At 52.5% G+C, this 461373-nt stretch carries 420 protein-coding genes, 7 pseudogenes and 1 riboswitch (2 of these 428 cut by a window edge); of the genes and pseudogenes, 221 read left to right on the top strand and 206 right to left on the bottom strand.

The genetic code is table 11. The features are described 5' to 3' along the window. Positions 1-648 carry the beginning of an RNA repair transcriptional activator RtcR gene (gene rtcR, locus HA50_RS25495; protein WP_084879585.1) on the bottom strand. It extends 933 nt beyond the left edge of the window, so only the first 648 of its 1581 coding nucleotides appear in the window; it begins with the start codon at positions 646-648; its stop codon lies beyond the left edge, outside the window. A 190-nt stretch (positions 649-838) separates the two neighbouring features. On the opposite strand from rtcR, the gene HA50_RS25490 reads away from it, so the two are divergent. From HA50_RS25490 to HA50_RS25480, 3 genes are read left to right on the top strand one after another with little or no spacing between them, the layout of a single operon-like run. Further along, the gene (locus tag HA50_RS25490) at positions 839-2062 is read left to right on the top strand and encodes an RtcB family protein (protein WP_084879584.1); all 1224 of its coding nucleotides are present in this window, start codon (positions 839-841) and stop codon (positions 2060-2062) included. Positions 2063-2075: 13 nt separating this feature from the next. Then, entirely contained in the window at positions 2076-2879 is an 804-nt protein-coding gene (locus HA50_RS25485) for a nucleotidyltransferase domain-containing protein (protein WP_084879583.1), read from the top strand. A 12-nt stretch (positions 2880-2891) separates the two neighbouring features. Continuing rightward, complete coding sequence (locus tag HA50_RS25480; RefSeq protein ID WP_084879582.1) at positions 2892-4481, top strand: hypothetical protein; 1590 nt, start codon at positions 2892-2894, stop codon at positions 4479-4481. A gap of 70 nt (positions 4482-4551) precedes the next feature. Here the strand turns inward: HA50_RS25480 and HA50_RS25475 are convergent, their stop codons facing one another. The 4 genes from HA50_RS25475 to HA50_RS25460 form a co-directional block, all read right to left on the bottom strand. Next, positions 4552-8652, bottom strand: coding sequence for an AIDA repeat-containing protein (locus HA50_RS25475; RefSeq protein WP_084879581.1), 4101 nt, complete (start codon positions 8650-8652; stop codon positions 4552-4554). Between the two features lie 57 nt (positions 8653-8709). Next, on the bottom strand, positions 8710-9843 hold the full coding sequence (locus tag HA50_RS25470) for an autotransporter strand-loop-strand O-heptosyltransferase (protein WP_244193703.1): 1134 nt from the start codon (positions 9841-9843) through the stop codon (positions 8710-8712). Between the two features lie 432 nt (positions 9844-10275). Beyond that, entirely contained in the window at positions 10276-13266 is a 2991-nt protein-coding gene (locus tag HA50_RS25465; protein WP_139811035.1) for a hypothetical protein, read from the bottom strand. A 222-nt stretch (positions 13267-13488) separates the two neighbouring features. Continuing rightward, on the bottom strand, positions 13489-14253 hold the full coding sequence (locus HA50_RS25460) for a GntR family transcriptional regulator (protein ID WP_084879578.1): 765 nt from the start codon (positions 14251-14253) through the stop codon (positions 13489-13491). Positions 14254-14479: 226 nt separating this feature from the next. On the opposite strand from HA50_RS25460, the pseudogene HA50_RS25455 reads away from it, so the two are divergent. The 3 genes and pseudogenes from HA50_RS25455 to HA50_RS25445 all read left to right on the top strand — a co-directional run bounded on the left by HA50_RS25455 (position 14480) and on the right by HA50_RS25445 (position 17069). Continuing rightward, a pseudogene (locus HA50_RS25455) lies at positions 14480-15266 on the top strand (ABC transporter substrate-binding protein). A gap of 4 nt (positions 15267-15270) precedes the next feature. Beyond that, a complete protein-coding gene (locus tag HA50_RS25450; protein ID WP_084879577.1) occupies positions 15271-16245 on the top strand; it encodes an SIS domain-containing protein in 975 nt (324 codons plus the stop codon). Between the two features lie 11 nt (positions 16246-16256). After that, entirely contained in the window at positions 16257-17069 is an 813-nt protein-coding gene (locus HA50_RS25445; RefSeq protein WP_084879576.1) for a PfkB family carbohydrate kinase, read from the top strand. Here the strand turns inward: HA50_RS25445 and HA50_RS25440 are convergent. The 8 genes from HA50_RS25440 to oxdA form a co-directional block, all read right to left on the bottom strand. Continuing rightward, positions 17034-17618, bottom strand: coding sequence for a histidine phosphatase family protein (locus tag HA50_RS25440; protein WP_084879575.1), 585 nt, complete (start codon positions 17616-17618; stop codon positions 17034-17036). The genes HA50_RS25445 and HA50_RS25440 overlap by 36 nt on opposite strands. After that, positions 17618-18382, bottom strand: a complete 765-nt coding sequence (locus HA50_RS25435) for a CbtA family protein (protein WP_084879574.1) — start codon at positions 18380-18382, stop codon at positions 17618-17620. Before HA50_RS25435 ends, HA50_RS25440 begins: the two co-directional genes overlap by 1 nt. Before the next feature lie 10 nt (positions 18383-18392). Continuing rightward, entirely contained in the window at positions 18393-18602 is a 210-nt protein-coding gene (locus HA50_RS25430) for a CbtB domain-containing protein (RefSeq protein ID WP_084879573.1), read from the bottom strand. Between the two features lie 34 nt (positions 18603-18636). Next, a complete protein-coding gene (locus HA50_RS25425) occupies positions 18637-19062 on the bottom strand; it encodes a nitrile hydratase accessory protein (RefSeq protein WP_084879572.1) in 426 nt (141 codons plus the stop codon). Continuing rightward, complete coding sequence (gene nthB / locus HA50_RS25420) at positions 19059-19718, bottom strand: nitrile hydratase subunit beta (protein WP_084879571.1); 660 nt, start codon at positions 19716-19718, stop codon at positions 19059-19061. Before nthB ends, HA50_RS25425 begins: the two co-directional genes overlap by 4 nt. Before the next feature lie 22 nt (positions 19719-19740). Further along, positions 19741-20349, bottom strand: a complete 609-nt coding sequence (gene nthA / locus HA50_RS25415) for a nitrile hydratase subunit alpha (protein ID WP_084880245.1) — start codon at positions 20347-20349, stop codon at positions 19741-19743. A 163-nt stretch (positions 20350-20512) separates the two neighbouring features. After that, positions 20513-21379 carry a transporter gene (locus HA50_RS25410; protein ID WP_084879570.1) on the bottom strand — a complete coding sequence of 289 codons (867 nt, stop codon included), beginning with the start codon at positions 21377-21379 and terminating at the stop codon, positions 20513-20515. A gap of 47 nt (positions 21380-21426) precedes the next feature. Then, positions 21427-22473 carry an aliphatic aldoxime dehydratase gene (oxdA, locus tag HA50_RS25405; RefSeq protein WP_084879569.1) on the bottom strand — a complete coding sequence of 349 codons (1047 nt, stop codon included), beginning with the start codon at positions 22471-22473 and terminating at the stop codon, positions 21427-21429. Between the two features lie 302 nt (positions 22474-22775). Here oxdA and HA50_RS25400 point away from each other — a divergent pair, with 302 nt between their 5' ends. The 3 genes from HA50_RS25400 (at position 22776) to HA50_RS25390 (ending at position 26048) form a co-directional block, all read left to right on the top strand. Beyond that, positions 22776-23759, top strand: coding sequence for a helix-turn-helix domain-containing protein (locus HA50_RS25400; RefSeq protein ID WP_084879568.1), 984 nt, complete (start codon positions 22776-22778; stop codon positions 23757-23759). 154 nt (positions 23760-23913) lie between these two features. After that, positions 23914-25293, top strand: coding sequence for a diguanylate cyclase (locus HA50_RS25395; RefSeq protein WP_084880243.1), 1380 nt, complete (start codon positions 23914-23916; stop codon positions 25291-25293). A 188-nt stretch (positions 25294-25481) separates the two neighbouring features. Then, positions 25482-26048, top strand: a complete 567-nt coding sequence (locus HA50_RS25390; RefSeq protein WP_084880240.1) for a class I SAM-dependent methyltransferase — start codon at positions 25482-25484, stop codon at positions 26046-26048. A gap of 6 nt (positions 26049-26054) precedes the next feature. On the opposite strand, the gene HA50_RS25385 is transcribed toward HA50_RS25390, so the two are convergent. Beyond that, on the bottom strand, positions 26055-26966 hold the full coding sequence (locus tag HA50_RS25385; RefSeq protein WP_084879567.1) for a MurR/RpiR family transcriptional regulator: 912 nt from the start codon (positions 26964-26966) through the stop codon (positions 26055-26057). 532 nt (positions 26967-27498) lie between these two features. Between HA50_RS25385 and HA50_RS25380 the strand changes: the two genes are divergently transcribed. From HA50_RS25380 to HA50_RS31625, 7 genes are all read left to right on the top strand, one after another. Next, on the top strand, positions 27499-29640 hold the full coding sequence (locus tag HA50_RS25380; protein ID WP_084879566.1) for a TonB-dependent siderophore receptor: 2142 nt from the start codon (positions 27499-27501) through the stop codon (positions 29638-29640). A gap of 47 nt (positions 29641-29687) precedes the next feature. Further along, positions 29688-30779 (top strand): ABC transporter substrate-binding protein, encoded by a 1092-nt coding sequence (locus HA50_RS25375; protein WP_084879565.1) that lies wholly within the window; start codon positions 29688-29690, stop codon positions 30777-30779. A 116-nt stretch (positions 30780-30895) separates the two neighbouring features. After that, complete coding sequence (locus tag HA50_RS25370; protein WP_084879564.1) at positions 30896-32032, top strand: efflux RND transporter periplasmic adaptor subunit; 1137 nt, start codon at positions 30896-30898, stop codon at positions 32030-32032. After that, positions 32029-35112: an efflux RND transporter permease subunit gene (locus HA50_RS25365; RefSeq protein WP_084879563.1), complete on the top strand. Its 3084-nt coding sequence runs from the start codon at positions 32029-32031 to the stop codon at positions 35110-35112. Before HA50_RS25370 ends, HA50_RS25365 begins: the two co-directional genes overlap by 4 nt. Continuing rightward, positions 35109-35813 carry a heavy metal response regulator transcription factor gene (locus HA50_RS25360; protein ID WP_084879562.1) on the top strand — a complete coding sequence of 235 codons (705 nt, stop codon included), beginning with the start codon at positions 35109-35111 and terminating at the stop codon, positions 35811-35813. Before HA50_RS25365 ends, HA50_RS25360 begins: the two co-directional genes overlap by 4 nt. Continuing rightward, positions 35797-37197 carry a heavy metal sensor histidine kinase gene (locus HA50_RS25355; RefSeq protein WP_084879561.1) on the top strand — a complete coding sequence of 467 codons (1401 nt, stop codon included), beginning with the start codon at positions 35797-35799 and terminating at the stop codon, positions 37195-37197. The genes HA50_RS25360 and HA50_RS25355 overlap by 17 nt, the downstream gene beginning before the upstream one ends. 96 nt (positions 37198-37293) lie before the next feature. Further along, positions 37294-37584 (top strand): hypothetical protein, encoded by a 291-nt coding sequence (locus tag HA50_RS31625; protein ID WP_208617342.1) that lies wholly within the window; start codon positions 37294-37296, stop codon positions 37582-37584. Between the two features lie 129 nt (positions 37585-37713). On the opposite strand, the gene HA50_RS25345 is transcribed toward HA50_RS31625, so the two are convergent. The 6 genes from HA50_RS25345 to HA50_RS25320 all read right to left on the bottom strand — a co-directional run bounded on the left by HA50_RS25345 (position 37714) and on the right by HA50_RS25320 (position 42887). Next, a complete protein-coding gene (locus HA50_RS25345; protein ID WP_084879560.1) occupies positions 37714-38322 on the bottom strand; it encodes an undecaprenyl-diphosphatase in 609 nt (202 codons plus the stop codon). Positions 38323-38341: 19 nt separating this feature from the next. Next, complete coding sequence (locus HA50_RS25340) at positions 38342-39682, bottom strand: sensor histidine kinase (protein WP_084879559.1); 1341 nt, start codon at positions 39680-39682, stop codon at positions 38342-38344. Then, positions 39658-40326, bottom strand: coding sequence for a response regulator transcription factor (locus tag HA50_RS25335; protein ID WP_084879558.1), 669 nt, complete (start codon positions 40324-40326; stop codon positions 39658-39660). Before HA50_RS25335 ends, HA50_RS25340 begins: the two co-directional genes overlap by 25 nt. Beyond that, entirely contained in the window at positions 40323-40949 is a 627-nt protein-coding gene (locus HA50_RS25330) for a DedA family protein (protein WP_084879557.1), read from the bottom strand. Before HA50_RS25330 ends, HA50_RS25335 begins: the two co-directional genes overlap by 4 nt. 17 nt (positions 40950-40966) lie before the next feature. Continuing rightward, a complete protein-coding gene (locus HA50_RS25325; RefSeq protein ID WP_084879556.1) occupies positions 40967-41737 on the bottom strand; it encodes a COG4705 family protein in 771 nt (256 codons plus the stop codon). A 118-nt stretch (positions 41738-41855) separates the two neighbouring features. Beyond that, complete coding sequence (locus HA50_RS25320; protein WP_084879555.1) at positions 41856-42887, bottom strand: LacI family DNA-binding transcriptional regulator; 1032 nt, start codon at positions 42885-42887, stop codon at positions 41856-41858. A 269-nt stretch (positions 42888-43156) separates the two neighbouring features. Between HA50_RS25320 and HA50_RS25315 the strand changes: the two genes are divergently transcribed. Beyond that, positions 43157-45541, top strand: coding sequence for a membrane-bound PQQ-dependent dehydrogenase, glucose/quinate/shikimate family (locus tag HA50_RS25315; RefSeq protein ID WP_244193674.1), 2385 nt, complete (start codon positions 43157-43159; stop codon positions 45539-45541). A gap of 35 nt (positions 45542-45576) precedes the next feature. On the opposite strand, the gene iolE is transcribed toward HA50_RS25315, so the two are convergent. Beyond that, positions 45577-46476 (bottom strand): myo-inosose-2 dehydratase, encoded by a 900-nt coding sequence (iolE, locus tag HA50_RS25310; protein WP_084879553.1) that lies wholly within the window; start codon positions 46474-46476, stop codon positions 45577-45579. Between the two features lie 71 nt (positions 46477-46547). After that, complete coding sequence (locus HA50_RS25305) at positions 46548-47372, bottom strand: sugar phosphate isomerase/epimerase family protein (RefSeq protein ID WP_084879552.1); 825 nt, start codon at positions 47370-47372, stop codon at positions 46548-46550. Between the two features lie 253 nt (positions 47373-47625). On the opposite strand from HA50_RS25305, the gene HA50_RS25300 reads away from it, so the two are divergent. The 16 genes from HA50_RS25300 to HA50_RS25230 all read left to right on the top strand — a co-directional run bounded on the left by HA50_RS25300 (position 47626) and on the right by HA50_RS25230 (position 64642). Next, entirely contained in the window at positions 47626-49056 is a 1431-nt protein-coding gene (locus HA50_RS25300; RefSeq protein WP_084879551.1) for a sugar porter family MFS transporter, read from the top strand. A gap of 322 nt (positions 49057-49378) precedes the next feature. Next, the gene (locus HA50_RS25295; protein ID WP_084879550.1) at positions 49379-51091 is read left to right on the top strand and encodes a nitrilase-related carbon-nitrogen hydrolase; all 1713 of its coding nucleotides are present in this window, start codon (positions 49379-49381) and stop codon (positions 51089-51091) included. 17 nt (positions 51092-51108) lie between these two features. After that, the gene (locus HA50_RS25290; protein ID WP_084879549.1) at positions 51109-52275 is read left to right on the top strand and encodes a transporter substrate-binding domain-containing protein; all 1167 of its coding nucleotides are present in this window, start codon (positions 51109-51111) and stop codon (positions 52273-52275) included. 25 nt (positions 52276-52300) lie between these two features. Next, positions 52301-52906 carry an ANTAR domain-containing response regulator gene (locus HA50_RS25285; RefSeq protein ID WP_084879548.1) on the top strand — a complete coding sequence of 202 codons (606 nt, stop codon included), beginning with the start codon at positions 52301-52303 and terminating at the stop codon, positions 52904-52906. A gap of 382 nt (positions 52907-53288) precedes the next feature. After that, entirely contained in the window at positions 53289-53897 is a 609-nt protein-coding gene (gene nthA / locus HA50_RS25280) for a nitrile hydratase subunit alpha (RefSeq protein ID WP_139811034.1), read from the top strand. 10 nt (positions 53898-53907) lie between these two features. Further along, entirely contained in the window at positions 53908-54225 is a 318-nt protein-coding gene (locus tag HA50_RS32045) for an SH3-like domain-containing protein (RefSeq protein ID WP_276329381.1), read from the top strand. Beyond that, positions 54222-54575, top strand: coding sequence for an SH3-like domain-containing protein (locus HA50_RS32040; protein WP_276329380.1), 354 nt, complete (start codon positions 54222-54224; stop codon positions 54573-54575). The genes HA50_RS32045 and HA50_RS32040 overlap by 4 nt, the downstream gene beginning before the upstream one ends. Before the next feature lie 11 nt (positions 54576-54586). Continuing rightward, complete coding sequence (locus HA50_RS25270; protein ID WP_084879547.1) at positions 54587-55072, top strand: nitrile hydratase accessory protein; 486 nt, start codon at positions 54587-54589, stop codon at positions 55070-55072. Positions 55073-55139: 67 nt separating this feature from the next. Next, complete coding sequence (locus HA50_RS25265) at positions 55140-56168, top strand: HoxN/HupN/NixA family nickel/cobalt transporter (protein ID WP_084879546.1); 1029 nt, start codon at positions 55140-55142, stop codon at positions 56166-56168. Between the two features lie 124 nt (positions 56169-56292). Then, positions 56293-57252, top strand: coding sequence for an ABC transporter permease (locus HA50_RS25260; RefSeq protein WP_158087439.1), 960 nt, complete (start codon positions 56293-56295; stop codon positions 57250-57252). After that, on the top strand, positions 57249-58280 hold the full coding sequence (locus HA50_RS25255; protein ID WP_084879544.1) for an ABC transporter permease: 1032 nt from the start codon (positions 57249-57251) through the stop codon (positions 58278-58280). The genes HA50_RS25260 and HA50_RS25255 overlap by 4 nt, the downstream gene beginning before the upstream one ends. Positions 58281-58322: 42 nt before the next feature. After that, positions 58323-59546, top strand: a complete 1224-nt coding sequence (locus tag HA50_RS25250) for a sugar ABC transporter substrate-binding protein (RefSeq protein WP_084879543.1) — start codon at positions 58323-58325, stop codon at positions 59544-59546. 54 nt (positions 59547-59600) lie between these two features. Then, entirely contained in the window at positions 59601-61121 is a 1521-nt protein-coding gene (locus tag HA50_RS25245) for a sugar ABC transporter ATP-binding protein (protein WP_084879542.1), read from the top strand. 145 nt (positions 61122-61266) lie between these two features. Beyond that, on the top strand, positions 61267-62241 hold the full coding sequence (locus tag HA50_RS25240) for an alpha/beta hydrolase (RefSeq protein WP_208617341.1): 975 nt from the start codon (positions 61267-61269) through the stop codon (positions 62239-62241). A 361-nt stretch (positions 62242-62602) separates the two neighbouring features. Next, entirely contained in the window at positions 62603-63586 is a 984-nt protein-coding gene (locus tag HA50_RS25235; RefSeq protein WP_084879541.1) for a DUF1852 domain-containing protein, read from the top strand. Positions 63587-63613: 27 nt separating this feature from the next. Then, a complete protein-coding gene (locus tag HA50_RS25230) occupies positions 63614-64642 on the top strand; it encodes a methionine synthase (RefSeq protein WP_084879540.1) in 1029 nt (342 codons plus the stop codon). 75 nt (positions 64643-64717) lie between these two features. Here the strand turns inward: HA50_RS25230 and HA50_RS25225 are convergent, their stop codons facing one another. The 3 genes from HA50_RS25225 to HA50_RS25215 form a co-directional block, all read right to left on the bottom strand. Further along, the gene (locus HA50_RS25225) at positions 64718-65548 is read right to left on the bottom strand and encodes an oxidoreductase (protein ID WP_084879539.1); all 831 of its coding nucleotides are present in this window, start codon (positions 65546-65548) and stop codon (positions 64718-64720) included. An 80-nt stretch (positions 65549-65628) separates the two neighbouring features. Beyond that, on the bottom strand, positions 65629-66306 hold the full coding sequence (locus HA50_RS25220) for an NAD(P)H-binding protein (RefSeq protein WP_244193673.1): 678 nt from the start codon (positions 66304-66306) through the stop codon (positions 65629-65631). A gap of 11 nt (positions 66307-66317) precedes the next feature. Next, a complete protein-coding gene (locus tag HA50_RS25215) occupies positions 66318-67328 on the bottom strand; it encodes a helix-turn-helix domain-containing protein (protein ID WP_084879538.1) in 1011 nt (336 codons plus the stop codon). 196 nt (positions 67329-67524) lie between these two features. On the opposite strand from HA50_RS25215, the gene HA50_RS25210 reads away from it, so the two are divergent. Beyond that, the gene (locus HA50_RS25210) at positions 67525-67842 is read left to right on the top strand and encodes an ArsR/SmtB family transcription factor (RefSeq protein WP_084879537.1); all 318 of its coding nucleotides are present in this window, start codon (positions 67525-67527) and stop codon (positions 67840-67842) included. Next, positions 67839-68366, top strand: a complete 528-nt coding sequence (locus tag HA50_RS25205) for a rhodanese family protein (protein ID WP_084879536.1) — start codon at positions 67839-67841, stop codon at positions 68364-68366. The genes HA50_RS25210 and HA50_RS25205 overlap by 4 nt, the downstream gene beginning before the upstream one ends. 300 nt (positions 68367-68666) lie before the next feature. On the opposite strand, the gene HA50_RS25200 is transcribed toward HA50_RS25205, so the two are convergent. Together HA50_RS25200 and HA50_RS25190 are read right to left on the bottom strand one after the other, a co-directional pair. Continuing rightward, positions 68667-69770, bottom strand: coding sequence for a hypothetical protein (locus HA50_RS25200; protein WP_139811033.1), 1104 nt, complete (start codon positions 69768-69770; stop codon positions 68667-68669). 510 nt (positions 69771-70280) lie between these two features. After that, entirely contained in the window at positions 70281-71165 is an 885-nt protein-coding gene (locus HA50_RS25190) for a LysR substrate-binding domain-containing protein (RefSeq protein WP_084879534.1), read from the bottom strand. 100 nt (positions 71166-71265) lie between these two features. Between HA50_RS25190 and HA50_RS25185 the strand changes: the two genes are divergently transcribed. The 3 genes from HA50_RS25185 to HA50_RS25175 are packed head-to-tail and all read left to right on the top strand — an operon-like array spanning position 71266 to position 72463. Beyond that, complete coding sequence (locus HA50_RS25185; RefSeq protein WP_084879533.1) at positions 71266-71574, top strand: carboxymuconolactone decarboxylase family protein; 309 nt, start codon at positions 71266-71268, stop codon at positions 71572-71574. Further along, positions 71574-71963: a tautomerase family protein gene (locus HA50_RS25180; RefSeq protein ID WP_084879532.1), complete on the top strand. Its 390-nt coding sequence runs from the start codon at positions 71574-71576 to the stop codon at positions 71961-71963. The genes HA50_RS25185 and HA50_RS25180 overlap by 1 nt, the downstream gene beginning before the upstream one ends. Next, positions 71960-72463 carry a DUF4865 family protein gene (locus tag HA50_RS25175; RefSeq protein ID WP_084879531.1) on the top strand — a complete coding sequence of 168 codons (504 nt, stop codon included), beginning with the start codon at positions 71960-71962 and terminating at the stop codon, positions 72461-72463. Before HA50_RS25180 ends, HA50_RS25175 begins: the two co-directional genes overlap by 4 nt. 26 nt (positions 72464-72489) lie before the next feature. Here HA50_RS25175 and HA50_RS25170 read toward each other — a convergent pair whose 3' ends face one another. From HA50_RS25170 to sgrR, 14 genes are all read right to left on the bottom strand, one after another. Then, positions 72490-73230 carry an SDR family oxidoreductase gene (locus HA50_RS25170; protein WP_084879530.1) on the bottom strand — a complete coding sequence of 247 codons (741 nt, stop codon included), beginning with the start codon at positions 73228-73230 and terminating at the stop codon, positions 72490-72492. 168 nt (positions 73231-73398) lie between these two features. Next, on the bottom strand, positions 73399-73884 hold the full coding sequence (locus tag HA50_RS25165) for a cold-shock protein (RefSeq protein ID WP_084879529.1): 486 nt from the start codon (positions 73882-73884) through the stop codon (positions 73399-73401). A 274-nt stretch (positions 73885-74158) separates the two neighbouring features. Then, positions 74159-74371 carry a transcription antiterminator/RNA stability regulator CspE gene (cspE, locus tag HA50_RS25160; protein WP_016495754.1) on the bottom strand — a complete coding sequence of 71 codons (213 nt, stop codon included), beginning with the start codon at positions 74369-74371 and terminating at the stop codon, positions 74159-74161. A gap of 285 nt (positions 74372-74656) precedes the next feature. Then, positions 74657-75592 (bottom strand): HlyD family secretion protein, encoded by a 936-nt coding sequence (locus HA50_RS25155; protein ID WP_084879528.1) that lies wholly within the window; start codon positions 75590-75592, stop codon positions 74657-74659. A 188-nt stretch (positions 75593-75780) separates the two neighbouring features. Continuing rightward, entirely contained in the window at positions 75781-76026 is a 246-nt protein-coding gene (locus HA50_RS25150) for a YmjA family protein (protein WP_084879527.1), read from the bottom strand. Between the two features lie 93 nt (positions 76027-76119). Beyond that, positions 76120-76881: an SDR family NAD(P)-dependent oxidoreductase gene (locus tag HA50_RS25145; protein WP_084879526.1), complete on the bottom strand. Its 762-nt coding sequence runs from the start codon at positions 76879-76881 to the stop codon at positions 76120-76122. Beyond that, on the bottom strand, positions 76878-77843 hold the full coding sequence (locus tag HA50_RS25140) for a zinc-dependent alcohol dehydrogenase (RefSeq protein ID WP_084879525.1): 966 nt from the start codon (positions 77841-77843) through the stop codon (positions 76878-76880). Before HA50_RS25140 ends, HA50_RS25145 begins: the two co-directional genes overlap by 4 nt. 1 nt (position 77844) lies before the next feature. Beyond that, positions 77845-79137: a hypothetical protein gene (locus HA50_RS25135; RefSeq protein ID WP_084879524.1), complete on the bottom strand. Its 1293-nt coding sequence runs from the start codon at positions 79135-79137 to the stop codon at positions 77845-77847. Then, positions 79130-80458, bottom strand: coding sequence for a histidinol dehydrogenase (gene hisD / locus HA50_RS25130; protein ID WP_139811032.1), 1329 nt, complete (start codon positions 80456-80458; stop codon positions 79130-79132). Before hisD ends, HA50_RS25135 begins: the two co-directional genes overlap by 8 nt. A gap of 14 nt (positions 80459-80472) precedes the next feature. Next, entirely contained in the window at positions 80473-81234 is a 762-nt protein-coding gene (locus tag HA50_RS25125; RefSeq protein WP_084879523.1) for an ABC transporter ATP-binding protein, read from the bottom strand. Then, positions 81234-82079 (bottom strand): ABC transporter permease, encoded by an 846-nt coding sequence (locus HA50_RS25120; protein ID WP_084879522.1) that lies wholly within the window; start codon positions 82077-82079, stop codon positions 81234-81236. The genes HA50_RS25125 and HA50_RS25120 overlap by 1 nt, the downstream gene beginning before the upstream one ends. Before the next feature lie 61 nt (positions 82080-82140). Continuing rightward, positions 82141-83073, bottom strand: a complete 933-nt coding sequence (locus tag HA50_RS25115) for an ABC transporter substrate-binding protein (protein WP_276329385.1) — start codon at positions 83071-83073, stop codon at positions 82141-82143. A gap of 293 nt (positions 83074-83366) precedes the next feature. Continuing rightward, positions 83367-83675: a hypothetical protein gene (locus HA50_RS25110; protein WP_084879520.1), complete on the bottom strand. Its 309-nt coding sequence runs from the start codon at positions 83673-83675 to the stop codon at positions 83367-83369. A gap of 79 nt (positions 83676-83754) precedes the next feature. After that, positions 83755-85491, bottom strand: coding sequence for an HTH-type transcriptional regulator SgrR (sgrR, locus tag HA50_RS25105; RefSeq protein ID WP_084880229.1), 1737 nt, complete (start codon positions 85489-85491; stop codon positions 83755-83757). 98 nt (positions 85492-85589) lie between these two features. Here sgrR and HA50_RS25100 point away from each other — a divergent pair, with 98 nt between their 5' ends. The 5 genes from HA50_RS25100 (at position 85590) to HA50_RS25080 (ending at position 93058) form a co-directional block, all read left to right on the top strand. Continuing rightward, positions 85590-86411, top strand: coding sequence for a shikimate 5-dehydrogenase (locus HA50_RS25100; protein WP_084879519.1), 822 nt, complete (start codon positions 85590-85592; stop codon positions 86409-86411). 373 nt (positions 86412-86784) lie between these two features. Then, positions 86785-88653, top strand: coding sequence for a beta-glucoside-specific PTS transporter subunit IIABC (locus HA50_RS25095; RefSeq protein ID WP_084880227.1), 1869 nt, complete (start codon positions 86785-86787; stop codon positions 88651-88653). Then, complete coding sequence (locus HA50_RS25090) at positions 88650-90074, top strand: glycoside hydrolase family 1 protein (protein WP_084879518.1); 1425 nt, start codon at positions 88650-88652, stop codon at positions 90072-90074. Before HA50_RS25095 ends, HA50_RS25090 begins: the two co-directional genes overlap by 4 nt. Before the next feature lie 3 nt (positions 90075-90077). Then, positions 90078-90923 (top strand): PRD domain-containing protein, encoded by an 846-nt coding sequence (locus tag HA50_RS25085; RefSeq protein ID WP_084879517.1) that lies wholly within the window; start codon positions 90078-90080, stop codon positions 90921-90923. Then, entirely contained in the window at positions 90872-93058 is a 2187-nt protein-coding gene (locus HA50_RS25080; RefSeq protein ID WP_139811031.1) for a YopJ family acetyltransferase, read from the top strand. Before HA50_RS25085 ends, HA50_RS25080 begins: the two co-directional genes overlap by 52 nt. Positions 93059-93143: 85 nt before the next feature. Here the strand turns inward: HA50_RS25080 and HA50_RS25075 are convergent, their stop codons facing one another. Continuing rightward, positions 93144-94442 (bottom strand): MFS transporter, encoded by a 1299-nt coding sequence (locus tag HA50_RS25075; RefSeq protein WP_084879515.1) that lies wholly within the window; start codon positions 94440-94442, stop codon positions 93144-93146. 282 nt (positions 94443-94724) lie between these two features. Between HA50_RS25075 and fic the strand changes: the two genes are divergently transcribed. Continuing rightward, on the top strand, positions 94725-95801 hold the full coding sequence (fic, locus tag HA50_RS25065; RefSeq protein WP_084879514.1) for a protein adenylyltransferase Fic: 1077 nt from the start codon (positions 94725-94727) through the stop codon (positions 95799-95801). Here fic and HA50_RS25060 read toward each other — a convergent pair. Further along, positions 95795-96367, bottom strand: coding sequence for a UbiX family flavin prenyltransferase (locus HA50_RS25060; protein ID WP_084879513.1), 573 nt, complete (start codon positions 96365-96367; stop codon positions 95795-95797). The genes fic and HA50_RS25060 overlap by 7 nt on opposite strands. A 232-nt stretch (positions 96368-96599) precedes the next feature. Between HA50_RS25060 and HA50_RS25055 the strand changes: the two genes are divergently transcribed. Next, on the top strand, positions 96600-97961 hold the full coding sequence (locus HA50_RS25055; protein ID WP_084879512.1) for a UbiD family decarboxylase: 1362 nt from the start codon (positions 96600-96602) through the stop codon (positions 97959-97961). 13 nt (positions 97962-97974) lie between these two features. Here the strand turns inward: HA50_RS25055 and HA50_RS25050 are convergent, their stop codons facing one another. The 7 genes from HA50_RS25050 to HA50_RS25020 form a co-directional block, all read right to left on the bottom strand. Beyond that, entirely contained in the window at positions 97975-99801 is a 1827-nt protein-coding gene (locus HA50_RS25050; RefSeq protein WP_084879511.1) for a LysR family transcriptional regulator, read from the bottom strand. A gap of 14 nt (positions 99802-99815) precedes the next feature. Then, a complete protein-coding gene (locus HA50_RS25045) occupies positions 99816-100691 on the bottom strand; it encodes a MaoC family dehydratase (protein WP_084879510.1) in 876 nt (291 codons plus the stop codon). Beyond that, positions 100692-101489, bottom strand: coding sequence for an SDR family NAD(P)-dependent oxidoreductase (locus HA50_RS25040; RefSeq protein WP_084879509.1), 798 nt, complete (start codon positions 101487-101489; stop codon positions 100692-100694). A 21-nt stretch (positions 101490-101510) separates the two neighbouring features. Further along, positions 101511-102704 carry a CaiB/BaiF CoA transferase family protein gene (locus tag HA50_RS25035; RefSeq protein ID WP_084879508.1) on the bottom strand — a complete coding sequence of 398 codons (1194 nt, stop codon included), beginning with the start codon at positions 102702-102704 and terminating at the stop codon, positions 101511-101513. Between the two features lie 25 nt (positions 102705-102729). Continuing rightward, positions 102730-103608 carry an ABC transporter substrate-binding protein gene (locus HA50_RS25030; protein ID WP_084879507.1) on the bottom strand — a complete coding sequence of 293 codons (879 nt, stop codon included), beginning with the start codon at positions 103606-103608 and terminating at the stop codon, positions 102730-102732. A gap of 109 nt (positions 103609-103717) precedes the next feature. Further along, the gene (locus HA50_RS25025; RefSeq protein WP_084879506.1) at positions 103718-105265 is read right to left on the bottom strand and encodes an HAL/PAL/TAL family ammonia-lyase; all 1548 of its coding nucleotides are present in this window, start codon (positions 105263-105265) and stop codon (positions 103718-103720) included. A 405-nt stretch (positions 105266-105670) separates the two neighbouring features. Further along, a complete protein-coding gene (locus HA50_RS25020) occupies positions 105671-108121 on the bottom strand; it encodes a glycogen/starch/alpha-glucan phosphorylase (protein WP_084879505.1) in 2451 nt (816 codons plus the stop codon). A gap of 398 nt (positions 108122-108519) precedes the next feature. Between HA50_RS25020 and HA50_RS25015 the strand changes: the two genes are divergently transcribed. Beyond that, positions 108520-108732 (top strand): hypothetical protein, encoded by a 213-nt coding sequence (locus tag HA50_RS25015; protein ID WP_084879504.1) that lies wholly within the window; start codon positions 108520-108522, stop codon positions 108730-108732. A gap of 191 nt (positions 108733-108923) precedes the next feature. Here the strand turns inward: HA50_RS25015 and HA50_RS25010 are convergent, their stop codons facing one another. The 9 genes from HA50_RS25010 to HA50_RS24970 all read right to left on the bottom strand — a co-directional run bounded on the left by HA50_RS25010 (position 108924) and on the right by HA50_RS24970 (position 117979). Continuing rightward, positions 108924-109685 (bottom strand): hypothetical protein, encoded by a 762-nt coding sequence (locus HA50_RS25010; protein ID WP_139811029.1) that lies wholly within the window; start codon positions 109683-109685, stop codon positions 108924-108926. A 345-nt stretch (positions 109686-110030) separates the two neighbouring features. Continuing rightward, the gene (locus tag HA50_RS25005; protein ID WP_084879502.1) at positions 110031-111014 is read right to left on the bottom strand and encodes a ribokinase; all 984 of its coding nucleotides are present in this window, start codon (positions 111012-111014) and stop codon (positions 110031-110033) included. Positions 111015-111016: 2 nt separating this feature from the next. Beyond that, entirely contained in the window at positions 111017-111907 is an 891-nt protein-coding gene (gene alsK / locus HA50_RS25000; RefSeq protein WP_084879501.1) for an allose kinase, read from the bottom strand. Then, positions 111904-112596 carry a D-allulose 6-phosphate 3-epimerase gene (gene alsE / locus HA50_RS24995; protein WP_084879500.1) on the bottom strand — a complete coding sequence of 231 codons (693 nt, stop codon included), beginning with the start codon at positions 112594-112596 and terminating at the stop codon, positions 111904-111906. Before alsE ends, alsK begins: the two co-directional genes overlap by 4 nt. Further along, a complete protein-coding gene (locus HA50_RS24990; protein ID WP_084879499.1) occupies positions 112596-113645 on the bottom strand; it encodes an ABC transporter permease in 1050 nt (349 codons plus the stop codon). Before HA50_RS24990 ends, alsE begins: the two co-directional genes overlap by 1 nt. Before the next feature lie 14 nt (positions 113646-113659). Then, entirely contained in the window at positions 113660-114649 is a 990-nt protein-coding gene (locus HA50_RS24985) for an ABC transporter permease (protein WP_084879498.1), read from the bottom strand. Then, positions 114642-116150, bottom strand: a complete 1509-nt coding sequence (locus HA50_RS24980) for a sugar ABC transporter ATP-binding protein (protein ID WP_084879497.1) — start codon at positions 116148-116150, stop codon at positions 114642-114644. Before HA50_RS24980 ends, HA50_RS24985 begins: the two co-directional genes overlap by 8 nt. A 1-nt stretch (position 116151) precedes the next feature. Then, positions 116152-117135: a substrate-binding domain-containing protein gene (locus HA50_RS24975; RefSeq protein ID WP_084879496.1), complete on the bottom strand. Its 984-nt coding sequence runs from the start codon at positions 117133-117135 to the stop codon at positions 116152-116154. 4 nt (positions 117136-117139) lie between these two features. After that, entirely contained in the window at positions 117140-117979 is an 840-nt protein-coding gene (locus HA50_RS24970) for a DeoR/GlpR family DNA-binding transcription regulator (RefSeq protein WP_084879495.1), read from the bottom strand. Positions 117980-118277: 298 nt separating this feature from the next. Here HA50_RS24970 and HA50_RS24965 point away from each other — a divergent pair, with 298 nt between their 5' ends. Together HA50_RS24965 and HA50_RS24960 are read left to right on the top strand one after the other, a co-directional pair. After that, positions 118278-118631 carry a type II toxin-antitoxin system RelE/ParE family toxin gene (locus HA50_RS24965; RefSeq protein ID WP_084879494.1) on the top strand — a complete coding sequence of 118 codons (354 nt, stop codon included), beginning with the start codon at positions 118278-118280 and terminating at the stop codon, positions 118629-118631. Further along, a complete protein-coding gene (locus HA50_RS24960; protein WP_084879493.1) occupies positions 118628-118933 on the top strand; it encodes a helix-turn-helix domain-containing protein in 306 nt (101 codons plus the stop codon). Before HA50_RS24965 ends, HA50_RS24960 begins: the two co-directional genes overlap by 4 nt. 22 nt (positions 118934-118955) lie before the next feature. On the opposite strand, the gene HA50_RS24955 is transcribed toward HA50_RS24960, so the two are convergent. The 10 genes from HA50_RS24955 to HA50_RS24910 all read right to left on the bottom strand — a co-directional run bounded on the left by HA50_RS24955 (position 118956) and on the right by HA50_RS24910 (position 129828). After that, positions 118956-120263, bottom strand: a complete 1308-nt coding sequence (locus HA50_RS24955) for an ATP-binding protein (protein ID WP_084879492.1) — start codon at positions 120261-120263, stop codon at positions 118956-118958. Next, positions 120260-120991: a response regulator gene (locus tag HA50_RS24950; RefSeq protein WP_084879491.1), complete on the bottom strand. Its 732-nt coding sequence runs from the start codon at positions 120989-120991 to the stop codon at positions 120260-120262. Before HA50_RS24950 ends, HA50_RS24955 begins: the two co-directional genes overlap by 4 nt. A gap of 2 nt (positions 120992-120993) precedes the next feature. Then, entirely contained in the window at positions 120994-124143 is a 3150-nt protein-coding gene (locus HA50_RS24945) for an efflux RND transporter permease subunit (RefSeq protein WP_084879490.1), read from the bottom strand. Further along, positions 124136-125167, bottom strand: coding sequence for an efflux RND transporter periplasmic adaptor subunit (locus tag HA50_RS24940; RefSeq protein ID WP_158087438.1), 1032 nt, complete (start codon positions 125165-125167; stop codon positions 124136-124138). Before HA50_RS24940 ends, HA50_RS24945 begins: the two co-directional genes overlap by 8 nt. A gap of 65 nt (positions 125168-125232) precedes the next feature. Further along, complete coding sequence (locus HA50_RS24935) at positions 125233-125487, bottom strand: EF-hand domain-containing protein (RefSeq protein ID WP_084879488.1); 255 nt, start codon at positions 125485-125487, stop codon at positions 125233-125235. A gap of 150 nt (positions 125488-125637) precedes the next feature. Continuing rightward, on the bottom strand, positions 125638-126330 hold the full coding sequence (locus tag HA50_RS24930) for a 2,3-bisphosphoglycerate-dependent phosphoglycerate mutase (RefSeq protein ID WP_084879487.1): 693 nt from the start codon (positions 126328-126330) through the stop codon (positions 125638-125640). Positions 126331-126373: 43 nt separating this feature from the next. Then, on the bottom strand, positions 126374-127663 hold the full coding sequence (gene eno, locus HA50_RS24925) for a phosphopyruvate hydratase (protein WP_084879486.1): 1290 nt from the start codon (positions 127661-127663) through the stop codon (positions 126374-126376). Positions 127664-127679: 16 nt separating this feature from the next. Continuing rightward, on the bottom strand, positions 127680-128105 hold the full coding sequence (locus HA50_RS24920; protein WP_084879485.1) for a universal stress protein: 426 nt from the start codon (positions 128103-128105) through the stop codon (positions 127680-127682). Then, positions 128102-129010, bottom strand: coding sequence for a DHHA2 domain-containing protein (locus HA50_RS24915; RefSeq protein WP_084879484.1), 909 nt, complete (start codon positions 129008-129010; stop codon positions 128102-128104). Before HA50_RS24915 ends, HA50_RS24920 begins: the two co-directional genes overlap by 4 nt. Before the next feature lie 77 nt (positions 129011-129087). Beyond that, a riboswitch (Fluoride riboswitch) is annotated at positions 129088-129157 on the bottom strand. A 74-nt stretch (positions 129158-129231) separates the two neighbouring features. Continuing rightward, complete coding sequence (locus HA50_RS24910; protein ID WP_084879483.1) at positions 129232-129828, bottom strand: DUF2913 family protein; 597 nt, start codon at positions 129826-129828, stop codon at positions 129232-129234. A gap of 674 nt (positions 129829-130502) precedes the next feature. On the opposite strand from HA50_RS24910, the gene HA50_RS24905 reads away from it, so the two are divergent. After that, entirely contained in the window at positions 130503-130901 is a 399-nt protein-coding gene (locus HA50_RS24905) for an H-NS family histone-like protein (protein WP_084879482.1), read from the top strand. Positions 130902-130959: 58 nt separating this feature from the next. On the opposite strand, the gene trpA is transcribed toward HA50_RS24905, so the two are convergent. Then, positions 130960-131769 (bottom strand): tryptophan synthase subunit alpha, encoded by an 810-nt coding sequence (trpA, locus tag HA50_RS24900; protein WP_084879481.1) that lies wholly within the window; start codon positions 131767-131769, stop codon positions 130960-130962. A 110-nt stretch (positions 131770-131879) separates the two neighbouring features. Further along, positions 131880-132791: a LysR family transcriptional regulator gene (locus HA50_RS24895; RefSeq protein ID WP_084879480.1), complete on the bottom strand. Its 912-nt coding sequence runs from the start codon at positions 132789-132791 to the stop codon at positions 131880-131882. Positions 132792-132906: 115 nt separating this feature from the next. On the opposite strand from HA50_RS24895, the gene HA50_RS24890 reads away from it, so the two are divergent. Continuing rightward, positions 132907-133350, top strand: coding sequence for an ester cyclase (locus tag HA50_RS24890; RefSeq protein WP_084879479.1), 444 nt, complete (start codon positions 132907-132909; stop codon positions 133348-133350). A gap of 40 nt (positions 133351-133390) precedes the next feature. Here HA50_RS24890 and HA50_RS24885 read toward each other — a convergent pair whose 3' ends face one another. The 4 genes from HA50_RS24885 to HA50_RS32035 all read right to left on the bottom strand — a co-directional run bounded on the left by HA50_RS24885 (position 133391) and on the right by HA50_RS32035 (position 136148). Then, a complete protein-coding gene (locus tag HA50_RS24885) occupies positions 133391-134542 on the bottom strand; it encodes a TcdA/TcdB catalytic glycosyltransferase domain-containing protein (RefSeq protein WP_084879478.1) in 1152 nt (383 codons plus the stop codon). Positions 134543-134896: 354 nt separating this feature from the next. After that, positions 134897-135373, bottom strand: a complete 477-nt coding sequence (locus HA50_RS24880; protein ID WP_139811028.1) for a hypothetical protein — start codon at positions 135371-135373, stop codon at positions 134897-134899. After that, positions 135333-135896 (bottom strand): glycine-rich domain-containing protein, encoded by a 564-nt coding sequence (locus HA50_RS24875; RefSeq protein ID WP_139811027.1) that lies wholly within the window; start codon positions 135894-135896, stop codon positions 135333-135335. The genes HA50_RS24880 and HA50_RS24875 overlap by 41 nt, the downstream gene beginning before the upstream one ends. Before the next feature lie 129 nt (positions 135897-136025). Beyond that, positions 136026-136148 (bottom strand): hypothetical protein, encoded by a 123-nt coding sequence (locus tag HA50_RS32035; protein WP_276329379.1) that lies wholly within the window; start codon positions 136146-136148, stop codon positions 136026-136028. Between the two features lie 294 nt (positions 136149-136442). Here HA50_RS32035 and HA50_RS32200 point away from each other — a divergent pair, with 294 nt between their 5' ends. Next, complete coding sequence (locus HA50_RS32200; RefSeq protein ID WP_139811026.1) at positions 136443-136643, top strand: DUF6404 family protein; 201 nt, start codon at positions 136443-136445, stop codon at positions 136641-136643. Here HA50_RS32200 and HA50_RS24870 read toward each other — a convergent pair. The 6 genes from HA50_RS24870 to HA50_RS24845 all read right to left on the bottom strand — a co-directional run bounded on the left by HA50_RS24870 (position 136583) and on the right by HA50_RS24845 (position 142003). Further along, complete coding sequence (locus tag HA50_RS24870) at positions 136583-137161, bottom strand: helix-turn-helix domain-containing protein (RefSeq protein WP_084879475.1); 579 nt, start codon at positions 137159-137161, stop codon at positions 136583-136585. The genes HA50_RS32200 and HA50_RS24870 overlap by 61 nt on opposite strands. 112 nt (positions 137162-137273) lie before the next feature. Further along, on the bottom strand, positions 137274-138224 hold the full coding sequence (locus HA50_RS24865; RefSeq protein WP_084879474.1) for a PDR/VanB family oxidoreductase: 951 nt from the start codon (positions 138222-138224) through the stop codon (positions 137274-137276). Continuing rightward, on the bottom strand, positions 138225-138737 hold the full coding sequence (locus tag HA50_RS24860; protein ID WP_084879473.1) for an MOSC domain-containing protein: 513 nt from the start codon (positions 138735-138737) through the stop codon (positions 138225-138227). Positions 138738-138750: 13 nt separating this feature from the next. Further along, complete coding sequence (locus tag HA50_RS24855; RefSeq protein ID WP_139811025.1) at positions 138751-140058, bottom strand: MFS transporter; 1308 nt, start codon at positions 140056-140058, stop codon at positions 138751-138753. Positions 140059-140344: 286 nt separating this feature from the next. After that, positions 140345-141046, bottom strand: coding sequence for an NADPH-dependent F420 reductase (locus tag HA50_RS24850; RefSeq protein WP_084879472.1), 702 nt, complete (start codon positions 141044-141046; stop codon positions 140345-140347). A gap of 84 nt (positions 141047-141130) precedes the next feature. Beyond that, positions 141131-142003 carry a LysR family transcriptional regulator gene (locus HA50_RS24845; protein ID WP_244193671.1) on the bottom strand — a complete coding sequence of 291 codons (873 nt, stop codon included), beginning with the start codon at positions 142001-142003 and terminating at the stop codon, positions 141131-141133. A gap of 131 nt (positions 142004-142134) precedes the next feature. Between HA50_RS24845 and HA50_RS24840 the strand changes: the two genes are divergently transcribed. Continuing rightward, positions 142135-143061 carry an alpha/beta hydrolase gene (locus tag HA50_RS24840; protein WP_084879470.1) on the top strand — a complete coding sequence of 309 codons (927 nt, stop codon included), beginning with the start codon at positions 142135-142137 and terminating at the stop codon, positions 143059-143061. Between the two features lie 152 nt (positions 143062-143213). Here the strand turns inward: HA50_RS24840 and HA50_RS24835 are convergent, their stop codons facing one another. Beyond that, entirely contained in the window at positions 143214-143474 is a 261-nt protein-coding gene (locus tag HA50_RS24835; RefSeq protein ID WP_084879469.1) for a hypothetical protein, read from the bottom strand. A gap of 291 nt (positions 143475-143765) precedes the next feature. On the opposite strand from HA50_RS24835, the gene HA50_RS24830 reads away from it, so the two are divergent. Together HA50_RS24830 and HA50_RS24825 are read left to right on the top strand one after the other, a co-directional pair. Then, on the top strand, positions 143766-144608 hold the full coding sequence (locus HA50_RS24830) for an ABC transporter substrate-binding protein (RefSeq protein WP_084879468.1): 843 nt from the start codon (positions 143766-143768) through the stop codon (positions 144606-144608). Positions 144609-144775: 167 nt separating this feature from the next. Further along, positions 144776-145633 (top strand): alpha/beta hydrolase, encoded by an 858-nt coding sequence (locus HA50_RS24825; RefSeq protein ID WP_244193670.1) that lies wholly within the window; start codon positions 144776-144778, stop codon positions 145631-145633. Positions 145634-145650: 17 nt separating this feature from the next. Here the strand turns inward: HA50_RS24825 and flhA are convergent, their stop codons facing one another. The 6 genes from flhA to hypA all read right to left on the bottom strand — a co-directional run bounded on the left by flhA (position 145651) and on the right by hypA (position 151442). Continuing rightward, the gene (flhA, locus tag HA50_RS24820) at positions 145651-147735 is read right to left on the bottom strand and encodes a formate hydrogenlyase transcriptional activator FlhA (RefSeq protein WP_084879466.1); all 2085 of its coding nucleotides are present in this window, start codon (positions 147733-147735) and stop codon (positions 145651-145653) included. Between the two features lie 109 nt (positions 147736-147844). Beyond that, positions 147845-148855, bottom strand: coding sequence for a hydrogenase expression/formation protein HypE (gene hypE, locus HA50_RS24815; RefSeq protein ID WP_084879465.1), 1011 nt, complete (start codon positions 148853-148855; stop codon positions 147845-147847). Then, on the bottom strand, positions 148852-149973 hold the full coding sequence (gene hypD, locus HA50_RS24810; protein WP_084879464.1) for a hydrogenase formation protein HypD: 1122 nt from the start codon (positions 149971-149973) through the stop codon (positions 148852-148854). The genes hypE and hypD overlap by 4 nt, the downstream gene beginning before the upstream one ends. Beyond that, the gene (locus HA50_RS24805; protein WP_084879463.1) at positions 149973-150233 is read right to left on the bottom strand and encodes a HypC/HybG/HupF family hydrogenase formation chaperone; all 261 of its coding nucleotides are present in this window, start codon (positions 150231-150233) and stop codon (positions 149973-149975) included. Before HA50_RS24805 ends, hypD begins: the two co-directional genes overlap by 1 nt. Then, positions 150224-151087, bottom strand: coding sequence for a hydrogenase nickel incorporation protein HypB (gene hypB, locus HA50_RS24800; RefSeq protein WP_084879462.1), 864 nt, complete (start codon positions 151085-151087; stop codon positions 150224-150226). Before hypB ends, HA50_RS24805 begins: the two co-directional genes overlap by 10 nt. Further along, positions 151080-151442 carry a hydrogenase maturation nickel metallochaperone HypA gene (hypA, locus tag HA50_RS24795; protein ID WP_084879461.1) on the bottom strand — a complete coding sequence of 121 codons (363 nt, stop codon included), beginning with the start codon at positions 151440-151442 and terminating at the stop codon, positions 151080-151082. Before hypA ends, hypB begins: the two co-directional genes overlap by 8 nt. 207 nt (positions 151443-151649) lie before the next feature. Between hypA and hycA the strand changes: the two genes are divergently transcribed. The 19 genes and pseudogenes from hycA to HA50_RS24695 all read left to right on the top strand — a co-directional run bounded on the left by hycA (position 151650) and on the right by HA50_RS24695 (position 173819). After that, the gene (gene hycA, locus HA50_RS24790; protein WP_084879460.1) at positions 151650-152102 is read left to right on the top strand and encodes a formate hydrogenlyase regulator HycA; all 453 of its coding nucleotides are present in this window, start codon (positions 151650-151652) and stop codon (positions 152100-152102) included. Between the two features lie 88 nt (positions 152103-152190). Then, positions 152191-152797: pseudogene (locus tag HA50_RS24785) on the top strand (4Fe-4S dicluster domain-containing protein). Then, the gene (gene hycC / locus HA50_RS24780) at positions 152794-154602 is read left to right on the top strand and encodes a formate hydrogenlyase subunit 3 (protein WP_084879459.1); all 1809 of its coding nucleotides are present in this window, start codon (positions 152794-152796) and stop codon (positions 154600-154602) included. Before HA50_RS24785 ends, hycC begins: the two are co-directional and overlap by 4 nt. A 9-nt stretch (positions 154603-154611) precedes the next feature. Next, a complete protein-coding gene (locus HA50_RS24775; RefSeq protein WP_084879458.1) occupies positions 154612-155538 on the top strand; it encodes a respiratory chain complex I subunit 1 family protein in 927 nt (308 codons plus the stop codon). Between the two features lie 18 nt (positions 155539-155556). Further along, a complete protein-coding gene (locus HA50_RS24770; RefSeq protein ID WP_084879457.1) occupies positions 155557-157266 on the top strand; it encodes a hydrogenase large subunit in 1710 nt (569 codons plus the stop codon). A gap of 12 nt (positions 157267-157278) precedes the next feature. Continuing rightward, positions 157279-157824 carry a formate hydrogenlyase complex iron-sulfur subunit gene (locus tag HA50_RS24765; protein WP_084879456.1) on the top strand — a complete coding sequence of 182 codons (546 nt, stop codon included), beginning with the start codon at positions 157279-157281 and terminating at the stop codon, positions 157822-157824. Then, on the top strand, positions 157821-158585 hold the full coding sequence (locus HA50_RS24760) for an NADH-quinone oxidoreductase subunit B family protein (RefSeq protein ID WP_084879455.1): 765 nt from the start codon (positions 157821-157823) through the stop codon (positions 158583-158585). Before HA50_RS24765 ends, HA50_RS24760 begins: the two co-directional genes overlap by 4 nt. Then, complete coding sequence (locus tag HA50_RS24755; RefSeq protein WP_084879454.1) at positions 158585-158995, top strand: formate hydrogenlyase maturation HycH family protein; 411 nt, start codon at positions 158585-158587, stop codon at positions 158993-158995. Before HA50_RS24760 ends, HA50_RS24755 begins: the two co-directional genes overlap by 1 nt. Further along, on the top strand, positions 158988-159464 hold the full coding sequence (gene hycI / locus HA50_RS24750) for a hydrogenase maturation peptidase HycI (RefSeq protein ID WP_084879453.1): 477 nt from the start codon (positions 158988-158990) through the stop codon (positions 159462-159464). Before HA50_RS24755 ends, hycI begins: the two co-directional genes overlap by 8 nt. A 218-nt stretch (positions 159465-159682) precedes the next feature. After that, positions 159683-160231: an electron transport protein HydN gene (gene hydN / locus HA50_RS24740; RefSeq protein ID WP_084879451.1), complete on the top strand. Its 549-nt coding sequence runs from the start codon at positions 159683-159685 to the stop codon at positions 160229-160231. A gap of 14 nt (positions 160232-160245) precedes the next feature. Beyond that, entirely contained in the window at positions 160246-162396 is a 2151-nt protein-coding gene (fdhF, locus tag HA50_RS24735) for a formate dehydrogenase subunit alpha (protein WP_084879450.1), read from the top strand. Further along, positions 162396-164669: a carbamoyltransferase HypF gene (hypF, locus tag HA50_RS24730; protein WP_084879449.1), complete on the top strand. Its 2274-nt coding sequence runs from the start codon at positions 162396-162398 to the stop codon at positions 164667-164669. Before fdhF ends, hypF begins: the two co-directional genes overlap by 1 nt. Positions 164670-164673: 4 nt before the next feature. After that, entirely contained in the window at positions 164674-165687 is a 1014-nt protein-coding gene (locus tag HA50_RS24725) for a HoxN/HupN/NixA family nickel/cobalt transporter (protein ID WP_084879448.1), read from the top strand. Positions 165688-166135: 448 nt separating this feature from the next. After that, positions 166136-167173, top strand: coding sequence for an Abi family protein (locus HA50_RS24720; RefSeq protein ID WP_084879447.1), 1038 nt, complete (start codon positions 166136-166138; stop codon positions 167171-167173). 145 nt (positions 167174-167318) lie between these two features. Continuing rightward, positions 167319-168245 (top strand): aminoimidazole riboside kinase, encoded by a 927-nt coding sequence (locus HA50_RS24715; protein ID WP_084879446.1) that lies wholly within the window; start codon positions 167319-167321, stop codon positions 168243-168245. A 167-nt stretch (positions 168246-168412) separates the two neighbouring features. Continuing rightward, the gene (locus HA50_RS24710) at positions 168413-169936 is read left to right on the top strand and encodes a carbohydrate porin (protein WP_084879445.1); all 1524 of its coding nucleotides are present in this window, start codon (positions 168413-168415) and stop codon (positions 169934-169936) included. A gap of 66 nt (positions 169937-170002) precedes the next feature. Beyond that, complete coding sequence (locus tag HA50_RS24705) at positions 170003-171373, top strand: sucrose-specific PTS transporter subunit IIBC (RefSeq protein ID WP_084879444.1); 1371 nt, start codon at positions 170003-170005, stop codon at positions 171371-171373. Then, positions 171373-172782: a sucrose-6-phosphate hydrolase gene (locus HA50_RS24700; protein ID WP_084879443.1), complete on the top strand. Its 1410-nt coding sequence runs from the start codon at positions 171373-171375 to the stop codon at positions 172780-172782. Before HA50_RS24705 ends, HA50_RS24700 begins: the two co-directional genes overlap by 1 nt. A gap of 29 nt (positions 172783-172811) precedes the next feature. Continuing rightward, a complete protein-coding gene (locus HA50_RS24695) occupies positions 172812-173819 on the top strand; it encodes a substrate-binding domain-containing protein (protein ID WP_084879442.1) in 1008 nt (335 codons plus the stop codon). Between the two features lie 75 nt (positions 173820-173894). Here HA50_RS24695 and HA50_RS24690 read toward each other — a convergent pair whose 3' ends face one another. The 4 genes from HA50_RS24690 to HA50_RS24675 form a co-directional block, all read right to left on the bottom strand. Next, positions 173895-174533, bottom strand: coding sequence for an NAD(P)H-dependent oxidoreductase (locus tag HA50_RS24690; RefSeq protein ID WP_084879441.1), 639 nt, complete (start codon positions 174531-174533; stop codon positions 173895-173897). 141 nt (positions 174534-174674) lie between these two features. After that, entirely contained in the window at positions 174675-174962 is a 288-nt protein-coding gene (locus HA50_RS24685) for a type II toxin-antitoxin system RelE family toxin (protein ID WP_084879440.1), read from the bottom strand. Continuing rightward, entirely contained in the window at positions 174962-175201 is a 240-nt protein-coding gene (locus HA50_RS24680; protein ID WP_084879439.1) for a type II toxin-antitoxin system RelB/DinJ family antitoxin, read from the bottom strand. The genes HA50_RS24685 and HA50_RS24680 overlap by 1 nt, the downstream gene beginning before the upstream one ends. Before the next feature lie 194 nt (positions 175202-175395). Beyond that, entirely contained in the window at positions 175396-177705 is a 2310-nt protein-coding gene (locus HA50_RS24675; RefSeq protein WP_084879438.1) for a molybdopterin-dependent oxidoreductase, read from the bottom strand. 255 nt (positions 177706-177960) lie between these two features. Between HA50_RS24675 and HA50_RS24670 the strand changes: the two genes are divergently transcribed. The 4 genes from HA50_RS24670 (at position 177961) to HA50_RS24655 (ending at position 183740) form a co-directional block, all read left to right on the top strand. After that, on the top strand, positions 177961-179211 hold the full coding sequence (locus tag HA50_RS24670; RefSeq protein ID WP_139811024.1) for a hypothetical protein: 1251 nt from the start codon (positions 177961-177963) through the stop codon (positions 179209-179211). A 1504-nt stretch (positions 179212-180715) separates the two neighbouring features. Then, positions 180716-181342, top strand: coding sequence for a ParA family plasmid-partitioning AAA ATPase (locus HA50_RS24665; RefSeq protein ID WP_084879436.1), 627 nt, complete (start codon positions 180716-180718; stop codon positions 181340-181342). Next, positions 181339-181656 carry a hypothetical protein gene (locus tag HA50_RS24660; RefSeq protein WP_084879435.1) on the top strand — a complete coding sequence of 106 codons (318 nt, stop codon included), beginning with the start codon at positions 181339-181341 and terminating at the stop codon, positions 181654-181656. The genes HA50_RS24665 and HA50_RS24660 overlap by 4 nt, the downstream gene beginning before the upstream one ends. A 1079-nt stretch (positions 181657-182735) precedes the next feature. Beyond that, positions 182736-183740, top strand: coding sequence for a RepB family plasmid replication initiator protein (locus tag HA50_RS24655; RefSeq protein WP_139811068.1), 1005 nt, complete (start codon positions 182736-182738; stop codon positions 183738-183740). A 1100-nt stretch (positions 183741-184840) separates the two neighbouring features. Here HA50_RS24655 and uxuR read toward each other — a convergent pair. The 3 genes and pseudogenes from uxuR to uxuA form a co-directional block, all read right to left on the bottom strand. Continuing rightward, complete coding sequence (gene uxuR, locus HA50_RS24650; protein WP_084879433.1) at positions 184841-185617, bottom strand: Uxu operon transcriptional regulator; 777 nt, start codon at positions 185615-185617, stop codon at positions 184841-184843. 88 nt (positions 185618-185705) lie between these two features. Next, a pseudogene (locus tag HA50_RS31235) lies at positions 185706-185816 on the bottom strand (glucuronate isomerase); the annotation flags it as partial. Between the two features lie 99 nt (positions 185817-185915). Beyond that, positions 185916-187094, bottom strand: coding sequence for a mannonate dehydratase (uxuA, locus tag HA50_RS24645; RefSeq protein WP_084879432.1), 1179 nt, complete (start codon positions 187092-187094; stop codon positions 185916-185918). Between the two features lie 337 nt (positions 187095-187431). On the opposite strand from uxuA, the gene HA50_RS24640 reads away from it, so the two are divergent. The 12 genes from HA50_RS24640 (at position 187432) to HA50_RS24580 (ending at position 201327) form a co-directional block, all read left to right on the top strand. Beyond that, a complete protein-coding gene (locus HA50_RS24640) occupies positions 187432-188733 on the top strand; it encodes an MFS transporter (RefSeq protein WP_084879431.1) in 1302 nt (433 codons plus the stop codon). 14 nt (positions 188734-188747) lie between these two features. Next, entirely contained in the window at positions 188748-191141 is a 2394-nt protein-coding gene (locus tag HA50_RS24635) for a glycoside hydrolase family 31 protein (RefSeq protein ID WP_084879430.1), read from the top strand. A gap of 209 nt (positions 191142-191350) precedes the next feature. Continuing rightward, complete coding sequence (locus tag HA50_RS24630) at positions 191351-192055, top strand: hypothetical protein (RefSeq protein ID WP_084879429.1); 705 nt, start codon at positions 191351-191353, stop codon at positions 192053-192055. Between the two features lie 453 nt (positions 192056-192508). Further along, positions 192509-193102 (top strand): TetR/AcrR family transcriptional regulator, encoded by a 594-nt coding sequence (locus HA50_RS24620; protein ID WP_084879427.1) that lies wholly within the window; start codon positions 192509-192511, stop codon positions 193100-193102. Between the two features lie 2 nt (positions 193103-193104). Further along, complete coding sequence (locus tag HA50_RS24615; RefSeq protein WP_084879426.1) at positions 193105-193287, top strand: hypothetical protein; 183 nt, start codon at positions 193105-193107, stop codon at positions 193285-193287. A 333-nt stretch (positions 193288-193620) separates the two neighbouring features. Then, complete coding sequence (locus HA50_RS24610) at positions 193621-195153, top strand: ABC transporter substrate-binding protein (protein WP_084879425.1); 1533 nt, start codon at positions 193621-193623, stop codon at positions 195151-195153. A gap of 59 nt (positions 195154-195212) precedes the next feature. Beyond that, entirely contained in the window at positions 195213-196130 is a 918-nt protein-coding gene (locus HA50_RS24605) for an ABC transporter permease (protein ID WP_084879424.1), read from the top strand. A gap of 9 nt (positions 196131-196139) precedes the next feature. Beyond that, on the top strand, positions 196140-197063 hold the full coding sequence (locus tag HA50_RS24600) for an ABC transporter permease (RefSeq protein WP_084879423.1): 924 nt from the start codon (positions 196140-196142) through the stop codon (positions 197061-197063). Between the two features lie 12 nt (positions 197064-197075). Beyond that, positions 197076-198077 (top strand): ABC transporter ATP-binding protein, encoded by a 1002-nt coding sequence (locus HA50_RS24595; RefSeq protein WP_084879422.1) that lies wholly within the window; start codon positions 197076-197078, stop codon positions 198075-198077. Next, a complete protein-coding gene (locus HA50_RS24590; protein WP_084879421.1) occupies positions 198074-198934 on the top strand; it encodes an ATP-binding cassette domain-containing protein in 861 nt (286 codons plus the stop codon). Before HA50_RS24595 ends, HA50_RS24590 begins: the two co-directional genes overlap by 4 nt. A gap of 36 nt (positions 198935-198970) precedes the next feature. Continuing rightward, a complete protein-coding gene (locus HA50_RS24585) occupies positions 198971-200377 on the top strand; it encodes a M20 family metallopeptidase (protein ID WP_084879420.1) in 1407 nt (468 codons plus the stop codon). A 17-nt stretch (positions 200378-200394) separates the two neighbouring features. Then, complete coding sequence (locus HA50_RS24580; protein ID WP_084879419.1) at positions 200395-201327, top strand: LysR family transcriptional regulator; 933 nt, start codon at positions 200395-200397, stop codon at positions 201325-201327. Positions 201328-201383: 56 nt separating this feature from the next. On the opposite strand, the gene HA50_RS24575 is transcribed toward HA50_RS24580, so the two are convergent. Beyond that, positions 201384-202400 carry a 1-aminocyclopropane-1-carboxylate deaminase gene (locus HA50_RS24575; protein WP_084879418.1) on the bottom strand — a complete coding sequence of 339 codons (1017 nt, stop codon included), beginning with the start codon at positions 202398-202400 and terminating at the stop codon, positions 201384-201386. Between the two features lie 390 nt (positions 202401-202790). Here HA50_RS24575 and HA50_RS24570 point away from each other — a divergent pair, with 390 nt between their 5' ends. Beyond that, positions 202791-203744 carry a DMT family transporter gene (locus tag HA50_RS24570; RefSeq protein ID WP_084879417.1) on the top strand — a complete coding sequence of 318 codons (954 nt, stop codon included), beginning with the start codon at positions 202791-202793 and terminating at the stop codon, positions 203742-203744. On the opposite strand, the gene HA50_RS24565 is transcribed toward HA50_RS24570, so the two are convergent. Next, positions 203684-204181, bottom strand: a complete 498-nt coding sequence (locus tag HA50_RS24565; RefSeq protein WP_084879416.1) for an Lrp/AsnC family transcriptional regulator — start codon at positions 204179-204181, stop codon at positions 203684-203686. The two genes, HA50_RS24570 and HA50_RS24565, sit on opposite strands and share 61 nt — an antisense overlap. Positions 204182-204338: 157 nt before the next feature. Between HA50_RS24565 and HA50_RS24560 the strand changes: the two genes are divergently transcribed. After that, positions 204339-204551 (top strand): helix-turn-helix domain-containing protein, encoded by a 213-nt coding sequence (locus tag HA50_RS24560; protein ID WP_084879415.1) that lies wholly within the window; start codon positions 204339-204341, stop codon positions 204549-204551. Positions 204552-204596: 45 nt separating this feature from the next. Here the strand turns inward: HA50_RS24560 and HA50_RS24555 are convergent, their stop codons facing one another. After that, positions 204597-205565, bottom strand: coding sequence for a threo-3-hydroxy-L-aspartate ammonia-lyase (locus tag HA50_RS24555; protein ID WP_084879414.1), 969 nt, complete (start codon positions 205563-205565; stop codon positions 204597-204599). Between the two features lie 195 nt (positions 205566-205760). Between HA50_RS24555 and HA50_RS24550 the strand changes: the two genes are divergently transcribed. After that, positions 205761-206393 (top strand): helix-turn-helix transcriptional regulator, encoded by a 633-nt coding sequence (locus tag HA50_RS24550; protein WP_084879413.1) that lies wholly within the window; start codon positions 205761-205763, stop codon positions 206391-206393. Between the two features lie 14 nt (positions 206394-206407). Here the strand turns inward: HA50_RS24550 and HA50_RS24545 are convergent, their stop codons facing one another. Continuing rightward, the gene (locus HA50_RS24545; RefSeq protein ID WP_208617339.1) at positions 206408-207292 is read right to left on the bottom strand and encodes an SDR family NAD(P)-dependent oxidoreductase; all 885 of its coding nucleotides are present in this window, start codon (positions 207290-207292) and stop codon (positions 206408-206410) included. A gap of 111 nt (positions 207293-207403) precedes the next feature. On the opposite strand from HA50_RS24545, the gene HA50_RS24540 reads away from it, so the two are divergent. After that, the gene (locus HA50_RS24540) at positions 207404-208291 is read left to right on the top strand and encodes a LysR family transcriptional regulator (protein ID WP_084879411.1); all 888 of its coding nucleotides are present in this window, start codon (positions 207404-207406) and stop codon (positions 208289-208291) included. 9 nt (positions 208292-208300) lie between these two features. Here HA50_RS24540 and HA50_RS24535 read toward each other — a convergent pair whose 3' ends face one another. The 3 genes from HA50_RS24535 to HA50_RS24525 all read right to left on the bottom strand — a co-directional run bounded on the left by HA50_RS24535 (position 208301) and on the right by HA50_RS24525 (position 212337). After that, positions 208301-209896: a glycoside hydrolase family 43 protein gene (locus tag HA50_RS24535; protein WP_084879410.1), complete on the bottom strand. Its 1596-nt coding sequence runs from the start codon at positions 209894-209896 to the stop codon at positions 208301-208303. Continuing rightward, a complete protein-coding gene (locus HA50_RS24530; RefSeq protein ID WP_244193669.1) occupies positions 209893-211182 on the bottom strand; it encodes a glycoside-pentoside-hexuronide (GPH):cation symporter in 1290 nt (429 codons plus the stop codon). The genes HA50_RS24535 and HA50_RS24530 overlap by 4 nt, the downstream gene beginning before the upstream one ends. A gap of 243 nt (positions 211183-211425) precedes the next feature. Further along, complete coding sequence (locus HA50_RS24525; protein WP_084879409.1) at positions 211426-212337, bottom strand: helix-turn-helix transcriptional regulator; 912 nt, start codon at positions 212335-212337, stop codon at positions 211426-211428. A gap of 249 nt (positions 212338-212586) precedes the next feature. Here HA50_RS24525 and HA50_RS24520 point away from each other — a divergent pair, with 249 nt between their 5' ends. The 3 genes from HA50_RS24520 to HA50_RS24510 all read left to right on the top strand — a co-directional run bounded on the left by HA50_RS24520 (position 212587) and on the right by HA50_RS24510 (position 215994). Further along, a complete protein-coding gene (locus HA50_RS24520) occupies positions 212587-213837 on the top strand; it encodes an MFS transporter (protein WP_084879408.1) in 1251 nt (416 codons plus the stop codon). 14 nt (positions 213838-213851) lie between these two features. Further along, positions 213852-214925 (top strand): sugar phosphate isomerase/epimerase family protein, encoded by a 1074-nt coding sequence (locus HA50_RS24515; RefSeq protein ID WP_084880221.1) that lies wholly within the window; start codon positions 213852-213854, stop codon positions 214923-214925. A gap of 88 nt (positions 214926-215013) precedes the next feature. After that, positions 215014-215994 (top strand): LacI family DNA-binding transcriptional regulator, encoded by a 981-nt coding sequence (locus HA50_RS24510; RefSeq protein WP_084879407.1) that lies wholly within the window; start codon positions 215014-215016, stop codon positions 215992-215994. 556 nt (positions 215995-216550) lie between these two features. Here HA50_RS24510 and HA50_RS24505 read toward each other — a convergent pair. Further along, complete coding sequence (locus tag HA50_RS24505; RefSeq protein WP_084879406.1) at positions 216551-217609, bottom strand: YeiH family protein; 1059 nt, start codon at positions 217607-217609, stop codon at positions 216551-216553. Positions 217610-217872: 263 nt separating this feature from the next. Between HA50_RS24505 and HA50_RS24500 the strand changes: the two genes are divergently transcribed. After that, positions 217873-218619 (top strand): GntR family transcriptional regulator, encoded by a 747-nt coding sequence (locus HA50_RS24500; RefSeq protein ID WP_084879405.1) that lies wholly within the window; start codon positions 217873-217875, stop codon positions 218617-218619. On the opposite strand, the gene HA50_RS24495 is transcribed toward HA50_RS24500, so the two are convergent. From HA50_RS24495 to HA50_RS24480, 4 genes are all read right to left on the bottom strand, one after another. Continuing rightward, positions 218606-219601 (bottom strand): Ldh family oxidoreductase, encoded by a 996-nt coding sequence (locus HA50_RS24495; RefSeq protein WP_084879404.1) that lies wholly within the window; start codon positions 219599-219601, stop codon positions 218606-218608. The two genes, HA50_RS24500 and HA50_RS24495, sit on opposite strands and share 14 nt — an antisense overlap. Beyond that, positions 219601-220920, bottom strand: coding sequence for a C4-dicarboxylate transporter DctA (gene dctA, locus HA50_RS24490; RefSeq protein WP_084879403.1), 1320 nt, complete (start codon positions 220918-220920; stop codon positions 219601-219603). The genes HA50_RS24495 and dctA overlap by 1 nt, the downstream gene beginning before the upstream one ends. A 99-nt stretch (positions 220921-221019) precedes the next feature. Beyond that, complete coding sequence (locus HA50_RS24485) at positions 221020-222189, bottom strand: UxaA family hydrolase (RefSeq protein WP_084879402.1); 1170 nt, start codon at positions 222187-222189, stop codon at positions 221020-221022. Positions 222190-222191: 2 nt separating this feature from the next. Continuing rightward, positions 222192-222476, bottom strand: a complete 285-nt coding sequence (locus HA50_RS24480; protein WP_084879401.1) for a UxaA family hydrolase — start codon at positions 222474-222476, stop codon at positions 222192-222194. A gap of 390 nt (positions 222477-222866) precedes the next feature. Between HA50_RS24480 and hpsN the strand changes: the two genes are divergently transcribed. The 4 genes from hpsN to HA50_RS24460 are packed head-to-tail and all read left to right on the top strand — an operon-like array spanning position 222867 to position 227298. Further along, positions 222867-224180 carry a sulfopropanediol 3-dehydrogenase gene (hpsN, locus tag HA50_RS24475; RefSeq protein WP_084879400.1) on the top strand — a complete coding sequence of 438 codons (1314 nt, stop codon included), beginning with the start codon at positions 222867-222869 and terminating at the stop codon, positions 224178-224180. 9 nt (positions 224181-224189) lie between these two features. Further along, complete coding sequence (locus HA50_RS24470; protein WP_084879399.1) at positions 224190-224936, top strand: SDR family NAD(P)-dependent oxidoreductase; 747 nt, start codon at positions 224190-224192, stop codon at positions 224934-224936. Between the two features lie 29 nt (positions 224937-224965). Continuing rightward, positions 224966-226294: an MFS transporter gene (locus HA50_RS24465; protein WP_084879398.1), complete on the top strand. Its 1329-nt coding sequence runs from the start codon at positions 224966-224968 to the stop codon at positions 226292-226294. Then, complete coding sequence (locus HA50_RS24460) at positions 226291-227298, top strand: alcohol dehydrogenase catalytic domain-containing protein (RefSeq protein WP_084879397.1); 1008 nt, start codon at positions 226291-226293, stop codon at positions 227296-227298. Before HA50_RS24465 ends, HA50_RS24460 begins: the two co-directional genes overlap by 4 nt. 100 nt (positions 227299-227398) lie before the next feature. On the opposite strand, the gene HA50_RS24455 is transcribed toward HA50_RS24460, so the two are convergent. From HA50_RS24455 to HA50_RS24445, 3 genes are read right to left on the bottom strand one after another with little or no spacing between them, the layout of a single operon-like run. Then, positions 227399-228043, bottom strand: a complete 645-nt coding sequence (locus HA50_RS24455; RefSeq protein ID WP_084879396.1) for a cysteine hydrolase family protein — start codon at positions 228041-228043, stop codon at positions 227399-227401. A gap of 3 nt (positions 228044-228046) precedes the next feature. After that, positions 228047-228868, bottom strand: a complete 822-nt coding sequence (locus HA50_RS24450) for an N-formylglutamate amidohydrolase (protein ID WP_084879395.1) — start codon at positions 228866-228868, stop codon at positions 228047-228049. Then, the gene (locus tag HA50_RS24445; RefSeq protein ID WP_084879394.1) at positions 228865-229716 is read right to left on the bottom strand and encodes a MurR/RpiR family transcriptional regulator; all 852 of its coding nucleotides are present in this window, start codon (positions 229714-229716) and stop codon (positions 228865-228867) included. The genes HA50_RS24450 and HA50_RS24445 overlap by 4 nt, the downstream gene beginning before the upstream one ends. Before the next feature lie 182 nt (positions 229717-229898). Here HA50_RS24445 and HA50_RS24440 point away from each other — a divergent pair, with 182 nt between their 5' ends. From HA50_RS24440 to HA50_RS24430, 3 genes are all read left to right on the top strand, one after another. Then, positions 229899-231263, top strand: coding sequence for a type I glutamate--ammonia ligase (locus HA50_RS24440; protein WP_084879393.1), 1365 nt, complete (start codon positions 229899-229901; stop codon positions 231261-231263). A gap of 89 nt (positions 231264-231352) precedes the next feature. Continuing rightward, positions 231353-232819, top strand: a complete 1467-nt coding sequence (locus tag HA50_RS24435; RefSeq protein ID WP_084879392.1) for an APC family permease — start codon at positions 231353-231355, stop codon at positions 232817-232819. Beyond that, complete coding sequence (locus HA50_RS24430; RefSeq protein WP_084879391.1) at positions 232816-234150, top strand: aspartate aminotransferase family protein; 1335 nt, start codon at positions 232816-232818, stop codon at positions 234148-234150. Before HA50_RS24435 ends, HA50_RS24430 begins: the two co-directional genes overlap by 4 nt. Before the next feature lie 44 nt (positions 234151-234194). On the opposite strand, the gene HA50_RS24425 is transcribed toward HA50_RS24430, so the two are convergent. Then, entirely contained in the window at positions 234195-236243 is a 2049-nt protein-coding gene (locus HA50_RS24425; RefSeq protein ID WP_084879390.1) for a GAF domain-containing protein, read from the bottom strand. A 105-nt stretch (positions 236244-236348) separates the two neighbouring features. Between HA50_RS24425 and HA50_RS24420 the strand changes: the two genes are divergently transcribed. From HA50_RS24420 to HA50_RS24410, 3 genes are all read left to right on the top strand, one after another. After that, positions 236349-237602: an MFS transporter gene (locus HA50_RS24420; RefSeq protein ID WP_084879389.1), complete on the top strand. Its 1254-nt coding sequence runs from the start codon at positions 236349-236351 to the stop codon at positions 237600-237602. 13 nt (positions 237603-237615) lie between these two features. Beyond that, the gene (locus HA50_RS24415; protein WP_084879388.1) at positions 237616-239010 is read left to right on the top strand and encodes an amidohydrolase; all 1395 of its coding nucleotides are present in this window, start codon (positions 237616-237618) and stop codon (positions 239008-239010) included. Positions 239011-239080: 70 nt separating this feature from the next. Continuing rightward, positions 239081-240148 carry a porin gene (locus HA50_RS24410; RefSeq protein ID WP_084880218.1) on the top strand — a complete coding sequence of 356 codons (1068 nt, stop codon included), beginning with the start codon at positions 239081-239083 and terminating at the stop codon, positions 240146-240148. 179 nt (positions 240149-240327) lie between these two features. On the opposite strand, the gene HA50_RS24405 is transcribed toward HA50_RS24410, so the two are convergent. Continuing rightward, positions 240328-241260: an AEC family transporter gene (locus HA50_RS24405; RefSeq protein ID WP_244193667.1), complete on the bottom strand. Its 933-nt coding sequence runs from the start codon at positions 241258-241260 to the stop codon at positions 240328-240330. Positions 241261-241404: 144 nt separating this feature from the next. Here HA50_RS24405 and HA50_RS24400 point away from each other — a divergent pair, with 144 nt between their 5' ends. The 8 genes from HA50_RS24400 (at position 241405) to HA50_RS24365 (ending at position 250869) form a co-directional block, all read left to right on the top strand. Continuing rightward, entirely contained in the window at positions 241405-242325 is a 921-nt protein-coding gene (locus tag HA50_RS24400) for a LysR family transcriptional regulator (RefSeq protein WP_084879387.1), read from the top strand. Between the two features lie 101 nt (positions 242326-242426). Next, on the top strand, positions 242427-243350 hold the full coding sequence (locus HA50_RS24395) for an N-carbamoyl-D-amino-acid hydrolase (protein ID WP_084879386.1): 924 nt from the start codon (positions 242427-242429) through the stop codon (positions 243348-243350). Positions 243351-243367: 17 nt separating this feature from the next. After that, entirely contained in the window at positions 243368-244222 is an 855-nt protein-coding gene (locus HA50_RS24390) for a D-amino-acid transaminase (protein ID WP_084879385.1), read from the top strand. 94 nt (positions 244223-244316) lie between these two features. After that, the gene (locus tag HA50_RS24385; RefSeq protein WP_084879384.1) at positions 244317-245912 is read left to right on the top strand and encodes an ABC transporter substrate-binding protein; all 1596 of its coding nucleotides are present in this window, start codon (positions 244317-244319) and stop codon (positions 245910-245912) included. Positions 245913-245945: 33 nt separating this feature from the next. Continuing rightward, positions 245946-246887 carry an ABC transporter permease gene (locus HA50_RS24380; RefSeq protein ID WP_084879383.1) on the top strand — a complete coding sequence of 314 codons (942 nt, stop codon included), beginning with the start codon at positions 245946-245948 and terminating at the stop codon, positions 246885-246887. 15 nt (positions 246888-246902) lie between these two features. Further along, complete coding sequence (locus HA50_RS24375; protein WP_244193666.1) at positions 246903-247778, top strand: ABC transporter permease; 876 nt, start codon at positions 246903-246905, stop codon at positions 247776-247778. Further along, positions 247775-249421, top strand: a complete 1647-nt coding sequence (locus HA50_RS24370) for an ABC transporter ATP-binding protein (protein ID WP_084879381.1) — start codon at positions 247775-247777, stop codon at positions 249419-249421. The genes HA50_RS24375 and HA50_RS24370 overlap by 4 nt, the downstream gene beginning before the upstream one ends. After that, a complete protein-coding gene (locus HA50_RS24365) occupies positions 249418-250869 on the top strand; it encodes an N-acyl-D-amino-acid deacylase family protein (RefSeq protein WP_084879380.1) in 1452 nt (483 codons plus the stop codon). Before HA50_RS24370 ends, HA50_RS24365 begins: the two co-directional genes overlap by 4 nt. 2 nt (positions 250870-250871) lie before the next feature. Here HA50_RS24365 and HA50_RS24360 read toward each other — a convergent pair whose 3' ends face one another. Further along, positions 250872-251825 (bottom strand): aliphatic sulfonate ABC transporter substrate-binding protein, encoded by a 954-nt coding sequence (locus HA50_RS24360; RefSeq protein WP_084879379.1) that lies wholly within the window; start codon positions 251823-251825, stop codon positions 250872-250874. Between the two features lie 166 nt (positions 251826-251991). On the opposite strand from HA50_RS24360, the gene HA50_RS24355 reads away from it, so the two are divergent. Beyond that, positions 251992-252219, top strand: coding sequence for a type II toxin-antitoxin system CcdA family antitoxin (locus tag HA50_RS24355; RefSeq protein WP_084879378.1), 228 nt, complete (start codon positions 251992-251994; stop codon positions 252217-252219). On the opposite strand, the gene HA50_RS24350 is transcribed toward HA50_RS24355, so the two are convergent. Continuing rightward, a complete protein-coding gene (locus tag HA50_RS24350; RefSeq protein WP_084880213.1) occupies positions 252209-252763 on the bottom strand; it encodes an RNA polymerase sigma factor in 555 nt (184 codons plus the stop codon). The genes HA50_RS24355 and HA50_RS24350 overlap by 11 nt on opposite strands. A gap of 5 nt (positions 252764-252768) precedes the next feature. Continuing rightward, positions 252769-253221, bottom strand: coding sequence for a hypothetical protein (locus tag HA50_RS24345; RefSeq protein ID WP_084879377.1), 453 nt, complete (start codon positions 253219-253221; stop codon positions 252769-252771). A 271-nt stretch (positions 253222-253492) separates the two neighbouring features. Between HA50_RS24345 and HA50_RS24340 the strand changes: the two genes are divergently transcribed. Both HA50_RS24340 and HA50_RS24335 read left to right on the top strand, forming a co-directional pair. Next, entirely contained in the window at positions 253493-253702 is a 210-nt protein-coding gene (locus HA50_RS24340; RefSeq protein WP_013508023.1) for a YdgH/BhsA/McbA-like domain containing protein, read from the top strand. 138 nt (positions 253703-253840) lie between these two features. After that, positions 253841-254056, top strand: coding sequence for a YdgH/BhsA/McbA-like domain containing protein (locus HA50_RS24335; RefSeq protein ID WP_084878987.1), 216 nt, complete (start codon positions 253841-253843; stop codon positions 254054-254056). Between the two features lie 101 nt (positions 254057-254157). Here the strand turns inward: HA50_RS24335 and HA50_RS24330 are convergent, their stop codons facing one another. The 6 genes from HA50_RS24330 to HA50_RS24305 form a co-directional block, all read right to left on the bottom strand. Further along, complete coding sequence (locus HA50_RS24330; RefSeq protein WP_084879376.1) at positions 254158-254340, bottom strand: hypothetical protein; 183 nt, start codon at positions 254338-254340, stop codon at positions 254158-254160. Further along, positions 254337-255041 carry a hypothetical protein gene (locus HA50_RS24325; protein WP_244193665.1) on the bottom strand — a complete coding sequence of 235 codons (705 nt, stop codon included), beginning with the start codon at positions 255039-255041 and terminating at the stop codon, positions 254337-254339. The genes HA50_RS24330 and HA50_RS24325 overlap by 4 nt, the downstream gene beginning before the upstream one ends. 165 nt (positions 255042-255206) lie before the next feature. Further along, positions 255207-256097, bottom strand: a complete 891-nt coding sequence (locus tag HA50_RS24320) for an oxidoreductase (protein ID WP_084879375.1) — start codon at positions 256095-256097, stop codon at positions 255207-255209. Between the two features lie 123 nt (positions 256098-256220). Beyond that, complete coding sequence (gcvA, locus tag HA50_RS24315; protein WP_084879374.1) at positions 256221-257126, bottom strand: transcriptional regulator GcvA; 906 nt, start codon at positions 257124-257126, stop codon at positions 256221-256223. A gap of 191 nt (positions 257127-257317) precedes the next feature. After that, positions 257318-257962: an Abi family protein gene (locus HA50_RS24310; RefSeq protein ID WP_084880211.1), complete on the bottom strand. Its 645-nt coding sequence runs from the start codon at positions 257960-257962 to the stop codon at positions 257318-257320. A 165-nt stretch (positions 257963-258127) separates the two neighbouring features. Then, positions 258128-259093 (bottom strand): LysR family transcriptional regulator, encoded by a 966-nt coding sequence (locus HA50_RS24305; RefSeq protein WP_084879373.1) that lies wholly within the window; start codon positions 259091-259093, stop codon positions 258128-258130. A gap of 104 nt (positions 259094-259197) precedes the next feature. Here HA50_RS24305 and HA50_RS24300 point away from each other — a divergent pair, with 104 nt between their 5' ends. Then, positions 259198-260316: an alkene reductase gene (locus HA50_RS24300; RefSeq protein WP_084879372.1), complete on the top strand. Its 1119-nt coding sequence runs from the start codon at positions 259198-259200 to the stop codon at positions 260314-260316. Here HA50_RS24300 and HA50_RS24295 read toward each other — a convergent pair. The 4 genes from HA50_RS24295 to HA50_RS24280 all read right to left on the bottom strand — a co-directional run bounded on the left by HA50_RS24295 (position 260303) and on the right by HA50_RS24280 (position 263424). Further along, positions 260303-260659, bottom strand: a complete 357-nt coding sequence (locus tag HA50_RS24295) for a DUF488 domain-containing protein (protein ID WP_084879371.1) — start codon at positions 260657-260659, stop codon at positions 260303-260305. The genes HA50_RS24300 and HA50_RS24295 overlap by 14 nt on opposite strands. 208 nt (positions 260660-260867) lie before the next feature. Continuing rightward, the gene (locus HA50_RS24290) at positions 260868-261257 is read right to left on the bottom strand and encodes a DoxX family protein (RefSeq protein ID WP_084879370.1); all 390 of its coding nucleotides are present in this window, start codon (positions 261255-261257) and stop codon (positions 260868-260870) included. A gap of 94 nt (positions 261258-261351) precedes the next feature. Then, positions 261352-262737, bottom strand: coding sequence for a heavy metal sensor histidine kinase (locus HA50_RS24285; RefSeq protein WP_139811067.1), 1386 nt, complete (start codon positions 262735-262737; stop codon positions 261352-261354). Between the two features lie 9 nt (positions 262738-262746). Next, positions 262747-263424, bottom strand: a complete 678-nt coding sequence (locus HA50_RS24280; RefSeq protein WP_084879369.1) for a heavy metal response regulator transcription factor — start codon at positions 263422-263424, stop codon at positions 262747-262749. A 195-nt stretch (positions 263425-263619) separates the two neighbouring features. On the opposite strand from HA50_RS24280, the gene HA50_RS24275 reads away from it, so the two are divergent. Further along, a complete protein-coding gene (locus tag HA50_RS24275) occupies positions 263620-264075 on the top strand; it encodes a hypothetical protein (RefSeq protein WP_084879368.1) in 456 nt (151 codons plus the stop codon). A gap of 23 nt (positions 264076-264098) precedes the next feature. Here the strand turns inward: HA50_RS24275 and HA50_RS24270 are convergent, their stop codons facing one another. Further along, positions 264099-264692, bottom strand: a complete 594-nt coding sequence (locus tag HA50_RS24270) for a flavodoxin (protein ID WP_084879367.1) — start codon at positions 264690-264692, stop codon at positions 264099-264101. A gap of 238 nt (positions 264693-264930) precedes the next feature. Further along, positions 264931-266205, bottom strand: coding sequence for an OprD family outer membrane porin (locus HA50_RS24265; protein WP_084879366.1), 1275 nt, complete (start codon positions 266203-266205; stop codon positions 264931-264933). Between the two features lie 426 nt (positions 266206-266631). Here HA50_RS24265 and HA50_RS24260 point away from each other — a divergent pair, with 426 nt between their 5' ends. Genes HA50_RS24260 through HA50_RS24250 form a run of 3 tightly spaced genes read left to right on the top strand, consistent with a single transcriptional unit; the run spans position 266632 to position 270720 of the window. Further along, positions 266632-267090, top strand: coding sequence for a (2Fe-2S)-binding protein (locus tag HA50_RS24260; RefSeq protein ID WP_084879365.1), 459 nt, complete (start codon positions 266632-266634; stop codon positions 267088-267090). Continuing rightward, on the top strand, positions 267087-269345 hold the full coding sequence (locus tag HA50_RS24255; protein ID WP_084879364.1) for a xanthine dehydrogenase family protein molybdopterin-binding subunit: 2259 nt from the start codon (positions 267087-267089) through the stop codon (positions 269343-269345). Before HA50_RS24260 ends, HA50_RS24255 begins: the two co-directional genes overlap by 4 nt. A 28-nt stretch (positions 269346-269373) precedes the next feature. Then, positions 269374-270720: a cytochrome c gene (locus HA50_RS24250; RefSeq protein WP_084879363.1), complete on the top strand. Its 1347-nt coding sequence runs from the start codon at positions 269374-269376 to the stop codon at positions 270718-270720. Here the strand turns inward: HA50_RS24250 and HA50_RS24245 are convergent. Then, the gene (locus HA50_RS24245; RefSeq protein WP_084879362.1) at positions 270717-271670 is read right to left on the bottom strand and encodes a LysR family transcriptional regulator; all 954 of its coding nucleotides are present in this window, start codon (positions 271668-271670) and stop codon (positions 270717-270719) included. The genes HA50_RS24250 and HA50_RS24245 overlap by 4 nt on opposite strands. A 144-nt stretch (positions 271671-271814) precedes the next feature. Here HA50_RS24245 and HA50_RS24240 point away from each other — a divergent pair, with 144 nt between their 5' ends. From HA50_RS24240 to HA50_RS24220, 5 genes are read left to right on the top strand one after another with little or no spacing between them, the layout of a single operon-like run. Beyond that, positions 271815-272114, top strand: coding sequence for a DUF1330 domain-containing protein (locus HA50_RS24240; protein WP_084879361.1), 300 nt, complete (start codon positions 271815-271817; stop codon positions 272112-272114). Positions 272115-272138: 24 nt separating this feature from the next. Continuing rightward, positions 272139-272663: an NAD(P)H-dependent oxidoreductase gene (locus HA50_RS24235; RefSeq protein WP_084879360.1), complete on the top strand. Its 525-nt coding sequence runs from the start codon at positions 272139-272141 to the stop codon at positions 272661-272663. 37 nt (positions 272664-272700) lie between these two features. Next, a complete protein-coding gene (locus tag HA50_RS24230) occupies positions 272701-273438 on the top strand; it encodes an SDR family oxidoreductase (RefSeq protein ID WP_084879359.1) in 738 nt (245 codons plus the stop codon). 59 nt (positions 273439-273497) lie between these two features. Next, positions 273498-273752 carry a type II toxin-antitoxin system HicA family toxin gene (locus HA50_RS24225; protein WP_084879358.1) on the top strand — a complete coding sequence of 85 codons (255 nt, stop codon included), beginning with the start codon at positions 273498-273500 and terminating at the stop codon, positions 273750-273752. After that, positions 273749-274090 carry a type II toxin-antitoxin system HicB family antitoxin gene (locus HA50_RS24220; protein ID WP_084879357.1) on the top strand — a complete coding sequence of 114 codons (342 nt, stop codon included), beginning with the start codon at positions 273749-273751 and terminating at the stop codon, positions 274088-274090. The genes HA50_RS24225 and HA50_RS24220 overlap by 4 nt, the downstream gene beginning before the upstream one ends. A gap of 54 nt (positions 274091-274144) precedes the next feature. Here the strand turns inward: HA50_RS24220 and HA50_RS24215 are convergent, their stop codons facing one another. After that, complete coding sequence (locus HA50_RS24215) at positions 274145-275041, bottom strand: LysR family transcriptional regulator (protein WP_084879356.1); 897 nt, start codon at positions 275039-275041, stop codon at positions 274145-274147. Between the two features lie 201 nt (positions 275042-275242). Between HA50_RS24215 and pptA the strand changes: the two genes are divergently transcribed. Further along, positions 275243-275473 (top strand): tautomerase PptA, encoded by a 231-nt coding sequence (pptA, locus tag HA50_RS24210; RefSeq protein ID WP_084879355.1) that lies wholly within the window; start codon positions 275243-275245, stop codon positions 275471-275473. Between the two features lie 44 nt (positions 275474-275517). Here pptA and HA50_RS24205 read toward each other — a convergent pair whose 3' ends face one another. Continuing rightward, positions 275518-276873 (bottom strand): MFS transporter, encoded by a 1356-nt coding sequence (locus HA50_RS24205; RefSeq protein WP_084879354.1) that lies wholly within the window; start codon positions 276871-276873, stop codon positions 275518-275520. 165 nt (positions 276874-277038) lie between these two features. Beyond that, on the bottom strand, positions 277039-277995 hold the full coding sequence (locus HA50_RS24200; RefSeq protein WP_084879353.1) for an AraC family transcriptional regulator: 957 nt from the start codon (positions 277993-277995) through the stop codon (positions 277039-277041). A gap of 386 nt (positions 277996-278381) precedes the next feature. Here HA50_RS24200 and HA50_RS24195 point away from each other — a divergent pair, with 386 nt between their 5' ends. Then, positions 278382-279581, top strand: a complete 1200-nt coding sequence (locus tag HA50_RS24195; RefSeq protein ID WP_244193663.1) for an MFS transporter — start codon at positions 278382-278384, stop codon at positions 279579-279581. Positions 279582-279624: 43 nt separating this feature from the next. Here the strand turns inward: HA50_RS24195 and HA50_RS24190 are convergent, their stop codons facing one another. Both HA50_RS24190 and HA50_RS24185 read right to left on the bottom strand, forming a co-directional pair. Further along, a complete protein-coding gene (locus HA50_RS24190) occupies positions 279625-280305 on the bottom strand; it encodes a type 1 glutamine amidotransferase domain-containing protein (RefSeq protein WP_084879351.1) in 681 nt (226 codons plus the stop codon). Positions 280306-280352: 47 nt separating this feature from the next. Continuing rightward, a complete protein-coding gene (locus HA50_RS24185) occupies positions 280353-281774 on the bottom strand; it encodes a coniferyl aldehyde dehydrogenase (RefSeq protein ID WP_084879350.1) in 1422 nt (473 codons plus the stop codon). A 113-nt stretch (positions 281775-281887) separates the two neighbouring features. Between HA50_RS24185 and HA50_RS24180 the strand changes: the two genes are divergently transcribed. Next, positions 281888-282778: a LysR family transcriptional regulator gene (locus tag HA50_RS24180; protein WP_084879349.1), complete on the top strand. Its 891-nt coding sequence runs from the start codon at positions 281888-281890 to the stop codon at positions 282776-282778. A 10-nt stretch (positions 282779-282788) separates the two neighbouring features. Here HA50_RS24180 and HA50_RS24175 read toward each other — a convergent pair whose 3' ends face one another. The 6 genes from HA50_RS24175 to HA50_RS24150 form a co-directional block, all read right to left on the bottom strand. Beyond that, positions 282789-284048, bottom strand: coding sequence for a chloride channel protein (locus tag HA50_RS24175; protein WP_084879348.1), 1260 nt, complete (start codon positions 284046-284048; stop codon positions 282789-282791). Positions 284049-284244: 196 nt separating this feature from the next. Next, positions 284245-285879: an NEL-type E3 ubiquitin ligase domain-containing protein gene (locus HA50_RS24170; protein ID WP_084879347.1), complete on the bottom strand. Its 1635-nt coding sequence runs from the start codon at positions 285877-285879 to the stop codon at positions 284245-284247. A gap of 243 nt (positions 285880-286122) precedes the next feature. Continuing rightward, entirely contained in the window at positions 286123-286344 is a 222-nt protein-coding gene (locus tag HA50_RS24165) for a hypothetical protein (protein ID WP_084879346.1), read from the bottom strand. 195 nt (positions 286345-286539) lie between these two features. Further along, positions 286540-286938, bottom strand: coding sequence for a (R)-mandelonitrile lyase (locus HA50_RS24160; RefSeq protein ID WP_084879345.1), 399 nt, complete (start codon positions 286936-286938; stop codon positions 286540-286542). Positions 286939-286994: 56 nt separating this feature from the next. Further along, positions 286995-288224 carry a multidrug effflux MFS transporter gene (locus HA50_RS24155; RefSeq protein WP_084879344.1) on the bottom strand — a complete coding sequence of 410 codons (1230 nt, stop codon included), beginning with the start codon at positions 288222-288224 and terminating at the stop codon, positions 286995-286997. A 281-nt stretch (positions 288225-288505) separates the two neighbouring features. After that, positions 288506-288760, bottom strand: coding sequence for a YdgH/BhsA/McbA family protein (locus tag HA50_RS24150; protein WP_084879343.1), 255 nt, complete (start codon positions 288758-288760; stop codon positions 288506-288508). Positions 288761-289043: 283 nt separating this feature from the next. On the opposite strand from HA50_RS24150, the gene HA50_RS24145 reads away from it, so the two are divergent. Then, complete coding sequence (locus HA50_RS24145; RefSeq protein WP_084879342.1) at positions 289044-289937, top strand: LysR family transcriptional regulator; 894 nt, start codon at positions 289044-289046, stop codon at positions 289935-289937. 73 nt (positions 289938-290010) lie between these two features. Here the strand turns inward: HA50_RS24145 and HA50_RS24140 are convergent, their stop codons facing one another. The 3 genes from HA50_RS24140 to HA50_RS24130 form a co-directional block, all read right to left on the bottom strand. Continuing rightward, the gene (locus HA50_RS24140) at positions 290011-291276 is read right to left on the bottom strand and encodes an SEL1-like repeat protein (RefSeq protein ID WP_084879341.1); all 1266 of its coding nucleotides are present in this window, start codon (positions 291274-291276) and stop codon (positions 290011-290013) included. Positions 291277-291332: 56 nt separating this feature from the next. Next, a complete protein-coding gene (locus HA50_RS24135; protein ID WP_084879340.1) occupies positions 291333-291890 on the bottom strand; it encodes a hypothetical protein in 558 nt (185 codons plus the stop codon). Between the two features lie 82 nt (positions 291891-291972). Next, positions 291973-293373: an aminotransferase-like domain-containing protein gene (locus tag HA50_RS24130; RefSeq protein ID WP_084879339.1), complete on the bottom strand. Its 1401-nt coding sequence runs from the start codon at positions 293371-293373 to the stop codon at positions 291973-291975. Between the two features lie 367 nt (positions 293374-293740). Between HA50_RS24130 and HA50_RS24125 the strand changes: the two genes are divergently transcribed. The 8 genes from HA50_RS24125 to HA50_RS24090 are packed head-to-tail and all read left to right on the top strand — an operon-like array spanning position 293741 to position 301072. Continuing rightward, positions 293741-294223: an MSMEG_0572/Sll0783 family nitrogen starvation response protein gene (locus HA50_RS24125; protein ID WP_084879338.1), complete on the top strand. Its 483-nt coding sequence runs from the start codon at positions 293741-293743 to the stop codon at positions 294221-294223. 13 nt (positions 294224-294236) lie between these two features. Then, positions 294237-295238, top strand: a complete 1002-nt coding sequence (locus tag HA50_RS24120) for a Nit6803 family nitrilase (RefSeq protein ID WP_084879337.1) — start codon at positions 294237-294239, stop codon at positions 295236-295238. Then, positions 295198-296307, top strand: a complete 1110-nt coding sequence (locus HA50_RS24115) for an MSMEG_0568 family radical SAM protein (RefSeq protein ID WP_084879336.1) — start codon at positions 295198-295200, stop codon at positions 296305-296307. Before HA50_RS24120 ends, HA50_RS24115 begins: the two co-directional genes overlap by 41 nt. A gap of 6 nt (positions 296308-296313) precedes the next feature. Beyond that, positions 296314-296877, top strand: a complete 564-nt coding sequence (locus HA50_RS24110) for an MSMEG_0567/Sll0786 family nitrogen starvation N-acetyltransferase (protein ID WP_244193662.1) — start codon at positions 296314-296316, stop codon at positions 296875-296877. Beyond that, complete coding sequence (locus HA50_RS24105; RefSeq protein WP_084879334.1) at positions 296874-297836, top strand: sll0787 family AIR synthase-like protein; 963 nt, start codon at positions 296874-296876, stop codon at positions 297834-297836. Before HA50_RS24110 ends, HA50_RS24105 begins: the two co-directional genes overlap by 4 nt. Before the next feature lie 11 nt (positions 297837-297847). Continuing rightward, positions 297848-298138 carry an MSMEG_0570 family nitrogen starvation response protein gene (locus HA50_RS24100; RefSeq protein ID WP_084879333.1) on the top strand — a complete coding sequence of 97 codons (291 nt, stop codon included), beginning with the start codon at positions 297848-297850 and terminating at the stop codon, positions 298136-298138. A gap of 17 nt (positions 298139-298155) precedes the next feature. Beyond that, complete coding sequence (locus HA50_RS24095) at positions 298156-299421, top strand: MSMEG_0569 family flavin-dependent oxidoreductase (RefSeq protein ID WP_084879332.1); 1266 nt, start codon at positions 298156-298158, stop codon at positions 299419-299421. Beyond that, positions 299402-301072, top strand: a complete 1671-nt coding sequence (locus HA50_RS24090; protein WP_084879331.1) for an AMP-binding protein — start codon at positions 299402-299404, stop codon at positions 301070-301072. Before HA50_RS24095 ends, HA50_RS24090 begins: the two co-directional genes overlap by 20 nt. A 22-nt stretch (positions 301073-301094) precedes the next feature. Here the strand turns inward: HA50_RS24090 and HA50_RS24085 are convergent, their stop codons facing one another. Then, entirely contained in the window at positions 301095-302609 is a 1515-nt protein-coding gene (locus tag HA50_RS24085; RefSeq protein WP_158087437.1) for a phosphoethanolamine transferase, read from the bottom strand. Between the two features lie 194 nt (positions 302610-302803). After that, positions 302804-303382 carry a helix-turn-helix domain-containing protein gene (locus HA50_RS24080; RefSeq protein WP_084880205.1) on the bottom strand — a complete coding sequence of 193 codons (579 nt, stop codon included), beginning with the start codon at positions 303380-303382 and terminating at the stop codon, positions 302804-302806. Between the two features lie 63 nt (positions 303383-303445). On the opposite strand from HA50_RS24080, the gene HA50_RS24075 reads away from it, so the two are divergent. After that, on the top strand, positions 303446-303955 hold the full coding sequence (locus HA50_RS24075) for a GNAT family N-acetyltransferase (protein ID WP_084879329.1): 510 nt from the start codon (positions 303446-303448) through the stop codon (positions 303953-303955). Between the two features lie 45 nt (positions 303956-304000). Here the strand turns inward: HA50_RS24075 and HA50_RS24070 are convergent. Further along, positions 304001-304449 (bottom strand): annotated as a pseudogene (locus tag HA50_RS24070) (DMT family transporter). Positions 304450-304660: 211 nt separating this feature from the next. Here HA50_RS24070 and HA50_RS24065 point away from each other — a divergent pair. The 5 genes from HA50_RS24065 (at position 304661) to HA50_RS24045 (ending at position 310317) form a co-directional block, all read left to right on the top strand. Next, positions 304661-305578, top strand: a complete 918-nt coding sequence (locus HA50_RS24065) for a LysR family transcriptional regulator (protein WP_084879328.1) — start codon at positions 304661-304663, stop codon at positions 305576-305578. 238 nt (positions 305579-305816) lie between these two features. Next, complete coding sequence (locus tag HA50_RS24060; RefSeq protein ID WP_084879327.1) at positions 305817-306146, top strand: DUF485 domain-containing protein; 330 nt, start codon at positions 305817-305819, stop codon at positions 306144-306146. Next, a complete protein-coding gene (locus tag HA50_RS24055) occupies positions 306143-307948 on the top strand; it encodes a solute symporter family protein (protein WP_084879326.1) in 1806 nt (601 codons plus the stop codon). The genes HA50_RS24060 and HA50_RS24055 overlap by 4 nt, the downstream gene beginning before the upstream one ends. Before the next feature lie 46 nt (positions 307949-307994). Further along, complete coding sequence (locus HA50_RS24050; RefSeq protein WP_084879325.1) at positions 307995-309014, top strand: carbon-nitrogen hydrolase family protein; 1020 nt, start codon at positions 307995-307997, stop codon at positions 309012-309014. Between the two features lie 181 nt (positions 309015-309195). Beyond that, complete coding sequence (locus HA50_RS24045; RefSeq protein WP_084879324.1) at positions 309196-310317, top strand: glycosyltransferase family 9 protein; 1122 nt, start codon at positions 309196-309198, stop codon at positions 310315-310317. Here HA50_RS24045 and HA50_RS24040 read toward each other — a convergent pair. Continuing rightward, positions 310314-311033: an SDR family oxidoreductase gene (locus tag HA50_RS24040; protein WP_084879323.1), complete on the bottom strand. Its 720-nt coding sequence runs from the start codon at positions 311031-311033 to the stop codon at positions 310314-310316. The two genes, HA50_RS24045 and HA50_RS24040, sit on opposite strands and share 4 nt — an antisense overlap. A 141-nt stretch (positions 311034-311174) precedes the next feature. On the opposite strand from HA50_RS24040, the gene HA50_RS24035 reads away from it, so the two are divergent. Together HA50_RS24035 and HA50_RS24030 are read left to right on the top strand one after the other, a co-directional pair. Further along, positions 311175-312071, top strand: coding sequence for a LysR family transcriptional regulator (locus HA50_RS24035; protein ID WP_084879322.1), 897 nt, complete (start codon positions 311175-311177; stop codon positions 312069-312071). Positions 312072-312192: 121 nt separating this feature from the next. Next, positions 312193-312678, top strand: a complete 486-nt coding sequence (locus HA50_RS24030; protein WP_084879321.1) for a helix-turn-helix domain-containing protein — start codon at positions 312193-312195, stop codon at positions 312676-312678. A 2-nt stretch (positions 312679-312680) separates the two neighbouring features. Here the strand turns inward: HA50_RS24030 and HA50_RS24025 are convergent, their stop codons facing one another. Continuing rightward, complete coding sequence (locus tag HA50_RS24025) at positions 312681-313691, bottom strand: LacI family DNA-binding transcriptional regulator (protein WP_084879320.1); 1011 nt, start codon at positions 313689-313691, stop codon at positions 312681-312683. 396 nt (positions 313692-314087) lie between these two features. Here HA50_RS24025 and HA50_RS24020 point away from each other — a divergent pair, with 396 nt between their 5' ends. The 11 genes from HA50_RS24020 (at position 314088) to HA50_RS23970 (ending at position 327572) form a co-directional block, all read left to right on the top strand. Continuing rightward, positions 314088-315167, top strand: coding sequence for an S-methyl thiohydantoin desulfurase domain-containing protein (locus tag HA50_RS24020; RefSeq protein WP_084879319.1), 1080 nt, complete (start codon positions 314088-314090; stop codon positions 315165-315167). 11 nt (positions 315168-315178) lie between these two features. Next, a complete protein-coding gene (locus tag HA50_RS24015) occupies positions 315179-315781 on the top strand; it encodes a glutathione S-transferase family protein (RefSeq protein WP_084879318.1) in 603 nt (200 codons plus the stop codon). A gap of 80 nt (positions 315782-315861) precedes the next feature. Further along, positions 315862-317493 carry a urocanate hydratase gene (locus HA50_RS24010; protein WP_084879317.1) on the top strand — a complete coding sequence of 544 codons (1632 nt, stop codon included), beginning with the start codon at positions 315862-315864 and terminating at the stop codon, positions 317491-317493. 5 nt (positions 317494-317498) lie between these two features. After that, a complete protein-coding gene (locus HA50_RS24005) occupies positions 317499-319808 on the top strand; it encodes a molybdopterin-dependent oxidoreductase (RefSeq protein WP_084879316.1) in 2310 nt (769 codons plus the stop codon). A 113-nt stretch (positions 319809-319921) separates the two neighbouring features. Then, positions 319922-321319: a dihydroorotase gene (locus HA50_RS24000; RefSeq protein WP_084879315.1), complete on the top strand. Its 1398-nt coding sequence runs from the start codon at positions 319922-319924 to the stop codon at positions 321317-321319. Then, positions 321313-322554 (top strand): Zn-dependent hydrolase, encoded by a 1242-nt coding sequence (locus HA50_RS23995; RefSeq protein WP_084879314.1) that lies wholly within the window; start codon positions 321313-321315, stop codon positions 322552-322554. Before HA50_RS24000 ends, HA50_RS23995 begins: the two co-directional genes overlap by 7 nt. 70 nt (positions 322555-322624) lie before the next feature. After that, the gene (locus tag HA50_RS23990; RefSeq protein ID WP_084879313.1) at positions 322625-323728 is read left to right on the top strand and encodes an ABC transporter ATP-binding protein; all 1104 of its coding nucleotides are present in this window, start codon (positions 322625-322627) and stop codon (positions 323726-323728) included. Further along, on the top strand, positions 323725-324375 hold the full coding sequence (locus tag HA50_RS23985) for an ABC transporter permease (protein ID WP_084879312.1): 651 nt from the start codon (positions 323725-323727) through the stop codon (positions 324373-324375). Before HA50_RS23990 ends, HA50_RS23985 begins: the two co-directional genes overlap by 4 nt. Beyond that, the gene (locus HA50_RS23980; RefSeq protein WP_084879311.1) at positions 324372-325100 is read left to right on the top strand and encodes an ABC transporter permease; all 729 of its coding nucleotides are present in this window, start codon (positions 324372-324374) and stop codon (positions 325098-325100) included. Before HA50_RS23985 ends, HA50_RS23980 begins: the two co-directional genes overlap by 4 nt. Beyond that, positions 325097-325969 carry an ABC transporter substrate-binding protein gene (locus HA50_RS23975; protein ID WP_084879310.1) on the top strand — a complete coding sequence of 291 codons (873 nt, stop codon included), beginning with the start codon at positions 325097-325099 and terminating at the stop codon, positions 325967-325969. Before HA50_RS23980 ends, HA50_RS23975 begins: the two co-directional genes overlap by 4 nt. An 85-nt stretch (positions 325970-326054) precedes the next feature. After that, positions 326055-327572, top strand: coding sequence for an HAL/PAL/TAL family ammonia-lyase (locus tag HA50_RS23970; RefSeq protein WP_084880202.1), 1518 nt, complete (start codon positions 326055-326057; stop codon positions 327570-327572). A 41-nt stretch (positions 327573-327613) separates the two neighbouring features. Here HA50_RS23970 and HA50_RS23965 read toward each other — a convergent pair whose 3' ends face one another. The 7 genes from HA50_RS23965 to HA50_RS23935 form a co-directional block, all read right to left on the bottom strand. After that, the gene (locus HA50_RS23965; RefSeq protein ID WP_084879309.1) at positions 327614-329803 is read right to left on the bottom strand and encodes a TonB-dependent siderophore receptor; all 2190 of its coding nucleotides are present in this window, start codon (positions 329801-329803) and stop codon (positions 327614-327616) included. Between the two features lie 339 nt (positions 329804-330142). After that, a complete protein-coding gene (locus HA50_RS23960; protein ID WP_084879308.1) occupies positions 330143-331147 on the bottom strand; it encodes a LacI family DNA-binding transcriptional regulator in 1005 nt (334 codons plus the stop codon). Further along, the gene (locus HA50_RS31620) at positions 331137-332567 is read right to left on the bottom strand and encodes an inositol monophosphatase family protein (RefSeq protein ID WP_084879307.1); all 1431 of its coding nucleotides are present in this window, start codon (positions 332565-332567) and stop codon (positions 331137-331139) included. Before HA50_RS31620 ends, HA50_RS23960 begins: the two co-directional genes overlap by 11 nt. Before the next feature lie 54 nt (positions 332568-332621). After that, positions 332622-333725 (bottom strand): ABC transporter substrate-binding protein, encoded by a 1104-nt coding sequence (locus HA50_RS23950; protein ID WP_084879306.1) that lies wholly within the window; start codon positions 333723-333725, stop codon positions 332622-332624. A 30-nt stretch (positions 333726-333755) separates the two neighbouring features. Next, positions 333756-334829 (bottom strand): ABC transporter ATP-binding protein, encoded by a 1074-nt coding sequence (locus HA50_RS23945; RefSeq protein WP_084879305.1) that lies wholly within the window; start codon positions 334827-334829, stop codon positions 333756-333758. Between the two features lies 1 nt (position 334830). Then, complete coding sequence (locus tag HA50_RS23940) at positions 334831-336654, bottom strand: ABC transporter permease (RefSeq protein WP_084879304.1); 1824 nt, start codon at positions 336652-336654, stop codon at positions 334831-334833. A gap of 102 nt (positions 336655-336756) precedes the next feature. Then, positions 336757-337668 (bottom strand): LysR family transcriptional regulator, encoded by a 912-nt coding sequence (locus tag HA50_RS23935; protein ID WP_244193661.1) that lies wholly within the window; start codon positions 337666-337668, stop codon positions 336757-336759. A gap of 109 nt (positions 337669-337777) precedes the next feature. Between HA50_RS23935 and HA50_RS23930 the strand changes: the two genes are divergently transcribed. From HA50_RS23930 to HA50_RS23905, 6 genes are all read left to right on the top strand, one after another. After that, entirely contained in the window at positions 337778-338203 is a 426-nt protein-coding gene (locus HA50_RS23930) for a VOC family protein (RefSeq protein ID WP_084879303.1), read from the top strand. A gap of 44 nt (positions 338204-338247) precedes the next feature. Further along, the gene (gene pxpB, locus HA50_RS23925) at positions 338248-338973 is read left to right on the top strand and encodes a 5-oxoprolinase subunit PxpB (RefSeq protein WP_084879302.1); all 726 of its coding nucleotides are present in this window, start codon (positions 338248-338250) and stop codon (positions 338971-338973) included. After that, on the top strand, positions 338963-339895 hold the full coding sequence (locus HA50_RS23920; RefSeq protein WP_084879301.1) for a 5-oxoprolinase subunit C family protein: 933 nt from the start codon (positions 338963-338965) through the stop codon (positions 339893-339895). The genes pxpB and HA50_RS23920 overlap by 11 nt, the downstream gene beginning before the upstream one ends. A 382-nt stretch (positions 339896-340277) precedes the next feature. Next, on the top strand, positions 340278-341606 hold the full coding sequence (locus HA50_RS23915; RefSeq protein ID WP_084879300.1) for an MFS transporter: 1329 nt from the start codon (positions 340278-340280) through the stop codon (positions 341604-341606). After that, on the top strand, positions 341603-342382 hold the full coding sequence (locus HA50_RS23910; RefSeq protein WP_084879299.1) for a D-glutamate cyclase family protein: 780 nt from the start codon (positions 341603-341605) through the stop codon (positions 342380-342382). Before HA50_RS23915 ends, HA50_RS23910 begins: the two co-directional genes overlap by 4 nt. 231 nt (positions 342383-342613) lie before the next feature. Then, positions 342614-343009 carry a helix-turn-helix domain-containing protein gene (locus HA50_RS23905; RefSeq protein WP_084879298.1) on the top strand — a complete coding sequence of 132 codons (396 nt, stop codon included), beginning with the start codon at positions 342614-342616 and terminating at the stop codon, positions 343007-343009. 54 nt (positions 343010-343063) lie between these two features. Here the strand turns inward: HA50_RS23905 and HA50_RS23900 are convergent, their stop codons facing one another. Then, complete coding sequence (locus tag HA50_RS23900; RefSeq protein WP_084879297.1) at positions 343064-343444, bottom strand: helix-turn-helix domain-containing protein; 381 nt, start codon at positions 343442-343444, stop codon at positions 343064-343066. Positions 343445-343931: 487 nt separating this feature from the next. Here HA50_RS23900 and HA50_RS23895 point away from each other — a divergent pair, with 487 nt between their 5' ends. The 4 genes and pseudogenes from HA50_RS23895 (at position 343932) to HA50_RS23880 (ending at position 348309) form a co-directional block, all read left to right on the top strand. Then, positions 343932-344180 (top strand): YdgH/BhsA/McbA family protein, encoded by a 249-nt coding sequence (locus tag HA50_RS23895; protein WP_084880196.1) that lies wholly within the window; start codon positions 343932-343934, stop codon positions 344178-344180. Between the two features lie 245 nt (positions 344181-344425). After that, positions 344426-345697: pseudogene (gene oxlT / locus HA50_RS23890) on the top strand (oxalate/formate MFS antiporter). A gap of 155 nt (positions 345698-345852) precedes the next feature. Beyond that, positions 345853-346695 carry an HAD hydrolase family protein gene (locus HA50_RS23885; protein ID WP_158087436.1) on the top strand — a complete coding sequence of 281 codons (843 nt, stop codon included), beginning with the start codon at positions 345853-345855 and terminating at the stop codon, positions 346693-346695. A 312-nt stretch (positions 346696-347007) separates the two neighbouring features. Then, positions 347008-348309, top strand: a complete 1302-nt coding sequence (locus tag HA50_RS23880; RefSeq protein WP_084879295.1) for an MFS transporter — start codon at positions 347008-347010, stop codon at positions 348307-348309. A 53-nt stretch (positions 348310-348362) separates the two neighbouring features. Here the strand turns inward: HA50_RS23880 and HA50_RS23875 are convergent, their stop codons facing one another. The 5 genes from HA50_RS23875 to HA50_RS23850 form a co-directional block, all read right to left on the bottom strand. Continuing rightward, complete coding sequence (locus HA50_RS23875; RefSeq protein WP_084879294.1) at positions 348363-349673, bottom strand: c-type cytochrome; 1311 nt, start codon at positions 349671-349673, stop codon at positions 348363-348365. A gap of 10 nt (positions 349674-349683) precedes the next feature. Then, complete coding sequence (locus HA50_RS23870; RefSeq protein ID WP_084879293.1) at positions 349684-351456, bottom strand: GMC family oxidoreductase; 1773 nt, start codon at positions 351454-351456, stop codon at positions 349684-349686. A gap of 17 nt (positions 351457-351473) precedes the next feature. After that, entirely contained in the window at positions 351474-352211 is a 738-nt protein-coding gene (locus tag HA50_RS23865) for a gluconate 2-dehydrogenase subunit 3 family protein (protein ID WP_084879292.1), read from the bottom strand. Positions 352212-352400: 189 nt separating this feature from the next. Then, the gene (locus tag HA50_RS23860; RefSeq protein WP_084879291.1) at positions 352401-353423 is read right to left on the bottom strand and encodes a LacI family DNA-binding transcriptional regulator; all 1023 of its coding nucleotides are present in this window, start codon (positions 353421-353423) and stop codon (positions 352401-352403) included. A gap of 692 nt (positions 353424-354115) precedes the next feature. Next, entirely contained in the window at positions 354116-355246 is a 1131-nt protein-coding gene (locus tag HA50_RS23850) for an RNA-guided endonuclease InsQ/TnpB family protein (protein WP_084880193.1), read from the bottom strand. 107 nt (positions 355247-355353) lie between these two features. Here HA50_RS23850 and HA50_RS23845 point away from each other — a divergent pair, with 107 nt between their 5' ends. Next, entirely contained in the window at positions 355354-356895 is a 1542-nt protein-coding gene (locus tag HA50_RS23845) for a nucleoside hydrolase-like domain-containing protein (RefSeq protein WP_084879289.1), read from the top strand. Between the two features lie 62 nt (positions 356896-356957). Here the strand turns inward: HA50_RS23845 and HA50_RS23840 are convergent, their stop codons facing one another. After that, a complete protein-coding gene (locus HA50_RS23840; RefSeq protein ID WP_084879288.1) occupies positions 356958-359348 on the bottom strand; it encodes a glucose/quinate/shikimate family membrane-bound PQQ-dependent dehydrogenase in 2391 nt (796 codons plus the stop codon). Positions 359349-359601: 253 nt separating this feature from the next. Between HA50_RS23840 and HA50_RS23835 the strand changes: the two genes are divergently transcribed. From HA50_RS23835 to HA50_RS23825, 3 genes are all read left to right on the top strand, one after another. Next, complete coding sequence (locus tag HA50_RS23835) at positions 359602-360192, top strand: TetR/AcrR family transcriptional regulator (protein WP_158087435.1); 591 nt, start codon at positions 359602-359604, stop codon at positions 360190-360192. A gap of 159 nt (positions 360193-360351) precedes the next feature. After that, positions 360352-360789 carry a 6,7-dimethyl-8-ribityllumazine synthase gene (locus tag HA50_RS23830; RefSeq protein ID WP_084879286.1) on the top strand — a complete coding sequence of 146 codons (438 nt, stop codon included), beginning with the start codon at positions 360352-360354 and terminating at the stop codon, positions 360787-360789. 140 nt (positions 360790-360929) lie between these two features. Further along, complete coding sequence (locus tag HA50_RS23825) at positions 360930-361490, top strand: hypothetical protein (protein WP_139811018.1); 561 nt, start codon at positions 360930-360932, stop codon at positions 361488-361490. 2 nt (positions 361491-361492) lie between these two features. Here the strand turns inward: HA50_RS23825 and HA50_RS23820 are convergent, their stop codons facing one another. Further along, positions 361493-362827 (bottom strand): Fic family protein, encoded by a 1335-nt coding sequence (locus tag HA50_RS23820; RefSeq protein ID WP_084880191.1) that lies wholly within the window; start codon positions 362825-362827, stop codon positions 361493-361495. Between the two features lie 314 nt (positions 362828-363141). Between HA50_RS23820 and HA50_RS23815 the strand changes: the two genes are divergently transcribed. Next, positions 363142-364143 carry an LLM class flavin-dependent oxidoreductase gene (locus tag HA50_RS23815; RefSeq protein ID WP_208617338.1) on the top strand — a complete coding sequence of 334 codons (1002 nt, stop codon included), beginning with the start codon at positions 363142-363144 and terminating at the stop codon, positions 364141-364143. A gap of 57 nt (positions 364144-364200) precedes the next feature. Here the strand turns inward: HA50_RS23815 and HA50_RS23810 are convergent, their stop codons facing one another. After that, complete coding sequence (locus HA50_RS23810; protein WP_084879284.1) at positions 364201-365355, bottom strand: MFS transporter; 1155 nt, start codon at positions 365353-365355, stop codon at positions 364201-364203. A 116-nt stretch (positions 365356-365471) separates the two neighbouring features. Between HA50_RS23810 and HA50_RS23805 the strand changes: the two genes are divergently transcribed. Continuing rightward, positions 365472-366221 (top strand): IclR family transcriptional regulator, encoded by a 750-nt coding sequence (locus tag HA50_RS23805; RefSeq protein WP_084879283.1) that lies wholly within the window; start codon positions 365472-365474, stop codon positions 366219-366221. A 47-nt stretch (positions 366222-366268) separates the two neighbouring features. Here HA50_RS23805 and HA50_RS23800 read toward each other — a convergent pair whose 3' ends face one another. After that, positions 366269-367537: an MFS transporter gene (locus HA50_RS23800; protein WP_084879282.1), complete on the bottom strand. Its 1269-nt coding sequence runs from the start codon at positions 367535-367537 to the stop codon at positions 366269-366271. A 39-nt stretch (positions 367538-367576) separates the two neighbouring features. Continuing rightward, entirely contained in the window at positions 367577-369031 is a 1455-nt protein-coding gene (locus HA50_RS23795) for an amidase (protein ID WP_084879281.1), read from the bottom strand. 446 nt (positions 369032-369477) lie between these two features. Here HA50_RS23795 and HA50_RS23790 point away from each other — a divergent pair, with 446 nt between their 5' ends. The 4 genes and pseudogenes from HA50_RS23790 (at position 369478) to HA50_RS23775 (ending at position 373510) form a co-directional block, all read left to right on the top strand. After that, complete coding sequence (locus HA50_RS23790) at positions 369478-370494, top strand: phosphotransferase enzyme family protein (protein WP_084879280.1); 1017 nt, start codon at positions 369478-369480, stop codon at positions 370492-370494. Further along, positions 370487-371838, top strand: a pseudogene (locus HA50_RS23785) (aspartate aminotransferase family protein). Before HA50_RS23790 ends, HA50_RS23785 begins: the two are co-directional and overlap by 8 nt. A gap of 93 nt (positions 371839-371931) precedes the next feature. Continuing rightward, complete coding sequence (locus HA50_RS23780; RefSeq protein ID WP_084879279.1) at positions 371932-372711, top strand: DeoR/GlpR family DNA-binding transcription regulator; 780 nt, start codon at positions 371932-371934, stop codon at positions 372709-372711. Between the two features lie 91 nt (positions 372712-372802). Beyond that, the gene (locus HA50_RS23775) at positions 372803-373510 is read left to right on the top strand and encodes an RES domain-containing protein (protein WP_084879278.1); all 708 of its coding nucleotides are present in this window, start codon (positions 372803-372805) and stop codon (positions 373508-373510) included. Positions 373511-373538: 28 nt separating this feature from the next. Here HA50_RS23775 and HA50_RS23770 read toward each other — a convergent pair whose 3' ends face one another. The 4 genes from HA50_RS23770 to HA50_RS23755 all read right to left on the bottom strand — a co-directional run bounded on the left by HA50_RS23770 (position 373539) and on the right by HA50_RS23755 (position 378959). Next, positions 373539-374168: a helix-turn-helix domain-containing protein gene (locus HA50_RS23770; protein WP_084879277.1), complete on the bottom strand. Its 630-nt coding sequence runs from the start codon at positions 374166-374168 to the stop codon at positions 373539-373541. Between the two features lie 198 nt (positions 374169-374366). Next, a complete protein-coding gene (locus HA50_RS23765; protein WP_084879276.1) occupies positions 374367-375344 on the bottom strand; it encodes a ParB/RepB/Spo0J family partition protein in 978 nt (325 codons plus the stop codon). Continuing rightward, complete coding sequence (locus HA50_RS23760; RefSeq protein ID WP_084879275.1) at positions 375341-376549, bottom strand: AAA family ATPase; 1209 nt, start codon at positions 376547-376549, stop codon at positions 375341-375343. The genes HA50_RS23765 and HA50_RS23760 overlap by 4 nt, the downstream gene beginning before the upstream one ends. A 1390-nt stretch (positions 376550-377939) precedes the next feature. Next, positions 377940-378959, bottom strand: a complete 1020-nt coding sequence (locus tag HA50_RS23755; protein ID WP_084879274.1) for a RepB family plasmid replication initiator protein — start codon at positions 378957-378959, stop codon at positions 377940-377942. 1822 nt (positions 378960-380781) lie between these two features. On the opposite strand from HA50_RS23755, the gene HA50_RS31615 reads away from it, so the two are divergent. Beyond that, entirely contained in the window at positions 380782-380901 is a 120-nt protein-coding gene (locus tag HA50_RS31615; RefSeq protein ID WP_208617337.1) for an ATP-binding cassette domain-containing protein, read from the top strand. 78 nt (positions 380902-380979) lie between these two features. Then, positions 380980-381288 (top strand): P-loop NTPase family protein, encoded by a 309-nt coding sequence (locus HA50_RS31610; protein ID WP_208617336.1) that lies wholly within the window; start codon positions 380980-380982, stop codon positions 381286-381288. A 79-nt stretch (positions 381289-381367) separates the two neighbouring features. Here HA50_RS31610 and HA50_RS23740 read toward each other — a convergent pair whose 3' ends face one another. The 4 genes from HA50_RS23740 to HA50_RS23725 are packed head-to-tail and all read right to left on the bottom strand — an operon-like array spanning position 381368 to position 384434. Beyond that, complete coding sequence (locus tag HA50_RS23740; RefSeq protein ID WP_084879272.1) at positions 381368-382276, bottom strand: aminotransferase class IV; 909 nt, start codon at positions 382274-382276, stop codon at positions 381368-381370. A 15-nt stretch (positions 382277-382291) separates the two neighbouring features. Further along, complete coding sequence (locus tag HA50_RS23735) at positions 382292-383071, bottom strand: amino acid ABC transporter ATP-binding protein (RefSeq protein WP_084879271.1); 780 nt, start codon at positions 383069-383071, stop codon at positions 382292-382294. A gap of 13 nt (positions 383072-383084) precedes the next feature. Beyond that, positions 383085-383750 carry an amino acid ABC transporter permease gene (locus HA50_RS23730; RefSeq protein ID WP_084879270.1) on the bottom strand — a complete coding sequence of 222 codons (666 nt, stop codon included), beginning with the start codon at positions 383748-383750 and terminating at the stop codon, positions 383085-383087. A gap of 12 nt (positions 383751-383762) precedes the next feature. Then, positions 383763-384434 carry an amino acid ABC transporter permease gene (locus HA50_RS23725; protein ID WP_084879269.1) on the bottom strand — a complete coding sequence of 224 codons (672 nt, stop codon included), beginning with the start codon at positions 384432-384434 and terminating at the stop codon, positions 383763-383765. Positions 384435-384574: 140 nt separating this feature from the next. Here HA50_RS23725 and HA50_RS23720 point away from each other — a divergent pair, with 140 nt between their 5' ends. Continuing rightward, positions 384575-385969, top strand: coding sequence for an MmgE/PrpD family protein (locus HA50_RS23720; protein WP_084879268.1), 1395 nt, complete (start codon positions 384575-384577; stop codon positions 385967-385969). Between the two features lie 5 nt (positions 385970-385974). Here the strand turns inward: HA50_RS23720 and HA50_RS23715 are convergent, their stop codons facing one another. Next, positions 385975-386799, bottom strand: coding sequence for a transporter substrate-binding domain-containing protein (locus tag HA50_RS23715; protein WP_084879267.1), 825 nt, complete (start codon positions 386797-386799; stop codon positions 385975-385977). A 180-nt stretch (positions 386800-386979) separates the two neighbouring features. Between HA50_RS23715 and HA50_RS23710 the strand changes: the two genes are divergently transcribed. From HA50_RS23710 to HA50_RS23700, 3 genes are all read left to right on the top strand, one after another. Beyond that, positions 386980-387375, top strand: a complete 396-nt coding sequence (locus HA50_RS23710) for a VOC family protein (RefSeq protein WP_084880185.1) — start codon at positions 386980-386982, stop codon at positions 387373-387375. Positions 387376-387477: 102 nt separating this feature from the next. Further along, entirely contained in the window at positions 387478-388008 is a 531-nt protein-coding gene (locus tag HA50_RS23705; RefSeq protein WP_084880183.1) for a DUF2778 domain-containing protein, read from the top strand. Beyond that, positions 387974-388255, top strand: a complete 282-nt coding sequence (locus tag HA50_RS23700) for a hypothetical protein (protein WP_084879266.1) — start codon at positions 387974-387976, stop codon at positions 388253-388255. The genes HA50_RS23705 and HA50_RS23700 overlap by 35 nt, the downstream gene beginning before the upstream one ends. Before the next feature lie 39 nt (positions 388256-388294). Here the strand turns inward: HA50_RS23700 and HA50_RS23695 are convergent, their stop codons facing one another. Together HA50_RS23695 and HA50_RS23690 are read right to left on the bottom strand one after the other, a co-directional pair. Further along, positions 388295-389032 carry a metallophosphoesterase gene (locus HA50_RS23695; protein ID WP_084879265.1) on the bottom strand — a complete coding sequence of 246 codons (738 nt, stop codon included), beginning with the start codon at positions 389030-389032 and terminating at the stop codon, positions 388295-388297. A 37-nt stretch (positions 389033-389069) separates the two neighbouring features. After that, positions 389070-389474 carry a nuclear transport factor 2 family protein gene (locus HA50_RS23690; RefSeq protein WP_084879264.1) on the bottom strand — a complete coding sequence of 135 codons (405 nt, stop codon included), beginning with the start codon at positions 389472-389474 and terminating at the stop codon, positions 389070-389072. 246 nt (positions 389475-389720) lie between these two features. Between HA50_RS23690 and HA50_RS23685 the strand changes: the two genes are divergently transcribed. The 15 genes from HA50_RS23685 (at position 389721) to HA50_RS23615 (ending at position 411474) form a co-directional block, all read left to right on the top strand. After that, on the top strand, positions 389721-390254 hold the full coding sequence (locus tag HA50_RS23685) for a GNAT family N-acetyltransferase (RefSeq protein WP_084879263.1): 534 nt from the start codon (positions 389721-389723) through the stop codon (positions 390252-390254). A gap of 43 nt (positions 390255-390297) precedes the next feature. Continuing rightward, positions 390298-391914 carry an ABC transporter substrate-binding protein gene (locus HA50_RS23680; RefSeq protein ID WP_084879262.1) on the top strand — a complete coding sequence of 539 codons (1617 nt, stop codon included), beginning with the start codon at positions 390298-390300 and terminating at the stop codon, positions 391912-391914. A gap of 14 nt (positions 391915-391928) precedes the next feature. Beyond that, positions 391929-392918: an ABC transporter permease gene (locus tag HA50_RS23675; RefSeq protein WP_084879261.1), complete on the top strand. Its 990-nt coding sequence runs from the start codon at positions 391929-391931 to the stop codon at positions 392916-392918. Then, entirely contained in the window at positions 392918-393751 is an 834-nt protein-coding gene (locus HA50_RS23670; protein ID WP_084879260.1) for an ABC transporter permease, read from the top strand. Before HA50_RS23675 ends, HA50_RS23670 begins: the two co-directional genes overlap by 1 nt. Beyond that, on the top strand, positions 393748-395361 hold the full coding sequence (locus tag HA50_RS23665) for a dipeptide ABC transporter ATP-binding protein (RefSeq protein WP_084879259.1): 1614 nt from the start codon (positions 393748-393750) through the stop codon (positions 395359-395361). The genes HA50_RS23670 and HA50_RS23665 overlap by 4 nt, the downstream gene beginning before the upstream one ends. A 10-nt stretch (positions 395362-395371) precedes the next feature. Then, a complete protein-coding gene (locus tag HA50_RS23660; protein WP_084879258.1) occupies positions 395372-396709 on the top strand; it encodes an LLM class flavin-dependent oxidoreductase in 1338 nt (445 codons plus the stop codon). A gap of 1 nt (position 396710) precedes the next feature. Beyond that, the gene (locus HA50_RS23655) at positions 396711-397910 is read left to right on the top strand and encodes a M20 family metallopeptidase (RefSeq protein ID WP_084879257.1); all 1200 of its coding nucleotides are present in this window, start codon (positions 396711-396713) and stop codon (positions 397908-397910) included. 10 nt (positions 397911-397920) lie between these two features. Then, entirely contained in the window at positions 397921-399213 is a 1293-nt protein-coding gene (locus HA50_RS23650) for an NtaA/DmoA family FMN-dependent monooxygenase (RefSeq protein WP_084879256.1), read from the top strand. A gap of 215 nt (positions 399214-399428) precedes the next feature. Then, positions 399429-404678, top strand: coding sequence for a hypothetical protein (locus tag HA50_RS23645; RefSeq protein WP_139811017.1), 5250 nt, complete (start codon positions 399429-399431; stop codon positions 404676-404678). Between the two features lie 332 nt (positions 404679-405010). Next, positions 405011-405520, top strand: a complete 510-nt coding sequence (locus tag HA50_RS23640) for a sugar dehydrogenase complex small subunit (protein WP_084879254.1) — start codon at positions 405011-405013, stop codon at positions 405518-405520. 28 nt (positions 405521-405548) lie between these two features. After that, positions 405549-407153, top strand: a complete 1605-nt coding sequence (locus tag HA50_RS23635) for a GMC family oxidoreductase (protein WP_084879253.1) — start codon at positions 405549-405551, stop codon at positions 407151-407153. Positions 407154-407164: 11 nt separating this feature from the next. After that, the gene (locus HA50_RS23630; protein ID WP_084879252.1) at positions 407165-408514 is read left to right on the top strand and encodes a c-type cytochrome; all 1350 of its coding nucleotides are present in this window, start codon (positions 407165-407167) and stop codon (positions 408512-408514) included. A 251-nt stretch (positions 408515-408765) separates the two neighbouring features. After that, on the top strand, positions 408766-409512 hold the full coding sequence (locus tag HA50_RS23625; protein WP_084879251.1) for an SDR family oxidoreductase: 747 nt from the start codon (positions 408766-408768) through the stop codon (positions 409510-409512). 130 nt (positions 409513-409642) lie between these two features. Then, positions 409643-410332 carry a carboxymuconolactone decarboxylase family protein gene (locus HA50_RS23620; RefSeq protein WP_084879250.1) on the top strand — a complete coding sequence of 230 codons (690 nt, stop codon included), beginning with the start codon at positions 409643-409645 and terminating at the stop codon, positions 410330-410332. Positions 410333-410382: 50 nt separating this feature from the next. Beyond that, positions 410383-411474 (top strand): alpha/beta hydrolase family protein, encoded by a 1092-nt coding sequence (locus tag HA50_RS23615; RefSeq protein WP_084879249.1) that lies wholly within the window; start codon positions 410383-410385, stop codon positions 411472-411474. Positions 411475-411493: 19 nt separating this feature from the next. On the opposite strand, the gene HA50_RS23610 is transcribed toward HA50_RS23615, so the two are convergent. Continuing rightward, positions 411494-412399 carry a LysR family transcriptional regulator gene (locus HA50_RS23610; RefSeq protein ID WP_139811015.1) on the bottom strand — a complete coding sequence of 302 codons (906 nt, stop codon included), beginning with the start codon at positions 412397-412399 and terminating at the stop codon, positions 411494-411496. Positions 412400-412622: 223 nt separating this feature from the next. Here HA50_RS23610 and HA50_RS23605 point away from each other — a divergent pair, with 223 nt between their 5' ends. Further along, complete coding sequence (locus tag HA50_RS23605) at positions 412623-413795, top strand: MFS transporter (protein ID WP_084879247.1); 1173 nt, start codon at positions 412623-412625, stop codon at positions 413793-413795. A 47-nt stretch (positions 413796-413842) separates the two neighbouring features. On the opposite strand, the gene blc is transcribed toward HA50_RS23605, so the two are convergent. Beyond that, the gene (gene blc / locus HA50_RS23600) at positions 413843-414367 is read right to left on the bottom strand and encodes an outer membrane lipoprotein Blc (RefSeq protein WP_084879246.1); all 525 of its coding nucleotides are present in this window, start codon (positions 414365-414367) and stop codon (positions 413843-413845) included. A gap of 464 nt (positions 414368-414831) precedes the next feature. On the opposite strand from blc, the gene HA50_RS23595 reads away from it, so the two are divergent. Further along, on the top strand, positions 414832-415443 hold the full coding sequence (locus HA50_RS23595) for a hypothetical protein (protein WP_084879245.1): 612 nt from the start codon (positions 414832-414834) through the stop codon (positions 415441-415443). Positions 415444-415544: 101 nt separating this feature from the next. Beyond that, positions 415545-416159 (top strand): hypothetical protein, encoded by a 615-nt coding sequence (locus HA50_RS23590; protein WP_084879244.1) that lies wholly within the window; start codon positions 415545-415547, stop codon positions 416157-416159. A 233-nt stretch (positions 416160-416392) separates the two neighbouring features. On the opposite strand, the gene HA50_RS23585 is transcribed toward HA50_RS23590, so the two are convergent. Next, on the bottom strand, positions 416393-417286 hold the full coding sequence (locus tag HA50_RS23585) for a LysR family transcriptional regulator (protein WP_084879243.1): 894 nt from the start codon (positions 417284-417286) through the stop codon (positions 416393-416395). Positions 417287-417385: 99 nt separating this feature from the next. Here HA50_RS23585 and HA50_RS23580 point away from each other — a divergent pair, with 99 nt between their 5' ends. After that, the gene (locus HA50_RS23580; protein ID WP_244193658.1) at positions 417386-417718 is read left to right on the top strand and encodes a YciI family protein; all 333 of its coding nucleotides are present in this window, start codon (positions 417386-417388) and stop codon (positions 417716-417718) included. Between the two features lie 18 nt (positions 417719-417736). Here the strand turns inward: HA50_RS23580 and HA50_RS23575 are convergent, their stop codons facing one another. Then, positions 417737-418651, bottom strand: a complete 915-nt coding sequence (locus HA50_RS23575) for a LysR family transcriptional regulator (protein WP_084879241.1) — start codon at positions 418649-418651, stop codon at positions 417737-417739. Positions 418652-418776: 125 nt separating this feature from the next. Here HA50_RS23575 and HA50_RS23570 point away from each other — a divergent pair, with 125 nt between their 5' ends. From HA50_RS23570 to ppk2, 3 genes are all read left to right on the top strand, one after another. After that, entirely contained in the window at positions 418777-419550 is a 774-nt protein-coding gene (locus HA50_RS23570) for an SDR family oxidoreductase (RefSeq protein WP_084879240.1), read from the top strand. A gap of 338 nt (positions 419551-419888) precedes the next feature. Further along, the gene (locus tag HA50_RS23565; RefSeq protein WP_084879239.1) at positions 419889-421508 is read left to right on the top strand and encodes an inorganic phosphate transporter; all 1620 of its coding nucleotides are present in this window, start codon (positions 419889-419891) and stop codon (positions 421506-421508) included. A gap of 27 nt (positions 421509-421535) precedes the next feature. Further along, on the top strand, positions 421536-422444 hold the full coding sequence (gene ppk2 / locus HA50_RS23560; protein ID WP_084879238.1) for a polyphosphate kinase 2: 909 nt from the start codon (positions 421536-421538) through the stop codon (positions 422442-422444). A gap of 164 nt (positions 422445-422608) precedes the next feature. Here the strand turns inward: ppk2 and HA50_RS23555 are convergent, their stop codons facing one another. The 7 genes from HA50_RS23555 to HA50_RS23525 form a co-directional block, all read right to left on the bottom strand. Continuing rightward, positions 422609-423934 carry a sigma-54-dependent transcriptional regulator gene (locus tag HA50_RS23555; protein WP_084879237.1) on the bottom strand — a complete coding sequence of 442 codons (1326 nt, stop codon included), beginning with the start codon at positions 423932-423934 and terminating at the stop codon, positions 422609-422611. Beyond that, entirely contained in the window at positions 423927-425756 is a 1830-nt protein-coding gene (locus HA50_RS23550; protein WP_084879236.1) for a sensor histidine kinase, read from the bottom strand. The genes HA50_RS23555 and HA50_RS23550 overlap by 8 nt, the downstream gene beginning before the upstream one ends. 120 nt (positions 425757-425876) lie before the next feature. Next, on the bottom strand, positions 425877-427547 hold the full coding sequence (locus HA50_RS23545) for an aspartate:alanine exchanger family transporter (protein ID WP_084879235.1): 1671 nt from the start codon (positions 427545-427547) through the stop codon (positions 425877-425879). A gap of 58 nt (positions 427548-427605) precedes the next feature. Then, entirely contained in the window at positions 427606-429243 is a 1638-nt protein-coding gene (locus HA50_RS23540; RefSeq protein ID WP_208617335.1) for an NAD-dependent malic enzyme, read from the bottom strand. Between the two features lie 296 nt (positions 429244-429539). Beyond that, complete coding sequence (locus HA50_RS23535) at positions 429540-429794, bottom strand: hypothetical protein (protein WP_084879234.1); 255 nt, start codon at positions 429792-429794, stop codon at positions 429540-429542. Positions 429795-430005: 211 nt separating this feature from the next. Next, complete coding sequence (locus tag HA50_RS23530; protein ID WP_084878985.1) at positions 430006-430221, bottom strand: YdgH/BhsA/McbA-like domain containing protein; 216 nt, start codon at positions 430219-430221, stop codon at positions 430006-430008. 172 nt (positions 430222-430393) lie between these two features. After that, positions 430394-431323 (bottom strand): AraC family transcriptional regulator, encoded by a 930-nt coding sequence (locus HA50_RS23525; protein ID WP_084879233.1) that lies wholly within the window; start codon positions 431321-431323, stop codon positions 430394-430396. 110 nt (positions 431324-431433) lie between these two features. Here HA50_RS23525 and HA50_RS23520 point away from each other — a divergent pair, with 110 nt between their 5' ends. Further along, positions 431434-432651, top strand: a complete 1218-nt coding sequence (locus HA50_RS23520) for an MFS transporter (protein WP_084879232.1) — start codon at positions 431434-431436, stop codon at positions 432649-432651. Further along, positions 432651-433325, top strand: a complete 675-nt coding sequence (locus HA50_RS23515; RefSeq protein WP_084879231.1) for a nitroreductase family protein — start codon at positions 432651-432653, stop codon at positions 433323-433325. Before HA50_RS23520 ends, HA50_RS23515 begins: the two co-directional genes overlap by 1 nt. Here the strand turns inward: HA50_RS23515 and HA50_RS23510 are convergent. The 6 genes from HA50_RS23510 to HA50_RS23485 all read right to left on the bottom strand — a co-directional run bounded on the left by HA50_RS23510 (position 433319) and on the right by HA50_RS23485 (position 438886). Beyond that, positions 433319-433738 carry a cyclophilin-like fold protein gene (locus HA50_RS23510; protein WP_084879230.1) on the bottom strand — a complete coding sequence of 140 codons (420 nt, stop codon included), beginning with the start codon at positions 433736-433738 and terminating at the stop codon, positions 433319-433321. The genes HA50_RS23515 and HA50_RS23510 overlap by 7 nt on opposite strands. Positions 433739-433758: 20 nt before the next feature. Continuing rightward, positions 433759-434745 carry an aldo/keto reductase gene (locus tag HA50_RS23505; protein WP_084879229.1) on the bottom strand — a complete coding sequence of 329 codons (987 nt, stop codon included), beginning with the start codon at positions 434743-434745 and terminating at the stop codon, positions 433759-433761. Positions 434746-434782: 37 nt separating this feature from the next. Continuing rightward, on the bottom strand, positions 434783-435802 hold the full coding sequence (locus HA50_RS23500) for an aldo/keto reductase (RefSeq protein ID WP_084879228.1): 1020 nt from the start codon (positions 435800-435802) through the stop codon (positions 434783-434785). 113 nt (positions 435803-435915) lie between these two features. Further along, complete coding sequence (locus HA50_RS23495) at positions 435916-436824, bottom strand: LysR family transcriptional regulator (protein WP_084879227.1); 909 nt, start codon at positions 436822-436824, stop codon at positions 435916-435918. Between the two features lie 32 nt (positions 436825-436856). Further along, on the bottom strand, positions 436857-438200 hold the full coding sequence (locus HA50_RS23490; RefSeq protein ID WP_084879226.1) for an MFS transporter: 1344 nt from the start codon (positions 438198-438200) through the stop codon (positions 436857-436859). 5 nt (positions 438201-438205) lie between these two features. Continuing rightward, a complete protein-coding gene (locus HA50_RS23485) occupies positions 438206-438886 on the bottom strand; it encodes a carboxymuconolactone decarboxylase family protein (RefSeq protein ID WP_084880177.1) in 681 nt (226 codons plus the stop codon). Positions 438887-439306: 420 nt separating this feature from the next. Between HA50_RS23485 and HA50_RS23480 the strand changes: the two genes are divergently transcribed. Both HA50_RS23480 and HA50_RS23475 read left to right on the top strand, forming a co-directional pair. Then, on the top strand, positions 439307-440200 hold the full coding sequence (locus tag HA50_RS23480) for a LysR family transcriptional regulator (protein ID WP_084879225.1): 894 nt from the start codon (positions 439307-439309) through the stop codon (positions 440198-440200). A 176-nt stretch (positions 440201-440376) separates the two neighbouring features. Beyond that, the gene (locus tag HA50_RS23475; protein ID WP_244193656.1) at positions 440377-440667 is read left to right on the top strand and encodes a cupin domain-containing protein; all 291 of its coding nucleotides are present in this window, start codon (positions 440377-440379) and stop codon (positions 440665-440667) included. Positions 440668-440889: 222 nt separating this feature from the next. Here HA50_RS23475 and HA50_RS23470 read toward each other — a convergent pair whose 3' ends face one another. Beyond that, a complete protein-coding gene (locus tag HA50_RS23470; protein ID WP_084880174.1) occupies positions 440890-441204 on the bottom strand; it encodes a helix-turn-helix domain-containing protein in 315 nt (104 codons plus the stop codon). Positions 441205-441383: 179 nt separating this feature from the next. On the opposite strand from HA50_RS23470, the gene HA50_RS23465 reads away from it, so the two are divergent. Both HA50_RS23465 and HA50_RS23460 read left to right on the top strand, forming a co-directional pair. Next, positions 441384-442049 (top strand): hypothetical protein, encoded by a 666-nt coding sequence (locus HA50_RS23465; protein WP_084879223.1) that lies wholly within the window; start codon positions 441384-441386, stop codon positions 442047-442049. Continuing rightward, positions 442039-442683 (top strand): VUT family protein, encoded by a 645-nt coding sequence (locus HA50_RS23460; protein WP_084879222.1) that lies wholly within the window; start codon positions 442039-442041, stop codon positions 442681-442683. Before HA50_RS23465 ends, HA50_RS23460 begins: the two co-directional genes overlap by 11 nt. Here HA50_RS23460 and HA50_RS23455 read toward each other — a convergent pair. Further along, positions 442622-443347: an SDR family NAD(P)-dependent oxidoreductase gene (locus tag HA50_RS23455; protein WP_084879221.1), complete on the bottom strand. Its 726-nt coding sequence runs from the start codon at positions 443345-443347 to the stop codon at positions 442622-442624. The genes HA50_RS23460 and HA50_RS23455 overlap by 62 nt on opposite strands. Between HA50_RS23455 and HA50_RS23450 the strand changes: the two genes are divergently transcribed. Further along, positions 443318-443722 carry a hypothetical protein gene (locus HA50_RS23450; RefSeq protein WP_084879220.1) on the top strand — a complete coding sequence of 135 codons (405 nt, stop codon included), beginning with the start codon at positions 443318-443320 and terminating at the stop codon, positions 443720-443722. The genes HA50_RS23455 and HA50_RS23450 overlap by 30 nt on opposite strands. 546 nt (positions 443723-444268) lie before the next feature. Continuing rightward, entirely contained in the window at positions 444269-445468 is a 1200-nt protein-coding gene (locus HA50_RS23445; RefSeq protein ID WP_084879219.1) for a hypothetical protein, read from the top strand. 263 nt (positions 445469-445731) lie between these two features. Here the strand turns inward: HA50_RS23445 and HA50_RS23440 are convergent, their stop codons facing one another. Together HA50_RS23440 and HA50_RS23435 are read right to left on the bottom strand one after the other, a co-directional pair. Beyond that, a complete protein-coding gene (locus HA50_RS23440) occupies positions 445732-446046 on the bottom strand; it encodes a DUF6678 family protein (RefSeq protein ID WP_084879218.1) in 315 nt (104 codons plus the stop codon). A gap of 112 nt (positions 446047-446158) precedes the next feature. Then, positions 446159-446485, bottom strand: a complete 327-nt coding sequence (locus tag HA50_RS23435) for a hypothetical protein (RefSeq protein WP_244193654.1) — start codon at positions 446483-446485, stop codon at positions 446159-446161. Between the two features lie 627 nt (positions 446486-447112). Between HA50_RS23435 and HA50_RS23430 the strand changes: the two are divergent. Next, positions 447113-447955 (top strand): annotated as a pseudogene (locus HA50_RS23430) (IS110 family transposase); the annotation flags it as partial. On the opposite strand, the gene HA50_RS23425 reads toward HA50_RS23430, so the two are convergent. Beyond that, positions 447939-448154: a hypothetical protein gene (locus HA50_RS23425; protein ID WP_420851475.1), complete on the bottom strand. Its 216-nt coding sequence runs from the start codon at positions 448152-448154 to the stop codon at positions 447939-447941. The pseudogene HA50_RS23430 and the gene HA50_RS23425 sit on opposite strands and share 17 nt — an antisense overlap. A gap of 460 nt (positions 448155-448614) precedes the next feature. Here HA50_RS23425 and HA50_RS23420 point away from each other — a divergent pair, with 460 nt between their 5' ends. Beyond that, positions 448615-449106, top strand: a complete 492-nt coding sequence (locus HA50_RS23420) for a lysozyme inhibitor LprI family protein (protein WP_084879217.1) — start codon at positions 448615-448617, stop codon at positions 449104-449106. A gap of 250 nt (positions 449107-449356) precedes the next feature. Here the strand turns inward: HA50_RS23420 and HA50_RS23415 are convergent, their stop codons facing one another. Beyond that, on the bottom strand, positions 449357-449671 hold the full coding sequence (locus HA50_RS23415) for a hypothetical protein (protein WP_084879216.1): 315 nt from the start codon (positions 449669-449671) through the stop codon (positions 449357-449359). A 162-nt stretch (positions 449672-449833) separates the two neighbouring features. Next, entirely contained in the window at positions 449834-450220 is a 387-nt protein-coding gene (locus HA50_RS23410) for a VOC family protein (protein WP_084879215.1), read from the bottom strand. A 304-nt stretch (positions 450221-450524) separates the two neighbouring features. On the opposite strand from HA50_RS23410, the gene HA50_RS23405 reads away from it, so the two are divergent. Next, the gene (locus tag HA50_RS23405) at positions 450525-451067 is read left to right on the top strand and encodes a DUF3916 domain-containing protein (RefSeq protein WP_084879214.1); all 543 of its coding nucleotides are present in this window, start codon (positions 450525-450527) and stop codon (positions 451065-451067) included. A gap of 337 nt (positions 451068-451404) precedes the next feature. On the opposite strand, the gene HA50_RS23400 is transcribed toward HA50_RS23405, so the two are convergent. The 4 genes from HA50_RS23400 to HA50_RS23385 form a co-directional block, all read right to left on the bottom strand. Next, complete coding sequence (locus HA50_RS23400; RefSeq protein WP_084879213.1) at positions 451405-453615, bottom strand: UvrD-helicase domain-containing protein; 2211 nt, start codon at positions 453613-453615, stop codon at positions 451405-451407. Then, positions 453615-454484, bottom strand: a complete 870-nt coding sequence (locus tag HA50_RS23395; protein ID WP_084879212.1) for a hypothetical protein — start codon at positions 454482-454484, stop codon at positions 453615-453617. The genes HA50_RS23400 and HA50_RS23395 overlap by 1 nt, the downstream gene beginning before the upstream one ends. A 388-nt stretch (positions 454485-454872) precedes the next feature. After that, the gene (locus tag HA50_RS23390; protein ID WP_244193653.1) at positions 454873-455394 is read right to left on the bottom strand and encodes a hypothetical protein; all 522 of its coding nucleotides are present in this window, start codon (positions 455392-455394) and stop codon (positions 454873-454875) included. 93 nt (positions 455395-455487) lie between these two features. Further along, positions 455488-456258: a BrxR family helix-turn-helix transcriptional regulator gene (locus tag HA50_RS23385; protein ID WP_244193652.1), complete on the bottom strand. Its 771-nt coding sequence runs from the start codon at positions 456256-456258 to the stop codon at positions 455488-455490. A 137-nt stretch (positions 456259-456395) separates the two neighbouring features. Between HA50_RS23385 and HA50_RS23380 the strand changes: the two genes are divergently transcribed. The 3 genes from HA50_RS23380 (at position 456396) to HA50_RS23370 (ending at position 460388) form a co-directional block, all read left to right on the top strand. Next, positions 456396-457577 (top strand): ComEC/Rec2 family competence protein, encoded by a 1182-nt coding sequence (locus tag HA50_RS23380; RefSeq protein ID WP_084879211.1) that lies wholly within the window; start codon positions 456396-456398, stop codon positions 457575-457577. Continuing rightward, the gene (locus HA50_RS23375; protein ID WP_084879210.1) at positions 457574-459802 is read left to right on the top strand and encodes a Mov34/MPN/PAD-1 family protein; all 2229 of its coding nucleotides are present in this window, start codon (positions 457574-457576) and stop codon (positions 459800-459802) included. Before HA50_RS23380 ends, HA50_RS23375 begins: the two co-directional genes overlap by 4 nt. 214 nt (positions 459803-460016) lie before the next feature. Continuing rightward, positions 460017-460388 (top strand): hypothetical protein, encoded by a 372-nt coding sequence (locus HA50_RS23370; protein ID WP_420872886.1) that lies wholly within the window; start codon positions 460017-460019, stop codon positions 460386-460388. A gap of 421 nt (positions 460389-460809) precedes the next feature. On the opposite strand, the gene HA50_RS23365 is transcribed toward HA50_RS23370, so the two are convergent. Together HA50_RS23365 and HA50_RS23360 are read right to left on the bottom strand one after the other, a co-directional pair. Next, positions 460810-461166, bottom strand: a complete 357-nt coding sequence (locus HA50_RS23365; RefSeq protein WP_084879209.1) for a nuclear transport factor 2 family protein — start codon at positions 461164-461166, stop codon at positions 460810-460812. A 60-nt stretch (positions 461167-461226) separates the two neighbouring features. Beyond that, positions 461227-461373, bottom strand: the 3' portion of a protein-coding gene (locus HA50_RS23360; RefSeq protein ID WP_084879208.1) for a hypothetical protein. The gene runs 63 nt beyond the window's last position; 147 of the gene's 210 nt are visible here — the last part of the coding sequence; its start codon lies beyond the right edge, outside the window; the stop codon is at positions 461227-461229.

The raw sequence follows: 461373 nt of genomic DNA, 5'->3' as shown, positions 1-461373 counted from the left end.
TGTTGGTCCCGTTAACAGCATCGGCGCACTGGATCGCTGCGCCACGCGTTCAATTTGCTCAATGAGGGCGTTAAACGTGGGATTACGAGTCTCGATACCTGACTTGAGGAATGATACCGAACTCTGCTGTTCATACTGAAAGCGGCTGGTTAACGTGGCGTAGCGGCTCAAGTCCAGGTCAATGACCGAGTACACCCCCTCCGGTGCCACTTCTCCTTTTTGACCCGGACCGGTCTGCAACAGGCTGGCAGGCAGATAACGTGCCTCAGTCAGCAGAAACCAGCAAATCTGCGCCACATGGGTACCCGTGGTGATGTGCACCAGATACTCTTCATGCTCGGTATCGAAGAGATAACGGCTTGCGAAATCGAGAAATGCGCCGTAAACCTCTTCGAAATCCCAGGGATCTATGAGGCTAACCGCATGTGGCACCACCCTGGTCTGCGGCGAGATTTCGCCAATGTCCTCGATCAGGCGTTCTGCCAGGCTGATATCACGTGGTTGGTACAACAACTCGAAACGGTCAATGGGTAACTCTTCATGCTGGCACAACGCGACACTTGGACGCCATTTGGTCCACCGATGTTGCCGCTTACCGCGCCTGTCGAGCTGAGTTCCCAGCATGCCAATAACGACACGTTTTTTCATTACCTATCCTGTACGATAAATTCTTATCCAATAAGATAAGAATACCTCTCCTCACCTTACGTGGCAAATCGAATGAAAAACAATAAATATGATTAAAATCATAATGTTATTTACAATTACTGCAAAATATAATTATTGGCACGCGATTCGCTATAAGTATGGAAACGAAATCAATCAGTGACGGAAATACATGAAACCTCAATATGAAGTACTCAGTTCTGCCTCAGGTGCGCCGATAAAAATGTGGACGCAGGGCGTGCCGGTAGAACCTGAAGCCAGACAGCAGCTGCTCAACACTGCTAGCCTGCCATTTATCTTTAAACATATGGCTGTCATGCCCGATGTACATCTGGGAAAAGGTTCAACAATTGGCAGTGTCATACCGACGCGTGGTGCCATCATTCCTGCGGCAGTAGGGGTAGACATTGGTTGCGGCATGATTGCCGTGCGAACTTCACTGGTTGCCGCCGATTTGCCCGACAACCTGCTGGGTCTGCGCAGCGCCATCGAACAAGCCGTGCCCCATGGCCGCACCAGCACCCGCGGTAAGCGAGATAAAGGTGCCTGGCATGATACGCCCGCGGACGTTGACGCACATTGGGCACAACTGGCAACCCGGTTTAAGCATCTGACCGACCGATATCCTCAACTGCTGAAAACGAATAACCACCAGCATCTGGGTACACTCGGCACAGGGAACCATTTTATTGAGATCTGCCTTGATCAGGCCGACCGGGTATGGGTAATGCTGCACAGCGGTTCGCGCGGGGTGGGTAATGCTATTGGCACCCTGTTTATTACGCTGGCGCAGAAAGACATGCAGCAGCACATTGCCAATCTTCCTGATCGCAATCTCGCCTGGTTCAGCGAAGGAAGCCGTCATTATGAGGATTATCTGGAAGCGGTAGGTTGGGCTCAGGATTATGCGCATCATAACCGTGAGGTCATGATGAATCGTGTACTGGCCGCTTTGTCTGTCTGTATAACCAAACCCTTTGCCACCCATCAGGAGGCAGTGAATTGCCATCATAACTATGTGCAGCAGGAGCAGCATTTTAACGAGCAGGTGCTGATCACACGTAAGGGTGCGGTTTCCGCGCAAAAGGGACAAATGGGGATTATTCCCGGTTCGATGGGAGCCAAAAGTTTTATCGTGCGCGGCCTGGGAAATGAAGAGAGCTTCTGCTCTTGCAGCCACGGTGCAGGCCGCATCATGAGCCGAACCGCCGCCAAAAATCGGTTCACCATTGATGACCAAATACGCGCCACCGCCCACGTAGAGTGTCGCAAAGATCGTGACGTAATCGACGAAATACCCATGGCCTACAAAGACATTGATGCCGTCATGGCAGCGCAATCCTCACTGGTGGAGATCGTTCACACGCTGCGCCAGATCGTATGCGTAAAAGGATAACAAGGAGAATGAGATGAACATACAGACTGGATTACACGGCGTAAATGAGTCAATGCATAGGCGCGTTCGGGAAGTTCTGCTCCAAATCGAAGATGAACACGATGTGCGTATTCTGTTTGCCTGTGAATCAGGCAGCCGCGGCTGGGGCTTTGCCTCACCAGATAGTGATTATGATGTGCGTTTTCTCTACGTGCACAAACCTGAGTGGTATCTGCGCGTTGAATCGCCGCGAGATGTTATCGAAAAACCGATCGACGCTGAACTTGATGTCTGCGGCTGGGAATGGCGCAAAGCGCTGGGGCTGTTAAAGCGCGCCAACCCGACACTTATCGACTGGCTGGACTCCCCCATCATATACCGGCAGAACGATGATGTGATGGCCCGCATTAACGCTATCAGCAAATTTTTCTTTTCACCGGAACGCGCGCGTTGGCACTACCGGTCCATGGCGCATAAGAACTTTCGGCAGTATCTGCAAGACGATGAAGTCAGGCTGAAAAAGTACTTTTATGTGTTGCGCCCGCTGTTAGCCGTGCGCTGGATAGAAGCGGGCAAAGGCGCACCACCGATGCGTTTCGATCAGTTGCTGCAGGGAACCCTGGATGATGGCCCGTTACTGCAGGATATTGCGGCGTTGCTTGCTGCTAAACAGCGAGCCGGTGAAGCGCAATATGGGCCACGCCGGCCCGTGATACATGCCTTTATCGAGGATGAACTGGCTCGTACTGAAGTTGCACTCGCCCGATCAGCAGACAAGCGGGATGACGCATTGTTGGATGCACTGCTATTTGAAACCGTGCTGGGAAACCATGCTTAACAGGGAACGGATATGAAAAACTGGCTTAACAGATTACTTGGCAAGCAACCGCAACAGACTATATCGGTGGTCTGGGATGCAGAGTTACCGTCGATTTATGCCCGCCTTGAGCAAACCTATGCTCAGCCACACCCACTGGTTGAGGATAATCATGTTTTAGAGAATCAACCATTAGGTGATTCAGATGAAACGTTTTGGGCGCCGGGAGCGCTTGAAGGAACGATGATTTATCACTTCGGTGTAGGCAGCGATGACCCCGGAACTGATGAGATACTACTGGCGTTGAAGCAGGCGCTGGCAAAACCTGGCATGCAAACGATGCAGCGGTTGTATCACCTGATAAATCAGGATTCACCATTGTATTACATTGACGATCTGATGAAAGCCATTGCGGAGAGCCCTGGCCTGCAAGCGGATCGACTCCACAACCTGGTGCTATCGCTCTGCACGCAAAGCCCGGACCACAACGCAGTAAAGTTTGCTATGGCACTGATGGCTTTCTTTCCCGGCCAGCGTAGCGTGGAGGTGTTACAGGTATTGGGGCGTCATGACGAGTTCACGCTTTATGCTGTCGTCGCGATGCGTTCCATGCTTGAACCTGAACAATATGCAGCTACATGGTTTGCCATGGCACAGAGGGTCAACGGCTGGGGCCGAATTCATCTCATGGAACGCATCCCTGATGCGCTGAATGAAACGATGCGTCAATGGCTGTTACGTGAGGGTTTCGCTAACTCAGTCATGAATGAATATACAGCGTTGAATTGTGCACTGCGAGGCGGGTTAGTGGACGCGCTGGCAACAGAATACGACGATCCTCTTCTGTTGGGGGCAGCAGAAATGCTGTATGTGCTGATAAACGAAGGTCCGGTAGCCGGTATGTCAGCTTATGATGACGGAGGGAAGGCTTGCATGCTCTATTTGCAAAGCGTCCTGGCACATCAGCCTGCGCATCCACTGCACTACCTCACAGCCAGGAATCTGGGTGAGTGGGCTGACAATGAGAAATCATTAGATACCACGACTTCCTCGCAGTTGGTGGCCATGAGCGCCGAGGTGCTGGCATTAGCCATGTGGGATGAGGTGACTACTCAGGCACTGGCAGGTGAAGAAGGTTACGTGTTCAATCTTGCGATTGAAGTATGCCGCCTCCGCCAGGAAGATCCCTTCCCTGACCTTTTTGCCCGACAGCGAGATAATCCTGAATCAATGCTTTGGTATCAACTGATGCAGACGGATGATGCCGTCCAGGCAAGCCAGGTATGTTTTCTGGCAGAAACTCAGTTCGACCTCAGAGAAATGGCGAGTGGACCCGCGCTGAGTAGCGGCATTGGCCCAAAATGGGCTGCTCAGCGCAACCTGGATTCGGTATTGCAGGAATTAAAACGCTTTCCAGAAATGGGATGGCCTTTACTTGAGACGGCGCTGAAAAGTCCGGTGATCAGAAACCGTCAGATGGCGATTAATGCTCTCGAAATGTGGCCGTTTGATAGTCTGGCAGTTCATGGTCCATATATTGAAGAATGTGCTGATGCTGAACCCCATAAAGAGGTGCAGGAGCGTCTGAAAAAACTACGAGACCGATTATCTTCCGCAAGCTAAACCCGTTCATCTGAACGGGGTTTTTACATTAAAGCCGGGCAAAGATGCCCGGCCTGTTAATGGATCATTATCAGAACGACACGCCCAGTCTGACCTGGCCGTAATAGCCACCGGATTCCGCGCCGTGCAGCGCATCAGACCAGCCACCCTGCACGCCCAGCGTCACGTTCTGACGGATACGTGCGTCCAGACCACCGTTGATCCCAACGCCGGTACCCGACAGGTTGCTCCTGAACGATGCTTCCGATCCCGCCACGCCCGGCACCGATGCCGTCACGCCGCTGTGGCCGCCGTAGCTCTGCGTGATCGATGGCGTAACCCACCAGCTCAACTTCGCCTTCGCAGACTGCGACGAGCCAACCTTCAGCCCTGCACGGACCGACTGGCGATGAGTGTTGGACCAGCTGAGTGATGCTGCTTCATCCTGAGCATCATCCACGCTGAGGCCCTGCACCGTGTACTGCAACTGCGGTTCCAGTGACAGGTTTGATCCGACGTTAAACGCCTGACCAAGTTCTGCCGAGGCCAGCCAGCCGGTGCCGTCAGTCGACAGACGCGTGCCGTCGTTCGAGTTGGTAGACAGGCTGTGGCGACTTGCCTGCAACAGACCATCAACATGTAAACCCGCATGGCTGCGGCCCGACAGGTACACGCCACCGGTATAAGACGTGTCGCGATCGGTACCCGCCGCGTGGCTGCCGCCGTCACGCCAGACATCGCTGCGCATCAGGCCGGTGGCACCGTACAGCCCTGCCCGCCAGTCGGCATTGGCGCCGTCAAGCTGCCAGAGATCCCCACCCAATTGCAGGAAGCTGTACGCGCTGCTGCTTTCCGGCACGCTGCCGCCTGTCAGGCTACCGCTGTCAGCATGGCGCAGATGGCCCGCCACCAGACGGCCCCAGACCCGGCTGTCCGGCGCGTAGTGGAAGCGTGTGTCCGCCGTACCTGCCACCAGGCGATCGAAATCGAGTGACAGTGACGGCAACGCCGCGTAGCTCCACATGCCGTCACGGTAGTTCGTCGTTCCGCTAACCGGCGTGGTGTCGCTGCTGCCCTCGTCCGGTGTGGTAGTACCGGTATCCGTAGTAGGGGTTTGTGTCAGCTGGGAAGTCAGGTACCAGCTCTGATCAGCGTTGCGATACAGGCTGTAGGAATACGCACCCGCCACCAGCGGTTGGTTCAGGGTAAACGCGCCGACATCGGTCGTGCCCCCGTTAATGGCCTCGATCACCGCAATACCGTTGCCGGTGGTCTGGGCACCCAGTCCGCCCCGGTTCAGCACCAGCAGGCCGGTGCTACCGGTAGCCTGACCGCCATCGATAACGACTTTATCGATCGGTGAGCTGCTGTCGCCCGCCACGGTATAGAGGGTAATAGTACCGCCATTGCCGACCAGGTTGGTCACGGTCAGCGTATACGGGGTAAAGGCCCCCTGCGACGGTACAAACACGATGCTGCCGGCGTTCGTCAGGGTATCGACCAGTGAGTCACCGGTGATATTCCAGCTACTGCTATCATCAATGTTCACGTCCGTCGGATCGATGATACCGGTCAGGGTGGTGCTGTTGACCAGCGACAGTGAGGTACCGGCCTGCGCCACAATGTCCGTGGTGGCTTGCAGGCCGTCCATGATCAGTGCGCCGTCATTGAGGTTAACCTGCGACTGGCTGAAAGTGCCGCCCAACGTCAGCGTACCGGAACCGTTCTTGGTGAGCTGCCCGCTGCCGGTGATATCAGTATTCAGCGCTGCGCTGGTGCTGGTGTCATAGGTGGTGACACCGTCGTTGACGAAGCTGCCGCTTGCCAGCGTCAACACGCCGCCATCGGCAATATTCAGCAGACCGCCCGCCGCCACCGTGGTGTCCGTCGCGGTACCGCCACTGCTGACTGACAACAGGCCGCCATTGTTGATGATCGAACTGGAGCCACTACCGCCGTTAAACACGTCAAGCGTGCCGCCGGAGTTCACGGTGGTTGAGGTCACGGTGCCCAGTACACTCTGCACACCGCCTGAATTCACCGTGGTGCCAGTGGCATGGCCGATGACGTACTCCAAGCCTCCCTGGTTAATCACCGTCCCAATCGATGAGTCACCCGATTTGACGTTCAGGAAACCGTTGTTCTCCAGCAACACGTTTTGCGCCAGGCCACCGCTGATAGAAAACGCGCCCAGTGCGTTAGTCCCCGCGAGAGTCGCCCCGGTGCTGGTATTGAGCCCCGCACCGGATGCCAGCGTCAGGCCAGAGGCGATAGCACCATCATTGACATACAGCGTGCCCCCGGAGTTTACGGTGGTATCAGACGCCGTAGCGCTGCTAGCGACATTCATGAAGCCGTTATTGGTTACGGTAGTCCAGTTCGCCGTGCCGCCGCTGTAAACATACTGCGCACCGCCAGCCGCCACTGTGGTTGAGTTGGCTGTTCCATAGATACCCTGCGCAGCGCCAGCACCGATTTCTGTACCGGTCGCCGTACCGCCGCTATAAATATACTGGGCGCCGCCTGAATTCACCGTGGTTGACGTCGCCTCACCCAGAACCTGCTGCGTACCTCCCAACACGGTAGTGTCGACGGCTTCAGCGCCGGCGTATACCGTCTGGTAGCCGCCAGAGTTCACCACGGCTGAAGTACTTAAGCTACCTGAGTTGACGTACTCGATGCCGCCAGAATTGATCTGGGTCGCATTGGTCGAGCCGCCACTGTAGAGGTAGGCGAATGCGCCGTTATTTATCGTGGCGGAGGTCACGCTGCCTGCGACATTAATCTGACCACCAGAGTTCACTACCGTGTCAGTCGCCGTTCCAGCACTGGTGACGAACTGATTACCACCCTCAACGATGGTTGCGTTAGCACTGCCTCCGCTTTGAACATACTGCGTAGCGGAAGTATTCACGATGGCAGAATTGGCAACACCATAGACATACTGCCAACCAGAGGAATTCACAGTAGTACCCGTAGCCACGCCACCCACGCCTACATATTGATCACCCTGGTTAACCGTGGTACCCGTTGCTGTCCCGTATACCGACTCCTCTCCGCCGTTAATGACTGTAGAGATAGCGGAGCCTCCGGAACTCACGTATTGCGTTCCACCCAGGTTCACCGTCGTGCCCGTTGCTGTTCCGAATACCGTCGCCTGTCCGGAATTAATGACAGTGGAGATAGCGGAACCTCCGGCGCTGACATATTGCACCCCGTTCAGGTTAACCGTGGTCCCCGTTGCCGTCCCTGAGACTGTTTCCGTGCCGCCATTCAGGACGGAAGAAGTGGCAGAACCTCCACTGAGGATGATCTGGTTGCCATTGCTGTTCACCGTGGTATCCAGAGCCGTTCCGCCGCTATAGACGACTGCCAATCCCGCAGAGCCAAGGGTGGTGTTGATAGCACTGGTGCCAGACAGCACAGTTAATATGCCGTTATTCTCCATCAGAAGATTGTTTGCCACACCACCACTGATAGAGAAGGCACCCAGGCTGTTGGTGCCGTCGATCGTGGTGCTGGTGTCAGCGGTTAATGATCCTCCTGCCAGCTGAGTGAAATCGGTCACCACTGCGCTAACCACAGCACTTAAGTATCCACCCGAGTTGAGCACCACGTTACTGGCTGTGCCGCCAGCAATATTCGCCCGTCCGCCTGAGTTAACGGTAAGATCGAAGGCAGTTGCACCCGGATTAAGCCCGATGCTTCCTCCACTATTCAGCGTCGTTGAGAAAACAGAACCCCCAGAATAGACATACTGCCTCGACCCGCTGTTGACCGTTGTGCCGGTTGCCACACCACCACTGCTGACGTACTGGAAAGACCCGCTGTTGTTTAAGGTGGTCGCTACCGCAGAACCTCCGGCAAAAACAGTCTGATTAGCGTCATTGGTCACTGACGTTGAAGTGGCTAAGGCACCACTACTGACGTATTGCCAGGCATGATTGGTCACGGTCATGCCGGTCGCGGTATCACCACTGTTGAGCGTCTGCGTCACTCCGGCTCCCGAAATGGTACCGGTGTAAGTCACCGCCGCTGCTGGCTGCGACGCGATGCCCCCCCCCAGCAGCAGGATCGCACATGCCGCCTTCTTCACCGCCATCGGCGGACGCCCACCGCTGCCGGCGCGCTCTGATGCCACTACCCACGCCTGACGCGCTGCGCTCCAGACAATTCTGTAAGCTTTATTCATTGCCCTGTCTCTCTTGTTTTAGTGTTTGCAGGTGAACGGTCACCTTGTGTGTGGTTTTTATTGCTGCCCATGCAGCTGTGCATGGAGCCGGTCGGTCACGCCACAGACCTGTTTTCCAGTAATCAGGCGGGTGCACTCGAACTGCCGATCGGTTCCCTTGTGACGCGGGCACCAGAAAAAGTCCTGGTGGTCGAAGGTTTCATGCAGGCTGTCCCAACAGCCGCTGCAACCGTGACTGCTGAACACCCGCCAGGGTGTGTAAAATTCGGAGCCTGGCAGGGTGAAGCCGCTGATCAGCACCACCGGTATCTGCGACGCCCAGGCAAGCCAGGAAAGCCCACTGGACAAACCGATAAAGAAACTGGCGTGGCGCAGCAGATCCACCCGTTCCTGCAAAGGCAGATTGCCGGTGAAGTCTTCAGCGCCGTAGGGGATGTGGTTCCAGACAAACCCACGACCGGTACGGGCCTCACGGTCGATACACAGCACCCGGTAACCCAGACTCTTCAGGTGTGCCACCACCTCCGCCCAGCCATGTCCGTTATTCCAGAACTTGGCCTGGGCAGTGGACTGGACAGCGATGCAGACGTAAGGCTCGGTAATGGTGCGCGGTGCGCTGAGATTGAGGCGCGGAGCCTCCTCCCGTGGGTCAACCCCCAGGATATGTCCGGCAATGCGGTGAAAACCCGACTGGCGGAAGTCAATCGGCTGATGCGTTTCGTTGCCGCCGAAAAACAGGCCGATGCGATACGTAGCGTACGGGGCACGCTGTACCACAGCGTCCGGCGCGGAGAAGCGAATGTGCGGATATTGCCCTTCCAGCAGGCTAATAATGTTCGGCGCCATCGCACACTCCAGCCGACAACCGTGCAACAGGCGGAAACGTTCCGCGTAGTGGAACCACCCCAGCAGATCGCCCAGCGTGCCGGTGGGGAAGGAAATCAAAACGTCCCGGTCCTTCAGGGACAGGGTTTCATCCAGCAGCGGAGCCACTTCATCGCCACGCCAGACCTGAATGCGGAAACGGACAAAATACTTTTTGGCGGATGTAACCCAGCCAGCACCGGACTCGCAGCTGAACAGGACGTTGCCTGAGTCATCGTCCAGCAAGGCAACGCGCCAGCGCCCTGCGGGCAACAGGATCCTGGCCCCATCATTAAAGTCGAAGAAAATACCGGCTGGCCCCTTCATTGAGGGACGGTCTGGCGGAAGAACGAATGGATAAGCGACGGGTGCTGCGCTATGAACTGGCGCAGACGCAGTAATATCAACAGCCGGGATAATTTCAGTCATGGCAGGCCCCCGCTGTGCTTAACCTGCAACCAGCGAACCTGCCACTCTGACGGGTAAGTCATTCCTCTCACACGCACTCCATGATGCTCTTAAAATAAGAACATTCTTAATTTAACGACGACATGGAGGGGTTATCGGAGGGATTGGGATTTTCAGTAGAGGTGTTCAGTAAAAATAGTTTGCACGCTAAGGTAAGCGCCATAACGATAGCGTTTTAAAGGGGGCGGATATGTAGAACTCCGCCAACAACTCAAGTTAGAACATGTTGTTAAGTAAATATTCTAAGCGGTTAAATGATCCAGTCCCCTTAATCACGCAATACACCTATATTCATTCAGCCAAAAGGACTTGCTTTCTTGCTTTAGACCTTTTCTTCGGAGGTGAGCCCGTAGATGCCGATTCTGCAGATATTTGCCTTTCCGGTTCTTTACTAACCGGTTTCTCAACGACTGGGGTTACGGCTACGGCTGGAGCTGCGGTTGGAGCTGGAGCTGGAGCTGGAGCTGGAGCTGCGGTTGGAACTGGAGCTGGAGCTGCGGTACGGGCAAGTAAACGGTCAAGGGCAGGATTGTTATTTGAATTCAACCATCCATCTCTCACTAATTGGTGAATCATTTTAGTATTGATTTCGTTAACCTCTTTAAGACTGGGAGCATAGTTCGGCAGAGCTAATAAATGCATATGAGTTTCCCAGATATTTAACATGGTATACAGCAAGCCATCATAAGGGGCGTTAACACCTCCCTCCAGTACTTTGAATGTTTCCTGCCAGAGACCACGAAATTTATCAAAAAGACGGTTTCGTAAATCGTTTAGATCTATTGCCTTCATAAGTTCGCCTTTCCCTATCATTGAGGTAATATCGCGACCAGCAGGACGCATCATACTTTCCGCATCACGACTTGCCCCTTCAATAGCCGCACCCGCCATAGCCCGTATAAACAAACCATCAGTCGCAACATCAGATGAGCCAGGTATCGCTTCAATACGCTCGACGCGAGACTCCCATTCAGCTTCCTTAACTGCATTACTTTCATTAGCAAAAGCAACAATTTCTGAGGTTAAATTATTCAGGTTTCTCACCCATTCGGGTTCGGGCATATGTTGTTTTGCGGTAGAAATAATATCGCTGGAAATTTTATTACCAATGTAAATCTTTCGATAGGCTACAATTGCATTCCGTTGCTTTTCATAATTTTTATTATCATTCTGTTGAGTTTCACGTAGCATTTCAGGTGTGATAGTCCTATGCCCTAATTCATCACTATTCATTGCTTGGGCCAACTTTACAGCATCATTTCTTATTTTTGTAAATGATGCAATTCTCCGATGTTTAACACTCATTAAATTACCATTTTCCAGAGTGTCGCTGGATTGTTTATAAAATGCCAGTGGCAGGTGATCTCGTAATTTCCCTTTTTGTGCTGCCGTGATTTTGGGAAATACAGAACGATCATAAACACTCTCGACGCGCTCGTAAAAATCGCTTTTCTCTGAATTCGCGCGTTCGATACTGGGCACGCAAGAACGTTTAGACATCGAGTCAATTAAATCAGAGCGAGTTACCTCATCTTTTTGTGCCAGTTGCTCCATTAATCGTGTCAACCTTACACCAGCCGGTTTCAACATTAGCTGGGGAATAACCGCCATGATAAACTCTTTAGCTTGTGGCGGGAATAACGCTTCACAAATTCGTTTGGCGGGAACGGCGCCATCTTTTAATAAATCAAGCAAATCATTTGCCAGGTCTTCCAGAAGTAATCCGCAGCTGGTTACTGACTGGCCACTGAGAATACCGTCAGCCAGACGTTTCGCCACATCTGCTTCATCCAGCCACTGCAGAAAAGTATCTGGACCTAATTCTTTGGCTTTTTTCAGTGCCTTCTGCATATCTTCAGTGGTGGTTGATTCTTTCTGGGGATCAAGGTTATCAAGGGCCTCTCTTACTGGTGGAGGTAATTCCTTAGTGAGTTCTTTTTCAGGATCTTCGTGCCCAGGATCACTGTAAACCGATTCAGGAAGCAATTGATGTTTACTTCCTTCAACAACTGCATTAACCCACTCCGGATTATTTGCAAAAACCCAGTCCTCATTAGTACGTATTGCTTTGCCTTTATTGGTCCATTCATCCATCTTTTTTATGAATGTCTCTGTATACTCACTGGCTTTACATACAATATTTGCCCAAGGGTCTACTACCCAGCAATTATCATAATCGGAAAAGTGAATGCTATCTTTAGCATAAGGAGAAGGTTTACCGACAAGCGTAAAGGCATGGGTACCTTTTTTGTCAACTTGATATTGCCTGGAATATCCACCACTCTTATTTATGATTTGATCAGCAATCCCTGACATCTCGCCACAATTCCCTGCACCTAGCTTCATTGCCAAAGTATTATCTGGATAAAAAGGTGGCATACGATTATGTCCAGTGGCGGTACCTAAACCGCACCAGGCTTTCCTTTTATGTTCAATAGCCTTATTTCCATCAAACCAAGCTTTTGTTATTCTGGTGACGCTATTAGGATCGTTTATGCGCATTTTATTTTCGCTTTTTGTTCCAATCTGTTTAAATCGATCTCTGACAATTGCATTTGCGCTTTCCGCAAAATATTTATTCTTGTTAAATCCAGGCCCATCAAGATGCCTATAAGCAGGGATTGATGGAAGTGTATAAATCTCTTCAGATTCGTTTCTGTCGACCGGCGAACAATCTAATAATCTCTGCAGATTTTGTATATGGCGCGCCTCTGCAATATTGCTATCCATCGATTGAGGAGGATGATTAAGGGAATTGAGAATATTGTGATTACTAGCATCAACCGGGACAAAGAAATCGTTAAGCGTTGAATTGGAAAAATTACTACTCCCTATCCCACTATCTTTTAATGAGTTGACCACCCCATCCATAAACTGTAATTTTTCGTCTGGAGTCAATTGACTGTTATTGGTGATAAATGATAGAAAGTTATTTTCATTTTGTCCATTTAAATATTTTTCAACTCCTGCATCTGTCCACTGATTTTTCAATCCCGAGGTTACCGCCTGGCTAATATCCATTTCACCGAATTCAATACCTGAAAAGTCGATGGGTGTTCCGGGAGTAAAATCTTTAACAACTTCCCCGAGAGCATAAAACCTCTCAGTCATGATTGTTTCACGCTCATAATCACCAAGGTGCTCCGGTACAGGTTGCCTTAGTAGCTGCAATGCATCACTACCTGAAGAACTGGAGGGTGAAATACTTTCCTGATGGGTGGATGTTGAAGCCACGCTCTCCGCGTGGCTATATGTTGGAGTATTGTTAAGTATCGGATTCATGTCATTTACCTTTAATTAAATTAGGTAAAATCTATCTGAATCACTTTTTATGACTTCCGTTTTTCTCCAGAAATTTATAGTTTTCGCCTGGAGTTGGAATTATCTTAAAATACTTAAAACACACCCTCCCGCTAATAAATTGCATTCCTCATCATGATGTTCATTTTTATCTCCAGGCAACCATGTTGTTCCTGATACTTACTCTGATTACACAATTGCAATTCACGGCGCCGTCACATCCACTGCATTCAATCCGCCATTGATGCGGAAAGCGACCCGTTGCGGATGGTTTACCGAAACCAGATATTCAATCGGCTGACGCTGGCTATCGTAAATTACACCCCGGTACACCAGCGCCGGGCTTTCTGGTTTTGCCTGCAACAACAGATGGTCTTCTTCACTCATTGCAGCAGCACGGACGGTCCCTTCATCATAAACATCATGAATAGCGTAACGTTCCGCCAGCAGGCGATAGAGGGAGCCTTCTTTTTCTAACATCTCTGCACTTAAATCCGGGACACGCGATCGCGGTAAATAACTGGTTTCAATGCAGAAGGGATGACCATCGGCTAGCCGCAGGCGTTTAATCATCACTAAATCATCCCCTTCTTCAATCTGCAGCAACCGTGCAATGCGCGCGCTGGCCGGGGATACATGGAAATAGATCAACTGGCTGCTGGGTACGGCACCATTGAGTTCAAGGATTTTGCTGATCCCCAGTGCCGGTTGCAGAGGACGTTCAATGGCGGTATCCACCAGCCAGGTCCCTTGATTGCCGCGCCGTTCCAGCACGCCTTCATCAATTAACTCTGTCAGCAGCTTGCGCACCGTCATCCGACTGATCCCCAGCATCTCGCTCAACTCGCGTTCTGCCGGAATCTGATCGCCGCTGTTGAAATCGGGTGAATTTAGTATTTCGAGTAAGCGTTTGCGCGCATCAAGATAACTTCTGCGCGGCCTTCTGGTCTGCTTTTCTGGACTGTTCATGGTCTGTTTTGTTCTGGTGTCATTAAAAAAGAATTTAAAAACCAATCATTTGATTTAGAAAATAAAAATGATTGATAAGCTTGTAATTAGGAAAATAAGCATAACATACCACGATGATTTTTTTACGCCTTTGCGGCGAATTGTTGTTGCTATATACATCAGATTGCGTGTAAATCACCCCACATGGTCTGTTTTTAGGTATAAATACAACACCAGGGAAACAATAATGAAAATAAAAAAAACCGTCACCGTTATAGCCGCAGCAATAGCATTATTTAGTTGTGTCCACACGGCGATGGCCGCAGATCCACTGCGTTTAGGCATCGACCCTACTTTCCCGCCTTTTGAATCGAAAAATGCCAGCGGTCAACTTGTCGGTTTCGATATTGACCTTGGCAATGCGATTTGCGCGGAAATGAAGGTGCAATGCTCGTGGGTGCAGAACAGCTTTGACGGGCTGATTCCGGCACTACAGGCAAAAAAAATTTGATGCCATCCTTTCTTCTCTTTCGATCACCGACGAACGCAAAAAAGCCATCGCTTTCAGCGACAAACTGTTCAATACCCCTGCCTTCCTGATTACCGCCAAAGGCAGTTCGCTGACCCCTACGGCACAGTCGCTGAAGGGCAAACGTATCGGGGTGCAGCAGGGTTCGGTGTTTGAAAACTACGCCAACAAATACTGGCGTAACGCCGGTGTGGAAGTGATTGCCTATCCGGATGCGGAATCGGTGTATGCCGATCTGACCAATGGTCGCCTCGATGGCACCCTCGACGATGCCGTAGTGATCACCGAAGCCCTGCTCAGTAAACCTCAGGGTAAAAACTTCGCGCTGGTGCAGCCGCAGGTGAAGGATGACGAGATCTTCGGACCCGGCACCGGTATCGGCCTGCGCCAGAGTGACACCGCATTGCAGGCCCGTTTTAACCAGGCCATCGCCACCATTCGCGCCAACGGCACCTACGATCGCTTAGCTAAAAAATACTTTGATTTCAATATTTACGGTGAATAACTCCATGCAGACCCAATCGATTATTTCCTCCCTGATGAGCGGCCATTTTCAGCATAAACCGGTGCGTCAGGTGTTCCTTGTGGCCTGCGGGGGTTCGCTGGTAGATATGTATCCGGCGCACTATTTCCTGAATGAGCAAGGTGAAAACCTGCGTTCGTGGATGATGACAGCCAATGAATTTGTCTATGCCACTCCTCACGCATTAGGTGAGTCGTCAATCGTTATCGTCTGTTCACATGGCGGCAATACGCCGGAATCGGTCGCTGCCGCCCAGCTGGCGAAAACGCGCGGAGCCGCCACCATCACCCTGACGCACAATCCCGAAGCGCAACTGCTGCAATGGGCCGACCATAACCTGCTGTATAAATGGGGTGATGACACGCTGGTCACTGAAAACCCGATGGCGCTGATCCTCAGCCTGTGCGTTGATGTGCTGCGTCAGGTGGAAGACTACGCCGGATGGCATGATTTCCAGCAGAGCTTTGGTCAGATCGATCAGGTGATCCGCCAGGCCCGCACCCAGGTCGCCGCCCGCTGTGCCGACTTCGCGCAACAATATCAGCATGAATCGCTGTTCTATGTGCTCTCCAGTGGCGCCTCATACGGACACGCCTATGGCTTTGCCATCTGCTCCCTGATGGAAATGCAGCGTCTCGATGCCGCCTCGATTCACAGCGGGGAATTCTTTCATGGTCCGTTTGAAGTCACCGATAATCACGTTCCCTTTATTCTGTTGATGAATGAAGGCCGCACCCGTGGTCTGGATCAGCGTGTGCTGGGATTCCTCAATCGTTACAACGATAAAACCGTGGTGGTGGATGCCCGCGAGCTGGGTCTGGATGCCCTGCCGGTGTCAGTGGTTGACTACTTTAACCCGGTGCTGTTTTACAGCATCATGTGCGACTACCGTGCGGCGCTGGCTGATATTCGCCAGCATCCGCTCTCAACCCGTCGCTATATGGGCGTAGTGGAATACTAAGGACAGCGGTAATGAAGGTAATTGGCGTAGGCGACAACGTTGTCGATAAATATGAGCACCGCCGCGTGCGCTATCCGGGAGGCAACGCGCTGAATTTCAGCGTGTATGCCGCGATGCTGGATGCCTCTGCTGCTTATCTGGGTATCTTCGGCAACGATGCGGCGGCAGACCACGTGATGCGGACGCTGGCAAAACGCGGTATCGATACACGTTATTGCCGGACGGTTGAGGGTGAAAATGGCTATGCGCGCCTGACCATCGAGCAAGGCGAACGGGTGTTTCTCGATTCTAACCTTGGCGGCGTTCGCCAGACGGAATCGATGGATTTCGTGCTGCAACACCGCGCCTGGCTGGCGGATTTCGCGCTGATCCACACCAGCAGCTACAGCTATATCGACGCACAATTGCCTGAGCTGGCGAAGCTTCCCGGCTGGCTGACCTATGATTTCTCCGATGACTTTGTTATCGATCAGGCGTTGCCATTATGCCGCTGGCTCGACGCGGCCTTTTTCTCCTGTGCCGGATGGTCGCTGTCAGACACGCGCGACCTGCTGACGCAGGCGGTGCAAGCCGGTAGCCGCTATGCCATCGCCACGCGGGGTGCAGAGGGGGCCATCCTGTTCGACGGAGAAAACTGGTATCAGCAGCAACCAGAAGCAATCACGCCGGTGGATACTTTAGGGGCCGGTGATGCGTTTATCACCGCCTTTCTGCTCAGCCTGCGCGCTCAGGGCAATATCCCGGCAGCGTTACAGGCCGGTGCGCATTTCGCGGCGAAAATTTGCCTGTTAGAGGGAGCCTTCGGCGAAGGCGAGTCTTACTGAATTAATGCTGGTGAGATGCCAGCGTTTGCCATCACCCCGCAGGGTCGTGATACTCAGCGGGGCGATATCAATCAACTGAAAAGCACTGACCGGTGCACCCAGCAGACCAATAACCATTGCCCGAATCACCGCCGCTGACACGATGGCGCACTGCGGTTGACGATCGGCAACGTAGCCGGACAACCAGGAGTCAGTGCGCGCCAGCAGTTGCGCCACCCCTTCCCCTCCCGGTGCAGCCTCACCTGCCAGCCAGCGCTGAAAATCCTCACCATGCTGCGTGATCACTGCTTTGATCGGCATCCCCGCCCAAAGCCCATAGGCCGGTTCTGCCAGTGCCGGTACGCTTTGCCCCACTGCCCCCAGCGCCTGTGCCGTCTGTTGTGCCGCCAACTCCGGTGCCAGCCATATTTGGCTACCCGGTGCGATGCCCCCCTGCATCTGTTGTGCGGCCAGGCGAGAGGCCTCACTCAGGGCATCATTAGCAGGAAACCGTGAGTGGCGATTTGCCAGGGTTTCCCCCTGGCAAATCAGTTGCAGGACAGCGGCCATCAGTATCCTGCCGTTGCGTAGCGATGACGGGGATTCTGCACGGTCTTTTCGGCAAACAGGCCAAACAGCAGCCCGGTTGCACACCACAGGGTCAGCTGCGTGCCGAAAGAACTCAGGCGGAAACGCCAGAGCACATCAGCAGAGAAGCCATGCGGAACCTCATTTATCGCAGGCATCAGCAGGCAGGCCACGATCAGCATCGCCAGCCCGGCCAGCAGGCCCCACAACGCCGCATTCCAGCTTCCCAGCCGCGCCCGCAGCTGATGGGCGCTCCAGGCGGCAGTGACCACAATCACGGCGGAGACCAGCAGCATCACGAAGTAGAGCATCGTCCGGTAGCCAATAGTCGATGCATCACCCACCGCCGGTGGATTAGGCGGATATTTAAGCCCCGGCATCAGGCTCATGATCAGGAATCCCCCCAATGCCAGCGCCAACGCCAGTGCTCTCGCCCCGGCCGGACCGGTGCGCTGCCAGCATAACGACCAGACCAGAGCCAAAGCACCGCCCATCGCCGCACTGAACAGGATCATCCCGCTCAGCAGACCTGCGCCAGACTGCGTACCGCGACTGAAAACTTCGCCATCGGCTTCATGATCATGGTGATGCTCGCTCCCGGCGCTACTGTGCTGTGCGGCGAGGGTTTCTTCGAATGAAATCGCCCGATCAACCTGCGGCTCACCAAAGAAATGGGCAAAACTGAAGGCGATGATGCCAGCGAGGATCCCTGCCATCATCCCGTTTAACAGAAGTTTTCCGGTCATGGTGATGTCCTTAATGGCAGGGGAAACCCAGCAGATGCCGCGCATCATGGAAATATTCATGGATCTGATTGCCGGAGAACACCGCAGTGGCCCCCTGCTCAGCACCAATAAAATACACCGCCAGCAGCACCATCAGCGTAATAAAAGCCGCCCAGGGTAATACGCTATTGAACGGGATCGGGGCCTGACCTGCATGAATATCATTAACGGTACGTTCCATTTTTCTTCCTCATATCTGGCTGCAAGTAAAAACTTCAGGGATTAATACGCGCCGACGCCGGACTGACCGCCACGGGAACACGCAGCACCGGATGGTGATGATGATCATGCGCAGGCGGACAGCTCGCGCTGGATAGCGTCACCGGCATACCATGCGGGGTATTGAGATACGCCTGCCGCCATTCGTCGGTGCGGCGGACAATATCGGCCTGCCCGGTCAACTCCAGCGACAGCAGCATGTGCTCGGTGGCGGCAACCCACTGGCGGTAATAAGCATCATTAACGCTTTCATGTTCCTGTATCGGGTGCGCTTTGATTTCTGTGCTGAAAACATCGACCCACTCTTTCCAGCTGAACTTGCCAGCCTGATGCAGGCAAACGATCAGGGAAAACACCTGTGCCTGCCACGGATGTTCAAACGGCGCGTTTTCCGCATCATGGCCCGTAAAGGATGTACTCATAACGCCTCCAGATAGTCGTCCCACAGATCGATACGCACCGTGTCTTTCGACGGCGCGTTATCACCCCACAACTCGGTGGCGGCAAAGCTGACGCTGTACACGTGCTGCGGATGTTCACCCAGGCCGTGGGCAACGGTGTCCGGGGTAACAAAAACCCCATGATCAATCACGATGGTGCCGATCTTGTCGCGCACATAACGTGGCAGGCGGGTATGTCCGCCGGGATTGATGTTTTTCGCCCGGACGCGATCACCCACCCGGAAGCTGGCGGGTACATCAACATCAACCCGCGCCGAGGCACCGGTGGTGACCACCGCCTGTACCATCTCCTGACGTAACACCGGTGTTTCCGCCGATGCGATAACGGGCTTGACCGCTCCGGACAACTCATCAAGGGTGATCACCCCCTTCTCCAGCAGCAGCGTCTCGAAAGCGTGCATCCAGTGTTCGTAATAACTTTCTTCGAGATAGTGCGCCGGATTCATGCGCTCAATGGCATGGCGGAACATATCCACATTGAAGTGACCGCCGACAAACAGCGAGGCAAAAAAGGAAAAGGCACGTCGCTCCCATTCATGATGAAAAGGAGGTTCGTTTTCTTCGGTGACAACAGCACCCATACCGTGCATACCGCCCAGATCATGTATCCCGTTCATAGCGTCTCCTGAAAAGAAGGGTTTAGTTACCCGGTTGCAGCGCCACGCCCGTGCCAATCATGGCATCGCGCGTCACCAGATCGGCCAGCTGAGCTTCACTCCAGCCCTCGGTTCCGGCCGGTCTTTCTGGCAGCACCAGATAACGCAGCTCGGCGCTGCTATCCCAGACGCGGATTTCCCGATCTTCACTGATGTGCAGGCCAAACTCGGCCAGAACACTGCGCGGTTCAATCACGATGCGTGAGCGATAAGGTGCGGATTTGTACCAGGCAGGCGGCAGTCCCAGCGTTGGCCACGGGTAGCAGGAGCACAGGGTGCAGACCGTGACGTTGTGAACATCGGCGGTATTCTCCACCACCATCATGTCTTCCCCTTGCACCCCGGAAAAGCCCAGCTCGGCAATGGCCTCAGTGCCATGCGCCAGCAGACGGGCCTTGTAATCCGGGTCGCTCCAGGCTTTCGCCACCACCAGCGCGCCATTGCGGGGGCCAATGCGGTGTTCGTAGGTGTCGATAAGTTCATCCAGCGCGACGGGATCAATCAGCCCCTTTTCCGTCAGCAGCGACTCCAGTGCTTTCACGCGCAGCGCGATTTCCGCAGGCGGCTCGGTGTGGTCGTGATCATGTTCCATGGTGTTTCTCCGGGAAATTAAAGGTAAATACTGTGATGACATCTGCTTCCAGTCATTGCCCGCTTCAAACGCGACAGCGGGCTGATTACTGACCTGAACATAACGCGACTGCACAACGCCTACCTGGTTGAGAAGGACAGTCACCTGGTCAGGAAGGACAGCATCAGAAAACGCGGGCATAACGCAGATTCAGGCGGAAATCCTCTTCCGCGCCATTTTCCACACGCAGATCGCGGCCCAGCTGGATCTGGAACTGGTCGCGCGGGGTGACAAATTTGGTGGCGGTGATGCGTACATTGGTGGTCTGCGCCGGGTTATCCTGCTTGTCGCCGTCAACAGTGGTCTCGCCGCCCCAGGTCTGACCGAACCCCAGGCCGAGCGCCAGCGTCGGATCGGGCATATAACGCCCCATAATCTGCGCTGCCCAGGCGTTGTCCTGCTGCAAACGGGATGAGGCGGTCCCATAGTCGTTATTGTTGCCGTACCAGATGGCGTCACCGACCACATCCAGCGCCCATTTTTCCGTGAAGAACTTGACCCAGGCGGCCTGCAAATCCACCTTCCAGCGGTTCTCCCCCAGATTCAGGGCGTCCTTATGGTCATAGTTACCGGTGGGAACATAGAGATAGGGGGCAAAACCAAACACATCGCCGCCTTCGCTGAGTTTCACCTTTAACGGCACGGTCAGAATTAAGTCGCCGGTGCCATTGGCGGAACCGAGCGCAGCCGCGTCGCCGCCACCGGAGATGCGGCCAAATGGCAACAGGAACTGCGGGTCGAGGGTGGCGGATTCGCTGATCTGCACGGTATGCAGCAGACGCAACATGCCGATATCGGAGGTCAGGTTGTAATCCGAGCTGACTTTATCGCCGCGCGAGTGCGCCGAGCCGGTTGAAGCGTGCTGGTAATAAAGCAGCCCTACCGTGGTGCCGTCGGGAAACTGACTGTAGTCGCCGGGTGCCACTTCCACGGCGAACGCAGGCAAAGAAGCCAGCAGGGTGGCAGGCAGGAAAAAGCGTAATGCGTGCATAAGGTAAACCCCAGAAAGTGATCGATGGATGAGATTTCGTCGTATTTTCAGCGCAATGCGTCACGCAGCATCCCGGTCTGGGGATGGCAGTTGATGTATTCAAAGGTTTGAAAACGGGCGTCGGAGACCGACACTTCGTGGTAGAGCCGCAGTTTTTGCAGACCGGTCACCACGCGGAAAAAGGTGGTGAAGATACGCAGATGGGTGGGATGGGATTCTGCCCAGCGTTCAAGCCGGTCCAGGGATCGCCAGAAACCAATGTCGTAGGCAATATCCAGCAGGTTGCCGTCTTTATCGACGTTGCGCACAAAGCGGTTGCTATAACAGCCGAGCGGCTGCCCTTCGTCGCGCAGAAAATCCATGCCTGCCTGTAACGGCGGCAGCATTTCGGTGAAGTACAGCTGACGCTCCTGTTCGTCGGCTTCCACCCAGTCCTGGCCAGATCGGATCAGCGTGATATTGTCATGGCCCTGCACCACCACGCGGCCTCCGGCTGCCGGGTCGCCGGCAATCACCCGCAGTTCCCCGTCAGGTTGTAGCCAGTCATTTTGCGAGGCCGGAATACGATCGCGCACCGATCCCCAGTAGCCATGCTCCTGAATCTCGCCGCTGAGGTTATCCATCACCGCGCCGACACCGGGCAGATCCTCTTTAAAGGCGTAGAGGGTTTCGAACTGTTCAGCACGCGGCGCGATAATCTCACGGAAATAACCGAGACCTTCGTGCAAACGATCATCCGCCGACCACCACTGATCGATTTCCGGCTGACGGATCCAGTGACAGTAAGCCGCCGGATCGCGCCAGTAACCCACCACGATAAAGTTACCGTAACCCTGGTTGTCAACATGGAAGGTGATGTCATGGTTGCCAGGGCCGTTATCGAGGCTGAAGCTGGCGACGATGTGCTGCATGGCGCTGACAGCTGTTGCCCGCTGTTCTTCGCGAAATTGCACGCCCAGATACGCCATCACCACCTGAGTCAGGCTGGCATCGGCCCGGCCAACAAACATCGGGAAAGGCGGTTGATAGTCGTCATGAACCCGACGGGACAAAGTGCGCGGACATTTCAGGTGTTTATCAATGGCAGATTCCATACAGACTCCCAGGTAGATAGTTTTCAGCGATGGGTTAATTCGCCATTGATACTAAGGAGATTTTTTCTGGCTACCTGGCTTAGTCGGACAATCACCTGGCTGGAAAGGACAACCCTGATGACGCGGGTGATGATGAAATGAAACGGTGCAGCATTGCCCGCCAATAGTGCGTCTGCGTCGCGTCAGCGCCACTGAATAGTCAAATTATCCCGCCAATTCATGTCGCCATCGTCATGGCGCAAATATTGCTTTCAGTTTGAAACCATCAATCCTGATGCGCAGTTTTCATATGAGGTGTCGCTGTGAACAGTCATTCCACACCCAGGGATATCCGCTATTCCACCGAACATGTTGCCGTGCCTCAGCGCTTTGAATACTGGAATGATGTCATTATGCGTCACTGCATTCCTTCAGATGGTAAGCCGCTGGCGGAGGGTCGTTTTGAGGGCGAGCTTGCGGTGCGGGAGGTCGGTCTGATCGATGTCTGCACCCTCACCTCAACGCTGCACTACTGGGAGCGTAAGTCACAACATCTGCGCACCGGACCGGAAGACGACCTGTGGCTCGGTTATATCCAGGGTGGCTATGGTCAGTTGGAACAAGGGGGGCGTAAAGCCAGCCTGGCAGCGGGGAATCTGGTGTTGTACGATGCCGCGCAGACCTTTCGTTTCAGCATTGGTGGCAGAAATAACCATCTGATTCGCATCCCGCGCCATCTGCTGACCGGGAGAGTGCCAGCCAGCGTGGGTTTCACCGCCACCATCCTTGATGATACCCGTCCGGGGATTATCCCGTTGCGGGAGATGATTTATCAGACCGTGCAGACGCCGGTGCTGATGAATAACCCCGATGTCGCTGGCCGCTTTTCGCAGACGCTGCTGGATCTGCTGGTGCTCAGTCTTGAGTTGCAGGATCACGCCAACGCGGCGTCCGAGCGCGATCTGTACGCCAGAATGCGCAACTACATCAGCCGCAACCTGACCAATCCTGAACTGAGCGTAGAAAGCATGGCGCTGGCACATCACGTCTCCGTGCGTACCGTGGCCCGGACCTTTGCCCGTAAACAGAAGACACCCGCCGCGGTCATCTGGCAGGAAAGATTACTGGCCAGCCGCGATGCACTGGAGCAGGGCCGGGTAACCAGTGTCTCTCAGGCGGCACTCGACTATGGATTCTCTGATTTTTCTCACTTCAGCCACGCGTTCCGTAAAGCCTTTGGTGTCACACCCAACTCGGTTCTGAAGCAAAATGTGCAGGTTTTTATCCCCGCGCCGGATAAATCCTGATGTTCTGCAACGGAACCAGGGGGTTCCGTTGCGGTTATTTGTCTTAATTTTAGCTCTAATTGTCATGCTATTGTTAAAACAAAGGCACATTACACCAGGTGTGATACGATATATTTTCACCAGGATATCCAGCTAACATTTGGTTTGTTTAATGATGCAGGAAGAAATAGAACAATATATCGCAGTCATTCTGCAAGAATGGCGGCCATTACGTGCAGCACTTCCACAAGATGTTATCGCTATTTTACGTCAGATTGCGGATACACAATCCGATAATCTTGCTCACCGCTTTTATGAAACATTGCTCAAAGATCCGGCTATTTCCAGGCATTTGTCTTATGAACTTGTTGAGGAGCGACTCAGTAGCTCGCTGTCGAAATGGGTTAAAGCCATTCTGACCGAAGATGAAAGCCAATTTGAAAACCTGGCGCAGCTGCAATACCACGTCGGTGGTGTGCATGCCCGCATTGGTATTCCGGTTGAATTTGTTCAGCGCGGTGCCCGCCAGCTAAAATACGGTATTTTTGCTTACGTTGCCCAGCATGATATTCCGTACCCCCTCAGTTTACAGGTGATGCACTATGCGGCGATGGCGATTGATATTGCCATCGAAATGATGAGCCATGCCTATGCGATGTCCCATTATCGGGCCACGCGTAATGAAGAAGCTTATCGTATGCATGTACTGATGAATAATGCCTGGCAGGAACAAGGCAAACAACAATCGGCCCTTTCCAGCTGGGAAAACTCGGTTATCTATAATCTGGTGAGTGGTGTACCACAAACGGAACAACTGCTGAATATATCCGAATCTAACTTTGGCCTGTGGTTCCGCCATAAATGCGTGCGCCAGTTTGGTGAAAACCCCCAGATTCAGCAGATGCGCCAGCTGATGGCGAAGATTGATACAACCATGGCCGGTATTGATTTAACCATGGCCATACCGGTAGAAAAATTGCAGGAACTGTTGCGTGTTATTCACGCTAACTGTCAGAAAATTAATACCTATATGGAGATGCTATTTAACGACGTCTCTCATATGCAGGATGGTAAAGATGCACTGACTAATTTACTTAACAAACGTTACCTGCCAATTATTCTAAAACATGAAGTCAGCCTGGCAATGGAAAATCGTTTACCGTTAAGTGTCGCCATCATTGACGTGGACTTCTTTAAAAAGGTCAATGATGAATGGGGACATTCGGTTGGTGATCGCGCATTAACCCATATCGCTAATCTGTTGAGTGATAATATTCGTGCCAGCGACTATTTATTCCGTTATGGCGGTGAAGAGTTTTTGATTGTGCTGGTTGAGGCGGGTCAGTCGGAAACCTATACGTTATTAGAACGGATTCGTCGCATTGTCAATAATACGCCTTTTGAAACCGTGTCCGGAAAAACCATCACCCTCACGGTCAGTATTGGCTATACATTACATAGCGGTCACCCGGATTATAATTTATTACTGAATAAGGCTGATGCTGCATTATATGAAGCCAAACGCGGTGGCAGAAACCGTATTGTTCAGCAATAAATCTGCGTATTTGCACACATTCGTAGCGGCGCGATTTATCGCGCTGTTACAAATAGCGCTGTAATGATTGCCGCAACATGACAATTTTGTCATCCTGGCCGGATTCACTCTTAAAACGGGCCCCTTTAAGTTTTCCTTAAGAAATGCATGGCTAAACTCCAGTGATACACCTGGAGGTGATAACCGTGATATTAACCACTTTTTCATTGCTCAAAGAAAAGACCCGTTATATGCAGGCGTTTATTGCTAACCCCCGCGCTTTTGGCTCGATTGCTCCCTCTTCACCCTCCCTTTGTCGCCGAATGTCGGATGCGGTGGATTGGACGCAGGCGCATCACGTCGCTGAGCTGGGTGCCGGAGACGGCGTTCTGACGCGCCATTTATTAAACCGTATGCACTCCCGCGCCACCCTGTCGGCTTATGAAATCAATCCCCGGCTGGCGCTGAAACTCTCCTCGCTAAACGATAACCGCCTGACCGTGTTCACGGATTCTGCCGAACAGGTCGAACAGGGATGCGATGCCATTTTTTCCTGTTTACCCTTACTGTCGCTGCCGGAACCGCTGCGCCATCGCATCCTGCAACGTGTGGTCGCCTCGCTCAATCCCGGCGGTTTGTTTATTCAGTTCCAGTACACCTCGTTTTCTGAACCGCTGCTTTCCGGCTACTTCCACTGGACGCGCACCAGAGTGATGCGCAACCTGCCCCCGGCGTTGGTCTATCGCTGCCAGAGCGTCGGTGTCTGCGCGGCCTGAGGCCATTTATGACGACTTGTTTTTACGCGCACCAGGGCGTGTCAGCGCATTGCTGATCTCATACAGCTTGCTCATGCTGGTCATGGTGGCAACCGGTGCTGCGGCAGCCAGCCCCAGCACCAGGATTTCCAGGCAGATCATCGGCGTGGCATGTACTGGCATTTTGTCAGCCGAACGGCTGCGCGGGATCTCAATCATCACATCGGCGTGCTGCGCGAAAATGCTGTCGGGCGTGCCGGTTAGCAGCACAATTTTCATCCCCAGCCGCTGAGCTTCTGCCAGGGTGACCAGACCTTCCGGGTGCGCACTGCTCTGCACCAGCATAATCAGCACATCCGCGTGACGCATATCAGCGATCTGTTCACTCAGCGAAATACCGGTGCGGTTAAGCACATACGAAGGGGTGCCATTGCGTTTGAACAGCCGCGCGGTGTAATCCGCCAGGATGGCGGATGCGCCAATACCGAAAATCGCCACCCGCTCCGCCTGCTGCAACAGCCCGATGGCCTGCTGAATAGCCTGACGATTATCCGGTGCCGCCAGCATCTCGCAACTGATGCGATAACTGTCGAGCACGAAATCGATGCTGCCCCGCGCATCCTGCGAGAGTTCATTGACAGTCACCGCCACCCGCGCCGGTGAACGACTGGTGACACCCAGATATTCGGCAATCACAATCTTCAGATCCCGGAAGCCAGAAAAACCCAGCGCCTGGATAGCGCGGATCACCGTGGCGTCAGAAGTCTGGGTATCAATCGCAATCTCCAGCGCGGTTTTATCCAGCACGGCACTGCGATGCTGGTGAATGTGCTGCGCGACTTTTAACAGCCGGGGAGTTAACAGATGCTTATTGGCGTGGAAGCGTTCGCCATAGAGATCATAGGGTTTTTTGCTGATTTTGGGATTGGACTCAGTCACCGGGGTTAAATACCTTATAAATTATACAGTTAATCAGCCCTTCCCCATTTTTCATCACGTTATCAGGCTAACTTTCGGACCGTTTTACGTATTAGTAAAGCCTGAACAGGCCCGCTAAGTAAAGAATAGTCGATGGTTATTTGGTCAGTCATCGCGTTGCATTCGCTCATTATTCTTCTGAATATTAAGAATACCTTAATTTATGACTTAATAAGTTCAACGCAATAATCAATGAAGAGTGCCGTTGCTAATCCCTTCCTGCCAGAAAAATGTAGTGTAATGACGGTAAATATTATGAAGCTACATCAACTACTACATTTTCAACACATAACACTAATTTTAAACGATATTATTCACTACATTATATTTATCCCTATCAGGAAATAATGTTTTCTCCTGCGTGAAAATCTCCATTTTTTATTTAGGTGAATAATTTATTTTCCCTGAAATAACAAGAAATGGTTGTAAATGAAAATCAATCTCATTAGTATCCAGCTTTCAAAATAATTCTCTTTGATGCGGATTTAGTTAAATGAAGTATCTTTCTTTCTTTTCACCAGCGGTAAAATATACGCTCTCTGGGTCACAGGTCTTACTGGCATCAACGCTTCTCTATGGTCATTCTGCCGCAGCCGCAGAAACTACCCAGGATCAAACCCTGACAGTGACAGCCGATCAGTCTCCCACCAGCAACACCGGCAGTTATAACCAGGATGATGCGGCGGCAACGCTCAGAACCAATACGCCGCGTAATGAAACACCACAGTCAATCAGCGTGGTGACACCCCAGGTAATGAAGGATTACCAGGTCACCAGCCTGAACGATGCCGTAAAGTTTGTCAGTGGCGTGACCCAGGGCAATACGCTGGGCGGCACCGAGGATGGCTTCGTGAAGCGTGGATTCGGTTCCAACACCGACGGCTCGATCTTTATCGACGGTGTGCGCAGCAACCAGGGACTGACCATGGACTCCAGCATCGACCATGTGGAAGTGCTGAAGGGTTCTTCCTCCCTGCTGTACGGCATCCTTAACCCAGGCGGCATCATCAACCTGGTGAGTAAAAAGCCGCAGTATGAGTGGAACACCCATATCAGTGGCGAGTCCAGCAGCTATGGCGGCGGCACCGGCATGGTGGATATCACCGGCCCGCTGGGTAATGGCTTTGCCTTCCGCATGGTGGCGGAACGCCAGCGCGAAGATTACTGGCGCAATTTCGGCGTGAATGAACACACACTGCTGGCCCCTTCACTGAGCTGGTATGGCGAGCGCGCCACCTTCAACATCAGTTACGTCGAGTACAAATACGATGTGCCTTACGATCGCGGTACCGCCTTTATCAACGGTAAACCGGTCGATATTCCTTACAACCGTCGCCTCGATGACAGTGCCAACCATGCGTGGGGCAAAAACAAACGCCTCAACGTCAGCTATGGCTACAACCTCGATGATACCTGGGATACCCACCTGAACTATGGCTGGATGCAGCGCCGTTACGACAGTAACGAAGTGCGCGCCACGGCGATTAATACCACCACCGGCATTGTGTCACGCCGTGCGGATGCCAACCGTGGCTTCAACCATCAGACCGAGTACGTTTCCTGGGATGTCAGCGGCTCACCGGTGATCGCCGGAATGCAGCATGACCTGCTGCTGGGCGTTGATTATGAGCAAAATGAAACCTACAAGGCACGTTCCTATCGCGGCACCGTTTCCCGTACTTTTAACATGTACGATCCGGTGTATGGCGAGGAGCCGGTGCTCAGCGACAGCACTTACAATGACGCGCTGAGTAATCTGCGTACCAACCTGTACAGTCGTTCGCTGTTTGCCAAAGACAACATCCATCTGACAGATAAGTGGATCGCAGTACTGGGTGGACGCTTCCAGCGTTATACGCAAACCTCGAGCAACGGTTTTATCAACCCGGAAACCACGCTGAACGATCGCGGCAACGCGTTCCTGCCGCAGCTGGGCGTGGTGTATAAGGTGTTGCCGGATGTCTCGCTGTACGGCAGCTTTAGCAAGTCCTTCACCCCGTCCACGCAGACCGACGATAACGGTGATGTCGCCTCCACCGAGAAAGGCACCACCTGGGAGGTGGGTTCGAAATGGCAGGTCGCACCGAATCTGGCCGCCACGCTGGCGCTGTACCGTATTGATGAAAGCGATATGTCGATCTTTATCAACGGTGTGACGCGCAACATTCCTAAGGCCCGCTCGACCGGTGCGGAACTGGAAGTGAACGGTGAAATCGCGCCGGACTGGAATCTGATCGCCAACTACAGCTACGACAAGACGGAAATCGTCGAAGATAACGTTAACCCGGATAACGTGGGCAACCGTCTGGTCAACGCCCCCACCAATATGGGCAGCCTGTATCTGAGCCACACCCTGCGCTTCTCCTGGCTGCCGGGTGAACTGCGTGTCGGCGGCGGCGGTCGCTATGTGGGGACCCGCGCGGGCGACCCGGAAAACAGCTTTGTCATGCCTGCCTATACCGTGGCCGATGCCTTTATCGCCTGGGATAGCCAGCTGGTGGGTAAACATACCCAGCTGAAGCTGAACGTGAAAAACCTGTTTAACCGGGAATATTACGAATCGAGCGCCGGTAACCTGCGCGTGATCGAAGGTGAGCCGCGCGTCATGTACCTGCAAGCCTCAGTGGATTTCTAACCTGACTGGCTCCGCCTTTACCGGCGGAGCCACAAGAGAACTTATGCATGAAACGATTTCTCACGGCATTGTGCCTGCTGTTGCCGTTTGTGGTGCAGGCCAAAACCCTCACCGATAGCCTGCAACGTCAGGTGGAGGTGCCGGATAATCCACAACGTATCGTGATTGGCGAGAGCCGGATGATTTATACGCTGGCGCTGGTGGAAGATGGCAACCCGGCGAAGCGTGTGGTGGGCTGGCCAGCCGATCTGCGCAACCTCGACAAACAAACCTGGCAGCGCTATGTCAAAGCGTTCCCGGCCATCGCCAACATCGAGCAGATCGGCAACTCCAACTTTTCCCAGCTGAATGTTGAGAAGATTATCGCCCTGCGCCCTGACCTGGTGATTTTGCCGGTCTATGCCCGCACTCCACCGAACAACTCCCTGTTTATGCAGCAACTGGCTGCGTCAAAGATCCCGGTGCTGTTCCTCGATTTTCGCGTCGATCCGCTGGCGAATACCGTGGCCAGCCTGCGCACCCTCGGGGAAGCGCTCAATGACCAGGCAAAAAGCGAGCGTTTTATTGCCTTCTATCAGCAGCATATGCAGTTTATCCGCGACCGGCTGGCGGGCTGGAAAGGACCGCGTCCCAAAGTGATGCTACAACTGCATCTGGGGAAAAAGGCCGAATGCTGCACCACCGTAGCCCACGGTAATCTCGCCGATCTGATTGCCTTTGCCGGAGGCGACAATATCGCCGCCGGACGCTTCCCGGCGGTGTTTGGGCAGCTCAATCCAGAAGCGGTGCTGGCCGCCAACCCGGATATTTATATCGCCACCGGCTCGGCAGGGCCGGAAGATAAAGCCTTCCTGCAACTGGGACCACAGGTCAACGCGGCCAGCGCGCAGGCCACCTTTATCAGGGCGCTGGCGCAGGACGGCACGGTATCGGTGCTTAACGCCGTACAACAGCAAAAGGCATTCGCTTTCTGGCAGAACTTTTATATGAGCCCGTGGCATCTGCTGGTGGCGGAGTTCTTTGCCAAAACCTTCCATCCGGACTTATTCCACGATTTATCCCCGGATGAAACCCTGCGTGAAATGAATCAGCAGTTCCTGCCGATTCCCGAAACCGGCACCTACTGGACCCATAATTAAATATTGTTCGTCAGACCCACCAAAGGGAAGATGACAAATTTGTCATCTTCCCTTTTCCTTTCTGTTCGGAGCCATTCGATAAACTGGCGCAAATGAGTTTATCGCTTTGAGGCACCATGGATCTTCGACATAAAGGAACATTATTACTGATCGCCGGTTTGGTGATTGGCTGCGGCAGCTGGTATTTCTGGCCCCGACAACAGGCCGATGCGGCGATGAAACCCGCTAACGCCCCGGCGTTAGTCAGCATGGTGACCGCCACGGTCAAACCGCTGCCCATCACCCTGACCACCCAGGGCCATATCATCGCGCTGAATCAGGTCGATATTCAGGCGCAGATTACCGGCACGGTGAAGACGGTGGCTTTCCATGAAGGGGATTTTGTTAAAGCCGGACAGCTGCTGTTCACCCTCGACAATGCCAGCCAGAGCGCGGCTTACGATCGTGCGGTGGCGGCGCTGGGCGAATCCAAAGCCTTGCTGGTCAAAGCGCAAAATGACCTGCAACGCGGCCGGGCGCTGAAAGCAAAAAACTACATTTCCATGTCTGACTGGGACACGCTGCAAAGTAACGTCCAGCAGTATCAGGCGCAGTACAAAGCGGCGCAGCAGGATGTGCAGACCGCCGACGTGACGCTCGGCTACACCCGCATCGTGGCACCGGTCAACGGCAAAACCGGCGCGCTCAATGTCCATCCGGGCAGTCTGGTGCAACCCGGCAGCACCCTGCCGCTGGTTTCACTGATGCAGTTCGATCCGATTGGCGTGTCCTTTACCTTGCCGGAAAAAGACCTGAAACCGGTGCTGACGGCGCAGGCAAAAGGGCCGGTGACCGTGTGGGTGGAGAATGCCAGCGGCACACCGACCGCCGGTAAGCTGGATTTCATCGATAACAGCGTCAGCACCGCCAGCGGCACCATCACGCTCAAAGCCCAGTTCAGCAACAGCAACACCCTGCTGTGGCCGGGTCTGTTCCAGAATGTGAAGGTGGATGCCGGTGTCACCCCGGATGCTGTGGTGCTACCCCCGCAGGCGGTGCAGAACGGACCGGACGGGCATTTTGTTTATGTGATCGACCAGCATAATCAGGCGGCAGTTAAACCGGTGACGCTCCTGCGCATTCAGCAGTCGTTAGCGGTGGTTACCGGTATTTCCCAGGGGACCAAAGTGGTGAATGAAGGTGCCAACAATCTGCGCCCTGGCATCACTGTGCAGATCGCCAGCAACATTGATAAGGCGATGATGCAGCCATGAAATTCTCAGAACTCTGTTTGCAGCGGCCGATTGCCGTGCTGCTGTTGTGGATTGCCGTGATGGTGGCGGGTGTGGTGTGCTGGAATAATCTGCCAGTGGCCGCCCTGCCAACCTTCGATACTCCGACCATTAAAGTCAACGCGTCACTTTCCGGTGCCAGCCCGGAAACCATGGCGTCCTCGGTTGCCACGCCGCTGGAGAAAAATCTGGCGACCATTCCCGGTGTGGCGATGATGACCTCGACCAACCTGGAAGGCGCGACCACCATCGTGCTGGAATTCGATCCCTCGGTGAACATTGATTCGGCCTCGGTGGATGTGCAGGCGGCGTTGTATCAGTCGCTGAAAAAACTGCCGTCGCAGATGACCACGCCGCCCACCTTTAAAAAGGTTAACCCGGCAGACGCACCGATTGCGCAGATCAGCCTCGACTCCCCTTCCATGACCTTGTCGGATCTTAACCGCTATTCGGACGATTTGATTTCCCCCTCGCTGTCGATGATCAAGGGGGTGGCGGAAGTGACGGTGATCGGCCAGAAACGTTATGCGGTGCGGGTCGAAGTCGATCCGGCCAAACTCGCCGCCACGGACATGACGCTGGAGGAACTGCACACCGCGCTGAAGGCCGCCAATGACAATTCGCCGGTGGGCGAACTGGATGGCAAACGCCAGATGATGATGTTGCAGACCAGCGGCGATCTGCGTAATGCCAGCGATTTCAGCAATGTGGTGGTGGCAACGCGCAACGGTCAGCCAGTGCGGCTGTCTGATATCGCCAGCGTGCAGGACAGCATCGAAAACACCCTTAGCCACAGTGCCGTCAACAATCACACCGCGATCGTGCTGAGTATCACCCGCCAGCCGGGTGCCAACCTGGTGGCGACGCTGGACAGCATCAAACAGCTGATGCCGAAGTTGCAGCAGCAGATGCCGTCATCGGTGCATATGCAGCTGCTTAATGACCGTTCTATCTCGATTCGTAACGCGATCCACGATGTGAACATCACCCTGCTGCTGACCATCGCACTGGTGATCATGGTGATTCTGCTGTTCCTGCGCCATGTGCGTGCCACGGTGATCCCGGCGCTCAGCGTACCCATCTCGCTGCTGGGATCCTTTGCCCTGATGTACGCCTTTGGCCTGAGCCTCGACAACATCTCGCTGATGGGGCTGACGATTGCCGTCGGCCTGGTGGTGGATGACGCCATCGTGGTGCTGGAAAACATCATGCGTTATATCGAGGAAGGGATGGAGCCGAAGCAGGCGGCGCTGAAAGGGGTTAAAGAAGTTGGCTTTACGGTGGTCTCGATCTCGCTTTCGCTGGTGGCGGTGTTTATCCCGATCTTCTTTATGCCCGGCACCATGGGCCTGCTGTTTCACGAATTTGCCTGGGTGGTGTCCCTCGCCATTCTGGTTTCTGCTGCGGCGTCACTGACCATCATTCCGTTGTTAGTACCGATGCTGTTTCGCCACGATCCCCATCAGGATAAACCGGAACCGGCCTGGAGCCTGCTGTTTGAACGGATGTTTGAAAACCTGCGCCAGCGCTATGCCCAGGGCCTCAACTGGGCGGTGGATCACCGCACGGTTATGTTGTCGGTGGCGGCACTGACGGTGGCGCTGACTGCCTGGCTGTATGTCAGCGCCCCCAAAGGCTTCTTTCCCCAGGAGGATATCGGCCAGGTGACGGCCAATATCGATACGCCGCAGGATATGTCCTATGACGCACGCAAGAACGTGGCTTTCCAGCTTGGCAACACCCTGCTGAAAGACAGCGCGGTCGAGACCATTGTGACCAAAGTGGACCACGACACGACCCAGCTAAATCTCACCCTGAAGGATCAAAGCCAGCGCCCGGCGATGGCGCAGGTGTTGCAGCAGCTGCGCAGCGAAACCCGCTACCTGCCGGGCATTAAGGTGTACTTCAGCCCGGTGCAGAACTTCAAAGTGGGTGGCCGTTCAGCGAAAAGCACTTACCAGTACACCCTGCAATCTGTCAGTAGCAGCAGTGGCCTGAGCCTGAATGATTACACCAACCAGCTGATGGCGGAGATGAACAAAAGCGGCGTGTTTGTTGGCGTCAACAGCGATGCCCAGCTGAATGGCTTGCAGGCGCAGCTGACCATCGACCGTAACAAAGCCTCGCTGCTTGGCGTGGATGTGGACCAGATCCGCAACAACCTGTATGACGCGTTTGGTACCTTACAGGCTTCCACCATCTATGCCCCGGAAGACAGCTATGAAGTGATCATGGAAGTGCAGCAGCCGTTCCGTCAGGACGAGAGCGATTTGTCACAGATTTACGTGCGATCGTCTTCCAATGCCCTGCTGCCGCTCTCCACCTTTACCCATATCAGTCGCGTACAGGGTGTTACGGCGGTGAATCACCAGGGACAGCTGCCTGCAATTACCATCTCCTTTGACCTGGCACCGGGCAAGTCCCTGTCGGATGCCACCCAGGCCATCACCCAGGCGGAGAATAATATTAATCTGCCGTCCACCGTGTTTGGCAGCTATGCCGGACAGGCGGCGCTATTCCAGCAGTCGCAGACCAGCCAGGTCTGGCTGATTGTGCTGGCGCTGGCGGTGATTTACGTGATTCTGGGTATGCTGTATGAAAGCTGGATCCATCCGGTGACCATTTTGCTGGGGCTGCCCTCGGCGGCGGTGGGAGCGCTGATGGCGCTGCGGTTGATGCAGCTGGATCTGACCTTTATCGCCATGATTGGTATTCTGCTGTTGATTGGTATCGTGAAAAAGAACGCCATCATGATGATCGATTTCGCGCTATCAGCGCAGCGCGAACAGGGTATGAGTGCACATGACGCCATTATTCAGGCCTGCTTACAGCGTTTTCGGCCGATAATGATGACAACCCTGTGCGCCATTATGGGTGCCCTGCCCATTGCCTGCGGCTGGGGTGCCGGTGCCGAGCTGCGTCAGCCGATGGGTGTGGCGGTGGTGGGCGGGCTGGTGTTCTCGCAGTTTATTACCTTATTTATTACGCCCGTGCTGTATCTGCTGTTTGACCGCACGGGTGCCCGTCTGGACGCGCTGACCCATGCGACGGAGGAACCATGAGACTGTTGTTAGTAGAAGATCAAAGCATGGCGGCGGATTACATCGCCAAAGGCTTAAGAGAGAACGATTTTGTGGTGGATGTGGCAGCCAACGGTATCGATGGCCTGCATCTGCTACTCACCAACGATTATGACCTGGCGATCCTTGATGTGATGCTGCCAGGCATCAATGGCTGGAAGCTACTGGAAATGGGGCGTCAGGCAGGACGCCCCACCCCGGTGATGTTCCTCACCGCGCGTGATGATGTCGAGGATCGCGTCAAAGGTCTGGAGTTAGGCGCAGAAGATTATCTGATCAAACCTTTTTCCTTCAGCGAACTGCTGGCCCGTGCGCGGGTCATCCTGCGCCGCCAGACCAGCAACAATGTGGTGGTCAGCGATGAGTCGCAGTTGCAGATTGGCGGGCTGGTACTCGATTTTGTGAAACACAAAGTGACCCGCGATGGTAACCGTATCGAACTGACACAAAAAGAATTCCTGCTGCTGAGCCTGCTGATGCGGCGCAGCGGTGAGGTGCTGTCGCGCACGGTGATCGCTGAGCAGGTGTGGGATATGAACTTCGACCCGGAAACCAACGTGATTGATGTGGCGATACGGCGACTGCGCGGTAAGATTGATGATAACTATGATGTAAAACTGCTGCACACCATTCGCGGCGCAGGTTATGTGTTGGAAGAACAAGAGCATGCTGATACCCCGTAATGTCCCGATCACCGTTCGTCTGACGTTGTTCTTTTCCGTGGCGATGGCCATTGTGTTGTATAGCGTTTCCGGGTTGCTGTATCAAACCTTACGCGATCAGTTGAATACCAAAGATGTCAATGAACTGCGCAGCACCTTACAAATCCAGAAGGAAATCGCCAGCACCATCAGCGAACGCCAGGGGCCGCAGGAGCAGTGGCAAAACGAGCTGTTTGAATTTATCGCCGAGCAGGATCGCCTGTCGCTGCGCATTATCAGTCCGGATGGCAAGATCTGGTCGCAATCGAAGAACATGCGCGTCCCTGAAGCCAATTACCCTGCCCCCACAGCCAGCTTCAATTATTCCAGCTGGCGACATCGCGATGGCGAGCATCATGAAAAATACCTGATCACCGCCACCACCTTCACCCTGAAAGACAAAGAGCTGTGGACCGTGCAGGCGGCGCTGAATGTTTCCCGCAACAATGAAATCATTGAGAACTACTGGGCGCGGATGCAAATCGCCGCTGCGCTGGCGATCCTGCTGTTTGCTGCCTGTGGTTACGGCCTGGCGCGCCGGGGATTGCAGCCCTTACGCGTGATCAGCCGTCAGATCGAGAACATCAATGTGGAGGAGCTGCATACCCGGCTTTCCACCGAGCGTTGGCCGTCAGAGCTGGTGGTGCTGGCGACATCATTCGATAGCATGATGACCCGGCTGGAGGCGTCTTTTGCCCAGCTGACGCGCTTTTCCTCCGATCTGGCGCATGAGTTGCGCGGCCCGATCAATAACCTGATTTCCGCTGCCAGCGTCACCCTCAATCAGCCGCGTAGTCCGGCGGAATATCAGGAAACGCTGGAGGCGATTGTGGAAGAAGGTGAACGGCTGTCGCGCACCATCTCTTCGATGCTGTTTCTGGCGCGCGCCGATAATAGCCGCGAACCACTGAAGAAAGAGACGCTAAATAGCGAAACCGAATTCAGACGCCTGACGGGGTTTTACGAGATTCTGGCAGAAGAGAAAAATATTACGCTCACCCAGCAGGGTGCCTTAACCTTTGCTGCCGATCCGCTGCATTTCCAGCGGGCGATGGCCAACCTGTTATCCAATGCGCTGCATTATACGCCGTCGGGTGGACATATTAGCCTCAGCGCACGGCGGGAGAATGGCTGGCTGTATTTCAGCGTGACGGATAATGGTGAAGGAGTGGCATCTGAGCATATTCCGCATTTATTTGAGCGTTTCTATCGTGCAGATGAATCGAGAAGCAGTGCGGAAAATACCGGGCTGGGTTTAGCCATCGTAAAAACCATTGCTGAATTACACGGCGGTAAAGTCAGTGTCAAAAGTGAGTTAAATAAAGGCAGCACTTTTACGCTGATATTACCCGACTCTCCGTCCTGACAAAATTGTCATCTCTCTGTTCCGCCAGGGTCACCAGCCGCGTGAGAAAATGAAGCTGTAAACAAAACAGTAATCGTTAAACCACGAGGTGACCCTATGAAACAGAAACTCATTGCTATTTTACTTGGTGCATTATCTTTGCTGGCAGTCACACAGGTAGAAGCCAATACCGGTGTCGAACGCACCGCCAATACCTGGCTACTGACACCAGCCAGCTGGCATCCCAATCCCAGTAAAACCCATGAAAATTACCCGTTTGATTTGCAGGAAAGCAAAATCAATATGGGTGATGCGGAACCCTTCCACCATTATAATAACGACGATGCATTGCATCCGATGACCGATAAATCCGTGAGTTCGCCGGTTTATCATCAGAACAGTCAGTAATTAAATTCGCAGCGGCGGAAATTCTCGCCGCTGCCCATATTATCCCGGATGTAGCGGCGCAATTTATTGCGCGTCTTTTGACCTGGTAACCGCTGAACACAGCGCGATAAATCGCGCCGCTACAAGTTCTTAATGTTTAACACGGGTATTTCGCAGGTAACCAAAAATAGCATCATTCAGGCGATACAGCTGTTTAAACAGCGGAATCAGGATGTATTCGGCTTTCTTCACACCCCAGGCGCAGAACCAGCCCACCAAGACCGAACCCAGCATATCGGCCGGGAAATGCACCCCCATATAAATCCGTCCCCAGGCAATAAACAGGCTTAACAGTAACAGACTGACTCCGGTATAAATCCGTTGCCCTAACAGGAAACTAAAGGCAACGGCGCAGGCCAGCGTCATATGGTCACTTGGGAACGAGGAGTCTGCCGCATGGCTAATAAAAGTGTGACCAATCGGCACCATAAACGGCCGCGGATGCGGGAAGAAATCACCAATCACCAGATTTATCGATAATGCCAATAAAGCGGATATCAGCGCCAGTAACGCCACCTGTTGTTTTTCCGTTTTGAAACTGAACCAGTAAATAAGCAATGCCAGCGGGAATAAAAAAACCAGCCAGGATGCACAGGCATTACCGATGGTCAGCATTAAGGATGATGCATGCACTGGCGCATTTATCAGCAGGAAAAGGGTGTCGTTAATCTTTCCTGCCGTTTCAGAAGTCAGAAACATCGTGTTCTCCTTGTGGAAATTAAGATAATGGCAAAGTAATACTGACTTTCAGCCCGGAAATAGCCTGAGTCGCGTCAGTGAGTGTTACTTCCCCTTTCATGCGCGCCACCATAGCGCTAACGATGGATAAACCCAGCCCAGAACCCGTTACATCGCTGCCTTCAATACGATAAAATGCATCAAATACTCTTTCCCTTTTATCGATGGGAATACCGGGACCGGAATCCTCCACCTCAATAAAGACGAAATTTTCATTATTATTAATACCAATATCAATCCGGCCTTCCGCGGGCGTATATAGAATCGCGTTATGGACGATATTGCGTAATACGGTATACAGCGCCGAGGGATGAGCGGCGATTTTTGCCTGGCTTGCGCCCACCACCCCGATGTCGATTGATTTCTGTTCCGCCAGCGGATGCAAATCGGATATCACCTGCTTCACTACGTCAAACACCGCGATATCTTCCGGGGCGGGAATTTTGCTGATCTCGCCACCCTGCGCCCGGCTCAGGCTGAGTAATTGTTCCACCAGCCATGCCGCCCGCTTCATTCCTTCACGCAAACTCAGCAACCGCTGGCGGCTTTCGTCTGGCATGGCGGCGGAGTCCAGCCTTTCAGCCTGTAGCATTAACGCCGTCAGGGGGGAACGCAGCTCATGGGCTGCATCCGCAACAAAACGCCGCTGCAGCTCCACCGACTCAGCCGCACGCTGCAACAGGCGGTTGATCGCAGTGATAAACGGGGTGATCTCACGCGGCATCGCCTCCTCGCTGAGGGCGATACTGAGATCATCGTTTTGCCGATCCACGTCCTCAGCCAGTTTGCGTATGGGTCGGAAAATCTTCCGGACCAGATCGGCGGCGAGGTACAGCAGCACCGGGAACAGAATGCAGAACGGCACCAGGGTGCGCAGCGCTGACCACAGCGCGACACTTTCGCGCACGGAAGCACGCTGCGCCACCGCCAGCCGGATGCCATCATGCATATCCTCAATCAGCACACGGTAACTGTGGTGATCAATCGGCAGCGTGTAGAACCCCGCTGACAGCTGACGCGGCCAGCCAAAACGATCCGGCGTCTGATCTCCCGGCAGAATAAAATGCACCAGCACGCGCGAGGCTTCCTCATCCTGCAACGGCGGGCTGATAAAACTGCTGCTGCGCGGCGTCAGCATGCCGTCCTTCGCGAGGCTGGCAATTTGTTGCAGCGAAGAGTCCTGCAATTCATGCGCTTCATCCCAGGCCGAGAGAAAGCCCAGCACGCCGCTCAGCAGGGCTATGCCGCCGATCGCCATACACAGGACAAAAGACAGACGAAACTGCACCGAGTCGCTCAGTCGCTTTTTGAGACTTTCCATCCCACGCCCCGGATATTCCTGATGGCATCGCTGCCTAATTTCTTACGCAGCGCATGAATAAAATATTCCACCGCGTTGCTTTCAACTTCTTCACCCCAGCCGTAGATTTTTCCTTCCAGCTCGCTTCGGGAGAAGATTTGGCCGGGTTGCATCAGCAACGCCTGCAACAGGGCATATTCCCTGCCGGATAAGCTGTATCGTTGATTGCTGGCGACATGCAGCACTTCACGCGTCGCTGGATCGAGCACGAGGATGCCGTTGCTTAATAGCGGGGTGGCGTGACCGGCTTTACGCCGCATCACTGCCCTGGCGCGCGCCAGCAGTTCGCTCATTTCGAAGGGTTTTAAAATGTAATCGTCCGCGCCGGAATCCAGCCCCTGCAAACGGTCTTCCAGCGCATCACGCGCGGTGACAATCACCAGCGGCACCGGGTTGCCACGCCCGCGCACCTCGCGCAGCACCTCGAAACCGTTACGGCAAGGCAGGCCAAGATCGAGCAGCACCAGATCGTAGGCATGCGTTTCGAGGCTGAGTAACGCCTGCGCACCGTCACGTACCCAGTCCGTAGCGTATGAAGCATCCTTAAGTGCCGCCTCGACCGCCGAGCCAATCATGCGGTCATCTTCGACCAGTAACACTCTCATGGCAGATCCTGTGCTGCCGGACGCAGAAACGCCGACACCACCGGCAGCAGCGAGAATGCAACGATCAGTAACGCCAGCCATTCACGATGGTCGCGTACCCAGGCCAAATCACCGAGAAAATATCCCAGGGTGACAAACCCGCCACACCAGGCCACCGCACCGGCCAGATTCCACAGCAGAAACTTCGTGCGTGGCATTGAAGATAACCCCGCCATAAAAGGCGCGAGGCTGCGAACAATCGGCACAAAGCGACTAATAAAAACCGTCGCGCTGCCATATTTCTCGAAGAAGGTTTCTGCTTTTAAACGGTGTTGTTCTTTTACCCATTTGCGGTGAAGAATAAAACGCCCAATGGCACCTTTGCCGATATGGTAATTCAGCGTATTACCGAGGAAAGCGGCCCCCATCAGCACCAGTATAATCAGCAGTGGCGAAAGATGAGTGGCCGGTAAAAAAGCCCCCAGGGTAAATAATAAGGAATCACCCGGCAGGAAAGGTAAAATAACCAACCCGGTTTCACAAAAGATAATGGCAGCAACAATGGCGATCACCATCACCGGGTCGGCATTCACCATATCGACAATATGATTGCCTGAGATAAAATCCAACAGATGCTGTAGCATATTTTATTCCCGTAAATTCAGGCGTGCGGTGTATTGCGCGATGTCGGGTAAGACATGCTGGATACGCTAATTAGAATCACCATGGCAATCAGGAAAATAATATTCACCGGTGTCGTGCCGTATCCCAGTCCCCCTTCTTTAATCGGTTGCGAGAATAAATCCGCCAGTGACGCACCGAGCGGGCGGGTCAGGACATACACCGTCCAGAAACAGGCGACGCTACTGAACACCGCCAGCCGCCACAGAAAACAACAGATGGCAATCAATACCGCGAAGACCAGCGTGGTGGACAAATATCCCAGCCCCAGTTTTTCGGCCAGAGCATCCCCGAGCGCCGTACCAAAAGCAAAGGTGATCATGATAGCTAACCAGTAATACAGCTCCCGACCCGTGGTATTAATAGTGGCGAATTCCAGCGTCCCTTCGGTGCGATGCCAGAACATCAACACCATCACTAATACCGAGCCAAACATGGCAACGGAATAAAGTAACGGCACCTGAAGTTGATCCGTTAAATAGTCGGTAATAAGCGTGCCGGTAATGCTCACCAGCAACACGGTCAGCCAGTAAAGCCAGGGAATATAACGGTCTGATTTCAACTGAAACAACAACGTAACGACAAACAGACCTGCGGCAATAATTGAGGTATGGGTCAGTCCAAATCCTAAACCAAAGTTAATCCAGTCAGCCCCGGTTTCCCCCACCGTTGTTGACATCATTTTTAGCACCCAAAACAACAGGGTAACCTGCGGAACTTTCGTTTTCAGGTCGTTTAATGTATCAGTCATGATGAAACTCCCCATCTGCGTATTGGCGCTATGATGACGAGTGAAACTTAAAACACCCTTAAAGGAGGTTAATTATTGGAGAACCGTTGAAACGGCAGAGAGAGTCTGCCGTTGCACATTACAATGCCGGAAGTGTGAAGCGGGTAAGGATTTCAATCGGTAAAAAGGTATGAGAAGCAAAAGCCTGGTTATTTTTCATCGCCGCCAGCTTATCAACGGTTTCGAGTAACAGCTTCGCAATATCCTGGGACAGAATGTAATCGATCTTCTCGGCAAGAATCAGTTTTTCCGTCACCTTATTTATTTCATGAGTGATCACAATCGGTCGGATGGCACTCTGGCATTCATCCAGTGCCGCAGCCAGCCCGGCGTTGCCCCCGGCAACATTGTAGACAGCGCGCAGATTGGGATTATTACGCAGCAGTTGCACTGCGGCATCGTAGGTTTGCTGGGTGTTATCGTTACCGGAAATCACCTCTGCCACGCTCACTGACGGCAGGGTTTTCCTGATTTGCGCCCGGAAACCGATTTCCCGGTCATCGTGGCAACTGTAGGAAAGCGTACCGACAATCACCGCCACGCTGGCATGGGTGTCATGCTGTAAATGCCTGCCGAGGATAAATCCCGCCGCCTGCCCGGCTGCGCGGTTATTGATGCCGACATACGCATCCCTGGCATCAGGATCGAGATCGCTGACTAACGCAACAATATGCTTCCCCTGCTGCCTGAGTTTCTGCACCGCAGCATTGATGATCGGGGTGTTCTTTGCCACCACGGCAATGCCGTCCGCATGGTCCGCCTGCTGATACAGCAGACGCACCACATCGTCGTCCTGCACATCGGAACAGCTGGAAATATCGAGGCTGACATTACGCGCATCCAGCTGATTTTTGATCTTCTGCGCCGTGGCGATCACCGATTCGTTGTACTCCTCGCTGGCCTGCACCACCACCGAGAAACTGGCTTGTTGTGTCACTGAGGCAAGTTGCACACCCCCCGCCGCCTGGACCAGCAAGGAAGAATAAGCGCGCTGAACAGCTTCAACCGTTTTCGGGTTGACGCCGGGTCGGTGATTGAGGACACGATCAATAGTCGCCCGGCTCAATTGCGTTGCAGCAACCAACTCTTTCATGGTGGGTTTACGGTTCATAAACAATAGCCTGCCTTCAGTGGTCCATTCCTGCCGATGTTAACCCATCTGTTACCCGGAAGTCTCTGGAAAACCCCATGATTCATAATGATACTTTTTGTGCCTCAGTTTGTTATTTAATTGAGACATATTTGTATCATTTTGTTCTCATTATGATCTAAAATCGCCACTTCGCCTCATGTGAGAATGATTCTCAAAGGCGTGCAGATTATCTGGCTGATGTTTAGCCTCCATCATTATCGTTAACTGGGCATATTAAAATGAGAAAAATGGGATGGTTACCTCCCCTGATCGGCGTCGTGATTGCTCTGGCAGGACTCGTGCTGGGTGCAGGCGGTGGGTATCTTGCGGTACTCGGCGGCTCATGGTTTTACCTTTTCACCGGGTTCGTCTGGCTGCTGACAGGCTGGACACTGCTCCGCAGGCAATTTATGGCCTGGCCACTGACGCTGGCGATGACGCTGATTGCCGTCATATGGGCGTTGTGGGAAACCGGCACTGACTTTTGGCAGTTCCTGCCCCGTGTCATCGTCTTTGTGGTTTTTGGTGTACTTGTCTCAGTCTGCGTGCCTCATTTGCGTCGCAAAGATGGCAGTCAGCCGGTCAGTACAAAAGCTTCCTTCGCGGTTGCCGGTGTGTATGCCGTGAGTTTCGTGGCGTTAATTGCCGGGATGTTTGTCCCCCATGCTGAGGTTGAGGCTTCTGGCGAAAGCGCCAAAGTGATTCATCCTGAGGCCGGGAAAGCCGATGGCAAAGACTGGCCCGCCTGGGGACGCAATCTGGGTGGCGACAAATACGCGCAGTTTGATCAAATCAACAAGACCAACGTCAAAGATTTAAAGCTGGCCTGGAGTTACCGCACTGGCGATTTGGCAATTGATGGTTCCGAGTATCAGGTCACGCCGCTGAAAATTGAAGATACGATGTATCTGTGCACCCCGCTGAATAAGGTGATTGCTCTGGATCCCACCACCGGCAAGGAGCGCTGGCGTTTCGACCCGAACATGAAGGAAACCGCCAGCAACAAAGGCTGGAAACGCTGCCGTGGCGTCAGCTATGCCGACCTGTCAACCATGCCAGCCCCCACCCCGGATGCGGCCCCGCTGGCAACCTGTCGCAAGCGTATCGTCAGCAACACCAACGATGGTCGCCTGTTTGAACTGGATGCGGAAACGGGCAAGCTTTGTGAAGATTTTGGTGACAAAGGTTATGTCGATCTGACTGCTGATATTGGTTCCAGCCCGGAAGAAGGTTCGTATTACCTGACGTCCGCCCCGCTGGTGGCTGATGGCGTGATCATGGTGGGTGGCAAACTGAACGATAACATGTCAATCGGCGAGCCTTCCGGCGTGGTACGCGGTTTTGATGTGCGCAGCGGTAAATTGCTGTGGGCCTTCGATCCGGCGCGACCGAACGACAGCACCCCGTTGCCACCCGGTCAGCACTATGCACCGGAATCCCCGAACTTCTGGGGTACTGCGTCTTATGATCCGAAACTCGGACTGGCCTATTTCCCCACGGGCAACCAGACACCGGATTTCTGGACCGGCAATCGTCACCCCTACTCGGATGAATTTAACGACTCTATCGTCGCTATCGAACTGAAAACCGGCAAACTGCGCTGGCACTTCCGTACGGCCAATAATGACCAGTTTGACTATGACGTTTCATCACAACCGATTCTGTACGACCTGCCAAATAAAGACGGCAGCACCACACCGGTGGTGATCCAGCTGACCAAGCGCGGTCAGGTATTTATGCTGGATCGCCGTGACGGTAAACCGGTAGCACCGGTGGAGTACCGCAAGGTCCCGACCGATGCTATGCCAGGCATGAAAGTGGCGGACACCCAGCCCTATTCGGCGATTTCCGTCGGCGTTGATCCGCTGAAGGAAGCCGATACCTGGGGTGCCACGCTGTTCGACCAGCTCTACTGCCGCATCGAGTTTAAGAAAATGCGCTGGGAAGGTGAGTGGACTCCGCTTTCTGATAAACAACGTACCCTGATCTGGCCGGGTTATTACGGTGGCTTTAACTGGGGTGGCGGTGCGCTGGATGCCTCAACCGGCACCTTAATCGTCAATGATATTCGCATGGCGATGTGGGGACAGTTCATTAAACGTGAGGAAGCGGCGAAGCACGGTCTGGTGCCGTCAACCGAAGGTGAGTATTCCGAACAGAAAGGCACGCCATGGGGGGTGGAACGTTCGATGTTCCTGTCACCGCTCGGTACACCGTGCTTTAAACCGCCTTTCGGCAGCATGACCGCCATCGATCTGGCGACGGGTAAAACGAAATGGCAGGTGCCGATGGGCAGCATTCAGGATGCACCGATTCATGGCATCTTCCCGGGTGAAGGTGTGGTGCCACACGTTTACATTCCGATTGGCATGCCAACCCTGGGTGGCCCGTTAGTCACCGGCGGCGGGCTGACCTTCTTCCACGGTTCGCTCGATTACTTTATTCGTGCGCTGGATAACGATACCGGTAAAGAGTTGTGGCGTTCGCGCCTGCCGGTGGGTGGCCAGGGTGTGCCGATGACCTACATTGGCAAAGATGGTAAACAGTACGTGGTAGTGGTTGATGGTGGTGCGACGCGCACTGGCACTAACAAAAATCGCGGAGACTACGTCATGGCTTACGCCTTGCCATGATGTTGATCAGATGCCCGGCAATGCCGGGCATTTTTTTACATGGCAAACGTGTGACGGATAAACTGACGCGCTCTGGCAACGGTGATTTCCGGCGGTTCCAGTGACGGATCCTGTTCGGCCTCCACCACCATCCAGCCCTGATAGCCGCTTGTGCGCACAAACTGCGCCAGCGGGGCAAAATCAATCGCACCATCCCCCGGCACGGCAAATATCCCCTTTCTCACTGCATCGTTGAAACTGAGATCGTCCCGACGCACCTGCTGCAACACGTCGGCGCGGATATCTTTCAGATGGATATGATTAATGCGTTCACCAAACTCCTTCAGCAGGATTTGATAATCAAAACCCGCAGAGAAAGCATGGCCGGTATCCAGCAATAAACCGACCGCAGGACCGGTTGCCGCCATCACCGCCCTGACCTCATCCAGTTGCTCCGCCACCATCATCAGATGATGATGGTAAGCCAGCCCCAGGCCATAACGGGACTGCAACTCGCTGGCAAATGCCGTGAGTCTGTCGCCATAAGCGCCGAACTGCGCGGCTGTCAGGGTGAGCCGCCCGCTCATCGCAATATCCAGCGCATTGTCCGGCATATTGCCGCACTCACCGTACACCATGACGCGGGCACCGGTGTCGCGTAACAGGGTGGCAAAAGGCGCGACGGCGGCCAGTTCTTCATCGACACTGCGCTGCGCCAGGAAGCCGCTGTGCCAGCCGGATGCATGTTTCAGCGGGTACTGCTGCAGCAGTGCGGCAAGCTCCGGGGCCGAGTTCGGAAATAAACGGCTCATTTCAACACCGTCGTAACCTGCAACTTTCGCACCGCTGAGGCACATGTCTGCGGTGGCATCCTGACCAAATTCCGCAATCACTTCATTGGCCCAGGATAACGGGCTGATCGCGATTGGCAGTTGATTGTTTTTTACCTGATTCATAATGTTTCTCATCCATAGCCAGACATCCGGAATATAAAATCCCGGATGTTCGATAACAGGAATTATGGCAATTAAGCGGCGTATTGCTTCAGGGAATGACACAACGTCTTTGTGGTAATAACCGGATCTTTCTCCCAGATAGTCGGGCTGATTAATTCAACAGACCAGGCACCGTCATAACCGGTGGCTTTAACCGCATCCGACCATTGCTGCAAATCAATCTCCCCTTCACCGGGCATACAGGAGCGCAAAATAGTTTCATCCCAGCTGTCGCCCTCATTTTTCGGTACAAATCCATCGCAGAAATGGACGCCGAAAATATGATCTTTATTCATCCGGCTGACTTCCTCAGGGGTGCATCCCGCTGCGTAGAAGTGCCAGAAATCGACCACAATACCGACGTTCTTTTTACCGACACGCTTAATCACCTCAAGGCCTTGCTGAAGGGTTCTGAATTTAGTAAACGCCGGTAATTCAATCATATAACGCACACCGTAACGCTCGCCGATGCTGGCTATCGCGGCGATATTGTCCGTCATAATATTCATGATTTTTTCATCGGAGAAATGGTCGATACCGTTTCTCGGCAGCACCATCACCGTGTCCGTGCCTAACTGCACCGCTTCCTGGGTAATTTTCTCTGCTTCGGCCAGCAGCGCGGCACGATCGTCCGCTTCGAAACGTTCGATATGATCGAGGGCGCTGAGAAAAGACACCGTCAGACCCGCGTCATGGATGTGTTTTTTTAACGCCTCAATCGTTCCACCATTTTCCAGATAACGGACAAACTTTGGATAAAATACTTCCAGCGAATTAAATCCCGCCTCTTTGGCTAAGCGGATATCACTGATCAAATTTCCGTGCATTGTCGAAATACCATGCAGTGACGTAATCATTTTATTTCCTCTGATTCTCAGGGACCGAATGAAAACTTTCAGGCCAGGCAATAACACCTGCGCCCCGCCTGATAAGTGGAGAAGCTGATCCCGATACTACCCAAATGAATGTTTTAAAAAATACACGAATGGCATTTTCATTTCATTCCTGTGAGAGCGATCATAAAACTGATACAAATGTGATCATTTGAGTTGCGGAATGAGACAGCAAAGATGATCACTAATGCATCATTGATAGCTCAGAGGTTCTGCGATGTCCTACGAACAAAAATTTAATGCCGGCTATGTGTATCTCATATGCTGCTGCGCTTCCCTCGGGGGCCTGATGTTCGGCTATTCTACCGCCGTCATCTCTGGCGCAATTTCACCGGTTAAAATGCATTTCGCGCTGTCGCCCGCCGAGGTGGGTTGGGCGGTGTCCAGCATTATCGCCGGGGCGACGGTGGGTGCGTTGCTGGCCGGGACCATTGCCGAAAAAGTGGGACGCCGCCCTGCGCTGTTCCTGTCGTCGCTGGTGTTTATCGCGACATCACTGCTTTGTTCCCTGACGGATTCCTTTGAAGTGTTCTGGTCCGGACGCATCCTGTGCGGATTCGCTGTTGGCGTCGCCGGTACCGTTGCCCCGATGTATATGTCGGAAGTCGCCCCTACCGCCATCCGGGCAAAATGTTCGGGTCTGTTTAACCTGGCGATGGTGATTGGCGTGCTGGGCGTCTTTATCGTCAATTACACCATTGCCCGTGGCATGGATGATACCTGGATGCAAAATCAGGGATGGCGCTGGATGATGGGGTCGCAGCTGGTGCCTTCAGTGATCATGCTGGTGCTCAGTATCCTCATGCCCGAGTCACCGCAGTGGAACCTGCGCCATAACCACAGTGCCAAAGCGATTACCTTGTATAGCCGCATCTACCCGCAATTCAACAGCGTGGAAGCGCAGCAAATCTTTGCCGCACAGCAGGCAAGAAACACCGGAGCCAAAATTAAAGGCAGCCGACCCGACACACCAGTGCTCAAATTTATTCTGGCGGTGGGCGTGATGATTGCCGTGCTTCAGCAGTTCACCGGTATCAATGTAATGAACTACTACGCACCACTGGTGCTGGAACAGGGATCCTCCGGCAAAGATGCGGTGCTGTTCCAGACCATTTTCATCGCCGTGGCCAATGGTGTCGGCGGCTTTATCGGTATGAATTTGTTTGATCGTTATGGCCGGTTGCCGATTATGAAAATCGGCACCACCGGCGCCACACTCGGCCTGCTTATCGCCTCGTGGGGTTTATACAGCCATGACACCGGCTACTTAACCGTGTTCGGCATTCTGTTATTTATGGTGTCGTTTGCGATGGGCTGGGGTGCCGGTGCCTGGGTGCTGATTGCTGAAATCTTCCCGGAGAAAATCCGCAACGTCGGCATGAGTCTGGCGGTGAGCCTGATGTGGGTAGCGAATTTCATCATCACGCTGCTGTTCCCGATCGTTAATGATAATGCCTGGCTGCAAAGCCACTTTAACGGGGCGTTTTCGATGTGGATCTTCGTGGGCTTCAATGTGATCTGCTATCTGTTCCTGGTGAAGTTTGTCCCGGAAACCAAAGGCATCGCGCTGGAGGATATCGAAAAAATTGCCAGTGCGAAGATGCGCAAAAACGGTCGTCATGCTGCCGTTTCTGACATTGTGCGTTAATTGGCACTCCGCACAGAATTGCGCGATAAATCGCGTCGCTACGGATCCGTGCGGTTATTGGTCTGGCAAGTGATTAACGCACCCGCCTGATGCATTTCGCTGTTTTTTTGCACCAGCACTGTGCTTATAAGCCTGACAGAAAAACATAACTTTATGATTTTTCATCAAAATTAAATCTGGCATTCAATTTGCTTAAAAAAATCATCGCGTAGTCAAACGTTTTCAGACGTCGATAGCTAAGTTATCAGCATACGACCAGGCAAAGATGCCCCATTGTCCTTAACCGGCAATGGGGCTTTTTTTTTTCTCAAGGAGCAAGGCAATGATTAAAGAGCACCTGTCCGTTGCGGCGATTCAATTTGAGCCGCAGCAATTCCGCAAAGAAGAAAATATTCAACGTTTGTGCGCCCTGGTGGAAGAGGCGGCACGTAATGGCGCTCAATTGATTGTCATGCCCGAAATGGGCACCACCGGTTATTGCTGGATGGATCGGGAAGAAGTGGCTGACTTTGTCGAGACCGTACCCGGTACGACTACCGCTCGCTTTACGCAACTGGCTGCCCACTATGGCTGCTATCTGGTGCTCGGTATGCCGGAAGTGGATAGCGTGACCGACCTATATTACAACACCGCGGTCTTGATCGGCCCTGAGGGTGTTATCGGCAAACACCGCAAGACCCATCCTTATATCTCAGAACCCAAGTGGGCCGCCAATGGCGATCTCGGTCATCAGGTCTTCGCCACGCCGATCGGTAATATCGCCCTGCTGATCTGCATGGACATCCACTTTATCGAAACCGCGCGGCTGGCCTGTGTGCAACAGGCTGATGTGATTTGCCATATCAGTAACTGGCTGGCGGAACGTACCCCGGCACCGTACTGGATCAATCGCGCCTATGAAAATGGCTGCTACCTGATCGAAAGTAACCGCTGGGGTGCTGAACGTGGCGTTCAGTTCAGCGGCGGCAGTTGCATCATCGATCCGGATGGCAACGTTCAGGCGTGGCGAGACAGCGGCGATGGCATTGTGTATGGCGAATTATTGCCGGAAGTCACGCTGCGCCCGCAGTTAACCCGCCGTCGCCCGGAGCTGTATAAAAGTTTAATGACGCACACTTTTATGTGGAATCCGCTCGATTTCTTCCGGCTTTACGATAAATCCCCACTGCCGACGGGCAAACGCTCGCGTATCGCCGTGGCGCAGTTTACCCCGGTAAGTGAGGTGGCAAGCAATCTGACCACCATCACCCACTGGGCCACTGCCGCCGCACAGGCTGGCGTGGAATTGTTAACCCTGCCGGAATACAGCCTGACCGGACCTTATCTTTCCTCAGAGAGCGCCATGACTCAGCAGCATCCGGCCATTCATCACCTGATGGCACTGACGGCTCGCCTGCGACTGTATCTGGTGCTGGGGATGGCAGAGAAAGATGACGACGGTAGCTGTTACAACAGCGCGTTACTGATCGGCCCTGATGGCCTGGTCGGGCACTATCGGCAGACCCACCTCAGTGATGCCACCCGTCACTGGGCGCACGCCGGTGATTGCTGGAAAACCTTTGACCTCCCCTGTGGCCGCGTGGGGATCCTGTTGGGTGAAGACCTGCTGTATCCCGAAGCGGGACGGGTATTATCGATGCAGGGTTGCGATATTATCGCTTGTCCGGCCACGCTGGCGTTGCCGCCTTCGATGCCCCATCCGGGAACCGCGGTACCGCATAACTTCCCGATATCCACCGCAGCCTCCGATTACCACTGGCTGTTGCCCCGTGTCAGAGCCGGTGAGAACAATGTTTATCTCAGTTATGCCAATGCCGATGCCAGTGGATTGAGCGGCAATTTTGGTCCGGACACCTTCGCCTGGCCACGGCAGGAAACGCTGATCACTGATGCCGAAGGCCTGGCGTTACTCGATATCGATACCAGCAACCTCGCCTCCGGTTATCCCACCAATGTGGTGCGCCGTAAAGATCTGGTGGCGATGCGTCAGCCGCATTATTACCCGCTGCTGATCATGGTGGCAGAAGCGGATTAATGGAGAGGAGAACGCGCATGTCAGCAAAAGAAGCCCCTTTCGCACCGCGTGAGCGCAGGTGTAAGTCCACCATTCCGGTCGGCATCCTCTACTCGGTGTCCGGGCACTATGGCAGCATTGGCCGCGAGATGCTGAACGGCATCATGCTGGCGATTGAAGAGGTCAACGCAGATGATCGCCTGGACTTTTCCCTCGCGCCGATCGTCTGCGATCCCGGCTGCCAGCTGGAGAATTACTATCGCTATTGCCGTGATTTGCTGCACAGTCACGGCGTGAAACATATTGTCGGCTGTTACACCTCGGCGTCGCGCAAACTGATCCTGCCACTGGTGGAGGGAGCGAACGCCCTGCTATGGCACACCGCACGTTACGAGGGATTTGAAAGCAGCGACCATGTGATGTATCTCGGGGCCGCGCCCAACCAGCATGTCCTGCCGATGCTGGATTATGTCTTCGCGCATTATCCGCGCGAGGTTTATCACGTCGGATCTAACTATATCTGGTCCGAAGAGATTGACCGCATCACCCGCGAAACGGTGGAAGCCCGCGGTGGAAAAATGATCGCCAGCGAGTTCCTGCCGCTGGGGGAAACCGATGTGCTGCCCATTATTCAGGACATCCTGGCGCGTCGTCCGCCGGTGATTCTGATCACGCTGGTCGGCATCTCCGCCTATCGCTTCTTCCAGCTGTGGAAAACGATGATGCCGGACCATCCTTTTCTGCGTGAAGCGGCCCCCGCCCGTTTGAGCCTGACCTTGTGTGAACGTGAGGTGGCGATGATTGGAGCCGAGGCGCTGGAAGGTTGTCTGGTCTCCGCCGTCTATTTTCATAGCATCGCCAACGCGCAAAATGAACAGTTTGTCGCCCGGTATCACCAGCGTTTCGGTGAACAGGCCACCACCACTGTCGATGCCGAGGCGGCATGGATGAGTGGCCATTTCCTGGCCAGAGGTATCCAGGCCAGTGGTAGCGATGATCCTGCGCTGGTAAAGGAAGCGATTTACGGCTATGAACTGGATGCGCCGAACGGGGTAACCCGGATTAATCGGGAAAACAACCATGCCAGCCTGACGCCGCGCCTGGCGCGCATCGGGGCGGATGGTCAGTTCCACCTGCTGTGGCAGGCGGCTTCGCCTGTGACGCCGGACCCGTGGTTAACCTGGTCCGATTTGTCCCGTCAGTAACCGGTCGCAAGGGGGTAAGCTGCATATGCAAAAGCAACTGATGGTGGTGAGAGGATTACGCATCGCACTCATTGGCTGTCATACCCGTGACGAAAATGCGTTGCTGCTCCAGTTCCAGCGACTGGGGATCGCGGGTGACAGTTTTAGCCATTTCCACCCGACTATTTTTGATGCGCCATATGACGGCATGATTTTTGATTCGGATAACCGGGCGCTGATCCAGAGCATGGAGCAAAACAGCTGGCCCGCCCTGGCAAAAATTGCGCTGCTGGGCATGGAAACCCCTTCACGGGTTAAATGGGTGATCGATCAGAACATCAATGGTTATTTACGCAAACCAGTTAAAGCTGAGGGCGTGCTATCGACCCTGATTCTGGCGCGCCATGATTTTCAGCGTCAAAAGCAATTACAGGACCAGTTGCAGCAATTTGAACATCGGCATCAACTGCGACGTTTTTTATTATCAGCGCAATTATTACTGATTAAAGAGTTTAATTTTAGTGAACAATCCGCCTATGCTTTATTACGTCAACTGGCAACCGAACAGCAAAAAACGGTGGAAGAGTTTTGCCTGATAGTACTCGCTAATCCGGAGGCATGGATCAGACATATAAAATTATTATCATTGTGATGGTATTGGTATTTCGCACCAGCAGAGTGATGGCGCTGCACTAAAAATGCGCAACAGGAATAACCTTTTATTATGTCCTGATGGCTGACGTCAAATGCCATGATTAACATGATGTTTTAAAACATAAAAATGAACTGGATCAAAGATTATTTTTATGGCATATATATTGCTTAGTTAAAGACGTCATGTGATATTCCTGTCACGCTAATTTGGATTGCTGCTTTTTTAATATTATCGTTCGCCTGCTTCATAAATAATCTGACAATGGCAAAGATGCCCCTGTAGCTCGCAAGAGCTTAGGGGCTTTTTTTTTGCGAAAAATAATCCCACGCCAGTGAAATGGTTCACGGATTGCGTTACCAACAGAAAATGAGGAAAGACAATGAGCACTATCACCGAGCCCACAACACCCCCGAATATTCCGACGCTGCGGATTAAGGCAATTCAGTCGTTATTAATTGAGAAGGGCTACATCCAGGCGGACGCTGTCGATGAAATCATTGATATTTTTGAACATCGTTTTGGCCCGAAAAACGGTGCAAAAGTGGTGGCGAAGGCCTGGACCGACCCGGACTATAAACAGCGCCTGCTGACCGATGCCACCGCCGCCATTGCCGAACTCGGTTTCACCGGCCTGGAAGGCGCGCATATGTATGTCGCTGAGAATACCGCGGACGTCCATAACATGGTGGTGTGTACGCTGTGCTCCTGCTATCCGTGGCCCACCCTTGGCCTGCCGCCAACCTGGTACAAAGCCCCGCAATATCGCTCCCGCGCCGTGATCGAACCGCGCAGCGTGCTGGCGGAATTTGGCGTCACCCTGCCTGCCAACGTCGAAATCCGCGTCTGGGACAGCAATGCCGAGATTCGCTATATGGTGCTGCCCCAGCGCCCCAGCGGCAGTGAACATTTAACCGAAGCGGAGCTGGCAGAGCTGGTCACCCGCAACGCCATGATTGGCACCGATCTTTTACCTGCAGTGCAATCCTGAGGAGATCCTGATGAATTCGATTCATGACGTTGGCGGTATGCATAACCTCGGGCCGATCCAGATCGACCTCAACGAGCCGGTATTCAAAGCGGAATGGGAAAAACAGGTGTTTTCCACCATCGGCCTCTATTTTGCCGGTGGACTGTGCCCGATTGATGAGTTTCGTCACGCTATTGAAGTGATGGACCCCAGCGAATACCTCAGCACCCCTTATTACGTGCACTGGTATCACGCCATGGAAACCCTCGGTATCGAAAACGGCCTCTTCACGCTGGATGAGCTGGAAGCCAAAGTGAAACAACTCGCCGCTCAGGAGACACAGGCATGAATATTTTAGAGAAAGATCAGGTCTATGCCGCAGTGAAAACCAACCCGGTGTATGTGCGTGACACCGCCCTGCCGGTACGTTTTGCACCCGGTGATAGCGTGCGGGCGAAAAATATCCACCCGATCGGCCACACCCGTTTACCGCGTTATGTTCGCGGACGTAGCGGGACCATCGTGCAATATCACGGTTCGTTCGTATTCCCGGACACCTATGCCCACGGCAAAGGCGAAAAACCGCAGCATCTGTACAGCGTCCGTTTTGAAGCGGAAGAGTTATGGGGAGACGCGGCAACCGAAGGTTCTGCGGTCTACCTCGACCTGTGGGATGACTACATCGAGCCAGTGGCCTGAGGAGCATAGTTATGACGTTAATGTCGATGACACTGGCCCCACAGGCGGCCACGGAAGAACCTGAAATGGCGTTCGGCGAACCCTGGCAGGCGGAAGCCTTCGCCACCGCGCTGCAACTGTCGCAAAACGGGGTTTATTCATGGAGTGAGTGGGTTGAAGCCTTTGCCACCACCATCCGCGAGCAACCGCAGCAGCCAGGGGAAAGTTTAGGCGAAGCCTATTATCGCCAGTGGCTGACCACGCTGGAAATGATGTTGCAGCACAAAGCGCTGGTCAGCGAACAGGATGTGGAGGATCGCCAGGCGCTGTGGCATCTGGCTTATCTGCATACTCCGCACGGGCAGCCGGTGCAGCTCGATCGGGTGGCGCACATTATCGATCCCTGCTCAACGCTGCAAGGCGTGCAGAACGATCATGACCATCACCACCATCATCATCACCATGGGCACCTTCATGGCATCCCAACGCCGATCACTATCGTGCCGGGAAGTCGTTAACATTCGGAGCCGCCATGTCTGGCGGCCTTCCCTGCCATGTTGATACCACAATTTACAGGTGATACCGATGAATACAGCTCTATCGTCAACGCGTCTGAAAGGTCTGTGCTGGGGCATTGTTGTTGTCAATATTCTAGCCTGGTGCTGGGCATGGGTTGAGTTTCGCACGCAACCCACGCTAATGGGCACCGCGCTGTTAGCCTATATGTTTGGCCTGCGCCATGCCGTGGACGCCGACCATATCGCGGCTATCGATAACGCAACGCGCAAACTGTTACAGGAAGGACGCTCAGCCGAAAGCGCCGGTGCGTTCTTTTCACTGGGTCACGCTGCCGTGGTCATCATCAGCTGCTTATTCGTGGCATTAACCGCCAGCGCACTGGATAAGGCGTTGGGTGATGCGAAGGAAATTGGCAGCCTGATCAGCACCCTGGCATCTGCCGGATTTATGCTGGTGCTGGCCTTCGCCAATCTGTCGATTTTGCTGTCCGTGTGGAAAACCTTCCGCCAGGCCAAAAATGGCGGCACCGTGGTCGCGGATGACCTGGACATGTTGCTGAACCGTCGTGGCTTGCTGGCACGCCTGTTCCGACCGCTGTTCCGGTTGGTTTCCCGCAGCTGGCATTTGTTTCCTATCGGCTTTCTCTTCGGTATCGGCTTTGATACCGCCACGGAAATCGCCCTGTTTGGCCTCTCCTCGGCACAGGCGGTGGGCGGGATCTCCTTCGCCAGCATCATGGTGATGCCCGCACTGTTTACCGCCGGGATGCTGCTGGTGGATACGCTGGACGGGATTCTGATGGTGCGGGTTTATCGCTGGGCCTTTGTCCGCCCGATCCGCAAGCTGTATTACAACCTGACCATTACCATGATGTCGGTTGTGGTGGCCTTTTTTATCGGTGGGATCGAGGTGCTGAGTTTGCTGTCAGACAAGATGGCGTTTACCGGCCTCTTCTGGCGCGATGTGCAGGCCCTGACCGATCACTTCAATACGCTTGGCTACGCCATTATTGCCCTGTTCCTGATTAGCTGGGGGGTCTCCGCCCTGATTTACCGCCTGAAACGCTATGACGAAGTCGATGTTAACTTCGAATAGCCGCGACGCGGGCCTGCTGTCACGCAACGGGTAATTCACATCTTCGCCGTTATCTAAAGGATATTCGGAAATGAGTTCACTCTCGTCGGGTCTTGATCCCAGGACCCCAGGCTCCCCTCGGCCTGTGAAAAGAGGTTTGACCGCCCCCAACGGTGCCGTGCTGGCCGTGGTGTTGTATGTGCTGATGTATCTGTTGTACGGCTGGTCCGAACCCGATGCCTTTAGCGCTTACGCGATTGGCAATCTGGTGAATAACGCGGCTCCGCTGGCGCTGGCCGCCGCCGGGCAAACGCTGGTGGTGCTGGCCAAAGGCTTCGATTTATCGCTGGTTGGCGTGATTTCGATAGCCAATGTTCTGACCGCCGTCTTCCCGTTTGAGGGACCGCTCGGTGCTTGCTTCAGCCTGGCCATGTGTCTCGCCGCAGGAGCGCTGATTGGGCTGGTGAACGGTTATCTGGTGGCGTGGCACGGTGTGCAGAGCATTGCGGCCACCCTTGGCACCATGATTGTGGCGCAGGGTATCGCCCTGCTGCTGCTGCCGGTACCGGGCGGCAGCGTGTCGGCGTTTATCAGCGACACGCTAACCGATTCCCTGTGGCAGGTCTTGCCGATCTCGGGCCTGTTTCTGCTGGCTTTCGCCCTGATCTGGCTGGTGATCAAACGCACCGATACCGGTACCGCCATCTATGCCATCGGCGCAGATGAAACCGCCGCAGGTCTCTCTGGTGTCGCGGTGCGCTGGACCCGTTGCAAAGCCTTCATTCTGGCGGGCTGTTTCTATGGCGCGGCCGGTTTTATGCTCAGCGCGCAAACCGCGACCGGCGATCCCAATGCCGGGCAACCGTTCCTGCTGCTGTCCTTTGCGGCGGTGGCGCTGGGTGGCACCAGCCTGAGCGGGGGTCGCGGTGGCGCGTTTGGCTCGATGGTGGGCGCGGCGGTGCTGCTGCTGATGCAAAAAATGTTGTTCGCACTCGGCGTCTCCTCGTTCTATATCGGGTTTTTCCAGGGCGTGCTGCTGATCCTGTCGATTGTCTCCAGCCATTTACTTAACCGACGTGCGACCAAAAAAGGAGCACCGGTATGAACAAAGCAACCTTAGCCAGCGCGGAGATCAACCGCGACGATCGCCGCAGCGGTAGCCGTCTGAATGCCGATTTCATTGCGCCGGTGCTGTTATTACTGCTGACCGTGGTGATGATTCTCGCCTCACGCCTGATAAGCCCGGCCCTTGGTTCCTGGTCGCAGGTGATGATGATTATCACCCTCGCCTCCTTTTTACTGGTGGTGGCTTTTGGACAGGGACTGGTGATTCTGTCCGGGGGCATGGACCTCTCTGTTGCCTCGTTATTTATGTATGGCGGTGTGATGGCCGCAGGCATGATTGGCGAGAATGGCAGCAATACGCTGTGGATGCTGCCGTTAATTCTGCTCTCTGCCGCCGCGATTGGTGCTATCAGCGGCCTGGGCATTACGCTGTTACGCATCCCGCCGTTCATTATGACGATGGGGTCCGGCATCATCGTGGCTTCACTGGCGCTGGGGGCAAGCGGTGGCAGTACCCTCGGTGCTTCGCCCCCGCTGCTGTCGGCCGTGGTAAAAGGCAGCCTGTTCGGTATCCCCGGTATTTTGCTGTTCTTTATCGTGTTCAGCCTGCTGGCGCTGCTGCTCCAGTCACGCACCCTGTTTGGTCGCCAGCTGTATGCACTGGGTGGCAATGCGCGCGCCGCCGCCATCAGCGGGATTCCGGTGGGCAAGGTGACGGTGCTGGCGTATGCCCTGAGTGGCTTATGCGCGGCACTGGGTGGCGCACTGCTGACCGGGTATTCCGATGGTGCCACGTTACGTATGGGCGATCCCTATTTGCTGCCCTCAATTGCCGCCGTAGTGGTAGGCGGATCCTCCATCCTTGGTGGCAAAGGAACCTTTATCGGTACGCTGGCGGGTGCGTTGTTTTTAACTACCGTTGATTCGGTGATTGCTGCGACCGGATTAGATCAGGGCTGGCGATTAATTGTGTCTGGCTTAATTATCCTGCTGGCGCTGTTATTTCAGTCCGGATCCATTAATTCTATTTTAATTTTATCAAAGAAAATCGGTGCCTTTTCCAAATAAATGTAATACCTGAACGCTAACATTCTATTTTCTGGAGTCACTATGTCCTTTCAAACACGTGTAAAAAAATACGCGGCGTTAGCCTGCGCCTGCATGCTGATGGCCGGAACGGTTTCCGCTGTTCACGCCGATGAAGCACCGAAGAAATACAAAATATTTCTCAGCTTAAGCTATAGCGGAAATAACTGGATGAGCGAAACCGCAAACATCATTAAATCACTAGCCAAAACGCCACCTTACGACAAGATGGTGGACCTGACCGAGGTGATTTCTGGCACCGATCCCCAGGCACAGATTTCCGCCTATGAAAGTATGATTGCGGCAAAAGCGGATGGCATTATTAGTTTTCCAATTTCTCCCACCGCATTAAACCGGGTTATTCGCCGTGGTTGTAGCCAGGGGGTGAAATTCTTTATGTTTGACTCCACCGTCACCGAGAAATGCGCCTATAACGTCAGCTATATTTCGGCAGGTGCGGGGGAAAACATGGCTCAGGAACTGGTCAATGAATTAGGCGGTAAAGGAAAAATATTTATGAACCGTGGTGTGCCTGGTACCTCGGTGGATAAACGTCATTACGATGGCGCGATGCATATTTTTAAACAGTATCCGGGCATCCAGATTGTCTCTGAATATTATGGTTACTGGGACGATCGTATTAGTCAGCGCGAAACCGCGAAAGCGCTTGCCGCCCATCCTGATGTCAATGGTATCTGGTCAGAATTGGGTGAAGCCGGGGTGCTGAACGCCGTGGCAGATCGTAAAGGCAAGATGATCCCGATTATGGGCGAGAATATGAACGGGTTTCGCTTAGGCTTCCTGAATGCGGATTATCGCCAACGCGGGCTGAGCGGCGTATCTGCGGGTTCTCCACCAGCCACCGCCGGTTATGCTTTCAAACTGATGATGGAAGTTCTCACCGGTAAGCGCAATCTGCCGCCGACCAATATCGAATATCCATTGCCGTGGGTTACCGCCGATCAGGTCAAAATGTGTCAGGACGGAAAAATCACCGAGGGTTGTAATGTGTTCCCGGCCAATATGGTGCCGGAAGGGTTCTCCGCCGAAATCTATAACCCGGTGTATTTGCCTGAAGTTTCTCTCGATTCGGCGTTGAAAGGCATTCCGACGCCGGGCACCACTATCCAGCCCCTGCCCGCCGAGATTGTGAAGGCCGCCGATGAACCGGGGATCAACTGTGATCGCTGCCAGGCCGCACCGGATGAATACAAGCTCACCAAAGTGAAGCCCACCGTCACCCCATAATTTTGCCTGACGTCGCCCGATGGTCTGCTGCCATCGGGCGACAGGAGATGCACCATGCAACATGCCATGCCACAAGGCGTTCACCTTTCATCTGTCGCCAAATCCTATGGCCCGACCGTCGCGCTGGAGGAAGTCAGCATGACGCTCCAGCCGGGTCAGGTGCAGGCTATTCTCGGTGAAAACGGTGCCGGAAAATCCACGCTGGTGAAAATCCTCTCCGGCGTGGTGGCCCCCAATAGCGGAGCCATGACGATGGATGGCGAGACTTACGCGCCGCATTCCCTCCAGCACGCCCGCAGACTCGGGGTCAGCACCGCATTTCAGGAACTGAGCCTGTTACCCAATCTCAGCGTGGCGCAGAATTTTTTTCTGCCCCATGCGCCGAAGAATGCATTTGGCCTGCCCGCGCGCAAACGCATGCAACAGGAAACCGAAACCATTCTTAATCAACATGATATCTTCGATATCTCGCCGCAGGCCAACGTCGAAAGCCTGTCATTAGCGGCGCGTCAGCGACTGGAGATCGTGCGTGCGATGCACCTCAATCCCCGCTTGTTGATCCTCGATGAACCGACCGGGGCGCTGGCCGATGTGGAGTGGTTATTTCGTCTGATACGCCGCCTGACGCAACAGGGCAGTTCAGTGCTGTATATCTCGCATCGTCTGGCTGAAATTCGCGCCATTGCCAGCCATGCCACAGTGCTACGCAGCGGAAAAAGTATCGAAACCGTCGATTTATCCGCCGTCAGCAATGACGATATTTTCGCCCTGATGGTAGGCCGCCGATCCAGCCAGCGCTCGACCGCCCGCCGTCAAACCGCCATCGCAGCGCACCTCCCCCGCCTGGTGACCAATGACCTGAGTGGCAGTGCCTTTGCGGATGTCTCGCTGGAACTCCATCAGGGCGAGATACTGGGCGTGGCAGCCCTTGAAGGACAAGGGCAGCGGGAATTATTTCGTACCCTTGCGGGTCTGATGAAACCCGGCAGCGGGCAAATGCAACTGGATGGGCATGTGGTTAATTTACGCCATTCCCGTGAAGCGCTGAATTTGCATAGCGGCATTGCCTTTGTGCCGGAAGACCGTAAAAGCGAAGGGATTTTCCCCACCCTGTCCACCGCTGCCAATGTGACGCCTTCCGTGCTGTCGCGATTTACCCGGCTGGGCCTGATTAAACGCGATGCCGAAGACGAGGCGATTGGTCGCGTCGCCCCGCGCGTGGAGCTCAGCCCACGTTATCTCAATTTTAAAATTGGCACCCTGTCCGGCGGCAATCAGCAAAAAGCACTGATTGCGCGGGCGCTGCTGTCCGGGGCGAAAACCTTACTGTTATTCGACCCAACGCGTGGTGTCGATGTCGGGACGAAAGAAGTTATCTATCAGGCGATTCGTCAGTTTGTGGAGGATGGCGGTTCGGTGCTGGTTTACTCCACCGACCTGCCCGAATTACAGGCGCTGGTTGATCGCTGTCTGGTGATGTACCACGGTCGCGTTGTCGCGATGCTGGAACAACAGGATATGGATGAGAACCGGATGGTGGGTTTGATGACCGGGAATGATGTGGGGGTGCATTAAGGCCTTAAAACACGGGCTGGCTCCACTCTACGGGGCCAGTCTGACTTAATCATGAGTGATAGTACTCACGGTCCGTGAATATATCCCGCCTGAGCGATCTGACTTTTCTACACTTTTCATTGCGTCCTTAACATGAGGTCATTATATGAACAGTTATGTATTAAGCGTCAGAATGAAAATGGCGGGAGATGTCTTCGGCAACCAGGTGGGTGGGGCAACTTATCTGGAAGTACCTGATACGGCTACCGTTCCATTGCCGTCCCATTCGGCTGGTACGGCTCAGCAATGGATGACGAAAGTGCTGCAAATAGCCAAGCCAGACAACGTTCCGGAACACAAACGCGATATTGTCTTCTTTGTGCACGGTTATAACACCTCCCCCGAAGAGGCCTTAAAGCGCCAGCGACTCGCCGAGTTAAAGCTGAATGAACACAAATTCAATTGCATGGTTATTGGATTCGACTGGCCCTCAAACGAAAAGCCTCAGGATTATCTGTCAGACCGTGGGGATGCATTGGATACTGCTCCAGTTCTGGTGAGAGGCGGCATTATCCCCTTCACCATTTTTTCTAAAAAAGATTGTCCGGTAAACGTTCATATTATGGCTCATTCAATGGGCGCGTTTGTGGTGCGGGAGGCATTCCGGCATGTCGATAAAGTGCGTGATTCAGACCTGGCAAACGACTGGCGAATCGGGCAGATCGCGCTCTTTGCCGCAGATATCTCCTCCAGCTGTTTCGCAGCAAATAATGCAGACATGCTACCCGTCTTCAATCACTGCGGGCGGCTGACCAATTATTACAGCGGTTTTGACGAGGCGCTGGCCGCCTCTAATATCAAGAATATCGATTTAAGTTCGCGCGTGGGACGGGTGGGAATGCCAGTGGATACTCCCGTCCCGAACAAAGCGGTGGACGTAGACTGCGGGGCACGCTATCAGGCTATCCCCGATCCTAAACTCAAAATACTCGATGGCATGGAGTCTCATTCCTGGTACCTGGAAGACGAAGTCTGGTACAAGGATCTGGCGCAGACCCTTAGCGGAAGCACCGACAGAAATTACATCACCTCTCGCCATGCGAAAAATGGCTCGAATGACTTTGAGCTCAACATTGATTGAGCCACTGCATACCTTGTTTCCAGCATTGATTGAAAGACTACATGGCTGAATTGACTTATCTACCCAGCACCCGGTTCACACCTCACAGTGGAACATAAAGGCTCTGCGGAGCCTTTCTCCATCATCCGCCAGGCATCGGCCACAACGCCACTGCTGGCCGTGCGCCAGAACATGAAGATGACTCATGTTCCATTGAAATTTAATCACTTTTCCTCATACAACTCTTCTGGCATAAAAGATGCATTATTAACTTCTAAACAATATAAAGACAACTGATTGAGAACGCCCACAACAAGATTAGGTAACAGTTAAAAGACAAAAAAATCAGGCTTTATATTGGAAACCAGGATGCCAGATCACCATGAATAAGCATTTTTCATTTACGGTTAAAAGCCTTCGTTTCGACGAAAACTATAACCCTTCCCAAAACACTCGCATCACCACCAACTTTGCTAATCTGGCCAGAGGGGATAAACGTCAGGAAAACCTGCGCAACGCCCTGGTGATGATTGACAATCGTTTCAATTCTCTGGCGCATTGGGATAACCCTAATGGCGATCGTTATGCTGTCGAGCTGGACATCATTTCTGCCGAATTGAATATTAACCTCGAAGGCCATGGCAACGCCTTCCCGGTGATTGAAATCCTGAAAACCAATATCGTTGATAAAAAAACTAACCAACGTATTGCAGGTATTGTCGGGAATAACTTCTCCTCCTACGTGCGCGATTATGACTTTAGCGTCGTATTGCCTGAGCACAATAAAAACCAATCCGGATTCGCCACGCCAGAAAACTTTGGCGATCTGCATGGCAACATCTTTAAGCAGTTCGTTAATTCAGACGCTTATAAAGAGAACTTTACTAAGCCACCGGTTATCTGCCTGAGTGTTTCCAGTAAAAACATCTATCGTCAGACGGGAAATCAACATCCGGTATTGGGCATCGAATACCAGCAAGATGAACTCTCCCTGACCGATCATTATTTCGCAAAAATGGGCTTGCAGGCACGTTATTTTATGCCACCGAATAGTGCTGCGCCTTTGGCATTCTATTTTTCTGGCGATTTGCTCAGTGATTACTCGAATCTTGAACTGATCAGTACCATCAGCACGATGGAGACTTTTCAAAAGATTTACCGCCCTGAAATTTACAACGCGAATTCGGCAGCAGGACAATGCTATCAGCCAAACCTGAAGCACCCGGATTATTCATTAACCCGCATTGTTTATGATCGAGAAGAACGTAGCCAGCTGGCTATTGAGCAGGGAAAGTTTACTGAAGAGAACTTCATCAAACCATATCAAACTGTGCTTGAGCAATGGTCTGCTACTGCCGTTCTTTGATTAACTTAAAATAAAAGGTCACCTGTGATGAAAAAGTTATTACCCACTTCAACTGCCGGCAGCTTACCCAAACCGTCCTGGCTGGCACAGCCAGAGACACTGTGGTCCCCCTGGAAATTAGAGGGTGAGGAATTAATTGACGGTAAACAAGATGCTCTGCGTTTGTGCCTGGAGGATCAACTCAAGGCCGGTATTGATATTGTCAGTGATGGCGAGCAAACACGTCAGCATTTTGTCACGACCTTTATCGAACACCTCAGCGGCGTTGATTTTGAAAAACGTGAGATCGTTAAAATTCGTAATCGCTACGATGCGAGCGTACCCAGCGTTGTGGGTGAAGTGGCGCGCCAGAAGCCAGTATTTGTGGAAGATGCCAAATTTTTGCGTCAGCAAACCACTCAGCCGATTAAATGGGCGCTGCCAGGCCCAATGACGATGATTGATACCCTCTATGATGGTCATTATAAAAGTCGCGAAAAACTCGCCTGGGAATTCGCCAAAATTCTTAATCAGGAAGCCCGCGAATTAGAAGCTGCCGGTGTCGATATTATCCAGTTTGATGAGCCTGCATTTAATGTTTTCTTTGATGAGGTGAATGACTGGGGGATTGCTGCCCTGGAAAAAGCCATTGAAGGGCTTAAATGTGAAACGGCTGTGCATATTTGCTATGGCTATGGCATCAAAGCCAATACCGACTGGAAAAAGACGCTGGGGACCGAGTGGCGTCAATATGAAGAAGTGTTCCCCAAACTGCAAAAATCGGCTATCGATATCATTTCACTGGAATGTCACAACTCTCGCGTGCCAATGGATCTCATTGAGCTTATTCGCGGTAAAAAAGTGATGGTTGGTGCCATTGATGTGGCAACCAATACCATTGAAACAGCGGAAGAAGTGGCTAATACCATCCGCAATGCATTGAAGTTTGTTGACGCCGACAAACTCTATCCCTCTACCAACTGCGGCATGACGCCTTTATCTCGCCGGGTCGCCAGAGGCAAGCTGAATGCGTTAAGTGCTGGCGCAGAAATCGTGCGCAGAGAACTGCTGGGCTAACATAGCCGGACAGATGAAGAAAACTCAGTCCGGGGTGAGCGATATGATGCAACCGGACTGGGTCGTAATGTTACGTCAACGGGTTTGACTGAGAATGATGCGGTCGAATAGACGGTCACCCAGCCAGACGCGCATACGGATCAACATTTTGGCAAATTTACCGGCCGCATAGCGTGTGCGTGGGTTGCTGCTGTTAACCGCGCGTGAGACCACCTCGGCGATAAGGTTTGGATCGCTGCCTTTACCCTGTCCGTATGTGTTTTTTATCGACATAGCCACCATCTTCACCAGTTGACCATAGGGCCCACTGGCCGAACGTTTGACGATACTGTCACTGGCGGCATCACCGAAGCCCGTCTCTATTATTCCCGGTTCAACGATCACCACCTTTATGCCGAACTGAGCGACTTCCAGACGCAGGCAGTCTGACCATCCTTCCAGTGCGTGTTTGGTTGCGTGATACCAGGCACCCAGGATGCTGTACATCTTTCCGCCCATCGAGGTGATGTTGATAATGTGCCCGCTGCGTCTGGCGCGCATCGCCGGGAGCAGCAGCTGTGTGAGCCGTGCTGCACCGAACACATTCACCTCAAACTGATAGCGAGCCTCATCAATACCGATCTCTTCTACCGGCCCATACAGGCCAAAACCGGCATTGTTGACCAGCACATCGACACCGCCTGTCTGCGCCAGAATGGTATTTACGCCGGAGACAATCTCTTCATCTTTGGAAATATCCATCCGCAGTGGCTGTGCTCCGAGCTGAGCCAGATCAGCCATTTTCCCGACACTACGGGCAGCCACGTAGACCTGATAACCCTCCTGTATCAGACGGAGAGCAATGGCCTTGCCCATGCCTGACGATGCGCCGGTAACCAGCGCGGTTTTCTTTTCCTGAGTAAACATAGGCACCTCGTTAAGTGAACTGTCCCCAGTTTGCCTCAACAGAGACCTGATCTAACTCGCACAACGCGCCAGAGCGCTTGCTAAACGTGCCCGGATTTCCCCAGTTTGATCATCTGGTCAGAAGCCAGCACAACAACACCCGTTGTGGTGGGGACCTGCTGCGCCAGCGCCCGGGCAACAGCCAGTGCCTCGATAGGTTTGTAAGCGGCGGGCAGAATCGGAGATACCAGCCTGGCGAGCGGTATGGAAATCAGTTCTCCCAGGCGTACTGGCTGCCCCAACCCATGACGGGAGTCCAGCAGCAAAGAAGGTTGTGCAATCACCAGCGTGGTGAACGGCATGGCTCTGAGCGCCTGTTCCAGCTCACCCTTCACGCGAGTATAAAACATGGATGATTGCGCATTGGCACCACCCGCACTGACCAGCCCTACCCGGCTTACGCCTGCTGAAAGTGCCGCCCTGGCAACCGCCATATTGGCATCGAAATCAACCGCCCGGAACGCCTCCCGGCTCCCCGCGACTTTAATCGTTGTTCCCAGAGCAAGGTAGGCTTCATCCGCACGGGGCAATTGCGGCAAAGAAGCAAAATCGACCAGGTGGACGGTTAACTTTGGGTGGCTGATTGCCGGCGGTTTCCGGCTCAGCGCATGGACCTGTGCAACATCCGGATCATTCAGCAAAATTTGCAGCAGCTTGCCACCCACCAGGCCGGTAGCGCCCGCAAGTAGCACAACGCGTTTTGTTTCTGACATCATCATCGTGTTCTCTTTTAATTGAGACGCAGGGTTCCCCTGACAGTTTCCGGAGTCTGGCCAGTCCAGGCCATAAATGCCCGGTAGAATGAGTTCGGGTCTTCAAAGCCCAGCAGGAACGCAATCTCGTAGCCGGATAAACTGGTATTGCACAGATAATGGCGGGCCAGATTTTCCCGACAGCCGTTGATCAGGGTGCGGAAATTTTCCCCTTCCTCCTCAAGCCTGCGCTGAAGGGTACGCTTGCTCAACCCCAGGCGTTCGGCAGTTTTCTCGATAGTCGCTTCGTTAGCCGGCAGCAACTCCAGAAGGACTGCACGCACGCGTTCTGCGGTTGAAGCCGCTTCACCTAACTGACTGAGACGACGTCGCAGCTCAGGCTCAAATACCTGCCACATGCCTTCATTCACCGTCAAAAATGGTCGAAGTGCATCCGTGGCGGAAAAACTGATGGCGGGCTTTTCACCATAATGCACAGCGATACCGAAGAAACGTGCAAAGTGGCGGGCCGGAATCCCGGAAGGAAGCTGAGGGAGCGTCACTTTCAGCGCCTGGATCGGTTCACGGGTTGCCAGCCGCAGCAGTCGCAGAAAGAAGGCAAGCTCTGCCACCTGCAGAGACAGGGGTATACCTGTCACGACCGACAACCAGCGCGGTGACACGGTCAGGACACCGCTTCGATCCACTGCCGTTTCCAGCACCATCGGCGCAATCAGCTGCTTATAGCGGGCCAGTCGTTGCATCGCCTGCATCATATTACTGCTGCACAGCGCGGCGAAAAGCGGAGGATCGAACACTTCGGTAGTGACCATTTCTATCAGCCGTAAGGGAAAAGCAACATCATTCGCTTCCGTCTCCAGTGCGCGCCAGAAACGAAAATATTCGTCAGTGTCGAGTCCGCGCTTTGTGCCTGAAAAAAGATCGTCGGGCAAACCTGCCTTACGCAATACATGTTCAGGCTGCATGCCTGCGTCTTTCAGCAGCGTTCTCCAGCCAATATCGAGAGAGAAAGTGCGGTTACGTGCCATGGTCAGATTTCCAGGAATGAATGATCTTCGAATATGAAGCGGGTTTCAGTTATCAGCATAACGTTTCAATTCGGGCAATAACATTCATAACACGCCACAGGTGTGGTAAAGCGCGCCAGGCGCTGAAATCTTTTGATTGCGTGCGGGCGCTATTTGATTTAGATTTTCCTAAATTTAGAAAATGCTAAAGTAAAAAATGAAAGAGACTCAGCTGTTCCAATTTCAGGAAAGTGCCTCGCTGGCAACCACGCTGCTTAAGTCGATGAGTAACACCAATCGGCTATTGATCCTCTGCATGCTCATTGATAAACCCGGCACTTCGGCAGGGGATTTGGCGCAATTGACCGGCTTAACGCCTTCTGCAACCTCTCAGCACCTGGCGAAAATGAAAGAAGATGGTTTGATTGAGTCTGAGAGGGTGGCGCAAAGAGTGAACTATTTCATCAAAAACGACGCGGTGAAAAAAGTCATCTCCACGTTAAAAGAGATTTACTGTCCGGAGGATTTCAAATGACGCCAGAATCGGTATCACCGCTCGAAGCCAAAAAACTGATTGATCAAGGGGCTGTGCTGATTGATATTCGGGACCGCGCTGAATATCTGCGTGAGCACATACCGCACGCGCGTTCGCTTCCGCTTACCGAGATGACAGCAGGGAAAACGGTGGAGGGGGCCGAGCAACAGCCGGTCATTTTTCATTGTCAGGCAGGAATGCGCACGGCCCAAAATGCCAGCGCGCTGATGAAAGCGGCAAGCCCTGCGCAGGCTTTACTGATGACAGGCGGCATTAACGCGTGGAAGAGCGCCCACCTCCCGACTATCGAAGACAAAAAACAACCGTTGCCTGTCATGAGGCAAGTTCAGATTGTTGCAGGCACACTGATTCTTATCGGCGTGGTATTGGGATATACCGCTGATAGCAGGCTGTTTTTACTGTCCGGCTTCGTCGGCGCAGGTTTACTGTTTGCTGGAGTGAGTGGCTTCTGTGGCATGGCGAGTTTACTGTTAAAAATGCCCTGGAACAGAACGGAGAAATAGCTATGGATTTCATTCCCCCAGGATAAATCTAAGGGGGAGCCGTCATGTTCGTATCTGGCACGAACCGGATACAGTGGATAACTGTTATGTCAGCTGTGAGCGAATTGCGGAAGTTTGCTTTAAGTGTATGCTTGAGGGTCTCTAAAAGAGAATGGTTCGTTTAAGCGGGACACTTACAACACCAACATGAGCACCACAACATAGGTGCTTCATTCATAAGTTTTTTTGACATCGTATACGCAGGTCATCTCATGATTATGTGGGTTTGATTCATTTACTTTGAATAATCAACAAGTATGACTATTTCAATGTCAGACCACTAATATCTTCAATCTCTGTACGTAGAGCGGAGTGTAGTTTCTGTAACTTCCCCGCTCCACTATCATCATAAAAAATATAGAAAGGAACGTCTAGATTATGAGTCGTTTCTGCGAGACATTGTGGGAAGGATGATTTTACCCAACTCGGACATGAGCCTCTTTCAATATTGTAGGACACGCAGGTGCTGTATTTTTTGGAATTACAGGATATAGAAAAGACATCATTTTCCAATTTATCAATATACAAAACCTTGTTTAATTCAATAGACACATCTCCCTCTATCTCTACATAAAGATTATCAAAATTTTCGGTGAAAGATTGATAGTTTTGATGGAACTTTAATACATTTTTTACCGGGTCATAATTAATGAATTTGTACGTAGCTATCACTTTATCATATTGCTTGTCTGTTTTTATGTGGATTTCACCAAAGTCAAATTGAGGCGCAAGCAATACCCTTGCTTTACTGCGCAACGCACTACGTAGTACCGGGTCTTTGCTTGATTTTATTGCCGTGATGTATTCATCGATGGTTTTTGGTTCCACCAGAGTCTTTGTCACTGTTGCTGTCGATTTCTGGGGTAGTGCCTTAGCATTTTCAGGCGCGGGTTTAATGATTGGCGTATTGCCTATATTAATGCTTACGGTATCACTGTAAGCGAGTGCCTGTTTTTCCTGTTTAATTGGGGTAGGCGCTGGCTGGGAACTGGTGGTGTTGTATTTGTAAATAGAGACAATGGTAGCTACGAAAAACATAACCATGAAAGCGGCTAATGATGTTATTTTAAGGAGGTATTTTTGTTTTCTTTGCTTCAATTGTTCCATTACAATTGAGTATTGCTGTCTTTGTGATAACCCCTTTACAGGGATATCATAAATCTCAGATAATGTCTGTATTAATTTTATCTGATCTTCCCCTGTAGAACTTTTTAAAATTTTAGAACGTGCTTCAGAATTGATTTTATAAATATAGAGAATAACGACGATTATCAATGCCAGCAACGTAAAGCCACTGGTAACTTTTCCTATGATTTCCCAGACAGCTGGTATCGAAGGCCCCATATAATCCTCGTATAAAGTCATCTTTTCCCTATAGCATAGTTCAAAGCTAACCCGTGAATGACTAAAAACTAGACGTGCAGAACTCAAGCCTGATGGTGAAGCTTAGGCATTTTTTTGTTCCGGTTGTTCAGGAGGGCCGGGGCCAGTGATGTTAAAAACCATACCAAGGAGGTAATTCATTGTTTATATTGATATTAAATGGCCTTAACTCCCTTTTTAGAACATACCCTGATAACGAAAACGTATAATTACCAACATGTTTTTTATGGCCATGTATTTGCGGTGATATCGATTGTTCCGGATGGAGTAGTAACTAAAAGAAAGTTATCCATTATCACTACTGGTGGACATTAGAAGAAGTCAGACATACAAATGAAACGATCTTTCCACACGATTTGATTATTGACATACTTGCTGCCCAGTTAATGGGCACCTCGACGATATCCCCCTCCTGACGTAACAAACGACTGTTCCAGGCACTTAGCAACCATTAAAAGCGAAAGCAGGATAGTGGCTGAAAAGAAATCATACTCACATCACGCTTAACAGCGCTTCTTCCATAAGTTGCCCCAGCATCGCCTGCGCTCCGTGGATGGCTTCATTTCCCAGCCCGTGCTCCAGCGTGATACCGAGATTCCCCGGTGAGGGCAAAATACTCCCGGCAACGCGCAAGTTACCGGGCATTCCGATACGTGTTCGCACGGTGATACCCAGCCCTGCCTGCAACGCCGCCCAAATGCCGCTCAGGCTTTGGCTGACAAATACCACTTGCCAGGCGATGCTGGCCCGGTCCAGACATTCGATGGCTCGGGAACGCATCAGGCACGGGCTTTCAAGCATCACCAACGGTAATGGCATGCCCTGCGCCAGCAGCGTGCTGATATCCAGTTTTGGGTGTGTTATCCACTCCAGCGGGCACTGACCGATCAGTTTACCTGCACGCTGCACGTTCTCCGGTTGCCATAACAGCGCCATATCCAGCGCGTTATCATTGATCGCATTCAGCAATCCCCGGTTGCGATCGACGCGGGCAATAATACGCATCCCCGGATGGTGGCGTTTGAACTCACCAAGGATGCCCGGCATAAGTGACTCGCCAAAATCTTCCTGCATACCAATACGTATTTCACCCTGCATCAGCTTGCCATTCAGGGCCAGCAGCGCTTCATCGTTTAGCGCTAACAGCCGACGGGCATACCCCATAATTATCTCGCCATTATGGGTCAACGCCAGATGGCGGCCATTCCTGACCACCAGATCGGCACCGCACTGCTGTTCCAGTTTTTTTAGCTGTGCGCTTACAGCCGAAGTTGAACGGCAGAGGCGATGTGCCGCCTGCGCAAAGCTGCCGCACTCAATGCCGGTCACGAAACTGCGCAGTGCATCCAGGTCGAGCGTCAAAGGAAGTTTAGTCATCATCATCCTGAAATTCGGGATAGTAAGTCTTAATTAATTCAATTTTCAGGATTAAAATATCGCGCCAGAATGGCTTCACTGTCAATATGGAGTAACAACGATGACGAAGTCCCTTGATCGCGAAACCCTGGCCCGTGTTGCGCCGAAGTTGGCCGAATTGAGTCAGGAGTTACTTTTCAATGATATCTGGCAACGTGAAACTCTTTCCCCGCGCGAACGTAGCTTAATTACGCTTGCAGCCCTGACGGCTCTTGGCCGTGTCCAGCAGTTGCCATGGCATATTCGCTTCGCGCAACAAAATGGCCTGACCCGTGATGAAATTGTGGAAGCCTTCACGCACCTGGCATTTTACGCAGGCTGGCCTGCGGCGGTTTCCGCCCTCGAATGCCTGGAAGAGGATAAACACTGATGCCTTTCACCCGTATCATTCTGCGTCCGGGTTATAGCGACGAGCAAATTGTGCAAATTTCCGACATTCTGCAACAAAGCCTTGAGAAAGAATTTGCCGTCCCTCCCCACGATCGCTTTCAGGTTTTCGAAACGCCAGCTACCGGTCTGCGTGTGTTTGACCATCACTATAAAAGCGCCGGGCGCAGCGATAATTTTATTCAGTTCCATATCACCGCAGGCAGGCCCCGCTCTTTCGAGCAGAAGAAGAATCTCTGTCGCACATTATGCGATCGACTCAACACGGCGCTGAATATTCGCCCGGATGACGTGATGGTGATTATTCAATTTAATACCGCCGATGAATGGAGTTTCAGTAATGGGCGGTTACTCTCTGAGGAGGAATTATGATTGTGATGCAATATCGTTTTACCTTGCCCGCTAATTACGACATGACCATCATTGAGAAGCGCATTGAGGAGAATGGGGCAAAGTTAAACGGCTTTCCTGGTTTGTTGTTTAAAGCCTGGCTCGTTGCCAAATGCGGTGAAGGATATAGCATTGAAAACCGCTATGCCCCGCTCTATGTCTGGAAGAATGCCAACGCGATGACAATGTTTTTACAGAGTCCTGCCTTTAAAAAGCTAACGCAGGATTTTGGCTGGCCGCAGATTGAGACCTGGCTGGCGCTACATCTCCCCTGTATTGATGAGATAAGAAGCGCCAGCTGGCTATCAATTACCAAACAGAACATTCCCGCACACAGCGACCTTTCCATATTGCCTCTCGACGGACATCTTAGCGCCTGGGATATCAGCCGCTGGCAGCTATTGCAGGCCAATTTTGGCGATGCACCGCACCCGGCCAGGGAAAATTACCGCATTGGTTATATGGCAAGCGAGGCGTGGTGATAGTCGTCGGTTGAACTAAAAACGCTTCAGTAATGAACTAAGCCGCCATCAACGGCGTACTGGCTGCCGGTGACGTACGAGGCATCATCGGAAAGCAGAAAGAGCGCAACGGCGGCGGCTTCTTCCGCGGTTCCTGCCCTGCCGAGAGGGACCTGGCTTACCACAAAATCCTCAAATTGCTGGCGGGACTCCTCCGGCATGAAATGCCTGAAGTTAGTTTCAATCGGTCCCGGTACCAGCGTGTTGGCGCGGATGCGGCGCGCGGCCAGCGCAGAGGCCCAGCTTTTCACCATAGCGACAACTGCGCCTTTGGTTGCGGCATACAGGCTCGTCATTGCCGCACCTTCATAAACAGAAGAAGACGACGTCACCAGAACAGAGGCTCCCGGATTAAGTGAACCGGAAAGGGCAGCAAGCTGGAGCATCGGGCCACGGACGTTAGCATTCATCATGCGGTTGAACGCATCAGCGGTTACCGATTCCGGAGATCCGACTTCTGCGAAACCGGCATTAAGCCATAACCCGTCAAGCGATCCCCAGCGGCAGATAGCTTGCTGCAGCTCGCTGATGTCCTCTTCGCTGGCCGCATCGCTTTGGATGATCAGTGATGACTCCGGTAGCAGGCTGCGAGCGCGATCCAGTCGTTCTTGATTAAGCCCGGTTATCGCGACCTGACCACCCTCGTTGACGATGCGCTGCGCACCGGCAAACCCCATGCCGCTGGTACCGCCGGTGATGAGTACGCGTTTTCCCTGAAATCTGCCCATGATTAACCCCTCTTCGTCTTAAGAATCGCAATTAACCTTACGCAAAATAAATAGCTGTCGTCATCTGTTTCATCCCGTAACGATGAGGATAAGAATGATAGAGCGACATATTCAGGCCGAAATCACGCGGATAAATAACGCAGGACTCCGGCGCAGGGGCGGTGGGAATTATTTCAGTTTGAGCATTTTTACCGTGGCTTCCACGTCAATCTCATCTTCCGAAAAGATTAACGTCGTGCCCTGGAATGTGGTGATCGCCAGTTTTTTCTGTGAGCGCATTTCAGCGGGTTCAGCAGCGGCTTTCGGTCGGATACTGTTCATCAGTAACCCCACAGACAACAACGCATTTTCCTTATCGATGCGGGTATCGGCAGGCACTTCTTCACTGTAAACCAGGTAAGACTTGATCGACGTGAGCTTAATGCGTTCACCGGCAATAAAGATGTATTTGCTTTCCGGTACGACTTTCACCGCATAGGCTGACAAGCCCTTGTTATTGGTGGTCGGCTCAAAAGTCACCGCTGCATTTTTCTTAATCAAATCAGGGTTGGCGACCTTAATCACATGAAAATAGCGATTGTCACCGTTTTCATCTTTGATAAATCCAAAACCTTTATCCTGAAACCAGGTCGTGATCGTGCCTTTCATCGCCATTACCGCCTACTTGATTGTTTATCTACTCAGTTTTTGCAGCGCGCAGTGTAAAGCACAATGCCTGCATAAACTACGCCTTTGGTTTAAGTCTGGACGATAAATTTCGACTGTGCGAGTGAGCATCCCGCATCCAGACAGGAAAGCCAGGCCATGGTCTGAAATTTATGCAATAAAAAACCCGCACCAGGCGGGTTCATTTTATTATCAGTAGAGCTTAGCTGCTCAGGCTATTGCCTTCATCGCGGTTGTAAACATCACTGATAATTAGCGCGGCTTACAGCGCGGTGACGTTGCCAGCCGCAGGGCCTTTAGCGCCACTTTCGATGGTGAAGGAAACTTTCTGTCCTTCATCAAGAGTTTTGTAGCTGTCACTCTGGATAGCAGAGAAATGAACAAATACATCTTTGCTGCCATCGTCAGGAGTGATAAAGCCAAAACCTTTATCTGAGTTAAACCATTTTACTAAACCAGTCATTTTGTTAGACATAGATACTTCCTTAATTTTATGAGCCACGAAAAGCGGCAGTAATGGCCTGCAATGGGAGAGTTACTTATTTGGCACTTAGGAGGAGGCTCATGAAGAAGGGTATCTTTGGATAACACTTGAACTGAGAACTGCTTTACTAAAACTGCTTTCATAAGGTCTGTATTCCAAACCGAGGGCGTCATTAAGACATAGCGAAATGAATATAGCAATGTTTATATTTTTTTATTTTAACCCCTTAAACACCCGGATGGCTGTATGTCCGTCAGTTTCAGGCCGGATGTGACATTACACTTTATGCGCTGAAACCTTGTGATGTGGAATGTTTGTGGCAATGCCCGGTTGATTATCCGGTTCGATGGTCAGCAGTGGTTGCCCGGTCGTTATGGTATCGCCCGCTTTAGCGAACACCGATTTTACCGTACCGGCGGAAAGCGTATAAACCACCCGTTCTGGCGTATTTTCATTTTGTTCGAGGCTTTCATCCACCTGCGCCAGCTGCCGCCGCAGTACATTGATTTTAACCGCTGTCGCCAGCGGTAACTGGAGCTGTTGGTCATTCAACTCGATGAGCTGCTGCCGGGTTCCATACTGTTGTTGCAGTAAAGATCGGTACTGACTCTCATAGCCCCACGCGATCGACTGTTCCTGCGCAAACTGCAGGGTTGAAACGTATCCCTTTGCCAGCAAAGGCCGCCACTTGTTAACCAGATTTTGCGCCATGCTGATTTGCGATGACTCAATTTTAATTTGTTCCAGAAGTTGTTCCAGTTGCCCGTTAAGCATGTCTTTCTGGTAGCGGTTGTCGCTGGCCTGCTGAAGCGCAAGCTGTTGGGTATGTTGAATGTCCTGCAGCAGGCTACTCTGTTCGAGCTTTAACTGCTCGCAGACCAGCCGGGTTCCTTCCAGTGCCTGTCGGTTTTCGTTAGAGAACAGCACGAGGGGTGTTTTTAACGTGACATGCTCACCGAGGGTGACAGGGATCTGCTCGACAGTGCCGTCTGTAGAGGCGCTGACGGTAATTTGCTGGCTCTGTGGCAGCGGTTTTGCCGTTGCTTTAAACAAGTCAGGTTGATGGCTTTCGACAAAATAAATAAAGCTCACCGTACCGATAACCAGAGAGAACAGATTTCTGCGAAAAAAAAGCAAGGCAGATGACAGGGTTGCAGAACACGCATCACCGGAAGATTCGAGAGTATGTTTGCGGAAAAATGGTTTTTCCATTTCTTACCTTAGCGGATTCCTGGCATCACCTTACAATCTAAAATCACATTTCCCGGCGCAGAGTTAAAACAGAAGTTCATTGCCAGTTGTTATCTTTTGCAAGGCAATTTCTATCTGTTGCACCGGGCCAGGAACTACGTCCGCTTAGGGCCGTTAGCCAGAAGCGGACATGACAGTGTCAACCGGGGTTATTCATTGCCCCATTGATTGAGAAACTCAGCGATGTCATCAATTCGCAGCGGGTCGATGCCGGCTTCACTGGCCATGTCCCTTTGGTCTTCTTCACTGATTTCTTCGTTATTGGTTAAGCGGGTGATCAGCAGTTGAAAATAGCGCGCCAGCGCATCATGTTCAGACTCGCTTACCGGCTTGGCTGTTTCCGTCGCATACTCCTCAACGATGTCATAAAATTTCAGTGGTACTTCGTGGTTCATAAGTCATCCCCAGGGATTAAGGTCTGTGTCCGTTGCTACCTGCAACGTCTGGCCTGAATAATAACATCCTTATGCCCTTTGCACGCTCCCCCGTTAAATCGCCGCAAGATACCCGCCATCAACGTACAGAATCTGCCCGGTAATGTAGCGAGCGGCATCGGAACTGAGGAACACCACGCTACCGGCGAGGTCATCCAGTTCGCCTAAGCGGCCAAGGGGGATTTTTTGCTGCATGGCGTTACGCCATTGCTCATCCTGATAAAACACCTGCGTCATATCGGTTTCGAAATAGCCGGGTCCGATGCCGTTCACGCGGATGTTATGCCCTGCCCACTCGGCACTGAGGGTGCGGGTCAATCCCACCAGTCCGGATTTGGAGCTGCCATAGGCCGCCGCACCCGGTACGCCCACACAGCTGGTTAACGAGCAAAGGTTGATAATCACCCCACCGGTGCCGGATGCAGCCATCCCTTTTGCCGCCGCCTGAGCGCAGAAAAACGCCCCTTTCAGGTTGGTGCCAACAATGGTATCCCACAGCGCTTCATCGGCTTCAAGCGATGGGCAAACCTGTTCCGTACCGGCGTTATTGACCAGGATATCGATGTTGCCGATTGATGCGATCGCCTGCGCAATCTGCGGCGTTTGGGTGACATCCAGCAACAACCCGGTGACATTGTCACTTTCCTCACGCAATAAACTCACTGCCTGAGTCAGGGTGCTCTGCTGGCGTCCGGTAATGATCACGCTGGCCCCGGCCTGTAACAACGCTCTGGCGAGGGCAAAACCGATGCCGCGCGTGGCCCCGGTCACCAGCGCGCGTTTACCTGCGAGGGAAAAGGTGGATAACACATTCATAGCTTAATCACCGTTTTGAGATAGTCTGATTTACCCGCCAGCAGCGCAAGATAGGTCTCCGGTACCTCATCAAGGGAAATCGGCGGAGCCACCAGTCGGCGCAGATCCCCGGCCAGCGCGGCCATCACCTGCAATGCTTCGTGCTGTTCATCGCGAAAGACGCTACAGCCGGTCAGAGAGATTTCGCGTTCAACCAGCGCGTTGAGATCCACGCCATCGGTATGATGAAAGATGCCCACCAGCGCAATACGTCCACCGGAGCGGATGCCGCCAATCAGCGCATTAAGCGCCGCAGGATGGCCTGAGGCTTCAACCGCCAGCGCATATACGCCCGGCGGGTCGAGTGTCACCACGGAGGAAATCAACTGATAGCGCTGCAGATTTGGCTCCAGCAGTTGCACCCGGCAGTTTCTCAACCGACTGAGCAGCAACGCCGTCAGCCCACCGATGGTGCCGCCTCCGGCAACACATACGCTGTCCCCTTCCGCTGGATTTAACTGGTTAACCACCCGCAGGGCGACACCCAAAGGTTCGCACAGCACGGCGATGTCGTCTGGCACATCATCCGGTACCGCCAGCAGGCTTTGTAATGGCAGGATAGCTTCCTCAGCGAAACCACCATCGAACACTTCACCGACAAAACCTAACGACTCACAAAGGTTATTTTCCCCTGCCAGGCAGAATGCGCACTCGCCACACCAGACGCGCGAGTCCGCCACGACGCGCATCCCCACCCGGAAGGGGTCTGCCTCACCGTTGATTTCGCTGATCATGCCAAACAGTTCATGACCCGGCGTCACCGGTAAGCTGGCAAACCATTTACCGGTTTTGAAGTTATGCAAATCGGAGCCGCAAATCCCGGCAGAATGCACCTTAACCCTGGCCCAGCCTGAGGGTAAATCAGGCAGTGCCGCCTGCTCCACCGTCACTGCTTCGATACCGTGCAGACGCACTACTTTCATCTCAGTTCTCCGTCACAAGGCCATCCAGCCATTGGCTAAAGTCGTCATCGCCACCGCAGCCCAGCATCATGGCAATGGAGAAACCGAGCGCCGAGCTGGTGGGATTATGATGACTCGCGGAACCCGCGCGCAGGTTCATCACCAGCGTCGGGCAGCAGAACAATGCCAGACGCATAATCTGTTGCCAGTTGGCAGGCAGCCAGCCTTTCTGCTTCAGTTCTGCCAGCAAAGGTTGCCAGTAGAGTTCCCCTTTGCTTTGCAGGAACGCAGCACGTAGCGGCGACAGCTCCCAGTTATGATTCACCTCCAGCGTGTCGCCATCACGCCGCACGCTGACCTGGTAACGCTGTGCCGCATCAGCCGGTTCATACAGCCAGCAGGGATGGGCAAAAATGTTGTGGAACGTCGCTTTGATCTCCGCCAGCAACGCCGGAATGCTGCTCCCGGCGAAAGCCGGATCGAAACTGACCAGCTTCGGCTGCGGATGATGGGTTTCGTACCAGACGTTGGCGTTATGCGCATCCCCGTGTGCCACCACTACGCCGTGCCGGGACAGCGCCGCAGGGGCCAGCACGCGGCCCGCCGCTAAGAACAGATCGCGCAGGCTTTGCTGATACGCCACCCCATTGACCCGCCAGTGCAGCCGACTCAGGGTTGCCCAGTCCAGTTGCATCTCCCCGAGGGTGAAGGTTTGATCGACATAAAAGCTGGCGACGCGTCCCCCCAGACCGACATCATGACCAGGCGACACCAGCCGGTTCCAGAACAGCTGATGGATGGATTCAGCCTCCACTTCTGCGCTGGTGCCCATGCGCAGCGTCGGCAGCGTATGGGCGATAATCGCCTGATCGGCACGACGCTGCGCCGCAACAATCGGCTCGATCTGCTGCCACGCCGCGGCGGTCTCAATCTCGCGACAGACATCCGCCAGCCGCTGATCATCACGCAGCGGATACAACAGGATTTGTCGTCCGGGTTCACCGCAGGCGTACGCAGGCACATCGACCTCAAAGCCGTGATCACGTAACAGCTCGGCGCGGTAGTATTCCTGGATGGTCTGTTCTTCCCCTTCCTCATGGTGATATTTGAAAAACAGCGTGCGGCCATCCACCAGCGAGACACGGCCGTTCAGCGAGTTCAGGCTGTACTGGTCCCGGTTGATCTCAAGCGCGGCGGTGTTCACCCCGGTTACCTCGGCGATCAACTGACTGAGTTTTTCACGCGCCTGATCCCATTGGCCTTGCTGCGTCAGGCGGCGCGCTTCCGCCGCTAACGGCGGGCGGGCTTCATCCATTTTTGCTCCCCTTCAGCAGCGCCTGACGGATATCAGAAACGGCCAGCGCATGACCGGGGAAGCCTTCGTATTCAGCAAAGCGTTTGGCTTTCGGTGCCAGTTCCTGATAACCCCGGCTGGTAACATAGGCGATGGAGACCCGCTTCATATAATCAAACACCGAGAGCGGGCCATTGGTTTTGGCAGCGCTGTTGGTCGGCAGTACGGCATTCGGACCCAGCACAAAGTTACCCAGCACAATTGGCGAATGCTCGCCGAGTAAGATTTCACCGGCGTTACGGATCTTCATCATCACATCCATCGGTTCATGCGCCAGCACCTCAAGGTGCTCCGGGGCATACTGGTTCACAAACTCGATCGCGGTAGCAAAATCTTTGGTCAGCACCACGCCACCGTGGGTGCCGCACAGCACCTGCTGCGAGAACCCGGCGCGCTGCGCGCCAATTTTGTCCCAGTAACCCGGTAACGCGGCAATGGCTTCTTCCGCCACGCGACGGCTGGAAGTCACCAGATAAGCCGAGGAATCCGGGCCATGTTCTGACTCAATCAGCAGGTCCAGCGCCGCCAGCGCTCCATTCACCGAGTCATCCGCCAGAATCAGGCTTTCGCTCGGCCCTGCCGGGATGCCCGGATCGATCAGGCCCGATAACTGACGTTTCGCCGCTACCACCCACGGGCTGCCGGGGCCGACGATTTTCAGGCATTTCGGCACCGTTGCCGTGCCGTAAGCCACTGCCGCCACTCCCTGCGCACCGCCACATTTATAGACATCTTTGATGCCCACCAGGCGTGCAGCAATCAAAGTTGCATCATCGACTTTGCCGTCCGGTCCCGGCGGGGTGATGACGATCGGCAGAGGGACACCCGCCACCACCGCCGGAACCGTGGTCATGATCAGTACGCTGGGGAATGACCCTTTACCGCGCGGGACGTAGCAGGCCACCGCATCAATCGGCACATGGCGATCGCCCGCAAATGCCCCCGGACGCATCTCCTTCCACCACATTTCTTCCGGCTTTTGCGCTTCATGGAAGGCACGCACGTTTTCCACCGAGAAACGAATCGATTCGATTACATCCGCATCGACTCTGGCGAAAGCCTCTTCAAATTCCTGTTCTTCCGCTTTGATGGCAAAGGTCTCTGGCTGCACCCCGTCAAACTCGCGGGCAAAGCGAATCAGCGCCTGGTCGCCTTCGGTTCTCACCGCCTCAATGATCGGTTTTACTTTCTCGATGAAAAACGACAGGTCAGACTCGGTGCGTTTAAACAGATGATCGGGTAAGACATCAGCATCGGTCAGGTCATGAAATGTAACAGGCATATTGATTCCTTGTTTCAATGAGCTAATGCGTGTTGTTGAATGCGATTCAGCACTTCATGCTGGAGTTCAAGAAATTCCGGGGTGCGGTTAACCCCTTCGAGGCGCGGACGGGGTAGCCCCACCGGGAAGGTGGAGTCGATATAGCCCTGGCCCATCACCACGATGCGGTCGGAGAGCCACACCGCCTCTTCAATGTCGTGGGTGACAAACATCACCGTCAGGCGATGCTTTTCCCAGATTTCGATCAGCAACTGCTGCATCTGATGACGCGTCATGGCGTCCAGCGCGCCAAAGGGTTCATCCATCAGCAGGATTTTGGGACGGTAAGACAAGGCACGGGCAATGGCGACGCGCTGTTTCATCCCACCGGAAAGTTCACCGGGCCAGCGGTCGGCCGCGTTGCCCAGTTTCACCAGTTCGAGATGCTGCTGCGCGATGTCGCGACATTCTTTGGCCGGGGTGCCTGCGGCTTTTAACGCAAACTCAATGTTGCCGCGCGCGGTCAGCCACGGCAGCAGCGTGTAGGACTGAAACACCACACCGCGATCGAGTCCCGGTCCTTCAATGGGGGCGCCATCCACCAGCACATCACCGCTATCGAACTCTTCCAGACCGGCGGCGATAGAAAGCAAGGTACTTTTGCCACAGCCCGAGGCCCCGACAATCGACACAAATTCGTTGTCGTTGAGCGTCAGGTCGATGCCATGCAGCACCCGGCGGCGGGTTTTGCCCATCGGGAAACTTTTTTCCAGTTTATTCAGCGTCAGCGTCGCCATCAGGAACCTCTCCGGTTGTAACGGAACAGCACACGCTCAGCCGCGCGCATGATTTGATCGGTGATAAGCCCGAGGAAACCGAGCAGCAGGATGTAGCCGATGATGGTGTCGGTCTGGAAATAACGCTGGGAAACCACGATGCGATAACCGAGACCGGAAGTAGACGCCACCAGTTCGGCCAGCACCAGCCAGGTCCACGCCCAGCCGAGACTGATCCGCAACGCATCCCAGATCGACGGTAACGCGGAAGGGATCACGATGCGCAGCAGGATGCGGCGATCGGACAGGCCAAGGGTCCGGCCCAGCCCGACAAAATCCGTCGGCACACGTTTGATAGCATCGATCATCATCAGTACCTGCTGGAAAAAGGTGCCGATCCAGATAACGAGGAACTTCTGAATATCGTCGGTGCCGGTCCACAAAATGGTCAGCGGCACAAACGCCACCACCGGCATATAGCGGATAAAATCAACCAGCGGTTCGACAATCGCCTTGAACAACCCATAACAACCGGCCAGCACTCCAATCACAATCGCCATCACCGAGGAAATGGCGAAAGCGATAACCATGCGATACAGGCTGCTGGCGATGTCGCTTTGTAACGTGCCGTTCTGCGCCAGAGTCACCATCTGATGCCAGACGCGCTCTATCCCCGGCAGGAATATCGGTTTTATCGTGCCCGTTGAGGTCGCCAGCCACCATGCCAGCAACAACACCGCAAACACGGCGACAGAGATGATGAGGAATTGAGCGCGGGTTGGCTCTTTGCCGATGGTTAATAAATTCGAGCGCCGCCGTTTCTTTTTGGCCTGACGATTGACGCGCTGAACGTCGATAGAACTCATAATTCCTCCGTGTGGCAGGTCTTCTCCGCTGGCAGCACCGGCGGAGAAGTTTTAACCGCGCTTATTGCGCGTCGGCAAAGCTGGCATCGATGGTCTGCGCAGGGGTGACCGGCTGCGTGACGATACCTGCCGCAGTCGCGGCCTGAAGAATGTGCGGGAAAGTTTTGCTGGTGAAGTCATGCGACAGCAGCGCTTTGTTGTCGCTCAGGGTGAAATACTTCACACCATCAAACGCAGTGCCGAGATCTTCCGGTGTCGCGCCCACCGCTTTGGAGATAATGGCGCGCCCTTCGGTCTGATTGGCGTTGTAGTAATCCAGCGCCTGGCCCCAGGTTTTAATCAGCGCTTTGATGGCATCCGGATGGTCTTTGATAAAGTCGTCACGCACCACCAACACATCGCTGATAAGCCCTGGATCGGAAGAACCGCTGTAAATCATTTTCAGGCTGGGATCGCCTTTTTTTGCCACCGTGAGGTAGGGTTCATAGGTGACGGCCACCGGTACGCGTCCGGCGATAATGGCGCTCCCGGCTGATGCAGCTGGCATCGGCACCGGTTTGATATCGCTAAAGGACAAGCCCGCTGCGGCCACGGCGCTGCGCAACAGAATGTCGCTGGTGGTGCCCTCTTCGTAGGCCACCTGCTTACCTTTAAGGTCTTTAATGCTGGTGATGCCAGAGCTTGCCAGAATCGCATCGGCGGTGTTGCTCTGGTCCAGCAGCAGTACAATCTTCACCGGCAGGCCTGCCGAGATCATCCCCATCGCGGTATGGGTCGCGATGTTGGCGACGTCAATCTGCCCACTCGCCAGCGCGGCATTGATGTCTTTATCCTCGGCAAAGTTGATGACCTCGACTTTCTTTAACCCTTCTTTCTCAAACAGGTTTTTGGCAGAGGCGATATGCCACTGACCATAACCCAGCCAGGGTTCGATCCCCATTTTCACCTGTTCCGTTTCCGCGGCGTAAACAGAGTGAACCGTAACTGACAGCATCCCTGCGCATAAAACGGTGCTAAACGATCTTTTCAATGCATAGCGAGAAAGCATAACTATTTCCTTCAGTTGTCGTTATGGTTAGAAGCCGGAGGTCATCCGGGCATGTATATACAAGGGAAATGCAAGAGCAATGCCAGGCGTTCAGTACCTGATATTCATTTAGTGCCCGAAGTGCTGCCCCAGCCTGGGGCGTGGTGCTGGTGCGTTGCACCAAAATATCGATAAGGAAAATATAGCTGCGCAATGTATTGCGCGATAAATCGCGCAGCTACAAATTTGTCGCGATCAGTTTATCTGCGGCCTTTGGTGACCGAAGCTGACCAGTTGAAATCACTGACTTCGCTCGCGGCCAGCGATTCAGGCTTTTTCTTGCGCACCGGTTTTTTCTTTGCTTTCTCCGCCAGCGCTTTCTCTTTGGCCTGCTTCACCGACATGATTTGCTGCCTGGCCTCGGCGGTGAATTCTTTCTCTTTCTTCGCGTCCGGCTCTCTCCCGGTGCGCTGGCGATACTTCTGCATCAATGCGTTGAATGCTTCATCAACCGCAAGCCGTTCATCTGCGTTGAATTGATCAATGGATATCATTTTTTTGTCATTCATAACTTCTCGTCCAATGGTGGAGGCACAGCTTCGAGTGTATCGCATTCCCCGCGCATGACCTGCGACAAGATCAGCATTCTCAGGGTGGGTTTTCCGGTTCAATCCAGGTGGAGGTAAAGTCGAACCATCCCAGATTATTAAAATGCACGCCTCTGGCCTGTTCTGGCCCTTGCAGGCGCATCCAGTGATGGAATAACGGCTGTAACCAGCCGCGCTGAATGATGGTTTCCGCCAGTTGCTGCGAAGACAGCGCGCCACTGCGCCATTGTTGTTGCCAGTTGGCGAACAACGCCTGGTCGCCACCGGCAACCGAACGGGTTAATAACGGCATCCCGGTGAGCCAGGCACCGACATTCCACGCTTCCGGCGCGGTGAAATTCACCGTTCCCAGCCACAAATCGAACACCCCTGCGCCTGCCGCCCAGGCTTCATAGCTTAATTCCGTCACCTCTAAGGTCACGCCGCTGGCCGCCAGGCGATGTTTAAATTCGGCAATCACCATCGGGAATTCCCAGTGCTGATGGTGGTAAGCCAGTCGCAACCGCCGTGGCAGGGTAGAATCTTCCCACGGACTGACGCTTTCCCCGGCGTCAATATGATGCAACCAGCCGGGCAGGATGCTGGCCGCAGCCATCCATAGCGGACGAATTTCTGCCACGAAATTCTGAATAATAGCCTGCGGGTCGATCTGCTCGCGTATCCAGCGCCGGTGGGCCATGTTTTGCCAGAACGGTGAGCGACTGTCGCACAGCAAAAAATACCCGCCGGTTTCCAGTTCAATTTCATCGGCAGAAGGGCGATCCACATGGCTGAGCGGGCTGGATACATAGGCCAGATCGCTCATGCTGGAACTCAGTAACGCCAGCGGCCCCTGGGAGGCATTTGATACCGGGGTATCCAGACAGGTAATAATTTCTATTTCGTCCAGCAAACTGCGGAAACCAAAATAACCATCAAACGCCCGCAGGGTTAAATGCCACTCATTATTATCGGCAACCTTAAAGGGGCCGGTTCCAACCGGAAGTGCAGCAAAATTCTGCCGCTGCTGATGGTCCGCCGGTACTATCAGGGCCGCGGCATCGGTCAGCAATTGCGGCAGCAATTCATCCGGCTGGGTCAGGGTAATGATCACGCTGAGATTCCCCTCAGCCTCAACCTTGCTGAGATGCGAAAACAACGGCAATCGGGCGCTGCGTAGCAGGGAAACCACCACATCTCTGCTGGTTAACGGCGTGCCATCATGGAATTGAACCCCAGGACGCAGGAAGAAGCGCCAGTGCAACGCATCCAGCCTGCGCCAGTGATGGGCTAAATCCTTCACCACCTGACCGCTGCTTTCCTCAATGCGCGTCAGTCCGCTAAACACCTGTTTGATGATATGCACTTCAGAGCGTCGCAGCGCGGTGCCGGGATAAAGATTCGGCATCGAACGATAATAGGGAATGCGCAGGGTTTGCTGCTCATCGTCAATACGATGGCCGAGCCGACCACGCAGCAAGGTCGCGAGGTGATGTTTCTCGTTACCTAATAACTTCAGCACGCCGCGCATATCATTGAGATCTAACAAGCGTTGCGCATTCGCCAGCATCAATTGCTGCTGTGAATAATGCAGCACCAGTTTTGCCAGATGCCCGCGACCAGGGGTGGCCTCCCACGCCAGCCAGCCCTGGGATTGCATCTGAATGATCAGCGTGCGCATATGCCGCTTACTGCAATAGAGCGCATCCGCCAGGGTTTGCAGCGTGGTGAGTGCCTCACGCTGCGGAAACAGTTCCAGCAGCTTCTGATAATGCCGTTCCAGCCGTTGTGTGCTCATAAAAGATGAACTCTGTGCAGCAAAACACATCAGTTTTTCATTTCACCTTTTTAAAGCAATATTTCTCCGCAGGCAATCACACTGAAGGGAAAAATGTCATGACCAGAATGATCAATAAAGACACCAAAATTTGTATGTCTCTTGCCGCGCGGCCAACCAATTTCGGTACCCGCTTCCATAATTATTTGTACGATGCGCTGGACCTGGATTACCTCTACAAAGCATTTACCACCCACGATCTTGCAGCGGCGATTGGCGGCGTGAAAGCGCTGGGGATCCGCGGTTGCGCAATTTCGATGCCCTTTAAGCAGGCATGTATTCCACTTATTGACGAGCTGGATGAATCCGCACGGGTAATTAATGCGGTGAACACCATCGTGAATACCGAGGGTTATTTGAAGGGATATAATACCGATTATATTGCCATCACCACCCTGCTGAAGAAATATCAGGTTTCAGGCGACCTGACATTTGCGCTTAAAGGCAGTGGCGGGATGGCAAAAGCGGTTGCCTGTGCATTAAAAAATCTCGGATTTAAGCAGGGATATATTATTGCCAGAGATGAAGACAGTGGCAAAGAACTGGCTGAGGCTTATCAGTATGAATATCGTCCCTCCATGGCAGGCCTGGCCCCGGCATTGCTGATCAATGCCACGCCGGTAGGCATGTCTGGCGGCCCTGATGCTGATACCCTGTCGTTTTCCGCCGATGAAGTGGGAACGGCTGAGATCGTGTTTGATGTGGTGGCGTTACCTGAACAAACCCCGCTGATTCGCTATGCGCAGGAGAAACAGAAAACGGTGATCAGTGGTGCTGAAGTTTTCGCCATTCAGGCGGTGGAACAATTCTACTTATATACCGGGGTGCGTCCCTCAGACGAGCTTTTCAAAAAAGCGGCGGCGTATGCCCGGCAGATTTAATGCTGTGTTTTAATCCCAACGATTTTCCTATTACCGGCGACGATTGCCTGCGCTGATTTTCGGCGGCAATCGCCTCTGCGACCTGCTGCCCAGCCTTATTCATCATATTTTCCTATGTTATGGCGCGCTTTCAGCCAGTGACCCGAGCGCTGAACGGTGGGAAATGATTGCGTTGCTTCACAGTTTTTATTATTAGTTATTGCCAATGTTGCGAGGCGTAAAGATACTCCTCCACGCAACAACCACATACGTTTTATTGCGGCGTGCTACTGCTTCGGCAGGCAAGACCAAAATGAAAATGTCAGCTCCGGTTATTTTTCCGGCGTGCATTTTTGTTTTGGTCTTTTTTTTTGCCTTAACGAAAGGGAAAACTATGAGTCATAACGAGTTAGCGGACGAGATTTTACGGTTGGTGAAAGGGGGCGGGAATATCCGTACCCTGACCCATTGCGCCACCCGGCTGCGTATGGAATTTAACGATCGCGATGCGGTGGATAGCGCGCAGATTGAAAAGTTGCCGGGGGTGATCAGCGTCGTCGAGCGCGGCGGGCAGTTCCAGATTGTGGTGGGCAACGATGTGCAGCGGGTGTTTCGCGTACTGGAAAAAGCCACCAGCGGCAACAAAGCGAAGGCGGTGCCGCAGACCGACAAAGAGCGCAGCGGCATTGTCTCGCAGATTATTAGCGTGATCTCCACCACCTTCACCCCGGTGATCCCGGCGATAACCGGGGCCGGGATGATCAAGGCGCTGCTCGCCATCTGCAAACTCACCGGCGTGATGAATGAGAGCAGCCCGACCTGGCAGTTGCTCAACATCATCTCGGATGCGGCCTTTTTCTTCCTGCCAGTGCTGCTGGCGTATGGCGCGGCGCTGAAATTTGAATGTAACGCCATTCTGGCGATGACCATTGCCGGTGCGATGCTGCACCCGGAGATTGGCAAAATGATCGCCAGCGGCAAACCGGTGGACTTCCTTGGTCTGCCCTTCCAACTGGCGGATTATGCCGGGTCAGTGCTGCCGATTATCCTTACCGTCTGGTTGATGTCGTGGATTGAGCGTTTTGCCGAACGCTATTCCCCGTCGATTATCAAATTCTTTGTTAAGCCGATGATTATCCTGCTGGTGACCGCCCCGCTGGCGCTGGTGGTGGTCGGTCCGCTCGGTATCTGGCTGAACGATGTGGTGGCTTCCGGCGCGGTGATTATCGATCGTCATGCCAGCTGGCTGATCCCGATGCTGATGGGTGGGCTGCAACCGTTCCTGGTGATCACCGGCACCGCCTGGGCGATGACCCCGATTGCCACCGGGCAATTGAGTAAAAATGGTTTTGAGATGATTAACGGCCCAGGCATGCTGGCGTCCAACATCGCCCAGGGGGCGGCGACCCTGTGCGTCGCGCTGAAAACCCGCAACAAAAACCTGCGTCAGCTCGCTTCTTCTGCCGGTTTCACCGCGTTGTTGGGTATTACCGAACCTTCGCTGTATGGCGTGACGCTAAAATTAAAACGCCCGCTGATTGCGGCGATGATCGGTGGCGGTTGTGCCGGTATCTATGCCGGATTAAGTGGCCTGGTGCGTTATGCCTTTGTCTCTCCGGGCCTGGCCGCGCTGCCCGCGTTTATCGGTGCCAATCCAATGAACATCGTGCATGCGCTGATAACCTGTGCCATCGCCATGGTGGTCACCTTCGCCCTGACCTGGATCCTGGGCTTTGAAGATATTCCCGAAGCGAATACGCAAACGCCAAAGGTGGCTCCTGCGCCGGTTAACCTGAAGCCTGGGACTATCGTCAGCCCGCTGCGTGGCGAGATGGTGGCGTTAAGCGAAGTGAATGATGATGTGTTCTCCAATGGCCTGCTCGGCCAGGGCGTGGCGATCCGCCCACAGGAAGGCGTTCTGCGCGCCCCGGTCAGCGGCAAAGTGATGACCTTTCTCCCTTCCTGCCATGCCGTTGGCCTGATGAGCCACGATGGGATGGAGGTGCTGGTGCATATTGGTCTGGATACCGTCGCGCTGGGTGGTCAGCACTTTAGCTCATCTTTGCAGGTGGGTGATGAGGTGCAGGCAGGTGATGAGCTGGTTCGCTTCGATATGCAGGCGATTGCCGCCGCCGGTTATGACCTGATCACACCAGTGGTGGTGATCAACAGCGATGAATTTGCCATCACTATTGCGGCGGATGCGCCGGTTGATTTTGGTCAGCCGATTATGGAACTCAGTCTCAGGGAGCAGGCCGCATGATTTATCAACAATCCACCCCTTTTCCGGCGGATTTTCTCTGGGGTGCTTCGACCTCGGCTTACCAGGTCGAAGGAGCCTGGGACAGCGACGGTAAAGGCCCTTCGGTGGTCGATATGCTGAGCCATCCGGTTGGCAAAGCTGATTTCACCGTAGCCAGCGATCATTATCAGCAGATGGAAACCGACGTGGCGTGGTTCGCGCAACTCGGCCTGAAAGCCTACCGCTTCTCGGTGGCCTGGTCACGGGTCATCCCCGACGGCGATGGCGCGGTCAATCCTGCCGGGCTGGATTTTTACCGGCGGCTGATCACCACCCTGCGCAATCATGACATTGAACCTATCGTCACCCTGTACCATTTCGACCTGCCGTGGGCGCTGGAGCAGCAAGGTGGCTGGCTGAATCGCCACACCATTGCGGCTTTTGTGCGTTATGCCGATTTGCTGTTCCGGGAATTGGGTGACCAGGTGCGTTACTGGCTGACCATCAACGAACAGAACACCATGATCCTGCATCCGGGCGCGATTGGTACGCCGCCCGGACGCGAGTTGCCGGATAAAAAATCGCTCTACCAGCAAAGCCACCATATGCTGGTGGCGCAAGCCCAGGTGATGCAGCGGTGCCACGCATTGCTGCCCGACGCGAAAATCGGCCCGGCGATCAACACCACTTCGATGTACGCCGCCACCTGTCGCCCGGAAGATGCCATTGCCGCGCATAACTGGGAAACCCTGCGTTGCTGGAGCTTTCTTGATGTCGCGGTACACGGTCGCTACAACGCCCTTGCCCTGCGTTATTTGCAGGATCGCGGGCTGGCACCACAGATGCTGCCGGAAGATGGTGAGTTGCTGGCCGCAGCGCGTCCTGATTTTGTCGCCATCAACTACTATTCCACCGCCACCATTGCCGCCAGCCGGGGAGATGCCTCGGACGTGGCACCCCGCGCGGGTGATCAGCAGATCATGCTGGGCGAGCCAGGCGTGTACCGGCCCGAGGAGAATCCGTATACCGCGAAAACGCCTTATGGCTGGGTCATCGACCCTGTCGGCTTGCGTTTAACCCTGCGCAAAGTCTGCGAACGCTATAACCTGCCGATAATGATCACCGAGAATGGCATCGGTGCGCCCGATACCCTGGCGGCGGATGGCACGGTGGACGATGGTTATCGTATCGATTTCCTGCGCCAGCATATTGAGCAGATCCAGCTGGCGCTGGCCGATGGCGTCGAGGTGATCGGTTACTTCCCGTGGTCGGCGATTGATGTGGTCAGCACCCATCAGGGCTATGCGAAACGCTATGGTTTCATTTATGTTAATCGCGATGAGCAAGCGCTGCATGATTTGCGACGCATCCCTAAACGCAGTTTTGGCTGGTATCAACAGGTTATCGCCAGTAACGGACAACAATTACAGGACACCCGTTAGCAGATGAAGGTCATTAAAGTCCTGAACAACAGCCTGGTGCTGACCGAAGATCGCGATGGCAAGGAAGCCATCGTGATGGGTAAAGGTATCGGTTTCAGCAGCCGCGTCGGCGACATGATCCCACGGGAAAAAGTCGAGAAGCTGTTTATGGTGCAGGAAAACCTGCCGGGCGCGGAATATCTCAATGCTTTCGCCGCCATGCCGGAAGAAGTTTTCCAGATGACGGCGCTGGTGATGCAGATGGCGCAGCAGGGGCTAAGCAATCCGCTGCGTCCGCAAATCTTCTTTACTCTGACCGATCACCTGATGTTTGCCGTGGAACGCAGCCGTAAAGGCATCATGCTGCAAAACCGCGTGTTGTTTGAGGTCCAGCGCTTCTGGCCAGCGGAGTTCACGCTGGCGCAGCAGGTGGTGACCCGGCTCAACAGCCAGTTCCAGCTCGAACTGCCGCCTGAGGAAGCGGGTAATATCGCCTTTCATCTGGTGAATGGTCAGTCTGAACACAGTGATACCAGCCAGACGCTACTGGCAATGCGTATGCTCAAAGATATCTTCAATATTATTCAGTACCATGCCTATATCACCATCGACACCGGTTCTCTCAACTACTCACGCTTTCTGATTCATATGCAGTTTTTTATTCAGCGCATGTTTGCCGGGCAGCTGAACCACAGTCAGGGTAATACCTTGCTGCCGCAGATCATTCAGCAGCATCCGCGCATGCATCGCTGTGCGCTGGCGATCAATGATTATGTGAAAAAGATGCTTGAGGTAGGGATGACGGATGATGAGCTGCTGTGGCTGATCGTCCATCTGGTGCGAATCGCCGAGCCACCCATGGAAGGATAAATATGATGCATACGGATGCCACTGCCCTGACACTCTCCCCTTCTCCCGTCACCCAAGACTTCATTATTAATCAGCAGTATCTTTTCAAATCGGCGGTGTTAAAAGCGGCAAACTGCCAATGCTCTCCCGCCTCGTTAACGTTGCAACACCGGCTCCGTGAACATTTATATGCGATAAAAAATGGTCAGCCCACCAACCAGGATGATTTCCTGAAAGATATCAGCGTAACCTTGCCGCTACTGGTGCAGGCGGAAAATGACCGCAACCCCGCGCTCAATCTCAGATTCTCTCCTGCCATCCATCACTTTATTTCCAGCCTGCAACGTGACCAGGAAGAGGTGAACCAGAAAGGTGAAGCCATCCATGGTCGCTATATTGTGGCTAACGATAATGCCACTGACGCCAGGCCAACGATTTCCCACGCGCAATTTATTGATGTCTCGCTGAAACCGGGTATGAATCCTTCGTTTATCGTTATTGATTCCTGCGATCCGTTATCCATGGCATCCCGTCAAATGATGAGAGACATCGTATCTGGCTTATCTGGCGATCGTTTGGTGAGTATTCGACGAGAAGATGGCCGTCGTGTTTACTCGAATATCAGTGTGATCGGTATTGGTGCCCAAAAGATAACGTGGGATTGCGTTCGTTTTGGTCTGGATTTTTCGCTTAAATCATATAAATATCGGGAACTTTTTCAAGAGTGGCATGATAACCAGCATGCCAGAAATGATTCTCCTCCCTTTATTCCGCTATCAGACGAATTTTTTCCAGACGTTATTCATCACCCTTCTTCCATTTTGCCCGTTGAATTCATTAAACATACGCAGAGCAAAAAAATGCTGACGACCGTGGCGAAAAAATGCTTTGATAACAATGCGGTGCAGATGCTTTTGCTACAGAAAACCCAATACCCCTCGGCCTATGTCACCGCCTCTCTGCCCGGAAAGATTAAGCGGCATTATGACCCGGAGTTTTCACGTTCTTTAGCGTTCCGATATGCTGATTTGCAAGCGCGCGCAATTTTAACGTTAAATGGTAAAGGTGAGTCATCCGGCATTAATACCATCAACCGACCAGACTTTCTCAACTATCGTTATTCTGACAATACCACCCTTAGCGCGTTGAAAAACCATTGGCATTTATCCGCCAATGATATCGATGCCGGGCTGGCACCTACGTGGGAAAGCTGGGAGCGTGACAGGAAGCTATTACCCGCGTTGATACGGAATGAAAATATCCGGCATCCTGATATCAATCTGAAATCATTTACATCCCTCGCCGCGCTGCTGGCTGATATTCTGTCAGCACATAATCACGCTCAGGAAACAGGCCAGTTAATACATAATCGCTGTATCTTATGGGCACCGGTGACAAAGAAAAGTAATAGCCATCATTTGTATCTCGACATGGTCTTTTCCGCTGGCAAACCGCCATCGCTGATGGTTGTCCAGAGCGCGGCGCATCTGGGAGGAGGCATTATCGATGTCATTCACCAGCGCTTAACATCCATGCTAAAAAGCACGCCACAACTGATCCATAGCCGCATTAGCGTCATCGGCGCTTTTGCGCAAAAAAGCCAGTGGGATTGTATTATTTATTGTCTGACGTTCGCCCGTACCGCCTGGCAGCATGCGGAATTTTTCCAGGCCTGCCATCGTCGGCAGCAAGCGGGAGAACCGCCCTTCCACCCATCATTACAAACCACCGTATCCGGGATGACCGATATCGCCGCATTTCTCAGTCAGCCAGAGCGGGAAGCGTACCTGGAAAATCCCACTAATTTCCTGACAAAATGGGTCGAACTCTCCAGAAAGTATGGTGTGGAGCTGTACTGGCCCAATGTGTTACCGGCAGATTTCTACCGGCATACTCCCTCCGAAAAAGTGCTCCAGCAGGTATGGCGTACTATTCCCGCGTCAGAACAGGCACTGGCTGATAAGGTGCTGGGATGGATGGGTAAATCAGAGCCGAGAAGCGTCAATCAGCAATCCGAGTGGTATAAGGCAAAATGCTACGAGCCTGGGGGCGTCACCGGGATTCCAGCGAAATATCTCCCGGCTATCGAATATGCCCGCCTGGAACGGCTGGCGGAGACGTTGCAGCTGATGCAGCACCCGTCCAGGGACTGGTAGCGGCGCGATTTATCGCGCTATTCACAACGCTGCCTCTGCCAAAAGGCGCGCGATAAATCGCGCCGCTACGACCCGGTGAAATGGTTCACCGGGTGGCTTCGGCTGGCTCATCTGGCACGTCGTCGGTATTCACCATCGTCGCCTGAATCGCTTCTTCTTCCAGCACCGGGTTCAGGGCTGCGCCAATCGGCGAGGTGGCGAGGCTATCCGGCATCACCACATGCGGCAGTGGCACCTCGGTAGTCGGCACGGGCTGCACCTTAACCGGACGGTTCATCACCGCGATCAACAGCGCGCAGAACGTGAAAGACAGATACAACACATGGCTGCCAAACGGCTGCATCAAGGCCCCCACTGCCAGTGGTCCGATACTGGCACCAATACCAAACGCCATCAGCAAACATGCGGTGAGTGACACGCGTCGTTCTGACATGACCTGATCATTCGCCAGCGCCACCTGCAAAGGATAAAGCCCGAACTGCATCATGCTAATAAAAAACGCCATGGCGAGCAGGAACTGAAACGGCAGATTGAGCGGCAAGCCCAGCACCAGCGCCGACACGCCATATAACAGCGCGATAAAAAACAGTAAGCGCTGACGATCAAAACGATCCGACAACCAACTGAGCGGAAACTGCGCCACCAGCCCGGCGAAAATACTCAGGCTCATAAACAGCCCGGTTTGTTCCGTGCTAAATCCCTGGCTGCTGGCATACACCGGTGCCAGCCCGTAAAACGCGCCAATCGCCATCCCGCTGACCACCGTGGTGGCCAGCAGACGCGGAATGGTACGAATAAAATAACCCAGCTCCATCGGTGCAGGCGACATCGCCCTGGCGTTGGTTCGCGTCGTCAGGGCGATGGGCACCAGGCACAGCGCAAAGCACAGCGCGACAATCAGCAACGTGCTGATACCAAAACCGCTTTGCATCGCCAGGATCACCTGGCCACCACTCAGGCCAAGGTAGGTCGCCACCATATACAGGCCAAAAATCATGCCGCGCTGCGAAGACTCGGCCTGATCGTTGAGCCAGCTTTCCAGCACCATGTACTGGCACATCATGCATAATCCGATTATCAGGCGCAGAAACACCCAAAGCGGAATCAGGTCGGTCAGGCCATGCGCAATCACCGAGGCGGTGATGATACCGGCGCAGGTAACATAGCTGCGGATATGGCCGACGCGGGCAATCAGGTTGTGCCCAACTTTGCCGCCAATCACCAGCCCGACATAGTTCGCTGCGGTGATCGCCCCGATCAATGCACCGTTGACCTGCTCATGCGCCAGACGCAGTGAAACGTAGGTGGTCAGCAGACCAGAACCGAGCAACATTAACAGGGTGGTGGCATAGAGGGGCAAAAAGGCGTTAATAACTTTTCTCATGTAACTCTCTGTAATGCTTGTACCGACTAAGGGGAATCAGCACCGTTTGATGCTGTAGCCGGTAAGAATAGCTGATAATGCAGACGCGGGCGCTGATTCGGAATTCTGAGGATATATCGATAAAATCGATTTTTTTAAACATGTCGCCGTAACATGTTTATGGCATCGACACGTTTTGGCGATATGTCGATAAAATCGGTTTTTTTAAACATATGGCCGTGACATGTTTATGGCATCGACATATTATGGCGATATGTCGATAAAATCGGTTTTTTTAAACATATGCGCTGGCAGCCAGAAACCCCCTACAATGAACTCCCTTTACTTCCTCCCGATCTCGATCGCATTGAAACACGCGCAGTGCTCAAAGCCTGTATCAGTGCGCGCGCGGCCGTTGCGGAGCTGAAAACCGCAGGCGAATTGATCCCCGATCAGGGTTTACTGATCAATATCCTGCCCATCATGGAAGCAAAGGACTCTTCCCGCATCGAGAACATTGTGACCACCAGCGACCAGCTCTTCCAGTTTGCGGACCGCGCCGAACATGCCGATCCCGCCACGAAGGAAGCCCTGCGCTATCGCAGCGCATTGTTTGAGGGCTTTAGCCAACTGGCAACACATCCGCTCTGTACCAATACCGCAGTATCGATTTGTACCCGGTTGCGCGCGGTGCAAACCGATATCCGCAGAACACCGGGTACGGTGTTACGTGACCAGAACCATGATGTGGTCTACACGCCGCCAGTCGGTGAATCCGCCATTCGTGATTTGCTGGCAAACTGGGAACGCTTCATACACGCCGAGGATGATATCGATCCACTGGTGAAAATGGCGATTTCTCACTACCAGTTCGAATGCATTCACCCCTTTCCGGACGGGAACGGGCGTACAGGCCGTATCCTGAATATCCTCTATCTGATCCAGACTGAGCTACTGTCACTGCCGATCCTCTATCTTTCCCGTTTCATCCTCGAAAGACGTGATGATTACTACACCTTGCTGCGCAGCGTAACCGCGGAGGGCAACTGGGAAGCATGGATCCTCTTTATGCTGGAAGCCGTGGAAAACACGGCAAAATGGACAACCAAAAAAATCGCGATTGTACGTAGCCTGGTGGCGGAAGCGACTGACTATGTCCGGGAAAAACTGCCCAAAATCTATACTCATGAATTACTTCAGGTTCTCTTTGCACAACCCTATTGCCGCATTGAAAACCTGGTTGAACACGGCGTCGCAAAACGTCAGACGGCATCATCTTATCTGAAGCAGTTGGTCGAAATCGGCGTGCTGGAAGAAATGAATGTCGGGCGTGAGAAGTTATATATCAACACCCGGTTGTTGCAGGAGTTGAATCAATAAGCACCCTGCCAGCGGGTAAACAGATCCTGCGGTAGCGCGATATCAAACTGATCCAGCACGCGGTTGACGGTTTGATCCACGATTTCCTGCAAGGTTTGCGGTCGATGATAAAAGGCTGGCACGGGCGGCATGATCACCGCCCCCATCTCTGCGGCCTGGGTCAGCAGACGCAGGTGCCCGATATGCAAAGGCGTTTCCCGCACGCACAGCACCAGTGGGCGGCGCTCTTTCAGCACCACATCCGCTGCCCGTGTCAGCAGACCATCGGTATAGCTGTGTGCGATCCCCGACAGGGTTTTAATCGAACAGGGCAAAATCACCATCCCGGCGGTCTTGAAGGAACCGGATGAGATACTGGCGGCAATATCGCGTTGATCATGGACCACATCAGCCAGCGCCTGCACCTCACGTAGCGTGAAATCCGTTTCGAGCGCCAGAGTCTGTCGGGCGGCCTGGCTCATCACCAGATGGGTTTCCACTTCGGCAACCTGTTGCAGCACCTGCAACATCCGCACACCGTAAATAACCCCGCTGGCACCGGAAATACCGATAATGATTCGCTGCATAACTGAACTCTGAACAAGGGATAATGAGCGCCGACTTTGCCGCATCATCAAACACTTAGCAAGCAATCTATCTCTTCGCTTTTAGTGATGACCGGCTTCGAAAAAAGCAATTATCGCTGCGCTGACGAACAGGATATGCTCCCCCTTTCGCGCAGAGAGAGCGACGGCAACCTGCTGACATTTTCTCTGCATTTTGAACAGATACGCAGTTTCCTGCTAAGGATACGGGTAAGTGGTAGACCAAAGCCTACGTGCATTTATGTCCAGCCTGGAAAAGACCGGCGAATTAAAACGCATTACCCGCAACGTCGATGCAAAATTTGAAATCGCGGCGGTGCTTGCCCTGCGTGAACGTGGTCCGGCGCAGCTGTTTGCCAATGTCAGTCAGAGTTCCATGCCGGTCATCGGTAATCTCTTCAACGCGCGCGCCCGTTTTGCCCAGGCGCTGGAGATTGATGCCAGCGAACTCGATGCCGTTTGCCTGCATGCCCTGCAAAATCCTGTCAGCCCAGTCATGGTTGCAGATGCGCCAGTGCAATCCGTCGTTCATCATGCCCCTTTCGATTTAGGCGCATTGCTGCCAGTCCCCCATTGGTTCGAAAAAGAGAGCGCCCCCTATATCACCGCCGGTGTCATTGTGGCGAAAGATCCCGAAACCGGCCGCCGCAATGTCTCTATTGCCCGCTTACGTCTGGAAGGCGGTGGTCGCATCATGGCCGGGATTGCGAAGAACCATCATCTCGCCATGCTGGCGGAGAAGGCGCAGCAACGAGGCCATGCCCTCGAAATCGCTGTCGCCATTGGTAATCATGCGGCGGTGCTGCTGGGGTCACAAATGTATGTGGGCCTCGGCGACGACGAGTTTGATATTGCCGGTGGTTTGCTGGGCGAAGGCGTTGAACTGGTCAAATGCAAGACGGTTGATCTGGAAGTCCCCGCTCATGCGGAAATCGTTCTTGAGGGTGAGCTGTACCCGAGCGACTTGATCGAAGAAGGCGCAGTCTCCGAGTTTCCTGGATTCTATGTTTATTATGGGCCAGGCATCGGCGGCGAAATTAAGTGCGTTACGCATCGGCAGGATGCGCTCTACCAGGCCATCCTGCCCGGTTATGCTGCCGAACATTGCCTGCTGGGCGCGGTTGCCATCGGTGCCACCCTCACACGCGATCTGCAACGTTCGATCGCCTCCGTCAGGCGGGTGCTGATCACTGAAGGCGGCATGGGACGCCTGCATGCGGTGATTTCCATGCATCGCCCGCGCGCCGGTGAGGGCAAACGCGCCGTGTTGCTGGCGATGGGCTTAGTGAATCTGCTCAAGAACATCATTGTGGTTGAGGATGACGTCGATATTGAAGACCCGCGTCAGGTGGAGTGGTCGCTGGCGGCGCGCTTCCGTGGTCATGAGGATTTGATTGTGCTACCGGGCGTGAAGGCCGATCGCTGCGATCCGGTGCATGAGAACCTGACCGTAACCAAGATTGGCATGGTCGCAACCACCCGGCCAGGAGATGGCGAGCCAGGGGGCCGTTCAGAATTCGTACGCCCCCCTGCCGATATATACGAACGTGTACGTCAAAACCTGGCAGATTATTAAATGGCTGGCCGAATCAAAGCTGATTCGGCTCCAGCTGGAGATATTCACCCAGCAGCGCCAGCAGATCCTGCTCCATCTGCGTCAGTGTGCGGTTATCCGGGCAGAGAAAGGATAGGCCATAGGTAAGGTGGGGAGCGCAGATGGGGTTAAATTGCAGCACGCCCTCTGCCACCAGCCGGGTGACAGCTGACGCTGGCATGATGGCAGCCAGCGGCATCTGTTTAACCAGGGCGAGAATCAGCGACTGCGAGCCGACTTCTATGGCGGGTGTGACGCTGGCCGCAATCTCCGCAGCGGCTTTATTCAGTTGCTGCCGTAAATCCACCTCAGGTCCAGGCAACACCAGCGGGAGTTTGAGTGCCTCGGACAGCGTGATAGCACCCGGTTTGCTGATGGGGTGCTGTGCACGGGATATCACCCCAAGTGCATCCACGCGCGACAAATCACCCTCACCTGCTACGATGGCAAATCCGACTTCGCCAGACTCCACCCAACACCGCAACGTTTCTGCCGATCCTTCTGTGATGCGGAGTTTCACGCTGGGATAGCGTTGCGTCCATGCTGCGATAGTCAGCGCGAGACCCTGCGCCAGCGGTGCGTCATGGTTGCTGACAGGAGTGATGCCGATCGTCAGGCGTTCTTCGCGACAGGCGGCATAGTAGCTCGCTGCGGCGGTGATGCCTTCACAGGCAAGCAGCGCCGGGCGCATCAGGTCACGCAGCAGATGTGCCGAATCACAGGGGATCAGGCCTTTGCGGCTGCGCTGAAAAAGCGTCATCCCCAGCGTCGCCTCCAGTTTACTGATTTGACTTGATAACGCCGGTTGGGCGACATGCAATTGCCGGGCAGTCGCTGTCACATTTAAACGTTCCGAGACAGCAAGAAAGTAACGGAGCTGCCTGATGGTGATACCAGGTTTGTAAGCGATGACGGGATTGTCAGTCGTAATGATGGCGCGCAGATGCTCAACAAAACAGGCCGCAACCTCATCCCCCGCGCTAAAATGGGCAACAATCACCGCCGCCAGATCAACCGGCAAACGCTGGGGCCGCAGAGTGGAACGTTCGGCACTGGCCGCCACCAGACTGCGCGGTGCCAGCAGATGAAAGGGTTGCTGTTCTCGTGAGAGTCGCTCAAATGTGCCGACATCTTCTTCAATCACCCTCGGTGGTGGTAAATCATGCGCGCGGCAGTAATGGCGGATTTGCGCCAGTTGTACGGGATCCAGCGGCGGCACATACAGCGGCGCACTGCGCAACGCCTCAAAAGTGAGGGTGCTGGCACCAGGGGCTTTGCCCAGAGCCGGACCGGCGAGGGAAATCCATTCATCCCGCAAAATTACCGCGCCATCAGGTTCATCAGCATTGGCGGCGTAATTCAGCACCACGTCTGGTTGCTCATTGCCCTGGTGTTTATCAAGCACATGGATATAAGGAGGGCGACTCAGGGCGAAGTGAGCACGCGCCACCACCCCCGGCATTGAGCGCATTAACGCCGCGATGGCCAGGCTGGTGGTACGGGCAAGATGCCCGACCATAAATTGTAAGGGCGAGGTCACATCCAGATAACGCAGGGAGAGCAAATCCGGCTGCGCCACTATCCCCTGTGCAGCCTGGACCGCCTGCAACAACGGCTCGACCACCTGATAGAGCCAGCGGGCCGCCTCCGTGGGGTAATGCCCGTGCGGGCCACGCTGAAACAGGGTTAATCCCAGCTCACGCTCCAGTGCATGGTTATTCTCACTCATGGTCGAAGGCGGCACCTGTGAATACGTTGCTGCTTCAGCATGATTACGAAACTGACATGCCAAAATGAAATACGAGAGCTGGGCGGTTTCCAACGATATTTGTCCGGTTAATGATCGCCGCTACGGGCTGCGGATGGCAGAAGCGCTGTGCCACAATCGATCACCGTGCTGTTACGCTCGGGTGCGCGCACTCTGAAACGAACCTGGGCATTTTCAATCCACTGTTCTACCGTAAGCCGATCGCCAGGAAAGACCACGGCCGTGAAGCGGGCATCTATCGCTTGCAGTGTTCTCCCGTCGTTTTGCGCAACCCAGTCAGCGACCACACGCCCCGCATGACCAAGGGTGCAAAGCCCGTGCAGAATCGGTCGTTCAAAACCGGCAGACCGGGCAAACGCAGGATCGGCATGCAGTGGATTGAAGTCACCGTTCAGGCGGTAAAGGAGTGCGGCATCCGGAGGTATAACAATGTCCACAACCTTATCGGCCTCACGTTCGGGAACACGCAATAATGCCGGAGGCGGCGTCCCCTGCGAGCCACAGCCCCCATCGAATCGACAGGCGTCGGTCTGGATGATCGTCGCAATCACCACACCTGCATCGGCAGTGGTAAGAGTGCGTTGGTAACTGGCAAACATCCCCTTTTCAGCCCCTTTATCGACAACGCTGACCATGCGGGAAGTGCAGACCAGGTCCTGGTCGAGTGGCATTTCACGATGAATGATTAACCGTTGCTCGGCGTGAACCACACCACTCCAGTTCACACCTGCATCGCGCATCCACGGGCCGGGATGGGCGACAACATTGGCAAGGGTCAGCGCGGCGATGGGATCGGGACCATAGCTATAACGTAACTGCTGTGGGTCGAGTGGTCGCGTCGCATAACCTGTCGATAGCGCATAGAGCAACGCGTCCCTGGTGGTCACGCGAGCATGCGTGACCGGGATAGCATAGGCGAACAGGTCATCAGCATGGAGTGACATTTAACTTACACTCCCGGCAGCAGTCTTACGAAGACCGCCCATCAACCGGAATCCGCCATCGACACACAGCAGCTCACCGGTAATAAAGTCAGCGCCCTGTAGCAACCACACGATGGCCTGGGCGACATCTTCAGCGGTCGCCACCCGACCCAGCGGTGTCATCGAGGCCTGACGTTCCGCGAAGCTCGCATAGGCATCCTCCCCCATCGCATTACGCATCCAGCGGGTATCGATCACGCCAGGACACACGGCGTTAACCCGCACTTCAGGAGCCAGTGTTCGCGCCAGTGCCAGAGTCAGGGCGTTAATCGCCCCTTTTGACGCGGTGTACGCCAGTGAACTTCCGCCACCGGTGAACGCCACATGCGACGATACATTCACCACGGAACCCTGGCTTTCGCGCAGCCAGGGTAACGCCGCTCTGCACATCTGATAGCAGCCAACCACATTGACGCCGAACACTCGCTGGAAATCATCCGCTGACAGGGTTTCGAGGTCGAAGGGATCGGATTTCACGGTGACGCCAGCATTGTTGACCAGGCCATCAAGGCGACCCCAGCGTTCAATCGCTGCATTGACGAGCCTGCGGCATTGATCATCCTGCGCAACATCCGCCTGTATCAGTTCAACTTCGGCACCGTATGCCTCGCAGGCCGCAGCCGTCTGCGCGGCCTCTTCCTGACTGCGGGTAAAATTGATGACAAGCCTGGCACCGCGTTGTGCCAGTTGCAGTACAGTCGCGGCACCCACACCCGTTGCCGATCCCGTCACAATGTAAACTTTGCCTTTTGTATCCATCAGACAGACCTCAATTGATGGTTAAATCACGCCAGAGGATCGCAGCACTGCGATCTCCTCGGCAGAACACCCCAAACGTTCAGCAAGAATTGCAGCGCCATCCTCTCCGAGGTGCGGCGCACGTTTTTGCTGGCCGCGTTCAGAACCCGATAAATGAACCGGCTGTTCAGGCAGGGACAAGGGGCCAAGGACCGGATGTTCAACCCCTGAAATCAGGTTGCGAGAGGCAACCTGTTCACTATTGGCGGCCTCTTCCACCGTCCACACCGTGGAGGCCGGTAAGCCAAAACGGGTAAGCTGCGCGACAACGTCGTGAGTGGTCAGCTGCCCAGCCCAGGTCTCAATGACCGTTGTCAGCGCATCACGATTGACAAAACGTGCCGGATCGGTGGCAAAAAGCGGATCCTGCGCCAGCTCGGGTTGTCCCATTGCACTGGCTAAGGTGCTGAACAACTTGTCATTCGCCACCGCCAGCATGAAAGGACCGTCCGCCGCCATAAAGGCACCAAAAGGTGCGGTTAGCGGATGGCGATTACCCACTCTTTCAGGCGACAAACCCGTTACCTGCCATTTAGCCAGCGCCGTCGGCAGCAGGCTGAACAATGAATCAAACATGGCAACATCGATCCGGCTACCCTGCCCGGTTGTTGCCCGCCGATATAGCGCGACGGGAATCGCCATCGCGGCATAAATGCCTGCCAGGATGTCACCAATGGAATCACCGACCAGGGTTGGATCACCGTCCGGTTGACCGGTGATACTCATCAGTCCCGATAGCGCCTGCGCAACCACGTCATAGCTGGGTGCCCTGGCCATCGGACCGACCTGGCCAAAGCCCGAGATCGAGCAATAAATCGTATCCGGACGGCGTTCCCGAACCGCCTCATAACCGACACCCAACTTATCCGCAACGCCAGGGCGGAAGTTTTCCAGCACGACATCCGCTTCTGCCGCGAGTTGCAGGGCAATACGTCTGCCCTCTTCCTGCTTGAGATCGAGTCTCAGGCTGCGTTTGTTGCGGTTAAGCAGTTCGAAACTGACACTTAGCCCGTCTTTCATCGCACCAATGCCACGCTGATCGTCGCCGTGCGGCGGCTCAATCTTGATGATCTCTGCGCCTAAATCGGCAAGGGTCGCTGAGCAAAACGGGCCAGCAAGCATGCGCGTGAAATCAACCACGGTCACACCATTAAGGGGACCCACCTTTTCTGCCATCGTTTTTATCCTGTTCAGACGGATATCAATTAAGGTTGTGGGCTTTCAGCCAGTCGCTGGCTACCACATCGAAACTGTCATAGTTTGCGAGGCGTTCGTTCATGCGGGTGAGATCGGCCGTGGTCAGGGCGGCGGATACCGCATTCAGCGTTTGGCTCACCGTGTCACTCACTTTGCTTTCCGCGATAATCGGCACAATGTTTTGTGACATAAACAACGATTTAACGTCGTCCAGTACCACCAGGTTTTTGCTGGCGATGGCGGGATCGGTTGAGGTGAGTTCTGCCGCCTGAATTCGCCCGTTGAGCAAAGCTGTCAGGGTGATCGGCCCGATACCCAGTGCCTTGTAATCCTTAAACTTCAGACCGTAGACCTTTTCCAGGCCGAGCAACCCTTCAGTACGGGTTTTCCACTCAGGTGATCCGCCTAAGACAATCTTGTCCGCCACCGGGGCCAGGTCAGCGAGGGTTTTCAGTTGGTATTTATCTGCCGTGGCGCGCGTCACCACCACCGCATCAGCATCCTGAGCCTGCGATGGGGTCAGCATGGTGATCCCTTTAGGTAAAGCCGCCTTTAAACCCGCAGCGACTTCATCGGGCGTATGGGCAGCAGGATTTTTTTTCAGATAACTCAGTGCGGCTCCGGTATATTCCGGCAACAGATCAATGGACCCATCCAGTAATGCCGGCATATAAACTTCGCGGCTGCCAATGCTCATGCGTGTTTTCACCGTAATACCTTTTGCAGATAACGCTTTGGCATAAATAGTGGCGAGCAACTGACTTTCCGGGAAATCGGCTGAGCCGACGGTAATTGAAGTGGTCGTGCTTGCGGCATAGCTCGCGGCCCAGGGCATTAATATAAATGCACAGGCACTGAATAATGCTATCACTCTTTTTTTCATTATGACTTTCCCTTCGATGTTTATTTAAGGTTGGTGTTTTTCGGACGGCAGATTGCGTGAGTGTTCTCACTATTCTCGTCGTGCCGTCCGGGTAAAGCGGAAATAACGGTTATTCTGAATGCGTTAAATTTGCATCACTCAGCTGAGTGTGGTTTTCGCCGATCGGGCAGGCTCCTGATACCAGTTGGTAGATATTTTCCATGTCGGTGCTGAGTTCCCGATCTTCTTCCATTGGCGGGACCCACTGGCGCACCATCTCATAAGCACGACGCGGGCCGTCACCCAGCACATCGACCACGCCACGTAATTCCACGGCGACTGCGCCACTCATCAGTTCGATCGCCACCAGGTAGCGCAGCCGTTCGATAATCGCCTGCACTTTGGCAACCACCCTGGGAGCCATCGACGCCTGATCCTCGATACCATCAGAAACCGCCAGCGGGGTGATCGATATCGGATTGGCGAGATGGCGGATTTCAGCTTCCAGCGCCGCCAGCGGTTTTTGTAATTCCGCGTAGCCCGCCCGGCTTTGTCCACTGGCTGACAGGAAACGTGGCAGTTCAGCCGCAGCTGGCGACATCAGGCGCAAACAACGGTTGGCAATACCCGCAGCGCAATGCGCCAGCGCTTGCCCCACCTGTTCCCACGCCAGAGAAAATGCGGTCAGGTCAAAATTGCCATTCGATACGATGCGTTCACTGGAGGCCAGAATCACCGGGTTATCACCTGAGCTCCCCAGCTCGATCTCCGTGGCCTGTCGTGCCTGTTCGAGGGCGTGGATCAACCCACCCCAGACCTGTGGCACACAGCGATAACTCAGCGGATCCTGGAGACGCCGTGCTGCGCCATCGCGCCACAAATCGCTGCCGGATAACAGGCTGCGCAGGCGTTTGCCAATTTCCTGCTGGCCGAAAGCCGGACGAGCCGCGAGGGCCGCAGCATCGATAGCGGTGAGCTGTGAACGGAATCCTTCATAGTTGAGGGCTACCGCCGCCAGCGACCAGTCAATAAACCGCTGCACATCTTCAAGCACCAGGCAGGCGGTGCCGGTTGACAGGCTGTTTGCCACCACCATCGCATGACCATCTTTCTCTCGCAGATCAATCAGTGGCAGTCCAGCCAGCGCCAGCGCTTCTGTGGCGGGCATGATACGACCCTGGTATTCAGCATTGCCATGTCCCTGCAACGCTTTAGCCAGATGTCCCAGCGGTAACAGATCTGCAGCGCCGATGGATCCCCAGGAAGGAATGACCGGATGGACCCCGGCATTCAGCGCCGCCAGCAAGCCGGAAATCACGTTTTCCGAGGCACCGGTACCACCTGCGGCCATGCCGGAGATGCGCGCCGTCAGCAGCGCTCGCACCGCTTCCACCGGCAACATTGGGCCAACACCCGCGCTGTGGCTATGGGTGACACTGCGCTGGAAGGCGATGAGATCGGCGGCGGCCAGTTTGGTATCAACGCTGGCACCCAGCCCGGTGTTCAGCCCGTACACCGGTTTCTGTTGCGCCGCGAATCGCTCAACCAGGCCACGGCCCTGGCGGATTCGGTTAAGTGCTTCGTTTCCCAATACCAGCTTTGCCCCGCGACGGGCAATAGCAGCCACCGCATCAGCAGTGAGTGGGACAGCGTCAAGGACGATGGTTGACGTAGTCATGTACGATTTATTCCCTTGTAAAATAAATGCCAGCAAAATTAACCCATAGTGGCCAAAGATAATATGTCAGAAATATGCCGTATAAAAATCAGGCAATGTATTGTCCGCTTTTAAAGCAGCCGATCTGTTAATGTTATCTTTGTCGCTTATCTTTATAAGTTGCCAACGGTAAAAATCATCATTTTTTACTCATCGTAAAAGATAATTCGTGTTGTTTTATTCAGTGCAAGGTGGGTGCCAATTAACAAAAACGGTTTTGTTGTCTCTATTTTTGCAATAACAGACCACCGCGCACCCCAAAATGATGCCTGCGCACCACAATGATGCACCAAATCTGTGCCAGCGACACAAATCAGACAATCAGAATGGCTACGACTCCCGCATTTAATATACTGGCACCGGTCATTAACCCTTGCGTCGCGGTATTTGCCAGATATGCTGGCAATATTCGCTGATGGCGCGGTCTGACGAAAAGATCCCGGAGTGGGCGCAATTGAGAATCGACATGCGTGTCCACAGGCGTTGATCGTGCCAGGTTTCACTCACTCGCGCCTGACTCGCCGCGTAATCGGCATAGTCGGCAAGGACCAGGAAGGGATCGTAGTGCAGCAAACTGTCGAGCAACGGACGGAACAACGCCGTATCCCCGCGGGAGAAACGTCCCTGGGCAATTTGCTCAAATGCATCGCGTAAATCCTCATTGGCCTGCACGTAATCAGCCGGACGATACTCCGCACGGTTCAATGTCTCCGTCTGCTGAGCCGTCATGCCAAACAGGAAAAAGTTCTCCTCACCCACCTGCTGACGTATTTCGACATTGGCCCCATCCAGCGTGCCGATGGTGATGGCACCATTCATCATAAACTTCATGTTGCCAGTGCCCGAGGCTTCTTTGCCTGCCGTCGAAATCTGCTCTGACAGATCCGCCGCCGGATAAATAAGATGGCCGTTCTTCACGTTGAAATCGGGAAAAAACACCACCTTCAGACGCTCATTCATCGCCGGATCATTGTTGACCACTTCGGCGATGCCCGTAATCAGCCGAATGATCAGTTTCGCCATGCCATAGCCCGGTGCCGCCTTACCGCCAAAAATAAAACAACGCGGTGCGGTTTTCAGTTCAGGATGACGGCTTAAGCGCTGATACAGGCTGATTATATAGAGGGCATTCAGGTGCTGGCGTTTGTACTCGTGGATGCGTTTCACCTGCACATCAAACAGCATATCGGGCGCAACGTCGATGCCGACCACTTTACTGATGCGTCCCGCCAGCGCCGCTTTGTTGTGATGACGGATGGCGCGCCACGCTTGTTGCAGAGCATCGTCATCGGCAAGTGTGGCCAAGGCACTGAGCTGAGTCAGATCGTTTCTCCAGCCCGTGCCTATGGTTTCATCCAGCAGATTAGCCAGCCGCGGATTGCTCAGCATCAGAAAACGACGCGGGGTCACGCCATTGGTGACATTCAGAAAACGCTGCGGATACAGCCCGGCGAAGTCATGCAGGACCGTTTGCCTGAGTAACTCGGAATGCAACGCCGCCACGCCATTGACGGCATGGCTGCCTACCGTCGCCAGATTAGCCATGCGCACCTTCTTCTCGCCATGTTCGTCAATTAATGACATACGCGCCACCCGCGCCGCATCATCAGGAAACGCCTGGCGCACTTCTTCCAGGAAGCGTCTGTTGATTTCGTAAATAATGTCGAGCAACCGAGGCAGCAGACTTTGCATCAGCGGCAGACCCCAGGTTTCCAGCGCCTCGGGCAACAAAGTGTGGTTGGTATAGGCGAAGGTGTGCTGGGTAATTGACCAGGCTTCATCCCATGACAACTGACGTTCATCGATCAGCAGACGCATCAGTTCCGCCACGGCAATCGAGGGATGGGTATCGTTCAGCTGTGCGGCAAAGCGTTCTGCAAAATGTTCGACAGGCCGGTGACCAATATCCAGCAGGCGCAGCATGTCCTGAAGCGAACATGAAACAAAAAAGTATTGCTGAGCCAGGCGCAGGCGCTTACCGGCATCGGGTTCGTCATTGGGATAGAGCACTTTAGACAGCGTCTCTGAGACCACTTTTTCTTCCACTGCCTGGTAATAATCACCGGCGTTAAAATCCTCGAAGTCAAAGGATTCCACCGCCTCGCTTTTCCACAGCCGCAGCAGATTGCAGGTGTTGACACGATAACCCTGGATCGGCACATCATAGGCCACCCCTTTTACCTGGCGTGCCGGGATCCATTGCACCTGCAACCGGTTTTGTTCATCGGTCTGCATCCGGGTGTAGCCGCCAAAATTGACATAAAAGCTGATGTCAGGCCGGACAATTTCCCACGGCGTGCCCATTTTCAGCCATTTATCGGTACGCTCCACCTGCCAGCCATCCACGATATCCTGATCGAAGATGCCGAACTCGTAGCGAATGCCATAGCCGATGGCCGGTACTTCCAGCGTCGCCAGTGAATCCAGATAGCATGCCGCCAGCCTGCCCAAACCCCCGTTGCCCAGCCCCGGTTCCTCCTCCAGCGCCAGCAATTCATCAAGATCCTGTCCCAGCGCGTGCAGGGCCTGCCTGGAATCATCCTCAAGATCCAGGCTCAGCAGATTACAACCCAGCTGTGGGCCAATAAGGAACTCCGCTGACAAGTAACAGGCGACCTTAACGTTATGTTCGGCATAGTTTTTAGTCGATGCTACCCAGCTTTCCAGCATGCGGTCTCTGACAGTAAACGAGAGCGCCATATACCAGTCCTGCGGCGTGGCAATATCCGGGTAGCGTGCCTGGCGGCAAATCAGATTACGTACCACATCATGTTGAAATGCAGGGTCGATGGCAGGAGCAGAGGAGTTATCTTTCATGTTGTATTGCCTCGTGTTGGCATGCACATCAGGATCAGAAGCTGATGGTCGCCGGGCCTGAGCACCAAAGTGATGCACAGGGAATACGGTTGGTCATTTTCCAGGGTCTTTTAATCAAGTTAGCCAGCAACCCTGAGGGTGGCAAACGCAGCGCGAGGAAATAAACGCCTGCTCCGCGAGACTCAGGGTTTAACTGGCACGGGTTGCCTGGGTATTTGGCTAGTTTTCGCTGCGACATTGTTCTGTTCACATTCTATCAACACCTCCTTTCGGTAAATTTAGGGCGGATTCATTTTGGTTGAAAACACCTGCGACTGATGGCTCAGCGCATCGGTCAGTGCCGCCGGGCTTTTAATGAGTTCAGGCTAATCAAATGTTTTTACACAAAGGTGCAAACAATGAAAAAAGTTGTGTTTAATGCCCGCCCTAACCCACCGGGCATCGCCAAAGCGATATTTGCGGTGATGTCTGCTGAAGGCTGGGCTTTACAGGATGCCCAGATGGCGACTGAGCCTGGCGTGATTGCTCACCTCGATGAGGTGACAGCGGAAAAACTGCGCAAAGCGATCGAAGATGCGGCGGGTGATAAAGTCAGGATTGAGGATGAATAACAGCAAAATCCCGGAAATGTCCTGAGCGTGATAAAAAATGCCCATAACGGATCAGATTATGGGCAAATAGGACCGGAGTTCGAAGTTTGTTTTTTTCAATAAAACTTTTAAAATTGGCAGGCAATTTCGCACAGCAGGAATTACAGCTGACGATGATACTTATCAACCCCCTCCGGTAGATAATTTAATGTTTAACCCTTAATGCCAAACTCATGATATAGCAGGGGACAGACATCACGAAACTCATTGTTCTTATTAAGCTTTGCCTGTAGCAGGTCATTATGCGGTTTAGACGGAAATACCGTGATCTTAATACCTATGTCTTTTGCTGCTTTGATTTCATCATAACCGATCCCGCCTGCGCCAAACGCCAATATTTCGCCTCCAAATTTGTGTGCCGGATAAAGCATGGCCTGATAATCCTGATCACCATCAGTAAATTTGGTCTTCCATGATTGGTTAGGATCAGGAACACGCACGATACCCACCTTAAAATCATCCTTATTTTGTACCAAATCACCTTCGGAGGCTAATTCAGAAACAATACCAATGCATTTGATGTTGGCCTTAAGATAAGCATCATTAGCCACAACATCATAAACACCGCCTATGCCAACGCTGGTTCCTCCGCATACCACAACGACTTGTTTATCCGGATTATCGCGTACGCATTCTTCCAGCTGTGATTTTATTCTTCCCATTTCTCCATCAAAGTCTTCATAACTCATCCCGGAATAACCTATCAAGGTAACGCAATGAAGAGGTTTAGCGCCTTTATCCTCCCCCAATAATAAACTATCAATTTCATCTGTTGTTTTGTTCGGGGTGGGCAGACGGCTTTCTGACAATCTCCCTTCATTCTTAGGGTAGTGCTTCGGTTCTGGAGATTGTAATTCATTTGTGCTGTTTGTAGCTAAAGAGTTAACGGCAGAAGTTGGAGATATTATCGGCATACAGTATTACTCTTCCCTGTGAGAATTAAATGGTTATAAAACATACTTGTTATCAGCGTAAGGTAACTGACAGCTATTTAATAATTCATTTCCGGACGAAATAATAGTTTAAACAGTGATTTCTTTGATCAGAATGGAATATCTCATAAAGGAGAGGTGAATCTTATATTCAGCGGCCTTTTGATCTCCCAGCATATTATGATCGGTGGAGCGATTGCCCTGTTAAATAAGCACCTTGCGCGATAAATCGCGCCGCTACGGCTCCATGCGGTTATTGACCTGGTCGGCATCAATGCCGCCCCTGGCGGCGTAGGGTGCGAATTTATTCGCACCAGGGATTGACGCTCAAGACGGTAGCGACGGAATAGCAGTAGCCGACTGGGTGATTTCGCTGATCGCCAGTTGCGGATATTGTTGCATCCGATGCACCGCATCATCGTAGCGCGGCATGGAGTTCGCGGCTCCGGCGCGTTCAACACAAACCGAGGCATAGGCCGAGGCGAATAACGCCGCCTGCTCCAGTGGCTCACCAGCGGCCAGTCGCGCCGCCAACGCGCCGTTGAAAGAATCCCCCGCACCGGTACTATCAATCGGTTGTGCCGGATAAACCGGCACCAGCAGCATACGCTCGCCGGTGGAGAGCAGCGCGCCCTGCATGCCAAGGGTAATGATCAACTGCCGCACCCCTTTGCTGTGCAGCATGTTTGCCGCCACCTGCGCCGACGCCAGATCGGTGACCCGCGTGCCGGTCAGTTGCCCGGCCTCGGTGCTATTGGGGGTTAACAGATCAACCTTGCGCAGAAACGCATCGCTCACCTTCTGCCAGGGTGCCGGGTTAACAATCACGTAAGTTCCGGCGGCACGGGCGTTATCCACCATACGCTGAATGGCGCTGAAGTTGTTTTCCAGCTGTACCAGCAGAATATCTGCCGCCGCCACCGTTGGCTGACAGCGATTGACCTCGGCGGCGCTCACCGTCAGGTTGGCGCCGGGGTAAACGGAAATCATGTTTTCAGCATCATCACCGGCGACGTAAATCATCGCGTTGCCCGTCGGTTTTTCCTTGCAGGTAAACAGCGTGATGGCGTCGAAACCGGTCTTCTCCAGATGGCGGCGGGCAAACAGGCCGAAATCATCATTGCCCACTTTGCCGATGTAATGCACCCGCGCCCCGGCGCGCAGCGCGGCGGTGGCCTGATTGGAACCTTTACCGCCCGGCCCCATCATGCTGCTGTGCGCCACCAGCGATTCACCGGGCTGCGGAAAACGCGACATTTTGGCGACGATGTCGAGATTGAACGAGCCAAAGACGCAGACTTTACCTTTCATACTTACCTCCCGAACAGGCGTGCCGCCGCGAGGCAGGCTCCGCGACAGCCGGTCTGATCGGTTGCGTGGCTGAACACCATCTGCAAACCGCCCCGCGTGACCGGTGGGCGCAGATGCCGGGTTATCTGGTTACGCAGCGCCTCCAGCGGAAAATCATTCATCCCGAGTACGCCACCACCGAGAATCAGGTATTGCGGATCGAGGATGTTCATCTCACTGGCGATGATCTTTGCCAGTCGGCTGACAAACTGCTGCAAATCGGGGTGTTCAGCGTGTTGAGTGAACAGCTGCGCCATTGCGGTTTGCGGGTAGTGCTGGCGGGCCCACTGACTCAGCCAGTGTCCCGAGGTCAGGGTTTCCGCGCAACCGTGGTTGCCACAAGGGCACGGCAGATCGCTATCCGCCCAGGGAATATGACCAATCTCCCCCGCGCCCCCCTGCTCCCCGTGGTAGAACTGGCCATTAAGCCACAGGCTGTTGCCCATGCCGGTACCGAGATAAAGCCCCACCGCATTGTCCGGCAACGTCTCCAGCTGCATTAAATCCCATAACATCAGATGGTTGACATCTTTATCCATCGCCACCGGTACGCCGGTGATTTCACTCAGATGCGCGGCCACCGGCGTGTCATCCAGCGCCTGAATAAACGGCAGGGAGACCACATGCTGGCGGTCACGGCTCAGAATGCCTGGCAGACCGAGCATCACGCCATCCACTGGACGTTGTCGCACTATGCTGTTTATCAACCCGGCGAGCGCCGCCAGGGCATCTGCCGACTGCGCCCAGCTGGCCGTCGGCAGCTTGTGGAATCCAGACCACTGATCCTTTCCCTCCAGGGTCAGTAACCGCGTGCTGGTACCACCAATATCTATACCCAGCCAGGTTCGATTCATGCTGACTCCCGCAACGTACCTTTTGCCTGTTCGATATTGCCGATCATCTGATCCCAGGCGGTTTCGAGGTTTTCATGCAGATTAAACAGCCCCGAGGTGCCGACGATCAGCACTTCCGCCCCCGCTGCCAGCAGCGTGCTGTAGGTGCGCTGGTTACAGGAGCCATCGATTTCAATCAGGTAGCGGTAACCATGGCGGGCTTTAAGGTCACGCAGTTCTTCAATCTTCCTGACCATTTCGGTGATAAACGGCTGCCCTGCGTAACCTGGATCCACCGTCATCACCGTGATTTTATCCAGCAGATGGATATAGTGATGGATAAACGACACCGGCGTCGCCGGATTGAGTACCACACCCACTTTCTTGCCCAGCGAACGGATCTGATTGATAACCCGGAAGGCATCGCGGTTGATGGTTTCCGCATGCGGGCAAATGTAATCCGCCCCCGCTTTGGCGATCACCTCGATAAAATCGGTCGGTTCTTCCACCATCAGATGCACATCCAGCGCCACCTGGGTGTGCGGACGGATCTGCTCGATAAAGTACGGCGACAGCGTGATGTTTTTCACGTAGTGGCCATCCATGATGTCGATATGCAGAAAGTCGGCGCGGGTGTCGAGCACCGCCAGCTGCTGCTTGATTTCCATCAGGTTCATGCACATCAGAGAAGGAGAAATTTGGGTACGCATCAGACTTCCTTTTTTTCAGTCAGACCGGCCTGGCGTGCAAGTAAAGTACTGCGCCGCACCGCACGGGAGTGAGTAAATTTGGTTCTAAAAAACTTCAGGCCCAGCACCACAATCAGCACCGCTCCCCACATCGCCAGGCTGAAATGCTGGCTGATGTTCAGCAGGTTGAAACCGGTGGAGAGGATTTGCAGCGCAGTCAGCGACAGCACCACGCCCGTCACCCGGCCAAACCCGCCGTTGGGATCGGTGCCGCCGAGAATGATCGCCAGCACGGTAATCAGCAGATATGAGTCGCCGTAGCCCATGCGCGCCGAGTTGAAGCGCGCCATCATCACCAGCCCGGCCAGCACGCACAGCAGGCTGGAGATGACATACACCTGAATCAACAGACGATGGGTGTTGATGCCGCTGAACCAGGTGGCGTTGATGTTGCTGCCCCCCATATAGATGCATTTGCCGGAACGGGTTTTACCGAGGAACAGCGCCATCAGCCCGGCGGTGATCAAGAACAACCACAGCGGTAACGGCACGCTTAAGAAGGTGTCGGCCCCCAATGCACGAACCACATCCGGCATCCCGCTCACCGCCGCACCGCGTGTCAGCCAGATGCCGATGCCGTTGACTGTCATCATGGTGGCCAGCGTCACCAGAATCGGATGCGCACCGACGCGGCTGACCATCAGCCCGGTGATCACCCCAATCAGCGTGGCGATCAGCGCCGCCCCGACCAGCGCCAGCAGCAGCCACAGCAGTTGCAGCGCGGTGCCCGCACCTGCTGGCATCAGGGTCAGCAATACCCAGGCGATAAACAGCGCCGTAAGATTGGCAGTGGCGATAATGCACAGGTTCAGGCCACCGCTGAGAATGGCGATAAACATCGCCAGCGTCAGCAGCCCCAGCTCCGGCAGCTGGAAAGCCATACTCATAAAGGTCGATCCGGTCAGGAAACGGCCCGGCAGCATATAGCTGAACACCGCGACCCCGAGCGCAATCAACAGCAGCAGGCCGGGATGCGCTTTTTCACTGGTCAGAAAATTTATTCGTTTCATCACACTCTCCCCGCTCAGACAAAGCTGACGTCGGTTTCTTTGCGCTTTTTGTAGTGGGTCACGGTGATGGCGACCATAATCACCACGCCGATCACGATATTCATGAAGTAACTGGAGACGCCCACCAGGTTGAGGCCGTTTTTCAGGATGGCAATCAGGAACACCCCCATCAGCGTGCCGGTCACCGTCCCCTTGCCGCCCATCAGGCTGGCACCGCCGAGCACCGTCGCCGCCAGCACATCCAGCTCGCCTCCGACCAGCGCATTCGGCACCACTTCCCCCACGCGATAGACCTGCACCAGCCCCCCGACGGCCGCCATCGCCCCCAGCCAGCCATAGGCGAGGATGTGGATCAGCCCGACACGGATGCCGATACGACGCGCCGATTCCTGGTCGCCCCCGGTGGCATACAGCTGACGGCCCAGCCGGGTTTTGTTCAGCAACAACCAGGTGAGCGCGGCAATCACCAGCATGATGCTGAGTGGCAGACCCACCTGATAAGTCTGCCCGTGGACGCTAAACGACAGGATGTTATGCAGCGTTATCCACCATTCAGGCAGGTTGTAGAGGCTGCGGCCTTCGGTGATCCACATCAGCATGCCGAACAACAGCGACTGCATGCTGATGGTGATGATGATCGAGACAATGCGCAGCCAGTAGATCAGCACCGCGTTGATCACGCCGAACAACGTGCCGCAGGCAATCGCCAGCAGGATGCTGAGCGGGGCGTTATCAAAACCAAACTGCACAAACAGCGAGGCGATGATGTATTGCACCACTGACGCCACGGCGGCAAAGGAGATGTCGATACCCCCGATCACCAGCACCACGAATAACCCGAGGGCAAAGATGCCGGTGACGGCGTAGGTTTCGGTCAGATCCAGCAGGTTTTGCAACGTCAGGAACTGGTCACTGGCGCAGGAGAACACCACAAAGAACAGCAGCAGTACCCAGGCCAGCCAGCCCTGACTCGACTGGGGTTTGAAGAACGATAAATCAGGCATTGATCACCTCCGCCAGTTGCTGCTGCGCCACTTGCTGCGGCTGGTATTCAGCGTGCACCGTACCGTCGCGGAAATGCAGAATCCGGTCACAGTTGTAATAAACCTCAGGCACCTCATCGGAAATCAGGATGATCGACAGCCCTTCTTTCGCCAGCTTATGAATCAGGCTGTAGATACTGGCTTTAGCGCCGACATCCACACCGACGGTGGGCGAGTCGAGAATGAGTATGCGGGGATGGGTTAGCACCCATTTTGCCAGCACAATTTTTTGCTGGTTGCCGCCGGACAGCGTCGAGATGGCATGTTCCGGATCGGCCACACGCACGCCCAGCTGCTGTATCCAGTCGTGGATCAGTTTGTTTTTGCGGTATTCGTCAATCAGATGGAAACGGCTGCGCAGCTGGTCAAGGATCGACAGCACCATGTTGTCGGCCACCGATTGCTGTTGCACCAGGCCCAGCGTCAGGCGATCTTCCGAGACATAACCAATGCCGGATTTGATCGCGTCCTCATGGCTGCGGAAGCGCACCGGTTTGCTATCGAGCCAGATTTTGCCGCTGTCTGGTTTGGTCATGCCGAACAACGACAACGCCAGTTCGGTGCGGCCAGAGCCGAGCAGGCCGCACAGCCCCAGCACTTCCCCTTCAAACAGCGAAAAACTGACGTTGTGGTATTGATCCTTACGGCTGAGATTTTCCACTTCCAGCAGCTTGCGATCGGGGTTCAGGGTGGGCGTTTTCAGTTGATAGTCGAGACGAAGGCCGGTCATCAACTCGGTCAGACGATGCCCGTCCATCTCGCTGGCGGGCCAGGTACCCATCTTGCGACCATCGCGGATCACGGTGACGCGGTCAGAAATCTCCAGCACCTCATCCAGACGGTGGCTGACGAACACCACACAAATATTTTTGTCTTTCAGATAGCGTACGGTACGCAGCAGCTGGTTCACCTCGGTACGAGTGAGTGACGCGGTTGGCTCATCCATAATCACCAGCCGGGCATCGGCGACCAGCGCACGACAAATTGCCACCTGCTGACGCTGGGCAATCGACAGCTCCGCCACTTTGCTCTCCAGCCGCAGATCGAACTTCAGCTCATTGATGATTTTCTCTGCGCTGACGCGCAGTTTTTTCTGGTTGTACCAGCCGAGCAGGCTGCCAAGGTTATGCTCGAACGCAATGTTCTCCGCGACGCTGAGGTTGGGAAACAACGACAGATCCTGATAAATCACCTGCACACCGAAATCACGCGCCTGTTTCGGTGTCAGGCGCGGGAAAGTTTCGTTGCTCTCCCCCAGCGTGATTCTGCTGCCACTATCCGGGGCGTGTACCCCGGAGATCACTTTAATCAGCGTGCTCTTACCACATCCATTGGTACCCGCAAGGCAATGTACTTCCCCTGCCATCAACGACAGCGATATCTCACTTAATGCCCGATTACCGCCGAAGGTTTTCGACAGATTTTCGAGGGCAATCAACGTCTGTGGTTCGATCAGTTGCATATTACAGCCCCAGTTTGACCAGTTTCGGCAGGTTGGCTTTATCCAGGCTCTCGGTGTTATTGCCGAGAATGGTGTGGGTCTGCTCATCGACCTTCACCTTGCCCAGTCCTTCAATGGTCATACCGTCCGTGATGGGCTGGTTTTTCTGCATCATGCCCGCCAGGCGGACAAACACTTCACCGGCGGTCATCGGGTTCCAGATGTAACCCCCTTTAATCGCCCCACGGTTCACCAGCATCTGCCCCTGGCCCGGACTGAAGGCGCCAATGACGCACACCTGGTCGATTTTGTTGCGCGCCAGCACCGCGCGACCGGCTCCGATTGGTCCCTGCGAACCAAAGGCGATAATACCTTTCAGATCCGGGTACTTGGACATCACTTCATTGGTGGTGCGGATGGAATCATCCAGCGATTCGCCAACGCCAAACTTGTCGCCAACCATCTGCATTTTTGGGAAATGTGCTTTCTGATAAGCCACGGCGGAATCCACCCAGGCGTTGTGCAGCGGCACCGTCAGACCACCCATATAGGCCACGTATTTGCCTTCGTCGTGCATACAAGCGGCCAGCGCTTTCATATGGTTTTCGCCGTGGGTTTTGGCATCCACCAGCTCAAAGTCCCAGTTGGCGTATTTCTGATCCGGGGATTCGTGAACCAGCACGCGAATGCCTGCGTCACGGGCGCGTTTCAGTACCGGTTCCAGCACTTTCGGGTCATTTGGCACTACGCCGATGATGTCAACTTTCTGCGCAATCAGGTCTTCAATCGCCCTGACCTGGAGTGCCGGATCTGCCGATGTTGGGCCAACCATCCAGGCATCAATTCCCTCTTTCGCCGCTTCGCTCTTGATGCCTGCTTCCATGGCGTTAAACCACGGAATGCCGCCCACCTTGACCACAATCCCCATCCGCAGCTTATCCGCAGCGTGTGAGGTGGTTGCAGCAAACAACGCCAGCAGGGAACAGGCGATTAATGTTTTTTTCATAATGTTAGATATCCTGAGAGTTCATTAATTGCATGGCATGTTGGCGCTGGGAGCAATCAATAATATTGACACCATTCCAGGCCAGTTCCTGTTGTAACTCTTTATCTTTCAGATTGTCGGTAATTAAAAAATCCACATCACGATAGTGGCAAATTCGGGCGAAAGAAGGCCGCAGGAATTTCCCTGCATCTAACAGCAGATATTTTCTTTCTGACGCCATCAGCATTTGTTGTTTTAAATGTGCGTTATTTTCATTTGCCGCGCGTAAATATCCGTCATTCCCCAGACTGCTACAGGAAAAAAAGATTTTGTTGATCAGAAAATCTTTCAGCGGCTGCTCTGCAACAATCCCGTTAAAGTCCTCATTGTGATCGGAATACTCGCCTCCCAGGCAGATGGTGCGGATATGGCCTTTGGCGGCCAGCGTCTGCACGATGCGCAGCGAGTTAGTCAACACTGTCAGCTCGATGTCTGGCAGCTGTCGTGCCAGAAACCAGCAGGTGGTGCTGCTATCCAGTAATATACAATCGCCCGGACTAATAAAATCGAGTGCCCTTTTGGCGATGGCTGTTTTCGCCTGGGTATTTTCATTCATCCGCAGACGAAAGGTCGATTCATATTCATTCGGTTTATTCTCTTTCCCTGCCAGGTTTCCCTGGTGTTTGGTGATTAATACCGCACCACCGTGGCTACGTTGTAATAAACCTTTTTTCTCTAGCTGTGATAAATCCCTGCGTATAGTTTCCTGAGAAACCCGGCAAAGTTTAACCAGTTCAATAACCAGTACCCGACCATTAAGATTTAATTCCTCCATGATCTGACGGTGACGTTCAATCGGTAACATGATGACCTCCGATGGCAATAAGTTAGAGGATTCGGCTGGCGTAAAATGTGCACCAGGCAAAAGTGTCAGTCGGCGTTTTTACCGCGCTTAAAAAAGTGATGTGAATCGCTGTAACAATGAGATGGGATGTTTGATTTCATTTTATGAGTGATATTCATCACAAAAATCCTGGTTTTCTGCGCCAGCGATAACAAGCTACAACGCAGTGCAATAGTTTACGATGAAACTATCATGACTAGCTAGCTAGGCCATTCCTTATACCCTGCGTATAAGGAATGGCTTATATGGAGTGTTGGCTATGTGGGAAGTCAGACTTGCAGAAACGTTCAGGGAGTGGCTACGTGTGCAGGACGATGCGCTAAAAAAACGTATCGCCGCCAGTCTGCTTAACTTACAGCATTACGGACCAGCACTACCCAGGCCTTACGCTGACACAGTCAAAGGCTCCAGATTTCCAAACATGAAGGAGCTAAGGGTGCAGCATGGCGGAAAACCCATCCGGGCCTTTTACGCATTCGATCCAGTTCGCAGAGCCATTATACTCTGCGCTGGTGACAAGAGCGGCGATAAGCAGTTTTATGAGCGCATGATTTCCATGGCGGATGAAGTATTTTGCCAGCATCTGAATGAACGGAAGGAGACTGACAAATGACCGATTTAAATGATTTCCTGAATACAGAATTTTCAGAGAAGGATCGCGCCGAGATCCAGCAACTTGCTGATGAAATGATTCTTGATACCGGTTTGCAGTTGCTGCGCGAGGAACTGGCTTTGTCACAGAAAGCAGTAGCAGAGGCGATGGGCGTGAAGCAGCCGCGTATTACACAGATTGAACAGGGAGGTGCTGATCAGCGCCTCATCACGATCAAGCGTTATATTGAAGCCATGGGTGGAAAACTCAGCTTATTGATTGAACTGCCGGATGGTTCAGGTGAGCGCACCCTGCGTGTTTGACCGTTATCGCGCTGCCGATAACCTACACCAAAGGCAGCGTAACCCTCACCTCCAGCCCGCCTCCTGCCCGGCGGTTGACGCTGAGATCGCCGCCATGCTGCTGCGCAATCTGGCGCGCGATGGCGAGTCCCAGGCCGGAACCGTTATGCCGGGCGGCAGTGCCTTTTCCGCGATGGAACGGTTTGATAATCTGCTCTAAATCTTGCTCTGAAACACCGGGACCGCGATCGCGAACCGCAATATTAGCGACATTCTGCTCCCGCCAGCTGGCAACTTCTAATCCTGTCAGGCCATATTTGGCGGCGTTTTGCATCAGGTTGGTCAGCAGGCGCATCACGCTGACCGGGCGGAACAGGAACACCGGCAGCGGGGCAAGGTTCAGGCTAAAGTTCTGTCCCAGCCCGGTAAAATCATGGGCCAATTCAGTAATCATCTGATTGATGTCACCCGGCTGAGTCAGCTCAGCCGCGCTGCCACGGGCATAATCAATGAATTGCTGAAGAATGTTATCAACATCATCAAAGTAACGGCCGAAATCGTCCTGGGGGGATTTTTCCTGCCCGCTCATTGCCAGCGCCAGGCGTAGCTTGGTCAGCGGCGTGCGCAGATCGTGAGAAATACCGGCCAGCATCTGCGCCCGGGTATTCTCCATCTCGGCCAGACCCGCCAGCATGCGATTAAACGTCAGGCTGACAGTTTTGATTTCAGTCGGTCCTTCCGGCGATAAGGGACGCGGCCATCCGCCCTTGCCGACGTCAGCAGCAGCCCGCGCCAGTGACGTCAGCGGGCGGTTGATACGCCGTTGCAGGCCATAAGCCGTCAGCAACGCCATCAGGGACAAAACCACTGACAGCAAAATCGCGCTGATCAGACTGGCAAGATGATTCGACGGCTCCACAGCCAGCGCAACCCAGTACGGCTGTCCGGCAATTTTCACCTCCACCCATAATTTTTTTTCCGGTGCCTGCTCCCAGCGCAGCTGAATCCCCGCTGGCAGTTGCTGGTGCAGGCTATCAAGAAAGACCTTCAGATAATAACGCCGATAGAACCCGGCCAGGCCCAGTGTGGGTATTTCTATGGAATGCAGCGGTGGCTGAGCAACGCCCTGCACCGCCTGCACATAACGATCACGATCCGTGGCTGGCACCGTTGCCAGCAGCTTATCGAGCATAGTGATCTGCGAGGCAATCAGCGAAGCGGCGTCGTTGACTCTGGGCTTCTGGATAAAAACCAGAAACACCGTCAGCGTGGTGAATTGCGTCAATGTCACCAGCAAGATCAACAGGATGCTGTTACGTGCCAGCAGGGAGCGGGGCCAGAATTTTTTCACGTTTCACTATCGACAATCAGCATGTAACCCATGCCCCAGACGGTCTTCAGCCAGCGAGGCTCGGAAGGTTGCACTTCAAGTTGCTGGCGCAGGCGTAACATCTGCACATCGACGCTTCGATCCAGCGCTTCATACTCACGTCCTCTGGCGCGGTTCAGCAGATTTTCGCGGCTGATCGGCCGGTTGGGCGTGGTGGCTAACGCAATCAGCAAATTCATTTCGGCGGAATTCAGGGTCAGCCGCTGATCTTCACGGTAAAGCGTCTGACGGGTGATATCCAGGCGGTAAGGGCCAAAACAGACCTGTCCCGAACCGCTGGGCGTTTCGCCGCGCTGCAATTCCTGCCGCCGGAAGATGGCTTTAATACGCGCCACCAGCTCCTGCGGCAGGAAAGGCTTGGCGAGATAGTCATCAGCACCGGTTTCCAGACCAATCACCCGGTCGATCGGATCGCCACGCGCAGTGAGCATCAGGATAGGCAACGTGTATTTCGCCGCGCGCAGACGGCGGCACACGGACAGGCCATCTTCCGGTTCCATCATCAGATCCAGCACCAGCAAATCAAACGGCTCACGTTGCAAATACCGGTCGAGTCGGGCGCTATTTTCCGCCGTCCTGACCTCAAATCCCTGATCGCTTAAATAGCGTTGCAGCATGCTGCGCAGTTCATTTTCATCGTCCAGAACGAGGATTTTCTTCGCCTTATACTCGGTTTTCGCATCACTCATGGTCATTCACCCGATACAGAGGGCTGATGAACAGGCTTGCGTCGCGCCTGCCACGCCTCTTGTGCACGTTGCAAAACGACATAAAAACAAGGGACTAACAGGATGGCAAGCAAAGTTGCTGACAACATCCCCGAGAAAACGGTAATCCCCAATGATTTTCTGGCACTGGCGCTGGCACCGCTGGAAAAGATCAGCGGCACTACGCCCAGGGTAAATGCCAGCGACGTCATGATAATCGGCCGGAAACGCGTTCTGGCCGCCGTCAGTGCAGCGTCAATGATGCTGCTCCCGGCCAGACGCTGCTGGCGGGCATATTCGACAATCAGAATCGCATTTTTGGCGGCAAGCCCGGCCAGTAATAACACGCCAATCTGGGTATAAAGATTGTTAGCGATATTCAGCGCTAACAATGTGATCGCCGTACCTGATAAGGCAAGTGGGACACCAAGGATGACGCTGATGGGCAACCAGTAGCTTTCATATTGAGCCGCCAGCACCAGATAAACCAGCAGCAGCGACATGGCGAAGGCAATATAAATGCGGTTTCCGGCCACTTTTTCCTGATACGACATATCAGTCCACGACAGGCTGATATCCGGCGGCAGGGTGGCTTTCGCCAGTGTCTCCACCGCCTGCATCGCCGCCCCGCTGCTGTAACCTGGGGCGGGCATACCGGTAAGCGTGGCAGCCGGGTTGAGATTATATAAAGAAGCGACGGCTGGCCCCTGAGTCGGGGTGAAACTGACCAGTGTCGCCAGCGAAACCGGCTCACCGCTGGCATTTTTTACCGTCAGTGCAGAGATTTGCTGTTGCAGCAGCCGCTGATCTGACTGCGCCTGCACATACACTTTCACGCTATGGTTCTCGCGGGTGATTTGATTAACATAGCTGGCACCGAGGTATTGCTGCATTGCATCAAAGGCATCGCCGGGAGAGACACCCATCGCTGCCGCGCGCGTTCTGTCCAGCGTGACATTGATCTGCGGTACATCGGCACGCAGCGTGCTGAACATGCGCGACACTTGCGGCAGTGCCATCGCCTGCCGGGCAAAATTATCACTCACCTGCTGCAAATGCCGGTAATCACGTTGGCCGTCATTCTCGCTCAGGACCATCTGCATACCGCCACCGTTACCGACGCCCTGAATCGGCGGCGGCACAATCACCAGCGCGTTGGCATCAGGAATACCCGCCAGCTGTTTATTCAGATTGAGATAGATTGAACGCAGATCCTGGTTCCTGCCACGCTGATGCCAGGGTTTCAGGGTGATGTAAATCAGCGCCGCGTTGGACAGGGACGCATTATTGTCGAGTGGTGACAACCCGCCGATCACCACGACATGGTCTACTCCGGGCTGCTGATTCAGCAACCGTTCCACCTGTTGGGTCACGTTGGCGGTTTTTTCCAGTGAAGCGGCGTCCGGCAGTTGCAGCGACACCAGCAGATACCCCTGGTCTTCCAGCGGAATAAATCCGGTCGGAATTTTGAGGAAGGCGACTAACGCCAGCACGATCACCACCATGCCACCAATAAGCGCTGTTTTGCTGTGGCGGATTAAGCGGCGAACACCGTTGAGATAAACGTTCTCCAGCCAGGCGAAAACCTGATTGAACTTCCGGTAAATCCAGGGTTTGGTTCCCTGCTTCACTGGTCGCAGCCACTGTGCACTCTGCACCGGTTTCAGCGTCAGTGCATTAAGGGCGCTAAGCAAAGTGGTCACGGCAATCACCAGCGCAAACTGACGATACATCTGGCCGCTGAGGCCCGGTAAGAAACTCGCCGGGATATACACCGCCACCAGCACCAGCGTGATAGAAATGATCGGAGCCAGCAGCTGGCGCATGGCACGCAGCGTCGCCTCGCGCGGCGCATGTCCCTGTTCCATATGATGACTCACGCCTTCGACCACCACGATCGCATCATCAACCACGATACCGATCGCCAGCACGATGGCAAACAGCGTCAACAGATTGATGGAAAAACCCATCAGGTAGATAGCACCGAACGTGCCGATAATGGTGACCGGCACCGTGGTGGCGGGTACCAGCACGGCGCGCCAGTTTTGCAAAAATGCCACAATCACCAGTAAAACCAGCAGCCCGGCGATCAGCAAGGTGCTGTAGACATCATCGACTGAACTCTTAATAAAGGTTGTGGTGTCAAACGGCAGTGAATAGTGCATACCTGCGGGCAGTTGCGCAGACAATTTTTGCATCTCATCGGCGACCGCAGCGCCAACGTCCAGCGCGTTGGCATCCGGCAACTGTGAAATGGCAATCCCTGCCGCAGGTTTACCGTCCATGGTGAAAAACTGCGAATAACTCGATGAACCCAGCTCCGCATGGCCGACATCCTGTAAACGCACCAGCCTGCCGCCATCCGCGGTGCTGCTTTTAATCACGATCTGATTGAACTGGCTGGCATCGGTCAGCAAGCCATTAACGTTGAGCGTCAGTTGCATCTGCTGGCCGCTGTTGACGGGCGGCGCGCCCAACTGTCCGGCGCTGACGCTGCGGTTTTGCGCTTTGATGGCGTTGATCACGTCATCCGGTACCAGACCATATTGCTGCATACGCGCCGCATCCAGCCAGATGCGAATGCTGTAGTTTCCGGTACCAAACACCGTGACATCACCCACACCGGGTATACGCGCCAGTGCATCGCGCAGATGGTTGGTGGCGTAGTTGCTCAAAAACAGCGTGTCCTGCGCCGGGTCGGAAGATTGCAGGCTGTACATCTGCAAAATGGCCGTGGACCTTTTTCGCACCGTCACCCCCTGCTGCTGCACCGCATCAGGCAGCTGGGAGAGCGCAGCCTGCACGCGGTTTTGCACCAGGATCTGGGCCTCGTCGCTGTCGGTGCCGATGGCAAAGGTGATATTCAGGGTGTAAGTGCCATCATTACCGGTGGTCGATTTCATATACAACATGTTCTCGACACCGTTCACCTGCTGCTCGATAGGGAACGCCACCTGATCCTGCAATGTCTGCGCATTGGCGCCGGGATAGTGCGTCACCACCTGCACCGTCGGCGGCGTAATGGGGGGATACTGCGATACCGGTAACGCCCATAAAGCCACAGCACCGAGGATCAGGATAATCAATGACAGCACATTGGCGAAAACCGGTCGGTCGAGAAAGAACTTAATCATGCTGGCTTTGCGCCTCGTTGCTGACGTTCACCTTTTTCCCCACCAAATCCGGGCGAGCAAAGGTCAGGACGCGCTGTGTGTCGTCATTTGCGCTGAGTAAAATGACATGCTCACCGCTGCCGGGAGCCGTTTTAACGCTGAGGCGGCTGACCATGCCATCCGCAGAAACCGGGAAAACACTGTCACCCTGTACCGCCGTGGCCGGCAGCTGCAGCTGGCTCACCGGCGCTGCCGCATGCAAAGTGACCTGGACAAACATCCCCGGCAGCAGGCTAATCGGCGGCTGATGCAGGGTCGCACGCAGGGTGATATTTCCGCTGGCGCTGTCGAGCTGGTTATCGACAAAATCGATGGTGGTATGCAGCGGTTCACTCAGGCCAGGAATGGTGATATCCACTGGTTGATGAGCTGGTACATCACCGTGCGCCGCGATAATGCCAAAGCGCGTCGCGTCTGACTGATTAAGGCTGAAAGTGACATACAGCGGGTCGATCTTATTCAGCGTGGCTAACACGGTATTACCACTGGTGCCCACCAGATTACCGACATCGACGGTACGCCGCCCGATGCGTCCGGTGAAAGGCGCGGTAATGCGCGTATAACCGAGATTAATTTGTGCGATATCCCGCTGCGCCTGCGCCTGATCTCTGGCGGTTTGCGCGTCCTGCAAGGCGGACAAGGAGATAACGTGTGACGGATAGAGTGCCTGATCGCGGTCAGCTTCACGCTGAGCATTCACCAGCGCAGCCTGATCGGAATTAAACTGTGCCTGTAAGGCGGCCGGGTCTAGCGTAAATAACACTTGTCCGGCCTGCACCAGGTCGCCGTCTTTGAAATTGACCGATTGCAGCGTCGCGGCGACACGCGCTGCAATCTGCACCTGCTCAGAAGCGCCAAGTGTGCCGGTGACGGTGGTTGACGAGTCAAAGGTGAGTTTTTGCGGCATGCTCACCGACACCGCAGGAACCGGCTGCGGGAGAGCATTTTGCTGCGGTTTACACCCCGCCAGGACACAGCCTGCCATCAGCAATAGCCCATACCGGCACGCTGCACTTAGCGTCTTCATGGATAGCGCGTTCATCGGGTTGATTATTTTTTCGCCGCCATAAATGCACTGAGTTGCGAGAAGGTGATATAGCCTTTTTTCGCTGTATCTATTTCCGCAAAATGCTGAGCGACACGCGGCATACCCGCCTGCGCTTCTGCCAGGGTCAATTTGCCATCATGATTGGTATTTGCAGCATTGAAACGATCCTGTACCCGCTGCATAAATGCACCGGTCGGCGCTGCGCTGGCAGCACTGATAAAAACAAAACCTGCAACCAGCACCAGAAACTTTTTCATTTATTACCTCGATTTACCGTTAATTTGAGCGAATGGGGAAAAGCACAACTTCACGGGAAAAAGGATATAGAAAAGCCAGGCAGGAAGGGTTTCTGAATTGTTCCAGACTTATGTCATCGCATGTCATGAGGCAACTGACCGGACACCCGGTCAGGTCAGGACGCGCTGCGTCATCACATTGGCGGCGCTGTCCATGGAGTAGACGATCGGCACCCCGGTTGGCACATGCAATCGGGTAATCGCCTCGTCACTGAGTTTTTCGAGGAAGGTCATCAGCGCGCGGAGTGAATTAGCATGCGCCACAATTAACACCGTCTTACCGGCGCGTAGCTCAGGCACCACCACCTGTTGCCAGTAAGGAAGCACCCGATGCAGAGTCATGTACAGGCTCTCTCCGGCGGGCAAGTCTTGCAGGGCAATATGTCGATAGCGGGGATCGGTCTGTAGCCTGGCGGGCGCCTCTGCATCCACCGGTGGAACGCCGTGCAACGTTCTGCGCCAGCGGAAGACATTCTCCTCACCCAGGGTAGCGACGGTTGCAGCTTTATTCAGTCCCTGCAACGCCCCGTAGTGTCGTTCGTTAAGACGCCAGGTTTTGTCCACCGGCAGCCATGCGCGATCCAGCTGATCCAGCACACGCCAGGAGGTATGGATACAGCGAGTCATCACCGAGCTGCAAATATAATCAGGCATCAGTGAAGCTTGCCTGATTAGCGCGCCCGCCCGATCAGCCTCCTGATAACCCTGTGGCGTCAGCGGTACATCTGTCCAGCCGGTATAACGATTTTCAAGGTTCCACTGACTTTCGCCATGGCGTAATAAAATAAGCGTTGATGTATGCATGCTTAATCCCATAAGGGGCCGGGCCGTGAAGCCCGGCCTGTCATCAGGCGCGGCGGATAAACGCCCCCAGCCCGGCGTATTGAGCGTCCTGTCCAAGTTCCTGCTCAATACGCATTAGCTGATTATATTTTTCAACCCGCTCTCCGCGGCAAGGCGCGCCGGTTTTGAGATGTCCGGCTCGCAGCGCGACGGTCATATCCGCAATAAATGCATCGGTGGTTTCGCCACTTCGATGCGATATGAACGCCCCCCAGCCATGACGCTGGCACAGCGCAACGGCATCGAATGTCTCGCTCAACGTGCCTATCTGATTAAGCTTGATAAGTGCTGCGCTGGCGAGGTTTTCCTGTATCCCACGTTGGATGTATTTCACGTTGGTCACAAACAAATCATCGCCAACCAGTTCTGCCCGGCTTCCCAGCTGTTGATGGAGATATTTCCAGCCGCTCCAGTCGTCCTCGGCCAGACCATCTTCCAGCAACACAATCGGAAATTGATCCAGCAGCTCGCTATAATACGCCGTCATTTCTTTGGCGCTCAGCGCGGCATTTTCCGTGCGCAGATGATATTGGCCATCACGGTAAAACTCACTCGATGCCGGATCAATACAAATACTGATATCTTCACCGGGCCGGTAGCCCGCTTTCTCAATGGCCTGCACGATCAAGGTCAGTGGTTCGCGATTTGACGACACCGCAGGGGCAAAACCGCCTTCATCACCGACTCCGACGGAAAGGTTTTTTTCCAGCAGCAACTGACGGAGTGCCTGATAAACTTCACTGCCCTGACGCACCGCCTCCTTCAGACTCTCGGCACCATGCGGCGCTATCATGAACTCCTGAAAGTCGGCACCCTGCCCCCGTGCATGGACACCCCCGTTAATGATGTTCATACAGGGAACCGGCAACAGATTAGCACGCAGTCCGCCGAGGTAACGATATAACGGCTGACGTGTCGCCAGCGCTGCCAGCCTGGCGACGGCCAGCGATGCGCCGAGAATGGCATTGGCCCCTAACCGGCTTTTGTTTTCTGTTCCGTCCAGTTCCAGCATGACGTTATCAATGGCTCGCTGCTCACGCACATCGATATCGGCTAGCGCTGCACTGATTTCTCCGCAAACAGCCTGCACCGCATCTTGCACGCCTTTACCCCCATAACGCGAGTGATCGCCGTCCCGTCGTTCGTGGGCTTCGCGGGTTCCGGTACTGGCCCCCGAAGGGACGGAGGCTCGGGCCATCAGCCCATCGGTGGTAAACGCCTCGACTTCAACGGTCGGATTTCCGCGTGAATCAAGAATTTCACGCGCAGTCATTCTGTCGATATTAAAACTCATGTTTTTCTCCTGCTGTTCAGCTACGGGTGTGCTTAATCAGAACATCGACTGTCAGATGGTTGATGTACTCCAGTGAGCGTGATGCCAGTAGTCCCATGAAACGATTGCGATGTCCGGCAATCACCAGGTCAATACCCCGCTCTTTAATGCATTGCTCCACATCCTCGAATCGGTTGATTGTCACCAGCTCGCACGCGTCAACCACCACCGGCGCGGCCTTGACCAGTTCACTCAACAAAGATTTCGCCCTGATAATGGCTTGCGAAACCCTGTCATCCATGACGCTGTCGGAAACGTAATTCATTTCGCGATAGTCCTCGCTGATATGTGCCAGCGTGATTTTCATTCCTGTCTGCTGTGCCAGCACAGCAGCATGATTCAGCAGCAACGCACCGTCCTGCTGGTCATGAACCAGCACCAGCGCATGGGTATAAAATTTCATGCTTCACCCCGGCTTTGTTCGAGATGATGATGGAGCCAGGGCAACAGCTGTTTTTTCCTGCTGAGCATCCCCGGCAGTGAGCAGGGTCCGACATTTTTCAATGCCCGACCGGCAAAATAGAGCGTGGAAAAATTGTCGGTGATATCCGTCACCATCAGCACACCCAACCCCGCGCCGGACTGTGCGACTGTATTCTTCAGTTCCTCACAAAGCGCAGTAATCAGATGAGAAACCTGAGACGGGTTCATCACTTCGATTTGCGAAATGCGAACATCCGTACCCGCGATCACGAACGCTTTGAGGTCCTTCTCAAGCAGGTGCTGGGGTGACAGTCCGGCAAGGTCGGTTTTCGCGCTCAACAAATGACGGCCGAAGGTTTTACGATTAATGCCCGTTCGTACGCAGAGCTGGGTAACGGTGCGAATATCCTCTTCCGTCGTCGTTGGCGATTTCAGATTAACGGTGTCACTCAGGATGGCACCCAGCAGCAGAATGGCGTGAGATGAGGCCAGGCTGTTGCGATCGGCTTCATCCATTAACAGCCAGAGCACGGTAGCGCTGCTCCCTACCGGCTTTATCCAGACTTCTGGCGGTAACTGTGTCATCAAACCGCCCAGCCGATGGTGATCGATAATGCCGATAACGTTGCTTTGATGCAGATCGTCCGGCCCCTGAGCCGGTTCGGTGAAATCGACGAGCCAGACATCCTCGCCTTTCAGGGAAAGCGTGAGTCGTTCCGGCAGGGGTAAACCTGCTTCAGCGAAAATAAAACGTGTTTCCCGATTGGCCTCACCCGCACGCCATGCATGAGCGGGACGATGTTGCTGATTTAACCAGTAAGCGGTGACAACTGCCGTGCAGATGGCATCGCTGTCAGGATTGATATGGCCTGTAACATGTATCAAAGGAGGATCCCCGCAGCAGGAAGTATGCGGGCTGGGTGAATTCAGATCAGCCTGACATACCTCTCAAGTGATTAAGAGTCATATCAGGCGTCATCAGCCCCGAACGGGGCGGTTGTAGGAAGGTGGAACGCCATCACCTTTAAGGCCAGTCTAGAACAGGCGAATTTATTTGTCAGCCGATTCGTTTGCTGTTGCGGCTAAGTGCTGGATTGATAGCATGATTATGAATGGGTCATCAGCTGGAAAAGAAAAGGTGTTTGCGTTTGCTGGCAAACTTCGCTGCGCCAGCCGCTGCGATGCAGTATTTTTTCCAGCCCAGCGACATTCCCGGTTAGCCGCGCCATCAGCGGCGCGATCTGCCCACCATCAGCATCGAAGGAAACGTCCAACCCGGATCGTGACAGATATATCGCGTCGAGTTCGCCGTTGGTGACAACCGTATTACGCCCTGACCATTCTCTGTCGCTGAGCACCCTATAGACCCATTGCATTTGCTTCGCGGTTTCAATGGCGTAGGTCAGACGGAACAGGTCGTTCTGCTGGGACAATTCCCCCGTACAGGAGCGCCAAAGATAATCGAGTTTGTGTCGCAGTTTTGCTGCGGGTCCAAATGCCCGGCCCTGTTTCAACAACCATTGAATATCACTGGCAACTTCTCGGGGAAAACGATGCTGTTTCAGCGCGGTAGCCAGCCAGCGCGTCAGGAAAACATTTTCCTGGGATTCAGAACTGACCAACCCATCATGTCTCGCCAGTTCAAGAGCGATCAGAGCGCACCATGCCAGATGCCCGGTTTTTTCGGTTAAGGATTGCGTCATCACCGCAACATCTCCTTGTAATCCATGATTATTCCGTTGAGAGTTAGTGAAGTACAACTCACCTGAAATGTAAATAGTTTGTATCTAATTTGTTGTCTTGTGCCGATTTATCGCATGCCGCTTGCCGGCAGGAAAAGGAACCTCTGTCGCAGCTGGCCGTTATTTCCATTTTGACATCAGGTTTATCCTCCAGCGTCATAATCCTGCTGTTGTGCATTTTATTTTCGGGCAGATTCGGCGACGGTAATAACCTGCCCCTGTGAATTTTTGGACGCAGTAAGTTAAGAGGGTAAGCACAATACAGGACTGAAATTATCGTCAATATGCTGCCGAACTGAACTATAGTTCAACTCGCCCTAAAGGAAAGATGTATTTGCAATTACGTGATCGGATTTGAAACGGAGTAGAAAAGCGTAAGGATAAATTAAGAATTGTACCGATACCCCCGGCAAGTTTCTGAGTAAAGTAAATAATTCTTCATGGTGATGACAACATTTATGATAAAAACCCTCGTTGCCTCCCAAAAATAACCCTCGGTGTCATTATTTTTATAGTCAACGTTAAGTTTCCCCTTTTCCATAGTGACGCGTGAGTATATACTCATTTCACAGACTTATTTTAAATCTTAGTTTCGTCATACTTTACTCGTTCAACGACACCGTTTGGAGATTTCCATGAGTGATTCACTTAAGGCGCTAAATAACATTCGTACACTGCGTGCGCAGGCACGTGAACTGGCTCTGGCCGATCTGGAAGAAATGCTTGAGAAGTTCAGCGTTGTTGTTTCAGAACGTCGTGAAGAAAGCCATGCAGAAGAAGCTGCTGTACGTGAGAAAGCAGAGAAGCTGGCTAAATATCGTGAGTTGCTGCTGGAAGACGGTATCGACCCGAATGAATTACTGGGTTCTCTGTCGGGTGCAGGTAAACCACGCGCTAAACGTGCTCCGCGTCCGGCTAAGTATAAATATATTGAAGACGGTCAGGAAAAACACTGGACCGGTCAGGGTCGTACCCCTGCGGTCATTAAAGCTGCAATCGAAAGCGGTAAATCTCTGGATGATTTCCTGATTTAATCTCACGCTTTTTCAGTAAGTTAAAAACCATGCGGTGATTTCACACCGCATGGTTTTTCTATTGGTTACGTGTCGCCTCTTTCATCGATCTCACAAAAGAATAGAGCTCAGCCAACATCGTATCTGGCGCATTAATGTTGCGTTCTATTATTTTTACTACCGCAGAACCCGATATAACACCCGCAATGCCACTTTTCATCACTTCTCTGACTTGCGCTGGCATTGATATGCCAAAACCTAACATTGCTGGTGGGGCATTAAAGCGTCTGAGCGCTTCAAGGATATGTGGTGAGGGCAGACCCGCCTTATTTTCAACGCTGGTTACCCCGGCACGTGAAAGCAGATAAGTATAACCACCGCCATATCCTGATACTGCTTCTAAGGTAGCCATGTCAGCATTCGGTGGCGCAAAGAATACCGTAGAAATGCCACTGCTCTCAGCTGCTTCACGAAACTCTTTTGATTCCTCAACCGGAACATCGCCAATCAACACAGAATCCACCCCAGCCTGTGCACATCTTTTATAAAAATGGCTGATGCCGTTAGTGAACACCAGATTGGCATACATCAGCAGGCCGATCGGTATATGCGGATGGCGGGCGCGCAGACGGGTGAGAATATCAAAACAGGCAGCAGATGTTGCTCCCGCCTGTAATGCCCGAATCGCTGAGGCCTGGATAACCGGGCCATCGGCTAGTGGATCAGAAAAAGGAATACCCAACTCGACAGCGTCTGCACCAGCGTTGATCAATGTTTCTATAATTGCAAATGACAGTTCAGGATTGGGATCCCCAAGGGTAACATAGGGAACAAAAGCCCCTTCTTTATTCTGCTCCAGGCGATCAAACATAATTTTATAGCGATCCATCCACATACTCCTTTAAGGGTGAAAACCGGTTGCATCTTCGGAATATGAATCTGATATCACAACTTGTTTAAGTTTATGTGAAGGGAGCTTGCTTCCGCTGCGGCGTGAACTTACATCAACTCCCTGGCTTGTTCACAAATCAGCTGCCTCAACCATTGTTGTGCTTTGCTGGCATCGGATCGGCGGTGCCAAAGCAAATCAAACTGAATCTGAGGCATCTCAAGCGGGGGATTGAACATCAATACGTTTTCATTTTTTTCGCTGGCTAATGCGCTACGTTTCAACACCGTCGCAATATACTGCGTTTGCTGGATCACCCCAGCAACGGCGAACATAGAGGGCAATGTCAGACGCAGATCTCTGGTCAGTCCCATCACCTTAAGCCGTTCATCCACCAGCCCATAATGATTGCCTTCAGGCGAAACCAGGATATGGCCCGCCTTCAGATATGACTCCAGCGTCATCCCCTCACGGGCCGCTTCACCCTCCCGCTGGACCAGGGTGACAAACTCATCACGAATTAATGGCCGCGACAATATTCTGTTTTCAGATTTCGTCGGTGCGATGCCGATCACCAGGTCAATCTTGCCGCTATCCAGCATGGCAACAGATTCGTCCCGATCGATATAGGAATGCACATGAATCGTCACCCCTGGTGCCTGCTGATTGACCGCTTTCATGATGCCAGGCAGGAGCACCATCATCGGGTATTCAGACATCCCCAACGTGAATGACATACTTCTGTTTGCCGGGGAAAACACATCCGGAGCCAGCAGATGCGTCAGCTCCTCCAGCGCTTTAGACACGTGTAACCCAATTTCTTTTGCCCGCGCGGTCGGCAGCAGCCCTGAAGCGCTGCGAATAAACAGCGGATCGGCAAAATGTGTGCGTAAACGGGAAAGCGCAGCACTCATCGCAGGCTGGCTGACTGATGCTTTGGTCGCGGCACGGGTCACATTTTTCTCTTCCATCAGCGCGTCAAAAGCCACCAAGAGATTAAGGTCAAGCCCCTTAAAATCCATAAATTGTATAATCCTCTATATCTATTATTTATTTTAATTATAGCTAATGCGGATGTGATACTGGCTGCGGATTACAGATTAATCATAAAAAATCATCAGCCAGAGGAATGAAGCAATGTCAGGCAATCAAGAGACCATAAATCGTCTTATGGCCGAACGTCAGGCCGTGGAAAAACTTTATCAGGCTTTCAGCCACCAAAATCCTGATTTGATTGATGAAGCGGTCACACCAGACTGGGATGATATTCCCCTGGCCCCAGGTCAGACTGCGGGGCCTGAAGGGCTGAAACCTATCATCAGAGAATTTATTCATGCTTTTCCGGATGTGCAGATCATCATTCACGATCTTATCCAGCTTCCCGGTCAGATTGCAGTACGGGCGGAAATTACCGGAACACATCAAGGGAAAATCATGGGGATTGAACCTACCGGAAAATCGGTCAGTTTTCGGCTGCATGAGTTCCATCAGCTTAATGGCGAGCGTATTACCACTACCTGGCATATGGAAGATTGGTTTGGGCTGTTTACGCAGTTAGGTCAGTTCCCGCCGCGCCCATAGGAGAAGTTAAGCAGCGCGATAAAACGCGCTGCTTCATCGTTCAGATGCTGGTGCGCCTGGATTTCGCTGTTGAAACCCATTTATAGGATTCAGCCTTGCCATCCACCTCTTTTCTCCAGTCGCGCGAAAGGGGATCATGTAAATCTGACAGAAATTGTCTACTCTCATCATTATCCATATAAAGATGAAATATTTCATTCTTGTACTTCTGCAAATAGAAGACATTAGCAGGGAGGGTCGTCTTACGCTCGTTATGCCCGAATTGGTAATTACAATTGAAGAGATCAGCCTCAGGCCACCAGGCTTCTTTGAGAATATCTATTCCTGTAAGCGCAACTGAGCCGATCAATCTTCCTCTGGTCGTTGTTCTCTTAATATCCCAGACATCTTCATTCCTGAAGCTACTTTTATCACAGGTATACAAATTGTGCCGGGAGTAGAAAACGTCACTGGTCTTTCTGGGGATCACTTTGTAGTTTTTATCGATAGTCATCAATGTATCGGCAATTGCCGGACTATTTTTTATCGCGGTGATGACGGAGTTGCCGTAGGTTAATATTCCACATGTTTGCTTTTCTTCTGGGTTATACTTCGGGCAGTTAAATTTTTTCGTCATGCTCACATCGATATCAAAGTAAGTTCCGCCAAAATGGTATAAAGCCGCCAGGCGGGTAACATCGGATGCCGCTGCCTGATTAGCAAAACTTCCATAATGTTCTCTCGCCCAGGCAGCATAAACCCCCGGTGGGAAAGCAGAGAAAAGTGGCCGGGGATCTTCTGTTTTCAGGAAGCGTACACCCTCTTTGATATCGCTAAAATTAAATGCCAGATAACGATACTTTGCGTCATCACTATGGAGCATTTTTTCCAGAGTCCGCATAATCGTTGCTGGGCAGGTCGTCCAGATCTTAATCTCGAATTCCGGGTTAATTCTTCTGAAGTTGAGGATATTAGCAAGATGGGACTCCGGTGCACCTTTTCCTTCCCAGACAAAGTGGACTATTTCAGGTACTTTTATCGAACAGTCCATTTTTTCACTCACGTCATCAGCGACATTCGAACCTGGATGCGTTATTTCCGTATTATTAACCGAGACAATATTTTGTGGAGCATGAAAAGATGAGTCCACACGGCATCGATTAGCAAGAGATGAAGTTGAGGCAGACGAAATAGCACTTGTGGCAGAAAGCATATTCTCTCCTTAGATATATTGAGTTATTCTCTTCATTAATTTCACACTCACATCACAGCCCTTCCTGGCAATGACATTTTATTGTATAACAATGATAAAATAACCGGCCAGCATCACAGATTACGATTAATGACCTGTATACAAAGAGAGCTTAGATGATGTCAAAGGACAATACTGAAATTATGTCTGGGGTGCGGAGGCGACGGATGGTGTCTTCTCAATTGGCTGAATTTATTACCCTATCTCACTCCACACCACGTGGAACCATTCAAATGCCAGAGATCCGATTTTTTTCCCAGGGTACCTGCGAGGCGACATAAGTAGCCCCGCAGGCACCCTTTGTTACCAATATATTTAAAATCTGCAATACATAATATCCATCACCTCACCATTTGGCCGGATATATTCTCTATGGCTGGCAGAAAAATAATAGCGATAGAGTTTTGCAACACGCGGATTGGTGACATAACCGAGCAATCCCGCGTAGTTTTGCCGAACCACATAGTGTGTTTTCCACCATTTCATCAGGCTGATGCCTGCACTGGAAGATTCAGCCAGAGAACAAATTGGCCCAATTCTCAGCCAGTCTTCATCCTCAAAATGTACGTGGCTGATACCGACGTAACCCACGATGCGATGCTTATCCACAGCGATGGCTGAACGTTGCTCACTTAACTGCTGTGTAAGATTTACAACGTCAACCGGAGGCAATGAACCCCGACTTTTCCCTGATTTTCCAGGCAAATCCATGCAGCAACTGTTTATCAGTTCATAAATATCAGCGACATCATCAACAGTCGCCATGCGAAAGGACAGAGGTTTGTTTTGCATTGGCTGGGGCCTCCGTATCAGTCAAAGAAACACTGACTTCCCCTCCGGCGGCCAGCGTATTAACGTCGGCCAGACTTAACCCTTCACCCTGCATCAGAAAATTAACTATCACCCAATGTTTAGCCGATTCCGCTGTAAAGTCGCCGAACAGACGGTGATATTCAGTCAACCAAAACACGAGTTCCTCAGCCATCAACTGACCCGATGTCGCACTCATGTAATCATGGAAGGAACCACTCTGGTGATGAATAAAATCCTTTCCCGGCAGAATACTACACAGCCCCGGATACAGACGTGTTTGCAGGATAAATGCATGCCAGACATTATCGACATCCTGGCTCACCGGAACGAAGGCTTTTTTATTAATTGACGAACAAATCCATAAAAACTTCAGACATTCATCCATCAATTCATGCCTGACCGTTTCTGTATAATCAGTGAGGAAGTTAAAAACGATATCAACATACTCTGGTGAAATTAAGCTCCGAATATCATTCGCACTCATCTTTGTTGTTTGTTGCATACCAGCCTCAGTGAATAATGATGCCCATTCAGTTTATGCTAAGCAGGAGGAAGTCCTCCTGCATTAATACACTCCGGTAATAAAGCCATCGCTGACAATGGCTTTATGAGTTCTGCATCCTGATCAAAATCAGGCCTTACCTCCTGCAAAACAACGCGCCATACAACCCGCTGAAAGTGCCTGGATTTTTTCCATAGCGTCTTTGGTTTGCAGCATCTGAATAAGAGACATCGTGTTTAAGCGGATGGTCATTTTAAATATCCTTGTATTCATCATGGTGTTTTTATCGTTTAGCCCACCGCTGGCTAGCTGTTTTCCAGCCAGGGCCGACAACGAAGCATGCTAATTTCGGATTGCTCTGAGAAAAATAGTTAGCAACTAAAATCAGTGAATATTCAGGAACCATGAAAATTACCACTCTCTCAGCGGGAGAGACTCTGGCTGGTTATCACTGACATTTTCTGAGGCCATCTGCTTGTCCGCAATGAAACAATTGATCATCAGGATATGATCGGTCTATAAAGGGATAAATAACGGAGGCTATTTATGGTAAAGGATGCAGAGTTCGTCAGGAAGAAAACAAGGGCAATTGAAATTATGGCGAGTAAAGGCATGTGGAGCAGCAACTATGCGCCCCCTTTGCACCGCCTTTTATGGAAACCGGGAGCAGCTGTAACCGGTATCCCTCATCCCTGTTTCCCGTCAATGACCAACAGAAACTCACAATCCGTATCGGCGGGATTATAAAATCCATGTCGAACTTTTGCGGCGTAATACATTGAATCACCGGTATGCAGAAGATTGACCGTCTCACCCACCGTCACTTCAACACTGCCAGCCAGCACATAGATATATTCTTCGACGGGTAAGTTATGCGCCACCAGTTCACCAGAGCCGGAATACGCGCCGAGATTCACTTTCACAACATCGATTCCACGCCCAGGAAGAATGGGAGACAGGCAGGTACGGGTAAAGCGATTTTGTTTGTCTTCTAACACCGGCTGCTCGCCTGAACGAATGACAACGATATCTTCAGAGGATTGCGACCCCATCAGTCCGGCAAAACTCAGGCCCAGCGCATTGACCAGACGTGAAAGCACGGTGGTGGATGGCGTCACCTCCCCCCGTTCCGTGCGAGAAATCATCGAAACGCTGACGCCTGAAAGTTCAGATAACGCCTGCAATGACAGATTTAGCGTTTTACGCTGTTGCTTTAACTGGAAAGAAATTGTCTGGCGGGTACTCTCTTCAGAACGACTGTTCATAAGCTCTCTGGGTTGCGTCTGAGCTTCACCGGATAAAGCTCGTCTGGATGATGAGACGAGCCACTATAGCCTGGCGACGATGCAGAGGCGACCATAATCAGGTCATCGGGAACTATAAATCGAGCACCAGCTTTTCACTGTCGCATCCCGCCACACACAGGATTAATTTGCTTTTTCTTTCTTCAGCGGACAGAACCTTATCCCGATGAACGGGTTTGCCATCACACCAGCTAACGCTACAGGCACCACAAATCCCGCCTTCACAGGAGTAGTCGATATCAACACCCGCTTCAAGCAACGCCTGAAGCGGTGTTTGCCCTCCGGCAACCGCCACCCTTTTACCACTGCGACGCAGCTCAATAGTGAACGGGGGTAACGACGCATCATCAAGAGCTACTCCGGAGAAGTGTTCCTGCTGCAACTGTGCTTCTGGCCATGCTGCTCCAGCCTGGTTGTAGGCAACCATCATCCGTTCCGGGCCGCAGCAATAAAGGCAGATATCCTCGCTATAAGCAGGCATGATCGCTTCGATGGATGTCCTGACCCCGGCATTTCCCGATGAGGGATAGAGAAAAAGTCGACCATGGTTCATCGCCTGCTGTACTTCCCTGAACAACGGCGGATTTCCGCGATAGAAATAATGCAGCTCATAATCCAGGCATTTTCTTTCCAGCTGATAAATAAACGCCAGCATCGGGGTGATACCAATTCCCCCGGCGATTAACAGATGTTTTTTCTTATCCTGATGGAGTTTCATGGTGCTGCGCGGTAAAGAAACGCCCACCCAATCCCCCATGCCAAGATGATGATGGATCCACGCCGAACCACCACGGCTGCTCGTTTCCCGTTTCACGGCAATCTGATAATGATAACGGTCGTCAGGATCGCTACACAGGGAATAGGCGCGCCTCATGCCATTGCCCAAAATGAGAACCAGGTGCGCCCCTGCCTCAAAGGCCGGTAACTCCCAGCGATCGGGGTCGGCCAGCGTCACCAGCAATACATCATCGCCCGTCATTTCCAGCCGGGTAACCACGGTAGTTACATAGGTTATTGCCTTCATTTACCCAACCCGATGCGCTCTGATGATGTCATTAACATGAACCTGCCCGCCTTTAATGATTTTGCAGTTCAACCCGGAGCGATTAATTAAAGGATCGAACACCGGTTTACCGGTTATTTCTTCCAGATGTTTGCACGGCGTCGATAAGCGTGTGGCTTCGAGCAGCGTCTCACCCACCCAAAACTGCCGCCCCACCAAATGGTTAAGCGGAACACCGCGCACAGTAATATTTCTTCTGTGCTCCTCCGGTGCAAAATCGATACCGTGGTCACGTTTTAATGCCTCCAGCGTCTCAATCTCAAATAGAGTGACCTGCCGCCCCTCTTCCGGCTTATGCGAATAAAATCCACCACTCAGGCAGTAGCGATCGCCCTCAATCCCCTGTCCTTCAATCAGGGTCAGCGTTGGCACTGAACGCATCGGCAGAAAGGCGCGGGGACATAAGTGCAGAAACTCAACCTGGCCAGTAAAGTCGGCAGGTGTGACTGACGCCATACTCTCGATAGAACTCATGCTGTCTCTCCCGTTATAAATCTGTTGTTGAGGTTTCTCTGGCAAACCAGGTCGCGACTAACGTCATACAGGCAATGGCGATCAGCATGATCGACACACCCCAGGTCGCCCCATTGGCCCAGACCAGCAGCGCTGCCGCTGCCACCGGCACCACGCCACCACCCAGCGCACCGCCGATCTGCATCCCCATCGAGGCACCGGTGTAACGCAGGTGGGTAGGGAACAGCTCGCACATCCAGGCGGCTTCCGGGCCAAACATAATGCCCTGACCCAGGCTGACGGCGATGGCAACCGTAATGGCAATAACGGTCGGGTCCCGGGTATCGAACAGCATGAACAACGGAAAGGCAGCGATGATGGCAAACAGGCACCCCGCGTAGAACAGCGGCTTACGCCCGAAGCGGTCAGATAAATAACCGGCAAGAGGAATCGTGATCAGCTCCAGTGCCGCCGCACAAATCAGGCCATTGAGGATCACCGTTTTCGGTAAACCAAGGTGTTGCGTAACGTAACTGACGCCAAACACGGTGATGGTCACCACCCAGGCGATTTCTGAGAGTTTTAAGCCAATCGCGGTAAAAAAAGTCTGCTTATGATGGCGTAGGACATCGATAAACGGGATCGAAGGGGCTTTCTCTGCTTGCTGGGTCTCCTGAAATATCGGGCTTTCATGGACATATAAGCGAATCAGCGCACCGATAAAAACCAGCACGATGCTGACCAGAAAAGGAATACGCCAGCCCCAGCTCAGAAAACTTTCCTGCGGCAACAGGGTTATCAAGGCAAATGCCCCGGTAGAAAGCAGGACACCCAGTGGATATCCCAGCTGGATTAAGCTGCCGATCAGTCCGCGGCGGTGCTTTGGCGCATGTTCGACCGCCAGAGCCACTGAACCACCCCATTCCCCCCCGATACCCAGCCCCTGGACAAAACGTAACGTTACCAGCAGCAGCGGTGCCCACAGGCCAATCTGTTGATACGTCGGCAGACAACCAATTAAAAACGTACCTAACCCCATGATCAGCAACGTTAACGTGAGCATTGCTTTCCTGCCAAACCTGTCGCCAAAATGACCGAAGATCACGCCACCCAGCGGGCGGGAAAAGTAGCCTACCGCGTAGGTTCCTAACGACAAAATGACACCAATTGCCGGATCGACAGCGGGGAAGAAAAGATGATTGAACACCATCGCCGCAGCCGTTCCGTAAATCACAAAGTCATACCACTCAATGATCGAGCCAATCACGCTGGCATACAGCACGCGTTTCATCTGCGGGCTGAACAATGCCTCAGGCTCGGCGGACGTCATAATATTAACCATAACAGCCTCATTTTGCATATAGGATAATTTTATCCACTATATGCAAAGCTAAAGTTGTGCCAGGTTTCTGACCTCAGGCGATCATTTTTTAACCGATTGATTGTTATGTGTTTTAAGGAGAAGACATTCAGCGGGAAACGAAAAATCGTTATATAAACAAATACATAATGACATTGCATTGCACCAGATTGGTTACGATTTGCTTCAGGGTTGTGCGGGGATCGATCAGTTCAGGCACGGAAAAAACCTGCTGGACGCTGATGCCAGCAGGTGAGTACGGCGAGAGTTACTGATGAATAGCCTGTCTGACTTCATCAGCCGTTAGCGTCTGTAAAAACAGATCGCTGCCGGGCTGGAACAAGGTCGCGGTGGCCAGGTTGCCTGTCACCACCGGGGCGAAACCCGCCGCCTGCGTCAGTTGTGCTACCGTATCCAGCGCGTTCTTATCGTCGCCAGCCAGCGGCACCGCGAGCGCCTCGCCTGGGCGATGTGCATCGGCGGCCAGGCTGGCAGCCGCCAGCGAATTGAATCCCCGTACCACCCTTGAACCGCTGAAAAGACGGGCGCTGTAAACACCGCTACCGGCCTGTAATGCCTGCGTAGCCACCTCTCCATCCCTTTGCGGATAAGGATTGGCGACATCCAGCACCACTTTTCCCTGCAAAGGTTCAGCCAGACTTTTCGCCAGTGCCGGTAAAGCGCCATACGGCACCGCCATCACCACCACATCACCGAATTTTGCCGCCTGTAGCGGGGTGCCAGCCTGGGCATGCGATCCCAGCGAACTGACCAGCGGTTGTAACTCCTGAGGGTGGCGGGAGGCAAAAAACACCGAATAACCGGCCTTTACCCACAGCCGCCCCAGCGTTCCCCCCATATCACCCGCACCAATAATCCCGATGCGCGGCAGGGGCGCAGCCAAAACACTGGCGCTGCCCGCCAGCATCAGTAAAAAAGAACCAACCAGAACCTTCGCGAAGCGTGACATAGTGAATTCCTTAATGTGATGGACATCACAAAGTATACATAGAAATCCAGGTATCAATACAACGCCAGTCAAACCCGGCAAGACTCAGGATGGAAAGTGCATCACTAACATATCAATGAATTGCCGGACTTTTGCCGCCAGGTGTTTGCGATGCGGGTATACCGCATTAATGGCGATGTCCCTGCCTGCCCAGGCGGGGAATAACCTGACTAAACGCTGGTGATGCACATCGTCAGCCGCCAGAAATGAGGGCATCAGGGCAATTCCCATACCCGCCACGGCAGCATCTTTTATCGCTTCCCCGCTGTCGAAGCGCAGACGGCGATTGCCAGCAATGGCAATCTCAGCACCCGCCTTCTCAGCCAGTTGCCAGACACCTGAACCGGGCTGGAGGCCATATATCAGCCTCTGATGGGACCCAATTTCATGAATATCTTCTGGTGTCCCCTGCTGTTGCAAATAAGCGGGTGACGCGTAGATAAAATGCTGGCAGTGGGTAATGCGGCGGGCAATCATTAATGAATCAACCGGCAGTTCTCCCAATCTGATTCCCAGGTCGAAACCCTCTTCAACTAAGTCGATAATCCGGTCGGTAAAACTGATTTCAATTTCCAGTTCAGGCCATTTTTTCAGGAATTCATGCAGCAGCGGCAAAATCACGATGCGGCCAAACGCTGAGGTTACGGTGAGACGCAAAGTCCCTTTCGGTTCGGGATTATCCTGCCTGACGCTGCTTTCAGCTTCATCAATATCCGCCAGGATCTGCACGCATCGTTCGTAAAAAAATTGTCCATCGGTGGTCAGTGACAACGTGCGGGTCGAACGATGCAGCAAACGCGTGCCCAGATGCGTTTCCAGTCGGGCAAGGGCCTTGCCCGCAGCAGACCGCGTTAACCCCAACGCTTTCGCGGCCGCGACAAAACTTCCCATTTCAACGATCGCCACGAAGGTGCGCATGGTCCTGAGCTCCATGCCAGCGCCAGCATGCGGTTCAGTGATGAATGTACGGATACCCATTGTAGAAACCTATTCCCTGACTGTTTGGTTAAATTACTTATGGAGAAAATTATTCACCAGGAGATCGAGAAATGTTACCTGTTAATGCACAAAAAGCGTTAGAAGGCTGGAAAGAGGCGGCGATGCCGGTATTTCTGAAAATGCATGGGGCCAGTGACCACAGCTGGCAAGAGGCGCGCGACAGCTATGTTGCGGGACTGGACCGCCTTTTCCCCGCACCGGCAGGCGTGGCTTTTACCCAGACGGATTTAGGCGGCGTCGCGACCATGGTGGTCACGCCGGATAACGTGATTGAAGGCCGGACTCTGTTTTATATCCATGGCGGTGGCTATGTTCATGGCGGAATAAAAGCTTATCGAGGACTCGCCGGGAATTATGCCAGACAGCTACGCGCGCGGGTTTACGTCCCGGATTACCGCCAGGCACCAGAATATCCCTTCCCGACGCCGATTGAAGATACCTTCACTGCATGGCGCGCATTGCTGGCCAGCGGAGTGGATGCCAAATCGCTGGCTATTTCCGGCGATTCGGCAGGGGGAGCCATGCTGATAACCATCATGCGTAAAGCACGCGATGCGCAAATCCCATTGCCTGCCGCCGCCGTGGCTATTTCTCCCTGGGCTGACCTCACCCACAGCGGCGAGTCGGCGCGCGTCAGGGATGGGCTTGATCCCTTATGCAGCACGGAATTTCTTAACCAGCTGGCAGGTATTTTTCTGGCGGGAGCATTACCCACCCATCCTGATGCCTCACCGATTTTTGCCGATGTCAGGGATCTGCCCCCCACGCTCATCCAGATAGGTGAAAATGAAGTGATGCTGAGTGGCGCAATCCGACTCGCCGCGCATCTTGGCGAAAATCGGGTCCGCAGTTCACTTGAAGTCTGGCCCGGAATGTTCCATGTGTGGCATTTGTTTGCCGGATTGCTTCCCGAAGCCGACCAGGCATTACGCAACGCGGTGAGATTCCTCAATGATGCGTTAACACCCGCCACCTGATCATGGTCTGTAACGGCGCGATTTATCGCGCTGTTTTTTATCTGCTTAAACCTGCGCAATAAATTGTGCCGCTACAGAATGTGCCAGATTTACCGGATGCTAATAAATGCAACCCGGCTGGATATATTGAATAACAAGCATACGGTTTTTCATCACTCTTCTTCGATGAGTTCCCTGCCAGTCACCGTTAATCTGACTTCGTAATAACGTGACTTGTCGGTGGGATGAGTAATAAATTCAATCAGACCTGCCCGCATCAGCGGTGCCAGGCTACGACAGGTAATATCTTTTCTGTTGCAGGCCGAAATATCCCTTCTCATTTCCAGTCCTATCGCTCTATCGCCACGCAACTTGTGTTTCGTTCCGCTCTGTATACGACGTAAAGTAATAAGCTGCACTTCTGATAACGCCATTACCCCCTCCCGAGGTGAATAGTTAGATGCCGTTGTACGGATTTCCCCATTAATCCAGATCGTTCAGGATCTGGCTTCCATTAACTATTAAGGGTTACACATCCTGGTCATTATATCGCAAAGATTTCGTAAAGAAATTGTAAGTATGAATTAAATAAGGAGGAGGACAAATTGAACGCTCACTGACCTTCACTTGATTTTTTCTATCAAAATCATAGATAAAAGTCCGTTGACCGGGATACCCGGAACCTTTAGTGTCAGGATTCAAAATTAGACCATTCCGAGACAGAAATGACGCATTCTTTTCCATACCAAATTTCACACGAATATGGCGAAACATTTTTAACCAATAAACCCGTTCGCGTTGCCACCATTTCGACCGGGCAGACTGACAGTTGCGTCACTCTGGGGATCATTCCTGTAGGCACCACACAGGGCCATGGCACGGGGGTCTTTGAACCCTATTTATCGCTTTATTATCCCCAGCACGCGCGTGGCTTAGGGACAATGCGTGACCTTGGTGAGCGTAAGGATCCCGATATTGAAGCAATAAAATCCGTGCATCCGGACCTTATCCTGCTGAACTCCGCCGGATTGCAGCAACCCGAGATCCTGACCGCCCTGCAAGCCATCGCCCCTGCGGTGGTGACAAAAGGTCGGGGCACCAACTGGCGCAGCGATTTTCTTAAAGTGGCCGAAGCGCTGGGTCGTCAGCCGGAGGCCGACAGCTGGTTGCAGTCCTGGGATCACGACTGCTTGCATACTCGTCCGGCAAACACCTCTATCGCCTTTATTCAGTCCAATGGACAGCGGGTTAAACTGATGGGACGCCACTCGTTCGCCGGTTTAATCGCGAAAGACTTAGGGCTGAACTGGGGAGGCGGTGAAGACTTTGCTAGCGTTTCCCGTATCATTGAACCACAAGACCTGGCAGGTATTGATGCCGACTGGATTATCTTTGGCGGGCAGAAAAACGGTTCCAGCCTAATCCGTTCGATGGCGGGCTGGGAGAATCTGCGCGCGGTGCAGAAGGGCCAGGCAGTAGAAGTTGACTACCAGCCCTACTTTAACAACGCCGGGCCCACGGCAGCGCGTATTGTCCTGAATCAGCTGCGAGCAATTATTGGCGGATGATTGTTTCCATTTCCCGTGATCTTGTTGAAATTGAGAACCATTATCATTAAATTGTCTTACTTCCTGATCATCTTCACATTGGATAAGTGATTAATACCACGATGAAAAGTAAGTCTGAACGTTCTCAACTGGCCTCGCTTGTCATAGGAAGTTTGTGCGCATTTTTCATGCTGCTAATCAGCGCCGGGACCGGCTATGCCCGGCCTGATATGACACCACTGGGGCCGAATATTGCCGACAAAGGGTCCGCTTTTTACCATTTTTCGGTGCGTACCTTTGATTCTGCCGACGGCCAGCGGCACTACAAAGTGTGGACCGGGATCCCCAATAAAACCCCGCCAAAAGCGGGCTATCCCATCCTGTATATGCTGGACGGCAATGCGGTGATGGACCGGTTATCCGACAGCCTGCTGGAGAAAGCATCCGCGGAATCCCCACCGGTGCTGGTGGTGATCGGTTACCAGACCAACCTGCCGTTTGACCTGAACGCCAGAGCTTATGATTACACATCCGCAGTGACCAATAACAACGGTGAACCGCGGCGTGATGGCCATGGCCGCAGCGGTGGCGGCAGCCCCGCCTTCCGCCATCTGCTGGAAGCAACCATCGCCCCTCAGGCCGAGCAGAACCTGGCTATCAACCCGTTAAAACGTGGCATCTGGGGCCATTCCTATGGCGGGCTATTTGTGCTGGATGCGTATCTCTCCTCGCCATTTTTCACATTCTATTATTCAGCCAGTCCCTCGCTGGGGCGGGATAACTTCCAGCTGCTTAATGAGATGACATCCGTCAGCAAAGACCGCTTCAGCCATAAACAGCTGGTACTGATGGAAGGCAACGGTGACAGCAGACAGGATGCCAACACCGGCCCATCGGCAGTGTTACGCGCCGTGCGGGATACCGTCTCCAGCCTGCGCGCCAGCGGTGTCACGGCAACCTGGGCGCTGTTTCCCGGGCTGACACATGGCGCGATGTTCACGCCATCGTTTCAGTCAGCACTGTTACGCCTGTCTGAGGCCCCCTGACAGGCGTATTGGGGCGGTTAAGAAACCTCCTTATTAATCCCTAACCGCTTCATCCGTGATAGCAGCGTGGTGCGCTTAATGCCCAGTCGTTGAGCCGCACCACGCGGGCCAGCCACCACGCCGTTGGTTTCTTTCAGCACCCGCATAATCAGTTGATATTCGTCCTCCCCGGCATGGTCTTCCGTGGCTGGCGTGACAGGCTCGCTGCTTTCCACCCGTGGACGATAATCAATTTCCGGTAGCGAAAGATGCAGCACATTGCCACGCGTCAACAACACCGCCCGTTCGATCACGTTTTCCAGCTCGCGCACATTACCGGGCCACTCCATGCGTCGCAGGGTACGCAGGGTCTCAGCTGGAATGCTATCGATATTACGGTTCATGCGCCGGGCGATTTTAAAGGTCAGGGATTTCACCAGCAGCGGGATGTCCTCCGGACGTTCGCGCAACGGTGGCAGCCGGATGGGAAAGACGTTGAGTCGATAATACAGGTCGTTGCGAAATTCACGTTCGGACACCATTTGCTTCAGATCGCGGTTAGTCGCGGCGATCAGGCGTACATCCACGGTCAGTAATTTGTTGCTGCCGAGGCGTTCAAACTCCTTTTCCTGCAACACGCGTAGCAGTTTGGGTTGTAATTCCAGCGGCATATCACCCACTTCATCAAGAAACAGTGAGCTTTTATCCGCCAGTTCAAAGCGGCCAATGCGCTGGGTATTGGCACCGGTAAACGCGCCGCGTTCGTGGCCGAACAAATCACTTTCCAGCAACCCGGCGGGCATCGCAGCGCAGTTCATTTTCACCATGCGACGGCTGTTGCGTTCACTTTGATTATGAATGGCTCGTGCAATCAACTCTTTACCGGTGCCGGTTTCTCCAAGGATCAGCACCGTACTGTCGCTGCGCGCCACCATCTCCACCTGTTTCAGCACATGCGACATCACTTCGCTGCGACCGATAATTTCTCCGGACTCACCAGCTACATTGTCGATCTGTTCGGTGATATACAGATCACGGCCCACCAGATTTTCTTTCAGCCGCTTGATTTCCTGCCAGGCCAGCGCATTGTCCAGCGCGATGGCAATGCGCTCAGCAATCTGTTGCAGCAACTGCAAATTGGCCGGTGTAAAGCCCCCTTCCCGACGTTGCGCCAGCTTCATCACACCCAGCATGTTATCGCCAAATTTTAACGGCAGCAGGCAGAGCGTCCGAATCTGGTTGTCCCAGAGATCCTGAAGCAGGTGCTCATACGAAGCGGCCTGTGCATCGCTGTAAAGGTTAAGCAGCAGCATCTCACCGCTGTTAAACACCTTCTCCGAAAGCGTCCCGGCTTCTGCCACTTCGCTTTGATCGTGAATCGGCGAGGCTTCATCAACAAAATGGGTTGAGTGTATCGTCAGCCACGCTTTACGGCTGCTGCGCACCACAATACCGACGGAATCGATGCCGAAGTGGCTGTGGATCTCGCGGGCGATTTCGCTAATCACCTCGTCAAGATCCAGCCTCGACAACACAGCGTTGGTCACTGCCACCAGTGTGCGAAAGGCATCCCGTTCACGACTGAGTTGCAACCGGTCATCATGGGTATCCTGCAGGCTCTGAATTTGCTGTACCACCAATCCAACCACCTGGGCCAGGGTATGCAGACGGGCCAGCTCTTTCTCACTCCAGCCACTATCGTTATTGCGAATAAACTCGCAGCCGCCAAAAATATGCCCATCAGCCGCCAGTGGCAGCAGACAATAACGGCCAAAGCCATTGTAAGAATCCAGCCTGGCTACCTGTGGCCAGGTATCGCTAAACTCTGGCCAGGTGCACATCAGTGCCTCTGGCCGGGAAAGCAGACGCCGGACCGGTCCCTGGGTCAGCTCCCCGATATCTTCGTGCTGCTGCGGTCTGCAGGCTTTGTCCATGCCATAAAAACTCACCTGTTGATGCTGTGCATCAAAAAGCAACATATTCACGCGATCGGCTAACCCCGCCTGTTTAACAAGTTTAGCGAGACGGTTGATCAGCGCGCCAGCATCAGGCTGTTGTAACAGCGTGTGGGTGATCTCAAACAGCCCTTGCTGTCCGAGATCGCTCATCGGGGTGTATGTCATTGTTGTCGTCCATTGAAAACCACCAGCAAAACTACGGGGCGGGGATATCGCCCACTATTTATCAAATTCAAAGTTTATTCAGTCTTCATTGGACAATTAATGGTTTAGGTCAACAAATGCGTGGCAAGGGTTCAGAATGCGGCAGATCCAGGACGCGTCTTATACCGTAAAGGCCGCTCACTCTGACACCGCGCTGTTCGACAACCTCGCCGATAAGGGTGGCCTGGCGGCCTAAAGGATGGTTTTGTAACGCAGCGATGACCGCCGGAGCCGCCTGACGCGTGGCAACTATCACCAGTTTGCCTTCGTTAGCAAAATTCAGGGCGTCCAGCCCCAGCAACTCACAAACGCCGCGCACTGCCGGGGTGATCGGTAGTTGGCTTTCAACAATGTCCATGCCGCAGCCGCTGGCAGCAGCAAACTCATGCAGCACCGCATTTACGCCGCCGCGCGTGGCATCTCGCAACGCTTTCACACCTTGTATCGCCACCAGCGGCGCAATCAACGGCGTCAGGGCCGCACAATCGCTGTGTAAATCCCCGTCCAGCCCCAGCTCCTCTCGTAAATTCAGGATGGTCGCACCGTGGTCACCCAGGGTACCGCTGACAATCAGAACATCACCCGCTGCAATTTGTGTGGCCCCCCAGCTCAGCCCGGCGGGGATGGCACCGAGGCCAGCGGTGTTAATAAATAACTTATCCGCCGCGCCGCGCGGCACCACTTTGGTGTCACCGGTGACGATGCTGACCCCCGCGTCTCTCGCCGCCTGCGCCATGCTGGCGACCGTGCGTTCCAGTGTCGCCAGCGGTAATCCTTCTTCAAGGATAAAACCACAGGAGAGCCAGCGCGGTTGCGCGCCGCTGACGGCAATGTCATTCACCGTGCCGCACACGGCAAGTTTGCCAATATCACCACCGGGGAAAAACAGCGGATCGATAACGTAGCTGTCCGTGGAAAACGCCAGACGATCGCCACGGGCAGTCAGCTCACTCAGGGCCAGTCTGGCCTGGTCTTCCTGCTCCGTCAGCCACGGGTTATCAAAGGCGCTCATAAACAGGCTGGCGATAAGCTGCTGCATCGCCCGTCCACCACTGCCGTGGGCTAATTCAATGGATTTCATGCGTTAACTTCCTGACTTCTGTACTGATACCAGGCCGCGCAGGCTCCCTCGGAAGAGACCATTAACGCGCCAAAAGCATTTTGTGGATTACAGCCGCTGCCAAACATCGGGCACTGATGGGGTTTACAGCGTCCGGTCAGCACATCACCGCAGCGGGCGCGCGGATCGTCATACACCTGCTGCGGTTGCGGCCGGAAATGGGCCTCCGCATCAAACTGACGATAAGGCTCCGTCAACCGCACGCCGGATTCGGCGATCACCCCTAGCCCACGCCACTCCGACTCACCCTGTACGCAAAAAACCTCGCCCATGGCGCGCTGCGCCAGGGCATTTCCGGCATCCGGCACCACGCGTTTGTACTGATTCTCTACCTGGCTGTGACCCGCAATTTTTTGCTCCACCAGCATCAACACGCCCTGCAATAAATCCAGCGGCTCGAAACCCGCCACCACCAGCGGACGGCTGAACTGGTCGGCAATAAAATCGTAAGCGGCGGTACCGATCACCATGCTGACATGGCCCGGCGCCAGAAAGGCATCGATGCCGTTGTCCGGCTGAGAAAGCAGGCTATGCAACGTCGGAATCAGGGTGATGTGCTGACAAAAGAAGGTGAAGTTGGTCACGCCCAGCGCTTTGGCCTGCTGCAACGTGATGGCAGTGGCGGGCATGGTGGTTTCAAAGCCCAGACCGAAAAACACCACTTTGCGTTGCGGGTGTTGCTGCGCCAGATGCAGGGCATCCATCGGCGAATACACCACCCGCACATCCGCCCCGCGCGCTTTAGCCTGTAGCAGTGAGCCGTTCTTACCCGGCACGCGCATCGCATCGCCAAAAGTGCAGAAAATCACCTCCGGGTGGCTGGCGATTTCAATGCAGCTATCGATGCGACCCATCGGTAATACGCACACCGGGCAACCCGGCCCGTGTATAAACTCGATGTTTTTCGGCAACAACTGGTCGAGGCCAAAGCGGAAAATGGCGTGGGTATGGCCGCCACACACTTCCATCATGCGCAGCGGCCGCTGTTCGCTATAAGTCAGCAGCGGCGCGCGGGCCTGCAACCTGTCAATCAGTTGCATCACCCTGGCAGGATCGCGGTATTCATCCACGTAACGCATCAGCTGCGCTCCTCGCCATAAAGCAATGCTCCGACATCCGGCTCCACCGCAAACATGTTTTGCAGCGCATCCAGGGTGTCGCGGGCTTCTGCTTCGTCAATCACGCTCATGGCAAAACCGACGTGCACCAGTACCCACTGACCCACGGCGGCATCGCCCACCAGCGCCAGATTGACATCACGTTGTACGCCACAAACATCCACTCTGGCACTGCCATCAGCCTCGCGCGCCACAATCTGGCCGGGGATCCCTATGCACATCGTTCCGCCTCCAGCCAGTCGATCCACTCATCCATACCGGCACCGCTGGTAGCGGAAAGGCAGATAATTTTAATCTCCGGATTCACCTCACGGGCATAAGCCAGGCACTTCGCCACATCGAACTGTAAATAAGGCAGCAGATCGATTTTGTTCAACAGCATCAACGATGCGGCAGCGAACATATATTTGTATTTCAGCGGCTTGTCTTCACCTTCGGTGACCGAAAGCACCGCCACTTTATGGCGCTCTCCCAGATCAAACCCCGCCGGACACACCAGGTTGCCGACATTCTCAATAAACAACACGCCCTCCGCGGCCAGTGGCAGGCGCAACATGGCATCACGGATCATCTGAGCATCAAGATGGCAACCTTTGCCAGTGTTGACCTGAATCGCAGGCGTACCGGTGGCGCGAATACGCGCAGCATCGTTCACCGTCTGCTGATCCCCTTCAATCACGGCGCAGGAAACGCGCCCCTGCAAACGCTTCAGGGTTTCGGTCAGCAGCGTGGTTTTACCGGAACCGGGGCTGGAGACCAGATTCAGCGCCAGCTGACGTTGCGCCGCAAACTGCGCGCGGTTATAAGTCGCCAGCTGCTGGTTTTTGTCCAGCACATCCAGTTCTATTTCCAGCATCCGGCGCTGGGTGATGCCCGGCGCGTGGGTACCCGCCACGCCGTGGCCGTAATGCAGGTCGCCCTGTTGATCTTCTGTGGGGGCGAATTTCACGCCGGTGATTTGCTGCACCGGACGCCCAACCGGCGCAAAAGGCGCGCTGCGGAAAGCCGAATGCGGATTGTGCTCGTCCCCTTCGATATACCGGTTGCCTTCGCCGCAACCGCAGGTACTACACATGGTTTATCTCCTGATCAATTTCCAGCCGCTTAATTTGCACACCATCGTCCGCGACGATACGCAGGTCACTGCCACCGCACTGCGGGCATCGCCTGACCCGCTGAGTCAGTAAGGTGACGTATGCCTGACAGGCATGGCACCAGCACTCCGCTTCCTGCTGATGGAGATGCAGCTCGCAGCCTTCCGCCAGCGTGCCGCGGCACGCCAGTTCAAAGCAAAACGCCATCGCGCTGCTCTCAACGCAGGAAAAAGCACCGACCTCAAGCCAGACACCGGTTACGCGCCGTGCGGCATGTTGTCGTGCGTGAGTCTCAATTAGTTCGACCGCACGCTGACAAAGGGTTATTTCGTGCATGTTTTGCCTCCGGGGGTAACTGAGGCGGGTCATGCAAGGACGGTGCCAGGCAGGACGTCACCCAGATGGCAAAGATGACGAAATGACACGTCACTTTCGGCGAATGCTGACGGATTAAATATTATTAATCAATAAATACAATAAGTTAAAAACATGGCACGAAACGTGCCTTATGGGGATATCAGCACAATACAGAGTGAAACAAAGATGGACATTAGGGAACTGAGTGAAAAAGCAGAATACATCGCCGACAAGCATCAACGTATGCAGGCCCAGTGGAAGCTATACGGCAATACCCTGACCCAGGGGATTACGCTGGCAAAAGCCAGGCTGTATCACACTGTGGCATCCAGCCCGCACGATGAACTGCGCTTCTTCCTGTTTGATCACTTCGTGATCCAAATCCGGCCTGGTGAGGGCTTCAACAGCCACAGCATTGAGTATCACCTCGAACTGCCGGAAGGAGGGGATAACATCATGATAGCTAAAGCAAGTATCAACGAAGAAGGCAACATAGACGGCGGCTTCAGTATTCGTGACCGCGAGCAGGTGCTCGCCCACTACCTTGATCTGATCCGTCCGGTTTACGACAGCCTCTATCTCGCAGCACATGAAAACATTCCTGTGTCGATAGAACAGCTGCAACGCGCCGTTGTGTGAGTAACGCTGGGTGTCGAAAACTGTCGAAGCGGCAGGATATCGGCATGGTTTCGTCAAAAATGACGACAGTCACCTGAGGAACCCGTTGGTGAACCGTTTTGTTATCGCTGATTCAAAATTATGTATTGGTTGCCATACCTGCGAAGCAGCCTGTTCTGAGGCACACCGCCTGCAGGGTTTGCAATCCATGCCACGCCTGAGAGTAATGCGTAACCGGGATGAGTCGGCACCACAGCTGTGCCGTCACTGCGAAGATGCGCCCTGCGCCGGTGTCTGTCCGGTAAATGCCATTACCCGGCAGGATGGCGCAGTACAGCTCAACGCCAATCTGTGCGTCAGTTGCAAACTGTGTGGCATTGCCTGCCCGTTTGGGGCCATCGAATTTTCCGGCAGCCGCCCGGTATCGATCCCCGCCAACGTCCATAGCGCCAAAGCCCCACCGGCACCTCCGGATCCGGCCAGCGTCAGTACGCTGCTGGACTGGGTGCCTGGCGTGCGTGCCGTGGCGGTGAAATGCGATCTGTGCAGTTTCGATGAAAGTGGCCCCGCCTGTGTACGCACCCTGCCCCACCAAGGCGCTGCGTATGGTCGATAACAACGACATCGCTATCGCCAGCAAGCGTAAGCGCGAGTTAACCCTTGGGGTGACGCTCGGCGATCTGAGTCTGTTCAGCCAGCCAGAGGCAAGAAAATGAATGCATTGATTCTGATTCACTGGGCGTTGCCGGGATTGCTTGCCAGCGCGTTGCTGGCAGGAATCACCGCGCCTGCGCGCCCGCTCAGCGGTTTTATTGCCGGGGCAGGCGGGGCAATCAGCTGCGCGCTGCTGCTGGCGGCGGGTATACAGGGGTTGGCCGGGTTCAGCGGGAGCGCCCCCCTGTGGCACTGGCAGTTGCAACTCAACGCTTTTAATGCGGTGTGGCTGGTGACGGTGGCCGCTTGTGGCCTGTTTATCTCGCTGTTTAACATCGCCTGGCACCGGCATCACGCCATCAAGGCCAACGGCTTGCTGGTCAACCTGATCCTGGCTGCCAGTGTGGCCGCCCTGGTGGCCGATAACTTCGCCACCCTGGTGCTGATGGCCGAAATCGTGTCACTGGCAGGCTACTTCCTCACCGGCTGCCGCCAGTCCGGGCAGCTGTGGTTTGCCCTCGGGCGGCTCGGCACCCTGTTGCTGGTGCTGGCCTGCTTCCTGCTGTGGCAGCAATACGGCACCCTCAGCTATAGCGGGTTACGCCTCGCGCTGCATGGTTCGGCGGTTTCACCGCTGGTGCTGATTTGTGGCCTGCTCGGCTTTGGCCTGCTGGCAGGCATTATCCCGCTGCACGGCTGGGTGCCGCTGGCACATGCCAATGCCCCGGCCCCGGCTGCGGCGCTGTTTTCTGCCGTGGTGCTGAAGATTGGCCTGTACGGCATCATGAGTTTTTCGCTGCTCAGTGATGTTCTGCCGCTGTGGTGGGGCGTGTTGATCCTGGTGCTGGGGATGGTGACGGCGTTTATCGGTGGGTTGTATGCACTGATGGAACACAACATCCAGCGCCTGCTGGCTTATCACTCGCTGGAAAATATCGGCATTATCCTGCTTGGGCTGGGTTGCGGCCTGACGGGGATGGCGCTTAACCAGCCCGTGCTGACGGCGCTCGGCATGACCGGTGGCCTCTACCATCTGTTCAACCACAGCCTGTTTAAAACCACGTTAATGCTGGGATCGGGCGCGGTGTGGTTTCGCACCGGTCATCTCGACATTGAAAAGCTGGGTGGGATTGGCAAACGGATGCCACTGATTTCACTGGCGATGCTAACCGGCCTGATGGCGATGGCCGCGTTGCCACCGCTGAATGGTTTTGCCGGGGAATGGGTGATTTATCAGGCCTTCTTCCACCTTGGCAGCCTGCCACCGTTTATCGCGCGTCTGATTGGACCGCTGCTGGCCGTTGGGCTGGCGATTACCGGTGCGCTGGCGGTGATGTGTATGGCGAAAGTGTATGGCGTGACATTTCTTGGTGCCCCCCGCACCGCGCAGGCGGAAAATGCCCGCCCCGCCCCGTGGCTGATGAATTTCTGCGTCGGTGTGCTGGCGCTGTGTTGTGTTGTGGCCGGTGTCGCCGCCCCCTGGCTGTTGCCGTTGTTACAGCAGGCCGTTCCGCTGCCGCTGCAAACCGCACAAACCACGGTTTCCCCGCCAATGATCGCCCTGCTGCTGATCGCCACGCCACTGCTGCCATTCATCCTGATGATCATCCTGCGCGGTGACCGCTTGCCAAACCGTTCGCGCGGCGCAGCCTGGGTGTGCGGCTATGGTCACGAGCAGGCGATGGTGATCACCGCAACTGGGTTTGCCCAGCCGGTAAAAGCCGCCTTTGCGCCGCTGCTGCGCCTGCGTCACATCCTGAATCCGGTCAGCTGGATACCGGGTTGGCGCGGAGAGTGGCTGGCCGGGTTCTTCCGCCGCCTGGCGTTTATTGAGCTGGCGATTTTGCTGGTCGCGGTCATTGCCTGAGGAGCTAACATGACGACGTTTTTATTTGCCCTGATCCAGGCTCTGGTGTTGTTTTTTGTTGCGCCGCTGTTGTCTGGTGTCACCCGCGTGGCCCGCGCCCGCCTGCATAATCGCCGGGGTCCTGGCGTGTTACAGGAATATCGCGACCTGCGCAAACTGCTGAGTCGCCAGAGCGTCGCGCCTGCCGCCTCCGGCTGGGTATTCCGCCTGATGCCGCTGGTGATGGTCGGCGTGATGCTGACCATCGCCACCACGCTACCGGTGGTCACACTGGCCTCACCATTGCCACCATTAGGTGACATTGTCACGTTAATCTATCTGTTCGCCATCGCCCGCTTCTTTTTTGCCATTGCCGGATTAGATACCGGCAGCCCATTTACCGGTATCGGTGCCAGCCGCGAAGCGATGCTCGGCGTGCTGGTGGAACCGATTTTGCTGCTCGGGCTGTGGGTAGCCGCGCAGGTCGCCGGTAGCACCCATATCAGCAATATCACCCTCACTGTCCATAGCTGGCCGTTCGCGCATAGCCTGACGCTGGGACTGGCGCTGGCGGCCTGCGCCTTCGCCACTTTTATCGAAATGGGCAAGCTGCCGTTCGATCTGGCCGAAGCGGAGCAGGAATTGCAGGAAGGCCCGCTGTCCGAATACAGCGGGGCCGGTTTTGCCGTCCTGAAATGGGGCATCTCACTGAAACAACTGGTGGTGTTGCAAATGTTTGTCGGCGTGTTTCTGCCCTGGGGGCAGATGACGGTATTCAGCTGGGGCGGACTGGCCCTCGCCGTGGTGCTGGCCATCGTCAAACTGCTGGCCGGGGTGCTGATTATCGCGCTGTTTGAAAACAGCATGGCGCGTCTGCGCATGCTCGAAACTTCACGCATCACCTGGGCCGGTTTTGGTATTGCATTTTTAGCTTTCGTCTCCTTGCTGGCGGCGTGATTGAAGAGAATTTTATCCATGTCTGAAGAAAAAATTGGTCAACATTATCTCGCCGCGCTGCATCAGCAATTTCCTCATGCGGTGCTGGAAGAAAGCTGGCAGACGCGTGATCAAATCACCATCACCGTCAAACTCGGCATGCTGCCGGAAATCGTTGAGTGGTTGTATTACCAGCAGGGAGGCTGGCTCTCGGTGCTGTTCGGCAATGATGAACGCCCGCTGTGCGGCAGCTTCGCGCTTTACTATGTGCTTTCGATGGAGCGCGGTACCAAATGCTGGATCACCGTACGGGTGCTGGTGGATGCCAACAAACCCGAGTTTCCTTCCGTCACACCGCGTGTACCTGCCGCCGTGTGGGGTGAACGTGAAGTCCGTGATATGTATGGCTTGCAACCGGTGGGTCTGCCGGATGAACGCCGCCTGGTGCTGCCGGATGACTGGCCGGACGATCTCTATCCGCTGCGAAAAGACAGCATGGATTATCGCCAGCGTCCGGCCCCAACCACTGACCGCGAAACCTATGAGTTCATCAATGAACTGGGCAGCAGCAAGAACAATGTGGTGCCAATCGGCCCGTTACACGTCACTTCCGATGAACCCGGTCATTTCCGTCTGTTTGTCGATGGCGAGAACATTATTGATGCCGATTATCGTCTGTTCTACGTGCATCGCGGCATGGAGAAGCTGGCGGAAACCCGCATGGGCTACAACGAGGTGACGTTCCTTTCCGATCGGGTGTGCGGTATCTGCGGCTTTGCCCACAGCACCGCGTATACCACCTCGGTTGAGAACGCCATGGGCATTGTGGTGCCGGAACGCGCGCAGATGATCCGTTCGATTCTGCTGGAAGTGGAACGCCTGCACAGCCATCTGCTCAATCTCGGCCTGGCCTGCCACTTTGTCGGTTTTGACTCCGGGTTTATGCAATTCTTCCGCGTGCGTGAGATGTCGATGAAGATGGCGGAAATCCTCACCGGCGCGCGTAAGACATATGGCCTGAACCTGATTGGCGGTATTCGCCGTGACCTGCTGAAAGATGACATGATCCAGACCCGCCAGCTGGCACAGCAGATGCGCCGTGAGGTGCAGAATCTGTCCGATATCCTGTTGAGCACGCCGAATATCGAGTCACGCACCGTTGGCATTGGTCGCCTCGACCCGCAAATCGCCCGTGATTTCAGTAACGTTGGCCCGATGGTGCGCGCCAGCGGCCACGCCCGTGACACCCGCGTCGATCACCCGTTTGCCGGCTACGGTCTGCTGCCGATGCAGATCAACAGCCTCGACGGATGTGACGTGCTGTCACGCCTGAAGGTACGCATCAACGAAGTGTTTACCGCGCTGAATATGATTGATTTCGGCCTCGATAACCTGCCGGGCGGCCCCCTTGCGGTGGAAGGCTTTACCTACATTCCCCATCGGTTTGCCCTCGGCTTCGCCGAAGCCCCGCGCGGCGATGATATCCACTGGAGTATGACGGGTGACAACCAGAAGCTGTATCGCTGGCGCTGCCGTGCGGCGACCTACGCCAACTGGCCGACCCTGCGCTATATGCTGCGCGGCAATACGGTTTCCGACGCGCCACTGATTATCGGCAGCCTCGACCCCTGCTACTCCTGCACTGACCGCATGACGGTGGTGGATGTGCGCCGCAAGAAAACCCAGGTCGTGCCTTACAAAGAGCTGGAGCGCTATAGCATCGAGCGCACCCATTCGCCGCTGAAATAGCCCGGAGCCACCATGTTTACTTTTATCAAAAAAGCCCTCAGCGGCGGGGTCGCCACCACCGATTACCCGCTGCAACCGGTCAGTGTGGCTGCCAATTTTCGTGGTAAGCCTGAGCATAATTCACAGCAGTGCATCGGCTGTGCTGCCTGCGTTAATGCCTGCCCTTCCAATGCGTTAAGCGTGGAAACCGATCTGGCGAGCAGGGAGCTGGCGTGGAGCTTTAACCTCGGACGCTGCATTTTCTGTGGTCGCTGTGAAGAGGTCTGCCCGACTGCCGCGATCCGGCTTTCTCAGCAGTACGAGTTGGCGGTCTGGGATAAAGCGGATTTGCTGCAACAGGCGCGCTTTCCGTTGTGTCACTGCCGCGACTGTGGTCGTCCTTTTGCGGTGCAGAAAGAGATCGATTACGCCATCGCGCTGTTGCAGCACAACGGCGATAGTCGCGCAGAAGCCCGCCGCAGCGCCTTCGAAACCTGCCCGGAGTGTAAACGCCAGCACAGCCTGGTCTCATCCGGGAATATTGAAGTCACCCGTCAGCTGGGAGGAATCAACCGATGAATAACTTAGTCGGCCCGCGCGATCAGCACGGGCAACCACTTCCGATGCCGGTGGAAGAATCCATTGCGCGCATGAAAACGTCGCTGCTGAAAAAGATAAAACGCTCCGCCTATGTTTACCGGGTGGACTGCGGCGGCTGCAACGGTTGCGAAATCGAGATTTTTGCCACTCTTTCGCCGATTTTTGATGCTGAACGCTTCGGTATCAAGGTGGTTCCCTCACCACGCCATGCCGATATTTTGTTGTTTACCGGGGCGGTGACCCGTTCTATGCGCGCACCGGCGTTACGCGCGTGGGAGTCCGCACCGGATCCGAAGATCTGCATTTCCTACGGTGCCTGCGGGAACAGCGGTGGCATTTTTCACGATCTTTACTGCGTCTGGGGCGGCACGGACAAAATTGTACCGGTGGATGTGTATATTCCAGGCTGCCCGCCTACCCCCGCCGCGACCTTGTTCGGGTTTGCGATGGCGCTTGGCCTGTTGGAGCAGAAAATCCATGCGCGCCCGGCGAGCGATCTGGATCTGCAACCCGCGCAGCTGTTGCATCCGCAGCTGGTGCAGCCGCTGCGCGTGCGTATCGATCGTGCCGCCCGTCGCATGGCGGGCTATCGCTATGGACGCCTGATTGCTGACAACTACATCAGCAAACTGTCGGCAGGTGATGGCGCCGTTCAGCAATGGCTGATGGAGGAGAATGATCCGCGCCTGACCGAGATCGTCGCCAGTCTGGAAAACCTGGTGCATCTGGAGCGCGTGTGATGAGCGAATCCGTGGTGTTTTGCCAGCTCAGCCGCAAGTTTATTGATGAAAATGACCATACGCCGCCGGATGCGCAGCAGGTGGTGTATTACAGCCTGGCGATCGGCCATCACCTCGGAGTGATTGATTGCCTGAAAGAAAGCCTGGTATGCCCGCTGGAGGCTTATCAGGCGTGGATCGCCACATTACCGGCAGACAGTGTGGCAAAACGCAAAATGGATGGGGTGCCACGCTACGGTGAAATCGTCATCGATCAAAGCCATGTGGTGATGCTGGCGCAGGCATTTGATAACGCCAGACCCCAGCAAACCCCGTCACAGCAGCGCTGGAGCCTGGCGCTGCTCGCTATGCTGCAAGCGATTCAACAGGAACCGGCGATTTATCTGATGGTCAGGAGGCGCTATGACTAAGGTTTTACTTTGCGTTGGCAACAATATGATGGGCGACGATGGCGCAGGCCCGCTACTGGCGGAAAAATGTCGCATCGCACCATGCGGTGACTGGACCGTGATTGACGGTGGCAGCGCGCCGGAAAACGACGTAGTTGCCATCCGCGCATTGCGCCCCGACCTGCTGTTGATTGTCGATGCCACCGATATGCTGCTGCCACCCGGCGCAATCCGGGTGATCGACCCGGACGATATCGCCGAAATGTTTATGATGACCACCCATAATATGCCGCTTAACTTCCTTATCGACCAGTTGAAGGAGGATGTCGGTGAGGTGGTGTTTATCGGCATCCAGCCGGATATTGTTGGCTTCAGTTATCCCATGACCGAGGCGGTAAAAAACGCCGTGGCTGAGGTGTACCAGAGGCTGGCAGACTGGGAAGGGAATGGCGGGTTTATGGCGCTGGAAGAGAGTGATTTTTCTTATTAGTTTCAAATGCAGACTGGCGCGGCTTATCTGGTCGCGCCAGGGTTCACACCTCTACGCATCCAGATGTCATCTCGCCACCAATGTCATCGTCAAAAGTGTCAATGTCACCGTCATTTTTCACCCCAGAAAAAATAACTATCTGATTTTTAACCACTAAAAACCTGGCACGGTTTATGAATAGCTCCTTCGCAACAACAAGTTGAATGCAGGAGTTTTTGATGAACCGTTTCATCATTGCCGATTCAGGCAAGTGTATTGGCTGCCGTACGTGCGAGGTGGCCTGTGTCGTGTCCCATCAGGAAAACCAGGACTGTTCCGCGCTCACCCCGCAAACCTTTCTGCCGCGCATTCACGTCATTAAAGGCGTGAATATCTCAACCGCTACCATGTGCCGTCAATGCGAAGACGCCCCGTGCGCCAACGCCTGCCCGAACGGTGCGATCAGCCGCGATCAGGGTTTTGTCCACGTCATGCAGGAACGCTGCATTGGCTGCAAAACCTGTGTCGTCGCCTGTCCCTACGGTGCGATGGAGGTCGTCGTCCGCCCGGTAATTCGTAACAGCGGTGCCGGACTGAACGTGATGGCGGAGAAAGCCGAGGCCAACAAATGTGACCTTTGCTACCACCGTGAATCCGGCCCGGCGTGTATGGAAGCCTGTCCGACCAATGCCATCCTGTGCGTCGATCGCAACAGGCTCGAACAGATGAGTGCCGAAAAACGCCGTCGTGCGGCGCTGGATGCTTCATCTCTGTCTTTCAACTTTTAACAGGCCTGCTGCTGATGAAAAAAATTACTACCGTCTGCCCCTACTGCGGTGCAGGCTGCAAACTGAAATTGGTCGTCGAAAATAATAAAATTCTGCGCGCCGAAGCCGCTGATGGCACAACTAACCAGAACGAACTGTGCCTGAAAGGCTATTACGGCTGGGATTTTCTTAACGACACCAAATTACTTACCCCACGGCTGACCCAGCCGATGATCCGCTATGAAAAAGGCGGCAAACTCCAGCCGGTGAGCTGGGAAGAGGCGATCAGCTACACGGCAAAACGTCTTAAAGCCATTAAACAGCAGTTCGGACCGCGCGCCATTATGACCACCGGTTCTTCACGCGGCACCGGTAACGAAACCAATTTCGTGATGCAGAAGTTTGCCCGCGCAGTGATCAATACCAATAACGTCGACTGCTGCGCCCGCGTCTGTCACGGCCCTTCCGTCGCCGGATTACAGGTCACGCTGGGTAACGGGGCGATGAGCAACTCCATCGGCGATATCGAAAACTCCAAATGCCTGCTGATCGTCGGCTACAACTGCGCTGACTCGCATCCGATCGTGGCGCGTCGTGTGATTAAAGCCAAAGGCAACGGGGCCAAAATCATCGTCTGCGACCCACGCCGTATCGAAACCGCGCGTATTGCCGATCAGCATCTGCAAATTAAAAACGGCTGCAATATGGCGCTGGTGAATGCCTTCGGCCATGTGTTGCTGGAAGAACAACTCTACGACAAAGAATACGTGGCAAAACACGCGGAAGGACTGGAAGCCTATCGTGAAATGGTGAAAGGCTACGCGCCGGAAGACGTCGAACATCTCACTGGCATCCCGGCCCAACAAGTGCGCCAGGCGATGCGCACCTTCGCTGCGGCACCTTCTGCCACCATTATGTGGGGCATGGGGGTTACACAATTCGGCCAGGCGGTGGATGTGGTGAAAGGCCTGTCCAGCCTGGCGTTACTGACCGGCAACCTTGGCCGGGAAAACGTCGGCGTGGGTCCGGTGCGCGGACAGAACAACGTGCAGGGTGCCTGTGATATGGGCGTACTGCCCAACCAATTCCCCGGTTACCAGGATGTGGTCGATGCCGATATCCGTGCCAAATTCGCCCACGCCTGGGGCATCGATCCGGCGGTGATGGATGACAAAGTGGGTGTGCGTATTACCGAAGTACCCCATCTGGCACTGGAAGGTAAGGTCAAAGCCTACTACATCATGGGGGAAGATCCGCTCCAGACCGAGGCGGATTTAGGTCTGGTACGTCAGGGCTTTGAGGCGCTCGACTTTGTGGTGGTGCAGGACATCTTTATGACCAAAACCGCCGAAGTGGCTGACGTACTGCTGCCCGCCACCTCCTGGGGCGAGCACGGCGGGGTATTTACCTGTGCTGACCGCGGCTTCCAGCGTTTTGAAAAAGCTATCGAACCGCAATACAACGTCAAACGTGACTGGGAAATCATCAGCCTGATCGCCACCGAGATGGGCTACCCGATGCACTACGACAACAACGAACAGATCTGGAATGAGCTGCGCGAACTGTGCCCGTTGTTCTACGGCGTGACCTACGAAAAAATGGGTGATATGGGACATGTACAGTGGCCGTGTCCTACCCTGGACCATCCCGGCACGCCTTATCTGTATAAAGACAGCAAGTTCGATACCCCAAGCGGTAAAGGCCAGCTGTTCGCTGCCGAATGGCGCGCACCAGCGGAAGTGCCGGATGAGGAGTATCCGCTGGTACTCTGTACGGTACGTGAAGTGGGCCACTACTCCTGTCGCTCCATGACCGGCAACTGCGCCGCCTTGCAGACGCTGGCGGATGAACCGGGCTTTATGCAAATCAATCCAGTCGATGCCGCCGCGCTGGGTATCGAAGACCGTCAGCTGGTATGGGTCAGTTCACGGCGCGGTAAGGTGATCAGCCGTGCCGACGTTAATGAACGTATCAATCAGGGCTCGGTGTATATGACGTATCAGTGGTGGATTGGGGCCTGTAATGAGCTGACTCAGGATAATCTCGACCCCATTTCCAAAACACCGGAAACCAAGTATTGCGCGGTCAATGTCAGCGCCATTGAGGATCAGGCCTGGGCCGAAATGTATGCCCAGACCACCTACAATGAGATGAAAGCGCGACTGCGTGAAGCGGCAGAGGCGTAATGCGTCTCCTGCCGACGAAAGATCCCTCGTCTGAGGGATCTGATTACGGCGTGGCACTGCGCATTCGCGGCAAAGTTCAGGGGGTGGGTTTCCGCCCTTATGTCTGGCAGCTGGCACAGCGGCTACAACTGAGCGGTGATGTCTGCAACGACGGTGCCGGGGTACTGGTGCGCCTGACCCGTCACTCCGACGCCTTTCTCACCGCGCTCCATCTGCATTGCCCTCCGCTGGCACGCATTGATCGCGTGGAACAACAGGCGATGCGCTGGACCACGCCGCCGCAAGGATTCACCATTCGCCACAGTGACATCAGCGCGATGGAGACTCAGATCGCCCCGGATGCGGCTACCTGCCCTGCGTGCCTGCGCGAACTGAATGACCCGGACGATCGCCGCTACCGTTATCCGTTTATCAACTGTACCCACTGTGGCCCGCGCTTCACCATCATTCGCGCGATGCCTTATGACCGGCCTGCTACCGTGATGGCGGCGTTTCCGCTATGCCCGACCTGCCACGATGAATACCACAACCCGATGGACCGGCGCTTCCATGCCCAGCCGGTGGCCTGCGCGGATTGTGGTCCGCAGATTTTCTGGCACAGCGCTGATCAATACCTTAAGGGGGAAAACGCGCTGCAACAGGCGGTTGCTGCGCTGCGAGCAGGAAACATCGTGGCGGTGAAAGGATTGGGCGGTTTTCATCTGGCAGTGGATGCGCGCAATCACGCTGCGGTCCAGCGATTGCGGCTGCGCAAGTGCAGGCCGTCAAAACCGTTTGCGGTGATGGTCGCAGATACTGCGGGATTACCCGCTGAGGCGTTGTTGCATCTTACCTCAGCCGCGGCACCAATTGTGCTGGTGGAGCAGACTGCCGTCACCGGGTTAAGCGCTGCCATCGCGCCAGGACGCAATGAAATCGGCGTAATGCTACCGGCCAACCCTCTGCAACATCTGCTGCTACAGGATTTTGGCGGCCCGCTGGTCATGACCTCCGGTAATCTTAATGGCCTGCCACCCGCCATTGATAATCAGCAGGCGCTGGTGGAACTGGCGGACATTGCTGATGGCTGGCTGCTGCATAATCGCGCCATCCTGCAACGCATGGATGATTCCGTGATGCGCGCCAGCGGTGAGATGTTGCGCCGCGCCAGGGGGTTTGTCCCGGATGCCCTCGCCCTGCCGCCCGGCTTCGACAATCTGCCGCCCATTCTGGCTCTCGGCGGCGACCTTAAGAACACCTTCTGCCTGGCACGCGGTGAGCAGGCAGTGCTGAGTCAGTACCTCGGCGATCTGACGCAAAATGGCAGTGAAGCACAGTGGCGACGCGCATTAAAGCTGATGTGTGAAATCTACCACTTTGAACCGCAGCGAGTGGTTATCGATGCCCATCCGGCCTGGCACAGTTCACGGCTGGGACGGGAAATGACGTTGCCGCTGACCGAAGTTCTGCATCACCACGCCCACGCTGCCGCCTGCATGGCCGAACATCACTGGCCGCTGACAGGCGGCAACGTCATCGCGCTGGCGCTGGACGGCATTGGCTATGGCGCGAACGGCCAATTCTGGGGCGGTGAATGCCTGCGGGTGGATTATCGTGATTGTCAGCATCTCGGCGGCCTGCCGCCCGTCGCGCTGCCAGGAGGCGATCTGGCGGCCCACCAGCCATGGCGTAACCTGCTGGCGCAGTGCGAAGCCTTTGTGCCGGACTGGCAGCGCTACCCTGAAACCACTGTGGTGCGTCAGCAGAACTGGCAACCGCTGGCGAAGGCGATCCAGCGCAGCATCAATGCCCCGCTCGCCTCTTCCTGCGGCCGCCTGTTTGATGCCGTGGCGGCGGCGCTGGGCTGCGCCCCCTTGCAGCAAAGTTACGAAGGGGAAGCAGCGTGCCTGCTGGAAACGCTGGCGCTCGATCATGGCCCCTGCCAGCATCCTGTCACCTTACCTCTGGTAAATGGTCAACCTGATATGGCCACTTTCTGGCGGCAGTGGCTGGGCTGGCAGAGTAGCGGCCCGGAGCGGGCATGGGCATTTCATGATGCACTGGCTCGGGGGCTGGCGGACCTTGCGCGCCATCATGCCCGGTTACAGGGCATTACCACCCTCGTCTGCTGTGGCGGCGTGATGCACAACCGGCTGATGCGTGCCCGCCTGGCGTTCTACCTCGCTGATTTTCAGGTTTTCTTCCCGCAACAGTTACCTGCCGGTGACGCTGCTCTTTCGTTCGGCCAGGCATTGATCGCCGCTGCCCATCTGCTGACAAACCCACAAGGATAGAATGATGTATTTACCTGAATCCGCTACGACCTCACGCGCAGGCGTCTTGCTGGCGCTGCTGGTCACCGTCAATTTTGCCGCCTGGGCATGGGCGCTGGGGATTTTCCGTCACAGCCCGGCGCTGGTCGCCGCCAGCCTGCTGGCATGGTGCTATGGCCTGCGCCACGCCGTCGATGCGGACCATATCGCTGCAATTGATAACGTCACCCGTAAGATGATGCAGCAGGGAAAGCGTTCGATTGGTATTGGTGCCTGGTTCTCTCTCGGCCATTCCAGCATCGTTATCCTCGCGTCGCTGGCGATTGCCGCGACGGCCACTGCCTTCCAGCATCGTATGAGCTGGTTCCATGAGGTCGGTGGGGTGATCGGCACTGCTGTGTCCGCCTGTTTTTTACTGGCGATGGCGCTGCTGAATCTGGTGATTTTGAAGAGCGTATGGCGCAATTTCCGCCAGTGGAAACGCGGTGAAGTGCTCACCGCCGATACCCTCGACATGGCCGGTGGCGGCATGATGAGTTGGTTGTTCAATTCCGCCTTTAAGATGGTGAATAAAAGCTGGCATATGTATCTGGTGGGCTTTTTGTTTGGCTTAGGTTTTGATACCGCCACCGAGATTGGCGTGCTGGGTATCTCTGTCGCCAGCGCCTCTTCCGGTATCTCAATCTGGTCGATTATGGTTTTTCCGGTGCTGTTTGCCAGCGGCATGATGCTGGTGGATACCCTCGATAATATCCTGATGGTCAGCGCTTACGGCTGGGCATTCAATAAACCCCAGCGCAAGCTTTACTACAACATGACCATTACCGGCACCTCCGTGATTGCCGCGTTATTTATTGGCGGACTGGAGGCGCTGGGTCTGCTGGCGGATAAATTCGGGATGCAGGGGGGGGTGTGGGATTGGGTCAGCGCGCTTAACGATAATCTCGGCAATGCGGGTTTTGTCGTAGTGGGGCTGTTTGTCATCAGCTGGGTAATGTCAATGCTGAACTATCGCTGGAAAGGGTATGATTTTTTGTAATTTTTTCGACCCAGTAGATCAGCGGCACCGGTTTATGTTGTCCACATTCAGGGTGCATATCCCGCCCAAAACCCTGTGGATAAATCCTGTCAGGCTGCGCCACGACGGGGCCGGGAAAGAGGCGGTTATTTACTGACCGCTTCGATTTCCTGGCTTACCCTGGCAAAAAGCTGTCTCCGGTTATTCTGTCAGGTCAATTCAACAGGTTGCATACATGTGGGGAAGAAAACCGGTGAAATCTCAGGTACTGAAACAAAGATTCTGTGTATTCCTTTAACCGTTGGTATCAGGCTAGAATGGCGAGGTTAAGTGCGTTGTAAAACGCTATAAAAGCGAAACCCCGAGAGGGACTTACGTCTGTCTCGGGGCTCTGGGTAGATTGTTGGTGGCGCGTGGATTAACTCCAGAGGGGCCGGTCCAACTGCTCTGAAAAGGATTTTAAATAGCTATGGCCGAAAGTCAAGTTCCTTATTACTATGAGCAAACTACTAATGAATTGGTGGCAAACCTTTCTGACAAAAGATTCAAGCCCTACCTGATTAATGCGGGCTTCAAAAAAGAGTTCGCATTTGCGTTGTACTTATATAACGCCAGAATGGCAAAATCATTTCTTTACCCCCTCCATGTGCTTGAAGTCACCTTAAGAAACCGTATTCACAGCGTTTTCAGAAAGCAATTTAGCGACAACTGGTGCCACGACAAATACTTTAGAAGTATACTTTCTTCTGAGAGTCGAAACGTGCTGGATATGGGAATTGATCGGGCCAATACTCATGATGTTGAGGATGTAGTATCAACCCTATCATTTGACTTTTGGTCTAATCTTTTTCGTCCCGAATATGACCGCGATATCTGGCAAAATCTGATGGTAAAACTCCTTCCTTCTCAAAATATCACAAGAAAAGAATTTCAGAAAAGAGTCAAACTACTCAACAACTTCCGCAACCGAATCGCCCATCACGAGCCGATCCATAAACTTGATCTCAGTGAGTTGCATAAAGTTATTTTAGAGACACTGCAATGGATTTCTCCAGAGATGTCAGTATGGGTCAAACATTTTTCTACTGTAAACTCCAGTCTGCGTACCCGTCCTCACCTAAATGCCAATGACACCGTAAGTTATAAAACGACCAGCGACAACAATTTTATTCAGGTGTCGCCTGAGGATAATATTGATATCGATTTCTCCAGACGATTTATTGTCTGTTTGAATCAGGATGACCTTGTAGCCGTTATTGAAAAACAACATATAGCTGATTTTCTATACTCACTACGTAATAACGGTGAATTGCTGATCTCCCTTCGGGAGTATACATTTAGTGACGTTATAAATTTTTCATCACTCAAGCTGAATGCTCTCCGATGCCCTCCCACGCTTAATATCACCCACGTATCTTCTCTTCTCAAAAAAAAGGTGATGTACATCGTGATCCAGCAAGATAAGCAAATACACGGGGTTATTGCGAAAGCACACCGTAAATACTGAGCACATTTATGGCTGTGTGATGCAGATCGCTCTCACACAACACGAACTCACTTCCACTCCACAACACCCATATCAGACAAATTTCGATTGCCTTGCTAAACCGGTTTAGTTAATTTTCTACAAAATTACTTTTGGAGATGATGACATGGCAGCACGAGTCTGGTGTTTGGGAGACGCCGTTGTAGATCTGTTACCGGAAGGGCCGGGACGCCTGATGCAGTGCCCCGGTGGCGCGCCAGCCAATGTTGCGGTAGGGATTGCCCGGCTTCAGGGGAACAGCGGATTTATTGGTCGCGTCGGTGATGACCCTTTTGGCCATTTTATGTGCCGGACGCTAGCCGACGAACAGGTGGATACGCACTTTATGACCGCCGATCCTGCCCATCGCACCTCGACGGTGGTGGTCGCACTGGATGAAGACGGTGAGCGTTCATTTACCTTTATGGTGCGCCCGAGCGCCGATCTGTTTATTGAGCCCGATGATTTACCTGAATTCCAGGCCGGAGAATGGCTGCACTGCTGCTCCATCGCGCTGGCGGCGGAGCCTTCACGCGCCACCACATTCACCGCGATGCAATGCGTTCAGGCGGCAGGTGGTTTTGTCAGCTTCGACCCGAATATTCGTCACGATTTATGGCCGGATGCCGCCGACCTGCTCCACTGCCTGAACCAGGCGTTGCAGCTAGCAGATGTGGTGAAACTTTCCGAAGAGGAGCTGGCATTTGCCACCGGTTCAGCAGATATCGATGCCAGCATGCGGCAACTGGCCGAGCAATTCGATATAAAACTGCTGCTGGTGACGCAGGGCAAGGCGGGAGTCAAAGCCTGCCATAACGGCCAGACCTGCCATTATCCGACCTTACCCGTGATCAGCGTGGACACCACCGGTGCGGGCGATGCCTTTGTCGCGGGATTATTGTGGGGACTGGCGCAGCATGGCCTGCCGGAAAACGAACCTCAGCTGGCGGCCCGCCTTGCCAGTGCACAGATCTGTGGCGCGCTGGCGACCACCGCCAAAGGTGCCATGACCGCCCTGCCTTATTTCCACCAGCTTGAGGAGCAACTCAGCTAATTTCTGGCCCGGTTAACGCTGCGTTTTGCGAGCCATCTCACAATCACTAAATCGGTTTAGCAAATTTCATTGCGCGGAGAAATTACCCGTGATTATGATTCAACGCCTAAACCGGTTTAGCAAAAAATAACTTAGTGATGATAGCCTTTCCTCAGGGACGCAAAACAATGAAAAAAAGCACTCTCGCTATAACCCTTGGTGTGTTGTTAGGTTCCGGGTCCGCATGGGCAGCAGATCCCAGCATGAGCAGCATTGAGGCACGTCTGGCAGCGCTGGAACAGCGCTTGCAGGCCGCCGAACAGCGCGCTAATGCCGCAGAAAACCGCGCCGAAGCGGCCGAAAAACAGGCACAGCAGCTGGCCGCTGCACAACAACAGAATCAAACCACGACCACTCAGGTGGAGCAGCGTACCGCCCGTCTGGAACAGAAAGCCACCAGCAGTGATGATGAAGGTTTTGAGTTCCACGGCTATGCCCGCTCCGGCCTGTTAATGAATAACTCGGCATCCAAAACCCAGGGTGGCCCGACGGTAACGCCAGCGGGTGAAACCGGCGGCAACATTGGTCGCCTCGGTAACGAACCGGATACCTATGTCGAACTGAACCTTGAACACAAACAGACGCTGAACAACGGCGCGACCACCCGTTTCAAGGTGATGCTCGCTGACGGACAACGCACCTACAACGACTGGACTGCCTCCAGCAGCGATCTCAACCTGCGCCAGGCCTTCACTGAAATCGGCCACCTGCCCACCTTCACCGGTGCATTCAAAGATTCCACCGTCTGGGCCGGGAAACGCTTCGATCGCGATAACTTCGACATCCACTGGATTGACTCCGATGTGGTGTTCCTCGCCGGGACCGGTGCAGGTATCTATGACATGAAATGGGGTGACGACGCGCGCAGCAACCTCTCGCTGTATGGCCGCACCTTTGGCGATATCGAAAACAACGAAAATACCGCCCAGAACTACATCCTGTCGCTGAATAACTTCTATGGCCCGTTACAGCTGATGGTGAGCGGCATGCGCGCCAGAGATAACGATGACCGCGTGGATACCGATGGCAACAAAGTCAAAGGCGATGCGGCCAATACCGGCATGCACGCCTTACTCGGTCTGCATAACGACAGCTTCTACGGTCTGCGTGAAGGTTCGGCGAAAACCGCCCTGCTCTACGGCCACGGTCTGGGGGCCGAGGTGAAATCCATCGGCTCCGATGGTGCCCTGCTGCCGGAAGCCAACACCTGGCGTCTGGCAAGTTATGGCATCACGCCACTGGGCGGAGGCTGGCATATCGCTCCGGCGTTGCTGGCGCAAAGCAGCAAGGATCGGTACGTCAAAGGTGACAGCTATGAATGGGCCACGGCTAACCTGCGCCTGATTCAGGAGATTACCCAGAATTTCGAGATGCAGTACGAAGGTTCTTATCAATATATGGATCTGCGTCCGAAAGGCTACAACAGCCGTAACGCAGTAAGCGGCAGCTTCTACAAACTCTCCGTCGCGCCAACGCTGAAGGCCGGTGACGTGGGCGAATTCCTGAAACGTCCGGAAATCCGCCTCTTCGCCACCTGGATGGACTGGGATCATCGCCTGGATAACTATGCCAGTGATGATGCCTTTGGCAGCAACGGCTTCAAGGCCGGTGGTGAATGGAACTTCGGCGTACAAATGGAAACCTGGTTCTGATCCTGCGGCCCCTCGGGGCCGCTTCAGCCGGGCTGATAGCATAATAACGAGAAGACAGAGGTAAGTATGGATTTTGCAAAAATTTCCCGGTCGCTACTGCCGTTGCTGGGAGGCAGGGACAATATTGCCAGCGCCGCGCACTGCGCCACGCGCCTGCGACTGGTACTGGTGGATGATGCTAAAGCAGATACCGATGCCATTGGCAAAATCGATGGCGTGAAAGGTTGCTTTCGCAATGCCGGTCAGTTGCAGGTTATTTTCGGTACTGGTGTGGTTAACAAGGTTTATGCGGCGTTTATCACCGAGGCGGGCATCAGCGAATCGAGCAAATCAGAGGCAGCTGATATCGCCGCGCGTAAACTGAATCCGTTCCAGCGCATCGCCCGTTTGTTGTCGAATATTTTTGTGCCGATCATTCCCGCCATCGTTGCTTCCGGCCTGCTCATGGGCCTGCTGGGGATGGTCAAAACCTATGGCTGGGTGAATCCTGATAATGCGCTCTACATCATGCTCGACATGTGTAGCTCGGCGGCGTTTATCATTTTGCCGATCCTGATTGGCTTTACCGCCGCACGCGAGTTTGGCGGTAACCCCTTCCTCGGCGCCACCCTCGGCGGCATCCTCACCCATCCGGCCCTGACCAACGCCTGGGGAGTGGCGGCAGGCTTCCACACCATGAACTTCTTCGGTATCGAAGTGGCGATGATTGGCTACCAGGGCACGGTGTTTCCGGTGCTGCTGGCAGTGTGGTTTATGAGCATGCTGGAAAAACAACTGCGCCGGGTGATCCCGGATGCGCTGGATCTGATTCTGACGCCTTTCCTCACAGTGATTATCTCCGGCTTTGTCGCGCTGCTGATTATCGGCCCGGCCGGTCGCATGCTGGGCGATGGCATCTCCTTTGTGCTCAGCACCCTGATTACCCACGCTGGCTGGCTGGCGGGACTGCTGTTTGGCGGGTTGTATTCGGTGATTGTCATCACCGGTGTGCATCACAGCTTCCACGCCATCGAAGCCGGTCTGCTGGGCAATCCTTCCATTGGTGTCAACTTCCTGCTGCCGATCTGGGCGATGGCTAACGTGGCACAGGGGGGAGCCTGTCTGGCGGTATGGTTTAAAACTAAAGATGCGAAGATCAAAGCCATCACCCTGCCCTCGGCATTCTCGGCGCTACTGGGCATTACCGAGGCCGCTATCTTTGGTATCAACCTGCGTTTTATGAAACCCTTTATCGCCGCGCTGATCGGGGGTGCCATCGGCGGAGCCTGGGTGGTCTCGGTGCATGTTTATATGACCGCAGTCGGACTGACAGGGCTGCCGGGTATGGCGATTGTGCAGGCCAGCTCTCTGCTTAATTATGCGATTGGGATGGTGATTGCCTTCAGTACCGCCTTCGTTCTCTCTTACCTGCTCAAATACAAAACGGACTCTGAATAATGGCTTCCTCAACACTTTTGCCCGCCATTTTACAGGCGGTGATGCAGGGCCAGCCCAGGGCGCTCAGTGACAGCCACTATCCTGGCTGGCACCTGGCTCCGGTAACCGGCCTGCTCAACGATCCCAACGGGTTTATCCACTTTGCCGGTCGCTACCATTTGTTCTACCAGTGGAATGCGCTTGGCTGCCAGCATAAGCATAAATGCTGGGGACACTGGAGTTCGGCGGATCTGCTGCACTGGCAACACGAACCTATTGCGCTGATGCCCGATGAGGACTATGACCGCAGCGGCTGCTACTCCGGTAGCGCCGTCGATAACCAGGGCGTGCTGACGCTGGTCTATACCGGCAACGTCAAATATGACGACGGCTCGCGCACCGCCTGGCAATGTCTGGCGGTGCAAAATAGCGCCGGTGGTTTTGATAAAACCGGCCCGGTGATTGCGCTGCCGGAGGGTTACACCGGGCATGTGCGAGACCCGAAAGTGTGGCGGCACGGAGATGACTGGTACATGGTGCTGGGCGCGCAGGACCAACAATTGCAGGGCAAAGTGTTGCTGCTGCGCTCAGCGGATTTACACAACTGGCACAATCTCGGAGAGATTGCCGGAAGCGGTCTTGGTGGCCTGGGAGAGGCAGGTTATATGTGGGAGTGCCCGGACATGTTCTCCCTCGGTGACAGCACTTACCTTATCTGCTGCCCGCAGGGCGTGACGCGGGAAGAGAAACGCTATCTGAATACCCATCCGAGCGCGTATCTCAGCGGTCAACTCGATTACGACAAGGTCCATTACCAGCACGGAGCGTTGCGGGAACTGGACGCCGGATTCGAGTTTTATGCGCCACAAACCACACTCACCGCCGACGGGCGACGCCTGCTGGTAGGCTGGATGGGTGTGCCGGACGGCGAAGAGATGTCTCAACCCACCGTCGTCCAGGGCTGGATCCACCAGATGACCTGCCTGCGTGAACTGAGTTCGCGGGAGGGCAGACTTTATCAGCAGCCCATCGCAGAATTGCAGGCATTACGCGGGGAAGAGCAGCGTTACCTCGGCCCCGCTGATGCGGCCCCACCGTTAGAGGCGCAACGGCTGGAACTGTTGCTGGAAAGCCAGGGTGAGTTGACGCTGAATTTTGCCGACACGCTGATTCTGGAGTGGCGTCAGGATGAACTGCGCCTCGCCCGCCGCAGCCTGGAGACCGGTGAGTGGCTGTATCGTTACTGGGAAGGAACCGCCAGCCGTTTGCAGATCCTTTGTGACCACTCCAGCGTGGAAATCTTTATTAACGACGGTGAAGGCGTGATGAGCAGCCGTTACTTCCCGGCCCATCCGGCACGTTTAATCCTGAGCGGCAGCGCAGATCTGCAAGCCCGCTACTGGTCGTTACGTCACTGCATGATAGAATAAGTCATTGTTTCATTAACCGATGCATTGTCGTGAGAAAAACAAAACGCGTTACCATCAGTGATATCGCCGCGCTGGCAGGGGTGTCAAAAGCCACTGCCAGCCTGGTGCTGAACGGCCGTGGTAAAGAGTTGCGCGTGGCGAAGGAGACGCGGGAGCGTGTGCTGACGCTGGCGCAGCAACACCATTATCAGCCGAGTATCCATGCCCGTCTGCTGCGTGATGACCGCAGCCATACGCTGGGGCTGGTGGTGCCGGAAATCACCAACCACGGTTTCGCCGTGTTTTCTCACGAGCTGGAAAATCTGTGTCGCGAAGCGGGCCTGCAACTGCTGATCTCCTGTACCGATGAAAATGCCGGGCAGGAAATGGTGGTGGTCAATAACCTCGTGGCGCGCCAGGTGGATGGTCTGATCGTTGCCTCCAGCATGTTGAGCGACAGTGACTACGTAAAACTCAGCGAACAACTGCCGGTGGTGTTGTTTGACCGGCATATGAACGATACACAGCTGCCACTGGTGATCACCGACTCCATTACCCCCACAGCCGATTTAGTGGAACGACTGGCTCGCGCCAGACCTGATGAGGTTTACTTTCTCGGCGGCCAGCCGCGCCTGTCACCCACCAAAGATCGTCTGGCGGGTTTTATGCAGGGGCTGGAACGCGCAGGAGTGGCACCACGGCCGGAGTGGATTATTCACGGCAACTATCACCCCAGCAGTGGCTACGAGATGTTTGCTGCGCTATGCGCCAGACTCGGACGCCCACCTAAAGCGCTGTTTACCGCCGCCTGCGGCTTGCTGGAAGGGGTACTGCGTTATATGAGTCAGCATCATTTGCTGACCAGCGATATCCGCATCGCCAGTTTTGATGATCACTATCTTTATGACTCGCTGTCTGTGCCTATCGACACCGTAGAACAGAACGTGCCGCGTCTGGCGCAGGAGTGTTTCTCCATGCTGACGCAGATGATTCAGGGACAGGACCCGGAACAAAATCAGATCATCCTTCCCGCTACGCTGCGCTTACGCTCGGTGTAGATCCTGGTGTCTAAAAAAGGGGCTCCCAATTCGGGAACCCCTTATTGTACTCCTGCCGGAAAGGAATAAGACAGGTTATTTAATTTCGGTGACGAAGTTTTCACGGCTACGACGAACTTTCTTCAGGTTCACCAGCCAGTCGCCTTCTTCAGCACGGTAGCCCAGCGGCAGAATGATCACACTGCGCAGACCTTTCTCTTTCAGACCAAGGATTTCATCGACCGCTGCCGGGTCAAAACCTTCCATCGGTGTCGCATCAACTTCTTCAAAAGCTGCGGCAATCATCGCACTACCCAGCGCGATGTATGCCTGACGCGCCGCCGACTGATAATTACCTTCAGTGCCACGCTCAGCAACAATGCCCAGCAGCATCTGACGGTAATTCTCCCAACCCTCATTACGGAAGCCCCTGACTTCATTGGTCAGATCGAACATCATATTGACGCGTTCGGGGGTGATGTCATCCCAGGCAGCAAACACCATCAGGTGAGAACAATCGGTAATCTGCGCCTGATCCCACGCCACAGCACGAATTTTTTCACGGATTTCTGCGTTGGTAATGACCATCAATTCAAACGGCTGCAATCCGCTGGAGGTCGCGGTTAAGCGCACGGCTTCAATGATGCGTTCCAGTTTGTCGTCTGGCACCACTTTGCTGGCATCAAATTTCTTGGTTGCGTAACGCCAGGCAAGTTTGTCATTAAGAGTGGTCAAGATATCTTCCTTATGGTGTTTGAGAACGCAGGCCACATCAGGGCGGCCTGCAAAGCGTTTCAGAGGATATCAGCAGTTTTGGATTGCCGCTGAAGCAGAACGAGCTGTTATGGGAAGTGAGGGGTGGCAGAGTGAGTTAGCTTAAAGCTTTCGTTTTACCGCATCGGAATAAACTTCCGACCTTTCACGTTTACCAACAGCAACAACAAATACCACCACCTTTTCATCAATGACCTGATATACGAGTCTGTATCCAGAAGATCGCAGCTTAATCTTATAGCAATCAGGCATTCCCCGAAGCTTGTTAGCTTCTATACGAGGTACTTCCAGCACTTCTGCCAGTTTCTTCTTGAGCTGTTCTCGTATGGTTGAACCGAGTTTACGCCATTCCTTTAACGCACGTTCGTCAAACTCCAGATGATAAGCCATTAAAGGTCATCCAGCGTCACTCGTACTGGCTGCGGATTGCGAAGTCGTTCACGGACAATTTCGATGAGTTCAGAATCTTCGTCGCTCAACAGCGTCTGTTTGAATGGAAGTCTTTGATTCTCAGCAATGTATTCAAGTGTCATACGCAGCGCTTCGGATGGAGTGACACCCATTTTCTCCAGCGCTGCGTAAGAACGAGCCTTGAGTTCATCATCAATACGAAGATTTATGCTACCCATACAGCACTCCTCACAATAAATGTATTTACAAACGTCATTACAATTATTGCATGGTTAGTAGCCAGTCACAACCTCGCCTGATGATGCTTTTAAGACCTGATACCTCACCTGGCACATCATTTACGATACAAGGCAGGAATCTTATTAACTTAATAAATTAACATGATAATCAGAAATCCACATAACCCTACCCCTTAAACCATCACAAACTCAGGTGGGTTGAAGGCCGTCACTTCTGGTAGCGGTTCGTTCCAGGCAACGATCTCGACCCAGCAACTCTGCGCGCTACAGCCCTGCCCCAGTCTTGAACTGCCACGATCCTCCGTCAGCACGTTCGGATTACCGTGTTTATCGAGTGAATCTGTCAGGCTTGGGTCCTGCGGGTCATACCAGGCCCCCGTTGACATCTGCACCACACCGGGACGAATGTCTTCACTGAGATGAACACCTGCCAGAATGGCGCCGCGCTGATTAAACACCTTCACCACGCTGCCTTCGCTGATGCCACGAGTCGCCGCATCAAGAGGATGCATCCACAGCGGTTCCCTACCCTGAATCTTGGTTTTACGGCTCACGCTTCCGTGATCGTATTGGCTATGCAGGCGAGTTCGCGGCTGGCTGGAAAGCAGATGCAGTGGCCATTGAGCGGCGATTTCACGCTGTGACTCAGCTTCAGGTTCATACCAGAACGGATGCCCCGGACACTCTTCATAACCGAAATCGGCCACGGTCTGGGAAAATAACTCGATTTTGCCGGAAGGGGTTGGCAGTGGTGCCAATTCCGGGTTGTCACGGAAGGCTTTCAGGAAAATCTGCGGTTCGTCTGGACGCGCATACTCCAGCATCCCCTGTGCCCAGAAATCATCGAAAGCAGGCAAATCAATACCATCAGCCAGCGCACGCGGTCTTGAACCGTCATAAATAAAGCGCAGCCATGCATCGGCATCTCGTCCTTCACTAAAACTCTCGCCAAACCCCATTTTCTCCGCCAGCGCTTGGAAGATGGCGTAATCATCCCGCGCCTCTCCCTGCGCGGCAATATGCTGGCGCATGGCAATAATAAAACCATCATTACTGGAGCTGCCGATATCGTTGCGTTCAAGCGAGGTGGTAACCGGGAAAACGATGTCAGCGAATTTCGCCTGGGCAGTCCAGTATTGCTCGTGTACCACCACGGTATCCGGCTGACGCCAGGCCTCAACCAGACGATTCAGATCCTGATGGTGGTGGAAAGCGTTACCGCCTGCCCAGTAAACCACACGGATATCAGGATAAGTGCAGTCCTTTCCGTCAAACTGATAGTGGCCGCCAGGATTCAGTAGCATGTCCGAAAGACGCGCCACCGGGATGATTTCGTTGACCGCGTTGGTTCCTGCCGGGAAACGCGGGCCGGAGAAAGTACGACGTACCGAACCCGCCAGGTTGGTGCTGGCATAGGCAAAACCGAGGCCACCACCCACGGTGCCAATCTGGCCAATCATCGCCGCCAGTGCCACAGTTGCCCAGAAGGTTTGCTCCCCCTGGAACGCGCGTTGTAGTGACCAGGCGATATTAATCATGGTGCGTTTTGCCACCATCTTGCGCGCCAACTCGCGAATGACTTGCGCCTCTATCCCCGTAATGGCGGCCGCCCACTCCGGCGTTTTTGCCTTGCCGTCTTTGTGGCCCAGCAGATAGTCCCGATACTCGGCAAATCCGACGGTGTGACTGGCAACAAAACGGGCGTCGTAGAGTGATTCATCAATCAGCACAAAACTCAGTGCCAGCAACAACGCCGTGTCACTGCCCGGTTTCAGTGAAAGCCATTCCGCGTTAGTGACACCGGAAAGATCGTTTTTAACCGGGCTGACGTTGATAAAATGGGTGCCGTTGCGCTGCATCTCCCCCAGCCAGTGTTTGAGAGAGTGATCGTTTGCTGCGCCACCATTAACCTGCGAATTACGTAAAGGCAGACCACCAAAAGCGACAAATAGCTCGCAATGCTCGGCCAGCGAAGACCAGTGAGTATGCTGCTTCTGCAACACATCCAGCTCTCCGATGATATGCGGCAACAACCGCTCGGCCGCAGCCAGGCTATAGGTGTTGGTGCTATCAGTGTAGCCACCCAGATGATTGAAGAAACGGTGTAACTGGCTTTGCGCGTGATGGAAGCGACCCGCACTCGACCAGCCATAAGAACCGGCATAAAACGCCTGGTTTCCGTGGGTCTGCTTCACCCTTGTCAGCTCATCGGCGACCAGCGCGATGGCCGTTTCCCAGCTCACTTCAACAAAGGGTTCTTTACCACGACCATGACGTGAATCGCGGCCATGCTGGAGATAACCGAGACGCACTGCAGGACGACGGATACGGCTAGGGCCATCCACCGCACCGACCAGAGACTGGCCGATCGCTGAAGGGTTGCGGTCCCATTCGACCGGCTCGATGCCAGCGAGGGAGCCATCGGAAGTGGACACGCGATAAGTGCCCCAGTGCATAACGGCGAGGTTGTGATGTTTGGTCATGGTGATTTGCGATGTAATTGACGTTATTGGTATCCCGTCACAGTAGCACAGAGGGAAATGTGCAGGGATAAAATATCTATCCTGTACTCCTCCCCCTCCCCTCTCGCCCGGAACGTGACACGTTAAACACGGCGAAACGATGTTCCGCGTGACTACCTCGTTTTAGGTGATAAGTTTTTTATATGGGAAGAACCGTTAAAACATTTCTACTTTGGGAGTAGCGAATTATTTCACAAATAAAAAAATGGATGCCCCATGTTTTCAATCGCCACCTGCCCCCATCACTTCTTTGTGCCCCTGGTTCAACCTCCGGCACCTGGTAACGCGTGGGGATCACAGACATTCTCTGGCGGATGTTCTTATGCGAGAAATGTCGTTGATACACCCCGTTCCACCTCTGCTGTTAATGGGGATGTTTCCCGCCATACCCCGCTCTCGCTTTCTGCGGCGACCGATGAATCACATTCCATAACGCTAAATATGTGCGATATGCCGCCTGGCGAAGTTGATATCGGACGGACTTTTGATAAGGATTTCACAGCAATTGATATTGATGAACTTCCCGAACAGTCGGTTTTTGTGAAGGATTTTATCGCGATTGAGATGCCAGAATTTGTTGCAGAAATGTCTAAAACCGACTTTTCTCAGTTGTTAAATAATTTTCGCACTGTTTTTTCACGCAACCTTGCATCCGTAGGCTTGTCCACCGCTGCGCGTGAAGTTGTCAGGCATGGTGTGTTGTCACACTTATCGACAGTTGCTCCAGCAGCCGTCACCACAGCGGGTGTTATCTCCGGCCTGCTTCCTGTTCTTTTGCAATTTGCAGGGTTAGCAACAGATGTTTATCAGGGAAGGCAAACAGCGCAGAGTAATTGCGCTCGTCTGGCTAACATCGTCATGGTGACCGGGGCAATGGCCGGACTCGCCTGTTCTGGTGGTCTTGCTGCAGCGGCTCCAGCATTAATTTCTGCTTTCTGGGTTTATGTACCCGTTCGCGATCTGTGCCAGTATTTCCTCACGTTACGTGATAATGCGACACCCGCTGCCGTTTTGCCTGCGGTAATCTGTGCAGCTGGGGCTTATGCCGTCAATCAAACGTTGGTTTGTCTCGCGATGGCTCATGTTGCAGACTCCCTTGCGGCTTTAGGTCCGGTAACGGCCAATGTTGTCTCTGCAACCAGTCTGAATATCATTGGAGAAACGGTGGAGCACATTACCTGTCGTCAGTTACATGCCTACTTCACCGATGCAGGGACACTGCAAATTGATTGTCATTTACGCTCCGGTGAGGAGATAAACTGGCAGAACGTTAGCGACCTGATAACCATCCCCATTGCCAGTCGTTCGAGCTTATTTGCTGCCACCTATGCTAATACTTTTGCGATTCAGGGCGGTGATTTTGTTGATAGTGTCACCGCAGCAGGAAGTCTGGCTTTAGGTTATCCCATGTTTATTTACAGTGCTGAGCATAAGTCTGGCCTCACGGCTAAGGCTGATAAGATATGAGGGCTGTCGGATACATAGTGTCGAGCATAGGATTTTGTGCGTGGTAAAGCATCAGATGATTCACAGAGGACAATCCATCCTGATTTTATGGTCTGGCTTTTTTAAATTCTTAACAACGGATAAATTAATATCTTGTTATGATATTAATTTATTATAATAACAACATGATAGCTTCATCTTTTACTAACCTCTTATCTTGTTATTATGTTGGTATTATTGATGTATTGTTATCTTAACAAGATAGTATGATGATAATTCCATTTTTTGTTATCTTGTTAATTATGTTGAATTGACACTCTTCTTTTCCCGGTTTGGTTCCCCGCCCTCATGATGTTACATAGCTTCTGCAGCCTGGTGATCCTCTCAATCCGGTGCCCTCTGCGCCTGCACATAGCCTGTTATAAGCCATCAATAATTAACTTGTTAAGATGATAAGTTATGAAGTTAGCAGGATCACTGTATATTCTCATACTACATTAACTTCATAACATGTTATTAAGATAACAATATAAGCTCATGCTGGTGGCTTAGTGGCTTAGTGGCTTAGTGGCTTAGTGGCTTAGTGGCTTAGTGGCTTAGTGGCTTAGTGGCTTAACAAGATATTAAAATGACATATTATGATCTCAGCAACTTATTATCTTAATAATTTTATTTACCCACCCTTGTGCCCTGACACAACATCACATCGTTATCGAGGTCCACGTTAAGACCTCTCTTTTAGCGAACATCTTCGAACTATCACAAATGGAGAGATGATTGATCGTCTCACAGGGTGGGGCCTGAAAAACGAGTGTTCTCCTGCTGGTACACAACCAATCAGCTGATTAATAAGTCTACAAAACACCGCTGCTTTCTGGTGTACAGCTTCATGTCTGTGCTGCAGAAACATCACTACGATGATAGCTCAATAAAAATTAACTTAATAAGTTAACAAGTATAGAACCATATGACTTTGCATAATTTACTAAGTTAATATCTTGGTAAGTTATCATCATAATGTACAACTTGCCTTTCCTTGAAAACCGAGGACAAATTGTTAGATTATTAAGATAATAAGTTAATCTATTATTAACTTATAGCACCTTGATTAGCACATACCTCCTGACACTCGCATACGTCGCACCAACCAGGAATGCATAAATGAGTAGGGGAGAAATTAACCGCAGCATACTTATCACTCTCAATATTTTTCGTAAACACCTTAAGTAAGACGAGTCCAGACCCAGTGGGCAATGGTGCGAATCCCCCAACCCACAATTACCAACTTAACATGATAACAAGATTATTAGCCCAGGGATGTCAGTACAAACTTAATCTTAACAAGATAATTTCTTAACTATTTATTTATAATCATATGATTACATAATCACGATGTACATTGTTATCACAAGATAACATCTTAACAAGATGGTATCTTGTCTTGTTGTTATCCGCAGATCTTGTTAAGATATGATGATTACAACATTTCGCTTTGCACTTTTATCGTTATTAATGGAGGTCATCGATGATTATCGTACTGGGAAGTCAGAAGGGTGGGGTAGGCAAAAGTACCCTGGCTGTTTCTCTCGCTGCAGGATTGCTTTCTCGTGGCTACAGAGTGCTCATCGTGGATGCCGATGACCAGAAATCCGTATTAACCTGGTATAATAACCGTCCTGAATCACTCCCGCATATTCCTGTAACCGGAGCCTCCGGCAATATCAAAGCTATGCTTAAAGAGCATGCGAAATCTTACGACTACATCATTGCTGACTGCGCTGGCCGAGACAGTGCAGAAATGCGCAGTGGTTTGATGGCGGCAGATGTCTTCATTTCACCTCTGCGTCCATCGCAAATGGACCTCGATGTGGTGCCTCATACCTGCTCTGTGTTCACAGCTGCTAAGGACTTTAACGAAGAAGTGAAAGGGTATCTTGTGCTGAACATGACCCCAACCAATATGTTCGTTAATGAAGGCAACGAAGCCGCTAAGGTTCTGGAAGATTTCCCTGAAATGAAACTGGCTGAAACTCGTATCTGCGATCGTAAAGCTCACAGGGATGCCTGGGCAGAGTCTATGACCATTTATGAGACAGAAAACAGTAAAGCTAAAGATGAAGTTGAAAGGCTGATCCAGGAGGTCATCTTATGAGAAACAGAGCTGGCGTTTCGAAAGAAAGAGAGAATGACTTCATTAATGGCGGAACTGCGGCCTTAACCACAACGGGCGCTCCGCAACCAAAAGCACCCGATCCTGAGCCAGTAAAGAAGGCGAAAGCTAAACCAGTCAGTATCTCGTTTACCGATGAGAACCTTAAAGATATCGACAATCGTATTCGTAATGAAATCCTGGCCGGGGGTTCACGAGTAAACCGTTCTGACATTGTTCGTGCAGCCATTCTCGGACTGGAGCATTTATCTGATGAAGAAATATCAGTGCTAATCAGTAAAGCCAAACTGCAATAAACATCATATTAAACAACCAGGTTGTTATCTTAATAAGATCATAACCTGGTTGTGACATTGTCACTTCATAAAATTGCTTATGGCAAAGTAAGATACCGCTTCTAAGCCAACTACATTCGTCAGTCCCTCCTGTCTGCATCTGTCTTATTAACTTGTTAAGATTTCAAACGTTCTGATTAGACAAACAAGATTTATACTCGGGCTGAGGAATCAGATGCGACTGGTACAGGCTATAGCGCTAAAACGTTCTGTACGCTCTCAGAATGCGTTATTACGGTTTGTACAGGGGGAAGGTGCTACTCTGTCATTTTAAATGCTGTAAGGGGCTTACAGTAGGATCTTTTGAACACTAAGCCTCGATCGTTCTCAGAAGTATCAATTTGCAGCTCTATCGCGTGTAAATTGCACGGACTTTTGCCATTCAATTCTGCATGATCCTGGATTAGGGGTAGAAAACTCATTGCTGACAGATAAAGCAATTGGAAAGCTAATCAGGGCCTGATTTCCTACTTTAACCATCAATTGCTTTCACAATGGCAAAATGTCAGCAGTAATCAATCTACGTACTTACCAGGATCTGGTGAGCTAAGAGGTCATCGATCCATCTGCTAAGTTGGTTTTATCGTTCTTTAAGCGACTGGTCAGGAAGCGATTACCACCGATATCTCAGCAAGATATCCACTTATCCACTGATTAGATCCCAATTAATTAGATCCATTGTAGATCCAATAGAGATCCCAAACAGATCCCCGATCGTCGCAGCCCGCACCAGCACTGGCCTGAGAGGGTGTCAGCATAAGCTATAGCAAGTGAAATATAAACTGTAGTGAGAGAACCATAAACTATAGCAGGCTAAATATAAGCTGTAGTTGGAAAACGACATAAGCTATAGTGAGCAAAATACACTGAACACTGATATTGCTGTGGATTGTTTTTCTCCCTTATCTTCATGCAATTAGGCTCACTCTGCGTGAGTTGTTGTTCTGTAATTCACAATCCTGATGCTTCGATCTTTTCAACGATCATCGACGAAAACCGTGAGAATGCCCGTGGACAGCGAGAATCTAGACCTGAAGAAACTGTTTGAGGAAAAGGATAAGAATACAGGTGAGGTCATCACGCTCACACCTAATGCCAACAATACGGTTCAGCCGGTTGCATTAATGCGTCTCGGTGTTTTTGTTCCTACGCTTAAATCACTGAAAAACAGTAAAAATAAAACCTTTGCCACCACGGATGCCACCGAAGAGCTGACCCGACTTTCCCTCGCAAAAGCCGAGGGCTTCGATAAAGTCGAGATCGTTGGCCCGCGTCTTGATATGGACAACGATTTCAAGACCTGGGTCGGGATCATTCATTCTTTTGCCAAGCACAAAGTCATTGGTGACAAGGTACAGCTGCCGTTCGTTGAATTTGCCAAGCTATGCGGGATCCCTTCAAGCCGCTCGTCTAAGAAGCTCAGAGAGCGTATCAGCCCCTCTCTGAAGCGTATAGCAGCGACAACCATCTCATTCACTAGCAACATGGGGGATGATGGTAAGGAATATATCACCCACCTGGTGCAATCAGCCTATTACGATACCAAAAAAGACATCGTTATCTTGCAGGCAGATCCCAAACTGTTTGAACTTTATGAGTTTGATCGCAAAGTACTTTTGCAACTTAAAGCGATCAATGTGCTGAAGCGTCGTGAATCAGCTCAGGCGCTGTATACCTATATCGAAAGTCTGCCAAAAAATCCTGCCCCCATTTCTCTGGCTCGCCTGCGCGACAGGCTTAACCTGAAGTCTCCGGTTTTCTCACAAAACCAGACTGTAAGGCGCGCGATGGAGCAACTGAAGGAGATTGGCTATCTGGACTACTCAGAAGTGCAGCGGGGCCGTAGCGTCTATTTCAACGTGCATTATCGCCGTCCTAAGCTCAAAGCACCGAAAAATGAGAGCGCTGAAAATCCTCAGCTTCCGACTCAAGCTCCCGCAACGCCGGCAGAGCCAGTTGATACAGCGCTTCAGGAAAAACTCGAACTTTTGAATAAGTTAGGGATCTCGATGGCCGACCTTGAGAAACTGTTCAAAGCTAAGTGATGGATATAAGCTGTAGTGAGTAGGTTACTCACTACAGCTTATACTTGCCCTTCTAAATACTCTCCATAGTTTATATTTTTCAGCTAACTCTCTGATCTTAATTTAACTAATTACCCCGTTCACATAATTTTCTTCGTGAAGGTTACTCACTATAGCTTATCTCCCTACTCACTATAGATTATGCCATATGCTGTAGTGAGTAGATTACTCACCATAGCTTATGCAGGGGAGGGGGGTTGGCAAGAATCTACTCACTACAGTTGATAAAAGGGGGTGTGACATCTTATGACCTACTCCCTCCAGCTTATGTTGCTACATCCGCGGCAGGGAAGGTTACTCGCTATACCTTATATATAGTCTGGGGAGAGTAATCTACTCACTATAGCTTATATTCAGTTACCCCCCTGGTAACCACTAACCTGCAACTTATTGATTTTATTTTTGTTAGCAACCACTAACTTCATCGTTTAAATCACAACTTACTCACTATAGATTATGGTTACTCCCCACAGCTTATGAAGTATCACGAGAGATGATCTACTCCCTATAGCTTATATATAAACTATAGGGAGTAGAGATAATCACGTTGATTTGAGGCAATGGCATCGGTTCTTAAAAGCAGCTTATTAGCAATAACATAATCTTATCAGTAGCTTACATGAATTAAATACAGCCTGTGACAACGTCACTTATATTATGGCAATATGCAGACTTATCACAAAATCAGTGTCAGCTGAAAGAGTGGTATAGATATATCTTTATGATATTAAAAGATTTTAAACTCAAAATATCGGAGTTAAAGACTGATGTTATCTGAGCTGTAATCAGTCCTGAGTAGCCAGATATAAGCTGTAGTGAGTAGATAAGGCATGAGTGTTGACAGAACTGAAGGCATCAGCAACCAGGTAAGAGGATCCTGCATAACCAGATAAGATCTGCCATGGGCTTAACAGGGGGCTTGCACCTGGAAAGTCAGCAAAAGGGAAGACGATAACAACAGGGCTGTCAGTCAGACATGTTTGAAGCCAGAAAGTAAAACTCCTGCCAGCTGTACAGGAGTTTCATTGAAACGCATTGGACAGATAATCAGCAGAAGCCCATCAGATGTCCTGACCACTGGTGCTATTTAGCGGCCAGGAATCGAACAGGTAACCATCGAAGTCAATATCATCGACGTCAGAGAATTCCAGCAAGCGCTGTTTAACATTTTCCAGATGTTGCCACATTGCCATTTTGGCGGCACGGGCATCTTTTTTGATAAGTGTAGCGAGGATCTTTTTATGATCATCTAACCATTGTTTGCGGTAGCTGGTGTTAATCAGATGACGGTGCAACTGGCTCCACATCACATTGTCTTCACGCCACTGCCAGGACTGTTTAAACAGCTCCACCAGCATGCTGTTATGGGTTGCTTCGGCAATTGCCAGATGGAAATTGCGGTCACCGTTTTCTGAGCTATTCACGGCACCGGAAGCCAGCTCTTTTTCCTCCAGCTCCAGCGCCTGACGCATTTTCACAATATCTTCGCGGGTGGCCTGGAGTGCAGCAAACTCGGCGATGTTACTTTCCAGTAGCTGACGAGCCTGCAACATCTCAAACGGACCAGCATCGTTGCAGGCGGGTTGCGCAGGGACTGGCGGCGACGGATTATCATTAATCACATAGATACCTGCACCCCGCCGCACTTCAATCAACCCTTCCAGCTCCAGCATGATCAACGCCTCACGCACCAGGGTACGCGTGACATTCAGCATCCCGGCAATTTCACGTTCCGGCGGTAGCCGTTCCCCCACAGCATATTCCTTCTGCGTAATCATCCTGCGGAGAAGCTCTCCGACTTCCTGATAAGGGCGCTGTGGTGAGGCATGAATTTTCATAATGCTCTTTCTGCTGATTAAGGGATTAACGATCCCTGAAGCTGCCATCTTCAGAGACAGGCACTATAGCATAGTGATTCTGCTGACCTCACAAAGGGTCGAGCGCAAAGAAACGTTGCGCATTGTTGAAGCAAATATCCTGCACCTTGTTACCGAGCAGCTGTTCATCTTCAGGCAGGATGCCATCCTTCACCCATTGGCGGAAGGGTGGCATTGCATGCGCCACTGGCAAGGGTGTTTTCCATGTTAACTCCAGTCTTAAAGCGTGGGGCCGTAAAGTCAGCCCCGGAAGCCAGCGCTAAAAATAGGCGCGATGGATAGCCAGCTCTACGCCGCGGATTTCCGCCAGCCCTTTCAGGCGACCGATCGCGGAATAACCGGGGTTGGTTTTCTTATGCAGATCGTCCAGCATCTGATGACCATGATCGGGCCGCATCGGAATCAGGTCTTCCTGACCGGCCGCTTTACGGCGATGCTCCTCTTCGGCGATGGCTTTGATTACTGCAAACATATCCACATCCCCGGTCAGATGGGCGGCTTCATGAAAACTGTTCGGATTCTCTTCGCGTTTAGTTGAACGCAGATGGGCGAAATAAATCCGTGAGGCAAAGCGTTTAACCATGCCGGGCAAATCATTCTCTGCCAGTACCCCATAGGAGCCGGTGCACATGGTGAAGCCATTGGCCGGGCTGCTGACGGTATCGATCATCCACTGCAAATCATCCGCATTGGAGACGATGCGGGGTAAACCGAGAATCGGACGCGGTGGATCGTCGGGATGAACCGCCATGCGGACCCCGGCTTCTTCCGCCACCGGAATAATGCTGCGCAGGAAGGTAGCAAAGTTTTCACGCAGCCTTGTTTTGTCGATGCCATCATAGCGCGCCAGTTGTGCACGGAATTGATTGAGCGTGTAACCTTCTTCCGCACCCGGCAGACCAGCGATGATATTGCGGGTCAGGCGTGCTTTGCTTTCGTCACTCATGCTGACGAAACGCTCGGCGGCCTGAGCCATTTCTGCCGCGCTGTAATCCTGCTCTGCTCCGGAACGTTGCAGGATATGCAGTTCAAACACCGCAAACTCGATTTGGTCAAAGCGTAGCGCTTTCGCGCCATCGGGTAGCAGGTATTCGAGATCGGTACGCGTCCAGTCGAGGATCGGCATGAAGTTGTAGCAAACGGTGGTGATGCCACATTGTGCGAGGTTGCGCAGCGACTGCTGATAATTGCTGATCCATTTCTGGCATTGCCCGCTGCCGGTTTTGATCTCTTCATGAATCGGCACGCTCTCCACCACTGACCAGACTAAACCTGCGGTTTCAACGATTTCTTTCCGCTGCATGATCTCTTCAACCGACCACACTTCACCGTTGGGAATATGGTGCAGAGCGGTGACAATCCCGGTTGCGCCAGCTTGTCTTGCATCAGCGAGTGAGACAGGGTCATTCGGACCGTACCAGCGCCAGGTCTGCTTCATGTGTTTTCCTCTCCAGTGAATTTTTAAATTGGTTGACCAATTAAGCCGGGAAATGCGCATCCTTTATCGGCCATGGCACCGTCTGACGCTAAAATTCGACTCTTTACCGCATCATGTCAACCAATAAGGTGAATTTGGTTAACCAGATCACAAATGCGGCACCAACCTGACGACCACCTTGATTAACTGTGTTTCACTCCTGGCGGATGGTCAGAGACGGTTCACAGAAACCGCGCCTCAATAAGACATGACAAATCCTGCGCTGAAACCCTTCCTTCAGCCTCTGTTAACCGCGGGAATTGTTAACCCATGATGTCAATAAAAAGTGGAGAACCAGATGAACCGCAGTTTGAATCCGGGGATAGCTGCCGCAGGCAGTAAGCGAATCTGGCGCAATTTGCGCTGGTGGGTATTGGTGCTGTTTTTAGCTGGCGTCACGGTCAACTACATTACCCGCAACTCATTAGGCATTCTGGCGCCGGAATTGAAAACCAGTCTCGGCATCACCACCGAACAATATTCATGGATCGTCGGAGCATTCCAGCTGGCCTATACCGTCTTCCAGCCCCTCTGTGGTTGGTTAATCGATGTGATTGGCCTGAAAATGGGCTTCCTGATCTGTGCCTCGATATGGGCACTGGCCTGCCTGTTCCACGCAGGTGCTGCCAACTGGGTACATCTGGCTATTCTTCGTTTTGTCATGGGTGGGGCGGAAGCGGCGGCCACGCCAGCTAACGCCAAGGTGATTGGCGAGTGGTTTCCGAGAAAAGAGCGTCCGGTGGCGGCGGGCTGGGCGGGAGTCGGCTTCTCCATCGGTGCGATGCTGGCGCCACCGATTATCTATTTCGCCCATGCTTCCTTTGGCTGGCAGGGGGCATTTCTGTTCACCGGCCTGCTGGCGTTGGCCTGGGTGGTGCTGTGGTGGCTGTTCTATCGCGATCCTGAGCGTCATCCGAACCTGGCAAGCGCAGAACTGGAATTTATCCGCCAGGATAACGAACCCCCGGCAGTTAAACTCAGCTTCTTCAAAGCGCTGCAAACAGTCGCCAAAAACAAACGTTTCTATGGCATCGCCATCCCGGCCTTTATGGCTGAACCCGCCTGGGGGGTATTGAGCTTCTGGGTACCGTTATATCTGGCGAAAGATCTGGGTATGGACCTGAAGCAAATCGCCATGTTCGCCTGGCTACCGTTCCTTGCCGCTGATTTAGGCAGCGCAGCGAGTGGTTATCTGACGCGCATCTATACGCGATTGTTTGGTTTTACTCAGGTTAACTCGGTCGTTGCCAGCTCTGTCACCGGTGCGTTCCTGATGCTCTCCCTCGCGCTGGTGGCGATCACCAAAAGTCCCTATGTCGCCATTGCGTTGATCTCGATCGGCGGTTTCGGCCATCAGATCATCTCCTGCATGCTGAGTGCGCTGGTGGTGGAGAAGTTTGACAAAGGCCAGATGGCGACCGTCAACGGTATGCGCGGCTCCTTTGCCTGGATTTCCAGCTTCCTGTTCTCGCTGGTGATTGGGGTGACGGCCGACAAGATTGGCTTTAATCCCCTGTTCGTGGCGATGGGCTTCTTTGACCTGATTGGTGCGGTATTCCTGATCGCTTTTATTGCTGAACGTCGCGCCCAGCGCGCATGAAAAAGTAGGTAACGATGAAAACGTTAAAAAACTGGTCCCTGGCAGGTTCCGACAAACACCATCTGGCCCTGACCATCGACGACAAACATACGTTATGCCTGTATGTGCTGGAGCAAAATATGTTCCGCGTGGTGATTAAACGTCAGGGGGAATATTCCCTCGACAGAACCTGGAGCATTGCGCCGGAAAGCGACGTGCCGTGGGAAGGCCGCTCGCGTGATAGCCTGGCCGGTTTCACCTTACCTGGCTTCACCTTGCAGGAAATGGACAACACGTTGATTGTCGCGACAGACAAATTGCGCGTCATCATTCGCCAGCCGCTGTCGCTGGAGTGGCAATATCGTGACCGCGCAGGGGAGTGGCAATTGCTCACCAGCGATCGTCCCACCAGCGCTTACCTGCTGAATGCGCATGGCGATGGCGTGGCACATTATCAGCGTCGCATGACTGACGATCGTTACTATGGCCTGGGTGAGAAGGCCGGTGATTTGCAGCGTAATGGCAAGCGCTATGAAATGCGCAACCTGGATGCGATGGGATACAACGCCTCCTCAACCGATCCGTTGTATAAACACGTTCCCTTTACCATCACCCGTCGCCAGGACGTCAGCTTCGGCCTGTATTACGATAACCTCAGCAGCAGCTGGTTCGATCTCGGGAATGAGCTGGATAACTATCACCAGCCGTATCGCCGCTGGCAGGCTGAGAGTGGCGATATTGATTATTACCTGTTTATCGGCGACAAAGTGCTGGATGTCACCAAAACCTTTGTCCGTCTGACAGGGAAAACCTTGTTTGGTCCAAAATGGAGCCTCGGCTACAGTGGTTCCACCATGCATTACACCGATGCGCCGGATGCGCAGAATCAGCTGATGAATTTTATCCGCCTGTGTGAAGAACACGATATTCCGTGTGATTCGTTCCAGCTCTCTTCCGGCTACACCTCGATCAACAACAAGCGTTATGTGTTCAACTGGAACTACGACAAGGTGCCGCAGCCGGAAGCGATGAGTCAGGCGTTTCACGATGCGGGTCTGCGCCTGGCTGCGAACATCAAACCTTGCCTGTTACAGGATCATCCGCGTTATGAAGAAGTGGCAGCCAGAGGGCTGTTTATCCGCGATTCGGAGCAGGATGCCCCTGAGCGTTCGGTGTTCTGGGATGACGAAGGTTCGCACCTCGATTTTACCCATCCGGACGCGGTGGCCTGGTGGCAGGAAAATGTGACCCGGCAACTGCTGGAAAAGGGCATCGATTCCACCTGGAATGATAACAACGAATATGAAGTCTGGGATGGTGAAGCGCGTTGTCACGGCTTCGGCACGCCGATCGCCATCAAGCATATCCGCCCGGTGATGCCATTGTTAATGATGCGTGCCTCAATGGAAGCGCAGCAGCGCTTTGCCCCGGAAAAGCGTCCTTTCCTGATTTCCCGCTCGGGTTGTGCCGGGATGCAACGCTACGTGCAAACCTGGAGTGGTGATAACCGCACCAACTGGACGTCACTGCGTTACAACATTCGTATGGGGCTGGGGATGAGTCTCTCCGGTTTGTATAACGTCGGCCACGATGTCGGCGGTTTCTCAGGGGATAAGCCTGATGCCGAACTGTTTGTGCGCTGGGTACAAAATGGTGTGATGCATCCGCGTTTTACCATCCATTCGTGGAATGATGATCACACCGTCAATGAACCCTGGATGTATCCGGCGGTAACGCCTGCCATTCGCGCGGCAATCGAATTGCGCTACCGCCTGCTGCCGTATCTCTACACCCTGTTGTGGCAGGCGCATGCGGATGATGAACCGATGTTGCGTCCGACCTTCCTCGATCATGAACATGACGCACAAACCAGCGTCGAATGTGACGAATTCCTGCTCGGGCGTGATTTGCTGGTGGCCAGCGTGGTCGAGCCTGGACAGCGTGAGCGTCGCCTGTGGCTGCCGGACAATCAAACCGGCTGGTATGATTTTGCGACGCATCAGTGGTACAGCGGTGGTCAGTGGATCATCCTGGATGCACCGCTGGAGCAGCAACCGATGCTGGTGCGGGCCGGTGCCGGGCTGCCATTAAGCCAGCGTCTGCGCCATGTTGATGCAAGGGCCGACGATCAACGCGAACTGCGACTGTATCCGCTCCAAGGCAAAGGTTCCTGTGCGGGGCTGTTGTTCGAAGATGATGGCGAGTCATGGGGCTATCAGAAAGGTAACGCGTTGTGGCTGAACTGGGAAATGACATGCGATGCGGCGGCCATTCATCTGCGTTTCAACCGCAAAGGAAGTTATAAGCCAGCCTGGCAGACTCTGAAAGTCACCCTGCCAGCAGGCGAAACGCGCCCGCTGTTTATCGATGGTGTTGCCGTAGCCAATGACCAGGCTGAAGTCACGCTGGCGAGTATAGCGACAGCCTGAATTTAAGCGTATTAACCCCGCCGGGGCTTTCTGTCCCGGCTTTGTCTTTCCCCATTATTCCGGCTTGTATATCAATTTTTTGATCGCTATCGAATAAGGCCCTCAAAAAAACCTGTATCATCCTTAATTTACCTGCCCAGGCATGCATATACATCCATTTTTAACATGTATTTAATGAGTATGTTATTAATTATTAAGGATGAAAATTAATGAACGCATCAGATTACCTGAGGTTAAAATTCAGCACCGAAAAAGAGTTAAGTTTAACCTTAGAGAAAGGCATTAAGGGAACAGCAATCGGTGCTTATAATACTCTTGATGATGTATATCACGGAATAGAAAGAGCCTCATGGTATTCGTCATGTTTTTTTGATAAGTATCAGGATGTTTGCAAAGAAATCGGGCATGAAGATTTAAGGATGTTAAAAGCAATAAAGGAACTCTACAGGCGGAGAGACATAATTGCCTTCATGATAGATTTATACATAAAGTATCTTTTTTCTAAGTATGAAGAGAGGCCAATAGAAGCTGCAAATCATGGTTTGAAAAAGACTGCAGGCGTTGTCGCTGGAATAGTTGCTGCTCGTACAACAAATAAAGCCTTCTCTTATTCAATTGCTGAGGCTATTGCTAATGCTACGAATACAACGCTGGCTGTAAAAAATCGTGTTGGCAGTATGGGAATGATTTGGTTTTCTGCCGCGCAAATGTATGGAAAAAATCAAAAATCAGCTATGGCGGCAAGGCGACTCAGGATGTCAGACCCCGGCTATTATCGGTTATTGTACAGGGCAAATCTTGAGATGCTTTATGTTTATATTGAACCAATTATATCTGATATAATCAATGATATTAAGAAAATATCAGATCCAACAGCTGAAGATATTGCAAAAGTCTTAAAGGAATATACATAATGATAAATATCATAAAGAGGATATTTGGCGGCATCCTAATGGAAATTATTCCAATTGGGATAATTGTCTTTATGGCTGTAATTTACGTAACATTTATACCGAATCATTGGGGTAAGTTGACACTAGTAACCATTGCGATAGTTGCCTGGTTTGGTGGTAAGTTCAATGAAAGGTTCTAAATAATCATGTTTAGATAAATATTTTTCAGAATTTGTGAAACCCCCATTCATTTACAATGAAGTGGTATTTTTAATATCCCAGCCAGCTCGTGCTTTTGCACCTTTTCCTCATAAAAATTGATCGTGCCACTGGAGATTGGGTAATGACCCTGCCTTCGTCTTTCTCCATCATTCTGACCTTCACCTTTTGCTCAGCTCCCCAATAGAAAAGAAGGTTTCAATTGTAGATTAATCGATCTACAATTGGTGCAACCACATGCCAGAGGATGCAACCATGAGACAACACGCAGGCAGGCCCAGAGAGTTTGACCCCCAGGATTTTCTCAATTCGGCACTCGATTGCTTTTGGCAGCAGGGCTACCGGGCGACGTCGATGGCGGATTTGATGAAGGCATCGGGACTGGCCAGCGCGAGCATTTATAAACTCTATGCTGACAAACGGTCGATCTTTCTGGCCGCACTTCAGCAATATATGGATGCCGGGCTGGTGCGCGGTAAGCAACGTGATGATGAGCTGACGCCGGTTGATGCCCTGCGTGAGACGCTGGAGTTTGTCGCGCTGGTTTCATCGGGTCCGGAGGGGGAAAAAGGCTGCTTTACCATCGCGGCGGCGTGCGAATTGCTGCCGGGTGACGCTGATGTGCGCGCCAGGGTTGAGTATAAATTCCGCGGTATTGTGGCGCGCCTGACCAGCATTTTGCAGAAAGGCCAGCAGCAGGGCGTGTTCCGCAACGATGAAAGCGCCGCGGTGATGGCCGAATGCATTTTTATGATGCTGGAAGGCATGCGCGTCTACGGCAAGATCAAGCCAGATATTACGATGCTGCGAAAAACCAATGATTTTATTATCAAATCGGTGCAGGGGTAATAATGCTGCCGCCAGGTTCTATTGTGCGCCGCCGCAAAAGGAGAAAAACCATGGTGGTGCTGGAAACGGCCGAACAGGGTGTCTGGTGCGGGTGGATCGACAACGGACGATTCTATAAACGGCGTTTCCCCGCTGACCAGCTGATACTGTGCCAATCCCACGCGGACTTCTGGCCGCTGACATAATAGCTACCCACCTTTAGCCACCCGGCTTCACAAAACAAGAACGCGCATTGCACAAATAACCTTCACACTAAGGGTGCAAAACGCGCTTTTTCTGCACCCCGATAATGCCTCCTGTCCGATGCAGCTGCGGTCGGGCACGCCATCGGCAGGCTGTTTCCGGCCTGCATCACCTCATTTTCTGGCATGAGCGTCAGTCAGCGCCCGTGTTTCTCATTTTGAGAAAGCGGCTATCGAAAATCAGTAATGACACTTTGCGCGCTTTGGCGCTGCTCTTGCTACATCAGTCCCATCTGTTTTTGTTGATTACCTTTTCATTTAACGGTGGAGACTGGTATGGCTCGTTCCCTGGCACGACTGATCAATAAGTATGCTTTAACCGCATTGTTATTAGGCTGCGCTTCTTACAGCTATGCAGGAAAACAGAATGATACCCTGGTGTATGCCTCTGATAATGAGGTGGAAAACATCAGCCCTTACCATAACAACCTGCGCGAAGGGGTGATTCTGGCGCACATGGTGTGGGACACCCTGATTTATCGCGATCCGCAAAGCGGGGAGTATAAACCCGAACTGGCATCAGACTGGAAATGGGAATCCCCCACCTCGCTGTTGTTGCATCTGCGCAAGGACGTGAAATTCCACAATGGCGATCCCTTCACCGCCGACGATGTGGTTTACACCTTCCAGAATATTGCCGGCCCCGGCACGGCATCCGTGGTACCGCAGAGCGTTGACTGGATCGATCATGTCGAGAAAGTGGATGACTACACCGTACGTCTGCATCTGAAAAAACCTTTCCCGGCAGCACTGGAATATCTCTCCGGGCCAACGCCAATCTATCCGGCAAAATATTTCCAGCAGGTGAAACTCGAAGGTTTCAGTAAAGCGCCGATCGGTACCGGACCTTACCGCATTGTTAAAGTGATCCCCGGTCAGGGCGTCGATATGGTGAAAAACCCGGACTACTTCAAAGAAAGCCCGGTTGGACAGCCGAAGATTGGTAAGATCAATTTTGTCGTGATCCGCGATCCGGAAGCCCGTGTTGCCCAACTGATGACCGGCCAGGTGGACTGGATCTGGCGCGTGGCAGCTGACCAGGTCGAACCACTGTCCACCATGCCGAACATCGCGGTGAAAAGTGGTGAAACCATGCGTGTTGGCTTCCTCGCCCTGAACACCAATGCCAGCGGCCCGGAAGGGGTGCCGATGAAGGATCTGCGTGTGCGTCAGGCCATCAACTACGCCATCAACCGCCAGGGGATTGTTGATAACCTGGTGCGGGGCGGCAGTAAGCCGGTCTACACCGCCTGCTTCCGTGCCCAGGTGGCCTGTAATGACAGCCAGGTCACGCACTACAACTATGATCCGGCCAAAGCCAAACAGTTACTGGCGGAAGCGGGTTACCCGAATGGTTTCGATACCGATCTGTGGGCCTATCGCGAGCGTGACTATGCTGAAGCCATCATCGGCGATCTGCGTAAAGTGGGCATCCGCGCCCGTCTGCACTTCGTCCAGTATCCGGTCATGGCAACCGCCCTCAGCTCAGGCCAGGCACCGATGGCATTCAACACCTGGGGATCGTTTTCTATCAACGATGTCTCGGCGTTTACCACCCCCTATTTTGGCGGCAAAGGCAGCGATATCTGGAAGGACAGCGAGCTGACCGCGATGCTGCAAAAAGCTGATGCCACAGTGGATGCGCAGCAGCGCAGCGAACAATATGCCGCCGCGCTGGGACGCATCTCTTCCCAGGCCTATATGGCCCCGTTGTTCTCCTACTCGACGAATTATGCCTTTAACTCGGAACTGAATTTCCAGGATTGGCCAGATGAACTGCCGCGCTTTGCGCAGGCCAGCTGGAAATAGTCAATGGCCGGGGGCTGCGGCTGTTGCTCCCGGATACCACGCCAATAAGGAGCGAACCCATGTTGCGCTTTATCTTTCATCGATTGCTGGTGGCGCTGGCTGTGCTGTTCACCGTGGCGGTGGTCAGTTTTTCCCTGCTGCATCTGTCGGGTGATCTGGCGATAGCCATCGCCGGGCCGGACGCCAGTGCGGAAACCGTCGAACAAATCCGCGTTCAGAACGGGCTGGACCAGCCGCTGGTGACGCAATTTTCGCACTGGTTCTGGTCGGCACTGCACCTGGATTTTGGGCGCTCATTCTATTTTGAAAATACCGTGATGGAACTGGTCGGGCAGCGCATGCCGGTTACGCTCCAGCTGGGTGGCGTCGCGCTGTTGCTGGCGCTGGTGGTGGCGATTCCGCTCGGAGTACTGGCGGCGGTGTTCCGTGATAGCTGGGTGGATCGTTGCGCCATGTTTATCTCGGTACTGGGTCAGGCCATCCCCAATTTCTGGTTCGCGCTGGTGCTGATCCTGATATTTGCGGTGGGGCTGAAGTGGCTCCCGGTCGCCGGTAACGGCAGCTGGCAACATTTTGTCCTGCCCGCAGTGGCGCTGGGCTACTACGCCATGCCATCGCTGATGCGTCTGACACGCTCCGGCATGCTGGATGTGCTGGGCGCGGATTACATTCGCACTGCCCATGCCAAAGGATTGAGCGCTTTCAAAGTGGTGGTGAAACACGGCCTGCGCAACGCCATCATCCCGGTGGTGGCGCTGGCGACGGTCGAGCTGGGTTTTATGCTCGGTGGTTCGGTGGTGATCGAATCCGTTTTCTCTTTACAGGGGCTGGGCCAGCTGGCCTGGGACTCCATCTCGCGTAATGACTTTCCGGTGGTGCAGGCCATCGTGCTGATCATCGCCATCTTTTATATCGGGCTGACATTTCTGGCGGATGTGCTCAATGCGGTGCTGGATCCGCGTCTGCGCAGCAAATAAGGGGCTTCCATGAAAACATCAATGGCAGGAACAATGAAAAACAGCATGAGTCCGGAATCCGGTCTGTTGCCCGAACCGTCTCCCTGGCAGCGTGTGTTCCGGCGGCTGCTCGGTCATCACAGTATGACGCTGGGCGTGGTTATCCTCGGCGTTATCGTGGTGCTGGCGATTCTGGCACCGCTGATCAGCCCACATGACCCCTATGCCCAGGACGTCAGCAACCGGCTGATACCGCCGGTGTGGTTTGAAAAAGGTCACTGGGATCACCTGCTGGGCACCGACAAACTCGGACGCGATTACTTCAGCCGCCTGCTGTATGGCGCGCGCGTGTCGCTGACCATCGGGCTGGTGTCGGTGATGTTATCCGGCTTTATCGGTATCACCCTCGGCATTCTGGCGGGTTACTTCGGTGGCCGGGTGGATGCGCTGGTCAGTTACATTCTCACGGTACGGCTGGCGATGCCGGTGATCCTGGTGGCGCTGGCGCTGGCCTCGCTGATTGGCGGGTCGGTAAAAGTGGTGATTGTCCTGCTCGGCCTGCTGCTCTGGGATCGCTTTCTTATCGTTTCACGTTCGGTCACGCGGCAACTGCGAGAGGCAGAATTCATTGCGGCAGCCCAAACGCTGGGCGCTTCCTCGTGGTTTATTATGCTGCGCGAAATTCTGCCGAATCTGCTCGGGCCACTCACCGTGGTGGTGACGCTGGAGATTGCTCACGCCATCCTGCTGGAAGCCACGCTCTCCTTCCTCGGCCTGGGTGTGCAGCCGCCGATGCCTTCATGGGGCCTGATGGTGGCGGAAGGTAAAGCCTATATGTTCTTCCAACCCTGGGTGATTTTGATCCCCGGCGTGGTGCTGGCATTGCTGGTGCTTAGCATCAATCTGGTCGGTGATGGTCTGCGCGATATCACGGCGTTAGATGGGCGTAATTAAGGAGGTCAGGCCATGAGTCACATCACTACCGACACACCCCTGCTGGAAGTCAAAAACTTGCAGGTGAATCTCAAGACACCGCGCGGCACCCTGCATGCGGTACGCGGCATTGATTTCAGTGTGCAGCGCGGGGAAATGCTTTGCCTGGTGGGTGAATCCGGTTGCGGTAAATCAATGACCTCGCTGGCATTGATGGATCTGCTGCCACGCAATGCCCAGCGTCAGGCCGACAGTATGCGCTTCAAAGACACCAACCTGCTGTCTCTCGGGCGACGCGAACGCGCCACGCTGCGCGGTAATGAAATGTCGATGATTTTTCAGGAGCCGATGACCTCGCTCAATCCCTCATATACCCTCGGCGAGCAGTTATGCGAAACCCTGCTGGCGCATCGCAAGGTTTCCCGTGCCGAAGCGCGTGACCGGGCGGTTTACCTGATGGAGCGCGTCGGGATTCCGATGGCGGCGGATCGCCTGAAACAGTATCCCCATCAGCTTTCCGGCGGGCTGCGTCAGCGCATCATGATTGCCATGTCGCTGATGTGTGGTCCGGATTTAATTATTGCCGATGAACCCACCACTGCGCTGGATGTCACCATCCAGGCGCAAATCCTGCGTCTGCTGCGCGAGCTGCAACAGGAAATGGGAATGGCGGTGATCTTTATCACCCACGATTTAGGCGTGGTGGCCCGCATTGCCGATCGTGTGGCGGTGATGTATGCCGGTCAGATCGTCGAGACGGCACCGGTCAATGATCTGTTTCATCAACCCCAGCATCCCTACACGCGTGGCTTGCTGGGATGTATTCCGGTATCCGGTCGCACCTTACCGGGCCAGCCATTACAAACCATCCCCGGCGTGGTGCCCAATCTGACCGGACCGCAGCACGGCTGTGCTTTCCGCAACCGTTGCAATCAGTGTCAGGAAGGCTGTAGCGAAACGCCGCCTTATCAGTCAGTCAACGCACAACATCGGGTGCGCTGTGTGCGCCCCATCGCTGTCGGGGAGGGGGTATGACAGAAATAAACACCGCGTTCCCGGTGCTGCCGCATATTGCCGGTAATGAAGATATCGCCCTTGAACTGTGCGCGCTGAGTCGCAGCTTTCGCCTTAATCGCGGCTTATTCAAGCCCCCGGCGGAGATCCTCGCTGTGGATAATATTTCACTGCGCATCCGGCGTGGTGAAACCATGGGGCTGGTGGGCGAATCGGGTTGTGGAAAAAGCACGCTGGCGAAAATGTTGCTGGGGTTACTGCCCCCCACATCAGGCAACGTGCTGATTGAAGGGCGCGAGGTTGATGCGGTGGATCGCCGTAAAATGAGCGCCCGCATCCAGCCGATTTTTCAGGATCCTTTCTCTTCACTCAATCCAAGGCGCACGGTTTCCGATGTGGTGGAAGTGGCATTGCGGTTGCATAACATTGGCACCCCGGCGGAACGCAAAAAACAGGTGCGTGAGATGCTGGATATGGTGGGCATGCCGTCGCGCACCCACAGTCAGTATCCGGGCCAGCTTTCCGGTGGGCAGCGTCAGCGTGTGGCGATAGCCAGGGCGCTGATCCTGCGCCCGGAGATTTTGATTTGTGATGAGCCAACGTCAGCGCTGGATGTTTCGGTACAGGCGCAGATTCTCAATCTGTTGCTGGCGCTGAAGCAGGAGTTTTCGCTGACCTATTTGTTTATCAGCCACAACCTGTCGGTGGTTGAGCATCTTGTTGACCATGTGGCGGTGATGCGTAAAGGCAAAATCGTTGAGCAGGGCACACGCGAACAGATTTTCAGCCGGCCACAACATCCGTATACCCGGGCGTTGCTGGCCTCGGTAATGACGCCTGAACCTGGGCTGGGCATCCCGGAAATTACCCTCAACTGAACAGGGCAGTCCGACAATGATTGAAAGGAGCAAAACATGACTCGTGAAAGCGCCCTGCAAGCTGCGCTGGACTATTTCCACTCCGGCGAGTTTCGTGAAACGCTAAATCGTCGCATCGCGTACCGTACCGAAAGCCAAAATCCACAGCAGGCGGCTACGCTGATGGCGTATCTGGAAGAAGAAATGATCCCTTATCTTGCAGGAATGGGGTTCAGCTGCCTGATAGTGGCAAATCCCGAGGCCGGAAAAGGGCCGTTTCTGCTGGCTCGTCGACTGGAAGACGATGCGGACTTTACCCTGCTCAGTTATGGCCACGGGGATGTGGTACCTGGCGATGAAGACAACTGGCGCAGCGGTCTGTCGCCCTGGGAGCTGCACGCTGAGGGCAACCGCTGGTATGGCCGTGGCACCGCCGATAACAAAGGCCAGCACAGCATCAACCTGGCCGCGCTGGCGCTGGTGCTGAAAGCGCGTAACGGGCGGCTGGGTTATAACGTTAAATTGATTCTGGAGATGGGTGAGGAAGCCGGGTCTCCGGGGCTGGATCAGGTTTGCCAGCAGTACCGCGACTGGCTGGCGGCAGATTTATTTATTGCCTCGGATGGTCCACGCGTTACGGCGCAGCGTCCAACCCTGTTCCTCGGCTCACGTGGCGTGTTCAACTTCTCGCTGGTGATCAAATTGCGTGACGGCGCGCATCACTCGGGGAATTGGGGCGGACTCCTCAGCAATCCCGGCATCCGGCTGGCGCATGCGATTGGCTGTCTGGTGGATGCCAACGGACGTATTTTGTTGCCGGAACTGCTGCCGCCGCCGCTGTCAGCCACTATTCGTCATCATCTCAGTGACCTGGAACTGGGCAACGCACCGGGAGATCCGCAAATCGCGCCGGAGTGGGGCGAGCCGGGGCTGAGTGCGGCAGAAAAACTCTATGGCTGGAATACGCTGGAGACGCTGGCGTTAACCAGCGGCACGCCGGATAAACCGGCGCATGCCATTCCCCCGGCGGCCGTAGCGCACTGCCATATGCGCTACGTGCCAGGTAGCGATGTCGATAACTTTGCCAGCCATATCCGCCGTCATCTCGATCAGCATGGATTCAGTGACGTGGCAATTGTCGACCCGGTTAACTGCTTTAAGGCCACGCGCATTGATCCCGATGATGCCTGGGTAAGCTGGAGCGTTGCCTCCATCCAGCGTTCGCTGGGGAAAAAGGCAGCGGTACTGCCTAACTTCGGTGGTGGCTTACCCAACGCATGCTTCCTAGAAACCTTTAATGTGCCGACATTGTGGCTACCGCATTCCTATCCTGCTTGTTCTCAACACGCCCCCGATGAACATCTGCTCGCTGACCTCAGTTGCGAAGCACTGCAACTGATGACCGGCCTGTTCTGGGATCTGGCTGAAGAAGGGCGGGAGGTGATGCAAACCCGTGGTGGCTGATAAAACGGAGGCCCGCAGTGCATAACAACGAAATTCGTTACTTTATGGCGGTGGCGACCACCGGTTCGATCAGCGCCGCCAGCCAGCAACTGTTTGTCGCCATCTCTGCCATCAGCCGCCATATTCAGCGGCTGGAATCGCGTCTGGGCATGACGCTGTTCGAACGCAGCCCGCGCGGGATGCAGCTCAACGATGCCGGTCATATTCTGGCAAATCATGTGCGCCGCAGTATGGCGGATATGGAACTGGCAATGGCCGAGCTGAAGGGGATCAAAGCCGCTGATCAAACCACCATTCGGGTGGTTTGCACCGACGGGCTGGCGTTTAATCTGTTGCCGAATCTGATGGCTAAGTTTCGTCTGCTGCATCCGCGCGTCAGTTTTGTGCTGACGGTAGGCACCGCCCGCCAGGTACCGGATTTGATTCGTAACGGTGAGTGTGATTTGGGGATAAAATTCAGTCTTTCGCCCGAGACCGGGGTTGAGGTGCTGGCTTCATTTCCCTCGCCGGTGCTGGTGTTTATGAAGGCTGACCATCCGCTGGCAGCACGCGATATTCAGCTGGCCGATCTCAACGATTGGCCGGTGGTGCTGCCGGATCAGTCGGCTACCATTCGACAGCTGTTTGATCTCTCCTGTCGCATGAATAACGTGTTTATCGACCCGATATTCACCAGTAACCATTTCTCAACCTTGTATGAGTTTGTCTGCAAAACCCCGCAGGCGATCAGCGTCAGCAGCCATTACTCCATCATGTATAGCGCGCGTAAAGATGGCCTGATCATAAAATCCATCAACCGCGACCAGCTCAGTCAGCGCAGCCTGCAACTTCAGACCGAAATGGGTATGCCACGAACGGCGATACTGGATACCTTTTTTGTCTTTCTGCGTCAGGAACTGCACCAGCTTGACCAGCAATGTCGTGACGATTTCGCATTGCAGTTCCGTTAAACAACGTTGCCCGGCAGGGAAGGCCGGGCAACGTTTTCCTGCTATCTGACGATCAATCAGCCATTGCGGAAAATATAGCTATAGGCGCTGAGGGCTGGCGCACCACCGAGATGGGCATACAGCACTTTGGAGCCTTCCGGGAATTCGCCGTTACGCACCATATCAATCATGCCCTGCATGGATTTGCCTTCATAAACCGGATCGGTCAGTACCCCTTCGGTACGGGCGCACAGACGAATCGCTTCCAGCGTGCCTTCGCTGGGTAAGCCGTATTCCGGGCCGCCATAGCGGGTATCCAGCACCACGTCTTCTTCAGTGATTTCGCGTCCCAGCTCCACCAGGTTGGCGGTGTTCTGCGCAATACGCAGGATCTGCGCTTTGGTTTGTGCCGGTTTTGCCGAGGCATCGATACCGATAACGTTACGTGCACGTCCATCAGCCGCAAAGCCCACCACCATGCCTGCCTGGGTACTGCCGGTGACTGAGCACACCACGATGTAATCAAATTTGAAGCCCAGTTCTTTTTCCTGCTGGCGCACTTCTTCGGCAAAACCAACAAAACCGAGGCCACCGTACGGATGTTCCGAGCAGCCCGCCGGAATCGGGAACGGTTTGCCGCCGTTTTCTGCGGCTTCTTCCATCGCCTGTTTCCAGCTTTCGCGGATACCGATATCAAAACCCGCAGAATCGAGACGCACATCCGCACCCATGATGCGGGAAAGCTCAATGTTACCTACGCGGTCATAGACGGCATCGGAGTAGTTAACCCAGTTTTCCTGCACCAGCACACATTTCATACCGAGGTGTGCGGCCACGGCGGCAACCTGACGGGTCTGGTTAGACTGAACGCCACCAATCGATACCAGGGTGTCACAGCCCTGAGCCAGCGCTTCGGGGATCAGGTACTCCATTTTGCGCGTTTTGTTGCCGCCAAATGCCAGTCCGCTGTTGCAGTCCTCGCGCTTAGCATAAATTTCCACTTTCCCGCCCAGTTCAGCACTCAAACGTTTCATCGGTGTAATCGGCGACGGACCAAATGTCAGAGGATAGCGGGGGAACTTTTCAAGATTCATTGTTTATCTCCGGGAAATAAATTGGCACGCCATTAATTTTTCAGCGCTGTTAATCGTGGTGACGGAATAACAATAACCTGGCGAATGGGTTTTTCACATTTCGTTTTAACCTGATTTTTTCTAATTAATTTTAATGGATTGGCCATCTCACTGACTAAAGTTTCGTTTTTACCTGTATGGAAGAAATAAAATTGTGTGACGACAGCTGATGAAACAGGTTTTTTGCATGACTATTGAATTTAAGTTCAATAAATTCATATGGTTACGATTTCTGCGCTTGTGTGGCGTGATGGGGGGCAAAACCGTGCTTTCCTGCCATCGCTAAAATTGAATTGGCGGGCTTGATAATGCTATTTATCTGCTAACCCTTTTCCTCATCCGAATTAATTTATGACTGACAATGCAAACAAAACCAAAGGCATCATTTTGCTGGTGGTGGCTATCATTTTATGGGGATGTAACTGGCCAGTGATGAAAGCCGGTCTTTCACATATCACGCCGCTGTGGTTTTCTACATTACGTTTTTCCAGTAGCGCGCTGGTGCTATTTTTATTGCAATATTCCACCGGAAAAATACGTATCCCCGGCCGCAATGAGTTTCCGATTATCATCAGCGTGGGGGTATTGCAGATGATGGCATTTACCGCGCTGGGTTGTATTGCGATGAGTTATCTTCCGGCAGGAAAATCGGCGGTGCTGGCCTATACGACGCCATTATGGGTGGTACCAGCGTCGGTTATTTTCTTTCGGGAAAAATTAACAACGCTCCAGTTATCCGGTGCCTTTACCGGTTTTATCGGCATTCTGGTGTTATTTAATCCGCTGGCAACCGACTGGCATGATATGACTCAACTGGTCGCCAATGGATTATTATTACTGGCTTCATTGTGCTGGGCGATTTGTATTTTGCATTTACGTCGTAATCGGTCGCGCCTCAACGCTTTTGAGCTGGCACCCTGGCAGATGCTGCTTGCCTCGCTGCTGCTGTTGCCGCTGACATGGGTGTTTGAAGGGGGATGGAGTGGCGATAACTCCGGTACGTTGCTGGCCATCACGTTGTTTGTCGGCCCGGTGGCCACGGCCTTTTGCTTCTGCGCTGTCAATGCGGCCAGTGCATGGCTGTCCAGTGTCACGCTTTCATCGATGATGTTGTTTGTGCCGATCACCGGGCTGATCGTTTCTGTCATCACCCTGCATGAGGATCTGCCGCTATCGTTACTGGCAGGTTCGTTGCTTATTGCGCTGGGGATCGCGATTATGACCCGGAAAAAGACAAGGCAGAATCATAAAGGTATTTGTGTGGTGGAAAATACTTCGCGCAGTCCAATAAAAGAACGAATCTGACGTACGCCAGGAAGAAATAACAGCTGCTCAGCATGGAGTTTATTAAAACTTTGATTATCAGCGGTGCGAATTAACATAATATAATCAAATTCGCCGCTGACCATATGGCACTCCATGCAGCCTCTTATTTTACTGACCGCGCCTTCGAAGTCTTTAAATGATTCCGGCGTTGAACGATCCAGTACCACGCCGATCATCACCACCAGTCCGGCATTAAGGGTGGATGGGTCGAGTAAGGCCACATAGTTCTTTATAAAACCGAGTTTTTTTAAGCGCTCAACCCGGCGTAAACAGGCGGGAGGACTCAGGTTGATTTTATCTGCGAGGGCGACATTGGAGACTGAACCATCGCGCTGTAAAATACGCAAAATCGCCATATCAAAGCGATCCAGCGTTTTATCATTCCCCGGTGCGTCGGTGCTTTTTTTCTTCTCCATGATTACTCACCTGTATAATATGATTTTCTTATTTTAATCATACTGTACTCTTATATTTTTTTGAGGACGCATGATTTCCTTGTTTGCATCCTGTCATTGGAATATAAAAAAATCAATTAAGATACTCATCCATTTCCGTAATCCTCTGAAGGTGAAAATGGCAGCCATTGACAGAATTATCGCTGAACGACTGCGGCAACTGAGAAAAGCATATGGCTGGAGTCTGAGTGAGGCGGAAAGAATGACTGGCGTCAGTAAATCGATGCTGGGACAGATTGAAAGAGGGGAATCCAGCCCGACGCTGGCAACTATCGAAAAAATTTCCGTTGGCTTTAAACTGACCTTAAAAGATTTTCTCAATCTGCCATAACATCGGCGCGCCAGCCGCAGAGGGCGTCTGGCGCGTACGGTAAGATTAGGCCGCGACCAGCGCGGCGAACTTCGCGATATCCACGTTTCCGCCACTGATAATGATGCCAATCCGTTTGCCTTTAAGTTCCTCTGCGTGTGCCAGCGCAGCGGCAAAACCCAGACAGCCGGTGGGTTCGACAATCATCTTCATTCTTTCCGCAAAGAAGGTCATCGCGCTGATCAGCTGTTCATCCTGCGCGGTATAAATGTCCGTGACCAATTTACGAATCAGCGGAAAGGTCAGATTGCCGAGATGCTGCGTCTGCGCGCCATCAGCGATGGTTTTTGGCGTATCGATATGCACGATTTCGCCTTTACGGAACGATTGTTGACCATCATTACCCGCCGCCGGTTCAACGCCGAAGACCCGACACCCTGGAGAAAGTGCCGCAGCGGCGAGCGCTGAGCCGGAGAGCAGGCCACCACCACCAAGTGGCGTAAAAAGGACATCGAGTTCACCCACTTCTTCAAACAACTCTTTGGCTGCGGTGCCCTGGCCGGTGATGATGTCCGCGTGGTCGTAGGGCGGGATCAGGGTCAATCCGTGCCGTTCTGCCAGCTCCCGACCAATCTGCTCACGATCTTCGGTATAACGGTTGTATGTCACAACCTTGCCGCCATAGCCGCGAGTGGCCGCGATTTTTGCCGCTGGTGCATCCTCTGGCATGACAATGGTGGCGGGAATGCCGAGGATTTTCGCCGCCAGGGCGATGCCCTGCGCGTGGTTTCCCGACGAAAAAGCAACGACACCCGCGGCTTTCTGTTCATCGCTGAACTGCAACAGCGCATTCAATGCACCTCTGAATTTAAATGCGCCCATACGCTGAAAGTTTTCACATTTAAAGAAGATCTGCGCGCCTGTCAGCGCATCTGCGCTGCGGGAGGTCATCACCGGGGTGCGGTTGATATAGGGTGTAATGCGTTCTGCGGCGGCCTGAACATCGGCAAAGGTGGGGAGCATCAATGCAGTCATACTTTTTACCTGTGTGAGAATTTTGCACCAGTAACGGGTTACAAAAAGTATAGTTTTAGACAATGAATCTAAAGGTATAGCGATAAATGGCGCCTCTGACAAGCGTTAAAACACTGCAAGCGGGGGGTGATATTTGACAAAAAATCTTACTATGAATATTTTATCGAAAAATAGCCGATGGCAGCCGGAGAACGCATGGCGAAGCAGCAGGAACACCTCTTACTTTCTCAACTTGACGCGATTGCTGAGGGATTGAGTGCGACATTTGCCCCCTTTTGTGAAGTGGTGGTGCATGACCTGACCAACCCGGAGCATGCCATATTGTCCATTCACAATAATTTGTCCGGGCGTGAATGCGGTGAACCAGCAACCGAGCTGGGGCTGGCCCGCATCGCCTCGCCTGATTTTCCTGATGTGATTGCCAATTACGCCAACCACTTCGCGGATGGACGCCCGGTGAAAAGCACATCAGTGGGTATCCGTAATGCGAAAGGCGAGTTTGTTGCGGCGTTATGCCTGAACGTGGATATGACATTGTTCCGCGGCATGCAAAGTGCCTTTGATCAGTTCACCAAAATCACCACCGACAGCATCAGCGAAACCCTGGAGCCTACCGGAACAGAATCAATTCGCCGACGCATTGATCAATTTGCCGCGAAACTGGCGACCACGCCGCGTGCACTCAAGACCGCGGAACGCAAAGAACTGATTAATGATCTGCGCGACAACGGTTTCCTCGATATCAAACGGTCGATGGAGACGATCGCGCAGCATATTGGCGTCTCACGGGCATCGGTCTATCTCTATGCCAAAGATCAGGGGGAATAGTTGGCGAGAGGGAATTAATCCAGTACGCGGCCTATCAATGAGGAAGACTGTTGGATAAATGCCTGCATATGTTGTGGGTCGCTAATCCCTTTCGAGGGATGAATGGCCCGGCCTTTACGATCAAATAGCGTACCGTTGTGGAGATCTAACTGGGGTGAAAGCAACAACGGGGTGATCGATCGGGCATATTGTTCAGCTGTCGGGGTGAGCCAGCCAATAACTGTCTCCAGAGCGTTGAAAAACAGCTTATTTCCCCCGAGAAAATTGGCGCGGATATTGGTTTTCACAAAACCGGGATTCAGGCCAAAGATACTGAGATTGGGATATCGTTGTGCGCCATCCAGCACCATCATTTCATTCCCTGCCACGGTATTCATATGCACTTCCATCGGGCGGTAGTTTGTTTCCGCGTTTAAGTCACCGAGCGTGCCGGGTTTACCGGAGCCGGGATATCCCATCACAAAAACACGGGTTTTGGTGGTATTTGCAGAACCAAGCTGTGTTGCAAGCTCGCGCAGCATAACCTGACGGCTGAGATAACTCACCGCCATATCCCGCTCCAGCCCCTCGGCAGTTTCCTGACGTTTGGGAGCTGCGAAGATACCGCTGGTAAAGATCAGCATATCTATCGCAGGGGCAGGCAGCAGGCCAGCGACTCTTTTGGCTTCGGTCATGCGACTCAGATCGGCCTGAAGGAAAGTAATCCCGCCGATCCCGGCATCGCGAAAGGTTTGCCCTACCACAATCACGCTGGCTTTATTCGCCGCAAAATAGCGGCTCAGCGCGCGGCCAATCCCCCCGGTCCCTCCCACAATAACTACCGTTTTGCCCTGTAAGTCGTGTGGGGAGCCATAGGATATTTTGGGAAAGTTAGCGTCTTTAATCATCGTGTCACTCATGCAAAAAATTCAGGAAAGAAAGTTTTCCCGGCGCAGTACATGATTCACTAATCAATTGACGGCATAAATAGTATAAAATGGAAATTATTTTTCCATTTATGGCGTAATGAGATGGAACTGCTGAACGACATGGCGTTATTTGTTGAAGTGGCGAAAGCCATGAGTTTTACCCGGGCGGCGGAGGTGTCAGGGATCCCCGGCTCGACCCTTTCCCGTCGCATCAGCCAACTGGAGAAAGCCATCGGACTGCGGCTGCTGCACCGCACCACACGCCGGGTGGAGCTAACCGAAGCCGGGCAAATTTATTATCAACGCTGCAAGCGCCTTGTAGATGAGGCACGACTGATTCATGAACAGCTGGGTGACATGCTTGAACAGCCTGAGGGGATGATCCGGGTATCCCTGCCAGTGGATTTTGCCGCGATATTCCTCACGCCATTACTTGCCGAGTTTGCCGGGCTTTATCCCGGCATTCAGTTTGAGATGGATTTGACGCCACGGCGAGCTGACCTGATCTCTGAAGGTATTGATGTGGCTATTCGCATTGGCGAACCTGCCATGTCGAATTTAATAGCTCGTAAGCTGATGCAGTTTCACGGACAACTTTTTGCCTCACCATCCTATCTGGCAGGGGCAAAAAAACTGACGCACCCTGATGATCTTAATGAACATCAGTGTATTGGCTTTCTCAAAAATACCGGCTGGACGCTGCTCAATGATCACCAGCGCGTGACCATCAATGGTCGTGGGCGGTTCACGCTGAATAATGTTGGCATGATGAGAAAACTGGCGCTGATGCATCAGGGAATCATTTTTGTCCCTGCCCAGGCGATAAAAGACGATCTGGCGGCGCGGCTGCTGGTTCCGGTACTGCCCGAATGGCACGGAGAAGCCACTGCCGTTTATGCCTTAACCGAAACCCGGTTATTACCGGCAAAAACGCAGCGTTTTCTCGATTTCATCCGCGACAAACTCCGGGACAGCAACCCCCAGATATAGCGCCCCCTTTCAGACAACCTTATAAGAAAAGTAATCAAAATCAGCGTGATGATTTTCACCGGTGAAATCCTGGCAGCAGATGCCGACAAAGGCACCGGTGAAGCGCTCATGCCCGCGTTCTTTAAAATATTCATCAGAGAGTTTGCTGTATTCCACATACCCTCCCACGCTATGCCATTCCTGCTCATCAACCGAGTAGAAGAAATAAGCCGCATCATGATCAACGCACACTTTCAAATGAATGGGGCTATGACCGTCAAGTTCAATACCGTCACCAGCAGGCTGGCTGAATCTGTGCAGGTCATTAATCAGTAAATTAACCGTGCGCTTGCCCTGGTCGTTAGTTGAGACAAAGAGATACAGATAGTTGGTGGTATCGTAATAACAAACCAGCCCGGCCATGTGCTGAAAAGAGGTGGGTTTAAAATCCACGCAGGTCTGGGCCTCAAAACTGAAATCGGTCTGACGCCGCGCCACCAGACTCTGACAATGATGGGAACTGAGTGATTCTCTGCCGTGCAGCCGCAACCAGCCCTTGCGGGCGTTCAGGCTACAGACGTTTTCAGCAAGCGGGATGCGCAAACTTTGCAACTGCAACGGTAAGGTCGCGCTGTCAAAATCTTCACGTTGTGGCAACTGCGGCCAGGGGTGTTCTGCCAGTTGCGTATGGGTAATCAGTTCAGGCGTGGTTTTTTCATTGGCCAGCCTTAACCAGCCATCATGGCTCCAAAAGACTTTCTGGATAGCTGTCTCACGCCCCATCGGGCTTCTGCCCCTGGAGGGCAGTGGTCTGCCGCACAGGTGAACCATAAACCATTCACCGGCGGGCGTCGCTACCAGGTCGGCATGTCCCGTTCGCTGCAAGGGTAAACGGCAGTCATAGCGGGACGTCATTAACTGGCCAATCGGGTCGGTTTCATAGGGGCCCGTCAGCTCGCGCGATCGCGCCATGGTGACACCATGATTGTAAAACGTGCCGCCCTCGGCGGTTAACAGATAAAACCAGCCCGCGCGTTCATAAAGATGTGGGCCTTCGGTTATGCCTAATTCGCTGCCAGCATAAATCTTATGCGACATGCCGACGAGTTTCTGCTCTCGTTCATCATACTGTTGCAGAATAATGCCGTTCCATTTAGGAAACCCGGGTTTGCCACCATCCCGGTAACTCATCTCCATACTCACCAGCCATTTTGTGCCGTCTTTTTTATGAAAAAGTGAGGGATCGATACCACGGCTATTAAGGTAAACCGGTTCTGACCATGCCCCTTCAATATCCGTGGTGGTGACCAGATAATTATGGGTATCCCAGAATCTGCCGGTGAGATTTTTAACGTCGGTGTACACCAGCCAGAAAATCCCCTGATCATAACTTAAGCAAGGCGCAAAGATTCCACCCGAGTCAGGATTGCCTTTCATATCTAGCTGGCTCACCCTATTTAAGGGAAAAGAAATTAATTGCCAGTTTTTCAGGTCAAATGACTTATACAGCGCTACGCCAGGAAACCACTCAAAGGTTGAGGTGGCAATATAATATGCGCCATTGGCAAAAATGATCGAGGGATCAGGATTAAAACCGGGCAGTATCGGATTGATTATTTCTGTCATCGTGCATCTCCTTCCGCTTCTGTCAGTGTATCTACAGAGTGAGTGAATGGTTCACCAGGTTTATTTTTATTCAGCGTGTATTTTCTCAGTATCAGGATGAGGCTCAAAATTAACAGTGCGGGGATTACGGTAAAAATAAGCCGAATACAGAGCACGGCATCACCAGCCTGAACGGCAGCATTGCCAACATATCCGCCGAAGGTCAGCAGCCATCCAATCAGCGCACCACCAATCGCAATGCCCACCTTAATGGCAAACAGATTGGTGGAAAACACCAGGCCGCTAAAGGATTTCTCTGCTTTATGCTCAATATCGTCGATGATGTCGCTGAGCAGGCTCCATTGCAGTGGGGTGGCGGTGGAGTTAATAAAATGGATTACGCCGATAATGGCACAAATAAGTATCAGGTGTTGTGCAGGTACAAAAAATAAACCAATCATAATTGCGGCCTGCACCGTCATCGCCATCTTATAAGCGAAAACCCGGTCCAGTCTGGAATAAAGCGTGGTGGTAAACATTGAACCGATAAATTTTGCGCCAAGAATAATCGTCAATATAATACTGACATAATCAGGGCGATGAAGATAATAGGTCACGAAGTACATCGCTCCGCCGGTTTTCAATATCCCGGCAGTCAGGTTCACAACATTAAGGACAAATATTCTTCGCCAGTTTGCATTGGCGGCAAGCTGGCGTAATTCGACAAAGACGCCGCTGAATTTCTGCGAAGTATCGATCTGCGGGATATAGCGTTCTTTTGTTAACGCAAAACACAGGTAAAACATGATGCTACTGGCGATGCCCATCAATAGCATGGCGTAGAAGTAACCCTGTTGCAGGTTACCACCGGCAATCACTTTGGTCAGTGGCAGGGCAATCATGGAAACCACAATGCCACCCAGTGCGGCAAACGCGAAGCGGTATGACTGCATAGACACGCGTTCTTCTGGGTTCTTCGAAATGTTATTGATCATGGCGCAATAAGGCACATTGACCAGGGTGTAAAGCAGAGACAAAGCCGTGTAGGAAACATAGGCATAAATGACTTTGCCTGTCTCGCCAATATCTGGCGTAAAAAAGGTCAGTGCGCCAAGAATACCAAAAGGCAACGAGAACCAGAGTAAATAAGGCCGGAACTGTCCGTGTTTAGTGGCGGTATGGTCGGCAAGAAAACCGACATAAACATCGAAGAATGCATCGACGATACGTACCACCAGAAACATCATCCCCATGTGAAAGGCACTTAAACCATATATATCGGTATAAAAATAAGCCATAAACAACATGATGGTTTGCCAGATAATGTTTGATGCGCCGTCACCTAGCCCATAGCCTATTTTTCTTTAATGGTGAGTGTAGACATAATGATACCCCTGGTGCGTTCTTTGAATGTAGGTAGAGAGGTCTTTCCTGCCAGGTATCAAAATTAGGCTGAAATCAGGGCTGGATATGTAGTGATTTTGGGGTTTTATATAATTTTTTTGCGCTGCCGGTGAAACGCAGATCACTATTTAACTAATTGACTTAACTCAGGGCCAGGTGTTGGCGGTGGCAAGGGGGAGAACATCATGTTTGGTAGAAAGCTGTTTAGTCGAACGCGAGTTGCTGCGGAATTTTTTCGGTGTTACCCCCATCAATGCCCGGAACTTAAAGCAGTAATAAGCGCTGTCCGTAAATTCACATTGATAGGCGATGTCGGTAATGCTCAGGTCGGTATTTCTGAGTAATTCGGCAGATTGGGCGATTTTCTTGCGGACCAGGTACTCTTTAAAAGAAATTTGCATGATCTTTTTAAAGGAACGGGAGAAGTGGCTGGCAGAGAGTTTACAGTGTGCTGCCGCTTCATTAAGGCTGATGTTGAATTTTTTGCTTTTCTCAATCTGCACTACGAAGCCAATGATATTATCGAACGAGCTGTTATTTTCTCCGCTGATCACCACCTTTTCTGCAGATTCGCCATGGGTTAATACGGTATTTAATAAAAGAACCAATAAAGGATCCACTTCGTCGAGCGTATGGGGTTCATCGTGTAACTCTGTCAGCCACTGAAATAAAAACTGGACCCTTTCTGCCTGGTGATGAGTCAACTGCATCACAAAGCCCGCATGAGAAGCGGAGGTGGGGAAGGGATATTTCAGTCGATTCAGCACCGCAGTATCGTATTGCAGCAGGAATCGCTCATGGTCACCGGTGAAACTCAGCTCCATATCGTGCAACATCATGGATGAGACAAAGACTAAGGTATTGTCCCTGATTTGGAATTTTTCACTACCGATCGAAAAGGCCCCCTCAGCCCGATGAAACCACATGATTTCATGCTCAAGGTGCACATGCGGCCGGATATAGACACCTTGCTGCGGAACCCCTTCGCGCGCGCGCAACATGTAATCAACCCCGATAGAGGTTTCAATCCTTTCGAAAAAATGATCAGTATTCAACATGGTGCGCAAATTTCTTATAGAAAGGGGCCTGTTTCGTTATCTATAACCTGTTTCAGAGCTGAAAATCAATACATGCCGCTATTCCTGGATCAGTTAAGTTATGTGCGGTTATTTAGCCTGCCTGGAGTCTGCGACAAAATCTCTTTGTGATGCATCTCGCAATTGGGCCGAAAAATCCTGATAAGTAGAAAAGTAATCGATTACATTTTGCAAACTGACTTTTGTAATCGATTACTTTATGAGGCTATCATGGTTTCATCAATCGCAGGTTCTGTCGCAGGCGCCACACAGCACAGGGCATTAGTTCCTCGCCTCGCGCTGATGATGTTTCTTCAGTTTTTCATCTGGGGCACCTGGTCCGTGACGCTCGGGCTGGTGATGACGCAGCACAATATGGCGGCATTGATCGGCGATGCCTTCTCTGCACAACCCGTTGCCTCCATCCTGTCGCCCTTCGTGCTCGGGATGCTGGTTGACCGTTTCTTTGCGTCGCAGAAAGTGATGGCGGTACTGAATCTGCTGGGAGCGGTCATCCTATGGTTTGTGCCGCAGGCATTGGAAAACCAGAGCGGGGGACAACTGATCTCATTGTTGTTCGTGTATACGCTATGTTTTATGCCGACCCTGGCGGTGGCGAATAACATCGCCTTCCATAACCTGGCAAACAGTGAAAAAAGTTTTCCCGTGGTGCGCGTATTCGGCACCATTGGCTGGATTGTGGCGGGTATCTGCATCGGAGTAACGGGTATTGCGGCCAGCGCAGCCATTTTCAACCTGGCGGCGATTTGTTCACTGCTACTGGCGCTGTATAGCCTGACGTTGCCGCATACACCGGCTCCTGCGAAAGGCCAGCCGCTGGCATTACGTGACCTGCTGTGTGCCGACGCTTTTGCCTTACTCAAAAAAAGCCACTTCCTGATCTTTGCCATCTGCGCCACGCTGATATCGGTTCCTCTCGGGACCTACTATGCCTACACCGCGTCCTTCCTGGCGGACCTCGGCATCAGCAATGTCAGTACGGCGATGTCGTTCGGCCAGATGTCAGAAATCTTTTTCATGCTGGTTATCCCGCTGCTGTTCCGTCGCCTCGGTGTGAAAGTCATGCTGCTGGTGGGGATGCTCGCCTGGTTTGTTCGTTATGCCTTGTTTGCCTTCGGCGTGAATGAAGAACTGCGCTGGGTGCTGTACCTCGGCATTCTGCTGCATGGCGTGTGTTACGACTTCTTCTTCGTGATTGGTTTTATCTACACCGACCGTGTTGCTGGCGACAAAGTGAAAGGCCAGGCGCAGAGCCTGATCGTGATGTTCACCTATGGCATTGGCATGTTGCTGGGCTCGCAGATCTCCGGCGCGTTATATAACCGCCTGATCAATCAGGGCAACGGTGACGTGGTGGCGAACTGGCCCACATTCTGGTGGATCCCGGCGATTGCCGCCGCGGTGATTGCCATCATTCTCCTGCTTTCCTTCCACTATAAAGACGCTGAAGTAGCTAAATAACCTGAGAGGTGATGATGAAAACATTAAAAGGGCCTGGCGTATTCCTTTCCCAGTTTATAAGAGACCAGCCACCTTTTAACTCCCTGGAAGGTCTGGCGGAATGGGCCGCCAGCCTGGGCTTCAGGGCAGTGCAGATCCCCTGTAACCACCCGGCAATCTTTGATTTAGCCATAGCCGCAGAAAGCCAGGTTTATTGCGATGAAGTGACGGGCATCCTGGCGCAGCATGGGTTGGTGATTAGCGAGCTGTCAACGCATCTTGAAGGGCAGTTAGTGGCGGTGCATCCGGCGTATCAGCAGGCATTCAGTGATTTTGGTCCGGCGGAACTGCGTCAAAACGACAGTGCGCGCCAGCAATGGGCGATGGCTCAGGTTAAACGCGCCGCGGTCGCGTCAGCAAAGCTGGGATTAACTGCCCATGCCACTTTCTCGGGTTCGCTGGCCTGGCCCTATTCTTATCCGTGGCCACCCAGAAAAGCCGCGTTGATTGACGAGGCTTTTACCGAACTGGCGCGTCGCTGGCGGCCGATCCTCGATGTGTTTGACGAACAGGGCGTTGACCTGTGCTACGAATTGCACCCCTCCGAAGATTTACATGATGGCGTCAGCTTCGAACGTTTCCTCGATGAGGTGAACAATCATCCACGCTGCCATATCCTCTATGATCCCAGCCATATGCTGCTGCAACATATGGATTATCTTGGCTTTATCGATATTTATCATCAACGCATTCGTGCCTTCCACGTTAAGGATGCCGAGTTTACACCGTCAGCCAGAAGTGGTGTTTACGGTGGTTATCAACCGTGGCTGGAAAGAGCCGGGCGGTTCCGTTCACCGGGTGACGGACAAATCAATTTTGCCGGGATTTTCAGTAAACTGGCGCAATACGATTATGCAGGCTGGGCGGTGCTGGAGTGGGAGTGCTGCCTGAAAGATAGCGAAACCGGTGCCAGAGAAGGGGCTGAGTTTATTAAGCGCAGCATCATCCCGGTGGCCGAGCGCGCTTTTGATGATTTTGCTGAGACCGCTTCCGACCGTTCAGAGATCAAAACCATGCTAGGGATTGAGGGAGAAGCCACAGATAATTAAAGCCGCCGTTGTGGGAACCGGCTTTATTGGGTCGGCCAGTTGTATGATATCCTGCGATTAATTGTGTTTTTACGAATATGTGGGCGTCATGTCGATTCAGAAAATTGCTCGCCTGGCTGGCGTTTCAGTGGCAACCGTATCACGGGTTTTGAATAATCAGGGCAGCGTGAAAGAGCGCAACCGGATCAAAGTCCTTGAGGCGATTGAGCAGAGCAATTACCAGCCAAATTTACTTGCCAGACAGCTGCGCACCGCCCGGAGCAGTATGCTGCTGGTCATGGTGTCCAATATTGCCAACCCATTCTGCGCGGATGTCGTCAAAGGCATCGAAGCCGAAGCCGAAAAAAATGGTTATCGCATCCTGCTGTGTAACTCCGGTTCCGATGTGGAACGTTCCCGCTCCAGTTTGCAGCTGCTCTCCGGGAAGATGGTCGATGGCGTTATTACCATGGATGCGCTTGCCAGCCTGACCGAGCTGAGCACGCTGATCGGCGATGCGCCCTGGGTTCAGTGTGCCGAGTATGACGATGCTTCAGCAGTCTCCACCGTCGGTATCCATGATCGTGATGCTTCTGTTTACGTCGTGCAGCAGTTTCTGCAACGGAAATGCCAACGTGTCGCGATGATCAACCATGATTTGAGCTACAAATATGCGCGCCTGCGGGAAGAGGGCTATCGTCAGGCGCTGACGGATGCGGGTAGCGCATGGCAGTCGGTGGTGTATGCCGCCGATCTCAGTTATGAAGCGGGCCGCAACGCCATGCAGGCATTGCTGAGCCAGGGCGAACGCCCTGATGCGGTGTTCGCCGTGTCCGATACGCTGGCCGCCGGGGCCTTGCGGGCCATCCAGGATGCAGGGTTAACGGTGCCTGAAGATATTGCTGTGATCGGTTTCGACGGTACGGAATTAAGTGAGATGACGTACCCGAAATTAAGCACGGTCCTGCAACCTTCGCGGGACATTGGTCGCCAGGCGGTACGCCTGTTGTTGCGGCGTATTGATGAACCCGGTAGCGCGGCGGAGAAAATCATTCTTGACTGGGAATTCCTGCACCGTGCATCGAGTTGATTATTTCACGCCTGCGGCCGTAGTTGTGTTGCTTAAATTTCCTTATCTCAAATTTTTCGCCAGAAATAAGATTGCCATTTTTCATGACTAATGCAAAAGCCTGAATTTTGCTAGCAATAAAATAAGTCTCAATTGGCATCTTAGCAAAATTAAGGTGCTTTTCTTACGAAAACTTTACACTCATGCATGCGCACAACGGTGAACTTATAAAGAAATAAGTGGACCAACCTTTGGGTTCTGGGAATTATCATTTCTAATAAACAAAATGTTTTACTAATAACGTTATGGCATGTTTTTTATTTTTTAAATGAGGAAGTATATGGAGTATTTGGGATTGCCTCCAGAGAATGGACTGAATGCAGCATTTATAATATTGGTTTGCATCATTCTCTTATGGATACTCTTTTGGTGAACAAGGGCATGAGGGTGACTGAGCTTCCCTGATTGGTTTTTATTGTCGTTTTACAGTCAGATAGGCTGGCCAGTTAAGGCCAGCTTTGTTCCTCAACATCCGGGAATAAGGCGAGGGGAATGGCCGGAAATGTTTATGGCGTGATTAATTCATAAATTGATGAATCAACAGGTTGATGGCACCACCGCCTAATACTAACCACACAAACAATATTAACCCCAGCATAAAAGGCCGCGCACCGGCATTGACCAACTGACGTGCACTGGTACTTAATCCGAGTGCCGCCATCGCCATTGCCAGCAACACATTATCCAGCGTATTGATGCCTGCAACCATCGGTGCTGGCAAAAAGTGAAACGAATTAAATAACGCCACCAGAATAAAAATCAGAGCAAACCAGGGAAAAATAATCGGCTGTTTTGCCGCGCGGGTTCCCCCGTTATCCCGGCTGATAAACACACTCAGCAGCAGCAGGAAAGGGGCCAGCATCATGACACGCAGCATCTTGGCGATCACCGCGGCATTCTCGGTTTCCGGGCTGACAGCGTGCCCTGCGGCTACCACCTGTGCCACTTCATGCATGGTGGATCCGGTATAAACGCCAAACTGGGTCAGCGAAATGCCTGGGATATATTGCGCAAACTCGTGCCAGATCAGCGGATAAAGAAAAATGCCCAGCGTACCGAAAATCACCACGGTGGCGACCGCCACGGCAACTTTGGATGGCTCCGCCTTCACTACTGGCGCTGCGGCCAGCACCGCTGCGGCGCCACAAATGCTGCTCCCTGCACCGATCAACCAGGCGGTTTTGCGATCAATGCCCAGCACCCGCGAACCGATCACACTGGCGAGGATGAAGGTACTGCTTAACATCAAGACATCGATGATGACGCCACTCAATCCCACGTCCATCACCTGCTGAAAGGTCAGGCGGAAGCCATAGAGGATAATCCCCAGTCGCAGCAGTTTCTGTTTGGCAAATTGCACACCCTCATCACATTGCGGATGCAATGCGGGATAAAACGTATTCCCCACCACGATACCGGCGATGATTGCCAGCGTGAGCGCCCCCAGCCCCAGGCCCGACATCACCGGCTGGTTGCCCAGCCATGCGGTGGTGAAGGCAATCACCGCCGTCAGTGCCAGCCCCGGAATGAAGCGTTTCAGATCCTGTTGATAGCGCGCTATCGATAATTCGGTCATGTTGTCCTCCTCTCCTCTACAGGACTAAGGATGAGACCTTTCCAGCCGAATGAAAAATTGATTATATCGTTATAACCAATCTGAATATCAGGTAATCAACGTGCGTAGCGGGTTTGTTAATTTGTTAAAATAACAAGATAGTAAATTCGATCGCAAATTGTGTTCCCTGATCACTTTTTTACAGCACCAGGATGGTGCTAACTCCTGTATATGTCATAGTAATCCTACAGGCATTCGCTGTGCCGGATTGTGGAGGAAGCTAAATGAATCAGGACATCTCATCATCCGCTGAAGTGAAAGCGGCGATTTTTCAGCCGCTATATCTGCAAATCAGCCAGTTGCTGCTGGAAAGAATTGCCTCCGGCGAATGGCCAGCAGGCACCTATATTCCCAGCGAAGCGAGTCTGGCAGAAACCTACAACGTCAGCATTGGTACACTGCGCAAAGCGCTGAACGAACTGGTCAGTAACAATGTGGTGATTCGTTATCAGGGCAAAGGCACCGTGGTGGCAGCCCATGATTCAGACAGCGCGTTGTTCCGCTTCTTCAATGTGCTCAGGGCAAATGGCGAGCGCTCGCTGCCGTTGTCACGCGTGCTGGCGCGCCATTTACGTACCGCTTCTGAGGAAGAAGCTTCCGCGCTGGCTATTGCGCCAGGCAGTAAAGTGATTCATATCTGGCGTGTGCGCGATCTGGATGGCGCTCCGGCCATCCTCGAACATGTTTATATCGATGCTGCACGTTTTCCTCATCTGGATCGGGAACCGGAAATCCTGCCCAACACCCTGTACCAGCTGTATCAGCAGAAATTTGCCTGCACGGTGGCGAACGCCCATGAGCAGATAAAAGCGGTGAATGCGGGACCGGATGAGGTGTTGCATCTTGAGGCGACAGAAGGGGAAGCGTTATTGCGTATTTACCGCGTGGCACTGGATTTTCAGGATAAACCGGTTGAGTACCGTGTCTCCACCGTACTCACCCGCCACCACGCCTATTTCAACCAGCTCTGATGCGCAGCTGCTCCAGCAGCGACACAGGCAGACTCAGCGTATTGCTATTTTGCTGCGCGGTCGCCTGGCGTCGCTCCCCAGGCAATCTCACGTTGGGCTGCGCCAGCATCGCACTGAACAACATTTCCGTATGCTGAACATAGCCAGCGGAAAAGAAGGTCGGATTCAGCAGCAACAGCAACTGTGCGATATGCGGGGGCCCACCCTGCGTATTAAAGAATGAACTGGCCTGAAAACCGTAATGGCTGCCCGTCAGTCCGGCGGTGAGCAATTCAACCATCAACGCCAGCGCCGCGCCTTTGGCTCCGCCCGCAGGGGCCATGCTACCCGCCAGTGCCGCGTCAGCGTCGGTTGTTGGATTGCCGTCACGGTCGATCGCCCAGCCAGTGGGGATGGCTTCCTTTTTCTGACTCGCCAGCATGATTTTGCCGCGAGCCACTTCGGACAGGGAAAGATCAATCACCAGCGGTTCGTCGCTGGCGCGTGGAGAGGCGAAGGCGATGGGGTTGGTACCATACAGCGGCACATTGCCACCCCAGGGGGCCATCGCTGCCGGGCCGTTACTCAACGCTATGCACACCAGTCCCTGGCGGGCCGCCTGTTCGGCGTAATAACCCGCCATACCAAAATGGTGAGAATCGCCGATAGCCACCGCGACCACACCAAACTCCTGCGCCAGCACCATGCCCCGGTCCAGACCGAGCTGCACGGCGGGAAACGCCAGGCCGGAATCCGCATTGACGTTGACCACTGCGCCGCGTTGCGTGATGGCCGGTACGGCGCGGGGGTTCAGTTTGCCGCTCTCCAACTGGTCGAGGTAATAGGGCAGTCGGGCGAAACCGTGTGACGCGATTCCGGCACGTTCCGCCGCCATCAGTGCGGCGCAGGTGGCATCAGCCGCCTGGCGGTCAACGCCTGACTGACATAACGCGCGTCGGGCGAGCGCCTCCAGCTCGGTCAATACCAGGGTTTCATGGCTCATTACATCGTACTCCTGTCATTCTGTGTCACTGCCAATGGTTCCTCTGCGGGGGAATCCACTGACATGATGATTTTTTCCGGACCAAGACGCAGCTGTTCCCGCGCCTGGGCCAAATCCAGTTTTTGTTCCCAGCGGGCGATCACCAGCGTAGCGACCACGTTGCCGATCATGTTGGTCACGGCGCGCATTTCATTCAAAATCCGGTCAATGCCCAGCACCAGAGTAATCCCCGCCAGCGGGATGATGTTATGGGTTGCCAGGGTGGCAGTGAGCGCAATCAAAGCCGCGCCAGCCACCCCTGCGCCCCCCTTCGACGTCAGCAACAGGATCAACAGCAGACCAATCTGCTGCCACAACGTCAAATCGGTATTGGTGGCCTGCGCAATAAACAGCGAAGTCATAGTGAGATAAATTGCGGCGCCGTCAAGATTAAATGAATATCCGGTCGGCAGTACCAGCCCGACAATGGCGCGATCGCAACCCAGTTTCTCCATCTTTATCATCAGACGCGGCAGGACAGACTCGGTGGTGGAGGTGCCCAGCACAATCAGTAACTCTTCGCGGAAATAGAGGATCAAACGCCATAAACTTACGCCGACCAGTTTGCAGATCAGACCCAGCACTCCGCCAATAAACAGGAAGCTGGTGATGTAGAGGCAGATAATCAGCATGCCGAGATGTTGCAGCGAAGTCAGGCCATATTTGCCGACGGTAAAGGCGATGGCACCAAAAGCGCCGAGCGGCGCGAGTCGCATAATCAGCTCGACGATGCGCATCAGCACTTCACCGCACTGCTCAATGGTTTTAGTGATAAAGGCGCTGCGTTGTGAGACCAGCGACAACGCGATACCGAACAACACCGAGAACAACAACACCTGCAACAGATTGCCCTGCGCAAATGCGCCGATCACCGAGTCCGGAATGATCTGTTCGAGAAATCCTTTGCTGTGTTCGCTGACGTTAACGTAGTGGTTTACCGCGCTGCCATCCAGCTTGCTGGCATCGACATTCATGCCCGCACCGGGTTTCATCACGTCCGCCACCACCATGCCGATCACCAGGGCCAGCGTGGTGACCACCTCAAAGTAGATCAGCGTTTTGCCGCCAACCTTACCGACCTGCTTCAGGCTTTCCATACGCGCTATACCAATCGCCACGGTACAGAAAATCACTAACGTTACGATCATCTTGATCAGACGGATAAAGGTGTCACCGAGGGGCTTCATCTGAACGGCAAAATCAGGAAAGGCGTACCCCACAGCCACCCCGGCGACCAGGCCTATCAGGACCTGGACATAAAGGTGCTTGAGCAATCGCATCTGGTTGTCCTCGCGAAGCCTGACGGCTACGAACCGGCGTCCGGCTGGCCGCCGCAGGCGAGTGGAAAATCACGCCCGCCAGAGAAGGCGGGCAGGGGGTTAAGCACTTTCGAAAATACGGGTAAGCACGAACTCCCGATGTCCCAGTGCTTCCGCCGCCGTCAGGCGACCATTCGCGGTGCGCAGCAGACACTCCAGCAAGGCGTCACCGGCACCGTCCAGATTCATCTCGCGTCGCAGCACGGCTGAGACATCGACATCAATATGTTCTGACATGGTGCGTACCGTGCGCGGGTTGGCGCAGACTTTGATCACCGGCAGGATCGGATTGCCGATGACGTTGCCCTGGCCGGTCGGGAAGAAATGCGCCACGTAGCCACCGGCAGCACAGAGCGTCACCATCTCCGCGGCAGCCGAGGACGAATCCATAAACCACAATCCCGGCCCGGTGGGGGTTTCCGCTTTATCCAGCACGCCATCCACGCGGCACTTTTTCCCAATCTTCTGAATATTGCCCAGCGCTTTCTCTTCGATGGTGGTCAGGCCGCCTTCGATATTGCCTTTAGTCGGCTGTGATTCAGACAGGTCACTGGTTTTCCAGCGATCGATCATGGCGCTGTAGCGATCAAACATGAACTGAAACTTCTGACGCACATCGGCATTGGCGCAGCGTGCCGCCACCAGATGTTCGCCGCCGGTCAATTCTGACGTTTCACCAAACAGCAGGGTGTTGCCGTTTTCATACAGACGATCGAACAGATTACCGACGGAAGGATTGGCACCACAGCCGGAAGTGGTATCCGATTCGCCGCATTTGGTCGAGACCCATAACTCGCTGATATCGCAGGTTTCGCGTTGCAGCTCCGAGGCATACTGCGAGAATTCACGCGCCTTGCGGGAAGCCGCACAGATGGTGTTGTGATCGCCGTTTTGCTCGATCCAGAATCCGGCGACGGGTTTGCCCGTGGCCTGGATGCCGTCCACCACCCGCTTTGTCCAGCCCGGCTCGATCCCAATCACGATGACGGCGGCAACGTTGGGATTGCAGCCGGTGCCGATCAGGGTGCGAAAGTGCAACTCCAGGTCTTCACCAAACTGCAAACGTCCATAGGGATGCGGCAGGGCGATAGTGCCTTTAATGTTATTCGCCACCGCTTCTGCCGCCGCGTTGGAGATATCATCCACCGGCAGCACAATGACATGGTTGCGAATGCCAACGCGACCATTGGCGCGACGATAACCTGCAAATTGACGTCCTGTGATTTCCATAATTACCACCTTTTGGTTTTGACGTTATGTACGTGGAGATGCTCGCCCTGCTTTATCGCCGCAACGACCCGACCAATGTCTTCGCCATATTTAATGACGGTGTCATTCACCGCCAGATCGCGAATCGCCAGCTTATGGCCGATGGGAATGGCATCCTTAACCGCAAACTCAATGGTTTTGTTTTGATCCATGATCCATCCGGTCAGGGTCTGACCCGCCTCGATACCTTCCACCACCACCACCCCGACAGAATCACCGTCATCGTGTACGACAAAATCGATACTCATAACTGCCTCCGTTAGTGCACAACAAATGAACTCATGTATATGACATATATTAAATGACCTGACGGGGCAAAAATTATCTTCTCCCGACATCTGTTTTTGGGAGGCGCTTCACGAATAGCGACGGAACATCGCGGGAAGAGAGAGGAGAAAAGGAGGTAATCGATTAAATCGATGATTGATAATACTTTATTTTCTATGTATCGAACGATGTGATTAAAATGTGATCACGCCTGAACTTCCAGCGGCTGAAGCCGATCGTGATCACTTTTTGTTCACATCCCTTTTGCAGTTACCGTCATAGCTCACTATAGATAGTCCTAGTCATGTATATGACACAGGAGTCCGCACCTTCGCTTATTGTCGGAAACCTATCAATCTCTGGAGACGCGTATGTCAGTTACCTGGTTAAAAAAAGCAAGTAAAACGCCGGAATCTAATACTTCTGAAGCTCGCCGCGTGGTGGAGGAGATGCTGGCCACCATTAAAGAACAGGGTGAAGAGGCGGTACGCCACTACGCCAGCAAACTCGATAACTGGTCTGGTGACATTATTCTGACGCGGGAGAATATTGCTGCGCAGATCCGTGCCGTCCCTGCTGACGTGCGTCGCGACATCGATTACGCCATCGATCAGGTTTACACCTTTGCCTGCGCGCAACGCGCTTCGGTGCAAGACTTTGAAGTTAGCCTGCCCTCCGGGCTGGTGGCGGGACAGAAAGTGTTGCCGGTGACAACCGTCGGTTGTTATGCCCCGGCAGGACGCTACGCGCACATCGCTTCTGCTTATATGGGCGTGGCAACGGCGAAAGCCGCCGGGGTGAAAAACATTATCGCCTGCTCCGGTCCTTACCTCGGTCAGTCCATCCATCCCTGTGTGCTTTATGCTTTTCAGCGCGCGGGTGCCGACACCATTATGACGCTGGGCGGTGTACAGGCGATTGCCTCGATGGCGTGGGGATTGTTTACCGGCAAAGCAGCGGATGTGGTGGTGGGACCGGGGAATAAGTTTGTCGCTGAAGCCAAACGTACGCTGTTTGGTCAGGTCGGTATTGATGTGTTTGCCGGCCCTTCCGAGGTGGCGGTGATTGCCGATGACAGCGCGGATGCCGACATCGTTGCCAGCGATCTGGTGGGGCAGGCCGAGCATGGGCATGAATCTCCCGCGTGGCTGTTCACTACCTCACGCCCGCTGGCAGAAGCGGTGATGCAGAAGGTGCCGCAGCTGATTGATCAGCTGCCACCGGTGGCCCGTGATGCGGCCAGCTGCGCCTGGCGCGACTACGGCGAAGTGATTTTATGTGACAGCCGCGCAGAGATGGTCGATATCTCCGATCGCTACGCCTCGGAACACCTCGAAGTGCACACCCGCGACCTCGACTGGTGGCGCGATTCCCTTAGCTGCTATGGCTCGTTGTTTCTCGGTGAAGAAACCACCGTCGCCTTTGGCGACAAATGCAGCGGACCCAACCATGTTTTGCCGACCAAAGGTGCCGCGCGCTATTCCGGCGGGTTATCGGTGCACAAATTCCTCAAGACGCTGACCTGGCAACAGATGGCGCGCGAAGCGGTGCCGCAGATCGCCGAGACCACAGCGCGCATCTCCCGGCTGGAAGGGATGGAAGCGCATGCGCGTACGGCGGAAGTGCGGCTGGAGAAATACTTCCCCAGCGATACCTTCCAGCTCGGCATGCCGGTGACGCGCTAAGGAGATCCTATGCATCCTGCAACGTTATTCGATTTACAGGGCAAAACCGCGCTGGTGACGGGCGGAGGGAGTGGCATTGGTGCCGCGATGGCCGAAGCGCTGACGGCGGCAGGTGCTGCGGTGATTCTGGCAGCGCGGCGTGAGTCGCAGCTTGCCGAAGTTGCCCAGCGGCTGGGTGATTCAGCACGTTATCTGTGCGCCGATATCACCCGGCAGGCGGAGCTGAGCGCGCTGGCTGCGGATTGCGGCGCGGTGGACATCCTGGTGAACGCCGCCGGGGTGAATCTGCGTCAGCCGTTTGAAGAGGTGAGCGAGTCCGCCTGGGATCAGCAACTGGCGTTGCATCTCAAAGCGCCTTTCTTTCTGACGCAGGCATTGGCACCCGGCATGGCACAGCGTGGCTGGGGGCGCATTATCAATATTGCTTCGCTGCAATCCTCGCGGGCATTTGACAACAGCGCGCCCTACGGCGCAGGCAAGGGCGGCATCGTCCAGCTAACCCGCGCCATTGCTCAGCGCTGGGGACGTCAAGGTATCACCTGCAATGCCATCGGTCCTGGTTTCTTCCCCACGGCCTTAACCGGGCCGGTGTTTGCCGACGATGCCCTGCGTGAACGGCATGCCGCCCATACCTGCCTGGGACGTAATGGTGAAATGGCCGATTTACATGGCGTAACGCTGTTTCTCGCCAGCAACGCCAGCGCCTATATCACCGGGCAAACCCTGATGGTCGATGGCGGCTATAGCGCCATCTGATCCTTCCCTTCAGCGCAGAGGAACACATCATGCAAAAACCTGCTGCCGGTAACCTGCGACGCGTCACCCTGTCGAGCCTGTTTGGTTCGACCATTGAATGGTATGACTTTTTTCTTTACGGCACCGTTGCCGGGATGGTGTTTAACAAACTCTATTTTCCGGAAGGTGACCCCTTTATTACCACGCTGCTGTCCTACGGCGTGTTTGCGATTGGCTTTCTGACTCGTCCACTGGGGGCCATTATCTTTGGTCATTTCGGTGACACGTTGGGCCGCAAGAAGATGCTGATACTGACCCTGGTGATTATGGGCGGGGCGACGGTGTTTATCGGGCTGATACCCGGTTATCACCAGATTGGCCTGTGGGCACCTTGTCTGCTGATTCTGTGTCGTTTAATCCAGGGTATCGGCCTGGGCGGCGAATGGGGCGGTGCAGTGCTGATGACCTTCGAATCCTCCCCGGAGAAGCATCGTGCGTTTTTCGCCAGTATCCCGCAGGTGGGAATGTCGCTGGGGTTATTGCTGGCTTCCGCCGCCATCGGGCTGGCGTCGTTGCTGCTGCCCGATGAAGCCTTTATGTCCTGGGGCTGGCGTGTGCCGTTCCTGCTCAGTGGCGTGTTTGTCATCATCGGGACCTATATCCGCAAAAACGTGGCGGAAACCGAGGATTTCCTCAAGGCACAGGAGGAACAGAAAAATGCGCCCAAACGTATCCCGCTGGTAGAGTTATTCCGCAAAAACACCGGGGTGGTGTTCACCTGTATGGGGATGCGGCTGATTGATGGTGTGTTCTTCAATATCTTCGGTGTCTTTTCGCTGACCTGGCTGACGCAGACGCTGCACATTCCGCGCGATCAGGCGATTGTTGCCATTCTTGCCAGCGCGCTGGTGATGAGTTTCTTTATCCCGTTCTGGGGTTATATGGCCGACCGCTGGGGACGCGCGCGTATTTTTGCGATGGGGGCCACCCTGTCGGGACTCTCCGCCTTCCCGGCGTTCGCCCTGATGTATAACCATCCGGATAATATCTGGCTGGTCTGGACAGCCATTGTTATCCCGTTTGGTATTTTCCACGCGGCGGTGTTTGGCACGCTGTCATCGGTCTACTCGGAATGTTTCGATGCATCGGTGCGTTACACCGGGATTTCGTTCGCCTATCAGATCTCGGGCGTGTTTGCCGGTGGTTTAACACCGGTGCTGGCCACCATCTTCTCGGACATGCTGGGTGGCAAGCCCTGGTTAATCTGCGCCTATGTGCTGATTATCGGCCTGACCAGTGCCATCTGCGCGGTCTACCTGTGGCGTCGCACCCATGGTGCAGGCAGCATCAATCTCCCCCGATTAAGTGAGGAAGCATGAAAGCACTTGTCTATACCCGCCCGCTGGGCGTTGAAATCCAGGATCGGCCTTACCCACAGTTACCCGAAGGGGGCGATCAGGTGGTGATTCGTATCGCGGCAGCGGGCATCTGTGGCTCAGATATGCATGCGTTCCATGGTAAAGATCCCCGCCGCCAGCCGGGTCTGGTGCTGGGACATGAGCTGGCAGGGGAGATTGTTGAAAGCCAGTCAGCGCGTTTTCAACCGGGGCAGCGGGTGACCGCCAACCCGTTAATCACCTGTGGGCAGTGCGAATATTGTCGCCAGGGGCGTGACAACCTGTGCAGCGACCGCCATATGATCGGCATGGACTGGCCCGGTGCCTTTGCGGAATATATGGCGATTCCGGCGCGTTTAGTGGTGGCATTACCCGCGGGTATCTCGTTGCAGCACGCGGCGATCACCGAACCGGCCGCCACCGTGGTTCATGCGTTACGCCTGACCCAGAGAGCATTGCAGATGCCACTGGCAGAGGCTAACGCGCTGGTGATCGGCGGTGGGGCAATTGGTCTGCTGACGGTGTTGGTGTTGCGCGCCTGGGGATGTCGTCAGATAACGCTTGCGGAGACCAATCCGTTACGCGCCGAAGCGGCTGAGCGTCATACCGGCTGTGCCAGCATCAACCCGATTGAGACGCCGGTTGAAGCGGCAAGTCAGCAACTGGTCATTGATGCGGTAGGCGCCGGTCCAACACGGAAACTGGCGGTGCATGCGGTGAAACCCGGTGGGGTGATTATGCACATCGGTTTGCAGGATTGGGACAGCGAGATTGATATGCGCAAAATCACCCTGAGCGAGATTACGCTGCTGGGAACTTACACCTACACCATGGAAGATTTCCATCTGACGTTATCGATGCTGGAGCAGGGGGCATTGGGCGCGTTGGGCTGGGTGGAACAGCGGGCGTTGCAGCAGGGGGCGAATGCTTTCGATGATCTGGAATCGCAGCGCGTCTCTGCTGCCAAGATTCTGTTGATTCCCTGAGTACCTGCGTTTATGTGTAGCGGCGCGATTTATCGCGCTATTTTCCTCGGTGCACCGACTAAAAGGCGCGCGATAAATCGCGCCGCTACAGCATATGCCATTACGCCGACAGCTCGCTTAAAAATTCTTCCGTAGTGATTTGGCGGCAATAGCCTTTGATCGCAGTAAGCGAGTTCTGCTGACGCTCGGGGGAGAGTGTCGCGCAGGCATCTGTCACCAGCGTCACCAGATACCCGAGGTCACAGGCATCGCGCACCGCGCTTTCGATGCATTGGTCGGTGAGGAATCCGGCAATCACCAGATAACGGGTGCCGAGGTTGCGCAGCACATAATCAATATTGGTGGAGATGAACACGCTGGAGGAGCTTTTGGGCAGAACGATTTCATCTTCGCCTGGGGCGATAGCCTCTAACACCTGTGCATCCCAGGAATCGCGCGGGACATTGAAGCCGGTAATTTTGTAATCCAGACTGCGATCGCGGCCATCTTTGGTCAGGCTCTCGATCACCGTATACATCACTTCAATTTTTTCGGCACGGCAGGCCGCCTGGATCTTTTGCATATTGCCGAGGGTTTCGCGCTCGATGATGTCGAAGAAATAACCAAACTGTTCATTCTGTTGCGCGGCAGACATCCCCACATATTCACCGCCGTCACGCCGGGCATTGTAGTTTTGCACATCAATAAAAAGCAGCGTGGCGGATGCTTTCTCGATAGCAATGTCGCGACTGGTTGGATTAAACATCGATTACGCTTCCTTTTTAAATTGTTGGCTGACAATGTCTTCCCAGCACTGAGTGAAAATCGGTGCCAAATCCTCAGCCCACATCTGTTGTCCTGCTGGCTGGCTAATCAGGTCCTGGCGCAATTCAATTTCGACATAGTGCAGATCGTTCTTCACTGCATGCTGCGGCACGGCGTAATCCGTTTCGTCGGAGACCGAATAAGGTTGGTTATCGCCGACCGTCCAGCGTTGGCTTTGTTGCAGCTGTTCGAGGATCGCCAGCGCATAGTCGGCTTTGTGCTGGTATAGCACGCCAATTTCCCACGGACGTTGCTCGCCGTGAAACACCGGAGTGAAGCTGTGCATCGCCAGTAAACAGGTAGGGATGCCCAGCGCTTTACGTTCCGCCAGTATCTCCCGAATCGCGGCATGATAAGGCGCAAAGATTTCCGTCTGGCGCTGGTCGCGATCGTGCTGACTCAGCGTTATATTGCCGGGCACCAGGGTCGCTTCTGAAATCGTCGGGATTGAGCTGGGAATCCCAGGGTTGCGGTTACAATCAATCACCAGACGGGAATAAATCTGATGGACCAGCGGGGCATTGAGCAACTGGCTCAGGTGGCGGGAGACCGCCAGAACCCCGATGTCCCAGCCAATATGTCGGTCAATCTCCGATTGCGGTAAGCCCAGATCACCCAGGCGACGGGGGATGCGTTTCCCGCCATGATCGCACAGGATCAGAAAAGGCGAATGACCGGTTCGATTCTCGATGACAAAGGGTGCGGGTTCATCTGGAAAAAGCAGTGGTGCGCTCACGTCTAACGTTACCTCATCTGGAAAAGTCATTTAGATTTTGCATTCAATGAAAGGGGGCCTAGCGCCTCCCATTGTTTCAGCCGTTCCACGGTTTTATCGCCCTGATGTTCCATGATGGCGGCGATAATCGTGTCGATCAGCACAATCCCGGCCGAATAACCATCAAACAACCATGGGGTTTCGACATGAATGGGCAGCACCACTTTGGCAAGAGAAGCAATGGGTGAAAGTTGCGTGTCCGTAACGGCGATCAGAGTGGCACCGCGTGCCACAATCTCCTGCGCCAGCTGATACATATCCTGTTGATAGCGACGAAAATCAAACAGTACGAACACATCATTTTTACTGGCATCAATGATTTGCTGAATACGGTCGTGATGATTTTCAGAAAGCACATCCACGCCACGCCGGACCTGTTGCAGGTTGCGGCCAAAATACATCGCCAGTGACTGGCTGATGCGCCCGCCACCCAGCATGACATGATGTTCTTTGGCACCAATTAAGCGGGTTGCCTCGGTGATTTCAAACTCGGGGATATCGCGCAGCGAACACTGGATGGCAAGCACAGACGATTTGATGGCAGCCTCGATCAGTGCGGAAGGGCTTTCATTGGTCACCCAGTTATCCAGGCGCTGCAACGGCCCTTTGGCCTGCTCGGAAATTTCATCCCTTAATGCCTGTTGAAAATCGACAAAACCGCCAAACCCCATACGCCGGGCAAAACGCACCACCGACGGTAGACTGACGCCAGCCTGATCAGCCAGCGTTTGCACCGTTCCTAAACCCGCCCTGGGATAATCCGCCAGCATCGCCCGCGCTATTTTTCGTTCAGCAGGGCTGAGTTCCGCCATGCTGTCTTTAATTTGTTGTGCCAGCACACCTGCTCTCCTTCACCACACCGTTCGCGGCATTGACACAAGGACAGTGCCACAACCGGCGTGATTCAGCTATACGAATTTAATATATATTACACATATTGATTTTAAGTCGATTGTGTAACATATATAAAAAAATCTCAAGCGCGGTCACCAGTAAATAGCAGACGGGAGTTTTCGGTGTAATGGATAAAGTAGCGGCAGTAGAAAATAATCAATCCATTGATTCTCAATGTGAAAGTCTTATCGCGAGTGGCGTTGCCACGTTATTTGCCACGCTGGTGGATTCCGCTGGCGTGATTCGTGGCAAATCCATTCCGGCCACTCGCCTGAAAACCATCAGCCAGTCTGGGGTGGGTGCTTCTCCTTCCTGGGCGTTATTTTGCGCCGATAATGCCATCGCCTGGATACCGGCATTTTCGGCGGTGGGTGACGATCGCCTGCGCGCTGATCTTTCCGCGCTGGTGAAGCTAAAGGATGGATTTTGCTGGGCACCCGTGGATGTCTTTGAACAAGAGGGCGAACGCGCAGCCTGGTGCTCACGTCATTTTCTGCGCAGCCAGGTCGAGGCGTTGCAGACGGCAGGCATTGAGACCCTCGCGGCGGGCGAGCTGGAGTTTTATCTGTTGCCGGAAGAGTCCGATGCATCAGCTGGTCACTGGCATGCCTATGGCATGGGCGCACTGCTGGACAAGGAAGCCGTGGTTAACGATATCGTTAATTCACTCGGCGAAGCCGGTGTCGGCCTTGAGCAGTTTCATGCGGAATACGGCACTGCCCAGTATGAATTATCCCTCGCTCCGGCAGATCCCGTGACCGCCATTGATCGGCTGGTTCTGACCCGCATTCTGCTGGGCCGTATCGCGCGCAAGCATAAGTTAAGGATCAGTTTCTCGCCGAAGCCGTTTGAAGGTGGGGCTGGCAATGGCGCGCATCTGCATTTCTCCTTTACCCGTCAGGGCAAACCGTTACTGGCCGGGGGAGAGGGTGCGTATGGCATCACGGCGGAAGGGGGCAGTTTAATTGCCGGGATTGTCCACTATCTGCCTGAAATGGTGGCGTTGCTGGCCCCTTCGGTACTGTCTGCCGATCGTCTTCAGCCGGGACACTGGTCCGGTGCTTATGCCTGCTGGGGACTGGAAAATCGCGAGGCGGCCGTTCGTTACTGCGCCGCGAATCCAGCGAATCCTTATGGCGCGCATCTTGAAGTGAAGTGTATCGATCCTTCAGCAAATCCCTACATCGCCTGTGGCGCGGTGCTTGGCATGGCGCTGGCAGGTCACACCCAGTCAATGCCGCTGCCCGAAGCTACGCAATCCGCCCCCGCCGATTTCTCTGAACAACAGCGCAGCGAGAAACAGATCAAACGTTTGATTTACTCGCAGGCCGATGCCTTAACCCGGCTGGAACAGAGCGAGCTGGCTCAGGCGTTGTTCCGCCCGGAACTGCTGGGCGCCTTGATTGCGGTGCGTCGTCATGAACACGACAGTTATGGCCATCTGCCATTAAAAACCACCACCGAGAAGTTCCGCTTTGCCTGGTCCGTGTAACGGACCCCTTGCACCATTTTTGCCTGACCAACACCGGGGAAACCCATTAACAACTCGCTAAACAATCACGTTGTATGAGGGTGAGAGAGATGAATAATGCACCAAATAAAAAGCGAAATTTAAAGCTTTGGGAAGCACTGGCCCTGTCGCTGGGCATGGTGGGACCGACCTTAGCCATGTCCGGCAATGCGCAGGGATTAATTGATTCAGTTGGGAAAGCACTGCCTATCGTATTCGTGCTGGGTCTGGTGGGGATTGCGCTCATCGCCTACGGTTTTATCCGCCTGACACGCTTTTATAACCATGCGGGTAGTGCCTATGGTCTGGTGGGCAAAACCATCGGGCCGCGCGCAGGATTCTTTTCCGGTTTTGCCATCATGGGAACTTATCTGTTCTTCTCGATTGCCACCCTGGCGGCCCTAGGAGCGTTCACTAATGCGTTCCTGCAGGCGTTATTTCCCGCCTCGCACATTGAGATTCCATGGATTGTCACCGCTGCGGTCGGGGTGATTTTTAGCTGGATTCTGAACTCGCGTGATGGGCAGACCGTGGCGCGTGTGCTGATGGTGATTGAAGGGGTAGGGATCGTCCTGATGCTGGTGCTGGCAGCGGTTATCATCATCCATCAGCCAGCAACCACCGAACAACATGCTTCGCTGTTTAGCCTGAATGGTGTGAGTTTCCAGGCGGTGATGGCGGCGGTGGTCGCGGCGTTCCTCTCCTGGGCGGGTTTTGAAGCCTGCGCCACGCTGGGCGAGGAGACAGAAAACCCACAACGTAACATCCCGCTGGCGTTGCTGGGTTCCATCGTGCTGACCGGGATTTTATTTGTCGGCATGATGTATGTGCAGACCCTGGGTTTCGGCACCAGTGAATCCGGGCTGAATGCCTTTAAAAACTCTGCCAACTCACTGGGTACGCTGTCGCAGACCTATGTCGGCACGGTATTTTCGCTGTGCATGTTGTTCACCGCCATGATGTCGGCGTTTGCCGCGAATCTCTCCGCCGCTGCCACCTCCAGCCGTCTGTTGTTCGCCCTGGCCCGTGATGGCTTTGGTCACAGTTGTTTTGCTGAGGTCTCTGCCAAAACCCATCAACCGCGTAATGCGCTGACGTTAGTGTTAGTGGTGAGTTTGCTGGTGGACGTCGCTGCATGGCTGACGGGTAAACCTTCGATGGGCACCGGCAACAGCGCGATTGATGCCTACTTCTATTTTGCGGTGATTGGCTCAGTGTGTCTGATGATTACCTATCTGATGATTGAGTTAGGGGTGATCAATTTCATCACCCGCATGGGTCAGAACATCCCTAAATGGGAGCTGTTATTGCCGGTGCTGGGCATCGTCATCATGGTCGTCTCCCTCTATTACAACGTGGTAGGACAGGAAGATTTATTTAGCCCGGCGCTGGTGGCGTTCTACTGGTGCATTGCCGGACTGATCATCATTATCTCCGCGCCGCGTCTGGTGCGAAATATTGGCTTGTCGCTGTCGGAAGAGTTTTCCGCTCCGGCTGAACCCCTCACCACCGCTATCGCACAGAAGGAATCAGTATGAGTCAGGCTATTTTTCCGCCGGAAGCTGAAGCGCTTTATCAGCGTGATGCGCAATCGATTGCTGGCATTGAGAAGTTACGTTTTTTCCCGCTGACCGTTTCATCAGGTGAAGGATGCTGGTTAACCGAAGTGGGGGGACGCAAACTGCTCGATCTGTCGGCGACCTGGACTGCCTGTGGCCTGGGCCACGGCCATCGGAAAATCACCGAAGCGATGATGAAAGCGGCGCAGACACCGGCCGGAGCTGGAGGGTTGTCGGCGGTGCATCCTGATTCCGTCGGACTGGCCGAAGATTTACTGGCGATCACCCCGGGTAAGGGGGATCGCTGCGTCTACCTCGGTCATGCCGGGAGTGATGCCAACGATGTCGCGCTGCGCGCCTGCCGCCTGGCATCGGGCAAACGTAAAGTGGTGGCCTTTGCTCATGGCTATCATGGCGGCATTGGGCTGGCGATGAAGGTTTCAGGAGTACATATTTCGGCAGGCAGCGCCGCCGACCCCGATCTTTACCTCGCGACCTATCCCAATCCCTTCCGCCCGCATATTGCGGGCAAAGACCCGGTTAAGGCCAGCGTGGAAGCCAGTCTGCTCGAAGTGCAGGCCCAGCTGGAGCAGGGGGATGTCGCTTGTGTGATTGTCGAACCGATCTTATCCGATGGCGGCATGGTAGTGCCCCCGGCCGGTTTTCTCGCCGGATTACACCAGTTATGTATTAACGCGGGCGTACCGCTGATTTGCGATGAAGTCAAAATGGGGCTGGGCCGTCCCGGACTGCTGCATGCCTTCCAGCATGAGAACATTGCACCGGAAATTGTGACCTTCGGGAAGGTGCTGGGTGGCGGTTTGCCACTCTCGGCCACGGTGGGTCCCAAAGAAATCCTCGGCGGACCCGCCGCCCATGCTTTGTTAACCACAGCGGGCAATCCCATCTGTACTGCCGTTGGGCGTGCGGTGCTGAATGTGCTGGAAACGGAGGAATTGCCGCAGCGCGCAGCCCAGTCCGGGCAGTACTTTATGCAGATGCTGCGTGACCTGGCGAAGGGCCTCCCGGTTATCGGCGATGTGCGTGGACATGGTCTGGCGATTGGCGTGGAGTTGGTTGCGGCCGATGGCAGCCAAAGACCGGACCGCATCCTGGCGCAGAAAGTGGTATATCAGGCCTGGAAAGAAGGGCTGGTGGTGTATTACGTCGGCGGCAATGTGCTGGAAATTACGCCACCGCTGATTATTACCACTGAGGAAATGGATTACGCCATTGAGAAGCTGGCACTGGCAATTCGCAAAGCTCCGCAGGTGACGGATGCCGAAATCAAGGCTTATGCCGGCTGGTAAGTCATGTGCTGGCAGATGGCCATTAACCTGGCCATCTGTACACATCAGGAATAAATCCGGTTCATATGACATGACAGGCTTATCATAAGAAAATCATCTGGATTAGTCAGGCTCAGATTGGTGAGCGTTTCAAATTTCCGCAGCCGTTGGTAGAGCGTATTAATATGGATATTCAGCTCCTTCGCTGTCAGCACCGTTGACTGGCTGTTTTTCAGATATGACTGCAAAGTCGCAATTAAAACGGCTCCTTTATCGCCGGTGTCCAGTACCGGAGAAAGGATATCGCTAATAAATGTTTTGAGCTCTTCACTGTTATGTTTGGTGAATAATCTTTCAATGCCGGTGTTGCTGAAATTCAGAATGCCGGGTCGCTGCCGGGTTTTGAGTACATCAAGAGCGGTTCCTGCCTGCTGATGACTTATCACGATATTTTCTTTGGTCGTGATGGGGCTTAATCCCACCTGGAAATTGTGCTGAAGATAGTGATCTTCACGTATTTTTTCTTCCAGTATGTTCAGTTTTCCATTTGTATTTTCTGCATGAAATATCACCACTTCATTATTTTCAACATAGAAGGCTGAATGATTAAGCCCTGTCTTGCCGACCAGATGGTTCTTGATCGTGATAAAGGCCAGGTCATTCAATTCGGTATTAAATGGCGATAATCTGATGCACATTATCCAGTTTTTAAAATGAAAACCGTTATCCAGCAGGCTGCGTTCATGTCTGGCCGATAATCCATAGCGGATGATCTCCTGAAAAATAAATGCGATCTTTTTGTGAGTGATAATAACGGCACTGGTTCGCTTCATGATCTCCATCACGACGAAGTCACGAATGCGGGCTGCGATCACAGCATTCAATTCATCAATGTCGTAGCCATTAATAATGATAAAACCCACCAGAAAGTCATCATTAATCAGCGGGTAAATAAGACATTCACCCTCGGTTATCACGTTACTGGTGTTGTCATGCGCTTTATGGAGCTGAGATAGCGTATCCCAGCTATAGTGCTGGCTTCTGGCGTTGAAATAACGGTGACCCAGGATATCGATATAGCTCATGGCTGAGTTCACCCGAGCGGAAAGCTGTTCGATGAATTCATCTAATCTATTGAATTTTGTCGATAAGTTGATCATGTCAGCATGGAGGTCCACGCTCACCTTCAATAACCTGTTTTGTTTTTCGAGTTGTGATTTGAGCATTTCCACTTCACGCAGACTGGCGGCTTTTTCGTCGTACAAACGGGCATTACGCCAGGCTAATGCCACCTGAGAGGCGAAGGTTTCCAGTAAAGAAACTGCCAGTGAGTTAAATACTGAATGCCGTTTCAGGGATAATATCGTCAATGTGCCATAACAGGTTTGTTGATCTAACACCGGGACACATAACAGGGCATTGGCGATCGGGTTGTTCTTCATGATGCTTTCACGAACCGTTGAGTGCTCCGTAAAACTATTTAATATTTCTTCTCTGGAATTAACTAAAATGGATGATCGGCTTTCAAAAGCTTTGCCGGAAATGGACTGTTGTGGTGTAACGGCGTATTCATAATAATTGTTCTCAAACCCCAGCATCGCAACCGGAATCAACAGGTTCTTTTCTTGATCATAAATACGAAAGATTGCCGCATCACTGTGCGGAATGGTTTTAAGGGCGCCCTCAATCACATGCTGTAAAATGACTTCATGCGATAAACCCGAAGCCAGATGCCAGGTATTATCGCTGACTTTTCTGAACATAAAATTCTGATATTTAATCACACCAGAGAGAAAGTAAACTTTGATGTCATTGATTAATGCATGCACATAGCCATTCTCAGGCTCATTATCAATGTTTTTAATATTTATTTTCAGCGAGTCAATATACAGGCACACCGCTTCTATGATGATCTCCCGGGACAGGATTTGATGGCTAAGAATATATGATTCGTTACGCTCATCAATATTTTCGTCAGCATCTTTCAGCGCATCATCATAACGCCGTGCCGAATGGCTGACATTAACCTGCGCCTGTGGATAATAGCGCTGCACAATGGAGGTTATTGCCGATGCATGATCCGGCACGGCAACGCTATGTGTATCTTCATACATAAAATAAACCTTTCTGATGTGTGTTCGCACATAGTTATTTTTCACTTTTTTTGCAAGGGTAGCAAGGGCGAAGAAAAGGTATCGCTATCCACTTGAGGGTCATCTATGTCTGGCTTCATTACAGAGAATAAAAATAAAGTCATTATCTTCATATTGTTTTTGTGTTGGGTTGTGGGCTTCATTGATAAAACCGCGATAAACATTGCCATCATTCCGATTAGCGGTGAATTCGGACTGGCCTCTGATGAAACGGGCATGATTATCAGTGGCTTTTTCCTCGCCTACTCAATCACGCAACTGATTGGCGGCTATCTTGTCGATCGGCTGGGTAGCAAAACCATTCTTACCGGTGCGGTAGGTCTTTGGTCCGTCGCCACCGCCTGTACCGGAATGGCGACCGGGATCCTCGGTCTGGTGGTGTCACGTTTCTTTGTCGGGATGGGGGAAGCGGTTTTCCCTTCGGGCAGTTCTGTCGTCATTGCCCAGCAATTTGATAAAAGCAAAATGGCAAGAGCCAAGTCTTTCCTGCAATCCGGTGCGTCGGTTGGCTTTGCCGTCGGGTCCGTGGTCGTCACCACCCTGATTGCCTTCTTCAACTGGCGGGTGATGTTTTTCGTGCTGGGCATCCTCGGCATGGGTCTGGCGCTGGTGCTCTGGCTGGTGCTGCGTTCGTCAGCGGATCACCAGACAGCTTCCCCGGCGGCCAGCACGGCACGGGATAAGACCTCGGAAAAAAGACGCTTGCTGGAAATCGTTACCCGCCCACTGACATGGCAAATCGCCGCCTGTTATTTCTTCACCAATATCGTGTTCTGGGGACTGCAATCCTGGCTGCCGTCCTACTGGATTAAAGTGAAGGGCATGAGCATGGTCTCAATGGGGGCATGGTCGATGCTGCCACCCACGCTGGGTTTTATCTCGTTTCTGGTTTGCGGCTGGTTGCTGGATCGGTTTTTCCAGGGGCGGGAAAAGTTTCTGATTGCGATCGGTTCCTCGGTGTCTGCGCTGTTTATCTGGCTGATGTTTAATGCTTCTTCAGTGCCAATCGCCTTTGCCTGGTTATCCCTTTCCAACATTTTCCTTAACGCGATCAGCATCAGCGTGTTCGTCACCATCATCAAGCAATACCCGAAAGCATCCGTCGGGACTGCGACCGGCCTGATTAACTCTGTGGCGCAGATCGGCTCGTTTCTGTCCCCTTTGGTGATCGGGTATCTGTTAAAGCTCACCAACCAGAATTATTCCACGGCCTTTCTGATGATTATCGCCTGCGCCGTGGTCACCTGCCTGATTGCGCTTTCAATGACCCATTCGAACAGCACGGTACAGAGTGAAACCCGTTCAAATCCATCGCATTAATAAGAGAGGCCCTATGAATTATTCAGCCATTATTCAGGACACGCTGAACCAGCAACGTGAAAAGATTATTTTGGTCAGCGACCAGGTGTGGGAATTTGCGGAAGTCCGTTATGAAGAGTCGCAGTCGGCCGCGCTGATTGCGCAAACCCTTGAAGACGCGGGTTTCGCCGTTGAGCGTAAAGCTGGCGGCATTGAAACCGCTTTTGTCGCGACTTTCGGGACCGGCCAGCCGGTTATTGCCTTTTTGGGCGAGTTTGACGCGTTACCATCCCTCAGCCAGCAGGCAGAATGCAGCTATTTTTCCCCGGTGGTGCCTTCCGGCAATGGGCATGGCTGTGGGCATAATTTGTTAGGCGCAGGAGCCTTAGCGGCAGCCCTTGCCACCAAAGCCTGTATGGAGCAAACCGGGTTATCCGGGACGATTAAATTCTTTGGCTGCCCGGCGGAAGAAGGTGGCGGCGGTAAAGCATTTATGGCGCGCGCTGGCCTGTTTGAGGGGGTCGATATTGCTTTTACCTGGCACCCCTGGGATGAAAACCTGGCGTATAACGCACGTATGCTGGCGACCAATCAGGTGAAATATCTGTTTAAAGGGAAGAGCACCCATGCGGCCTTTAGCCCGCATTTGGGACGCAGCGCATTGGATGGCGTCGAGCTGATGAACGTCGGCGCGAACTTCCTGCGCGAACATATTATTCCCGAAGCGCGACTGCACTACGCCATCACCAATGCCGGTGGCAACGCGCCGAATGTGGTGCAATCTGAGGCGCATGTTCTCTACAAAGTACGCTCGCCCAAAATGCATGAAGTGCGCGATATCACCGAGCGTGTGCATGATATTGCCCGCGGTGCGGCGCTGATGTCAGGCACCCAGGTGACGATTGAATTTGATGCGGCTTCTGCGGATCTCATTCCTAACGTGACGCTGGCAAGCATCATGGACGAAGAACTGAACAAAATCGGGCCGGTGGCCTTTAGCGAGGAAGAAAAAGCCTTTGCCGCATCGATCCAGGCAACCTTTTCTGATGAGGAAAAGCGCAAGGTTGCGAAAAGAGGACGGGTGTTATCCGAGGATATTACCCCTTTGCGTCGCGAACCTGATTTCCTTAATGGCTCCACCGACGTTGGCGATGTCAGCTGGCTGTTGCCGGTCGGGCAGGTCTATATTGCGACCTGCGCATGGGGTACGCCACCGCATTCCTGGCAAATGGTGACACAGGGTAAAACCTCTTACGCACACAAGGGCATGCTGCTGGCGGGCAGCGTGATGGCAGCCTCAGCCGTACGCGTATTAACCAATCCGGCGATTATTAACCAGGCCAAAGAAGAACATATCTTGCAACTGGAAGGTGAAACATACCATTCATTGCTGCCGCAGGATGCGCAACCCCGTCCATTAAACCGTTAATAGTGCAATTGGGTGGCATCTCGCCACCCCTTTTTAAAATAAAAATGATGAGGCATTAATAATGAAGGTGATGAAATATACACTGCTTGCGGTGGCTGTTGTTCTGCCTGCAATCTCTCAGGGAGCAGAAATTTATAATAAAGACGGCAACAAACTGGATCTATATGGCAGCGTGCGAGCCAGGCATTATTTCAGCGATGATACCAGCGTTGATGGCGATAACAGTTATGTGCGTCTGGGTTTTAAAGGACAAACAAAAATTAATGATAAGCTCACCGGTTATGGTCAGTGGGAATATAATATTCAGGCCAACCATTCTGAAGCGGAAGGCGATGAGGGGAATAAAACCCGTTACGGATTTGCCGGGCTGAAATATGGCCAGTGGGGCAGCATCGATTACGGCAGAAATAACGGTGTGTTATATGATGTTGCCAGCATTACCGACTATGCCCCGATTTTTGACCATCTGACGGATAGCTACACCGATGGCTTTATGACCGGCCGCGCCACCGGGGTGCTGACTTACCGCAATACAAACTTGTTTGGCTTGTCTGATAACGTCAACTTTGCCTTGCAGTATCAGGGGAAAAACGGGGCGGGCAGTAATAACAGCGGCCGCACCGTCTATACCTCGAATGGTGAGGGTGCAGGCGCTTCCGTCAGTTATAGTTTCGACTGGGGTGGCACCGTGCTGGCCGCTTATGGCAACTCGCATCGTACAGCGGCGCAGGAAGCCTTAGCCTATGGCGATGGTGATCGGGCCGAAATGTGGGCGCTGGGATTCAAATATAATCCAGGCCAGTTTTATGCTGCGATTAAATATTCTGAGGGCCAGAATATCACGCCTATCCGTGGTTATGGTTTTGCCAACAAAACTCAGAACTTCGAAGTCTATTCGCGCTATGTTTTCGAAAACGGTATCGTTCCCGGCATTGGCTGGTTCCAGTCTCAGGGGAAAGAGATTGAAGGTTACGGCGATGTCTATCTGGCCAAATATCTGGATGTTAACGTCGCGTACTTTTTAAATAAAAACTTTCTTGTCTACACCGACTATAAAATCAACCAGCTTGATAAGAATACCCCGTTCGGCATATCCACCGATGACAGCTTTGGCGTCGGGATGACTTACCAGTTCTAAGGCACATTGCGTAGCTACCGTCTTGAGCGTCAATACCTGGTGCGAATAAATTCGCACCTTACGCCTGTAGCGGCGCGATTTATCGCGCGTCTTTTTACAGGGTTTCTGCTGCCAAAAACCTGCGCGATAAATCGCGCCGCTACCGATAAGTGCATTCTCCCAACGCTGTCCGCAGGATTTCAAAACAACGCATTCACCCAGATCCACACCGGCAGCGTGCCCATCGACAGCAGGGTGGTCAGGCAAATCGCGGAACTGGTTATCTGGCTATCCTGCTGCGAGCGTGAAAACCCGAGCACGTTAACGCCGGAAGGATTGGCAGCCATCAGCACCAGCACGCCGCGTGGCATTCCACTGATATGCAGCAGCACACAACCCAGCAACACCACCAGCGGCATGATCGCCAGCTTGGCGACGGTAATGCCCACCACCGCCGCATTGGGGCGCAGGCGAAAGCCAGCAAGATTGGCCCCAAGCACGATCAACGCACAAGGCAGCGCCGCCTGTGCCAGCCAGGTCGCCAGCTTCATGCTCCAGTCGGGCAAGGTAAGATGCGCGAGATTCACCGCCGTTCCCAGCAACAATCCAATAATCATCGGGTTCGCCAGGCTTGCCAGCAGAACGCCGGGTTTAAACGGCTCGCTTCCGGCGAGAGTGCTGTACAGGCTTTGAAAACCAAACAGCAGCAAGCTGTGGACCGCGAGTACCGTGAACAGCAACACCAACCCCGCATCACCGTACATGCCTGCCACCATCGCCAGACCGATCAGGGCATTATTGGAAAAGGAAGCCGTCAGGCCAAATGGCGTCGGATTCCCCATATGGCGATGGGTAATGATATTCACCACCGCAAAAATAAGCAGCGCCGGGACAAAGTACGCCGCCAGAATTTTGATATTCAGGCCATCATGCAGCGGCGCGTTGACCATCCCGGTAAACAGAACCATCGGCATAAACAGCTTAAAGGCCAGACTACCCAGCGCTTTGTTGGCGTGGGAATCAATGGTTCCCCGGCGAGCGAGAATATAACCAAGAATAATCAACAGAAAGACAGGCAAAATAATGTGTGCGACGCTCACAATCGATGGCTCCGGTAAGATCTTGCGAATCATATTATTACCGGACGATGTCCCCGCTGTCAGCGCACTTCCCCGCCGCGGAATCCCTCCTGGCATGCTAATTGCTAACAACCTATAACCTGGTGTTAAGCGTTTAACAGCTCAGCACTCGCTATTCATTCCTCAGAGGAAAACCGAATGCAGTCGCTTAATCTGCGTCAGATTGAAGTCTTTCGGGCGATTATGATTACCGGTTCGATTAACGGTGCCGCGCAACTGTTGTTTGTGTCTCAACCCGCCGTCAGCCGGATGCTGTCGCACACCGAAGCTCGTATTGGCTTCCGGTTATTCGAACGGGTTAAGGGAAGGTTATATCCTTCGCCAGAGGCACGCAGCCTGTTCAATGACGTCGAATCGGTGTATCGCGATATCCAGCGCGTCAATACCACGCTGCACAACCTGGTGCAGCAGCGTCAGGGCGTGCTGCGTATTGCCAGCAGCCCCAGTCTGGGGCATCAACTGGTGCCAGATGCCATTGGTGCTTTCAGGCAGTGCAACGAAAACATCCTCGTCAGTCTGGAATGTTTGCGTCACCGGTTGCTGCGGGATCGGTTGCTTGATCAGCATGCGGACCTCGGTATCTCTTTGTTTCCTATCGATCATCCCAACCTGTGTGCCGTGCCCCTGAGTTATATCCGCGTAATGGTGGTGTGCCCGGCCAATCATCCACTCACCCGATTACCGGCCAAAGAGCTGCCTGCGGCGCTGGCGGAGACGCCCTTTATTGGTTACTCCACGGATACCCCATTCTACAGTTTTATGATGAAGGCCTTCGAACGCGTTGGTCTGCCATATCGTCCGAGTATTGATGTCGATTCGCCGCATCACGCCTGCGCGCTGGTGAAAAACGGCACCGGCTTCTCGGTGGTTGATGAAATCTCGTTCCGTGCCTCCGGTGCTAAACACATGGCGGTACTGCCGATTCTCGCTGAAGAACGTCTGACCATCAGCCTGGTGCATTTGCGCCATGAACCGCTGGCGCAGTTTGCGCAGGTGTTTATCGACCATCTGCGCAAGGTGCTGGATAGCAGCGGCTTCCATCTGTTCAACATGGATTAACTTTAGGTTAAGTAAGGCCCACATTTTGGTATACGACAGACCGCTCTGAACCTCACACAATGGCCCTACGACACTGTGTCGGTCTTGTTGAGGAAAAGTGCGTGCGTGAAATTGTAATTGGCGGAGCTCAGTTGGGAGCAATCCAAAAAAGCGACTCAAGAGAAAGTGTGGTCCAGCGCATGCTGGCATTACTGGAGCAGGCGCGGCAGCAGGGGTGCGAGCTGGTGGTGTTTCCTGAGCTGGCGCTGACGACGTTTTTCCCACGCTGGTATATGGAAGACCAGAATGAAGTCGATAGCTGGTTTGAACGCGAAATGCCGAATGATGTGACGCGTCCGCTGTTCGATTTCTCCCGCGAGCATGGTATTGCCATCACCTTTGGTTACGCCGAACTGACCCCGGAAGGGCGTCACTTTAACACCTCCATCATCACCGATCGGCAGGGCAATATTGTCGGTAAATACCGCAAGGTGCACCTGCCGGGGCATGTTGAGTACGATCCACATCGTGATTTCCAGCATCTGGAAAAACGTTATTTCGAGCCGGGCGATCTGGGCTTCCCGACCTGGGAAAACCAGGGCGCGATCATGGGCATGTGTATCTGCAACGATCGCCGCTGGCCGGAAACCTATCGTGTTATGGGATTGCAGGGCGTGGAACTGGTCACGCTGGGCTACAACACCCCTTCCGTGAATTCCCTGGAACGCGATGAAGGCGAAACCAAACGGCTGTTCCACTCCGAACTCTGTATGCAGGCCGGTGCTTACCAGAACGCAACATGGGTGGTCGGTGTCGCTAAAGCCGGGGTTGAAGATGGCTTCCCATTAATGGGCGGCAGCGTCATCGTGGACCCGAACGGATTTGTCGTGGCGCGCGCCAGCGGGCAGGGTGATGAGTTGATCGCCCACCGCTGCGACATGGATCTGTGCCAGTTCGGCAAGACCACCATCTTTGATTTCGCCCGTCATCGCCGCATCGAACATTACGGCATCATCACCCGCCAGACTGGCGTGGAACGCCCCTAACCCGGAGAAATTGAGTCATGCGCACCGTCTATCTGAATGGTGAGTTTATTGCGGAAAATGAAGCGAAAATCTCGGTCTTTGATCGGGGGTTCACCTTCGCCGATGCCATCTATGAGGTGACTGCGGTATTGCAGGGCAGACTGGTGGATTTCGAGCAGCACCTCAAACGCCTGCGTCGTTCGCTGGGTGAGCTGGCGCTGTCGTTACCGGTTGATAACGATCAGCTGCTGGCGATCCATCGGGAGCTGATCACCCGCAACGATTTGCACGAAGGTTTGATTTACCTGCAGGTAAGCCGTGGCGTGGAAGACCGAAACTTCTCGTTTCCCGCAGCAGGTACGCCACCGACACTGGTGCTCTACACCCAGGCCAAAGACATCCTTGGCAGCCCGCTGGCGAAACGTGGGATGAATATTATCAGCCTGCCGGATTTACGCTGGGGGCGTTGCGATATCAAGACCACGCAACTGTTGTACGCCTGCCTGGCGAAAGAGCAGGCGCGGCTGCGTGGTGCTGACGATGCCTGGCTGGTCAAGGATGGCCTGATTACCGAAGGCACCTCCAACAATGCCTTTATCATCACCCACGCCGGTGCCGTCGTCACCCGTGAGCTTTCGCAGCTGTTATTGCCGGGTATCACCCGCAGTGCGCTGATTGCCCTGATTAATGAACATGGCCTGCGTCTGGAAGAGCGCGGCTTCACTATCGATGAAGTCAGAGAGGCCGCAGAAGCCTTTATTACTTCATCCACCTCCTTTGTTTACCCGGTCGTCAATGTCGATGGCCAGCCGGTTGGCGCGGGTCAGCCGGGTCCCCTGACTCAGCGTTTACGCCAGCTTTATATCGAGCATGCCTTAGCAGCAGCACTCTGACGGCAGCAGGACGCTTACGTCCTGCGTTGTCCCCTTACATTGCACACACCGCATTTCCCGACACCAGGGTTTGCCTTTTACTGGAGTGTTAAGCGTGAAACTATTTCCGTCCCGTACTTTGATCGCTTGTCTGTTATCGGTTGGCCTGAGCGCCACCATGGCCGCACCGTCGGTGATGGCGGCAGAGAAAACTCTGCATGTTGTGATGTCATCTTCTTTACGGGTACTGGATCCGATCGCCACCACGGCGCAAATCACCCGTAACCACGGCTACATGATTTACGACACCCTGATCGGCATGGATGATAAACAGACGCCGCAGCCGCAAATGGCGGACTGGAAAATTTCACCCGATGGCCTGACTTACACCTTCACCCTGCGTGATGGGTTGCTGTGGCATGACGGCAAACCGGTGACCGCCACCGATTGCGTTGCCTCACTGAAACGCTGGGCGCGTTACGATGTTGGCGGGCAATTGATGATGAAGTATGTCGAGAGCCTTACCGCTACCGATGACAAAACCATCACCCTCAAGCTGGCGAAACCCTTCGGCTACGTGCTGCAGCTGCTGGCGAAACCCTCGTCGGTGGCGGCATTTATGATGCCGGAGAGGGTAGCGAACACCCCGGACGGCAAAATGATCACCGACTACACCGGTTCCGGGCCGTTTAAGTTTGTCGCCAGCGAGTTTGATCCGGGCAACCGCGTGGTTTACGAAAAGTTCAAAGGTTATGTGCCACGCAAAGAACCGGCCAGCGGCACGGCGGGTGGCAAAGTGGTGAAGGTGGACCGGGTTGAATGGATCAATATGCCTGACCGGATGACGGCGATTAATGCCTTAACCTCCGGTGATATCGATTTTATCGAACAGCTGCCGATCGACCTGCTGCCGATGGTGCAGGCCGATCCGAATCTGAAGTACGGCACCCTGAGCAAGCTCGGTTCCATGACCGGTGGGCGTATGAACTTCCTCTATCCACCGTTTAACAATCCTGATATCCGCCGCGCGGCATTGCTGGCCATGAACCAGAAAGATGTGCTCGACGCGTTGGTGGGCAACCCGCAGTACTACAAACTTTGCGCCTCAGTGTTCGGTTGCGGCACGGCGCTGGAAAGCCAGGCGGGCGGTGAGTCGCTGCTGAACGGCGGCAATATCGAGGAAGCGAAAGCACTGCTGAAGAAAGCCGGTTACGACGGCACGCCGGTGGTGATCATGCAGCCAACCGATGTGCCAAGCCAGGCATCCCAGCCGGTGGTGGCTGCTCAGGCGCTGCGTAAGGTGGGCTTTAAGGTCGATTTGCAGCCGATGGACTGGCAGACGCTGGTGTCGCGCCGCGCCAACCCGAATCCACCGGCCCAGGGTGGCTGGAATATGTTCTTTACCTACTGGAATGCCGAAACCATCTGGAACCCGGTGGTCAACCCAATGCTGGACGGTGGTGGACGTAACGGCGCCTGGTTCGGCTGGCCGACCGATCCGCAGATGAACCAGCTGAAAGTGGATTTTGCCACCGCCACCGATCCGGCCAAACAGAAAGAAATTGCGGTCGAGATCCAGAAGCATGCCATGGACGAAGTCAGCTACATCCCGCTGGGGCAATTCTATGACGTCGCGGCGTGGAGCAACCATGTCAGCCACTTAATGACCGGACCTTCTACCGTGTTCTGGAACGTCGAGAAAGACGATTAATTGCTGACTTAAATACAACCTTCGGAGGCTCCTGTGGCTGGTTATTTTATTCGCCGCGTTCTGGCGGCAATCCCGGTGATGCTGGTGGTCGCGCTGTTTGTTTTTCTGCTGTTGCGCCTGTCGCCGGGCGATCCGGCGGCGATTATTGCCGGTGATATGGCGACGCCTCAGCAGCTGGCGGCGATTCGCGCCAATCTGGGTCTGGACCAGCCGCTATATCAGCAATTTTTCGTCTGGATTGGACAGTTGTTGCATGGCGACTTCAGCACGTCGCTGATGGCGCATACCCCGGTGCTGACCATGATTGGTCAGCGGCTGGAGCCGACACTGAGTCTGGCGCTGGTGGCGATTATCCTCACCATCCTGATTTCCGTGCCGCTCGGCGTGCTGGCGGCGTGGAAACACGGCAGCTGGATCGACAACCTGGTGATGTCGGCATCGGTGCTGGGCTTCTCGATTCCGGTATTTGTCATTGGTTATCTGTTGGCAACCCTGTTTGCTATCGAGCTGAGATGGTTGCCGGTGCAAGGCTTTACCAGCATCACCAAAGGGGTGTGGCCGTTTGCCGAGCGCATCATTTTACCGGCTCTGACCTTGTCATCGGTGTACATCGCGCTGGTGGCACGCATGACCCGCGCCAGCGTGCTGGAGGTGCTGGGGGAAGACTATATCCGTACCGCCCGCGCCAAAGGACTATCGGAGATCCATGTGCTGTTCCGTCACGCGCTGCGTAATTCGATGATCCCGATCCTGACGGTGATCGGCACCGGCTTTGCGCTGATGATCTCCGGTGTGGTGGTGACGGAAAGCGTGTTTAACATCCCCGGTCTGGGCCGGTTGATTGTGGATGCGGTGCTGGCCCGCGATTACCCGGTGATTCAGGGCATGATCCTGCTGACCAGTGGGGTCTACGTCATCATCAACCTGTTGATCGACCTGTCATACGCGCTGAGCGATCCGCGTATTCGTTACTGAGGGTAAGGCATGAGCATGAGTAAACCTGTTTCTGCGCTGCTGCCAGCGCCCCGACGTCGTTGGTTAATGCTGCCGCGCATCCCGCTGTTGTCGGTGATTGCGCTGGTCACGTTGACGCTGATTGTCTGCATGGCGATCTTCGCCCCGTGGATTGCCAGCCATGATCCCGAGGCGCTGTCGCCCGCGTTTCGGCTCAAACCGCCCAGCGCGGAGTTCTGGCTGGGAACCGATGCCTACGGTCGCGACCTGTTTGCACGCGTGGTGTATGGCGCACGCATTTCGTTAATGGTCGGGCTGGGCGTCACGTTAATGAGCGTGTTGATTGGCCTGCCGCTCGGGTTGCTGGCCGGGTATTTTCGCAGTCTCGACGCGATAGTGATGCGCGTGATGGATGGCCTGATGGCGATCCCCGGCATCCTGCTGGCCATTGCCATCGTTTCACTGAGCAGCGCGGGCATCTGGACGGTGATGGTGGCGATTATGGTGCCGGAGATCCCGCAGGTGGTGCGTCTGGTGCGCTCCAGGGTGCTATCGGCGCGTGAAGAACCTTATGTGGAAGCGGCGATTCTGACGGGCACCTCCACCTTCCGGGTGCTGACCCGGCATCTGATGCCAAACACCCTGGCTCCGTTGATTGTGCAAAGCACCTATATCTGCGCATCGGCGATTCTCACCGAAGCGATTCTGTCCTTCCTCGGCGCGGGTATCGGCACGGAAATCCCCACCTGGGGCAACATCATTTCCGAGGGTCGCCTTTATTTCCAGCTGAAACCATCGCTGGTGCTGTGGCCGGGGCTGCTGCTTTCGCTGTGCATCCTGTCGATCAACCTGCTGGGCGATGTGGTGAGCGATGCCCTCGACCCGCGACTGAAAAAAAGGGGCGATAAATGACGGAACAACATCATGAGGTGCTGCATGTCGATCGCCTGTCAGTAAGCACCGCACAAGGTGTGCCGATCCTGCAGGATATCTCTTTCCGTATCCACGCTGGAGAGACGTTATGTCTGGTGGGAGAAAGCGGTTCGGGTAAGTCGGTCACCTCACTGGCGACTCTCGGTTTGCTGCCAAAAGGCGCGCTGAAAGTCACCGGTGGCCGCATTCTGCTCGATGGCGAAGATGTGTTGCAGGTAAGCAATAGCTGCCAGAAAGCGTTGCGTGGCAGCCATATGGCGATGATTTTTCAGGAGCCGATGACGGCACTTAATCCGGTGCTGACGGTGGGACGTCAGATCGACGAAGTGTTGCAGACGCATACCGGTCTCAGTGCGGCGGAACGTCATGCACGGGTGATGGATGCGTTATCGCAGGTGCATTTGCCGGACATCGCCCGTATCTATGGGGCTTACCCGCACCAGCTGAGCGGCGGCCAGCGTCAGCGCATTATGATCGCGATGGCATTGGTGCTGGAACCCCGGTTGCTGATCGCCGATGAACCGACCACCGCGCTGGATGTCACCACCCAGCAGCAAATCCTCAAACTGATCCGTGAATTGCAGCAAAAGCACGGCACGGCGGTGTTGTTTATTACTCACGATATGGGTGTGGTGGTGGATATTGCGGACCGCGTCTGCGTGATGCGCAAAGGCAACATCGTCGAATCCGGTGGATTAGAACAGGTGCTGTCGCAACCCAGTGAGGATTACACCAAAGCGCTGCTGGCGGCGGTACCCGGCCTGGCACCCCGTCCGGCACGCAAAGCCATCAGCCCGCAGGTGGTGCTGGATGTGGTGGAGCTGGGCAAAATCTATCGGGCGAAAGGGGGGCTGCTGAGCTGGTTTGGCAAACGGCGCGCAGGAACGCGCGCATTGGATGATGTCACCTTCAGCCTCAAACGGGGTCGCACGCTGGGCATTGTCGGCGAAAGTGGTTCTGGTAAATCGACCATGGCGCGCTGTGTAATGCGTTTGCTGACGCCGGATGAAGGGGCGATACGTATCACCGGCAACGATATTTCCGAGCTGTCTCCCGCCGGTCTCAAACCACATCGTAAACGTATTCAGATGATTTTTCAGGATCCGAACCGTTCGCTCAATCCGCGCATCAGTATCGGCAAAAGTCTGGTGGAAGGGCCGATGAACCACGGCGTCTCTTTCGCTGAGGCCTGGGCGCGTGGACAGGAATTGCTGGAACTGGTCGGGTTGCCTGCTGACGCTATCGATCGTTTTCCCCATCAGTTTTCCGGTGGGCAGCGGCAGCGTATCGCTATCGCCCGTGCGCTGGCGATGGAGCCGGATGTGATTGTGGCGGATGAGGCGGTTTCGGCGCTCGATGTTTCAGTGCAGGCGCAGGTGCTGCAACTGCTGGATGACATCCAGCGTCGTCTCGGGGTGGCGATTTTATTTATTACCCATGATTTGCGGGTTGCCGCCCAGCTGTGTGATGACGTGCTGGTGATGCAGCACGGTAAGGTGATCGAGTACGGCGCAGCAGGCGATGTGCTGGGTGCGCCACAACATCCTTATACCCAACAACTGATGGGCGCGGTGCCTGGTAAAGGCTGGGATTTTGCCGCAGGCCGGAGAATCGAATCATGACCTTTGATTTACTGTTTCGTGCCGTCACGGTGGTGGATGGCAGCGGTGCTGAACCCTATATGGCGGATGTGGCGGTGGTGGGTGAGCGGATTGTCGCCATCGGTGATCTCACCGGCGAGTCTGCCCAGCGTGTGATTGAGGGCAACGGGCGCTGCCTGATGCCGGGGTTTATTGACGTCCACACCCACGATGATACCAATGTGATTCATCAGCCGGAGATGCTCGCCAAAATTTCCCAGGGAGTGACTACGGTGATTGTCGGGAACTGTGGCATCAGCGCGTCGCCAGTGGTTTTACCGGATGCGCCGCCCGATCCGATGAACCTGTTGGGGAAAAAAGACGCCTTTGTCTATCCCACTTTTCCGCATTATGTCGCGGCGGTGGAAGATGCCAGCCCGAGCGTGAACGTGGCGGCGCTGATTGGTCATACCGCGCTGCGTGCCAACGTGATGGCGCAATTTGATCGTCCGGCCACCGGTAGCGAACTTGCGCAGATGTGTGAGACGTTGCAGCGCGCGCTTGATGCGGGGGCCATCGGTCTGAGCTCCGGCCTGGCCTATACCAATGCCCGCCAGGCACCGATGGCGGAAATGCAGCCGCTGGTGGATATCGTTGGTGCCTCGGGGGCGATCTACACCACGCATATGCGTAATGAACACGATGGTCTGCTGGACTCGCTGCAGGAATCCTTTACCACAGCGCGGCAGGCCGGGGCAGAGCTGGTTATCTCCCATCTGAAATGTGCCGGAGCCGGTAACTGGGGGCGGGCACCGCTGGCGCTGGCGGCGCTGGAAAAAGCCGCCAGCGAACAATCCTGCAACTGCGACTGCTATCCCTACAATTGCAGCTCCACCACGCTCGATGCCTGGCGTGTTGATGGCAAGATGGAGATTTATATCACCTGGTCGGAGCCTCATCCGGAGATGGCGAAAAAGACCTTGCAGGAGATCGCCGATCTCTGGGGTGTTGATCAGTGGCAGGCCACCGAGCGCCTGCGTCCGGCCGGGGCGATCTACCATATGATGAGTGAGGACGATGTACGCCAGGTGCTGGCCCATCCGTTGTCGATGGTGGGTTCCGATGGCTTACCTTCCGATCCTAATCCTCACCCACGCCTGTGGGGCACTTTTCCACGCGTGCTGGCCCATTATTGCCGTGACCTCAAATTGTTCGATCTGGCCGAGGCGGTGCGTAAGATGACTGGCCTATCTGCCGCACGCTTTCGCCTGCGCGATCGTGGCGTGGTCCGTGAGGGGGCATTCGCCGATTTAACCCTGGTGGATATGACCCGCATTGAAGACGTTGCCACCTATCGCGATCCCTGCCGCCAGGCGCCGGGCATCGATCTGGTGGTGGTCAACGGGGGGGTGAGTTATGAGGATGGCAAAGTGCAGGGCCGGAATGGACGTTTGTTAAAACGTGAACCCGGCATTCCGGCCATTTTATAACGTTAATGGGTGGCAGGCTGCCAGGTCCCAACATCACTTGCATTGATGCGTTTGGGTAACAGCTTCGCATCGTAGAACGCATCGGCAATTTTCTGTTGTTCTGCCAGGTTGCTGATGTGCACCGGTTCGATCTGGTAGCTGCGCTGGGCATTTGCCTGTTCTACGGTGGAGACAGGCAGGTTGCCCCACAACGGCGACAGGATTTTAGCTGCCTCGGCGGGATTGGCTTTCAGCCAGGCGGCTTCCTGTTGCAGTGCCTGATACACGGTATTCAGCACCTGAGCATGCGCTTTGGCATAAGGGGTGGATACGAGATAGTAACGCTGGTAACTCGCCAGACCGTCACCGCTGGTCAGCACGCGGGCGTGCTGTTCCACTTTCGCACTGGTGACGTAGGGTTCCCAGGTGACCCAGGCATCAACGCTGCCATTCTCCAGCGCCGCACGACCGTCTGCCGGTGTCAGCCAGGCCGCTTTGACGTCATTAAATCCCAGTCCCGCCTGTTTCAGTGCCGCGATCAACAGATAATGGCTGCCCGCCGCTTTGGTGACGGCGATCCTTTTCCCTTTCAGGTCCTGCAACGTTTTAATCGCTGAGTTCGCCGGAACCAGAATCGCCTGTGCGTTAGGGGAAGGGGTTTCGCGCGCATAGTAGGTCAGGTCTGCGCCCGCCGCCTGGGCAAACACCGGCACCGTGTCGGCGACATCGGCGGAGAGATCGACGTTGTTCAGGTTAAGCGCTTCAAGCAACGGCAGGCCGCTGGAAAACTCGTGCCAGCTGACGTTAATGCCTTCGGCGGCGAGGGATTTGTCCAGGTCGCCGCGCTGCTTAATCAGCGTCAGTAACGTTGAGGATTTCTGGTAACCAATTCGCAGTGTTTCAGCCGCCTGGCTGGAAGCGGAGATAAGTGCTGTGAGCAGCAACGCGCTGACCAGCAGCGGTCGTAAACCGGGCATGACCTTTCCTTTTGGAGTTTATTGTCATGCGATGGTAAAAGCAGGGCCGCTACACACCAACTGCCGTATTTGCATAAGGTTTGCCGGATTTGGTCTATGATTGCGGTCTTGAATTGGGTGTGAAATGCTGTGCAGTCAAATCATAACTGCAAAGGTAGATGCCTGAATGCCTCACGCGCCCAAACAAAACGTCACCCTCGCACTTGACCCTGAGTTACTTCAGCGGGCGAAGGAGGCAGGGTTCAACCTGTCCCAGCTGTTAGCAGGTGCGATTATCAATAAACTCCGCGAAACTGCCGCAGAACAATGGAATCATGAAAATGCCGATGCTATTTCAGACCTCAATCGCCATATGGCGCAACATGGCGTGTTTGCAAAGAAATTCACCCCGTAAGTTCATCATATACATCACGCAGCCGGGTGCGCAGATAAAGCACTGCTTTATGCTTACGAGATAATAATGTCTGCACGCTAACCCCGGATTCTTCTGCCAGTTCTTTATAGCTGTATCCCTGCAACTCGGTTTTATCGAACACTTCCCGCTGTGCAGGTGGCAGTTCTGCTAAGGCTTCGCCTAACTCTGCCCAGATCATCGCTTTCAGGTATTCATCCTCGGGCGTGTGTGGCACACCGAAAAGCGTCTCTGCCAGCTCATCTTCCGCCGTCTCGCCTGCATCATCGCCAAAATATGCAGACAGGGGCAGCTCGCTTTTTTTGCGCGCCCGGTCAGTCATTTCATTGCGGGCGGCGCGAAACAGCCAGGCGACGGCGTTCTCTACCGGCTGATCCACCGTCATCAGCCGCCAGGTGACCTCTTGCAGGATATCCTCGGCATCATCACGTACCGGGATGCGACGGCTGATAAAGGACTTCAGCCGCGAGCGGCAGGCACCGATCGCTGACATCAGCAGGGATTCCTTTGCCGTTGCAGATTTCATGGCTGTCACTCAGCTTCCGGCGTTTTAGGCGGCGTGTTTTCCGCGGGTTTGCGGGTATCGGCATTGTCATCCCAGCGTCCGCGCCAGCCACAGTGACCGCGAGCATCACGGCGTCCAAAACCTTCACGGCGTTGACGCATAAACTCTTCACGTTGTTCCGGGGTCATTTGCATCCAGCGTTCGTGCATGCGGCGACGTTCGCGCACCATGCCAAACATGCCTGCATGGAAACCCAGGCCACCAAACAGGATGCGGCACAGGACTAACAGCCCTAGCGCCTGCCAGAAGCCAATGCTTTTCACCCCGATGATGGCGGGAAGTAACGCATTCCACAGCGACATCACCAGCAAACCAAGCACCACAACCAGTGCGACACCCAGCAACAAAGGTTTAGCCATTCTGTGGCCACCCATGCCGCGACCACCAAAACGACGTCCACGCATATCAAAATCTCTCATTGTCATTCCTCTCATCACATTAGCGGATTACTGCCTGTGTTGAGGTAGACGAATGAGCGAAAGAAATATTGCTAAAAAAAAGAAAAAAATGTGGGGTACTGACTTTCGGATGATCTTTGTTGCGGCGAAATTTAGTGCGCGTATTTCAATCAAATTTTTTGAATTATTTCAGCAAATCCCTCAGCTTTTACTCTCCGCTTCACAGGTCTATTCTCTCTCACATCGGGGCACAACACCCCACCCACTAAAAACTATCTCTGAGGAATTGACCATGAAATCTATCAAAACTTTCGTTGCAGTTGCGGCCCTGTCACTGGTTTCTTTCGGCAGCTTCGCACAGAGCATCACCGCTTCCGCTTCAACTCTTGACGGCGCAGAAGCCAAAATCGCTGCTCAGGCTAAACAGGCCGGTGCCTCTTACAAAATCACCGGTGCACGCGTCGATAACGGTGCTTACCTGTCAGCTGAACTGACTAAGTAATCGAACTACACGGGAAGTAATGATTAGCCAGATCACAGTGATCGCACTAATTATCAATCATGAAACAATAACTATGGTTATTATTACTTCCATCGAAGGCGCATAGCCTTCCACCCAAACAAATTAAGGATTAAGACCATGAAAACTATCAAAGCAATGTCCATCGCCGCTGTCGCCGCTCTTTCACTGATGTCATTTGGCAGCTTTGCTCAGAGCATCTCCGTCACCTCTTCAACTCTGGACGGTGCGGAAGCGAAAATCGCCGCTCAGGCAGCACAGCAGGGCGCGCAGTACAAAATTACCGAAGCGAACACCAATAACCGTGTTCACATGACCGCAGAACTGTACAAATAACGGATGGTCGTACAGGGAAGTGCCGGAAAAGGTCGCCGCAAGGCGGCCTTTTTCGTTTGAGTGACCCGTCCTGCGAGCGGGTAAGGCAAAGCAGAACGTCGTTAAACCAGCCAGAACGTGATGGCAATGACGACAACTGCGAAAGTTGCCGTCGTACCCCAGGCGTAAGACGGCCAGAATGTCACTGACAGCATCCCGAATCCGAGAATGAGCAGCACCGGGATCAGGGTGCTGGCAAAATATCTCAGTTGCCTCCGCAGCCACGTCATAAAGAAATTACTCATCTGATTATCCGCATGATGGCGTCAGCGATTTGTTCGTCTGACGAGGGGGAAGAAAGCAGGTAGGCGTTTTTGCTAATGATCGGCTCAATGACGAAATAGAGCATTTCCAGTTTTTCTGAGTACAGTGCGTAGTAATAGGGAGAATTGCGCTGTTTGAGCCGGTTGGCTGCGTCAGCGGCTTCCTGCACATATCCGTAATAGCTGACAATGGTCACTGCGGCGACACTAATTTTTGCCAGTTTTGTATCAATTGCAACACGGGCCCCAAAGCTGGAGCAGATGGCTAGCACGATTGCATAAGCCAGACCTTGGTTTGTCATCGATCCGGAAGCGATGTTGGCTCCTTTCCTTATCAATAATGCCTCAATGCGTCTGATACGGTCCGGTGTCAATCCACGCAGAAACTGATTCACGTATATCTCAAGCATTCCGGTGACAACGTTCCCCTGTTTGGCCAATTGCACAAGTGCCTCAAGAAATCGTACGTCTTCATTTTTCTGACCGGTACACACGTCACGGTAATTATCCGTAAAGCAGGATGTGTAATACACAAGGCGCGTGACTCCAAGCTGAATACGGCTGGTCTGCTCCAGCACGGTGTTTCTCACGCCGTTCAAAGCCTTCTCAAGTCGCACGCCAAGCAGACTATCAGCCTGCATTTTGGTGATAATAGTTGAATTGGTAATCATTTGTTCTGACATCCTTTTCCTGATATTCCTTTAGTCAATCCTCAACTAAAGTCTAATCGATCTTTGTGGAGCGGAAAACCTTCAGTCAAACGGCCAGCCTGAATTGTTGGGGAGAGCCCGCCCTGCCTATCCTTCCCCGTTGAATCGGAGCTGCGTGACCATTGAATTGAGGGAAACTCAACCCGGTCCGTCGCTGCCTGCGGCCAGTAGCGGCACGATAATGTCGCTGATCGGTGTCGCGATGCCGTGCGTCCGGCCGAGCCGTGATACCACGCCGTTGCGGATATCCCATTCCAGCGGGCGTCCAGCCTGGCGATCGGCGAGGATGGAGGTACCCAAATCCGGCGGGGCACGATGGAAGCCATCGATAATCTCCTGTGGCACCTCATCACTCAGAATTGCCCCCTCGGCACGGGCAACCGACAGGCATTCACGTAAATAGGCTAAGGCCACATCGGTGATATCGGCACGGGAGAACATTCCGGCGCGACGTCCCGACAAAACCATTAAACCGGCGACTGCGTTTTGCAGCAATTTACGCCAGGCAACCGAGGTGAAATCTTCAGAGAGGGCGACTTCACAGCGTGTCCCTTCCAGCGTTTGCTGCACAAGTCTTGCTGCGGGCGTATCAGGTAAGGTCAGGCGTGGTTTAGCTCGCAGCCAGACGGAAGCATCTGGTTCACGCTGCGCCGGAAACCACACCACCGATGGCAGCACAGTCGCTCCCGCAACGGCATCCGCCAGCATCGCTTTCTGCTCCACACCGTTTTGCAGCACGCAAACCACCGTTTTCTCGTTGCATAACGCAGCCAGCCACGGGGTAGCGGCCGCCAGCTGAGTCGTCTTCACGGCGACGAAAACCACGCTGAATGGATGGGTAATTGCCGCCGGATCGGTCAGTACCGGTCCCGGCACCACGATTTGGCCGCCATCAAAACGCACTTCCAGCTGTGGGTGAGCGGTACGACCACACACCACCGGCGTACGTCCTACTTCATGCAGGGCGGCGACGATAGTGGTGCCAATCGCCCCAGGGCCGATAAGCGCAACCCCTGAATTTCCGGACATCATCAACTCCTCAATACGACGAATAAGGTGAGTAATACCATCAGGCATACGCTGATGCTAGGCAGCTCAGTGCCAGAATTAAAGCAAAGTCTTTTCATTGTGGTATGAATAAAAACTCATGCTTCAGAGATACTGGTCCTGTGCCTTACGCGATTCTGCCAGCAGCCAGTTGCGGAAACTCACCACATGCGGCTGCGTTTCTAACCCTTTCGGGCAAACAAAATAGTAGGCTATGGGGGAAGGAAAGGGCGTATCAAATAAGCGGATCAGGCTGCCCTCGCCAATCTCTTTTTCCACATGGCCACTGCGCGCCAGAGCGATGCCCTGGCCCAGCAGTGCAGCTTCAAGCGTCATATTGGTATCCGCCAGCCGAACGTTTTCCTTCAGTGCCGGAATGCTGACGCCAACCTGTTTAAACCAGCTCTCCCATTTGGGCACCAGATCAGCACCGTCACGCGTGAGCAGGGGATAACGTAATAACTCAGCGGGTTCCTGCGGGGTGCCAAAGCGGCTGAGCAACGCCGGGCTGGCTACCGGAAAGATTTGTTCGCGAAACATAAATTCGGAGTGCAGTGCGGGATAATTGCCGTTGCCGAAACGGATCGCTACGTCAGAGTCCGAACCGGAGAAATTGATCACTTTATCGCTGGATTCCAGCGTCACCAGGATTTCCGGGTGTTGTCTCGTCAGATCGGGTAAGCGGGGTAACAGCCATTTCAGTGCGAAGGAGTAAGTGGTGTTCACCCTCAGCCTGAACCTGCCGTTTTGCTCGTGCAGGTCGGCCAGGGTGGCATCCAGATTCATAAAGAATTCACGCACAATCGGGGCAAGGGCTGCCCCGGCTGGCGTAAGACTTAAGGTTTTTCCACGCTGAAAAAGCGGTAAGCCCCAGATGTCTTCGAGGTTTTTCAGTTGATGGCTGACGGCGCTTTGCGTGATATGTAACTCTTCTGCGGCCGAGGTGAAGGTTGAATGCCGGGTGGCGACCTCAAAGGCGCGTAATGTCGCGGTTGGCGGCAGATGTTTCATAAACGGTGTCTCCCCGGCGAGCAAACCCTGGACGATAGCTATGAGTGAATGGTCATAGTATGGCATGTTCAGCAATCACTTTCATTTGCAGCTAATACGTGAAGTGAAATCAGGAGGACTGCTAAAATATTATTAAGTTATTAATTTAATATGTTGTTATTTTTTGTGGGGATTCTGATAAAACAAAAAACTCAGCTGGCTTGCCATGTATCCCAGACCAAAGGTAACCGGTCGAGATTATTGAGCCATTGTGCCAGACAGGGATCTATCCAGTTGATCACCGTAAGGCCATTTGAATGATGATCTGGCAGCGGTGGTTGCAGCCATAGCAGTGGTTCATGATGGAATATGCGGTTGCGCAAATCCCGGACCTGATTAAGCGCCGCAGAAATATTGTGTCTTTGCCGTAAGGGCTTCGGGCAACGGGCAAAGACCAGACGTAGGTCTTTCCACAGCAGATCTTGTAACTGAGCGTTAAAAAGTGAGCACCAGAAACCAAATGTGAGTTCGGCAATAACTTTGTCTGGAGTTCGTGGCTCGTGACGTCGGTTGAGTTTGGCAATTGCGGAGGCGATTTCCCGGTTCTGCCATTTAAAGGCCGCATTTTCATCCCATTCTGCCCACCAGTCAGGCCGTTTATAAAGGGAAGTTAAGCGTGAGTGGATCCCATTACGAAGGGCTATCTCAACCGTATTCAATACTGGCAACATCGCCTCGGCCAGAAGTAGGTTGCTGGCATAATCTGACGCAGCCCTGACCCGGTCACCAGCTCGTGCGCTGCTATAGCGGTCCAACCGGGCAGCAGAAAAATATTTCTCCAGTTCATTCCATTGCATAGTCATTCCTTTAATTTTTATGATGAGGCTGTTATCATCCGAAAGCAGCCCTGTGTTTACGTCCTCTCCCGACCACCATATCGGTGATGACACCAGGTTCGTTCTGGCCCTGCTATCAAGGGCCACCTCATTCAAACAATCCCGCCTTCTGGCGGGATTGTCGTTTTAGGTACCCGATGCGCCGCTATTATAAATAGAAACACCTATGGTGTCTGATTCTATGGGCTTATCCAGCCAATCGATAAAAAAATCACTGAACGCCGCCACCTGCTGTGGCTGGAACCGGCGCTGTGGATAGACAAACTGCAATCCCACCTGGCGGCTGTCATAACGGCTGAAGCCGATAAAGTGATCGCCAAATAACACCACCAAATCGCCATTTTCCACGTCACGCTTTACATCCCACCACGACTTGCTGGCGATACCCGCACCGCCCAAAACCCACTGGCGGATCAGCGCGCCGTCATCGCTGATCATCGCAGGGCTGATTTCCACCGTCCTGATTTCATCTTCCACCGCAAAGCGCCAGATATTCAGCAGTGAACCGCGTTGTTCCATCACCAGGCAACGATGCTTTGGCAGTTCAAGCGGATGGCCCGGCGTGCCATGGCGGGCAAGATAATCAGGGGAGGCGACCAGCACCCGGTGATTCGGTTTGATCTCGCGCTTTACCAGGTTGCTGTCAGGCAGATTGCCAAAGCGGATGCTCATATCCAGCCGCTGAGCGATTAAATCCTCAACCTCTTCGCTTAGCAGCAGCGTGCTTCTGACTTCCGGGTGCAGGCGGGAAAATTCAAGCAATGCCGGGGAAAGATACTGGCGACCAAAATCTGAGGGTGCAGAGATTCGCAGCGTACCGCTTAGTACGCCCTCGTGTTGCGCCAGTTTCGCTTCGGCCTGTTCCATCTCTTCCAGCACCCGCAGCGCGGATTGATAAAACTCTTCACCTACCCTGGTCAAAGATATTGCCCGGGTTGAACGGTGAAAGAAGCGCGTCTGATAACGTTCTTCCAGCGCTTTCAGGCGTGCGCTCATGGTGGCGGGCGACAGGTTCATGCGTCGCCCTGCGGCGGCCAGCCCACCGGCTTCAACCACTTGCACCAATAATGTCAGGTCTTCCAGCTTGCCCATATTGTTCCGTTTTCCCGAATAGAGATTCAGTTTTCATCACCATTATCAAAATACCCGGAAAGGTTTAGTGTCAAGCCACTTTATCTGACAGAGGAAAATGAGGGATGGCAGAAAAAATGCTTCTGAAGCCAACTCAGCTGGGTGGCATGACGCTGGCAAACCGCATCGTGATGGCCCCCATGACCCGCGCACGCTCGGCACAGCCGGGCAACATTCCCACCGCGCTGATGGCTGAATATTATCAGCAGCGCGCCTCGGCAGGGCTGATCATCACCGAAGCGACGCAGATTTCGCCCGAGGGCCAGGGCTATTCCTGGACGCCAGGGATGCACACGCCGGAGCAGGTTGCGGGCTGGAGTCTGGTCACCACGGCGGTCCACCGTGCCGGGGGGAAAATTTTCTCCCAGCTGTGGCATGTCGGGCGCATGTCGCATCCGTCGTTCCATCCTGATGGAAGGCCGCTGGCACCGTCAGCCATCCCATTTGAAGCGCAGGTGTGGATCGTAGATGAAAACGGTCAGGGACAGATGGTGGATTGCCCGTTACCACGCGAAATGACGGAACAGGACATTCAGACGGTGATCAATGAGTATCGTCAGGCGGCGATCAATGCCATTCAGGCAGGATTCGACGGTATTGAAGTGCATGGCGGCAACGGTTATCTGGTTGATCAGTTTTTGCGCCGCACCTCAAACCATCGTACCGATCAATATGGAGGCCCGCTCAGTAACCGTATCCGCTTTGCTCAGGAACTGCTGACGGCGATCAGCGATGCCATTGGTGTGCAGCGCACCGGGATTCGTCTGGCCCCGTTTATTACCCAGCGTGGTATGGATGACCCCGAAGCGGTGGATGCCATTCTCGCGCTGGCGGCATGGTGCAGCGAAAAAGGCATTGCCTTTATCCATCTGGCAGAAGCCGACTGGGACGATGCCCCAACCATCCCGGATGCATTCCGTAAGGCGCTGCGTGCCGCTTTTAATGGCAGCCTGATCGTTGCCGGAAACTATACGGTGGAGAAAGCCGAAACTTATTTGCGTGCCGGATGGGTCGATCTGGTGGCATTCGGTCGTCCGTTTATTGCCAACCCGGACCTGCCCGCACGCATAGCCAGTGATCTGCCGCTGGCAGTGGTGAGCGATCCCTCCACGCTGTTTGGTGGTGCGGAGGCGGGGTACACCGATTATCCACGCTATGATGTGGCGGCGGCTACCCAGCAATAGCCAGCAAACGCAGCCACTGTGCCAGCACTTCCGCATGGTTGTGCTGCGTATCCTTCGCCGCATATAACAGGGTGACAGTACCGTTGTTTCCCCGATCAGCCAGCTGGCGGCCTTCCTCCTGATGTGCAGCCAGTTCCTGTCGGTAACTGGCACTGAAAGAGGGGAAATCCAGAGTATCAGCGTGGAAGGCTTTGCGCAGTTCCGTTGAGGGAGCGAGGTTTTTACTCCACGCGTCATAGTGAAGATCGGTCTTTTTAATGCCGCGTGGCCAGAGTCTGTCGACCAGCACCCGGTAGCCATCGTCAGCGCTGACTGGGCCATAGACGCGTTTGCATTGGATCATGGTTATTTTCTCCTTTCCTGGGGTTGCCATTATGTCGGAAACCCTAAGGGTAGAGAAAATAATCACCGTATGCCTGAGTCAATGCAGCATACGGTGCCGGCAAAGCCGGAGTGAACGAGCACTCCAATGAGAAAATGATGAAAGCATGGAGTGCGGGACTACGGGGCAAAAATATCGGTAATGTTTAATTCTGGTACTGCTAACTGACTCAGGCTTCAGGCTGCTTTTTCTCCGGGGAATAAAGCAGGAAATACAGTAATCCGGCACATATGCTGAGATTTTTGGTGAAGTTAATCACCTGGCCAACCTGCTGTGGACCGGTATATAACCAGAACTGGTGGAACATTACGCTGGTCAGCAGGATATAAAAAATCCAGATGGCAGAAGCAATTTTCAGCCGATAACCGAGCAGGAAGCAAAGGCTGCCGCCCAGCTCGATGACAATGGCAGCAATAATCATCAATTGCCCAATCAGGCTATCGCCAAAAGGCGTTTTGGCGACATTATCGGAAAAGTGAAAAACCTTACCTAATCCGCTGTAAATAAAAAGTGGGGTGATAAGCACTCTGGCGATGATCAGAATGTTCTTCTCATTCATGATGTTTCCTTTTGAAAATAACAGATGCTGAATTAACGCAGGAATATTATCAGCACCATGCTGTCATTCCGGTGACGGCTTGCTGTCAGAATCGTCAGGATGATTTAATGGAAAGGGAAAAGCCAAAAGTATTCAGGCCTTCTGCGCTGCTCGCAAATACGTCTCCGCCATGAACCTGGGCAATGGCTTTAACAATCGACAGTCCCAGCCCATGATTGGCACTGCTTTGGCTTCTGGCGCTATCAACCCGATAAAACCGCTCAAACAAACGTTCCAGATGAAGCGGGGCAATCGGATCGCCCTGATTAACCACGGCAACACTGGCGAGGTGATCCTCGTTGTGGATAGTAATCAGGACGTGGCTGCCAGCCACCGCATAGCGGGCGCAATTGCTCAGCAGATTAGCCAGCGCACGCGTGATAAGCCTGCGGTCCGCCACAACCCTGGCATCACCGTGGATGGTGACGCTGAGTTGTCGCTCGGCAAGCACCGGCTCCAGATATTCAGCCGTCTTGCCAGCTTCCTCCGCAAGGGACATGTCGGCCCGTTGTGGTGAAAATTTTCCGGTCTGGGCATGGGACAGAAATAACATGTCATTGATGATGGATGACATTCTCTCCAGTTCTTCCAGGTTTGATCCCAGCATATTCTGGAGCTGTTCAGATGAGCGATCACGCGAAAGGGCCAGCTGCGTTTGCGCAATCAGGTTGGTCAGCGGGGTGCGCAGCTCATGGGCCACATCCGCATTGAAACTTTCCAGCTGCTCCCACGCCCGTTCCTGCCGCGCCAGCACGCCATTAAAGGAATCGGCGAGGGTATGTAACTCCTCAGGCAGCTGGCGTGGGTCAAGCCGCTGGCTTTTCCTGCCGGGAATCAGTTGATGGGACTGTTCGCTAAGTGTTTTCACCGGCTTCATGCCGACGCGGGAAATTGCGTATCCCAGCACAGCGACCATCAATACACCTGCCGTGGTGATAAACATCAGCACGCGGGTGAATTCGTCCAGGGTTCCCATATAAGGCGTTGAATCGATGGCGACAATGTAACGTAACTCAGGGCGGCTCTCGCGGGCGGGCAGCGTGCGTACCAGCACAAACAGCGGACATTCATCCGGATTTTCGCTGGGAAATTGACTGAAACCATCTTTCAGGGTCGGCAAATCGATGCCTTGCGGAACCGGCCCGCCCAACTGATAGAACGGGTTATCGCTGATGATCCAGTAACGGGCGCGTCCCCCTTCAGAAGTGGCAAGATTAATGAATTTATTCTTGAGCACCTGCCAGTCATACACCGATGCACGAGAGACGATCAACGGCTCCATCAGGGAGTAGCGAAACAGCAGCTCGTTATGCATCTGCTTATCCAGCGATTCACGCAATGTCACCCGGAGGCAGACGGCGTAAGCCAGCGCAAGGCTGATGGTGACGATGGCAAACATCAGCGCCAGTCGGCCCGAAATCGATTTTCTGAATCTGTTCAGCACCCTGGATTATTCCCTTGATTCGAGGACATAGCCCATTCCCCGCACGGTATGTAGCAGTTTGACGCTGAAAGGGGCGTCAACCTTGGTTCGGAGACGTTTTACGGCCACTTCGACCACGTTGGCGTCGCTGTCAAAATTCATATCCCACACCTGCTCGGCAATCATCATTTTGGATAGCACCTGGCCTTGGTTACGCGCCAGCAAACTCAGCAGGGCGAATTCTTTCTGGGTAAGATCGATCCGGCTGCCATTACGGCTTACCCGCCGCGCCAGCAGATCAAGCGTCAGGTCGTGGATCTGGATATGGGCGATGTCGATGCTGTCAATGGCGCTGCGGCGGAGCAGCGCCTGCAAGCGGGCAACCAGCTCGGCCAGTGAAAAGGGTTTGGGCAGGTAGTCATCGGCACCGAGGCGTAAACCACGCAGGCGTTCATCCAGCGATCCGCGCGCCGACAGCATTAACACCGGGGTTCTTTTGCTTTTTCTCAGGGTTTCGAGCAGCGCATAGCCATCAATAATCGGCAGCATGACATCCAGCACAATGGCGTCATAATCGTACTCGGTTGCCATAAACAGCCCGTCTCTGCCGTCGGTAGCGATGTCAGCGATCAATCCCTGTTCTCTGAGCGCGGTGGCGATGAAAGCGGAGGTTTTCGCCTCATCTTCTACCAGAAGTATTTTCATGATCGTTGGAGCTACCTTTCTTAATTAATTGCAGCGGCATTATATTATTTTATCCGGTCTGGTCGCTGACATTTTTCTGACAATTTTGTCAGGAAAATAGCCATGGTGATAATGTTGCGCGGGCAGAGAATCAGGATTATATTTTGCCACGCATCAATTAACTTCCCGCCGAAAAATAAACTGTGACGAATTAACATGAGTAAAACGCCGTTAGACAAATTGTTGTTATGGCTTGAAAACTGGCCAGAAGATACGCGTAATGAAATTGCGATCATTCTCTGGCCGCTGCATCCCGCTTTGCGTTCACTTAATAATGTGCAACCAGGGGAAGAGTTTTCGCAGCTGGTAAAAATAATGCAACCCATTAATCGGCAACGTTCCCAGGCATTGGGCGCGATCCTGACATTCCGTGCGCTGTTTGACTATGCCGTTGCCGCCGAGCTGGGGACCGCGAGCAAATGGGACAAGGCGATGCACAACAACGCCAGCCTGCAGGATACGCCTCCCTGTTTAAGCGACACCGCGGGCCAACTTGGGGAGATGCTGCCAGCCCGAAAGGAGAAATGGGCAATGCTTTGTCACTCCTGGGAAAAATTTAAATCCACCACGCTGACGGATTATCACTTGCGGCAATGGGAGCTGGGCCAATAATCCTCTCCCGATGCCGGGCGGCGTTATTTATGTTGCACATCAACCAGCCAGCCCAGCGTTTTTTCCATCGTCTGACGTTCCTGATCGGCCTGCATTATAAAAGGCGGTGCAATAGTGGCACCCGAGGCTGATTTCGCCAGAATATCAAGACTATCGCCAATCCCGTATCCGCCATGCGTGATAAAAGGAATGATATTTATTCCAGATAAATCATGGCGAACTAAAAAGGAGCGCACGATAGAAGGCAAGCTCATGCCCCAGATAGGATAACCAAGATAAACCGTTTTATATTTTTTCAGGTCGGCCAGATTATTCAGTAAGGGGGGATTAAAGCCGCTTTTTCTCTCGTTGCTCGCCTGTTCAACCATTTCAAGGTAATCAGCAGGATAGGGTTGCTGGGGCTGGATTTCATATTGGTCAGACTTAAGGGCGCGCTGGATAATACCGGCAATCACCCGCGTGTTGCCGCTGCGGGAATGCCAGGCCACCAGCGAATCTGACTGGCCGGAAAGGACAGAACCTGAAATGGGTTGCGCCACAGCGTCCTGCGCCAGCAGGGAAACACCGGTCAGGAAGGGAAATAATGCCCGGCGGCTGAGGGTAAATTCATCGTTCATACTGCCTCCGGCAGCAAGGTATTTATTCAGTTCAGGGCAACCTTAAAGCTTAACAGGCCTGAAAAATACACCTTTTGCGGCATGATTGATGAGCAGGGTTCATAGGGTTTATCTGGCTGTAGCGGCGCAATTTATTGCGCGGGGTTTTCCGGCACCGTGCACAGAATAGCGCGATAAATCGCGCCGCTACGGATCCGTGCGGTTATTATAATGGCAGCGATAAGCTGCCATTTTTTAATTAAAGAATTGAGAACGGATATTCAACAAATACGCGGACTTCATTACCGCCGACATTATAGTCAGAAGCATCAGACGAGACGCGCAATGAGGAGAAGCGCAGTTTCACTTTCAGGTCCTTCGCGGCACCATCCGGTACTTTGTACTGCAACTGGTTGAAGAATTCGTGCTCGTGACCATTATCGGTCGCGGCGGTTTTGATATTGTCACCACGGACATACGCAACATCATAGCTCAGACCATTGATACCGACACCGCTCAGGTCGATGGAGTAAGCCACCTGCCATGAACGTTCGTCTTCACCATTAAAATCAGACCAGTAAGAGTTCGCCAGCCAAATGGTATTGCCGCCATCGCCTACGCCACCCTGATTACGGTATCCGCCATAATGGTAACCGGTGCTACCGCTGCTTTGCTGGTAAGCCACCTTGAAGGTATGGATATCGAAGGTATAACTGGCTGCCAGGCTCCAGATGGTATTACTGCGGCCGGTGTCGAGCTGATCGGCATATTCCTGGCTCAGGCGTGAGTTATAGCCGTTGAAATCCAGGCCAAATGACTGATTCGCTGCAATCGGCGCTTTGTAATTCAGCCCCAGATATTGTTTGTTAATCACGTCTTCAACATTGGACGCGTAAAACGCACCACTCAGCTGATCGGTAAATTGATAACTGGCACCGGCAAAGCTCAGAGATTTCAGGCCAGTATCGTGGCTGTCGTCACTTTTCTGCTGTTCATCGGTGAAATAACCGGCTGAAACGTTTAATCCGGCCACTTCCTTCGAGTTGATCATGAAACCGGTATAGGTTTCATCCAGCAGGCGCGAATCATCCGCGGTCAGGATTGGCAGAACCGGGCGCTGTGTACCGTAGCTGAGCACGGTGTTGGAGAAACGCATTTTCGCCGTGGCACCGAATTTAGCCAAATCTGACTTTGCTTTGCCATCGTTATCCTGGGCAAAGAAATCGATGCCGCCTGCGCCACTACGGCCACGGCCACCATCCAGACGAACCGCATACTGCGCCAGACCATCGACGCCAAATCCGACCGGTCCCTGAGTGAATCCAGAGGAGAAATTGGCGATGATGCCTTGTCCCCACTCACGGCGAGTACGAATGCCGTCGTCTTTATAATTCCTGTTGATGTACGCATTGCGTAACAACACATCCAGATGGCTATCGTCGAGGAAACCGTTTGAATCCTGCTGCGCCGCAGCGGACAATCCCGAGAGACCCATTAATGATGCTACCAGTGAAAGTTTGAAGATCTTTTTCACGTTATGTCTGCCTTAAAAAATCAATATTATTCTGTTAATGCGAAAGACTGCGCGCGGGATATTAACATCGAATGTGTGGCCGAATGTGCCTCATTTTTATCGATTTATGCGGTTTTGCCGGTGTTTAATCCTTTTCTGGCGGGATGTAATCAGGTGGGGAGTCTATAATTTGTACGCTAAAATGGCTGGAGGTGTGGCGATATTAATTAAAATCACTCATAACTGATATTAGGCAATAACGCTACAAAGCTATTTTACGAATGGCTACAATCAATTTTCATGCATTACGTAAATTAAATACCACCACCCGTACCCTCTGCATGTCCCACCTGTCATGACTGGCTGACATTAAACAGCCTGAATTATTGCAGTGATGTTTGTCGCATCGTTTTCATAATAACAATTGAAGCAAACTACTGGAGAGCTATGGAACTTTTTATCAATAATCAGACGGTTCAGGTCGATGCAGACGCCGATACCCCGTTGCTCTGGGTGATTCGTGATGATCTGGCGATGACCGGAACGAAATACGGTTGTGGCCTTTCGCAATGTGGTGCCTGTTCGGTGATGGTTGACGGGCAACTGGTCCGTTCCTGTGTCACGCCGATAGATAAGCTGGCTGGTAAACATATCACCACCATTGAGGCGATTGAAAACGACGAGGTTGGCAAACGCGTGGTGGCTTCCTGGATAAAGCACCAGGTTCCGCAGTGCGGGTATTGTCAGTCAGGACAGGTGATTGCGGCGACCGCGTTATTGAAACAGGTTGCGCATCCTTCTGATGAAGAGATTGCGGCGGCGATGGTCAACCTGTGCCGCTGCGGCACCTATAACGCCATCAAAGCGGCCATCCATGAAGTTGCCGCACAGGAGGGTGAAGCATGAAATTCTCTGCGGACATCTTCACCGCCTCGCTGGCACAAATGACAGAGGGAGAGGCGACCAATCTTTCACGCAGACGCTTTCTGCTTGCTTCGGCCGGAACCGTCGCGGGGGCGTTTGTATTAGGTTTCGGACTGCCACTCGGCGAGGCGCGGGCGCAGGATGCTAACGCGACCGTCGCTGCCGGGACACGCGTACCCGCCTTCCTGGAAATTCGTCCCGACAACAGCATCCGTTTCCTTTCTCCGTTTGTTGAAGGCGGGCAGGGTATCTTCACCGGCATGGCGCAAATCGTCGGTGAGGAGCTGGATGCTGATCCCTCGCTGTTCATTGTCGAAAACGCGCCAGCAGGCAACGATTATAAAGTGATGGAGGGCGGCAGGCGCATTACCGGGGGCAGTATGTCGGTGCGTATGAGTTACGACACCATGCGCCGCCTCGGCGCACTGGCGCGCCACATGTTGCTCCAGGCTGCCGCCGCAGAACTCGCAGTGCCGCTCAGTTCACTGATCACTGAACCGGGTAGAGTGATCGATCCGGCATCCGGCAAGTCCCTCACTTATGGTCATCTGGCTGCGCGTGCGATGGATCTGCCCGTGCCTGCGCCAGACACGATTAAATTAAAAGATCCGGCGCAATTCCGCTGGATTGGCAAACCTGTCCCGCGTCTTGATATACATGAAAAATCAACCGGCCAGGCCATCTATAGCATTGATTGTAAGGTGGAAGGCATGTTGCAGGCGGCGGTTCAGCATGCGCCGCGCCTCGGTTTGACGGTGGGGGAGATCCGTAACGAAGAACAGGTTTCAGCTATGAAAGGCGTTCATTCGGTGCATCGCTTACCGGGAGCCGTAGCGGTGGTCGCCGAACGCTGGTGGCACGCTAAGCGGGCCGTTGAAGCCTTACAGGTCAGCTGGAATGAACCCGATGAATCGGCTCGCGAGCGTTATATGCCAGCGGATTTCTCCTCAGACCAACATGCCGAGGCACTCGCGAATGAACCGGGTAAGGGTGACGATGCCGAGACTAAAGGCAATGTCAGCCAGGCATTAGGTAGCGCCCACAGCACCTTGCAAGCCACCTATCATTCGCAGTATCTGAACCATGCGCAATTAGAGCCACCCTCTGCCCTGGCGCGATTTAACGCTGACGGCACTCTCGAATTGTGGCTGCCTAATCAGGCCCCGGAAATGTTTCAGGCCGACGCCGCAAAACGAACCGGGCTGCCGCCCGAAAAGATTTTCATCCATTCGCCGCTGCTAGGGGGCTTTTTCGGCAGACACTTTGTTTATGACACGGCGATGGTGTATCCCCAGGCGATTGAACTGGCGAAGGCGGTCGGGCGTCCGGTGAAAGTGATCTGGAGCCGTGAAGAGGAGTTCTTACGCGACACCCATCGCCCGATGGCTGCCGTCCGTTTTCAGGCCGGGCTTGATGAAGCGGGCTATCCGGTGGCGCTTGAGGTGGTCAGTATCACCGAAGGCCCTACCGAGGGCATCGTTGGTAAACACGGTGCCAAGCTGGATCCCAGCGCCGTCGAGGGATTGACCGGCAAAGCCTATGACATTCCGCACCGACGCATTGCCCAAATCTACAAAAAAGGGCCGGTGATGCTGGGCTACTGGCGTTCGGTGGGCAACTCGATGAATGATTTTCTCTACGAAAGCTTTCTCGATGAGATCGCCTTTGCCGGGAAAAAAGATCCGTTTGAATTGCGCCTGCATCTTTTACAGGGCAATCAACGGCTGACTCATTTGCTCAATGCCGTCGTTGAACTCTCCGGTGGCTGGAAACCCGGCCCTTATGACGCTGCTGATGGCTCGAAGCGTGCACGGGGTATCGCGATGGCCTCGCCCTTTGGTACTCAGGCCGCCGCGATTGCTGAAGTCTCGATTGTCGATGGCAGGGTGAAAGTTCATGAAGTCTGGGAAGCGATTGATCCCGGCAGCATCATTAACCCGGCGATTGTCGAAGCGCAGGTGAACAGTGCGGTCGCGCTGGGATTATCCCAGGTGCTGCTGGAAGAAAGCGTTTATGAGCAGGGCCGACCTGTCGCCCGTAATTACGATATGTACCCGATTCTGCCGCCTTCAGGCATGGCTAAGGTCCATGTCAGGATTGTTGAGAGTGGTGAAAAAATGGGCGGGATTGGCGAGCCGCCACTTCCGGCTATTCCCCCGGCTGTCGCCAATGCGGTGTTCAGGCTGACCGGTCAGCGTGTTCGCAGTATGCCGCTATCACGCCACAACTTCGCGTAATCCTGAACTGAAGCCGGAGAATAACAATATGACCAAGCGCAGTATCAGTGTGGTGTTCGCTTTATTGATCGTTATCCTGGGTGTTGTGGCGTGGGTAATGCGTACCCCGACAGATAACATCGCCGTGAGTGAGTCCCTGAATCCCCCGTCGGCTGAGTTGCTGAAACAGGGGGAATATGTTGCCCGATTAAGTGACTGTGTTGCCTGCCACAGTGTGCCCGAGGGTGCGCCGTTTGCGGGCGGCTTAAAGATGGCGACACCGGTCGGCAATATCTATTCCACCAACATCACCCCGGATAAGGAAACGGGCATCGGTGAATATACCCTGACCGAATTTAGCCGGGCGGTACGGCATGGCGTTGCGCGCGATGGGCATCGTCTCTACCCGGCGATGCCTTATCCTTCCTATGCCAAACTGAGTGATGAGGACGTCGCTGCGCTTTACACCTGGTTCAAAACCGCGGTTAAGCCGGTCAATCAACCCAATAAACCCAGTGATATTCCGTGGCCGTTAAATATGCGCTGGCCACTGGCCTTCTGGAATAGCGTGTTCACCGTTAATGGTCCGTGGCAGCCAAAGTCCGGCCAGGATGCGCAGTGGAATCGCGGCGCTTATCTGGTCGAGGGACCGGGTCACTGTGGCAGCTGCCATACGCCGCGTGGTCTGGCCTTTAATGAAAAAGGTCTCGATGCCGACAGCCCGCATTTTGTCGCCGGTGCAGCGCTGGATGGCTGGTATGCCCCGAGTTTGCGCGGGGACATCAATACCGGGCTGGCGCGCTGGAGTGAAGACGACCTGTATCAGTTCCTGAAAACCGGACGTAATCAGCATGGTGTGGTGTTTGGTTCGATGGCGGATGTGTTTAATAACTCGACGCAGTACATGAGCGACGATGACCTTAAAGCTATCGCGCATTACCTGAAATCCTTACCTGCGGGCAGCAACAACCAACCTCAGGCATGGAAATATGATGGTGATTCGATCAACAAGCTCAGCCTGCCGGCAAGGCTCAGCACCCCAGGCGCACAGACCTTTATGGCCCGCTGCAGCAACTGTCATGGTGCTGATGGTCGCGGACAGGCACCGTGGATCCCGCCGCTGGCTGGGGCGACATCCATGCTGGTGGATCAATCATCAGCAATCAATGTGACGCTGAATGGCTCAGCCCGCGTGGTGGCGAATGGCATGCCGGATGCTTATCGTATGCCGCCGTTCCGCAAACAGCTGTCCGATAAAGAAATGGCGGATGTGCTGAGTTTTATCCGCTCTTCCTGGGGTAATACCGGCGCGCCGGTAAGCGAAAAGGATGTGCATGATTTGCGCCAGCGCACCGATCCGGCCAGCAGTGATGTGATTATTTTACAAATGCGCTAGCAGCTGAACCCCGCCAGCTCTTCATAACGGATGGTCAGTTTTTTATCGCCACGGAAGGCGCTCAACAGATACTCCACCACCACTTTTACCCGCGAGGCGATCAACGCCCGGTGCGGATACTGAATCACCATTTCGAAATTACCCGGATCATGCTGACCATAAAGCACGATTTTCAGTTTTCCGCTTTGTAGGTGTTCCAGCGCATTGTGAACGCCCACCTGGGCAATGCCGTAATCCAGCAACGCGGCATCAACCAGCGCCTCAGGTGCTGATAAGGTCAGGATGTTACCTTCCGGCTCAAGGATTGAATGGCTGCCATCGTCGTTCCTGAATCCCCAGGGGGTCACGCGTCCACCGAGGAAGCGTCGGCTGATGAGTTTATGCGCGCTGAGTGCCTCGGGTGTCGTCGGGATGCCATAGCGTTGCAGATAAGCGGGCGATGCCACGAGGATAGTATTGATACGGCAGACCGGGCGCGAGACCAGCGAGGAATCCATGATCCTTCCCCCTCGGATGGCCAGGTCATAGCCTTCTTTGATGATATCGGTTACGCGATCATCAAAATCCATTTCTACGGTCAGCGCTGGATATTGTTCAGCCATCCCCGGTAGCACGGGCAGGATATGATTCCTGCCAAAGGCGGTGCTGGTGGAAATTCTGACATGTCCGCTGATTTCCGCCTTACGGGCGACCAGGGTATCGACAGCCCCTTCCAGCGCATTCAGGGCGATTCTGGCCTGGCTGATAAATGCGCTGCCTTCTTCGGTCAGGGTTAAACGCCGTGTAGTGCGGTTGAGCAGCCGCACGCCAAGTGCCTGCTCCAGACCGGCGATATTTTTGCTCACCGCTGCGGTGCTGATCCCCAGCTGGCGGGCGCTGGCGGCAAAACTGCCTTTATCCACGGTTTCAACAAAGGTGAGAATGGCACGGACGTGACGGGAAATCTCCAACGTTTGCTCCTCAGGATGAATTGACAACCTTAGGTTAACTCAGGCTCAACCACAGGTGTAGTTTAGGTTAACAATAATATTTTTTATACTCTCCTGCGTCGTACAACAATTCACCCGAATAATTGTGAGGCCTGGAGATTTTATATGTCGCATACAAAACCTGCCTTTATGATTTTTAATGTCACCGTCACCGATCCTGAAGGCATTAAACCTTATCTGGCAAAGGTGGCTGAAACCCTGAAAACTTATCATGCGCAGTTGCTGGTTCAGGCGGCGGAAAGTATCACGCTGGAAGGCTCTGCACCTGCAGGTCAAACCATTATTCTGCGTTTTGACAATATTGAAATCGCACAGGCCTGGTATCACTCCGTTGAATATCAGGCAATTATCCATTATCGCCTCGCGTCAGCTATTACCCACAGCTGGATTGTTGAAGGTGTGTGAGTTTACTTCATTAAGAGATAGCCAATGAAAACGTTAATTATTGTTTCACATCCTTATCAACAACAATCTAATGTTATTAAAGCACTTCAGCAGACCGCTGAAGCGCAAAATAATGTGATAGTACGTAACCTCGAAGAAATTTATGGCGATAATGTCACAGGATTTGATATTCCGCTTGAGCAATCTTTCTATGCGGCTGCCGCTCGCGTGGTATTTATTTTCCCGATTCACTGGTTCAATCTCACGCCCATGCTGAAAGCGTACTTAAATGAAGTCTGGGCCTATGGCTGGGCATTTGGCCCGGATGGTGTGGCTCTAAAAAACAAGCAGTTATTGGTGGTGGCCTCTGCGGGTGCCAGCGAATATACCTACTCTCACCAGGGGCTAATCAACAGCACCTTTGATGAAGTGATGACCCCAATGAAAGCCACTGCACTTTATTGCGGTATGGATTATCTGTCTCCGTTGTCATTTCATAGCGTGATTGGCGCGAGCGCCGAAAAAATTTCTGACTATCAGGAAAAATTATCTCAGAGATTGAGTGCGTAATTTATTCATTGTCCTGTTTTATACTGAGAGGTGATTTATGACCCAGGCAACAAAATACGCCCTGATTACCGGGGGTAATAAAGGCATCGGCTTCGAAATTGCGCAAAAACTCGGCCTGCAAGGCATTGCTGTCATTATTGGCGCGCGCAATAAAGATCGTGGCGAAGAAGCGGTAAAAAAACTCGCGGCGCAAGGGATTAATGCCCAATTTGTTCAGCTGGATCTTAATAATCCTGCAACGATCACAACCTCTGCGGCCTGGGTACAAGATACCCTCGGCCATCTGGATATTCTGGTTAATAACGCCGGTATTATGGACACCCGCGATGGTGCACCGGGAAATACCGACCTGACGGTGATCCGCGAAGTATTTGAAACCAACTTTTTTGGCACGCTGATGGTGACACAGGCCATGTTGCCACTGCTAAAAAAATCTCCCTCTGCACGCATTGTTAATGTGTCCAGTCAGCTGGGTTCGCTGGCACTGAACCGCGACCCTGAGTGGGAGTACGCTTCAGCAAAATTGATTGGCTATAACGCCTCGAAAGCCGCCGTCAATATGCTGACGATTCAGCTCGCTTGGGAATTACAGGATAGCAATATCAAGGTCAATTCAGCCAATCCTGGCTACACCGCCACTGACCTGGTGCCAGGTGCTGCTGAACATGGGCAGCCGGTGGAAGATGGCGCGAGAACGGCGATTCAGCTCGCATTATTATCCGAGGACGGTCCGACCGGCGAGTTCCGGGACAATGATGGCGTCGTTCCCTGGTAGTCGCAAATGATGACACTACATCAGATTGATGTAGTGTCAAATTGTGATACCATCAGGCGATGAACAAACGACACCATAAAACGCTGTCAGATGTGTACGCCCGACCGGTAAGCGGTTCAATAAAGTGGGGTGATATTGAAGCCCTGTTTATTGCTCTCGGTGCGGAAGTTCATGAAAGGGAAGGCTCAAGGATTGCGGTTCTACTGAAAGGACAAAAGAAAATCTTTCACAGGCCACATCCGAGACCGACCACTGACAAGGGGGCGGTTAACTCCATTCGGGTATGGCTGGATAGTTTAGGAATCAGACCATGAATAACACACTTAAAATCGACGGACATATTGCCGTTATTTCTTTCGACCCTGAAATAGAAATGTTTCGCGGAGAGTTTGTCGGCCTGAATGGCGGGGCTGACTTTTACGCGTATAGCGTAGAAGAACTTAAAAAGGAAGGTTCACTATCGCTGGCCGTTTTCCTTGATGAGTGCCAGAAAGACGGTATCGAACCCTATAAAAATTTCAGTGGTAAGGTGACAACCCGTCTGACACCAGAACGACACCAGGCGCTGGCAGTGACTGCACAGGCACATGGTGTGTCCATAAATGAATTACTCAATGAAGGCGTAGATCTGGTAATTCAAAAGCACTCTTAAGAACGGGTATCAGATTATATGACCCACACTCTGGAGTGTGGTGTTGCAAAGTCACTACTTCCGCCGATACCTGAGCGCATCCACCATCAGGGTAAATGCGCGTGAAGGGGCCCGGCGGCTTGGATAGTAGAGATGGTAGCCATCCCAGTAGGGGCACCAGTCTTCCAGCACCCGCACCAGTTTTCCCTCGGCGATCAGCGGGGCTGCAAGATCTTCCGGTACATGCGCCAGGCCAAAACCACTCACCGATGCATCGAGTACATGGAAGATATTGTTGAAAACGGCCGGGCCTTCAACCCTGACGCGCAATTCTTCCCCCTCTTTTTCAAACTCCCAGGCATATAAGCCGCCATGTGTGGGCAAGCGAAGATTGATACAGCGATGCGCCACCAGGTCGCGTGGATGGAGCGGGGTGGGATAACGCTGAAAATAGTCAGGCGATCCCACCACGACAAAACGGACATCGTCACTGATTCTTACCGAGATCATGCCCTGAGCAACCGTCTCTCCCAGCCGGATCCCGGCGTCAAAGCGGCCGGCAACAATATCAGTCAGCCCATAATCCGTGATCAGTTCTACCTGGATATCCGGATATTCAGGCAGGAATTTTTCCAGTTTCGGCCAGACCAGATAGGTGATCGCATAATCAGTCGCTGTTACGCGCACCACACCAGTCGGGTTATCCCGCAGGTCGAGTACCGCATCCAGCTCATTTTTGATTTCATCCAGTTTCGGACCGAGCGCCTGTAATAAACGCTCGCCCGCTTCTGTGGGCGAGACGCTGCGGGTGGTACGGGTGAGAAGGCGCAATCCCAGTCTGGATTCCAGTGCCTTCATGGAATGGCTGAGCGCCGACTGGGAAACCCCCAGTGCTGCCGCGGCGCGGGTAAAACTTTGCTCGCGGGCAACCGTGATGAAGGCCACCAGATCATTTAGATTATCGCGCGACATTAATGAAATTCCTTCATCAGTACATCCTGTTTTTACACCATAGTCAGAAGTTAACCTGTCAGATAAGGTTAAGAGTAAAGCGGTAAGACACCGACGAGGGGGAGGATATGAACACAATCCGGGCGGGATTGGGTTCATTTTCCGGGGAACTCTCCGACAGGTAAAGTAAAATGCAGTAGAAATCACCCGTAAGGATAAAAAATGCCACACGTAGATATTAAATGTTTGCCACGTAACCTGACGGAACAACAGCTAGCAGCGCTGGCTGATGATATTACCGCTGCGCTGGTAAAACATCTGGGCACCACTGACGATGCGGTATCCGTTGCACTGAATGAAATTCCATCCGAAAAATGGAAGGGTGACGTTTATGACACCATCATCAAACCGCATTTAGCTGAGTTAATTAAAAAACCAGGTTACCAATACTAAGTTTATGCAGGCCGGAATCGCCTTCCGGCCTGTGTCACACCGTTTTATGCCGGTAAACGGGTTTTGCTGATGGTTAACCAAATCAGCGTCATCAACATGGCGGTTGCCGCCACCATTTTCAGGCCGCCAATCAGATTTTCATCACCACTGGCACTGATAATCAGGCCGAACACCGCAACGCCCATTACCCCTCCCATCTGTCGTGCGCAGGAAAAGAGGGCTGACGCCGATCCGGCTTCCTCATGCGTCGCCTGCGCAAAAATCAGGTTAGCCACACCGGGCATCGCCAGAGACGTTCCGGCACCCAGTAGCATCATCGGGATAAACAGCTGATAAGCTCCCCAGTCAGGCTTAATCAACAACAGCAAAGCGAACCCGACAAAACTCACCAGGCTACCCACGCCCGACAACCCGCGCAGACGAAACAATCGCCCCAATCTGCCACTGCTGAAATTCACCAGCGCGGTACACAGCATCATTGGCAGAAAAGCCAGGCCAGCCTGTAAGGCGGTGAGTTTCAGTTCGCTCTGGAAAAAAATACTGAAAATGAACACCGCACCATAAAACACCATGTTGCAGAGAAATCCGATGATTACCCCACTGACGATCAGCTTATTGCTGAGCACTGATGGCAGCACCACCGGGTCCGCAGACTTTTTCTCACCGCGAATAAACAACGCCAGCGCGATCAGCCCGGCCAGCAAAGACGATAAGGTAATACGGCTATCCCAGCCAAAGCGCCCGGATTCGGTCAGGGTAAAGGTCAGCAGCCCGAGCGCCAGAACAATCAGCGTCTGGCTGGCAAAGTTAATGTTTCGGTTAAAGCGCGGGCTGATCGGGGCAAAGCGCAGGGTAAAAAACACACTCAGCAGACCGACCGGCACATTGATCAGGAAAATACTTTTCCAGCCCAGTAGCTTAATCAGAAATCCCCCCGCGACCGGGCCCGCAGCCAGTGCAAAACTGCCTGACGCCGCCCACAGGGCGATCGCCCCGGCTCGCGCCTTGCCATCAGCGAAATACTGGCGCAGCAGCGTCAGCGAACTCGGGACCAGCAGGGCAGCGCCCACCCCCTGAATGCCGCGTGCGATATCCAGCCAGTAGATGCTGGGCGCAAAGGCACAGCTCAGTGACGCACCAATAAAGATTAAAATGCCCGTGACAAAGATATTCCTGACGCCAAAGCGATCGCCCAGCGTACCGGCACCCAGCAGTAGCGAGGCAAAAAGCAGGGAATAGGTATTCATCACCCATTCGAGGTCAGCGATCCCGGCATGGAAATTCTGCCGCAGGGTTTCCAGCCCGACGTTAACGATGCTGACATCAAGCTGGACCAGAACGAAACCCAGACACACCGCTGTGGTGAACAGCTTGTCCTGAGTGGTGTTTTTTATATGCATGTTTATTCCAAAGAGGTGCGGACCCACGGCAGTAGGTCGCTACCGTACTGATGAATGTATAAGTTGCAGGCGGAACCACTGAGCGGTTTGGTGTCTGGAGTGTATGTTACAGAGGTGAGTTGAGATTTTTAATAATCTAAAATCTAAATTTGTTTTGTGAAAATCTCATTTTGCGTCTTCATTGGCAGCGAAAGGGGCCAGACGCTGCAGCGGACCGTCCTGTTTTGCCAGCCGATGTGCTGACGGCGGTAACCCATAAACGCGCCTGAAGACGGTACTGAAGGTGCTTTCGGAGGCATAGCCGAGGCGGAACGCCAGTTGCTTGATCGGTTCGGCACTCAGTCTGAGGGCTTTGCTGGCAATCTGCATGCGCCAGTGCGTGACATAATTCAGCGGGGAGGTGCCGGTAGTTTCGCTGAAGCGACGCGCAAACCCGGCCCGTGACATCCCGGCGATGTTCGCCAGTTCCATCAGATGCCAGTTTTTTGCCGGTTCGGCGTGAATGGCGGTGATTGCACGCATAATGCGCGTATCGCGCAACGCCCCCATCCAGCCCTGTAACTGCGCCTCGTCAGAGAGCACCCAACTGCGGATACCTTCAATCATCACCAGATGCATCAGATGATTCCCGGCGACGGCGGACCCTGGGCGGTTAGACTGGCTTTCGGCATGCAGTCGGGTCATCAGCCAACTGAGCGTTGAGGAGGACTCCGAGTCGGCGTGCAACGGAATCACCAGCGGCAGCAGATCCAGCAACTGCTCTGCGGAGACCGGATCGATTTCCATTTTGCCTGCCAGCAGCAGGCTGTCGTCACCGCCGTAATCGGCGAGGCCATTTTTTCTGACATAAGGCACGGTGGCGGACGCGACCGGGGTAAGGGCAGGATCGGAGGCCAGGATAAATGGCGCAGAACGGGTGATAATCATCCCGTCACCGGCAGTAAGCGCACGCCAGTGATCTTCAGCGACCAGACGGAACCAGATTTTTCCTTTATGCACTGCCATAAACTTCATCCCGGAAAATCCGGGATAGCGCATCGACCAGCATGCTCCGGTGGTTTGTCCGGTGGTGATATAGCTTTGGGCGGACAATAGCTGAAGCACATCGGATAACGGATCCATAAAACGCTCACAATATCGCGGGTAAAGGTTAATAGTATCTGTTAACGCCCCGATTCTGTCGCTACCGTCTTGATCGTCAATTCCTGGTGCGAATAAATTCGCACCCTACGCCTGTTGGGGCAGCATTGATGCCGACCAGGTCAATAACCGCACGGAGCGGTAGCGGCGCGATTTATCGCGCGTTTTTTAACTGCATCTATGATTTTCGCTCATAACACTATTCACCTTTACGCGATTCATTTTGCGCTAACATTTTGCTAAAAAAGGCCAGCCAGCGATTATCATTGATACTGTTGGTTATGTCCTTATCACACCTTGATAACTCCACATGCTGTTCCGATCCCAATCCTGTTAATTCACTCAATGCAAAAATGAAAGGAGAAAACGTGGCCAAAGCGGCACATGCCTCTCACTCTGTGGGAATGACCAAAAGCCTGACCTTATTATTCTCGATCGCCGGGGGGATAGCGGTAGGGAACCTTTACTGGGTGCAACCCCTGCTCGATTATATTGGCAACGCATTTCACGTTTCATATAGCCATGCCGGATTGCTGGTCACCCTGACGCAGATTGGCTATGCATTAGGTGTGCTGTTACTGGTTCCGCTCGGAGATAGCCACGATCGCCGCCGCCTGATTCCCACCATTATGGCGGTATCTGCCCTGGCGTTAATGGCCTGTGCTTTCGCACCCACGTTTAGCGTCCTGCTGGCTTCACTGTTTTTTGTCGGCCTCACCACGGTGACGGGCCAGCTACTGATTCCGTTAGCGGGCGATCTGGCGGCGGATCACCAGCGCGGCAAAATTGTCGGCACCGTGGTTTCAGGTGTGCTGACCGGTATTCTGGCTTCGCGCACAGTCAGCGGACTGGTGGCCGATGCCTTCGGTTGGCGTGCGATATATGTTCTCGCGGCGCTGATGACGCTGGCTCTGGCCCTGATTCTGTTACGGTCTTTGCCAGCCGATCAAAAACGCGTAGCGGGTTCTTACCCGCAACTGCTGGGTTCTATTATCACGGTCGTGCGCCAGCATCCTACCGTGCAGGTTACGCTGATCCTCGGTGCCATTGGGTTTTCAGTCTTCACGCTGTTCTGGACCGGGCTCACTTTTTTACTCAGCTCGGCTCCCTACGGTTACAGTGCCAGCCAGATTGGCCTGGTCGGCCTTGTGGGGTTGGCTGGGGCGCTGGCGGCGCGACGTGCCGGACGATTGCACGATCGCGGCTGGTCAGCGGGTGCCACCGGTGGGGCGCTGCTGCTGGTGATGGTGTCCCTGATCATTGCCGAAATAGGCGGTTCCTCCATTCTCGCCATTCTGGCTGCGGTGTTGCTGCTGGATATCGCCATTCAGGCCACTAACGTACTCAATCAAACGCGATTATTTGCGGTGGATGTCACGGCAAGGAGTCGCCTGAATACGGCGTTTGTGGTCAGCAATTTCATCGGTGGGGCGATCGGTTCTTCTCTGGCGGGCACGTTGTGGCAACTGGGGGGCTGGTCGGGGATCACTGCGGGTGAGATGGTCCTGACAGGCTGCGCGTTGCTGATATGGCTGGTGCAGCGCAAGCGGCTGAGGGTATTAGCATAAAAAAACAGCCCGCAATCCCTCTCAGGATTGCGGGCGGCAATGATTAATTAGCCAGTTTGCTCAGCAGACGTTTGGCGACATCTTCGGAGCTGGCCGGGTTTTGTCCGGTGACCAGATTGCCATCTTCCACCACAAACGGCATCCAGTCTGCACCTTTCTGGTACTTAGCGCCCTGGGCGATAAATTCATCTTCGATCAGGAACGGCACCACATCCGTCAGTTCCACCGCCGCTTCTTCGCTGTTGGTAAAACCGGTGACCTGCTTACCTTTCACTAACGGTTCGCCATTGGCGGCTTTGACATGGCGCAGTGCGCCCGGTGCATGACACACGAAGCCAATCGGTTTACCTGAGCGTTCGAAAGACTCAATCAACTGAATGGATGTGGCTGACTCGGCCAGATCCCACAGCGGGCCGTGACCACCAGGGTAAAACACGGTGTCGAACGCCGCCTGGTCAACGGTATCCAGCTTCACGGTAGTCGCCAGCGCCTGCTGCGCCGCCGGGTCGGCTTTAAAACGGTCGGTCATTGCGGTCTGGAAATCGGGCAGATCGCTTTTCGGATCCAGCGGTGGCTGTCCGCCTGCCGGAGAGGCCAGCACAATCTCTGCACCCGCATCTTTAAACACATAGTAAGGTGCAGCAAACTCTTCCAGCCAGAATCCGGTTTTCTTGCCGGTATTCCCCAGTTCTTCGTGTGACGTCAGTACCATTAAAACTTTCATGAAAAATCCTCAGGTTACGTAGTGAATGACTGCTGTTGGGTCTGGAGTTACTGATTAAGCATCGCGGCGATGATGGCCGTTTTTTCCTGATAAGGCGCACGCAACCGCAGGTTAGTGGTTCCCGCTTCGTCCTGAATCACCACTGGTTTGGCGTGGCTGAAGCGGCGGAAACCGTGAATGCCGTGGTAAGCGCCGATACCTGACGCGCCGACACCACCGAACGGTAAACTGTCGAGAGAAGCATGGGTCATGACATCATTGATGACCAGTGCACCAGATGTTGTTTGTTGTGCCATCTGCTGCTGACGCAGCGGATCGTTACCAAAATAGTAGGCAGCCAGCGGGCGCGGATGCGCATTGATGTAAGCAATGGCTTCACTGACGGACGATGCATAGGTTTTCACTGGCAGCAGCGGGCCAAAGATCTCTTCCTGCATGATCAGCATGTCTTCGCTGACATCGAGCACCAGATGCGGCGCGATTTTTCTGCTGCGGGCATCGAAATCCGGCTCCCCCTCAGGCGCCAGGCTAACCACCCGTGCGCCTTTGCTTTTCGCATCGTCAAGCACCGCAAGCAGGCGCTGATAATGACGATCGCTGATGATTGCCGTGTAATCCGGGTTCGCCTGGACAGTCGGAAATGCCTGGCGCATAAAGTCGCTGGCGGCGGTGACAAATGCGGCTTCAGCCTGCGGTGGCAGCAGCAGGTAATCCGGTGAAATACAGATCTGTCCGGCGTTAAAGGTTTTAATGGTCATGGTTCTGGCGGCGGCCAGCGCGGCATCGGCATCCACATCCAGCACCACCGGCGATTTACCGCCCAGCTCCAGCGTTACCGGCACCAGGTTCTCTGCGGCAGCACGCATCACATGTTTACCCACGGCGGTGCTGCCGGTGAACACCAAATGGTCGAACGGTAAACGGCTAAACGCCTGTCCGACATCGGCATCCCCCAGCACCACGGTCAGCTCCTGTGGGTCGAAATAACGCGCGACCAGTTCAGCCAGCAGTTCTGAGGTTTTCGGCGTCAGCTCCGAGGGCTTCAGCATCGCCGTATTACCGGCGGCAAACACGCCTGCCAGCGGACCGAAAGCGAGGTTGATGGGGAAATTCCACGGACTGATGATGCCCACCACGCCAAGCGGCTGCGGTGCAATCCACGCCTGCATCCCCGGAACCGGGACTTCGGCTGTTTCCGGTTCCATCCATTGCGCCAGATTATCAGCGGAATGTTGCAGCATATTGATGGTGGTGACCAGGTCAGCCGCCATGGTCTGGTACAGGCTGCGATGGCCGAAGTCCGCGCTGATGGCGGCGCTGATGGCAGCATGGTTATCACGGATCAGCGCGATGCTGCGCATCAGGCGGTCACGACGTAATTCAGCTGAAGCCGGACCCGCCTGCAAATGGGCATTTTTCATCGTATGCAGGATGTGCTGCAGCTGTTGATCATGGGGAGCGTTGTTCATCATCTTTTCCTGTCTGAATGCGTTTACTTAAGATGCGACAAGCTTAACCGCGCTGGATTTCCACGGCTAACAAGGCTATTTTCGTGGGGGTATAAATTAATTTATGGGGATGTATGTCACTGGTTCGTTTGCGCACCTTTATGGAAGTTTACCGTCAGCGATCAATCTCCGGCGCGGCCAGAGCGTTGAACCTGACGCAACCTGCGGTATCTCAGCACATCAGCGGTCTGGAAGTGGCGATCGGGCGGCCGTTATTTGAACGCCAGCCACAAGGGGTCATACCCACGCCAGCGGCTGAGGATTTGGCGGCGGATATCGGCAACTCCCTCGATACCGCCGAATCTGCACTCGCTTCGGCGAGGGCGCGTTCGATGGATGTCAGCGGTACTTTGCAGATCATCGGACACGCCGATTTTATGGCGGATAAACTGGCCGGGGAGCTGTTGCCGTTGCTACAAAGCGGTATCCGGGTACATATGCATACCGGCGATGGCCCGCTGGTGGCGCAAATGGTGATTGAAGGTCACTGTGATCTGGGGATTACCGCGCATCCGGTGACTGATAGCCGTCTCAAAGGGGAAGTTATCTTTAGCGATAAGGTGGTGGCGGTAGCCGCCCCTGAGGTGGCGCAGCGGATCCATACCCACCACGATTGTGCGACGGCCCTGCTGCAGGAGCCGCTGCTGGCGTATAACCTTGAGCTTTCGCTGATCGATCACTGGCTGGATAAAAATCGCATCAAATACCAAACCCTGTTGCCAGCGCTGGTAGGCCAGGATTTACGGGGTCTGCGTAGCCTGCTGCTACAGGGATTTGGCTGGTCGGTGATGCCGCTGTTTTTGTGCCAGCAGCATATCGACAACGGCGAATTGGTTGCTCTGCACGCCCCCGTGGGGGATACCGACATTCGTTATAACCTGGTCTGGCTGCCCAGCGCATTGCGGCAGCCAAGGATTGCCCATGCCCGGCAAACCCTGGTCTGGCGTCTGAACCGGGCAAATTGAGGAACGCGCATCAGAATGCGTGCTTTTTCTCCAGCACCCGGCAGGTAATGAAAGCACCTGCGGCGCACAGCAGGGCGGGAACAAAATAGTCATGATCCATGTGGGTAAACTCCATCACCAGCGTCACGGCGGTCAGCGGCATTTGCATTGATGCTGCGAGGAAGGCGGCACCGCCCACCAGCGCAAAACTGCCGTTGTCACCGCCGGGGAAGGCCAGTTGCCAGAGAAAGCACAGCAGCAGGCTCAGCAGCCCCCCGACGGTCAATCCCGGGGTGAGTAGCCCACCTTCGGCTCCGCCGCGCAGCACCGCCAGAATGACTACCATCTTCAGCCCGAGCAGTAACGCCGCATCGCGATAATCAATACTGTCACTCAGGGCCAGCTGCATTGGCCCTTTACCGTTGCCCGGTAGCCGGGGGAAATGGAGGCTGAGAACAGCGAGCAGCGCGAATGCCAGTAAACAAAAAACCGGCATCTGCCAGTTGGCACGCACACCGGCGCGGGCGGCACCGGTGCTTTTACGAAACAGCCATGCGGCACTGCCCAGCACCGGACCCGCAACAATCGCCCATGCCAGGAAAGAGTGGGAAAGGGTGCCCGAGGTAAAGTGATATTGTGATTCATTGCCCAGCCCCAGCGTTGCCGTCCAGGCTGCGATGGCGGAGGTGATGATGGCGGCCAGCGCTTTCTCCCAGCTGAACGACAGCAGCAGCACTTCAAGGCTGAACAGCGCGCCCGCCAGCGGCACGTTGTAAACCGCAGCCAGGCCAGCACCGGCACCACAGGCAATCAGCGTGCGGGTTTCGTCGGGATCCAGTCCCACCCGGCGCGCCATAAATCCCCCTGCCAGCGCGCCCATTTCCCGTGGTGCAACCTCACGCCCCAGCGGAGATCCCAGTGCTACGGTGATGATTTGCAGCAATGCATGCAGGGTGGTGGTTCCCATCGGCATCCGGGCGCCAGATGGCGCAACAGCTGCGGCGACAGAGACCCGCTTGCGCCCATAGCGGCCGAGCAGCCACCAGCCACACCCGGCGACAATACCCCCGGTCACAATGGCCGCAATACGGCGCAGGTGCTGTGAATCCGTTACCCCTTGCAGAAAAGATTCCGGGCTGATGACCCGGTCCATGCTGTAGCCAAAAGCGAGATGCTGAATGCTGTGTAGAATCATGGCGAGTAGCATTCCTGCCAGTCCGGCAAGGAATCCCGTTATTACCACGGCTGCCAGACGAGGCAGGTACTTTTTATCGCCAGAAGGGGTAGTCATTACCAGGCGTCCTGTAAGAAGTGAAGCGTCAAAGATAACAGGGGCTTAGTAAATATAAAGTCTCTCGGGGGGATTTATGTTGGTGTGGTGCGGTATCTGAGGAGCATCATCGCGGCGAGTCACCCAGGGACCAGGCTACCCTGGCCCCTGATGGTAAAGGTGATCTATTCAGGCATCCAGGTGATGCGATGAATATTTAATAACCTTCCCACTTTTTAAGCAAAAGATCTTGCTGTCCTTGTTCATTAAGCAGCTGTTGAGTCAGAGGCAGAAGAATATTGATTTCCATTTTTTTTAAAATTTTCTTTGCATAGAACTGTTCCGCGTCCCCAACATTCATGAGTGTTTCGGCCTTAAGTGCCGAGTCAAGCTTATCCTTATATTCGATGCTATCAAGCATACTGTATCTTTGTTCCCAGGCTTCATCCCAGGCGGCAGGTGCTAAACGCTCGATGACTTTCTGCCACGGCGTCCATCGGCATAACCACTGGGGGAATTTGTCATTTTCTGCCGTTTTTACCTGTATTTCTGCGGCCTTGAGGTCATCTGTGGAGACTGAGGATACGTCGAAGAAACGCATTTTTTCTGCCACGGTATTCAGTTCGAGGAAAGGCTTAAGTTTGGTTTGAAAGGCCAGGTAGACATCTAATTCATCAACAAACACCAATGTCTTTATTTTCTCTCTGGCAATTATTTCCAGTTTTTCGAGGCGAAATTTTTCGCGAGCGATAGTCACTAACTCAGGTAATTTGTTGTCATATGTGCCAGATACAGCCAGATGAATAAGTTCAGCGATCTGCATATTATTCCATGCCAGAGTCACCCGGTCCTCGCAGGATTCCGTTGCCGCGAAAGCAACCGCAAATGTCATCTCACGTAGCTCTGAGTCGGCGGTCAGTCTGATTAACCAACTGGCAACCTGCTTCTTAAATTCATCATTATTTCTGGCACTGACCGTGCTTCCAAGCTCAGTCAGAAAGGCGCTGAATTCACGGGCACCGTTTTCATTGCCAATTTCGTACCATTTCTCTTCTGTTACGTTAACCTCATCTGGCTGTAGCCATTCAGTAATCACCTTATGTAATGAATAAATGACCGAGAGAGGCTGATGCTCTGACATGGAGAAATAGATTTGCGGACCATGATAATTCGGGGAGTTGTTAATATTCATCATGTGCCGGATGGTACGTACTGAGAGCGGATTGTTGCTGGCAGCAATGTAAGCCTGTCGTGACAGATTAACGATAGAAGCAGGAAAGGTTTCCAGTCGATTATCGGAGACATCTAAGAACGTAACAGTTCCGGGAATGACTTCAGGTAAAAAATTCAATTGATTATGACTTACGTATAATCTCGTCAGGTTTTCTGGCAAGGGTTCTGGCAATATTTCGATGAAGTTATATTTTGCTGATAAATATGAAAGGTTATTTAATTGCATACCTGCCAGAGACGTCAATTCGTTATGATCTACGCACAGGTCTGTTACATGTGGAGGTAATTGAAAATTAAGGTTCTGGATCTTGTTATTCGAGAGATCTAACGTTTCAATATGCTGGGGAATAAATGTGGGTAATGAGCTAAGAGAAAGGTTGGGTAAATATAGCACATTGGAATGCCGTTCAAAGCAATCAAGCATGATATTCACCGCTCTGTCACGCTGCTCGCCCGCACCCACCGGCGCTTCTTGCGCCCATTGCCTCCAGTGGGCAAGGTATTCCTCTTTCGTCTGGGGTTGTGCTGGGGTGCCATCTATATTACCGGACTGCTGTGCACTGTCGGAATTTGCGCGGAGAAATGAAGGTGATGATAAGTGATTATTCACTGTTGGCATGTTAAATTTCCCTATTTGTTAAATATTTTAATCCTGATAACTTCACATCTACAAAGATATTTTAAATCATGGCTGGCAGGTTACGTATTTTTTACGGATTTTACAGATAATTGAAAAATGCTTGTGACTGATTATGATAAATAATCGTTCAGATCGAATTAGCTCCGAATTTTGCTTTATTAAAGAAGTTTATTCAAGTCTGATATTGACGCATCCTTGCGTCAATCAGCGCTATGCAGGGTGTTATTTTTTCGCTTCGGGAGGCTCAGGGATACTGGTTTTGCCCAGTTTTATTTTGAATCGATCACCTTCTTTTTTGATTTTTGCCCCCCGCTCACACCAGTAATCGGAGAGAGCAAAGAAGTCATCACTACTGATATCAAAATCGATAACAACTTCTTTGGATTCACCGTTGAGCAGCTTATCGTTCACCTCACGAATTGATGTGGCTTTTACGCTTTTCATCTCGTTCCCCGGGTTAATGTCATCAGATTACAGCCATGCTTTTGTAGCACAGTTTTGGGGCAATATCGGAAAATTAGGAGAGAACCAGGCCACTTTCTGGTGCGGGATTTGCTCAGGTGATTGTTATTTATAGAAAATAATTCTGCCCGGTGCGTCACCGGGTAGCGGGTTTTCTGAGCGGTTTCAGAGGCGTTGTTACTTTTTATATTGCTCGTCGGTGACTTTTTCCAGCCAGTCAACCGGGCTGCCGTTGACGGATTCGGCGATGGCAATATGTGTCATGGCATTGTCAGGGGTTGCGCCGTGCCAGTGTTTCACACCTTCCGGGATAAAAATGATATCACCCTGATTCATCACCACGGTCTCTTCACCTTCACACTGAATCCAGCCCTGGCCGTGAGTGATGATTAGCGTCTGACCAAGCGGATGGGTATGCCAGGCGGTACGCGCACCCGGTTCGAAGGTCACGGTTGCACCACCCACGCGTGCTGACTCGGTGCCACTGAATGGCGCATCGATACGCACCGTGCCGGTGAAATACTCTTCCGGGCCTTTGCGTGAGGGTACGGAACCATTAGGGATAATTTTTAACATGTTTACTTCCTTTGTGATGAGTCTCTGGATGACAACTAAACCTTAGCAAAGCTGCGCTACTGGCGCGTGGTGATTGAGGTGAGGTGGTTATGACGCTTCAGCCCCCAGCTGATAACGCAACCGGCGATAGCAACCGCACCCAGAACCGCACCCATTGGCCAGGGAGAGCCATCTTTCCACCATCCCAGCACGGCGGCGCTAAAAATACCGGATCCATAATGCATGGCCCCAATTAACGATGAGATGCCACCGGCATTGGTGGTGGCTTCGGCTAAGGCACCGGCCACCGAATTAGCCACAATCAGCCCGTTCATGGCAGCATAAACCAGGAATGGCAGGATCAGGCCGCTAATGCCGCCCCAGCCTGAGTGACTATCCAGTGCGAACATCACCCCCGCTGACGCCGCAATGGTGCTGCCGAGATGGAACAGACGATCGCTGCCGATGAGTTTCACCGTGCGGCTGTTAAGAAAGTTAGCACCCATCACGCCGATAATATTGACGCTAAACAGCAGGCCATATACTTGTGGCGAAACATGATAATAGTCGATATAGGCAGAAGGCGTACCGGCGATAAAGGCGTAAAACCCCGCGTAGTAACAGGCTCCCGCCAGGCCATAGCCCATCACCCGTTTATCCCTGAGTATGTTGACGTAATCCTTCAGGGCCCAGGAGAGCGGGGTGGTGGCGCGTGACCCGGGGCTAAGGGTTTCCGGCAGAAAAGCCAGCCCGATGATGGCAACCACGCCCAGCAACACCATAAACCAGAAAATCATATGCCAGTTACTCCAGGCCATGATTTGTCCACCGAGTATCGGGCCGGATAACGGCGCAACCGCCATAAATAAAATCAGCGTCGACAGCATTTGTGCGGCACGTTCGCGGCTATAGAGATCGCGTACCATGGCCCGAGCCAGTACCGGTCCGGCACAGGCACCGACGGCCTGAATCACGCGCCAGCTGACCATCTGGGTGAGGGTGGTGGATAAGGCACAACCAATGGAGCCGATCAAAAACAGTACCAGACCGAGCGCCACCGGAATGCGTCGGCCATAACGATCACCCGCTGGCCCCCAGATTAATTGCCCAAGGCTAAAGCCAATCAGAAAGCCGGAAAGGGTGAATTCGATCCCCCCGCTGGCAGCATGCAAATCCTTGCCCATCACCGGCATCGCTGGCAGGTAAAGGTCGGTTGATACTGAGGCAAACGACATCAGTGCACTCAGGATAATCAATAAACGTAAATCACGCCGTTGCGTTACAGCGTCCATCACAGGAGAAGTCATAGTCGGTTTCTTGCTGAGAGAAGTTATTCATGCAGGTGCGGAGAACAATCGGTATCTGCAGGTAAATTAACAGATTTTTTGCCGATGATTAGCCTGGCGACAGGGATTGACCTTATGAGGCGGATTCATAAAAGATGCCGAACGCCAGCCAGGGCGTTCGGTGACATCCATTTATTCCAGACAATAGCAAACCAGGACACCGATAACAGGTGTACGCAATAGAATTAAATTTATCCGGAGAAGGGCTTATATCGGCTTATTGGGTCTTCAGTTCGGGGGAATTACTTATAAATTTCCGCCACGCCGTAAAGTTTATTTTCACCGCCAGCGGCGATAATTTTCATTGATGTTGCGCCCTGTGCCTCGGCCTTATCCGCCAGTTTATTGGTCAGTCCGTCGAGGGAATAGGCACCGGAAGCAGAAACCACACCGACTTTTTGTTTACCGGCGGTATCGTTGATGACATCGACGGCGAAGGCGCTGTTAACAGCAAAAAGAGTGGTTAAGGCAAAGGCGGAAGCAATTAACGTTTTCATAGAAACCTCACATAATTAAAAGAAGAGTTGGCTAACGACGAGATAATAGTATCATTACGAATTACAGTTTATTAGCGGGCAAAACCCGATAGGCGTAATGAGTAAAACTCATCAGTACCGCTCCAAAAGGTTAAGCATTGAACCGAAATCTGGCTTAGAACAGGGCTTATGTCACAATCCGTCAGCTTTTTCTGGTCAATTTGTGAATAAATCACATATATTTCAGTTTATGTATGGTTTTCAGGCCGGTAGCCTGACAAAAGATGACAAAGAGGCGTGATCGATGCTCAGGGAAAATTTTAACGACCTCATCTATCTGGTGATGGTGGCGCGAGAGCAGAGTTTTACCCGTGCTGCCGCCAAACTGGGGGTATCGCAATCGGCGCTGAGTCACTCTATTCGTGGACTTGAGGAACGGCTTAATACCCGCTTATTAACCCGCACCACCCGCAGCGTGGCACCGACGGAAGCCGGTGAGCGGTTAATTCAGAACGTGGGGCCGATGATTATCGATATCGAAAAAGCCTTGTTGCAATTGACCGATGAGCAGGGCAAGCCCTCCGGGAATATCCGTATTACCGCCGGAGAGCACGCGCTGGCATCAACCCTCTGGCCGTTATTGAAACCTTTTTTACAGGCCTACCCGGAAGTCAATATTGAATTATCGGTGGATAATACCCTGATGGATATTGTCAGCGGCCGCTTTGATGCCGGGGTGAGGTTGGGCGAGCAGGTTGAGAAAGATATGGTGGCGGTACGCATTGGTCCGGACTGGCGCATGGTGGTGGTGGCTTCCCCGGACTATTTCGCGCAAAACGGGATACCGGAGACCCCCTATGAACTCCAGAACCATAACTGCATCAATATGCGTTTGCCGACGCTCGGGGGGATTTATAACTGGGAATTTAGCAAGGATGGCAAAGAGATCCGGGTCAAAGTGGAAGGGCAGCTGATTTTTAATAATCTTGCCTCGCGCGTTGATGCCGCATTAACCGGGATGGGGATCGCCTATGTGCCTGAAGATAGCGCCAGGAAATACATTGATGAGGGGAAACTCCAGGTGGTGCTGGATGACTGGTGTGCACCTTTTGCCGGTTATTATCTTTACTACCCCAGCCGCAAACAGCATACGGCAGCTTTTTCGAAACTGATTGAAGCGGTGCGCTATCAAGCTTAATCGCCAGGGGCCTCTTATCCTGAGAGCCCCTCGACGCGTGATAAATAACCGCACGGAGCCGTAGCGGCGCGATTTATCGCGCAATGGCAGGCGCTGCTGCCCCCACGGTATAAACATTGACCGCGAAAGACTTCACTTCATCTTTAAAGTTGTTAGTGGTCACCGCGATATAGGCATTCTTCGTGGTTTTGAATTGCTTCAACACGATCTGGACATTTCCCGTGCAAACGAAAGAGGTGGCGAGATTGCCTCCTGCCTGTGAAAAGTCTTTCAAAAATGAACAATCCACCGCATGTCCGTTCGCTTTGAAGGTGGCATCGTCACCTTGCCAGGTAAAGGTCGCGTTAACTCCGTCATCGATAGATTTCGCGATCAGACGCTGAGTCGCTACCGGTGCAGACGAGCTGGCAGTTCTGACGCGATACATTTTTTTCGCTTTCATTTCCTTCACGGTATCACAGGCATCCGCAACCCCCCGGTCACAGGCCGTGCTGTAGAGTTCGGTGGCTTTGTAGTAGTCCTTTTTCACCCCCAGTCCATTGAGATACAGATAACCTAAACCGGTTCTGGCCTCTGCGGAGTCTTTCGCTACCGCCTGTTCCAGATAAAAGCGTGCTTTGACGTAATCCTGTTTCACGCCTTCACCATCGGTAAGCATCACGCCGAGGTTATTCATCGCGGACAGGTCGCCGTTATCGGCAGCTTTTTTGTACCAGGAGACGGCCAGCGCATCGTTACGTTTTACCCCGATACCATCGTCATAGGCGTTGGCGAGCAAATACTGTCCCTGAGGGTTACCCAGCGCGGCTGACTTTTCATAATACTGAAATGCCTTGCGGGTGTTTTTCGGCACCCCATCACCGGTGGCATATCGCCAGCCAATTATCGCCTGTGACTCGCTGTTGCCAGCATCGGCGGCCAGTTGATAATACTTTAGCGCCAGGGTGGGATCAGGCTGGCCATTCAATCCCTGAGCATAGATAACCGCCAGATTATTGTATGCATCGCCGTGTTGTGCCGGACCGGCCTTTTTATACAGTTCGATGGCTTTATTCAGATCCTTTGCCACACCATGACCATAGGTGTACATCAGGGCGAGCGCATGACAGGCTTCCTGGCTATCCTGAGCCACCGCTTTTTCCAGCCATTCCTTAGCTTTGCCGTAATCCTGTGTGACACCGTCACCGTTCAGGTAATCGATGCCAAGGGTGGTTTGTGCCGCCGCATTACCATTGGTTGCTTGAGTTTGCAGATCAGCCAGATTTTCCCCGGCATAAGAAGCACTGCAACAAAATAATGTCACCAGCAGAGCGATAGCGTTAGGGGTAAATAATTTCATCTTAATATTATCCACAATGGTAATGGCTTAGGAGGGGATTAAAAGCGTGAATACCATCATGATGGGTCTTGCGCACGCAGCAATTCCTCCAGCGTGGCGGATTGCGTCATCAACGCAGAATATTCACTCTTAAACAAATTAATCTTACTTTGATTGCCGCCATTGGTTTTTATCACAGCGCTTAAATCTTTGAATCTGCCGATGGCGTTATAATAACGCACCAGTTTATCGACATACTCAGGCGGAAGATTCTGTAACTTAGGCAGCGTGGCTTTATAAATATCATCGTGCAAATAGCCAGCGACAACGTCAAGTCGCTCGATCGCCTCGCTATCGTTGTCCGGCAACGGAATACAGACTTCCAGCCCCTCGACGAGGGACTGTTCATAGCCGCTGGTTTCAATGGCTTGCAGGTTATATTCCACCTCGGAGTGCAGCATGATTTTTATCTTTTGCACTTCCTCAATGGCATTTTGTTCTTTATCCACCGACGCGGAGTGATTACCCCAGAGAAATATGCCTAATGCGATGATAACCGAGAAAGCTTCCCAGTTTATTTTGCGCAATAACCCCACAAAAAATATTTTGATGTCAGCAAATTTAGGCAGTGTCATCCTGACTTACCCGATTTAATTAAAACAGGCGACCCATGTTGCCAGCATCATCATCATTATTCAAGAGAACCCATTAATATGCTTAAAGGATCACACTGCCGTAATGCTGAGGATTCAACATGACATGGGCAATGGTCTGTAAATTCTCCGCGCAGGTTTCCCGTGACCAGGAACCCCCCAGACAAATACGCAGCGCATCCGGTGGATTATTATCGGTGCAGAAGGCTGCGCTCGATACAGCACTGACGCCAAGTTCGCGCAGTTTTACCGCCATCTCGGCAGGATTCCAGTTGAAATGACGCGGCAGCTGTAACCAGAGATGGAATCCCTGTGGCGTGGCGCGGTAACTAAAATCGCGCAGAATGTCACTGGCCATTTTCTGGCGAATCACCGATTCGGCACGCACGGAAAGCAACACCCGATCGGCGGTGCCATCACTGATCCACTGGGTCGCCAGCGCGTTGGTAATCGGGCTGGCCATTACGTTCAGGGCGCGCAGCGCACCCGCCAGCAGCTGGGTATTGCGCTTACCCGGACCTTTGATAAATGCGGTGCGCAGCCCCGGCCCAAAACATTTGGACATGCCGGTGACATACCAGGTCAGTTCGGGAATGAGCTCGCTGAACGACGCAATATGTTGTGTCGCCAGCGCAGCATAAGCCTCATCCTCAATCACCGGCACGCTGTAACGTGACGCCACATCGGCCAGCGCTTCACGACGGCGCAGCGGCAACGTCAGGGTGGTGGGGTTCTGGATGGTGGGATTGATATATAACGCGCTGATGTTGCCAGTCTGGCATTGATGTTCAAAAGCGCGCGGCAGCGGGCCATCCTCATCGCAGGGCAGGGATTGCAGCGTGATATTCAGCTGGCTGGCGATGGCTTTCAGGCCCGGATAGATCAAATCACTGACGCACACGCTGCCACCCTTGCGGCACAGCAGGGTCAGCAGTCCCACCAGCGCGCTATGGATCCCAGGGGCGACCAGAATGTCTTCCATGCTCACGGCGGGCAATTGCTTCTCCAGCCAGACCTTTGCCATCGCCTTATCATCGGCCTGCCCGCCAAAATCCTGATAACGCAGCAGGCTGAGGATATTTTTCTGCGCGAACAGATTAATCGCCCCTTCACTGATCGCCTGTGCCAGCTCCACACCGGGTTCAATCGGTGAATTCATCGTCATCTCATAACTGCTGCCCCCGCTCAGCGGGACGGCGGGCACCTTTCCACGAATGTAACTGCCGAGGCCTGGCCGTGAGTCAATCAATCCACGTCGTTTGGCTTCCGCGTAACCACGGGTCACGGTGGTGTAATTGAGCGCCAGTAGCAGTGCCAGTTCACGTAACGGCGGCAGACGATCGCGGGGCTGAAACTCGCCGCTGTTGATGCCGTCGGCGATGATATCGGCAATCAACAGATAAGCCGGGCGTTGGGTGTTCTGATTTTGATAGCTGTTCCAGCGACTGCCGAGTTTATTAAGCATGCAAACAATTCCCGCAAATTGGCGAAGTATGCATCACTATTGCCTGGCTGAGGTTAATCTGCAATCAGCTTATCCATTGATTGCATCATTGATTGCATGATGATTTTAGTTGTGTGCATTTATGGTGCAAATTGGCATCAATTCAGTGCATCTCAACGGGGTTTATCACCCTCTGGCGCGGCAGGTTATGGGAATGTTAGTAGGATGAAAATTTTTTTTGCGCATAATTTGAGCGTTTGATGGGCCATTGATTGCATGCCCTTGATCCGCCGCTGGCACGTACCTTGCTCCAGTCTCTGTGCATCACCTGCGATGTACCATGACGGGGAGCGAGGCTCCCCCTGATCAAAACCGGGAGAAACGTGCTATGCCAAAAGTAACTTTGCCAGCTCATAAGACGGGTGATTTCTTTGTCGATTACGAAGAAAAAGTGTTTGAAGATGTGAAGGCGGAGCCAGGCCAGAAGGCGCTGGTGACCTTCCACACCGTCGCCTTTGAAGGTTCGATCGGTTTCGTCAACATGTTGCAGGCCACCCGTTTGCAACGCAAAGGGTTCGAAACCTCCATCCTGCTGTATGGACCCGGTGTGCTGCTCGGCGTGCAGCGTGGTTTCCCGACCATCGGTGCCGAAGCCTTTCCTGGTCACCAGAACTATGCCAACCAGCTGACCAAATTTATGTCTGAGGGCGGCAAAGTCTACGCCTGCCGCTTTGCTTTACAGGCCCTGTATGGTCACGGCGAGCCTTCCCTGCTGGAAGGAGTACGCCCGATCAATCCGCTGGATGTGCTGGACCTGAAACTGCTGCACGTGCGTGACAACGCGGTGATTATCGATACCTGGACGATGTAAGCGGAGGCGCGTTATGGCTGAGTCACGCATTATTCGTGCCGCCGCCGCCCAGATTGCGCCAGATCTCCATGAGGCCAGCAAAACGCTGGCCCGGGTGCTGGACGCTATCGATCAGGCAGCCGCACAGGGGGCAGAGATCATCGTCTTTCCAGAGACCTTTGTCCCTTACTACCCCTACTTCTCGTTTATCACGCCCGCGATGACCGCCGGAGCGGCGCATCTCAAATTGTATGACCAGGCGGTGGTGGTGCCCGGCCCGATCACCCATGCGGTGGGCGAACGCGCCCGTCTGCGCAATATCGTGGTGGTGCTGGGGGTGAATGAACGTGACCACGGCACGCTCTACAACACCCAACTGGTGTTTGATGCCAGCGGGGAACTGGTGCTGAAGCGTCGCAAGATCACCCCGACCTATCACGAACGGATGATCTGGGGGCAGGGAGACGGTGCCGGATTGAAAGTGGTGGAGTCCGCGGTTGGGCGCATCGGGGCCTTAGCCTGCTGGGAGCACTACAACCCGCTGGCGCGCTACAGCCTGATGACCCAGCACGAGGAGATCCATTGCAGCCAGTTCCCCGGTTCGCTGGTGGGGCCGATTTTTGCCGAGCAGATGGACGTCACCATTCGCCATCATGCGCTGGAGTCCGGTTGCTTTGTCATCAATGCCACCGGCTGGCTCACCGAGGAACAAATCAACGAACTGACCAGCGACCCGGCATTACAGAAGGGCCTGCGTGGCGGCTGCAACACCGCCATCATCTCACCGGAAGGCCGTCACCTGGTGCCGCCACTGACCGAAGGTGAGGGGATTTTGATTGCCGATCTGGACATGGCCCTGATCACCAAACGCAAACGCATGATGGATTCTGTCGGCCACTACGCCCGACCAGAATTACTCAGCCTGCGCCTCGATGCGACACCTGCCCGTTATGTGGTGGCGCGTGATGATGAGTCCGAAACGGGAGGAGACCGCGATGCAGAACGTACCGTCTACGCGCCAGCAGCTGATCACTGAGCTGCTCACCCAGGGGGTTAACGTGATCAATCCCCGCCAGGACCATGTCAGCCGCCACGGTGGTGCCGGGCCGTCGGACCATCAGGCGATGAATATTGATGGTGTGACGGTAATGGTGCCGATCTACACCCATTCCGCACGCCAGTCGCCGTGGCAGGTGAAACACGAGGAATCCGGTGCCACTCGTCTCTATAACAACCTGATCCCGGTGCGGGAGATCAGCATCGCCCATAAGCCGCGTTTTTATGAGCGACAGACGGCCGACGGCGTACCCTACTCGCAGATTGCCACGCTGCATGGTACCGACGTGCTGGCGACCACGGTGCTGCAAACCTGCATCCGTTATGAAAACCGCGCCAAAGCCTGCCAGTTCTGCGCCATCGGACAATCGCTGGCGGCGGGCAGCACCATCTCGCGTAAAACCCCGCAGCAACTGGCAGAAGTGGCAAAAGCGGCCGTTGAGCTGGATGGGGTGAAACATATGGTGATGACCACCGGCACACCTTCAGGCAGTGACCGTGGTGCCCGCATTCTGGTGGAAAGTGCGCTCGCCATCAAAGCGGCGGTGGATTTACCATTGCAGGGACAATGCGAGCCGCCGGGAGATGCGAAATGGTTCCGACGTATGAAAGACGCAGGGATTGATGCGCTGGGTATGCATCTCGAAGCCGTCACGCCGGAAGTGCGCGCCCGCATTATGCCGGGCAAAGCCCAGGTGAGTGTGGAGCAATATCTTGAGGCGTTCGCCGATGCGGTGGCGGTGTTTGGCCGGGGTCAGGTCAGCACCTATATCCTGGCGGGTCTGGGCGATACGCCGCATGCCATCCTGTCGCTGTCGGAGACGTTGATTGACCTCGGGGTTTATCCGTTCGTGGTGCCTTTCGTGCCGATCAGCGGTACGCCGCTGGAACACCATCCTGCCCCTGACAGCCAGTTTATGTCATCAATTTTGCAGCCGCTCGGGCAGATGCTGAGTCAGGCAAGCCTGCGTTCCAGCGATATCAAGGCGGGCTGCGGTCGCTGCGGTGCCTGTTCTTCACTTTCCAGCTTTGAACAGGCAATGGCATAAGGGGGCATGATGAATCACTACGCGGGTTACACCATCAAATGGGTCACGCTGCCGTGGGAGCGGCGGCAGGCTTACGCACTGCGCCAGCGGGTGTTCTGCCAGGAACAGGGATTGTTTGAGGGCGATGACCTGGATGATATCGATGGTCATGCCCGGCTGCTGGTGGCGCTTGGCAGCGTAGGCGGCTGGCATGATGAAGTGGTGGGCACGGTGCGCATCCATGAACTGTCACCAGGGGTCTGGATGGGATCGCGCCTCGCCGTGGATAACGCCTACCGTCGGCAGGGCCAACTGGGGCCGACGCTGATCCGTCTGGCGGTATGCAGCGCCCACGCGCTGGGCTGCCGGGAATTTTATGCCCAGGTGCAGCATCAGAACGAACCGCTGTTTCGCCGCATGCACTGGCACACGCTGGAGTGGCTGGACTTGCGCGGTGTCCGCCATGCCCGGATGCAGGCCGATCTGAATTTCTATCCCCCCTGCTACGACCCGCTGAGTGGCATGGTGATCAACACCCCGGTGCGCAAGCCAGCTGAGATACCGATCTTTCTGACGGGGGTAGCGCTATGAATCATGACTTGCCCGCGCTGATTACACGGCTGCACACCTTTAGCGGCCTCGCTCATAAGCGTGATATCCAGCAGGTGGCGCAGCAGCTGAGGGATGCCTGGCCTAACCCAAGCCCCAATGGGGATGATTGCGCGCTGATCCCGGATGGCAGCGGCTACAAGTTGCTGGCGATGGAGGGATTTATTAATCGTTTTGTCGCAGAAGATCCGTGGTTTGCCGGTTGGTGTGGCGTGATGGTCAATCTGAGTGACATTGCCGCAATGGGCGGACGCCCGCTGGCGGTGGTCAATGCGCTATGGGATGACGCATTGCCCCATGCGGAGCAGATCCTGCAAGGGATGGCGGCGGCATCCCGTGCGTATCAGGTGCCGGTGGTGGGTGGTCACACCAATCTGCGCAGCGAGCAGCCCCAGCTGGCCGTGGCGGTGCTGGGAGAGACAACGCATCCGCTCAGCAGCTTTGCCGTACAACCGGGTCAGACGCTGATGGTGGCGATCAATCTGCACGGGCGCTGGCATCCACCCGGTTACAACTGGGATGCGGCGACTCATGCCGACCCTCTGGCCCTGCGTCAGGCGTTGTCCCTGCTGCCCGCGATGGCCGACGAGGGATGGATTCAGGCAGCGAAAGACATCAGCCAGGCCGGACTGGCGGGCACGCTGGTGATGATGCTGGAGAGTAGCGGGCTGGGTGCCGGGCTGGACCTGACGCAAATCCCCATCCCGGCTGGCGTGGAACTGGAGCAGTGGCTGTGCGCCTTCCCCAGTTTCGGTTTCCTGCTGGCTGTGGAACCACAACATTGCGACGAGGTGGCTGAGCGCTTTGCCCGCTGCGCCATCAGCTGTGCCGCGGTGGGACAGTTCACCGCGGAGAGAAAACTCATCATGCAGTACCAGCAGCAGCGAGCCTGCTACTGGGATCTGGCGCAACAGCCGCTTACCGGCATGAACAATCACTAGAGGAACTTACGATGCCTGCAATGCATTTTGTCGTTTGCTGGCCTGATGGCAGCAAAGATACCTGCTATTCCCCCTCCACCGCGATTGAGAAGCACCTGGAGGTGAACCATCCCTATGCGCTGGAGGAGTTCGTCACCCTCAGTACCCGCGCGCTGGATGAAGCCAGTGAAAGGGTGAAAGCGAAGTTCGGTTATTACTGCTCCAGCGCCCAGGATCAGTCTGCGGTGATCGTGCAAAAAGCCCGGCAGTTCACGGCACAGCAGCAGGTCATTGTGGAAAAAATCACCCCCGTCCCGGTCTGATAACAAGCGAGATTACGATGAACAACAATCATTATCCTGTCGTCATTATTGGCGGCGGGCAGGCGGGTCTCGCCATGAGCTGGAACCTGACGCAAAAAAACATCCGTCATATGGTGCTGGAACGCCACCAGCTGGCCTGGGCATGGCGCGAACAACGCTGGGACAACTTCTGCCTGGTGACGCCTAACTGGCAATGTAAGTTGCCCGGTTTTCCCTATGACGGCGACGATCCGCATGGCTTTATGCTGCGCGATGAAATCATCGATTATGTTGCCCGCTACGCCCGTAGCTTTAATGCGCCTGTGCGTGAAGGGGTTAACGTGTTGCGCGTAGAGAAAACGCCACAGGGTTTTCAGTTGCTGACCTCTGCCGGGGTTTTCACCGCTGACCAGGTGGTGATCGCGGTGGGCAATTATCATCGCCCGCGCTTTCCGGGGATCGCCGCCCAACTGCCAGAAAACATCATGCAGGTGCATTCCGCCGACTATAAATCGGCGCAGCAATTGCCCGCCGGGGAGGTGCTGGTGGTGGGATCGGCGCAGTCCGGCGCACAAATCGCCGAAGACCTGCATCTTGCCGGTCGTCGTGTACACCTGTGCGTGGGCAGCGCACCGCGCGTGGCGCGTTTTTACCGTGGTCGTGACGTGGTGGACTGGCTGGATGATATGGGTCATTACCGCCTCACGATTGACGATCATCCGCTCGGTGAAGATGCACGACGCAAGACCAACCACTATGTCACGGGTCGTGATGGCGGGCGCGATATCGATCTACGCGCCTTTGCGTTGCAGGGCATGCAGCTATATGGTCGCCTGCTGGGATACCGCGACGGAAAATTGCTCACTGCCGATGACCTGAAGGCTAACCTCGACGGCGCTGACGCCACTTCGCAGAAAATCAAAGACAGCATTGATGTCTGGATCGCTGAGCAGGGTATCGACGCACCCACTGAAGCGCGCTACCAGCCGTTGTGGCAACCGGAAGAGGCTGCCACGCATATCGACCTGACCAACATTGCCGCCATTATCTGGGCGGTGGGATTCCATACCGATTTCAGCTGGATCGACGCACCGGCATTCAATGATAAAGGCTATCCACGCCATACTCGCGGCGTTTCGGTTCAGCCGGGGCTGTATTTCCTTGGGTTGCCGTGGCTGTGGACCTGGGGATCGGGCCGTTTTGAAGGCGTGGGTGAAGACGCCGCCTGGCTGGCGGAGGCGATTGAGCAGCATCACCAGCATCAGGGCGCTGCGGAGGCGGTCTATGTCAATGATCACCGTTGAGGATACTGCGTTCTGGCAGCGGGAAGCACAGCGTCTTGACTGGCAGCAAGACTTTAGCGCGCTGGTTGCAAACATTGATGGCGGGCCGCGCTGTCGCTGGTTCCCCGGCGGGAAAACCAATCTGAGCTTTAACGCGCTCGATCGCCATCTGGCGACCCGAGGGGATCATTGCGCCATTATCCATCGCGATTACCTTGGGCAGACCCATCAGCTCAGCTACCGTGAGCTGTGGCAGCAGGTTAACGCCCTGAGCAGCCTGCTAGCCAGCTGGGGGATTCGCCAGGGAGATCGCGTGCTGATTACATTACCGATGACGCCGATGGCTGCCGTCGCCATGCTGGCCTGCGCCCGGCTTGGGGCGGTGCATGTGGTGGTGTATTCCGCCAGTACCAGCGAAGCGCTGGCGCAGCGCATCCATGCTTGTCAACCTGCGCTGTTGATCCACAGCAGTGAGAAGCGCAGCCGTGAGAGCCTGCCCTCCATCGCTGCATCCACCGCCACCTTACGCGTGGCGGATATCCTGAGTGTGGATTTTCACCGTGAGCTGGCGCAGCATCAGGGGCGTGTGTTGCCCTGTGTCTGGGTAGAGTCGTCTCAACCTTCACATTTGCTGTTTACCTCCGGCACCACGGGCGCGCCAAAAGGCATCGTGCGCGATATCGGTGGCTATGCGGTGGCGCTGCTGGCTAGCCTGCATCACCTGTTTCAGATACAGGATGACGAGATTTTCTTTACCACGGCGGATGTGGGCTGGGTCACCGGGCATAGCTACGGCGTTTATGCACCGTTGCTGGCGGGGATCACCAGCGTGATGTGTGAAGCCAGCCCGGCGAATGCCCCCGGAGAAAGCTGGTGGCAAATGGTGGCGGAACTGGGCATCACCCGTATGTTAACCATCGCAGGTGCGATCCGCATGGCGCGTCAGCAGGGGACGCCGCGTGCCAGCCTGGCGACGCTGCGATCCCTCTATCTGGCCGGTGAACCGCTGGACAGTGCCACCCACGATTGGGTGAGCACCGGGATGCGGGTGCCGTGTGAAAACCACTACTGGCAGACCGAATCTGGCTGGCCATTACTGGCCGGTGCGGGCAGCGGCCTGACGCCAGTATTTAGCCGCTCAGTCGCGATCGTAGATCCGGCAAGTGGCGCATTATGTCCTGCCGGTGAAGCGGGGATGCTGGTGATCAACGGCACGCTCGGTCCGGGTGGCATGTCAACGCTCTGGCAGGATGATACCCAGCATGATCAACGCTACTGGCTACAGCGGGAGGGGCGCTGGAGTTACGCCACCCATGATTGCGCCCTATGGGTGGGCGATAAGATCGTGATTCAGGGACGGATGGATGACGTGATTAACATCGGCGGCAAGCGTCTGGCAACAGCGGAAGTGGAAAATGCGCTGGCGGGTCTGGATGGCATCGTTGAAGTGGTGGCTGCCCGCACCCCACATCACCTGCTGGGTGAAATGGTGGCGCTTTTTGTTGTCACCGATGGCTTGAATGCACAACAAGAGGCGGCGCTGAAGCAGCAAATACGCGAACGCCTGGTCAGCCACTGTGGCCGCTACGCATTGCCGCGCAAAATTCACTTCCGCCGCTCGCTGCCTAAGACCTTTTCAGGGAAGTTTTTGCGTCGGGTGCTGAGTGCGTGAGGGGTAAAGCAATCCGCGGACTCTATTTGATAATGTCATTATTTTTCAATTCATTATAAGGAATCAGGTTGTTTCCATTAAACACCGTTCTCTGCTGATCGGCGACTTGCGCAGGTGAGCGTGCTGGTATCAGCTCACTATTGATGCCGGTCAGCCATGAGAACAGCGCCATAAAATATCTGGCGCTGATGGGGGTGCTATCAATCAGATGCTTTTTATTATCACTGGTGAGAATAAAGAACGGGACATTGTAATTTTGCTGTGCGTCAGAGCCATGACGTACCGGGCGAACGCTGTTATCAATGGACATGCCGTGGTCGGAGAAATAGATCAGCGCGTATGATTCACCGCTGTGCTCAAGAATGTCATGGGCGCGCTGAATAAAAGTATCCAGCTTCTGCAGAGTAGCGAGATAGCAATTGAAGCCCTCCTGCTGGCTGATATGCAGATTAACCGGATAGCCATTTAAGCGTGAGCAGGTATCGGGATGAGAGCCGATCATATGAAGAAATACCGCGTTATCGCTGCTATGGTTTTCGTTGACGATACTGTGCAAATGCTCCAACAGGGCCATATCATCCGTATCGTTCTCATCAAAATCTCCTTTCTTAAAGAAAACCTGATGATTAGCTTTGTTGCCAATGATCGTTGCAGGTGTGTCGAAGGTGGCGAGAAAACCCTGATTAGAGACCCAAAATGTATTGAAACCGGCCCTATTCGCCAGGGCGACAATATTATTGTTTTCCTGCGTTTTCACCCCGTCACTGAGTGCGAGCGTGCGAGGCAATGACAGGTAGGTATTAGGTGCAGTGGAAATATAGTCAGTAAAAAACAGACCCGGAGCCGTATTCAACCACGGCGTGGTGTTATGTTGATAACCATAAACGGATAAATAATCCCGCGCGACACTCTCGCCAATAATCACAATCACATTCTTGTATTTTCCGCTATGGCTGAGGATAGGGAAATCATCTGGAATTGAATTGGATGATCTTAACTTTTTCAACTCCAGACTGGCCTTGTACACGGAGGTGATAACTTGCGTTGTCATCCGGTTTGGAAAGGAATTGATATTAACTATGACGAAAAGAATTAAATAGATTGCCTGATGTTTTTTGCCAAAGTCGCTACCGTAAATAATAAATAGCAACAGTGAGGTGATTGCCATAACAAACAGCAACCAGGCGGTAAAGCTCACCCCTTGCAGGAACTCCCGACTTTCACCTGGATTGGTCTGCAATGCTGATACTACATAAGGGTAGCTGATTCGCCCAAAGTTGTAACCTACTGGAATATAGAGAGAAAGAAGCAGCAGCATTAAACCTGAAAAGTAGAAAGTCAGCGGGTTCTTTCTGGCAATTAAAAGTATGATGAACGTTAATGCAACGTTACCCACACCGGCGTATCCCGTGCCAACGGGAATGGCGACCGCGGCGAGTGCTGCCGGAATAATCCATTTTAATGCTGACTTAATCGTCACTGAGTTTTCTTTTAATCTCAGTGGTTGTTGAGAAATATCTACTCTATTTTCAGCCATAACACTTTTCCTGGAGGGTAAATACCAGCGCATCTTTCAAAAGCTGCGCAAAGTACATCAATCCGGGAAAGGATTAAATGACGGGGAATTGAGATATTCCTGAATATCCAGGGTGGTCGGATGACGCACCCTTAAAAAAACACCTGCAATAAGGCTATAAGTGTTTTATCAGCAGGGGCTTCAATCGTATAAAGTCATGAAGATTTCAGTACCACCACGGCATAAAAGCAGGGCTTTGTCGTGGCATTTTTGAAAACACAATCGGTAGGATCCCCCAGTTCCAGGCAATCACCCTTATGCATCTCAAAAAGGGTACTGCCTTCCTGAAAGGTGAGGGTACCTTCAAGCACCCAGATCAGCTGACGGCGTGACAGGTAAGATATCGCGGGCATGGGAACGGCAACGCCCGCGGGGAGTTCCACGCTTACCAGGTCAACGGGGATTTGTCCGGGTGAGACATGGCGTCTGATGTAACCGGTTTCCGGATCTTGCCAGACCGCCTGTTGATCGTGTCTGACCAGCGTGCCGGTCTGAACCTCGCTCAGCGCTATCAGCTGGGACATACTCATATCAAAAGCACCCGCCAGACGCGCCAGCAGGGTTGCGGTAGGGCTGCTCTCGCCGCGTTCAATTTTATGGATCATTGCCCGGGATACGCCCGAGTTTTCAGCCAGATCTGTCAGAGACCAGACGCGTTTTTCCCTTTCGGCCTTAATTTTTTGTCCGATCCGCTTGTTAACGTCATCTTCTTTACTGGACATCTTATCTAACATAATGGATAAATAGGATAGTGAACGATACATCTACTTTAGTGACAGAGAAACGAGGTGTCCACCATGAAGATTCGAACCGCAAATGAAGGTGATGCAGCAATGATCGCCGACATTTATAACGACGCCGTGCTTAATACCACGGCTATCTGGAATGAAAAATCCGTAGATTTACCCAACAGAATGAAATGGATACGCGATCGTCAGGATGCGGGCTTTCCGGTACTGGTTGCGGTTGATGAGGACGGAAAGGTTCTTGGCTATGCATCTTATGGCGACTGGCGTCCGTGGGATGGTTACCGCCATACGGTGGAACACTCCGTTTATGTCCACAAAGAGGCACGCGGGAAAGGTGCAGGGGTGGCACTGATGGTTGAACTTATTCAGCTGGCGACAGAACAGGGCAAACATGTGATGGTGGCCGGTATCGAATCCGGCAATGAAGCCTCAATTGCCCTGCATAAAAAACTGGGTTTCACTGAAGCAGGCCGGATGAGTGAGGTAGGTGCCAAATTTGGGCGCTGGCTCGATCTCACCTTTCTCCAGCTGCGTCTGGATGACAGAACCCATCCCTGAGGCTAAATGGCACCGGGAAGTGCCATAGTAAAATATCAGACAGCTTCAGAACCTGCGCGAAGCGACCAGAAACGCACCGGCTATCAGCAGCAATGCACCGAGCAGCGCGGGTGCGTTTTTACTCAAATTATCAGCGCCACTGAGGTAAATATCATAACCGAGACCCGCGACCAACTGGCTGGCAACCAGAACGGCGATGGTGCGGGATGCTCCGAGGTTCTGATATCCCGTGATACCGGCAAAAACAAAAAAGAACCCAGGATGCCTGGCAAAAGCACCCAGGGGCGCAGCGTTTGCAGCAGCTCACTAAAACCTGAGGAGCCTGATTTTCCTGCCAGCAGGCTTAGCAACAGAATTAGACCCACAGCAGAATTGATCACCAGCGCAATCAGGACAGAAGAGGCGGAGTGAGATATTTTTGCCATCAAAGAATTCTGAATAACCAGCGCGACTCCGCCCGCGACCAGCAATACGAATGTGATAATGGATGTCATGGGGGTTACCTGTGGTGCATCATTGATCTTTGTATCATATAGTAAACTAATTTCCATTATAGTATATGAAAAAGTTAAGATGCAGCCTGATATCAAAGTGACGAGCGGGCTGGCATTAGAAATGACCCAACAACCACTTCGCAGCGGTAATCTCAGCTGATACTTTTATCAACATGCTGAATTCACACCAGACACTAGCCTGAGAAACCCGATGCAACCTTCAATGCCCAACTGGAATGATCTGCGAATATTTCTGGAAGTTTATCGTTGTGGCAGCCTGTCTGCGGCGGCACGTCAGTTGCGTATCGACGTTTCCACTGTGTCACGTCATATCGCCAGCCTTGAAAAGTCGCTGGCTGCCCCGGTATTTCAGCGGCTGCCAGCTGGACTGAAAGCCACCACCAAAGGACGCGAAATTCTTTCCTTTATAGAATCGATGGAATCCCACTCGCTGGCGATGATGCAGACGGATAAAGCGGGTGTCAGCCATTTGCCCGCCGGGGAAATCAGGATTGGCACCATGGAAGGGATAGCGTCGTTCTACCTGGCCGGGAAGATCGGTAAATTTAATGAAAAATACCCCAATATTATGGTGGAGTTATTAACTTCCTCGCATCAGGTGCATGTGAACCGTCGCGAAGCCGATCTTTTTCTTAGTTTTTATCCCTATGACGGTAAAGGACTGGATATTCTTCCGGTGGGTAAGTTCAGGCTCTATCTGTATGCCCATAATGATTACCTGCAAAAATACGGTGCTCCTGCGAATATCAGTGAGTTGCGCAGTCATAAATTTATCAGTTATATCAGCGACCTGATTCAGCTGGATACCGTGCGCTGGCTGGATGAGGCGATTATTAATCCGGATATTATCTTTAGTTCCAGCAGCCTGGTTGCGCAAATGTTTGCCGCCGCCAGCGGGACAGGCATTGCCATGCTGCCGGAATTTATGCAGGCGGAGCGATTTGGACTAAAACCCCTGCTCAGGGAGTCGGTTGAAGTGAGCCGTGTGGTATGGCTTTCGGTCCATAGCGAACTGCGTTATTTGCCAAAGATGAAAGCTATCATCGCATTTTTGCTGGAGGCGTTCGGCAATGATTATCCGAACGATCCTGGCATTCGCTTAAAATGATGTCATTGCACTGACAAAGTGCAAAGGCTGAGCGTGCCATTTAAATATAAAAACCAGTAATATCAATGTGATGGTTTTGTATCGAACCTCCATGCGAGCGTCACATCTTATCAGCTGACCCCAATTCCTTTTATTGGTGCAATACCGCCCTTGCAAAAATGCAAGGGCAAGTGCTAAATCGCCAGTTTCTCGTGGTTATCCCTTTTGTTAGGATTTTCGGACAGACGGGGGAATCACAATGAACAATGAAACAGAGACAGCAGAACAAAGCATTAATAAGATATATTCTTCGGGGGAGTTTAAATCACACGTAAGAAACAAAGGTTTGATAATAACCTTTCTGGTGCTAGTCACCTTTATTTTCTTCTTTTCATTACCACTGCTGAACTCGCTATTTCCGGCAGTGATGAAATACCAGATTGCCGGTTCATTTAATATCGGGCTGTTATGGGTCATCCTCCAGTACCCATTGGGTGCTGCGGTTGCATGGTGCTACGCAAAAAAAATGGGGCGCTATGACGACCCGAAATGGATCACACATTATCTGGCGCGTGGTAAAGCGAAATGAAAACGAAATATCTGTTAGCTGCAACCATACTGACTCTTTTTTCTGCCACGGCAAATGCCGCCGACACCATGGTTGGGCAGGGTCACAAATATATGACCTTTACCATTTTTACCCTGTTGTTCCTGGCATCACTCTCTATCACCTGGATTGCCTCACGTAAAAACAGTTCTGCCGGAGATTTTTACACCGCCGGTGGTCAGATTGGGCCGTTACAGAACGGGCTGGCCATTGCCGGGGATTATCTCTCCGCAGCCGCCTTTCTGGGGGTATCCGGGCTAATCGCACTTTATGGTTTTGATGGTGTTAATTACCTGATTGGCTTTTTCGTCGCCTTTATTCCGGTGTTGTTACTGGTTGCCGAACCATGCCGCAACCTCGGACGTTACACGCTGGGTGATGTGCTGGCCTGGCGTAATGGTTTCCGCGCCACTAAGTTTGTCGCGGCGGTATCGAGTGTCATCGTGGCGCTGTTTTATATGGTGCCGCAGATCGTCGGGGGCGCGGTGATCGTCAGGGCGCTGATTGGCATCCCCTATGAAGTGTCAGTGATCGCGGTTGGCATGCTGATGCTGATTTATGTCGCGTTTGGTGGCATGCGTGCGACGACGGCGGTGCAGGTGACTAAAGCCGTATTGTTGATCTCCTGCTGCTTTATCCTGGTGGTGCTGTCCTGGTTACCCTTTGGCTTTAATGGTCTGGCGTTCCTCAACACCCTGACCGCCGATCATCGCCTGCAACAATACGTGATATCGCTGGTTAACGATCCTTCGTTCACGCCGCAGGAGGCAGGACAACGCTTTCTGGAGGCCGGGCTTTACCTGAAAAAACCGCTTGAGCAGGTTTCTCTCGGACTGGCCCTGCTGCTGGGTACCGCAGCCATGCCGCATGTGCTGATGCGCTTCTTCGCCGTGCGTAATTCTACCGATGCCAGAAAGTCTGTGCTGTGGAGCATGTTGTTTATCGGTGTTTGCCACCTGTTCATTATCGTCATTGGCTTTGCCTGCGCACATTACCTCGGTGCGGATGCGGTAAAAGCAGCGGATAAAGGTGGCAACCTGGCGGCCCCGTTACTCGCGCAGTATCTGGGGGGCGGCGCTGAAAGTTTTGCGGGCAACTTCCTGCTGGCACTGGTTGCCGCTATCTCGTTCGCCACTATCGTTGCTGTTGTCGCCGGGTTAACGCTGGCTGCTGCCTCGGCGATGGCACATGACGTCTATGTCGGCGCGATTAAGAACGGCGTTGCGACCGAACGGCAGCAGGTTGCCGCAGCGAAAATTGCCACATTACTGATGGCGGTGGTGGCGGTTATTGCCGGAATCGAAGCCAAAGGACAAAACGTGGCGCACCTCGTCGGTCTGGGTTATGCAGTGGCGGCTTCAGCCAACCTGCCAGCCCTGGTGATGTCGCTTTACTGGAAGCGCTGCAATACCGCGGGGGTGATCGCCGGGATCGTCGGCGGCACCGTGCTGGCTATCGTTATGGTGATGGTTTCACCCTCAATGACCTATCCGCTCCATCAGCGCGCGATGCTGGAAGGCCAGCTAAAAACATTGACTGCGGAACAGGCAAATGCGCCGTCACGTCAGGCACTGCAAGCGCAGATCAACGCTATCCCGGATGACGCCACCAGCATTGTGGGTCTGAAAGCCCCGCTGATTGAACTTAGCAACCCTGGCATTGTGTCAGTGCCTGTTGGCTTCCTACTGGTGATTGTCTTCTCTCTGCTGTTCCGTGACGAACGCGCCGAGCGTTTGTGGCCGGAACTGGCGGTTCGCAGGGAACTGGGACCGCAGCTGAAATGAACTCCCGGCCGTGAATAAATCCGGCCGCATAAATAAGGACTGAATGATGTTTTTACCTCAAGTGAAAGTGGCTGCCGTGCATGCTGCGCCGGTTTATATGAATGCCCAGGCCACTCTGGAGAAGGCGCTGGCCTACATCGCGGAAGCCAGCCGCAACGGTGCCGAGCTGGTGGTGTTTCCAGAATCCTTCATTCCTGGATTTCCGGTGTGGGCGGCGCTGTGGGGACCGATCCATAACCACCGCTGGTTTGAGAAAATGGCAGAAAACAGCCTGCTGATTGATGGCCCTGAAATTAAGGCACTGTGCAGTGCGGCTGCCCGTCACGATATTCTGGTCTGCATGGGATTCAGTGAGCGCAGTCCGGTCAGCGTGGGCTGTCTGTGGAACTCGTCGGTACTGATCGATCAGAGCGGGCAGATTATTAACCATCACCGCAAACTGGTGCCGACTTTCTATGAAAAAATGGTCTGGGCGCCGGGGGATGGTGCCGGTCTGAAAGTGTGCGAAACCCGCATCGGCCGCGTCGGCGGATTGATCTGCGGCGAAAATACCAATCCTCTGGCGCGTTATTCATTGATGGCGCAGGGAGAGCAGATTCACATTTCGCAGTGGCCTTCTATCTGGCCGACTAAGCGGCCTGCTGCCGGAGGGAATTTTGATAACCTGGCAGCCAACCGCATCCGTGCCGGGGCGCATTCATTTGAAGCAAAATGCTTTGGCATTATGAGTGCGTCAGTGATGAATGATGAAATGAAAAACATGCTGATTGACTGCGACAGCTCGGTCGCGGACATTCTGGAAAATACCCCGCAGGCCGCGACCATGTTTGTTGACCCGACAGGCACACCGATCGGCGACACGCTGCAACATGAAGAGGGTATTGCCTGGGCCACCTTTGATCTGAAGAAGATCATCGAAGTGAAGCAACTGCATGATGTGGTGGGTTATTACAATCGTTTTGATGTTTTTAACCTCGATGTTAATCGACGCCGCCTGGTTCCGGCGACGTTCTCCGGCGACGACGTTCAGCCCGAAGCAGAACATAATGTGGCGGAGCAGCAATAAATACTCCGCCAACTGAGCAGGGGCCAGGGACGGCTCTCTCTGCTGATTAAATAATATTCCTGCCAACTCCTTCCTTTCCTGGTTTTTGATCTTTTTATTGTCAGGAAACCGTAAAACCAATTCCGCTATGCAACCATCACCAAACGCCAATGTCTTCATGGAGGCATGATAATGTGTTTCTATGGTGAGCAATGTGAAGAATAAAAAGATACTGGTGATCTGTCGGGATAATATTGGTGATAGTTTGCTTGCAACGCCTTTAATAAAACAACTGTCCAGGAGCAACGAGGGAAGAATAGATATTCTGACCAACAGTTACGCATCGCCGATATTTGATGGGAATCCGTATATCGGGAAAGTGTGGATATACAGTAAAACTAAACACTGTCAAAACAGGTTCTCTGCGTTAAAGTCGTTATGGGACAGGGCACGGCTTTGCCTGGCGTTAAACCGGGAAAAATATGATTGTGTGGTGATTGCGAAATCACTTTGGGATAAGCATTCGCTGAAGTGGGCCAAAATTATTCGTGCAAAGGAGATCGTTGCTTTCGGCAATGACCGCCATCCACGCATCACCAAACTGTTGCCAGTGCAGGACAGCAAACTCCACGTAGCAGAGGTGTTTTTTAATCTGGCTAAAGGGGTTTATGCTGATGCGCAGGAGCCTGAAGAGCTTGATATTTATCCGAAAACGGAACTGGTTGATCACTATCGACGTGTGATAAATAACCAGGACAATCAGATGTTGATTGCGATACAAATCAGCTCACGCAAGAAATGCCAGCGATGGCCGCTGGAGAGTTTTATTTCGCTGGTGAAGAAAATAGCTGACAGAACGCCCTTTCGTATTGTTTTGCTGTGGTCGCCCGGCGAAGAAAGTTCGCTGACACATCCTGGCGATAATATTAAAGCGGAAATGATCACCTCCGCCTGTAAGGATGTTAATTTAACACCGGTCTATACCGATTCGTTAGAAGATCTTAAAGCGGTGCTGGCGAATTGCCATGCGATGGTCAGCAGTGATGGCGGGGCGGTACATATTGGTGCAGCAAGCGGATTACCGGTGGTGGCGATGTACGGTAATAGCGATCCGGCAAACTGGCATCCGTGGAAAGTACCGCATTGTATTCTTCAGGGTATTGACAATAATGTCAGTAATATTACGTCTGAACAGGTGTTTACGTCGCTAATATCATTATTACCCGTTATCCCTGAGCTAAAGAATTATACCAGCCCGGAAAGACAATCGCTTTCCGGACCGGAATTTATGGCGACAGAAAAATTCCAGAGGAGTGGGGTTTAGGCAATTGCACCGCCACCGTCAACCAGCACCGTCGAGCCAGTGGCATACGGGGTAGAAGCAAGATAGAAAATCGCGTTGGCGATATCTTCCGGCTGCCCCATGACACGCGCTGGCAATGTTGCGGCAGTGTCTTCATACATCTTCTGACGATCCGCCTCGGGTAAGCCTTCCCATAACGGTGTGGCGATCATGCCGGGTGAAACGGTATTAACGCGAACTTTTTGCGCAGCCAGTTCCAGCGCGAGGCCACGGCCTAACGACTCGATGGCCGCGTTGATGGCACCCTGTAATACCCACTGACCCGGACGAACACTCAGGAAGCCAGAAATAAAGGTCAGTGAACCGCGTTCATTGATGGATACTGCCCGCGCCACGCGATAGGCACCCCAGAATTTACTGTCCATCGCGCTGTAGGCATCGGATAAGGCCAACTCTCGCACCAGACCGCCCGGCGTTTGTGCCGCACTGACCACCACATGATCAAAACTACCCGCCTGGGCAAAATATTTTTCGACAGCGGCGTCATCAGTGAAATCAAGGGCGGCGGTGTGTACGCCGCTGCCAATGCGTTGCGCCACAGCATTCAGCTTATCCAGACTACGCGAAGCGATAACCACCTCGGCACCCGCTTCAGCAAAAGCTTTTGCTGCCGCAGCGCCGATCCCTGAACTTCCACCAACGACGAGTACACGTTTACCTGCGAAGGAATGTGACATGAGAATGCTCCTGTGATGTTAACTGACGCGATAACACAACGCGCTCAGGACGATAAATACAGTGTAGACAGGGATGCTATCATTGGTTTAATCAATGATAATCAGTGCAGAAAATAATTAACTATTCGTGGATTAAGAATAATGGATCAACTCAGCCTGTTTCGTCTGTTTATCGCCATTGCTGAGCGCGGCAGCCTGGTGGCGGCCTCACGGGCCCTGGCCATCGCTCCCTCGGTGGCAACGCTGGGCCTGCAACGTCTCGAAGAGATGCTCGGCGTGGTGCTGGTTATTCGTACTACGCGTCGCTTATCCCTGACGCCGGAAGGGGAGCGTTTTCTGGCAGATTGCCGCCGCATCCTGACGGATATTGAGGAGGCGGTCGATGCATTATCCGATCGCGGACCATTACGCGGGGAGATTCGGCTGACGGCGACCAATGACTTTGGCCGTAATACCCTGGCACCCCTGATCGATACCTTTATGCAGAGCAACCCGGAAGTCCGTATTGCGCTGTATCTCAGTGACTCGGTGATTGATCTCGCCGAAAGTGGTTATGACATTGGCTTACGCTTAGGATCGTTCGGCAAATCGCGCGCTGACAGGCAGCTATTGATCGCCGGTACGCGCCAGGTGTGTGCATCCCCTGCATACTGGCGAAAGGCGGGTCAGCCGCAGCATCCGGCGGAGCTGGAACAGCATAATTGCATGGTGCTGGCTCGCCCGGATGCTCCGCAATCGATTTGGTACTTCCGCGATGATGACAGGGAATTCGGTGTGCGGGTCAGCGGCGATCGTACCGCCAACGAAGGGGCGACATTGCGCAGCTGGGCCATTGCGGGAGCCGGGGTTATTCTCAAATCCAGCATTGATATTATTGATGACGTTGCACAGGGGCGATTAGTCCCGGTGCTAAGTGGCTTTGAACTGGCTGAGGGTCATGACTACAACCTGTATGCCATTACGCCTGCTGGCCGTCGCCAGTCGCGTCGTGTTAAGGCACTGGTCGATTTTCTGCGGGAGCAGCTTGCGACACCTTAACCCGCGGAGATTGACTGAACCTGGATGCGGACTTATTTTTATCTTGAAAGTAATCGATTACAAAATAATAATATCCGACATCTACCCCACGCTGACATCCCACAACAGGAACCCGTGATCCATGAACCCGGCAACGCTCAATAGCCATCCCGACACTGACCTGCAGTTCCGCAATGTTGTGGTGGATATGGTTGACTGGATTGAGAAAAACCTCGGTGCAGATCTGCAACTGAGAAGGGTGACGAAGAAAAGCGGCTATTCCCACTGGCATTTTCAACGCCGCTTTACCGAGATCAGTGGCTGGAAGCTGGGGGAGTACATCAGGGCACGCCGCCTGGTGAATGCCGCTTATGATCTTGCTTTCACCAGCAAAAGCCTGGCTGAGATTAGCGTTGAGTATGGCTTCAAAAGCCAGAATTCTTTTTCCAGAACCTTTATTCGGTTGCTACGCATTAAGCCCAGCGTGGTGCGTAAAGACTTTGCCGGCCATAGCGATGCATTGTGCCAACTGACCTTCCACCTGCTGCCATGCGGGGACTGGTATCGCCAGGATGATTTGCTGTTACTGTGCGGCGAGCGGGAAAAACAGCCCGCGATGGCGGGCTGAGTCTAGTCTGATTCGCGCACAATCAGCCTTGCTTGCTGCAAATGTTGAAAATCTGCTTCTCCAGGCTGAAAGATACGTCGGCTAAAAAAGATACCCAGTTGCTTACCATTCTCTTTAGGAAAGGGATCCATGGTGGTGAGTGGTGGGCTGGAGTAGGTTGCGCCAGGCGTATTACCGTAACCAATCAGGCTAATGTCTTTGCCGGGTTGCAGCCCCAAAAGACGGCACGCTGCCATGGCGCCGATAGCGATATCATCCGTTGCGCAGACAATAGCGGTGGGGATGGGCTGCACTTTAAGCAGGCGACTGGCCAGCACATAACCGTCCATCTCGGTCAGCCCCCCGACCATTTGCCACTCGTTACGATAGAGAAGCTGATGATCCAGTAAACACTGCTTGTAACCCTCGTGGCGTAAGCGGGCATAGTTGAATTCAGCCGACGTATTGATAAACGCAATATGCTTATGGCCGCGGGCAATTTGTCGCGCGGTAGCCTGATAGAACGCATCGAAATGATCGACATCCACCCATGCATGCGGGGTTGAGGATTGCGTCCTGCCAAAGGTAATAAAGGAGACATTTTGTTGCTGGGCAAACTTCACGCGCAGGTCATTCACCCGCGTCCGCAATATCAGAATGGCGTCGACCAGTTTTTGCTGCACCATGTCCTGATAGCCACGGACATCGTCATCACTTTCGTTGCTGTGCTGATTGGTGATGAGCAATTTCAGGCCAGAAGCCTGTAATTCAAAAACCAGCGCCCCCAGCATGGAGGAGTAAAATGGCTCAACCAGCATGCCATTAACCAGTGGCGGCGGCAGGACCACACCGATCATATTGGTTTTGCCGCCTTTAAGCCTTCTGGCAACCGGATTAGGGATATAGCCTAATTCGATGGCCCGCTGCATAACGCGTTGCCGGGTATCATAAGCCACATCGCTATAGCCATTCAGCGCCCGCGATACCGTTGACGTTGATAACTTTAGGTCTTTGGCCAGTTCCGAAAGTGACATACATGTTCCCTGAAATCGCTGTCTGAACGAAAAGTGATTTAGCTTACCCGGTCAAGCGCTTGTCTTAAATCATTTAGAATATCCCCGCCCCGGTAACTTTCATTATTATCTCCTTTAGAGAGGCAATAAGGGAAGCATTTGAACATTAGATGTAATGCATCTCAATGGAATCTTCAATCCCTGCCTCTTTTATTCTCTTTAGCCAATATTTAAAAGTATGCCCAGAATGGTGCGATGCGTGGTGCGCGCGCACTATTTTTGTGCACAAAAGGACGGATTACGATTAATAAATGGCAATCAAAAACGGTTTTGTTAACTGGCATCTGACTTGCAACGAACAAGGAAATATATTTATAAAGATATATTAAATTAAAACACGACTACGGTGGTTGATACATGAGAGAGTTAAGTTTAAAAGATGTTGAGCCTGCAATGTATGGTGGGTTATTGCTCTCGTCGGGGGGAAGTGGCGTTAATAATTCTCTGGAGAAACACGATCTCGCGGCTGAAGTGGCACTGGGTCTGAATATTGTTAAGCTGGCGGAATTGGATGAAATCGATCCTGAAGGTTATGTATTAATTTCCACCTCAGTAGGTGCACCAGGATTTGCCCAACCAGAACTGGTGTTAAAAGATCATATTACCGCCGCCGAAAATCTGATTGAAAAACTCGGACGCAAACCTGCCGGTGTGATGTGTGGTCATGTCCCCGGATTTAATGGCTGGCTGGTGGCTGCGGCCCTGGACCTGCCCTATATTGACGCGGCTGCCAATGGCCGTGGGCATCCAACCGTGAAAATGGGTGGAATGGGGTTGGCTTCAAGGCCGGATATCTCAATTGTTCAGGTTGCGCAGGCAGGTTTTGCCTCATCCGGTTCAAAAATTGCCGTCGTCGCTGAAGGGAATTTGATCAAAACCTCCCAGGTGATGCGCCATTGCGCCACCATCAGTGGTGGGCTGGTGGCCTCAGCGAGAGGCCCTTACCAGGCTGATTTTATTCGTGAAAATGGGGCCGCCGGGGCCATATCGTTCCAGATTGAACTCGGCAAGGCGATGTTATCCGCCCCCCAGGGATTGGCCCGCGCCAGTGCTGCCGCCGCATTTATGGGGGGAGAAGTCATTCTGACCGGCAAAGTGATAAAAAACGATGTGGTCTATCAGGATGGTTTCGACATTGGTTTTGTCACCCTAACCGATGGCACTGAGACCCTGCGTCTTGGGGTTTACAATGAATATATGACGGCCGAAAAAGACGATGCTCGTCTGGCGACTTTCCCAGACATGATAGGTTCTGTCGATGCAGTAACCGGAGACCCGATTGCCATTTCAACCATGAAAGCGGGCCAGGAAGTCAGCATTATTATTGCGCATCATTCCGCCTTCCCGCTGGGCAAAGGTGCTCTGGACCCGGTGGTATTTGCAGAGATCGAGCAAGGGCTTGGGCTGGAACTGTACTCATATATAAACACGAAATAACAGGACGTATTATGATTAAGTTGTATGACAGCAAACTTTCCGGCAATGCATGGAAAATTAGATTGATGTTGAATTTTTTGCAAATCCCCTACACCAGGGAAACCTTAAATCTGGCGGAAGGTAAACATAAAGAAGAAGCCTTCAAAAAAAGAAACCCATTTGCCCGTATTCCGGTGGTTGAACTTGCCGATGGGCGTCATCTTAATGAGTCAAATGCTATCCTGCTTTATTTTGCCGAAGGTTCGTCATTGCTGCCTGCCGATCCGGTGATGCGATGCAAAATTAATGCGTGGTTGTTCTTTGAACAGGCGGATTTATTGCGCTTCCTGGCCTACCCACGTTTTTATACCATGACCAACCAGCGTGAAAAGTTTGCCGATATTATTGCGCATTATATGGAGTTGGGAAAAGTCGCCCTTACCCATGTTAATCAGGCGCTGGAAAAAAGTAGCTGGATCGCCGGGGAAAGTTTAAGTGTGGCCGATTTCAGCCTTTATCCTTATATCTCGATGGCGGAAGAGGGCGGATATACCTTGGCGGAATGGCCAGCTATTCAACGCTGGATCGGCAATTTCAAAGATATTCCCGGTTATGAAAATCTGGTGAATGCCTGATTATTATTTCTTTCGCTAACCGGTGGGCTGCACGACGTTGCTGCCGGGGTTAATGTTTCCGAACATGCAGGATCATAATTATGTCTCGTCACATCACTGCCCAGCGGGGTAGCGAACTGCGCTGTAAAGGATGGCGTCAGGAAGCCATTCTCAGAATGCTGGAAAATAATCTGGAAAATGCCGAGAACCCGGACCAGCTGGTGATTTATATGGCCTGGGCAAAAGCCGCACGCGACTGGACCAGTTTCGATCACACGGTTGCGGCATTAAAACGGCTGGAAACCGATCAGACGCTGGTGATGCAATCCGGCAAGCCAGTCGGCATTTTCTCTTCACAAAACACCACGCCAGTGGTCCTGATGGCAAATGGCAATGTTGTCGGTGGCTGGGCTGGCGATGATGAGTATCGCGCGCTGGAACGGGCAGGGTTGACGATCATGCCGGGCATGACGGCGGCAGCCTGGCAGTACATTGGCAGCCAGGGCATTTTGCAGGGCACCTATGAAACCTTTATGTCCGCAGCGCGCCAGCATTTCTCTGGCAGCCTGGCGGGTCGGCTGATTGTCACGGGCGGATGCGGTGGCATGAGTGGCGCGCAACCCCTTGCCGGGCAACTGGCCGGGGCCGCAACGTTGGTGGTGGAAGTAGACGCGAGAAAAATTCAGCGCCGCCTCGACAGTGGTTACTGCCAGGTGCTGACCTATGAGCTGGATGAAGCGCTGGCCCTGTGCGCCGAAGCGCAGTCTGCCGGTAAAGGGATTTCCGTTGGTTTAGTCGGGAATATCGCCGAAGTCCTGAGCATCCTGGTTGAGCGCAATCTGACACCGGACATTGTGACTGACCAGACCATCGCCGACCCGGTCAACGGCTATTTCCCGCTGGGGGTGACGCCCGAAGAGGTTGCCCGCCTGCGTCAGACTGATGCGGAAAAATTAAAGGCATTGTCGTATGCCACACTCAACCAGCATGTTTCCGCCATGCTGACGTTGCAGTCGCGTGGTGCCATTGTTTTTGAATATGGTAACAACCTGCGCAAATACGCCAGCGAAGCGGGCGTCAGCGCCGCCTTTGACATCCATTCTTTTATTGAACTGTTTATTCGCCCCCTGTTTTGCCAGGGCATCGGTCCATTCCGCTGGATCGCGGTAAGCGGCAATCCCCAGGACATCTATAAGATTGATGAGTTGGTGCTTGAGCTGTTCCCGGAAAATCAGCGCATCGTTGACTGGATAAAAACCGCCAAAGAACATGTGCAGTTCACTGGCCTGCCCGCGCGTATTGGCTGGATGGGGTACGGTGAACGCAAAAAGCTGGCGCTGGCGGTGAACCAGCTGGTGGCGGCGGGTGAAATTGGGCCGATCGCTTTTACCCGTGATCATCTCGATTCAGGTTCTGCCACTTTACCGCATCGTGAAACGGAAAATATGGCGGACGGTTCCGACGCGATTGCTGACTGGCCGATTCTCAATGCTCTGCTCAACTGTGGTTCAGGTGCCGATCTGGTGGCCGTGCACTCTTTAGGCAACTGGGGGGTATCTGCCGGGGTCACTACCGTGGCAACGGGCGATGAAGAGTCTGCCGGGCGTTTAGCCCGCGTGATGGATAACGATACCAGTATCGGGATCCTGCGCCATGCCAGCGCCGGTTATGAGACAGCGGTTGATCTCGCTATCGAATCCGGGCTGGGTATTCCGGCACAGCTCAGGGGCTGATATCGATGTCACAGTCATCCACGCGCTCCGTTCTGACCTCAACGCACTGGGGGATTTACCAGTTGCAGATTGAGAACGCGACCATTGTCGGCGTGCAGCCCTGGGCGGAAGATCCGGAACCCTCGGCGATTGGTGAATCGCTGCCGGAAGCGGTTGATGGTCCGGTGCGCATTGCCCGCCCTTTGATCCGCCGTGGCTGGCTGGATAAAACCTCCCGCGATCGCCAGCCGCGCGGCCGGGATGAGTTTATCGAAGTGTCCTGGGACGAAGCACTGGGGCTGGTGGCGGGAGAGCTGGATCGTGTGCGGCGGCAGTATGGCAACCGGGCGATTTATGCAGGTTCCTACGGCTGGGCCAGCGCCGGACGTTTCCATCATGCCCAAAGCCAGATCCATCGTTTTCTTAATTTGGCCGGGGGCTATACCGGCTCAGAGAATACCTACTCATCCGCAGCGGGTGAAGTGGTGCTGCCGTATATCATTGGCAATCAGCGCGGGTTGGTGAGCCACTACACCACCTGGGAGCAGATCGCCAATCATAGCGGCCTGGTGCTGACTTTTGGCGGCTTACCTGGCCGCAATAGCCAGATTCAGGGCGGTGGCGTCGGCAGGCACAATCATCAGCAGGCGCTGCAACAGGCTGCTGAGCAGGGCGTGCAGTTTATTAATATTTCGCCCTGCCGCCAGGATATGCCGGAGCAGATGGCGTGTGACTGGTTGCCGATCCGCCCGAATACCGATACCGCGTTGATGCTGGCGCTGTGCAGTGAATTGATCCGGCAGCAACGGCACGATATGGCGTTTATTCAGCGTTATACCGTGGGTTTTGATCAGGTTCTGGCCTATTTACAGGGCCAGGACGATGGCATCACCAGGGATGCCGCGTGGGCTGCGCAAATCTGTGACGTGCCGCAGGCAAAGATTATCGAGCTGGCAGAGTTAATCGCCACGAAACGCACCATGATCATGGTTAACTGGGCCATTCAGCGCGCGGAATACGGTGAGCAGCCTTACTGGGCCGCTGTCACGCTGGCCGCTATGCTCGGGGATATCGGTTTACCGGGCGGGGGATTCGGTTTCGGCTATGCCTGTCTGAACGGTGTGGGTCAGGATGAACTGGGCTATCGCTGGCCGAGTCTGCCACAGGGGAAGAATCCGGTTGAGGACAGCATCCCGGTGGCGCGGCTGGCCGATATGCTGCTGTCACCCCATGCCGAATATGCCTTTAACGGCAAGACGCTGCGTTATCCGGATATCCGTCTGGTGTACTGGGCGGGCGGTAACCCCTTTCACCATCATCAGGATCTTAATCGTCTGGTTGAAGCCTGGCAGCAACCGGAAACTATTATCGTGCAGGAACCATTCTGGACGGCCACCGCACGCCATGCGGATATTGTGTTGCCGGTCACCACTTCATTTGAGCGCAACGATCTGGCGCTGGTGAACCGCGATAACACCGTAGTGGCGATGAAGCAGGCGATCCCGCCTTTCCGGCAAGCGCGTGATGATTACCATATTTTCCAGGGACTGGCGCGACTGATGGGCTTTGAAGCGTCGTTCACCGAGGGGAAAACAGCAGAAGACTGGGTTGCCGAACTTTATGAGCAATCACGCAGCCGCAATCCGCAATTGCCGCCGTTTACACAGTTCTGGCAACAGGAAGTCACCACCTTCCCGTTAGCGGAAAGCCATTTCAACGTGCTGGCAGAATTTCGTGCCGATCCGCTGGCTCATCCTCTGCGTACGCCTTCGGGCCGCATTGAATTGTTTTCACAACAGGTTGCCGATTTTGGTTATGCGCAGTGCCCAGGGCATGCGGTGTGGCTGGCACCGGATGAATGGCTGGGATCGGATCTGGCCCGGCACTATCCGATTCATCTGTTATCGCCACAGCCCGCGGACAAATTGCACAGCCAGTATGATCACGGCAAACACAGCCGCGACGGGAAAATCGGTGGACGTAATCGTCTGCTGATGAATGCAGCCGACGCCGATGCGCGGGGAATTGGCGAGGGCGACATCGTGCGCATTTACAACGCGCGGGGTCAATGTCTTGCCGGGGTGAGACTAACGGAGTCCTTGATACCCGGAGTGGCGCAACTGCCCACCGGTGCCTGGTTTGACCCGATCTATCTTGATGATGGCTGCCTGGATAAGCATGGCAATCCCAATGTCCTGACGCAGGATAAAGGCAGCTCTCCGCTTGCGCAGGGACCCAGCTGTAATTCTCTGCTAGTGGAAATTGAGAGCTATGCTGGCACGGCACCGCCGGTTACGGCATTTACCCCGCCGGATATTTATTACCAGACCGAATAAGCCGGTGGGTTATTCAGCATTAAATAAGCGTGAGAAGTCATGCGGTTTTTACAGCCAGGGTGATTTCATTCCGATTTGCAGTGGTATTAATTTAAATTTAAAAAGGTATGAATATGTCTTCGCAGAAATTCACATGTGAAAAGGTCATCACAGGTATTGTTGTTCTGGCCGACAGAATAATTGATGACGGTTTTGTCGCGATTAACCAGGGACTCGTTGTCGCGGTAGGTTCAGCAGAAGAGGGCGTGCCTGAAGCGAATGAGGTGATTGATTATCGTGGTAGCTATATTTTCCCCGGTGCGATTGATGCTCAGGTTCACAGCCGCAGTCAGAAAGACAATGAAGATTTTATCTGGTCAACGAAGGCGGCGGCGGCGGGCGGTGTGACCACCATCGTGGATATGCCTTATGATGCCGGGCGTTTAATCTGCAACGAAGAACTGTTTAACCTGAAAAGAGCAGAAGCAGAAGCTCAGGTCAGGGTTGATTTTGCTTTGTATGGCACGGTTCATCCAGAGGAAGGCAAACAACATCTGGCGGCGATGGCGCAGGCCGGTGCCATCGGTTTTAAATTCTCCAGTTTCGGCACCGATGCTCAGCGTTTCCCGCGTATTGCGCCGCATATGCTGCATGAATGTTTTAGTGAAATCGCCTCGCTGGGTTTAATTGCCGGCGTACATAATGAAAATGATGAGTCGGTAAAATTCCTGATTGAAAAATTAAAACAGGAAAATATTACCGACTACCGTGCGCATAATCTTTCCCGTCCTCGTTATACGGAAAATATCGCCAGTGCCGAAGTGTATGAACTGGGCGCGGAAACAGGTTGCCGTGCGCATATTGTTCACTGCTCGAATGGCCGTGGCATTCAATTATGCAAGAGTTATCGTGACCAGGGATACGATGTCACCGTCGAAACCTGCCTGCATTATTTAACGCTCAGCGAAGAAGAAGATGTTGCCCGGCTGGTCGGAAAGGCAAAAATTAATCCGCCGGTGCGCCAGAAAGCGGAACGTGAAGCCTTGTGGCAGCATCTGGAACAGGGAAATATTACCGTCCTTTCCACCGATCACGTTAGCTGGTCACTGGATCGCAAACAATCCGCCAATATGTTTGAAAATGCCTCTGGTGCCTCAGGCCTCGAACTGCTGGTGACGCTGGCGCTGACCGGTGCTGAACAACGCAATGTGGCCTTTCATCATCTAGCGAAAGTGCTGAGTTATAACGCGGCGCGGCTGTTTAAACTGGATAATTGCAAAGGCGCACTGGAATGCGGCAAAGATGCCGATCTGATCATCATTAAACGCGATCCCTATATCTATTCGGCGGCGGCCAGCGGCAATAACTTCTCTGGCTGGTCCCCTTATGATGGACGCGAAATCTATTACCGGGTTGAACGCACCATGCTGCGCGGTGAATGGGTCTATGCCGACAATGTGGTGACGGCAGAACCCGGTAATGGCCAGTTTGTGTCGCCACAGACCCGCCGTCAGGAGCCGGGCACATGCTGATCAACGACAATCGGATGTGGCAATGGCTGCAAACCCTGAGCCAGTACACCGACCCGGCGCAACCCTACACGCGTCGTTCGTTCAGCGATCGTTTCCTGCAAGGGCGCGGCTGGTTAACCCAGCTGATGCAGGAGCTGGGACTGGCGACACGCATTGATAGCGCGGGCAACCTGATTGGCACTCTCCAGGGGACGGATCCCGAGGCGGGAATTGTCGTTATAGGCTCTCACAGCGATACCGTGCCAGGGGGCGGGCGCTTTGACGGTATCGCCGGGGTGATTGCCGGGCTGGAGTGCGTGGCAGCAATGAGCCATGCCGGTTACCGGCCCCGGCACACCCTTGAAATCATCGATTTTCTGGCGGAAGAACCCAGCGAATGGGGTGTTTCCTGCGTCGGCAGCCGGGGAATCAGTGGCTTTCTCGATGAAAAATTACTGGCAACACCACACCCGGTCAGCGGAGAAACGCTGCGGGAGGCGGTACGGCGGATGGGCGGCAATCCTGACCAGCTGTCTGTCAGAAACGACATCACCGCCAGTTTTGAACTGCACATTGAACAGGGACAGATCCTCGAACATCACGAGGAGGATATCGGTATTGTCAGTGGCATTGTCGGGATTTTACGTCTGACGCTGACGTTAAGCGGCCAGGCCGCTCATGCCGGTACTACACCGATGGCGATGCGTCAGGATGCGCTGGTGGCGGCGGCCAACGTGATTCAGCGTGCCGATAGCCATGCGCGTGCGGTACTTAAAACCACCGATCATCATCTGACTGTCACCTGCGGGCAAATCTTTGCCTCACCCAACGCCAGCAATGTGGTGCCGGGTGAAGTCAGGCTGGTGTTTGACATCCGTTCAGACAATCACGCGCTGATGGAGGCATTTGCCGCATCACTGCGAGCGATCGCTGTACAGGCCGCACAGGAGTGCAGCGTCTCGTTGCATGACTTTGAAGTCCTGACGGACACCCATCCGACCCTCTGTCACCCGCAACTGATGGCGTTGATTGAGCAATCATGCCAGCAGCGCGGATGGCTATCCCGGGTCATGCCCAGCGGTGCCGGGCATGACAGCGCCTTTATCGCCACCCTCGCCCCCGCAGCAATGCTGTTTGTTCCCAGCCTGCTCGGCAAAAGCCACTGTCCGGAAGAGTGGACATCACAAGAACAACTGGCGCGTGGCATCAGCGTATTACTGGATTCTTTAATCGCTTTTGACCTGCGCGGCTCCTGAACACCAGACTGCCGCCCCTCATTCAGCGTTCATTGCGGGGCGGCACAGAAAATAAGGTAGTGGATTAATCATGATTTCGTTCGAGAACGTCACCAAACATTATGAAGATGGCACGCTGGTTGTTGACCGGCTGTCCTTAACGGCACCGACCGGGAAGCTCACCATTCTTGTCGGGCCATCAGGATGCGGCAAAACCACCACATTACGCATGATTAATCGGTTAATTGAGCATTCATCGGGGAAAATTTTACTTAATGGTCAATCCATCGAAGAAATGGATGTGGTCAAACTGCGCAGAAGAATTGGCTATGTGATTCAGAATGCAGGGCTTTTTCCGCATAAAAACATCATTGATAACATCGCTGTGACTGCCATTCTCAACGGTGCAACCCGCCAGGCAGCGCGTAAAACGGCACACGAATTGCTGGAACGGGTGGGGTTATCGGCAGCACTGGCAACCCGTTACCCCTGGCAGCTTTCGGGCGGACAGCAGCAGCGCGTCGGTGTGGCGCGAGCGCTGGCTTCTGACCCGGAATTTATGCTGATGGATGAACCTTTCAGTGCGGTTGACCCGGTGGTGCGTGAACAGTTGCAGGATGAATTTCTGCGTCTGCAACGGGAAATTGGCAAAACCATCATCATGGTCACCCACGATATTGATGAGGCGATGAAGCTGGGGGATCAGGTGGCGGTGCTGATGCCGGGCGGCAGACTGGCGCAAATGGCGTCACCGGCGACGCTGCTGACCGCGCCTAAAAGCCCGTTTGTGGCTGATTTTATTGGCCGTGATCGTGGCTACCGCCGTTTAACCTTCAGCCCATTGCACCCGCAATTGCCTCTGCAACCAGAGCCCAGTATCAGCGTGGGTGAGAGTGTGGCCAACGCCAGAGCGCTGGCTCAGGGGCGCTGGATTCTGGTCACCGAAGATCAGAAACCGCTGGGCTGGTTTGATGTGGAACAGACCACGGCAGCAACCGTTGACCTGCACGACATTAATCTTGGCAGCACCTTCTCGCCTTTATCCGGCACGTTACGTCAGCTGACGGACGCGGTGCTCAGCTCTCCCTGCCAAAGGGGCATTATTGTTGATGACCAGCAACGCCTGTTAGGGGCAATGGATTTTGATAATGTGCTGGAAACCCTGCGTGCCAGTAATAAGGAGGTGGGGTTATGAGGTTTGATTGGTTATTGCGGCAAAGCGATCAGATCTTCCAGCTGTTTATCTGGCATCTCTGGCTGTCGGTGGTGCCGGTGTTTATCGGTTTATTGCTGGCTATCCCGATTGGACGCTTAATTCAGGCGGTGCCGCGCCTGAAAGCGGTCATCCTCAATTTGTTTGGCCTGCTTTATACCATTCCCTCGCTGGCGCTGTTTATTTTGCTGCCCGCCGTGCTGGGAACACGCATTCTCGACACCATCAATGTGGTGGTGGCGCTGACGATTTACGCCTTCGCCTTATTGGTACGTACGGTATGTGATGGACTGGATTCCGTCGCGCCAGATATCCGCCAGGCGGCTCTTGCCCTGGGATACAAACCCTTGCAGCAATTTGTCGCTATCGATCTGCCGATCGCCATACCGGTGATTGCCGCAGGTATCCGTGTCGCCATCGTCTCTAACGTCAGCATTGTCTCGATTGCGGCGCTGGTGGGCACGCCACAGTTAGGCAGTTTATTTACCCAGGGTTTTCAGCTGCAATTTCTGACGCCGATCATCGCCGGGGTGGTGCTGTGTATTCTGCTGGCCTTTATCCTCGATAACCTGGTGGTCTATGGCACCCGTCGTCTGGTGATGTGGCAACCGGCAAGGAGAACATCATGATCGACTGGTTTATGAATGGTGCACACTGGACGGGCGATGGTGGCTTATGGGTACTGATCTATCAGCATCTGATTTACAGCGCGGTTGCCCTGATTTGCACCATGATCGTGGCCTTTCCGATTGGTTGCTACTGCGGCCATACCGGCAAAGGTGAACGGTTATTACTGGGTTGCGCCAATGCTCTGCGGGCTTTGCCTTCATTTGGCCTGATCATTATTCTGGTGATTGTTCTGGGACCGGTTTTCACCTCGGATTTAGCCTTTATCATCCCCAGCCTGATTGTGTTAATTGCCCTGGCGTTGCCTTCGATTATGCTTGGCATCTGGTCGGGAATTACCAGTATCGATCGTACCGTGATTGATGCCGCCAGAGGAATGGGATATTCCGACTTACGTCTGTTATTAACCGTAGAATTACCCTGTGCCTTACCCTTGATTATTTCCGGTATTCGTAGCGCAACGCTGCAAATCATCTCCACCGCTACCATCGCTGCTTATGTTTCATTAGGCGGTCTGGGACGGTTAATTATTGATGGGCGCGCACAAAACGATTATCAGCAAATGATTGCGGGCGCAGTGCTGGTGGCATTGCTGGCACTGCTGGTTGATTGTTTTTTTTCACTGCTGATCAGAATCATTGTTTCCCCTGGCATTTTACGGCGGGAGCCCCTGCTGAAATCACCCATTCGTTTATTTTCTACACGCAACCGGAGTCTGCTTAAATGAAATTGAGTCATTTGTTTGCCGTGTCACTGTTTTCTCTCGCGTTTGTTCAGGCATCTTATGCGGCAACGCCCGCCACCATTATTGTCGGATCGGCGGATTTTCCTGAAAGCCAGCTGTTAGCGACCATTTATGCGGATGCGCTGGCAGCGAAGAATATTCATGTTGAAAGGAAAATGAATATCGGCAGCAGGGAGGTATACATGCCTGCGCTCACTGATGGCTCAATCAACCTGATTCCGGAATATACCGGTGCGGCCCTGCAATATTTTGATAAGAGTTCTACAGCGAAAAGCAGCGATCAAGTGACCAGTGACCTGAAGAAGGTGTTGCCAAAAGGGATTGCCATGCTGACGCCCTCACAGGCTCAGGATGTGGTGACCCTCGCGGTGACGAAGAAAACCGCCAGTGAATATAATCTGAAAGATATCGATGATCTTAAGGATCACAGTAAAAATATGATCCTCGGCGGTCCGGCAGAATGGAAAACCCGCCCGGAAGGGATCCCCGGATTAAAATCGGTCTACGGCTTGAATTTCAAATCCTATAAAACGCTGGACGTGTGCGGTCCATTGACGCTTTCTGCCCTGGAGCATGGACAGGTGAATGTTGCCTGTGTGTTCTCCACTGACCCTGCTATTAACACTAAAAATCTGGTGTCGTTAAAAGATACCAAAAATCTTAATCCGGTCCAGAATGTCGTTCCCTTGCTGTCAGCCGCGAAAGCAGATAAGACCGTGAGTGATACGTTAAATGCCATTTCTCAGGCGTTAACCACGGAAGATTTGATTGCGATGAATGCGCGCCTTAATGATCATGATGATTTTGATACGATCGCCAATGACTGGCTTAAAGCACATAAAATAAACTAACGCCACGCGGTGGAAGAGGAAACTCTTCCACCTGATTATCATGACGGCTGGATATGAAATGAAAGACTTCATGCATGCGGTGTTGATGAAGCAAGAGCGTGTGCTATTAAGCGATCAGGGATGTTCCGTTGACGATATTGTGGCGATCGCTGCCGGGGCTAAAGTTTCTCTTGATACTGCCTCTCTGGAAAATATGCGCCAAACGCAGAGGCTTATGCAGAGCGCAATAAGCAGCGGCATGCCAATTTATGGCCTGACAACCGGTATCGGTGATTTGTATTCCGTCAAATTAACCCCTGAAGAGATCAAACGCACCCAGCTAAATATGCTGCGTAGCCACGCCAGCGGGGTCGGTGAACCGCTCGATGCCTGCAATGTCAGGGCGATTATGGCAACTATCATTGTGGCGATGCTGAAAGGTGCCAGTGGTGTATCACCTGAGTTGCTCGCCACTATGGTGGCCATGCTAAACCAGGGGGTAATTCCCCGCGCTCCCATGGGTGGCTCGGTGGGGTATCTGATTGCGACGGCGCATATCGGGCTGGCGGTATTTGGCGAAGGTGAGTCCTGGTATCAGGGCGAGCTGTTACCCGGCGCTGAAGCACTGCGTCGTGCCGGTATTGCGGTGCGTGAACCGGGGCCGCGTGAAGGGCATGCGCTGATCAGTGGCACTTATGAGATCAGTGGCCTGGGGGCAATAGCACTGGTCCGCTGCGAGGCGCTGATCAAGCTGGCCGATCTGGCGGGTGCGATGAGTCTGGAAGCCATGAAAGGGAATACCCGTGGTTACGATCCTCGGCTGCATCGCTTTCGTCCGCATCCTGGTCAGACCGAAACCGCCGAACGCTTAGTGAAAATTTTAGCGGACAGTGCAATTCTGGCTCACTATCGTGACCATCGCTTGCAGGATGCGCTGAGTTTGCGCTGTATTCCGCAGGTGCACGGTGCGGTGCGGGATGCCATCGCCTGCTGCCGACGCGTGCTGGAGATAGAAATCAATTCGTTAACTGATAATCCGGTATTTATTGTTGAAGATAACGCGTTAGTCGCCCTGCCTGGTGGTAATGGGCATGGTGCCCCGGTGGCACTGGCGCTTGATCATCTGGCGATGGCGATTGCCACTTTATCCACCATCTCGCAGGCCCGCAGCGATCGACTGGTGAACGGCCATTTGAGTGGTTTACCCGGATTTCTTTCCGCCGATCAGGGCGGTGGTTCGGCATTCTCCATCTCGCCGTGCGTGGCGGCGGCGCTGTCTGCCGAGAATCGCCTGCTGGCGGCCCCGGCGTCAGTCCACACCATGTCTACGGTGGCGGGGCAGGAGGATCATATTTCGCAGGGTGCAGCATCAGCGCGTAAAGCGCAGGCTGCCACCGATAATCTGGCCGATTTATTAAGTGTCGAATTGCTGTGCGCGGCGCAGGCACTGGATTTTCATGCACCATTACAAGCTGCCACCGCCACCGCAGCGGCGCTGCAACTGATCAGAACCAAAGTGGCTTTCCGCGATCGTGACCGCGCCATGTACCCGGATCTGGCGGCGGTGCGTCAGTTCATTGATAACGGCGAGTTGAATAAGATTGTTGATGCGGTAATGGCATAACGCGTGTCAGGCACCCAGCGGGTGGGTGCCTGATAAAACGATCAGAACACGACGGAATAGTTCAGCCCAAAGGTTCGGCCTCGCCCCTTGTAAGTATAAAGACCGGCATCACCGTAGGTTGGACTGTACAGACCCGGCGCGCGCTGGCCCCAGACGGTGGTGTAATCTTTGTCCAGCAGGTTTTCGACACTGAAGCTGAGTTTGCCAATCGGTAGGTCATAACTTCCCAGCAGATCCACCGTATTGTAGCCATTGATTTTTTTGCCATCCGCATCGGAAACATCGAAGGTCTGGGTGCTCTGCACCCGCAGATTCCAGTTACCTGGCGTCCAGTTAAGCCAGGCGCTGACTTTAGAAGGGCTGGCGCTATCTACGCTCAGCTTCTGCCATTGACCATCGACACGGGTTTCAGATTTGATCAGGTTGAAATTGGTCCCGGTACTCCATTCGCTGTCGCTAAAGAAATAATCCACCTGACCTTCCACGCCATAAATGCGGCGTTTATCGTCGTCGAGATTAATCGTCATATCTGTTTTGTTGATGCTGATGGTTTTATCTGACAGGGAATAATAGGCCGCGATTTGGCTGCGCACATTATCGCCGGTAAAACGCCAGCCAAGTTCATAGGCATCAACCTTGATACCGTCCAGTTTTGAGTTATTGACGTTGACGCTATTGGTCAGATTGTAGTGACCATTACTGAGCTGATAGGTGCCGGATCCGTAATATTTCGCCAGATCCGGGATTTCAAAGCCTTGCGAAAAATTGAACCACAGCTGCTGACGTTCCGTCAGATGTCCCAGGATACCGGCATTGAAAAGCAGGTTGTTGTAGTCGGTGGTGCCGCCAGGCACCGCATCTGCCGAGTTGGCTCGACCCGTGGCAATCGCCTGCTGCTGGGCATAGCCGACAAAATCATCCACTTTATTTTTGGTGTACTGATAACGTACGCCGCCACTCAGCGTGATGGCGGCAAAGTCGTAGCTGGATTGCAGGAACGGCGCGAGGTTAGTAATACTGTAACCTGGGTAGCGACCCACGTTGTACGCGTTGTTCAGCGTCATCCCACCACTGGCGGCAGCAGTGGTGAGGTCAAAAAATTGCTGATTCGCATCAAAAGTTTCATGTTCTGCATCGATACCATAAGTCAGCGTCAGGGCATCAACCGGCTTGCTGTTCAGCGTCAGTTTTCCGCCATAAAAATCCGTTTTTTGTTGTGATGCACCGATGCTGGTAACGCGCCCACCACTGAGCGTCGGGAAGGGGTAAAACGTCAGACTTTCATCGCGATAGTAAATCTGGGCAACCAGATCCTGACCGAGGAAATCGGTATTCGAGTATTGCAGATTAATCAGATGACGTTCAGTGCCGGGCAGACGATCCGAATCCAGATTGCCGCTATTGTAAGCATTGCCCGAGCCGGTCACGGCGGAGAAGTTCTCTCCCAGATACAGGCCGTGTTTGCCATCCGATTCGCTTTTATAATACTGCGTGGTCAGCTGCAATTGCTGATGGTCGTCGATGTTGAGCGTACCGGTGCCCATGACATCCAGGCGGTCGGAATATTGCAGCCCGGTCTGGGTGTTATCGATAATGACTTCATCACCCTTGCCGTCATACCAGCCACCATAACGCTGGTATGCCACAGACAAGCGACCGGCTGCCTTGTCATTACCGCCACTGACCGCTGCGGCGATGTTCTCATCATGATCGTTATGGCTGTTGAATCCGCTTTTAAGCCCGGTTTGTACTTCAACCTGCGTCTCTGGCTGACCTTTTTTGGTGACGATGTTGATCAGGCCGCCGGTACTGCCGCCGCCATAAAGCGATGTCGCCCCTGAAATCACTTCAATGCGTTCGATATTAAAAGGATCAATGGAATCCAGCTGACGGCTGTCGCTGCGCGATGAATTGAGACGCACACCATCAACCATCACCATCATGGAGCGTCCACGCATATTCATACCGTAATTGGTTCGCCCCTGACTGCTTACGTCCATACCGGGAATGAGCTGCGCCAGAATTTCCTTCAATTCCTTGCCGCCACGGGCCTGCTGCTCGATCTCGGCTTGTTCGACAATCCACGTGGTTTGGGCCATTTCCGCCACGCTGCGGTGTGAACGGTTGGCTGACACCACCAGCTGTCCCTCCGGTGACTCCTCCGCCCAGGCAACGGAAGAGAGCATGGCAAGCAGGCAGGGTTTTATAACCCAGAGATAAGGTTGTTTCATGGTTATCTTTCCCAGAAGGTATTTTAGGTTATTGTTTAATAATGATTTTATTGCAATGCGGGTGGAGCTCAGGAGAAGGGCGAGTCATCAATACCGGCCGGGTCATCGCGTTAATACCCGGATTTACAGAAGGGTGATTCATAAGGGAAACTCATCTTATTATTGATAATGATTATCGTTATAATATGTATTTCTTTTACATTCTCAACAATATCCTGAAATATTTACACACTTATTTTTAGCGAAATCCTCACAAAATTAATGCGTTTGTCCTTCAGGATGACAGGAAGATGCACCTAGCGCTGGCACAATCTTCCATGGCAAAACCCGAAATCTGTCTCAGGCTTTTAAACTATTGCGCTGCACCAGCAGCGCCTGAAACACCCGGCGGTTCGGCGTATCGGCGGTGGGGGACAGCAGCAGTTCGCAGGTGGCTTCGGCCATCTCGGCCAGCGGCTGGGAAAAGGTGGTGAGTTGATAACCCAGCCAGCTGGCCTGCTCGATGTTATCGAAGCCAATTACGCTGATATCCTGCGGAATGCGCAGACCAAACTCATACCTGGCAGCGTCCATAAACCCGCAGGCGATAAGGTCGGTGACGCAGAACACGCCATCCGGGCGTGTTGTCTGACTCAGCAGTTCACACGCAGCATCGACACCGCTTTGATAGCTGGCGCTACCGGGCCTGACCAGCGACACCTGGGTCCCGGCCTGTGCTGCCGCTTCGAGAAAGCGGGTTTCGCGGATCACCATACTTGGCGAGCGTGCAGAGGAGGACACCAGCGCGATGCGATGGCAGCCCGCGTTAGCCAGCAGATTAAAGGCTTCATTCATGGTCGAGCTGTAATCGATCTCAATGCTATCTGCTCCGGCAAACTGCCCCATACGGTTGATCACAATCACCTGCTGCCCGCTTTGCAGACAGATTTCAATCAGCGAGCTGGGGGGCTTGCCTGACAGCACAATGGTGGCCGTAGAACGGTAGTTGAGCGTCTGTTGCAGGGCTTCTCTGGCGCTGTCCTCGCCGTCATCGGTGTTGATCACCATCACCGCCCGGCCATATTTATTCAGGCTGCGGGTGAGATGCTCCAGTAAACTGGCCTGGTACGGCGACGCCAGGTTACCGCCGAGGATACACACCGGGCGGCTGGCCTCTTTGGAGAGGCCGCGCGCCAGATGATTGACGTGATAATTAAGCGCCTGTGCGGCCGCGAGCACTTTACGCCGGGTTTCCGCCGAAACGCTGCTGCCAGGGGTAAAGGTGCGCGACACTGCGGAACGGGAAACGCCCGCGAGGCGCGCCACCTCGGTGGCGCTGGCAAAACCCGGATTTTTATCGCTCATGACGCAAACCTGCCGCGCTGAGTGCGTTTTCGATGGCGATGGCATGCTCCGCCAGCCGGGTTAGCGAGGGTTTGGGTGTTTCGAACCATTCATCCGGATGGAGCTGACGCTGGTCACGGACCACGGCCAGGGCATCGTCCAGTGTTGGATAGCGTTGCGGACACTCAAGGTGCATAAACAGCGCCACCAGCGCCACTGAGCGACTGCGCCCGCCACGGCAGTTCACCAGAATATTGCCCCGTTTGCGGTTGCGGTAGGAGGGTTTATCAGGAATCTGCTGCTGGAGCGCCGAGCGCATCAGGTAATAACCGGCATGCAGCATTTCCGGCGCATTACCGTCACCGTCAATCAGCCCGATTTTGTAGTAACGCACTGCGCCGGAACCGTGATTCAGCAGATGCGCTGCCGCAGGGTCCTCCGGGGTAGTGACCCAGTCGATATCCAGATTCACCGCGCAGTTAATCACGATACCAATATCATGTTCGGCCAGCAGCGCCGCATCGCACACGCCGCTGGAACCGCCGATATAGATATCCACGTCCCAGCCGGGAAAATCGCTGACGATTAAACTGAGCGGCGGGCGGGGATAATGCGTTGTCAACGTCGGGAGCGGCACTGCCGGAATGTCCAGTGGGATGCCCGATGCGCGCGCAACGGAGGCCGCGATGCCAGGCGCAGCGGCCAGTACCGGCAGGCCGTTAAAAATACCCGCCGCATCGCCAGGAATGGGCCCGGTCTGGCCGCCTGCTTCGCGTACCAGCAGCAAGCCCGCGAGACAATCCCAGGCATTCATATGCAGTTCAACATAACCATCGGTGCGTCCTTCCGCGACCCAGGCCAGCGCCAGGGCACCGGAACCGCCGCGACGCACGCTGGCCCCCTGGTTCAGCATGGCAGCCATCACGTCGAGATAGCGGCGCTGACTATGACGGGAAGACCAGCCCAGTTCTAAACAGGCCTGCTGCATATCGTCAATGGCGTTACAGTGTAACGGTTGATCATTTTTCAGCGCATAGTGGCCACGGCGCGTCTGGTAAAGCTCCTTGCTGACCGGGTTGTAGATGGCACCCAGTTCGGTGATGCCCTGGTGAACCCAGGCAATACACACGCAGAAATGGGTGATGCCGCGGGCATAGTTGGCGGTGCCATCAATCGGATCGACCACCCACAAACTCTCTGCACTGGCAGGGGGATGGGCGCTCTCTTCGCCCAGCACCAGGTCGTTGGGGAAGGCGTCTTTGATGGCCTGTAACACCAGCGCTTCAACCGCAGTATCGGCTTCGGTGAGAATATCCTGGTGTCCTTTGAGTTGATATTCACCCGCTTTGCGCGAGTGAAAATAGCGCAGTGCGGACTCTCCCGCCTCGATGACAATGCGTTTCAGCGCCGCTTCTCGTTGTGCTATATCGATAATGGTCAAGGTTATCTGCCTGTGATGAAGAGAAAAAGGGTGATCGCCTGGTCTGGTCAATCGCTATTTTTGATAGTTCAGGCTCCAGATATCCTGCCAGTCCTGACGGCTTTTCCAGTCGTTTTTGGCGGTTGCCGTCAGGTATTCCATCAATTCTGCCCGGTATTTTTCGATGCCGGAGGCTTCATCAGCAGGCAGTTTTACCGTCTGATTGGTCGACATTTTGCCGTCTACGCCCTGTGGGGCGATGCCTTCAGCCGTTAACAGATAATGAATAAACAGTTTAGCCGTATTCGGGCTATGGCTACCGGTGGCTATCACCCCGAGGCTGGGATAATTCCAGCCGATAAAGGGCTTCATGCCGCTGCACAGACCCAGTTTCATCCCCAGCTTGTTGTCGCGAAATTTGGCAGTTGAAACCAGTCCAACAAAGTCAGTTTTGCCATCCGGTGCGCCAATGGCGGAAGCGGCATCGTTGTCAGAATGGGTGAGCAAAACGCCGTTGCCTGCCAGCGCCTTGACAAACGCCGCGGTGGCCGATTTTTCATCGGTATGCAGCGGTTTGCCGAATTCCTGCTGGTAGGCATCGCGGATCTGCTGATCGTAATGGGTTTCCATCTGACTGAACCAGTCGGTATACGCGGGTTTGCTGGTGGGATCTTGCATCGCCACCCGTCCATGCCACTGCGGCTCGGTAAGCTGCCAGATATTGGTGACCGGGCAGGTGGTGTGATGTTCGGTGTTGTAGGCGAAGACATTGGGTGCCAGCACCACGGTCAGCGGTTGCTGATAGCGGGCGGCAATGTTGCCGCGCAGATCGTCCGGCACCCAGCTTTGGGCATAACCTTTGTTGATCAGCTGCGTCATCCCGGCTGGTGCATCCTCGACGATCGCCACATCCGTCCTGACATTCTTTGCCTGCGCTTCACGGCTCATGATTTCAATAATCTGCGGGGCATCGGCTTTTACCCCGGTCGCCTGTAACCCGTATTGTTCACTGAAGGCTTTCGCCTGCTGCACAATCTTCCCGGTGGAAGCGTAGACGGTAATCGGTTGTTCTTTTTTGGCGGCAGCGATCAGGGCCTGCAAATCGAAGGATTCCGCATGGGCCAGCGGGCCGCTGAGTAAGGTACTGGTGACGAAAAGGGTGGTTAAACGACGTTTCATTTTGCTTCCATCATCAAGTGAACAATTGGGTTAAAGCGCAGCAACACGCTGCCCGTGGCTGTTAAAGAAATGCAGGGAGTGAGCGGGTAACTGGCAATGCACCTGCTGCTGTGCCTGCCAGCGTGGTCGCAACTGGGTGGAATGGAACAGATGATCATTGCCAGCCACCAGTTCAATCACCCAGCTGCCGCCAGTGGGCATGATGTTATCGATGGTCATTGGCACGCTGTTGCTGACGGATTCCGCGCTGATCACCACTTCTTCTGGCCGGATCCCGCAGACCTGCGCAGGTGCGTCCAGCGAAAAGCGCTGCTGTAAATGCTGCGCCAGCGGGCTTAACGGCTGATCAAGCGGGATCATATTCAGCCTTGGCGTGCCGATAAACTCGGCGACAAAGCGGTTCGCCGGGGTGGCATAGATTTCATCCGGCGTGCCGACCTGCTGCATCTGCCCGGCGCTCATCACCGCGATGGTGGTGGCGAGAGTCATCGCCTCCCACTGATCGTGGCTGACAAAAACAATGGTGGTACCGAAGGTGGCATGTAAGCGGCGCAGCTCGGCGCGCATTTCCAGCCGCAGCGTGGCATCGAGGTTAGACAGCGGTTCGTCAAGCAACAGCACGCCGGGGTTAACCGCCAGCATACGCGCCAGGGCAACACGCTGCTGTTGTCCGCCAGACAGCTGGGCCGGATAACGCGCGGCGTAATCGGCGATACGCAGTTTTTCCATCACGTCGCGGCACCGGGCAACACGCTCTTTAGCCGGGACTTTTTGCAGGCGCAGACCGAAATCCACGTTTTGTTCCACGGTCATGTGCGGCCACAGCGCGTAGCTCTGAAAAACCAGGCCGATACCGCGTTTCTCAGGGGGCAACCAGGTACCCTGAAGCACGGAATCCACCACCTTGTCTCCGATGATGATTTCGCCACCGCTGGCATGCTCAATCCCGGCGATCATACGCAGGATGGTGGTTTTACCGCAGCCGGACGGTCCGAGCAGGCACATAAATTCGCCGTCTTTCACTGTCAGGTTGATGTTATTCACCGCTGGCGCGCTGCTGCCAGCATAGGTTTTGGTCAGATTGGATAAATGGATTGAGGGCATGTTAGTTCTCCAGACCATCGGCCAGACCAGTTCCGGTGATTTTCTGAATCATCACCGTGCCAGCCCAGGAAATAAGCGCAATCATCAGCACCACGGCGTTGGCCGCCTGCTGGTAGTTGTAGTCAATCAGACGCAGGGAATACGTGGTCAGCACGTCCGTAGCCGGGGTCGCGAGGATGACGAACAGGCTCACGCCTTTAATGCCAGAAATAAACGGCAGCAGGATCCCGGTAGCCAGCGGCGCTGCCTGAATGGGGATCACAATGCGGGAAATGCGCGCGAACCAACCGGCACCGGCGATACGCGCCGCTTCTTCCGCTTCTTTGCCTAACTGGGTCATCGCCGCGATGCCGGAACGGCTGGCATAAGGCATTTTTTCGGCAATCAATGCCAGGATGAGAATCAGCGGGGTGCCGTATAACGCCGGTACCGGCCCGCGAGCCACGGCAAACAACGAAAGAAAGGCGGCAGCAAAGGCGATGCCGGGCACCAGATACGGCAGGAAGGTTAACTGACGCAAGAAAGCTGCGATCCAGCGCGAATGGCAGCGCATCACCGCATAACCCACCAGTAAGCCCAGCACCCCACAGGCCGCGGAGGCGGAGCCGACGATCAGCAGGGTGTTCCACACCGTATGCCAGAATTCCGGCGTCAGCAGGATGCCGTTATGCAGGGCAACAGTATCGAGGTTGTGCCCGATCCAGTACGCCAGCGTAAAGTTGTCGGCGGTGAAGCGGCCTGGCAGGGTCATCACCGTTGACAGGAACAGGGTGATTAGCGGAATCGCCACCCCCAGCAGCACAAACGTCAGCGGCAGGAAGGAGGCCAGCATGCGCCAGGATCCCAGCTGGCGGCGACGTTCCATCACGCCTTTGCCACCGACGGTGACAAAGCGTTTTGCCTCGCGCAGCATCTTCATATCGAGGATCAGGGTGATCATCCCCATCAGCATAATCACTGTGGCGATAACCGCTGCCACGCCGGACTGGCGCGTACCGATCGCCCGGTATAACCCGGTGGAGAGGGTGTCGAAGTGCACCGGAAGCCCGAGAATATACGGCAGGGCGAACTCACCGATGCAGTCGGCGAAGATCAACAAGGCGGCAGACAACAGCGCCGGGCGCATCAGCGGAATGATAATTTTCCAGGCAATGGTGCGGCGCGAGGCACCCAGCACCCTGGCGCATTCTTCCATCTGGCTATCCATGCGCTTCAGGGCATTGCCGACAATCAGGATCACCAGCGGCGCGTAGTGCAGCACCATGATCACCACAATCGGGAAGTAACCATAGGCCACCCAGTTTGGCGTCTGGATCCCCATCGCCTCCAGCCAGCCCGGCTGGCCGCCAATGGCGTGGTTTTTAAAAATGGTGGTCCACGCCAGGGCGAAGGTCCAGGAGGGCAGCATAAACGGCACGATAAGCAGGGTGGCGAATCCCTTTCTGCCCGCGACATCGGTGCGGTTGATCAGCCAGGCCAGCGTCATCCCGACGATCAGTGCACCCACCACGGTGCTCAGAGCCACGGCCAGCGTATTGAGCAACGGTGTCCAGAGCAGCAGATCCGACATTTTTGATGTCAGGGTGCGCAGCAGGTAGTAAGTGGTGAATGCGCCCTCGGTGGCATCGGTGCGACCTTCGTCACCACTTTGCACCAGCACGGCATTCAGCAGTACCGCAACCACCGGGGCAAGAATGATCCAGCTAAACAGCATCATCAGCAGTGCACCCAGCAGATTGGCGGGTTCCTGGCTGATGATGGACAACGTGTGGCGGAGCTTCGTCCACGCTATGTTGCGCGGGTGTGTTTCGGCTTGATAAGACACAGATGCATCCCTGTCGGTTGAAAACAGACAGGAATATATCGGTGCAATGTTACAGTTTTGCGACCTTTTTGCACATATGTGCAAAATGTTGCGCGCGGCAAATTAACCGGCGGAAACGGGTGATTCACCTAAGGGAATAGCAGCCTGTTGCAGGCATTCGATAATCAGGCGGTGCAAGGGGGCATTATGGTTGGCATAGCGCGTGACGACGATCAGTTCGCGATAAAACGTCAGGTCGCCGAGGGGGAGAATACGCAAGGCACACTGCCGCTCCGTCCATAAACCCGCCCAGGGAACCAGCGCGATACCTAAGCCGCTCTCTACCATTTTTACGATGGCATCGATTTCATCCACTTCCAGCGCCAGTTTGGGTTCCAGACGATGTTCGCGCAGAAACATGCTGACCTGACGCCCACCAAATGAGGTGCGATCATAGCGAATAAACGGCTGGCTGCGCAGCAACGCCAGCGGTTCATCACCCGTAAGCGTGGCGGGCGTAATCAGCACATAAGGTTCGCGCACCAGCGTGTTATGCCACAGCTCTTTCGCCAGCGGAAATCCCGGTTTGATCACTACGGCAAGGTCAATATTCCCGGCTTCAACCTGGGTCAGCAGATTAAAAGAAACCCCCGGCAGCAGTTTGGTCTCCAGTCCTGGTGCGGTGGCGTGCAGTTGAGTCAATGCCTGCGGTAACAATCCGGTCTGAATCGAGGATATCGCGCCAATTTTTATCGAACCGCGATAATCATTCAGGTTTTCGGGCTGCGCCATGCGGGAGAAGATTTGCAGAATCTCTTCGGCCATCGGTAACGCGCGATTGCCGTCAGCATTGAGAATGGCGGTGCGACCGGAGCGGTCAAACAGCTGCATTCCCAGCGCCTCTTCGAGGCTGCGAATTTGCGCACTGACTGCCGACTGGGTTAAGCCAATCCGCTGTCCGGCGGCGGCAAAAGATCCTAACTGAGTTACTGCCACAAAGGTTTTTAGCTCACGCAGCATAATATCCACACTCATCGAAAAAATTGTTGTTTGACGAAAAATATATTCGCTTTTAATAAAAATTTTATCCTTATTATCACAGAATCACAACGACACCAATACAACCTTGATTCTGGAGCACAACATGGCGTTAAGTCCTTTTCACCTTGCGATTCCTGTTTACGACCTGGCTGCTGCGCGTAGCTTTTACGGCGAAATCTTTGGTCTGAGCGAAGGCCGTTCCAGCACCCAGTGGGTGGACTTCGACTTCTACGGTCACCAGCTGGTGATTCACGAACATCCTAAAACCGCGAACCAGGATCATGCACATACCAACCCTGTCGATGGTCACGATGTGCCGGTGCCGCATTTCGGCATCATTCTGAGCTGGGAAGAGTGGGAAGCGCTGGCTGCCCGTCTGCGTGATTTCAAAACTGAATTCGTGATTGAACCCTATGTCCGCTTCAAAGGGCAGGTGGGCGAGCAGGCAACCATGTTTCTGTTCGACCCGTGTGGCAATGCGCTGGAATTCAAAGCGTTTAAAGATATGAGCCAGCTGTTCGCTCGTTAAGCCACTGCCAGGGCGAGGTTCGCCTCGCCAGATTACGGGACACTATGGTCAAGCAAACCTTAACGTGGCGGCGCGATCCTTCCGGTGAACGCTGCATGATTATCACCTTACCTGGGCATTCCGCACCCCATACTCTGCTCTCCCAGCTCGCGCGATTTCTGCATGCTAATCCACTGCCTGGCGTCCGTGATATCGTCCCAGCGGCGCATTCGCTCGGTATTCACTATCAGCCGGAAGTGCTGTGGCGTATCGATAATTCCCTGTCACCTTACAGCCAACTGGTGAATCGCCTGGATGCAATCCTGAGTCGCTTTTCCCCGCAGGAAACGGAACAGGGACGCGAGATGGTCATTCCTGTCTGCTATCAGGGGGAGTACGCGCCGGACCTGATAAATATTGCGCAGCATTGCGGGATATCACCCGAGGAAGTGGTCAGCCGTCACCAGCAAAAAGTCGTCGATGTGCTGATGCTCGGCTTCTTGCCCGGTCATCCCTACCTTGGGGCGCTGGATGCGATTTTTACCTTGCCGCGTCGCGCCACACCGCGTCTTTCTGTCGCAAAAGGATCGATCGGTATCGCCAACCAAATGGGGGTGATTTACCCACTGACCTCACCGGGCGGCTGGAACCTGATAGGGCGAACGCCACTGACGTTGTTTTCCACCGAACGCCAACCGGCGTGCCTGTTGCAGGCCGGTGATCGGGTGCGCTTCCGTGCCATTGATGAAGCGGAATTCAAAGCACTGGAGGAGATGCCCTATGTCGCTTGAGGTGTTACACCCCGGTATGGCCAGCAGCCTGCAAGATGAAGGGCGCTACGGTTATCAGCAGGCGGGTGTGCCGGTGTGTGGGGCGATGGACCGCTACTCGCACCGCCTTGCCAACCTGTTAGTCGGCAATCAGCGCGATTGTGCTTCGCTGGAGATTACCCTGCTGGGGCCGCGGCTGCGCTTCTGGCGTCGTGCCGTTATCGCCATCTGCGGGGCCGATCTTTCACCGCATATTGACGGGCAGCCGGTGCCCATGCAGCAGGCGGTTTCTGTTCCTGCCGGGGCGGTGCTCGGTTTTGGTCAGCGTCGGCAGGGGGCGAGGGCATATTTAGCCGTGCACGGTGGCTTTCATGTTTCACCGACGATGAACAGCCACAGCACTTGCCTGATGGCGCAATTTGGCGGTTTTGCCGGACGCTATCTGCGGCAGGGCGACCATCTGGTTACCCGCAGCGCCTTTGCCAACGCCACACCCCGCGTATTGCCCTTTAACGCGCCAGCGCTTTTCCCTCGCGAGCAACAACCTATCCGCCTGATGGCCGGACGTCACTGGCGGCAACTCTCCGCTGACATGCAGCAACGTTTTCTCGCTGCGGTTTATCGTATCGGCCAGGATTCGAATCGCATGGGTTATCGCCTGGAAGGCGAAGTGATTACCCGTGAACAGGCTATGGAACTGCCTTCGGAAGCGGTGGATTACGGTACCCTGCAACTGCCTCCCGATGGGCAGCCGATTATCCTGATGGCCGATGCACAAACCACGGGCGGCTACCCAAAAATTGCCCATGTTGCCAGCGTCGATCTGCCGCGCCTGGCACAAATGCTGCCTGGCGACGAAATACAATTTCGGCTGATCAGCGTCGATCAGGCACAACAACTGGCGATTGAGCGTGCTGCATGGCTGAATGCTTTGTGCGCGTAAGCGTTATTTTATTCGCGGGAAATATAAACCGGTCAATGACCGGTTTTTTAATGCCTGCTATTTACCTGCACCAAAATGAGGATATTGCCTGCATAATGTGCAGCGGAATAAATGATCGCCTGCTAAGTACTTTTATTTCCCATTTAACGGATGAAAAAAGGGGGAAATAAGCGGGACAGTAAGCGCGCAAATGAAAATAAAAATCATTTAATTAACTCATCCATCATTTTTATCATTCAGTGGCGCTAAGCACGAAACATTTTTATCAGTTCGACAAATGGCATTTCTCTTGCTCCAGATCAATGACAGTGTTCAGAAAAAACCAATAGCCGCACGGCTGATATTGAACCTCCATCTCATTGTTTTACAAGGCAGGTGAAAAATGTCGTATGAAGTTGAATCACAATTAACCTTACCTCGCGGGCGTGTCAAACCACAGTATGGTGAAAGCAGCGTTGCCCGGCGTGCGGCTATCGCCTCCATGACCGGCACCGCCATTGAATATTATGAATTCGGTATTTATGGCTTTATGGCAGTTATTATTGGCCCGCTGTTTTTCCCCGGTGGAAATGATACGGCAGCACTGCTGTCGATATTGGCGGTATTTGGCAGCGCATTCTTAATTCGTCCGCTGGGTGGTGTTTTGCTGGGCAGACTTGGCGACCGTATCGGACGCCGCAAAGTATTATTATTGACCGTGTTGGGTATGGGAGGCGCAACGGCCGCCATTGGTCTGTTGCCAACCGCCGCCGCAGTAGGTATTGCGGCACCCCTGCTGCTGGTGGTGCTGCGCCTGATCCAGGGATTCTTTGCCGGTGCGGAAATTATTGGCGCGGCGGCATTTGTGGCCGAATCTTCACCGACGGGGCGACGCGGTTTTTATGGTGCCTTCACCCCGGTAGGGGTGGCGCTCGGTGGCGGGTTTGCCGCGCTGGTATGCGGTGTGACCAGCAATCTGCTGGACAATACTCAGCTGGCGGCATGGGGCTGGCGCATACCCTTCCTGCTGACCATTCCGTTGGTGATTTTCTCGGCGTTAATTCGCCACCAGGTCGAAGAAACCCCGGCCTTTAAAGAGTTTCTTGCCAGCAACAAGATACAAAAGCATCCGTTTAGCGATGTCTTCCGTACCCAAACGCCCGCCATGTTGCGCGTCATCATGCTGACGTTCGGCCAGAATGCCGGTTACTGGATTGGCCTCGTGTTTATGAATATCTATCTGACCTCCTGGCTGGGCTTTGACAAAAAACAGGTGTTCTGGCTGATGGCCGGTATCAGCCTGGCAATGGCCAGCATGATGCCGTTCTGGGGCGGTCTGTCAGACCGTTATGGCCGTCGTGCCATTCTGCGCATTGGATTTATCGGTTATGTGGTGCTGGTGATCCCGATGATGATGCTGATGGACCACCACAACATCTGGCTGGCCGCGCTGGCGATGTTTATTGCCACCTTACCGATGCCGATTGTGCAGTCGGTAGGGTATCCCACCTATGCCGAGCAGTTCCCGACAGCCATGCGTTACACCGGCATGGCGATCAGCATCAATATGGGTGCGATTCTGGGTGGCGGTATCACGCCGTATTTAGTGACCCTGCTGATCAATAAAACCGGTTTCCTGCTGGTGCCGGGCATCTTTATGGCATGCGCGGCGCTACTTAGCCTGTGGACGCTGATGCGCCTCAAAGATACCCATAATGAGGTGCTTAAATGACCTCGTATACCACACCGGCGGCGTTACGCGCGGCGACAGCGCGTGGCGAATGGCGTCAGCCCACGGCTGGGTTATTGGATGGCTATCAGCAAGCCAATCTGGTGGTATTGCCGCAGTCCGACGCCTATGAATTCCTGCTGTTTTGCGTGCGCAATGCGAAAGCCTGCCCGGTATTAGCAGTCAGCGAAGCGGGGCAGACTGAAATTTTAATGGGAAAGAGCCACATTGATCTGCGTACCATGTTTCCCCGTTATCGTGTCTGGCAGCAGGGCCAGCTGGCAGACGAGCCGTACGATCTGCTCGACTGTTGGCCGGATGATGCCGTGGCGTTCCTGCTGGGATGCAGTCACTCGCTGGATGGCGCATTGCGCCGCGCAGGTATTCCGGTGAGTCTTGCCGCGCCACCGGTCTATCTGACACAGATTTCGTGCCAGCCGACTGCCCGCATGCAGGGATACGTGGCAGTGAGTATGCGTCCCGTCGCAGCAGATAAAGTGGATGAAGCGGTGGCGCTGAGTGCGGCTTATCCCTCTGCACATGGGACGCCGTTACATATTGGCGATCCCACTGAGATCGGGATTACTGATCTGGCGGCACCGGACTTCGGCGTCTTTCCCGGGGTGCACCCCGGCCAGGTGCCGGTGTTTTGGGCCTGTGGCGTGACACCGCAGCAGGTGTTACCCGCGCTGGGGAGTGCGTATCTGTTTACTCACTATGCCGGGCATATGCTGGTGCTGGATGACACAGTAGAACACTACTCGGCGCAACTGCGTTAACGCAAAGATAGGCAACCAATTAACTTTAAAGCTTGCATTCAATTTCGAGGGCCGGGGGGTAAATTTACCCTCCGGCTTTAATCTTTTGGCATCCATATCTATATTCTGGCTGTCCTTTCCAGGCAACCTGTTTTTCTCCCTGATACAACACATATTGCTATTCTGTTTACAGGCCTCGGGTGGTATTTCCTTCATTATAAAAAATCAAAAAGCATAACTGGAGATCCGGGGATGAATCAGTACGACACGATTCTCGCGTTGCTTGGATGGATAGAAAGTAACCTGACAAAGCGTTTAACTATCGAACGGGTGTCAGATAAATCTGGCTATACAAAGTTTCATTTGCAAAGAATGTTTAAGTCGGTAACGGGGAGAAGCATTTGTGCCTATATCAGAGGGAGACAACTTTCCATGGCAGCAATGGAGCTGAGAATGACAAAGCGACCCATTATTGATATTGCAGCTGCCTGGCACTTTGATTCGCAGCAATCCTTTACCCGGGCATTTAAGAAACAGTTCGGTTACACTCCCGCCCGCTATCGTAAATCTGATGACTGGGAACTGGAAGGAATGGAAATTCCTCTTTATCTGGTGTCAGTTGATGTTGCTGCGTGTATAAGTAAATAATTCTAACTTTTATCACCATCCCTGGGAAATATTTTAATTATAAGGGGTGTCCTGTCATCTGTTTTTTAGCATCTCTTTAGTGATCCCCGGATTATCTCTGCATAAACGTCGGAATTCTGAAGGTGGGAAAACATAGTTTTGCGTGAATGTTCTGGTGAATGAGGATTGAGAGTCATAACCATATTTTAATGAGATGGCAATGATGGTTTCATCACTATAAACAAGGTCGCATGCTGCCTTGAACAACTTTAGATCACGAATGTAGCGCCCCAGTGTTTTCTTTTTCACAACTGAAAACATTTTCTGAAGATACCATTTTGAATAACCAGAGCGTTTGACAACATCATCAATCCTGAGGGATGAGTTAATGTTGTTGTCAATCCAGCTTTCAATCCAACTTTCAAGGTCATGGATAATAACTTCTCTTCTTACCATTTCAAAATCCCTCGGTTGCAGGTGGTGTTATTCGAAATATAAAGTGGAAAGGTTATATAAAGTTATAACGAAGCGTGCGATGAATTTAAGCGTAACTCTGGGTGATAATTGCGACAAGTAATAAAATTATATTTTTTCTGAAAGTCCAATGTTTTTTATAAAGATATAAAATTATTGGATAAAAATATAATAATCTTGCGCCAGCCAATGCTGTTTAGATCCGGAATGTGTTGAAGTTGTATTCAGGATGTCTGTTAAGACGTTTTTGAACTTTTTATGACAGTATTTTCATTATAGTAAAGAGAAGATGATGTTTCCCCTCCATTCAATAAAAACGGTCTTCTATAGCGCAACACATTTTGCATAATATTTAACATTTTAGTCGTCTACCTTTTCCTGGGGTGAGATTTTAAATATTCAAAATTATCTTATCTATTCATGTGCATCTCAGGAGGCGTTGGTGAAAAATAAATTTATTATTTCGGCTATGTTACTTATGGTGAGTGCAGGCGCTGGAGCAGCCCAGCTGGTTTCAAAAGACGAAGTCAGCCACTACAAATTAACAAAAATTGGTACTGTAACCGTGATGGATACTCAGGGGGCTGTCGGATCCCCAAGTGATTTACATGATGAGCTATCAAAAAAAGCGGATGAAAAAGGGGGGAAATATTACGTTATCATCGCGGCTCGTGAACATGGACCCAATTTTGAAGCGGTAGCTGAAGTGTATAAATAATTAATTGAAACGGAGTTGTGTCAGGCAACTCCGTTGCAGATGCTGTCGTCCTGATTAAAATTCGGTCAGTGACAGGCGGTATTGCTCTCCGAAATCTATTCTTTCTCCTGTTATTGCAACATTTTGGTGCAAGCAGTTGCGGTAATATTCCAATATTCTGCCACTGGTGTCGCCAGAACACTGATATTCACTTTGGCATGGTATATGCAGCGCTGACTGACTCACTTGTCAGTCGGAGCATTAAGATGACTAATACAGCATTGTCTAACGCTGTTGTAGTAAGCCAAAAGAAAAAATGGGGTCAATTGGCTTTGGGGCTGCTTTGTATGATATCGATCTCCAGCCCCCAATATGTCTGGGCATTATTTACCCGCCCATTGATGGAAAAGCTTAATGCGCCTTTGGCCGAGATTCAGATTACTTTTTCAATTCTGATTATTTTGCAAACATTCTTCTCACCTATCTAGGGCAAGCTTATTGATCGCTTTGGTCCACGTAAATTGATTGCCGTAGGGACCGTATTGACAGGACTCAGCTGGATGCTGGTTGCGCGCATGGAATCGCTGATGGAGTTATATCTCTATTATGGTGTGTTGGGAGGGCTGGGCACCGGCATTGTTTATATCGGTGTCGTCGGGCTGATGGTGCGCTGGTTCCCGGAGAAGAGAGGGTTCGCGACCGGCATGGTGGCAGCCGGATATGGTATGGGGGCGGTACTGACGACGTTTCCTATCACCACCTCTTTAGCAACGAAAGGGCTGGAAAATACCTTGTGGCAGTTTGGCCTGATAATGGCTGTGGTGGGTTTTATCGCCAGCCAGGGGTTAAGGGCACCGCAAGCTTCAACGGCTCAGAGCGCCGATGTTCCCCACCATGTCAGCAGCAAAAACTTCACATCGCGGGAAATGTTACGTCAGCCACTTTTCTGGTTGATGTTTGTCATGATGACCATGATGTCAACGTCCGGCCTGATGGTGACATCGCAAATGGCCATTTTTGCCGGTGATTTTGGTATTACTTCAGTGACGGTGCTGGGTATGGCTGCGCTGCCTCTGGCCATGACCATTGACCGTTTTATGAATGGCCTCACCAGACCGGTGTGCGGTTATATTTCCGACCGTATTGGTCGTGAAAAGATGATGTTCATTGCGTTTGGGCTGGAAGGTTGTGCAATGACGTTATGGCTACTGTGCAAAGATGATCCTCTGCTGTTTGTTTTGCTGTCCGGGCTGGTGTTTTTTGGCTGGGGCGAGATATTTTCGTTATTCCCGGCCACGTTAACCGATACCTTTGGCACCCGCTTCGCCACCGCTAACTATGGATGGCTGTATATTTCTCAGGGCATTGGTTCAATCTTTGGCGGTCCGCTGGCGGCATTATTGTATCAGCATACCAGCAGCTGGAGTCTGGTGTTCGCATGCGCGATTATGTTGGATATTGTGTGTGCGTTACTGGCCTTACTGGTCCTCAAACCCTGGCGCAGCCGTTTTATCCAGCAACTCAAAGCGTCAGTCTGAGATAGTCCGTAAATAATCTGTTTCTGCCCGGTAACGGGTATCAGATTTGGTCCTGAGTACCTGTCTTAAACACAAGTACCAGGACTATCATTTCCTTATGGCGTATGGCATATATGGCGCATGCAGATACCGCTGTTGTCAGCCAGAGGAATAAGATGAAAAAAACGCTCTATGTCAGCGATCTTGACGGGACTCTCCTGAACAGTGGCGGGGTATTGTCGGACTATTCCCGACATGCCATTGAAGGATTCTTTGACAAAGGCGTGTTTTTCACCTGTGCAACGGGCAGAACGCTGAGTTCAGTCAACATGCTGCTGGAAGGCGTGAAGTTCTCCTGTCCGGCGATACTCAGTGATGGGCTGTTTATCTTCGATATGATTGCGGACAAGCCGGTTAAAACCCTGCGCCTACACAATGATTTAATCCGGGCGGTAGAACGGGAACTGGAACGATGCGGCCAGGAAGGATTTCTCTACTGCCTGAAGGGCACTGAGTATGGCCTGTTCTATAAGACAGCCAATGATGACCTGAGCCAGCATTTTATCGAGAGTAAGCGCCCCTTTCTGGGGGAGAATATCTTCAAAACGGCGTCATTTAGTGAACTGCCGGAAGAGTACGTCCCGCTCTATTTTGTCATTTACCATGACTACCAAACCCTGTCATTACTGCAAAACGCTATCACCGGCGAAGAGGGCGCGCATTGCCTGCTCAATCGTGATGTCTACAGCGCGCAACCGGATATTTATTTTATGAATATCCTGTCTGATCAGACGTCAAAAAGCTCAGCCATTGACTTCCTGAGAGATTATCTGGGTGCTAACGAAGTGGTGGCGTTTGGCGATAACTTTAATGATCTGCCGATGCTGATGAATGCTGATCGCTGCTACGTTCCTGAGAACGGGATTGAAGAAGCAAAAGCTATCGCGACCGAGGTGATTCCTTCATGCGATGCAGATGCTGTGGTCAGGTTCATCGAAAAAGACCTTCTGAATCGGTAGCCCACTCAGTCCCTGCGGAATTCTGATGAGTCTTTACTGAGAAAAATATCCGTCAGAACTCACAGGCGGGTATTTTATCTTATCCGTATGGCTCATTGCCCCTTTAAATAGTCAAGTCTGGCTGCTGCGTAATGTTACAAAGACGTGTTACCAAAATTAAGTTACAGGACAGGATGTAAAAACCTGGTTGAGACATTGATCACAATTCTTGTGATGATGCTTCAGATAAGGTTACGGGTAACAGATTGGGTGGTTTTTTTAAATTATCCCGTTTGTCTTCCAATAGTAACTTTCATATCCAGGGGCGCACCGATGAAAGAGATGCATAAGAATAATATTGCATTACCTGCCAAACGCTGGTGGTATTTAATGCCAGTTATATTTATCACTTATAGCCTGGCTTATTTGGATCGGGCCAATTATGGATTTGCTGCTGCATCGGGAATAGAAAAAGATCTGGGGATATCTCATGCCACGTCGTCGCTGATTGGGGCATTGTTCTTTTTAGGCTATTTCTTTTTTCAGGTGCCGGGCGCAATTTACGCCGTTCATCGTAGTGTGCGGAAACTTATTTTCGTCAGCTTAATTTTGTGGGGTTTCTGTGCCACCGCCACCGGATTTGTGACCAATATCCCCATGCTGATGGTCATCCGCTTCATATTGGGCGTTGTCGAAGCGGCGGTGATGCCGGCAATGCTGATTTATATCAGTAACTGGTTCACAAAGACCGAACGTTCCAGAGCGAATACTTTCCTCGTATTAGGCAATCCGGTGACCGTGTTATGGATGTCAATCGCATCGGGTTATCTGATTGATGCCTTCGGCTGGCGTGAGATGTTCATGATTGAAGGGGCTCCTGCGCTAGTGTGGGCATTTGCCTGGTGGATTTTGGTCAGAGATAAGCCATCACAGGTGACCTGGCTGAATCCTGAAGAAAAACGCGTGTTACAAAACCAGCTCGATGCAGAACAAAAGAATATTAAGCCGATGCGCAACTATGGCGAGGCTTTGCGATCCAAAAAAGTGGTGATGCTGTGTTTCGTTCATGCACTGTGGAGCGTGGGAGTTTATGGTTTTATGATGTGGATGCCTTCCATCCTGAAAATGGCCGCCACCATTGATATTGTCTCCGTTGGCTGGCTCACCGCGGTGCCATACTTTGCCGCGATTGTCACCATGCTGCTGGTTTCCTGGTTATCGGATAAATTTCAAAACCGGAAGGTATTTATCTGGCCATTATTAATGGTGGCTTCGATAACCTTCTTCGGTTCATGGCTGATTGGTTCCCAGCATTTTTGGCTGTCTTATGGCTTACTGGTTTTAGCCGCGGCCTGTATGTACGCACCCTATGGACCTTTCTTTGCTTTAATTCCGGAAATTCTGCCGAAGAATGTGGCGGGTGTTTCAATGGGGCTGATTAATTGCTGTGGCGCGTTAGGGGCATTTCTCGGTGCATGGTTAGTCGGTTATTTAAATGGTTTAACCAACTCGCCGGGTGCATCCTATACTTTTATGGCAGTTTCGCTGCTGATGTCGGTTGTCGTGATGTTTTATGTTAATTCATCCGGCGATAATGAAGCCGATGCCGGAAAAGTTAACCTGATGCTGGAATAACAAGATATTTAATTAAGCCCCGGGGAAAATCTGCCGGGGCTTAGATTTATCGATTACTGTATTTTACTACCCAGCCACGGCTGCGCCTGGGTTGATGAACGTGCTTTTGCCACATCCTCTGTAGAGACCTGTCCAGCCGAATTACCCCAACTGTTACGAATGTAAGTCATCACATCCGCGATGTTACTGTCAGAGAGTTTCTGGGCAAAACCCGGCATACCCGCTGCCGTTGGGTTTGCATGGGTGAAGGGTCCCTGGCTGCCATTCAGTGCCACATTAATCAGGCTTGATGGGTCAGGGGAATTCACCTGCGGATTGCCTGCCAGCGCAGGGATCATATTACGGATGCCACTCCCATTAGAAACATGGCAGGCACTGCACTGAGACTCAAACACTTTCTTGCCCACAATCATGGCGGTATTGTCAGCTGAAAGAGGCTGGGGCACCGGTGTTCCGGATGCAGGCAGAGACTTCAGATAAAGTGCGATTGCCTGAAGATCGTCATCTGTCATGTACTGCGTCGAGTTTTCGATGGCTTCCGTCATTGGACCGGATGACGCAGTCATCTTATTGGTGCCCGAGCGCAAATAAGACACGATATCGCCTTCACTCCATTTGCCGAGACCTGCATGCGGGTCAGGCGTCAGGTCTGGTGCGTACCATCCCTGTAACGCTCCCCCTTGCAGATAAGCGGAGGTATCGCCACCCAGCATATTTTTTGCCGTATGACAGGATGAACAGTGTCCAGGCCCATCAACCAGATAAGCACCGCGGTTCACCTGGTCACTGACGTTAGCCTGTGGCTCAAATACTTTGTCTTTGAAAAATAGAAGATTCCATCCTGCCAGCGTCCAGCGCTGATTGAACGGGAACGGGAGCTGGTTCTCCACAACCTGGTTTTTGACTGGCGGAATGGTACGGATATAGGCCCACAAATCGGCTAAATCCTGATCGGTTAATTTAGCGTAAGCATTGTAGGGCATCGCCGCATACAGGTACCCGTGAGAGCCGACACCGTGGCGCACTGCACGATCGAATTGCTCCTGCGACCAGCCGCCGATGCCGGTATCCGGATCGGAAGTGATATTGGAAGAAAGGATCGCGCCAAATGGGGTGTTAAGTTTATAACCCCCGGCGAACGGCTGACCCCCTTCTGCGGTATGACAGGCCGTACAATCTGACAGCCTGGCAACATACTCCCCGCGCTTGATTTGTTCGTTCAGTTGATCATGATTCTCAGCCACCAGCACCTGTTGCGGGTAGCTTTTATGCAGCCCGTATTGCACTAACGCGGTATAACCTATCGCGCCGAGTACCGCGACCGTGACCACGCCATAGGCGACGCGTCGAATGTTTTTACCCATGAAATTTTCCTTATCGCACCAGTGATCCCGGATTTTTGAGGTAGTCATTGACGATGGCGTGGGCGGTCCACAGCGTCAGAGCGCTGAGGGTAATGGTGGGGTTATATCCACCGTTATTGGGATAAGAAGAAGCACCCAGCACAAACAGGTTGTGCGCGTCCCAATGTTGCTGATAGCGGTTAAGCACCGAGGTCGCCGGATCCAGCCCCATCACCGCGCCGCCAATGGTGTGCGAGCTGTCATAGGCGCGGAAGGGGGAGTTGTGTTTATCCGGGAAGGCTTCTGTCTCCCAGGATGTGGCACCGGATACACGGCAAATATCTTCGATGCGATCGCGGATAAAGCGCGCCATGAGTCGATCATTCTGGTTGTAGTCAAAGGTCAGTCGCAGTAACGGCTGGCCATTTTCATCTTTGTAGTTTGGATCGAGCGAAAGATAAGAATCGCGATGCGAGTATGAAGTCCCCTGGCCCTGAATCTTGGCGTAGTTTTGGTAGCTTTTCTGGAAGGTTTTCTTCCAGGCTGAGCCCCACATTTTACTGCCAGGGGGCAGGCGGTCAGTCATTCCCAGCGGCGTACCCTGATCGGACAGCGCCTGGATCCCTGCGCCACCGAGGAACCCTAATCCGGAGTGATCGAAGTTATCACCGTTGAAATCATCAATCTGCGTCGATAAGGCCCCGGTAGAAATGAACGGGTTCATATGTTCATTTTCATAATAGAGATAGCCCATCGACATGGTCTGATAGTTATAGGCACGGCCTAACGTACCTTCACCGGTCGCATGGTTATAGGCTTTGCCGATTTTGGACAGCAACAGCAAACGCACGTTATCCAGTTGATAAGCCGACAGGCAGACGATATCCGCAGGCTGGAAACCGGTATTCCCATCCGAATCGCGGAACGTCACCCCCGTCACGGTTTTCCCGTCTGCGGCTTTATCGATATAAAGCGCGGTGCATTCGGTCAGCAGCGTGAAATTAGTCCGGTCCATCAGCGCCGGGACAACGCAAATATTAGGTGATGATTTGGACCAGTTGCCGCAGCCGTAGAAACCGCAGTAGCCGCAATAGGTACAAGGGGCAAGATTTACACCCAAAGGGTTGGTATAGGCTGCGCCAATGGTTCCGGCAGGAATCGGGAACGGGTGGTAGCCCATCTTCTCGGTGATCTGGTGAAACTTATCATTCCAGTGGGAGCGGATCAGCGGGGGAGTAGGGTATTCGCTGGTGCGGCTGCCTTCAAACGGGTTACCGCCGGGTTGTGTCACGCCGCCGATGACGCCCGCTTTGCCTGAAATACCGGCGATTTTCTCCACACGATCATAAAAAGGCTCAAGCTCGGCATAACTGATGCCCCAGTCCTGCACGATCAGGCCGTCAGCCAGCTTCATATTATGGTAACGATCGCGCAGGCGGGTCGCCATTTCGAAATCAGAAGGGTTGAAACGCCAGGCATTCGCCGCCCAGTGCTTGCCAGCACCGCCGACACTGAATCCCATCTGGAAGGCATTCCAGTCACGAGCGGGAAGGGCTTTTTGGCTGCTGTCATTACGAAAGGTCAGCGTTTCTACCCGTGGTGGTTTTAAAATCTCGCGTCGCACGCCATAACGTAGCTCGTCGGCGGCAATCGCAGGAGAGAAGTTAGTTTGAGTTTGTTCCCATGGGCCACGTTCAATTGCGACGACATTTAATCCTGCGCGGGTCAGTTCCTCAGCCATAAGCGAACCGGCCCATCCGAGGCCGATAATAACGGCATCAGCCTTAGGTCTGGTGTAATTCATAATTTGCCTTGTCGGGTTTATGCTTTCAGAAGTTCAATAATGCTGATTGGTTCGATATTCAGTTTCTGTCCTTTTAACGGCGCATAATCACGATAGTCGTAACGTGCACCAGGGAAACCAATCATTTTCCAGCCGACCATATTGCGGTTGCCACCATAAATAGGATCAGCGAGGAATCCTTCCATCACATTCGACAGAAACTGTCCAAATAAGACCTCTGAAGAAAAGGTGGGGTATTTGAATTCACCCGAATCCATTTTTTCCAGGTAACTATCCTGGGCGTCATGAGACAAAGCAGTAAAGGATTTGCCAAAAAGCGACAGGCAATGGTTATCCAGTTCCAGTAAGCCTTTGCGGTAAATTTCCGCAGGTGTGTAGGGGGTCTGAACACCCTGAGATGCGGTGCCATTTTCGAATGGACCCTGATTATAACGCCAGCTCGCCTTACCATAATCTCCGGCGAGTTGATTATCGAGGAAGACGACACAACCCGCTTCGGATGCGGCGGGGCTGAGTTCATCGGCGGGTATCAGGCGGTCAAAGATGGCTGTGACCAGGTTGTATTCGCGTTCATTCAGATATAATCGCTTTGTTGGGTCTGCGGGTACCGGCAAGGCCGTTTCTTTAGCGCGCCACAGTTTCCCACCTTGCAATACATTATTATTTTCAGCTGCACCTGCTGGCTTAAATACAGATGCAGCGGTTCCTGTTCCTGCCAGAACTAAACCTGCTTTAATAAAACTTCTGCGTTCCATACGATGCTCCAGGCAAAAAGAGTCACCGACTACATGAACACGCTCACTGATAAAATATTCAGAAGAATGTATCTAATAGACAGTGTTATTGGATTTTGAATTGAGTAGATCGAATATGACGGCGATAGATTGTTGGGTAATGGTCTCCTGTTATTTTCGCCATTATATAAATAATGGCGAAAGCATAATTTATTTCCTAAGATGCGAGCGGCGCAGGCGTAATTCTCCTTTCTGCCACTCACCCCCTTCATCAATCCGATCATCCAGTAACCGATTGATGGCTTCGGCGGTCTGGAGGTCGGCTCGCTGATTCCAGCTGGTTAATTCCCAGGTACTGGAGTGAGATTCATCAATATCGTCAAATCCCACCACGCCAATATGCAGATCCGGACTGAAATCCCGTATGGCCTGGATGGCACCGAAAGCCAGTACATCGTTTTCGCAAAACAATGCATCGATACGTTGATCTGCTGGCGTTTCATGCAGATATGCCATCATGCATTGATAAGCAAGATCGCGGTCGTAATGCCCGGCCACCAGCACAACCTCTAATGACTGACCTTGCGAAGCCAGACAAGCTTCATACCCCTCCATTCTTAACAGATGATTTGAAGCGGTATCAGGCCCTTTCATATAGCCATAGCGCTGGTAATTCTCACTGAGAAGCACTTGTCCCAGCGCCTGGCCCGCTTTGAATCCATCATTGTTAACCACTTCAACGTCAGCACTATCGGTGTTTCGGAACACATGAATAGCCCGAATATGGTGAAGTGATTCGGCCACCACCAGCAACTCATCACTGACAATGGTGGCCAGATAAATGATGCCATCAACCTGCAGCTGACCGGCCATTTGCAGTACCGATTGATAATTTTCCGGAGACTCAATATTCAACAGCAGCGTCATGTAGCCACGTTCGTTGAGTTGCTGAGTCACCTCTTTCAGCATGCGCAGCGTATGCGGATTGCTGAACTCATCGGCTACTACGCCAATAATCTTTGTGCTGCGCTGCTTTAAGCCGCGTGCCAGCAGGTTTGGCCGAAACCCCAGCTGGTTCGCCGCTGTTAGCACCGCCTCTCTGGATTCAGGGGAAATGGAGGCATTTTCTTTGAAAGCCCGCAGTACCGTCCATTTCGAAACACCAGCCAGCCTGGCAACGTCATCTGCCGTCGGTTGCTGAAATTTTCTATCACCGCTTTTCGCTCTACTCATACTCAATACACTGTGTCCGGACGCGTCATGGCACACAGCATAAAGTATCCTCTCCATGCGCCCAAATGCTTAGAGGGAGTGTTTCAGCGATTTACTCATCCCACACAGTCTGTGCGTGAAGTGATGTTGCGATTATGTTTTCCTTTGCTACCGTTGGCAACACCCTTTGCCAACGGTAGCAAAAGGGTGAAAATTTGACGTGAATCACGTGATGTAAAAAAGATGAATATAATCAGATAATTAAAAACGTGGAATGATGGTGTTAATTATTGATTTTGCAATTGTTAAAAATTGTAACGCAGATGAAAAGGCCTGACATGGCTCTCTATTTTGCCAATGCACCATCATGTGCGCCTTTGCTGCGCATACGATGACCCGCGTGCTGCTGTTCCATTCCCCCTCCCACCCCAGGTTTCCTGACCTGAAGTTTTGATAAGTCATTATATTTCATATTGTTATGTTTGTTGCGAGGTGTTTTTAAGCCTTGACAGTTGTTATTAACCATACATAGATTATACAGGTATGGTGCAAAATGTAACATCCTTTCTTAAGTTGCATTACACACCCGTAACCCTGACGTCGCGATCTGCACATCGTCAGCTGTTTCTCATCACATACAACTCATCGGACATATCCATGGTTGACTGCTTCCCGCCGTAAACGGCGAGGATTCCCACTTCACAGAGCCTAACCTAAGCCGCGCTCCGCGGTTCAGGTTTTACAGTCTCTCCGTGGGCTAACACTGCCAGCCCGGCAGCTTTGATATTTTTTGCAGCGTTAATATCACGGTCATGTTCAATGCCACATTCAGGGCAATGCCAGGACCGGATATTTAACGCAAGTTTAGACAGGGTGTGACCGCAACCGCTACAGCGTTTTGACGAAGGGAAAAACTGATCTATGGCGACCACTGAGCGCCCGGTCCATTCAGCTTTATATTCAAGCTGGCGCACAAATTCGCCCCAGCTGGCGTCAGCTATCGCCTTAGACAGCTTAGGGTTTCGGATCATGTTTTTCACTTTTAAGGATTCAACACAGACAACCTGGTTTTCGTTGATCAGTCTGCGGGTTGCCTTGTGCAGGGCATCCAGTCGGCAATCAGCTATTTTCGCGTGGAGTCGGGCAACCTTTAAACGGGCTTTGGCGCGGTTTTTTGAGCCTTTTTTCTTCCTGCTCAATTGACGCTGTAGCAACGCAAGGCGCTTTTCGTATTTCGCGGTGTGGCGGGGATTGCTTTGTCTGAATCCGGTATCGGTGACGAACAAATCTTTTAAACCAACATCAATGCCGACCGTTTTAGCAGTGATCGGCAGTGATACAGGCTCAGATTCGCACAGGCAGGAGACGAAATATCGCCCTGCTGCGTCTTTTGAAATTGTCACTGTTGACGGCGCAGATGGCAGGGGACGCGACCAGCGGATATCCAGAGGCACTTTGCTTTTCGCCATGTACAGCCTGCCGTCACGGTATTTAAAAGCACTTGCCGTCAGCTCGGCAGATTGTCTGTGGTGCTTGCTTTTAAATGTCGGGTATTTTGCGCGTCCGGCAAAGAAGTTAGAAAAGGCGGTCTGTTGGTGGCGTAAGACCTGCTGCAAAGGGACGCAGGAAACATCATTCAGCCAGGTAAATTCAGGCTCTTTTTTCAGGGCGGTGAGTCGGGCATTGGCCTGAATGTAGCCGATCTTCTCTTGCCGCTGTCGGTACGCATCAGTACGCCAGCGGAGAACTGAATTGTAGACAAAACGCACACAGCCGAAGGTTTGAGCTAAAAGCTCAACCTGCTCAGGTGTTGGATAAAACCGATATTTATAAGCACGTTTCATATGTATAAAATTACAGGAGTCATTGTGAAAAGACAAAAAGAAGTGAGCCTGAAAGCCCCCTCCTTTCCTCCCCGCCCGATTGGGCGAGGTCTCCAGGAGGCATCCTGATGAAAAAATTCGCATTGAAATCAGGCGCTGGCTGTCTGGCTGTCGTCGCTTTGTTGTCTTCTGCATCATTAACACCGGCGCTGGCCGCAGAAAATAGCTATGCCGCGCAGGCCGGAAAAGTCATCCCGTTGCAGGACAAACCCCGCGTGTTCGTGCTGACCGATATTGGCAACGAACCTGATGACCAGATGTCACTCACCCGCTTCCTGTTGTATGCCAATGAACTCAATATCGAAGGCATTGTGGCAACCACCTCAACCTGGCAAAGAAACGTCGTCCATCCGGATATGATTAAGCTGGTGTTAGGCCATTACCAGCAAGTACAGCCAAACCTGCTGAAACACGATAAAAATTACCCTGATTTTGCCACCCTTTCCCAGCGTGTTGCTTCAGGCCAGGCCGCATACGGCATGGCCGCCACCGGCGATGGCAAAGCCACTGCGGGTTCGAACCTGTTATTAAAGGCCATTCAGAACAGCACCAACCCGGCCAAACCACTCTATATCTCACTGTGGGGCGGCGCCAATACGCTGGCCCAGGCGTTGATCGACCTGAAGAAAAACGCCACTCCCGATACCATCGACTCACTCACGCGCAACCTGATTGTCTACTCCATTTCCGATCAGGATGACGCCGGTTACTGGATCCGTTCGCAGTTCCCGCAGATCACCTACATTGTCGATCCCTCGACCGAAAACGGCGAAGATTATGCCCGCGCCACCTGGACCGGCATCAGCGGTGACCGTTATTACCGCAACGCCCCAGGGGCGGATTTCACCACGGTTTCTCAGTCGTGGCTGGATAAGCACATCCGGGGCAAGGGACCGATGGGTAAAGGCTACCTGCAATATGCCTTTATCATGGAAGGTGACACGCCAGCCTTCCTCGGATTGATCAGAAATGGCCTGAACAGCGACATGAATCCGGGCTGGGGTGGCTGGGGTGGTCGCTATATTATGCGCCAGCCACACGGCGAGACACGCCCGATCTGGACCAGCGGGGGTGACTTTTTCCCGGGCAATCCCAATGGGGCTGATACCGTGAAGGGCACCGATGGCAAACTGTACACCTCCAATCAGGCCACCATCTGGCGCTGGCGTGAAGACTTCCAGCATGATTTTGCCGCGCGCATGGACTGGACAATCCGGGATTATGCCCATGCCAACCACGCACCGATTGCGGTGGTCAATGGCAAAACCGGCTTCGATAATATTGCCATCACCCTGAAAGCGGGAGAGCAGACAGAACTGGATGCCTCACAAAGCAGTGACCCGGATAAAAATCGCATCAGCTGGCACTGGCAGACCTACCCTGAAGCCACTTCCGCCATTTCCAGCCAGGTGCCGGTGACTGAGGTCAAAGGTGTGCGCGGGGAAGAGATGTTATCAACGCCTGAAGCCGTTACGCTGCTGCAAAGCGAGGGCAGCAAGGTGGCAGTGAAAGCCAATCATCCGGGAACGGAGCATATCATTCTGACCGTGAAAGATAATGGTTCGCCGTCGCTGGTGTCCTATCGTCGTATTATCGTGACGGTTAATTAATCCTCTGATTTCAGGCAATAAAAAAGGCCATTTTCATGGCCTTTTATTTTTCTACTCAGGTATCAGGGCAGCGCGTACGCCACCACATAATCGCCCTGTTTAGTACCGAAGCTGCCATGCCCCCCTACGGCAGTCACAATATATTGTTTCCCACCTTCAGAGTAAGTCATCGGCGTTGACTGACCACCCGCAGGCAATCTGTCACTCCACAGCTCTTTACCGGTCGTCACATCGAAGGCGCGAATGTAGTCGTCCATGGTTGCCGTCAGGAAAGCGACCCCGCCAGAAGTGACCATAGAACCGCCCAGCATCGGCATCCCCACTTTAAATGGCAGCGGTAACGGTGTGGCGTCACGCGTGGTGCCCACCTTGTGTTGCCACATGATTTTGTGGGTACGCAGATCGATACCGGCAATGTAACCCCACGGTGGCGCCGGGCACGGCAAACCAACCGGAGACAGGAACGGATGCAGGTCCACACCATACGGCGTACCGTACATCGGCTGAACACCGATCTCGCTGCCTGGTGGATGAGCGGCATTCGGCGCAGCCGGGTTATCCGGACCGCGTTCGATAAGTTTGGAGACAAACGGGAATGCCATCGGGTTAGCAATCGCGATCTGACGTTGTGGATCAACCGCGATACCACCCCACTCGAACATGCCCACGTCACCCGGGAATACCAGCGTTCCCTGGGTATTCGGCGGTGTGAACGGGCCGTCGTAGCGCATTTTTTTGAACATGATGCGACACACCATCTGATCAAACATGGTCGCGCCCCACATATCCTTGTCGGTCAGCTTCTGCTTTGGCTGGAACGTCAGCTCTGAATAGGGCTGCGTTGGCGAGGTACGATCACCCCGTGCCGCGCCCTGCGGTACCGGGGTTTCCGGTGCCGGAACAATCAGTTTTCCGGTACGACGGTCCAGCACAAAAATGTTGCCGGTTTTCGCCGGAGCATACACCGCCGGGACAATCCCCTCCGGGGTTTTCAGATCGACCAGACTCGGCTGCGACGGCAAATCCATATCCCACAGGTCATGATGTACTGTCTGATAGGACCAGATGCGTTTGCCAGTATTGATATCCAGCGCCACCAGCGAGCTGGTGTAACGTTCACCCAGCGGAGTACGATTACCACCCCAGATATCCGGCGTTGACATCCCGACCGGCACATAAACCATGCCCAGCTTTTCATCTGCGGACAGCAGCGTCCAGGAGTTGGGCGAGTTGGGTGTGTACTGATGCGTCGCGGAAGGCAGTGCGTTTTCATCAGCCGCGCCCGGATCCCATGCCCATACCAGTTTGCCGGTGTAGACATCAAAACCACGCACCACACCCGAAGGTTCACTGGTGGAATAGTTGTCCGTGACTGCTCCGGCCATGATGATCATCTGACGGGTCACAACCGGTGGTGATGTCCCCTGGTAGAAACCTTTGGTTTTCACCGTCATACCGTCTTTCAGGTCAATCTGACCATCCTGACCGAAGGCATGGCAGACTTCACCGGTCTGCGCATCAAGGGCAAACATACGGCCATCGTTGGTCGGCAGGATAATACGCTGCTTACACTCCGCTGGTGGCACCGCCCCATCGGAAGTCTTCGCATCCACCGGCGTCTCATGATAAGACACGCCACGACAGGTCAGATGCTGCCAGGTCGGGTCATCTTTCACCTTAGGGTCGAATTTCCAGATCTGTTTCCCTGTGGTCGCATCCAGCGCAAATACCCACTGATGCGGGCTGCACAGGTAAACCATGTGCCCCACCTTGAGTGGCGTCACTTCAAAAGTGGACTCCAGCGGATCGTTTTTACCGATGATGTCATTGGTGCGGAACGTCCAGGCAACCTTCAGCTGATTGACGTTCTTCGTATTGATTTGTTTCAGCGGCGAAGAGTGATCGCCATATGAAGTACGACCATAGGCATGCCATTCTGAGTCAGGAAGTTGCTGGCTATCCCATTGCGGGGTATCCGCCTCAACGGTATCCGGCAATTTTCCTTCAATATCATGATGATTGAAGAAAAGTGATATCACCAGGCTCAGAATTGGCAGCGCAACCGCTGCCCCGAGCAGGCCTCTGCCTGGCCTGTCAGAATACGGAAAAGACTTCAGCGTAAACGGCAGCAATAACCAAAGGGCAAACAGTACGATAATGTCAAACCGAGGCGCGAGTAGGAAAAAATCGAACCCCACTTCCCATATCGCCCAGACGGTTGTCATCAGAACGATAAAGCCATAGACAACAAATGATGAACTCTTACCCCGCCACAACTGGCGTGCGGTAACCAGCAACAATAACCCTGTGACTAAATAATACCAGGAACCGCCCAGAACCCCCAGCCAGCCTCCCCCCACTGCCAGCGCCAGGCCAGCAATCCCGGCAAAGATTGCCGAGGCACGGATAAGCCCGCCGGGCTTATCTTTAAGTGCATGTCTGTCTTCGACCACGATAAATATCCCATTGAAAAGAAAAATCAATCAACAAAGTATTCAATTTTTAGGGTTTTTGTTTACAAAACCCTATTTATCTTTACACGGCAGTAATCGTGAATTCCATAAAAACTTACTAATAAGTACCTTTTGTTAGCACATTTCGTCCCTGCGGTTATCTGATCAACCCCGCAATCTGGAAATAACAACTTTGTTTGCAGGGGGTGCCAGTGATATTCTGAAAACAAGTAACTCTCTGATATGTATGAAAATGAAGAAAGTACGTAATGTCACGAAAGGTGAGAAAACACGCCAACGACTGCTGGAGGTTTCAGCTGCGCTTTTTGCTGAGCACAGTTATCACGGCACCCGTGTGAGTGACATCGTCAGTGCTGCGGGTGTCACACAGCCCAGTTTTTATAGTTATTTCAAGACGAAAGATGAGATCTATCAGCTGCTGCTGGACAAATTTGATGAGGAACTTGAGGAACTGGTCGTTTCAATGCTGATTGATGCCTCCCTGCCTAAGGAGGACGTGCAGAAGAACATCACTGCCAGCTTCAGGAAATATCTCGACTTCTTCACCCATCACCATCACCTGACAAAAATCAGTATGTTTCAACCGCCGCAAAGTGATGCGACCCGCAACAAGCTGCACAAATGGATTGTGCGCAACATGCAGCTGGAACAACAGCGTGGGTTTTTCAGCCAGGAAATCTCGGTGGATGTGCTGGCCGGCTGCTACCTCGGCATCCTGATCCAGACCCTGCTGGAAGAGCCGGACGTCAGCGAACTTGAAGCTATCAGCCACGAGCGCGGCAAGTTTCTCTATGGTGGCCTGACGTATAAAACCGCAAAGTAGCCATCTCCTCACCTGAAGGATTCAGGTAAGGCCGCCAGCCTCCAGCTGGATTTTGCTATTTCTGCATGTTATACAGAGCAAAAACCAACGTACCCGCCACACAGGTTATCCGTCAGTAATAAATAATTGATGGGCTTGTTGTGGAGCTCTGGAGAGATAATGAAAAAATTGAACATCGCCTTTATCAAAGCCAGCTGGCACAAAGAGATTGTCGGCCAGGCATTAGAAGGCTTCCGTCAGGAGTTAACCCAGCAGAATATCGATGCTGAGATCAAAGTGCTGGATGTACCCGGTGCTTTTGAGATGCCATTACTCGCGAAACGACTGGCGGTGACGGGCAAATATGACGCCATCGTCTGCGCCGCGCTGGTGGTGGATGGCGGCATTTATCGTCATGATTTTGTGGCGCAGGCCGTGGTCGATGGACTGATGAATGTGCAGTTAAGCACCGATGTCCCGGTATTTTCCGTCTCACTGACGCCGCATAATTTCCAGCCTGCGGAAGAGTTTATTCAGTTTTATGAAAAGCACTTCGTTAAAAAAGGCGCAGAAGCTGCCCGCGCGGTGCTGGCGATTGCTAATTTGTCTATTGAATAAAACGGATTCTTTGCGTTCCTGTATTCCTTCATAGTGGCGCGACAAATCGCGCCACTACCGTCCATATCCCTTTAAAATCAGGCCATTCAAGTTTTCACTCTTCATGCCGATAATATTTCCTTTAAAGAAAGAGAATGGCAATGAAAGGCTTTGCATTAAAAATCCCTCTGCTGGCAATGATGATATTCCTGCTTTCAGGATGCGGCACGCTATTAGGCAGCAAGTTTTATGATGCTGAGGTTCACCCTGAGCGTTATAACGATACCCGGGAAAAATTTACCCCTTATACGAACAAAGTTATTCTTTCAGAGAACATCGATGGCAGCTTTAATTTCATTACTAATGGTGTAGGCGTTTATCTTTTGGTTGCTGGCACAAGCCATTTCACTAAAGACAACGTACATGAAAGATTAAAACCGTTCTTCGACTTTCTGAAGTGGTCTCAATTGAAGGGTGCTGAGAGAAATGAACAAAGAACAGTTTATAACCAGATGCCGGAAATGAAGAAACGGCATATTGAGTTTCGCTACTTCCCCGATGGTGCTCCCGCGTTTGTTGATACTAACGATGGGCAAATGGCTTATGAAAAAGCGCTGTTCGATAATATCGTGAACTATTACAACACTGAACAGGTTATCAGATTAATATCGATTGCTTACACAGTGACGCATGCCAACATCGGCAAATCTGGCGATGAATAAAATCAAGGCCCGGCAAGGGGGCGACCAGCTTTAATCCAGTTATCAACCTGCCGCAAAGTCAGGCGATAACGTGCGCAATTGTGTACCTGCAGCACGCGCAGTTCATTAAGCAACAGCGTTCTGAACTGCGCTTTATCAGCAGGCTCAATTCCAGCAGATGTAATAACCTCTTCAATGTTTTGTCTTTCAACAACGATATCGCGAATGGCGCTATTTAAATCTTCCCGGTGCAGCAATCTGAACGGATCCGGCACACCCAGTGCGTCTAACGTGGTTTTATATCGATTAATTGAGCGGCGGTATAAATGCTCAAACAAGTCAACAGCCAGAGCGACATTACATTTCTCATAAATACCCATCATAGCGAAAGCGTAATCCGCCGCATCAGCATCAAGAAAAGACAAAGGCGCACTGTTATACATCATCAAAGGAATATTCGCTGCCAGTCGGCTTGTTCTTTTATTTCCGTCTTCAAACGGTTGCAGATAAGCCAGATTCACCCAAAGAAAAAAAGCCGACTCCACCGGGCTTTTAACCTGACTGGCCTTAATAATAATTTTTTCCAGCATCTCCTGAAGCAAAACGGGTGCTTGCAGGGGAATGTAAGTTGAGCCACTAATATTAACGATTTTGCTTCTTATCGTACCCAATGCTTCGGTGTCTGGCAGAAGGTCCTGCATCAGCATCGAATGTAAATTACCGATGACCGGTACAGTGAGCCCATATTCAGGAACAGCGTCCACAAGAAACTCAATGGCTTGCTTATGGTTAAGTAGCATCACTGCATCAAAATCACGGGCTTCAGTCCCATTCCTGAAAAATTCTTCTGTCGCCAGTAATGAATATGTATTTCCTTCCAGTTTTGATGAGGACCATGATAAATCGATCAGTAATTGCTCAAGGACTTTTCGGGCATAGGTACCGGAAGGATGCTGCCCTGCCATCTGCCCTTCCTGTCTCAGGGTTTCCGCCAGAGCAGCCGGAAGCAAAGAAGTTTGATTGGGAATATAATCATCAACAAATGATCTCTGGTAACCAGTAATGTCCCTCGCTGCCACAGATGTCTGAAGGTAATTAAGTAATGCATGTGCGTCTAACGGGGTATTCGGGTATGTTGCCTCTTTCTCTTGCAGGCTCACTGCCACGGTACTCATACCTGTGGTGTAGCGGGTTCCCCTGCCATTACCCACCCTTAATAAAACACCTTCACTCAGCAATGATTCGAGGTGGCGCTTCACCGTTGATTTGCCAATTTGAAGTGACTGCGCGAGTTCACCTGAACTGAGTGGGATGTTACTGCTGGCGACAATTGCCACAATCTCATCTTTCAAATCCATGAAATCCTCCATTGACGTCGTTTTCCTGACCAGGAAAATTTACGGCCCACGGCAACGCTATTTACGGCCCATATTACATGATATTTACGGCCCAGGCAGGCTTTTTACGGCCCATAACGGACTTTACGGCCCGAACATCAATAAAAAGCCTGTGAAAATGGACGCCAGCCGATCGGATTCAAAACAATCAATTGTGGAATAAATGTCTACATAGATGCGACCTAAGCCTGATTTATCACCGAATAAAAAACAATCATAGTAGTTTCCGTGTTAACAATCTGGCCCCCTCTCTCACGGAGGCTGAGGAAAAAACTATGAACCATAAACATATTCCACTTTCTTTACTCGACCTGGCACCGATTACCGAAGGAAATACACTTTCCGAGGCAATAACCAACAGCGTGCGTCTGGCTCAGGCAGCGGAGAAAGCCGGTTTCAAGCGCTTCTGGATGGCTGAGCACCACAATATGGTTGATATCGCCAGTGCCGCCACGTCAGTCATTCTTAGCCACATTGGGGCTAAGACGCAGAGTATCCGCATCGGTTCTGGCGGAATTATGCTGCCGAACCATGCCCCGCTGGTGATAGCAGAACAGTTTGGCACGCTGGAGACCCTATATCCGGGACGTGTGGATCTTGGCTTAGGCCGTGCGCCGGGTACTGACCAGCAAACCCTTCAGGCGTTGCGCCGCGAAACACGTGCGCTTGGGCTGGATTTCCCGGATATGCTCGAAGAGCTTGAATACTATCTCTCCCCTGCCCGCGCCGGACAGCGCATCACTGCGGTGCCGGGAGCAGGCCTGGCTATTCCGTTGTGGTTGCTCGGCTCCAGCACCTTCAGCGCGCAACTGGCGGCATTAAAAGGGTTGCCACTGGTGTTTGCTTCACACTTTGCCCCCGATGCCATGCTGTCGGCTATCGACACTTACCGTAAAAACTTCCAGCCATCAGAAGCGCTGACTGCTCCCTATGTCATGGTGTGTGTCAACGTGGTGGCCGCTGAAACACAGCAGGAAGCGGATTATCTCGCCACCACCGAGTTGCAGAAGTTCCTTAACCTTGGGCGCGGTGTGGAAGTCAGACTTCCCAAACCCGTTGATGACATGAATGCCCTGTGGCATCCCATGGAATCTCAGCGCGTACTGAGCCAGCTGCGCGAGTCGGTGTGGGGATCGCCAGATATGGTGCGCAAAGGGCTGCAGGATCTGGTCCGACGCACAGGCGCAGATGAAATCATGGTTAACTCCTGGATCCATGATGCAGACGCGCGCATTCGCTCCCACCAGCTGATTGCTGAAAGCTGGCTGACCCATTGACCTTCGCCAGCCACGTCGTGGTGACCTGGATAACCAGAATCAAAAAAACGCTGAACCTTATCGCTGTTCGGAACGGAAAGCAGGCCTGGCGCGGCTGCGGAACCGGATATACAGGCCAGAGACCAGGGCCACCAGCGCCGCAAAGCTGAATACCGCAGACAAAGTACCGGGGAAGTAACCCATAAAAGCTGACAGAAACTGCCCGAGAAAAATCGCCATCGAGAGGCGGGCCAGATTTCTTCCCCGCTGGTCTGGGCTACTTAGCTCAACAATCAGGTGATTGACCAGCGGCACCGAAAAACCAAAACCCAGCCCCAGCGCAATACCACCGAGGACAAAAACCGGCATCGAAGCTGCCAGTGCGAAGGTCAGATGCGCCAGCGTGTAAAAACCAAATGCAGCCGACAAGGTAGTGAAATCCCCCAGACGGCTGACAAGTTTTGGCATCAGCCAGGCACCGGCGACGGCAACCAGCGAGACAAAAGACAGAAAATATCCCGTCTGGGATTCAGTGACGCCCATGCCGTGCAAATGCAGCGGTAGCAGAACGATGGCGGTAAAGAAAACAATCATGGAGAAGAGCGCGGCGATCCACGTCAGCACCATGGCTGCCGATGGACCTGCATCGTTGTTTCTCTCTGGCACTTTAGCCACCACCGCCCTGCCCGGACGCGGCACAAAAACCAGCACCATCGCCAGCATCAGCCACGCAAACAGATACAGGCTGAAAGGCCAGCGCCAGCCCACGGCTGCCAGTAAGCCGCCGATGAACAGGAAAATCACCCCACCCAGCTCAATCGACATCCCCTGACGGGCGATCATTTGCATACGCGCCGTGCCGTTATAAAACACCGATATCAGACCGGTACCCGCAGACATGACCAGAGCTGTCGCACCACCCAGTAAAAAGCGATCAGCAAAAACCAGTCCATATCCCGACAGAAAAGCCCCGGCTCCCCCCAGCAATCCATAGAGAAACAACCCGAGACAAAGGGCCATAAACAACCCTGCTTTTTCAATAAAACGCCCCGCCAGTGGGCCAAATACCACAACGCCCAGCGAAGGAAGTGTGACCAGCCAGCTTTCAGCACCTTTAACGCCCAAAGCGTCCGAGATCCCCGTCAGGCCGGGAACAATGACGCATCCCACCATGATGGTCAGACAAGCGACGGCCAGCAGAACAAAGCCGCCAACACGGTTAATCTGTTGCATGTAACACTCTCCAGATGTCCATTATTCGGATAATCAATCCACATTGTGGATAGTATTCGTGTTATAGTCAGAGGATGTCAATGTGCAGAATGTAAACTGAAGCTGGGGAGCAACCGATGGACAGTGATTCTGATAATGCAGGATCCAAGGTTATCGCGCGGGCGGCACAGCTGCTCAGAGCCATTGAGGATGATCCTGATGGCGTCACCATTACCGCGTTAGCGCGCCGAACGGGTATGCCTCGCAGTACGGTGCACCGTCTGGTCAGCGCGCTGGAAGCAGAACAGTTGCTGATGAACGGGGCGGGAAAGGTGCGGGTGGGACCCGCGCTGGCGCGTATGGCTGCGTCTGCCCACATCGATGTTGTGTCGTTATCACGTCCGGCGATTGAGACGCTTGGCAGACGCACACGGGAAACAATCGACCTGAGCGTCTTCAGAGGATCTTACGCCCTGCTTGTCAGCCAATTTGCTTCAGACCAGGAATTACGCGTGGTTTCCTCAGTTGGCACGGCGTTCCCCTGCCACTGCACCGCGCCAGGTAAAGCGTTGCTGGCGGCTCTGCCGGATGAACAGCTTGAACTGATGTACTCAGCAAAACCTGAAGTCAGAACCGCAAACTCACTCAGTTCCAGAGCGGCCATTTTGCAGGAGATGGAGAAAATCCGGCGTCAGGGATTTGCCATTGATCTTGAAGAACATGCTATGGGAGTTTGCGCCGTCAGCGTGGCAATCCACTCTGCTTTGAATGAACGCTATGCCGTGTCCGTCGCGGTTCCCGCTCTGCGATTCGAAGCCAGTGTCGATACACTGCTGGCCTCACTCAGACAATGCAAAGCGGAAATCGAAGAGTTATTGATGAGCTGAAATCTGAGTGATGGACGCTGGAAACTGCGCCATCACTCAACCTCGCATTATTCAGCCAGCTGGCTTGCGACTGACATTTTCACGCTTTTCTGGTCTTTGGGGAAAAATACCGCGGCAATCAGGCTGATGGCCGAAACCGCAAACATATAATATCCTGGCGCAATAACGCCCCATGAGTGAGAAAGCCAGGTCACAATAAACGGCGAGAATCCGCCAAAGGTCATGGTCGCGAGGTTGTAGCTGATCGAAAGCGAGGTCACGCGGCTTTCTACCGGGAACAGCAGTGTCAACATGGTGGGCATGGTGGCAAACTGCCCCGCCAGACACACCCCCAGAATCAATTGCATGACAAACAAATTACCCGCATCCGGACTGGCGACCAGCCATTTGAACAGCGGCATCACCATCACAAAATAAGCGACAGTCGCGGCAATAAACAGGCGTTTGCGGCCAATCTTATCTCCCAGCATGCCAAGCAACGGAATCAGGATGGCCATCATCACCACCACGGCAATCTGGATATTCAGCACCGTGCCGATAGACATTCCGAGTTGCTTGCTGGCAAAGGCAGGCATGTTGATCAGCAACACGTAAAAACTGACCGTGCCACTGACCACCAGCCCGAATCCTTTCACAATATTCTTCACATCATAGGTACGGGAAGCAGGCTGTTTTGCTTCTGCTTTTTTAACGGTGGCAAACTCTTCCGATTCCGCCAGGTTGTTGCGGATCCAGATACCCACCGGACAGATAATCAGCCCGACGGCAAATGCAACGCGCCAGCCCCAGCTATCGACGCTACCTTCCGGGAGTTTGAAGATAAAACCTGAGATCAGCGAGGCGAGGATAACAGCAAAACACTGCCCGAAGAGCTGCCACGAGCCATAATAGGTTCTTTTACTTTCGTCCGACCCTTCTACCAGATAGGAGGTGGAGCTGGCGTATTCACCCCCGGTCGCAAAGCCCTGCAGCAGGCGCGCAATGATCAACAGAACAGGCGCGGCGATACCGATTTGATGATATGAAGGCGTAACGACGAAAATAAACACGGCGGCAAACATAATCCAGATAATTAACTGTAATGCCTGCTTACGGCCGTATTTATCGGCAAACATACCAATGACTATTCCACCAATCGGCCGGGTAAAGAAACCCACACCAAAGGTAGCAAGAGAGATCATCAATGAGCTGTATTCATTTTCTAATGGAAAAAACTCGCGTGCAATGACGGCGGAAAAGAAACCATAAATAAGAAAGTCATACCATTCCAGAACGTTACCAATCGTCCCGGCGATAATCTTTTTACGATTAGCCATGTTAATCCCCTGCTTAATAATATGAATGAATGATCCCACTCACGCGACAAACTGAATGGTGGGCGGCAATGTGCTTGATTTTCCCTGCCATGCGCGCTCATACGCGTAAGCAAGGCGGAGAACATCCATATCGCACTGAGGTTTTCCAATAATTTGTATGCCTGTGGGCAATCCTGCTTCATTAAATCCGGCAGGGACGCTGGCAACCGGACAGCCGGATAAACTGCCGTAGATCGTGACTTCCATCCAGCGGTGGTAAGTATCCATCGTTTTTCCGGCGATCTGCGTCGGCCAGTGGATGGTTTTATCGAACGGGAATACCTGGGCTGCCGGTAACACGAGATAATCAAACTCGGCAAAAAGCGACAGCATGGCGCGATAAAAGTCCGTTCGCACCGAGGCCGCTTGCATTAATTGCCCGGCACTCAGTGACAGACCGTTTTCAATTTCCCAGATGGCTTCCGGTTTCAGTAATTTCCTCTTTTCACTGTCGGAATAGAGGGGCAATAAAGCATGCGCAACCGATGCCTGTCTTAACTGACACCAGGCCTGCCAGACTTGCGTTAAATCACTATCCAGCGAGGCATTGGTAACATGGCAACCGATGGCCGACAGCGTGCTGAGCGCATTGCCACACAATGGCAAGACCCCCTCTTCAATCGACAAATGGCCATCCAGGTCACCCAGCCAGCCGACCTTCAACCCATGACAATCTGATTCCAGCGTGGCGGTGAATTCGGCACCATCACCCTCCAGGGAAAGCGGTGCGCGGTCGTCCCGCCCCGCCAGCGTGGCCAGCAGCAGAGCAACATCCTGCACGCAGCGCCCCATCGGCCCTTCCGTCGCCATTTGGTTGAAATAAAGTTCGCTGGTTTCGCTGAGTGGCACACGTCCCTGGGAGGGGCGAAAGCCATAGATATTATTGAATGCAGCCGGATTACGTAACGATCCCATCATATCGCTGCCATCGGCAACGGGTAGCATATACATGGCGAGCGCAGAGGCGGTTCCGCCACTACTCCCTCCCGCCGTCAGTTGGTGGTTCCAGGCATTCGCCGTCGCACCAAATACGCTGTTGTAAGTCTGCGATCCCAGTCCGAATTCAGGCGTGTTGGTTTTGCCAATCACAATCGCCCCCTGAGATTTAATGCGTTCAACAATCAGCGAGTCTTTTGACGGGATGTTATCGGCAAAGGCGGCACACCCCAGAGTAGTCGTGACCCCTTTGGTGAACGCGAGATCTTTAACCGCAAAGGGGAAACCATGCAGCCAGCCCTGATAATCACCGCGCTGCAATGCCAGATCCTTTTCATCCGCTTCGGCTAAAAGTGCTTCTCTGCTGCGCAGGCTGATAATGGCATTGACGAGGGGATTGGTCCTGTCGATATGGTCGAGATAAATTTCCATCACCCTGCGGCAGGTGATCGCCTTGTTTTTAATCATTGCCGAAAGCTCAAAGGCATTGAGCAACAAAATATTCACTTCATCGCGCATCGTATCCCCTGTCTTTATTAACGTGAATTGCCAGTTCGTTAACAGAGAATAATCACAATAATGTTGCACTTTCAACATTTAACTGTGTGGATTTTTCGGCTTTATCAATGCCCACGAATGGGGCACCAATCAGGTGCGAAATATCTTAAATTTTTATCAATAGATTCATCACATTAAATCGAAATCACTTTCTGTCTTTTCTGCGATAAGTGGTTAAGGCCTTTAATGATGCTCCCTTTAAGTGCGCTGCAATGACGATGAGACGCGACAACACAATAAAACATTACAAAACAACATCTTATTCAAGAATAACCCCTGAATATCAATACCTCATCACTCGTCAGAGATTCGTTGTTTGAGAAAAACGCAGCCGACATCAAACAGAACTTGATAAAAAAATAAATCCAACATAAAAATGTTGCACTTGCATCAAAAAGGAAAGTGAGATGGTTTATAACAACGCATATCTTGAACGCCTGGAGGCGGGTCTCAGGCCGTTGCTCCCGCAGTGGGGGATAGATAAGGCAGCAGAATTGGCGCTGTTGACGTTCTCTGAAAACGCCACATTTCTGGTGAAAGATACGGCCACCGCACAGCGCCTGATCCTGCGCGTGCATCGCCCCGGCTGCAGTACACCGCAGGAGATCAACTCCGAACTGGCCTGGCTCCATGCCGTGAAAGCACAAGGCGATATCAACGTTGCAGCCTCCATCGCCATGCTCAACGGTGAACACATTGCCGAATTGAAAGAGGGAGACACTTCAACCTGGGTAGTCGCTTTTGAGTTTATCCCTGGCAGTGAACCGAACAGCGAGGTGAATTTACATCACTGGTATCGGCGTCTGGGCCAGACAGCAGGCCATCTGCACCAGCATAGCCAGCAATGGCAACGACCGGAGAGTTTTACGCGCAGAACCTGGCGCCTGGAAACCATCATCGGAGAGCAGGGATTCTGGGGCGACTGGCGTGCACTGCATCCGTTTACGCCCGGTGAACGGGCTTTGCTGACGCAGGTTGAAGACGACATAAAACACAAGCTCGGGAATTATGGCCACGCGCCTGACCGTTTCGGGCTGGTTCACTGTGATATGCGGCTGGCAAACCTGCTGGTTGCCGGAGACAAGCTGACCGTTATCGATTTTGATGATTGTGGCATCTGCTGGTACGGCTGGGATTTCGCCACGGCGGTAAGTTTTATCGAAGACGACGTTCGTCTGAGCGAATATTGCCAGGCCTGGGTGTCAGGCTATCGAACGGTGCGCCAATTCTCATCCTGTGACGAGGAGATACTGCCGGTTCTGGTGATGCTGCGCCGTCTGCAGCTGACAGCGTGGATGAGCAGCCATGCGGAAACCCCGACAGCGCAACAACTGAGACCGGGCTGGGTGGAGAATACGCTCGCGCTGGGGAAAAAATATCTGGCTAACCAGCTGATTAACCGGGAGACCTTGCAGGATGTCTGATGTGACCATTAAAAAACCCATTCTGGGTCTCAACCGTTTCGAGCTGGATGGCAGTGAGCAGATTGATGAACAACTGCTGACCCAAATCGCCAGACGGCAGAATACACAGGGGGCCAGCTCAGTGCTGTTTTATCAGCAACCGATTGAGATGGTGAGCGCGCAGGGAACCTGGATGACCGATGCGCAAGGCAACCGTTATCTCGATATGTACAACAATGTGCCCAGTGTCGGCCACTGCCATCCGAGGGTAGTTGCAGCGATGGCAAAACAGGCCGGTGCGTTGAATACCAATACACGTTACCTGTTTTCGGTACTGGAGAATTATTCAGAAGCGCTGCTGGCGACATTCCCCTCTCATCTCTCCAATATTGTTTTACCTGCACCGGGAGCGAAAGCAATGACATCGCCCTGCGCATGGCACGCATGGTGAGTGGCAAACAAGGGATTATCGTCACTGAGAATGCCTATCACGGAAACACCTCGGCGGTGATGGAGGTCTCACCATCCGGGCATCACTCCCAGCAGCTGCCTGCTTATGTGCGGACGGTCCCGGCACCTGACGCCCGCACCCTGTTGCCGGGCCAGACGCTCGCGGATAAATTTGCTGCTGACGTGCGCCTGGCGGCGGCATCGCTCGATGAGGCCGGTTTTGGCTGCGCCGCTCTGCTGGTGGATACCATTTTTTCCAGCGATGGTGTGTTTGCCGATAACACCGGCTTTCTGGCTGGTGCGGTCAACGTTATTCAACAGCAGGGTGGACTGTTTATCGCTGATGAAGTCCAGCCCGGATTCGGCCGTACCGGTTCTCATTACTGGTGTTTCCAGCGGCATGGTATTCAGCCTGATATCGTTACCCTCGGTAAACCGATGGGGAACGGCTATCCCATGTCAGCGGTCATCACTCGTCCGGAAATCCTGGCAAGGTTTAGCCAGCAAACCGAGTACTTCAACACCTTCGGTGGCAATCCGGTTGCGGCGGCGGTAGGCCTGAGTGTCCTGCAGGTCATTGAAGAAGAATCGTTGCTGAATAACGCCAGGGTCAATGGTGATTATCTGCGTCAGGGACTGCGTGCCATTGCGGCAGAGTTTGCGACGGTGTCACACATTCGCGGTGCCGGTTTATTTAATGCCGTTGAATTCACCCATCCGCAAAACGGACAACCCGACACCCAACTGACCCGCAGTGTGATTAACGCGCTCAGGTATGAAGGGGTGCTGATTGGGGCAGCGGGAGCCTATGGCAACAGCCTGAAAATTCGTTCACCGTTATGCTTCGGTGCCAATGATGCCGACTTTTTCTTAGACAAACTGATGAAGGTTTTGTGCCGATTGGGCAACGCCTGATGTTGTGCCTGGTCACAGGATATCGGATATACTCGATTGCCCTGTCGCCAGGCCATTTCAGCACATCTTTTTAAATGGGTTAATCAGCCAGTTATGTCGAAAAGAAAAGAGTTACGTCAGCAAAAAATTCTGGAAGAACTGGAAGCACTGCCAACCTTACGCATTGCTGATATGGCGCGTTCACATGCGGTTTCAACCGAAACTATCAGGCGCGATCTGGATGAACTGACGGAAAAAGGTTTGCTGAATCGCACCTATGGCGGTGCGGTGAGAGCCATGAATTCGGAACCGACGGTAACCGATCGCCATAAACTGTTTACCGAACAGCGTGAACATATCGCGCGGGAAACGGTGAAGTTTATCCGGGATGGCAAGCTGCTGATGATCGGCTCAGGCGCGACCACGGTCCATATCGCCCGACGCATCGCCACTGAAATGCACGATATTACGGTGATCACCCATTCATTTGGCGTCGCAACGGTACTCTCAATCAACCCCACCATCAGGGTGATTGTGGCGCCGGGGGAGTACCTGGCATCGGAAGGTGCAATGACCGGGGCACAAACCTTACTTTTCCTGCGTCAATTTACTGCGGATTACGCCATTATCGGTGCCAGCGGACTCTCCACCGCCGGGCCGAGCGAAGCTATGATCGATTGCGGCACGGTGTTCAATGCGATGATCCTGCAATCCAATAAAACCGTCGTTGTCGCTGACCATTCTAAATTCGAACTGGCATTTCCCTATAATTACGTTGCCTGGCAGCGAGTCGATGCGTTGTTTACCGATGCCTTACCCCCTGAGCACTTTTCCCATGCCTTAACGAAGGAAAAAGTGGAGGTGTTTATCTGCAATGCGGCAAATCACGGTTAAAACACATTTCTCAGCAGGATGCGTGTGAATCAATCCTCTGTTTCATCAGAAATGAAAGTCATCAATATATTGAAAGGATTAGGGAGGTTCTATGGTATCCAGGAAGGAAAAAGATGGGGCCTTCATTAATGAGCAACTCACTAAGCTACAAGCACAAGGGCGCATCGCCTATGACATCCGCGTAGCAAACACCTTACAGTGCCGCTGGCAATGGGGACAATTTCCATCTGGTGTCTTTTTTTCTGCACCGACAGACCCAGAAAAAATGGGGCGTTACAATGACCCTACAGGTCAGACAGGAATATGCTACGCCGCAGATTACGCCGCTGCTGCAATAGCTGAATCGCTGGGTCGAGTCTATCAGCGCGATCCTGAGGCATTTACTTTGGGGTTTAGCGATTTAAAAAAAGCGCACATCTATACTCTTGAGACTACACACGAACTGAAGGTCATTAATATGGTTAAAGTGCAGGGATTGTTGCACTTAACTGCAGACCAAACGATGGGTAATGACTACGGTATTACCCAGACCATCACGGCCTGGGCGGCCAACACTCCCGGACTACCTTATGACGGGATTTCCTACCTTTCGAGACATTTCGGTGTGGGAATGTGCACTGCCTATTGGATTCGCCAAGGGGAAACGCCTCCCCTGGCGGACGTGGCGAACAGATCCGTTGATCAGTATGTCGATACTGCCAGAGAAAATTTTCCTCAGAACTGGCAAGAAAAGGACATCTCTGGTTTTGAAATTGTTACGGAAACACTGCAATTTAAAGTGAGTGCGGACAACTTATGATAAAGGCTCAGGATAAACCGAACCTTTATCAATGCGCACTTTGGTGACCGAAGAGTTTTGCCTGCCGTCGTATCTCATTCATATGCTCTCCGGAGTTGCCGTATTTTTTCAGCGCATCGATTACGTTAAGCCCATCTTCTTTTTCGAAAAAATACATTGCCGTCAGAAAAGAGGTTTTCGTAATTGCGCTTATATCTCCGAGCAACACTAAAACGTCTTCGACACCCACGACCACCTGATTACCGTCAAACTGAAACAGTGGGAATTTATATTCACCGCCTGATTTCACCGCGAGTAACTTGTTGGCCTTAAGTCGGTTATTAATCGTCTGCCTTTTAACACCAAGGATTTCTGCAGCTTTACTGGCACGGCAGGCTCCGCCAAGCGCATTAAGCCTTTCAGCAAACTTTACCGAACTGTCATTCAGATGCGCTATTCTGCGTTTCTCGCGTGGTGACATTTCAGACGCACGATCGAGCTGAGTTTCTAAAATCAACTTTGCCAGTTCGTTGTCAGTCATGTTAAGTGCACTGGTCAGGCTTTTCTTCTCTGTCAGTTTCTCAATCAATTCTACAGACAAATTAGCGATGCGTTGGAACACTGCTGCCTGTTCCGCAGACAGTGGCTTCTGAAGCTCTTTTTGGATTGTCACGTTCATATGCACCTCTCTTTGACACTTAATTTATTTCCATTTTGGTAAAGTGTCAAATTATGGAACAAAAAACGCACAACACAGGGAGCGATGTAGAGATTGAATAGCATTTCAGGTAGAGGCTAACGACGCAGATTAACTGCTAAGATATTGTATTTCGGGCGGGAAGTTTCTCTTACAAGAAGCCCGCCCGATAAATTGGGCCTAATCTTCACCCACCATCTTTTTCATAACAGCTCTGACCGCTGCATCAATTTCTGCCTGGACCTCAGCGGAGATACGGGAGAACTCGTAGGTCACCAGGCGTTTTTCGGCATCGATCTTTTTACGGGCAAATTGTTTTTTGTCCTTAAAGACGACCAGATTTTCTGCGACAGGTTTTTTGCCTGGTTTTGGTGTTTTCAGGCGGCTGCTTTCCGCCCGGAAGAACCCAATGATTTTGGCTTTTGTGACAGGGTCATCAATATCAATATCGTCATGCTTTTCGATGCGCTCACGCACACCCGCAACAATATCGCTGATATCAATTTTTTTGGCTTTCGCTTTATCAGCGACGTCGAGCAGGAACTGATAATCTACGATGGCAAGGTCACTGAGCGAAGGGAAAACGCTGATCATCTCATCAGGCACTGACGCCGCCTGAAGTGCACGTGTGATTTTCGCAGGAGATAAGGCTTCCGCCTTCGCAATCTCCGTCTGGCTCATATCACTGGGATACATCAGTTCCAGACGCTTACCCAGCTCACGCAAGGTATGTTCTTTCGCGGTCTGGATATCAACGGCCAGCTGACGGGCATCGGCGAGATCCAGCTCATCTTTGGTCACCAGCACTTCAAAGGGTGTGCCGTTATAGATACAGGCCGCACGACGACGCGAACCATCGAGAATTTCAATGCGGTCATCCACTTCCCTGCCAATTGCAGGGAAGAATTGTTGCAGCGTTATCGTTCGGGAGATATCAGCCACGGATTCCTCAGTCAGCAGTGACTGATCGCGTCCGTTAACGGAGGAGTCGATATAGGTCTGCGTCTCAATATCATCGTGCAGCACCTTTGTGAGTACAAACCGGGCTTCTTTTCCAGACTTGAGTACGAATACACGAGCGCCTTCGTTTTCACTCAGCATCTTAGAGAAGTTTGAGTTCCCTAATGTACGCCCCATTTTCTTCATGACTTTGGTCATTTAATTCCCCTCACAAATTCGATCCTTTTAAACACCGCCTGGGTGAATCTCTCCGCTTCTCGCTTGGCATTCTTCAGTGCTTCAGCGCTACCCGGATAAGATTGTGGGTCAGCACTTACTATCGTGTCAAAGGTCTCGCCACAACGTTCGAAACCATCAAGACGCGGCAATGCGGCATCAAGGATGTAGGAAGTAAATACATCCCGCGCCAGGCCATGGGTCATTTCGTGATCACGTTTGGTGGTCATTTTAGACATGAAACCAATGTTGCCCTTAATGCGCGGGTTGATCCCCTCCTCTTCCAGCTGTTCGAGCATTTCCGGAAGACGCGTCAGATATTTGAGAGTGGAGTGGAAATCCACCTGCGCTGGCGGTGTTGGCGTTAGAAGCAGGTCACTCGCGGCGATAGCGTTAAGCATGAAAGCATCTAAATGCGGCCCGGTATCAACGAAGATGAAGTCGTAATCATTACCCACACGGTCAATGATATTGCGGCGCAAAACCTCTGAAGGCAGGACACCAGGCAGATGTTCGCGTACTAAGTCATTCCACTGGCTGGCGACAAAGCCATCGTCGATGGAGGCGGGAATGATATCCACACCAGGAATGATGGTCGGCTGGATGATGTCACGGTGCAGCTGATCCGCATCCAGATCGTTCAGCATGGCCTGAGCAGCCGTTTCCATGATGGAACCGATACTGTTGGTATGGTTCAGGAACATGGTGCTGGAAGCCTGCGGGTCAAGATCGATGACAAGGTTACGCAGATCATACTGCAGCAGATCCGGGTGTACGCGCAGCCCGTGGGCCAGAGTTACCGTACTGACGGTCTTCGACACCCCCCCCTTCAGGTTCACCACGAAAATCACAAAAGGACCTTTCCCTTCATGAATATCACGATATTTAGGCACCTTGCGATGCGCATAGATATCAACAACATCCTGGACAGTCAGCGCGTAATGTTTCGCGTTACCGGCATCCTTTTTGCCAAACTCATGACCAGCCGCTTCCATCTCATCGATCGCCTGCTCTACAGCGCGACGGCTGAGCTTAGGCATGTTGGCGACGGAATTTCGGGTAAAGGTCTGATAGTAACGATCGAGGCCGAACTCATGACGTTTATCAACTATGTCGTCACTCATACTGCGCAGCATTGCATTCGCTCTGCGGGCAGTCTCGTCCACGCCACCGTAGTTACTTTTCATACCCTTACTCCATTGGCAAAATTTTCCCTAAGTGTACATGGCATTTTGCTACGTGCAAGATTTTTCGTTTTTCAGAGAAAAGTTGTACGAGCGCAAGCAACCTGCACACATCCTGGACAAATATCTTGAGGCAAATAGAGCGGGCTGCTCAAAGAACAGTAAGGGTTTAATGATCCAGCTGTGATCACGGCACAGGATTGGTGAATTTTGAGGCAAAGGTTACCTGCCGTATGCGAGGTCTGTTCCGAATGCACGTCGTGTTTTTCTGATAATGCTTGCCATTCCTTTTTGTAACTCTATTATATTCATAGAGATATTTAAAATGTGAGCACTTACAAACATTATAATCTCGTTGAAAGAGTTATCAGTCATATGCTGGTATCGTGACGTGACAGGATCACAAAAAGGATCCTGCCACTCTTTTGGCTCAGCAAGACGAAATAATGGGTAAAAGGTTTGCCGTCGTATGCTCGCATTCGCCTCTCAGTGCACTTCTGCAGAAAACCTGCTTCTATCCCTCCCTAAAAGCCTGAACAGTTGCCTGCGAAACGCCCTCCCCCGAAAAAGTTATCGGTCGTATGCACGACTATCTTTCTCTTGTTTATCAGAGGAGTAGTTAACTTCTAACTTTTTAGGTTTCCAGTCATATGCTAAAAGTTATCTATCATATGCAAACAATGTCAGTAAACACGCATGCTGGAAATTTACTCAATGGATCAAATTACGAGCAAGTTAGGTTATCGGTCGTATGCATAAAGTTATCCGTCATATGCTGTGTCACGCTGAGGATCCTTTGATTGCTGGCAGAATGAGCACTCTCTGCAAGAGAAGGTTGCTACTCAGATGCAAAGGTTGTCGGTCGTATGCAATGGTTTCCGGTCATATGCCAGATACCCGATATAACCCGGGCGAGGTAATCTGCTGTTTTAAGGGATAAAGATCAGGAAAGGTTTGCAGTCGTATGCCCTGAAGTTATCTGTCATATGCTCACAGGATAAGGCGGGTATTCGATTGAGTCGTGTGACTCTCTGACACTCATCAAAAGCGAAATTGTTTTATATCATAGGGTTAATTTAAATAAATGAGTTTCCATTCACCCGAAACTAGCCAAAGGTTATCAGCCATATGCCGGTATGCTGTTGAAGACTATCCCAATCTTAGAAAGTTATCAGTCGTATGCTTTAAGATGCTTAGCGATGTGAAAGGTTATCGGTCGTATGCTGGAAGGAGCGGCACACAAAGAATAAATTCAGGCTGACGAACCTGAATACAGGGGGGGTTTAGATGTTTGGCAGGAAACTGCTTATTCATAACTTACTGAATAAGCAGAGTAAAATAGAAAGGTTTCCTGTCGTATGCAGGTTGGGTTACCACTGATGTGAAGTACGCCTTAGTTCGAATCGAGGCTGATGAGGATCTTCGCTATCTCTTCCTCTGTGAAGCCGGAATCCTTTAACTTACTGATCTTTGAAATCATCGCTTCATCGACAATCTGTGGCTCATCGTGAGTCGATCTATCGATCTTCAATGACTTATCCGGGATCAGGTTTGGATTGCGCTTCGTGATGTTGAAATAAACCGACCTGCCCCGCTTAGTTTCTGTGTATTCGAGGTAGTTAATTTCCTTTAGCTCTTCCAGTGCCTTACGGACGATATGGTTCTGGTAAGCAATACGCGATTTCAGCCTCAAACGCTCTCTGAGGCGTTTCATAGAGACCGGAGCAGGATTCCTGGGAAGGCTTTCAATAAACGTGTAGAGAGCCTGTGCGGACTCTTTACGGGGCAAATGGTCGATAGCTTTGAGTCGCAGGTAGACCTTGTAATCCATCTGATAGAGGTCAGCCAGGCGATGATCGCCCTCGATCTCTACTTCGTTCTTCGCCATGTTGTAATGGGCGCTGTTCACCAGGCCGGTGGTAAGCGAGCCGGTATCATTACGGAACTGGATGGTCACACCGCGCAGGCGCATCAGGGAGTCATCAATGCGCTTCTTCATGTCTTTGTTCGAACGCTTCGAGTCAAAGCCACAGTTCTGCAGGAATTTAGTGAATGGCAGCTTCAGCTTGCCTGCAAACGTGCCGTTGTCGTAGATCGAACGGATGATGCCCAGCCAGACCCTGAAATCCGTTGCCATATCGAGTCGCTCAGAGCGAATAGAGATATCTTTGTACCCTTCCCTCTTCACCACTTCTAAATGATAAAGATCTTCGGTCGCATCAACAGTAGACTTAACGGTGTTGACGGAGCCTTTTGCTTTTGCATGATCGGTATTGGGAACAAACAATCCCAGTCGCATCAGGGCAACCGGCTGCACTGTTGCAGTTGACGAGGGGTTTAAGTGGACAACTTCACCCGTTTTTTTATTTACCTCGTCGGTCATACTGTCTAAGTCATTGACTTTCTTAGCCATAAACAAGATCCGCTTATCAACAGTTAAATTTGCCGCTGCATATAACCGATAACCTTACCAGCATATGAGTGGAAATCAAAGAGCACACGACAGATAACCCTTTGCATATAAACAGAAACTTTCTGCATCTGACTGGAAACCTTTTGCATATAACTGATAACCTTAAACTAACCTGGAGCCAGTCATATCAAGGCCTGCAGCGATCCGGGATCGTTTTGGCTTTTATAGGATCGATATAAGATCGTATTAAGATCAAATTATTGGATCCAGCCTGTTAATAATGTGGATAAGTTTCTGAGTGCGATACAGCAACGAAGCGGAAGCGTGCATAGTACATATCGGCTATCCAGAGGAGAAAATGAGTCGTTCACTTTTCTGACTTAGGGAAAGCAGAAAAATCACGAATCAAGTTTTCACTCCATAATCCGGTTCATTTTGATATAGGTGTACCTACACAAAACCCTGCATCCTTGAGATGATAAAACCAGATAATAGCGGATTTCCCATTAGCAATTATTTTATAACATACTGATTATTATGAATTTATATGAATAATTTCAGATTGAAATACCCATCATATTTCCATGAATTTAAGTGCAAACAACCCAAAATAGAGTATTTTTTCCACATTTAATGATTCATCACACGTTTTCATAAATTCAGAACTCCTTCCCATGTGCCTCCTGATCCTTTCCAGAAGGTATTTTCGTGATGGCTTCTATGAATGATTCTGTTGTAATGATAAATATTGATGTCACCAAAAATTAAGTATCGCCCTTTTACTGAGTAAAAATCATGGGTGCCAGTGATTAACTCCCTACCCCATTCTAAGCGCGGATAAAAGATCCAACTCAGACCACCATGAGCAGCCGCCCTCAATTTCACCCTCTTATGTTTATTAATTACAAGAATCGCAATAATCTCAGTTGGCGGCATGTTTATGAATGCTGGACTGCGATTTTCCAATTTCATAAAAAAAGACCAAACTAAAAACATAGTTTCTATTATTTGCACGAATGTTCAGATTTCACTTACAGATCATCTGGAGTGAATATTTCTGGCGTAGCTTCAGTATCTACATAACAAAAACGCGAAAATGCAGACGTCGCTACGTGAAAATTAACGGAGATTACCCCTGCCAATTCGCCAGAATTGCTGTAGCAACGTCAGCTTGTTTACAATTTCATGTTTATCATCGTAACATACTGAATAATATAAATTAATTTTCATGAGGTTATAGCGTATTATTCGACAAACCATCCTCCGGTTGATCATTACCTTTTTAAATCGAAAATCTGTATCAAACTGGTTTTTTAGAATTTCAAAGCAAGCAGCCTGAAACTGAGAAGTACACGCAAAAAAATGCGAACGCATGTCGAATTGCATGTAAGCTGTGACAGGTGAACCAGAATCATTCATTTCTCGCAATTCCAGTCATTTTGAACAATGCGTATCCGGCAGTGAGGTTCTGTTAGTCAGGATGATGAAATTAAGGAAGGGATTTCACAAAAAACATCAAAGAAACCCGACAAGAAAAATCACTCAACATTTTGTTATATAAGGATTTATTCTGATTATTTCAATATGAAATTCCCGGGATAAATTCAGGGAATATCATCTTCTGTTGTTCTCCAACCTTCCCTTCCCTGCATATGTGGTATTCGTCCAATGCGCTATTGATGTCGCCGTTTTATAACTGCCGTTCTCCACCAGTCTTAGGTAACAGGCAGGGAAAGAATGCCAATCAGACCAGAATTCTGTTAAGCCGCCAGTAAGGAAAACATCAACCAACGAATACGCGAAGCTGAGCGGGCAATTGAAGATGCAGCACATCAGTGTAATCGGACCCAATGGTTGTGGTAAATCAATCTTGCTTCGGGTACTTGCGGAGTGGCAGTTGCCTCAGGCTGGGGAAATAAATGTAAATGTTCCAGTCGCGTGACTTGGCCAGCGATTAGAGAATCTGGCACTTGAACAGCTGCGGTCAGTCAATCCCACAATGAGTCGAAGTGAGGTGTGCATGCGGTTGGCACAGCTGGGACTGGATGAACCAAAGATCGCAATTCCGGCTGCTTTGCTAAGCGGAGGAGAACGTCTCAAGGGAGCACTGGCCTGCATCATCTATGCTGAAACCCCACCGCAGCTGTTGTTGCTGGATGAGCCCAATAATCTTCTCGATTTAACCTCTGTCTGGGCGTTAGAAGCCATGATACGCGGCTATCACGGCTCCCTGATGGTGGTATCACATGATGACGCGTTTCTGAATAGCCTGGGGCTTACCGACAGACTAATCGCCACTGAAGAGGGATGGAGGCTGGAGACTCTCTAAGCGGAAAAGGCAGCAATCCTGCGTATATCCAATGATTGCCAGCCGGATAACGCAGGAACGCTGCTATGAATGGATGTGGTTAGATGTTGTTGAGATAGTTTTGATACCAGTGCGCAAGCTGTGTAGTGACCGGGCTCTGGTTGACATCAAACGTCCGGCCATCAAGTTTCCTTACCGGAGTGATACCGGCCAGTGTGCCAGTAACAAATGCCTCATCACCGGTCAGCGCCTCTGCCAGCGTGAAAGGTTTTTCATAAACAGCCAGCCCATTTTGTCTCGCCAGTTCAATAAGCGTCTGGCGGGTGATGCCGTTGAAGCAATACAAACCGTTCGAGGTCCACAGCTCTCCGTTGCGGACAATAAAGAAATTTGTGGAATTGCAACTGGCGACAAAGCCATGAGGGTCGAGCATGAGTGCTTCATCGGCGCCTGCATCAAGTGCCTGAAGTAACGCCTGAATCAGATTCAGACGACTGTGAGAATTCAGCCGAAGGTCAAAAACATCGGGTGTGCTGGTGCGATAGCTGGAAGTGAACAGCGCCAGGCCTCGCTTTTTAGCTTCATAATCCACGACTTTATATTCGGCCACACAAACCACGGTGGCCCCGCCAATAATAAAACGGGGATCCTGATTGGGAGTACGTTTTCTGCCACGGGTTATCATCAGACGCAGATGCGCGCCGTCTGTCATGCCATTAACCTCCAGCGTTTTGCACATAATCGCCGTGATTTCCTCACGGGTGTGACCAATGTCGAGCTGGATGGCAGCGGCTCCTGCAAACAGGCGATCAAGATGGCGCTGCAGGGCAATCAGTTTGCCATTTACCAGTCGCAGACCTTCCCATACACCATCACCACAGATATATCCGGAATCAAAAATCGATACGGTAGCGTTGTCCCGGTGGACAAATTCGCCATTCACATAAACCTGAACATTATCGTTCCTTGAATCCTGCAAATAGGCCTGGCTGCTTTGACTGGCACTCATGTTGATTCCTTTTTATTAAAATGCACGTTCGGTAAAGCGGGAGAGAAACTCACGGGTACGTGGCTGACGCGGATGTTTGAGAACCTCATCCGGCGTACCCATTTCATGAATGACACCGTTCTCAATAAATATCACCCGGTCAGCGAAGTGCCACGCGAAGCCAAGTTCATGTGTCACCAGCAACAGGGTGCGGCCTTCATCCGCCAGTTCACGAATGGTATGTAGCACTTCACCCACCAGCTCAGGATCCAGGGAGGAGGTGGGTTCATCGAACAGCATGATTTCCGGTGCCATGGCTAACGCTCTCGCGATGGCGACTCGTTGCTGCTGACCACCTGAGAGGCTGCCCGGCCATGCCTGCTGCTTATGACTCAGGCCGACCTTCTCCAGTTGTCGCTGGGCAATGTTATTGGCTTCTTCCCGTCGCATTTTTTTTACCGATACCAATGCCTCACAGACGTTATCCAGCACGGTGAGATGTGGGAAAAGGTTAAACTGCTGGAACACCATACCGATGCGTTCACGTACTTCACACAGCTGCTTTTCGCTGTAAATACGTTGATTGTTTTTGCCTGTGCTGCCCAGTACTACCCCATCAAGTTCAATGGTGCCCGCGCTGGGAGTTTCCATAAAATTGAGACAACGCAGCAGGGTACTTTTACCGGAACCGCTGCCGCCGATAATGGCGATTTTCTCTCCGGGGTAAACATCTAAATCGATTCCTTTTAAAACCACCTGATCGCCGAACTGCTTTTGCAGCCCACGGATACGCATCACGGGTTGTTGATCGAACATGAGTTTTCTTTCCTTAGGGCAGGGGGCGATAGCGGCGTTCAAGGCGTGAGGCCAGATAGCTGCCGGGCCAAATCAGGACAAAATAAAGCAGGGCAACCACCGTTAAGATTTCCACCGGACGGTAATAAGTGCTGCTTAACAACCGTCCCTGATACATCAGTTCGTTGACGGTGAGAATCGACGCCAGTGACGTTACCTTGGCCAGTTCAATCATTCGGTTAGTCAGGGCAGGTAACATGCGACGGAAGACCTGTGGCAGGATGATGCGTCTCAGCGCTTTCGCCTGAGACATGCCGAGCGCTTTTGCGCCCTCCCACTGACCGCGTTCAATGGACTGCAACCCCGCGCGAAAAATTTCCGCACTGTAGGCAGCGGTATATAACGTAAGAGCCAGAACCGCTGCGCCGAAAGTAGAAAACTGAATACCGACCAGTACCGGGAAGGCGTAATAAAACCAGATCAGCTGAATCAGTACCGGTGTATTACGGAAAACTTCGACGAAGCTCCGGGTCAGTGCCATAACCCAGCGCTGTGGACTGGTCCGGGCAATCCCCAGTAGCAGCCCGATAACGGTGCCGCTGATGCCTGCAAGAAGCCAAAGTTCCAGTGTCACTCCCAAACCTTTTAGTAACACCGGGAAGTTCTGGAAGATTAACGAAAAGTCCCATTGATAGTTCATCTTATTACCTCATCAGCGCGCATCAGAAACCGCGAGACGTTTTTCAATCATCTGGCTGCATTGGCTGATGATCAGCAGCAGGGTGAAGTACATCACGGCAATCAGGGTATACACTTCCAGCGGACGATAGGTCTGGCTATTGACCTGCATCGCCTGATACAAGAGTTCGCTGTAAGCCAGCGAAGAAGCCAGCGCAGTGGATTTCAGTAATTCGAAAGAGCGTTCAAGGAACGGCGGGATCATCCGGCGTAATGCCTGCGGCAGGATGATGCGACGTAACGCTGTGGCGCGAGGCATGCCCAGCGCTTTGGCCCCTTCCCATTGCCCGTTGCTGATTGACTGGATACCGCCGCGATAGACTTCCGCATAAAACGCTGCGGACTGGGCCGACAGCGCCAGTACTGCGGCGGCAAAGGGGGAGAGGGTGAGTGGTGATACCACGGGTAACGCGTAGTAGATCCAGAAAAAATGGACGATGGCAGGAGTATTACGGTAAAAACCAATGATCATGATGGCCGGGATTCGTACCAGGCGAAGCGGCGAATTTTTCATTATCGCCAGTATTATCCCCGCGAGCATGCCAAAAACGATGCTGGTCACACCGATCTGAATCGTTCCCCAAAGCCCCTCAAGTAATAACATCCGGTATGGCCAGATGGCGGCAAAATCCCACTGATATGACATACGACACAACCCCTAAAATACTCAATCCAATTTCAGTGCGTTAGAACGGCATAATCTTATCAGTACGAAAATGTGATAAATAAATAATATAAAATGACGCTATTATCTCTTTTTGATATATCAATTTGATCCGGACAGCTATGACCCACTCCACCTTTCTGACACTCGAACTGGCCCGATTTGCCTGTAAACTCACTCCAGATGCAATCCCTGCCCGCTGGAAACGGAAAATCATCCTGCATTTTATCGATAGCCTGGGGTGTGGGGTGGCAGCACGTAACGACCAGGTGTTGCAGATGAGCGCTAAACTGGCACGATCACAATACGCGGCGGGCAGCAGTATTACGCTGGATGGTGGCTCTCAGCTCTCTTCAAGTGGTGCTGCATTCCTTAATGCCGTAGCGATCAATGCGCTGGATTACGATGATGGTTTTGAAGTCGCGGGGCGGGGGATGGGACATCCCGGAGCAACTCTGGTCGCCGGGGCACTGGCGGCGATAGGTTCGCAACCTGTCAGTGGCGAGGCCTTGCTGACGGCACTGGTGGCTGCATGGGAGATTAATGGGCGGGTGATTCTCTCGCAGCAGCCAAGCCCGGAACGTTTTCGCGAAGTCTATGGCGTCTGCCAGCATGAATCGCTCGGAGCAGCCGTCGCATTTGGTCTGTTGCGTGGCTGTGATGCGAGTGCACTGGAAAACTGTCTGGGGTTGGCAGCCTCGCTCACCCCGCTTCCGTCATTACACAAATATAACTGGCAGCAACGTCCACTGGTTTCCTTTAAAGACTACAACGCGCCAGCCGCGGAAGCGGGGGTGCGTGCCGTTGAAATGCATCTGTCCGGTATTGTCGGGCCGCGTGATGTGCTGGCAGGGGAGCAGGGGTTCTGGCGTATGATGGGTTCTGACATGTTCCGTCCTGAAATCCTCACGGATAACCTCGGCTCCAGCTGGCTATTGCAGCATGCCAGTTTTAAGGCTTACCCGACGTGCCGCTGGATGCATACGGCGCTGGAATCATTTGAAGGCGCACTGAAAGCTCTCACTGCTCCTGAAAAGATCCTGCGGGTACGGGTGTATGGCAGTCAGCTGCTGGCTGATTTTTTTACCGATACCCGGCCTGAGAGCGGCACAGACGCGCAATTCAGCCTGCCTTTAGCCATTGCCTGTCTGGCATTCAATATTCCACGTCATCTATGGAGCAGCGAGAAAGTGCGAACCTCAACCAGGCTGCTGGAATTTGCCGATAAGGTGGAGGTGCTGGCCGAAACGCGTTTTGATCAACTGATGCGGGAATTTCGTCGCCCGGCAGCCCGTGTTGAAGTGGTTACTGAGGATGCCGTTGTTACCGGTGACACCATCGATTTTCCCTTAGGCTCGCAGGAAAACCCGCTTTCTGAGCAGAAGATTATTGATAAGTTTATCGCCAACCTGTCATCACGGTTGCCCACAGAGAAAGCAGAAGGGATAGCAGCGCGGTTACTCGATCTGGAACGAGGTGAGGATATCGGGGCGCTGCTGGCCCCGATGCTGGAATGAAGGTTTTACTTCCACTCTTCTTTAATCACAGACGGAACCTTACTGACATCGACGCCACGCAATTTAAGCGCATCCTCATAGAATTGCTTACTCTGGCCGGATTTATAAATTTTAACGAACTCTTCGTTCAGGAAATTACGGAAACGCGGGTCGCTTTCTTTGCGTATTGCACCACCGGTACTGATGGCGATGATAGGTTTCGGCAGGATCAGGTTGCCCTTGTGTACTTTGGCCTGTTGCAATGCCAGTGCCGGATGGACGTAAGAAAGTGCATCGACACGGCCCGCATAGAATGCCGCAACGCCTTCATCCATATTGGTGAAACGGACCAGCTGCGCCTTCGGTAATTTTTTCGTCAGGATGAGGTCAGGGCTGCTGCCGAGGGTGACGCCTATTTTGATGTCAGGACGATTAAGGTCATCCCAGTTAGCCGCAGGAATACCATCGCGGATCAGCACCCCCTGTGCATACCACAGGAACGGTTGATCGGAGAAATCTGCGGCCTTACGGCGCTCATCGGTGGGATCGAGCACCAGCATGGTATCAATCTGGCCTGCCTGCAACGCCGCAATCGCATTACCCCAGGTGGTTTCGACCGGGACCAGTTTTACCCCTAAATCTTTCGCCAGCACTTTGCCAACGTTATAGCCAATACCATTCCACTGACCTGTCGCCGGATCTTTGAAGTACCAGGGTTCGCCTTGTGCGACGCCAATACGCAGTTCACCCGTTTGTTTGATATGGTCCCAGGTCGATTCTTCCGCGTGGCTAAAAAAGGGTGCGACAGCCATGAGCAAAGGCAGAACGATTTTGTGTAGTCTGATTGTCATTTTGATGGTCCCTGATAAGAAAAGAATGAAAAGTGAAATGCAGTACAGGCGACAAAATAGCGAAGTTTTATATAACTGTAATAGTGTTATTTATATTATCTAATTCCATAAGGTTATTAACGGGATGCAATGACCGCTAAGACTTTTGTGTTAACTATGGATAAACACAGAGAGGTGGCGATGAATTTTCAGCACATGCGTATTGCCAGGCCGGTGCGTGTACTCAACAGAAGCTGTGAAATGTACTGCGACGGACTTGGGCTAACAAAGTCAGGTGAGTTTACCGATCACGATGGATTCAGTGGATGCATGTTAGGCCGGGAGGATTTACCCTGGCATCTTGAGTTTACTCAGTGCCACCACCATCCAGTGACACCGTCTTCCTCACCAGAAGACCTGCTGGTTCTGTACGTTCCGGAAAGGGAGGCTTGGGAAATCGCCTGTTCAGATATGGATCACGCGGGATTTGTCAGGGTGGAGTCTTTTAACCCCTACTGGGAGAGAAGGGGAGTGACCTTCGAAGATCCTGATGGGTATAGAGTGGTGATCCAGAATATGAAGTGGGCCAAAATGTGAGCCAGTATTCATCATGACTAAAGAATTTCCAACTTCCTTTGGATTTATCTACCAGAGGTAATACCATGATCCCGATTTGACATGGAATATGTGAGGGATAACATGGCGTTAAACGGTGGTTTCATTCTTAATGGGGCGGATTATGCCCCACTGTTCTTTCCCGGAATAGGGACTTTTATGGCGTTTTCGGGATCTGGGCCAAATCGCAATCGTGCAGGCTGTTCTCGCATTCCTACAGTTGGTCCGCTTCCAGTCGGAAAGTATTGGATTGTTGACCGCGAACAGGGTGGATTGTATTCACAGGCATTAGCGGCATCAAAAGATCTGTATAATAAGGTATTTCATGGCGCACAGTTTGGGCATTCGGATTGGTTTGCACTTTATTACGACGACATAAGCGTTGATGATTGGACGTGGATTAACGGTGTTCAACGCGGAAACTTTCGCCTGCATCCAGGAATGGTCTCGGAGGGTTGCATTACTCTGGCACGGAATTCAGATTTTGCGATGCTTCGTAATCGACTGCTGCACACACCGCTGATTGAAGTCCCGTGCACAAGGAAACTAAAAGCACGTGGGTTTATTGAGGTGAAAGATTATGGATATGATGAAACTTGCCCGACGAAGCGTTAAAACAGTTCTGTTTATTGCATTGTTCTGCCTGTTTGCTCGCTTGATTGATGCTTCAAAGTTTATCAGTCTTGATACAGCCAATGCTTTTTCAACCTGGCTTCATGGTAGTGCTAATCAGGAGAACTATGATGACCTTTGGTTTTTTACTGATGTGCTGCTTTCGTTACTGTCCACTGTGGTTGCTTACAACGTGCTAATTAGGCTGTTCAATCGAATGCCGGAACGGATACGCCACCACTTAAACTGAATAAACGTCTTTCGCTCCCGGTTGATCATATTGTCCCGCTCAAACCGAAACGTGATAGCTGGTAATGGCATTGCCGGTAAACCGGTGGACCATCAGCGCCGGTGGATCGTCAGCAGGGGGGATATTCTCTGTTCCAAACCAGACCGGATTAGCCGGGCATACTGACCCGCAGATATAGGCCGGGATTCCGGCAAATATGCCTGCTATGGGTCGGTGAACATGCCCGCTGGAAATCGCCAGCAGGTGATGGGGAACATGCCTGACCAGCTCTGCCAGCGCTCCGGAACCCTGGCACATCGTTTTATCCAGCGTGGGAATGCCGGAGGCAAAAACGTGATGATGCAGGAATAACAGTGATGGAGTATCACCGGCATCGCTGAATTGTTTCTCCAGCCAGCCAAGATGCCCAGATACATCGCCTGACGTTTGGTTTTCCAGCGTTGAATCCAGCCCAATTAGGCGAAGCCCACCGAGCTGATGCGTAAAGTGCAGGGAATCGCCCGATGCATCAGCTGCCCAGCGATGCTCTCCCCACACTGCGCGCATCTGCTGGCGATCATCAGCGTTGCCGGGCAGCAGCAACCAGGGATACGCCTGCTGGTGCAGACGGTCGGCAATCAGCCGATAACCTTCATGCCACTGTTCATCAATCAGGTCACCGGTCAGCACCAGAATGTCCGGGTTGAGATGTGCCAGCCAGGCCAGCACGCGATCAAATCGGGACAGATTGTCATTGTCAGGAGAAGCGTGGATGTCCGAAACCTGCGCTATCAGCATGTCTGCCTCATCATGATTCAGGCTGCAAACCTACACATTAGCGGCAAGCCTGAGCCACTGCAAAACTGTCTTCAAACAGACGGAAACGCGTGATCAAGCCGTCATTCACCACAAAATCAAACACAAACTCCGTCTCGATCAGTTTGCCGGTCTTATTCACCCGGGAAGCCAGTTTACCCGGCACCAGAACCCGGTTGCCCTGAACCAGCATCTCACTGATTTCAAAGTGTTCAGAAGTGATCTGCTCACGAATCTGGCGGAAAAATTCAGCCGCACCCGCTTTGCCGTGTTTACGCCCAATCCAGGGCACAGTGGCAACATCGCCCGCCACGAACCAGTCAACTTCTTCGCTGACCAGTGCTGCGATGGCAGCAACATCCGCTGCAGACGCAAGGCGATTGAAAAGTTCTTCAATTACATCAACAGGTTGTTGATAAGACATCAGGTGACTCCTGTTCTGTGGTCAAAAAACATATCTATTTCTAGTCTGAATGAAGGGGCTCAGTCAATTACCTTCCACCCGCGTGCTGTTATTCTCCGGCTGCATTATCTTATGCATTATATTTTTAAAAGACCGGATCAGCAGGTTGATTCCTGTATTTAACAAAACGATTGCCATTATTTTCAGTTTACTTTGCATGGGCGGATTTCAATAATTTCCCGGTGATTTATCAAGGAAGCGGAAATAATGAGTCAGTCGATTGAGGTAGCAAAGTCCGACGACGCAGAAGAAATTTTTGCGTTACTCCAGCGCGCCTATGCCTCGCTGGTCGCTTTGGATGTGCATTTTACTATCTCGCGCGGCTCGGTGGAGCAGGTACGGCGCACCATTGAGCAGGAAACCGTGCTGGTACTGCGCAAGTGGAAACGTGCTGTGGCGACAGTAACGGTGCGTTTCCCATGGCAGCAGGATGACAGCGCACCTTCATCATTACCTTTTATTCACTGGTTTGCTGTTGACCCGGATTTTAAAGGTCAGGGATATGGCCGGGAAATTATCAGCTGGGCAGAAGAAACCCTGCTGAAAAACACCTTAAAAGCGCCGGGTGTTTATCTGGCTACTGCGACCAAACATCCCTGGCTCAGCGACCTGTATCTGCGTCGCGGCTATCAACCTTTTTATCATCGCACTAATCAATTAGGGGAAGCATTGGTTTTTCTGAAAAAGGAATTTACTGCTAATGCGGAAACCTCACCGGAAAAAAGAGTACGCACTGCCTGATTCAGGCGATTAAAAAATAACACCTGCAACCACCAAGGATAATATGAAAGCGAATTCACTGACTCTCGCGCTGGGTCTGACCTGCCTGCTGGGAAGCGCATTCCATACTTTTGCTGCTGAACAACCGCGCAGCGGCGGCAGCCTGACCTGGGGTGTCGAAACCGAACCCGTGCCGTTTAACCCACAGCTTAACGGCCAGTCGAAAGCGGAAGTGGTGCTGCGCAACGTCTGGGAATCGCTGCTGGCACGCCGCAATGATGGCAGCTTTGTTCCCTGGCTGGCAGAAAGCTATGAAGCCAGCCCGGACGGAAAAAACTATCGCTTCAGCCTGCGGCGTGATGTCACTTTCTCCAACGGTGAGAAACTGGATGCCAATGCGGTCGCAGAGAACTTCCGTCATCTGCAGGATGCAGCCTATTGCGCGGGTAGCAGCCTGTGTGCGGTGGGTGCCCGCATTGAAAGTATCACCACGCCGGACGACCATACGGTAGCGATCACCCTGAAACAGGGCTATTCCCCGTTCCTCGCCTTCGCCGCCAAATTGCAGATCCTCGCGCCGGCCAGCTGGCACTCATCACAGCTCAAGTCCGGCGGCAAAGAGATTGCCGGTACCGGTCCCTTTATTCTCGAAAGTTACGAAAAAGGGCAACAGGTCACCTTCGTGAGAAATCCCCATTACAACTGGGCACCTGCCACGGCGCATCATCAGGGACCGGCTTATCTTGATCGCGTTACCTATCGCTTCCTGCCGGAATCTTCAGTGCGGACCGGCGCGTTGCTGTCAGGGCAGGTAGATGTGATTGAAGGCATCTCCGGTAATGACGCGGGAGAATTCAAAGACAGCAGCGACTTTACCTACCAGCATGCGCTCAATACCGGCACACCGTATTCGTTGTTTCTTAACGTGGAATACGGCCCGACCCAGGATGTGAAAGTGCGTCAGGCGCTGTTGCAGGGGCTGGATATCGACCCGATCCTCAAATCGGTCTATCGCGGCGAACGTACCCGCGCCTGGGGCATCACGTCACCTATCGATCCACTCTACAACAACGATCTTGAAGGCAAATATGGCAACAACCCGGCGGCCGCCAACAAATTACTGGATGAGGCGGGCTGGCAAACGCGAGATGCCGATGGCTTTCGTACCAAAGATGGCCAGCGTCTGAGCATAGAGGTGATTCAGGCACAGGCGACGGTACGTGACCAGCGCGATGTGTTGCTGCAGGCGATCCAGGCTCAGGCGCGCCAGCGGCTTGGCGTGGAGCTGAAGCTGCGTTATGTCGATTCAGGAACCTACGTTGATGTACGTAACACCGGCAAATTCGGCTCGATCGCGAACTCCAATACTGAAACTGACGGCATCGATATCGAAAACCACTATCGCCCGGTGAAGGCGGGTGGACCGATCAACTACAGCCGCGTCAACAGCCCGGAAATCAATGGCTGGCTCGATCAGGCTGCCGCCACGCTGGATCTTAATCAGCGCCGTAAATTCTACAGCCAGTTGCAACAGTACGCGCTGCCACAGCAGGCGCTGGCGGTGCCACTGTACGAACCGGAAGACCAGATTGCAGCAGCAAGTTACGTACAGGGTGTTGGTTTCCGCAGCTTTAAGCAAATGCCTGAAAACGTCTATGACGTGTGGCTGAGCGCACACTAATTTCGGAGGCGAGGATGAGTCTGGAGAGCATCGTAACCCGTAACCCGCGAGCACCGCGGCCATCGGTATGGCGTAGCGAACTGACGCGTCGTATCACCGGACGGCTGCTGGGGGGCGTACTGGTGTTGTGGGCTGCCGTCACGCTGGCGTTCCTTGGGGTGCATCTGGCGCCTGGCGATATCGTCAGCCTGCTGATTGGGGAGCAGGAGCGCACACCGGCGATTGAGGCGGCCATCCGCGCCGAGTGGGGGCTGAACCACCCGCTGTGGTGGCAGTACCTGCACTATCTGTGGCGCGTGCTGCACGGTGACTTCGGACGTTCATACATTCTCAACACCGAGGTGAGTCAGCTGCTGGCGACCCAGCTGTGGCCCACCCTGAAACTCACCCTGGCAGCGTTACTGGTCAGTGCCGTGTTTGCCATAGTGATGGCGGTAGCGACAGCGCATCGCCGCTGGGGTCGCCGGATTGCGAATGGCCTGGAGCTGCTGCTGGCATCCACACCGTCGTTCTGGATGGGCATTGTGCTGTTGTTCATCTTCAGTTTTACGCTGCGCTGGTTTCCGGTGGCGGGGGATCGTCATCTTTCGTCGCTGGTACTGCCAGCCTTGTCCCTCGGCCTGGCACAGGGGGCGGTGATTGCGCAGGTCCTGCGACGTGAGCTGGAACGCGCATTGGAATCCCCCTTTACCCTGACGTTACGGGCCTGGGGTGTGGGGGAAACCACCATCCGTTTGCGCCATGCGTTACGCCACGCCGCACTGCCTGCGGTGACGTTAACCGGCTGGCTGGTGGGCGGATTACTCAGCGGCGCAGTGATTACCGAACAGGTTTTTGGTCGTCCCGGTCTCGGTAAGCTGACGGTGGATGCGGTACTGGCGAAAGATCTGCCCGTGGTGCTGGCGGTTGCCGTCCTTTCGGCGCTGATTTACGTGGTGATGAGCACGCTGGTGGACATTCTGGCGCTATGGATCGATCCGCGCCTGCGTGGGGAGGGCAAATAATGCAAGCTATCCTGCAACGATTTTCTCTTGCGCTGCCCGTATCGGTGTGGAGCGCATTGTTCTTTCTGCTGCTGGTCGCGCTGGCGGTGGTGGCTCCGCACTGGCTGACGCACAGCGATCCGCTGCTGGCCGATCCAGTCAACGCGCAGCTGCCGCCATCAGCACAACACTGGCTTGGCACCGATCAACTGGGGCGCGACCTGCTGACCAGGGTGATTTATGGCAGCCGTTACTCGCTGTTGATCAGCGTCGCGGCGATGGCGGTGGCGGTGATCTTCGGCACCTTGCTTGGTCTCACGGCGGCACTGGCTCGCGGGGTGGTGGATGAGCTGTTGAGTCGCGCGGTGGATGTTATCTCAGCCTTTCCCGATCTGCTGCTGGCGCTGATGCTAATCGCTTTCACCGGTCCGGGTACCAATAACCTGATTATCGCTCTCGGCGTGGCTTCGGTGCCGCGTTTTGCCCGTGTGGTACGTACCCAGACTTACAGCGTTATGACCTCCGGCTACGTGGAACAGGCCCGTACCTTCGGCCTGTCGCGCTTTACGTTGATCGGGCGTCATATTCTGCCACATGCGATGGCGCAGGTGCCCGCGCTGGCCACACTGGGTCTCGGCACGGCGATTATTGGCACTGCGGGGCTGAGTTTCCTGGGGATGGGGCCGCAGCCGCCGACGGCTGAATGGGGATTGATGCTGGCAGAAGGGCGTAACTATCTGCGTAACGCCTGGTGGATCGCCGTCTGGCCGGGGGTATTTATCACCCTGACGGTAATTGCGGTGAATACCCTGGGACGCTACTGGCAGGCGCGTTTTGAAGGGAGAACGTTATGACGCAACCGGTAATTGATATTGAAAACCTCTCCATTCGCTTTGGTGCCCAGCAGGTGGTGAAGAACCTGAATTTGCAGGTCTGGCCGGGGGAATCGGTGGCGCTGGTGGGGGAATCCGGTTCAGGCAAAACCCTTACCGCCCGCAGCCTGCTGGGATTGCTGCCGGATGATGCGGTTGTCAGTGCCGATCGTTTTGTCATCGATGGACGTGACATGCGCAACGCTCACCGCCAGGACTGGCGTGCGCTGCGCGGACGCCGTATTGGTTACGTGCTGCAGGATGCGCTGGTTTCACTCGATCCATTGCGGCGCATTGGTCAGCAACTGGCGGATGCACTGCGTGCCTCAGGCTATCGTGGTGATGTCAGTCTGCAGGAAAAAAGCCTGGAACTGCTGCGCGCGGCAGGGATAGCGGATGCAGAAAGCCGTCTCGCACGCTATCCACATCAGCTTTCCGGTGGACAGCGCCAGCGTGCCCTGATTGCTACCGCCCTGGCGGGCAGCCCGGCGTTGCTGATTGCGGATGAACCCACCACGGCGCTGGACATGACAGTGCAGCGGCAAATCCTGCAATTACTGGCGCAGCGGCGACGTGACGGGCATGGCCTGTTGCTGATCAGCCACGATCTGGCGGTGGTGGCAGAACTGGCGGATCGGGTGCTGGTGATGCGTGATGGTGAAGTGGTGGAGCAGGGCAGCAGCGGATCGTTACTTCAGCGTCCTCAGCATGCCTGGACACAGCGTCTGCTGCGCGCTGTACCGACACCCGCCACACGGGGCTTACGTCTCAGCGCTGCCGAACCGACACCGTTACCGCCGCGCCCGGCACCTGCTGCGCTGCCTCTGCTGGAGGCGATCGGGCTGAACAAGGCCTACGGCGAGCGTCAGGTGCTGCATAACATCAACTTCAGCCTGCACGCCGGGGAAACCCTTGGCGTGGTGGGGGAGTCTGGCTCCGGCAAAACCTCGCTGGTGAAAGTGGTGATGGGCCTGGCCGAACCTGACAGCGGTACGCTGCTGCTGGAAGGTAGCCGCTGGCAGGGCCTCAATGAGAAAGCACGTCGCGCCCGACGCGCACGCCTGCAATTGATCGCCCAGGACCCCTTCAGCTCTTTCGACCCGCGTTACACGGTGGAAAAAATTATCGGCGAAAGCCTCGACAGCGTCGGCATTTACGGCGATGCGCGCCGTCAGCGGGTGCGCCAGTTGCTGGATGAAGTGCAACTGGGCGACCGCTTTCTGCAACGTTATCCGCAGCAACTCTCTGGCGGTCAACGGCAGCGTGTGGCGATTGCCCGCGCTTTTGCCCCGCACCCGGCGTTGCTGGTGGCGGATGAGCCGGTCAGCGCGCTCGATGTCTCTGTCCAGGCACAGGTGCTGGATCTGCTGGCCGATATGCAGGCCGAACACGGCACGGCGCTGTTGTTTATTTCTCACGATCTTGGGGTGATCCAGCATCTGGCCGACCGTGTGCTGGTGATGCAGAACGGCCAGGTGGTGGAAAGCGGAGAACTGCGGCAGGTGTTTGCTGCGCCACAACATCCCTGGACACAAAAACTTTTACAGGCGCTGCCGGTTCTTCCCGACTGGCAGCCCGCGATCGCATATTAAGGAGAAGCGCATGAGTCAGACACAACGCCAGCTACGGCTGGGTGCCATTATTCAGGGAGCTTCCGGCAACATGTCGGCATGGCGTCACCCGGATGCGGTGGCCGATGCCAGTATCAACGTGGACTACGTGCTGGAGCTGGCCCGGAAAGCGGAACAGGCGAAAATTGATTTTCTGTTCGTCGCCGATGGCCTGTACATCACGCCGCAGTCGATCCCGCACTTTCTCAATCGCTTCGAACCCATCACTCTGTTGTCGGCGCTGTCGCTGGTGACGAAAAACATTGGTCTGGTGGCGACACTCTCCACCTCCTACAGCGAACCCTTTACCGTAGCCCGCCAGTTTGCCAGCCTTGACCATCTGAGCGGCGGACGTGTTGGCTGGAACGTGGTGACCTCACCGCTGGAAGGATCGGCAAAGAACTTCTCGCGCACTACCCATCCTGAGCATGACGAACGCTATCGCGTTGCCAGCGAGTATTTACGGGTGGTGAAGGGGCTGTGGGATTCGTGGGAAGAAGGCGCCTTTGTGCGTGATAAAGCCAGCGGCCAGTTTTTCGATGCAGACAAACTGCATACCCTCAATCATCAAGGCCAGTACTTCTCGGTGCAGGGACCGCTCAATGTGGGGCGCTCACCGCAGGGGAGGCCGATTGTGTTCCAGGCGGGCGCTTCAGAAGCGGGTAAGGCGTTTGCCGCTGAAGCCGCCGACGCCATTTATACGCGCCAGGAGACCCTTGAGCAGGCACGTGAGTTCCGCGAAGATGTGCGCAGCCGTCTGGTGGCGCAGGGGCGGAATGCCGATGACATTCGCGTTTTCCAGGGTATCAGCGTCATTATCGGAGACACCGAAGAAGAAGCGGAGCGCCGTTATCAGCAGACTGCAGAACTGGTGAGCATCGATAAAGCGCTGGAATATCTTGGCCGCTATTTCGAACATCATGATTTCAGCCAATATCCGCTGGATGCGCCTTTCCCGGAAATCGGCGACCTGGGCGAAAACAGTTTTCGCAGCACCACTGATACCATTAAACGCAATGCCCGCGCCCGTGGATTGACCTTACGCCAGACTGCACTGGAAGAAGCCACGCCACGACCAGGCTTCCTCGGTACGGCGCAGCAGGTGGCAGATGGCTTAGCCCAGTGGTTCCTCGCTGGCGCAGCAGATGGGTTTATCGTGCGTGGTGGCACCCCCACCGCATTTGATGATTTTGTGGCGCAGGTGATCCCGCTGCTGCAACAACGCGGGCTTTATCGCAGCGAATATGCTGGCGAGACTCTGCGCGAAAACCTCGGACTGGCGGAGCCGGAAAACCAGTTTGCACAACGCCGTCGTCAGCAGGTGGCATGAGATGACGGACATCAGAGCACAGCAACAGGCGCTGGAAAACAGCCTTGAACAGCATGCTGCCAATTATGTCGCTGTCTCCAGAGCGATCTTTCAGCGCCCGGAAACCGGCAACAATGAATATTTCGCCAGCGAGCAGCTAACCGGGTTACTGGAGGCCGAGGGCTTCACGGTGACGCGCAACGTTGCCGGGCATGAAACCGCCTTTTACGCCGTTAAAGCTGTCGGGAAACCGGGGCCAACGGTGGCCTTTCTGGCGGAATATGATGCGTTAATCAACATTGGTCACGCCTGTGGTCATAACCTGATTGGTGTGACCAGTGTGGCTGCTGCGATCACGCTGTCGCAGGTACTGGCGCAAACCGGAGGGCGCGTGGTGGTGCTGGGTACGCCTGCGGAAGAGGGGGGACTGGCCGGACCGGGCGGCCCCAAAGGCAATGTGAAAAAACGCTTTGTTGAAGCGGGTCTGCTGGCTGACGTCGATGTTGCCCTGATGGTGCATCCCGCCGGAAAAACGCGCCTGACCGAGACCACGCTGGCAAACAATCATCTCTATTTTCACTTCTACGGCAAACCGTCGCACGCGGCCAGCGCGCCGCATGAAGGGATCAACGCCCTTGATGCGCTGGTGCTGCTGTATAACGGCATCAGTGTGCTACGCCAGCAATTACCGGATGGCGTGCGGGTACACGGCATCATCACCAATGGCGGTCAGGCACCGAATGTCATCCCGGAATATGCCTCTGCGCATTATTACATCCGCGCCGACAGCCGCGAGCAGGTGGAATCGCTCGAACCCCGGCTGCGTGCCATCGCGGAAGGTGTGGCGCTGGCAACCGGTACGCGGGTGGAAATCGACCATCAGATTGGACCGCGAGATTTTCACCTCAATCCGGCACTGGATGCGTTATTGCTGGAGGAACTGACGGCGGCGGGTGAGCAGGTCGATCTCTCACCACAAAAAAACAAAGTCTCGACTGATGCAGGCGATATCAGCCATGCGGTGCCGACCGCGCATCCGTGGCTGAAGATCGGTCCCGACGATCTGATTTTCCACACCGTGCCGTTTCGCGAAGCGGCCAATTCTGAACGAGGCTATCAGGCGTTGATTATCGGGGCTCGGGTACTGGCTCGCACCGGATTGCGCCTGCTGACCGATGCCGATGCCTTACAAAAAGTGAAAGCCGATTTTGCGCGGCCCTGAGGAGAAAACCGTGTCGCAACCCTATCGCAGAAAACTGAAGACGCTGGTGGGTGCCACCAGCGTAATTTCGGCGGGCAATGACAGCCAGCCGGGGATCGGCATCGCGCGAGCCATCGAACTGGCGAAAATCGCGGAACGTGAAAAAATCACCGGCCTGTTCACTGCCGATCTTTTACAGGCCGATCCTGCCGGGCTGGCGGGGAGTACCGGCAGCCAGGACCCGCTGATTGCGCTGGCAGCACTGAGCCAGGCGACATCGCAGATTGGTTTGATTGCCACGGTCAGCACCAGCTGGCTGCATCCCTACAATCTGGCGCGCCAGGTCGGTACGCTCGACCATGTGAGTGGCGGACGCGCTGGCTGGAATGCGGTGACTTCATCGGTGGGTGAAGAAAACTTTGGTGAAAACCAGCTACCGCCGCCGCAGGAGCGCTATGCGCGCGCCACCGAATTTATCGAAGTGATGAATGCGCTGTATGACGCAAACGAACGAGAAGCCGTGCAGCGTACCGCCAGCGGCGGGATACGTATCGATCCCGCCAGACTGCATCCGATTAACTATCGTGGCGACTATTTTCAGGTCGCCGGGCCGCTTAACGTACCACCATCCCCGCAGCGCCGTCCGGTGCAGTTTCAGGCGGGACAATCCGACGCCGGGGTAACACTGGGCGCACGTTATGCCGAGGTGATTTACACCTCTCAGCCGACCTTTGACGCCGCCCAGGCGTTTGTGGCGGATGTGCAGCAGCGCGCGCGGCGCTTTGGCCGGGAACACAATCCACCGCTGATCATGAACTCATTCCACGCCATTATTGGCGACAGCGAGGCGGATGTAGCACGCCGCCTGCGTGATAAGCACGAGCGTATTAATTATGAACAGGGACGCCTGCGTGTGGCGGACATGCTGGGGGGTGAGGTGGATCTGCGCGATTTGCCGCTGGATCACCCGTTACCTGCGGCACTGATCCCGGAAGTGGCACAGGTGCATCGCCGCCAGGGGCGCGCGGCCATTTTCCGTCAGTATGCGCTGGAAGGACTGACGCTGCGTGAGCTGATCATTAAAGCAGAAGAAACCGGTCACTGGTTTGTTGCTGGCACACCCGAAGCCCTGGCGGATGCGATTGAACAACGTTATCAGGCTGGCGTGCTGGACGTGATCTCGCTGCATGGGCTGGGCCAACCTGATCAACAGGATTTGTTGCTGCATGGACTGCTGCCGGAACTGCGGCGACGCCGGTTGCTGGATACGGATTATCAGGGCAGCGATTTCCGCAGCAGCCTCGAACTGGCACCGCTCCGGTAACGGCAATGCCAAAAAACATAAAAAATCGGCTTAACTCCAAAGAGCCTGGTTTGGTGACAGCATAGAATCCCGGTCAATTTAACCTCAATTGACAAGGAAAACCTCCCGTGCACACCACAATGAAGTTTCAAAACGACACCGTCCCACCCTCAATCGTAAATTCCATCGCTCCGGCAGATAGCGTCCGGAAAGACAGCCCAGGCACCCATGAGGACATGGCCTGTGTTGTTGTTTTATCTATGGGATGCAATGTAATGAAACAAATGCCTGAATCTAATGAAGAAAGTCTCCGGTTACTGAATGATTACCAGAAATCTTCTCCCGCTCTCCAGGAGAGCCTCTCGAAGAGGGGATTCATAGCAGCGAATGGTGAGCTGGACGAACCCTATGCCTGCAAAAACTGGAAGGCACTGTGGGAGATATTTCCCGCCGAAAAATTTAAGGACCTTCCTGAAGGAGCAAGATTCACGAAAAAGGCCGAAGACCTTCTCAACTCCACAGAAGTGTTCCTGCAGGATGTGATGGCATCTGTGGAAAAAAGCCTGGCCAGAACGGATGAACTCACAGGAATGCAGCCAGCCACAGCGGAAGCGGAAGCGAAAGAAGAAGCGGCTGTTGATGTGCAGACCCTCCGTCTGCTGCTGGATGAGGAGACCCGTGAAAGCGTCGTTGCCACTGCGAATGAATTTATCCGGGAGGGGGGACGAAACCGAGAACACCTTGATGATTTGGGATCGGAACTGAAAGCCGCAGTGGAAAGTCTGGATGACGCACAGAACTCAAAGCTGGCCAACCCGGAAGATCGCAGTGTGCTGGCGGCGGCCGTTAAGGTGATGAAGGACAGTATGGAGGCTATTAACAAGCCTGAAACTGCAGAACGTCTGTCAGCGGAAGAAAAACAGGTACGCCTTGACGCCTGCGAGGCGCTGATAGACCTGTCTGCGGCATTGGAAGGCGCGGTTGACATACTGAAGAGCATCAGGGCAGCAGCCACGGGGAGTGATGTTCTTGGACTGCCGGAGAAACTGAGCAACGCCCGGCGTAAAATAAAAGATGCGCTTAAGATCGTGAAGAAGAGAAGAAATGAATCTATTGAAAGTACTTATCCGGATAAATCCGGCAGGGTAAAAGCTGCACTTCTGAAAGTATCCATCCCCGGCAGCAAAAAAGATCCGGTGACCGATGTCCTGAACAACCTGAAAGCACATGAGCAAAATCTTGAAAAAGGTGTTTACCGGGAGCGGATTTATATCCGGGAGGCGACGCAAACGCTGTCAAAGGCTGTCGATACCCTACCGAAAGGGAAGGTCAGGGATGCTGTCAGCCAGTTGCAGACATTTTGCGAATTCCTGGCGCCCCACCTGAAGGCACTGGCATCAGGGGAAACGCCAACCATAGCCGGCGCGAAGGAGCTCAAAGAGGCCGCTACTGCGGCGGTTGCTATGTACAGAACGCTTATGAGTGCCGGCAACACTGATGAGCCGAAAACGCAGCGTGACGTGTTTAATGAGGCGGTGGATAAACTCATACATGCACATAAAAGTATCAAGTCGCAGGAGCTTAAACAGCCGCTCAGGGATACCGGACTGGCATTCAGCCTGGTACGCGAGAATATCCGGAGCGTGCAGTCTGTTGATATCAAGACAGATACACTGACGCAGCTGAAAGAGATGTCGGTGGCGCTTCGTAGTGCGGGTGCCGAAGCGGTACATAAGGTGGCGGGGGTTACTGAAAAGATGGGTTCGCCCGGAGCAGAGAGAAAAAAACTGACGGACCTGCTTGAGGTAAAAAGTGACCCGCTGCTTACGTCACTGCACTGGTTTGTGCTCAAGGGCAAGGCACTGGCTGGGAATGCCAAAGCTGCCGATAAAGTGGCTGATATGCAGGTGCATAAAAAAGGCTTTGATTCCCTGAGCAATGTGAGCGACATGCGCACTAAAAGTGTTGAAGCCATATCATTAGCCCGGACTGAGCTGAAAGAAGCCTTTTCGTTCGTTGAACACCGCTGGCAGGAAACCCAAAAAACACTGCACGCGCTGCAGACGACCAGTCAGAATGAATTCACCCTGGCGAAAGCTCAACTGAACGCTATGGAAAAAGATGACCCCCGCAAACTCCCTGCGCGACCTGAAGACATAAGTCAGCAGCGAAAAAAAGTGAATATTCTCAGGAAATTCCTTTCAGATATTCAACAGTGTCATGGCGGATTTAAAAAGGCCGTGAATGAAGCCCGTAAGGCGGCAGGAAGCGCAGAGACCCTGGCATTTTCGCAGGACCGGTTAACAAAAAGCGAAGTGGGGTTGCCTGCCTCAGAGGCTCTGCTACAGGCTGAGGGGGCGATGCGGAAAGCGGTAACAGCACTTCGGGAGGTCACTCACCGGGAGCCTGAGGTTTACGGCCCACAGCAGAGGTTGTCGATATATCTTGCACTGGTGCTGGCAGAGCAGGTGGACGAAATAAAGGGGTTAAGTCCGGCGGAAAAACACGCTTTGGTAGAGGCGCAGGCGGAGAAGCTTGCCGGAGAGATTGATTCACCCGGATTTGACAGGAAAGCATTTGCTGCACTGATTAAAGAATATTACCGGCAAAAATGTGACGGCACGTTAAAACTTCCCCGCGCGTACAGGGAAGTTCTGGCAGAGCCGGGTCTGAAGTGGGCAAATCTGATGACAGACAAAGGCGCAGCCAGGCTGGGGAGTTCACTCGTCCGTCTGACATTCCGCAAACTGATTTCACAGAGTGTCAACATCTTTGTGCCGGGAGGTTTCGTGGGCAGTGCATGGGGGCGTGTCCGTGGAGTTGTGTCAGCAGGTTTAATCCTTAAGGCAGGGAATGAACGTGTTGATTCTCTGAGAAAAGGGCTCCTGCCTCGCCGTGGCCTGCCTTCCGGAACCCTTTCCCAGGCCAAAAAGGACACCTGGAAATTTGCGGCGGCATTGACCGTCGATGCGGCAATGCCGCAGGTCCTCAGGGATACCAAAAACGGACTGGCGATGCTGAGTGACATCCGAAAGAACGGCTTCGCTCATACGATGGAGCAGGCAAATAATCATTTCGTGGCGAATAACCTCATCAGTTCCGGAATCACGCTGGCTGCTGCCGGGGGAAGAGAAGGTGTCGGGGCGGCTGCAGAATTTATCACTGATACCATGGAGAGTGCGTCACTGCGCAATCAGGTGTTCCCTTACCGGGGGCAGGGAGACCGCGTGGAACAGGCCGTCGGAGAGATAGCTGATATTGCCAGACGTGGGCGGACAGGTCCTGAGGGTATGCGGAAAGACGAAGTTGCGATGATTGACCGCGCCCTGGACGATGCACTGAAAGATCTTGCACAGGAAAAAGCCAGGTTAAACGGCACCCTGACAAAAGCAGAGCGTGATTTTATAAAAGAAAGAGGATTGACGCCGAAGGACCTGATAGCGGCATGTGATGCCCAGTCTGAGAGGCTGCGCTCTTACCAGACAGGCGGTGAGAACGCCAACCAGCTGGTTATTCTCGGGAAGAGTAAGCCCGGGCAGTCTGAGTTTGATGCCTGCGTCAGGGAGGGCGACAGCCGTATTTTTATCCGGGAAGGAGCTGCTGGTAAAGACTTGCTGCGCCACGAGGTGACCCATCTGTGGGGGAAAGGAGAGAGGGAGACCCGCAACATTACGGCGACGCTGATGGGATTGCGGACGGGTGACCACCGCATGGCAGGGAAGCTTGACATTAACCTTGATGCGAACGATGAAAATAATACTGATGGGCTACACTTTGCATTTGGAGGCGATTCTCTGTTCAGTTCCAGAAAAACGGCAAACATATCCTCACGACCTGATGACACCAGTAATGATAACCTGGATGAGATACCTCGAGAAACGCGCCTCACCAGAATTATGCAGAATCGAGCTCTTGAAAAATCTCTGAATAGTAATGTCCGGATTGACGTAAAACAACCGTTATCAAAATTCACTAACGATGTACTGGAGGAAGCATATTCCTCAAATGGTATCTCAAATCCAGACAGTCGAATTAAAAACGATAGAATAAAAGTGGAAGTTGATAATTCCTGGGACCTTTTTGGTTTGTTTAAGTCACAAGTTTTTAAGAAGAAAATGGAGGAAGGGTTTACTCCCGCTGAAATTGCTAATGGGACAGCACGGAAGTTTATTGAGGAAAACAATACTCTATTAAGAAAGGTTGCTGGCACAGGATTTCAAATTACATGGCCAGCGGACTACCCTGATAGTTTGAAACATCAATTAAATGGTGGTTTTTTACTAAGTTATATGGAGGATCGATACGAGAAAGCCCTGGATAGTCATACGAATGAAATTCGTGATCATTTAAAACAAAATGCAAAGGCGAGTATCGAGTTTTATAATATTACCCACCAAAATAACAGCCCTGTGGGAATGGTTACTGAGGCCGATCTCAATGATGTAACACAGGTGATTTTTTGTGGAAAAGTTGTACCGAATCTTTTCTTCCACAAGGGCTATATATTTAGTACAAATCCAGGGTTTGAACCTGTGAGTTATTCTAAACTGCAAAGGGAACAAAATATATCTCAAGAATTAAGAACGGCTATTAACGAAGGTCTTTCGAAAAAAGACAATGTTTCCCTGAGAAATGTTGGTAATTTTAGAACAATACGACATGAGGTTCCTCCGTATGATAAGGAATTCGCAATTAAACCTGGTGTGAGGGGAAAAATAGACTATATTCTTACGCCAACCCTTATTGGTAACAAGAAGAGCGATTTTGATTTCGCCACCTGGAGTAGCTTTGAAGCCAATGTTACATATGGAGCGAATGCATTACAATTGTTTCTTTCTGCATATCCTGTGTGGGGGCCTGCAATGAAAATAACGCCAGTTGTTAATTATGGTATTAGTTTATTAAATAGCGTACCTTCATTACTTAAGGCCTCAGTTGAAGATGACCCTCAAAAACTAGGTGGGCACATTCGGGATGCATTAATTAGTTGGGTGGTGAATATGGGTGCTGGAGCACTTGCAAAAGCAAACATGGATAAGTTGAGTGATCTTGCAGGCAATGCGGCCCAGGAATTTATAAGAAATCCACAAAACAAAGCTGAGATACTAGCATCATTCTTTAAAAGCACGGCTTCAGTTTTAACAAATAGTGGAAGGCAAGGGTGGAAAAGTGCCGCGGAATTTTGGAACTCATTAACTCCGGGTGGGAAAATGTTTTTTGGCAGATTAACAGGGAATAGTGCGAAAGTTGTTTATGATAAACTGGATAAACTTTTCACAAACACTGAGCCAACAGTTATATCGCCAACAGTTGATTCTGTTGAAGACAAAATAGCAAAATTACCCAGGGGTGGGTTCGGATCTTACGGTGAGATGGAAGACAGATTAAATCTCACTTTTTCCCAATATATGGTTAAGTGGGGTGGGGGATTACATTACAATGACCCGGTACCACCAGACATTGCAGATTATATTCGGGCCCACTAAATTGGGTGTCTGGAGTGACCCCGTTTCCAAAGGCAGTCTCTGTCCTCATGGTGAGGCCTTCTCGAAGGCCTCGGACTGACGCCTCCCAGATGGCTGCCGCTCCCGACACTCTGCCAACAGTTTTGCACAAACACATTCCGTTACCATTCATAAACGCATGATAACAATTAGCGCTAATCGTTATCATTTTCCTGCGATTTTGTGATCCATGTTAAATTTTATCACCCTATAATGATTGAGGTATTAAAAGATCTTTAGCACAGATGGCAGGGATTACCCGGCCTCGGTGACTATTGAGTCATAACAACATAATCATAATTGGCAGGAAATTTATGTTTGAGCAATCAGGTGGTGTCTCGCGCAGGCATTTGTTGCAAGGCATGGGGGTACTGGCTGCGGCCGCGGTTATCCCGGTGTTTCCCTCTTATGCAAGCGCTTCCCCGGATGATGATTTCACTAAAATCTCCACGCTTCTGACTGGAAAAGCACAACTCCCAGAAAATTTCACCCGGGTTCTCCTCTCCTCCTTCTCCCGGATCGACAGTAACTTCAGCAGTAAAGTCAGCAAACTTCAGCAGTGGATTGAACAACAGTCCCTGAGTGCCAGCGAGATCAGCAGCAAGCTGGCAGCGGACCCTTCTGTTGCCGATTTGGCGCATCTGCCCGCCGACATTCTCACGGGCTGGTATCTGGGTATCGTTGGTAAAGGCGATCAGGCCGTCTGCGTGGCCTATGTCGAAGCCTTCTCGAATCAGGTTGTTGCCGACGTGCTCAGGCCACCGACCTACGCCTATGGCGCATATGGCAGCTGGGCTGCAAAACCACCGTTAACCATCGGTTAAATCCATCTACTGAGAATAAGTAACTGACATGTCTGAAACTATTACTACTGATGTTGTTGTCATCGGTTCCGGTGTGGTGGGCGCATTAACCGCTCGTAAGCTGGCGCTGGCCGGACGCAAAGTGTTGATGCTGGAAGCGGGTCCGCGTATTCAGCGCGATACCATCGTCAGCAATTTTCGCCACTCGGCACGTAAAGACGATTTTATTGCCCCCTATCCCAACTCAAAAATCGCCCCTTTTCCGGATTACAAACCGGAAGATAACGGTTACCTCGACCAGACCGGTCCGCAGGCCTACAAACCTGAATATCTGCGCGTGGTGGGCGGCACCAGCTGGCACTGGGCAGCACAGGCCTGGCGTCTGGTGCCCGCCGATTTCCGCCTGAAGACCCAGTACGGGGTAGGGCGTGACTGGCCGATCAGCTATGACGACCTGGAACCTTATTATTATGAGGCCGAGCTGTTATGGGGCGTTTCCGGTCCGGACGAAATGGCAAAATATTCGCCGCGCAAACAGCCTTTTCCGATGCCAGGGGTAAAAAAATCCTACCTGGAACAACGCGTCACGGATCGTCTGGCACCAAAGTATGAAGTGCTGACCAACACCACCGGACGCAATTCGCTGCCTTATGATGGACGTCCTCAGTGCTGCGGCAATAACAACTGCATGCCTATCTGCCCGATTGATGCGCAGTATCATGGTGGCATCGCCGCCGATGCCGCAGAAAAAGCTGGCGTTCAGCTGCTGCCCCAGGCGGTGGTGTATAAGCTGGAACAAAATGATCATGGCAAAATAACCGCCGTCCATTATTACGACTGGAATAAGCAATCGCATCGGGTGGAAGCCGAAATCGTGGTGCTGGCCGCCAACGCGATCGAATCATCCAAAATTCTGTTCCTCTCCGCCGATGCGAAAAACCCGCATGGTCTGTGCAATAACTATGACCAGGTGGGGCGCAATCTGATGGATCATCCTTCCAACTCAGCAACTTTTTATGTTGATGAGCCACTGTGGCCGGGTCGTGGCCCGATGAGCCCGTCTTCTATTCAGCAGCTGCGTGACGGGGCTTTCCGTTCTGAATCCGCCGCGTTCCGTATCGATATTTCCAACTCATCGCGGGTGGCTGGTGTCACTGCTGGCGCGATCAAAGAAGGTCTTACCGGGCAGGCGCTGGATGATGCTATCCGTTTCCGTGCTTCTCACGAGCTGAGTATTAAAAACGTTCTGGAGCAGTTACCTGATCCGAATAACCGCACCATGCTGAGCACCTCGAAAAAAGATGCACTGGGTCTGCCAACGCCGTCTTTCTCCTACTCATTTGACAGCTACGTAGAGAAAGGCATGCAGCATTCTTTAGCCGTGTATGCCGATATCGCCAGGATGCTGGGTGCCACCGATGTGCGTTACTCCACGCCGGGGGTTTACAGCAATAACCAGCATATTACCGGTACGCTGGCGATGGGTTTTGATGAAAAAACCTCAGTGACTGACCATCACGGTAAAGCCTGGGAATACGACAATTTATACATCGTATCGACCGGCGTGATGCCAACGGTCGCGACCGCCAACTCCACCCTGACAGCATGCGCGCTTGGCTTACGTACCGCCGACGCCATTCTGGGCAAAATTTAAGGAGAGCCACCATGAAAAAATCGCTTTCTTTAAGCCTGACCGGACTGGCTCTGGCACTGTCACTCAGCGCATCGGCTCACGCCGATGATGATTCCTCAGCCGCGTTAATCGCCAAAGGCCAGTACCTGGCGACTGCCGGTGACTGTGGCGCCTGCCATACCGCCCCTGCGGGTAAACCCTTCGCCGGTGGATTGTCATTACAGACCCCGCTGGGCAGCATTTACAGCACCAACATCACCCCTTCTAAAACCGCCGGTATTGGCGATTACAGCCTGAGTGATTTTGAAAAGGCGGTGCGACACGGTGTACGTAAGGACGGGTCTAATCTCTACCCGGCCATGCCGTACACCTCGTATGCAAAGATTACCGACGAGGATATGAAGGCGCTGTACGCGTACTTTATGCATGGCGTGCAACCGGTTGATGACAAAGGACCGCAGACTGACCTGCCATTCCCGTTCAATATCCGTCTGTCGATGGCGGGCTGGAATCTGCTGTTTGCCGACAGCAAACCGTTCACGCCGGATAGCAGTAAATCTGCTGAATGGAATCGCGGGGCTTATCTGGTAGAAGGGCTGGCTCACTGTTCAACCTGCCACACCCCACGTAATGTGCTGATGGCTGAGCAGTCAGATAAGTCGCTGGCGGGTGCCTCACTGGGGACATGGTTTGCACCGAATATCACCTCTGATGTGCATGCGGGGATTGGCGGCTGGTCTGACAAAGCGCTGATTTCTTATCTCTCCACCGGTAACTCCGGTGAAGGTTCGCAGGCGGGTGGTCCGATGCTGGAGGCGATTAACAAGAGCTTCAGTCATTTGTCATCGGCGGATCTCAGCGCTATCGCGACGTATTTGCGCGATGTTCCGGCCCAGCAAATCAATCCTACCTCTGACAAATCGCAGCTTCCTCCGGCAAAACCGATGAGTGAATTTGATCTGATGTCAGGTAATGCGTCAGAAGGGGCCATGCTGTACAACAACCATTGTGCCACCTGTCACCAGCTGTCAGGGGAAGGGCGTAACGGTTTGCCTGCGCTTTATGGCAACGCGGTGTTCCGCCGTCCGGTGGCGGACAACGCCGTGATGGCGGTGCTGGATGGTCTGGTGCCGGACAAGGGCCAGGCAATGCCTGCCTTCTCTCGTCAGATGGATGACAAGCAGGTTGCGACGCTGGTGAACTACCTGTTCCAGAACTTTGGCGATGCTAAGGTCCAGACGACTGCGGAACGGGTGAAGGAACTGCGTGCGGGTGGCAAACCGTCATCGCTGCTGGCCGTGGCCAAAGGCGGCATGATAGCTGGTGGCGTAATTGTGTTGCTGGCCTTGTTGCTGCTGATGCGCAGAAAACAACGCAAATAATCGTATTGCTCTGACCGTCCTGCCTGGTGTGGTTTGCCAGGCAGGACGGACTCATCTTCCTGATCTGCACAATCATTCCGTTTATCAATGTATTGCTATTAATTAATTTAACTAATATCAGTTTGCTGTTTATGCATCTTATCGAATGAATACATTCCTGCCAGGATTAACCTGAAGACATGCTGAACGCCTGAGGAAGCTTCAACCTCCCGGCTTTGGCAACCAGTTAATCCGAATGGCGGGAGAAAGAGATGACAGACAATATTAAAGATAAAGTGATTGTGATAACCGGTGCTTCCAGCGGTATGGGGGAGGCAGCAGCACGTCACCTTGCCGACAAAGGAGCACGCATCGTACTTGCTGCACGTCGCTCCGACCGTATTGATGCGCTGGCAAAAGATATCTCTGCCAAAGGCGGAAAGGCGATTGCCGTGGCAACTGATGTCACGCGTGCTGATGATGTGCAAAAGCTGGTTGATACAGCGATCAGCACGTGGGGAAGCATTGATGTGTTGATCAACAACGCCGGCGTGATGCCACTTTCCTCGCTCGATCAGGCGAAGGTCAGCGAGTGGGACATGATGATCGACGTTAACCTCAGGGGTGTGCTGCACGGTATCGCGGCGGCTCTGCCAATTATGAAAGCGCAGCAATCGGGTCACATTATCAATACCGCATCGGTTGCAGGTCACCTGGTTTTCCCGACATCTGCGGTGTATTCAGCGACGAAATTTGCGGTACGCGCCGTTACTGAGGGGCTGCGTAAAGAAGCCAGCGCCTACAACGTGCGTGCCACCATTATTTCGCCCGGTGCAGTGTCAACCGAACTGCTTGATCATATCAGTGACAAAGATGTTCAGGCCGCCAATCAGGATTATGTTGGTAAGGTCGGCATCCCGCCGGACTCCTACGCACGTATGGTGGCTTTCGCCATCAGTCAACCGGAAGACGTTGGCGTCAACGAAATTATTTTCCGGCCGACAGCGCAGGAACTTTGATTATTTCCGGGCAGGCTTTCCAGCCTGCCTTTTCATGATATTAACTGGCGTTTATATAATGATTCAACGCAGAGTATATATATTACTTACTGCACTGGCCTTCAGTCATTACTCACATGCGGAAATAAACGTGCCACAGGATTATCTGAATGAAGTCGCGCCAGCACTGGAAAAATATTCACAGAATATTTTACAGCAGGATGTCTGGAAAAGGCCGGAACTCAATCTGCGGGACCGCAGTCTGATAACGCTGGCGGCAATGATTGCCAGAGATCAGCATACCGAATTAAAAAAATATATGGAACTGGCGCTGAATAACGGCGTTAAACCTTCTGAAATTTCGGAAATGATCACCCAGCTTGCCTTTTACGCCGGTCGGGAAAATGCGCTGAATGCAGCGAAAGTGGCATGGGAAATTTTCCATGAGCGCCATGTGAATATGAAAGAGATGCCAGCGGCAGAACCTGTGCTTGCTCCTGTTGATGAACGCAGTGAGGCTCACCGGCTGGATGCGGTACAGCATCTGTTCGGTAATACCGGTCGACCATTGGCCCGTTACACAACGGATGTGCTTTTCAGAAATCTGTGGCTGCGGCCCGGTCTCACCCCCAGGGATCGCAGCCTGGTGACCGTCAGTGCGCTTATCGCGAATGGTAAATCGGCAGAAATGCCACTTCACCTTCAGCGCGCGATGGATAACGGACTGAGCCAGGCGCAGGCTGAAGAGATGATTGCACAACTGGCGTTTTATATTGGCTGGCCGAACGCGTTTTCCGCACAGTCTGTTGCGACCGCCGTTTTTAACAACCGGGGTCATTAAAAATATTTTTGTCGTCTATACCACTCAGAAAAATCAGGGTAACCCATTAAATGAATAAATTAAAAATATGCACCCGTGCTGTATGTGCTGTTGCGATATCACTGGTATTTTCAGGCGTTGCGTTCGCAGCATCGGATACTCATTATAATGCCGAGACTTCAGGCCCCTTAATTCTTAAAAGTCGCGGAAGCTTTATTATTGGTGGAGAGTCGAAAAAGGCGACTGCGGCGCAGCTCTCCAGTATTTTCGGTACGCCTCCGGCTTCAGGTGGAAATATTACCGTCAACCAGATGTATGTAGAGTATATGGTGCCGGAAAAACAGACCGGCGTGCCAGTGGTGATGCTGCACGGAGCCACCCTGAGCGGCATGACTTACGACACCACTCCCGACGGCAGGATGGGATGGTATGAGTATTTTGTTCGTCGCGGCTACCCAACCTATGTTCCCGATCAGGTGTCCCGTGGGCGTTCGGGGAGTGACTTTTCAGTTTACAACGACGTCCGCGCAGGGGCGGTCTCGCCAGATAAGCTGCCGAATGTGTTCCGTATTTCCGATCAACTGGGCTGGACCATGTTTCGTTTCGGACCGTCGTACGGCCAGGCGTTCCACAATGAACAGTTCCCGGTTCAATCCGCAGCGGAATTCTCCCGTCAGGCGATTCCTGATCTGAATGCGGTGATGCCAACGCCGAACCCAAACTTTAAAACCATGTCCGAGCTGGCACAAAAGCTAAACGGTGCTGTCCTGATGGGGCATTCAGAAAGCGGATCGGTACCTCTTGATGCGGCAATGGTCAGCATGAAAGGGATTAAAGGCCTGATCATGGTTGAGCCAGGCGGTTGCCGTGCGGACACCTGGACCGAAGCCCAGCTCAAAACGCTGGCTACCGTTCCCGTATTGGCAGTGTTTGGCGATCACCTGGATGCCAACACCGGGACGAAAGGATTCTCCTGGGAAGACGCCTATAAAGACTGCGATAAATTCATCGGACGGCTGCAAAAAGCCGGGGGAAATGCACAGATGCTGCATCTTCCTGACCATCAGGTATATGGCAACAGTCATATGATGATGATGGACAGGAATAACCTTCAGGTTGCTGACATGTTGATTAACTGGATCCAGATGAACGTGAAGAACTGACGCCCGGCGTAACCGGAGTTTAGATCCCGTTACGCCAGTGTTCCCTGAGCGCGTTCAGAACCAGGGTAAAAGCCGGTGCAGGATGTCGGCGATGCGGATAATAAAGATGGTAACCGGGTAGCATCGGGCACCATTCATCCAGCACCTGAATTAGCCTTCCCTGCCGGATATCATCCGCTACGGTGTCTTCCGGCAGGCAGGTAAGCCCACATCCGGCACGCACGGCGTTCAGACGCAGTTCAAGGCTGTTGAAGGTCAGCTGTCCCTCAACCCTGACTTTGAGTTCTTCCCCATTCTTTGCAAATTCCCACGGGAACAGGCCGCCATAGGTGGGCAGGCGCAGATTGATGCAGTTGTGATGCGTTAAATCATGGGGTGTCAGGGGGAGGGGATAACGGGAAAAATAATCGGGAGAGGCAACGACCACAATGCGGATATCGGGGCTGATGCGCACCGCGATCATATCCTTTGCCACCTGCTCGCCAAGACGGACACCCGCGTCAAAGCCGTCGGCCACAATATCAGCCAGGGCATCATCAACGGATATCTCAACGTTTACGTCAGGATTATCCCGCAGCATCTGACGCAGTGCCGGTTCGATAACGGCAACAGCAGGATGGCCAGCCGCGGCAATGCGGACTGTGCCGGTCGGTTTGTCACGCATGCCGCGCAGTGAATTGAGTACGCCGGTGATTTCGTCGAGTCGCGGTGCCAGATTACTGAGCAGGTACTCACCGGCTTCAGTGGGAGAAACACTGCGTGTGGTGCGGGTCAGCAATCGTAGCTCAAGGCGGGCTTCCAGGTTGCGGATGGTCTGGCTCAGCGCGGATTGCGAAATCCCCATTTTAGCGGCGGCCCGCGTAAAGCTTTTCTCGCTGGCGACCAAAGCAAAAGCGGCAAGTTCGTTGAAGTTTTCCATGATTATGAAGTCACACTAATAACTGTATTCGAATAATCACATTTAAATAATCAATTTGAAAGCTTTAAAATGGACCGACGTTGTATCGCAGATGAACTGGTAATAATACTGCCCGCCTGCTTAAACCCACACGAAAAACACCCTCCTGAACAGCTGATTCGTATTCCAGCTCGGGACGGCAGCGTCATGCCGAAATAACGCCTAAACCCATAATATAGATTGAGATGCTATGCAAAATACTGAAGCGATAAACCCGCACACCGGCCACTGGCCAGCCGTGTGGTCTCTTTTTGTCGGTGTGACCGGATTGATCACCGGTGAATTTCTTCCTGTCAGCCTGCTGACACCCATTGCTCACGACCTGTCAATAACCGCCGGGACAGCCGGGCAATCTGTCACGGCAAGTGGTGTGATGGCGGTGATAACCAGTCTTTTGCTGGCGCCTATGAGCCGCAACACCGACAGACGTTATCTTTTGCTGTCCTTCACCCTGAGCCTGATTGTGTCGAACCTTATTGTGGCGTCCGCGACTAACAGTTTTATGTTGTTTGCTGGGCGCTGCCTGCTAGGATTTGCCGTCGGAGGGTTCTGGACCATGTCCTCTGCGGTGGCCATCAGGCTGGTGTCTGAAAAAGATGTGCCGAAAGCGCTGAGCATTATATTTGCTGGCGTATCGCTGGCGACCATACTGGCTGTGCCGCTGGCAAGTTATCTGGGCCATCTGGCAGGATGGCGCGCGGTCTTTGTCGGTGGCGCGTTGATTGGTGTGGCCGGTTTTCTGTTCCAGTTTTTCTCACTGCCTTCTTTGCCCGCTAACGGCACGGTAAAATTTACGCAGATGTTTGGTCTGCTGCGCAGAAAATGGGTCACGCTTGGCCTGTTGGCGTCCATCATCTGCTTCAGCGGTCACTTTGCCTTTTTCACTTACGTACGGCCTTTCCTTGAACGCGGTCTTGCGCTCAGCCCGGATGCGTTATCCTGGGTTTTACTGGGGTTTGGTCTCAGCAGCTGCGTCGGGACAACGCTTGCCGGCAGGATTCTTTCCGGTCATTTTTTCCGGGCGATGGTGATCATTCCGCTGGTTATCTCAGTCACGGCCCTGGCGCTGTTGCTGCTGCCAGTCACGCCGGTGACAGATATTGCGCTCGTTATTTTCTGGGGACTGGTATATGGCGTGTTGCCAGTTGGCTGGTCTACCTGGATCACCAGAACAATGCCAGAGGACGCGGAGAGTGCAGGGGGATTACTGGTGGCGGCGATCCAGTTTGCCATTACCGCTGGCGCGGCCATCGGTGGCGTGATGTTTGATCATCTGGGTTTTACCGGGATTTTCCTGACCGCTGCGGTGCTGTTCTTCCTGGCATCTTTTACTTCCCGCGCGAGTTTTCGTCTGCACCACTGATGTACAGGCAGGGGGGCGCTCCCCCTGCAAGCTGCTAAATAAGGATTTTACTGCTTCACCCACAACAGTTGATCAACCCGGAAGCCGAGCTTGCGTGCGGTGTCAACGTAATCCTGTTTCACAGCATCCGGGATGGAGGGGGTTCTGGAGAGGATCCACAGATAATCACGGTTGGGGCCGCTTACCAGCGCGTACTGGTAATTATCATCCAGCCTGATCACGTTATAACCGCCATAGAAGGGGCCAAAGAATGAAACCTTCAGTGCGGCGGTGGCCGGATCACCGATAAAGTAAGCTTTACCCTCACTTTCATGCCATTTTTGCGTCTGTGGATCGTAACCCCGGTTGAGAACGCTAATTCCGTCATCACTGCGCTTGCCATAGGTGGCAGTCACGCGCTCAAGTCCGCGTTCGAAACGGTTTTCGAGACGGGCTATCTCGTACCATTTCCCCAGATAACGACTGGCGTCAAACCCGGTCACAGGCGTCACCCCTTTTGGCGGTGTGGGCGATTTGCAGGCAACCAGGCTCAATGCGATAGCAACACCGGTCACAACATGCCATAGCTTCATCAGAACTCCTTTCATTAGCACGGTTGGAATTACAGTGTAGTGTAAAAAACCGGCACTGAATTACTGTGGTTTGTGGTTGCACAGGCGCTTTATGTCTGGCCTGCCTGTCATTTCGCCATAGTTTTAGTGTGTTATCTTATCGTCACTGTGGTAACCCAACGTTATCTGAGTACCTCTATTCGCAGGAAGTTATTGCGCTAAAAAGGAGTATGCCCGGGGCAGTCAATTTATTATTTTGCTAATTATTTAGTTTATTTTATGGTTGCCTTATTTTTGGTGGTGAATCTTATTTCTGACTCTATATATATTCTCTTTCTGGCCTTGATCTTTTCATAAAACCATCCAACGATGATATGGAGGCGCAACTGCTGTGCACTTCTTCCTTATGCTATGAAAATTTTAACAGAAGAGAAAATGTTCTATTCAATTGTCATTTCATCTGGGTCAGACTACCGAGGTAAACTATGTTTATTCCTGAAGAAGATAAAATTGCGGTTTTTATGACAACGTTACGGGTTCGGAAGTCGTTTGATATTGGCAATCGACTTGATCCCTATATTATTGTCATTGCTACCGATAAAAATAATGGCGTTATTCGTATGAGCGCCAATCATTTCGCTTTTCCTGGCTCACAGGTCTACCAGCAGATCATAAATCCTGATAATGCTCTGCTTCTTTATGGACCTGAAAACCCAGGGGAGTTCCTGACATTAAGTATTATGCTGATGGATGCTGATACTGATATTCAGAATGCGGGTAAGAAGCTAGAAGAAGTCATCAACTCAACTGCAACCACGGCCGATGTTATAGCAAAATTAACCGCTAATCCGACAGTTACGGTCGCCACAATGCTTGCTGAACAGGTTCTGCGTGGTGTCGCTGAAATTATGCGGAAGAATGAAGATGATCCCATTATGTTTGTACATGACAGCTGGCTGCAGGGTCTGACGCCTCCATATGGTATTAACCAATATAAATTACATGCTAGTGATGCAGCTGAAATTAGTCTGCGTGTTTCTCCCGTTTCTAAAAAGCCACAACTAAACTGGTTGGAAATTGCTAATGTTGCAGTGTGATAATCTATACCATTAAACGGAGTCATATCTAATCACCTATTCTTTTGTATGGTCAACAGGCAGTACACATATTATTCCATCGCAATATGTCTGGGGGTTTTATGAAAGTTCCTGATCTCTCTGAAGTGATTAATGCAATGAATAAAAATAATTATATTGTCTATGATACACCGAATAGAAAATGGAATGTTAATATTGTAGGGATAAGATCATCTGATAACTATTCGAAGTATTTCGATGACTTATTGTTTGTTTTTTATAGGGATGGTAGCGAATGGATATATCATTATTTTAGCATAACAACAGATCCAAGTCCGGAGTATTTAATTCAACCCTTGGCCGAGGTTTATGAAGAAGGTACGGGAATTTTAAAAGAGGGGCAGTATGTCAGGGCGTATGAAATTAATTTGCATAGAAATTCTTATGAAGCACTATGCCAGAACTTAGGTAATGTTACAGTTTATCGAGATAATAACTACGATGATAAAATGGATATCATTGAGGGTACTGAAGATACAGGGATTTTTAAAATAAACATTCATAAAGGTCCTAAGTTTGGAAATGATAAAACGAAAAACTCGAATTTTTCTGCAGGATGTCAGGTTTTTTCAAATGAACAGGATTTTAACGACTTTTTAGATATTTGTAAGAATGCAAGGGAGGAGTTTGGGAATATATTCACTTATACATTATTGAAGGAAAGTGATTTAGGCTAGTATTTTAACAAATGAATCACAAGCTGTGCGATATTATTTTTCAATAAAAAACACAAAACCGACACCTATCGTAGTTTGATAGGTGGACGATTGAAAAGATGTCCACCTCTATAGAATTGATAAACTCTAGCCAGATTACCATTGTTAGACAATAAAACACTGGCAGCCTTTTCTACAACGACCTCCAATACTCGTGGATATTACTCATATCAAGGTGTTGTTCAGCAACTCAATCAGTTAAAAAACTCACATAACTCATCAATGAAAACTCGATAACGGGTTTCGCTGGCGCGGGAAGGTTCATACAGCAGATGCATCGCCCGCTCGGGAATTTTATAGTCAACCAGGATGGTAACGAGTTGCCCCTGCTTAATTGGCTGTTCAAGCCCCTTTTCATAACCAATCAGCACACCCGTCCCCTGGATTGCCGCTTCCAGAATGGCACCCCAGTCGTTAATGGTCAGGCGGGCGTTGATTGTCACACCAGTGAGTCCCTCCGTGCTGAGGAATGGCCATTGATGAGTGAGTCCCGCAGGCCAGGGGGAAAAGCCCAGACATTCGTGATGGTGCAGATCGGAGGGATGCTGTGGCCAGCCATGTTTTGCCAGGTATTGAGGCGCGGCACAGGCAATCAGCCGCCAGGCGGGTAACGGTTTTGCCGCAAAGCGAAGGTTTTTATCCAGATCGCCGATACGAATGACCATATCAAAACTCTCAGCTGCCGGATTGATAACGTCATCGGACAGCGTAAGTTCAATGCTCATTTGCGGATAACGCTGGAGAAACTGGCTGAGAAAATTCACCAAAGCATAGCGCCCGAATGTCACCGGAGCGTTGAGCCGCAATGTGCCCGAAGGGACGGCGGTGGTGCCGCTGGCTTCATTCTCAGCGTCATCAATCGCCTTCAGGATAGCCTCGCATCGCCTGAAATACTGGCAACCCGCAGGCGTCAGGCTTTGCCTGCGTGTCGTCCGGTTCAGCAGGCGGGTCGCCAGCTGCTGTTCCAGCGCGGCGATATGGCGTGCCACCATCTGTGGCGACATGCTGAGTTTGTCTGCGGCGGCGACGAAAGACCCTGTTTGCACCGCAGCGACAAAGGTGCGCATACCCGTAAGTTTATCAAGCATTAACAACCCCTGGTTGTTTCAGAACGCAATGCAGGTCTGTTTTAAATACTGTCAGTGCTCATTATGCTGCTTTTTTTCCTAATCGACAGTTCGGAGATAATGATGGGTATCTATGTGGTAAGAATGGACCATCCGGATGGCACGGAGTGGAATGCCTTTGTACGTGAACATGTGGTTTACCTGAAGGCATTGATCAATCAGGGAAAACTGCTGGCTTCCGGACCCCTGAAGAACACCCCGTTACGGGCGGGTTTTCTGATTTTCCAGGCAGAGACGCTGGATGAGGTGCAGTCGATGGTTAATGCAGACCCGTTTGCGCGTGAAGATCTTATCGCGCATCTGGATATTCAGGAGTGGGATCCGCTGTTCGGCGAGCTGAGCAGGTTCTCCAGCCGTACCACGGTCAGCGAACTACAGGATTTGGTTGACTGAAGAAGGTAAGGAGAGACCTTACTGTGCAGGCAGCAGGCACATCTTTGCCTGCAACAGCGGGGTCAGCCAGTCGGTGAATAAGCGTAAAGGGCGGGAAAGATGTCGCCGATGTGGGTACAGAATGTTGACAGGTAGCGAACCCGGTCGGAAATCGGTCATAACCTGGCGCAGTGCCCCCGTTGCCAGCAGGTCACTGACGTCATACTCGGGGATCTGAATGATACCCAGACCCGCAACGCAGGCGGCAATATAGGCTTCAGCGCTGTTCACGGTGAGCTGGCTGTTAACGTCGGCATTGAGGATCTCTCCTTCCTGCACCCATTCCCAGCGTTCCCGGCGACCGGTGGTGGGTGAGGCATACCCTACAGCTGCATAGTGGTTGAGTTCACCAGGTGAGGTCAACTCACCACAACCCGCAATATATGCCTCAGACGCGACGTTAATAATGCTCAGATAGCCTATGCAACGCGATACCATGCCGGAGTCATTCAGCCTGCCGACGCGAACCGCACAATCTATGCCTTCTTCAGCAAGATTTACGCTTCTGTCGGTGACGCCAAGCTCGATCTGGATACCTGGGTGGCGAGTAAAAAAATCCTTCAGGGCGGGAATAATAATGCGGCTGCCAACCCGTCCCGGCACATCGACGCGGATTTTCCCGGTCACTTCTTTGCTGGTTGGTTTGAAAAGATTCTCCGTTTCTTCCATATCCTGAACCACCACCTGACAACGTGCGTAGAAAGCATGGCCGTCATGCGTCAGCGAGACGGTGCGCGTGGTGCGGTGGAACAGACGCGTACCCAGCCGGGATTCCAGCTCACGGATCGCCGCCGAGATGGTGGATGCGGGGCGATTCAGCGTTTCCGCTGCCCGAATAAAGCTGCCGTTTTCCGCCACCCGGAGAAATATCTTAAACAGATCAACTGTATCCATAGATCCTGATTGTTCGTGAGTTGTGCATAGTGCATGCAGATTATCAGTGTTTATCTATTTTTCATTCACATTAAGCTGTTGATTACGGGATTTGCCCGCAAAACCACTGCATCAGGAGCTGAATCATGAGTGACCATGCCATCAGAGGAAAAACTGTCCTTATCGCCGGAGGGGCGAAAAATCTCGGGGGATTGATTGCCCGTGACTTTGCCCGGCAGGGTGCCCGCGCTGTTGCTATTCACTACAACAGTGCCGCTTCACAACAGGACGCCGAAGCCACGGTGAACGCCATTCAGGCCTCCGGGGCAGAGGCCTGCGCCTTTCAGGCGGATCTGACCTCAGCCGCTGCGATGGAGAAACTGTTCGCCGATGTTGTGGCTGCGGTGGGGCGGCCTGACATTGCAATCAACACGGTGGGTAAAGTGCTGAAGAAGCCGATGGCGGACATCACGGAAGAAGAGTTTGATGATATGAGTGCGGTTAACGCGAAGACCGCGTTCTTCTTTCTGAAAGAAGCCGGTAAGCATGTCAATGATAACGGAAAAATCTGTAGCCTGGTGACATCGCTGCTGGGAGCTTACACGCCGTTTTATGCTGCTTATGCGGGTATGAAGGCACCGGTCGAGCACTTTACGCGTGCTGCCTCGAAAGAACTGGGTGAACGTGGTATCTCGGTCACCGCGATCGGCCCCGGCCCGATGGATACGCCGTTCTTTTATCCGGCAGAAGGTGCGGAGGCAGTGGCATACCACAAAACTGCCGCTGCGCTGTCCCCCTTCAGCAAAACCGGCCTGACAGATATTGAAGATATCGTGCCATGGGTGCGTTTTCTGGTCAGCGATGGCTGGTGGATGACCGGGCAGACCATCCTGGTCAACGGCGGATATACGACGAAATAAGCGCCAGAAGGGCCTGTTAAATTAACGAGGCCCTGATTTGATGGCGTTATAAAGATAATTATTACCTATGGTAAATGTTAACATTGGTTATCATTATTCAGTGCTTTGTGACAGGTTTATGACAGTTCTCTAACTCAAATACTAAATTGAGATTTTTTCATATTAAATTCAATTCATTGATTATTAATGGATTAATGCTAAATTCCCGGCCTTTCCCTCTTTTCTATATGACGCTTTTTTGACAGCTCTGTCATAAAACTTTCATAAATTTTCTATATGGTGTTCACACAAATCGTTGTGCTTTTGCTGCTTTAGCGATCTATAGGAAATTTTCACTAATGAGCGATTACGTTACGCCCCAGGCTTTGAGTGTTACCGCAACTCCGTTATCCACCTCCGAAGAAGTCAATCAGGGAAACAGTAAAAAACCGTTATTTCTTTTTGGCGCTTTCATCATTGCTGGTCTTATTTTCACCGGAACACAATTCCTGGGCGATATTCAGCAAACCGGGCTGACATTCAGCAGCTATCTGCCCATCGTTCTTTTAGGTATTGCGCTGCTGGCCGCGCTGGGCTTTGAATTCGTCAATGGCTTTCACGACACCGCCAACGCGGTCGCCACCGTCATTTATACCCGCTCGTTATCGCCCACTGTTGCAGTGGTGTGGTCCGGCATCTTTAACTTTCTCGGTGTCCTGTGCTCAACCGGGGCGGTAGCCTTCGGCATCATTTCTCTTTTGCCGGTGGAATTAATTATTCAGAGCGGCAGCAGCGAAAGTTTTGTCATGATTTACGCGCTGTTGTTCTCCGCCATCATCTGGAATCTGGCGACATGGTGGCTCGGGTTGCCCGCGTCCTCTTCCCATACATTGATTGGCTCGATTATTGGTGTCGGTATTGCCAATGCGGTGATGCATGGCCGTAGCGCAATGAGCGGAGTGAACTGGGGCCAGGCGTTAAATATCGGTAACGCGCTTATCCTTTCGCCGATCGTAGGCTTCGTCTGTGCGGCACTGCTGCTGGTGCTGATGAAGCGGTTGGTGAAAAAACCAGAGCTGTATCAGACGGCGAAAGAGAAGGGCGCTCCGCCGTTATGGATCCGTGGTCTGATGGTGCTGACCTGTACTGGTGTCTCTTTTGCCCATGGTTCGAATGACGGGCAAAAGGGGATGGGGCTAATGATGCTGATTCTGGTCGCTGCGCTGCCGGTGACCTATTCCCTTAATCGTGCCCTGCCGCATTCTGAAGTCCCGCATATTATTGCGCTGGCGGAAAGCAGCAAAACTCAGCTGTTACAGCAAACGTCGGTTGTCCTCTCTGCGCCTGCGGCGGATGTGCTGACCACCTATCTGCGCACGGGCGAAAGCAATGCCACGGTACTAGCCGCGCTGGCGCAGACCACGGGACGAATTGGGGACACTCTGAGCCACTATGGTTCGTTGCAAACCATCCCTGCTGATCAGATGCCTGCTGTGCGCGATGATATGTATCTTGCCGCGCAGACCATCAAACATCTGACAACCGATAAGACGCTGACCTTACCGGCCACCACGCACCAGACGCTCCATGCACTGGAAAAAGCGCTGAATGCGTCGACGCAATTTATCCCGACCTGGGTCAAAGTGGCCGTGGCGCTGGCGCTTGGACTGGGCACCATGGTGGGCTGGCGTCGCATTGTCGCTACCCTGGGAGAGAAAATTGGTAAAAGCCACCTTAACTACGCGCAGGGCGTCAGTGCTCAACTGGTCGCAATGGGCACCATCGGGGCGGCTGATGCCTTCGGTTTGCCGGTGTCCACCACGCATGTGCTCTCCTCAGGCATTGCAGGCACCATGGCGGCTAACAAAAGTGGCCTGCAGCTGGGGACGATTCGCAACATGGTGCTGGCCTGGGTATTAACGCTGCCTGCTGCTGCACTGCTCTCCGCTGCTCTCTACTGGATGATGGTCTCACTGTAACGCTCGCTTCGACAGGGATATAAGACGATGTCTGCACATGAAATTGATTACAACAATAAATCTGATGCGCGTTTTTTGCAGGAGTTCTTTGACAGTTACGATGAAGCGCTTGAGCTGGAACTGGAGGATCTGGATCCGGCAGCACGACCTGACCCGGATGAAATGGCCTGGCGCCGCCGTTACTTTGGCGAGCTTCTGCATCTGCAGGGCGAATTAGTCAAACTGCAAAACTGGGTGGTTCGCACGGGCCATCGTCTGGTGGTGATTTTTGAAGGCCGCGATGCGGCCGGCAAAGGGGGCGTCATCAAACGCATCATGCAGCGGCTGAACCCTCGCTACTGCCGGGTGGCCGCGTTGCCTGCACCCAGCGAGCGCGAGCGTTCACAGTGGTATTTCCAGCGCTATGTGTCACATCTGCCTGCGGCGGGGGAGATCGTGCTGTTTGACCGCAGCTGGTACAACCGCGCAGGTGTCGAAAAAGTGATGGGATTTTGTAGCGACGAGGAGTACGAAGAGTTTTTTCATAGCGCCCCGGAGTTTGAACGGTTACTGGTCCGCAGCGGCATTCAGATCGTGAAGTACTGGATTTCAATCACCGATGAAGAACAGGAGACGCGCTTCCTGAGCCGTATCCATGATCCATTAAAACAGTGGAAGCTAAGTCCGATGGTTCTGGAGAGCCGCCGCCGCTGGGAGGACTACACCGCCGCCAAAGAAATTATGCTGGAACGGACCAATATTGAGGAAGCCCGCTGGTGGATCGTGCAGGGCGTGGATAAGAAAAAAGCCCGCCTCAACTGTATTTCCCATCTGTTGCAGCAGGTGCCTTATGAGGCGGAAGAAGGCACTCCGATTACCTTACCTTCGCGCATTCATCATGCTGATTACGCCCGGCACCCCGTTCCGGAAAGCATGCTGGTGCCAGACTGTTATTAAATGCGTAGCCAGCTGGTCGGGAAATGATCACCTCTCCGCCAGCTGGCATCCTGCGCGGCATTATCTTTGTTATCCACAGGGTGTTGAGCCGGATATGCACCTTAACTGTGGATAACTGAGTCCGCTATCAACTTAATTGATGGTTTCGCTAAGTCGCCCGAAAATTAACCTAAATGCTTAATGCCATATTTTTTTATTTTGTCAGAAAGCGTGCTTTTGGCGATATTTAATGCTTCAGCCGTTCTGGTCAGGCTGCCTTCATAATGGGAAAGTTCGACCATAATCACACTGCGTTCAAAATTATCAACCAGCTGCGACAATGATAAGTTTGATTCGTCTGCCTCTCCGGTAAGGCTACCTTTTATCCCCAAAACGAAGCGTTCGGCTTCATTACGCAATTCGCGCACATTACCCGGCCAGCGACGCGCCATCAAATGATGAATTCTGGCTTCTGTTATTGTGGGCGTGGGACGGTCATAACTCGCGACAGCATGATTAACAAACAGGTCAAACAGCAAAGGTATATCTTCCGGACGTTCGCGCAATGGCGGAAGTTTGATATTTACCACATCCAGACGGAAGTGCAGATCGGCACGAAACTGTCCTTGCCCGGATAGCTCCAGTAAGTTTGCTTTGCTGGCTGACACGATGCGAATATCAATCGGGATTAACGCATTGGACCCCAGTCTTTCCAGTTTGCGTTCCTGCAATACCCGCAGTAATTTAATTTGCATGCTGAGTGGCATGCTTTCAATTTCATCGAGGAATAATGTGCCGTTGTTGGCGTATTCCAGTTTGCCTATTCGTTGCTTAAGCGCACCGGAAAATGCCCCGGATTCATGGCCGAAAATTTCGCTGTCAAACAATGTTTCAGGCAGTCCCCCGCAGTTCAGCGCAACAAAGGGACCAGTGCGACCACTGAGGTCGTGAATACACCGGGCGATCAACTCTTTACCCGTTCCGGTTTCACCGTAGACCATTACATTTGCTGATGTCATGGCGATGTCCTTGATAACTTCGCGGATCTCCAGCATGGCGGCTGAGTTGCCAATGATCCGGGTTTCAAGTGCACTGGCGTCGGCGAGCTGGCGACGTAACTGATAGACTTCCTGGAGCAGATGTCGTTTATCGAGCGCCCGTTTTGCGACATTGGTTAATTGCTGGGGAGTAAAGGGTTTTGACAGAAAATCATAGGCACCGTTATGCATGGCCTCAACTGCTGTGGCCACATCACCATGCCCGGTGATGATAATCACCGGTAAATCCTGCTCCAGCTCATTAACCTCCTTCTGAAATTCCAATCCGCTGACACCGGGTAATTTCATATCGGTAATTAAAATGCCATGTTTGCGCAGGGAGGGGAGGTAATGACGAGCCTCTTCAACTGAGCCGACACCAGCTACAGTGAAATTTTCCAGTTTCAGTGCCTGCATACAGCCAAGGCGAACATCTTTGTCATCTTCAATCAGTAATACATCAAAATCAGCCATTATTTTTTCCGGCCTGTGAGTTCAACTGAGAATGCGGCAACCGGATGGTAAACCGTGCTCCTTGTTCTGTGTTCTGTGCGGTGAGCGTACCTTTGAACGACCTTATAATATCAGCTGATAGCGCAAGGCCTAATCCCAGCCCATGGTTTTTCTTGGTGGTAAAAAAGGGTTCAAAAATATGCTCCAGAGCATCCGGAGAGATACCCGGACCATTATCTTCAATTTCAATAACGGCCATATTGTCCTGTTTAAACCATCTTGCACTGACAAATCTGCGCCAGGATTGATCTTGCGTCGCCTCTAATGCATTGCCAATCAGATTGACAAGAACCTGTTCTAACCGCAGGCCATTGCATAAACACCAGGGTTCTTTTTCGGGTGGGTGGCGAATGAAACTGCAATCCAGCTTCTCGAAGCGATGACCCAGCAACAGCATCGCATTATCGATGCTGACTCCGGCAGAAATGTTCTGAATGACATTATCGTTATTGTGTGAGAATGATCGTAACTGATTGCTCAGGCGACCGATGTAATCGACCAGTTTACCAATGCGTTCCAGATTACCTTTGGCCTCACCGAATTCGCCCATTTCAAAAAAGCGTATCGCGTTTGCTGACATCATGCCCAGCGCCGCTAAGGGCTGATTGATTTCATGTGCCAGGCCAGCAGATAATTGTCCGACTACGGCAAGCTTTTCATTACGAATCAGTTCATTTTGCATGTTTTTTAGCGTTTTTTCGGATTGAATACGCTCATGCACTTCAGCTTCAAGCTGCGCCTTCTTTTTTTCCAGCTCAGAAGTTCTGCATCTGACAAGTTCCTCAAGGCGGTTATAGGCCATTTTCAACGCGTGTTGATTTTCCAGTCGTAATTGAACGATTTGCAGGCGTTGCGTAAGAATATACAAACAAACAGCCACCAGAATCATCAATGTCACCAGTGAACTTACGCGAGGTAATACGCGTTTATAAATAAGTTCAACAGGTGTTAATCTGACCAGGCTCATTTTCAGCTGAGGGAGATATTCCTGCATCAGGATATAGCGTGTATCACCCAGCCTGATACTTTCAGCATGATGACGACCAGATTGTAATGCCAGACCCCCGTGTGTTTGCCCAGTCGTCAACTTATTGAGAGACTGATAAAGCCAGTCTTTATTACTGGAATATACGACGATGTTATTTTGATCCAGCAACATGATCTTTTCACTGCCACGGCTGTCTCTGAGCATGCTCTGCAGATCGACTTTAACCACTACTGCACCAATTTTCTTATTGCCCTGAAAGATGCCACTGGCCTGATAATATCCGGAAATGGAGTGAGTCGTACCCATGCCAAAGTAATGAGAGATACTATCAGACTGAGCATTTTGGAAATATGGCCGAAGCGCGACGTTTTGGCCCATCAGGCTGCCATCATGACCATCGTCGCTCGACGCCAGGATGTCACCATATTTATCGACAATAAAAATGGCTAAGGCACCGATGCGAGACTTAAAATTCCCCAGTTGTGTATTTAAACGCGATATCAGTGTTATATCATGAAGATTATTTAGCAGTTCAATAGCGTTATTATTGAGAGCCAGCGACAATGGGATGAACTCATAGCGGCTGATATTGGCTGTCAATTCCTGTCCTTGCTGCTGTAGCTGGGATTCCAGAATGTCGGTTTGCTCCTGACAGGCGTAACGAAAACTGCACCAGCTCAGTGCCAGGATGAGTAAAACAGCTACTGCGAACAGTAGCCTAAGTAAATTTTTTTTAACTAATGAAGAATACAGACTGAAAGTTATGTCTGTCAGCATTGAGTGAGAAATTCGCATAGTCGTGAAACAGTTCCGGCAATATCAGTCACCAATACGAAAAGAATGCCTTTATAGACGCGTTAATTCAACACAAGCCGTTTCTACCCCCCTTTAATGGCGTAGAAACGGATTTGATCGCTAAAAAACATTCAGCAGAACAATGGTCAGTACAGCCATCACCAGACGAGATACTGCATAACCGACGGTATAACCAATAGCCGGTACGTGACTTTTTGCGGCGGACTCCAGGGCACCTAAGGCGGCCGTGGTTGAACGTGCACCGGCGCAAACGCCAAACAGGATACCTGGATGGAATTTGAAGACGTATTTTCCCAGGACCAGACCAACAATCAGCGGCACAAGCGTAATGGCGATGCCACTCACAAACAGGGCTAAGCCATAATGCTGCAAACCCGAGATAAACCCTGGCGCCGCATTCAGGCCAATAATGGCGATAAATCCATTCAAACCGACATTATTAAATACCCAAACAGCAGGAGCAGGGATACGGCCAAAAGTACGTTTGGTCGCACGCATATATCCGCAGACAATCCCGGCAACGATGGCGCCAACCGAAGTGCCAAAGCTGAGGGGAATACCGTGGAAATGCAGGGTTATCGCACCGATCAGACAGCCAATAACGATACCAAAACTCATAAAAGCCATATCTGAACCTTCTTTAGGTCGGTCTGAGTAACCGACTGAAGAGGCCAGACGTTCTACATCACTGCTGGGACCACGTACACTTAACACATCTCCCCGTTGCAGGCTCATCGACATATCTGGTGCAACCGCGACATCCGCACGTGTCACACCGGTAAGGAATAAGCCATGTCCTGGTCGGCCTAAAAATTCGGCTACCAAATCACCCAGCGATTTACCGAATAATTTTTTATTGAGCACCACGATATCAAGCTGCTCAATCGCATAATCCAACAGATCCTCATCTTTTATTTCACGGCCAATAGCTGCCTGGTATTTTACAATGCTGGAGAGCGGCCCACTGACAGAAATAATGGCGTTAGGTGTCAGCAGCGTCGAGCCATCACATTCAATGATTTCTGATCCTTGATGAGTACGCATCCGGCGGATAGATACTTCATGATCAAAGCACGCCTCGACATCGCTGACCGTTTTATTCCAGAACGTGTCACTGGTGAGTTCATAACTACGGCTGGTATAAGCCCGGTAAGCAGAATTAGAAATTTTAGCTGTGCCGTGCTGCGCCTCGTAATCTTTGCAGGCTTCTTCAAGATTGACGCCAAATAGTTTTGGAGCGACAGAGGTCAGAAACCAGGCCGATCCCGCCGTCCCAAAAGGATATGTAACAGCATAAGCAACGGGAATTAACGCTGCGGCCGCATCTGTAATGGCTTTATTCTGATGTACCAGACTTGATGCGACGCCCAGCACCGTTGAGTTGGTATACCCACCAGCAAGCAATCCTGCCGTCATTGGCCCGCCATAATTCAACCATTTGCCAAGAACAATGGCGGTGAGCAACCCGGAGAGACAGACAAAAAGGGTCAGAACCACTTGGGGCAAGCCGTCACTGCGGATGGCACGAATAAATTGCGGTCCGACAGAATAACCAACAGCGAACAGGAACATGTCAAAAAACATAGCCTGCATTACGCTGGGGATGGTGACGTGAAACTGGCCGATTAACAGGCCAGCTATCAGGGTGCTGGTAACGACACCAAGACTGAATTTGCCGAATTTCAGCGCCCCAAACCAAAATCCTATTGCCAGAGTGAGATAAACGGCAACCTCTGGATATTCATGAAATAAACCATTGATGTAATGCATATAAACTCCTCAGTATGGAGTGACCGGGGCGCAGGGCCCCGGAGCACAAATTGGAAACTCAATACTCTGGTTTGTAGAGCAGGGTTTCGATCCACTGAGCGATATTTTCAGGACGTTTAACCTGGGCAAGACCCGTATCAAACATGTATTCGGCGATGCGAACCGCTGTTGCCACTTCGGTTGCCAGAATATTTTCCTGGCTTGGATAGAGCATGCCGGCATCACGCATTTCAGGGGAGATTAAATCTGCAATGGCGTGGGCGGCTACGATAAAACACTCATCCGTCAACCGTGATGGGTGCGCGGCGTAGGTTGCGAGACCAATTGCCGGGTAGACATAAAAGTTATTTGCCTGACCTGGCAGGAAAGAGCGTCCATTCAAAACGTATTCCGGGAACTGTACACCGGCAGCAAACAAAGCTTTTCCATCTGACCACTGGTAGGCCTGCTCGGCGGTGCATTCAACTTTGCTGGTTGGATTGGAGAGCGCGAAAATGACCGGGCGATCATTGTATTTGCTCATCGCTTCAACGACCTGTTGCGTGAAAGCTCCCGCGTTGGTGCTGACGCCTACCAGAATATTGGGGCGGAAGCGATGAATCATCAGCTCAAGGTCATTGGTGGAGGGTTCATCGTGCGCGTAGCGTTTCTGTTCGGGTGTCAGATCGGTACGGGATGCATTGATCAGGCCGTTAATATCCATCAATCGAACGCGTGCAACCGCCTCTTCTTCAGCGACGCCATTGTCGATCATTTCTCTGATGATCAATTTAGCGATGCCCAGACCGGCGGAGCCTGCACCGTAAAACAGAATACGCTGCTCTTCTAAGGTGCCACCTTTGATATTCAGCGCAGCGGAGACGCCAGCCAGAGCGATGGCTGCGGTGCCCTGAATATCATCGTTGTAGCACAGGACCCGATCTTTATACTTGTCCAGATAGCGAATAGCATCAGTACCTTTCCAGTCTTCGAAATGAATGCAGCAGCCGGGGAATACATCCTGTACTGCCTGGACAAACTCTTCGGTCAATTCATCCAGTTCCTGAGTGCTGACGGGTGTTTCACGTACGCCGAGATAAAGCGGGTCATTAAGAAGCTCTTTATTGGTGGTGCCAATGTCGAATAACACGGGCAGCAGACATTCTGGTGGTACAGCAGCGCAGGCGGTATAAAGCTGAAGTTTGCCAATAGGAATACCCATGCCATTGGCACCAATGTCACCCAGACCCAGAATACGCCCACCGGTCGATACGCAGATAAAACGCACATCTTTTACAGGCCAGTTGCGCAATACTTCAGCGATACGACCTTTCATATGGCGATTAATATACATACCACGCGGACGGCGATAAATATGACCAAATTCCAGGCATGCATCAGCAACAACCGGATCGTACAGAATCGGAATGAAACGTTTCGGGTCAGACATGACGGTTTTATAAAACACGGTCTCGTTGCGTTCTTCTAAATCCAGTAAGTAGGTATAACGCTCCAGATCGTTTGCTTTCTTCTTCACGTTTAAAAGTGCACGCGCAACCTGTAAATCCAGGCTTTCAACATGAGAAGGTAAAAGCCCTTCAATGCCTTTCTGGCGACGTTCAGTTTGCGTGAAAGCGGTTCCTTTATTCAGACCTGGATTTTTAAGCAACTCAACCCCCTGGTGGGATGAGGAATGTGATTGTTGTGACATAGTCATCTTTAATACTCCATGAGCAGTTACTGTTGTTATGGATCAAAATGGATTTGATTCATTTAAGTAATTGCATGGAGTGTGCCAATTTTATTATTTTTATAGCGTATTGATTTTTATGTGGAAAATATTTTTATGTTATTGATAACATTCGGATGCCCGGAAATAGAGTCCTGCTTCCATTCGGAAATCCGAACAAAGAGACAGTAGGGGAATTAATTTTTTTGTTTTAATATTTATATTATGTGGTGCGAATTGATCTAAATCAAAGTATTTTATTGCGCAGTGTTAGCAAGGGGGAATTAAACGTGAAGACTGGAAACCCGGAAGCTATACACGCAACGGAACCAGTAGTCGCGGTTGAAGATATTGTTAATACCGATGTATCCGTTCAGCTCCGTATTGCCTGATTTATGCAGATCCCGGCTGACCTGTACGTTCCACGCGATGTAAGACAGCATCTGACCAACAGATCCGGTAGCGGCATCCGAATAGGATTTTCTGAAGTAATAAGCCGCCAGAATACCCGGCGTAATGGTCAGCGTGTCATTAAACAACTTAACCGCGTTGCTGATATAACCGGCCCAGGCTTTATCATCAAAGTCCCGGTCGCGCGTGACAGAGGTAATCCCTGCTGATAGGGGGTTCTGTTCCCTGGACTTTGAAACTACGCGGAGAATTTTGCACGATATCGGCGGGGAAGGGCTGGATTATAAAAAGGCCGCCCAATGGGCGGCCTCTGCTGGTACTTTTTCTTGCAACCAACTGTTATTTGTACAGTTCAGCAGTCATATGCACGAAGTTATTGTTGCTGGCTTCGGTGATTTTATAATGTGCGCCCTGTTGTGCAGCCTGAGCAGCGATTTGCGCTTCAGCACCATCCAGAGTTAAGTCAGAAGCAGTAACGGTCTGAGCGAAGCTACCGAATGACATCAGTGAGAGAGCAGCGACAGCGGCGATAGACATTGCTTTGATAGTTTTCATGGTCATTTCCTTAGGTTATTTGGGTGGGAGACTGTGTGCCTCCGATGGGAATAATGATAACCAAGGTGACTATTGCAATATTATCAATAAATGCTGCAATTGTTAACATGCTAACTATCACACCAATAGGTGCTGTCGATTGGCGGCGCGAAAGTGAAGCAAAAACGAGGATTTAAGGCTGTGCACGCGGTGTCTTACCGATAATACGCTTGTAGGCTCTGGTGAAAGCGGCAGTAGAGCCGTAACCCAGGCTAAAAGCAACGGGTTCAACCGGCATTTTTTCCTCATGAATATATTGAACAGCCAGTCTCATCCTGAGTTCTGCTAAATAGCGGACAGGCGTTGTGCCAGTAGCGGCATTAAAGCGTCGGGCAAAAACGGAACGCGAAGTGCCTACTTCACGGGCAAGGGAATCCACTGTCCAGTTTGCTCCCGGCTCTTTGTGCATTGAGTAAATAGCATTGCTAAGTCGTGGATCATTCAACACCTGGAACAAGCATGAGGAGTTATCAGCGCCTGACTGGATCCATCCTCGCATAATAAGAGAACCGACCACATCTGCCAGTCTTGCCAGAATGCTGGGATATCCTGCCAGCCGGTTGGTCGACTCCCGTTCCATGGCCGATAAAATGGCCTGAATTTCTGGCCAGTTCTGTTTGAGCTGGCTTGCCAGCAACACTTCCGGCATGGTTTTGATCAGCGGCTGAAAGCAGCCGAGTTCCAACTCCATGCATCCGCAAAAGACAATGCTAAGGTCATCGCGGTTTCCTTCTTCGGCGCTAATGCTCGAAACCATCGAACAAATCTGTTCGCTGCCCATGCTATCCGCGGGGATGACGGGAGCGCCTTCGGATGTCAGCAAAACATAATCAGCTCCGTGGGGCATCAATACAGCATCCCCCCCTTGCAGCACCCAGGTGGCTTTGCCTGATGTCTTCAGTAAGACGCTACCTTTGCTGACGACGAGCAACTGCGCTCTACCTGCGGCCTGCGCAATACCCACGCCAGAGAAAGGATTGATTTCTATTCGACGGTATCTGATGCCGGACAATCTCATGCCTCGCAGCAGCTCATTAGTCATATCAACGTTACGATCAGCCATAAATCACCTGGGACGAATTATCAATAGACAGACAGTTTACATCATAGAACATCCCATAAGTGGTTTTTATACTGCTGCCCTGAACATCAGGAAATGAAGGTAAAAATTACATGAATCATTACGCATCTGCGGCTGATGCTGTTAAGCCGCCAAAGGCCCAGTGGGGGGCCGTTTACTCACTCTCGTTGGGTGTATTTGGCCTGATTGTCGCTGAGTTCCTGCCTGCCAGCCTTTTGACTCCCATGGCAGCAGGTTTAAACATTAGCGAGGGGATGGCAGGCCAGGCAGTGACCGCCACCGCCATAGTGGCTCTTGTTAGCGGGCTGTTTATCACGGCAGTGACCGGGCAAATGGATCGCCGCAAAGTTCTGCTGTGGTTCTCGGTATTGCAAATTGTCTCCAGTGTCGTGGTGGCATTCGCACCGTCATTTTCCATCATGCTTGCTGGACGCCTGGTGCTGGGAGTCGCGATCGGTGGCTTCTGGGCGATGTCGACGGCAACCACCATGCGCCTGGTGCCCGCAGATAAAGTGCCAAAAGCGCTCGGTACCATCTTTGCGGGCGTTTCAATCGGCACCATAGTGACCGCGCCTTTGGGAAGTTACCTTGGAGATATTATCGGCTGGCGTTATGTCTACCTGCTTGGGGCCGCTCCGTGCCTGATTGCCTTTATCTGGCAGCTATCGGCCCTTCCTGCGATGAAGCCGGCAAAAGCAGCCAGTATCGGCACTCTTTTTACGGTTCTGAGACGCCCGGGTATTGCTTACGGAAAACTGGCGATCATTTTGATTTGGGCGGGTCACTTTGCTCTTTTTACCTATATCCGCCCATTCCTCGAAAATGTTTCAGGATTCAGTGTCGGGAACATTGCCATTGTTCTTCTGGTGTTTGGCCTGGCTAACATTACCGGGAACACAGTAGCAGGGCATTTTATCTCCCGAAAATTAAAGCTATCGCTGGCGATTCCGCCACTGCTGATGGGCGTGAGTGGTTTGTTGTTAGTTGCGGCAGGGCAGAGCGGCATTATCACTACATTGCTGATTGTGCTCTGGGGATTCTCATTCGCCATTGTTTCCGTGGGTTGGCCATCCTGGTTATCTGTCACCGTGCCTGATGAAGCCGAAAGTGCGGGAGGGTTATTTATTGCGGCCATGCAATTAGCCATCAGTACCGGTGCTGCGGGTGGTGGTCTGATCTTCGATTATTCCGGGGTGTATGGTGTTTTCATTGCCGGGGGTATTGCCCTGATACTTGCTTCATCGATTGTTGCGTTGCGGGTTAACACCCACGCAGAGAAAAATAACTCGGGCCTCAGGAGGATTAATTAATGAAAGAAACGATGTCATTTGAGGAAACAGTCAGATTGCGGCACTCAGTCCGCAGTTTTACTGATACGCCATTAACCGATGCGCAACTTACTGAAGTTCTCGAAGATGCCGCCCAGGCACCTTCGAACTGCAATACGCAGCCCTGGCAAGTACACATTGTGTCCGGTGAAATAAAAGATAAGATCTCAAAAGCGATGATTCATGAATATGAGAATGGCAGATCATCGCTTGATTTTTCATTCGACACAGCATCGTACACCGGCGTATTCGGTGAGCGCCGTTATCAGCAGGGCGCGACTTATTATCAATCGATAGGTGTAGCGCGTGATGATAAAGAAGGCAGGGTACAGGGATATTTAAAGAACCTGCGTTTTTTTAACGCACCGCATGCCGCTTTCCTCTTCATGCCTTCGGTTGGCGATAATGTCAGAGTGGCGGGTGATGTTGGTATGTACGCTCAGACATTTTTATTATCTTTGACTGCCAGAGGGTATGCAGGTATTCCGCAGACCCTGCTGGGTTTTTATGCTGATACGATAAGAGAATATCTGGACGTGCCTGCAGATTTCAAATTGTTGTTTGGTATCTCATTCGGATATGAAGATGTCAGCAATGCATCAACAGTAAAAATGAACAGAGCACCAACCGAACAAACTGCTTTCTTTCATCAATGATTTTCGAGTGTGACTTGTGTGTTGCCAGTATGGCTGAATAGTTCAACGCCACTGTCAATGCGCCCGATTTTTTGCAGGTTGCTAATCTGTTCTCCGTTCTGGCGATACATGATCACCAGGCTATGGCGAGGAGGCCAATATACGATGTCACCCACCTCATATCCCGAGGTACGTGTCTCATTGGCGGGCAACGCGTCTGCGAAGTGGTAACACATCTCGCGGGAGTAGAGATCCTGCATTGGCAAAGTGAGCGGAAGTTTTGCCAGCAGCGCACGCGACGTGGCATTGTCAATTAAGGTTGCTGTGAGCGTTTGTCCCGCAACAGTAACCTTAATTTTTATGTTTTGATTCGCAGCATTCGCCATAACCGGGATAGCCAGTGTCAGGATGCCAGCAAGGAGTGATCTGATCATTTCGTAACCACCTTATTTTATTACCATGCGTAGGCTTCAGGTGCCTGCCCACCCGGACCCGGCCAGATTTCATCAAGGCAACGCAGCGTGTCTTCAGATAAAGATATATCTAAAGCCCGTAATGATTGGGTGAGCTGTTCCGGTATTCTGGGGCCAACAATGGGCGCGGTCACTGCGGAATTATGCAATAGCCAGGCGAGAGCCACATCAGACGGACGTTCGCTGAGATCACAGCAAAGCGTTTCCCATGCTTCCAGTTGCTCGCGAAAGCGCGCAATTTTTTTCTCCATAGCCGGAGATGCCCTGCGGCCTTCGCGTGTCTTCTGCAATACACCACCGAGTAATCCACCGCCCAGAGGACTCCACGGAATCAAGCCCAGACCAAAATGGCGAATGGCAGGGATCACTTCAAGTTCGATACTTCTCTGCGCCAGGTTATACAGGCTTTGTTCTGATGACAGGCCGAGGAGATGACGTGAGAGGGCTGAACATTGCGCTGTGGCAATATGCCAGCCTGCGAAATTGCTACTGCCCACATAAGTAATCTTGCCTTCGCGGATTAGTTGTTCCATCGCCTGCCATATTTCTTCCCAGGGCGTAGACCGGTCAATATGGTGCATTTGATACAGATCGATATGGTCCGTTTTCAGACGCCTCAGGCTTTCATCGCAGGCACGGCGTATATGATAAGCCGAAAGGAATTTATCGTTGGGGCCGGTTTCCATCGGCTGATAGACTTTAGTCGCAAGTACAATCCGGTTTCGTTTACCACTGCGGGCAAGCCAGCGGCCAATAATCTCCTCAGATAAACCATAACCTTTGACCATGTCCGGAGATTGTGGACCGCCATAAACATCGGCAGAATCGAAAAAGTTAATTCCGGCGTCGATCGCGGCATCCATAATATCGAAACTGGTTGGTTCGTCAGTTGCATCGCCAAAATTCATGGTGCCGAGACAAAGACGACTGACTTTCAGCCCGGAACGCCCGAGATGGGTATATTGCATATAAAATTTCCTGTTAACTTAATTAATTCCCTCAAAGTTAAATCGGGGAGAGCATGAGCGGCTGATCTGACAGTGGCGGAACAATGCCATCGACAGGATGGGGCACATAAGGGGCTTCAAGCGCGCTGATTTCATCATCAGATAGCGAAAAGTTTAGTGCGCCAATCGCTGTAGCCAGATGTTCTGACTTTGTCGCGCCAATAATCGGGGATGTGATTGCTGATTTTGAAAGCAGCCACGCCAGTGCGACATGGGCGCGTGGCACGCCATGATTGGTCGCGATACGCGTAACGACTTCGACGACCTGGCGGTCATGTTCAGCGGTGTTCTGATACATCTTAAGCGCAAAAGCATCATTCTGGGTGCGAAGCGTGGCTTCACTCCAGTCTCTGGTAAGCCTTCCGCGTGCCATTGGACTCCAGGGAATAACACCGACACCCTGGTCTTCACACAACGGCAGCATCTCGCGTTCTTCTTCACGGTAAAGCAAGTTGTATTGCGGTTGCATGGAAATGAACCTTGTCCAGCCGTGGCGTTCAGCGACGTATTGCATTTTGGAAAAACGCCAGGCTTCCATAGATGACGCACCGATATAGCGGGCATTGCCGGCCTTCACGATATCGTGCAACACCTCCATGGTTTCTTCGACAGGCGTACTGTGATCGAAGCGATGGATCTGGAATAAATCGACATAATCCATACCCAGGCGAGTGAGGCTGTCATCAATTGACTGCATCAGTGATTTCCGCGAAAGAAATCCAGCATTGGGTGAGTTTTTCCAGGGAAAGAACGCTTTGGTCGCCACAACTATTTCATCACGTCGCGCCATGTCGTTAAGCGCTCGTCCGACAATTTCTTCTGAACTGCCGCCGGAATAGATATTCGCCGTATCGAAAAAATTAATTCCGGCTTCCAGTGCCTGACGGAAAAAAGGACGGGAAGTTTCTTCATCAAGTGACCATGCCTGTGGCAGACGATTGGGTTCTCCATAACTCATACACCCCAGACAAAGTCGCGAAACCTTAAGACCGCTGCGTCCAAGATTGACATATTGCATAGGTGGTCTCCTGAGAAAATATTATCGCTTAATGATTTTTATAATAATTTCTCAGGCACCCTGAAACCAGCTATGCCTATTTAACGCCATGCTGAGTTTTTCTCATCAATCAATTACAAGCCGAGCGGCTGAATTTTTCGTATTAAATCGATTAATAGTCTCAGACCTGTGGGTAACTGGCGGCGGCTGGAGTAGTAGATATGAAAGCCGGACCCCATTGAGGCCCAATCGGTAAGCACCAGACGCAGGCTGCCTTCTTTGACGTATTTATCAATTAACGGCTCAGGGTAATACATCAGGCCCACGCCTTTCAGTACCGCGACAAGCCCGGTCTCAGCCTGATCTACCGTGATTAACGGCGGCACTTTAATCGCCAGCGATTCGTCACCCCGGTCGAATTCCCACCGATAGATGCGATTGTCACCCAGTCGGTTACTGACACACCGATGTTTGTCGAGATCATTCGGGTGCAGGGGCGTCCCAAAACGATCGAGATATTCCGGAGAGCCAGCCACCACCCAGCGGATATCAGCGGATAAGCGCTGGGCAATCATATCTTCCGGGATTGTGCCGCCGTAACGGATCCCGGCATCAAATCCTTCCTCCGTCATATCCACGATGCGATTGGTGGCCACAATATCCAGTTCAACGTCAGGATAGAGTTCGACAAACTCAGGCAGTATCGGGGCCAGCAATAACGTCGACGCTTCTACAGCGACATTCAGGCGAATACGACCAGCAGGCGTGTCACGGAATAAATTAAGTTTCTCCAGTGCCGAATCGATTGTCTCAATGGGCGATTGCACCGTCTGCGCTAAGGTTTTTCCCGCTTCTGTCAGCGTGACGCTTTTTGTCGTTCTGTTCAGGAGACGAACACCCAGGCGTGCTTCAAACCCTTTCAGGGCATGGCTGAGGGCAGATGCGCTCACGCCCAATTCAATGGCGGCCCGGCTGAAGCTTTGGTGCCGCGCGATGGCGCAAAAGTAGATTAAATCTGCCATATCGGCTCGGTTCATTTGCATAGTGGCGACTCAAAAATGTGTGTTCTGGCAAATTATGAATGTAATCTCAATGCAATCACTGCTGTTCCCAGAGACAGGCAGGCGGCCAGAATCAGGCTGATATGGAAACCCGGTATAAAAGACGGGGATTGCGCAAGGATGGCACCAAATACGGCAATCGCCATCGCGCCCCCGACCTGGCGGCTGGTATTGAAAATGCCGCTGGCAATACCGGCCAGTGCGGGCGAGACACTATTCAGCAGCAAAGCCGCTACCGGTGGGGCAATCAAAGGACCCGCGATGCCAACCAGCATCATCGTGAGTGAAATCCACACCACTGGCACCGAGACGGGGAGCAACGTCAGCAACAGCAGACCCGCAGCCATCGACACCAGTCCGGATACGATTAAATTTTTCGCATTAAATCGCTGAACCAGCCGGGCGGTGAAAGGCGTGATAACCAGTCCTGTCAGCATCATGGGCAGGAAAATCACGCCGGTTTGAGCGGCGCTAAGACCCATGTCCTGTTGCAGATAGAGGCTCATCAAAAAGGGCAATCCAAAATACCCCGCCATAAACGTGAAACCCACCAGCATGGAAATTTTCACATTTCCGGACGCGATTAACGCCTCAGGAATCATAGGATGCTGGATGCGTTTTTGCACAATAATAAACAAGACCAGAGACACCAGCGTGAGCATAAAAGGTAACCAGATAGAGAAGGCCTCCGTATCATGCCGGCCAGACTCAATGGTGCCGTAAATCAGTGAGCCCATAAACAGGGTGGCAGCCAGCTGTCCCAGAAAATCAAACGGCACGGTGCGTTTTGGCGAAGCGGGAATACGTGTCAATAATGCCAGGGCAATCACTCCGACGGGGATATTGATAAAGAAAATCCATCGCCAGTCTAGCTGCGTCAGCACACCGCCAATTAACGGTCCGGAGGTGGAAGCAATGGAGCCGCCCATAGCCCATATGGCAACGGCACGTCCTCGTTGCGCTGCATCAGCGAAGTGATGCCGAATAAGCGACATTGTGGCAGGCATAATTAACGCTGCCCCCATTCCCTGAGCAAAACGCGAAATAATCAGGGTATCGGTATTTTTCGCCATCCCGCAGGCTATTGATGCCAGCACAAAAAGGGAGAGTCCGCCACCAAAGGTCATGCGCGCACCGATAAGATCACATAGCGAACCAGCGAAAAGAAGCAGTGCGGCAAACGCGAGGGTGTAGCTGTCCACGATCCACTGGAGATCGGTAATACTTGCCTTCAGTTCGCGTCCGATGGTGGGAAGTGCGACATTCACTACGACAGCATCAAGGGTGATGATAAAAAAACCGAGCAATGCGGCACTGAGTGCCGCCCTTGCCTGGTTCTTTGATGGGGCATCATGCATCGATTCTATTTTCCTGCAACCGTCGCAAGATGCTTCTCCAGCGCTTCACGTGCGCGTTGTGCGGATTGTTCATCAACACGCTCCGCCAATACCTGGGTCAGATGGCGTAACTGGCCTGCGGATAATCCGGTATTCATGCCGATTCGCATATGGGCCTGTATCTGAGCATCGACACCCTGAAGAGCAGACAACATGCTTATTGTCGCCAATTCACGGCTTTGCCAGTCGAGGTTATCCCGCTCAAAAATATCACCAAATAAATGTGTTCTGAGGTATTGGTTGATTGTTGGTGCAAAGTCGAACAGCGGTCCCTGGACAGGGGCGCCAGACAAGCGTGTCTGATTGTGGGTACCCGCCTCAAGCAGTGCGCTTCCTTCGGGAATAGCCTGGGTCGGTTCATGACCCGGAACATCCTCAATGCCTTGCTGCTTACGTTTTTCCAGTACCTTCATCATCTCGCCAAGCGCATTCAGGCTGCGCGGGAAACCCGCGTAGGCATAGAGTTGTATCAAAACCTCTTTTACTTCATTGACTGTCAGGCCAGCATCCAGGCTTTCGCCCAGCGCGGTATTGAGTTTGTCTATGGTGCCTGCCGCACCGAATGCCGCGACAGGAATAATCGCTTGCTGGCGAGCAGACAATATGTCGGTATTCACTTGCGTCGGGGAATTATCAGAACTTTGCATTGACTTTTTCTCACTAATATCGGGGGCTGCATCGCTAAAAGCAGATGTCAAACCAAGAAGTGTCACGATGGCGAAATTTTTAGCGCGGTGATAATTAAAAAAGGAGGCGTTTAACATCGGATTCATTCTCCGTTATTAACATGCATGGTCAGGCGGAGTAATAAAATATAAAGTCCGCTGATTCCTTTCAGAAAAAAATAAAAGAGGGGGCGAAAATTCAGATAAACAGATTTTTCCTGCATCGCGGAAGGACTATACCGGTAAAGAAGCCATTTGATAAGCAACGATAAATTGAAAGTGTTATGAGAATTACTCATTAATCATGTTGCAAAATGTTAAGACGTCGATCGAATCCTGGTGTCAAGTAGAACGGTATTGCGGTTAAAAGTTTTGCCATCTGAACAAGTGAAAGGGGTCTTTTTGGCACGAGAAAATTTGAACGATCTTACGGCTTTTATTGTTGTCGCACGCTTGCAGAACTTCACTAAAGCTGCCGCGCAGCTTGGTATATCGCAATCTGCGTTGAGCCACAGCCTGCGAACACTCGAAAGCCGACTTGGTGTGAAACTTCTTACCCGAACAACACGCAGTGTCTCACTGACGACTGTCGGTGAGACGATGCTGAATGATATCGGGCCATACATCGATGGCATTCAGGATAAATTGCTGTCCCTGAAGGACTTGAGTCATCAACCCGCAGGCTGCATTCGGATATCAACATCGGATTACGCCATTAATACCCTGATTTGGCCCAAAGTTCGTCAGTTTTTACGCGATTACCCGGAAATTCAGCTGGAACTTATTGATGACTATACGCTTACCGATATTGTCTCTGGCCGTTTTGATGCAGGAATCCGTTTTGGTGAGCAAATCGCTAATGGGATGGTATCCGTTAAGATTGGGCCAGACGTTCGTTTTGCTGTTGTCGGTGCGCCGGAATACTTTGCGCATCATGATAAACCGCAGCAACCTAACGACCTGCTCAAACACAGCTGTATCAATTTACGCTTTCCAACCCATGGGAATTTGTATGCGTGGGAATTTGAGAAAGAAGGTAAGGGGATAAATGTTAAAGTGCAGGGACAACTCATATTTAGCCGGATCTACCAGATATTAAATGCTGCCATTGAAGGCTATGGCCTGGCTTATGTCCCACGGGATATTGCCCAGCAATATCTCGATGCAGGAGCGCTGATCAGCGTGCTTGACGACTGGTGTCCTTACTGGGATGGCTATTATATCTATTATCCAGGACGCAGGCAGCCTTCAAAAGCCTTCAGTTTATTGCTCGATGCATTGCGGTTTTATAAATAATGACATTGAAAAGTCCTGCCTGTTGAAATATCCATTTTTGATTTAAATCGTGAGTGTTGAGCTTTTTATTCAATAACCTTATGGAGTTTATGATGCTTAAGAACAAAACTGCTGCATTTTCACTATCATTTGGCTTGTTGTTTTCGTTATCGGCACTGGCCAATGAGATGTCAGCGATGACAATTTCTAAAAGTGGCAGCCGTGATTTTATTCAGGGACCACAGGAAAACTTTACCGGCCGGGTATGGGTCGATCCTCTGTTCAGGCCTGCTGCTCCTCAGCGTACGTCAGCATCGGTAGTCACCTTTGAACCGGGAGCCAGATCGGCATGGCACACCCACCCACTGGGCCAGACGCTGGTGGTAACGGCAGGTACTGGATGGGTACAGGAATGGGGAAAAGAGAAGAAAACTATCCATGCCGGTGATGTGGTGAGTTGCCCGCCGGGTGTCAGGCACTGGCACTAGCTAGCTAGCCTCATGTCTTAGGAGCTTTTGATACCCCATCTCAAGCAGGGAAGTCCGAAGGTTCCAGGTATCTCACAGAGCAACCGTGTTTGAAGTGAGTGGGGGAGTTAATAAGTCTGTATCCAGGCTGTATAGTCAGTACAGAATTGGATGCTCCCCACAATACTATCTTAAGCGTATTGTTCTAAAAGCTGGTGGAGCATCATTCTTCAGCGAGTGATTTCAATTTTTATTTCCTGTTTTTTTGGGTGTGGCGTGGCCATTGATAGATTTATTAGTACCTCTGCGAGGAGTCTCGCTTACATCTCTCCTTGTCGCTCCCCTATACCGGCTGGGCCATATATCTGATGCAGGTACGCCTATAATATCAGCAATGATGTTTTCTCCCCGAGGCCAGGGTTTATTTAATGCGTTAATCAGAGTTCCTGAGGAAAGGCCGTGCTCCCTCGAGAGTGCTGCAAGAGACCTCTTTTTTTTTCTGATTGCTGCGAGTATATCTTCCCTGTGCCAATCGTCTGATTCATCGAACTTTTCCATATTAATTACCTCCATATAGGTAGTTGCTCCGAATATCACATGAGGGATTTCAGTTTGCTTATATTTAAGGGCGGGGGAATTGCAAACCTAAAACAAAAACTTAATATCAATCTAGGAAAAATAAATTATGTGTCTTTATACCAAATAGACACAAATCAATCATGATGAATATCACATAAATGATCAAACGTACTCAATTCATTAAGAAAGCCCTGGAACTTTCTGAGTTAATCCTTCCTGAGATTAGAAACAAAGAGAAGCGACTTGCTTTGATAAGTGGGGAAAAAGAAACGACGGTTAAGAACTGGATTTTCCATGATAAGATACCTGTATCGAGCAAAAGACTCCACATTTCAGATAGTTTTGGTGTATCAGAACAAAGTCTCTTCGATTTATCTGAGAAACATAGTATTCCTGTCGCGGTGTTTAACAGCGAACTAAACTGTTATCTAATACCTCAAATTGATGAGTCAGGCCTCGAAAGACTCTCGTCAGCGACACCACCTCTAATCGCTACCGAAAGGGTGCCTTTAAAACTTCAGGATTTTCTGAAGGATGATGTTGCCATTCCACACCTGACATATTGCATCAATGTAGTGAAACTTGTTTTTCCACCATTCATATCGGAAAGTGACATGATATTTATAAATCATACCGCTTCCAGAAAAGGGAATATATTTTGTGTCTATACATCAGGAAACCAGGTTCAGATTGTTAAAATTAAATGCAGTGATGGTAGGTTCATCCTGATTAACAAAGAAGGGAGTGAAGTCAGGACGGAAGAAAATTCTTTTATTGCTCCAGTTGTTCTCACTATATCAAGAGGTTACTTTTATGAGGTTTAATGTTCTGGACAGGGTGTTTGGGCAAACCGTTGACCATGATCACGCAAAAATTTTCTTGCCAGTTTTATTTTGCATCATACTCACATCATCCACTTTTTTCTTTTTCGATTACAGAACAATTTATATCATGGGGGTTAAAATTCATTTGTCCATGGGGCTGATATTTTTTCCGGTTACTTTTACACTGGTTAATATCATTCAGGATTTGTATGGCAGGCGGTTTGCTAATACAGCTGTAAGGTATGGGTTTCTGTCAGATGCCATCTTTGTTGCCATTGCATATTTGCTGTCACATATTGGTGAGAGGTCGGACTATCTTTCAGTCTATGAACAGTTGCCAACTATCATGGGCATGACATTTTTGTTTGTATGGATCAGTAACATGCTGAATACATGGATTTTTGAAAAGCTAAAGGTGGCTCAGTGTTTTGTTTTTATTAGGTATTTCATATCCGCCTTTGTGGCAGAGACTGTCATTAGTGGAATTTCAATTCCACTAATGATGAGAGAAAATAACCTTAATGAAGGGGCAGTTGTATCTGTACTGTTCATTGCAACGTACAAAATGACTATCACGGTGCTTCTTTCTGCTTTAGTCGCGGTGAGAATGAGGATGAATATCCACCGTCCATAAGGAGGTCACTGCCAGTCATGAAGTTATTCTCTATGAAAAATTTGACTGCTGTCCATATATCGTGAACCGTTCCGCAGTTCCCGGTAAGATACGCTTCACTATAATCAGGTAGTTCATCATTATATTTTCGTCGTATCATTGGAGTGTCCACTGTTGCAGGGGATATGGAGTTTATCTGTATCTTGGGAGCATATTCAACCGCGCAGACTTTAGTCAGATTAACAATCGCCGCTTTAGCACTGCTATAGGCAACCATATCTTTGCTGCCAAACGATGCTGTTGAACTTGCAATATTGATTATTTTTGAGTGACGATCATTCCTCACCATGCAATTTATTTCTGCTTTGCAGGCATGAAAGGTTGGCAGGAAGATGGATTTATACGATTCAATCATTTCTTCCGAAGTGATGTTATCGAAACTTTTACGTACTCCGGGGACACCAGCAGCATTAACGGCATAATCTATCCTGTCGAGATGAGAGAATGCGTCTTTCACCGCTTCCCAGTTTGAGAGATCGCATTGAATCTGATTTATTGACTTGTCCAACCCACTTGCTCTATCTTTATCGATTCCAGTAACATTAAAACCTTCATCATGAAACTTCTTAGCGATATACCATCCAATGCCACTGGCATGCCCGGTAACGATGACGTTGGTTCCCATCTTAAAGTCCTTTTAAAATATAAAATCGTTGGTTTCAGTATGGCAGAAGAGGCAGTCTGGATTAATTTGTCTTCTTTCTGGACCTTCCGGATTCATAATACATCATCAGCTACGTTGATAAGCCTTCAGGTTAAAGATTGTGTGCAGAACATCAATAAATTTCGCGATGAAGATAAAGGTATCATAAAACTCATAGAGTTACTGGTAAACAATAGGAAACTGGAGCGTAGAAAAGTTATCCTTGGCGAGGATATACAATTGGAATATCAAAATGGTGATGTTGCTAAAATGAACCATGATGCTTTTGTGTCTATTTTGGAAAAAGACACCGGATCGAAAGAGGTAATGGATTTATTGATTAATATTGTTGGGTAGTTATCCGGCTCACGGTCCTTGAATAAAGTTATAAGGTTTCTCGTAAGAAACTCTCTTTCATCAGCAATTCATTATCCATTCGCCAGTGGCTGACGGGTTATGCTTAGCCGAGTGATTTCCAGGTGTCCGTATCCGATTGAAGACTGTAAAGCGCTCATCGGGAGAGTCTTTTTTTCTGGTGCACATCAGAAATGTCTGCCTCTTTTCACTGACCTGCTCCCTGTTAATTGGTACACCACGATTTTAGTAATGTCTCTATCTGCTTAGTTCTTTTTTTGTTATTTTTCACTCGCTGACTGCGTTTAATTTCCTTCTCGTCAACTGTAAGTTAATTTCTACCGACTTGCCTTCCCTCATTGTCTTTTTCATGAGAATCAAGGTGAAATAGTGAAATAGGCCTGAACTCGATGGTGGTTTCGAAAGATATTTAACGTTGACTCATTTACAATGGGTGTGGTTGTGTGATGTTGATTCAATTTATTGAATAGACAAGAAAAATAGCGCATCATCTACCTTTCCAAGCCTATTAACAAAAGGGTTTTTATTATGTCAGCACTGGCCAAACGTGAAGAGAACGGGGCGCGTGGAGAATCTCTGACACAGTCAATTTTACTATCAAGATTCTGGGTTTTAAAGAGATCAGCCGATATTGATGGAGCAGACTTTCTTGTGCAGCATCAGTACAACACTCTGGAAGAAGTGCGGAACAGAGCGCATGGAATTGAGATTTTAGGTGTTATACAATCAAAGTATTTTGAAAACTCAAATCGTGTAGAAATTCAAAAATCCTATGTTCTTGATAAAGGAGTTCCACGTAAGGAGTTTTTTTGTTGTCTGCATTCTCATGACGAAAGTGGGGAGCCTGAACATTACTTTTTTTCGGCAGAAGATATCGTGAAAGAATTCAGCCAGTCTGCTTGCAAGGAATATTACTGGTTTGCACTCTCTTCAACTCGCCGATATAAAAACTACAAAGATAAAAAACAAAAATTTATCCTGGATAAGATTGAGCTAGGCATGTATCAAGCGGAGGCCGAAGCCAGCAAAAGTTACAGGAGTAATAAGCTTTTAGCATATGCAAGACCCACTATGCATTTTCAGGATGTGCCTGATTTTGAGTACAGGCTTGGAATCGTGGATGATGTCCGAGTTGTTATTGCTTATGATTTGAGAACGACCTCACGTCGTTTACTTGAGCCCAGACGTGACCTGTTTGAAAATCAAGGGGACTACTACTGGGGGGACGATGAGACAGGCTGCCACTTCCTGGCTGTATCGCTACTAGCGCACCATTTAGACGGAGAGTCGCCAAATGATAAATCGGTCTGGAAGTTACGCAGGATATTACAAAGTCTGAATGAAGATTCTACTTACGAGATTACCAGTGAAACTTTACATGAAATTATCGATGATCACATGTTTGAAGTAGACAGACTGCATCAGCTTGAAGAGCTCTACCCTCTTATATACGGCGATATGGGAACCGAATATTTCGAAATCATCTCACTTTTAGGTTCAGATCTCACAATACGATGCAAAAAAGGAATTGAATCGGTATTGGATATAAATGGACTCGATTATATGAAGATGACTGTGGATGTGGCTCGAATTTTTCGTAAGGGTATTGAAGCTTCTTCTGAATCCACTAAGAAGATGATAGCGGTAGAACTTCAGGTTCAACGAGATGCTGAAACTTTGAAGGTTATTAAAATTCTGAACGCCTTTAATGTTCATTTTGCAGACTGAAGTATTTGAGATTTGAAAGCAGTCCCTAACGAGTCTACGAGGGCAATCTGCAGGAACACCACGATCTTTATCATATTGAACAGTCTTCTCTGTCGATGTGGTGACCTGCTCTCTGTTGATTTACATACCACGCTATTGATAACTTCCGCTCTTGGCAGTCAACTGTTGTAGGCAACGTTAAAGGCAGCTTTGAGCGAGGAGTGGAAGCCAATTCGACACAACGATAAAAGTAATCCTGCTGGCAGCTTAACTGTTTTTTCCAGCTAAAGGTAATCTACATTGCTGACTGATTCTGCGTACCCAAAAATTCTATAACCGGTTGCAGTCTCAATTCCAGGGAGATGAATAAGCCGAAAAATAGTACCAACTTTGGAATGCTGTTCAACCGAATTTGTCAAAACATCAAGATACTGGATATCCAAATAGCCACCTTCTCTAAAGTGGTAAAACCACTCGCCATCAACTAAGGATTGATAGCCATTGAGATAAGTGATTTTCCACAAAGGAGGAGATTCCATTGCAATCATTGCCAACCAGATTTCATTCCATTTTGTATTATTCATGCAGCTATAAAGCATTCGAACCTTCCCAGACCTGCTCTTGACAGATTAAAACGCCACATGGATAACGACGTCAACATATGGCACGAAGCAACCCGCAACAACTATTCTTGACTATCAAGAATGATACTTAGTCAAATGTTGCAGATGGTTTTTCGTTCTCTGGTGACCAATAGCCACCACTGCCATGGTATGTCTCAGCTCCTAATACAAACTCAGTACCGCAATGGTTACATCCAAAATGATAATCAACTATATCGCCCCATATCATCTTTTCAGCACACTCATTAAAGCTATATTGGTTCCATTCATCAGTTGCTTCAATCTCGGTTAAAATACCTTCGTTGAGCGCATGCTTCGCAATACGAATTGCCTTGCGTAAGTGTTCAGGATGACGGATGACGTATTTGACACATAGATCCTGGCAGTGCTCACAACTCATCAAAAATCCCTCCATAATAATGATTCCTTGCCGAGGTTTAACCTGCTCACACAGTATTACGCATGGTAATTTTTTCCTTCCTGAAAGACATTGGCTATGTCCGCTTTTGGCACGCAACAGCCAGTCAGTGTACTGGCATGTCCGTTAAGAGCGAAAAGCGGGCTGTGCAGACATCCATTATCTTCCGGACTATAACATTCCTGCTTGTGCGCAAAGTATCGAAGCCATGGATAACCCATAGCCTACGTAAAGGTATGCTTGTTTTTTGTTCACTATAGCTTTCATTAGGCAGATAATTCCAGCAAAACAAGACGGAATGGCAAGTAACGTAAAAATATTCATTAATATCTACTCCAATACATTTTGCAGCCCACCAACTTATCATAATACTAAAACAAGGGCTGCTGAGAGCGAGATATAGTCATTCGCACCCTGAGAATTACACTTTGAAGTGATTCAGTGTATGCGCTTACTGGTTACGAATATTGAGCGAGAATCATGCGATGATCGCCGCTTTTCTTCCGAGCCAGTAAGTGCTCCACGTTCGCTAACGAATACTCAGGGCATGCAGATAAACTGCTGGCTATATTTCTTTCGAAGAGCGTGTAATGCATACCAATCCCCGATAAAAAGGAGTTGGTGATGACTGTGACTAATCAGTTTGCTGCGCACGTTGGTCTGGACTGGGCAGATAAAAAACACGATGTCTGTGTTCAGTTTAAAAACGGCGAACGCGTATTCCATGTGATTGAGCATACATCAGAAGCGCTTGATGCCTGGCTTACAGAGTTACACCAGAAGGTCAAAGGCAGAATCGCAATAGCTCTCGAGCTGAAGAAGGGCCCCGTGGTATATGCTCTTCAAAAATATCCCTTTATCACCGTTTTCCCCGTCCACGCATTGTCACTGGCTCGTTACCGGCAAGCCTTCTCGCCCAGCGGCGCTAAAGATGACCCGCAAGATGCAGAACTGGCATTAGAGTTAATGCTGCGTTATCCCCAAAAGATAAAGGCTATTGAACCCGACAATGCGGATATCCGGTTACTCCAGCAACTGGTTGAGCGGCGTCGTCAACTGGTTGAAGATAAACGACGCTTTGTGAACCGGATAATCAACACCCTTAAGCAGTATTATCCTCAGCCCCTGGAGTGGTTCTCACATTGGGGTAGCTTACTGTTGTGTGAACCGATTATACGGTGGCCCAGTCTGCAACCACTCAAACGCGCCAGGCGCGATACGATCCGCAACTTTCTGAATGCCAAAGGTGGCCGCGCAATGGCCCTTACAGAGCAACGTGTGGTGAGTATTGATAACGCGGTCCCATTGACGACAGACCCGAGTGTTATAGAGGCTAATGCTTTGATGGCAACAGCACTGGCGACACAAATCAAAGTCGTGAGTGAAATCATCAAAACCTATGACGAGCGAATCGAAACGGTGTTTGACACTCTACCAGATGCGGGGCTGTTCAAATCACTTCCGGGCCTTTCTTCAGTTCAAGGGCGATAGAGATCCTGCCTTTGACCTTCTGGTGCAACTCATTGATCCAGGTATCAAGCGCTTCCGGCGTATGGTTAATCACATGGAATGTGCGCTCACCGTTTTTAAACTGAACGCAGGCATCGTACTTTTTATCCGCCCAGTCCAGACCAACATGAGCAGCAAACTGATCTATAGCAGTCATCACCAACTCCTTTTAACCGGGGATTGGTATGCATTCCACGCCCTTCGAAAGAAATATAGTCAGCAGTTTATCTGCATGCCCTGAGTATTCGTTAGCGAGCGTGGAGCACTTACTGGCTCGAAAGCAAAGCGGCAATCATCTAATCACACGATTCTGCCACAATATTCGTAACCAGTAAGCGCATACCCTGAATCACTTAAAAGTGTAACCCTCAGGGTTCGAATGACTATATCTGGTACGAAGCTGCCTAACAGGCGGTCCTAAAGGGCAGTTATGGGCGAGAAGCGGAAGTTGGCAATTGCTCTCAAGACAGTGTTGTCAATACTGACATAGCAGAAGATTAATCAACGATGAGCAGTTCGCAGACGCGATATAATCCAGAAATTCCCTGAGCAGGGTGGTCTTTACCTTCCAGTTGGATTACTGTTGATGTATCCATAACTTTTAATAATTTCCTGGAATGACTCAACTACACTATCGCCTGATCACGCTGGCTATTTCATTAGGATACAGTTTACACAGTTATGCCGAAGCTCCGCTGCCAAGCAGTGTACTGAAGGATAATACCGAAACTTTTGAAATAGCTTGTCCTGACAATCCCCAGCAGACAACTATTGATATGAATGATTGTATGAGCACAAAACGTGATGCAGCTAAGTCTGTCGAAGAGAAGTATTTGAACACAGCACGTCAACGTATTTCGGCAAAACAGGATAACCAGACCCTTAATGCCTTTGAGGCAGAAAACAATGCGTGGGACATTCTGATTAATACGGCATCACATGCTACTGGTGTAGAGTGGCAGGGAGGCACAATTCGAGGGGTTAAAGCTACTGACCGTGAAATAGCCCTGATTGAATTAAGGATTCATAACCAGTGGCAGAACTGGCTGCGTTATGAAGACTCGACACCGCCAGTACTACCGGAACCACTTTTCCATAACGTCGAATGAAATGCTTGAAAAAAGTGCAACAAGCATGCTTTCCATGAGTACATAATCGGTCTCGGGAGATCGATTGAAAATGTGGGTTGAGTGTATTTAGCATAAAGCCTCATGATACATCAATGTGATGTGGGCCTTTCCGGCGCTTTTACACTCTAACCTGTTCCCAATCGATTAACACAGATTGTCTTTAGTCAATCCCGTACCTGACACACAACGGGTATCAGAAAGCGGCAGTGGGATCGCTGTGAGCGGCAGTTCAATTGAACTGATTATTATAATTGTTCAAATGATGCTTAAAATATCTTTCATATTCTTCTGCTGAGCTAATTAAAATCGTAACTTCAATGGACTCTTCACCCATTCCCTCTGAATTATCTACGATGGTTATAAATTCAGTGAGAATATGCAGATTTCCGCCACGCTTAAAAAGTGCATATTCAGTCTTTGAGTCAAGTTTTTGATAAAAACTAGTGGGTTTAAATTCACCATAAACAAACCCCATCGGAGGATCGCCAAACTCTAATTCAGTGACACCAATTACCTTGTTTCCTTTTCTAACCTCAAATGTCATTTACTATCTCACTTGTGTAATGATCATATGGTTACAGGATACTCTAAATATCTGCTCCTGGCACACTGCAGACGAGCACGTGAGGCTGAAGGCTTGCAGAGAGCGAGGAGCAGATGTTTAACTTGCAGTAGGACGGTAGCAACATTGCAATATTTATTGGGATCATGCCCACGACTTGTTTTGGATAACCACTCTATATCCGTCAAGGTCAACAAATGTCCTTCCGTTCGCGTCCCAGTAGGGATTGAAAGACGTTGTCATTCTAAAGCCAGCGTCGATCATTCTTTCGCAGGCACGCACCCATTCTTTTACTTCCGAGTAATAAAGAACGAGTAAATCCTCTTCAGTGTGCAAAGGTTGAACGGGATGGTTTTGGCAAATGGTGAATTCTATGTGCCAGTCTAAGTCTCCCCGCCCTAACATTATTCCATTGAAACCGTCATGATCGTTGAATTCAGAAATTTTATGTAAACCTAACCCCTGGCTGTACATCAGAAAAGACCTTTCGAGATTGGTGACGGGTTTGGCAATACGCATATGAGTAAACATCTCGGTTCTCCAATGGAAGATACTGCTTAAACGTTGAAATCCCGCATGAGTTTACATTTGATTATGCTTTTCATTTGTCCATAAGAGCCACCGAAATATCCTGCTTCGACTTGCTAACGGTCCGCACCTGGCACGAAGAGGACAGGCTAACTGAGCTAAAGGTCTGCTGTGAGCGAACGGCGGACGTTCTGGTGTGGTGCAGATAGTTTGATTATGGTTAATCCATTGGTTGGAATATAAATTGAGCAAATGCTAATTATTCGTGTAAAACTATAGCTAATTAAACAATCAGGAAGTTAATAATATGAGCAGACGTTTATGCCGGGATAACCGTACAAAAGTACGTAACATTACCCGACGTATAAAATCACTTAACCGTTGGGCCGAAACCTTTCGTAATCCAGAACGTGCAATTTTTTCAATAAGCGAGCGATACTGGAACTTTAAAATTCCAGTGGAAATTAATCTTATTCAAGGAAAACACAGCAAACAAAAAACTAAAGCAGAGTGCGCACAGGCCTTGATTAATGCTTGTTCTAATTTGATACACGCCACAGCAGATTGCAGTGATACACCTCGAATTACTGCTGTAATTTGCCTTCCGGATATGTTTACCAGTGAAGTATGTTTATTTCGTTCTGAGGAATACTTTCAAGGCTTCATCGCTGAAGGCAGCTCTGAGAATGGTTCATCAGTTCTACTCAAAGAACGTAGCCTTTCCAGGGAATGGGGACTAATTCTCCCGGATGGTGTGCAGGAATTAGGTATTGCACTTGATTACTATGGTGGTGACGATCCAGATGAGTGGTTTTCCGGAGAACGCTGGTATTATGGGCAACTGGGGTAATCGAAGCTATTTACTGGCTCTCGACGCGCGACACTCGCCCTTACTGAAGCCATAAAAAACTTGTCGAATGTCTCAGGGCGTGAAGCGGACCTTTGTTCACTTACAGAGATCGAGTCTCGGCGGAGGTAAGGTGAGTACGCTTCAGCCCATTTTCAATGCCGTATCAGGGAACTGCCTTTGATCTACTCCCAGAAAGCACTGGCACCAATGGATTGGCAACAGTGCTAAGATTTCTCCGGCGTTTTTAAATACAATTACCAATGGGGTTTCGGGTATCAATCCATATGAACTATGATGAGTATCCGACTTACAAATACCTTACGAAAAATGGCTATCTTCACGTGATAACTTTTAAGGACTTGTTGGCCAATGGTACTTCTAACAATTGGCAAGGCCCGCCGTGTTCTTTTGAGCTGGCTAACATGATCTTGTAAGCAGCCCGACTCGCCCCAAGATAAACCCGTGACACATAACGTCGGCGTGAGCCGAAACCAAGATCTTCGTCATAATCCGAGCTATTTGCATGGATTAAGAACACAGTATGAAACTGCAGCCCTGCTACAAATTCCGGCATGCTGAAGACGCATTTATTCTTGGCATAACGTAGTTCTTTGAGGTCATCGCGTGATGTGATCGGCACTAATTTGTCTCGGACTCGGCCAGCAACACGAATTTTATCGAACAAAGCTTCGTTCAAACACAGTACTGCTACTTGGCTTCCGCCGCCTTCTATATCGCGAATTACACGAGCAGCCTGCGCGAATACACTATCAACTAGTTTAATATCTGTGTCATAGATGCTTAAGGTGGGGATATCACCATCATCCTGACGAGAATTAGCTGTGTAGGTTGCGTACTCGCCCTCAAGATCCATGGCAGGGAATGAAGCATCAAGATCACTTAAGAACGCTGTGATCTGTGGTGTTGACCGATAAACCTGTTTGAGTTCTGTAAGGACAGACTCTCCAACTCCAGGATTGCGAAACTTTTCCACTCCACCACTAATAGCGACATCATTGGTGCTTTGTTTGATATCGTAGGCCATCAGTAATGGCCATCGACCACTAACCTGCGCTCGCGTTTTAAAGAGGTTGTGAAGAAGCATCGCCTCAGCTCGAGTAAAATAGTGGTACTCGTCAACGAACACTAGGTCGAAACCATCACGATCACGTAAGGCACCCCACTCGTGAGTGCCGAGGTAACGGTCAAAGTCAGCGATCATTTGATCCATGCTCAGCATCTTCTGCTTCCGTAGCAGTGTTCGATAGATGTCGTGGATCTCTAAAACGACTCGGCGGTGGGCTTCAGTTGGTAGGGTCATCTGCCAAGGCTCCCGAGAACCTCGACTAGCATAACGATTAGCCTCATGTGTATTTTTCCTAATTGCTTCCAGATCCAGCACACAGGCAAATTCGTTCATAATTTCGTCAATGAGAGAGGTGTCTTCACTATGCTTCTGTAAGCGCAGTTGGAAATCAGGACAATCTGTAAAATTATCCAAAACAATACGTGGGTCTTTTACTACCTGATCGATTGCCTGCACAATGAGCATCCTTTGATATTCACGCCCATCTCGACCGTCTAGTGACAAGGGCTGCAGGCCTTTTTTCTCATAACCCAATTTCTCTTGCGCGAGCTCGTAAATAGTGCCGATCCACAGTTTAGGTTGTCCCGAAGTCGTTTTTAACGATGTCCATTTTTCTGTCGGATCTAGTGCCTGAAGCATGCCCCGTACGACCGTATTGGCCAATGCCGAGCTATGGGTTAGAAATGCTAAAGTTTTATCGTTTCCTACATCGTCGTACAAATCACGTAGGCACTTCACAACCATTGATTGCGTTTTTCCAGTGCCAGCAGCGCCACGTAGTCTTACGGGGCGGTCATGTAATCTATCGACAAACTCTCGTTGCTCACGGTTAAGACGTTGCTCATACCATTCCTGCAAAGTCCCTGCACTAGCCAGTTTGACGCCCAAGGGTTCGGAAAGAAGAACACCGAAATTACCAACATTTGGTACGGATGGAGGTTCCGCCAAAAGAGCATCACAGATCCTGTTAATTGCACGCTGATACAGAGAATTGTCTTCAGGTACTCGCTCTAGGTCTTCTGGAGTGCTTGTGATAGCGAACGCGTATAGACAGCTTGTACCATCTGGCGATTGGTCGAAATAGATCCGTTGTTGGGCATCTCGGGGGGGCTGTGCGTAAATCGAAAGCAGAGAGCCAGAAAAATAAGGCTGCCATGGAAGGGGAATTGCTATATTACGATCAAAATGTCTCAATGCCACACGGATAATACGCTCGAAAGCCATGCGCGGTTTGACCACTATACCTTTATTAGAAAAGACAGTGGTGTTGATGACAAGATAGTTTTCATCTAGATCGGCTTCTTTTGAAAGTAGGAAAACTATATCATCTAATTCCACGCGGCGTAGACCATCGGTATTTTGCGGTACTTCGAATTTCTGCATCCAAGAATCTTCGATGAATGCCCGATCCAATATGCTGATAGCCTTCGAGTCAATTACAACGGCAGCTATGGTTGTCATCAGGGGCGTACCTCTTGCTCATTTTTCTTGAAAAATTCCTCAGCCGTAAATTCAGCTGCAGTCTTGCAGGCAGATTCAAAGATCGTAGGCATCCCGATACGGGAGAATAGAAATGCCAGCTTTTGAGTGATTGAGAAGCGAATGCTATCATCGAGCCGTCCAACTCGGTGATAAGCATGTGGATGACCGTCTATACGCGCATCTTGCTCGGTGAGGTAAAGTTCGGGAGCCATGATTGTCCACATTGATCTTAGCATTACGACAAAACCAACACCCTTCTGTCGAGGTAACTCAGGAATTACAAAATAGTCTTGGAAGCCACCACTATCTTTAAAGGCATCTCGAACGGATTCCTGCTGATTTTTCTCATTGATATCAAAGAGTGTCCAAGCCGATTTTAATAAGCTGAAGGAGCTCTGTTTTTCGTCTGTACATACAGTCAGCGCAAAACCCTGAAGATTGCGCAACTGCTTTTGATCTAATCCTGAAGTCTTCCCAGTGACACTCTTTAAAATATCTTCTGCAGACTTACTGTGTAGCCATTGCACTACAGAATCATGTGTTAGTGGGGTTAGATCAGGGTGTCGTTTGCGGATCTGACTATTAAGATACTCACATATAGAATTCGAACGTTTTTCTGAAAGCCTGCGCAATTGCTCCTGTGCCCACGGACCTTCGATATAGACAGCCATAGGTACGATTTCTAACCAAGTATAGCGTTCGCTAGCTTTCCTTTGAGCAATGTCGCAATCGGCTGTGATTATGACACCTAATTTTTCTACTTCTCCGGTGTTAGGATTAAGTTTGCGGATGATATCACCTTGGCGAATATCTTCAGTATCTTCAATCTGCTTAAAAAAGCCCGTCATTGGTCTAATCTCAGGGAAGGTCAAGAGGTTACAATGTAAATGCAGAGTATCACAACATGGAAGCACTGACCTGTTTCACGTGCATTAATCCAACTTGGTGTTATTAAAGTCCGCTTTTGGCACCCATCAGCTCTAAGGTCCCCTCCTGCTCCCCAGTATACTGGGTCGTAAGCTCAACTGCGCTAACCGGTAAACCGGCAAGCTTCGCCGAAACGCCACAGAGGGCGTTTCGGGCCTGCGGTTGGGGTCTGATGGCGAATGTCATAAGTGTCTTAAAACCAGATTGTTTTGTTGCCTGCTGAGTGTCTTTAGATGAAGAGAAATCAGATAATGCCTACCGTCAGGCATTATCTGGAGGGAAAGGGTAAATTAAGTACGGGTGAAGTATTTATCTAGTATCGCTATTTCCATTGTTAATATTAGAACTTCGAGTTTTATCTATGCCCCAGACTGCTTTTGCGATCTCTTCAATTTTTGCAACAAATTTATCAACGTTAAATCCCGCGATAAAGGCTAAGGCAAAAAATCCCATTTCACTGGAGCCTACGTTGGTGCTCGATTCCAGAACGAGCAATCCTGCCTTGAGGAATAAATAACTGATAGCACCCGCGATGGTGCTTGTGACGGGACGGATGAAATACCACAAATGCCAATCAGGGTCCCAGTTTTTTCTGACACACTTGTTGAGATATATAGCACGGAAACAGTAGAGGCATCCTCCCGTATACGCTATCGCCCCACACATTAAGGGAACTCGAAGAGGTGCGTAAGGTTCAGGTAGCCATCCTAATGACATAGCTCCGATAGCGTAGGTGGAAAAGCTCAGTAGCGCGAAAAGATAAAGAATGATCACACTAATCATCAGGCCGTGATTGCTTTTGACTTTGGTGACATCCAGATTCTCATTCATGCTCGATGTCTCCAGAAGAGATAAGCGGTTCTTCGATGCGCAGTAATACAATTTGCTGGCTCTCGTTTACTGGCTCACCATCTTCATTAAGGTTCAGGCGACGCTTAAGATAAAATACTGGGATTTCCTGATACGTATTTTCGCTTCACCGTTATCCATTTGATAATCGCTTTCAATTATCATTTTTTTATTCATAGAGAAGTCAGGGTTTGGCCCTATAACAACATCAATGAATGTCTCCCATTCTGTATCAACGGGCACCTCACTTGATGGAGATATTGATTCAACGATGTCAAAAAAACGGCCTAAAACAAAATCTTTATACATCTTCGAATTAAAACAATAGGCGCGAACGTGCCAGCGGTGACCATCATGCGCAAAAGCCGTCGGAAATAGGGTTCGAATTGACGGCTCATCACGCATCGCACGATAGTCAACGACTAATGCACGCTGGTTTTTGATAGCCATAATTAAATCAATCAGAGTCTCTGGCTGCACTTTACGTGTTGGCAAAGGAAGGCTCGCAACCGGGGGTACCCATCCGATGAAACTCTCAGATGGTGACAGGATTCCCGTCTCCAGACCTATCAGCTCGTTCAGGTAATGGTTGCTTTCAAACGTTGCAAAAACAGGTTTGAAACTGGCGTTAGCAATGTAGGACTTTTGGTTACGATCATAGTAAGCATTTTCAGGTGCTATCTCCTGATATTTTGCCAGGTCCAGTGAAGCCTGAGGGACAGAAATCCGGAAAAAGGCCGTAATATCAGCACGATTCAGCCGTCCCTCCCACATTAAACGGAAATCGATGAACTCAAGCCTTCTGTCCTGGCCCCAGTTGCCTGTTCTGGTGGTATGTGTACTCATGACCTGTGATTCCTGATACCCAACATTATAAGAATAAAAATTATACGTATAATTACTAGACTAGTCGTATTTCTATATGTATCTTAGCAGTTGTTACATTATTGCTCAATCAACTGATGACCAGAAGGGTGACCCCAATGACCGCTAAGATAACGTTTTTTCAGGTTGGTAATGGCGATATGACTTTAGTGCGTCTTGCTGATGTTCGTGGCACTGCGATTCTGATTGATACTCACATCAGGGCTTCGGCTGATGATCCTCAGGACGATACACCTGATGTTGCTAAGGCACTGCGAAACAAACTGAAATTTGATAATAAGCATCGGCCTTTTGTCGACGTCTTTATGCTCAGCCATCCCGACCAGGATCATTGCGGCGGACTGAGTAAACACTTTTGGTTAGGCCATCCCGATGATTATCCTGATGATGATCTCCATCATTCTAAAAAGCGTATTATCATCAGGGAACTATGGTCTTCCCCCCTGATTTTTCGCCGTCGTTCCAAGAACCATGTGCTGTGCAAAGATGCACAGGCCTTTGATGCTGAAGCCCGCCGCCGCGTCCGCTACTGGCAAGCAAATCACTTCGCCTTTGACGGTAACCGCATCCTGATAATGGGTGAGGACGCTGATGGCAAGACCGATAATTTACAGGCTATTCTGGTTAAAGCAGGAGAGACGTTTTCACGTATTAATGGCGAGTACTCTTCATTTTTCTCAGGCATGCTTCTTGCTCCGGCACCGCATGAGGATGATGAAAACCTTGAGGATGCTCTGTCCAAAAACGAATCCAGCATTGTGATGAACATGAGGCTATCGCCACAAGCTGGGTCACTAAATCCCGTTCATTTACTGATGGGGGGGGATGCAGAAGTACTTATCTGGGAGCGCCTCTGGGAACGTTATAAAGATCAACCCGAAGTACTTCAGTATGATCTCCTCCTTACTCCGCACCATTGCTCTTGGCATTCCTTGTCCTACCATAGCTGGTCCCAGTATGGGGAAAATGCTCGAGTTAATGAGGATGCCCGTAACGCCTTGGGGCAGGCCCGAGCCGGTGCAACCATTATCTCCAGCAGTAAACAAATCCTCGATGATGAAAACGATCCGCCCTGTATTCGTGCGAAACGCGAGTACGATGAGATTGTAGATGACGTTGATGGCTGGTTTAGTTGCACGGGTGACCTTAAAGACAAGGAATTTATTGAGTTTGAGGTCACTCAAAGTGGAACAATTGCCCGTGTTGTGGCTGGTGTTGCTTCAGCAGCAGCTAGCACAGCAGCGGCTGCAGCACCGCGCGCCGGTCTGGGAGTTCAATGATCGAATATTATGAACCAGGAGTGCGCCTCGAACGATCGGGGCGTGACGACCTTTACCCCAACACGACTTTAATACTGGATGCGTGTGAGGCGCATCCTTACATGCACTTCGTTGAACTGCGCGTGCTGGAACTGCATAACAAACGGGCTGAATTTGTTATTGTCGATGCCGGTGATGGGACCGTTGCAGTGAATAACCCTGCCGGGATCCGAAGAAAAGAACGTCTGGCCATTGAAATCAACCCACATAATCGCATTCCTGTTCTGGTCCATACACTCCGCAAAGACTTTCCTGTCCTGTCTCATCAGCACGCATCTCTTAATGGCAGGCCCAGAACGCTTTGTCTTTACGATACGGCCTGGAGTACGGTCGAGCGGAGTTGGACACCTCAGCGCTTCATCGAGAGAGTTTTCTGGTGGCTGAGAGAATCTGCGGAGCTTAAGCTTCACAGAGATGACCAGCCCCTGGAACAGCTGTTTTATCTGAGCCCGTATCAGCTTATTTTGCCGTCCAATTACGCGGAATACTTTAATTCTGACAAGCACAAACTCAGCCTTGAGTGCATGAGTGAAGGGCTACCTGTCACGCTCAAGGCCGTGCCGGAGGTTAAGGGGAGTGGCGTCAAACCTTTTCGTTTGCTCCCGATAAGCGTCCCACCCGTAGAAGCACACAATGTTTCATCCTTCCCTCAGACGCTGGGGAAATTGCATGAGCAATTGAAGGCCTGGGGGAGTGACTTATTGCAAACGCTAGAAGACACCGTGTTTGAGTCACTCGTGGGCCCGATTAAAAAAGAAAGCGATCAGGGGGAATGTATACTGATTTTACTGATGGTCCCTCGTATTAAAGATGGATGCGTGCAGAGAACAGATGTGCTCGGATATTACGTTAACGCCTCACGTTACGATCTGGCATGTGCACTGGACTTACTGGGGCCGAAAAATGCGCAAGGCTCCCAGCATCGTGTGAAACTTCTTCTGGCAGAGAGTCGGGGCACGGAATGGGAATCTATCCCGCTGACTCAGACTGAAATTCGTTTTGGACTGAATGCGTCATACGCCAGAGATATGTCTGCCATCGATCCCTCGACTGCCTCATTGAAAGGGGTTCTGGCGGGAGTTGGTGCTTTAGGCAGTTGCCTTGCAGATATATGGATACGCGAAGGATGGGGAACGTGGACGTTAATCGACCCGGATCAGCTACTACCCCATAATCTGTGTCGGCATACAGGTTTCGATGTTTTTTTGGGACGCCCTAAGACTGATGTTGTCAGAGCGCTGGCAGAATCAATTTATCCGCACGAGCCTGCACCCGTTGCAATAAACAAAAGTATTCTTGATGAGGATGATGCCATTTCCTCAGCGCTGAAAGACGCATGCATTGTTGTTGATGTGAGCACAACCTTTGAAGTGCCAAGAACTCTCGCGGTAAAAGAGGATATCTCCCGGACCGTCAGTCTGTTTCTTACGCCATCGGGATCGTCCAGCGTGATGATTATGGAGGATGAAGATCGTTTACAGCGAATCGATGCGCTGGAGGGTCAATATTATCGTGCCATTCTGAATGAGGACTGGGGTACCCATCATTTGCAACATCATTATGGCGATCGTTGGATTGGCGGTGGCTGCAGGGATATCTCTGTGCGTATGTCGAATGAGTCCATACACGTTCATGCCGGTATTTTATCCCGACAACTACGTCAAACTGTACTCAGGAAAGATGCCAGATTGTGCATATGGTCATCTGATGAAGATTCTGGTGCTGTTAGTGCACATGATATTTCTCTCTTTGCCGTGATATCAGTTAGCCAGGGGCAGTGGACCGTGAAGGTTGATCAGGGTTTGGTAAATAAGCTCCGTGAAATCAGAAAGCTGGCGCTTCCAAACGAAACCGGTGGTGCCATTCTTGGAATTACAGACCTTAAAAATAGAAGCATTGTTCTCGTTGATGTGATCCCGGCCCCATCCGACAGCGTTGCTTCGCCTACACATTTTGTTCGTGGGCAGATGGGGCAGGAGCAAGCGCTGAAGAAGGCACGACATCTCACGGCACATATCGTGGACTATGTCGGCGAGTGGCATTCTCACCCTCAGGGATATTCTGCGCGCGCGAGCCACGATGATGAAAAGCTCATTGAAACACTTCATATAAAAATGAGCGCAGAAGGATTGCCGGTAGTGATGATTATCGTGTCCGAGAACGATCTTAACATTATCGTAAAATAGTGATGTAAGCTTTACGCTGCGAATATGTGTAATGCAATTAGCCCAAATATAGTTTGATTTCCCTGTTAACGGTTATCAACCCTGATAGCAGGCTGCTTTTTTAATTGATTAGTTCTCACTTTCCTGTGTGCTTAGTTTCATTGAGGATAAAAATGGATATTCTACCAAAATAACCGACATAAAGAATCTTAAGGATCTATGTAAGGTAATCGTCTTGCCAATGCTATGCGCCTGCTATGTAAGTTATGGCGACTTCTCACTGGATTTCGGAGACTTTGTCATTTCTCTCAGCTCTGGTGATACAGAAGGGGTAAGAATGTTTAAGGCATTAGTTATTCTATCAGGAAAAATACTTTATTCAGCAATCATGTGTTTTTTAATTTATTTTGGCTTGGTTTATGCACATGTTTACAGCAAAGCTAAACTCATCCCTGTGTGCATTTTAATCTTAATGACTTTTGGTTTTCTTGGTGTATTTGCTGGTGATAAAGTGGAGTCAATATTACCTGTTGAAGGCATCTGGTATTACACGAGTTTCGTCACCGCTTTTTTCCTACTTGCGATGTTAGATCAGGTAACTGAATGAGACTTTTTGCCGCACGTTTCATCGTGAACCAGGGTTAAGGAGATGAAGGGCGGGGCCATCACTAAGATGAAAAAGGCTGGCCCGGCATACCAATTTGAACTACATACTCTGTCTTAACCTACCTCCTGGCTGCTGCGAGATCCAGTAAATGCCCCATCCATTCCTGTTCTTCTCTCTTCGATGTCAGCGACATCTCAATGGCCCCCTTGGCTCCCCAGCGTTGCCGGGGCGTCAAGCCCCACTCAGCTAACCGGCAACGCCGGCTTGCTCCGCTGGGCCTCATAGCGTTCCGGGACATTCTGAACTGCCCCCAACATTAGATAGAACCTTCAGTTAGTATTGTCGGTTGATGACCCTGATTCCTTTGGCCACAGTAGACCGTTTTAGCAACTTCCGCTTTTGGCACATTTCGGCCACGAACCTATGAGCCTTCTGCCGCTGGCGTTCCCTGATGAAAAATCAGTGTCCATTGACCTTCTTCCGAACACACCCAATACGAAGATCTCAATGATGGACAGCTACCCTCAGCATAAAACGTCCGGTATTGAAGTATGACGCAGCCTCTTCCTATTTCGATAATCCGGAAATCGCTGCTTAGAATCGGCGATGCAGTTTTCTCGCTTAACAGGCACGATATCGTCTCTGAACGATCAACTATCAAGCCTGACCGGGTGATTTCCCGGAATTCAGGGTGCAGAAGACCTTCAAGCCACTCACGATCGCAGCGCCTGTCGCTGTGTAGACTAGATTCAAGCAATCTCAGCGTTTCCAGAAGCATTCCGCTTATCCTCGTTGGATCATGTAATACACTCAGAATTAATAGGCCGCCGGGCACTCCTCATCCAAAATTCTGCAGTATCTTGATCGCCAACTCCATACCTTTTTCACGCTCTTCGCCGTAGTTGTGACCGTCCTGCTGCGCTTCCTGCAGAACATTGATGAGCGACTTAACGGAAAATTCTCGTTTATGCCCCAAAACCTCAAG

The sequence above is a fragment of the Pantoea cypripedii genome (assembly GCF_002095535.1).
Classification (GTDB): domain Bacteria; phylum Pseudomonadota; class Gammaproteobacteria; order Enterobacterales; family Enterobacteriaceae; genus Pantoea; species Pantoea cypripedii.
The sequence above is the reverse complement of the archived record's forward strand: the minus strand, read 5'-3'. Positions and strand labels throughout refer to the sequence as shown.

Excerpts from the sequence above, each read along its gene's own strand:
- HA50_RS25025 (WP_084879506.1), bottom strand. The coding sequence starts at position 105,265 with ATGACTACGTCAACCATCGTCCTTGACGCTGTCCCACTCACTGCTGAT.
- pxpB (WP_084879302.1), top strand. The coding sequence starts at position 338,248 with ATGGTCAAGCAAACCTTAACGTGGCGGCGCGATCCTTCCGGTGAACGC.
- HA50_RS25440 (WP_084879575.1), bottom strand. The coding sequence starts at position 17,618 with ATGGCCGCTGTCCTGCAACTGATTTGCCAGGGGGAAACCCTGGCAAAT.
- HA50_RS24595 (WP_084879422.1), top strand. The coding sequence starts at position 197,076 with ATGAGTCACATCACTACCGACACACCCCTGCTGGAAGTCAAAAACTTG.
- HA50_RS23365 (WP_084879209.1), bottom strand. The coding sequence starts at position 461,166 with ATGCTTCTGGAAACGCTGAGATTGCTTGAATCTAGTCTACACAGCGAC.
- HA50_RS24610 (WP_084879425.1), top strand. The coding sequence starts at position 193,621 with ATGGCTCGTTCCCTGGCACGACTGATCAATAAGTATGCTTTAACCGCA.
- HA50_RS23395 (WP_084879212.1), bottom strand. The coding sequence starts at position 454,484 with ATGACGGGCTTTTTTAAGCAGATTGAAGATACTGAAGATATTCGCCAA.
- HA50_RS25015 (WP_084879504.1), top strand. The coding sequence starts at position 108,520 with ATGAAAAAAGTTGTGTTTAATGCCCGCCCTAACCCACCGGGCATCGCC.
- HA50_RS24840 (WP_084879470.1), top strand. The coding sequence starts at position 142,135 with ATGTTACCTGTTAATGCACAAAAAGCGTTAGAAGGCTGGAAAGAGGCG.
- HA50_RS23950 (WP_084879306.1), bottom strand. The coding sequence starts at position 333,725 with ATGAAACGTCGTTTAACCACCCTTTTCGTCACCAGTACCTTACTCAGC.
- HA50_RS24530 (WP_244193669.1), bottom strand. The coding sequence starts at position 211,182 with ATGTTGTTTATGGCTTATTTTTATACCGATATATATGGTTTAAGTGCC.
- HA50_RS23540 (WP_208617335.1), bottom strand. The coding sequence starts at position 429,243 with ATGACTATGTCACAACAATCACATTCCTCATCCCACCAGGGGGTTGAG.
- HA50_RS25230 (WP_084879540.1), top strand. The coding sequence starts at position 63,614 with ATGAAAAAGTTATTACCCACTTCAACTGCCGGCAGCTTACCCAAACCG.
- HA50_RS23440 (WP_084879218.1), bottom strand. The coding sequence starts at position 446,046 with ATGCTTTATAGCTGCATGAATAATACAAAATGGAATGAAATCTGGTTG.
- HA50_RS25365 (WP_084879563.1), top strand. The coding sequence starts at position 32,029 with ATGAAATTCTCAGAACTCTGTTTGCAGCGGCCGATTGCCGTGCTGCTG.
- HA50_RS24835 (WP_084879469.1), bottom strand. The coding sequence starts at position 143,474 with ATGGCGTTATCAGAAGTGCAGCTTATTACTTTACGTCGTATACAGAGC.
- HA50_RS24980 (WP_084879497.1), bottom strand. The coding sequence starts at position 116,150 with ATGCAACTGATCGAACCACAGACGTTGATTGCCCTCGAAAATCTGTCG.
- HA50_RS23900 (WP_084879297.1), bottom strand. The coding sequence starts at position 343,444 with ATGGTAAGAAGAGAAGTTATTATCCATGACCTTGAAAGTTGGATTGAA.
- nthA (WP_139811034.1), top strand. The coding sequence starts at position 53,289 with ATGAGCACTATCACCGAGCCCACAACACCCCCGAATATTCCGACGCTG.
- HA50_RS24420 (WP_084879389.1), top strand. The coding sequence starts at position 236,349 with ATGTCTGGCTTCATTACAGAGAATAAAAATAAAGTCATTATCTTCATA.
- HA50_RS24250 (WP_084879363.1), top strand. The coding sequence starts at position 269,374 with ATGACCAAGCGCAGTATCAGTGTGGTGTTCGCTTTATTGATCGTTATC.
- HA50_RS23655 (WP_084879257.1), top strand. The coding sequence starts at position 396,711 with ATGACGGACATCAGAGCACAGCAACAGGCGCTGGAAAACAGCCTTGAA.
- HA50_RS23415 (WP_084879216.1), bottom strand. The coding sequence starts at position 449,671 with ATGACATTTGAGGTTAGAAAAGGAAACAAGGTAATTGGTGTCACTGAA.
- HA50_RS25045 (WP_084879510.1), bottom strand. The coding sequence starts at position 100,691 with ATGTCACTCCATGCTGATGACCTGTTCGCCTATGCTATCCCGGTCACG.
- HA50_RS23530 (WP_084878985.1), bottom strand. The coding sequence starts at position 430,221 with ATGAAAACTATCAAAGCAATGTCTATCGCCGCTGTCGCTGCTCTCTCA.
- HA50_RS25485 (WP_084879583.1), top strand. The coding sequence starts at position 2,076 with ATGAACATACAGACTGGATTACACGGCGTAAATGAGTCAATGCATAGG.
- HA50_RS32040 (WP_276329380.1), top strand. The coding sequence starts at position 54,222 with ATGAATATTTTAGAGAAAGATCAGGTCTATGCCGCAGTGAAAACCAAC.
- HA50_RS25340 (WP_084879559.1), bottom strand. The coding sequence starts at position 39,682 with ATGGAAAGTCTCAAAAAGCGACTGAGCGACTCGGTGCAGTTTCGTCTG.
- HA50_RS24865 (WP_084879474.1), bottom strand. The coding sequence starts at position 138,224 with ATGAAGGCAATAACCTATGTAACTACCGTGGTTACCCGGCTGGAAATG.
- HA50_RS24515 (WP_084880221.1), top strand. The coding sequence starts at position 213,852 with ATGAAAACATTAAAAGGGCCTGGCGTATTCCTTTCCCAGTTTATAAGA.
- HA50_RS24050 (WP_084879325.1), top strand. The coding sequence starts at position 307,995 with ATGTTTTTACCTCAAGTGAAAGTGGCTGCCGTGCATGCTGCGCCGGTT.
- HA50_RS23665 (WP_084879259.1), top strand. The coding sequence starts at position 393,748 with ATGACGCAACCGGTAATTGATATTGAAAACCTCTCCATTCGCTTTGGT.
- HA50_RS24830 (WP_084879468.1), top strand. The coding sequence starts at position 143,766 with ATGACGCATTCTTTTCCATACCAAATTTCACACGAATATGGCGAAACA.
- HA50_RS31615 (WP_208617337.1), top strand. The coding sequence starts at position 380,782 with ATGCAGCACATCAGTGTAATCGGACCCAATGGTTGTGGTAAATCAATC.
- HA50_RS24345 (WP_084879377.1), bottom strand. The coding sequence starts at position 253,221 with ATGAGAGATTTTGATATGCGTGGACGTCGTTTTGGTGGTCGCGGCATG.
- HA50_RS24500 (WP_084879405.1), top strand. The coding sequence starts at position 217,873 with ATGAATCAGGACATCTCATCATCCGCTGAAGTGAAAGCGGCGATTTTT.
- dctA (WP_084879403.1), bottom strand. The coding sequence starts at position 220,920 with ATGCGATTGCTCAAGCACCTTTATGTCCAGGTCCTGATAGGCCTGGTC.
- HA50_RS25005 (WP_084879502.1), bottom strand. The coding sequence starts at position 111,014 with ATGAAAGGTAAAGTCTGCGTCTTTGGCTCGTTCAATCTCGACATCGTC.
- HA50_RS24600 (WP_084879423.1), top strand. The coding sequence starts at position 196,140 with ATGAAAACATCAATGGCAGGAACAATGAAAAACAGCATGAGTCCGGAA.
- HA50_RS24370 (WP_084879381.1), top strand. The coding sequence starts at position 247,775 with ATGACGGAACAACATCATGAGGTGCTGCATGTCGATCGCCTGTCAGTA.
- HA50_RS24435 (WP_084879392.1), top strand. The coding sequence starts at position 231,353 with ATGAATAATGCACCAAATAAAAAGCGAAATTTAAAGCTTTGGGAAGCA.
- HA50_RS25285 (WP_084879548.1), top strand. The coding sequence starts at position 52,301 with ATGCAAAAGCAACTGATGGTGGTGAGAGGATTACGCATCGCACTCATT.
- HA50_RS23575 (WP_084879241.1), bottom strand. The coding sequence starts at position 418,651 with ATGGATACAGTTGATCTGTTTAAGATATTTCTCCGGGTGGCGGAAAAC.
- HA50_RS25360 (WP_084879562.1), top strand. The coding sequence starts at position 35,109 with ATGAGACTGTTGTTAGTAGAAGATCAAAGCATGGCGGCGGATTACATC.
- flhA (WP_084879466.1), bottom strand. The coding sequence starts at position 147,735 with ATGACATACACCCCGATGAGCGATCTCGGACAGCAAGGGCTGTTTGAG.
- HA50_RS25465 (WP_139811035.1), bottom strand. The coding sequence starts at position 13,266 with ATGAATCCGATACTTAACAATACTCCAACATATAGCCACGCGGAGAGC.
- HA50_RS25470 (WP_244193703.1), bottom strand. The coding sequence starts at position 9,843 with ATGAAGGGGCCAGCCGGTATTTTCTTCGACTTTAATGATGGGGCCAGG.
- HA50_RS23875 (WP_084879294.1), bottom strand. The coding sequence starts at position 349,673 with ATGGGTAAAAACATTCGACGCGTCGCCTATGGCGTGGTCACGGTCGCG.
- HA50_RS25325 (WP_084879556.1), bottom strand. The coding sequence starts at position 41,737 with ATGACTGATACATTAAACGACCTGAAAACGAAAGTTCCGCAGGTTACC.
- HA50_RS23380 (WP_084879211.1), top strand. The coding sequence starts at position 456,396 with ATGACCGCTAAGATAACGTTTTTTCAGGTTGGTAATGGCGATATGACT.
- HA50_RS23490 (WP_084879226.1), bottom strand. The coding sequence starts at position 438,200 with ATGCATGATGCCCCATCAAAGAACCAGGCAAGGGCGGCACTCAGTGCC.
- HA50_RS25140 (WP_084879525.1), bottom strand. The coding sequence starts at position 77,843 with ATGAAAGTAGTGCGTCTGCACGGTATCGAAGCAGTGACGGTGGAGCAG.
- HA50_RS24505 (WP_084879406.1), bottom strand. The coding sequence starts at position 217,609 with ATGACCGAATTATCGATAGCGCGCTATCAACAGGATCTGAAACGCTTC.
- HA50_RS23760 (WP_084879275.1), bottom strand. The coding sequence starts at position 376,549 with ATGAAAAGTAACTACGGTGGCGTGGACGAGACTGCCCGCAGAGCGAAT.
- HA50_RS24870 (WP_084879475.1), bottom strand. The coding sequence starts at position 137,161 with ATGAACAGTCGTTCTGAAGAGAGTACCCGCCAGACAATTTCTTTCCAG.
- HA50_RS25225 (WP_084879539.1), bottom strand. The coding sequence starts at position 65,548 with ATGTTTACTCAGGAAAAGAAAACCGCGCTGGTTACCGGCGCATCGTCA.
- HA50_RS24270 (WP_084879367.1), bottom strand. The coding sequence starts at position 264,692 with ATGAACGATGAATTTACCCTCAGCCGCCGGGCATTATTTCCCTTCCTG.
- HA50_RS23460 (WP_084879222.1), top strand. The coding sequence starts at position 442,039 with ATGAGGTTTAATGTTCTGGACAGGGTGTTTGGGCAAACCGTTGACCAT.
- HA50_RS24825 (WP_244193670.1), top strand. The coding sequence starts at position 144,776 with ATGCTGCTAATCAGCGCCGGGACCGGCTATGCCCGGCCTGATATGACA.
- HA50_RS24205 (WP_084879354.1), bottom strand. The coding sequence starts at position 276,873 with ATGCATATAAAAAACACCACTCAGGACAAGCTGTTCACCACAGCGGTG.
- HA50_RS24400 (WP_084879387.1), top strand. The coding sequence starts at position 241,405 with ATGCAGTCGCTTAATCTGCGTCAGATTGAAGTCTTTCGGGCGATTATG.
- HA50_RS24360 (WP_084879379.1), bottom strand. The coding sequence starts at position 251,825 with ATGCCCGGTTTACGACCGCTGCTGGTCAGCGCGTTGCTGCTCACAGCA.
- HA50_RS24200 (WP_084879353.1), bottom strand. The coding sequence starts at position 277,995 with ATGGATCCGTTATCCGATGTGCTTCAGCTATTGTCCGCCCAAAGCTAT.
- HA50_RS23905 (WP_084879298.1), top strand. The coding sequence starts at position 342,614 with ATGAATCAGTACGACACGATTCTCGCGTTGCTTGGATGGATAGAAAGT.
- HA50_RS25095 (WP_084880227.1), top strand. The coding sequence starts at position 86,785 with ATGAGTCATAACGAGTTAGCGGACGAGATTTTACGGTTGGTGAAAGGG.
- HA50_RS24905 (WP_084879482.1), top strand. The coding sequence starts at position 130,503 with ATGAGTGATTCACTTAAGGCGCTAAATAACATTCGTACACTGCGTGCG.
- HA50_RS23445 (WP_084879219.1), top strand. The coding sequence starts at position 444,269 with ATGTCAGCACTGGCCAAACGTGAAGAGAACGGGGCGCGTGGAGAATCT.
- HA50_RS24640 (WP_084879431.1), top strand. The coding sequence starts at position 187,432 with ATGAACCGCAGTTTGAATCCGGGGATAGCTGCCGCAGGCAGTAAGCGA.
- HA50_RS24145 (WP_084879342.1), top strand. The coding sequence starts at position 289,044 with ATGCTCAGGGAAAATTTTAACGACCTCATCTATCTGGTGATGGTGGCG.
- HA50_RS23990 (WP_084879313.1), top strand. The coding sequence starts at position 322,625 with ATGATTTCGTTCGAGAACGTCACCAAACATTATGAAGATGGCACGCTG.
- HA50_RS24105 (WP_084879334.1), top strand. The coding sequence starts at position 296,874 with ATGAATCATGACTTGCCCGCGCTGATTACACGGCTGCACACCTTTAGC.
- HA50_RS23580 (WP_244193658.1), top strand. The coding sequence starts at position 417,386 with ATGATGGGTATCTATGTGGTAAGAATGGACCATCCGGATGGCACGGAG.
- HA50_RS25290 (WP_084879549.1), top strand. The coding sequence starts at position 51,109 with ATGTCAGCAAAAGAAGCCCCTTTCGCACCGCGTGAGCGCAGGTGTAAG.
- HA50_RS23730 (WP_084879270.1), bottom strand. The coding sequence starts at position 383,750 with ATGAACTATCAATGGGACTTTTCGTTAATCTTCCAGAACTTCCCGGTG.
- HA50_RS23985 (WP_084879312.1), top strand. The coding sequence starts at position 323,725 with ATGAGGTTTGATTGGTTATTGCGGCAAAGCGATCAGATCTTCCAGCTG.
- hycC (WP_084879459.1), top strand. The coding sequence starts at position 152,794 with ATGAATGCATTGATTCTGATTCACTGGGCGTTGCCGGGATTGCTTGCC.
- HA50_RS23495 (WP_084879227.1), bottom strand. The coding sequence starts at position 436,824 with ATGCAAATGAACCGAGCCGATATGGCAGATTTAATCTACTTTTGCGCC.
- HA50_RS23715 (WP_084879267.1), bottom strand. The coding sequence starts at position 386,799 with ATGACAATCAGACTACACAAAATCGTTCTGCCTTTGCTCATGGCTGTC.
- HA50_RS24000 (WP_084879315.1), top strand. The coding sequence starts at position 319,922 with ATGTCTTCGCAGAAATTCACATGTGAAAAGGTCATCACAGGTATTGTT.
- HA50_RS24720 (WP_084879447.1), top strand. The coding sequence starts at position 166,136 with ATGGCCGAAAGTCAAGTTCCTTATTACTATGAGCAAACTACTAATGAA.
- HA50_RS23385 (WP_244193652.1), bottom strand. The coding sequence starts at position 456,258 with ATGAGTACACATACCACCAGAACAGGCAACTGGGGCCAGGACAGAAGG.
- HA50_RS24590 (WP_084879421.1), top strand. The coding sequence starts at position 198,074 with ATGACAGAAATAAACACCGCGTTCCCGGTGCTGCCGCATATTGCCGGT.
- HA50_RS23770 (WP_084879277.1), bottom strand. The coding sequence starts at position 374,168 with ATGAACGTGACAATCCAAAAAGAGCTTCAGAAGCCACTGTCTGCGGAA.
- hypA (WP_084879461.1), bottom strand. The coding sequence starts at position 151,442 with ATGCACGAAATAACCCTTTGTCAGCGTGCGGTCGAACTAATTGAGACT.
- HA50_RS24090 (WP_084879331.1), top strand. The coding sequence starts at position 299,402 with ATGTCAATGATCACCGTTGAGGATACTGCGTTCTGGCAGCGGGAAGCA.
- HA50_RS25110 (WP_084879520.1), bottom strand. The coding sequence starts at position 83,675 with ATGAATGACAAAAAAATGATATCCATTGATCAATTCAACGCAGATGAA.
- HA50_RS24660 (WP_084879435.1), top strand. The coding sequence starts at position 181,339 with ATGAGAAACAGAGCTGGCGTTTCGAAAGAAAGAGAGAATGACTTCATT.
- HA50_RS23630 (WP_084879252.1), top strand. The coding sequence starts at position 407,165 with ATGAAAAAATCGCTTTCTTTAAGCCTGACCGGACTGGCTCTGGCACTG.
- HA50_RS23520 (WP_084879232.1), top strand. The coding sequence starts at position 431,434 with ATGAATCATTACGCATCTGCGGCTGATGCTGTTAAGCCGCCAAAGGCC.
- HA50_RS23740 (WP_084879272.1), bottom strand. The coding sequence starts at position 382,276 with ATGAGTGCCAGTCAAAGCAGCCAGGCCTATTTGCAGGATTCAAGGAAC.
- HA50_RS25020 (WP_084879505.1), bottom strand. The coding sequence starts at position 108,121 with ATGAAAGATAACTCCTCTGCTCCTGCCATCGACCCTGCATTTCAACAT.
- HA50_RS24545 (WP_208617339.1), bottom strand. The coding sequence starts at position 207,292 with ATGAGTGACACGATGATTAAAGACGCTAACTTTCCCAAAATATCCTAT.
- HA50_RS25220 (WP_244193673.1), bottom strand. The coding sequence starts at position 66,306 with ATGATGATGTCAGAAACAAAACGCGTTGTGCTACTTGCGGGCGCTACC.
- HA50_RS24775 (WP_084879458.1), top strand. The coding sequence starts at position 154,612 with ATGACGACGTTTTTATTTGCCCTGATCCAGGCTCTGGTGTTGTTTTTT.
- HA50_RS25115 (WP_276329385.1), bottom strand. The coding sequence starts at position 83,073 with ATGCTGTCAGTTACGGTTCACTCTGTTTACGCCGCGGAAACGGAACAG.
- HA50_RS24185 (WP_084879350.1), bottom strand. The coding sequence starts at position 281,774 with ATGAACAACGCTCCCCATGATCAACAGCTGCAGCACATCCTGCATACG.
- hypF (WP_084879449.1), top strand. The coding sequence starts at position 162,396 with ATGCGTCTCCTGCCGACGAAAGATCCCTCGTCTGAGGGATCTGATTAC.
- HA50_RS24320 (WP_084879375.1), bottom strand. The coding sequence starts at position 256,097 with ATGTCCGGAAATTCAGGGGTTGCGCTTATCGGCCCTGGGGCGATTGGC.
- HA50_RS24010 (WP_084879317.1), top strand. The coding sequence starts at position 315,862 with ATGTCTCGTCACATCACTGCCCAGCGGGGTAGCGAACTGCGCTGTAAA.
- HA50_RS23755 (WP_084879274.1), bottom strand. The coding sequence starts at position 378,959 with ATGGCTAAGAAAGTCAATGACTTAGACAGTATGACCGACGAGGTAAAT.
- HA50_RS24080 (WP_084880205.1), bottom strand. The coding sequence starts at position 303,382 with ATGTTAGATAAGATGTCCAGTAAAGAAGATGACGTTAACAAGCGGATC.
- HA50_RS24260 (WP_084879365.1), top strand. The coding sequence starts at position 266,632 with ATGGAACTTTTTATCAATAATCAGACGGTTCAGGTCGATGCAGACGCC.
- HA50_RS23725 (WP_084879269.1), bottom strand. The coding sequence starts at position 384,434 with ATGTCATATCAGTGGGATTTTGCCGCCATCTGGCCATACCGGATGTTA.
- HA50_RS24930 (WP_084879487.1), bottom strand. The coding sequence starts at position 126,330 with ATGCATACATCAACGCTTATTTTATTACGCCATGGCGAAAGTCAGTGG.
- HA50_RS24705 (WP_084879444.1), top strand. The coding sequence starts at position 170,003 with ATGGATTTTGCAAAAATTTCCCGGTCGCTACTGCCGTTGCTGGGAGGC.
- HA50_RS25425 (WP_084879572.1), bottom strand. The coding sequence starts at position 19,062 with ATGAGTACATCCTTTACGGGCCATGATGCGGAAAACGCGCCGTTTGAA.
- HA50_RS23700 (WP_084879266.1), top strand. The coding sequence starts at position 387,974 with ATGGATATGATGAAACTTGCCCGACGAAGCGTTAAAACAGTTCTGTTT.
- HA50_RS24440 (WP_084879393.1), top strand. The coding sequence starts at position 229,899 with ATGGATAAAGTAGCGGCAGTAGAAAATAATCAATCCATTGATTCTCAA.
- HA50_RS23590 (WP_084879244.1), top strand. The coding sequence starts at position 415,545 with ATGAAAGTTCCTGATCTCTCTGAAGTGATTAATGCAATGAATAAAAAT.
- alsK (WP_084879501.1), bottom strand. The coding sequence starts at position 111,907 with ATGAATCGAACCTGGCTGGGTATAGATATTGGTGGTACCAGCACGCGG.
- HA50_RS24150 (WP_084879343.1), bottom strand. The coding sequence starts at position 288,760 with ATGAAAACGTTAATTGCTTCCGCCTTTGCCTTAACCACTCTTTTTGCT.
- HA50_RS23970 (WP_084880202.1), top strand. The coding sequence starts at position 326,055 with ATGAAGCAAGAGCGTGTGCTATTAAGCGATCAGGGATGTTCCGTTGAC.
- HA50_RS24035 (WP_084879322.1), top strand. The coding sequence starts at position 311,175 with ATGGATCAACTCAGCCTGTTTCGTCTGTTTATCGCCATTGCTGAGCGC.
- hisD (WP_139811032.1), bottom strand. The coding sequence starts at position 80,458 with ATGCCTGTTACATTTCATGACCTGACCGATGCTGATGTCTTACCCGAT.
- HA50_RS24095 (WP_084879332.1), top strand. The coding sequence starts at position 298,156 with ATGAACAACAATCATTATCCTGTCGTCATTATTGGCGGCGGGCAGGCG.
- HA50_RS24340 (WP_013508023.1), top strand. The coding sequence starts at position 253,493 with ATGAAATCTATCAAAACTTTCGTTGCAGTTGCGGCCCTGTCACTGGTT.
- HA50_RS23865 (WP_084879292.1), bottom strand. The coding sequence starts at position 352,211 with ATGGAACGCAGAAGTTTTATTAAAGCAGGTTTAGTTCTGGCAGGAACA.
- HA50_RS24860 (WP_084879473.1), bottom strand. The coding sequence starts at position 138,737 with ATGAGTTCTATCGAGAGTATGGCGTCAGTCACACCTGCCGACTTTACT.
- HA50_RS23585 (WP_084879243.1), bottom strand. The coding sequence starts at position 417,286 with ATGCTTGATAAACTTACGGGTATGCGCACCTTTGTCGCTGCGGTGCAA.
- HA50_RS24935 (WP_084879488.1), bottom strand. The coding sequence starts at position 125,487 with ATGAAAAAGTTTCTGGTGCTGGTTGCAGGTTTTGTTTTTATCAGTGCT.
- uxuR (WP_084879433.1), bottom strand. The coding sequence starts at position 185,617 with ATGAAAATTCATGCCTCACCACAGCGCCCTTATCAGGAAGTCGGAGAG.
- HA50_RS24450 (WP_084879395.1), bottom strand. The coding sequence starts at position 228,868 with ATGACTTTTCCAGATGAGGTAACGTTAGACGTGAGCGCACCACTGCTT.
- HA50_RS25030 (WP_084879507.1), bottom strand. The coding sequence starts at position 103,608 with ATGAAAAAAAGAGTGATAGCATTATTCAGTGCCTGTGCATTTATATTA.
- gcvA (WP_084879374.1), bottom strand. The coding sequence starts at position 257,126 with ATGAAACATCTGCCGCCAACCGCGACATTACGCGCCTTTGAGGTCGCC.
- HA50_RS23640 (WP_084879254.1), top strand. The coding sequence starts at position 405,011 with ATGTTTGAGCAATCAGGTGGTGTCTCGCGCAGGCATTTGTTGCAAGGC.
- HA50_RS24845 (WP_244193671.1), bottom strand. The coding sequence starts at position 142,003 with ATGCGCACCTTCGTGGCGATCGTTGAAATGGGAAGTTTTGTCGCGGCC.
- HA50_RS24710 (WP_084879445.1), top strand. The coding sequence starts at position 168,413 with ATGAAAAAAAGCACTCTCGCTATAACCCTTGGTGTGTTGTTAGGTTCC.
- HA50_RS25040 (WP_084879509.1), bottom strand. The coding sequence starts at position 101,489 with ATGGATACAAAAGGCAAAGTTTACATTGTGACGGGATCGGCAACGGGT.
- HA50_RS23435 (WP_244193654.1), bottom strand. The coding sequence starts at position 446,485 with ATGGAGGGATTTTTGATGAGTTGTGAGCACTGCCAGGATCTATGTGTC.
- HA50_RS25270 (WP_084879547.1), top strand. The coding sequence starts at position 54,587 with ATGACGTTAATGTCGATGACACTGGCCCCACAGGCGGCCACGGAAGAA.
- hpsN (WP_084879400.1), top strand. The coding sequence starts at position 222,867 with ATGTCAGTTACCTGGTTAAAAAAAGCAAGTAAAACGCCGGAATCTAAT.
- HA50_RS24305 (WP_084879373.1), bottom strand. The coding sequence starts at position 259,093 with ATGGGCAAGCTGGAAGACCTGACATTATTGGTGCAAGTGGTTGAAGCC.
- HA50_RS24770 (WP_084879457.1), top strand. The coding sequence starts at position 155,557 with ATGTCTGAAGAAAAAATTGGTCAACATTATCTCGCCGCGCTGCATCAG.
- HA50_RS24290 (WP_084879370.1), bottom strand. The coding sequence starts at position 261,257 with ATGAATGAGAAGAACATTCTGATCATCGCCAGAGTGCTTATCACCCCA.
- HA50_RS23705 (WP_084880183.1), top strand. The coding sequence starts at position 387,478 with ATGGCGTTAAACGGTGGTTTCATTCTTAATGGGGCGGATTATGCCCCA.
- HA50_RS24060 (WP_084879327.1), top strand. The coding sequence starts at position 305,817 with ATGAACAATGAAACAGAGACAGCAGAACAAAGCATTAATAAGATATAT.
- HA50_RS24325 (WP_244193665.1), bottom strand. The coding sequence starts at position 255,041 with ATGTCAGAACAAATGATTACCAATTCAACTATTATCACCAAAATGCAG.
- HA50_RS24685 (WP_084879440.1), bottom strand. The coding sequence starts at position 174,962 with ATGGCTTATCATCTGGAGTTTGACGAACGTGCGTTAAAGGAATGGCGT.
- HA50_RS24680 (WP_084879439.1), bottom strand. The coding sequence starts at position 175,201 with ATGGGTAGCATAAATCTTCGTATTGATGATGAACTCAAGGCTCGTTCT.
- HA50_RS24215 (WP_084879356.1), bottom strand. The coding sequence starts at position 275,041 with ATGTCGCGCGATAATCTAAATGATCTGGTGGCCTTCATCACGGTTGCC.
- HA50_RS24155 (WP_084879344.1), bottom strand. The coding sequence starts at position 288,224 with ATGACTTCTCCTGTGATGGACGCTGTAACGCAACGGCGTGATTTACGT.
- HA50_RS24045 (WP_084879324.1), top strand. The coding sequence starts at position 309,196 with ATGGTGAGCAATGTGAAGAATAAAAAGATACTGGTGATCTGTCGGGAT.
- HA50_RS25375 (WP_084879565.1), top strand. The coding sequence starts at position 29,688 with ATGAAACGATTTCTCACGGCATTGTGCCTGCTGTTGCCGTTTGTGGTG.
- HA50_RS24405 (WP_244193667.1), bottom strand. The coding sequence starts at position 241,260 with ATGATTCGCAAGATCTTACCGGAGCCATCGATTGTGAGCGTCGCACAC.
- pptA (WP_084879355.1), top strand. The coding sequence starts at position 275,243 with ATGCCACACGTAGATATTAAATGTTTGCCACGTAACCTGACGGAACAA.
- HA50_RS24485 (WP_084879402.1), bottom strand. The coding sequence starts at position 222,189 with ATGGAAATCACAGGACGTCAATTTGCAGGTTATCGTCGCGCCAATGGT.
- blc (WP_084879246.1), bottom strand. The coding sequence starts at position 414,367 with ATGAAGCTATGGCATGTTGTGACCGGTGTTGCTATCGCATTGAGCCTG.
- HA50_RS23470 (WP_084880174.1), bottom strand. The coding sequence starts at position 441,204 with ATGGAAAAGTTCGATGAATCAGACGATTGGCACAGGGAAGATATACTC.
- HA50_RS25330 (WP_084879557.1), bottom strand. The coding sequence starts at position 40,949 with ATGCTACAGCATCTGTTGGATTTTATCTCAGGCAATCATATTGTCGAT.
- HA50_RS25410 (WP_084879570.1), bottom strand. The coding sequence starts at position 21,379 with ATGCACGCATTACGCTTTTTCCTGCCTGCCACCCTGCTGGCTTCTTTG.
- HA50_RS23515 (WP_084879231.1), top strand. The coding sequence starts at position 432,651 with ATGAAAGAAACGATGTCATTTGAGGAAACAGTCAGATTGCGGCACTCA.
- HA50_RS24130 (WP_084879339.1), bottom strand. The coding sequence starts at position 293,373 with ATGCTTAATAAACTCGGCAGTCGCTGGAACAGCTATCAAAATCAGAAC.
- HA50_RS25235 (WP_084879541.1), top strand. The coding sequence starts at position 62,603 with ATGAATAAGCATTTTTCATTTACGGTTAAAAGCCTTCGTTTCGACGAA.
- HA50_RS25155 (WP_084879528.1), bottom strand. The coding sequence starts at position 75,592 with ATGGAAAAACCATTTTTCCGCAAACATACTCTCGAATCTTCCGGTGAT.
- HA50_RS31625 (WP_208617342.1), top strand. The coding sequence starts at position 37,294 with ATGAAACAGAAACTCATTGCTATTTTACTTGGTGCATTATCTTTGCTG.
- HA50_RS23605 (WP_084879247.1), top strand. The coding sequence starts at position 412,623 with ATGCAAAATACTGAAGCGATAAACCCGCACACCGGCCACTGGCCAGCC.
- iolE (WP_084879553.1), bottom strand. The coding sequence starts at position 46,476 with ATGAATCAGGTAAAAAACAATCAACTGCCAATCGCGATCAGCCCGTTA.
- HA50_RS24015 (WP_084879318.1), top strand. The coding sequence starts at position 315,179 with ATGATTAAGTTGTATGACAGCAAACTTTCCGGCAATGCATGGAAAATT.
- HA50_RS24875 (WP_139811027.1), bottom strand. The coding sequence starts at position 135,896 with ATGCAACAAACAACAAAGATGAGTGCGAATGATATTCGGAGCTTAATT.
- hydN (WP_084879451.1), top strand. The coding sequence starts at position 159,683 with ATGAACCGTTTCATCATTGCCGATTCAGGCAAGTGTATTGGCTGCCGT.
- HA50_RS24855 (WP_139811025.1), bottom strand. The coding sequence starts at position 140,058 with ATGGTTAATATTATGACGTCCGCCGAGCCTGAGGCATTGTTCAGCCCG.
- HA50_RS25315 (WP_244193674.1), top strand. The coding sequence starts at position 43,157 with ATGGGATGGTTACCTCCCCTGATCGGCGTCGTGATTGCTCTGGCAGGA.
- hycA (WP_084879460.1), top strand. The coding sequence starts at position 151,650 with ATGGACATTAGGGAACTGAGTGAAAAAGCAGAATACATCGCCGACAAG.
- HA50_RS23670 (WP_084879260.1), top strand. The coding sequence starts at position 392,918 with ATGCAAGCTATCCTGCAACGATTTTCTCTTGCGCTGCCCGTATCGGTG.
- HA50_RS24670 (WP_139811024.1), top strand. The coding sequence starts at position 177,961 with ATGTTTTCAATCGCCACCTGCCCCCATCACTTCTTTGTGCCCCTGGTT.
- HA50_RS24510 (WP_084879407.1), top strand. The coding sequence starts at position 215,014 with ATGTCGATTCAGAAAATTGCTCGCCTGGCTGGCGTTTCAGTGGCAACC.
- HA50_RS24335 (WP_084878987.1), top strand. The coding sequence starts at position 253,841 with ATGAAAACTATCAAAGCAATGTCCATCGCCGCTGTCGCCGCTCTTTCA.
- HA50_RS23975 (WP_084879310.1), top strand. The coding sequence starts at position 325,097 with ATGAAATTGAGTCATTTGTTTGCCGTGTCACTGTTTTCTCTCGCGTTT.
- HA50_RS24565 (WP_084879416.1), bottom strand. The coding sequence starts at position 204,181 with ATGGAGAAGAAAAAAAGCACCGACGCACCGGGGAATGATAAAACGCTG.
- HA50_RS24365 (WP_084879380.1), top strand. The coding sequence starts at position 249,418 with ATGACCTTTGATTTACTGTTTCGTGCCGTCACGGTGGTGGATGGCAGC.
- HA50_RS25435 (WP_084879574.1), bottom strand. The coding sequence starts at position 18,382 with ATGACCGGAAAACTTCTGTTAAACGGGATGATGGCAGGGATCCTCGCT.
- HA50_RS24960 (WP_084879493.1), top strand. The coding sequence starts at position 118,628 with ATGACCGATTTAAATGATTTCCTGAATACAGAATTTTCAGAGAAGGAT.
- HA50_RS23895 (WP_084880196.1), top strand. The coding sequence starts at position 343,932 with ATGTTACTTATGGTGAGTGCAGGCGCTGGAGCAGCCCAGCTGGTTTCA.
- HA50_RS24570 (WP_084879417.1), top strand. The coding sequence starts at position 202,791 with ATGACTGACAATGCAAACAAAACCAAAGGCATCATTTTGCTGGTGGTG.
- HA50_RS24675 (WP_084879438.1), bottom strand. The coding sequence starts at position 177,705 with ATGACCAAACATCACAACCTCGCCGTTATGCACTGGGGCACTTATCGC.
- HA50_RS24615 (WP_084879426.1), top strand. The coding sequence starts at position 193,105 with ATGCTGCCGCCAGGTTCTATTGTGCGCCGCCGCAAAAGGAGAAAAACC.
- HA50_RS24550 (WP_084879413.1), top strand. The coding sequence starts at position 205,761 with ATGGCGAAGCAGCAGGAACACCTCTTACTTTCTCAACTTGACGCGATT.
- HA50_RS23800 (WP_084879282.1), bottom strand. The coding sequence starts at position 367,537 with ATGGCTAATCGTAAAAAGATTATCGCCGGGACGATTGGTAACGTTCTG.
- HA50_RS24110 (WP_244193662.1), top strand. The coding sequence starts at position 296,314 with ATGATGAATCACTACGCGGGTTACACCATCAAATGGGTCACGCTGCCG.
- HA50_RS23880 (WP_084879295.1), top strand. The coding sequence starts at position 347,008 with ATGAAAGAGATGCATAAGAATAATATTGCATTACCTGCCAAACGCTGG.
- HA50_RS25150 (WP_084879527.1), bottom strand. The coding sequence starts at position 76,026 with ATGAACCACGAAGTACCACTGAAATTTTATGACATCGTTGAGGAGTAT.
- HA50_RS23475 (WP_244193656.1), top strand. The coding sequence starts at position 440,377 with ATGACAATTTCTAAAAGTGGCAGCCGTGATTTTATTCAGGGACCACAG.
- HA50_RS24165 (WP_084879346.1), bottom strand. The coding sequence starts at position 286,344 with ATGAAAAGCGTAAAAGCCACATCAATTCGTGAGGTGAACGATAAGCTG.
- HA50_RS25120 (WP_084879522.1), bottom strand. The coding sequence starts at position 82,079 with ATGAGTTCTATCGACGTTCAGCGCGTCAATCGTCAGGCCAAAAAGAAA.
- HA50_RS24085 (WP_158087437.1), bottom strand. The coding sequence starts at position 302,609 with ATGGCTGAAAATAGAGTAGATATTTCTCAACAACCACTGAGATTAAAA.
- HA50_RS25245 (WP_084879542.1), top strand. The coding sequence starts at position 59,601 with ATGCAACATGCCATGCCACAAGGCGTTCACCTTTCATCTGTCGCCAAA.
- HA50_RS23935 (WP_244193661.1), bottom strand. The coding sequence starts at position 337,668 with ATGAGTGTGGATATTATGCTGCGTGAGCTAAAAACCTTTGTGGCAGTA.
- HA50_RS25445 (WP_084879576.1), top strand. The coding sequence starts at position 16,257 with ATGAAGGTAATTGGCGTAGGCGACAACGTTGTCGATAAATATGAGCAC.
- HA50_RS25180 (WP_084879532.1), top strand. The coding sequence starts at position 71,574 with ATGCCTTTCACCCGTATCATTCTGCGTCCGGGTTATAGCGACGAGCAA.
- HA50_RS23885 (WP_158087436.1), top strand. The coding sequence starts at position 345,853 with ATGAAAAAAACGCTCTATGTCAGCGATCTTGACGGGACTCTCCTGAAC.
- HA50_RS32045 (WP_276329381.1), top strand. The coding sequence starts at position 53,908 with ATGAATTCGATTCATGACGTTGGCGGTATGCATAACCTCGGGCCGATC.
- HA50_RS23795 (WP_084879281.1), bottom strand. The coding sequence starts at position 369,031 with ATGCGCGATGAAGTGAATATTTTGTTGCTCAATGCCTTTGAGCTTTCG.
- HA50_RS24030 (WP_084879321.1), top strand. The coding sequence starts at position 312,193 with ATGAACCCGGCAACGCTCAATAGCCATCCCGACACTGACCTGCAGTTC.
- HA50_RS23780 (WP_084879279.1), top strand. The coding sequence starts at position 371,932 with ATGTCGAAAAGAAAAGAGTTACGTCAGCAAAAAATTCTGGAAGAACTG.
- HA50_RS25215 (WP_084879538.1), bottom strand. The coding sequence starts at position 67,328 with ATGGCACGTAACCGCACTTTCTCTCTCGATATTGGCTGGAGAACGCTG.
- HA50_RS24985 (WP_084879498.1), bottom strand. The coding sequence starts at position 114,649 with ATGCCTGATTTATCGTTCTTCAAACCCCAGTCGAGTCAGGGCTGGCTG.
- HA50_RS25395 (WP_084880243.1), top strand. The coding sequence starts at position 23,914 with ATGCAGGAAGAAATAGAACAATATATCGCAGTCATTCTGCAAGAATGG.
- HA50_RS23565 (WP_084879239.1), top strand. The coding sequence starts at position 419,889 with ATGAGCGATTACGTTACGCCCCAGGCTTTGAGTGTTACCGCAACTCCG.
- HA50_RS23775 (WP_084879278.1), top strand. The coding sequence starts at position 372,803 with ATGGTATCCAGGAAGGAAAAAGATGGGGCCTTCATTAATGAGCAACTC.
- HA50_RS23465 (WP_084879223.1), top strand. The coding sequence starts at position 441,384 with ATGATCAAACGTACTCAATTCATTAAGAAAGCCCTGGAACTTTCTGAG.
- HA50_RS24725 (WP_084879448.1), top strand. The coding sequence starts at position 164,674 with ATGTATTTACCTGAATCCGCTACGACCTCACGCGCAGGCGTCTTGCTG.
- HA50_RS23375 (WP_084879210.1), top strand. The coding sequence starts at position 457,574 with ATGATCGAATATTATGAACCAGGAGTGCGCCTCGAACGATCGGGGCGT.
- HA50_RS25200 (WP_139811033.1), bottom strand. The coding sequence starts at position 69,770 with ATGACTTTATACGAGGATTATATGGGGCCTTCGATACCAGCTGTCTGG.
- HA50_RS24700 (WP_084879443.1), top strand. The coding sequence starts at position 171,373 with ATGGCTTCCTCAACACTTTTGCCCGCCATTTTACAGGCGGTGATGCAG.
- HA50_RS24120 (WP_084879337.1), top strand. The coding sequence starts at position 294,237 with ATGGCTGAGTCACGCATTATTCGTGCCGCCGCCGCCCAGATTGCGCCA.
- HA50_RS24125 (WP_084879338.1), top strand. The coding sequence starts at position 293,741 with ATGCCAAAAGTAACTTTGCCAGCTCATAAGACGGGTGATTTCTTTGTC.
- HA50_RS23570 (WP_084879240.1), top strand. The coding sequence starts at position 418,777 with ATGAGTGACCATGCCATCAGAGGAAAAACTGTCCTTATCGCCGGAGGG.
- HA50_RS25010 (WP_139811029.1), bottom strand. The coding sequence starts at position 109,685 with ATGCCGATAATATCTCCAACTTCTGCCGTTAACTCTTTAGCTACAAAC.
- HA50_RS23910 (WP_084879299.1), top strand. The coding sequence starts at position 341,603 with ATGACCTCGTATACCACACCGGCGGCGTTACGCGCGGCGACAGCGCGT.
- HA50_RS24635 (WP_084879430.1), top strand. The coding sequence starts at position 188,748 with ATGAAAACGTTAAAAAACTGGTCCCTGGCAGGTTCCGACAAACACCAT.
- HA50_RS23675 (WP_084879261.1), top strand. The coding sequence starts at position 391,929 with ATGAGTCTGGAGAGCATCGTAACCCGTAACCCGCGAGCACCGCGGCCA.
- alsE (WP_084879500.1), bottom strand. The coding sequence starts at position 112,596 with ATGCGTACCCAAATTTCTCCTTCTCTGATGTGCATGAACCTGATGGAA.
- HA50_RS24020 (WP_084879319.1), top strand. The coding sequence starts at position 314,088 with ATGAGAGAGTTAAGTTTAAAAGATGTTGAGCCTGCAATGTATGGTGGG.
- HA50_RS24965 (WP_084879494.1), top strand. The coding sequence starts at position 118,278 with ATGTGGGAAGTCAGACTTGCAGAAACGTTCAGGGAGTGGCTACGTGTG.
- HA50_RS23945 (WP_084879305.1), bottom strand. The coding sequence starts at position 334,829 with ATGCCCTCAATCCATTTATCCAATCTGACCAAAACCTATGCTGGCAGC.
- HA50_RS23595 (WP_084879245.1), top strand. The coding sequence starts at position 414,832 with ATGTTTATTCCTGAAGAAGATAAAATTGCGGTTTTTATGACAACGTTA.
- HA50_RS24390 (WP_084879385.1), top strand. The coding sequence starts at position 243,368 with ATGCGCACCGTCTATCTGAATGGTGAGTTTATTGCGGAAAATGAAGCG.
- HA50_RS23695 (WP_084879265.1), bottom strand. The coding sequence starts at position 389,032 with ATGCTGATAGCGCAGGTTTCGGACATCCACGCTTCTCCTGACAATGAC.
- HA50_RS24410 (WP_084880218.1), top strand. The coding sequence starts at position 239,081 with ATGAAATATACACTGCTTGCGGTGGCTGTTGTTCTGCCTGCAATCTCT.
- HA50_RS24525 (WP_084879409.1), bottom strand. The coding sequence starts at position 212,337 with ATGTTGAATACTGATCATTTTTTCGAAAGGATTGAAACCTCTATCGGG.
- HA50_RS24755 (WP_084879454.1), top strand. The coding sequence starts at position 158,585 with ATGAGCGAATCCGTGGTGTTTTGCCAGCTCAGCCGCAAGTTTATTGAT.
- HA50_RS25345 (WP_084879560.1), bottom strand. The coding sequence starts at position 38,322 with ATGTTTCTGACTTCTGAAACGGCAGGAAAGATTAACGACACCCTTTTC.
- fdhF (WP_084879450.1), top strand. The coding sequence starts at position 160,246 with ATGAAAAAAATTACTACCGTCTGCCCCTACTGCGGTGCAGGCTGCAAA.
- HA50_RS24760 (WP_084879455.1), top strand. The coding sequence starts at position 157,821 with ATGAATAACTTAGTCGGCCCGCGCGATCAGCACGGGCAACCACTTCCG.
- HA50_RS25035 (WP_084879508.1), bottom strand. The coding sequence starts at position 102,704 with ATGGCAGAAAAGGTGGGTCCCCTTAATGGTGTGACCGTGGTTGATTTC.
- HA50_RS24425 (WP_084879390.1), bottom strand. The coding sequence starts at position 236,243 with ATGTATGAAGATACACATAGCGTTGCCGTGCCGGATCATGCATCGGCA.
- HA50_RS24055 (WP_084879326.1), top strand. The coding sequence starts at position 306,143 with ATGAAAACGAAATATCTGTTAGCTGCAACCATACTGACTCTTTTTTCT.
- HA50_RS31610 (WP_208617336.1), top strand. The coding sequence starts at position 380,980 with ATGCGGTTGGCACAGCTGGGACTGGATGAACCAAAGATCGCAATTCCG.
- HA50_RS23505 (WP_084879229.1), bottom strand. The coding sequence starts at position 434,745 with ATGCAATATACCCATCTCGGGCGTTCCGGGCTGAAAGTCAGTCGTCTT.
- HA50_RS25175 (WP_084879531.1), top strand. The coding sequence starts at position 71,960 with ATGATTGTGATGCAATATCGTTTTACCTTGCCCGCTAATTACGACATG.
- HA50_RS23720 (WP_084879268.1), top strand. The coding sequence starts at position 384,575 with ATGACCCACTCCACCTTTCTGACACTCGAACTGGCCCGATTTGCCTGT.
- HA50_RS23860 (WP_084879291.1), bottom strand. The coding sequence starts at position 353,423 with ATGAGTAGAGCGAAAAGCGGTGATAGAAAATTTCAGCAACCGACGGCA.
- HA50_RS25100 (WP_084879519.1), top strand. The coding sequence starts at position 85,590 with ATGACCAGAATGATCAATAAAGACACCAAAATTTGTATGTCTCTTGCC.
- HA50_RS25090 (WP_084879518.1), top strand. The coding sequence starts at position 88,650 with ATGATTTATCAACAATCCACCCCTTTTCCGGCGGATTTTCTCTGGGGT.
- HA50_RS25125 (WP_084879523.1), bottom strand. The coding sequence starts at position 81,234 with ATGGCGACGCTGACGCTGAATAAACTGGAAAAAAGTTTCCCGATGGGC.
- HA50_RS24075 (WP_084879329.1), top strand. The coding sequence starts at position 303,446 with ATGAAGATTCGAACCGCAAATGAAGGTGATGCAGCAATGATCGCCGAC.
- HA50_RS24885 (WP_084879478.1), bottom strand. The coding sequence starts at position 134,542 with ATGCTTTCTGCCACAAGTGCTATTTCGTCTGCCTCAACTTCATCTCTT.
- HA50_RS24990 (WP_084879499.1), bottom strand. The coding sequence starts at position 113,645 with ATGAAACGAATAAATTTTCTGACCAGTGAAAAAGCGCATCCCGGCCTG.
- HA50_RS25335 (WP_084879558.1), bottom strand. The coding sequence starts at position 40,326 with ATGAGAGTGTTACTGGTCGAAGATGACCGCATGATTGGCTCGGCGGTC.
- HA50_RS23455 (WP_084879221.1), bottom strand. The coding sequence starts at position 443,347 with ATGGGAACCAACGTCATCGTTACCGGGCATGCCAGTGGCATTGGATGG.
- HA50_RS25475 (WP_084879581.1), bottom strand. The coding sequence starts at position 8,652 with ATGAATAAAGCTTACAGAATTGTCTGGAGCGCAGCGCGTCAGGCGTGG.
- HA50_RS24275 (WP_084879368.1), top strand. The coding sequence starts at position 263,620 with ATGAGTAAAACGCCGTTAGACAAATTGTTGTTATGGCTTGAAAACTGG.
- HA50_RS23510 (WP_084879230.1), bottom strand. The coding sequence starts at position 433,738 with ATGATCAGATCACTCCTTGCTGGCATCCTGACACTGGCTATCCCGGTT.
- HA50_RS24330 (WP_084879376.1), bottom strand. The coding sequence starts at position 254,340 with ATGAGTAATTTCTTTATGACGTGGCTGCGGAGGCAACTGAGATATTTT.
- HA50_RS24230 (WP_084879359.1), top strand. The coding sequence starts at position 272,701 with ATGACCCAGGCAACAAAATACGCCCTGATTACCGGGGGTAATAAAGGC.
- HA50_RS24415 (WP_084879388.1), top strand. The coding sequence starts at position 237,616 with ATGAATTATTCAGCCATTATTCAGGACACGCTGAACCAGCAACGTGAA.
- HA50_RS32035 (WP_276329379.1), bottom strand. The coding sequence starts at position 136,148 with ATGACCATCCGCTTAAACACGATGTCTCTTATTCAGATGCTGCAAACC.
- HA50_RS23965 (WP_084879309.1), bottom strand. The coding sequence starts at position 329,803 with ATGAAACAACCTTATCTCTGGGTTATAAAACCCTGCCTGCTTGCCATG.
- HA50_RS23870 (WP_084879293.1), bottom strand. The coding sequence starts at position 351,456 with ATGAATTACACCAGACCTAAGGCTGATGCCGTTATTATCGGCCTCGGA.
- HA50_RS24890 (WP_084879479.1), top strand. The coding sequence starts at position 132,907 with ATGTCAGGCAATCAAGAGACCATAAATCGTCTTATGGCCGAACGTCAG.
- HA50_RS24255 (WP_084879364.1), top strand. The coding sequence starts at position 267,087 with ATGAAATTCTCTGCGGACATCTTCACCGCCTCGCTGGCACAAATGACA.
- HA50_RS24295 (WP_084879371.1), bottom strand. The coding sequence starts at position 260,659 with ATGATCCAATGCAAACGCGTCTATGGCCCAGTCAGCGCTGACGATGGC.
- HA50_RS24310 (WP_084880211.1), bottom strand. The coding sequence starts at position 257,962 with ATGCAATGGAATGAACTGGAGAAATATTTTTCTGCTGCCCGGTTGGAC.
- HA50_RS24065 (WP_084879328.1), top strand. The coding sequence starts at position 304,661 with ATGCAACCTTCAATGCCCAACTGGAATGATCTGCGAATATTTCTGGAA.
- HA50_RS25190 (WP_084879534.1), bottom strand. The coding sequence starts at position 71,165 with ATGACTAAACTTCCTTTGACGCTCGACCTGGATGCACTGCGCAGTTTC.
- HA50_RS23400 (WP_084879213.1), bottom strand. The coding sequence starts at position 453,615 with ATGACAACCATAGCTGCCGTTGTAATTGACTCGAAGGCTATCAGCATA.
- HA50_RS24575 (WP_084879418.1), bottom strand. The coding sequence starts at position 202,400 with ATGAATCTTGAAAAGTTCCCCCGCTATCCTCTGACATTTGGTCCGTCG.
- HA50_RS23850 (WP_084880193.1), bottom strand. The coding sequence starts at position 355,246 with ATGAAACGTGCTTATAAATATCGGTTTTATCCAACACCTGAGCAGGTT.
- HA50_RS25490 (WP_084879584.1), top strand. The coding sequence starts at position 839 with ATGAAACCTCAATATGAAGTACTCAGTTCTGCCTCAGGTGCGCCGATA.
- HA50_RS23810 (WP_084879284.1), bottom strand. The coding sequence starts at position 365,355 with ATGCAACAGATTAACCGTGTTGGCGGCTTTGTTCTGCTGGCCGTCGCT.
- HA50_RS23420 (WP_084879217.1), top strand. The coding sequence starts at position 448,615 with ATGACTCAACTACACTATCGCCTGATCACGCTGGCTATTTCATTAGGA.
- HA50_RS23830 (WP_084879286.1), top strand. The coding sequence starts at position 360,352 with ATGAAAAAATTGAACATCGCCTTTATCAAAGCCAGCTGGCACAAAGAG.
- sgrR (WP_084880229.1), bottom strand. The coding sequence starts at position 85,491 with ATGAGCACACAACGGCTGGAACGGCATTATCAGAAGCTGCTGGAACTG.
- HA50_RS23845 (WP_084879289.1), top strand. The coding sequence starts at position 355,354 with ATGAAAAAATTCGCATTGAAATCAGGCGCTGGCTGTCTGGCTGTCGTC.
- hypB (WP_084879462.1), bottom strand. The coding sequence starts at position 151,087 with ATGTGTAGTACCTGCGGTTGCGGCGAAGGCAACCGGTATATCGAAGGG.
- HA50_RS23920 (WP_084879301.1), top strand. The coding sequence starts at position 338,963 with ATGTCGCTTGAGGTGTTACACCCCGGTATGGCCAGCAGCCTGCAAGAT.
- HA50_RS23835 (WP_158087435.1), top strand. The coding sequence starts at position 359,602 with ATGAAGAAAGTACGTAATGTCACGAAAGGTGAGAAAACACGCCAACGA.
- HA50_RS24540 (WP_084879411.1), top strand. The coding sequence starts at position 207,404 with ATGGAACTGCTGAACGACATGGCGTTATTTGTTGAAGTGGCGAAAGCC.
- HA50_RS23815 (WP_208617338.1), top strand. The coding sequence starts at position 363,142 with ATGAACCATAAACATATTCCACTTTCTTTACTCGACCTGGCACCGATT.
- HA50_RS25380 (WP_084879566.1), top strand. The coding sequence starts at position 27,499 with ATGAAGTATCTTTCTTTCTTTTCACCAGCGGTAAAATATACGCTCTCT.
- hypE (WP_084879465.1), bottom strand. The coding sequence starts at position 148,855 with ATGAAATCCATTGAATTAGCCCACGGCAGTGGTGGACGGGCGATGCAG.
- cspE (WP_016495754.1), bottom strand. The coding sequence starts at position 74,371 with ATGTCTAACAAAATGACTGGTTTAGTAAAATGGTTTAACTCAGATAAA.
- HA50_RS23555 (WP_084879237.1), bottom strand. The coding sequence starts at position 423,934 with ATGGCTGATTTTGATGTATTACTGATTGAAGATGACAAAGATGTTCGC.
- HA50_RS24005 (WP_084879316.1), top strand. The coding sequence starts at position 317,499 with ATGTCACAGTCATCCACGCGCTCCGTTCTGACCTCAACGCACTGGGGG.
- HA50_RS23390 (WP_244193653.1), bottom strand. The coding sequence starts at position 455,394 with ATGAATGAGAATCTGGATGTCACCAAAGTCAAAAGCAATCACGGCCTG.
- HA50_RS24175 (WP_084879348.1), bottom strand. The coding sequence starts at position 284,048 with ATGACTACCCCTTCTGGCGATAAAAAGTACCTGCCTCGTCTGGCAGCC.
- HA50_RS24665 (WP_084879436.1), top strand. The coding sequence starts at position 180,716 with ATGATTATCGTACTGGGAAGTCAGAAGGGTGGGGTAGGCAAAAGTACC.
- nthA (WP_084880245.1), bottom strand. The coding sequence starts at position 20,349 with ATGGAACATGATCACGACCACACCGAGCCGCCTGCGGAAATCGCGCTG.
- HA50_RS24300 (WP_084879372.1), top strand. The coding sequence starts at position 259,198 with ATGGCAGAAAAAATGCTTCTGAAGCCAACTCAGCTGGGTGGCATGACG.
- HA50_RS23525 (WP_084879233.1), bottom strand. The coding sequence starts at position 431,323 with ATGGCTGATCGTAACGTTGATATGACTAATGAGCTGCTGCGAGGCATG.
- HA50_RS23690 (WP_084879264.1), bottom strand. The coding sequence starts at position 389,474 with ATGTCTTATCAACAACCTGTTGATGTAATTGAAGAACTTTTCAATCGC.
- HA50_RS24455 (WP_084879396.1), bottom strand. The coding sequence starts at position 228,043 with ATGTTTAATCCAACCAGTCGCGACATTGCTATCGAGAAAGCATCCGCC.
- HA50_RS24560 (WP_084879415.1), top strand. The coding sequence starts at position 204,339 with ATGGCAGCCATTGACAGAATTATCGCTGAACGACTGCGGCAACTGAGA.
- HA50_RS24355 (WP_084879378.1), top strand. The coding sequence starts at position 251,992 with ATGCCTCACGCGCCCAAACAAAACGTCACCCTCGCACTTGACCCTGAG.
- HA50_RS24920 (WP_084879485.1), bottom strand. The coding sequence starts at position 128,105 with ATGAAATTTTATACCCATGCGCTGGTGCTGGTTCATGACCAGCAGGAC.
- HA50_RS23500 (WP_084879228.1), bottom strand. The coding sequence starts at position 435,802 with ATGCAATATGTCAATCTTGGACGCAGCGGTCTTAAGGTTTCGCGACTT.
- HA50_RS25210 (WP_084879537.1), top strand. The coding sequence starts at position 67,525 with ATGAAAGAGACTCAGCTGTTCCAATTTCAGGAAAGTGCCTCGCTGGCA.
- HA50_RS23980 (WP_084879311.1), top strand. The coding sequence starts at position 324,372 with ATGATCGACTGGTTTATGAATGGTGCACACTGGACGGGCGATGGTGGC.
- HA50_RS23615 (WP_084879249.1), top strand. The coding sequence starts at position 410,383 with ATGAATAAATTAAAAATATGCACCCGTGCTGTATGTGCTGTTGCGATA.
- HA50_RS23405 (WP_084879214.1), top strand. The coding sequence starts at position 450,525 with ATGAGCAGACGTTTATGCCGGGATAACCGTACAAAAGTACGTAACATT.
- HA50_RS24140 (WP_084879341.1), bottom strand. The coding sequence starts at position 291,276 with ATGAAATTATTTACCCCTAACGCTATCGCTCTGCTGGTGACATTATTT.
- HA50_RS24630 (WP_084879429.1), top strand. The coding sequence starts at position 191,351 with ATGAACGCATCAGATTACCTGAGGTTAAAATTCAGCACCGAAAAAGAG.
- nthB (WP_084879571.1), bottom strand. The coding sequence starts at position 19,718 with ATGAACGGGATACATGATCTGGGCGGTATGCACGGTATGGGTGCTGTT.
- HA50_RS24605 (WP_084879424.1), top strand. The coding sequence starts at position 195,213 with ATGTTGCGCTTTATCTTTCATCGATTGCTGGTGGCGCTGGCTGTGCTG.
- HA50_RS23735 (WP_084879271.1), bottom strand. The coding sequence starts at position 383,071 with ATGTTCGATCAACAACCCGTGATGCGTATCCGTGGGCTGCAAAAGCAG.
- HA50_RS25060 (WP_084879513.1), bottom strand. The coding sequence starts at position 96,367 with ATGCAGCGAATCATTATCGGTATTTCCGGTGCCAGCGGGGTTATTTAC.
- HA50_RS25185 (WP_084879533.1), top strand. The coding sequence starts at position 71,266 with ATGACGAAGTCCCTTGATCGCGAAACCCTGGCCCGTGTTGCGCCGAAG.
- HA50_RS24040 (WP_084879323.1), bottom strand. The coding sequence starts at position 311,033 with ATGTCACATTCCTTCGCAGGTAAACGTGTACTCGTCGTTGGTGGAAGT.
- HA50_RS23425 (WP_420851475.1), bottom strand. The coding sequence starts at position 448,154 with ATGACTGCTATAGATCAGTTTGCTGCTCATGTTGGTCTGGACTGGGCG.
- HA50_RS23660 (WP_084879258.1), top strand. The coding sequence starts at position 395,372 with ATGAGTCAGACACAACGCCAGCTACGGCTGGGTGCCATTATTCAGGGA.
- HA50_RS25450 (WP_084879577.1), top strand. The coding sequence starts at position 15,271 with ATGCAGACCCAATCGATTATTTCCTCCCTGATGAGCGGCCATTTTCAG.
- HA50_RS25170 (WP_084879530.1), bottom strand. The coding sequence starts at position 73,230 with ATGGGCAGATTTCAGGGAAAACGCGTACTCATCACCGGCGGTACCAGC.
- HA50_RS24460 (WP_084879397.1), top strand. The coding sequence starts at position 226,291 with ATGAAAGCACTTGTCTATACCCGCCCGCTGGGCGTTGAAATCCAGGAT.
- HA50_RS23685 (WP_084879263.1), top strand. The coding sequence starts at position 389,721 with ATGAGTCAGTCGATTGAGGTAGCAAAGTCCGACGACGCAGAAGAAATT.
- HA50_RS23915 (WP_084879300.1), top strand. The coding sequence starts at position 340,278 with ATGTCGTATGAAGTTGAATCACAATTAACCTTACCTCGCGGGCGTGTC.
- HA50_RS24470 (WP_084879399.1), top strand. The coding sequence starts at position 224,190 with ATGCATCCTGCAACGTTATTCGATTTACAGGGCAAAACCGCGCTGGTG.
- HA50_RS24975 (WP_084879496.1), bottom strand. The coding sequence starts at position 117,135 with ATGAAAAAAACATTAATCGCCTGTTCCCTGCTGGCGTTGTTTGCTGCA.
- HA50_RS25085 (WP_084879517.1), top strand. The coding sequence starts at position 90,078 with ATGAAGGTCATTAAAGTCCTGAACAACAGCCTGGTGCTGACCGAAGAT.
- HA50_RS24535 (WP_084879410.1), bottom strand. The coding sequence starts at position 209,896 with ATGACAGAAATAATCAATCCGATACTGCCCGGTTTTAATCCTGATCCC.
- HA50_RS24715 (WP_084879446.1), top strand. The coding sequence starts at position 167,319 with ATGGCAGCACGAGTCTGGTGTTTGGGAGACGCCGTTGTAGATCTGTTA.
- HA50_RS24160 (WP_084879345.1), bottom strand. The coding sequence starts at position 286,938 with ATGTTAAAAATTATCCCTAATGGTTCCGTACCCTCACGCAAAGGCCCG.
- HA50_RS24805 (WP_084879463.1), bottom strand. The coding sequence starts at position 150,233 with ATGTGCATAGGGATCCCCGGCCAGATTGTGGCGCGCGAGGCTGATGGC.
- trpA (WP_084879481.1), bottom strand. The coding sequence starts at position 131,769 with ATGGATCGCTATAAAATTATGTTTGATCGCCTGGAGCAGAATAAAGAA.
- HA50_RS24180 (WP_084879349.1), top strand. The coding sequence starts at position 281,888 with ATGTCACTGGTTCGTTTGCGCACCTTTATGGAAGTTTACCGTCAGCGA.
- HA50_RS24520 (WP_084879408.1), top strand. The coding sequence starts at position 212,587 with ATGGTTTCATCAATCGCAGGTTCTGTCGCAGGCGCCACACAGCACAGG.
- ppk2 (WP_084879238.1), top strand. The coding sequence starts at position 421,536 with ATGTCTGCACATGAAATTGATTACAACAATAAATCTGATGCGCGTTTT.
- HA50_RS25300 (WP_084879551.1), top strand. The coding sequence starts at position 47,626 with ATGTCCTACGAACAAAAATTTAATGCCGGCTATGTGTATCTCATATGC.
- HA50_RS23960 (WP_084879308.1), bottom strand. The coding sequence starts at position 331,147 with ATGAGCGATAAAAATCCGGGTTTTGCCAGCGCCACCGAGGTGGCGCGC.
- HA50_RS25250 (WP_084879543.1), top strand. The coding sequence starts at position 58,323 with ATGTCCTTTCAAACACGTGTAAAAAAATACGCGGCGTTAGCCTGCGCC.
- HA50_RS24850 (WP_084879472.1), bottom strand. The coding sequence starts at position 141,046 with ATGTCACGCTTCGCGAAGGTTCTGGTTGGTTCTTTTTTACTGATGCTG.
- uxuA (WP_084879432.1), bottom strand. The coding sequence starts at position 187,094 with ATGAAGCAGACCTGGCGCTGGTACGGTCCGAATGACCCTGTCTCACTC.
- HA50_RS23485 (WP_084880177.1), bottom strand. The coding sequence starts at position 438,886 with ATGCAAAGTTCTGATAATTCCCCGACGCAAGTGAATACCGACATATTG.
- HA50_RS24225 (WP_084879358.1), top strand. The coding sequence starts at position 273,498 with ATGAACAAACGACACCATAAAACGCTGTCAGATGTGTACGCCCGACCG.
- HA50_RS24970 (WP_084879495.1), bottom strand. The coding sequence starts at position 117,979 with ATGTTACCGATTGAACGTCACCGTCAGATCATGGAGGAATTAAATCTT.
- HA50_RS25355 (WP_084879561.1), top strand. The coding sequence starts at position 35,797 with ATGCTGATACCCCGTAATGTCCCGATCACCGTTCGTCTGACGTTGTTC.
- HA50_RS32200 (WP_139811026.1), top strand. The coding sequence starts at position 136,443 with ATGGTAAAGGATGCAGAGTTCGTCAGGAAGAAAACAAGGGCAATTGAA.
- HA50_RS24115 (WP_084879336.1), top strand. The coding sequence starts at position 295,198 with ATGCAGAACGTACCGTCTACGCGCCAGCAGCTGATCACTGAGCTGCTC.
- HA50_RS25305 (WP_084879552.1), bottom strand. The coding sequence starts at position 47,372 with ATGATTACGTCACTGCATGGTATTTCGACAATGCACGGAAATTTGATC.
- HA50_RS23450 (WP_084879220.1), top strand. The coding sequence starts at position 443,318 with ATGCCCGGTAACGATGACGTTGGTTCCCATCTTAAAGTCCTTTTAAAA.
- HA50_RS24240 (WP_084879361.1), top strand. The coding sequence starts at position 271,815 with ATGTCGCATACAAAACCTGCCTTTATGATTTTTAATGTCACCGTCACC.
- HA50_RS23930 (WP_084879303.1), top strand. The coding sequence starts at position 337,778 with ATGGCGTTAAGTCCTTTTCACCTTGCGATTCCTGTTTACGACCTGGCT.
- HA50_RS25135 (WP_084879524.1), bottom strand. The coding sequence starts at position 79,137 with ATGGATGAAGCCCGCCCGCCGTTAGCGGCGGAAGCGCGCCGCCTGACG.
- HA50_RS24910 (WP_084879483.1), bottom strand. The coding sequence starts at position 129,828 with ATGACGCAATCCTTAACCGAAAAAACCGGGCATCTGGCATGGTGCGCT.
- HA50_RS24555 (WP_084879414.1), bottom strand. The coding sequence starts at position 205,565 with ATGACTGCATTGATGCTCCCCACCTTTGCCGATGTTCAGGCCGCCGCA.
- HA50_RS23545 (WP_084879235.1), bottom strand. The coding sequence starts at position 427,547 with ATGCATTACATCAATGGTTTATTTCATGAATATCCAGAGGTTGCCGTT.
- HA50_RS25480 (WP_084879582.1), top strand. The coding sequence starts at position 2,892 with ATGAAAAACTGGCTTAACAGATTACTTGGCAAGCAACCGCAACAGACT.
- HA50_RS23805 (WP_084879283.1), top strand. The coding sequence starts at position 365,472 with ATGGACAGTGATTCTGATAATGCAGGATCCAAGGTTATCGCGCGGGCG.
- HA50_RS24170 (WP_084879347.1), bottom strand. The coding sequence starts at position 285,879 with ATGCCAACAGTGAATAATCACTTATCATCACCTTCATTTCTCCGCGCA.
- fic (WP_084879514.1), top strand. The coding sequence starts at position 94,725 with ATGCGCTGGCAGCCAGAAACCCCCTACAATGAACTCCCTTTACTTCCT.
- HA50_RS23710 (WP_084880185.1), top strand. The coding sequence starts at position 386,980 with ATGAATTTTCAGCACATGCGTATTGCCAGGCCGGTGCGTGTACTCAAC.
- HA50_RS23820 (WP_084880191.1), bottom strand. The coding sequence starts at position 362,827 with ATGGATTTGAAAGATGAGATTGTGGCAATTGTCGCCAGCAGTAACATC.
- HA50_RS25460 (WP_084879578.1), bottom strand. The coding sequence starts at position 14,253 with ATGAACAGTCCAGAAAAGCAGACCAGAAGGCCGCGCAGAAGTTATCTT.
- HA50_RS24495 (WP_084879404.1), bottom strand. The coding sequence starts at position 219,601 with ATGAGCCATGAAACCCTGGTATTGACCGAGCTGGAGGCGCTCGCCCGA.
- HA50_RS24235 (WP_084879360.1), top strand. The coding sequence starts at position 272,139 with ATGAAAACGTTAATTATTGTTTCACATCCTTATCAACAACAATCTAAT.
- HA50_RS25205 (WP_084879536.1), top strand. The coding sequence starts at position 67,839 with ATGACGCCAGAATCGGTATCACCGCTCGAAGCCAAAAAACTGATTGAT.
- HA50_RS24220 (WP_084879357.1), top strand. The coding sequence starts at position 273,749 with ATGAATAACACACTTAAAATCGACGGACATATTGCCGTTATTTCTTTC.
- HA50_RS24135 (WP_084879340.1), bottom strand. The coding sequence starts at position 291,890 with ATGACACTGCCTAAATTTGCTGACATCAAAATATTTTTTGTGGGGTTA.
- hypD (WP_084879464.1), bottom strand. The coding sequence starts at position 149,973 with ATGCGTTACGTGGATGAATACCGCGATCCTGCCAGGGTGATGCAACTG.
- HA50_RS23625 (WP_084879251.1), top strand. The coding sequence starts at position 408,766 with ATGACAGACAATATTAAAGATAAAGTGATTGTGATAACCGGTGCTTCC.
- HA50_RS24280 (WP_084879369.1), bottom strand. The coding sequence starts at position 263,424 with ATGAAAATACTTCTGGTAGAAGATGAGGCGAAAACCTCCGCTTTCATC.
- hycI (WP_084879453.1), top strand. The coding sequence starts at position 158,988 with ATGACTAAGGTTTTACTTTGCGTTGGCAACAATATGATGGGCGACGAT.
- HA50_RS23635 (WP_084879253.1), top strand. The coding sequence starts at position 405,549 with ATGTCTGAAACTATTACTACTGATGTTGTTGTCATCGGTTCCGGTGTG.
- oxdA (WP_084879569.1), bottom strand. The coding sequence starts at position 22,473 with ATGGAATCTGCCATTGATAAACACCTGAAATGTCCGCGCACTTTGTCC.
- HA50_RS24620 (WP_084879427.1), top strand. The coding sequence starts at position 192,509 with ATGAGACAACACGCAGGCAGGCCCAGAGAGTTTGACCCCCAGGATTTT.
- HA50_RS24940 (WP_158087438.1), bottom strand. The coding sequence starts at position 125,167 with ATGGCAGGCTGTGTCCTGGCGGGGTGTAAACCGCAGCAAAATGCTCTC.
- eno (WP_084879486.1), bottom strand. The coding sequence starts at position 127,663 with ATGAGTTTTAATATCGACAGAATGACTGCGCGTGAAATTCTTGATTCA.
- HA50_RS25075 (WP_084879515.1), bottom strand. The coding sequence starts at position 94,442 with ATGAGAAAAGTTATTAACGCCTTTTTGCCCCTCTATGCCACCACCCTG.
- HA50_RS23790 (WP_084879280.1), top strand. The coding sequence starts at position 369,478 with ATGGTTTATAACAACGCATATCTTGAACGCCTGGAGGCGGGTCTCAGG.
- HA50_RS24190 (WP_084879351.1), bottom strand. The coding sequence starts at position 280,305 with ATGAAAGTTTTAATGGTACTGACGTCACACGAAGAACTGGGGAATACC.
- HA50_RS25265 (WP_084879546.1), top strand. The coding sequence starts at position 55,140 with ATGAATACAGCTCTATCGTCAACGCGTCTGAAAGGTCTGTGCTGGGGC.
- HA50_RS24895 (WP_084879480.1), bottom strand. The coding sequence starts at position 132,791 with ATGGATTTTAAGGGGCTTGACCTTAATCTCTTGGTGGCTTTTGACGCG.
- HA50_RS24430 (WP_084879391.1), top strand. The coding sequence starts at position 232,816 with ATGAGTCAGGCTATTTTTCCGCCGGAAGCTGAAGCGCTTTATCAGCGT.
- HA50_RS24375 (WP_244193666.1), top strand. The coding sequence starts at position 246,903 with ATGAGTAAACCTGTTTCTGCGCTGCTGCCAGCGCCCCGACGTCGTTGG.
- HA50_RS24480 (WP_084879401.1), bottom strand. The coding sequence starts at position 222,476 with ATGAGTATCGATTTTGTCGTACACGATGACGGTGATTCTGTCGGGGTG.
- HA50_RS23680 (WP_084879262.1), top strand. The coding sequence starts at position 390,298 with ATGAAAGCGAATTCACTGACTCTCGCGCTGGGTCTGACCTGCCTGCTG.
- HA50_RS24465 (WP_084879398.1), top strand. The coding sequence starts at position 224,966 with ATGCAAAAACCTGCTGCCGGTAACCTGCGACGCGTCACCCTGTCGAGC.
- HA50_RS24880 (WP_139811028.1), bottom strand. The coding sequence starts at position 135,373 with ATGCAAAACAAACCTCTGTCCTTTCGCATGGCGACTGTTGATGATGTC.
- HA50_RS24765 (WP_084879456.1), top strand. The coding sequence starts at position 157,279 with ATGTTTACTTTTATCAAAAAAGCCCTCAGCGGCGGGGTCGCCACCACC.
- HA50_RS24100 (WP_084879333.1), top strand. The coding sequence starts at position 297,848 with ATGCCTGCAATGCATTTTGTCGTTTGCTGGCCTGATGGCAGCAAAGAT.
- HA50_RS23550 (WP_084879236.1), bottom strand. The coding sequence starts at position 425,756 with ATGCGAATTTCTCACTCAATGCTGACAGACATAACTTTCAGTCTGTAT.
- HA50_RS25320 (WP_084879555.1), bottom strand. The coding sequence starts at position 42,887 with ATGAACCGTAAACCCACCATGAAAGAGTTGGTTGCTGCAACGCAATTG.
- HA50_RS24945 (WP_084879490.1), bottom strand. The coding sequence starts at position 124,143 with ATGATTAAGTTCTTTCTCGACCGACCGGTTTTCGCCAATGTGCTGTCA.
- HA50_RS25295 (WP_084879550.1), top strand. The coding sequence starts at position 49,379 with ATGATTAAAGAGCACCTGTCCGTTGCGGCGATTCAATTTGAGCCGCAG.
- HA50_RS25145 (WP_084879526.1), bottom strand. The coding sequence starts at position 76,881 with ATGAATGTGTTATCCACCTTTTCCCTCGCAGGTAAACGCGCGCTGGTG.
- HA50_RS24350 (WP_084880213.1), bottom strand. The coding sequence starts at position 252,763 with ATGAAATCTGCAACGGCAAAGGAATCCCTGCTGATGTCAGCGATCGGT.
- HA50_RS23645 (WP_139811017.1), top strand. The coding sequence starts at position 399,429 with ATGGCCTGTGTTGTTGTTTTATCTATGGGATGCAATGTAATGAAACAA.
- HA50_RS23995 (WP_084879314.1), top strand. The coding sequence starts at position 321,313 with ATGCTGATCAACGACAATCGGATGTGGCAATGGCTGCAAACCCTGAGC.
- HA50_RS25165 (WP_084879529.1), bottom strand. The coding sequence starts at position 73,884 with ATGGCGATGAAAGGCACGATCACGACCTGGTTTCAGGATAAAGGTTTT.
- HA50_RS24950 (WP_084879491.1), bottom strand. The coding sequence starts at position 120,991 with ATGAGTGATGCGAAAACCGAGTATAAGGCGAAGAAAATCCTCGTTCTG.
- HA50_RS23825 (WP_139811018.1), top strand. The coding sequence starts at position 360,930 with ATGAAAGGCTTTGCATTAAAAATCCCTCTGCTGGCAATGATGATATTC.
- HA50_RS24025 (WP_084879320.1), bottom strand. The coding sequence starts at position 313,691 with ATGTCACTTTCGGAACTGGCCAAAGACCTAAAGTTATCAACGTCAACG.
- HA50_RS24585 (WP_084879420.1), top strand. The coding sequence starts at position 198,971 with ATGACTCGTGAAAGCGCCCTGCAAGCTGCGCTGGACTATTTCCACTCC.
- HA50_RS25255 (WP_084879544.1), top strand. The coding sequence starts at position 57,249 with ATGAACAAAGCAACCTTAGCCAGCGCGGAGATCAACCGCGACGATCGC.
- HA50_RS25370 (WP_084879564.1), top strand. The coding sequence starts at position 30,896 with ATGGATCTTCGACATAAAGGAACATTATTACTGATCGCCGGTTTGGTG.
- HA50_RS23410 (WP_084879215.1), bottom strand. The coding sequence starts at position 450,220 with ATGTTTACTCATATGCGTATTGCCAAACCCGTCACCAATCTCGAAAGG.
- HA50_RS23765 (WP_084879276.1), bottom strand. The coding sequence starts at position 375,344 with ATGACCAAAGTCATGAAGAAAATGGGGCGTACATTAGGGAACTCAAAC.
- HA50_RS25430 (WP_084879573.1), bottom strand. The coding sequence starts at position 18,602 with ATGGAACGTACCGTTAATGATATTCATGCAGGTCAGGCCCCGATCCCG.
- HA50_RS25240 (WP_208617341.1), top strand. The coding sequence starts at position 61,267 with ATGAACAGTTATGTATTAAGCGTCAGAATGAAAATGGCGGGAGATGTC.